Raw genomic sequence first — 331,939 nt, forward strand, 5'->3', positions numbered from 1 at the left:
CGCCTACCTGTTCAACACCGAAAGCACTCGGTTACGGGGAAGTGGGGTTAGACCAGGGTTGCCGGCTCGTTGTGGGCGAGCTGATCCTGCACGACGGGACTTCCGGAGACGCCGCCCAGCGAGGAAACGAGGCGGTAAATGCCCGTGAGGAGCATCGAGACACCAGCGATGGCGATAGCCACGCCCAGATACAGGAACATCACGCTGTTCTGCGTATCGGAATAAGCACCGGATGACATCAGGACATCCATGGCCGAAAAGAGGATAAAGAGGGCACCGAGGAACAGAACCGCGCCACCCCACGAGATGAGCGCTGCACTCTGCTTGAAGTTGTTCATCCAGCAACTCTATCGCTCTCTCAGGGACGCCTCGTCCCGGAGAGGCATGGTCCCGACAAAGCAAAAACCCCCGGTTTCCCGGGGGTTTTCCTGTGGAGCTTAGGGGAATCGAACCCCTGACCTTTTCATTGCGAACGAAACGCTCTACCAACTGAGCTAAAGCCCCAAAACTGCACCGTCGGCGTCGAACCCGGACCGAAACGACCGGACAACCGACCCCGTTAGGCTACACCGATTCTAAACACGTGCTCCGGCCCGCACCAAACCCCCGGCACCCTAGGAATGCCTTGGGACCCTCGCTACCGTCGAGGAACCGGCACGGTTCGCCTGCGGAGAGCGGTCGGCGCAAAGCACACCGGAACCAAGGAGAATGCCATGGCCCTGATCACCGAAATGCTCGAAAACCATCCCGCTGCCGGCCCCCGCACTTCCGATCCCCGCCTCCTGGTCGAGTGCCTGCTGGCCTGTGGTGAATGTGCTCAGGTCTGCAATGCCTGCGCGGACGCCTGCCTGAGCGAGGAAATGGTGGGCGAGCTGGTCAGCTGCATCCGCACCGACCTGGACTGTGCCGAGATCTGTGCAACCACGTCCGCAGTGCTGTCCCGAACCGGTGCCGCGGGGCCGGCGAGCGCCAGCCTGCTGCATGCCTGCATTGCAGCCTGCGCCGCGTGTGCGGAGGAATGCCAGCAGCACGCCGCCATGCACCAGCACTGCCGGATCTGCGCGGAGGCCTGCCGCCGTTGCATCAACGCCTGCGAAAAACTGCTGACCTCACTGGGTTAGGGGTCTTGTCAGGCACGCCAGCGGCCAGTCTTGACCAAGTACGCCACCGTTTTCAGCGTCAGCTCCGGCTTCGCCGCGCGCAGGGCGGCGATTGCGGCAATCTGTGACCGGCCGTCCTCAGCCCGCGGATCCAGCCCTTTGGCCTTCAGTGTTTCGTTCGCCCACCGTCCCGCGGCGACCTGCGGATTCGCCGCACTGCCTCCGAAGGCTTCCTCGATCCGGACCCGGGGATCCACCCTGTCCCCGAAAATCCGTGCCCATCGAACAGACTGCACCACGCCAATTACCCCCTTGAATTCGCCAGCACCATTCCCCGAACATAAGCCGCCTGCCCCACGTGCTCAAGGCAGTCCGCCAACGTGCTCACCAGCCGGACGCCCAGCGTCACCGGCGGATCCCAGGCCCGGTCCACGATCCGGCCCAGGTCCTCTCCCGAAAGTCCCGAGACGAAGGCCTCGGTGCGGGAATGCACGTCGTCGTAATAGCCCAGCAGCAGCTCCGCCGAATGCACCTGGACCAGCGCCACCTGCTCGGAGGTATGCCCGTAGCCCGTGTCCTCCACCGCCAGCGGAAGGCCCACCCGTTTTGCCCAGCCGTCGGCGGTCCAGGCCTGTTCCTGCCCGGCAACCTCGGCGATCTGGTGGTCCTCCACCCGGCTCAGGTGCCAGATCAGCCAGGCAATGGAGTTTCCGTCCGGATAGGGGCGGTGGTTCAGTGCACCGGCGTCGAGATTGTTCACGGCCCTTCGGACTGCACCGGGGAGCCGTCCGAAGGCATCAACAAGAAGATCGCTTTCGTCCATCGCACTGGCTCCCTCTGGGTTGGCGGCAGGGTTTCGCCATCGTTTCACGCCGGTCCGGTGTCCGGGAAGAGTCCGTTTCCGGGCCGCAGCTCAAAAATCGGGCCTGGGCCGGTTCCATCCGCGGCGCGCAGTCCTAAAATGGCTCGCATGAGCTGGACAGATGAGCGTCCCGCATGGCTTCCACCCATTCCATCGCCACACCGCGGCCAGGCCCGGATTGTTCTGGGAATGATCCTGGTCTGCAGCACCATGCTGGCCAGCCTCGTGGTCGCTGCCTTCGGTGCCCTGCTGAGCATGTACATCCTTTGGCCGCTCGCGGGCGGGTTGCTGCTGCTGATGTCCGGGCTGCTCAGCCGCCGCCGCGGCGTGTAGCCGGGCGTGTAGCGCGGCGTCCGGCGGCTCCCGTCAGCGGCACGGCGGCTCCCGTCACGGCACGGCGGCTCCCGTCACGGCACGGTAGCGCAAGGCCGTGCGCTTAGGATTGGCCCATGACACCCCCTGAGCCAACCGGAGCCGGCTCCCAGTCCCAGACCCTCTCCCGCGGCATCCGCGCCCTGGAACTCCTGGCGGACGCGGAGAACTCCCTGAGCATTGCCGAACTCTCCGAAGGACTTGGGGTGCACCGCTCCATCGCCTACCGGATCCTGCGGACGCTGGAATCCCACTCCCTGGTGATGCGCGACGACGCCGGCCGGGTCTCTGCAGCACCGGGCCTCGCGGCGCTGGCCCGGGGTGTGTCCCGGGACCTGCAGTCAGCGGCGCTGCCCGAGCTCAGCGTGCTGGCCAACGAGCTGTCCATGACGGCTTTTGTTGCCGTCTGGGACCGGCAGAACTGCGTAACTCTGATGACCGTGGAACCCACCCACAGCCGCACCGCCCTCATCCAACGCCCCGGCACCCGGCACTCCTTCACGGCCGGCGCTCCGGGGATCGCCATCCAGTCCGCCATGACCGAGGAACAGTGGGACCGGCTGGCCCCGGGGCAGAAGTACCGCAGCGAAAGCCGCGTCGCCCGGGAGCGCGGCTACGCCGTCAGCCACAACGAGGTCATCGAAGGGGTCTCCGCCGTCGCCGCCCCCGTCACTGCCTCCGGCCAGCTGCCCGCCGCGGTGTCGGTGGTGTACTTCGGCGCAGGCAAGGACGAAGACGCCATGGGACTGCGGCTGGCCGAAACCGCCCGGCGGATTGAGGCCGCCCTCCGCTGAGTGCCGGGCAGGGGAAATTTAGGTAAGCATTATCTTGCTGGAAACTGCTCCGCGACCGGCTTAAAACGGAAGGCATGAGGAGCAGGAAAATACCCAGGATCCCGGATGCGGTGCGCCGTTATCCGCTGGTGTTCGCCACGCTGCTGATCGGCCTTGCGGTCCTTGCCCTGCTCGCGGTCGACGCCGGTACCGCCGCTGCCTGGACGGCCAGCCTGTATGCAGGTGCCGTGGCGCTGCAGACCGCCGCGGGGATGGTCCGGAACATCCGTGCCGGCAAATGGGGTTTGGACATCCTGGCTGTCATTGCCATCCTCAGCACCATCGCCGTCGGCGAGTACCTGGCCGCGCTGATCATCGTGCTGATGCTCTCCGGCGGCGAGGCGCTGGAGGATTATGCTGCCGGCCGTGCCCGCAGCGAGCTGGACGCCCTGTTGGAGCGCGCACCCCAGCAAGCCCACCGGCTGGAAGCGGACGCCGTCGTCGATCTTGCCGCCACCGATGTCCGGCCCGGCGACATCCTGCTGGTCCGGCCCGCCGAACTGGTGCCCGTGGACGGCATCCTGCTGGATCCGGCCGCGGAGTTCGACGAATCCTCGCTCACGGGCGAATCCCTGCCCGCCCTGCGCAGCGCCGGGGAGACGGTGCTCAGCGGGTCGGTCAACGGCACCGCTGCCGTCCGCATCCGCGCCACGGCGACGACGGCGGACAGCCAGTACCAGCGGATTGTGGCCCTGGTGCAGGAAGCCGCGGCGTCGCGGGCACCCTTGGTCCGGTTGGCGGACCGGTATGCGCTGCCGTTCACCGGGCTCTCGCTGCTGACTGCCGGTGCTGCCTGGCTGGCCAGCGGGGATCCCGGCCGTTTCGCGGAGGTACTGGTCCTGGCCACGCCCTGTCCGTTGCTGATCGCCGCCCCGGTGGCCTTCATGGGCGGCATGAGCCGGGCTGCCCGGCACGGCATCATCGTCAAGGGCGGAGCAACCCTGGAACAGCTTGCCCGGATCCGCACGGCAGCCTTCGACAAGACCGGCACGCTGACTTCCGGCCGGCCGGAACTGGTGGCGGTGCATCCGCAGCCGCCGTTCACGGAGGACGAGCTGCTGGCCCTGGCTGCGTCCGCGGAGCAGTATTCCTCCCATGTGCTGGCCGCCGCAGTCCAGTCGGCGGCCGCCGCACGGGGGCTGACCTTACTGCCGGCCCATTACGCCTCGGAGGCGGCGACCAACGGGGTGGAAGCGTTGATCGGCGGCCGCAGGATCCGGGTGGGCAAGCAGCGGTTCATTGCCGCCACGGGCGCGGCCCCGGCCGAACAGGCCCTGCAGCCCGGCGAGCTGGCCGTCTACGTAGGGGTGGAGGGCAGCTTCGCCGGAACCCTGGTGCTTAGCGATACCGTGCGCCCCAACGCCGCGGCCACGCTGACGGACCTGCGGCGGCTGGGAGTCCGGTCCATGGTCATGCTCACCGGTGACGCCGCCGGAACCGCACACAGCGTCGCCCAGGAGCTGGGCATTACCCAGGTCTCCGCCGGCCTGCTGCCCGCGGATAAGGTCCGGGCGGTCGCCGCCCTGCCCGGCCGGCCGGTCCTGATGGTGGGCGACGGCGTCAATGACGCCCCGGTGCTGGCGGCAGCCGACGTCGGCATTGCCATGGGTGCGAGGGGGGCCACCGCGGCGGGAGAGTCTGCGGATGCGGTGATTGCCGCCGACGACCTCTCCCGCGTGGCCGTGGCCGTGGATATCGGCCAGCACACGCTTCGGGTGGCACTGCAGAGCATCCGGCTCGGCATCGCCCTGAGCCTGGTCCTGATGCTGGTGGCAGCATTCGGATACATTCCGGCGGTCGCCGGTGCCCTGACCCAGGAACTGGTGGATTTGGCTGCCATCCTCAATGCCCTGCGTGCCCTCCACGGGCCGGGACACCGCCCCGCCCGCGGCGCCGAGCGGCACAAGGACCGGCGGGCAGGGATAATGGGCAGTGGCCGCCGCCCGGTGCCCGGCCGATAACGGGTTTTTCGGTTTAGACGCTAGGGGAATGTCCATGACGTTGGTCGACAATGCGGTGTATGTGAACGGCAAGCGCCACCATGACCCGGATAGCCTGGATGAAACGTTCGAGCTGACCCGCAGCTCCGGCGGCATGGCATGGATCGGCCTGTACCGCCCGGACGAGGTGGAGCTGCTGGCCGTGGCCGAGGAGTTCGGCTTGAACCTGCTCATTGTCGAAGACGCCCTGGCCGGCCACCAGCGCTCCAAGCTGGAACAGTACGGTGACCAGCTGTTCCTGGTGCTCCGGCCCGCCCGCTACCTGGACGACGTCGAACGCGTGGAGTTCGGTGAGCTGCACCTGTTTGTGGGACCCAACTTCGTGGTGACCGTCCGGCACGCCGAATCCCCGGATCTCGCCCGCGTCCGCAAACGGCTGGAACAGGAACCGGACCTGCTGGCGCTTGGACCGCAGGCGGTGCTCTACGCGGTGCTGGACCAGGTGGTGGATGAATACGCTCCCGTCGCTGCCGGGCTGGAAAACGACATCGACGAGATTGAGGACCAGTTGTTCGGCGGCGACGCCGAAGTGTCCCGCCGCATCTACGAACTCTCCCGCGAAGTCATCCAGTTCCACCGTGCCATCAGTCCGCTGGAAAGCGTGGTGGGCGAACTGCGCCAGAATGCGGACCAGTACGGCATCCCCACGGACCTGCATGACAACCTCGGGGACGTGATGGACCATGTGCTGCGCCTGATCGACCGGGTCAACGCCTACCGCGCCATCCTGGACAACGCACTCACCCTCTCCTCCACGCTCGCCTCCAACCGCCTGGCGGAGACCAGCATTGAACAGAACGAACAGGTGAAGCGGATTTCGTCCTGGGCCGCCATCCTCTTTGCCCCCACCCTGGTGGGCACCATTTACGGCATGAACTTTGAAAATATGCCCGAACTCGAATGGGAATTCGGGTATCCGCTGGCCATCCTGGCGATGTTCGGGATGGGCTTCATCCTGTACGTGACCTTCAAACGGAACAAGTGGCTCTGATGCGACTGCTGCTCCCGGTGCTGGCGGGAGCGCTGCTGCTGAGCGCCTGCGGGAACGACGCCGGAGTGTCCCCGGATCCCGGGGAAAGCGGCGGGAGTCCGGCAGCGGACGTCACCGGTACGTGGGGCGACGTCGATAATCCGGACGCGCCGTCCCTGGACTTCAGCCCCGACGGGCGGGTCAGCGGCACGGACGGCTGCAACCGGCTGATGGGCCACTGGAGCATTTCCGGCAACCACGTCACGCTCCGGGACGTGGCAACCACCCTGATGGCCTGCCCGCCGGGAATGGACACGTGGCTCGCCGCGGGTGCCGCTGCCGACGTCGACGGCGGCACCCTGCGGATCTATGACCAGGCCGGCACCGAAATCGGCGTCCTGGAACGGTAGGTTCGCTAGCGCCGGGACCGCTGCTTCGGTGAGCCCTCCACATGCAGGTCGTTGCCCTTGGTTTCCTTCACCATGGACACGGCCACAAAGGACACCACGCACAGCACCATGATGTAGAGGCCGATGGACGGCGACCAGCCGGTCTCGTTCAGCAGCGCCTGGGCAATGGTCGGCGCGAAAGCCCCGCCCAGGATGGCCCCGAGTGCGTACCCGATGGAGACCCCCGAGTACCGCACCCGGGCCGGGAACATCTCGGCGTACATGGCCGACTGCGGACCGTAGGACAGGCCCAGGCCGATGGTCAGGACGAAAATCGCCACCGCGAACAGAACAATGTTGGTGGTGTCGATGAGCAGGAACATCGGGACCGACCACAGGAACACCCAGGCGTAGCCGATCTGGAACGTCCGGACCCGGCCTATCCGGTCGGAAAGGATCCCGCCGTAGAGCGTGAAGATCAGCCAGCCGAAGGATCCCAGCGTGGTGGCCAGCAGCACCGAGGGCCGGTCCATCCCCAGCCCGCCCGTGTCCGGCTTACCGGTGGCGTAAGAGGCAAAGAAAGCGATGACCAGGTACCCGGCCGCATTGTTGGCAATGAAGATCAATGCACTGAGGATCACCTCGCGGCTGTTGTGCCGGAACAGCTGGCTGAGCGGCGCGGAGGATTCCTTCTTCCGCTCCTGGATCTCCTTGAAAACAGGGCTTTCGGCCACTGAGCGGCGGATGAAGTAGCCGACGATGATCAGCACCACCGAGACCAGGAACGGGATCCGCCAGCCCCAGGCCAGGAAGTCCTCCTCGCTCAGGCTCGTGCTCAGCACGTACATCACGAACGTCGCCAGGATCATGCCCACCGGCACGCCGATCTGCGGGTAGGCACCGAAGAGACCGCGCTTGCCCACCGGTGCGTGTTCCACCGACAGCAGGGCGGCCCCGCCCCACTCGCCGCCGGCGGAGAAGCCCTGCATAATGCGCAGCACAATCAGCAGGATCGGACCGGCGACGCCGATCTGCGCGTAGGTGGGCACCACACCGATCAGGGCGGTGGAGATCCCCATCATGACCAGCGTGAAGACCAGCATTTTCTTCCGGCCGATCCGGTCCCCCAAGTGCCCGGCGACGACGGCGCCCAGGGGGCGGAACAGGAAACTGATGCCGATGGTGGCAAAGGAGACCACCTGTCCCAGCGGGCCCTCGTTGATGGGGCCGAAATACAGGGTGGCCAGCACCAGGCCGGCAGCCTGGGCGTAAATGAAGAAGTCGTACCACTCGATGGTGGTGCCGACCAGGGTTCCGGCGAGGACCTTTCGTTCCTCCCGGCTCATCCGGCCGGAAGAAGGCGCGGCGGACGCGGCATTGACGCTCATCTAAAACTCCATTGTTTTGAGACGGACAGGGGAAAAGGATCCGGTCCCCGCAGCCGGATGCAGGCATCGTACGCCCGCCGCCGGCGTCGGGACCCTTATTCGTACCGGCGAGTTTCAGGACATCGAGGATTCCGCCGCCGCCATTCTCCTTGCCTTCGGGCAGCAGGAAACCGGGCGGGGCCTCTGCGGTTCCGCCCGGTTTTGGCAGGGGTTGGTTATTCCTTGTTCAGCTTGTCCTGCACAGCTCCTGCCGCCTTCTCGACCGGGTTGGGTACGTCCGTGGTGCCGTAGTACCGGGCGTCCGGGCGGGTGGGCGGCGGCATCGGGGCCGTTGTGGTGGGACCGTCGTGGTAGCTGAATTCGCCCTTGCCGTCCGGCGTCGGGCCCTTGGCCCAGGAGCCTTCCTTCGCATGCTCCCCGTCGGAGAAGTTCAGGTACTGGTAGGACACCTCGCGGTGTTCCTTGTTGAGCGGGAAGTTGCTGGGTACCGGTAGCTGTTCCATGTTTTCCGCCTGAAGTTCCAGGGCCGCAGTGGTCCACTGGTTCTGGTGCATGGTGTCGCGGGCCAGCAGGAACGCCAGCAGGTCCCGCACCCCGTGGTCATCGGTCATATGGTAAAGCCGGGCAACGGCAATGCGGCCCTGCATTTCAATGTTGGCGTTGGACGTAAAGTCCGCCAGCATATTGCCGCTGGCCGTGACGTAGCCGCCGGTCCACGGGTTGCCGTTGCTGTCCGCGGGGCGGGCACCGGCACCGGCCACGATGGCCTGCTGCACATCCATGCCGCCCACCACCGCTGCGACCGTGGGATCGTTCTGGACAGCGTCACCGGTTATTCCCAGCGGAGCCTTTTCCAGCAGCTGCGCAATCATGATGGCCAGCATTTCCACGTGGCCCATTTCTTCTGCGGCAATGCCGTAGAGCAGGTCCCGGTATTTGCCCGGGATGTGCGCATTCCAGGACTGGAATCCGTACTGCATGGCTACGGTGATTTCGCCGTACTGTCCGCCCAGGGCCTCTTGCAGCTTCCGGGCAAACACGGCATCGGGCTGATCCGGCGTGGACTTGAATTGGAGTTCCTGTTTGTGGAAAAACATAATGCCTCCGCACCTTCTGGACCGGCACCGAAGTGGGCTTCCCTCTGGCGGAATGCCGTGGCCGGTCACGGTCTTTCCAACGTAGACCCGTGCCCGAGCCCACGGAAGAGTACGCAGGACACTTGCCGGACTCAGGTCGCAACCGCGCCGTTTCCCTCCCGGGTAATCGGCCGATGCACGGGTAGTGTCCTTGCCATGGTCTCCCAGGAACACTCCGACAGCCCCGCCTCCGCCTCCGCCGATCCGGAAGCAGCCTCCGCGGCGGACATCACCGACGACTTCGCGGTGCGGCGGCACACCCTGCCCTCGGGCCTGGCGTACACCACCACCACCGGACGGATGGTGTTCCGCAAGGAAGAGGTCAGCGACGGGAAGTCGGACGGCTTCCGGCCGAAGGCGGAGATCTTCCTGGTCGCCTACACGGCGGACGCCCCGGAGACCGGCCCCAATCGGCGCCCGGTGGTGTTTGCCTTCAACGGCGGGCCGGGCTCCTCCTCGGTCTGGCTGCACATGGGACTGCTGGGCCCGCGGATGGTGGACTCGGGCGACGCCGGTTCGCTGACCCCTCCCCCGTTCGGCCTGGTGGACAACCCGCAGACCCTGCTGGAACACGCGGACCTGGTCCTGATCGATCCGGTGAACACTGGCTTCTCCCGCGTGGTGAACGGCAACGACGCCGCGGAGTTCCACGGATTCGAGGAGGACCGGGACCTGGTGGCCGAGGTGATCCGGCTCTGGACCACGCGCAACAACCGCTGGCTGAGCCCGAAGTACCTGGTCGGTGAGTCCTACGGCACGCTGCGCGCAGTGGCCGTGGCCGGGAAGCTGTTCGACGCCTACGGACTGGCAGTGAACGGTCTGGGACTCATTTCGACGGTCCTGAACCTGGCCACCCTGGATTTCGCGCCGGGGCGGGACACCCCCTATGCGCTGCATCTGCCGACCTACGCCGCCATCGCGCACTTCCACGGCCGGCTTCCGGGCCGCGAGCTGGCCGACGTCGTCCGCGAAGCCGAAGCCTACGCCGCCCGGGAGTACGGGTACGCGCTGACCCAGGGGGCCCGGCTGAGCGCGGAGGAGTACGACGACGTCGTCGCCCGCCTCGCCGCCATCACCACCCTGAGCGAGGGTTTCATCCGCCGTACCAACCTGCGCTGGGACTACGCCATGTTTTCCGCGGAGCTGCTGCGGGACCAGAACCTGGCGGTGGGGCGCATCGACGGCCGGTTTACCGCCGCGCCGGCGCACCAGCAGGACTGGATCAACTGGGACGATCCCAGCCTGGTGGCCATCAACGGGCCCTATTCCGCGGCGATCAACCACTATGTCCGCGCCGAGCTTGGCTACGAGAACGATCTCCCCTACGAAATCCTCAGCGGCCGGGTCCAGCCGTGGAGCTACAAGACCTTCGAGGGCGTGCCCGTGGATGTCACCGGCACGCTGGAACGGCTGCTGGTGCACAACCCGGCGCTGCGCGTGCACGTGGACTACGGCTATTACGACGGCGCCACGCCGCATTTCGCCGCGGAGTACGTGTGGGCGCACATGCGGCTGAGCGATGAAGCACGGGCCCGGTTCACGCACCACTACTACGAGGCCGGGCACATGATGTACGTGAACCCCGGCTGCCGTGCCGACCAGCTGCGGAACCTCGCGGGGTTCGTGACCGAGGGCTAGAGTTCAGCCCTCCGGCGGGCGGCGGAACAGTGCGGTCAGCAGGAAAGATTCCCCAAACCACGGTGAGTCCTGTTCCTGGGCTGCCATGGGGCGGATTTCGATTTCCTCGAAGTCCGCAAAAACCCACCGCAGGTCCTCGGGGCTGAAGGCAATTCCCGCTTCGAACGCCCCGTCGAGGTAGAGCTGTTCGTCGGAAGCTTCCGAGCCCATCCGGCCCCGGGCAAAACAGGCCAACCCCAGATAGCCGCCGGGCGCGAGGGTGCCCTGCAGCAGTTGCAGGTAGCTGATGCGGCGGTGCGGGGGAAGGTGATGCAGGCAGCCTGAGTCGTAGACCAGTCCGTACGTTCCTGAAAGCGCCTCCGGCGGCAGGGCAAAGGCGTCGCCGCAGATAAATGACACCTCCAGCCGCCGGGCTGCGGCACGCTCCCGGCCCCATGCCACGGCCGCGGAGGAGAGGTCCACGGCATCGACCACATAACCGTTTTCCGCCAGGAACAGGGCGTTGCGGCCGGGACCCGAACCGATGTCCAGCACGCTCGTCGGCGCAAACACTTCGTCGCTGACCCACCGCGCCAGGTTCTCGTCGGGTTTGTCGGCGAAGAACGGGACGGGCCGCGTCCTGTCCGCATAGAACCTGTTCCACCAGGTGCTGCCGGCGTCGTTGGTCCAGCGGACCGAGTCACGGGCGAACAGCCCGTCCATCAGCCTCAGAAGATCATCAACGGACCGCAGGCTGCGGTTGATCGGCGGCTCGCTCATAACCCCGGACCCTACCCAAGCGGAGCACCCGGGGGAACGGTGTTACCGGGTGGCGAAGTGCAGCCAGACAGCCCCGCCCCAGAGTCCGCCGGCGGTCAGCGCCAGCGCCAGTTCGGCCAGGATGCCGATGCCCATGGCCTTCAGGGTTGCCACACTGGAGGACCAGGCGGTGGGCAGGTCCCGCTTGCGCAGCCACTCGCTGAGCAGCAGGCCGACGGCGAATCCGATGAACAGGCCCACGGCAGGAATGGTGAACATGCCGACGATGCCCACGGCCACGCCCGCCACGACGGAGCGCTTGGGGATTTCCCGTTCCTTGAGCCGCCGTCCGGTAAGGAAGGCACTGGAGAGCATTCCGGCGATCAGGAGCACCGCCCCGATCCCGAAGGCCCACCAGGCCGGCGCGCTCTGCACTCCGAGGGCCCAGCCCAGCAGGGCGATGATGATCAGGATGCTGCCCGGCAGCACGGGCACCACTATGCCGATCAGGCCCACGGCGATCACCAGGGCTGCAGCAATGGTTACAAGAAGGTCGGGGTCCATTCCCCTAGTGTTCCACCAGCGGTCGGCTTCCCTGCGTATTTGCCGCCCGCACGGTTTGATTTCCCGGTTTCCCTGCGGAGACTTGGGCGACGTGCTTTGGCGCACACCGGTGCGGCTAGGTGGAGGTATTACTAAGGATGCTTATAAGGTGGCATCTTCAGCCCGATTAACCGGACGGAAAACAGGAGAGCAGTAAATGAGCACCGAACCAGGGAACACAAACGCTTCTACGAGCGGACGCGGCGCCTCTGACGGCGGCCCGTTCCGGGACCGGTCTGATCGCCCGGCACCCGTCGACGACAGCCAGGCCGTTCCCGTGGACGGATACCGGGAGGACACGGCTGCCTCTCCGTCGCAGGCCACCGGACGCCGCTCGGGCAGCCATGCTGCCGAACCGGTAGCTGGCGCCACAAACGACGACGCCGCTGGCCGTACGACGCCGGTCTCCGGTTCGGACTCCGAAGATACGCGCACCCGGGTCGCACCGGTCACCGCCACCCGCTCCGCTGACACCGACGGCGCTGACGGCACCGGGGAGCGCGCCGGCGAGCACCGCGGCGCAACATCGGTATCCGCCGTGCGTGACCACCGTGACGCTGACACCGCCCGCGACGGCGACGTCGTGCGTAACAGCGACCGGCACGCCACGACGGATGATCGACGTGAAGACCGCGACGACCGCAACGATGACCGCGACGCCGTGCGCGACCGGGGCGAAAACAGGGCTGCCGGTGCTTCCGCAGACGACCGGGACCGTCGGAATGATGACCGCGGCGCTGTCCACACCCGCGAGGCAGCCCTGCCGAACCGTGAGGCTTTGCTCGCCCGGGAGAAGGAACGCTTCGGCGGCTTCAAGTTCGGTGCAGCGTTCTTCGGCTGGCTGACCGCTACCGGAATGGTGGTGCTGCTTTCCGCACTGGCAGCGGCGATCGGCGCTGCTGTGGGCCTTTCGGCTGAAACCAACCTGGGCCAGGCGCTGGAATCTGCCGCAGCCAACCAGTCCGCCGGGATCATCGGGGCGATCATCATGCTCCTGGTACTGCTGCTCTCCTACTTTGCCGGCGGATATGTCGCCGGCCGCATGGCGCGCTTCAACGGCGCCAAGCAGGGCCTGGCCGTCTGGCTGTGGGCGCTGGTGGCGGCCGCCGTCGTCATCATCCTTGGCCTGATCTTCGGCAACGATATCCGCAGCATCAGCCAGCTGAACTCGGTTGCACCGCTGCCCGAGAACCTGGAAGGCATGGATGCCGGCACCTGGATCGCCGTCGCTGCCAGCCTTGTGGCCACCCTGCTCGGCGCCATCCTGGGCGGCCTGGCCGGTATGCGTTACCACCGTCGGATTGACCGTGCCGACTTCCGCACGGAAGAGACCGTCGCCCGCTAACCCGGTCCATTTCGGCTTCTGCGGCCGCTGCACTCCCGGTTCCGGGCGTTGCAGCGGCCGTTTTTGTTGGTTCGGGTGCCCGACCCCGCAGGATCTCCCACCCGCTGGTGCTCCTGTTCCTCCTGTGACCTCAGCAGTAACAACGACCCCACATCGTGGGATGCTGTGTCCGCCAGGGAGCCCTCCGAGCAGAACGTCCCACAAACCGGTACTGCTGTGGCTCCAGTGACCTCAGCAGCAACACCGACCCCACATCGTGGGATGCTGTGTCCGTCGCGGCGCGCTCCGAGCAGAACGTCCCACATTCCGGTACTGCTGTGACTTCTGTGACCTCACCAGCAACACAGACCCCAAAGCGTGGGATGCTGTGTCCGCCACGGCGCGCTCCGAGCAGGAATCGGTGCCCAAGGGCTTAAACAAACTGAGGCCCCGCAGATGCGGGGCCTCAGTTCTAACGGGATGAAACCGCAGACGTTACGGGGACGGGGTGCCGCCGTTGACGTTCAGCGTTTCGCCGATCACGTAGCTGGATTCCGGCGACGCCAGGAAGACGTAGGCCGGGGCCAGTTCGGTGGGCTGGCCCGCACGGCCCAGCGGGGTGCTCTGGCCGAACTCCGTCAGCGCTTCCTTCTGCTGTCCGTCGGACGGCTGCAGCGGGGTCCAGAACGGACCCGGAGCCACGGCGTTCACGCGGATTCCCTTGGGTGCAAGCTGCTGGCCCAGACCCTTGGTGAAGTTGTTAATGGCCGCCTTGGTGCTGGCGTAGTCCAGCAGGTCGGCGGACGGCTCGTAGGCCTGGATCGAGGTGGTGTTGATGATGCTCGATCCGGCCGGCAGGTGCTTCAGCGCGGCCTTCGTCACCCGGAAGAACGAGTAGATGTTGGTCTTGAACGTGTGGTCCAGCTGCTCGTCGGAGAGATCCTCGAGGTTCTCCACGGCAATCTGCTTGCCCGCGTTGTTGACCAGGATGTCCAGCCCGCCCAGGGCGGAAACGGCGTCCTCGACCAGCTGGCGGCAGTACTCGGGATCCTTGAGATCACCGGGAAGCCGCACCAGCTTGCGGCCGGTCTTCTCGACCACCTCGGCAATGTGCTGGGCGTCCGGCTCCTCCTCGGGAAGGTAGGAGATGGCGACGTCGGCCCCCTCGCGGGCGAAGGCGATGGCCACAGCCGCGCCGATGCCGGAATCGCCGCCGGTAATGAGCGCCTTGCGGCCTTCCAGACGTCCGGTCCCGCGGTAGGTGTCCTCGCCGTGGTCCACATGCGGGGTCATGTCCTTGTCCAGGCCCGGCTCCGGCTGGTCCTGGATGGGCGGTGCGATGGACGGGTAGCGGTCCACGGGGTTCTGGAAGGTGTACTGGTCCGACTTGTTGCCGTTTGTCATAGAAGTTCCCACTTTCGGTAGGTCAGTCCATTCGGGCGGTCCGGTTAGGGCCGCCGTAAAAGGCGGGCGCTCACACTAAGTAAGCATGCTTATTACCCTATGCCCGATTAGCGGTTCTGCTCAAGTCCGTGGTTCCGCCGCACAAACCGCCGCTGCTCTGGCCCTGCCAGCTGCCGGGGCGCAAACTGCTGAATATGCAACAGCCTCGAAGGGAGCATCATGACTGAGGGAACCCGGAAGCGGATTGTCGTTGGCGTGGACGGCTCAGAGGAGTCACTGGAGGCGCTCCGCCTGGCTCGTCGGCTGGCGGACCTGCTGGACTGCCGCATTGATGCCATCACGGTGTGGGAGTTTCCGGCAATGCTGGCCACACCGTTTCCCACCGCCGATTGGTCACCGCGGGTGGAAGCCGAGCGGGGCCTGGCCGAGGCGGTGGAAGCAGCCTTCGAAGGTAAGGGCACTCCGGAGGGTCTAACCCAGTCAGCGGTGGCCGGGCAGACGGCCGGGGTGTTGATGGAAGCCAGCCGCGGGGCCGAGATGCTGGTGGTGGGCAACCGCGGGCGCGGCGGTTTTGCCGGGTTGCTGCTCGGTTCCGTCAGCACCACTGTGGCCGCGCACGCCTACTGCCCCGTACTGATCGCCCGTCCCCACCGGGACTGAGGACCGCCGGCTAAGGCAATTCGGGACGGTCGACGACGGCGGCCCGGTCCTGGCGTCGCACCAGGAATCCCCGAGGCCGGACCGGAACTACCGGTGGGCCGGAACGCGACGCAGCAGGACGCCGGCACCGACGGCGGCAACCACCATGGTGACCAGGCCGATCAGCGAGGTGATGTTGACGCCGGAATCGAAGGCCGACTGCGCTGAATGCAGCAGCGCCGAGGCAGCCTCCGCAGGCAGGTCCCGGGCCGCCTCGACGGCGCCGCCAAGGGTTTCCCCGGCCGAAGCCGTCTGCTCAGGGGTCAAGCCGCCCGGAACGGAAACGCCGCTGCGGTAGGCAGCGGTCAGGATGCTGCCCAGGACGGCAGTGCCCAGGACAGATCCGATCTCATAGGCGGTCTCGGAAATGGCCGAGGCGGATCCGGCACGGGACGGCGGAACACTGGCCAGGATCAGGTCATTGGAAATAGTTTCCGCGGCCCCCACGCCCACGCCCAGCAGCAGGAACGCGATAACCAGTTCGAGCACGGTCACGGACTCCCCCGCGGCAAAAACCAGGGCGTAGCCGGCTCCGTTGAAGAGCAGCCCGCCGGCCACCACAACCGCGGGGCGGACCCGCTTCACCAGGGGCACCACGGCCAGGCCGGTGATGATGGTCAGCACCAGGCCGGGGAGCATGGTCAAGCCCGCTTCGATGGGCGTCTGCCCCACCACCAGCTGCAGGTGCTGGGAGAGGAAGAAGATGAAGCCGACCATCGCGAACAGGCTGAGCAGGTTCGCAGCGATGGAGCCGCTGAAGACCGGGTTCCGGAACAGCCGGACGTCGAGCATCGGCTTTTCGCGCGAGAGCTGGCGGCGGACAAACAGGAAGCCCAGCACCAGGCCGGCGGCGATGAACGGCAGGCCGGCCGCGGCGCCGTCGTGCGCAAACTCCTTGATGCCGTAGGTGACCGAGAGCATGGCGCCCATGACCAGGACGACGCCGAGAATGTCGACGGCGCCGGGGCTGGGGTCCTTGGACTCGGGCAGCAGCATCGGGGCGAAGATCAGCAGCGGCAGCAGGACCGGGATGGACAGCAGGAACACCGAGCCCCACCAGAAGTGCTCGAGCAGCACGCCGCCCACAATCGGGCCGAGGGCCGCGCCGCCGGAGAAGCCGGCGGCCCAGATGGCCACCGCGATCCGCCGCTGGGAGGGGTCGGTGAAGATGTTGCGGATCAGCGACAACGTGGCGGGCATCAACATGGCGCCGAAGACGCCCATCAGGGCGCGGGCCACGATCAGCAGTGCCGCGGAGGGTGCAAATGCGGCAACCAGGGAGAAGACGCCGAAGCCCACGCTGCCGATCATCAGCAGGCGGAGCCGGCCGATCCGGTCACCGAGGCTGCCCATGGGCACCAGCAGGCCGGCCAGGACCAGGGCGTACACGTCCACGATCCACAACAGTTCGACGCCGGTGGGGGCCAGCGCCTGCGAGAGCGACGGGATCGCGAAGCTCAGGACGTTGTTGTCGATGGAGATGAGCAGAACGGGCAGCATCAGGACTGCGAGCCCCCACCATTCGCGCGTTCCTGCACGCGTAACTGCGGGTTTTTCCTGGACCGCCAGCACGGCTTCCTCCTTCTGGAACTACGTTAGGGATTCATTACGGGAAATACCCGAATAACTACTGTACCGTCTAGACTGTACGGTGGCGAATCTGCGGTTGTTTCGTCCGCTGATGGCGTAGCGTAAAAGCATGCCCAACTCTCGTCCCGCCCGGGACCGCATCCTCGATGCCTATGAGGAGCTCCTCATCAACGAAGGCCCACGCGGCGCCACCCTGGATGCCGTCGTCGCGCGCGCCGAAGTTTCCAAAGGCGGTCTGCTCTATCACTTCAAGAACAAGGAAGCGATGGCCGGCGCCCTGATCGAAAAGCTCCGCGGCCTGGCCGCGGCAGACCTGCAGACTATGCGCGAGGATCCGGAAGGGCCGGCGCGGTATCTGGTCCGTAGCTCCGTGTACGTCGGCAGCGAGCTGGACCGGGCACTGATCGGCGTCGTCCGCCTGGCGCAGGCCTCCGATCCCGTGGCCTCGGAGCTGCTGCAGGACATCCACCGCAGCTGGTTCGACCTGGTCCACGACGAGGTGGGCGATCCCGGCATTGCCCGTGCCATCACCCTGCTGGCCGACGGCCTGTATTACAACGAGGGCCTGCCCGGCGGCTGGCCGCAGGCCACCCGCGACAGCCGCACGCATTCCGTCTCCGACCTGCTGGAAATCGTGGACGTCCTGAAATCCCACGCCCAGCAGGCGCAGACGTAACCTCCCGGGGACACCCGGCAGTGTCCGGCGCGGAATTCCCCGCGGTTTGGGAAGAACCCTGCGGTTTGTGACGATCCCTGCGCCGCGCGACGCAGGGATCCGGACAAGCTGCAGGGATCCGGACAAACCGAGGGCCGGCTGACGGCCACCCCTCGGCGTGGCAGGGTGATTCACCGCTGTGCGGTCTGCCACAGTGGTGCCATGAACACAAGCACAGCTGACCTGTACGACGAACGCGGCGACGAGCTGGCGTCGGTGTCCCTGCAGTTCCAGGACCTGGGCGGACATGCGGGCTTCACCGGCCCTATCCGCACCGTCCGCTGCCTGGAGGACAACGGCATCATCAAGTCCCTACTGAACTCCCCCGGCGAGGGCGCAGTACTGGTGGTCGACGGCGCCGGGTCGCTGAACACCGCCTTGATGGGGGACCTGATTGCCGGGGCCGCCGTGGAGAACGGCTGGGCCGGCGTCGTCATCAACGGCGCCATCCGTGATCGCGCCGCCGTCGCCAAGCTGCCGCTGGGTGTGAAGGCGCTGGGCTCGAATCCGCGCAAGAGCGCCAAAAACTCTGTCGGCGAGGTGGATGTGCCCGTAGAGTTCGGCGGCGTCACCTTCCGTCCCGGCGCAACGCTCTACGCCGACGAGGACGGGATCCTCGTCGAACCCTAGGAGTCCCCATGGCCAACGTCCTGCTCTTCCACCACGCGCTCGGCCTGACCTCCGGCATGGATGCCTTTGCCGAGGTCCTGCGCGAAGCGGGCCACACAGTGACGGTGCCCGATCTCTATGACGGGCGTACCTTCACCGAGCTGGAGGACGGGGTGGCCTATGCCCAGGAGATGGGCATGGACACCATCGAAGAGCTCGGCGTCAGTATTGCGAACCGGTTCCCGGAGGAAATGGTCTATATCGGCTTCTCGCTCGGCGTGATCCCGGCCCAGCGGCTGGCGCAGACCCGGCCCGGTGCCCGTGGCGCGGTGCTGGTCAGCGGATGCATCCCGCTTGGCGCCTTCGCCGACACCTGGCCGGCCGGCGTGCCGGTGCAGATCCACGGCATGGACGCCGATGAGGAATTCGTGGACAGCGGGGACCTCGACGCCGCGGAGAACCTGGCCGCGTCCACACCGGACGCCGAGCTCTTCCTTTACATGGGAGCGTCACACCTGTTCGCGGACATCAGCCAGCCGGATTACGACATGGACGCCACGTTCACCCTCACCCGGCTGGTGCTGCAGCTGCTGGAGCGGGCAGACAAACCCGCTTAGGCGTTCCAGAGTCCGTAGGAGTCGGCCAGCGAGGAGATCTTCTGGGCGCGGGCCAGGCGCGGCAGGTAGGAGCCGTCGCCCACCACGGCGCCGGCAGCGTGCGCTTCCAGCAGCTCGTGGGCCCAGGTGATTTCGGATTCGCTCGGCGAAAGGCCCTGGTTGATGAAGTCCGTGGCCTCGGGCATCAGGCACAGCTTGCCGGTCATGCCCATGCTCTGGGTGACCTTGCAGGCCTCCAGCAGCTTCTCGCCCAGCGCGCCGACGGTGGGACCGTCGATGGGGCCGGGGAGCTGGCCGACACGGGAAGCGACCACGAGCTTGGAGCGGGCGTAGGCCAGGGCCATCGGATCATCCGAGGCGCCGGTGTCGCGGCGGAAATCGCCGACGCCGAACGCGAGGCGGAACGTGCCCGGCGCGCTGGCGATGGCGGTGGCGTTTTCAATGCCGAGGGCGGATTCAACGAGAGCGAGCACCGGGGTGCCGGCCTGCAGCCGCATGGCGGTGTGGGTGACCTGCTCGGGCTTCTCGGTCATCGCGAGCATCACGCCGCGCAGGCCCGGGGCCTTGGACAGGGCGGCGAGGTCATCGGCCCAATAGTCGGTTTCAATGCCGTTGACGCGCACCCAGGCCGTCATGCCGGTGGACAGCGCCTCGACGACTCGTTCGCGGGCCTCGGCCTTGCCGCCGGCCGGAACGGCATCTTCCATATCGAAGACCACGGAATCGGCCTCGGACGCCAGCGCCGGTGCAAAGTTCGCTTCGTCTGCGGCGGATGCCAGCAGCCAGGAACGGGACAGTTTTGCGGGGAGGGCAGCAGCGCGGCTGTTTCGGAAGGGGGCCATAAATAAGACATTACTTTCACGGCGGGCGGTTCCGAAAATGCGACGGGCGTCATGTGGGCACCGTCACCTAAACCGTCCCCGGTTACGCCCCGCCCCGGCGCAGCAGCCGGCCCGCAGGAACGGCAGGGTCGACGTCGACGCCGGCCAGCAGCGTCCGCCGCACGATGCCGGTGAGCTGCTTCCCCGCGTACGGCGTGACCGGATTCTTATGCTGCAGGGCGGCCGGATCCACGGTGAAGGTGTCTCCGGCCGCGAAGACCGCGAAGTCGGCATCCTTGCCCGGCGCAATGCCGCCCTTCCGGTCCAGCCCGGCCAGTGCCGCCGGAGCCGCGGACATCCAGTGCAGCACCTGCTCCAGCGGAATCCCGCGGGTGCGGGCCTCGGTCCAGATCAGCGGCAGGCCCAGCTGCAGCGAGGACACCCCGCCCCAGGCAACACCGAAGTCCCCGCGCACCAGGTCCTTCAGGTCCTGGGTGCTGGGCGAGTGGTCCGACACAATGCAGTCGATGGTTCCGTCCGCCAGTCCGGCCCAGAGCTGTTCCCGGTTCGCGTCTTCACGGATTGGCGGGCAGCATTTGAACGCCGTGGCGCCGTCGGGAATCTCCTCGGCGGTCAGGGTCAGGTAGTGCGGGCAGGTCTCGGCGGTGAGGCGGACGCCGTCGTCCTTCGCCGCGCGGATCAGGGGCAGCGCCTCGGCGGAGGACAGGTGCAGGATGTGTGCCCGCGCTCCGGTGCGCCGTGCCGCCTCGATGACCTGTCCGACGGCGGTGTTTTCCGCTTCCGGCGGGCGCGAGGCGAGGAAGCCGGCGTACCGCGAACCGGCCGGGGTGTCCCGGATCTTGCCCGGGTCTTCGGCGTGGACGATCAGCAGGGCGTCGAAGGTCTTCAGTTCGGCGAGGACGGTTTCCATTTCCGCCGGTTCCAGGTGCGGGAATTCGTCGACGCCGGAGTGGACCAGGAAGCATTTGAAGCCGAACACGCCGGCATCATGCAGGGGACGCAAGTCCGCTTCGTTTCCGGGAACCGCTCCGCCCCAGAATCCGACGTCAACGACGGCCTGCGGCTCGGCGCAGGCCCGCTTGGTCTTCAGCGCCTCCACGTTCACGGTGGGCGGGATGCTGTTCAGCGGCATATCGATCAGCGTGGTGACTCCGCCGGCCGCCGCCGCCCGGGTGGCCGACGCGAATCCCTCCCACTCGGTGCGGCCCGGCTCGTTCACGTGGACATGGGTGTCCACCAGTCCGGGCAGCAGTGTTTCATCCTCGGCCAGTTCCAGCAGCCGCTCACCTTCCAGCCCGGTGCCCAGCGGGACGACGGCGGCAATCGAGCCGTTCCGCACGGCCACTTCCGCCGGAACAATCCCTTCCGGGGTGAGGACCGCGTTGCCGCGGATCACCAGGTCGTAGCGGTCCGCATCCGCATCCAACCAGTCGAAAGCCCCGGAAACCGGCGCCGCGTATTCCAGCGACACCTCCCCGCGGTAGCCGCCGCTGCGGCTCGCCCGGACCCAGTCGGCCAGCGGCAGACTTCCGGTTCCGGGCGCCCCGCGGCCGGGCGCATCGGCTATCTGGATGTGCCCGAACCGGCCGGCGTCGGCGGCCACCAGCGCCGCGACGTCGTCGCCGTTCACCGCCAGATGGTAGAAATCGGCGAGCAGCGCCGTGTTGGCCGCCCCGGCGCTGTGCATCCGGTCCAGCACCGCGAACACGTCCGCCGCCGTTTTCAGGGGATAGTCCGGAGCGCCGCTGAGCGGTTCCAGCAGCACGGTTCCGCCGAAGGGCGCGACGGCGCGGGCCGCCTCCAGCAGGTTCCGTCCGGCTTCGGTGTCCTGCTCCTCCGGGGTGAAACGGGGATTGCGGTTGCCGTAGAGGGCGTTGAACAGCCGGCAGCCCAGCCGTTCCCCGATTCCCGCCACCACCTGCACGTTGGCCCGGAAATCCGCTCCCCGGTGCGGCAGGGACAGCAATCCTCGTTCGCCCGCGGGCATTGCCCCGGCGTCGAAGTTCAAAGCACCCAGCCGAACCCCGGCGTCACGGATGGCTGCCTCGAACTCGGCCACCTGTGCCTGCGGCGGGACCGGTTCGGTAAACGGCCACCAGAATTCCACGGTGTCGAACCCGGCGGCACGCGCGGCGGCCGGACGTTCCAGCAGCGGAAGCTCGGTAAAGAGGATGGAGCAGTTCACCGAGTATCCGGCGCGGGCGCCGTCGTGCATCACCGGCCTCCCAGCAGGACCTGGCGGTTTACGTCCTTATAAAGGAGGTAGCGGAAGTTCGAGGGGCCCCCGGCGTAACAGGCCTGCGGACAGAACGCGCGCAGGGACAGGTAGTCCCCCTCCTCCACCTCCACCCAGTCCTGGTTGAGCCGGTACACCGCCTTGCCCTCGAGCACGTACAGCCCGTGCTCCATCACGTGGGTTTCGGCGAAGGGAATTACGGCACCGGGTTCGAAGGTCACCACGTTCACGTGCATGTCATAGGCGACGTCGTCCACCGGGATCATCCGGGTGGTGCGCCATTTGTTGTCCGTGCCTGGCATGGGCGTCGGTGCGATGTCCGCCTCGTTCCCGAACACCGGCGCCGGAGTATGTCCGACGAGCGGCTGGTAGGCCTTGCGGATCCAGGCGAATTTCACCGTTTCCTGCCCCTCGTTGAACGCGCCCCACAGCGTTTCCGGCGGCAGGTAGGCGAACCCGCCCGGGGTGAGTTCATGGTCCCGGCCCAGGCGGCGGACGGTCAGGGTGCCCTCGAGGACGAAAATGAAGGACTGCACTTCAAGTTCCGGTTCGGGGGCGCGGGAGCCGCCGCCCGGGGCCACCTCCATCAGGTACTGGGCGAACGTGGTGGCGCCGCCGGCCACCGGCCGGTTGAGGATCCAGGCGCGGGTATCGGTCCATTCGGGCAGCACGCTGACCACGATGTCCCGCAGCACGCCGCGGGGAATCACGGTGTAGGCCTCGGTGACCACGGCCCGTCCGGTGAGCAGATCGGTCTGTGCGGGCAGTCCGCCTTCGGGGGCGTAGTAGCGGGGCGTGTTCACTATCGGACCTTTTCTTCGGCGGTGGCGGCTTCCGCGGTGGCGGAGGCGGAGGGATGGGCGGCTGGATGGGCGAGGGCGGCAAGTTCGACGCCGGTGAGCCCGGTGCCGCGTGCAATCTCGGCTTCGGTGAGTGCTCCGCACAGCAGTCCTCGGTGGACGAACCGGGCCAGCGCGCGGGCCGTGGCCGGTTCGTCGAGCACGCTGCCGCCGCGTTTCTGCACGTAATTGCGCAGGCGCCCCGCGGCGTCGTCGAACCCCTCCCGGTAAAAGGCGTAGGTGGCCAGGAAGCGGGTGGGCAGCTGCGCCGGATGCAGGTCCCAGCCCTGGTAGAAGCCGCGTTCCAGGGATCGGCGCACCAGCCGGGCATGCAGCTGCCAGGCCGCACGGATCTCGGCGGGCGTACCCAGCGGCAGGATGTTGGTGGAGCCGTCGGAAAGCCGGACGCCGGTGCCGGCGGCGGCCACCTGCATCACGGCCTTGGCGTAGTCCGCGGCCGGATGCTCCATGGACTGGTATGCCGCGGCGATCTGCACCGAATCGGAATAGTCGTAGGTGCCGTAGTGCAAGGCGGAAACCCGGCCCTTGGCCCGGTGGATCAGCTGTGCGGCGGGCACCGTGCCGTTGGCGGCCAGGATCAGCTGCGGGGTTTCCACCTGCACCTCGAACCGGAGCCGTCCTTCGGGCAGCCCGTGGGCGTCCTCCAACAGTTCGCAGATGTAGACCATGGCCTCGACCTGTTCCACGGTGGAGACCTTGGGCAGGGTCAGCACCAGTCCGTCCGGCAGCGGCCCGGCCGCCAGCAGTTCGGCCAGGAACAGGTCCAGGGTGCGGACGCCGCGGGCGCGGGTGGCAGCTTCGAAGGACTTGAACCGGATGCCGACAAACGGCGGGGCGGTTCCGGCGGCCACCGCCCCGGCCACGGCGGCGGCCGCCTGCCGGGCATGGCCGTCCTCCTCGTCGTCGGGCCGGACACCGTAGCCGTCCTCGAAGTCCAGGCGTAGGTCCTCGATCGGTTCGGTGCGCAGTTTCGCCTCGACCAGCGGGACGACGGCGTCGGCCACTTTGGCGTCCAGGCCCAGCCGGTCCGCCAGCTCGGCGAGGGATCCGTGGGCCGCCAAAGCGGCCAGCCCCTCCTCGCCCCAGGTTCCGGGGAGGGCGGGCACGCAGCGGTCCGCCGGAATGTAGACGGTGTGGACGGGCTGGCGGCTGCCGTCGTCGCCGGGGTAGGCCGTAGCGAGCAGCCGGTCGCTGTCCGCGAGGACGGCGTCCAGCCGGGCTCTGTGCTCGGCGCCGAGAACGGGTTGGTGGGCATTGGGTGGTGTCACGGTGGAGATCCTAATGGGGTTCGGTTCCGGTGGTGGTCAGCGGGATTTCCTGGCCGTCGGCGTCCAGCAGTTTGCCGTCCTGCACATGGTCGCCCTCTTTCAACGCCGCCAGGTTCTCGACGCGCACAATCCGGTCGGCTCCTTCGGCGAAGACGGAGGGGTCCTTCGGGTTACCGGACCGGATGTGGTTGAACAGGATGTTCATCAGGATGGCCATGACGGCGGCGGAGCTGATGCCGGAGTGGAAAATGGTGCCGAACCAGGTGGGGAACCGGTCGTAGAAGGTGGGGGCGGCAATCGGGATCATGCCGAAGCCGATGGACGTGGCAACGATGATGAAGTTCATGTTGTCCCGGTAGTCCACCTTGGCCAGGGTGCGGATGCCGCTGGCCGCCACCGTGCCGAACAGGACAATTCCGGCGCCGCCGAGCACCGGCGTCGGCACCGCCGCCACTACCCGCCCAAGGATCGGCAGCAGGCCAAGGATGACCAGGATCAGCCCGCCGGCGCTGACCACAAAGCGGCTCTTGACTCCGGTGATGGCCACCAGGCCTACGTTCTGGGCGAAGGCGCTCTGCGTGAAGGAGTTGAAGACCGGGGACAGGGCGCTGGAAAGCATGTCGGCCCGCAGGCCGTTGCCGATCCGCTTGGCGTCCACCTTGGTGTCCACGATCTCGCCCACGGCGATGATGTCCGCGGTGGTTTCGGTGAGGGTCACCAGGATGACGATCACCATGGAGATGATGGCCGCCGCCTCGAAGGTGGGCAGCCCGAAGGCGAAGGGCTGTGGGAACGCGAACACGGGTCCGGTGCCCACCCCGGAGAAATCGGCCTTGCCGGTGACGAGGGCGAAGACCGTGCCCAGGACAATGGCAATGAGGATGGACAGCCGGGAAATGGCGGAGCTGCCCAGTTTGCTCAGCAGCAGCACCAGCAGCAGGGTCAGCCCGGCCAGCCCGATGTTGGAGACGCTGCCGTAGTCCGGGGCGGCGCTGCTGCCGCCCATGGCCCAGTTCGCTGCCACGGGCATCAGGGTCAGGCCGATGGTGGTGATGACGACGCCGGTGACCACCGGCGGGAAGAAGCGGATCACCCTGGCGAACACCGGGGTGATCAGCAGCCCGATCAGGGACGCGACGATCACGGCGCCAAAGACGGACTGCAGCCCGCCGCCGCCGTCGAGAATGGCGGTCATGGTGGCCACCCCGGCGAAGGACACACCCTGGACCAGGGGCAGCTGGGAGCCGAAGAACGGGATGCCCACGGTCTGCAGCAGGGTGGCCAGACCGCCGACAAACAGGCAGGCGGCCACCAGCATGCCGACGTCGGTGGGATCCAGGCCGGCGGCGGTGCCGACAATCAGCGGCGGGGCGATAATCCCGCCGTACATGGTCAGTACGTGCTGGAAGCCGTACGCGAACGTGCTGCCCAGCGGCAGCCGGGCATCCTCGGGGCGGGCGGCGGCCCGATCCGGCGCGGCGCGGTGTGCGCGGCTCATCAGCAGAACCCGCCCACGGTGTTCCACACCGGTGCATCCGGGTCCGTGCCCTCGCGGAGCACGGACGCTTCGATCAGTCCGTAGGGCCGGTCCGCGGCGAAGAAGACCTCGTTGGGGTTGTCCAGGCCGAAGGGTGACAGGTCGACGAGGAAATGGTGGTTGTTCGGCAGGGAGAGGCGGACTTCCACGATTTCCGGGTGCGCGGCGATCACGGCTTTGCCCATTTCATACATGCTCTGCTGCAGGGCCAGGGAGTGCGTGGTGGCGAAGGCGTCCAGGAGCAGGGTCCGCGCGGAGGCGTAGAGGGCGTTGAAATCCAGGGCGGTCAGGTCCGCGTCCGGGGCGTAGCGCCACTTGGCCGTGACGTCCGTGGCGAGGATCCGGTCCGTGGTTTCCGCGAGGGTGGTGTACCGGTCGCGCGGGAAACCGTGGAACTCCGATCCGGTGGATTTGAGCACCGTCAGGCCGCTGATCCCCGAGATCAGGTGCTGCTTGCCGGCGGCCGACACCAGGACCGCGGTGCGGATTTCGGATTTGTCCTTGGCGAAGGCGTGGTCATGGTCGCTGATCCGGTTCCAGAAGTACTGCTCCGCGGCCCAGCGTCCGCCGGTGACCCAGCCGAACCCGCCGGTGAAGTGCTGTTCCAGCCGCAGCAGGAACGCCTCGGGCGAGCCGACGCCGTCGCGGGCGAACGCGTAGATGGTGTTCTTCTGCGTGTCCGTGGCCACCACGGAGGAGTTGTCCCCCTGGGTGTGGGCGGCCTCGAAGTCGCCGTGCAGCTGGGAGGTGACGCTGAGGTCCTCCAGCGAGTGACGGGCGGTGTCGCGGGTGACCTTCACCAGCCGGACCTCGGCCTTGCCGTATTGGTTGCGGCCGAGCACGATCTTCGATTCGGGGCTTGCAGCCGTGGCGGTGTTGTCTCCTGCGGGGGCCTGCGTTGCTTCGGTCATGGCTCAGCTTCCTCGGTAGGTGGAGTAGGCAAACGGGCTTAGCAGCAGCGGCACGTGGTAGTGCTGGGCCGGGTCGGTGAGGCTAAAGGTCAGGGAGACGCTGGGGAAAAAGGTCTCCGTTCCGGCGGCGGCAAAGTAGTCGCCGGTGGCGAAGTCGACCCGGTAGGTGCCCGGCTCCAGTTCCGCCGGACCGAGGCTCCCGATCCGGCCGTCCCCGTCCGTGGTTCCCTCCCCCACCCGGGTCTCGCCGCCGTCGCGCAGGGACCAGAGGGAGGCGGCGACGCCGGCGGCGGGCCTGCCGGCGGCAGTGTCCAGGATGTGGGTGGTGACATGGCTGCGGGTCATGCGTTCAGCAGTCCTTCGAGTCGGAGGATGGCAATGTCGCGCAGCTGGGCTGCAATGACGGGGAGTTCTTCGGCGTCGGTGTTCTGCAGCCGTTCTTCGAGGACGGCCAGGATTTCCTCCGCAGTGCGGCCGGCGGCACGGATGAGGAATACGCGGCCGAACCGGTCTTCGTACGCCCGGTTGCCGGCCTGCAACCGGTCCTGGATTCCGTCGAGTCCACTCACGGACGCCTGCTCGCTGCGGGAGAAGCTGGCTTCAGTGCCGGTGCCGGCGGCACGGTCACCGATACGCGGGTGGTGGGCCAGGGCGGCGTCAATCTCTGCCTGGGTGAAATCAGGGGCGGCCAATTCGGCGAAACTCAGCAGCTCTCCTGGGGTTGTGAACGGTCGGGCGGCAGCTACCTCGTTGCACCAGCGGGGAACGTCCAGGCAGGGCCGCAGCATCGCTTCGGCATCCGGCCGGGACGCTGCATTGAAGGCGGCAAGGAAATCCGCTGCTTCTGGGGGCGTGTCTTCTGGGGGCACGGGTGTCAGCTTTCAGTCAGAGCTCATCCGCCGCCGGCGCTGGACACCCTTGACCATCGGCGACGCCGACTTGATTCGATGTTCCGGAACGGAATTTATATTTGGGTCAGTCTGTGCGCCCCCGCAGTATCTGTCAAGGAACTGTTCGTTATTAAACCCGGAGTATTACCGGAGGTTAATTTGCGCGCTCTTCCGCAGGCACTTCCCGTACGGCGGACCGGCTTCCAAAATGGCTTACATGGACTCCTCCGTTGAACGGAAGGCAGGCCGTCGGCAGGCTCCGACCGGGCTCAGCCGCGCCTGTCTTTGGACGGCATGCGCAGCCGGGCTGCTGCACGCCGCGTTCAGCCTCTACTGGGCGCTGGGCGGACGCTGGCTGCTGGATACCGTGGGGCAGTGGGCCGTGCAGGAATCCACAGAAGCGCCGTTGCGGGCCGGGCTGCTGCTGGGAGCCGTGGCCGCCTTCAAGGCGGCGGCCGCACTGGTTCCCACGGCGGCGGCGTACGGCCGGGTGCCGTGGCCGGGCCTCTGGCGGACGGTGAGCTGGATCGGTGCCGTGGTGCTGGTGCTGTACGGGGGTGCGAACACAGTGGTCAGCAATGCCGTGCTGGCCGGGCTGATCCGCCCGGAGACCGGGTATAACCGCATGGCGACGATCGGGCATGCCTGGCTCTGGGACCCGCTGTTCCTGCTGTGGGGTGCGGCCCTGCTCGGCTACCTCGTGCTGTCCCGTGCCGTCCCGCGCCGGACGGGATAACCACCGGGAACGCGCCCGCTGAGGGAGAACACGCCATTTCCGGCAGAGTATCCCGCCGGAAAGAACCGCGTGGTACGCTTCCCTGCAATTACCGGAGACCTTGGGGTTTTTGAACCGGTTTTGGGTGCCGGAAACATTCTTTTGCGGCCGTCGGATACAAAGTAATGAGCTTTTGAAATGTTTCATTGTTTTGCGGATTTAAGGCCCCTGCCAGTCATTTCCCGCAGGGGGAACTCACCGCTTTGGTTACTGGGCTAACCGGTGGCGGTTGCCGCCGGGTTGCCGGAGGGTAGGCCGCAGTGTTGGACGTGTTGGAGGAGCTGGCCGCCGCCACGGCCGGCGGTATTCCCTGCGCCGCGGCGACGATCGTCCGCGCCTCCGGCTCCGTTCCCCGGCCCGCCGGAACCACCATGCTGGTCAGCGGCACCGGGGCGATTTCCGGTTCCCTCTCGGGCGGCTGTGTGGAGGCCGCCGTCGTCACCGCGGCCGAGGACGTCCTCGCCGACGGCCGTCCGCGGTTCGAGTCCTTCGGCTACAGCGACACCGATGCGTTCGCCGTCGGACTCAGCTGCGGCGGCACCTTGGAGGTGTTTATCGCTCCCGTCCTCCCCGGGACTGTCCCGGCCGTCCCGGACGCCGGCACGCCCTGTGCACTGCTCCGGCGGATTGACGACGGCGCGGCTTCCGTTCCGCTGCTAATCCAGGACCCGGCAGAGGCCACGCCTGCGGGTCTGCTTACCGCCCACGGCCCCGCGCTGGCCGCGATGCTCGGCGTCGACCCGGCGCGTGCCGCAGCCCGCCTCGCTCCGCTGCTGGCGGCCGGCCGCACCGGCGTCGTCGAGCTGGGGGAATCCGGCGGGCCGGAGTGCGACGGCGGCAGCGCCGTCCTGTTCCTGGAGTCCCGGCTGGCGCCGCCGCGGCTGGTGCTCATCGGCGCCAACGACTTTTCCGCGGCCCTTGCCCGGCAGGGACGGATGCTCGGCTACCACGTGACCATCTGCGACGCACGGGCTGCGTTCACCAATCCGAGCCGTTTTCCCGACGCCCACGAGGTGCACGTGCAGTGGCCGGACTCCTACCTGCGCGGGGAGGCAGCGGCGGGGCGGCTGGACGCCCGCACCGTGGTCTGCGTGCTCAGCCACGACGCCAAATTCGACGTTCCGGTCCTGGCCGATGCCCTGCGCCGGGAGCTGGCCTTTGTCGGGGCAATGGGGTCGCGCCGGACCCACGACGCCCGGCTGGCCGCCCTGCGTACGGCCGGGCTGACCGGACCCGAGGTGGCGAAGCTGCACTCCCCCATCGGGCTCGATATCGGCGCCGCCACCCCCGAGGAGACCGCGGTGTCCGTTTTCGCGGAGATCGTGGCCGCCCGGTCCGGAGCAGCCGCCAGCGGACAACCGCTGCGCGACGTTTCCGGCCCCATCCATCCGACCAACCGGCTCCGCGCCAGCTGAGGAAACCCCTATGGACCTGCCCACCGTTTCCGAGCTGATCCGCACCGCGGACCCGCAGCAGTGGCGTCCCGGCGACGCCTGGCTCGCCGGCGGCACCGTGCTGTTCTCCTACGGCAGCGAGACCCTGCAGCGGCTGCTGGATGTCACGGCCGCCGGCTGGGAACCGCTGGTGATGAACGACGACGGACTCGAGATCGCCGCCACCTGTACCATCGCCGAACTGTATGCCTTCCCGGACGCCGCACCGCCGCAGTTGCGTCAGGCGTGGCCGGCACTGGACCTGGTGCAGCCGTGCTGCGACGCCTTCGTGGCCTCCTTCAAGGTCTGGAACGTGTCCACCGTGGGCGGGAACATCTGCACGGGCCTCCCCGCCGGGCCCATGACCTCGCTGACCGCGGCGCTGGACGGCGTCGCCCTGATCCACTCCCCCGGCAGCACCTCCCGCCGGGTGCCGGTGGCCGAACTCGTGACCGGCGACGGGCGTACCGCGCTGGCGCCGGGCGAACTGCTGCGCAGCATCTGGCTTCCCGCTGCCTCGCTGCGAGCGCGCACCGCATTCCGGCGGCTCTCGCTGACCAACCTGGGCCGGTCCGGGGTGCTGCTGATCGGCCGAACCGACGAAGACGGCTGCTTTGTCCTCACCGTCACTGCAGCCACGAAACGTCCGGTCCAGCTGCGCTTCCCCGCTGTGCCCGACGCCGCCGGACTGCGGGCCGGGCTGGAGGAGGCGATCGACGCCAGGCTCTGGCACGACGACGTGCACGGGCTGCCCGAATGGCGGCAGGACATGACCTACCGCTTGGCGGAGGAAGTCCGGGCGGAACTCGCCGCACCCGCGCCGGCTTCCGCCGCGGTTTCCGCACCGGCTTCCGCACCCGCATCCGCACCCGCACCCGCACCAAAGGACGGTTCCCTGTGACCTACCGGATCAACAACGCCGAGGTGGAGGCTTCCCCCTTCCCCGGCCAGTGCCTGCGCACCTTCCTGCGCGAACAGGGCAACCTGGGCGTCAAAAAGGGCTGCGACGCCGGCGACTGCGGCGCGTGCACGGTGCATGTGGACGGCAAGCCCGTGCACAGCTGCATCTACCCCGCGGTCCGGGCCGAGGGACGGGAGATCACCACCGTCGAGGGACTGGCCGACGGCGCGGGGCCGGCCGACCGTGGTGGCGTGGCCGACGTCGCGTCGCTCCATCCGATGCAGCAGCAGTTCCTGGACGCGCAGGGCTTCCAGTGCGGGTTCTGCACCGCGGGCATGGTGATGACCGCCGCGACCTTCGACGAGCAGCAGAAGGAGAACCTGCCCCGGAACCTCAAGGGCAACCTCTGCCGCTGCACCGGCTACCGGAGCATAGAGGATGCCGTCTGCGGGCACCGGCACACCGAAACGAGCACCGCTGACAGCGATCCATCCTCCGACGGAGCGCACACGGCGAACCCCGCCCCGACCGTCGGCGCCAGGACCGTCGGCGCCAACGTGGCCGCTCCGGCCGGACCGGACATCGTCACCGGCCGCGCCCGCTACACCCTGGATGTCCCGGCGGAGGACCTGCCCGGACTGCTGCACCTGAAGATCCTGCGCTCCCCGCACGCCCATGCCCGGATCCTGTCCATTGATGCGAGCGCCGCGCTGGCCGTGCCCGGCGTCGAAGCGGTGCTCACCCACGAAGATGCCCCGGACCAACTCTTCTCCACCGCCCAGCACGAACTGCACACCGACGATCCCGACGACACCCGGGTCCTGGACAACGTTGTCCGGTTCCGCGGCCAGCGGGTGGCCGCCGTCGTCGCCGACACCGTGGGGGCCGCGGCCGAAGGCGTACGTGCGCTGAAGGTGGAATACGAGCTGCTGCCCGCAGTCCTGGACCCCGAGGCGGCTCTGGCGCCCGGCGCCCCGGAGGTCCATCCCGGCACCGCCGACAACGTCGTGGCGGAACTGCACTCCGAGGTCGGCGACCTCGCTGCCGGACTCGCGGCGGCCGACGTCGTGCACGAGAACACCTACTACAGTCAGCGCCTGCAGCACGTGGCGCTGGAGACGCACGGCTCGATCGCGTACTTCGATGAGCTGGGCCGGCTGGTGGTGCGGACCTCCACGCAGGTGCCGTTCCTGGTCCGGCGGACGCTGTGCCGGGTCTTCGGGCTGAAGCTTGCCTCGGTGCGCGTGCTCGCCGGCCGGGTGGGCGGCGGGTTCGGCGGCAAGCAGGAAGTGCTCACCGAGGACCTCGCCGCGCTGGCCGCGCTGAAACTGAACCGCCCGGTGCAGCTGGAACTGACCCGCGAGGAGCAGTTCACCGCCACCACCACCCGGCACCCCTTCGCCGTGAAGGTCCGGGCCGGCGCTGCGGCGGACGGCACTCTGACCGCGCTGGCCCTGGATGTCACCGCCAACACCGGGGCCTACGGCAACCACGCCCCCGGCGTGATGTTCCACGGCTGCGGAGAATCCGTGGCCGTCTACCGGTGCGCCAACAAGAAGGTAGATGCCCGCTCCGTCTACACCAACACGCTGCCCTCCGGGGCGTTCCGCGGCTACGGGCTGAGCCAGATGATCTACGCGATCGAGTCCGCCATGGACGAACTCGCCCGCGGCCTGGGCATGGATCCGCTGGACTTCCGGCGCCGCAACGTGGTGGCGCAGGGTGACCGCATGGTCTCCACCGCCCCCGAACCTGCCGAAGACGTGCATTACGGCAGCTACGGCCTCGACCAGTGCCTGGAGCTGGTCTCGACTGCCCTGGCCGCGGGGCGGCAACAGCCGGAGACCTCCGGCGCGGAGCTTTCCGTTTCGTCCGACGACGGCGGCGGGTGGTTGCTGGGCGAGGGCACCGCCGTCGCCATGATCGACACCGTGCCGCCGCGCGGGCACATCAGCCACGCAAAGATCTCCCTCCGCGGGGACGGCCGGTACGGGCTCGACGTCGGCACCGCCGAGTTCGGCAACGGCACCACTACCGTGCACGCGCAGCTGGCCTCGACGGCGCTGCACACCACCGCGGACCGGGTGGTGATCCGGCAATCGGACACGGATCTGGTGGATCACGACACCGGCGCGTACGGCTCCACCGGCACCGTGGTGGCGGGCAAGGCGTCGCTGGCTGCAGCGGAGGAACTGGCCACCCTGCTCAAGGGCTTCGCCGCGTCCCTGTTTAGCCACACCTCGGCGCAGGTGCACCTGTTGGCGGACGCCGTGGAGTGCGGCGGCGAGCGGATACCGCTGGCCGACGTCGCCGCCCGGGCCCGCGAGGAAGGCATCGACCTGTCTGCGGAGGGCCGGTGGGGCGGCACCCCGCGGTCGGTCGCCTTCAACGTGCAGGGCTTCCGGGTGGCGGTGCATGCCGGGACCGGGGAGATCCGGATCCTGCAGAGCGTGCACGCCGCGGACGCCGGCGTCGTCGTCAATCCGATGCAGTGCCGCGGCCAGATCGAGGGCGGAATCGCCCAAGCCCTCGGGGCGGCGTTGTTCGAGGAGGTGCGGATTGACGCAGAGGGCACGGTGGAGACCCGGATCCTGCGCCAGTACCACGTCCCCACGTTCGCCGACGTGCCGCGCACGGAGATCTTCTTTGCAGAGACGGACGATTCGCTGGGCCCGATGGGCGCCAAGTCCATGAGCGAAAGCCCGTTCAACCCCGTGGCTCCGGCCCTGGCCAATGCCCTCCGGGATGCCACCGGAATCCGGTTTACCCGGACGCCGTTTGCCCGGGATCGGGTCTATCTGGGGCTGCGGGCTGCGCGGGTTCCGGCGGAGCGGGAGTCTGCGCCAGCTTCTTCGGTGTAGGGCTGGTTTTCCCTCGACAATGCGGCAGCACAACAGCGGCCGCATGGCCGTGCCCGGCTACTCAGCGGTATTCAGCCCCTTTTCATGATTCACGGTTGTTGTCCCCCGCAAGGGTGCTCATACTTCTTCTCGTCAGAATGCCCTGGCCAAAGGCGAGGAGATACCAAATGAGCAACGGCGCTGTGGTCGGCCTGGCAGACGGAATAGACGCTCTGCGGACCGAACTCATGGACGCAGCCGTCCGCGGCTGGGACCAGGAAATGAAATTCTCCATGGAACCGGTCGAACTGACCGTGCAGGTCGCTGTGACCAGAGACGTCAACGGAAAAATCGGTTGGAATATTTTCGAGATCGGCGGAAAGTATGAGCAGGTCGGGACGCAGACGCTGACCCTGAAACTGACCCCGCTCTGGAAACAGGAAGACGGGTCATTCACCTCGGATTTCAGCATTGCTTCATCTGCTTCTTCGGAAGATACGGTGGGACCCCACAAATGAACGCCTCGTTTACCCAACACCTCCTGGATTAGCGATGCCATACAGTGGCGACGGACTTCAGGGCGTCCCCAAGAACCGCGTGGTCATGGTCGTAATCACTTTTACGGACGGGAGCCAGCAATCCGGCTCAGGCTTCTTAGTCACCGGAAGGAAAGTTCTTACTGCAGAACACTGCACCCGGGACATCAGTACAAAACAACGCCAAGTACGTGAAGTACGGGTGCTCCGTGCCAGCGATGGGGCCGCTGCCTCCGTCACGGGGGCAACGACGTCCAGGGAACTGGATGTGGCAGTCCTCGAACTTAGCGATGAGGCACCGTGGGACTCCGAGTTTCCTAAGGTCCTCTTTGCCCGTGCCAGACGGGAGCACTCAGGGATGTTGGAGGACTGTGAAGCGATCGGCTATCCGCTGTTTCAACGCGACCCCGACAAACGCACGCGGGACACCGGTGAAGTGCACGGGACCATCTACCTCACAGATGAAGCTGAGTCGGGGAGGTTCCTCATGCGAGAACCGCGCATCTCCCCAGGAGCCATGTCAGGCGGAGAGGTTGGAAGCACCGGGGAACTCGAGCTCGGTCGTTCCCCGTCCCCGTGGGGCGGCTATTCCGGGGCGCTGCTCTTCTACTCCGGGCGGGCAATCGGAGTGGTGGTCGAACATCATCCACGGCAGGGAGATTCAGCTCTGCGCGCCATTTCCTTCGACAGGATTGCCGAAGACGCGGAGACCAACCGGGAAGCGCACGCGGTCTCCGAGGCCTTGGGATTACCAGACCGGAATAAGATGGTTGGGGTTTCCACGGAATCAGGGCAACCGCTGGCCGGCTTGGTGGAATTGCTGGACGGCGACGACTTGCCTCTCATGAGCAACCTGACTCCTTACCGCATGGGTGCCACAGCCACCCGGTACAGCAGCCTGGACAACTCTCAGGGGCAGGATCCCTATGTGCCGCGGACCTTCCAGGACCTGGACACACGGCTACAGGCGGCACTGACACCGGGGGAAATGGTGCTAATAGTGGGGCCCTCCAAAGCTGGCAAGACCCGGTCCGCCTATGAAGCCCTCCGGGAACGTTGGCCGCAGGCACACTTAGCCGCGCCGGAGCGGACGGCTCTGACTGCCTTGGTAAGGCACCCCCGACTACGCATGAGCACTGACCCTGTCATCGTATGGTTGGACGACCTTCAGGACTATCTCAACGTCACGGCTCCACTCACCCCAGCCCTGTTGGCCGAACTCTTCACCCGGCCGGGTCCAACGCTGGTCGTAGCCACCCTGCGCACCGAGGAGAGAATTCTTCTGGCAGGTCCCGAAGGCGAGTTGACGCGCAATGTGCGGCAACTAATGCGTGAAGCTGTGGAACTAGAGCTGGGACCCACCAATCAGGACGCGGTAGAGCAGTCAGCGGCGCACGCCCTCTACCCGGAGGAGGACCTCTCACACTTCGGACTGGCTGAACAACTTGCCGGTGCTCCCGCCCTACTTCAGCAATACCGAGACGCGCGGGATGGACAACCCCTATTTCATGCCGTCATCCAGTCAGCCGTTGATTGGACCCGAGCGGGCATGCCCGGCCCGGTCCCGGAAACGGAGCTGGCGGACTTGGCTACTCAGATGTTGCTCCGGGACCGGCCGGACATCCGGGTAACCCGTAAAAACATCTGCAAGCAAATCGAAAGGGCGGGCACTCCACCCAAAGGCGCCGGTAGGGTTGCCGCCCTTCAGACTGTTTGGATGCGTCATGAAACTCAAGGGATGCGGGGCTACCACCCGTTCTCCTACCTCGTCGCTGCAGATGATGACCAGATGAGCGGCGCTCGCGCAATTCCAACCGACTTCTGGAGGGGCGTCCTTGGAAGAGCTGACGATGAAGCAGCTTTTGAAGTGGGGTTTTCCGCATACCAACGCGATGCTATAGATATCGCTGTTCAAGCGTGGAAACTCTCCGCCAATGCCGGCGAGACGAATGCCATGAACAACCTCGGCGTCCTCCTGAGCGAGCGATTGGATCCGCCGGACCTGGACGGCGCCCGCCACTGGTACACACAAGCCGCCAACGCCGGCCAGACGAGTGCCATGAACAACCTCGGCGTACTACTGAGCCACCTACTGGATCCCCCGGAACTGGACGGCGCCCGCCACTGGTACACATAAGCCGCCAACGCCGGACACACGGATGCCATGGTCAACCTCGGCGTACTACTGAGCCACCTACTGGATCCTCCGGATCCAGATGGCGCCCGCCACTGGTACACACAAGCCGCCAACACCGGCAATACGAATGCCATGAACAACCTCGGAACCCTGCTTGTGGGTGTTGACCCTCCCGACCCGGACGGCGCCCGCCACTGGTACACACAAGCTGCCAACGCCGGAGACACCAAATCCATGTACAACCTCGGGAACCTCCTTGCGGGTACGGATCCGCCGGACCTAAACGGGGCTCGCCACTGGTACACACAAGCCGCCAACACCGGCAATACGGATGCCATGTACAACCTCGGCATATTGCTAAGCCACCGGTCGGATCCGCCGGACGTGGACGGCGCCCGCCACTGGTACACGCAAGCCGCCAACACCGGACACACGGATGCCATGGTCATCCTCGGGAACCTCCTTGCGGGTATGGACCCGCCCGACCTGGACGGCGCCCGCCACCAGTACACACAAGCCGCCAACACCGGCAATACGGATGCCATGATCAACCTCGGCGTCCTCCTGAGCGAGCGATTGCATCCGCCGGACCTGGACGGCGCCCGCCACTGGTACACACAAGCCGCCAACACCGGACACACGGATGCCATGGTCATCCTCGGGAACCTCCTTGCGGGTATGGACCCGCCCGACCCGGACGGCGCCCGCCACTGGTACACACAAGCCGCCAACGCCGGACACACCGGCGCCATGTTCATTCTCGGGAACCGGCTTGTGGTGATGAATCCACCGGACACTGGCGGCGCCCGCCATTGGTACACACAAGCCGCCAACGCCGGCAATACCGATGCCATGGTCAACCTCGGCTTACTACTGAGCCAGCTAATGGACCCCCCGGACTTGGACGGCGCCCGCCACTGGTACACACAAGCCGCCAACGCCGGACACACCGGCGCCATGTTCATTCTCGGGAACCGGCTTGTGGTGATGAATCCACCGGACACTGGCGGCGCCCGCCATTGGTACACACAAGCCGCCAACGCCGGCAATACCGATGCCATGGTCAACCTCGGCGTACTGCTGAGCCAGCTAATGGACCCCCCGGACTTGGACGGCGCCCGCCACTGGTACACACAAGCCGCCAACGCCGGCAATACCGATGCCATGGCCAACCTCGCCATACTTCTTGAAACCCGGTTGGACCCTCCCTATCTGGACGGCACCCGCCACGGGTACACACAAGGCCATAAAAAAGAAGAAGAGTGAGTTGCTATCGCTGCACCGGCCGACGTCGAAATCACCACGCCTACTCCCGCCGAAGCGGCCCTGGCAGTGAAGTATTACAACTGCTCCCTCGAAACCGGCGTGCGGGACGAATTCGACGCACTGATCCTTGAGTCCAAGAAGGAAGTTGTCGCCGAGCACGCCGCAGAACTGGAGGGATCCCCCCCCCCCCCCGGATCGCCGAGCTCGCCGCCACCGCCGGCGAAGTCATCTCCCGTTAGTCCCTGGTGCCGGGGCTCGACCGAGCTGCGGGCACCGGCGTCGGTGGTTGCACCCGCTAGGCAGGATCCAAGTCGCTGAGCCTCAGGGCGACCCGACCCTGCACTCCTTCGCTAAGCGGCCGCAGAGGGGCCGGCAGATTGTCCCTCGGCAGCAGGCCCAGCTCCGCGGCAATTGCGGAGGTCACCCGCAGGCTGCCGAACTGCCGGAACAATTCCCAGACCGGTGCCAGCTGCGCCGACAAACGCCGGGAGGTCTCGGCGTCGCCGGTCTGCGCGGCGCGGGCGATGGCGAGCGCCAGATCCGGCAGGGTGCCGCCCAGCACGCTGAACCACACGTCCGCGCCGGCGAGCAGTGCGGGGGCGGCAAACTCGTCGCCGCTGACTCCCAGGGCCACATTGGCGGGCAGCGCGGCCCGCACCTCCCGGATCCGCCGCTCCGCTTCGTCAACGGGCCGGGGCGGAATCTTCACCGCCTCCACCTGCGGCAGGGCACCGAGCCGGGCATAGAACTCGTCCGTGAACGTGAACCGGGTGGTGGTGGGATTGTCATAGATGCAGATGGGCACCGAACTGGCGGCGGAGACGGCCTCGAACAGGCCGGCCACCTCGTCCTCGGTCAGAGGCTGGTAGGACACCGGCGCGAGTAGCAGGCCGGCGGCACCGGCGTTCTGGGCATCCTCCGCTCCGCGCAGGACATCGGAGGTCCGCAGCGCTCCGATCCCTACGATCACGGGCACCGCCCCGGCCGCCTGCACCGCGGCCGTTGCCACCCGGCGTCGTTCCTCGCGGGACAGATAGGCGTAACTTCCGGTGGAGCCCAAAGCACCGATGGAATCCACCCCGGCCGCCACCGCGCGGCGGACCAGCGCGGCAAACAGGTCCTCATTCACCGTGTCGTTGATAACGGGTGTCAGGGGAAAGGCGGACAGACCTGTGAACACGGGACCTCGTTTCAGCGTGGGGAAACCGACCGGCCCAGCACATCATGTGTGCGCACGGCCGCGGCGGTGGCACGCCGATGTCCGGCCGGGCCGGCCAGCACCAGGGTGGCCAGGACCATCGCCGCGCCCAGGCACTGGCCCGGACTGAGGACCTGCCCGGCGAGCAGCCAGTGCCCGGGATCCCATGCCGTCCTGGAATCGGTGATGAAGGGATAGGGTCCGCCCAGGGGGTCGACGGCGGGCGGATCCCTGCGGTCTGTCCGGATCCCTGCGCCGCGCGGCGCAGGGATTGCCACAAACCGCAGGATTTTTGCCAAACCGCAGGGAATCGCCCAGATTCCATGCCTCCGCTTTCCCGGTTAGGTGGCAGGTGTGGCATCCCTGCCCGGGAAGCTCAGCACGGGCCGCTTCCAGGCCGCCCACGCACTGAGGACGCCAATCAACGAGCAACCGACGTAGAAGATTTCGGGCTGTATCCCGACCAGTCCGATAGTGCTGTTGCCCCCAAGCATCAGGAACATGCCCGAAAGCGGGAGGGACATCAGGGGGATGAGGACAAGGCAAGCCCAGGGTCGCGCCTTCGGCCCGGCAGCGGCCAGAAGCGCGGCAAGGACCACCAGCTCCAGAGCCCACCAGGCCAACCGTTGGTCGTTTATGAGGAAAGGGCCACCCCAGAAGGTGCGCTGCGCCCCGCCGCCTTGAAGATAGCTGGTGAGGGTGAAGAAAACGCCAAGTACGGGCGCGCCGATGAGTACAACCTTTCGGAGCACGGGAGTCCGGATGGGGTCACCGGACAACGCCAGCAGGCCCGTTACGCCAAAGAAGGCAAAAACCAGCGGATGAACGGGGATAGGTGGATCCGTAACTCCGAGGATGACCGCCAGGGCGACGCTTGCAGCGACGGAAGCCAGCTGCAGTCCTATGGCAGTAGTGCGTCGTCCGAATGCCCGGGCTCCGAACGCAACGATGGTCAGGATAAAAACGATGACTGCGGGAGTGGTGAACGCCCCGAACGGATGATCCACCAGGTTGTAGCTGTTCCAGCGGAACCACCGTCCCACCTCGCCGAGGACCATCATCACCAGTGCGAGCGCGGTACCGGAGATAGCCCCGACGGCAGCCATCCGGTCCCGACGGCGACTCGGCAGGACCTGGTTCACACGTGCAAGTGTTCCGTGCAAGACCATTTGTAAAAGTTCCAAGCGGGTTGGCTTCCCTCTCCCCTCACCCGCCGCGACATCAAGCATCACACCCAGGAATTCCTCGCCGTGCCGCGCGCGCCAGCCGGCAGGGTAGGCGCGCAGTGCCCGTCGATACCTCTCCTCCATTGCAGCTGATCCGTTCATGCCAGCGCCCCCTTGGTCCTGATGCGTAGGCTCTGCCGGGCGGCAGCTGCGGCGGCCACCATCCGGTCCGCCTCCCTGTTTAATGCGTCGGCTCCGTCGTCCGTCAGTGCGTAGTACCGGCGAAGCCGTCCCGCCACTACTTCCTCGCCGGCGTCCTGCACCAGACCCTCCTCCTGAAGGCGGTCCAATGTCGTATAGAGGCTGCCGGGCTTGAGCGACACCCTCCCGCCGGAAAGCTTCTTGGTTTCCGTCAGCAGGGAGTAGCCGTGGTGCCTGCCCTTGGCTAAGGCTGTCAGGATCAGGAAGGTCGGTTCGCGCATCTCTCGGGTGCTCATGGAAGCAATATATGTATATGACATGAGTATGGCAAGGACTTTCGGCCGCGATCACGACGTCCGAATCCCTGCGGTTTGTCCGGATCCCTGCGCCGCGCAGCGCAGGGATTGCCACAAACCGCAGGGTTTTTCCCAAACCGCAGGGAATCTCGCCCGGATCGCCGAGTTGCGCTGCCGCACGGGAGGTCACTTGCCACAAACCGCAGGGAATCGGGACCCGCAAGCCCTGGCAGCGGTGCAGCAACCGCGACCCAGCTTGCCGGTGTCCGCCGTCACGGCGGGCACCGGTTAGACTCTGGCTGAGAAGACGCGGCGGGTGCCACCAGCTGCAACGCGGCGGGTCGCCGACGCCGCCCCCTGCCGGGGCAGGCAACAGCACTTCGTCCCTAAAACACCCCGGAGCCCCGTCTCCGTTTCAAAGCTGGAAGAAGTAGAAATGCCCGGTTCCACCCCTACCCCGCCGCCGATCCGGCTTCCGGGTCCGGTGCCGTTCACAGGTGCGGGCCAGCAGGCGACGACGGCGGCCCTGCCCCTTATCCCGGACATCCGCGACACGCATCCCGCCGTCCGGGGCGGGCAGGACGGACCGCCCGCCCTCGATCCGCACCGGGTGAGCGTCCTCCGCGATGATCCGGGCAAAGGGGATGTCCGGGCCCTGCTCGCAGAGAACCGTGATCTGCTGTATCCCGCCGGAACAGTCGCCGCGGGCCTGACTCCGCCGTCCCTTCGGGACCCCTCGGTCACTTTCTGGACGGTCCGGGAAGACGGTGCCCTGCTGGGCTGCGGCGCGTTGAAGGAACTTCCTCCCCTGTTCGGAGGCGCACCGGGTGAATACGGCGAAATCACCTCGATGCGCACGGTCGAGTCTGCCCGCGGCCGGGGTGTTGCCCAGATGCTCCTGCAGCAGATCATCACGAACGCCCGCGCCCGCGGCTACATCGCGTTGCTGCTGGAAACCGGAACACAGGAGTTCTTCGCCTCGTCCCGGCGGCTGTATCAGCGCCACGGTTTCACCGTCTGCCCGCCGTTCGGCACTTACCGCGCCGACCCCAACAGCACCTTTATGTGCCTGAACCTGCGCGCCCCAGCGTCCGGCCCGGCGGAAGCCGCCGCCCCGGACGCAGCCCCGGCGGGCAAGGTCTACGCCAAGCCCGGGACCCTGACGGGGATCCTGGCCGCGCAGCGGGCCCTGGCATCAGCCCCGATTCCGAACCCGAGACGCCGCTAGGGCCCATCTGCCAGGAACGCAGAAGGAACCCCCAGGCCCGGCAACAAGCCGAAGGGACCCCGCCGTCTAAACTGGCAGGCATGGCATTATCAACGGCGGACCCGGCGTCCCGTCCCCGCACCCGGATCCTCTGGCTCGCCCTCGGCCTGCCCGCCGCCCTGGTCCTGGTGGTTCTCGGCGCCCAGATCCACGGGCTGGATTTCACCGTGTACCGCGAAGGGGCCCGGGCCTTCCTGGGCCTGGGCGAGCACCGGCTGTATGACCCGAGCCTGGTCGAAACGGACACCCGCGGCCTGCCGTTCACGTATCCGCCCTTCGCCGCCCTGCTGCTGACGCCGTTCGCGGTTCTCCCCGAGGCCGTGGGGCTGGTCCTGCTGACGGCGACGTCGTGCGCCTGCCTGGTGCTGACCGCCTTCCTGGTTGCGCGCTACCTCACGGAAAACGAGGTGCTGCCGCCGCGGCTGCACACCGCCCTGGGCGGCAGCGCCGGCGTCGCGGTCCTCGCCACCCTGCTGATCGGCGTGCTCGGACCGTGGCGGGAAGGACTGGGCTTCGGCCAGATCAACCCGATGCTGATGCTCCTGATCGTCGCGGACCTGCTCCGGCCGGCGTCGTCAAAGATTCCGCGCGGCATCCTCATCGGGCTCGCCGCCGGCATCAAGCTCACCCCGCTGGCCTTCGGGCTGATCTTCCTGGTCCGCCGCGACTGGCGGGCCATCCTGACGATGGGCGCCACGTTCGCCGCCACTATTGCCGTCGGCTGGCTCGCGTCGCCGGAGCAGTCGCGGACCTTCTGGTTCGACTCGCTCTTCAATTCCGACCGCGTCGGGGACACCACGGACATGTACAACGTGTCGCTGAATTCGCTCCTCGCGCATGTCGGGACACCCGAGGCGCTGCAGCGTCCGCTCTGGCTGCTGGCCTCGGCCGCCGTCGTCGTGCTGGGCTTCTTCGCCATCCGCCGCTCGGACGCGCGCGGTGACACGGTGGCGGCAATCAGCGCGAACGCCGTCGTGATGCTCGCGATCTCGCCGATTTCCTGGTTCCATCACTGGGTCTGGATTGCGCTGGTGCTGCCGGCGCTGTGGGTGGCGGTACGACGACGGCGGGCCGGGGTCCGCGGCGCGGGCATCGCCCTGCTAGTGGTGTTGGTGCCGGTGTTTATGCTGTCCTCGATCACCGTCACCATGATGCTGACCGGCGTCGTCAGCGGCCAGGGCCCGGCGGCGCTGGAGCTGTTCACAAGCCTGGGCGTCGTGCTGCCGGTCGCCGCGCTGGCGTTCTGGGCCACCGCGCCGGTGCCGGCGCGTTCGGCCGGCTAAAAGCGGCCCGGCGAAAATCGAGTACATTCTGCTCCCCACCGGATGGCACCGCATGTTAGCTTGTCGGGCACTGTCGGGAATCAACGGCGTTTCCTGACTCGACGCATGAAGGAGTCCCTCATGGGCAAGCTCGACGGAAAAGTAGCGTTCATCACCGGTGCGGCACGAGGCCAGGGGCGAAGCCACGCCATCAAGCTGGCGGAGGAGGGTGCCGACATCATTGCCGTCGACATCTGCAGTCAAATTGAGTCGGTCGAATACGACATGGCGACCCCGGAGGACCTTGCCGAGACGGTGCGCCTCGTCGAAGCTCTCGACCGCCGGATCTTCGCCCAGCAGGCTGATGTACGCGACCTCGCCGCGCTCGAGAAGGCGGTCAAGGAGGGCGAGGTTACCGTCGGCCCCATCGACATCATCCTGGCCAACGCAGGCATTGCACCTCTCGGACTGAGTGGTGATCGCGAGCAGCCTTTCCTCGATGTCATCGACGTCAACCTCACAGGCGTCTACAACACGGTGATTGCTGCTGTGCCAAACCTCATCGCGAAGCAGGCGGGCTCCATCGTCCTGACGAGTTCCACCCAGGGCCTCAAGGGAACCGGCGGCAACGGTGGAGCCGGAACCGGCTATGCCGCCGCCAAACACGGAGTCGTGGGGCTCATGCGATCGTTCGCCAACTGGCTCAGCCCGCAGAACATTCGCGTCAACTCGATCCACCCGACGGGAGTCGCGACCCCCATGGTCCAGAATCCGGTCCTCGAGAAGCTGTTCGCCGACAACCCGGACAGCGGCGATGCGGTCAAGAACCTGATGCCTGTTCCGTGGGTCGAGGCCATCGATATCTCCAACGCGATTGCTTTCCTGGTGAGCGACGACGCCCGGTATATCACCGGCGTGACTCTCCCCGTGGACGCGGGCTTCAACGCCCGATGAGGCCGAGGGACCCGCGTGTGGAGGAGGCCGGCCGGGCCCTTCGGAGCGGGCCCGGCCGGCCATCCACCGCATGGATACCTGCCATAGGAAAAGAGCGCTTCCACAACTACGTGGTGACGATCACAGTTAGGTTCTGAAAAGCTCCGCACCTAACGATTGTGAGAAAGCCCGTGGAACGACTGCTCTCCCATCTGGCACACCTGGAAATCACCAGCCCCGACGTCGAGGCCTCCACCCGGTTCTACGTGGAGAAGTTCGGCATGCGCCTGGTGGATTCCCTTGACGGCGTTTCCTATCTGCGCTGCTGGGGTGACCACTACCGGTACAGCCTGGTGGTGCGGCCAGGGGAAGAACCGTCCCTGGCGAACATGGCCTGGCGCACGGCCTCCGCTGAGGCACTCGAGGCGGCGGCGGCAAACGTGGAAGCCGCGGGTGTGCAGGGCGAATGGATTCCGGGCGGGCACGCGCACGGCAAGGCCTATCAGTTCACCGGCCCCTACGGGCACCCGATGAAACTGTTCTACGAAGTGGAACCGTATGTAGCGGAACCCGACTGGAAATCCATCTACCCGGACCGGCCGGAACGGCGGAGCAGCCATGCCGCGGCACCGCGCTTCCTGGATCACGTGACCGTGGCCAGCAGCGATGTCACCGGGTTCGCCGACTGGTACAGCGCTGCCCTGGGCTTCCGGATCATGGCCTTCACCACCTTGGACGAGGCGCCGATCACCGTCTTCTCCGTGCTTACCACCAATGAAAAATCGCACGATTTGGGGGTGGTCATGGATACCTCGGGCCGGGCCGGGCGCGTCAACCACATCGCGTTCTGGGTGGATTCCCATGAGGACCTGCTCCGCGCCGCAGACGTGTTGATGGAAAACGGCACCCCGATGGAATACGGCCCCTCCATCCACGGCATCGGAGAGCAGAACTTCCTGTACTTCCGGGAGCCGAGTGCGCTGCGGGTGGAACTGAACTCGGGCGGCTACCGCAACTACGTGCCGGACTGGGAGCCGCGCACCTGGACGCCTTCCCAGGGATCAAACAACTTCTACCGCAACGGGGCCATGCCGCATTCGCTGACCGAATCCTTCCCGTTGGCGGACGGGTTCACCGCCACGGAGGAAGGCGCCTCGGAGGAAATGAAACAAGCGCTGATCAACCCCTACGCCAAGCACGGCAGGGGCTAAGTCGATGACCTACTCGCTGATCACGTTCCGGGACCCGGGCACCGGTGAGACCCGGGCCGGACTGGAATCCGGCGGCCGTGTCCTGCCGCTGACGGACACGAACCTGGACCTGCCCGGAAGCAGGGTCACCCTGGAAGCGGTAATCGAACACTGGGACAAGGCCGAGGGCCAGCTGGACCGGCTCGCGGAAGAGTCCCCCGGTGAGTCCGCCGGCTGGCTGGACTACGCGGACCTCACGGTGCTTGTGCCGCTGCGGCCGCAGCAGGTCCTGCAGGCCGGGGCGAATTACCGCCAGCACGTGATCGACCTGGCAGTGGCGCACCGCGACGGTGAAGGCACGGAGGAGGAGATCCGGGCACGGACCGCCGCCACGATGGACCGGCGGGCCGGCGAGGGTACCCCGTACTTTTTCATCGGCCTCCCGACGGCGATGGCCTCCGCCACCGAGGATCTGGTGCTCCCGGGTTACAGCCAGTCCCATGACTGGGAACTGGAGCTCGCCGCCGTCGTCGGCAAGCGGGCGTTCCGTGTGAGCCCCGAGGAGGCCCTGGATTACGTCTTCGGCTACACGATGGTCAACGACATCACTACCCGGGACCTGGTCTTCCGCAAGGACATGCCGGCCATCGGCAGTGACTGGTACCGGTCCAAGAACGCCCCGGGTTTCCTGCCGACCGGACCGCTGGTGCTGCCCGCAAAGTTCGTGGCGGATCCGCAGGACCTGATGGTGACGCTGCGGCTGAACGGCGAAACCATGCAGTCGGAATCGACCGCCGACATGATCTTCACCGTGGCCCAGCTGGTTTCGCATGCTTCCCAGCAGATGCCGCTGCTGCCCGGGGACCTGGTCCTGACCGGCAGCCCCGCCGGCAACGGGGCGCACTGGGGGCGGCTGCTCCGCGACGGCGACGTTATGGAAGGCACGATTACCGGGTTGGGAACGCAGCTTGTGCGCTGCAGGGATGAGGTGGCACCGTGACCGGAATCAACGCCGAAGACCAGGAGCTGATCCGCCGCGACGACGCGCTGGGAAGCATCGAGGCGATGGCGGCTGCGCACAACAACTGGGGGCGTTGGGGGCCGGATGACGTCCTGGGCACGCTGAACTTCATCGACGAGGCGAAGCGGGTGGAGGCAGCCCGGCTGGTCCGCACCGGCCAGACATTCTCCCTGTCCCAGCCGTTCAATACCGACGGTCCGCAGAAGGGCTGGCGCCGCCGCATCAACCCCGTCCACACCATGACCGACACGGGAACGGAAGCCGAATTCGGCAACCAGGGATTTCCGCACGGCATCGGAGGAGCCGACGACTTCATCGCGATGCCGCTGCAGTGCTCCACGCAGTGGGACGGGCTCGGCCACATTTTCGACCGGGGAAAGGCCTGGAACGGCCGGCGGGCGGGGCAGGTGGTGACCAGCGAAGGTGACCAGCTCACCGGAATCCAGACCGCGGCGGCCCGGATCGTCACCCGGGGCGTGCTGCTCGACGTCGGCCGGGCGCTGGGACCCGGCGCGGGCAGCGACGACGGGGAGCTGCCGGACGGATTCGCCATCACCGCCGAGCACATCGAGGCCACCATCGAGAAGCAGGGGCCCAGCTCGGAGATCCGGCGCGGTGACATCGTGGTGCTGCGCACCGGCCAGTATGCCCGGACCCTGCGGCAGGGGTGGGGGGACTATGCGGGCGGGCCGGCGCCGGGGCTTTCCTTCAGCATGGCGCCCTGGCTGCATCGCAGCGAGATCGCCGGGATCGCCACCGACACGTGGGGTTTCGAGGTCCGGCCGAACGAGTTCGACACCGCGTTCCAGCCGCTGCACCAGATCGCCATCCCCAACCTCGGCCTTTATCTGGGCGAAATGTGGGACCCGGAGCAGCTTGCCGCGTCCTGCGCGGCGGACGGCCAATATGACTTTCTGCTGACCGCGGCTCCGCTGCCGATCACCGGTGCCGTCGGCTCGCCGGTTAATCCCATCGCCTTGAAGTAAGCCGTTACATAATCCGCCGGAATGAAAACAAGGGAGTTTGCATCATGGCAGCTGTGAACAGGGTAGGCATTGTCGGTTCGGGCGCAGCCGGGTTAACGGCGGGCATTCTGCTGGCCGACGCGGGCGTGGACGTGGAAGTGCTGGAGAAGGAAGCGGCACCGTCCCCGCTCGGCTCCGGCATCACCCTGCAGGGCAACGCCCTGCGGATCTTCCGGCAGCTCGGCATCTGGGACGAGATTGCCAGCAAGGGCTTCGCCTTCAGCGAGCTCGGCTTCCGCGCACCGGATCCGGCGGGAACCGTGCTGTCCGTGGTTGACGACGTCCGGACCGGCGGGCCGGACCTGCCCGCCACCCTGGGCATGTACCGGCCGGACCTTACCGACGCGCTCAGGCGCCGCGCCGCCGATGCCGGAGTGCGGATCAGCTACGGCAGGCGGCTCAAGGGGGTGGAACAGGACGCTGGTTCAGTCACGGTCATTACCGACGACGGCGACCGCCTCACCTATGACCTGCTGATCGGCGCCGACGGGCTGCACTCGACGGTGCGGGCCGCGATCGGGATCACCACCGAACCGGAGCCCACCGGGATGGGAATCTGGCGGGCTTTCGTGGACCGGCCGGCCGATGTGGTCCGCACGGATCTGACCTACGGCGGGCCCTGCTACATTGCCGGGTACTGCCCCACCGGCCAGGACAGCATGTACGCCTACCTGGTCGAGGACGCCCAGGAGCGCAGGGTGGAGGACGGCCCGAAGATCATGACCGAACTTGCAGCAGCCTACGGCGGGCCGTGGACGGAGATCCGGGCCAGTCTGGACCACAGTGCGCGGATCAACTACACCCGGTTCACCGCTCACTTGGTGGACGGACCCTGGAACCGCGGCAGGGCCGTGATTATCGGCGACGCCGCCCACAGCTGCCCGCCCACCATTGCCCAGGGAGCGGCCATGGCCGTCGAAGACGGGGCGGTCCTGGCGGATCTGTTGACCAGCCGGGGAAAGCTGGATGACTCCCTCTGGGAGTCCTTCACGCAGCGACGGCTGGAACGGGCCCGCACCGTCATCGGGGGATCGGTGCAGCTGGGACAGTGGATGCTCGAAGGACGGATGCGGGACGCCGACGTGCCGGGCGTGATCGCTAAAGTGGCAGCAACCGTGAGCCAGCCCGCATGACCGGAAAGAAGTCCCTGCCCGCGGTCGTGGACGTCCACGCCCACGTGGTGCTGCCGGCGCTGCAGGAGTATGTGGCGGCCAGCGCTCCGGCGGAGTTTGCTGCTGCCCAGGAGCTCGATGCCCGCCGGCAGGGACCCGAATCGGTGAAAATCTCCGGCGCCATGATCCGTGAACGCTGGCCGCGGCTGGTGGACTTGTCCCGGCGGCTCGCGGACATGGATGCCGCGGGGGTCGACGTGCAGCTGGTCTCGCCCTCACCGTCGCACTATTACTATTTCGCCGGCCCCGAGCTCGGCGGGGAAATCGCCCGCCGCGCGAACACCGCGGTAATGGAGCTGGTGGCGTCCGCCCCCGACCGGCTTGCGGGACTGGGACTGGTTCCGTTGCAGCACCCGGAGGCCATGGTCGCGGCACTGGACCACGCGGTGCTCGACTGCGGCCTGCTGGGGGTGGAAATCGGGTCCTACGCCCCCGGATTCGACCGGGTCCCGGGACAGGGGCCGAACGCCGGGACCGTGGAATTGTCCGACGCACGCCTGGAGCCTTTCTGGGCCCGGGCCGAAGAACTCGGCGCGCTCGTTTTCCTGCACCCTTTCGGATGCTCGCTGGATGAGCGGCTGGACCGGTTCTACCTGGCGAATACCGTCTCGCAGCCGGCCGAAAACGCCGTCGCACTCTCCCACCTGATCTTCGCCGGGGTGCTGGACCGGTACCCGGAGCTGCGGGTCATCGCGGCGCACGGCGGCGGATACCTGCCCACCACGCTCGGCCGGTCCGACCATGCCTGGCGGGTTCGGCCGGACGCACGCGGCTGCGCTGCCCCGCCATCGTCGTACATCAGCCGCCTGTGGTTCGACTCGCTCACCCACAGTCCTGCCGAACTGCGCGTACTGGCCGGGGCCGCCGGGGCGGACCGGATCCTGCTGGGCTCCGACTATCCGTTCGACATGGGCTCGGAAGACCCCGTAGGGGACGTCCGAGCCGCCGGTCTTTCCGTCCGGGAGGAGCAGGAAATCCTCGGCGGCAATGCCGCAGCCCTCGGTATCCGGGCGGGCCGTGCAGAGGCCGGAGCCAGTGCTGCCGCTTCTAGGGAAGGAATTGAAATCGATGGTTAAGCTCGCACGCTGGAACGACGGCGGTGAGGTCCGCTCCGGCTTCATCCATGAGGACCGGGCCTACCGGCTTCCCGCAGGACAGACTGCCAACGACCTGCTCGAGGCCGGCTTGGACGAGACCCTGGCAACCGCGGACCGGGTCATCGGAGCCGCCTCGTCCGCACCGCTGTCCGCCGTGGTGCTGCTGGCTCCGCTGGTGCCGGCCACCCTGCGGGACTTTGTTGCCTTCGAGGAACACGTCGAGGGGATGCGGATCAGCATCGACGGTGCACCCGGCGTTATGGAGGAGTGGTATCAGGCCCCCACTTTCTACTTCAGCAATCCGCACACCATTCGGGCCACGGGTGAAGAGATCCCCATCCCGGCCGGCTGCAGCCAACTGGATTTCGAAACGGAGGTCGCCGCCGTCGTCGGCCGGGTCCCCGGGAGCAGCGGCAGCAACCTCAGCGCCGCGCAGGCGCAGCAGCACATCTTCGGTTACACGGTCTTCAACGACTGGTCCGCCAGGGACCTGCAGCGCCGGGAGATGAAGGTCAGCCTGGGTCCCTGCAAGGGGAAGGACTTCGCCGGCACCCTGGGTCCCTGGATTGTCACTGCCGACGAGTTCGCTCACCGGCATGACTCCGACGGTTTCCTGGCCCTGCGGATGAGCGTGGACGTCAACGGGTCCCGGGTCGGCGAGGATCTGCTGTCCAACATGGGCTGGCCGTTTGCCGAGCTGGTGGCCTACGCCTCGCAGGATTCCCGGGTGCTTCCGGGCGACGTGCTGGGGTCCGGCACCTGCGGCAGCGGCTGCCTCGCCGAGTTGTGGGGGCGTCTCGGTGATCAGGCGCCGCCGCCCCTGCAGACGGGGGACAGCGTCAGCATGACGGTGGAGGGCATCGGCGCCATCACCAACACCGTGGGCACCCGCCGTGAAGCATCCACCCTGGTGCGTGCCCGGCCCCGGCAGCGTCTGCCGCGCAGTTACGACGGCGCCGCGGCGGCGCGGGGCTGAACCGTCAGGGCCGCGCCGCCGCGGAGCGGGGCTGAACCGTCAGGGCCGCAGTGTCCCGCCGACCTCCGCCGTGCGGGTCACGACGTTGCTCTCCGGGTGCCGTTGGGCGCAGGCGCGCTGGACCACGGAACGGAGCCACAGGTTCGCCGGGTCTTCGGCCCGGCTGGGGTGCCAGAACATGGCCTCCACCAGCACGGGTTCTGTTTCCGCGGGAAATTCAATGATCGAAATCCCTGCTCCCCGCTGGGATTTGAGGGCGAGCATTTTCGGAACCACCGCCACCAGGTCCGTTCCTTCGACGAGCAGCGGGAGGGCAAGCAGCCCGGATACCTGCGCGGCGACCCGGCGTTCAACCCCCAGCGTTTCCCAGAAGAGGTCCGCAGGGGTTTTGATCGATGCACCGAAGTTACCCACGGCGTGCGGGAGCCTGCCCAGATCCTCCGCACGGAGGGGCTCCGCCAGCACGATGGGATTCCCGGAATCGACCACCGCCACAAAGCTGTCCCGGAAGACCGCTTTTTTCTCCCCGGGCAGGGAGTACCCGGTGGGTCCCACCATCAGGTCGCAGCGAGTGAAATCGGCCTGGTGCAGGGGCATCGCATCTCCCGAGACAACGTTCACGCTGACACCGGGTGCCTCGACCTGCAGGATGCGGCGCAGCGGTTCCAGAATCACCGTTGCTGCGTAGTCCGACGCTGCGATGGTGAACTCGCGGTCGCTGGTGAAGGGATCGAACCTGCTGCGGATGCCGGTGACCCGGTCCAGGCCCTGCAGAGCCTCGTCCACCAGCGGGACCAGGTCCTGTGCCAGCGGGGTGAGCTCGAAGTGCCTGCCGGAACGGACGAGCAGTTCGTCGTCGAAATAGCGGCGCAGCCGGGAAAGCGCGGCACTTGTAGCCGGCTGACTCAGCTGCAGGTATTCGGCCGTCCTCGAGACATTGCGCAGCCGGAGCAGGGCCTGAAGCGTCGGCAGGAGGTTCAGATCGATGGACTTCATGCGGGACAGCATAGGTGAGCGGCTACCGGCTTCTTCTCGTCGGGGTGGTTGAGCTGCCCTTTCACTACGTCCCTTGGCCCGAACGGCGCCGGCCGAGATAACTGGACAGCCCGACGGCGACAAGAAGCGCCACGCCGTTAAAGACTTGGTCCACCCAGTTGGCAGCGCCGCTCAGTGTCAGGCCGCTGACGCTGACCGCCACGAACAGCACCCCGAACACGGTTCCGACAACGTTGAAGCGGCCCGGCAGTATGGCGGTTGCTCCCAGGAAGACGGCTGCCAAAGCAGGGAAAAGCAGGTAGGTTCCGTTGTCCGCATTGGCCCCGCCCGTTCGTGCCGCAAGGATGACTCCTGCCAGCCCGGCCAGGGTTCCGGAGAGGCAAAAGGCGGTCTGTGTGTACCGGCGCAGCGGCAGGCCCACCAGGACGGCGGCTCGGTTGTTGGACCCAATGGCGTAGAGGGCGCGGCCGAAGGGAGTATGTGTCAGGAGATACCAGGCCAGGAAAGCGAGCACTGCCACCACGAACACCACCCGCGGCAGGCCCAGCCAGCTGCTGCTGCCGAACTTCGTGAACGCCGGATCCACGCCGATGATGGCTAGCCCGCCGGTGTACCACTGGATGAGTCCGCCCAAAAGTGTGGCCATGCCAAGGGTGGAGACGAAGGCGTTCATCCCAAACCGTGCCACAAGCAGCCCGTTTACCGCTCCCACAACCGCAGCTACTGCCACTCCGAGCAGGCAGGACAGCCACAGCGGCAGCGAAAAATGCGCCATGGAAGCCGCGGTAACTACGCTGCTCAGGACCGCGATACCGCCGACCGAGAAATCAAAGTGACCTGCGACAAGGGGAAATATCAGGGCGAGGGCGACAAGGGTAACGACGGACTGGTTTGCCAGCACCACCGAGACGTTGGCTCCGCTGAGAAAGACAGTGGAGCTGGCCGGGAAAACGCCGAAGAAGGCGATGATCAGTACCAGCAGCAGCGGCAGGGCAAAACGTTCCAGATGCGCGCCCAGAAGCCGGCCTCCCGCACTGCGTTGCGGCCCGGCATGGGAGCTTTCCGGCCCGGCCGGGCCGGCAACTTTGGCCTCCCGGGTCTCGAGCGGTGTGTGGCTGCTATCCATTAGTCTTCTGATCCTTCTTGAGGGGCACGGACGGTGTGGTCTGCGGCCATCACGACAGCGGCAAGCTCGCTGCGTCCGGTGTCCGCGGGGACAAGATCGGCGACGATACGGCCTTCCACCAGGACCAGGATCCGGTCGCACAGCTCGGCGAGTTCGTCGAGGTCGCTGGAGGCCACCAGCACTCCGCACCCTTGTGCTGCGATGTCCCGCAGCGACCGGTAGATATCCCGGCGGGAGGTCACATCGACTCCCTGCGTTGGTTCGTCGAGCAGGAGCAGCCGGGGTTTTCGCCGCAACCAGCGTGCCAGGATCACCTTCTGCTGGTTGCCGCCGGAGAGTCTGCTGATCGGGATTTCTATTCCGTCAGCGCGAACCGAATGGTCGGCCAGCAGCCGGTGGGTCTCATCGCGTTCCATCCGCAGGTTCATCACGAGCCTGCGCCAGTAGCGCCCGATGACGGTGGCGGAGGCATTTTCCCGTACTCCGAGGTCCAGGAAGGCTGCATCCCGGTGGCGGTTTTCGGGTACGAAGACGACGCCGGAACGAACCGCGTCCGCGGGAGAGGACGGTTCATGCGGCTCTCCGTCCAGGCTCATGCTTCCGCCGCTCAGGGAGGTGTCTCCGAAAATCGCGCGCAGAACGGTAGAGCGGCCTGAACCGGCCAGCCCGGCCAGGCCCACGATTTCACCGGACGCCACCGAAAGGTTTACGTCACTCAGCGGGTATCTGGAAAGATCCCTGCCTTCGAAGAGGGGGACCCGCACGCCGACTCCCGGGGCCGACGGCGCCGGAGTTCCCAGGACCGCCTCATCGCTGGCGGGTCCGGCTGGTCCGGCTGATCCGGCGGGTCTGACGGGTCCGGCTGAAAGACCGGAGCCCGCGGGTCCGGCGCCCGACATCATGTCAACGATGGCAGCGATGGACGTATCAGCCACGGGTCCGCCGCCGGCAACGATGCCGTCGCGGAGCACTGTTACGTGGTCTGCAACTTCCTCGATCTCACGGAAACGGTGCGTCACCAGCACGATTGTCTGCCCGTGGTTGGCACGGGAGCGCAGTGCCGCCATCAGTTCCCTGGACTCGTCCTCAGCGAGAGACGCCGTCGGCTCGTCCAGCAGCAGCGTGTATTCGCTGTCCTGCTGGTCGGCAAGGGCTCGTGCCACGGCCACCATGGTTTTTTGGCTGGGCCGCAGCGAACCCAATCGGTCGGTTGCCCGGACCGCTATGGCGTAATGCGCAAGCAACCCGTCCACCCGGTTCTGCAATTCGCGCCAACGGATTCCGTGCAGCGGATTGGTGGGGAAGCCCGCCTCCAACGCGAAATTCTCCGCCACGCTCAGGGAGTCGAACAGGCCAAGATCCTGATGAACAAACCTCAGTCCGGCGGCACGAGCGCGGCGCGGGGTCATCTGCCGGGCCGGAAGGTTTTCTCCGTGGATGCTGATCGTGCCTGCATCGGCCTGGTAGACGCCGGCGAGGCACTTGATCAGTGTTGATTTGCCCGACCCGTTGCCCCCGAGCAGCGCATGGATGGTTCCGCCGTTGACCGTCAGGTCCACGCCCGAGAGTGCATTGGCGCCGGCGAATGACTTCACCAGTCCATAGGCGGCCAAGGCAACGGCTCCCGCTTGGTCATCCGCACGTTCCGTGCCCCCGGCTGCCGCGGGCACGGAACGGCGGTTTTCGTTGTGAGCAGCCACTACTTGCCCCAAGCCTCCAGATACGCCTGCTTGAAATCAATTTCCGGGTTGTACGTGAAGGAGGTGCCGTCGGCGGGCATATTGGTTTCCGCGTCCACCACCTGGAGCCCAACGCCGGAGGCGGCAATCTCCTGATCAGCCAGCAGCCTCAGCGCGGTGTCCACACCGGACCAGCCGTCCCACTCCAGGCTGAAGGTAACGGATGCGTCCTGGCCTTCGCCTGCCGCAATCAGGTCCAGGTTGCTGCGTTGACCGAAGGTGCCGATGACGGCCAGATCGTCGGAACGCTGGGAAGACACAATGGCCTGCGAGAGACCTGCCAGGAACCAGCCGTCCAGCGGAACGGAGATGGCGTTGGCATCCGGCGCCTGGAGCAGGGCGGTGGAGAGCTTCTGTGCCATGGTGCCGCTCGCCGCGTCCCGGTTGCTCAGCTGCAGTGTTCCCACGACTTCGCAGGTGTCACAGTCCGCAAGGGCGGCGTTCAGGCCGTCGCTGATCCAGGGTCCGAACCTAGCGTCGGCGAACGTCACTTCCAGCAGCTTCAGATCGCCGTCGGTCTGGCCTATCAGCCAGTCTGCCTGCAATTTACCGACCATGTTCCACCACTGCTCGTTGTCCAGTCCGTCCAGCTTCTTGGTTATGCCGGAGTACAGCGGCTCGCCGCCGTCGATGTCACAGTCGTTGGCACCGACCCCGACCGTAGTGATTCCTGCCGCACGGGCTTCCTCGAGGGGTCCCTGGAAACTGGAGCAGTCCTGGCCCATCACAAGGATCACGTCCGCGTCGGCGCCCACACCCTGACGGATGCAGCTGGCCCAGCCGTTGGGATTGAGTTGGCCGTCGCAGATGTTGCTTTGCCAGCCGATCGCTTCCGCCGCATCCGCCGCAGCTTGGGAAGGTGTCGAGCAGGTGACCTGGGACTGTCCGCAGGAGACAATCCAGACCGTGAGGTCTTCGGGGACTGGAACCGATTCGGTGGGCGGGGTGCCGACCGTACCCTCATAGGCGGCGGCCAACGCGTCGGTGCTCCCGGAGGTTGCTGCCGAAGCGGATTCTGCGTCAGCGGGTTCATCCTCTGCAGTTGCCGTACTGCAGGATGCCAGAGCGAGGCTGGCAATCAGCAAGGCGCTGAGTGCGCCGGCCTTCATTCTCGGCTTCATGCTTCTCATCGGGTCTCCATTGACAGTCAAAGTTGAACGTGACGTACATCACGTTGCAACAAACTGTGAAGGAGCCGGACTATGTGAGGAAGAGAGTAATTGGGATACCTCGTATTTGCGAAACGGATAACCACGTGTGTGTGCCTGGCTAAGGAACACCTGGGCCGGCTGTTAACCAGAGACTCTGCGGGTATCCAGAAACGCTGCGGGGGATGGAAACCAGGAACTGAGGCAGGACTGGCTGCAGTCTTCCAATCGCTAGAGCGGGTCTCCGCCAGAGATCCCAGGCCAGCCCAGGGCCAAATACATCTCCGGTACTCCGGCATACTCCCGGTCCAACCCGGGAAAATGCTGCAGCCCGGCGGCGAGGGCGGTCCGCTGGGAACCGGTGTTCGTCGTCGTCGTGCGGGCCAGGACCGGCAGCTCCGGCAGCAGCTTCCGGCCGCGCCGGACCGCTTCCGTTGCTCCCTCTGTCGCGTAGCCCCGGCCCCAGACCGCCGGGTCGTAGCGGTAATACAGGTTGAGGATGGTCCGGCCGTCCACCACGGCGCGCTGCAGTCCGGTGAAACCGACGACGATCTCCGGGGCCTCGTGTTCGACCACCGCCCAGTAGCCGAAGCCCTCCCGGTCCCAGTGGTCCAGGAAATCCTGCAGGCTCCGTGCCACGGATTCCACGGTGGGGCTATGCGGATTGTGCCGGTTGGTCCGGGGGTCCGTATGGATCCGGATGGCGACATCGTAGTCCGAACGTTCGAGGCGGCGCAGCAGCAGCCGCTCGGTGCTCACGGGGGTCCAGTCGCTCGGATCTTGGCGCATGCGCCCATCCTAAGCGGGGCCTCCCCCGGTTTCGTTCAACAGGCTCAGGGGAATCGAACCCCTGACCTGTCAGCCGGCCATGAGCAGCAAGGTATTCTTCCCAGCATGACAATTCCCGGGGGCACCGAATCCGACAACCGCTCAAGTGACGCCGTCATGTATTTCTGTGGTGCGGTCGCCATGCTGATGTTCGCAATACTCGCTTTCGGAAATGCGGCCGAATGGTTCGACTACGTTTCCGGTGCCATTTGGCTCGGCCTCGCTGCGGTACTTGGCTACCGGGGCTTCCGCCGGGGAGTGGTCTGAGCCGGATCAGCTCGAGGCCTCCAATGAAACCCAGAGCGTTCCCTTTCTCGCCGACTTCCGCCACCTCACTCATGGTCGGTGACCTGGTCCCGGTGCAGGGCTCGTCCGGCAATTGGGCGTGCCTGCAGGTTGTGGAACTTGAGCCTCGGGTGCGCACGAATTTCATCATTGCCCTGCTGCCCTGGCGCGGCGGTTCGGCGCCCGGCACCGCCGAGGTGACGGGACTAGTCCCGCTTGAACGAGCATTGACCCGGATCGAAATCTTCACCGAAGGCCGCCTGCAGGTGATCGGGAATGCAGAACCGAACGATGAAGGGCAGGAGCGGTGGTACAGCCCTGGCTATGGTGGCCTGGCAACGTCGGTGTGGGGGTGGAAGGCGACGATCCGGCTTGCCCAGGACGCTGCGGACGGGGGCTCCTCGCGGATCCGGACTAATCCAGCACTCGCCCCACGTGCTCTAGCCAGCGCGCAACGACGGCCAGCTCCTGGGCACTGAACCCGTCGGTAATCTTTCCGTTCAGCTCGCTTAGGGCGGACTGCACGACGCCGAGCGCTGACTTCCCGTCGGCGGTCAGGTTCACCCGGATGGTCCGGCGGTCCGCCGGATCCGATGACCGGGTGACGAGCCCGGCTTTCTCCAGCCGGGACAGCAGCCCGCTCAGCCCGGCCGGCGAGGCGTCCACGGCTTCGGCTACCTCGCCGGTGCTCGCGCCGGGACGGGTAGCGAGATACAGCAGCACCCCGGCGGCCGGCGCACTCAGGCCACGGTCCTCACCCCGGCGGCCGATCCACCGGCGCAGCCGCCGCTCGGCGGTCAACGTCAGGAAGACCAGCCGCGGCGGACGCCGCCGTCCGGCGTCGCCCGTCCCGCCGGCACCGCCCGCGGTCACGGCTGCTTCGCGATCCGTCCGTCCAGCCAGGCGAGGATCTCGGGCCACAGCTTGTCCTTAACCCCGCGCCGGAAGAAGCCCATGTGCCCGATCGCGGGTACCCCGGCGTCGTCGGGCGAGTAGGTGCGCCGCTCCAGCGGGGCGTTGGTCAGCCGGCTGTAGATGGCGTTGATCTGTCCCGGGGTGGCCCAGAGGTCGTCGGTGAAGCCGATGGACAGCACCTCGGTCTTGACCCGGGCTGCACGTTCGGCGGCGTCCATGCTCGGGTCGTCGAAGAAGTAGTTGGGCCGGCGGGACCAGGAGCTCCACTCGAGCATGGCACCGCCGGGCATGTCCTCGCCCAGGCCCATTTTCCGGCCAGGCACTGCGCCGAGCAGCCGGCTGGTGACCGGGCCGAGGACCCGCAGGACCAGTCCCACGCGCAGCCGTTCCTTCGGATCCTGGATGGCCTTGGTGACACCGGCGTGCGAGGCCACTGCCACGAACCCCAGCAGTCCGTCGGTGCCGTTGTCCAGGGCCATCGCGTGTCCGCCGATGCTGTGCCCGACGGCCAGGCGCGGCAGTTCCGGGAACCGCTCGGCCATCCAGTCCGCAGCCGCGGGCACGTCCTGGGCCATCCAGTCGCGCATCCGCAGCTTCCGGTTGGCCTTCGGGCTGCCGGACGCACCGGTTCCGCGGTAGTCATAGGTCAGGACTGCGTAGCCGTTTTCGGCCAGGTATTCGCTGAAGCCGGTGTACAGCCGTTCGGCCACCGCCGTGGCGGGGTGGATGACGACGGCGGCGCGGGGCGCGGAGTCGGCCGGCAGGCGCACGGTGCCGGCGAGCGCACCGCCCGCAGGGACGGGGATGCTGATTCGTTCGGACGTGACCGCTGCCACACTATTATTTCGCATGCGAAGTAATCTACACAGGACAGCGAGTTTCGGGTACCCCTCGATCCGGAGAGGTTTTGCGGTGCCGGACCGTCAGACCTTCACACGGCCGACGACGTAGATGTTGCCCTGCTCATCCAACCGCGCCAGGTCGCCGGTGTGAAGCCAGCCGTCCGTCAGTGCCCCAGCCGTTGTCTGAGGGTCGTTCCAGTAGCCCAGCATGAGCCCCTCGCCGCGGGTGACCAGCTCCCCGGCCTCGCCTTCAGGAACGTCGTTGGCGGCACCGTCCACAATGCGCACCTCCATCCCGGGCACGGCTTGGCCGACCGATCCAGGGCGCCGCTCCGGAACCGGGGCATTGAACGAGACCAGGGCTTCGGCCAGCCCGTATGCCTCCAGGACCTGCACGCCGAAGGCCCGTTCGAAGCCCTCCAGGCTCTCGCGCGGCAGCGGCGCCGTACCGGAGATTCCCGATCGCACACTGGATGTATCGGTCTCCTCGAGAGCCGGATGCTCCAGCATGGCCGCGTACATCGCCGGAATCCCGGCAAAGATGGTGACCCCATCCCGCTCGATCATCTGCAGCGCCGTTCCGGGTTCGAACCGCGGCAGCAGGCTGACGGAAGCTCCCGCCAGCACGGCAGCGTTCATCACCAGGGCCTGCCCGAAACCGTGGAAGAGCGGCAGTCCCCCAAAGAGCACGTCGGAGTCCTGCACCGACAGCAGGCCGCTGGCAGCATCGGCGGCGCTGCGCAGGTTGGCGTGCGAGAGCGTTGCACCCTTGGGCGTACCCGTGGCTCCCGCGGTGTAGAGGATGACGGCGGCGTCGTTATCGGCTCGATCCACCACCCCCGGACGCGGCTCCGCGGCGGCGAGCAGCTCACGGAAGCTGCCGGTATTCACCGGGATGACATTGGCGCCAGCCTCCGCTGCGCCGTCGTCGGCATGGGCAATGATGTCCTCGTAGCCGAAGGCAAAGAGCAGCGGGGCGCCGGAATCTGCCAACTGATACGTGATCTCCCGGGCACCGAGCAACGGGTTCATCGGCACTGCAACGGCCCCGAGCCGCAGGACCCCGTAATACAGGGCGGCCATCGGCGGAATATCGGGCAAGAGGAGCGCCACCCGGTCACCGGAGCCGATGCCGCGGGATGCCAGCAAACCGGCGGCACGGGCACTCAGCCCATCCAGCGCCGCGTAACTCATCATGCTGTCGCCGATCCTCAGCGCGGGACTGGCCGGTGAGCGGGCTGCGGTATCGCTGAGGATACTGGCGAGATTCGGCACGGCAGTCTCCCTTGGTCCCCGGGCGCGCAGGAGAATCTAGACGACCACAAGCTCCGTTTTGTCTGCCCCGTAATCGGCCAGCGCGACGCTCTGGATCGCCGGGTCGTCGTAGGTGTTCCAGTAGTAGGTCATGGTCCGGGATGAGAAGAGCCCGGTGTAGGTGGTCTTCTCAAACTCGCCCGAACCCATGGCCGCGCTTCCCTCCACCATCGCGACCTGCTGCAGCGTGTGGAACGCGCGGCTGACGTTCTCCTCTTCGCTCGTCTTGGGCGGGTAGTGCGCGTGGACGTAGGCCGCGCGTACAAACCGCGACGGCGAGTAGTAGTCGCCGGGGATCCCCCGCATCAGCGACCCCGAGCCGAACGGGGTCAGGTGCGCCTGGTTGAGCACAACCTCCTCGGGGAAGTCGGGCGAGGCATTGAGGTAATTGCGCAGGTTCTCGTGGTGCCAACCGAAGCCGGGCTGGTTTGCCAGGACATCGACGTCGTCGCGGAAGACGTGCATGCCGTCGCTCGTGTACTCCACGACGATGGCGCGCGTCGAGTCGCCGATCAACCAGTGCAGCAGTGAGCTCGGGTACTGGTCGTTGATCGGCCTGTCCACAATGACAACCGTGTCCAGGGCCGCCTCGACCTCGTCGACGGTGCTGAACTGGGAGGCCACCCAGAGCGGGAACTCGAATGCGGCGACGTTCGTCGCGCCGTCGACCGGTGCCGACGCGTACTGCGCGTACCCCGGAAAGTTGAGGCCGCCGACGGCCAGGCCTGCGTCATTGCCGCAGTCGAAGTACAGCGGTGTGTCTTCCTGAACGATGCCCATGCCGATAACCGCATGCTGGATCTTCGGCACCGCCCCGAAGGGCGACTTGGTGGTGTACCCGGTGGGCGTCACCACCACCCGCTCCCCGAAATCAGACGTCCAGTCGAGATTGCGGGCGAAATAGAGGTTGCCGCTGCCGTCCGAGAACCTGATGCCTGTGCACATGTTGATGCTCCCTGTTGCCGCGAAGCCCTGACGGAGCTTCTGCTGTTCGCTGGGCCTATGCCGGAGAAGCTGCCGAGGGAGCTGGTCGTCCGGCCCGCACCCTCAGTGCACTTTCAGGTTAGGCCCGGACCCCGAACCCGCGGCAGTCTCCCCGCCCATCTCGAACCCGAACCGGCGCAAGTCATCGTGCATGAGAGGCGGGGTGCCTATAAAGGGAACCATGATGAACACCCCCGATGCCCCGCTGGTGGTTTCCCTCCCCTTCACCGGGAAATGGAAAGTGCAGAACAGTCCCCTGCGGCGGGTGCCCAGCCACGGCACGCATCTGCTCGCCACCACCTACGCCATCGACTTCGTGGGTGTGGACGACGCCGGCCGGTCGGCTCCCACGGCCAGCTGGCGCACCGCGTTCGGCACCGAGCCTCCGGAGCTGTTCTTCGCTTTCGGGCGTCCGATCCTGGCTCCGGTCAGCGGGCAGGTGGTCACCGTGCACGACGGCGAAGCGGACCACGAAGCCCGACGGTCGCAGCTGGCGCTCATCCCGTACATGCTGGGCCAGCAGGGCCGGCTGCGGGAGGGAACCGGGGCTATTGCCGGAAACTACGTCCTCATCGAGACGGCCGACGGCGGCCCGGTGGTCGGGGTGATGCACCTGCGGTCCGGCTCGATCCGGGTTTCTGCCGGGCAGCAGGTCCGCGAGGGCGAGCATCTCGGGGACTGCGGAAACTCCGGCAATTCCACGCAGCCGCACGTGCATGTGCAGGCGATGGACGGAGCGGATCCGTGGACCGCCCGCGGACTGCCGCTGGTGTTCCGGTCCTTCGGCGAGAAGCCGGTCCGCGGCCGGACGTTTCTTCAGCGCGAGAACGAACTGCCGCAGGAGGCTTCCACGGTCGAAGCGCCCTGACCGGGTCAGGCTGCGGGTGTTTGGCGAGGCCGGGCCGGGGCCGCCTGCTGGCATCGGCATCGGCATCGGCATCGGCATCGGCATCGGCGCCGGGCGCGAGCACAGCATCCCACGGAATGGTACGGATGTTGCCCGATGAGGAACCAGCAGCCCCACCAGTACCACCTCGTGGGACGCCGTGCGGCGAGCGGCGACTGCGGCAAACGAAAAGGCACTAATTACCGATTTTTGGACGGAGAACGGTAATTAGTGCCTTTTCGATTCCCAGGGACGCCCGGTCATCCCGGAAACAGCTAAGGCCCGGCAGGTTAGGGGAATCGAACCCCTAAGCCGCCGGGCCCCGGCTAAACCTGTCGGGCCTCCGGCTGAGAGAACCCTAAACGCCCGCGCCGGTGCCCGATCCCGCGCCGCACCGGGACCTCATTGGACACGCGTCGCCCGGGCTCGGCTCGGCGGCTAGCGGGTTTCCACCCGGCTCGCTGCTAGCGGGTTTCCGCCACCGCCTTCGACACCGCTGCATCCGTAGACACCCCGCGGCGCTTGTCGAAGATCGTCGCCCCGACTTCCTGCTCCGCCTGGTTCCGGATGGACAGGTCAATGCCCGGCCGGTCGCGCAGCATCATGGTGGCCGCCGCAGCGAGCACGATCATCACCAGCAGGTAGGCGGAGACCGCCGTCGTCGAACCAGTCTCCTTGACCAATGCCGCGGCGATGGTCGGCGCGAACGCCCCGCCGATAATGGCACCGAGCGCGTAGGACACCGAGACGCCGGAGAAGCGGATCGAGGCGGGGAAGATCTCGCTGTACCAGGCGGCCTGCGGCCCGTAGGTCAGGCCGAGCCCCACGGTGAACAGGGCCATGCCGAGGAACAGGATCCAGATGTCGCCGGTGTTGATCAGCCAGAACAGCGGGAACACAGTTAGGGCCAGGCAGGCGAACCCGATCAGGTAGGTCTTCTTTCGCCCGATCCGGTCCGCCATGAATCCGCTGACCAGGGTGAAGATGAACCACAGGGCCGCCGAACCGGAGACGGCCAGCAGCACGTCGGTGCGGTCCAGCGCCACGGGGCCGTCCGGGTTGGTGGAGTAGTTCAGGATGAACCCGCCGGTGGTCATGTAACCGGCGGCACTGTTGCCCGCGAAGACCAGGGCGGCCAGGATCACCAGCTTCCAGTGGTTCTTCATCAGCTCCACGATGGGCATCTGCGTCTGCTTTTTCTTCTCGGCGATTTCCTCGAAGACCGGGCTTTCGCTCACGGACCTGCGGACCAGGAAACCGACCACAATCAGCACGATGCTCAGCAGGAACGGCAGGCGCCAGCCCCACTCGACGAACTCGTCGCCCGGGGAAATCACGCCGGTCATCAGCGCGGTCACGCCGGAGGCCAGCAGCATGCCCAGCGGCACGCCCAGCTGCGGGAAGGAGCCGAAGACCCCGCGGCGGTTCCGCGGGGCGTGTTCCACGGACATCAGCACCGCGCCGCCCCATTCGCCGCCGGCGGAGATGCCCTGGATGATGCGCAGCAGCACCAGCAGGATGGGCGCCCAGATGCCGGCGGTGGCATGGGTGGGCAGGACACCGATCAGCGTGGTGGCCCCGCCCATGAGCAGCAGGGTCAGCACCAGCATGGCCTTGCGGCCGATCTTGTCGCCGTAATGCCCGGCCAGGAAGGCGCCCAGCGGACGGAACAGGAAGCTCAGGCCCACCGAGGCGAACGTGACGAGGGTGGCGAACTCGCTGCCGGCCGGCTTGAAGAACAGCTCGGAGAAGACCAGTCCTGCTGCGGTGGCGTAAATGAAGAAGTCGTACCACTCAACGGTGGTGCCGATCAGGGTGGCGACCGCGACCTTGCGGGTGTCCCGAGGAGTGGATCGAGAGGCGGATTGAGGGGTGGATCGAGGGGAATGGGGGCCGGCGGCGGTGCCGGAAGGTGCAGCCATGGGAATCCTTGTCAGTAACTCGCGCGGACGTCGTCGTCCGCGGCTGGAATGAATTTGGCGGCCAGGGCTTCGCTGCCCCGGGCCAGGAGTGCGACGTCGGCACCCACCAGGATGAAGTCCACGCCGGCGTCGATATAGCGGCGGGCGGTGGCTTCGGCGAACGCGTTTACGCCCACCGGTTTGCCGGCAGCTTTCACCACGCGGATGCAGTGCTCGACGGCGGCAACAACGTCGGGATGCTCCTGCTGGCCGAGGTAGCCCATGGACGCAGCGAGGTCCGACGGCCCGATGAACAGTCCGTCCACCCCGTCGACGGCGGCAATCGCCTCCACGTTTTCGACGGCGGCGGCGGTCTCGATCTGCACCAGCAGCGTCACGGACTCCGCGGCGTTTTCGAGGTACCCCTCGATCCGGTTCCAGCGTGACGCGCGGGCCAGGGCACTGCCCACCCCGCGGATGCCCAGCGGCGGATACCGGACGGCGCGGACCAGTTCGGCGGCCTGTTCCGGGGTGTCCACCATGGGAATCAGCAGGTTCTGCGCCCCCAGGTCCAGGTACTGCTTCAGCAGCACCGCGTCCCCGACGGGCGGGCGGACCAGCGCACTGACCGGATAGCCGTGCACTGCCTGCAGCTGGGCCAGCAGCGACTCCAGCCCGTTGGGGCTGTGCTCGGCGTCGATTAGCAGCCAGTCCAGCCCGGACCCGGCGCAGATTTCGGCGACCAGCGGGCTGCCGGAGCAGACCCACATGCCGGTCTGCCGGCCGCCGGCCAGCCGGGCGGCGAAGGTTTCCTCTACTCGAAGCGGCATGTGATGGTTCCCAACGGTCCGTAGTCGGCAAAAACGGTGTCGCCCTTGTATACCCACATCGGGCGGGTGAAGGAGCCGGCGAGGATGATTTCCCCGGCCTCCAGCGAAGTGCCGTGCACGGCGAGCTTGTTCGCCAGCCAGTACACGCCGGCAGCGGGATGGTTGAGCACTCCGGCGGCCACGCCGGTTTCCTCGATGCCTTGGTTTCGGTACAGCAGGGCCGAGACCCAGCGCAGGTCGACGTCGGCCGGCCGCACCGGGTTCCCGCCGACCACCATGGCGCCCATCGCGGCGTTGTCCGCAATGGTGTCCACGATGGTCCGGCCCTCCATCTCGATCCGGGAGTCCAGGATTTCCAGCGCGGGCACCACGTAGTCCGTGGCGTCCAATACGTCGAACAGGGTGCAGTTCGGCCCGGAGAGCGGCTTGCCGAGCACAAACGCGAGCTCCACCTCGATCCGCGGATGGGTGTAGCGGTCCCACTCCAGGGTGCAGCCGTTTTCCAGCACCATGTCATCGAGGATGACGCCGTAGTCGGGTTCGGTGATGCCGGTGGCGGCCTGCATGGCCTTGGACGTGAGGCCGATCTTGTGCCCGGCCAGGGACCGCCCGGAGGCGATCATCCGTTCCCGCCAGAGGTTCTGCACGGCATAGGAGTCATCGATGGTCATGTCCGGGTAGCGCGAGGTCAGGCGCGGCACCGGGGTGCGGGTGCGTTGGGCTTCGAGCAGCTCATCGGCCACCGCCCGGAGAGTCTGTTTATCTAGCACGGCGATTCCTTTGTCTTCGGAGGGTGCGGCGTGTTCGGGGGTATGTGGGCAGAGGGTGCGACGACGACGGCGCCGGGCCGGGCGCCGTCGTCGGGCGCGGTCTAGAGCTGGGTGCCGATCTTGAAGCCCTTCGCGGGCTCGCCGGAGGAGCTGCCGGCGTCGTCGTCGGGGCGGGTGTAGGAGAATCCGTCCGCGCCGATGGTGACCGCCATTTCCGAGGTTTCCGTGCGCTGGGTGAGCGGCTGCGGGTTGCCGTCCAGGTCCAGGACCAGGGAGGCCTCGGTGTACCAGGACGGGACTACGGGGTTGCCCCACCAGTCGCGGCGCTGGTTGTCGTGGACGTCCCAGGTGATGGTGGGGTTGTCCGGATCGCCGGTGTAGTAGTCCTGCGTGTAGATCTCGATGCGGTGATCGTCCGGATCGAGGATGTAGAGGTAGAAGGCGTTGGAAACGCCGTGCCGGCCGGGGCCGCGTTCAATCCGGTCGGAGATGCGCAGGGCGCCCATCTTGTCGCAGATCTGGATGATGTTGTGCTTTTCGTGCGTCGCGAAGGCCATGTGGTGCATGCGCGGACCGTCGCCGCCGGTCAGGGCAGTGTCGTGCACGGTGTGCTTGCGGTGCATCCAGGCGGCGTAGGTGACGCCGTCGGAATCCTTGATGTCCTCGGAAACACGGAAGCCCAGGTCCTCCAGGTAGGCGCGGCCGCGGGGCACGTCCGGGGTGACCTGGTTGAAGTGGTCCAGGCGGACCAGTTCCCCGGCGGAGTAGAGGTCGTAGCGCTGGGTGAGGCGCTCCACGTGGTCCACTTCGTAGAAGAACTCGTAGGGGAAGCCCAGCGGGTCCTCCACGCGCACAGAGTCGCCGATGCCCTTCACGAAGCCGTCCTTGCGGCGTTCGGTGCGGCAGCCCATCTCCTGGTAGTACGCCTCGGCGACGTCCACGTCTTCGGGGGTGCGGACGCGGTAGGCCAGGGCGGCGACGGCGGCCACCGGGCCCTTGCGCAGCACCAGGTTGTGGTGGATGAACTCCTCGAGGGACCGCAGGTAGATGGCGTTCTCGTCCTCTTCGGTGACGTGCAGGCCGAGGACGTCCACGTAGAACTTCCGGGACCGTTCCAGGTCGGTGACCACCAGGTCCGTGTAGGCGCAGCGGACGATGTCCGGCGGGGCGATGCTCGGGGTGGGAATGCGGTTTTCGATGTCCATGGTTTTGCTCCTTTGCAAAAGGTGGGGGGGAAGTGTCGGGGAAGGCTTTAGCCGTCGACCTTGGCGGCGTCGTCGGTTCCGAACTTGGGGGTGTGGACCTTGCCCAGGGAAATGTGCACGGCCTGCTGGTCGGTGTAGAAGTCGATGGAGCGGTAGCCGCCCTCGTGGCCCAGGCCGGAGGACTTCACGCCGCCGAACGGGGTGCGCAGGTCGCGGACGTTGTGGCTGTTGAGCCAGACCATGCCGGCCTCGGTGTTCTGCGCGAAGTTGTGTGCGCGGGTGAGGTCCTGCGTCCAGATGTAGGCGGCGAGGCCGTACTTGGTGTTGTTGGCCAGTTCCAGGGCTTCGGCTTCGGTGTCGAAGGGGGTGATGGCGACGACGGGGCCGAAGATTTCCTCCTGGAAGATCCGCGCCTCGGGGGCGACGTCGGCGAACACGGTGGGGGCAATGTAGTTGCCTTCTTCCAGACCTTCGGGGCGTCCGCCGCCGGCGAGCAGGCGGCCTTCGGTCTTGCCGATCTCCACGTAGGAGGCGACCTTTTCGAAGTGTTCGGGGTGCACCAGGGCGCCCACCTGGGTCTTGGGATCGTGCGGGTCGCCGACGACGATGGTCTTGGCGCGGGCGGCGAAGCGTTCACAGAATTCGTCGTAGACCGGGCGTTCGACCAGGATGCGGGAGCCGGCGGTGCAGCGTTCCCCGTTGAGGGAGAAGACGCCAAACAGGGCGGAGTCGATCGCGGCGTCCAGGTCCGCGTCGGCGAAGATGACGCAGGGGCTCTTGCCGCCGAGCTCCATGGACAAGCCCTTCAGGTTTTCCGCGGCGTTGCGGAAGATGGTCTGCCCGGTGGTGGTTTCGCCGGTGAAGGAGATCAGCGGGACCTGCGGGTGCTTCACCAGCGCGTCGCCGGCTTCCTCGCCCAGGCCGTTGACCAGGTTGAACACCCCGGCGGGAACGCCGGCGTCGGTGAAGATGTCGGCCCAGAGGGAGGCGGAGAGCGGGGTGAATTCGGCCGGCTTGAGCACCACGGTGTTGCCGGTGGCCAGGGCCGGGGCGAGCTTCCAGGACTCGAGCATAAACGGGGTGTTCCACGGGGTGATGAGCCCGGCGACGCCGATCGGCTTGCGGTTCACGTAGTTGATCTGGCTGCCGGGGACCTTCATGGCGTCGTCGAACTGGGCGACGATCAGGTCTGCGAAGAAGCGGAAGTTCTCCGCCGCGCGCAGGGCCTGGCCCTTGGCCTGGGTGATGGGCAGGCCGGTGTCGAAGGTTTCCATTTCGGCCAGGCGTTCTTCCTGGGCCTCGACCGCGTCGGCGATCTTGTTGAGGATGCGGGCGCGTTCGCGCGGCTTCATTTTCGGCCACGGGCCGTTGACGAAGGCTTCGCGGGCGGCGGCGACGGCGGCGTCGATGTCTTCCTTCTGCCCGGCGGCGGCGGTGGCGTAGGTCTTGTTGGTGACCGGGTCCAGCACGTCGAAGGTGGCGCCGCTGGCGGAGTCCACAAACTTGCCGTTGATGAAGTGCTGGATGTGGGTGGGCAGGTTTTCGGGGACGAAGTGCGTGGTCATGTGGTGTTCCTCTTTCGTGTGTTTCTTTAGATCGGGGAAGGCGGCTGGTGGTTCTGGGCCAGGAAGGCGTTGAGCGTGTTGGTGCGGTGCGCGCGGGCGGCGTGCTCGACGTCGGGGGCCGGGGCTCCGGCGTCGATCAGATCCAGCAGCGCCTCGTGTTCCTGCACCGACGCGTGTGCCCGGTCCGGGACGTACCGGAAGACGGAGGAGCGCATCCGGCCCAGCCGGTTCCAGCCCCGGTGGACCAGGTCCAGGATGTGCGGATTGGGGCAGCGGGCGTAGAGCAGGGCGTGGAACTCGGTGTTCAGGGCGGTGAAGCGGACCGGGTCGAAGTTGTCCAGGACCTCGCGCATCTGGGTGTTGAGTTTGCGGGCCTGGGCCAGTTCCTCGGCGCTGATGTCAGGGGCGGCCAGGGCGGTGGCGGCGCCTTCGATGATGCTGAGGGTCTGCATGGTGTGCAGGTACAGGTCCGGGTCGATGCCGGCCACGGTGGCGCCGACGTTGCGGACAAAGTGCACCAGCCCTTCGGCTTCGAGCCGGCGGATGGCTTCCCGGACCGGGACCACGCTGAAGCCCATCTCCGTGGCGATGCTGCTGAGCACCAGCCGGTAGCCCGGGCTCATTTCCCCGCCGAGGATGCGGTCCTTCAGCTGTTCGTAGGCCTGCTCCGACTTGGAACCGGTGCCCGTGGCGGTGCTGCTGGCTTGCCCGGCACTGTTGGCTGCTGCGCTCATGCCTGTTCCGCTGCCCAGGCCTCGTACTTTTGCTTCCAGGCGGCGTTCATCGGGTAGAGCCCGTCCACGCCGTGGCCGGCCTTCACCATTTCGGCGATGAATTCTTCCTGGTGTTCCTGCTTGATGCACGCCTCCACCAGCTCCTCGGCGATGGCCGGCGGGATGACGAGGATGCCGTCGTCGTCGGCCACGATGATGTCGCCGGGCTGCACGGTGGCGCCGCCGCAGGCGATGGTGATGTCGGTGTCCCAGGGGACGTGTTTGCGGCCGAGGACCGCGGGGTGCGGGTTGGCGCAGTAGACGGGCAGGTCGATGCCGGCAACGGTGGAGTAGTCGCGAACGCCGCCGTCGGTGATGATGGCTGCGGCGCCGTTGTGCTTGGCGCGCAGGGCGAGGATGTCGCCCAAGGTGCCGGTGCCCTTTTCGCCGCGGGCTTCCATGACCAGGATTTCGCCTTCGCCGACGGAGTCGATGGCGCGTTTCTGCGCGTTGTAGCCGCCGCCGTGGGTCTTGAAGAGGTCCTCGCGGTTAGGCACGAAGCGCAGGGTGCGGGCGGTGCCGACCACCTTGCGGCCAGTGCGGGTGCCGGTGAGGCCGTCGATGGAGACGTTGTTCAGGCCGCGGGCGCGCATCTGCGAGGACAGGGTAGCGGTGGCGACGGATTCCAGTTTCGCCTTCAGTTCTGGGGTGAGGGTTTTGGCCTGTTCCTGCGGTGTTTCCGGCTGCGGGGCGAGACCGGCCTTTTCCGCGGAACCCCATGCTTCTTCGCGCTGCTTGTCGTCGATTTTCGGCTGGGCGCCGAACCGTGCCAGCGGGGTGATGCCGTCGGTGACCGTGGTGGCGAGGCGCCCGGTGGTCTTGTCCGTGCCGGGAACGTCGACTTCGACTTCGAGGCGGTCACCGGGGACGGCCACGGAGGCGCCGGCGGGGGTGCCGGTGAGGATCAGGTCGCCCGGTTCCAGGGTGAGCAGCTGGGAGAGATCGGCCACCAGCTGGGCGAAGGGGAAGAGCAGGTCCGCGGTGTTGTCGTCCTGCGTAAGTTCGCCGTTGACCCAGGTCCGGACGCGCAGGGCGGCGGGGTCGACATCGGCCGCGTTGAGGATGTGCGGGCCGACCGGGGTGAAGCCGTCGCCGCCCTTGGAGCGGAGGTTGGAGCCTTTGTCTGCCCAGCGCAGGTCGTACACGCCCAGGTCATTGCTGGCGGTCACTCCCCCGACGTAGCTCCACGCGTCTTCGATGGAGACCCGGCGGGCGGTCTTGCCGATGACGAGGGCGATTTCGCCTTCGAAGCCGAGCAGCTCGCAGCCGGCCGGGCGCTCCACGCTGCCGCCGGTCAGGGCCAGGGAGGAGCTCGGCTTGAGGAAGTAGGAGGGCTGTTCCGGGGTGCGTCCGCGTTCTGCTGCCCGTGAGGGGTAGTTGATGTGGACGGCGATGACCTTGCCGGCCTGCTTCAGCGTGTCCTTGGTGGCGTCGTTGCCCATGTCTCTCCTGGATGAAGTACGAAATCGTATATCATCAGGCTTACATGTGGTGCGCGTCACGTCAAGGGTTTCGCCTTAATCGCAGTCACCGCCTACTTTAAAACACAATCAGGAACAGTTTACCGCCCCGTGTCGCTCCTAGTGTCCTCCCAATGCGCGGACAGTAGGCTGTGCGCATGGCAAAGATCAGCATTGAACAGACCCCGGAACAAGCCCGTGCGTTTCTGGACTCGCGCGTAGAACCCGTTACCGCATTGGTCGAAGCTCGTCAGCGCGTCGCTGATCTAAGAGAGCAACTTGCCCAGGCAGAACGGGACGACAAACGCGCCTACGTTCTTGCCACCAAAGATAGATGGAGCGCCGACGGGCTCAAGAAATTTGGGCTCGAGAATACCGCGGGCGGCCGCCGTGGTTCCTCTGCTCGCAACGATTCGGCACCGCGGCACGCAGAGCAATTGGCAGTCACCAGGGCTGACGCTTAGCGGCATTTGAGAGACTCAGACGCACATGACTTCTGCTCAGGAAAACGGTCCGGCTCTTGTCCGCACAGATCCCGCTCCGCCTCGTCTTTGGATGCTGGTAGTTGGATCCCTCTGCACCATTTTGGGTGCTGCCTTCGTTGCTTATTACGTCTATACGTGGGTCCTCGAGACCTACGAAGTGGAGCCGTTCGAAGCAGCGAGAACAGCAGTAACCATGATCGGTGTACCAACGGCCGCAGGGGCCGTGTTCGTGGCTCTGCGAACACTCAGGCTGAAGGAACGGCAGGAGCATACAGACAGGCAACGGCTTGTTGACGCCCAACGGGTGTACGACCTTTCGTACAATACCGAACACACCCGGCGCGCAAACGAACGCGAAGTCCAACTTCGCTCTAGGTACGTCAGTGCTGCTGAGCAAATCGGAAATACATCTGCCGCGGTTCGGCTAGCAGGCATCAACGCTATGGCTCAGCTCGCCGACGATTGGGAGGGCCAGCGCCAAGCTTGCGTCGACGTTCTATGCGCCTACCTTCGGCTTCCTCAACTTCGGGTAAACGGTGAGTTGGACGAGGCTGATGGTGTTGTTCGCGCCACCGTTCAGCAGCTCTTAGCGATCGGACTTCGAGCTTCAAATCGTCAGGGGGAGGACGCCGTCTGGTCAAACGTGCGACTCGATCTCCGGGGTGCAGTGTTGAAGGACTTCGATTTGAAGGGCGCGTCTGTTCCGGTAGCCAGATTTGCTGACGCAGTGTTTGAAGGGGCCACGTCATTCGTCGGGGCGTATCTCGCTGATGCGTCGTTCAGGAACGCCGAGTTTAGGGGGCTGGTGTCGTTCTCTGGATGCCGTTTTGAGCGAATAAGCTTTCACGAATCAACCTTTCTTTCCACGGTGAAGTTCCGGGGCGCGATCTTCGAAGGCATGGTGAACTTCGCAGATGCGGTTTTTGACGGAGACCTCCTTCTGGACAACGTACGTTCCAAGAGACGCTTCAATTTCCTGCGGACAAGATTCGATAGGGAACCAGTCTTCTCCGGCGTTCATTTCGATAGCAGGGTTAGTTCCTGCACTGTGCGGGGTACCAGCATCCCTAACCGGAACGTTGGCAGCAAGAAGAGGATGGAAGAGGGCGCCGAAGCTACGCTGCCGTGACACCAGAAACGTCAGAACGTATCTAGGTCGTTCGAGTCGCTGGCGCTTAGATGCCGGTAGAGGGCAGCGCGAGATACTTTGAATGTGTCAGCGATCTCCTGTTTGGTATACGTGCGTTTGGTATACGTGCCGACCTCAGCCATAACGCGCGCCTGGTTAATCTGCCTGGGGCTCATTCCCGATTTCTGTCCACTGCGACGTGCAGCTTCCAGAACGGAAACCCAGCCCTGACTGAACCCTGGCCGGGATCCTTGCCGTCACCGTGAGCAACTGGGAGAGGTTCTCCATCAGCTGGGCGAAGGGGAAGAGCAGGTCCGCGATGGTGTCGTCCTGTGCGAAGTCGTCGTTGACCCAGGTGCGGACGCGAGGTTGGCGGGGTCGACGTCGGCCGCGTTGAGGATGGCGGTAGCCGTCGCTGCCCTGGAGCGGAGGTTGGAACCCTTGTCTGCCCAGCGCAGGTCATAGACGCCCAGGCACGTAGCTCCACGCGTCTTCGAAGACGAGCACTCCGCAGCCGGCGGGGCGTTCCACGCTGCCCCGCTGATGGTGACCATTCTGTGTGCGGAGTACCCGTCATATGCATCCAGCGTGAGAGGTTATGGCTTTGGCCTGCCAGAGATTGTGAGATCACCATGGACCCTAGACCGTCCCATTTGAACCCGGCTGGCGAGGTTCCTCAAAATGCTAAGCAAACGAGGACGATTACGTCTTCGCCAAAATAGCCCTAGGCTGTACCTCATGGCAGATCCAGCACAATTCGACCACGACCGACTCGGTCACCTCCTGTCCGATATCCTGCTCAAAGTGCCTGAGTTTCAGCGGCGATTCTCGTGGCAGGAAAGCCATATATTGGAGTATTGGGCAGACATCGCAAGAGCAAAAGCCGCTAGCAACTCCTACTTCATGGGAACAGTCGTGCTGGCTGACTCTCCTGGCGACGACACCAGGAAATTGATCATCGATGGGCAACAGCGAATAACAACAACGGCGATCCTCTTTATTGCTATAAGGGATCGGCTGCGTGAACTGGGCCAGGAACGAGCCGCCCAGTCTGTCGAAGATACGCACCTAAGCGACTATGTTCTTCGAGAAGAGCAAACAGTGGCGAAACTCATTTTGAGTCCCGATGATCACGTGACCTTCAGCATCTTGCTAGAAGGAGGGCAGGTTGCCGCAAAAAATAACCTCGTCGGCACCGCCTATGTTCTGCTTAAAGAACGCGTTGATGAGCTGGCGCCCACGGAAGAGGATTACAGATCGCTTATCGAGCTCGTCGCGTATCTCGATACGGACGTACAAGTCCTTCTGGCTGTTGCAACAGGCCTGCCGGAGGCATACGTGATCTTCGAGACCCTTAACGACCGCGGGGAAGATCTCACCACAGCGGACCTCCTTAAGAACTTCCTCTTCAGTCAAGCCGGCAGCCAAGGAATCAACCACGCTCAAAGCACGTGGACCCGGCTAACGGCGAAATTCGATAAGCCAGAAGAATTCGTAAAGTTCCTGAGGTATGAATACATGTCACGGAAAGGGCACGTGACAAATCGAGGATTGTACAAGGCTCTCCAATCCGATGTCCGTGGTGGGACGACCGCGGTTCGCCGATACCTCGAGGGCGCGGATACGGCGCTCCAACGGTATATCGCACTTCGGGAACCAGATGACGCGTCTTGGTCTTCCCAAGCCGTGGAAGTCAAGGATTCCCTCCTAGCTTTCAGGAGGTTCGGATTTGAAGCAAGTATGCCTCTGTTGTTGGCGGCCTTCGGAACCTGGTCACACACGGACGCTACTCGTTTCGTTGACGTCGTCGCCGGTTGGTCCGTTCGGGCTTGGATCGCTGGCACACTAGGAGGAGGCGTTGCAGAGCGTGCGTTCTGCTTGGCAGCCGAGGCGGTCGCCACTGGTAAAGCCGCAACTGTCGCCGACGTCCGTATGTATATGAAGGACTTGGTTCCCGACGATGCGACGTTCAAGCAGGCCTTTGTTGGGTATGGTTCAGTGACGACAACCCGGGCCAAGTATTTGTTAGCGCGACTCGAGCGGCAATACCTCAGCGATCACGGACAACAGACGGATGCTATGCCGGACTGGAGCAGCAAGAGTGTGACGGTCGAACACATATTCGCAAAATCATCAAAGCGTGACGTGTTCGCAAGCGCCGAGGAATTCGAGAAGTTTTCTGTGTTACGTGATCAACTGCAGAATCTAACGCTCCTGGAGCGAACTCTGAACGGCGGCCTTGAAGATAAACCGTTTGACCAAAAGGTGGACACGTATGGCCAGTCAGTGTTTGCACTTACACGCTTGCTCAGCGAGAACGGGGCAACATGGGGTTTCGACGAGGCTGAAGTCCGTTCTTCCATGCTTTCAGCTCTAGCAGTAAAGGCCTGGCCGAAGTAAGAGCTAATCCATTACGGGAAGACGAACTTTCGGCGCAAGAAGCTTAAAAAATGATTTTTGCCAACGATTGACTGAAAGCTCGGTTCCGTTTATTCTGGTATCTCATTCACTTGTTTGAGTGAACTGGCCTTGTAGCTCAGTGTGGATAGAGCAGCCCCGTAACGAAGGGCCGGTCGCGGGTTCAAATCCCGCCAAGGATTAGGAGCGGGGCGCTAGTTGTTTCGACTAGCGCCCCGTTTTCTTTGGCTCAATCGAATGGTACTCCCGGAGCTCACCAACCGAGGACTGTGGCGTTATGAGAGTGCCCTAAGCACGACCCGATCCCAGTCCAAGTTCCGGCGAGGCATGGCGGATTTCTCGATGGATTCCATAGTAGAAACTAAGCGTAGTGCGTGGGTCCCTATACGAAGACTCCACGACCGCGGCTCGATACCCAACACTCCTTAGCTCTCGCATTTGATGTCTGCATCTTCTCGGGCTTCAATCTCACGCAATCAGCGCTTTGACGAGCCGCTACTGGTGTGACCTCGCACGCTCGCGGAATATCTCCTACCTCGCTAACGGTTGCCCTGCATATACAACCTGCAACCGGGAGAACCCGAGTACGGCTGCACGCAACAAAAGGAACCCCACTTGAAACTCTTTACCCCGCTGACCGTCGGCACCATGGAACTGCCCAACCGCCTCGTCATGGCACCGATGTCCCGCGTGCGTGCCGACCGCAACGGCGTGCCCACCGACATCATGGTCGAGCACTACCGCCAGCGCGCCTCCATGGGCCTGATCATCACCGACGGCATCTACCCCTCCTTCACCGGCCAGGGCAACGCCCTGATGCCCGGCCTGGTCACCGAGGAACACGTCGCCGGCTGGAAGCGCGTCACCGACGCCGTGCACGAAGCCGGCGGCCGGATCGTCGCCCAGCTGATGCACTCCGGCCGCGTCGCGCACGAGAACATCAATGGCGGACGCCAGCCACAGGCCCCCAGTGCCATCGCGGTTGAAGGCATGGCGCACACCTACGACGGCAAGCAGCCCTTCCCGGTGCCGCACGCCCTCACCGAAGCCGAACTCCCCGGCGTCGTGCAGGACTTCGTCTCCGCCGCGCAGAACGCGATGAAGGCAGGGTTCGACGGCGTCGAGCTGCACGGTGCCAACGGGTACCTGCTGCAGGAATTCCTCTCCCCCGTCTCCAACACCCGCACAGACAACTACGGCGGATCGCCGGAGAACCGGGCCCGCCTGGTCATCGAGGCCTTCCGTGCCGTGGCAGAGGCCGTCGGCGCCGAGCACACCGGCATCCGCATCTCCCCGGAACACAACATCCAGGGCGTGCTGGAAACCGACCGCGCCGACGTTACCGCCACCTACACCGCTCTGGTGGACGGCATCGCCGATCTGAAGCCGGCTTACCTGAGCATCCTGCACGCGGACCCGGCCGACGAGCTGGTCCAGGGCCTGCGCCGCCGCTTCGGCGGCCCGGTGCTAATGAACACAGGCTTCGGCACGGTCACCACCCGCGAGGACGCCGTCATGCTGCTCGAAGAGAACCTGGCCGACGCCGCCGTCGTCGGCCGCCCCGTGATCGCCAACCCGGATCTGGCCCGCCGCTGGCAGGAGGACCACCCGCTGAACGAGATCGACCAGACCACCGTCTACACCGACGGCGCCGCCGGCTACACGGACTACCCGGAACTGGCTCCGGTTTCGTAGCTCGAACAAATGACGGCCCTTCCGCATACCGCGGAGGGGCCGTCGTCGTATCCTGCATCAGGAACGGGCTACGAAAAAGGTAACGGGGGGCGCATGAAGAGAATAACGATCCTCGCCGGAGGGGTAGGCGGCGCGCGGTTCGTCCGCGGCGCCCGGACCCTGGCACAGGCAACCGGGGCGGAAATCACCGTCGTGGCCAACACCGGGGATGATCTGTGGCTGACGGGTCTGCGGGTCTGCCCCGACCTGGATTCCATCATGTACTCCCTGGGCGGAGCCAACGATACGGAACGCGGATGGGGCAGGGCCGGCGAATCCGAGCGCGTGAGTGCGGAACTGACCGCCTACGGTGTCGGCTGGCCCTGGTTCACCCTGGGAGACCTTGACCTGGGCACCCATATTGCCCGGACCGCCCTTCTTCGGGAGGGCCTGACCCTCACCGAAGTGACCCAACGGCTCTGTTTGCGGTGGAATCCGGGTGTCCGTCTCCTGCCGGCTACGAACGACGAGGTCGAAACCCACGTCGAAATCGTCGACGGAAGCGGCCGGACGCAGTTGATTCACTTTGAGGAGTGGTGGGTGCGCCACCGCGGCAACGTCCCGACCCGCCGGTTCGTCCACCGGGGTCTCGAATCCTCCTCCGCCGCACCGGAAGCCGTGGAGGCGATCCTGTCAGCCGACGTCGTCCTGCTGGCACCCTCCAATCCGGTGGTGTCGGTCGGAACGATCATTGCCCTGCCGGGCGTGGCGGCTGCCCTTCGGACGACGGCGGCTCCCGTGATCGCCGTATCGCCCATCATCGGTGGCTCGCCCGTGCGCGGGATGGCCGACATCTGTCTGGGGGTCATCGGGGTCGACGTCTCCGCTGCGGCCGTGGGGCAGCATTACGGGGCACGGACACAGGGCGGCCTCCTGGACGGCTGGCTGGTCGATCCGGTTGACGCCGGTGAGCTCCCGCTGCTGGAGCGTGCCGGGATCCCCGCACGGTCACTTCCGCTGTGGATGAACACCGACGAGGATTCGGCGGCCATTGTTGCCGGAGCGCTCCAACTGGCCGGCGAGGTGAGGGGACCTTAGCCGGTCTCCGCAGCTGAACCGGCCGGTCCGGTGGCAGCAACTGCGAGGGTTTTCAGGGTCTCCGGCCCGAGCCGGTTCCGCAGGGCCGCAGCTAGATCCTCTGCCGTGTCGATATCCCGGCGCACCGCGGACGCCTGCGGCACCGGGAGGACCACGTGACCCTGCCGTTCGTGGCGCCACCGGGAACCGGGACCAAACCGCGGGACGATCAGGCCGCCGAGGCTCGTGAGCATGGTGGTGCCGTGACCGGAATGATCGGCGACCATGGCGCGCTCGTGTCGGCCGGCATCTGCGAGGACGGCGTCGAACTCGTCCGCCGTCAGGCCGGGCAGGTCCGCCGTGACGACGGCAACCTTGCCGGGACCCGCGCCGTGGAGTCCCGCCGCGACCGCCGGATTGAGTCCGAGCCCCGGATCATCCACGAAAAGCGTACCGGCGGGGAAAGCGGTACGGACGCGAACATCGCTCGTGACGACGATGATGGTGCCCGCTCCACGGCTGTTCCGGACCGCGGAAAGCGTATCGAGTGCAAAGGCCAGCGCCAGGTCGGCTACACCGCTGCGGTCCCGCCGGAGGCGGGACTTGGCGGTATCAAGACTCTTGACGGGTATAACGACGTTCCAGCTCATGGCATGCGCCTGCCCCGCCCTAGTAAGAGTCTTGGTACAGAGAAGGACGAAGCGCCCGGGAATTATTCCCCTGCTCCCCCGCCACCGCCGTGGGTAGCGTCCGCCGTGGGTGGCGTCCGCGGCGGCTGGCCCGCCGGCTCAGGCACTCTTGGCGGAGACCGCTTCTCCGGCGTCGTCAGTCTCCCAGCGGCGGGCGTAGCCGGCGATGGGCTGCAGGGAGCGCAGCAGGTCGATGCCGCGCGCACTCAGCCGGTACCGGACGCTGACCGGGATGGTGGGCTCGACCAGGCGTTCGACCAGGCCCGCGGCCTCGAGTTCGCGAAGCCGGAGCGTGAGCATCCGCCCGGACAGCCCCTGGACCCGGTGCTCGATTTCGGTGAACCGTTCGGCTCCGGTCCCGAGGGCAAGCAGAATCCCGCTGGCCCAGCGCCGTCCCACGACCTCCATCACGCCGAGCAGGCGCCGGCACTCCTCATCACTGATGCTTAGCGGAGGGTTTGCGCGGCCCGTCTCAGAAGTAGTCACGCACAAAAAGTAAGCGGCTTACCTACGGATTGTCAATGGCAATGGTGGCGCGCATGCTGTGGCCATGTCAGATTACCTGCACCCGCTGCGCTTCGGCAGCTTCATCACCCCGTCCGCCGCCATCCCTCAACTGCCGGTCGACCGGGCCCTGCTCAGCGAGGAGCTCGGCCTGGACCTGGTCACCTTCCAGGACCATCCCTATCAGGCCCAGTTCCTGGACACCTGGACCCTGCTTTCGGTAGTCGCCGCCCGTACCGAACGCATCCACGTCTCCGGCAATGTGCTGAACCTGCCCCTGCGCCAGCCCGCCGTGCTGGCCCGTTCCCTCGCCAGCCTGGACCTGCTCAGCGACGGCCGCGCGGAGCTCGGCATCGGCACCGGCGGGTATTTCGAGGCGATCGCGTCGATGGGCGCCCCGCTGCTGGCCATCCCGGACGCGGTCGGCGGGCTGGACGATGCGCTGGACATCATCCGGGGCATCTGGGACACCGCGGATCCGACGCCCCTGCACGCGGGAGGAAAATACCACCACGTCACAGGCGTGCAGCGGGGCCCGACACCTGCACACCGCATCCCCATCTGGGTGGGCGCCTACAAACCCCGGATGCAGGGGATCATCGGGCGCAAGGGTGACGGCTGGCTGCCAAGCCTTCCCTGGATGAAGCAGGGCGACGTCGAACGCGGCAACGAGGTGATCGACAAGGCCGCCCGCAAGGCCGGACGCGATCCGCGCGAGATCACCCGGATGATGAACATCACCCCGCAGTACCACGCCGAGGCCCTGGCCGAGCTGGCAACCGATCACGGGGTGAGCGTGTTCATCGTAGCCACCGACGACCCGGATGAGCTCCGCCGGTTCGCGCAGGTCACCGCTCCCGCAATCCGGTCCCGGGTGGAGAAGGCCCGCCGGCGCAGCGGCTCCCCGGCCACCGCAGCCGCCGCCGCCGCACCCGCTGCCCCCGCAGTCCCCGCAGCCGCCGCCGCGCCAGCCTCCCCGGAAGCACCCGCCCGGTCCTTCCGCGACGATCCGATCCCCGACGCCCTCGTCCCGCGGGTCCTGTTCCCCGGCGACCGGGGGTACGCCCGCTACACCGCCAGCTACTTCCGCGGCGCCCGGCCCGGCGTCGTCATCCGTCCTGAAACCCCCACCGAAGTGCAGGAGGCCGTGCGCTTCGCCGCCCGCCACCGGGACGTGCCGCTGGGCATGTTCAGCGGCGGACACGGCCTGTCCGGCCGGTCCCTGAACACCGGCGGCATCGTCCTCGCGCTCGATGCACTGAACACCATCACCCTGGGCAGCGGCAACCGGGTCCGGGTGGGGCCCGGCGCCCGGTGGGGCGAGGTGGCGCAGGCCCTGGCACCGCACGGGCTGGCGATCACCTCCGGCGACTACGGCGGCGTCGGCGTCGGCGGCCTGGCGACGGCGGCGGGGATCGGCTGGTTCGTCCGCGAGCGCGGGCTGACGATCGATTACCTGCGCTCCGTGGACATCGTGACCGCCGACGGTGAGCTCGTGCACGCCAGCGCAGAGGAGAACAGCGACCTGTTCTGGGCGGTGCGCGGCGCCGGGGCGAACTTCGGCGTGGTCGTCTCGTTCGAGTTCGAGGCGCACCCGGTGTCCGAGCAGGTGGGGTTCGCGATGCTCCTCTTCGCGCCGGACGACGTCGCGGCCTTCCTCCAAGGGTGGGGCACCACCATCGAGGGGTCACATCCCACGGTGACCGGATCCCTGATGATCAGCCCCGGCAGCCCCGGCTCGACCGCCGTCCAGGCACTGATCGTGGTGGATTCCTCCGATCCGGAGACCGTGATCGAGCGGCTCCAGCCCTTCGCAGCCCTCGCGCCGCTGGCGAACCAGTCTGTGCAGATGGTGCCGTACGCGGCTTTGCTTGAAGTACCGCCGGAGGGCGATCAGCACGGCCGTGGCGAACCGCGCAGCCACTCCGGGCTGGTGCGGCACCTGAGCGCCGACGTCGCGCGTGTCCTGACAGACCTGCTCGCCGCCGAGTCCTCCTTTATCCTGAGCATCCGCTCTGCCGGCGGTGCCGCGGCGAACCTCCCGGCGGAGGCCACCGCGTACGGCTGGCGGGACGCGAACTTCGTGATCGCCATGCTGGGCGGACGCGGCGACCAGGTGGCCCTGCGTTGGGCGGAACTGGTGCCGCTGCTGGAAGGCATGTACCTGAGCTTCGAGACCGACACCGGGCCCGACGTCGTCGCCCGCGCCTTCCCGCCCGGGAACCTGCAGCGCCTGCGCGCGCTGAAGGCGGTGTGGGACCCCACAGGCCTGTTCCGCGACAACTTCTACATCGCCCCGGAGCAGGAGCCGGCGGACCAGGCGCCGGAACTCGAGCCGGCGGACCAGGTGTCGGCGACCACCGAGCCCGCCGCGGGAGCCGCACGGTGACCGGGGGCGACACCGACGCACCAGCCAGCCCGGCGCGCACCATCCCGCCGCGGGAACTGTCCGTCTGGGCGCTTCCCGGCATTCCGGAGATCGCGGCGGGCGACAACCTTGTCGCGTTGATCCTTGCCGCCGCCGCGGCACGGCCGCTGATGGACGGGGACATCCTGGTTGTGACGTCCAAGATCGTCTCCAAGGCCGAGGGGCGGCTGGTGCGGGCCGAGGACCGCGAGGCAGCGATCAGCGCGGAGACGGCCCGGGTGGTCGCCACCCGCAACGGCACCCGGATCGTTGAGAACCGTCTGGGCATTGTGGGAGCGGCCGCCGGGGTGGACGCCTCCAACGTTCCCGCGGGCACGGTGCTGCTGCTGCCGGAGGATCCCGACCGCTCGGCCCGGATCCTGGCCGCCGGCATCCGCGCCGCGGGCCCGCACATCGGGGTGATTCTCAGCGACACGATCGGCCGGCCGTGGCGGGAGGGGCAGACCGACATCGCCATCGGAGCCGCCGGTGTCCGGGTGTTCGATGAGCTCGAGGGCACCCCGGACTCGGCCGGCCGGCCCCTGGCCGTGACCCGCCCGTGCCTGGCCGACGAGATCGCCGCCGCCGGGGACCTGGTCAAGGGCAAGACCTTCGGGCTGCCCGTGGCCGTAGTTCGCGGTTACGCGGACGCGGTCGGCCCGCTGGACCTGCCCGGCGCCCGGTCCATCATCCGCACCTCAGAGACGGACATGTTCCGGTTCGGCAGCGACGAGGCCTACGCAGCCGGTTTCGCCGCGGGCCTCAACGCCGTCGCCGACACAGAAAGCAGCAGATCATGACACTGACCCTGGGTTACAAGGCCTCCGCAGAACAGTTCGGCCCGCGGGAGCTGGTGGAGCTGGCCGTCGCCGCCGAAGCCCACGGCTTCTCGTCCGCGGCAGTCAGCGACCACTTCCAGCCCTGGCGGCATCAGGGCGGACACGCCCCGTTCTCCCTGGCCTGGCTCGCCGCGGCCGGGGAACGCACCTCGCATATCCGGCTGGGCACCAGCGTGCTCACGCCCACCTTCAGGTACAACCCCGCCGTCATTGCCCAGGCCTTCGGCACGCTGGGGCTTCTCTACCCGGACCGGATCTGGCTGGGGGTGGGGACCGGTGAGGCGCTGAACGAAATCGCGACCGGGTTCCGCGGGCCCGGAGAACAGGACTGGCCGGAGTTCTCCGAGCGGTTCGCCCGGCTGCGCGAGGCGGTGCGCCTGATGCGGGAGCTGTGGAACGGGGACCGGGTGAGTTTCGACGGCGACTACTACTCCACCTCCAACGCCTCCGTCTACGACAGCCCGGCCGGTGGCATACCCGTCTACATCGCAGCCGGCGGGCCCGTCGTGGCGAAATATGCCGGCCGCGCCGGGGACGGGTTCATTGCCACCTCCGGCAAGGGGCACGGGCTGTATGCCGAGCAGCTGATGCCGGCGCTGGCTGCGGGCGCGGACGACGCGGGCCGGGATCTATCCGGGATGGACCGGATGATCGAAATCAAGCTCTCCTATGAGCACAGCCGGGAGAAGGCGTTGGAAAACACCCGGTTCTGGTCTCCGCTGTCCCTCTCAAAGGAGCAGAAGCACAGCATCACCGACCCGGTGGAGATGGAACGCGCCGCAGACGCGCTCCCGTTGGAGCAGATCGCGCGGCGGTGGATCGTGGGCACGGATCCCGACGACGTCGTCGAGCGGATCACCGAATACGTGGACCTTGGGTTCAACCACCTTGTGTTCCACGCCCCCGGCCACGACCAGCTCCGGTTCATGGACCTTTTCCAAAGCGACCTCAAACCACGTCTGGAAGGACTGCGTTGATGCCCCGCCGCATCCGCTTGTTGATGCTTCCCGTGCTGGCCGCCGTCCTGCTCGCCGGGTGTGCGGCCCCGTCCGCCGGGGCGCGGCCGGACCCGCAGCCCGACGCCGCGGCGGGCTTCCCGTTCACCGTGGACAACTGCGGCACACCGGTCACCTTCGAGCAGCCGCCAGAGGAGGTGGTGGCGATCAAATCCACGTCCATCGAAATGCTGCTGGCGCTGGGCCTCGAGGACCGGATCTCCGGCGTCGCCTTCCCCGACGGCCCGTACGCCGCAGGGTGGGCGCCGGAGACGGAACCACCGCTGATTTCCGAGCGTGTTCCCGGACAGGAAGCGGTCCTGGCCCTGGAACCGGACCTCGTGTACGCCGGCTGGGAGTCCAACCTCACCTCCGACGGCGCCGGGGACCGCGGGACGCTGCACCGCCTGGGCATCAACACCCTGGTATCCCCGGCGGCCTGCCAGGGTGCGGATTATCAGCCCGCCCCACTGGTCTGGGAGGACATCTGGGCGGAGATCAGCCTGATGGGACGCGTCTTCGACGTGCCCGACGCCGCCGACACCCTCGTTGCCGGGCAGCAGCAGCGCTTGGCCGCCGTCGCGCCCGACAGCCGCGGGCTCACCGCCCTCTGGTACAGCTCCGGCAACGACTCCCCGTACGTGGGGGCGGGCAGCGGAAATCCCCAGCTGGTCATGGACGCCGTCGGGCTGGAAAACGTTGCCGCCGACGTCCCCACGCCGTGGGCCTCGCTGTCCTGGGAAGCGGTGGCCGATGCCGACCCGGAGGTGATCGTCCTCATCGACGCCGCGTGGACACCGGCGGACAAGAAGATCGCGGAGCTGGAAGGCAACCCCGCCACCGCCGCACTCACGGCGGTGCGGAACCGGCAGTACCTCATCCTGCCGTTCCCGGCCGGTGAGGCGGGCGTCCGCAGCCTCGAGGCCGTCGAAACCCTCCAGGAACAGCTCGCGCACCTGGACGTCGCTCCGTGACGGCAGCGGCGACGTCGGCCGGGACGACGGCGAGCGGGACGACGCCGGCCGGGAAGCGCGGGCGCCGGGCAGCGGCCGGGATTCCGCTGCTCGGTGTCCTCCTGGTCGCCGGCATGTTTGCCGCCGTCACGGTCGGCCCGGCCGACATCTCGGTGGCCGACGTCTGCCGGAGTGTGGCCTCGCACCTGTCCCTTGCGGAGTCGCCGCTCTCGGCGACGCGGGACGCGATCATCTGGGAGCTGCGCCTGCCACGAGTGCTGACCGCCGCCTTCATAGGGGCGGGACTGGCCGTCTGCGGCGTCGTGCTGCAGGCGAGCACCCGCAACCCGTTGGCCGACCCCTATCTGCTCGGGCTGTCCTCCGGCGCTTCCCTCGGTGCCGTGCTCGTGATCGTGGCCGGTGTCAGCGTCGCCCTTCCCGTCGCGGCGTTCACCGGCTCCCTTCTGGCGCTGGCCGGGACCCTGCTGCTGGCCGGGTCGGCCGGGCCGCAGAGCCCCTCCCGCACCGTCCTCGCCGGGGTGGCCGTATCCTCGGCGCTTTCCGCGCTCACCAGCCTGGTCATCTTCTGGAGCGCCACCGGGGACAGCTACCGGGAGATCCTAGGCTGGCTCCTCGGCTCCCTCGCCGGTGCCAGCTGGAGCGGAACGGCGATCGCCGCGGCGGCGTTCCTCGCCCTGGGCATCCCCCTCGCCCTGTCCGCGAACACGCTCAACGCGTTTGCGTTCGGTGACCGCACCGCCCGCTCCCTGGGGATCAACACCGGCGCGGCGCGCGGCCTGCTCCTGGCGGCCAGCGCAGTGCTCACCGGCGCCCTTGTGGCGGTGAGCGGTTCGATCGGCTTCGTCGGCCTGCTCATCCCGCATGCCGCGCGGCTGCTCACCGGCCCCGGGCACCGGCTGCTGCTTCCGGTCGCCGCCCTCGGCGGGGCGCTCCTGCTGGTCGCCGCCGACACGATTGCCCGGTCCGCCTTCGACCCGCGGGAGCTTCCGGTGGGCATCATCACGGCGATTCTCGGTGCCCCTGCCTTTGCCCTGCTGATGCTGCGCGCACGGCGGTCGCTGTGAATACGGTGCAGGTGGATGGCCTGTCCTTCGCACGCGGCGGCCGTCTCGTCATCGACGGTGTCACCGCCGTCGCCCCCGCCGGGTCCGTCACCGCGGTCATCGGGCCCAATGCCGCGGGCAAGTCCACGCTGCTGCAGCTCCTCGCCCACCTGGAAAACCCCACCAGCGGCACCGTTCGCCTGGGTAACACGGACCTGGCCTCCCTGCCGCGGCGGCGCCGCGCACGGTACGTCGCCTTTATCGACCAGCACTCCGCGGCCGACCTTCCCCTGGCCGTGCAGGACGTCGTTATGCTCGGCCGGACGCCCCGGCTGGGCCGTCTTGCCGCGCCCGGCACCGAGGATCACGACGTCGTCGGCGCCGCCCTGCTCCGGACCGGAGCCGCGCAGCTCGCCCGCCGGGTTTTTGCCGAGCTCTCTGGCGGGGAACGTCAGCGGGTCCTCCTGGCACGCGCCCTCGCCCAGGAGCCGACGCTCCTGCTCCTGGACGAACCGACCAACCACCTCGATGTCCGCGCGCAGCTCGAAACCCTCGAACTGCTCCGCGATCTCGCGCGGGACGGACTCACAGTGATCACCGCCCTGCATGACGTGAACCTGGCTGCACGGTATGCCGACCGAATCATTGCCCTCGACGACGGCCGGGTCGTCGCCGCCGGTGAAACGTCGTCGGTCCTGTCCGCCGCGCTGGTCTCCGACCTGTACCGGGTCAACGCGACCCCTCTTGGGGAGGGAAGGTTCTTCTCCTTCTCCCTCCCCGGCGTTTCCTGAACGGTGCCCGCACCGACAGGTGCAGGGAGGTTGCTCGACCTCTGGCGCCTTCCCGAAGGCCGTGGCGGGATATGAAATGATCCGTCAATGACTGCCACCCGCACTCCCGAAGGACCGCAAGTGGTCTCCGTCAGTCAAAGCAGCAAGCACAACTTCAGCAAGGACCGGGTCGACTCGGTTCTGCTCGTGGAAGGGCTGGGCCTCGACGGAGACGCGCATTCCGGCACCACCGTGCAGCACGTGTTCAGAAAGCGGTTCCACCCGACGGAACCCAACCTGCGGCAGGTACACCTGATCCATGCGGAGCTCTTCGAGGAACTGGCGCAGGACGGCTTCGAGGTGGGTCCCGGCGACCTCGGGGAAAACATCACCACCCGCGGCATCGACCTCCTGAACCTGCCCGAGGGGACACTCCTGCGGATCGGACCCGACGCCGTCGTCCAGGTAACCGGACTGCGGAATCCCTGCCGGCAGATTGACCGCTTCCAAACCGGAATGCTCAAAGCGGTGCTCCCGCGCAACAGCGCGGGAAAAACCGTGCGGAAGACGGGAATCATGGGCATTGTGCTGAGCGGCGGGGCCGTAAGCACCGGCGATGAAATCCGCGTTGAGGTTCCCGCCGGGTCGCATCGTCAGCTCAGATGCGTCTGATTCTGAACGGAGGTGACGCCTGCTGCACGGCTAGGCGACGCCCTGAAAGAGCCAGTTTTTGAAGCGCCATCGATTTTGAGCCTGAACGACGACGGCAAAGGAATAGCCAGAAGCAACCGTGCGCTTCTGGCTATTCCTTGAAGGTGCCGCAGACTCCGGCGGAGGTGGCTACTTCAGGTTCTGAATGGCGTAGTCGGCTTCCTCCGGCGTGAACTGCTCGCCGTGTTCGCTGACGAGCTGCTCGCGGATTTCCTCGGGGGTCTTGTCCCATCCGTCCTTGTAGTTCTGGGCATTCTTCAGCGCGTTCTCCTTGTAGTCCACGTCAAAGTTGTCCAGGACATACTGAGCCGCCTCCGGGGAGTGGCCAGCGAAGATCAGCTTGTCGTAGAAGTCGGCCTTGCTCGGGCTCAGAAAGTTGATGCCCTCAGCACTCTCCATAGCGGCCCGGTATTCCTCCGGCACTGACGAGTCCATGGTGGAATCTTCCGACTCGACGGGAGCGGGGGCCACCGTGTACTCCTCTGAGGGAGCCGGGGCCTCGACTGCCGTGCCGTTGTCCTCCTGGGACACTGTCTGGCTGTTCTCAACGGCCGAGCCGACTGCCAGCGCTCCGGTGAGGACCATGACCAGCGAAACCACGATGTTGAGGACCCAGACGACGGCTGTGACGATCCACGCCATCTTCTTGTTCTCTGGGTATCCGGCGAGAGGCTGACCGTTCTTGTCCTTCTGGTTGCCGGTCAGGGTGATGATCAGGTCGACCAGCGTCCAGATACCGAAACCGCCACCCGTCAGGAGCTTCAGGACGCCGGTCCCGATCTTGCCCAGGTAGAAGCGATCGATGCCCAGCGTGCCAAGGAAGAGCGCGAGCAGCCATGTCACAACGAAGGACTTCTTGGTGGCGGTAGTGGTCATATAACTTGTGTCGGTAGTGCTCATTAAAAGGTATGCCTTTTCTGTGATCAGGGTCGTTCTTCAGTAGTCCAAGATGTCAACGCGCCAGAACCCGGGGTATTCTCCAGGATGAAGTTTCTGCTTATCGAAGGGAATCCTGCCATGCGGTTCCGGTTAGGCGAAATCCGTCTGTCGGACGCATATTTGCCGGTGGAAAACCCACGGCTTCCCGTACCGAAAGAAATTGCGGTGACTGGATTGTCATATCGCGGTCATCAACGCTGAATCAGGGAAATACCGAGCTTCATGCCTTAAATCATCCCGACGGAAACCAGTGAAGGAGCCTTAGCAGGCCGTCATTCTCACCCGGCCCCCGCCGCCTATGTCCAGAACCGGAAACCTTCGATAGCATCCGGCCCCATGGAAATCCTTGAGTACCGCCCGCGTCCGGACCAGCTGGTCTACACCTTCGGCGGGGCCGAGCCCGTGATGAAGGTTCGACCAGGAACCGCCTTGAAGCTCTGGTCAGAGGACGCATTCAACAACGCGCTGACCACGGTCGAGGACCTCTCCAGTGAGAAGGTCGACCTCAACTTCGTGAACCCGCAGACCGGACCGTTCTACGTTGAAGGCGCCGAACCCGGCGACACGCTCGCCCTGCACATCGTGGAACTGACCCCGGCGCGGAGCTACGGCGCCTCCGCCACCATCCCGTTCTTCGGCGGGCTCACCAGCACCGACCGCACCGCGTTCCTGCAGGATCCGTTGCCGGACACCACCTGGATTTACCACGTGGACTCGGCCCGCTCCACCGTCGGTTTCTCCGCCCGGTTCGGGGACTTTGAGGTCGCTCTGCCGCTGGAACCCATGTTGGGAACGGTGGGGGTGGCTCCTCCCGGCGGGGAGGTCCGCTCCTCTCTGGTCCCCGAACGCTTCGGCGGAAACATGGACGCCCCGGAGGTGAAGGCCGGAACCACCGTGTACCTCGGGGTGAACCAGCCGGGCGCGCTGTTCTCCATCGGCGACGGGCACTACCGCCAGGGCGAAGGTGAAGCCTGCGGCACCGCCGTCGAAGGGGCCATGCATTCCACGATCCTGGTGGAACTGATCAAAGGCGGCGCCCCAACCTGGCCTCGGCTGGAGACCGACGCCGAGTGGATGGCGGTCGGCTCGTCCCGGCCCATGGAGGATTCCTGGCGCATCGGCCAGGTGGAGATGGTGCGCTGGTTCGGCGAGCTGTTCGGCCTGCACCAGATGGACGCCTACCAATTGCTCACCCAGACAGCGCAGGCACCGATCGCCAACGCCGTGGACGCCAACTACTCCGTGGTGGTCAAGGCACGCAAGTCCCTGTTCCCGCAGGCCGCAGCCTACGGCGGGCTGCACGCCGACCTGCGCCGGCGCAGTGAAGAACTTCTCTAAACCCGACAACCTGCCCCGGAGGAAACCATGGATCTGCAGTTGAACGGCAAGACGGCACTGGTCACCGGCGGAACCCGGGGAATCGGGCGGGCCATCGTGGAAGCGTTCGCCGCGGAGGGGGCCAACGTTGCCTTCTGCGCCCGGGACGCGGCGGAAATCAGTGCCACCGAAACGGCATTGGCCGGCAGTGGCGTGAAGGTGGAAGGCACCGTTCTGGACGTGGGCGACGGCGACGCGGTGGCCGCCTGGGTGGATGCCGTCGCCGGACGCTTCGGTGGTTTGGACGCGGTGGTCAGCAACGTCAGCGCCCTGGCCATCGATGACAGTGCCGAGTCGTGGGAGGCGTGCCTGCGGGTAGACCTGATGGGAACCGTGCGCCTGATGCAGGCGGCGATCCCGCATGTTGGGCGCAGCGAGTCGCCGTCGCTGGTGGCCATTTCCAGCGTCTCCGGCCGGGAGGTGGATTTCGCGTCCGGGCCGTACGGCACGGTCAAGTCCGCGCTGATCGCCTACATGGCCGGGCTGGCCTTCCAGTTGGCCGGGACCGGGATCCGCGCCAACACGGTGTCGCCGGGCAACACCTATCACGACGGCGGCGTCTGGCAGAGCATGGAACGGAACAGTCCGGAGATGTTTGCCTCGTCTCTGGCGCTGAATCCCACCGGACGGATGGGCAGCGCGCAGGAGGTGGCCGACGTCGTTGTTTTCGTCTCCAGTCCGAGCGCCTCCCGGATGACCGGAGCGAACGTCCTCGCGGACGGCGGCCTCTCCCGGGGAATCCAGTTCTAGGAAAACGTCGTCCGGAACATAAGCGGTGCCCCTGGCGTGGGCCGCCTACGCCGTCATTTCTTACCCGGCTTCGACGGCTGCGACGAGCGCTCCTCACCGGAATAGTGCGCTTCAATATCCTTACTCCAAGCACGCGCGTATAGGCCAAGCGCGCCCTGTTCCCGGAGCGGGAAGCCCAGCCGGTTGAGTGCTAGCCCGCTAGCCCCCATAGCCAACTGCTGCGCACTGCGACTGATGCGTTGCTTGTCTGCCCGGTACAAATACTCATCGATGGCCCTCGCCCAGCGTTTCCGCCAGATATCGACTGCCGACTCCGAGGCAAGGGCGGCCATCACCCTATGCGCAGGCATAACCCGGGGTGCCATCTGGGCCATCATTGCCGTGCGTGCCTGCCCGGAGTGCGAACCAAAAGAACCTGTGCAGGCGTGCAGATGAGCGTTCCAGTAGTAGTCCCAGCTAGTGGTTCTGCGGTCGGGCCACACAGCCGAGCGCGGTCCGCGCATCATGGCGTGGCCGGTGTCGAAGAGAAGCAGGGCGGCCAGCATCGAGCGCATGTTGAGGCGGGGAAAACGGTTGACTGCCCACAAAGCCAGGTCCGAGGACAAGTCGGCAACCTCAGAAACCAGTTCCAAGCCCTTCGGTCCACCGAACCGGGCAAATGCCGCTTCCATTACTTCGTGCGCTGGTTCGCCTGATCGGGGTGGATAAGTGATGTCCGGCCACCGGGAGATCTTCACGGGCCCCAGTGAGGCAGCGCTTTCGTCTGCCAACGCGTACACAAACTTCCAAAGCCGCTTAACGACGTCGTCGGCGGCACGCACATGCAGGTGCACGGCCGGATGGGCGGATTCCAGCCTGCGGGAAAAGCCAAACCAGCGCTCTCCCCCGGTCCTCGTTCCGGAAATCAGCGGAGCAACAATGCGGCGGACTATTTCATCACCCGCATCCCTGCGCTCCGGCTCTACAGTCAACATGGACCACACAGCCGTGCTGTCGTGCTGCACAGGACGGGTAGCTGCCTCTCGATGACCAGTGTTCGATTGCATTACGCGGCTCATATCATCCCCAAAATGATCGTCTTGACTTCGGTAGGTGTGTTCCCAACAGTGCGTTCGCAACAGTGTGTTGCCAAAATGTGAATGTCCATACGGGTTCTAAGAAATTTCCCATTTGCGTCAGGGACTCTTTTCCTGCGCACGCTGACCGACTATGGGTTTGCGAACCCTCCACGCGGGCTGCACCTACTCGTACCGCACCGGCTTCGACACGGTCACTACGCGTACCTGCGGCGTCGCTTGCTCCAGGAGGACCTGGTCGACATCGTCGTCGTCGGACGCTCGGCCCTCGCCACCCGGGCCTGCGGTTGTCAGTATCTTCACGTTGATGACCGTCGTGGCGCCGCCGGTACCCGCGGCGATGGCTTTTGGGCAGTTCATATAGGCCGCAGAACCAAACCCAGGAGTTTTCATTCCCCTTTAATTGCCACCGTGAAACAACAGCAAGACGACAGGGAACGAATTCCGCAATTTTGTTATCCAAAATTTACCGTGCTGTACACTGCGGACTATCTGATCCCCTTCCCTTCTGTTTCGAAAGACCACATTCACGTATGGCATGGTGCAGGAATCTCGTTGCCGCTTCGGCGGCCTTGGCAATAAGTCTTTCGGCCCTGATAACCGGGGTGCCGCAGGCAGCAGCTGATCCAGGGACCAACACTGCCGCCACCCCGGCACCCAGCACACTGGACCTACGCAACCGGGACAAAATCATTGAAATGTTCGATCGCGTCAATATGCTCCGGACCGCCGTAGGCGTTCCTCCCCTGACGTTCAACGTCACCGTCTCAGAAGTGGCGGAGGACTGGTCGGACCATATGGCTGCAACGGGTTTTGCCCACAACCCCCGGGCCTTCGACGATCCCCGTGTAGCTGATCGTTGGACCGCAGCCGCAGAGAACATCGCGTACGACTGGTCCGGCAACATCGAGAGCATGGTGTTTGGGTGGGAGATGTCCCCTGCGCACTACCAGAGCATAGTGAATCCGGCGCTAACGACGGTTGGCGTCGGCCTAGCTATTAGCGAATCCTGCGACCCTGCGCCAGATTCTATTGACTGCTCGACAATGGCCACGCTAAATCTTTTCACCTTTGACGCGCCACCAGCAGGTACCTATGCAACGGCCCGCGACTATTTTGACGGAAAACCGTCGCTGGACGCATCTTTTCCAGTAGGCGTCCGGGCTGCCGAGCCGGTATGGAATGACCTCACGAATGAATACACGATACCGGCTATTGCCGGGGTCGATTACTTCGTCGACGCCACACCTACGGCATCATCATTAGAGCCGGGCACCTACACTGCACCAAGAGGCTATATGACCGTGGACGCGGTCGCCCGGAGCGGAACCAAGCTCATCGGACGAACCTGGTGGGGGCACAAGTTCTCAAGGGTTTTGCCGATAGCACCAACCTTCAATGACAGCGATGGGACCGAGACGGACACCTTTTCCATCCCCAGCGTGGAGGGAGTGCAGTATCAGGTGAGTGGCAAGGTCTACGACAGCGGCACCTATTCTGCAAAAGGGACTGTCACGGTTACCGCCCGCGCCCTTCCGGACTACGTGCTGGCGGACCGCGCCGCAGCCGAGTGGACCACCACATACAAGGCCACCCCGTACCAGGCCACTCCCGCTGCGGTGTTGTTCGCCGACAAAGCCGGCACCGATAAGGACACGTTCACGGTTCCTGCGACCATCGGCGTGGAGTACGTGGTCGAGGGGAAAGTCACCGCTGCGGGGACCTATGCCGGAAACGGTACCGTTACGGTTACCGCCCGTGCCCTCCGGGATTATGTCTTAACCGCAGGAGCCACCACCGAGTGGACCACCACCTTCAGCAAGGCTGCCGCTCCATACCAGCCTCCGGCCGCATCCCCGTTCATCGATGTGTCCACCGGCCAGCAGTTCTACAAGGAAATGGCCTGGCTCGCCGAAAAGGGCATCTCCACCGGCTGGACTGAACCCAACGGAACCCGCGCCTACCGCCCGCTCCAATCCATCAACCGCGATGCGATGGCCGCCTTCCTCTACCGGGCAGCGGGCTCACCGACATACAGCGCGCCGGCGAAATCACCGTTCGCGGACGTATCCACCGGCCAGCAGTTCTACAAGGAAATGGCCTGGCTCGCCGAAGAGGGCATCTCCACCGGTTGGACCGAACCCAACGGAACCCGCACGTACCGCCCCTTGCAGTCGATTAGCCGCGACGCCATGGCCGCCTTCCTCTACCGGGCAGGAGACTCACCGATATACAGCGCGCCGGCGAAATCACCGTTCGCGGACGTATCCACCGGCCAGCAGTTCTACAAGGAAATGGCCTGGCTCGCCGCAAATGGCATCTCCACCGGCTGGACCGAACCCAACGGAACCCGCACCTACCGCCCGTTTCAATCTATCAACCGCGACGCCATGGCCGCCTTCCTCTACCGGGCAGCTGGAATATAAGACACCAGAGGCTCGATGATCACGGGTTTGGCTTGGCTGGCTTGGCACTGCAACGCGCGACGGCGCCATTCTGGCGCTGACGTCGTTTTTTAGCGGGCATCGAGATGCCCCTCTGGGACAAATACGGCTTACCCGCGACCAAACATGGAATGATCCATCAAATGACTTCTAGCTGGAACCCCGGGGCCGAACCTGTCGCACAAAAGTTCAAGGCTGCCTGGAATGTGTTCGCAGCCTCTTGCGGCCACCTGTGGGCAAACGAAGCAAGCTATCAGGCGTGGTTTGCGCATTACCTGATCGGGCAATTCGGCATCGACCGAGTCGGCAGAGAAGTCATCATCAACGAAAAGTACTTCGTACACTCGCCGAGGCCGGGTGAAGTGCGGCCTGACGCCGTGGTGGCGCGGAAGCCGGGAATCATGATCCCGCACTACGCCAACGGTGAGGCCCGCTCCTCGGATGAGTCGGGCATCGGGATCCTCAAACATCTCGCGGTGATCTCCGAGCTCAAGGTAGGAGCCAGCACCGCCAGTGGCCTCCAGCGCCGGTCGATCCTCGCTGATGTGTTCAAACTGGGACGTCTATTGGAGGAACACAGCCTCAGCTCACCAAATTCTCCTATGCCACTGGCCTTCGTCTGCGTCTTGGATAACCACCACCGACAGACAATCGATCTGGAAGCGCTGGCGGCAGAGGTGCGCGAAGGAGATGCCTACCACCCCGACGTTGAGCTGATTAGAGCCACAGCCATCCAAAAGCCGGTTGCGCCTGCCGACCGTGCCCTGGTCTGGTAACCGGATGGCACCCACGTCCGCGGAAATGCGGTCCATGGGCAACCCAGCGACAACGGAACCGAGAGTGGTCTCGGTCAGTCAAAGCAGCAGGCACAACTTCAGCAAGGACCTGGTGGAATCGGTTCTGCTGGCGGAAGGGCTAGGCTAGGCGTCGACGGAGACGCGCATTCCGGCACCACCGTGCAGCACGTGTTCAGAAAGCGGTCCCACCCGACGGAACCCAACCTGCGGCAGGTGCACCTGATCCACGCGGAGCTGCTCCCCGGTGACCTTGGCGAAAACATCACCACCCGCGGCATCGACCTCCTGAACCTGCACGAGGGGACACTCCTGCGGATCGGGCCCGACGCCGTCGTTCAGGTGACCGGGCTGCGGAATCCCCGCCGGCAGATTGACCGCTTCCAAGCCGGGCTGCTCAAAACAGTGCTGCCCCGCGACAGCTCCGGAAAAGTCGTGCGGAAGACGGGAATCACGGGCATCGTGCTGAGCCGCGGGCGGGTGAACGTCGACAACGAGATCCGCACCGAGGTTTCGGCCGGGTCGCAGCGCCGGCTCGCGTCTGAGTCCTGGCGAAGGACGCGTTGGCCCAGGACCTCGCGGATAGTCGTCATGATGCCGGTCTCGATAAACCTGGCATCCGTCTGCGCGCGGCGGAAAGATCGCAATCCCCCGGCCTGCCCGGGAGCTTCGGGACCGGTGGGACCATCTCCCGGGACATATTGACCTCCCCGGGATGCCTGGCGACCGGGCAGTTGCCGGTGCTACTTCACGGGGCTGCCGGCTCCCTTAGCGCGTTTCGAGGAGAACTTTTCCATAACCACTAGGGAGACACCGAACATAATGAAAAAGCCCCCGGCGCCAAAGCCGGAACCGGCACTCTTTTCCCATCCTTCCACCACCGCTTTATCAGGACGGTCCGGGTTGTAATACACCGTGTGCTTGGAGCCTATGTCAGGAGTCTCGGTGCGAACCCCTGCTCTTTCCTCGATGGTATGTGTACCCCCGTCTGAATCGGTAAAGGAAACAGTTGTAACCTTTGTCGTTGACCCTCTTGACGATTGTTCGTCAAAGTCAATGACCGTGCCTTCGGTGCTAGTCCCGTTATTCATTAGGCGCCGGTCAATGTTGTAGGGGATGAACGCAGTGATGGCAATGAACATGCCAATGAGCATGATGAATAAAGCGCCCGGCCAGACCGATTCTAGGCGGGGAGATTCATCGTCGTTCCCTGCAGCATGGTTTCTCATTTCAGCCTCCTTCCCTGACATTATCTAAAACCCAATCAGTCCGCGCGCCGCCGGCTGCAGAACCGGCCTGCCATACTCTGACCATGACCGTCTATTTCGAGTGCACCACCCGGACAGCCCTGCCCGCATCGGAGCTGTTTGACCGTGCCCGAAGCATTGATGCGCATAAGGACTCCATGGCGCGGTCCCGTGAAGAGGCCGTCGGAGGCGTGACGTCAGGTCTCATCTCGCTGGGTGAGGACGTCACCTGGCGGGCCTGGCATTTCGGCGTTCCGCTGCGGATGACGAGCCGGATCACCGAAATGGAGCCGCCGAACCGTTTCGTCGACGAGCAGGTCAAGGGCCCGTTCCGGCGGTTCCGGCATGTCCACGAGTTCAGCCAGGATGCGGCTGGCAGCACGATGGTTGACCGCATCGAGTTCGAGGCGCCATTCGGCGTCGTCGGGCTCCTGGTCGAGAAACTGGTGCTGGCCCGCTACCTCCGGCAGCTCATCGAGTCGCGGAACCGGTACCTCGCCGGGGAGCTCACCTCCAGCTAGCTCCGGATCGGCCCGGGACTACGCTGGAACAATGACACACAGCTTCGACAAGGACTACTGGGAGCAGCACTGGCACGAGGCCCCGGACACCGATCCGGCCGCGGGCCACCAGCCGCCCGCGAACCCTTACGTGGCACGCCTCGCGGCGGAGCTCCCGGCAGGCAGCGCGCTCGACGCCGGCTGCGGAACGGGCGCGGAAGCCCTGGAACTGGCCGCGCACGGCTGGACGGTAGTGGGTGCGGACGTATCCGCATCTGCCCTCGCCGCAGCGTCCCGGCGTGCCGAAGCGCAGACGCTGTCCGGCAGCGTGGACTGGATCGAGGCGGACCTGGTCTCTTGGGAACCGGGACGCCGCTTTGACCTGGTCACCACCAACTACGCCCACCCGGCGATGCCGCAGCTGGCGTTCTATACCCGGGTCGCGGAGTGGGTGGCTCCTGGCGGCACCCTCCTGATTGTCGGGCACGCCCACGACGATGAGGCAACGACGGCGCACGGGCACCACCCGCCCGCCGACACGATCGTGACTGCCGAATCCATCCGAGCGCTCCTGGATCCGGCGACGTGGAGCATCACCGTCGCCGAGGAACATCCGCGCTCCATGACCGCGCCGGACGGCAGCCATGTCACCCTGCGCGACGTCGTCGTCCAGGCCACCCGCCAGCGCTAATCCGGGACTGCCTCTAGGCCGCGTTCCTTCCGGGTGCTTCCGGACCGGTGGGCCAGCGCAGCAGCGCGGCGACGCCGGCTCCGCCGGGCAGGACGCCGTCTGGCACCAGAAGGAGTCGCGCATCGGTCAGGGCGGCCGCGCGCAGCAGGGCCACGGGAGCGGAAACCTTGCCCAGCACGTCTGAGCCCAGCGCTTGTTCCTCCGCAGTGGCCACCCACGGCTCGACGGCGAGGGCCAGCAACTGGTGGTCGGCGAGCGCAGTGTCATTCAGGATCAACACGTCTACCTGCGCCTGTTGAAGGGCCTGGACAACAGCACCGATGCCGGTGGTCGACTCGGGGTTGGCCTGCCCTTGCTGCAGGGCGAGGCGGTCCATGATCTGTTCCTGCTCGTCCGCCCACTGCAGGGCAATCAGTTCCTGGACGCGGTCCTCGAAACCCTCATGATGGGCGCCGCCGGTACGGGTATGCGAATCGAGCATGCGGACCAGGTTCCGGTGCGCTTCGGCGAGCTGGTCCTGCACCAGTCCGCGGGCACGGACATCACCGGCGAGCACGATCAGCCGGGCGCCGCTGCTGTCCACGACGCTGTCGATCTGTCCGGCGACCTCGTCCGCGTTCCGGCGCCAGATGCCTTCCGTCCTGCGCTGCTGCTTGTCCTGCGCCCAACCGTCGCCGACGGAAAGTTTGCGGATGTCCTCGCTGGAGCCTTCAACGTCCTGGACGCTGGCGGGACCGGGGCGGCCCACGTATGCCAGCCGGATCTCGGCGCCTTCCCGCGACACTTCCGCAACGATGTACGGGAATTCTTCCGGGCGGTGCTTGAGCAGCGGCAGCAGGTCCGGAACGGGCCCCACGGAAAGGTGCTTCGGGCCCATCAGCGGGCCGGGCAGGAGTTCGTTCAGTTCCTCCGTCCCCTGCCGGACGAGGACGAAGCGCGACACCGGGGCGGGCACGCCGTAGGCAGGAGCCACCGCGGCTTCCATGGCCTCAAGGTCCGCCGGCGGAGCCCCCTTTTCCGCCAGCGCCCTCCGGACAGCGCCCGGGCGGACTTCGGCCGCTTCCCGACCTTCCACGGTTCCGGCCCCTGCATCAACATAGGCGGCACACCAGGGTCCTTGTTTCCGGTAGAGATCCGCGAATTTGTGGAGATGCTCGGTCATGGCGATCTCCTTCCTGTACGGGCTCCCGCACATCGATTCGATCCGTGCCTCAAGCTAACACCGGCGTCTGCCGCAATTAAAGGGCTGGGCACGCCACACGCCTGCCGCCCGCCGGTCTAATCCGCGAGCGAGCGGATGACCCGTGCCGGTGACCCGACGGCGAGGGACCGTGCCGGAACATCCTTGGTGACGACGGCGCCGGCGGCCACCACGGAATCGTCGCCGATGGTCACACCCGGCAGGACCGTGACATTGGAGCCGAGCCAGACGTTCCGGCCGAGCGTGACCGGCGCCGGATGCATGTCCGCGCGGTGCGCCGGCGACAGATCATGGTTGAGCGTGGCCAGGACAACGTTGTGGCCGATCAGGCAGTCGTCCCCGATGCGGATCCCGCCCTGGTCCTGGAACCGGCATCCGGCGTTGATGAACACCCGTCTCCCCAGGCTGATGTTCTTCCCGAAGTCGGAGGAGAACGGCGGAAACAGGGCCACGGATTCATCCACCGGTTTCCCGGTCAACCGGGAGAGCAGCTCCCGCACCCGGGCCGGTTCGTGGTAGCCGCCGTTGAGCTCGCCGGTGATCCGCAGGGCGGCCTGACTGGCGTGATGCATGGCTTCGTGCAGGGGTGACCCGGCGGTAATTGTTTCGCCTGCGTTCAGCGCCGCGAGCAGTTCCTCGGGTTCCATGGGATTCCTTTACACCTGGGGTCCGGATCGGAGTGCCGGCGCAGTCCGCAGCCGCACAGCTTCACGGACTTTCCCCCACGTTGGCATCACCCGCTGTGCGGGACAAGAGCCGCGCGGTGGCAGGATGACCAGCATGCCCGCTCCCCCCACTCATAGTCCTGATTGAGCGTCTCCGGACCCGGGCAAAGCCCCCGATTACTGCTTCTGCAGGGGCAGTTCACCCCGGACGGGCCAGCGCCCGGTTGCCTCGTGGTGCTCGATGGCCCGCAGCAGGGGGCTCACATTGTAGATAGCGATGTCCAGGCCAAGCTTGACGCCGTGAATCGACTTAACCGTCACGTACGTCCGCCGATTCACTTGCGACATCTGATAACTCGCAATGTCACTGTAGGGAAGGACATGCTCCCTGCCCAACATAGTGCGGAAAGCAATCTCAGATTCGCCCGGCACAATGTAGAAGTTGCGATACATGCCCAGGAGTATCAGCCCGATCAGAAGCATGCCGGCGCCGGCAATGCGGGGTGGGAGGGGGTCGGTGTCCGTGGTAAACCCCACCAGGCCCACTAGGACTCCGATACCGATGGAAAGCCAACCGACAATCATTATCAGTTTCGTCATTCGGATTCGTTCCGGGTATTCCTTGGACCGGTTAGGGTACTTTTGGACCCACCAATTAATAGCTATGATGCCCGCGAGGCAGACCACGGCGATGATTAGATCCATTGGCAGTTACCCCCGGAATGTAGCCAAAATACTTGCTCATTAGTCCTGCGCGAAAAATCTACCTCATGTCGGGGGGTCCATGGTCACCGGACATGGCTCCTACGGCGAAACGTGGAGCCGGCGACGTCCTCGTTCACGCCATCCGCGCCGGCAAATCTAGCCGTCGCGCCAGGAACCGCGGAGAACCTCGATGCCGTCCAGCAGGACGTCCAGCCCGACGGTGAACTCGGCGTCGTAGTCGTAGCCTTCCTTCGCCAGCTCCCCCACCACTTCGAGCAGGTACGGATACCGGGCGGCCGCCTCCGCCGATTCACCGTCGCGGGTGGCTGCCGCGGCCTCCGCCGATTCCTCGGGGGTCTCGAAGGACAGGGTCTTCTGCTGCAGTGCGAAGCCGTACACGTACGCATCCAGCAGGCTCGTGACGTGGACGGTGGTGCGGAAGGAGAAGCCGCTCTGCCGCAGGCAGCCCAGCAGTGCGTTGTGCTGGCGCAGGTTCTCCGGTCCCGGCCGGCCGGCCGCTTCCATCAGCCCCACGGCCCAGCGGTGCGTGACCAGTGCGGCCCGGAGGGAGACGGCACGATCACGCATCGCCTGCTTCCAGCCGTGTCCCCTGTCCGGCTCCGTGACCTCCGCCCACACCAGGTCCACCATGCCCTCGAGCAGTTCCTGCTTGTTCGCCACATGCTTGTACAGCGCCATCGGCACCACGCCGAGTTCCTGGGAAAGCGTGCGCATGGTGAAGCCGTCGATGCCCACCTGATCGGCCAGTACGACGCCGGCGCGCAGCACGGCGTCCCGGTTCAGTCGCGGCCGGCGCACGGATGCTTCCTGCTGCCGATCCTTCGGTACCTGTCCCACAGAGCCGCCTTCCGGGAAATCGATCCTTGACAGAGTGTACGACATACACCTAGGTTCGTCGCATCAGGTGTACGCAGTACACTTTCTGGCCGACAGGAGCACCATGCACGCCTCCAACCGGACCGCCCGGACCGCCGGGATCCTTTTCCTCCTCACCTTCGCCTCCGCCATCGCCGGGGCTGCCCTGTACGCACCGCTGCTGACCGACCCGGACTACCTCGCCGGACCCGGTGCCGACACCCGGATCCTGCTCGGCGCGGTCTGCGAACTGGTGCTGATCGTCGCGAACATCGGCACCGCCGTCGTGCTGTTTCCCGTCCTCCGCCGGCACAGCGAGACCGCTGCGGTCGGTTATGTCGCGGCCCGCATCATGGAATGCGCGCTGATCTCCGTCGGGATTCTCAGCGTGCTCACCGTGGTGACGCTGCGGCAGACCGCCGGGGCCGACGCCGGGGAGTACTTGCCCGTGGCCCGGGCGCTGGTGGCGGTGCACGGCTGGACCTTCCTGCTCGGCCCGGGGTTCGTAGTGGGCATCGGCAACGGGCTGCTGCTGGGGTTCCTGATGTACCGCTCGCACCTGGTGCCGCGGCCGATGGCACTGTTCGGGCTGATCGGCGGTCCGCTGATGTCGCTGTCCGGTATTGCCGTGCTTTTCGGCGCCTACGGGCAGTCCTCGGTTCCGTCCGCGCTGGCCACCCTTCCGGAGATCATCTGGGAGGCGTCGCTGGGGATTTACCTGACGTTTGTCGGCTTCCGCCGGCCTCGGAACACCGGAGCGGACCTGGCGGCCGACGTCGACAGCAGGCAGCAGGCGGCGTAGATTCCGGCAGGAGCGGAATCGCCGGCAGGCAGGGGCCGCCCCCGAGCCGGCCGGAACCGGACCATTGATGAGGAGGGTCATGCGCGGTTCAGCACTGATCGTCGGAGCGGGTATCGCAGGAACCGCCGTTGCGCGGGGGCTGCTCCGCGCAGGATGGTCGGTTCAGGTGCTCGAACGCGGCGCAAACCTACCCGGCAGCGGAACGGCGCTGGCCATGTGGCCCGAGGCGATGCGGGCCCTCGACGCGTTGGGCGCCGGTGACGCAGTCCGCGCCGGTTCGGTGGTGGAGCAGGGCGTGCGGATCCTGAAACCGGACGGCAGCCAGATCGCCGCCATGGGCCGCAGCCGGACAGCCCGCCTGGTGCCGCGCACCGTCCTGCTGGAGGCGTTATCCGGGGACTTGCCCGCCGGGGTCATCCAATGGAATTCACCTGTTGCAGGGCCCTCAACCCTGCCCTCTGCCGATGTTGTTGTGGCCGCCGACGGAATCTTCAGCCGCCTGCGCACCGCCTCCACCGGATTATCGCCCCGGGCGCTTGGAACAGTGGCCTTTCGCGGCGTTGTCCCCGGCCCGGCCGGCGGAGTCAGCGAGACCTGGGGGCGCGGCCGCCTGTTCGGCATTACGCCACTGGATGCCGGCAGCACGAACTGGTTTGCCTGCCTCCGTTCCACAGACCTTCCTCCGCTGGGTTCCCCGGAGGCTATCGGCGCCCAGGGGGCAGAACTGCTGCGCAGCCTCTACCGCGGGTGGCATCCGGACGTCACCCGGGTCCTGGGAAAACTGGACGGAAGCCCGATTGATTACCGGGAACTGTTCGACGTTCCGCCGCTCCCGTCCTACATTTCCGGCAACTTGGCACTGCTGGGCGACGCTGCGCACGGAATGGCGCCGAACCTTGGCCGCGGCGCCTGTGACGCTCTTCTGGACGCGGTCGCCCTGATCGACGCACTCAGTTCGGCTCCCGACGTGACCGCCGGTTTGCAGCGATACGACGCCGGCCGGCGTCGGCGGGGAAACCTCATGGTTCGGGCGGCACGGCTGCTGAACCGTGCCGCCACGGCCGAGCATTTCACCGGAGCCCGAAACGTCGCGATGTCCGCCGGGGCACGGTTCGCCTAGCGCGTCCCGGTGCCCGGAATCCGCCGTCAGGGACGCCGTCGCCTAGGGGAATTCCTTCACGGCAGGGGCAGTTGCCTCCTTTAGGGACTGCCGGAGTACACCCGTGCCAGTCCAACCGAACATCATCGAAGGGACACGCAATGCCGACATTGGGAATCATTGGAAGCGGAAACATCGGATCCGCGGTCGCACGGCTAGCGGTTGCGGCGGGCATGAACGTCGTGATTGCCAACTCGCGGGGACCTGAAACTCTCTCGGAACTGGTGGCCGACCTCGGGCCGCTGGCCCAGGCCGGAACGGTGGAAGACGCCGCGAAATCCGGCGACGCCGTCGTGCTTTCCATTCCGTTGAACGCGGTCCGGAATCTTCCGGACGGACTGCTGGCCGGCAAGATCGTCCTGGACACCAGCAATTACTACCCGTCGCGGGACGGGCGCATCGCCGAGCTTGATGACAGCACGGTGACCACCAGCGAACTGGTGCAGAGCTGGCTTCCCGGAGCGCAGTACGTCAAGGCCTTCAATAACATCCTGGCCCATCACATTCCGCTTCTGGCCCGTCCCGCCGGGTCCGCTGACCGCTCCGCGCTCCCCATCGCCTCCGACGACGACTCGGCCAAGGCCGAGGCGGCCGCACTCATCGACGCGCTGGGCTACGACGTCGTCGACGCCGGCACCGTCGCCGAGAGCTGGAGGTTTGAGCCGGACTCCGCAGGCTACACCCGTCTGTACCTCGCGGATGCCGGCACACCCGACGACCAGCTGATGACCTCGGCTCCGGGCACAACCCCCAAGGAGAAGGTCGAGTCTGCGCTGGCGTCGGCCACCCGGGTGAACGTGGCCGAACGCCTCTTCTAAGCGGTAGCCGGGTTCTTCCCGCGCGGCGGCTGGTTCCGGCCGCCGCGCGGGAAGCACCGCCTCAGCCCACGGCGTAGGTCACCCGGACGCCCCCGTTGTCGAGGCGTTGTTCCCGCAGGAGGCGAAGGTTCAGCGGCAACCCGTCGGGCAGGGCCCGCGTGCCGCCGCCCGCAATTACCGGACAGATCACCAGCGACACAATGTCGACCAGTCCCATCCGCATGGCGCTCTTGGCCAGTTCCGGTCCGCCGATCATGACGTTTCCCGCGGCCTTGGCGCGTTCCACGGCTTCCGGAGTCAGGGTGGGTGCCAAAGTCGTCCGGCCGGTGAAAACATCCTGCAGGGTGGAGGAAAACACCACCTTGGGCACCGCCGACCAGGCGTCCGCGAACCTATCAGTCCCCGGAAGGCCAACCGACGCGGCGCGGTCGGTCTCCCACACGGACAGGGTTTCGTACATCCGCCGCCCGTAGAGCACGGTGGCCGCGTCCTCCAGGTCCTCGGAATGGGAGGCAAGAAAATCTTCGGTCGGCTCCAGCCAGGCAAAGTTACCGTCAGCGTCGGCGCTGTACCCGTCCAGCGAGCAGTTCATGGAGTATGTAAGGGATCCCATCCCCCAACTCCACCCTCCGGCTTTTCCCCGCACAAGGGTGCAGGCACGCATGATGGGTCGCCGGTTCTACTTCGAACGCGAGTACATCACCAGCAGGACGCAGACCGCGGAAAAGCCCGCCTGCGCCAGGAGCAGCACTCCGGGAACGTAGCCAAGAAACAGGCCGAGCAGCAGCGGCACCGCCGCCAGCAGGATCGCGTCCAGCCCCTGGGCCAGAGACCCGGTCTGCGCGGACGGCACCGGACCGAACACGGTCTCTGTCGGCGGAGCGGTCCAGTCCGGCAGCGGCCGGTAGGCACCCCGCACCGCCGCGGCGCCGAACCCGACCCCGGCGAGCGCACCGAGCCCGATCAACGCCGGACTGCCCGCACCCAGCAGCACCAGGACGGCGCAGAACCCTGCAGACCACAGCACCAGTGCGGCGGCGGGCAGGGCCGTCCGGCTCAGCCGCACCAGTGCCGGGGACAGCGGCAGCAGCGCGTCCAGCCCCGGCGTGACCGCGGTCTGCCGGGCCAGGGCACCCAGCGCCGGAACCACCGCGCAGATGGTGAGCAGGATGATGACCAGCTGCAGCGGCGCCGGCTGCTGCCCGGCGGACAGCAAAACCGTGAGGCACAGCAGGAGCAGCAGTACGGGACGGGCCCAGGTCCCGGGAGTGCGCAGGAACGCGGTGGCATCCGCACGCAGCAGTGCGCCGAACGGGCTGCGCGCTCCCCTGGCGTACCAGCGCCGCGCACGGGAGGTCGTCCGGCCGCGCGGAGTGCCGGCGAACGCCCGGCCGAGCTCGTTGGTGTCCATCAGATACAGCGCGGCACCGGCGTGCCCGGACACCCCGCCGCCGCGGATCAGCTCGCGGCCCGGGATCGCACCCATCCGCGCGAACACCAGCGCCCACAGTCCGACGACGGCGGCCAGCGCCACGGCGGCCGGCCAGAGTTCCCCGGCGGCGGCCAGCCGGGTAAGGAAACTCAGCATGCCCAGCAGCACCAGCCCGCCGGCCGCACCCGACACTCCGCCCGGGAAGCCGTTCCCCGCCGACTGCCGCAGGGCCGAAACCAGCAGGGCACAGACCGCGGCCAGCCCGAAGACGGCGGCGCCGAGGAACTGGCCTTCCAATGTTGCCTGCAGGTCGGTGATGAAGCCGACCGGAAGGTATAGGACCGCACCTCCTGCCCAGACCAGGCCCACCCGGCGAAGCAGCGGTCCGGCCAGGAAGGAGCGCCGGTCCACGGGCAGGCTTAGCCACCAGTACCCCTCGGCCGAGGCCACGGCCACCGGCCCGAGCTTCCGCGCCCCGGCCATCACCGCAGCCAGGACCGCGAACAGCAGGACGGTCACCGCCGCGCCGTCGGGCAGGGCACTCCAGTCCGCGGCCACGATGGTGCGGCGGCCGCCGGTTCCGGGACCCAGAGCCTTCGCGACCTCGTTCCGCATCGCTAAAACCAGTCCCCCGGCCAGCGCTCCGATGGTTGCGACCCCCAGCAAGGTGGCATAGGCATCCAGCAGCACATCCCGGACGCGGACGCTGCCGCGGCGGTGTTCCCGCGAGGCGACACGGCTGTAGCGGGCGGGGTTGAACTCCGTCGGCAGGCCGGCGGCTTCACTGAGCGTCACAGGTTACCGGCCCGCAATCTCGGCCGCGGCGAGGGCCGGCTCGATCTCCTGCACCTCGTCATCGATCAGCAGGCAGCGTCCAGCCGTCGCCAGCAGCAGCGCGGGGTCGTGGGTCACGAGCAGCACCGTCCCGCCGTCGTCGGCGTACCGGCGGATCCGCTTCCCCACCCGTTCGCGCATCACCGGGTCCAGGCGCTGTTCCGGTTCGTCGAGGATCAGCAGGGAGGACGGCCGGATCAGGGCCGAGGCGAGCAGCAGCCGCCGTCGCTGGCCGGAGGAGACCGACTCCGGGACGGCGTCGGCGCGGTCCTGCAGGCCGAAAAAGTCCAGTTCCGCGTCGACGGCGGCGTCCGGGTCCGCGACCCCGTGCCCGCGGGCGACCAGCTGCAGGTGTTCCCGCAATGACAGGGAAGGGAAGAACGCATCCTCGTCGAAGAGTGCGGCCACCTGCCGGCGGAACGGGATGGCGTCCTCGTTGGCTGGCAGGCCGTGTACGCGCACCTCGCCGTCGAGCATCAGCTGTTTCCCGGCGATGGTGCGGGCGGCGGTGGATTTGCCGGCGCCGTTGAAGCCCACGACGCCGAGGATCTCGCCGACGTCCGCCGAGGCGGTGATGGCGCCGCAGACGGGTGCACCGGCGTAGCCCACCAGTAGGTTGGAAATCTCGAGCACGGCCCCCGCAGCAGTCATGCCGTCCAATCTAGCGGGCGTAGGCGCCTTTTTAGTGGAGTGTCTTCAGTCCGATGACGCCGCCGACGATCATGGCGAGGAACAGGATCTTCAGCAGGGACACGGATTCCGCACCCGTGGCCATGGCGTAAATGACGGTCAGCGTGGCGCCGATGCCCACCCAGACAGCGTATGAGGTGCCCAGCGGCAGTTCCCGCATGGCATAAGCGAGTCCGGCCATGCTCGCCAGCAGGGCGGTAACGAAGATGGCCGAGGGCCAGAACCGGCTGAAGCCCTGCGATTTGTCCAGGGCGGTGGCCCACACTGCTTCCAGGACGCCGGACAGCACCAGAACAATCCATGACATGAGAGTCTCCCTTGGGCCGTCTTGTCGCACACCGGGTACGGCACCCCTCGTCCGGGAGACCGTGTCGCGGCCTCCCTTCCACGGTCGCACGTCAGGTTTTCCGGGGCAACCTGGCTTCCCGGCGGGTGAACCGGCTGATGCCGTGGTCCTGGCGCGAATCGAAAGGGCAATAGTTACCGTTTTTCGGCTGAAAATCGGTAATTTGTGCTCTTTCGATGCAGCACACCCTCCACGCCCTCCCCGCGGCGGCCCGGTGCACCATTACTGGCTCACCGCTGCGCCTGCACGGGAATTCACGGCCGGCCGGTAACCGGGAAGCGCAGACCGTCGACCCGCCGGCCCGATAGTGCCAGAGTTTTAGCCATGACTGATGAACAGTTTGAGCGCGATGACCTGGGCATTGCCCTCTGGTGGCCGATGCTCACCTCCGAGTCCCGCGAGTGGCTGACCGCCAATAACGGCGACGCGGTGGAGGCGTGGGTGGTGGAGGACATCTCCCGCAGCCGAGGCATGGCTTCCGACGGCAGCGGGTCCTACTACCTGCCGGATGCCGCCGTGGACTGGATCGAAGCCAAGTCCAACGGCGAAATACCGGGGCTCTGACTTCCGGATGATCCGGCCGGGCCCCGTGGAGGAGTCCGACGGCGGACCGGCGGCAACCGCCGTCGACTGGGCTTTCTTCACGTTCAGCGCCATCGGGGCGGCTTGGTTTGCCGTGTTCCTGCTGGAGGAAAGCCTTCAGCAGCGGCACGTCTGGTTCCTGGTGGTGTTCTGGGCGGCGCTGGCGTATCTGGTGCTGCCGCGCCTGGACAGGGTCCTGACCCAGATTTTCATCCCGAACTACTTCATGGGCCGCACCCGCACCAGTGCCGGCCTGTTCGGCGACGCCGTCAACCTGGCTTTCCTGGGCAGCGAGGGACAGCTGCGGGGCGCACTGGAAAAGGCGGGCTGGAAGCTCGCTGACCCGGTGACCCTGTCCAGCAGCTGGCGCATTGTCTCCTCCACCCTGCTGCACCGCAGCTACGTCCAGGCCCCGGTGAGCCCCCTGCTCCTGTTCGACCGGCAGCAGGATTTCGCCTACGAGCAGGAAGTGCACGGCAATCCCCGGCAGCGCCATCATGTCCGGTTCTGGCGCTGCCCCGAGGGATGGATGCTTCCCGGCGGCATCGCCGCGGACTGGCTGGGTGCCGCGTCCTTTGACCGTGCCGTCGGTTTATCCCTGTTCACCCTGCAGGTCACGCACCGGGTCGGAGAGAATATCGACGCCGAACGGGACTACCTGATCGATTCCCTCCGGGGCGCCTCCCCCGCAGTGTCCGTGGAGGTCATCAAGAACTTCTCCACCGGATACCACTCCCGCAACGGCGGCGGGGATTCGATTGTCACCGACGGGGACCTGCCGGTGGCGGACCTGAGCAATCTGCCGGAGACCGGCCCCGCCGTGCCGACGGGGGCGGCAGCCGCCCGCCGGGAGCGGCCGCCGGCACCCGTGGTTTTCGGCACGGTCCTGGTGTTGCTGCGCGGACTTGCCGCCCTGGCGGTGGCGGCACCCTTTCTGGTGCATTTGACCGACATCTCCCTGGTGATCAACCTGCTGGGTACGCAGAGCCGTGGCCTCGCCGAGCTGGGCAGCGCCTACGCCCCCACCAGCGTCTCCCTGACCGTGTTCGCCGGCGTGGAGGCGGTGCTGGCCGTGCTCATTCTTCGCGGCAGCAACTCTGCCCGGATTACTGCGATGTCCCTGAGCTCGGTCGCCATCGCCGTGCAGGTAGCAGCCGCGTCCGCCGGTCCCGAGACCGCGCTGCGGACCAACCTGTTCGGCTACGCCTTCGACGTCCTGCTGATCCTTGCCCTGTCCAGCGACCGGGCTCGGATCTACGCCCGCTCCCGCAGCCGCGCGCGCGCCCACCGCCGCCGCGTGCGCTCCCGCCGTCGTCGTCCGCCGGCCCCTGTCCGGAGCGCGGGTGCCACCGGTCCGCCCCGCTAGTCCGCCGGCTGCAGCGTGCGCACCCGCGACCGGTAATGCAGGGGGGACTCGCCGACGCTGCGTTTGAAGGCCGTACTGAACGCGCTTTCGGAAGAAAAGCCCAGCTCCAGCGCCAGGGACCGGATCCGGGTATCCCCGGAACGCAGTTCCCGCTGCGCCACGAGCATGCGCCAGTTGTTCAGGTACGCGCGGGGCGGAGTGCCGGCAACGTCCCGAAACCGCTCCGCGAAGGCGGTGCGGGACATGGCGGCTGCGTTCGCGAGTTCCGCCAGGCTCGGAGGCGGCACCCCTGGGGCATGTATCAGGGCCAGGGCCGGGCGGAGCCGTTCATCGGCTATCAGCTTCAGCCATCCCTGCGGGAGTTCGGCATCGGTGATGAAGGACCGTAGTACGTCCAGCAGCAGGAGCTGAGCATATTGGCGGACCGCAAACCCGGAGCCGATCTGCTGCCGGGAAACTTCGTCGAAAAGACGCCGAATCAGCATGTGCAGGTGGGGTGCGGCTTCCGTGCCGGACCGGACGTGGGCCACGGACGGCAGCGCCTGCAGCAGCAGGTCCCGGCCCACGGTATTCACCGCCACCCGGCCGCCAATGATGATGTCCTCGGTTCCGGGCTCGCCCTCCCCTGCCCGGACAAAGGTGCCGCTCGCGGGCGGATCGACGCGGGCGGGCACTGCATCTCCGCTGCCGCCGTGGAGCCGCAGCCAGGTGCGGCCGTTGAGGACGACGACGTCGCCCGCCTCCAGAAGCAGAGGTTCTTCAAGGCCGTCGGTCGCCAGTTTCATGCTGCCCTGCACCACGGCGAAGAACTTCACGTCGTCGTCAAGCCTTGCCTCCGTTTCCCAGCGGCCGTGCACGGCGATGCTCCCGGAGATGACGCCCCGGACTTGGATGAAATCGAGGACTTCGGATAAACGGTCTGAAACCATATCTGTACTCTAGAGCAAGAAATGCGGACATTTCCTTATTCCTAGTCCCGAATATTGGGCACAGAGTGGAGGTACCTTCCACAACCGGGAAGAAACCGCTTTTCCAAGGAGTGCCATGAATGACAGCATGATTTCCCTCGTCACGGGAGCCAACAAGGGTATCGGCCGGCAGATTGCCGGCCAGCTGGCCGCACTCGGCCACACCGTGGTGGTAGCCGCACGAAGCGCCGACGCCGGCGAGCGGGCCGCCGCGGAGCTGCGCAGGGAGGGTGGAGACGCCGTCGCCGTGGTTCTCGATGTAACCGATCCGGCCTCCGTATCGGCCGCGGCGGAGAGCGTTAAGACCCGCTTTGGGCGGCTGGATGCCCTGATAAACAACGCCGGCATCTCGGCGACGCCGGGTGTCAGCTTTGCCGCCCAGCAGCCGGGATCGGCGGACGTGAACGAAATCCGCTCGGTTTTCGAGACCAACTTCTTCGGGGTCATTTCCGTGACTGCGGCCTTCCTGCCGCTGCTGCGCCTGTCCGACGCCCCTCGGATTGTCAACGTCTCCAGCGTGGCCGGGTCCCTGGCCGCAGTATCCGATCCAGCCAATACGGACCCCATCGCAGCCGGATACGCGCCCTCCAAAACAGCCCTGACCTCCCTGACGCTGCAGTATGCGAAGGGGCTGGCGCCGGAGGGCATCCTGGTTAATGCGGTTTGCCCGGGCTTTGTTGCCACGGATCTGAACGGTTTCCGGGGAACACGAACACCGGAGCAGGGCGCCAGGGCCGCCGTCCGGATGGCCACCATCCCGGCCAACGGACCCAGCGGCACCTTCAGTGACGAGGACGGCCCCCTGCCTTGGTAACGCGAACCTTCGTCCGGGCGGCTTAGCCCCGGCAGGGTTAGCCAAAAATGCCGCTATCCCCCCGGCCACTGCTCGGCTATTGTCTGCGTAGGACCGGGGGGACACACATGAACACGCGAGTGACAGCAGCCATGGGCATTGCCGCAGCCGGCGCCCTATTCACCGGCGTACTCGCCGGTTGCGGAACCACCGACGCGGAAAGAAACGAGGCTCTGGCACGCGCCGAGGCCAGTGCCCGGCCCGCCCCGGAACCCACCATGACCCTGCAGCCCTGCCCGGGCGGCGAAATTATGCGGTTGGACCCGGCCGGGACCACCAGCATCAAACCCGATTGCTTCGACCAGGCGGTTGCGGAGGCCATCGCGGAGTTCCCGGAGCCGCTGCCCGCCGGCACCTCGTGGCTGCTCGAAACCACCGATTTCAGCGATCCCGAAGTCCGGTCGAAGCAGGGGGACATCAGCATCGCGGACGGAGTCCAGGACACCACCGTCGCCGGCTATTGGCTCTGCGCTTGGATGGATTCCTACCTCCAGGCCCTCGACAGCGGAGACGCTACCGGCCAGGAACACAGCATGGAGTACCTGGCCAAGTACACGTCCCTGCCCGCAATCCAAGAGAACATGGTCAACCCCGAAGTCTTTGATGCCTCCGTCATTGCCCCGGCACAGGCCGGAGATCCCGCTCAGCTGCGGGAGTTTTTCAAGGGCGACTGCTCGTCCTTCCTCCGGTCCGCGGATTCCTCCCGCTAGCATGGCCCGATGACTCCCCCTCCCCTGACCGGACGCACCGCCGTCGTCACCGGCGTGAGCCGCCGCCGGGGCATTGGCTTCGCCGTTGCAGCGCGCCTGGCCGATATGGGTGCCAGCCTCTACCTGCAGCACTTCGCGCCGCACGACGCCGACCAGCCCTGGGGTGCCGAGGACATCAACGAGGTGATGGACCTGCTGCGGGCACGGCTGCAGCCCGGGGCCCGGCTTGCACACGGCGAACACGATTTCGCCGCACCGGAGGCACCCGATGCCTTGATTTCCGATGCCCGCGCAGCCCTGGGGCACCTGGACATCCTCATCTGCAACCATGCCCGCAACGGGGGCGACGGGCGGTTGCAGGCGCTGGACGCCGCCATGCTGGACATGCACTGGGCCGTCAACGCCCGCTCCGTGCTGCTCGCCACCGCTCGCTTCGCCGACCAGCACGACGGACGTGCCGGCGGGCGGGTCATCTGGTTCACCAGCGGACAGCTGCTGGGCCCGATGCCCGGTGAAATTGCCTATTGCACCTCGAAGGCCGCCCTCGCCGGCATCACTCCCTCGGTCGCAGCGGACCTTGCCGACCGCGGGATCCTGCTCAACACCGTCAATCCGGGCCCGGTCAACACCGGTTACCTTGATCCGGAAACGGCGGATCGCCCGCTGGAAGTCCTCGACGACGTCGGGTCCCGTTTCCCGGGCGGACGCATCGGCGCCCCCGATGATCCGGCCCGGCTCATTGCCTGGCTGGTGTCCGACGAGGGCCGCTGGGTGGTCGGGCAGACGATCAGCACCGAGGGCGGTTTCCGGCGGGGCTGAACCGTTTAAGGCTCCGGTCGTCTTCGCCCTCGTCGTAGGCGAAAGTCTCATCCGCGTCGGCAAAGGTCCCGCCCAGGGTTACTTGCTACAACGCTCGGAGAGCCAAGCGTCATACATTTCCGGGTACGCCTTCACGATCAGGGGTTTAACCCGCGCTTCAAAATCGGGGTCCGAAGGCCAAGTACCGGCCCGCGTGTTGCGAGTGGTGAACTGTGGCTGGGGGTTCCCGGAGGAGTCGAACTTGATCAGGTCTTTGTCACTGTCGTCCGGGTCGCAACTCGCAGAGAGGAACGGGGACAGGTCCTCGAAGATGACCACCCTTCCACGCGCCGGTCGGTCGTCGGCAAACGCACGGTCAAGCTGGTCCATCTTCTCTTGGGCCCTCGCCTTGGCGTCCGCGTCCTCGATCTTGGACAGGTATCCCTGCGCCTGAAGCTGGTAGGTGCGGAAGTGAGATTCCCACTGAGCTGTCACCGCGGCCATGAGGGCGGTGGCCTCCGGGGTATTCATCGCCGGGTCTTTCCAGAACTCATCGAACTCGTCGGCGTGGGGGTCGTCCACCTCGCCGGACGCCATCGGGAGCAGGGAGTCGACAATGGAGTCCACCTTGTCTTCCCAATCACGGTCCTGATACCCGGCTCCACCCCTCGCGATGAAGACTCCTACCGCCACTACGGCCATAACCAGCAGGAAAGCGGTTACTGCAATGGCCGTCTTTCCAACCGGTCCGAGTGTAGACGCCATCTTGGGAGGACTGGGCATGGGGTACTGCGTATAGCTCATTGGTGCCTTTCGGATGGGTCCATACGGGTCACTCTGCCAGCCCTGCCGCCGTTAACGCGGGACGACGGCGGCACACCGGGTGCCGCCGTCGTCGTACGTTGGGAAACCGGTTACGCCTGCTGGCGGGCCGGAAGCAGGGGTGCGAAGAACTCTGCGAGCTCCGCCGTGGCAGTCAGCGGCAGCACGTTGGCCACGTACTGGTCCGGGCGGACCACCACCACGGCGCCGTTCCGGGAAATCCCGCGCTGCTCGAAGATGTCGGCGGTCGGGTCCGCACCGTAGACCTTCGCCAGATCGTCAAGCTGGAACGGTCCGACCTGCGGCTTGAACACCGCCGGCACGGCGCCGAGGTCGATGCCCGTGTGGTCCTGCTGGTAGATCACCTTGACGTCGAACCAGGCATCCCGGTCCGCGCCTTCCGGCGTGGCCGCCAACGGGGAATCCGGCGCGGTGCCCAGCCATTCCGCCAGCTCGGTGACCGGCGAGGGGGTGCCGGCGGCCGCGGCATCGGCGAAGACGTAGATCCGCCACTTGCCGTCCGCCCGCGCCTGGTGTCCCAGCTGCACCGGGTTGGTGTCGCAGACGCGGAGCACGGGTGCGGACTTGAAGCGCTTGCCGAGCGGGAAGCCGGCGGCCAGATCCTGGTGCAGAGGCTCGGCAATAAGCATGGAGGGGGTGTACTCGGTCATGAACCCGGCGGGGAACTCGGCGGTGCGGACGTAGAAGTCCTCCAGGTCCGACGGGTTCTCGAACTCTTCGGGCTTCTTCGCCATGAGCGTGGACCACTCTTTGTCGAAGTCGATGAGGTTCTTCGCCACCACCTGGCGTTCGGCCGAGTAGGTGGAGAGCAGGCTTTCCGGGCTGCGGCCGTCGAGCACGTGGCCGAGTTTCCAGCCCAGGTTGAAGCCGTCCTGCATCGAGACGTTCATGCCCTGGCCGGCCTTGGCGCTGTGCGTGTGGCAGGCGTCGCCGGTGATGAAGACGCGCGGGGTGCGGGTGCCGAGGTCCTCGGGCCGGACGTCGTCGAACCGGTCGGTGAGCCGGTGGCCCACTTCGTACACGCTGTGCCAGGCGACGTTGCGGACGTCGAGCGTGTAGGGGGCCATGATGCCGTTGGCCTTGGCGATGATCTGGTCAATGGAGGTCTTGCGGACGGCGCCGTTGTCGCCTTCGGGCACGACGCCGAGGTCCACGTACATGCGGAACAGGTGGCCGCCCTCGCGCGGGATGAGCAGGATGCTGCCGCCGTTGGAGGACTGGATGGCGCACTTGGTGCGGATGTCGGGGAAGTCGGTGTTGGCCAGTACGTCCATCACGCCCCAGGCGTGGTTCGCCTTGTCTCCGGCCATGGTGCAGCCGATGGATTCGCGGACCTTGCTGCGGGCGCCGTCGGAGCCCACCACGTACTTGGCCTTAACCGTGCGCTCGGTGCCTTCGTCCGGGCCGGCCGTGGACAGGAGGGTGACGGTGACCGGGTATTCGGCGTCGTCGTCGACCTCGAGGCTGCGGAATTCGAACCCGTAGTCGGGCCGCATGCGGGTGGGCGAGTTCGCCATGAAGCGGGCGAAGTAGTCCAGCACGCGGGCCTGGTTGACGATCAGGTGCGGGAATTCGCTGATTCCGGCCGGATCATCCAGGGCGCGGCCGGAACGGACGATATTCTCCGGGTTTTCCGGGTCCGGGCGCCAGAAGCACATCTCCGTGATGCGGTACGCCTCGGCGGTGATTTCCTCGGCGAAGCCGAAGGCCTGGAAGGTTTCCACGCTGCGGGCCTGGATGCCGTCCGCCTGCCCGATGGCGAGGCGGCTGTCCCGGCGCTCCACGATCCGGGTGGTGACGCCGGGGAACTGCGAAAGCTGTGCGGCGGTGAGCATACCGGCGGGACCGGAGCCGACGATCAGCACGTCCACTTCGTCGGGCAGGTCGGCGGGGCGGTCGACGCCGGTGCCGGCGGCGGGCTGGATGCGGGGGTCACCGGATACGTAGCCGTGGTGGTGGAACTGCACGGGGGTCCTCACTTCGTTGTGCCGTAGGTGCCCGCCCGGCGGTGCTCGTTATTTGAACACTAAGTTCGATAGTCGAACCGCAGGCGGTGTAGTCACCGTACCGGAGACATGACGTGGGTCACAAGCGGAACGGTCTGTGTAACTTCCGGCTTCACTTTCCGCCTCACTTCCGGTCGGCCCGCCGGAGCCGGGAGCGGTATTGCCGCCGGCCGCGGTACCTTGTTCCCAGCCGCGAACCGCCAGCAGGGAAGAGTCCATGACCGTTACATGCGCAGTGATCGACGACTATCAGCACGCCGCCACCCGGTTCGCCGACTGGGCTTCGCTGCAGGGTCAGGTGGAGCTGACCGTCTTCTCCGACCATCTGGCGGCCGAGGACGACGTCGCCGCGCGCCTAGCCGGGTTCGACGTCGTCGTCGTCATGCGCGAGCGCACCCCCTTTCCGGCGAGCCTGCTCGCCCGGCTGCCCCGCCTGAAGCTGCTGGTCACCACCGGCGCGCGCAACGCCTCGATCGATCTCGCCGCGGCCCGGGAGCGGGGCGTGACCGTCTGCGGCACGGCCAGCAACTCGACGCCGCCCGCCGAGCTCACCTGGGCTCTGGTCCTGGGACTGGGCCGGCACCTGGTGCCCGAAGCCACTGCCCTGCGGGACGGCGGACCCTGGCAGCAGACCATCGGCACCGACCTGCACGGAGCCACGCTCGGGCTGCTGGGATTGGGGAAAATCGGGATGCAGGTGGCCCGGGTGGGGGCGGCGTTCGGGATGAACGTGCTGGCCTGGAGCCATAATCTCACTGCCGAACGGGCCGAGGCGGCCGGCGCCCGACTGGCCCCCTCCCTCGAGGTGCTGCTGGCGGCGTCCGACGTCGTCTCCATCCATCTGGTGCTGAGCGACCGTACACGCGGACTGCTCGGGGCAGGGGAGCTGGCGCTGATGAAACCGGGCGCCTACCTGATCAACACCTCGCGGGCCGGGATCGTGGACCAGGCCGCCCTGCTCGATGCCCTTCGGCGGCAGGCGATTGCCGGCGCCGGATTGGACGTGTTTGCCGAAGAGCCGCTGCCGGCAGATTCCCCGTTCCGGGACCTGCCCAACGTCCTGGCAACGCCGCACCTCGGGTACGTCACCGAGGGGAACTACCGCACGTTCTTTCCGCAGGTGGTGGAGGACATCTCGGCTTTCCTGGCCGGGACCCCGATCCGGACGCTGTAGCTGCCGCGGGCCGCCCGGCTTTCAGCCCGCATCATCTTCTGGGCGGGGCCGCGGACTCCTATTCTTTGTGCCATGCCGCAGCTGCCGCGCCCGCCCCATGCCCGCATTTCGGACGAAACGCACAGGGTCACCACCTTTGAGTTGTTCTTTGACCTGGTGTTCGTGTTCGCCTTTACCCAGGTCACCGGGTTCATGGTGCACGAGCATTCATTCCTGGGTGTGCTGCAGGGGATGGTCATCCTGGTCCTGCTGTGGTGGTCCTGGGCGCCCTTTTCCTGGCTCGCCAACCAGGCACACGTCGATGAAGGGTTGATGCGGTTCGGCCTGTCCGCCGTCATGGTGGCGGCCTTTATTGCCGCACTGGCCATTCCGGAAGCGTTCGACGACCTCGACGGCGGCCTGCACGGCCCGCTGGTACTTGCCCTGGCCTATTCTGCGGTCCGGGTCCTGCACCTGGTTCTGTACGTGTATGCGTCCGGGAACGACCGGCCGCTGCGGCGCCAGATAGCCAAGCTGACCTTCACCGCCGTCCTGGGGGCGGCGCTGGTCGTCACCGGGGCGGTGCTGGGCGGAACCGCTCAGACCTGGTTCTGGCTGGCCGGCATGGTGCTGGACACCGGGATCACCTTCCTCATCTCCTGGCACGGCAACTGGCGGATCCACTCGGCGGCGCACTGGACCGAACGGTACGCGCTCGTGGTCATCCTCGCACTCGGCGAATCCATCGTGTCCATCGGCGTCGGCGCCTCCGAACTGCCCGTGAGCGTACCGGTGCTTGCCGGTGCGGCGGCGGGAATTTGTTTGTCCATCGGGCTTTGGTGGCTCTACTTCGACGTCACGGCAGTCGCGGCCGAACACCGCTTCGCCGCACTGCGCGGATCCGCCCGGTCTTCGGCCGCCGTCGTCGCCTACACCTACCTGCACCTGCCCCTCGTGGCCGGCATTGTCCTCACGGCGTTGGGGGTAGAGGACGTGCTGGCGCATGTGGACGAGGGGAAGGGGCTGAGCAGCCTCGGGGTCTTCGCGTTGTTCGGCGGCCCGGCACTGTACCTGCTGGGGACCGCGGCCTTCTGGCGGAGGATGGGCGGGGGCTGGAAGAAGTGGCGGTTGGGAACGGCTGCACTGCTGCTGGCGTTGATAGCCGTCGGTCTGCCGTTGACCTCGTTGGCGGCGCTTCTCCTCGTTACCGCCCTGGTTGCCGGGCTGGTTGCCGTGGAGGCCCTGTTGTACCGAGAGGTCCGGCGCCGGGTGCGGGGTTCGCAGGCGGTGTGACTTTGCTGGTGACCGGGCCGGTCCGGCTCTGGGGTGCATGTAGCCCGGGGCCGGGCATGGCCGAGTGACAATACCCTGCGCACCGGACCACCCCTGACGCAGTTGGATTCCATGCGTTTTGGGCAAATCCCTGCGGTTTGTGACAATCCCTGCGTTGCGCGGAGCGGGGATTGTCACAAACTGCAGGGATTCCGACAATGTGCAGGAAATCCGGCGGTTCCCAGACTTCGGCGTCGGTCCTCCGTCCCGACCAGCCGTCTAACCGCCGGTTTTGCACTTATGCTGCCACTTTGAGGTTTGCTGCCAGGTTGAACCGGCAGCAAATTCCCAAACCGGCAGCACAAACTCCAACTACGCTCGCCGGCCGGCCGCTTGCCCGCTCCCCCGCACCCCCGCTCCCCTCCGAACCTGCGGCAGGATGGATGCCATGACCATTGCAAAAACCATCCTGCTGTTCCTCCTGGCCGCTGCCGCCGAAATCGGCGGAGCCTGGCTGGTGTGGCAGTCCGTGCGGGAGGACCGGGCCTGGTGGTGGGCGGGCCTGGGCGTGATGGCCCTGGGCGTCTACGGTTTCGTGGCCACGTTGCAGCCGGACGCGCACTTCGGCCGGATCCTGGCCGCCTACGGTGGAGTGTTCGTGGCCGGCTCGCTGGCCTGGGGCATGGTCTTCGACGGTTTCCGGCCCGACCGCTGGGACATCCTCGGCTCGCTGATCTGCCTGGCGGGGGTCGCCGTGATCATGTTTGCGCCCCGCAGCCCGGTGTCCTAAATGATTCCGGCCCGGCTGCCTGCGGTCGAAGGGGTCTAGGAAATCCTGCCACTTTGGTAATTCCCTGCCAGAGGGGGAAATCCCTGCCACTGCGCAGTGGAGGGATTTCCCGAACAGGCAGCAGAATCCCAAACCGGCAGCAAACTTCACCCCGCCACGTAGGCCGCCAGATGCTCTCCGGTCAGCGTGGACGCGTCCGCCACCAGATCCGCCGGTGTCCCCTCGAACACGATGCGCCCGCCGTCCCGCCCGGCGCCGGGACCCAGGTCGATGATCCAGTCCGCATGCGCCATCACGGCCTGGTGGTGCTCGATCACAATCACGGACTTCCCGGAATCCACCAGCCGGTCCAGCAGGGCCAGCAGTTGCTCGACGTCGGCCAGGTGCAGTCCGGTGGTCGGCTCGTCCAGCACAAAGACCGCTTCCTTGCCGCCCATGTGCGTGGCCAGCTTCAGCCGCTGCCGCTCCCCGCCGGACAGCGTGGTCAGCGGTTGCCCCAGATGCAGGTAGCCGAGCCCGACGTCGGCCAGCTGGCTCAGGATCTTATGTGCGGCCGGGGTGCGGGCTTCGCCGTCGCCGAAGAACTCCTGCGCCTCGGCCACCGACAGGGACAGCACCTCCGCAATATCCTTCCCGCCTAGCCGATATTCCAGCACCGAGGCCTGGAAGCGGCGGCCCTCGCAGTCCTCGCACACGGATTCCACCGTGGCCATCACACCCAGCTCGGTGTAGATCACCCCGGCGCCGTTACAGGACGGGCAGGCTCCCTCGGAGTTGGAGGAAAACAGTGCCGGTTTCACCCCGTTCGCCTTCGCGAACGCCTTGCGGATCGGTTCCAGCAGGCCGGTGTAGGTGGCCGGGTTGCTGCGCCGGGAGCCGCGGATGGCGCCCTGGTCCACGGTCACCACACCCTCCCGCCCGGACACCGACCCGGTAATCAGTGAGCTCTTGCCGGAGCCGGCCACCCCGGTGAGGACCACCAGCACGCCCAGCGGAATGTCGACGTCGACGTCGCACAGGTTGTTGGTGGCGGCACCGCGCACTTCCAGGGCCGACGACGCCGGCCGCACCGAGTCCTTGAGCCGGGCCCGGTCCCCGAGGTGGCGGCCGGTCAGGGTGCCGCTCTTCCGCAGTCCGTCCAGCGGCCCCTCGAAGGTGACGGTGCCGCCCGCGGTGCCGGCGCCAGGCCCCAGGTCCACCACGTGGTCCGCAATCGCGATGGTTTCGGGTTTGTGTTCCACCACCAGCACGGTGTTGCCCTTGTCCCGCAGCTGCAGCAGCAGCTGGTTCATCCTGGCAATGTCATGCGGGTGCAGGCCAATGGTCGGTTCGTCGAAGACGTAGGTGACGTCAGTCAGCGAGGAGCCCAGGTGCCGGATCATCTTGGTCCGCTGGGATTCGCCGCCGGAGAGGGTGCCCGACGGCCGGTCCAGGGAGAGGTAGCCCAGCCCGATTTCCGCAAACGCGTCCAGCAGGTGCTGCAGCCCGGCCAGCAGCGGCGCCACCGAGGGTTCCTTCAGCCCGCGCACCCAGCCGGCCAGGTCGCTGATCTGCATGGCGCAGACATCGGCGATGTTGAGGCCGCCGATCTTCGAGGACCTTGCCTCCGGGCTGATCCGGGTCCCGTCGCACTCCGGGCAGGTGCTGAAGGTGATGGCCCGTTCCACGAAGGCGCGGATGTGCGGCTGCATCCCTTCGGGATCCTTGGACAGCATCGACTTCTGTATTTTGGGGATCAGTCCTTCATAGGTGAGGTTAATGCCCTCCACCTTGATCTTGGTGGGTTCCTTATAGAGCAGGTCATGCAGCTCGCGCTTATTGAACTTTGCAATCGGCTTGTCCATGTTGAAGAACCCGGAGCCGGCGTAGATCCGCCCGAACCAGCCCTCCATGCTGTAGCCCGGCACCGTGATCGCCCCTTCGGACAGCGACTTCGCGCCGTCGAACAGTGCCGTCAGGTCAAAGTCGGTGACCGCTCCCGTCCCCTCACAGCGGGGACACATGCCGCCGAGCCGGTTGTACACCGCCTTTTCCGCCCGGGTCTTGCCGTCGCCCCGCTCCACCGTGATGGCGCCGGAGGCCTTCACGGACGGGACATTGAAGGAATACGCGTTGGGCGGGCCGATGTTCGGCTGCCCCAACCGGCTGAACAGGATCCGCAGCATCGCGTTGGCGTCCGTGGCGGTGCCCACCGTGGAGCGCGGATTCGCACCCATCCGTTCCTGGTCGACAATGATGGCGGTGGTCAGTCCCTCCAGCAGGTCCACCTCCGGCCGGGCCAAGGAGGGCATAAAACCCTGCACAAAAGCACTGTAAGTCTCATTGATTAGCCGCTGGGATTCGGCGGCCACGGTGCCGAACACCAGCGAGCTCTTGCCGGAGCCGGACACCCCGGTGAACACCGTCAGACGCCGCTTGGGAATCTCGATGCTGATGTCCCGCAGGTTGTTCACCCGCGCACCCTGCACCCGGATCACATCATGGCTGTCCGCCGCGTGCGACGCTCCGCCGGTGCCGGTGCTCGTTGTGGTGTCCGCGCTCATTGCCGCTCCATCCGCCCGGGACTCCGCCCGGGACTGCGCCCGGGGCTCGCTGCCCCGTACCTTCGTCGTCGGTCCGATTCTGCCCGGTCACTCCGGGAGCGGCAACGGCTAACGGGAACGACGACGGCGCCGGCTCGGCCGCCGCCGAGCGGGGCAGGCTGTGGAGGACTATATTCAGGCCTAGCTCGGCAGGACCGATGGAAAGGCACGAACATGGCAAAGCTTGATCTGCGGGTACGGCTGGTGGGCAAGCTGCTGGCGCGGACCTCCGTAGCCCGCAAGAGCGAGGAACAGATTCTCGCCGACCAGCAGCGCACCATCAAGCACAACCCGGTACTGGATTGGGTGCTGGGCGGCGTCGCATCCGGCGTAAAAATGAAGGACGACACCGCCGCGGGTGCGGAGGGCCGGATCCCCGTCCGGGTGTACCGTCCCAAGGACGCCGTCGGTCCGTTGCCACTGGTGGTCCTGATCCACGGCGGCGGCTGGACGGTCGGCAACCTGGACATCTATGACTCGCTGGCCAGCACCATTGCCCGGGACGCACGCGCCGTCGTCGTTTCCCTCGAGTACCGGTTGGCGCCGACGCATCCCTGGCCCGCCGCGGCGGAGGACTGCTATGCCGCACTGCTCGAGGTAGCCGCCCGGGCCGATGAATGGGAGGCCGACGCCGGCCGGCTCGCCGTCGTGGGCGACAGCGCCGGCGGCAACCTGGCAGCGGTGCTGACGCTGATGTCGCGGGACCGGTCCGGCCCCGCCATCGCGTTCCAGGGACTGATTTATCCCGCCACCGACATGACCTTGGGCAGCCCGTCCATCGAGGAAAACGCCAACGCACCCATCCTCACCAAGGAGGACGTTCTCCGCTACGGCAGCCTCTACGTCCCCAATCTGGAGGACCGCAGCAACCCGTACGCCTCGCCGCTGCTGGCGTTGGACCACACCGGGCTGCCGCCGGCACTGATCCAGGTGGCCGAACACGATCCCATCCGCGACGACGGGCTGCGCTACGCCGAAGCCCTGCGCAAGGCCGGCGTTCCCGTCCGCGTCACCACCTATGTAGGGATGCCGCACGGTTACCTGGCCTTCCCGCGGCTGTGCCGCAGCGCTCCGCAGGCGCTGGCGGAACTGTGCGCGGAGCTGCGGCGGCAGCTCGCGCCCGCAACGGTGCGTTAATTCCCGCACGCAACGCTGCCGGATCCGGATAGAGGACGACGGGGTACCCTCGCTGCATGGGGAACACTGCAGAAAAACTCAAGCCGCTCCTTCTACCCGCTGTCGTGGCTGTCCTCTGGCTGATTTCCGGCTGGGCCTTCGAAGCGCTGCTGACCGCAGGGAACGGCCGGATACCGATCTACCTGGCTTCACTGGTCTCCCCGGACACTATGCCTGTCCGCATCAAATCTCTCCTGGACGGTTCCGGCCTGGTGCTGGTGGCCGGGTTAACAGCCCTGGCCGTGGCCGCGTTCACCTTGGTGCTCCTGCCCGATAGCAGGAAGACCGGTACCCGGGGCGCGCTCTTCCTGGCCAACTGGATGAGCGTGACGCTGGCGGCCGTGGCCGGTTCAGCGGTGCTGGCCGTGGCTTCGGTCCTGGCCCAATGGCCCCTGGGCCGGGCACAGTGGATTTTTGACCTGCTTGGGCCCTCACTGCTCACCGGAGCGTATTGGGGGGTTGCCTGGGGCTGGGTGCCGTCCCTCGTGGCCACCTTCCTTTCCGCACCCGCCTCCGACGGGGCGGGTTCCCATCTGCCGGAGAAACGTCACGCAGCCCGGGTTCCGGAGGAACCCGCCCCCACCGCCCGGGTTCGGCAGCGTGGCTGGGCCTTGGGGGCATTCGCCCTTTTCTCCGCAGCCGTGATGGTTGCGCTTCCGCTCACCGCCCGCGATCCCTCGCAACCGGCCCCGGAGCCTGTCGCGACGCCCACTCCGGAGCCAACGGTTTACGGTGCCGCCCCGGTGGGTGCCGCCCTCTCCGAGCCGGATCCGCTGTGGTGCACCGGTGAAGAAGTCGAGTCCTCGATCGGCGGGTGGGATGCGGCCACGGGCCACCGGGCAGCGCAGATCACCGTGCGAAACACAGGAACACGGTCCTGCACGGTGCAGGGCTACCCGGATCTGGACTTCGAGAGCAGCGATGGCTGGGTCATGGGCATCACCGCGGTGCACGGCGGCTCCCATATGACCGAGGATCCTCCGGTGCAGCCGGTGACGCTGGCCCCGGGGGAAGCAGCCACGGCCTCGATCGGCTGGCGCGGTACGGCCGGGGCGGGCATGGTCCGGGTAGGCACCTTGCTGGTGGCCCCCTACTCCGGGACCCAGCGGCAGGAACTGGAGGCAGACATCGATCTGGCGGAACCCGGCTATCTGACGGTCACAGCTTGGACGCCCGCAGGCTAGGCCTTGCCCGCGGCCATGACCCCCGCTTTCGACCGCGACGACATGATCGACCCGACGGACAGCCAGGACATCACCGCCACCGCGGATAGCGCAGATCCGATGGACAGCACCGACCCAAACGATCCGATCGAACCGATCGAACACGCTGATCCCACACTGCCGATCGACAACACAGAATTCTTCGATCCGATGGACAGCACCGACCCGGTTGACCACAACGACAGCCTTGAATGTCCCATGTTCCACTCCTTTTCCTGGCGGTGTGCCGTTCGTGGCGCACCAATGCCCGCACCCTAGCCGCCGCGGACCCCCAATACGCGAGTACCGGGAGCCATGAAAAGAAAGTGTCAACAAACACTTGACGTTCCGATGGTGTCAAGCTTTGATTGACACCATGAGAACTTTCCGCATCTTCACCGCCGTTTACTCCGCACTCATGTTTCTGGTTGGGGTCGCACTATTTGCGACCTGGCTGCTACTCGATCTGCACGGCTTCCCAAAGGGACTCTGCCAGGGCGGCGGCGGCGCCCTGATCGTGCTCAGCGTGTACCTTGCCGTCACGCTGGTCCGGCGGGGAAACAAGGACAGCAGCGGCAGGGAGTACTGGCTGCCCAGCCGCGATGCAGGGGAACAGCCGTGACCGGCGGTCCGGTCACGGATCTGCAGGAACAGATCGGCGCGCTGATTCTCGGTGACTACGACGACGCCGGGACCCTCACCGCGGCGGACCATCTCGCCCTGGTGGCCAGGGCAGGGGCCGCCGAGCAGGCAAGCCAGCAGCTGCAGCACCGGGCAGTCGCGGCGGCGCGGAGCGCGGGAGTCAGCTGGGCCGCGCTGGGCCGGGAGCTGGGGATGACCCGGCAGGCGGTGCAGCAGCGTTTCGGTGCACGGCCTGACGAGCAGGCCCCCGGTTCCCGCGAGCGCTGGCTCGGTCCGGTTACGGCCTTCGATGAATTGCCCGAGCTGGAACTGGCCGGACGGCTGGGCTGGCGCACCATCGGCGTCGACATGCTCCGGCACCGGATGCTGCAGACGGATACCCAGTGGGAACACCGCCGCGTGCTCTGGACCAGGCCGTCCTCCCACTACGAAACAGACGGCTGGGAGGTGGGCAGCCGGTCCTTCCCGTGGCTCTACCTCGTGCGGGACCTGCACCGGGCGCCCGAAACTAGTCCAAAGTGACCCCGCTCAAGCGGGCCACGGCCTCGGGGTCCCGGTGGTCGAAGAACAGAGACTTCCCCGTGTCGAGGTCCGCGATGGAGGCCATTTCCTGTGGGCTGAGCTCGAAGTCGAACACGTCGAAGTTCTCCGCCATCCGGTCCGGCCGGACCGATTTCGGGATAACCACTATCCCGCGTTGAATCAGCCAGCGAAGCACTACCTGGGGAATGGATTTCCCATGGGCCTCGCCGACGGCCGAGAGCGTGGGATCGGAGAAGAGATTGTTCTTCCCCTCCGCGAAGGGCGCCCAGGATTCGTGCCGGACGCCGCGGTCGCTCATCAGCTGGTTTTCGACGGCCCGCTGGTAGAACGGGTTGGTTTCAATCTGGTTCACGGCAGGAACCACGTCGTGGTGCATGATCAGATCGATCAGCCGATCCGGGGTGAAGTTCGAAACTCCGATGGCCCGCGCGGCGCCGTCGCTGTAAAGCTGTTCCATCACCCGCCACTCGCCGTAGACGTCGCCGAAGGGTTGATGGATTAGGTACAGGTCCACATATTCCGTGCCCAGGTTCTGCAGCGAAGTCTCGAAGGCGCGCGTGGTGGTGGCCTCGCCGTTGTCCTGGATCCAGAGCTTGGTGGTGATGAACAGTTCATTGCGCGCCAGACCGCTCTTCTGAACGGCACGCCCCACCGCGTCTTCGTTTTGGTAGGCCGCTGCCGTGTCCAGCGAGCGGTAGCCGGCGGCCAGCGCGTTGCTGACGGCCTCTTCGGTCTCGCCCGGCGGGACCTGGTACACGCCGAAGCCCAGGATCGGCATTTCGACGCCGTTGTTCAGGGTGACGTTTTCCATCGGTTTTCCTTTCGGTGGTCTTCCGGGGTCAGGGCCGCGCACCGTATTCCTCGTCGGTGACGAGCTCGCCCCAGTCGGCCTCCGCGCCGTCGTCGGGCGGGGCCTCCCACATGGCCAGGTGGGTCATGAGGTTGTCCGGGGCGGCGCCGTGCCAGTGCCACTCGCCCGGCGGGGTGTAGACGGTGTCGCCGGGGCGCATCGTCAGAACGTCCCCGCCGCGGGACTGGATCAGGCCGTAGCCTTCGGTGACGTGCAGGGTCTGCCCGACGGCGTGGACGTGCCAGGCGGTGCGGGCACCGGGAGCAAAGTGCACGGCGTTGACCCGCATCCGGGACGGTGCCGGCTGAGGTGCGGCAATGACTTCGAACCAAACGTCGCCGGTGAACATGTGTGCCGGTCCCTTGGTGCTGGGCCTGCGCGGTTCCAGTTGCATGATGCCTCCCTGGACGAACGGGCTTGGCGGGGTGCCCGGGTGGTTGCGGGGATGCTGCGATCAATCGGCTGCCGTCGGCCTTTCGAGACTACAAGCGGTGAGCCGCAGGCGGGAGGGTCTCCGCGCGGACTCGGCACCGGACGGTGAGATTATGTTCCGGCAGTTCCGCTCAGGCACGGGCGCTTCTGATCAGCGGTCCTAAACTGCTGCCGCGGACACCCGGCGCTCCTCATCGCTGCGCAGGATGCAGAATTCGTTGCCCTCGGGATCGGCGAGCACCACCCACCCGGTGCCGTCCGCGTTACGCCGGTCATCAACTTCGCGGGCCCCAAGCCCCAGGAGGCGCTCGAGTTCCTGGTCGCGGGTACCTTCTGCGGGCTTCAGGTCCAGATGGACGCGGTTCTTGATCTGCTTGGCGTCGGGAACCTCGATGAACAGCAGCCGTTGCGTGCCGTCCTCGGAGAAGATCATGCATTCCTCTTCGCCCGGCCGGTTCGGTTCCTCCGGGTCTTCCCGGAAGCCGAGGATCCGGCCCCAGAATACGGACTGGCCGTAGGCGTCGAGACTGTCGAAGGATGTGTGGGAGATCAGGGATGCCATGAGCAGGAGCCTAAAGGGTTTACCGCGGATATGACACTGCCCACAACGGGGCCCCTCCGCCGGATTCCGCCCGATTCTGCCGCCGTACGATCGAAATGGGCCCCGCCCCACCCAGCGGGAACGTGCCGTGCAAACCGGCAATTCAACCAGGAGGATCCAACCGTGAGCGAACGACTCAAAGACAAAGTAGCCCTGATTACCGGCGCAGCCAGCGGTATGGGCGCCTCCCACGCGCGGGCTTTCGTGCGTGAAGGCGCCAAGGTGATGATTGCCGACATTAACGACGACGCCGGTGCCGCCCTGGCCGCGGAACTGGGCGACGCCGCCCGCTACGTACATCTGAACGTCACCAGCGCCGAGGACTGGGCCGCTGCCGTGGCAGCCACAGTGGACACCTTCGGCAAGCTCAACATCCTGGTGAACAACGCCGGCATCCTTGACGGCGGCCCCCTCGGCCAATACCCGGCAGAGCGCTGGCAGCGGGCCCTGGACATCAACCTGACCGGCCCCTTCCTCGGCATGTCCGCAGCTGTCGAGGCGCTCAAGGCGTCCGCGCCGTCGTCGGTCATCAACATTTCCTCCACCGCCGGGCTGGAAGGCATCGCCGGGATGCATGGCTACACGGCGTCGAAGTTCGGCCTGCGCGGGCTGACGAAGTCCACCGCACTGGAACTCGCCGCGTCCCACGTCCGGGTCAACTCGGTGCACCCGGGGTCCATCCAGACCCCGATGACCGCCGTGATGGGCCGGCAGAAGCCCATCGATTTCTCGGAAACCACCCTCACCCGGCCGGCTGCTCCGGAAGAGGTCACCAGCGTGGTCGTTTTCCTGGCCAGCGACGAGTCCAGCTTCTCCACCGGCGCGGAGTTCGTAGTGGACGGCGGGATCACCGCCGGGAAGATCTACAACGTCTAAACCCGCGGTGTTCCGCGGACCGGCACAAGTCGTGCCGGTCCGCGGTCGCCTTATGCCGGCTGGACGGGCTGCTGCAGCTCCGTGACCCAGTCCGCCTGGTCATCGGACACTGCGCGGAGATACACCTCGCGGCACGGGCCCGAGAGTACAAAACCGCGGGCAATAGTCTCTGTATGCACCGCCTGCCAGCTTTCCCCTATGTGGTCCATGGTGCCGAGGTGGACACCGCAGATGGCCGTCGGGACGGACGGCAGATCCACCATCTCCACGCCGTCGGGACCGGCAGAGGCAACGGCGTACCCGGCAACGATGTGCATGCCGTTTTCGCTCACCTCATACTGGGCGATCGGCTTATCCAGGGAAGCACCCGTGGGCGCCAAGGCCTCCGCCACGGCGTCGAACAACGGCCCGACGACGCCGGCCACCTCGTGCTGTTCGGAGACGACGGCGGTGCGGGCGGCCAGCCGGACTGCGGGCAGGGACTTCTGCACAATTTCTATCTGGGACATGGCATTTTCCTTTTCAATGAGGTGGAGCCGCCGTTCCACGTCGAGGAGCCTCGCGGCGGCCGTCCGCTGTTCGCTCTCCACCTCGGCCCGCCGGATGCGAAGCATCCGGGCGATCCGGTCGGCGTCGACTCCGGCATCGAGAATGGAGGCAACTTCCTCCAGGCCGAAGCCGAGCTGGCGGAGGGCGACGATCCGGTGCAGCCGTTCGAGCTGGGAGGGATCGTAGGAGCGGTAGCCGCTGAACTCATTCACGTGGGCCGGTACGAGCAGCCCGGCGGTGTCCCAGTGCCGCAGCATACGGTGGGTCACCTGGCCGATCTGCGCGAAGGCTCCGATGGATAACATGTCTCAGTTCTCCTGCCTGCCACTGTGTCAGGGTCAAGCATTTAGAAGTAGGGGTCCCCGAAACCGGTCAACGCAGCGAACACGAGGAAATAAATCATCGCTTGGAAGAAGGCCACAGCGATGGCGCAGAGGACCACGTTGACCCAGCCGAGCACCTTGCCCCCGGTTGCCGGGACATTCAGTGCTTCGGCTTTTTGGGCATAGTAAATCGCCATAGGACCGAGTACGAAGCCAGCAGCAACCAAACCAAGCACGCCGCAGAAGAGCGACTGGTTCTTGAAATTCTCCCCCGCTGCACGCCCGCTGGGCCGCTGGGCAGACATCAGGTAGGGCGGGAAATGAGTCGACGACGTCGGGGGCTGATCCCCCGCTTCCGTTGTCGAAGGGTAGGGGTACTGGGCATTCTGCGGGTCGGAGCGGGGCGTGGACACGGGGCCTCGTTTCTACTGAGCTGCGTTTCTACTGCGCTGCGGGATTGCGTTTATCCTAGGGCTCATCCGCCCTTCCGGAGCGTAACGCCCTAGGCCTCAGGCCGCGTTGCCGCCGCCGCGCGCCGTCGTCCGCAAGGCCCCGACGCGCGCCGTGGCCCGGATACGCCTTTTGGGTAAGCTGGTGCAATGACAGCCCTCACTCGTGGAACCTCAGTTGCGGCACAGCTCCAGCAACTCATTCTGGACAACCCGGGCATGGAGCTTTTTCTTGAAGCCTTCGCCGGGCAGGCTGCCGAACTCTTCAGCGACCCAAACCAGCTGCTCAGCAGCATCACCCTGAAGCGGGACAAACGCGCCCAGACCGTGGCCAGCAGCAGCACCGAGGCCAATAAGCTCGATGAACTCCAGTACGGGTACGGTGACGGTCCGTGCCTCTACGCTGCGGAGAGCGGAGAGCTGACCCTGGTGGCCGATACCCGCACCGGTTCACGCTGGATCGAGTATTTCGAGGCTATCCACGGCCTGGGTTGTTATTCCATGCTCGCCGTACCCCTGCTCATTGGTGACGACGGTGGCGCGGCGCTGAACCTCTACGGCAAGAGCACGGGCATCTTCACCGATGACTTCGTGCGTGCAGTTGAGGAATACGCGGAGGAAGCGGCGGTCACGCTGCAGGTTGCCGTTCAGATCGCGAACCACAAGGAAGTCAGCGACGATCTGCGCAAGGCCATGGAATCCCGCACCGCCATCGACGTAGCCGTCGGTATCGTTGCCGGACAGAACCGCTGCAGCCAGGAAGAGGCCTTTGGCATCCTCCGGCGGGCGTCCAGCCACCAGAACATCAAGCTACGCGAGCTGGCTGAACGGCTGGTCGAGTCGGTGACCGCTGCCAAGGTAGCAACCCACTTCGCCTAGGAAGACTTACCTGACCGCGGCCAGCTATGTAGCGGTGTCCCGAATACTCCCCCGCAGCTCCCCGAACGGTTTCCAGAAGAAATCGAAATGATCCTGCGGGCCGCTCAGGAACCGCTGGGTGAACACGACGCCGATGTCTCCGTTGGGATAGACAGCGGCGCTGGTCCCGGATCCGCCGAGCCATCCCCACATGCCCGGCTCGGACCAAGGCGCGCCCAGTCCGGTCTGTACGGCGGTCATGAATCCCCAGGACTCGTCCGGGCCTGCCAGTTCCGCCACGCCGACCTGCTGCAGGGAGGTCAGCTGGTCCGCAGTCATCTGGTGCCGCAGCTCGGCCGGCAGCACCGTGTCATCCGCGAGCCCGCTGAGGAAGCGCAGGAAGTCCGGCACGGTGGAGACCATCCCGCCAGCCAGGGAGGCAAACTTCGGCGGCCCTGCCAGTGCATCCCGGTAGGACACCGCCTCGAACAACCCGCCTTCGTCGTTGGCTGCGTACACCACCGGGAAATGTTCGGTGCCCGTCGGGAACCCGGTGCCGGTCAGCCCGAACGGTTCGCTGATCCGCTCCTGCACCAGCTGATCCAGGGGCGTGACCGTGGCTGCCGGGAGCAGGACCGAGAGCACGTCCGCGCTGGAGTGGTACATCCAGCGCTCCCCCGGCTGATATGCCAGGGGCAGGCTGCCGAGCCGAGTCAGATACTCCTCGGGGGTCATGTCCGGCGGGTTGGGTCCCCAGAGGAAATCCTGGGTAGCAGCCACATAGGGTGTCGGATCTAAGTCGACGCCGAGCCCGGCGGTGAAGGTTAGCAGATGGCGTACCGTGACGGGGCCGCGGGCCGGGACGGTCAGCGTCAGAGGGGCATCAGGGGTGGCCAGCACCCGCAGGTTCGCAAGCCCCGGCAGCCAGCGGCCGGCCTCATCGTTCAACCCGAGCGTGCCGTCGGCCACCAGGCTCATAGCCAGGGCGCCGCCGATCAGCTTGCTCAGTGAGGAGATGCGAAACGGGGTGTCCTCTTCCATCGACTCGGACTGGTCAAGTCCCAGCGACCCGGTGGCGAAGATTTCGGTCTGCCCGTTGATCCGGACCCCTGCCACCAGTCCCGGACACCAGCCCGATTGGACGGTCTCGGTCAGAGAACCCCAGAGGGGTGCGGCGATGCCTGGCATGCCTCAACTGTCCGCTTCCGCAGGGCAGGGAGTCAACGGACGGGAGCCATGTGTGCACCGGAGCGGAAGATTGCTGACACACCGTCCCGGGCACCGGCTACCCCTTGCATCCCCTGACCGCTCCATAGATGAGCAGGTCCCGCCGCTGTCCGGAAATCTCCATGTAGCTGCGCAATAGTCCTTCCTGCTCAAAACCCGCAATTTCGGCGGTGCGGATCGAGGCGGTATTCCACGGCTCGATGTACAGCTCTACACGGTGCAGTTCCGGCATGGTCCAAGCGAACTCCAACGCGGCCAGGAGCGCCGAGGCCGCGAACCGGCGGCCGCGGGCCGACGGCGTAATCCCGTAGCCCGCCTGGGCACGGCCTTTCTCCAGCTCGCGGACCCACAGCCCCAGCTGTCCCACGCAACGGTCGGTGCCGGCGTCGGCCACCGCAAAGGAAAAGCCGGCGCCCTCCGCGTACCGGTTCCGCTGCCGCTCCACCCACTCCAGCGCCTGTGCAGCGCTGGCGTTCCCGGCCAGGGTGCCGATGGCGGGGAAATACTCGTCCCGGGACATCTCCATGACCGTTGCCACGTCTTCATCCCGGAAGGCGCGGAGGCGCACGTTTCCGTGCTGCGGGTCGACGGACGGCCAGGAAGGCATGCCGGTGCTGGTTTCCATGGCGACAGCCTGCCACAGCCTCGCCTGCGGTGGCAGAAGGCGCGGCTTGGGGATCTCTCGGAGACAATGTACGGATACCTGCCCCGCACGGAATCGAGGAAGCATGACCACCGTCAGTCTCAGCGTCAACATTCAGCGAAAGAAGCTCCTGCCCTGGCAGCGCCCGGATACAGTCTTCAAAACCCGAATGGACGTGGAATCCGTGGACATCTCCGAAGCTCCGGTCGCCGGCGTTTATGAGCCTGGAAGCGAATACTCCGGCGAATCGCTCCGCATCCGAGGCGGGCACTGGTTCGTTAGCCTGGGCCAGGACGCCCGGGAGGTCATAGACCTTTCCGCCCACATCCACGGACTCTCCCGGACGAAGGACCAATCAGCTGCAGAGGAGGCCGCCCGCAGTGCCGCGGACGAGTTCCTCGTGATCGCCGGCACCGTCTGGAAGAAGATCGGGGAGCCCTACTACGAGATCATCGACTCCAGGGCGGACGGTGAGCGCGGCACCACCATACTGGCGAACTGCAACGCCAACTCCCCTGTCGAGGACACCGCCTACTGCTACGGTGCGGACGAGCGTGAGCAAGCTGCCAAGGACGCAGCGGACCTCGCCGACCGCCGAGGGCGCAGTAAAGAGGTCTGCCTGGCGCTGCAGGATTTCGCCGGCATCGCTGTGACCCCCGAAGCCGTCCTGACCATCAGGCACGGGATACAGCCCGACGGCCGCTAGGCCGGCCCTGCTTACTTCCTGCCGAACAGCTTCCCCAGCCATCCGCCGGCGGACTGCGCACCGGCCGGCGTTTTGACGGCGTCCGCTCCGCAGCTGCAGCGGTCCGCCTTCGGCACCCCGCGCATCACCTGGTCAACGTGGTTTCCGCACCCGGCCCACGTGGTCTTGCCGCATTTGCGGCACGTTACTGCTCGGCACATTCTGCTTGTTCCTTGGCTCGAATTCCTACGGGACACTGCGCCCCTCCACCATGGTGGCAGATACCCCCTAGGGTATGCAAAGCAGCAACCACTGAGTTTGCCTGCATACCCCCCTAGGTATTACCGTCGAAGCAGAACGGATACCCCCGGGGGTGTCTAGAAAAGGAGATTCCATGCTGCTCGAACGCATCTATGACGAGGACCTGGCCCAGGCTAGCTACTTCATCGGCTGCCAGCGCCAGGGGGAGGCCGTGGTGGTGGACGCCCGCCGCGACATCAACACCTACCTGGAGCTCGCCGCCGCCAACGGCATGCGCATTGTCGCGGTGACCGAGACGCACATCCATGCCGACTACCTCTCCGGCACCCGCGAGCTCGCGACCGCCACCGGCGCCGACATGTACGTTTCCGGCGAAGGCGGCACAGACTGGCAGTACCGCTTCGAGGCAGCCCGCCTGCACGACGGTGACACCATTCCCCTCGGCAATATCACCCTCAAGGCCCTGCACACCCCTGGCCACACGCCGGAACACCTTTCCTTCCTGGTGACCGACGGCGCCTTCAGCAGCGAACCCGGCTACCTGCTCTCCGGTGACTTTGTCTTTTCCGGAGACCTGGGCCGGCCCGACCTGCTGGATGAAGCCGCCGGGGGCGTGGACACCCGCTTCGAAGGCGCCCGGCAGATTTTCCGCAGCCTGCAGGAGAAGTTCCTGACCCTGCCTGACCACGTTCAGGTCTACCCCAGCCACGGCTCGGGCAGCGCCTGCGGCAAGGCGCTGGGCGCGCTCCCCTCCACCACCGTGGGCTACGAACGTCTTTACGCATGGTGGGGCCACTACCTTGCCGCCAATGACGAGCAGGGCTTCGTGGATGAACTGCTCGACGGCCAGCCCGATGCCCATGCCTACTTCGCCCGGATGAAGCGCGAAAACCGGCAGGGGCCGGCTGTGATGGGCGAACGCGCCCCGCTGCAGGAACTCCCGGCCGACGACGTCGCCCGCGGACTGGCACAGGACACCCTCACCTTCGTAGACACCCGTCCACACGGACAGGTCCACAAGGGAACCGTCACCGGATCAGTGAACATCCCCGCAGGCACCAAGACCGCCAGCTTTGGCGCCTGGGCCGTGGACCCCGAAACCGACAGCCGCCCGCTGGTGCTGTTCGCCGCCGATCAGGAGTCCGCGCAGGAAATGTGGGACCACTTGGTCCGGGTCGGCATTGACCGGGTGGCCGGATTCACCACCACCATCGACGGGCTGCCGCAGACCACGCCGCGGCTGATCCAGCCGCAGGAGCTGGACGGCTTTGACGCAGCTCTGGTCCTTGATGTCCGCAACCGCACCGAGCACGCCGCCGGACACATTCCCGGATCGGAGCAGCTCAGCGCCGGCCGGGTGCTCTGGAACCTGGAACGGCTGCCGGACGAGGGCGCCATCGTGACGTACTGCCAGAGCGGGGTGCGTAATTCCGTGGCCGCCAGCGCCCTGCGCCGGGCCGGGTACGACGTCGTCGAACTGGATGGCAGCTACGCCGGCTGGTCCAGCATGTAGGCCCGCATTAACAGCTGATTTCCCGATGGCAGGAGCGGCGGGCTACCGCCGCCCCTGCCGCTTAGGCCAGGGAGAGGAAGAGCTTTTCCAGGTCCTTCTTGTCCATCGAACCGTCATCATTGAGCAGGCACTGCTCCAGGCCGGCCGCGATAATTGCGAACCCTGCCTTGTCCAGTGCCTTCGACACAGCTGCCAGCTGCGTGACGATGTCCTTGCAGTCCCGCCCCTCCTCGAGCATGCGGGTAACCGCGGTCAGCTGCCCCTGAGCCCGCTTCAGCCGGTTGATGACGGGCGCGAGTTCGCTGTTATCCAGCTGCATGGACTTCTCCTCCAGTGGTGATTTTCTTACCGGAAGTATACCCCCAGGGGTTTCGCTCCGGGTTTCCCGCAGAACTACCCGCCTACAGAAATGAGGGCCCCATGGCCTCCTCCGCTTCCCCTGTGACAGACCTCGACGCCGCCACCCTGCAAAACTGGATGACCCGGCACGAGGACCTCGCGATCCTCGATGTCCGCTCCGCCGCCGAGTTCGAGAGCATGCACATCCCCGGCTCCTACAACGTGCCGCTGCCGCTGCTGGCCGAACATGCCGACGAGCTGGCCAAACGCCTGGGCAACCGCGTGGTGCTGGTCTGCCAGTCCGGCGTCCGCGCCGAGCAAGCTCGTGGACACCTCGCCGGTGCTGCCGTCGCCAACGCCCGGGTCCTCACCGGCGGCGTGCCCGCTTTCGCAGCGGCCGGCGGCGACGTCGTCCGCGGTGCCCAGCGCTGGTCGCTGGAACGCCAGGTCCGCATGGCGGCAGGCTCCCTGGTGATCGCAGGCCTCGCCGGCGGGCGTTTCATTTCCCCCAAGGTGCGCCTGCTGGCCGGAGGAATCGGCGCCGGGCTGACATTCTCCGCTGCGACCAACACCTGCGCCATGGGCCAGGCCCTGTCGAAGATGCCCTGGAACAAGGCGGCGTCCGAGCCCACGGCACAGTCCGTCATCAGCCAGCTGCCCGCGGTCCGCTAACCCGCCTGCCCCCACTACCGCTCCCCCTCTTCCAAGGACACCATCCATGACCGTCACCCTCGCCGCGACCCTCCTGCTTTCCGTGCTGATCGGGCTCTCGCTCGGCCTGCTCGGCGGCGGCGGGTCCATCCTCACCGTCCCGATCCTGACCTACGTGGCCGGCATGAGCCCCCGCGAGGCCATTGCTTCTTCGCTGTTCGTGGTCGGCGTGACCTCGGCCTTCAGCGCCGTCAGGCACGCCCGCCGGCGCCGGGTGAAGTGGCGCACCGGGCTGCTCTTCGGCGCGGCCGGGATGGCAGGCGCGTTTGGCGGCGGCCTGCTTGGCGGACGGATACCGGGAGCGGTGCTGATGGTCGCCTTCGCCCTGATGATGATCGCAACTTCGGTGGCGATGATCCGCGGGCGCAGGGGCGGAGCCGTGGAATCCCATAGCAAAGAGCTCCCGGTAGGGAAGGTCATTGTCGAAGGCCTTGCCGTGGGTCTGGTGACCGGCCTGGTGGGAGCCGGCGGCGGCTTCCTCGTGGTCCCGGCGCTGGCCCTGCTGGGCGGGCTTTCCATGCCCGTGGCGGTGGGAACTTCGCTGGTGGTCATTTCCCTGAAGTCCTTCGCGGGACTGGCCGGTTACCTCACCACTGTGTCTCTGGACTGGGCTCTGGTGGGCAGTGTGACCGCGGCGGCCATCGTCGGGTCACTGATCGGCGCCCGGCTGATAGGACGTATTCCGGAGGCCGCGCTGCGCCGTGGCTTTGGGTTCTTCGTACTGGCCATGGGCATTTTCGTCCTAGCCATGGAACTGCTTCCCTAGACGGACCTGGTCTCCCCCGCCCGGTCCGCAAAGGCGGACTCCAGGTCCCCCACGAGGGCTTCCTCCACCCGGCGGGCCATATCGCGGACCTCCTGCTCGTCAGCCACCGCAAGGTTCCGCGACGTGTTCTCGAGCACCAGCGAGGACTGCCGGCGGATCTCCTCGCGCTGGTCGTCATTGACGGCATTGGCCGCACAGTCACGCAGCAGACGCTGCACGGCGGTGAGCACAATCGGTTCGGAATCGGCGAAGCGCCGGACCGGGCCGCAGACCAGGTCCATGAAGTACCGGTAGTCGCGGCCCACGGTAACCAGTCGAAGAACGCCGTCGTTATCCTGCTGCCCCTCGGGGCCGAGCCGCCGGTGCGAGATATCCACCAACAAATCCGCGCAGTAGCCCAGTGCGTGGGCGGCAGTGATCGGGTCATTGATGCTCGGGGAAGTGGCCTTGACCGCAATGTCGGTCAGCTGGCGCAGCCCCAGCGCGGCGTCCTGCTCCGGAGTCCGTTCGTAGCCGATCTCCAGTGCAGCCGCCAGGGACTCGCGCACGGCACCCAGCGGGACCGGGCCGCCGTCGTCGCTCCAGACCCGGGCCACCGGCGTTCCGATGGTGACGTGGTCGCCGGGCTGCACCTCCATCCGCATAGTCAGTCCGTGTTCGTGCAGCGTCTGGACCAGGGGCTTCGCGTGCACTGCCTGCACGATGCCGCTGCGGCCGACCGGAACGGGCGTGCCGCCGTCGGGCCGAGGAAAGTCCTGCACCTCGCCGATATCGGACGCGGGATAGGTTTCGCGCAGGACCGCCAGGCAGCCCTGATGCGCGTTGAGCATCATGGTGTCCACCCGGAGCGACCGGGTGATGTGCCCGATGAACAGCAGCAGCACCACACCGCTGGCAATACCCAGTACATAGACCAGGCCCACCACCAGCACGGGGACGGCTCGGTCCGCATCCATGCCGTGCAAGCCGGTGATGGACACCATGAAGGTTCCCATCAGCACACCCAAAATGGTTTGGGTGCGGGCATCCCGGGCAAACTCGCGCAGCAGGCGGGGCGAGAACTGCTGCGAGGCCAGCTGCAGCGCCACCACGGTCAGCGAGAAGGTCACAGTGGCCGCCGTCATCACGCTGGTGGCCACCGTCTGCAGCAGGCTGCTCGCGGCGTCGACACCGGTGGGCCAGATCCACCGTGCCCACGCGACGTCGTCGTCCGGGCGGACCTGCAGCAGCAGCAGGGTCAGCAGCACCGCCGCGAGCGAGGCGCAGGTGGGCCAGAACCAGAGGGAGGCCCGCAGCGCGTCCCGGGACACCCGGAAGCGTGGCTCCGGAACCGGGTGGTGCGGCGGAAAAGTGGACGAACCATGCAGGGTATTGCTCATCAGTGCCCCTTGGAAAACGGAATCTCAGCCACCCTTCATTGTGCCCGGCTTTGTGGCGTGCGCCGATTCCGCAGCTGGAAGAGGACCTCGTCACCTTTCCCCATGAGATCAGTCACCGGAAGGCGCATATGGTCAGGACGGCAAAAACCCCGGACGTACCGTTGATTTAAATCAACTTTTGACCGTCGTTCGGCTTTTTGGAGTACCCCATGCCCGTTTCCCCTGCCCCGCAGGGCGCTGTCCCCGCAACCCGAGCCGAGGCGCGGGCTGAAGCAAAACGCAAGCACCGCGCCGTTCTCCAGGCCCTGACCGGCCTGCTGCTCGGCATGTTCGTCTCAATGCTGGCGAACACGGTGGTAAGCACCTCGCTGCCGGTAATCATTTCGGACCTCGACGGCGACCAGGCCGCCTTCACCTGGGTGGTCACCGCCACCCTGCTGGCCACCGCGGTTTCGACCCCGATCTGGGGCAAGCTCGCAGACCTGCTCAACCGCAAGGTCCTGATCCAGCTGGCCCTGATCATCTTCATTGTCGCCAGCGCCGCGGCAGGTTTCGCGCATAACACCGACTGGCTGATCGCCATGCGCGTGGTGCAGGGCATCGGTGCCGGCGGCCTCGGCGCGCTGACCCAGATTGTCATGGCGGACATTGTCTCGCCGCGGGAACGCGGCCGGTACATGGGCCTGTTCGGCGCCGTGATGGCCCTGTCCACGGTGGGCGGGCCGCTGATCGGCGGTGTCATCACGGACACCGTCAACTGGCGTTGGAACTTCTACGTCGCGGTGCCGCTGGCCGCCGTCGCCCTGGTGATGATCCAGAAGACCCTGCACCTGCCCCCGCTGAAGAAGCGGAAGGTGCAGATCGACTATGCCGGCATCGTGCTGCTTTCGGCCTCCGTGTCCTGCCTGCTCATCTGGGTTTCCCTGGTCGGCACCGACTTCGGCTGGGCCAGTGCTGCCACCGCATGGATGGTGGGCGGTTCACTGCTGGGCCTGGCGGCATTCGTTGCCGTGGAGCTGAAGGCCCCGGAGCCGCTGATCCCGTTGACCCTGTTCCGCAACCGGACCTTCACCTTCGCGGTGGTCGGGTCCCTCGCCGTCGGCGTCGCCATGTTCGGCACCACCGTGTTCCTGTCCCAGTACATGCAGCTGGCCCGCGGCGCATCCGCGACCATGTCCGGGTTGATGACCATCCCGATGATGGCCGGCCTGCTGATCATCTCCACGATCGTGGGCAGGATGATCACCAAGAGCGGCAAGTGGAAGGCCTACGTGGTGATCGGGTCCGTGCTGCTGACGGTGGGTTTGGTCCTCATGGGCACCATCGAATACGACACGAACTTCGGGCTTGTCTCCCTGTACATGTTCCTCCTCGGCGCCGGTGTGGGCATGGTGATGCAGAACCTGGTGCTCGTGGTGCAGAACGATGTTTCAACCCGGGATCTCGGCGTCGCCAGCTCCAGCATCAACTTCTTCCGCACTATCGGCGGCACCGTCGGTGTTTCCGCGCTGGGCGCGGTGCTGGCCACCCAGGTGACCGACCGGCTGGCCGAGAAGCAGGGCGAACTGATGGCCGCCATCGGCGCGCTGGGCGAGGAGGGCAAGGCGGTCGCCGCATCGCTGGCCTCCGGCAGCATCCCGGACGTGAATTCCCTGCCCGAATCCGTGCGTCTCATTGTGGAATCTGTGTACGGCTCGTCGGTGGCGCACATCTTCATGATCGCCGCTCCGCTGGGCGTCCTGACCCTGCTGGCCGTGCTCTTCCTGCCGAACCTGCCGCTGGGCAGCCTGACCCGGCACGAGAAGATGCAGGCCGAAGAAGCTGCTGCGGCGTCCGGGAAGGATGCCGGGAAGGCGACTGATTCCCGGACTGCCGCAGAGACGGTAGCCGCTGTATCCGAAGAAGCCGCCGGGCAGAATCCGGACGTAACGCCCGGAAAGGATGTTCCGGCGGGAAAGAACAACGCATAGGGTGACGACGTCGGCAGCCGGGGACGCTGACAACATCACCTTCGAGTCCGCCGTCCTGGAAGTGGAACGCGAGTTTTCGATGATGCTTGCCGCCGCGCGGGGGACGTTCAAGGACGCCGCCGCGGCGGTCCATCCGGGCCTGCAGCCGCTGGGGTTCACGGTGCTGATGACCCTGTACCGCGGCGGCGAATGTCCGCAGGGCAGCGTGGCCGAGGCCCTTCAGGTGGACAAGGCCCTGCTGAGCCGCACGGTGTCCCAGCTGGAAACCCTGGGCCTGGTGGTCCGCCGGGCGAACCCTTCCGACGGGCGGGTCCAGCTGCTGGACCTTACTCCGGAGGGTCGGGTCCGCTTCGAGAATGCACATTCTGCGAAGCGGGCCCTCCTGCGGGACCGGCTCGGCAGCTGGACTCGGGCCGAGCTCCAGAACCTTACCGACCTGTTGAAGAAGCTCAACGAGCGGGACTGATTCCGGCCGCCGTTTCCGCTGCCAGCGGCAGGGACACCGTGAATTCGCTTCCCTGCCCCGGGCTGCTGACGAAACTCAGCTTTCCCCCGTGCGATTCCACAATGTTCTTGGTGATCACCAGGCCCAGGCCGACCCCGGGCACAGCCGAGGCGACAGCACGGCGGGACCGGAAGAACTTGGTAAATACCTTTTCCTGTTCGGCCTTGGTCATTCCGATCCCGGTGTCTGCAACGGAAAGGCGGACCGCGTACTCGTCCTGCCGGAGGCGGATTGTCACTGTCCCCCCGTCAGGGGAGTACTTCACGGCGTTGGACAGCAGGTTATCGACCACCTGGGCCAGGCGCTGCGGATCCGCGTCAACGGTCAGCGACGCCGGAACCTCCGACACCAGGTCCACCCGTCCCGCAGCGGCCTTCGGGGATACGGACACCACGCCTGCCCGCACGATTTCGGCCAGGTTCACCGGCCGGCGGTCCATTTTGGTGGCTCCGGACGCTACGGACAGCAGATCGGACACCAGCGCCAACAGCCGTTCCGAGTTGCGCAGCGCAACATTCAGCGCTGAGGTCACCTCCGGCGACAGCCCCTCCTCGTCCAGTGCGAGGTCAAGGTAACCCATGATCGAGGTCAGCGGGGTCCGCAGTTCGTGGGACACGCTCGCCACGAATTCCTCCTGGGCCGCGACGGCATGGACCAACCGGCTGACGTCGCTGTAGGCGATCACCGAGCCGGAAAACGCTCCTTCCGTCCTGATGGGCCGGGCGGAGACGTTGAGGGCTATCTGGTTTCCACAGTCCAAGGAACCGAACCATACCAACCGGTTCGAGAAGGACTCGCCCGCGACGGCCCGTCTCACCGGACTCTCGGCGTCGGACAGGGGCGTGACGCGGTCCGGACCAAAAATCGGCCGTTCCCCGCCCGGGGCGACTTCCCCTTGAACCCTGTTCCAGGCGGACTGGAGATGGGCGTTTGTCAGCACGGTCTTGCCCTGCGCGTCCACCACAAGCAGGCCGACGTCGATCGTGTTCAGCACCGTTTCCAGCAAGGCTTCGCGCTCCCTGCTCTTCGTCAGGTTCGCCTGCAGGACGCGGTCTTTCTCCTCCAGTGCCTTCTGCTTTTCCCGGGTTTCTTCTTCCGCTGCGGCCCGCGCTGCTTCAGCCGCCTCAGCTTTGCGCAGGGCAGCCACCAGTTCCCGCTCGTAGAGCCTGCGTTCGGAGGCGTTAAAGACGGCGATCCGGTCCACGCCTGCCCCGTCTCGGGCGTCTTTTTCTTCCGAGCGCACCCCGGAGAGGAGAACCGGAATCAGCTCCCCGTCTGCGGACACCAGCTCCGCCGCCATTTCGTTGAAGCATCCCGCCACGGCCAGCTGAGGAACCGCATAGGAAGCGAATACCACCCGGTCCCCCACGGGCATCAGGTCAATGATGTTGCCGCCGAGCAGCCCCTCCCTGGAGCGCCCGGTCCATGAGGCCAGAGTCCGGTTGACATCCAGGATCGTTCCGTCCGTGGTGAGGACGAGATATCCGGAGGCAGCCGAATGGAAGTGTTCCTCATAGTCGGCGCCCCCGGCGGCGCCCATGTCCTTACCGGCAGAGCTAGGCACGGGCAGTCACCAACAGGTACTCGAGAATGGCCTCCGCCGTCTCCCGGGGTGCGCTGAGGTGTGGCATGTTTCCGCGGGCTTCGAGTTCCACGCGGGTACTGTCAGGAAGATGGTTGTGCAGGAACAGCGACGCCGGTTCCGGGGTCAGCGGGTCCGCCCTCGACTGCAGGATCAAGGCCGGGACAGACACGTCGGGGAGCACCTGCCGGACATCCGTGGCAAAGGACATCTGCAGGGAGTTCCGAACATACTCTGGGTGCAGGCGGCACATCTTGTCCGCCAGCTCCACGCTGACCTCGGAGTCAGAATCGTCGCCCGCTATCTCCGGAGCCATCGCCCTTGCCCATAGGGGGTAGTTGGCCTCCACGGCGTTCAGGACACCCTCAATATCCTCCGCTCGGAACCCGCCGATATACCCGTCGTCATTGATGTAGCGGGGCGAGGTGCAGAGCAAAACGAGACGCGCAATCCGTTGGTTACGGGCCGCGACCGCCAGAGCCATAGTGCCGGCGATGCTGTGCCCGACGACGGTGGCGTCCTTCAGCTCCAGGACCTCCAGAATCTCGGTCAGGTCCGTCAGATAACCTTCCAAGGCAGCGTATTTGGCGGCGTCGTAAGCCTCCGGATCGGCACCGCCGGTTCCTACATGATCAAACAGCACCACTTTGTAGGTGTCCGTAAAGAACGGCAGGATCCGATTCCAGATCACCTGGTCACAGCCAAATCCCTGTACCAGCAGCAGTACAGGGCCATCTGGACGTCCAAGCACCCGGACATTGTTGCGCTCAATTACTGCCTGCGCATTCATCCTGCACCTGCTTTCGGTTGGTTTATTCGATGCCGACCTGAGGGCTTGGCAGCGGACTGCAGCCCGCTGCAAACGTTGCTAATGGGCGGCGCGGTCAGCGGACGGAAGAGATCGGGAAGTTCACGGACATCCGGCGGAGAATTGGAGCGACACGGGCCGCTAGTGGTTCTGCGCGGGAGTTCTACGCCGTTTTCCCTACAAGGACCAGGCGGATTCTTCCGGGGGCGGCGGGGAACTGACTGTGGGCCGTGCCGGGGCTGCGAAACCAACCCGGACGAGGGGCTTGCCGCTCGTTTTACACATGAAGTAGAGACCTTATATCGAGACTTTGTTCAATCGCCGGCAAATTGCCGCCAAGGAAGGCACGCAGCAACGCGTGAAATTCCCCGTTCGAAATCTAACAGAATGACCGCCACAGGAGAAAATCAGGCTGCTTAGCTTTCCATTGTGTTTGCGTTCCGGGAATATCCATCCCCGCTACCGCCGAGTTCCCCCAGAATCCGCGCCAACTCCGCCCGGTCCCCCGGCTCCAGAACGGAAAAGAACTCGTCCGCCTCGCGCTTCCGGTCCGCCAGCACGGTTTCCCGCAGCCCCTCCCCCGCTTCGGTAAGCGTGAGCAGCGTAGCCCGGCGGTCGGAGGGATGCGCCCGACGCTCCACCAGCCCCTTGGCGGTCAACTGGTCCACCACCTCCGTGGCCGAGCGCGGGGCAATGCGCAGCCGCTCCGCCAGTTCCTTCAGCCGCAGCCCGGGCTCACGGCCGGCGTCGGCGGAGTCCTGCGCACCGTCGTGCGCCGCTCCGTGCGCCTCGGGCCCGTGCCCCGCTGCCCGGGCCACTGCACTCAGCGCCCGGAACTGGTGCGGCGTCAGGTCATACGGGGCCAACTGCTGCATCCACCGCTTCCGCAGTCCGCGGAATGCCGTATGCATCAGTTCCCCCAGGGCCGCCGGATCGGCAGAAGCATCAGTCATGGAAACAGTCTACCCATTTCGTGGTAACCACATAATGAGGTAACCTCTGCATTAGCTGCCGAATCGCATCTCGCGGCAGCAACAGGAGGAACCATGGCTATTCCCGAAGCGGCCCCCGAAGGCCCCGGAAGCGGCAGAGGCCCAGGCGGCGGCCGCGGCCCCGCAAAGCTGAATCCCGCCGATCAAAAGCAACTGAACCGACACCCGGTTCACCTGCGGCGCATCGCCGCACTATTCGCCCCGCACAAGGGCACCATCGCCGTCGTCGTCCTGCTGATCACCGCCTCGTCGGTGGTCGGCCTTGCACAGCCGTTCCTGGTCCGCGCCGTGATTGACGACGCACTGCCGCACGGCAACACCCGACTGCTGCTGTTCCTCACCGCTTCCATGGTGGGCGTGGCAGCGCTGACCGCCGCCATCGGCGTCATCCAGACCTGGCTGGCCACCAGCATGGGCCAGCGCGTTATGCACACCCTGCGCGTTGATCTTTTCACTCACCTGCAGGCCCAGTCGCTCGGCTTCTTCACCCGCACCCGCGGCGGGGAGGTGCAGTCCCGGCTCACGCACGATATCTCCGGCATGCAGTCCGTGGTCACCACCACCGCCACGGGCGTGGCCTCCAACCTCACGACGGCGGTCGCCACCGCCGTCGCCATGGTGGCCCTCTCCCCCGGGCTGAGCCTGATCTCGTTGGTGGTGCTTCCGCCGGCCATCTGGCTCTCCCGGCGGGTGGCGATGATCCGCCGCGATGTCACCGACGAACGCCAGCGCGAGCTCGCCGCCCTGCACACCCAGGTGGAAGAAGGCCTCTCGGTCTCGGGCGTCCGCCTGGCCAAAACGCTGGGCACGGTTCCGCGCGACGCCGACCGGTTCCGCGCCCGCTCCGAAACCCTCGTGGGACTGGAACTGCGCAGCCAGCTCGCAGGGCGCTGGCGGATGGCCACCATGCAGATTGTCTTCGCAGCTATTCCGGCCGTCATCTACCTCGCCGCCGGCTTCCCCGCCACCAGCGGCGGCATGACCATCGGCACCCTGGTGGCCTTCACCGGACTGCAGGCCGGCATTTTCCGGCCGGTCATGGGCCTGCTGAACATCGGCGTGCAGTGGGTGACCGCCCTGGCGTTCTTCAGCCGGATCTTCGAATACCTGGACCTCGAGCCGCAGATCCGCCCCGCGGAAAACCCGGTCCAGCTGGACCCGGCAGCCGTCCGCGGCGACGTGCGGTTCGAGGACGTTCACTTTGCGTACGACGACGGCACCGAAGTCCTGCACGGCATCAACCTGGCGCTGCCCGCAGGGACCGCCACCGCCGTCGTCGGACCCACCGGCTCCGGCAAGAGCACTCTGGCATCCCTGCTGCCGCGGCTCAACGACACCGGCTCCGGCCGCGTCACCATCGACGGCGTGGACGTGCGCGAGCTGGCACCCGAAGACCTCGCCCGGATTGTCGGCGTCGTCTCGCAGGAGACCTACCTGATCCACGCCTCCATCCGCGAGAACCTGCTGCTGGCGGATCCGGATGCCACAGATGAGCAGCTCTGGTCCGCGCTTGCCGCCGCACAGATGGCCGACACCGTCGGCGCCCTGCCGGACGGCCTGGACACCCTGGTGGGTGCGCGCGGCCACCGCTTCTCCGGCGGGGAGCAGCAGCGCCTCGCCATTGCCCGCACCATCCTGCGCAATCCGCCGGTGCTCGTCCTGGACGAGGCCACCTCGGCGCTGGACAACACCACCGAAGCGCAGGTGCAGCTGGCTCTGGAGCGGCTGTCCGCCGGGCGCACCACACTGACCATCGCGCACCGGCTCTCCACCGTGGAGAACGCGGATCAGGTGGTGGTGCTCGACGCCGGGCGGGTCATCGAAGCGGGCACGCCGGCCGAGCTGCGGGCGGCCGACGGCGCGTTCGCCCGGCTTGCCGCGCATACCGCCACACTGGAGGACAACCTCAGCCGCTAATCTGCGCGGCGCCGGCCGCCCCGGCCGGCGAGGCCTGGCAGAGGCAGAACGGATGGCCTGCCGGATCCAGGAACACGCGGAAGGTCCTCCCCAGTTGCTGCTCGTGCTTGGTTGCCCCAAGCGCGAGAACCGCGGCTTCCCCTTCGTCCAGATCGTCCACATCGACATCGATATGCATCTGCTGGGGAACATGCTGGCCCGGCCAGACCGGCGGAGTGTAGTTTTCCACCTTCTGGAAAGCGAAGCGCTGGCCGGTGACGTCGGAGATTTCGGTCCAGTCGCCGTCGTACCCGTCCAGGTCCACCTTCCAGTCCAGGAGGGCGCCGTAGAAGATGGCGAGTGCCTCGGGGTCCGGGCAGTCGATAACTGTGCTGGGTACTCGTGCGATAGCCATGGCTGGAACCTTAGAGCACCCTGCCGCCGGCTGTCACGGGAATTTTTGCTCGCCAGCTAACCCGCCGGCGCCGGGCTTCAGTCATCCTTCCAGCCGACGCAGAGGCAGAACGGATGGCCGGCCGGGTCAAGGAACACCCGGAAGGTCTCCCCCGGCTGGTACTCGTGCTTGGTTGCGCCAAGGGCGAGGACCGCCGCTTCCCCTTCGTCCAGATCGTCCACATCGACGTCGATATGCATCTGCTGGGGAACGTCCTGGCCGGGCCAGGCCGGCGGCGTGTAGTTCTCCACCTTCTGGAAAGCGAAGCGCTGGCCGGTGACATCGGTGATGTCCGCCCAGCCGTCGTCGTCCACGCTCACCTTCCAGTCCAGGAGGGCACCGTAGAAGGTGGCGAGTGCCTCGGGGTCCGGGCAGTCGATGACAGTGTTGGGAACTCGTGCGATAGCCATGGCGGGAAGCTTAGGACCCTCTGCCGCCGGCTGTCACGGGAATTTCGGCTGCCGGTTTACATTTCTGCTGCCGGTTTCATGTGGCAGCCGTCGCCTAGCCCCGGGTCTGCATCGCGCGGTTCAGGGCAACCAGCGCCCCCGACGCCGCCTCCAGCGCTGCCCGCTGTTCCGCATTCAGCCGCTCGATGCCGGCACGGATAGGACCCGCCCACGCGTGGGCAATGACCTCGTTCTGCGCCCGCGCCTCCTCGGTGGGCAACAGAAGGCTGACCCGCCGGTCCGTCGGGCTGCTCGACCGCGTCACCAGCCCGCGCTCGGCCAATGTACGGACGGCGGCACTGGCATTGCTCTGCTTGAGCCCCATCAGCCGGGCCAGCTCCGTGACCGTCAGGCCGGGGTTGTCCAGTACATGCTTGAGCACGGCCAGCTCGGTGTTCGGCAGCGGCTCGATCCCGGTGATCTCGGGCGCCTTCCGGTGGATGTTCCAGGAAAGATCGCGCAGCAGGTCCGCAATTTCGCGCGTTGCCGCCGGTACGCCGTCGTTCGTCATGCCAACGATCCTAGCGCATATCTTAGTATATATATGTCTACATATGCTATGCTCGCTCGGCACTCAAACGGTTTTAGAAGAAGGTTTTTCATGACGAGCACCACGCTCCCCGCACCGCCCACCAAGCGGCCCAACGCCGGCATGCTGACAGGCATCCTGGCCCTGCTCACCGCAGTGGCCCCGCTGTCCATCGACATGTACCTGCCGGCCTTCCCGCACATGGCGCATGACTTGAACACGAGCGCCACCGGCATCCAGCTCACCATGACGGCGTTCCTGGTGGGCCTGGCCCTCGGCCAGCTGGTCATCGGCCCGCTCTCCGACGGCATCGGCCGCCGCAGGCCGCTGCTGATCGGCTCCTTCGTCGCCCTGCTGGCCACCGTGCTCTGCGCTGTTGCACCGAACGTTGAAATCCTGGCCACCGCCCGCTTCCTACAGGGCCTTGGCGGCGCCGCCGGCATTGTGCTGGCCCGCGCCATTGTCTCCGACACCTCCCGCGGAGCAGCAGCCGCCAAGCTCCTGGGCGTGCTGACCATGATCAGCGTCATTGCCCCCGTGGTCGGCCCGCTGGCCGGCGGCGCCATCATTGCCGCCGGCGGCTGGCGGATGGTGTTCTGGGTCCTCGCGGTTCTGGTCCTGCTGATGTTCCTGGGCGCACTGTTCGGCGTGAAGGAAACACTGCCCGACGCCGACCGCAACCGCGGCGGCCTCAAGACCACCTTCCGGGTGGCGGGCGAGGTGCTGCGCAACCGCAACTACACCGGCTACCTGCTGACCTTCTGCTTCTCGTTTGCCGGTCTCTTCGCGTACATCGCCGCCTCCCCGTTCGTTATCCAGAATGTCCTCGGGATGTCCGAGACCCGGTTCTCGCTGGTGTTCGCCATGAACGCCGTCGCCATCACCATCGTCAGTGCCGTGGCAGCCGCCCTTGCGGGCAAGGCGCCTTACCGCCTGATGATCGGCATCGGCCTGGCCGTGGCCGTCCTGGCTGCCGCCGGCATGCTGATTTCGGTGTCCAACGGCACCCCGCTGGTCCCCACCCTGGTGCTGTTCGCCGTGTTCCAGGGCTCCCTGGGCCTGATCTTCGGCAACGCCACGGCGCTGGCCCTTGAAGAGGCTGGGCACCACGCCGGCACCGGTTCCGCGTTCCTGGGCTCCCTGCAGTTCCTCCTGGCAGCCCTTGTGTCCCCGCTGGTTGGCCTGTGGGGCGAAGAGACCGGCGTGCCGATGGGCGTTGCCATGGTCGGCTTCCTGGTCCTGGCCGCCGCGTCCTTCCTGCTGTTGACGCGCAGGAACACGTCCGTGGAAGCTCCGGCCGAAGAGGCCGCAGTAGTCTAGGCATGCTCTTCCCGTAACAAAGAACGTGCCGCCCCTCCCGAAGGAAGGGCGGCACGTTCTTTTGTTCTCAGGGAGGGCCGGAGCCTAGCTCCGGACCGGTTCCTCCACCTCTGAGTGCTTCTCATCGACGTGCGGATGGCGGCGCTCCAGGGACGCGCCCTCGACGTCGACGTCCGGCAGGATCTTGTCCACCCACTTCGGCAGCCACCAGGCCTTGTCGCCGGCAAGATGCATCAGGGCCGGGATCAGCAGCATCCGCACCACGAAGGCATCAACGAGGACGCCGAAGGCCAAGGCGAAACCGATCGGCCGGATCATCGTGCTGTGCGAGAAGATGAACCCGCCGAACACGGACGCCATGATGATGGCGGCCGCGGCAACCACCGAGCGGCCGGCGCGGAAGCCCTGGGCCACGGCGAGGCGTGCAGGGGCTCCGTGGACGTAGGCCTCCCGCATGCCCGAACCGAGGAAGAGCATGTAGTCCATGGCGAGTCCGAAGAGGATGCCCGCCAGGATGGTCGGCAGGAAGCTCAGGATCGGGCCGGGGGTTTCCACGCCGAAGATGCCGGACATCCAGCCCCACTGGTAGATGGCCACCACGCCACCGAGCGCGGCGAAGTAGGACAGGATGAAGCCGAGCGTGGCGATGATCGGAACAAAGATGGACCGGAACACCAGGATCAGGATCAGCAGGGACAGTCCCACCACCACGCCGAGGTAGAGCGGCAGGGCTTCGCCCAACTTCTCGGAGATGTCGATGTTGCCGCTGGCGGAGCCGGCCACGCCGATCTCATAGTCGCCGTTCTCGCCCTCAATCGGGGACATGCCGCGCAGCGAGTTCACCAGCGCCTCGGTGGATTCACTCGTGGGGCCTTCTTCCGGGATGACCTGGAAGGCGGCCACGCTGCGGTCCTCGGAGGTGCCGATGGGGGCGACTGCCGCCACGTCGTCCTGGTCGAAGATGGCGCTGGCAATCTCGTTCTGGGCTACCAGTGCTTCCTCTTCGCTGGGCTCGCCGGGCAGCTCGGCCACCAGCAGCAGCGGGCCGTTCTGGCCTTCTCCGAACTTCTCAGAAACTGCAGCGTAGGCCCGGTACTGGGTGGTGTCGTGGGATTCGGAAGAACCGTCGGGAAGGTTCAGCCGGAGGTCCATGGAAGGCACCGCCAGCAGCAGCAGCGCGGCAATGGAGGCAACAACCGTGATCACTGCACGGCCGGTCGACATGGGCTTGGCCTCCGCGAGCTGGGGGCGGCCTTCCTTGGAGTCGGCGCCCTCGGCCGGGGTGATGGCAGCGCGTTCCTTGCGGCTGAGGATGCGCATGCCGACAAGCTTCAGCAGTGCCGGGGTCAGGGTGACCGCAACCAGGACAGCGATGGCAACACAGGCTGCCCCCACGGTTCCCATGAGGCCCAGGAACGGGATCCCCGTGATGTTCAGGGCGAGCAGGGCGATGAACACGGTGGCACCGGCGAACACCACGGCATTGCCGGAGGTGCCGTTGGCCAGCGCAATGGATTCCTGCAGGGAGAGGCCGGTCTTGAGCTGCCGGCGGTGTCGGTTGACGATGAACAGTGCGTAATCAATGCCCACTGCCAGGCCAAGCATCAGGCCGAGTACGGGGGTCACCGACGCCATTTCAACCACGCCGGAGAAGGCCAGTGCGCCGAGGGCGCCGATGCCGACACCGATCAGGGCGGTCAGCAGCGGCAGGCCGGCCCCGATCAGGGTCCCCAGCATCACAAACAGGACAATTCCTGCGATGACGAGGCCAACTACTTCACCGATGCCGAAGAGTGCAGGCACCGCGGCAGAGATCTCGGCGGAGTAATCGACTTTCACCCCGTCGATAGGCTCGTCTTCAAAGACGGCCACTAGTGCGTCCTTGGTTTCCTCCGTCACTTCCATCTGCGTATCCGTGAAGGTCACGTTCAGGATGGCGGCGCTGCCGTCCTCGGAAACCATGCGGATCTCCTCCGCCATGTCCAGCAGGGCTGCGCCCTGTTCGGCCTGCACCGCGCCGGCTTCCAGCTCTTCACTGCCGGCGTCCAGTTCCGCGCGCTTGGCATCCAGCTCGGCCTGCTGCGCGTCCAGTGCGGCCATCATTTCGGCGGGGGTGCCGGCCGCTTCGGCCTGCTGCCGTGCGGCGTCGAGCTGGGCCTGCCCGGCCTCCAGCTGGGAGCGGCCGTCCTCGATCTGGGCGCGGCCCGCCTCAACCTGCGCCAGGCCTGCCTCGAGCTCCTGGCCCTGCTTGGCACGGTCCGCCTCGGTGGCAAACGGATCAATGACGGCTTCCACGCCGTCCATCTCGGCGGCCTTGGTGACCCACTCAGAGATTTCCTGCTGCTGGGTATCGGTGAAGCGGGAGCCGTCCTCCGTCTGGACCATCACGGAACCAGAGCCGCCCGATGCCTGCGGAAGCTTCTCCTGCAGGCGTTCGGTGACCTGGGTGGTGGGCGTGTCGGGAATGGAGAAGGCGGTGGTGAGGGTGCCGCTGAAGAGCGTGTAGGCCACACCGGCCACCACGAGCACAGCGAACCACGCCGCCAGCACGGAGCGTGCACGGCGGGCTGCCGCTGCTCCGAGGCGGTAGAGGAATTCAGCCATTGAGAGTCTGTCCTTTAGAGGGATGGTTGGAGGAAACTACGGAACTAGGGCAGGGTTGGCCGGCTTGGCCGGCCGGTCCGGCGGCATGGCCGGACCGGACGGTATCAAGGAGCTGGTCCAGCATCGTCGCCCAGCTGCGCCGGGACTGCGGGGTGTCAACGGCGCCGGTGGCGCAATGCCAGTGGTGGTAGAGCACCCCCAGTCCGCTGGTCAGGGCGCCCACCAGAAGGTGCACGCTGAGTTTGTCGGCCTCGGGGTGGCGGCTAAGCATTACGGCCGAAAGCCGTTCACTGAGCTCGGTGAACGCCCGCAGGGCCATGGGATGTGCCGTCACCGCCGGGCCCCCGTCGCCAAGCACGCGGTTCAGGTAAGCCATGGGTGCCACCAGATCCGCGTTGCGGAACGCCTCGGCAATCTCATCCAGCACTGCCGGGCGGCCGACGTCGGAGGTCGGGACGGCCGTCAGGCTGGCGACGGCAGCGCTGAGTATGTCGCTGCAGACCTCCGACACAATGTCGTTGACGGAGGCAAAGTGGTTGAACACCGTGCGGCGGGAAACATCCGCGCGTTGTGCCAGCTCGTCCACGGTGAAGTCCGTGGCCTGGCGCTCGTCCATCAGCGCGGCCGCGGCAGCCACAATATCCTGCCGGTGGCGGCTTTTCAGCGCTTTGCGGCGATCTTCAACCGGGAGGATGGTAAGCACGCTTCTACACTACGTGCATCATTGCACTGGGTGCAAACGGTTCCGGAAGGCATCAGCTACCCTTCCGGCCTCCACAAACACCCCGTCACCCTGTTCCATTAAGACTGCACCGACATCCCACGGAGGAGACCCCATGAGCACAATCTTGGTTGCAGGCGCCACCGGCAGCATCGGGCATCTGGTTGTTGAAGAGGCCCTGAGCGAGGGTTACACCGTTCGTGCCCTGGTCCGCGATCCCGCCAAGGCAGCCCGGATACTCCCTCCGGCAACGGAGATCGCGGTTGGGGACGTAACCCGACCGCAGACCCTGCCCGCAGCAGTGGAGGGAGCGGACGCGATCATCCTGACGCTGGGTTCCGATGCCGGAGGCTCAAGCCCCGAGGACGTGGACTACGGAGGAGTGCGCAACCTCCTCGAAGCCCTGGCCGGGCGCCGGGTCCGCGTGGTGCTGATGACAGCCATCGGCGACACCAGCCGGGCCGCAGGATACGGCCATCTTCTGGACTGGAAACGCCGTTCCGAGAGGCTGGTCCGCGCCAGCGGCCTGCCCTATACGATCGTGCGGCCCGGCTGGTTCGACTACGCGGGCCCCGACGAGCACCGCCTGGTTGCCCTGCAGGGTGATACCCGGCGCACCGGAACCCCGGCCGACGGCGCCGTCGCCCGCCGCCAGATCGCCCAGGTACTCGTCCACGCGCTTTCTTCGGACGCGGCCGTGGGCAAGACCTTCGAGCTGGTTGCCGAGAAGGGCCCGGCCACCGAGGACTTCGATGAATTCTTCGCTCCGCTGGCACCGGACCGGTCCGGCTCCCTGGACGGGGTGCGGGACGAGGAGAACATGCCCCTGGCACAGGAACCCGAGCAGGTGCGGGCCGATCTGGCGGCGGTGGGCGGGGCCTGACGCGAAGTGTCTGGTCAGTACCGGGCGCCCTCGGGCTGCGGTGCGTTGTTGAGCATTGCCAGGTCCTCGTCACTGAGCACCAAGTCCCCGGCAGCCACGTTTTCACGCAGGTATTTGGGGGTTTTGGTGCCCGGGATCGGAATTACCCACCGGCCCTGCGCCACCACCCACGCCAGCGCCACCTGGGCGGGCGTCGCCCCCACCCGTTCGGCGACGTCGTGCACCCGTTGCACGATGGCCAGGTTTGCCTTGAGGTTCTCCTGCTGGAACCGCGGAAGCCTGCGGCGCATGTCATCAGCCGGCAGCTGGTCGAAAGAGGTGAAGCGGCCGGTGAGGAACCCGCGGCCCAGCGGTGAGAAGGGCAGGAACGCGAGGCCCTGTTCCTCGCAGTAGGATACGACGTCGGCAAGCCGGTCCCGGGTCCAGAGCGAGAGCTCGGACTGGACGGCGGTTACCGGGTGCACCGTCTGTGCCAGCCGGATCTGTTCCACGCTGGCCTCGGACAAGCCGACGGCCCGGGCCTTGCCGTCACGGACCACCTGGGCCATGGCGCCCCAGGATTCCTCCAGCGGCACCTGCGGGTCCACCCGGTGCAGGATGTACAAGTCCACGTGATCGGTGCCGAGCCGGCGCAGGCTCGCATCAATGGAGGCGCGGATGTGCTCGGGGCGGCCGTCCTTCTTCAGTCCGGGCATGGTCCCGGCGGCCGGGGCCTCGGTGCTGACCTCCAGCCCGACCTTGGTGGACAGGACCACCCGTTCCCGGTAGCCGTCCTTCAGGGCCCGGCCCACGAGTTCCTCGTTGGTGTAGGGGCCGTACACGTCGGCGGTGTCAATCAGGGTGGTGCCCAGTTCGACCGCTCCGCGGATTACCGAGATGGAGGTTTCTTCGTCGCGTTCCGCGTCCATGTCATAGGCGTAGCTCATGCCCATGCAGCCCAGGCCGATGACGCCGACCTCGGGTCCGTTGGTTCCTAGGGAAGTTGTGCGCATTGCAGTCTCCTTCGTGGCGGAGCGGACAGGTTTAAGGCTTAACGCTTACTTCCAGCAGACCGTCCCGGATGCGGGTGGAAAAGGACGGCTGCGGGGCAGTTGCCGGACCATGAACCGGCTCCCCCGAATCAACGGAGAAGGTGCTGCCGTGCCAGGGGCAGACGATACACAGCTCGTTTTTCACCTCCCGCAGTTCACCCTCGTGCAGGGGGCCGCCGAGGTGGCTGCAGGTGTCAGCCAGGACGGAGACCGCTCCGTCCGCGGCGCCGTCGGTCCGTTTGAGCACCATGAGGCGCACCGCTCCGAGCCGGGCAGGCTGGGGAACTCCTGACGCGAATGCGCCCACGGGCCCCAGCGAGTGCCACCCCTCCGGCACCTTCTCCGCGAAGTCCTCATTGCGGTTGACCCCCGCACCCTGCCGGTAGGACAGGTGTCCGCCCAGGAAGCCGCCCGCTCCGGTGACCGCCAGGCCGGTGAAGGCCAGGGCCCGGCCCAGTCCCGTCCGTCCCCTCCCGCGCGCCAGCCAGGAGGCGGAGTACAGGCCGACGGCGAGCACGTTGGCGCCCTGGTGCACAATCCCGGTGCGCTGCTGCTCGGTATCCAGCTGGGAGAAGTCCGCGGCGCCGGCGAGCGCCGTCGGACCAGCCGCAGCTACGCCCACGCCCACCAATGTCCGCGCGGCCCGCTCATTGCCGGGCAGCACGTCCAGCACGGCCGCGGACACCCACGCTCCCAGCGGCACCACGATCATCAGCGGGTGCAGGGGATGCCCAAGGGGGACGCCGTGCAGGACGTCCCTCACGGCAGGCCAGGGCATTACCGCCTTCACGGCCTTTGCCACCCATCCGGCTGCAGGATCCAGCCAGCCCGCGTTTTCCAGTTTGTCGGCAACAGTAACTACGGGCAGTCGGCGCATGGCCTCTCCTCATGGGGATAATCAGCTGGTGGACTGCACAGGGTAGGCCCCGCCGAGGTCGTGCGCCACCGAAACCGCGGCACCGAGCCGCCGCCGGGCACTGTTGCGCCGGCCCCCGGCTCGGGGACCAAACCGGCCTAGAGCGCCTTCCCCGGGTTGAGGATGCCCAGCGGGTCCAGCGCGGTGCGGATGGTGTGCATGACCTCCAGGGACACCCCGCCCAGCTCCTCCTCCAGCCAGTCCCGCTTGAGCAGCCCGATGCCGTGTTCGCCGGTCAGAGTGCCGCCCAGCCGGTGGGCGAGGTAGAACATCTCCCCCAGGGCCGCTTTCGCCGGGCCCGTGGTCACCGAGTCCTCCGGGTCCAGCACGATCATGGGATGCAGGTTCCCGTCCGAGGCATGCGCGATGGTGAAGATGCGGACCCCGGTGCGGGCGGAGATTTCTTCGAGCCCGCTCACCACTTCGGCCAGCCGTCCCCGGGGAACGCCGATATCGCCGATGGACACCCGGCCCAGTTTCTCCAGCGAGGGGATGGCTTCCCGGCGGGCGGTGATCAGCGCGGCTGCATGCTCGTCGTCGACGGCCCTTTCGCAGCTGCCCAGCGTCGACAGGACGTCCATCACCACGTCCTGCTCAAGGAACGCCCCGTACCCGTCCGTCTGCACCAGCAGGAACGCTCCGCCCTTTGAGCGGTAATCCGTTCCCATGGCCATGTCCACCGCCTCCAGCGTTTGTCCGTCCATCAGCTCCATCACGGAGGGCTGGATCCGGGCGGCTACGACGGCGGACGCTGCCTGGGCAGCTGCGGTGACATCCGGGAAGAACGCGGCCACTGTGGCGGTATGCACCGGAAGCGGGCGTAGCCGCAGCGTGGCTTCGACCACCACGCCGAGTGTCCCCTCGGAACCGATCATCAGGGCGTTGAGGTCGTAGCCGCTGACACCCTTGATGGTTTCGCGGCCGGTCCGCAGTTCCCGTCCGTCCGCCAGGATCACGCGCAGGGCCAGCACCGACTCGCGGGTGACACCGTACTTGGCGCAGCGCATCCCGCCGGCATTCGTGGCAATGTTGCCGCCGATGCTGCAGATGGCGGTGCTTGCCGGATCCGGTGCATAGAAGAGTCCGTATTCCGCGGCAGCCGCATTGAGGTACGCGTTGAGCACTCCGGGTTCCACCACGGCCAGCTGCTCCTGGGGGTCGATGCGCAGGATCCTGTTCATGCCCGAAACGTCGAGCACCAGTTCCCCGGCCCGGGAGGACGCCGCCGCGGCGAGCCCGGTGCCGGCTCCGCGGGGAACCACGGGCATGCGGTGTTCGGTGGCCAGCCGGAGGGTGGCGACGACGTCGTCCGCGGTGCGGGCGAACACCACGCCGTCCGGCAGCGAGTCCGGAACGAAGCCGGACCTGTCGGTGCTCACCCGTTGCCGGTCCGCTTCCAGGACGGAAACGGAGGGAAAGCCGCTTAGGACGGTGCTGCCGGACCCGGCGGCGTTAGCGGGAACCGGGTCGAGGGAATGCGTGCTCACGGGATTTCTCCTTGTAGTTCGGTGGAGGTCGGGCAGGGGTCAGGGGACCATCCAGCCAAGAACCGAGGTGGACTGCAGCCAGATGAGCACGGTGATGAACGCCAGCAGGCCAAGGCTCCAGCCGATGAGTTTGCGCAGCAGTGTTCCTTCCGCCCCTTCCAGGCCGACGGCGGCTGAGGCGATGGCCAGGTTCTGCAGCGAAAGCATCTTGCCCATAACGCCGGCGGAGGAGTTGGCTGCGGCCATGAGCGTGGGTGACAGCCCGGTTTCGTTGGCTGCGGCCACCTGCAGGGCACCGAACAGGGAGTTCGAGGAGGTGTCGGACCCGGTCAGGGCCACGCCGATCCAGCCCAGTAGCGGGGAGAGCAGGGCGAAGAAGCCGCCGGCGGAGGCCAGGGCAACCCCGAGGGTGGTGGTTTGGCCGGAAAGGTTCATCACGAAGGACAGGGCCAACACGGAGCAGACGGTCAGGATGGTCCAGCGCAGCTGCTTCAGCGTTTCTCCGTAGACGCGCACTCCGCGGCTAGCCGCGATCCGGTACAGCACCATGGTGATGATGCCGGAGAAAAGCAGCAGGGTGCCGGTCGCCCGGATGTGGTCAAAACGCAGTGTCTGGGCGGCCGCCGGTTTGCCGTTGTTTCCGGTGACGTCGAGTCCCGGCCACAGGAAGGTGGTGCTGCCGATGGAGGTCAGCCAGGTCTTGACCACGGGAATCTGGGCAATGGAGAACACCACGATGATCACCAGGTAGGGGGCAATGGCCATCCAGACGTCGTGTCCGGATGGCCGGCCGGTGGCGGATGTGCTGCCGCTGGGGGCACGTTCTCCCTCCCCGCCGTCTCCTGTGCGGCCGCCGTCGGCGCCGGCACCCATGGCGGTTGCCCCGGCGCCCCCTCCGGTTCCGGCGCCGGCTCCGGCCCCTGGCGCTGAACCGCGGCCCGAGCCGGTGAGGGTGTCCGTTCCGACGGATTCCGTTTCAGAAACCGACGCGGTTTCCCCTGCCTTCTCGGCCTCCCGGGTTTCCCCGGTCATGCCGATGATCTCGGCCGGCTGCCAGACCCGAAGCATCAGGAGTACCGCCACTACTGTCACGACGGCGGCAACGACGTCGGTCAGTTCCACAATGAAGAAGTTCGAGGCAGCGAACTGTGCCAGCCCGAAGGCCGCTCCGGCGACGAGCGCAACCGGCCACGTCTGCCGCAGACCGCGTTTACCGTCCACCAGGAAGACCAGGATCAGCGGAACCACCAGCGCAATGAAGGGCGTCTGCCGTCCGGTCATGGAGGACAGCTCCTGCAGCGGGATGCCCGTGACGCCGTTCAGCGCGATGATCGGTGCCGCCATGGCGCCGAAGGCCACCGGAGCCGTGTTGGCCAGCAGGGCGACAACGGCGGATTTCAACGGCTTCATGCCTGCGGCCATCAGCATGGCCGCCGCGATGGCTACCGGCGCTCCGAAGCCGGCCAGGGATTCCAGCAGGGCACCGAAGCAAAAGGCAATCAGGATGGACAGGATGCGCAGATCGTCCGAGATGGAGCGGATGGTGCGTCCCAGGACCTCAAACCACGGCGTTGCCACGGTCAGCTTGTAGACCCACAGGGCGTTGATCAGGATCCAGAGGATGGGAAAGATGGCATAGAAGGCGCCAAGCCCCGTAGCTGAAAGAACCTGTCCCACCGGCATCCGCCAGCCCACTATGGCCAGGATGATGGACAGTGCCAGGCTGATCAGGGCCGCCTGGTAGGCCTTCATCCGGAATACGCCCAGCAGGACAAACAGAATCAGCAGCGGCAGGGCGGCCAGGATGGCGGACAGGGCCAGGGAACCAGCAATCGGATCGAGGGGCTGTTGGAACGCAGCAGCAGTCGTCACAAAAACTCCTTTGTTTTTGTTTCCACATCCACGGTGATGATGCGTTCGACCCTAGGCCCGCCCCTTGGCGGGGTCAACGGTTGGTGCCCACCCGGAACAAAATCGGGCTCCGTCAAACAAATGGGCTCCGTCAAACGGAACCGGGTTAAAACACAATCGCCGCCGCGGTTCCCTGCCGGTAAGGGCCAGGAACCGGGGCGGCGGTGCAGTGGTTACCTATTGCCGCGGATCGGGATTGCGCGGCTGCTCGCTGCCCATATCCGCAGCACCGAAAAGTTTCTCGGCCGGCGAATCGGTGTCGGAATTCGCGCGCGCCATCAACTCGGGATGATGAAGGTCCAGTGCGGGGCGTTCCGAGCGGATCTTCGGCAGCGAGGTGAAGTTGTGCCGCGGCGGCGGGCAGGAAGTGGCCCATTCCAGGGATCCGCCGAACCCCCACGGATCATCCACCTCGACCTTCTTGCCGTGCCGCCAGGTGGCGTAGACGTTCCAGAGGAAGGGAATCATGGACAGCGCCAGAATTCCCGCCCCTATGGTGGACAGCTGGTTCATTCCGGTGAAGTTGTCCTCCACCAGGTAATCCGCATACCGCCGGGGCATCCCCAGCACGCCCAGCCAGTGCTGGATCAGGAAGGTGGTGTGGAAACCCAGGAAAAGCAGCCAGAAGTGGATTTTTCCGAGCCGTTCGTTCAGCATTTTCCCGGTGAATTTGGGCCACCAGAAATAAAATCCCGCAAACATTGCGAACACCACGGTTCCGAACACCACGTAGTGGAAGTGCGCCACCACGAAATAGGTGTCCGAAACGTGGAAGTCCAGCGGCGGAGAGGACAGGATGATCCCGGTTAGACCGCCGAAGAGGAACGTGATCAGGAAGCCGATGCTCCACAGCATGGGGGTCTCGAAGGTGATGGACCCCCGCCACAGGGTGCCGATCCAGTTGAAGAACTTCACTCCGGTGGGCACCGCGATCAGCATGGTCATGAACGAGAAGAAGGGCAGCATGACCGCGCCGGTCACGTACATGTGGTGCGCCCAGACCGTCATCGACAAGGCTGCGATGGCAATGGTGGCAAACACCAGGCCCTTGTAGCCGAAAATGGATTTACGGCTGAAGACTGGGAAAATTTCGGAGACGATGCCGAAGAACGGCAGGGCGATGATGTACACCTCGGGATGGCCGAAGAACCAGAACAGGTGCTGCCACAGGATGGAGCCGCCGCGTTCCGGGTTGAAGATGTCCGCACCGAAGCGCCGGTCCGCGCCAAGCGCGAACAGTGCGGCCGCCAGCGGCGGAAAGGCCATCAGCACCAGGATCGCCGTAACCAGGGTGTTCCAGGTGAAGATCGGCATCCGCCACATGGTCATGCCCGGAGCGCGCAGGCAGACAATTGTCGTGACAAAGTTGACCGAACCCAGGATCGTGCCGAAACCGGATAACGCCAGCCCGAAGACCCACAGGTCACCGCCGAGACCGGGGCTGAACGCAACGTTGGACAGTGGCGTATAGGCAGTCCAGCCGAAGGACGCGGTGCCCTGCGGGGTGATAAACCCGGACAGTGCAATCAGCGAGCCAAACAGGAAGAACCAGAACGCCAGCGCATTCAGGCGCGGGAACGCGACGTCGGGCGCCCCGATCTGCAGCGGCATGATCACGTTCGCGAAGCCGGCGAAAAGCGGTGTGGCGAACATCAGCAGCATGGCTGTGCCGTGCATGGTGAAGAGCTGGTTGTACTGCTCCCGCGTCTGCAGGATCTGCATTCCCGGCTCAAACAGTTCGGCCCGGATGAGCAGTGCCATCACACCGGACAGCGAGAAGAAGACGAAGGACGCGATCAGGTACATAAACCCGATGGTTTTGTGGTCCGTGGAGGTGAGCCAGTTGACGACAATCCGCCCCCTGGACACCGGCACGACCCGGGGCGCTACAAAAGTTCCATCCGGTTCCGCGGTGTATTTCACTGTCGACATGGAACTATCCCGATCCGCCGAAGGGTACTGCCCTATCAGGAAAGACTGTGGTTGGTATCGTATGGCGGCGGCGGACGGCCCGCCAGACCCCTCAGAGAATCCAATGGCAGTGGCACGCGATGCGGCGGCTCCGTTCCGGAACCGGTGCCGCCCGGAGGAAGGGCAAGGCACAATGCAAGGATGGACAACCAGACCCGTTCGACCGAAACACCTCTGCCCCGGACCGCAGTTATTACCGGGGCAGGTACGGGGATCGGCCGTGCTACGGCCCGGGCTTTCCTGTCCGCCGGCTTCCGGGTGGTCCTGGCCGGCCGCCGGGAGGCCGAACTGCAGGAAACCGCCGCCGGATCCGACGCGGCACTTGTGGTGCCCGCCGACGTAACGGTGCCCGACGACGTCGAGCGGCTTTTCGCCGCGGCCGTCGGCGCATTCGGGCGGATAGACGTACTGTTCAACAATGCCGGGACGTTCGGGCCCACGGGCAGCATTGACGAGCTGAGCATCGAGGACTGGAACCGGACCCTGGCGGTCAACGTCACCGGCACCATGCTGTGTGCCGCTGCGGCCGTGCGGCATATGAAGGCCCAGTCCCCGCAGGGCGGCCGGATCATCAACAATGGCTCGGTCTCCGCGCACACGCCCCGTCCGCTTTCGGCGGCGTATACCGCGACGAAGCACGCGGTCACCGGCCTGACCAAGGCAATAGATCTGGACGGGCGCCCCTTCGGCATCACCTGCGGGCAGATCGACATCGGCAACGCCGCCACCGACCTGCTCACGGGGATCGGCGGCGGGCAGGGCGCGCTGCAGGCCAACGGCACCCGGGCGGTGGAACCCTCGTTCCCGGCCGAGGAGGCCGCTGCCGCCGTGCTGTTTATGGCCTCCGCCCCGGCGTCGGCCAATATCCGCTCACTGCTGGTCACCGCGGCCGGGATGCCCTTCGGCGGCCGCGGCTAGGGCCCCGCCCCTAGCTTTCCCGAGCCTTCCGGGTCTGCTTCTCGCTGGCCTTCTGCAGCGCCTCCACCAGCTCGTCCTTGGTCATCTTCGAGCGGCCGGAAATGTCCAGTCGGGACGCGAGTTCATACAAGTGGTCCTTGGACGCGTTGGCGTCCACTCCCCCGGCCGTGTCCTTGGACGAACTGCGCCCTTCGGCGGCACGGGCATCGGAGGGGCCCTTCTGTTCCTTTTCCTCCCAGTGGTCGCCCACCTTTTCGTGGGTGTGCTTGAGGGAGGCGTACGCCGTCCGCGCGGCCCGCTCGCCGTCGCCGTATTCCTCCACCGCTGAATCGTAGGTCTTGGCGAACGTGTCCTGGGCCTTGGCATCCGAGCGCTGCAGTGTCGAAGGCAGTTCGCTCTTCAATGCGTGGTCGTTCTTGCCGGTCTTAGGCATCGTCTTCCCTGTCCGTCGTTTTCCCTACGGTCTACCACCCTTCACGGCACGGGCTCAACCAAAAACTCCCCCTCCGCTTCCGGGGAATGCCCGGAAGCGGCGGAGGAGCTTGGCGGCAAGGGCACGTGCCCGACACGCGGGTTAGGCGGTCGCGGCGGCCTCCTTGATGTCGTTGTCGTCAATGCCGAGCACTTCCAGCTTTCCGCTCTTGCGGTCCGCCAGGTACTCCTTCATTTCCTTCTTGATCACGGGCAGCAGCAGGTACACGCCGAGCAGGTTCACGAACGCGCAGACAAAGAGCGCGGCGTCGGCGAAGCTGATGACCTGGCTGAAGGACAGGACGCAGCCGGCCACGGTGAAGAGCAGGAAGATGACCTTGTAGGCGATTTCCCGGCGCCGGCCCCGCCCGAAGAGGTATTCCCAGGACTTCAGGCCGTAGTAGGACCAGGTAATCAGGGTGGAGTAGGCGAAGAGCGCCACCGCGATGGAGAGCACGATCGGGAACCACGGCAGGACGGTGGCGAAGGCGTCGGAGGTGAGGATGACGCCGTCGGGCGCCGCTCCGCCGCCCTGGACCTGGTCAATGCCTGCCTGCAGGCTGGGAGTGGACGCCATGATGATGGCCAGTGCGGTCATGGTGCAGATGAGCACCGTGTCCACGAGCGGCTCGAAGAGCGCCACGAAGCCTTCACTGACCGGACGGCGGGTCTTGACCGCGGAGTGGGCGATGGCTGCGGACCCGACACCGGCCTCATTCGAGAAGGATGCCCGCTGGAAGCCGACGATCATGACGCCGATGATGCCGCCGGCGAAGCCCTCGGGACGGAAGGCGCCCTCGATGATTGCACCGAAGGCTGCCGGCACGTTCTCGATGTTGACGATGATCACGAACAGGCAGGCCACGATGTAGATGCCTGCCATGGCGGGCACCAGCTTGGAGGTGGTGGCGCCGATCGACTTGATGCCGCCCAGGATCACCACGGCGACCAGGACAGCCAGGACCAGGCCGAAGATCAGGGCCGCACCCGCGCTGCCGAGGAGGCCGTCGTCGCCGCCGGTGACGTTCTGGATCTGCGCGAAGGTCTGGTTGGCCTGGAACATGTTGCCGCCGGCCACACCGAAGATCAGGATCGCGACGGCGAAGATTCCGGTGAGGATCTTCGCCGGCCACCGGCCGAAGCGGGCAAAAGCCACGGGCAGGTACTTGAACGGACCGCCGCTGATCGAGCCGTCCTCATGGACCTCGCGGTACTTCACCCCGAGCGTGCACTCCGCGAACTTCGAGGCCATGCCCAGCAGCCCGGCCAGGATCATCCAGAAGGTCGCACCGGGTCCACCGAGGGCCATGGCCGCGCCGACACCGGCAATGTTGCCCAGGCCGACGGTACCGGAAAGAGCGGAGGTGAGGGCCTGGAAGTGCGGTACCTCGCCCGGATCATCCTGGGAGGAGAATTTGCCGCGGACCACCTGGGTGGCCACCTTCAGACCGCGGAACTGGATGAAACCGAAGTAGAACGTAAAAACGATGCCGGCGATGATCAGCCAGGCGACGACCGCGGGGAAGCTGAAGTCGCCGATGGTGATCGGGAAGAACACGATCCCGGAGAACACAGCTGTAATCGGTTCAAAGAAGGAGTTGACGGCGGCGTCAATGGTGCCGAGCAACCCACCGTCCTCCGATGCCGGTGCCATGGAAACTGCCCGTGCTGCGTTCACTGGATCGAACCCCTGTTTTCTGTAAGCGTGCTGTCGAATGCGACAACATAGCCTCGCTTAACCCAGTGGTATTGCACAAATCACATGCCGTACGTGAGACGGGGGTCAGCACTCCACCACGTTGACAGCCAGCCCGCCGAGCGCGGTTTCCTTGTACTTCGAGCTCATGTCGCGCCCGGTTTCCCGCATCGTCACAATGACTTCATCCAGCGAGACGCGGTGCTCGCCGTCGCCCCAGAGCGCCATTTTCGCGGCGTTCACGGCCTTCGCGGCACCGATGGCGTTGCGCTCGATGCAGGGCACCTGCACGAGCCCGCCGATCGGATCGCAGGTCAGGCCCAGGTTGTGTTCCATGGCGATCTCGGCAGCGTTTTCAACCTGCTCCGGGGTGCCGCCCAGGATCTCGGCCAGACCGGCGGCGGCCATGGACGACGCCGAGCCCACCTCGCCCTGGCAGCCCACCTCGGCGCCCGAAATGGAGGCCTGCTCCTTGTAGAGCACCCCCACGGCGGCGGCTGCGAGCAGGAAGCGGACCACGACGTCGTCCCGCTGCTCCGGTGTCGCGTTCTCCATGCCGGGGCCGTAATGGGTGGCGTAGAACATCACCGCGGGAATGATGCCGGCCGCACCGTTGGTGGGGGCGGTGACCACTCGTCCGCCGGACGCGTTTTCCTCATTCACGGCCAGTGCCACGAGGTTCACCCATTCCTGCCAGAATTTCGGGTCCCGGTTTGGATCCTCGGCGCGCAGCCGGGTGTGCCAGGCCGGCGCCCGACGGCGGACCTTCAGCCCGCCCGGCAGCAGGCCGGTGCGGCGGATGGCGGAGTTCTTGCACTCCTCCATCACGTCGCGGATGTGCAGCAGGCCGGAGCGGATGTCCGCTTCGGTGCGGGAGATTTTTTCGTTGGCCAGCATCACTTCGCTGATACTCAGTCCGCTGCCGGTGCAGTGCTGCAGCAACTCGACGGCGGTGCGGAAGGGGTAGGGGAGGTCGGACTTGCTGGCCTCCAGTTCCAGGGCATCCGCCCGTTCTTCGCCCTCGCGGACAATGAAGCCGCCGCCGACGGAGAAGAAGGTTGCCTCCTGCAGCACGGATCCGTCGGCGGCCAGGGCGGCGAACTTCATGCCGTTGGTGTGCCGCGGCAGCACCGTGAGCGGGTGCAGCACAATGTCCGCCTCGCCGTATTCCAGCGGGCAGGCCACGGCACCGGGAACCTGAGCGCACAGCTGCAGTTTCCGGGTCGCCTCAATGTCGGCCAGCCGCTGCTCCACCTGCTCGGGCAGGATCAGTTCGGGGGCGAAGCCCTCCAGCCCCAGCAGCACTGCAGTCATGGTGCCGTGGCCCCGGCCGGTTGCTGCGAGGGAACCGTACAGGTCCACCCTCAGGCCGGTGACGGCGGCCAGGCTGCCGGCGTCGACCAGCTCCGCCGCGAATACGGCAGCGGCGCGCATCGGGCCCACTGTGTGGGAGCTCGATGGGCCGATGCCCACGGTAAACAGGTCAAAAACGCCGACAGCCAAGGTAGTGCTTCCTAACGGTTTGCCGCAGCGGGGGCAGCGGCGAGATCCGCCACCTCCGGGTACAGCGGGTGGGCCTGCGCGAGAGCGGTAACGCGTTCGCGCAGGGGTGCCAGGTCGGTGTCCTCACCGGCGATGAGAGCCTGGGCAATGATGTCCGCGACTTCCCGGAATGCATCTTCGCCGAAGCCGCGGGTGGCCAGGGCGGGGGTGCCGATGCGCAGGCCCGAGGTCACCATGGGCGGCCGCGGGTCGAACGGTACCGCGTTGCGGTTCACGGTGATGTCGATCTGCGCGAGCCGGTCTTCGGCCTCCTGGCCGTTGAGGGCCGCGTTGCGCAGGTCCACCAGCACCAGGTGCACGTCCGTTCCACCGGACACGACGGAGATGCCGCCGGCAGCGACGTCGTCGGCCAGCAGGCGATCGGCGAGGATCCGGGCGCCGGCGAGCGTGCGCTCCTGCCGCTCCTTGAATTCGGGGGTGGCGGCAATCTTGAAGGCGGTGGCCTTGCCGGCAATCACGTGTTCCAGCGGGCCGCCCTGCTGCCCGGGGAACACTGCGGAGTTGATCTTCTTGGCAATGTCGGCGTCATTGGAGAGGATGATGCCGCCGCGGGGACCGGCAAGGGTTTTGTGCGTGGTGGTGGTGACCACGTGGGCGTGGGGGACGGGGCTGGGGTGCAGTCCGGCGGCCACCAGGCCGGCGAAGTGGGCCATGTCCACCATCAGGAAAGCACCCACCTCGTCCGCGATGCGGCGGAATTCGGCGAAGTCCAGCTGGCGGGCGTAGGCGGACCAGCCGGCCACGATCAGCTTGGGCTGGTGTTCCTTGGCCAGGGCCTCCACTTCGGCCATGTCCACGCGGTGGTCCTCTTCGGACACGTTGTAGGGCACCACGTTGTAGAGCCGGCCGGAGAAGTTGATCTTCATGCCGTGGGTCAGGTGCCCGCCGTGCGCCAGGGACAGACCCAGGATGGTGTCTCCGGGCCGGATCAGGGCGTGCATGACGGAGGCGTTGGCCTGCGCGCCGGAGTGCGGCTGCACGTTGGCGAAGTTCGCTCCGAAGAGGGACTTGGCGCGGTCGATGGCCAACTGCTCAATGACGTCCACGAATTCGCAGCCGCCGTAGTAGCGGCGTCCCGGGTAGCCTTCGGCGTACTTGTTGGTGAGCACCGAGCCCTGGGCTTCCATGACGGAAACGGCGGTGTGGTTCTCCGAGGCGATCATTTCCAGGCCCTGCTGCTGCCGGCGGAGCTCGTTGTCGATCTGCGCTGCGACCTCGGGGTCAACTACCGCGAGGGAATCGTTGAGGTAATCGCTCACAGGTCGCCGCCGTTCTTTTCCGCGTATTCCTCGGCGGTGAGGAGTGCACCCTCACTCGTTGCGTTCACGGTGAACAGCCAGCCGGCGCCGTACGGGTCTTCGTTCAACAGGGCCGGGTTGTCGATGGCCTCCTGGTTGATCTCCACGATTTCGCCGGAAACCGGAGCGTAGAGGTCCGAGACGGACTTGGTGGACTCAACCTCGCCGCAGGTCTCACCGGCTGTCACCGTGTCGCCGACGGCGGGAAGGTCAACATAAACGACGTCGCCGAGTGCGTCCGCTGCGACGGCGGAAATGCCGACGCGGACGGGGCTCGAGGAGTCTACCCACTCGTGCTCGGCGGAATAACGGAGTCCTGCGTTTACTTTGCTCATCTTGGGCCTCTCGGGAAGTCTGGTTGTTTCGTTCTCTGGTTCAAAGTCTAGGTTCCGAGTGCCCACGGGGCGGCATTCGCCGCCCCTTAGACACCTCGCTCGTTCCTCGCTCGGCGATGCGGGGCTACACGAACGCCGCACCGCGCGCACGTTCCGGGTACCTCAGGAGACCCACACACCTGCTTACGTGAGCGGTCCTGGGCACCGCACCACCGCATCGCCCCCGCGCCGCCGTCACGAGAATCTTTTTGTTTTTGGCGCTACTGCTTGCTGCGCTTATAGAACGGAAGCTCGACTACCGTGAAGGATTCAGGCTTGCCGCGGAGGTCGACATTAAGTTCCGTGCCGGGCTTCGTGAACGCCGCATCCACGTAAGCGAGGGCGATAGGGAAGCCGAGGGTCGGGCTGGGAGCGCCGGAAGTGACTTCACCGAGGACCGTTTCGCCGTCGCTGCTGAGCACCGGGTAATGGGAGCGGGCTGAACGTCGGCCGGAGCCCTTCAGGCCCACGAGGCGGCGGGCAGGTCCGGCGGCCTTACGGGCTTCGAGGGCGGAACGGCCCACAAAGTTCCCCTCCTTGGAGAGGGCGACGACGGGTCCCAGGCCGGCGGCGTACGGGTCCGTGTCCAGCGTGAGTTCGTTGCCGTAGAGCGGCATCCCGGCCTCCAGGCGGAGCGAATCGCGGCAGGCCAGGCCCGCCGGAATCAGTCCCCGGCCCTCACCGGCAGCCAACAGCGCAGACCAGAGGTCCGCGGCGTCGTCGTTGGGGACGTAGATCTCGAACCCGTCTTCGCCGGTGTACCCGGTGCGGGCCACGAGCAGGTCCAGGGTCCGCTCCCCCGCCCGGATGCCCACGGTGTCGGCAGCGTAGTACTTCATCCCCGTGACAGCTTCAGCCTGATGGGCGGGGACCAGGTCCAGCAGGATGGCTTCGGCAGCCGGCCCCTGCACGGCCACCAGCGAGGCTTCCGCCGAGACGTTGTTCACCGCGACGTCGAAGCCCTCGGCCCGGGACGCCAGTTCTGCGGCTACGGTGTCCGCGTTGCCCGCGTTGGGCACCACCAGGTAGGAGTCGTCGGCGAGGCGGTAGCTAATCAGGTCATCGATGATCCCGCCGTCGTTGTTGGTGATCAGCGAATACTTGGCGCGTCCCACCTTCACAACGGAAAGCTTGCCTGCCAGTGCGTAGTCCAGGAACGCCCCGGCGTCGGGCCCGGAGACCTCCACTTCGCCCATGTGGGAGAGGTCGAACAGCCCGGCTGCGGTGCGTACGGCCTTATGTTCAGCCAGCTCGGAGCTGTATTTGAGGGGCATCTGCCAGCCGCCGAAGTCGGTGAAGGAAGCGCCCAGCTGTTTGTGCGCCTCATACAGCGCTGTGTACTTCTCAGTCATGGAATGTTCCTTCTAGTTTTCGAAGTCTTCGATGGGCGGGCAGGAGCAGATCAGGTTCCGGTCCCCTGCGGCGCCGTCAATCCGGCCCACCGGCGGGAAGTACTTGTCCATGCGCAGGCTGCGCAGCGGGAAAGCGGCCTGTTCGCGCGGGTAGGCCCGGTCCCATTCATTGGCTGCCACGACGACGGCGGTGTGCGGGGCATTGCGCAGCGGGCTTCCCTCGAGGGTGAAGTCCCCGGCGCCCACCTGGTCGATTTCGGCGCGGATGGCGATCATGGCGTCGATGAAGCGGTCCATCTCGCCCAGGTCCTCGGACTCGGTGGGTTCCACCATCAGGGTGCCTGCCACCGGGAAGGACAGCGTGGGGGCATGGAAGCCGTAGTCCACCAGCCGCTTGGCCACATCCTCGGCAGTGACGCCGGTCTTGGCGGTCAGTTCACGCAGGTCCAGGATGCACTCGTGCGCCACCAGTCCGCCCTTGCCCGTGTAAAGCACGGGGTAGTACTCGTTCAGGCGGGCTGCGACGTAGTTCGCTGCGAGCAGGGCGTGCTTGGTGGCGCTGGTCAGGCCTTCGCCGCCCATGAGGCTGACGTATGCCCAGGAAATGGGCAGCACGCCGGCGGAGCCGAAGCGGGACGCGGAGACGGGGATGTCCTCGCCGCCGGTCCAGGTGGCGGCGTCGCCGGGCATAAAGGGCGCGAGGTGAGCCTTGGCTGCCACGGGGCCGACGCCGGGACCGCCGCCGCCATGCGGGATGCAGAAGGTCTTGTGCAGGTTCAGATGGGATACGTCGCCGCCGAACTCGCCCGGCTGTGCCAGGCCGACCAGGGCGTTGAGGTTGGCGCCGTCGATGTAGACCTGGCCGCCGGCCTCGTGGACCGCTTCGCAGACGTCGCGGACGTCGTCGTCGAACACTCCGTGGGTGGAGGGGTAGGTGATCATGATGGCGGCAAGGTTTTCGCGGTTCGCGTCGATTTTGGCGCGCAGGTCCGCGTGGTCGATGGCGCCGTCGTCGGCGGTGGCCACGACCACCACCTTCATGCCGGCCAGGACCGCAGAGGCGGCGTTGGTGCCGTGGGCGGACGCCGGAATGAGGCAGACGTTGCGCTGTTCGTCGCCGCGGGAGTGGTGGTAGCCGCGGATGGCCAGCAGGCCGGCCAGTTCACCCTGGGAGCCGGCGTTCGGCTGGATGGAAACGGTGTCATAGCCGGTGATGACCGCGAGCTTCTCTTCCAGGTCCGCGATCAGTTCGCGCCAGCCCTCGGTCTGGGAGTCCGGAGCGAACGGGTGGATGGACGCGAATTCCGGCCAGGTCATGGCCTGCATTTCCGCGGTGGCGTTGAGCTTCATGGTGCAGGAGCCCAGCGGGATCATGGTGCGGTCCAGGGCCAGGTCGCGGTCCGAGAGGCGGCGCAGGTAGCGCAGCATCTGGGTTTCGGAGCGGTAGGAGGAGAACACCGGGTGCGTCATGAATTCCGAGGTGCGCAGCAGCCCGGCCGGCAGGTCGAAGCCGTCCGCGGATTCCACGGTTGCGGCACCGAAGGCGGCGGCGACGTCGGCGATCACGGCCGGCGTCGTCGTTTCGTCGGCGGAGATGCCCACTGTGTCAGCATCGATCCGGCGCAGGTTGATGCCCTTCGCTTCGGCGGCGGCAATGACCTCCGCAGCGCGGCCGGGGACGCGGGCAGTAACGGTGTCGAAGAAGGACTCGTGCAGCAGTTCGACGCCGGCGGCCTTCAGCGCGGTGGCCAGCGTCCGGGCGGAGTCGTGGGCGCGGCGGGCAATCGCGGTCAGGCCCTCGGGGCCGTGATAGACGGCGTACATGGAGGCAACGATGGCCAGCAGCGCCTGCGCGGTGCAGATATTGGAGGTCGCCTTTTCCCGGCGGATGTGCTGCTCGCGGGTCTGCAGCGCGAGCCGGTAGGCGGGGGTGCCCGCCGAATCCTTGGAGACGCCCACCAGGCGGCCGGGCAGGGACCGCTCCAGGCCCTTGCGGACGGCCATGTAGGCGGCGTGCGGACCGCCGTAGAACAGCGGAACACCGAAGCGCTGCACGGAGCCGACGGCAATGTCCGCGCCCTGCTCGCCGGGAGGGGTGATGAGGGTGAGGGCCAGCAGGTCCGCGGCCACGGTGACGAGCGCGCCGCGCTCCTTCGCTTCGGCGATCAGTGCGGCGTGGTCGCGCACCACGCCGGACGCGCCGGGCTGCTGGAGTACGACGCCGGCCAGCTCGCCTTCGGGCAGGCTGTCGGCGAGGTCCGCAACAATGACGTCGAAGCCGAGCGCCTTGGCCCGGCCCTTCACCACGGCGATGGTCTGCGGGAAGAGCTCCGAGTCCAGCACGATGGCGCCGTTGCTGTGGGACTTGTTGGACCGGCGCATCAACAGCACCGCCTCAGCCACGGCAGTGGCTTCGTCCAGCAGGGACGCGTTCGCGATGGGCAGGGCAGTGAGGTCCTGGACCATGGTCTGGAAGTTCAGCAGCGCTTCGAGCCGGCCCTGGGAGATTTCGGGCTGGTAGGGGGTGTAGGCCGTGTACCAGGCCGGATCCTCCACCACGTTGCGCAGGATCACCGGCGGGGTGTGGGTGCCGTAGTAGCCCTGGCCGATCATCTGCACGGCCGTCTTGTTCTTCCCTGCGATGCGCCGCAGTGCCGCGAGGGTTTCCTCTTCGCTCTTCGCCGGGTCCAGGACCAACGGGAAATTCTGCCGGATCGCGGCGGGGACGGCCATGTCCACCAGACCGTCAAGGGAGTCGTAGCCGACAGTCTTGAGCATGGTTTCAACGGCGTCGGCACGGGCGCCGATGTGCCGGTCCACGAACGCGGCGGCAAGAGTGGAGGAGGACGGTTCTGCAGGCATTTGAGGCTCCAGGAAAGGCAGACGGGGGTACGTCGACGGCGACGGCTCCTCCCCGCTCTGTATTGGACCTGAGAGATTCCGCGGGTGTTCTTCCGCTTGCACCGTCGGTGAGTTTCCGGCACGGCCGGGAACTGCTTTCCAGAGTTGCCTCGCTGTGGCGGTACGGGGGCCTGAGAGATTCCCGGGGAGGGTTTGCTCCTACGGCGCCCGCCGATACTGATGCGCATCCGGCGGGACTCTCCCGCCACGGCTGATAAAGGCATATTCAGTTGGAACTGCTGATGTGACAGGGCCAACTTTAGCCTGCCCCCGGCACCGCCTCAACCCTCAGACACGCCCGGGCTCGGGTGCCTGATGCCGTCCGGAAAGGCCCCCGACCCCCGTGTGACCTGCAACGTCACAGCTGCCTGAATTTGACGGGGCCTGTTAACGGCTTCCAAACTGAAATGTCGGCGGCAGCGCCAACATCCAGCGTTGCCTTTTCTTAGGCGGCATAGGCGATTACGGCGGATGAGCTGCCGGCGGGTGCCTAAAAGAGAGATTTCAATGTCTGAGCACAGAACCCGCCCACCAAGCGACAGCGCTGTTCCCGCGCCGCAAAACAGGGCAGAGAAACCCCATCTCGCGCGTTCCCTGTCCAGCCGGCACATCCAGCTGCTGGCCATCGGCGGCGCCATCGGTACCGGTTTGTTCATGGGATCCGGCAAGACCATCTCCGCAGCCGGCCCGTCAGTGATCTTCGTCTACGCGATCATCGGCTTCATGCTCTTCTTCGTTATGCGGGCCATGGGCGAACTGCTGCTCTCCAACCTTCGCTACAAGTCCTTCACCGACTTCTCGGCGGACCTGCTGGGCCCCTGGGCCGGCTTCTTCACCGGTTGGACCTACTGGTTCTGCTGGGTGGTCACCGGCATTGCAGACGTGGTGGCGATTGCCCATTACGTCACCTTCTGGTGGGGCAACGCTCCCCTGTGGATACCGGCCCTGGCCTGCATCCTGCTGCTGCTGGCCTTGAACCTGCCGACCGTCAAGGCGTTCGGTGAAACCGAATTCTGGTTTGCGCTGGTCAAGATCATCGCCATCCTGACGCTCATCGTGGTGGGACTGGTCATGATCCTTACCGGCTTCACGCACGGCAACGGGGTTACCGCCGGCTTCGGCAACCTCTGGGAACACGGCGGCTTCTTCCCCACCGGCCCCATGGGCTTTGTCGCCGGCTTCCAGATTGCGGTGTTCGCGTTTGTCGGCATCGAACTGGTGGGCACCACCGCGGCGGAAACCAAGGATCCGGAAAAGAACCTGCCCCGGGCCGTGAACTCCATTCCGATCCGCATCCTGCTCTTCTACGTAGGCGCCCTGGTGGTGCTGATGGCCGTGATCCCCTGGGACGAATTCAGCGCCGATGAAAGCCCGTTCGTGGGTATGTTCACCCTGGCCGGGCTCGGCACCGCCGCTGCCATCGTGAACTTCGTAGTGTTGACATCCGCGGCATCTTCAGCGAATTCCGGGATATATTCCACTTCGCGTATGGTTTTCGGCCTGGCGCAGGAAGGCGATGCTCCGCGGCAGTTCGGCCGCCTGTCCCGGCGGAAAGTGCCCCAAAACGCCCTGTTCTTCTCCTGCACCTTCCTGCTGGCCGGCGTCGCCCTGCTGTACGCGGGAGAATCCGTCAGCGCCGCGTTCACCCTGGTGAGCACCATTTCGGCCCTGTGCTTTATGTTCGTCTGGTCCATCATCCTGATCAGCTACCTGGTGTACCGGAAGCGCCGGCCGCAGCTGCACGAGGCGTCGAAGTTTAAGATGCCCGGCGGCGTCGTGATGGCCTATCTGGTGCTGGCGTTCTTCGCGTTTATCCTGTGGACACTCACCACCCAGACAGACACCCTGCAGGCGCTCCTCGTGACCCCCGTGTGGTTCGTCCTGCTGGGCATCGTCTACGCCGTACTGCGCCGGACGCCCGTGCACCAGGCGCGGGTAGCGGCACACCACGACGACGTCGCCCGCGAACGCGCCGCACTCACGTCCGCAAAGCCGTAACCGGGCTCCTAGTACACCACCGTCCCCCGGGAGCTGACCGTTGCGCCGCCTCCCGGGGCACCGGCTTTGTTGCTGGCGTCTATCTCCAGCCCGAAGGTATTCAGCGGCACCTCCAGTGCTGAGACCAGGTGCGGCACCACTTCCTGCTGGATCCGTGCGATCACGCCCTGCACGTCCGCGTCGGAATTCACCGTCACCTTCATGGCCAGGTCCGGCTCGTCAGCACTGCCGCGCAGGCGGACGGTTGAGCCCACCACTCCGGGCAGCTGTTCCGTCTCGTGGCTGACGGCGGAGGCCAGCACCTGGGGATCACACACGGTGATGCCGTGTGCAGGGTCTTCCTGCAGTCGAAATGTCCCTGCCGGCCGGGACCGGGGAACCTGGGCCACAAGCCACCACAGGCCCAGGACGCCCAGGATCACTCCGGCAAGCAGCATGCCCCACGGCACGTACTCCCCGGCCAGGAACCCCTGGCCGTCGGTTTCGGACAGCACCCGGTCCGAACGGCCCGGGCTGCCGCCGATGAAGCGCTCCAGGCCTCCGGCGGCAATAAGTGCTGCCAGCACTCCGGCAGCAAGGAAAAGGACCCCAAGGATTATCAGCCACGTCCGGTTGGCTTTTCCTGAATGGTGCCTCATTGCCCTGCCTTCCTCTGCTGGTCCCGGCTGTCAGTCCCGCGTTCGAATGGTTGCCGTGACTTCCGGCACCGGATCCAGTCCGGTGGCGGCAAGGCGTGAGCGCACCCCGTCCACCACCCAGTGCTGCAAATCGGTGGTGCCGTGCAGCGCCGTCGTCACGTCCAGATGGACCTTGCGTGAGGACGCCGTCGCGGAGGCGGAGGCGACCCCGTCAATGTGGTCGCAGGTGGATGCCGCTAATCGCGCGACTGCGCGCCGGCTCATCACCACGGTTTCCCCGCCCCGGACCGACGGAACGCCGCCCGATTCCCCTGCTCCGGGCAGCCCCGGCATATTCACCGGTTTTGCCCGCAGCGGCAGCGCGGAGAAGTCCCCTGGGAGCATCCCGCACAGCAGCAGGATCACCCCGATCAGGAGCAGCACTACGGCACCGGTCCAACCCCGGGTGCTGTCCCAGCCGGTCTCAGAAAGCCAACGCACCGGTTCCGTCACGAACGCCGGCCAACTCCCCTGAATGAGGCGGGCGACGGCGGCCCAAACCAGCCCCACACCGAGCGCCAGCATCACGATCGCCGAAATTGTTGCGGGAACGGAGCGGCTGGGCCTGCGCCGCATGGACACCGGCGGCGGGATCTTCGCGCTCATTGCAGTTTCCTTCGACCGCGCGGATCCCGCTGCGGCGGCTTCAGCCAGGAAACCGTAATGTCCACCTGCCTCACCTGCACTCCGGTCAGCTCGGTGACCCGCTCCGTGATCCGGCGGCGCAGTTGTTCGGTTGTCTGACGCAGCGGCATCGGATACGGCAGCCCCACGGTGACCTTGAGGCTGGCGACATTTCCGGCCAACTCCACACTGGCATCCGGCCGTGCCGACAGATCCGCGCGGCTGCCGATACCGAGGAACCCTCCGGAGCTTCCACCCGCAAACGTCTCATCCCGGGCTACCTGGCTGGCCGTTTTCTCCAGCACCCGCCGGGCCAGGACGGTTTCCCCGCGGTCATCGACATCCCGCCCCGAAGGCAGCGACGGCGGCGCCGTGGGAATGCTCATCGGCTTGACGCTTTACCGAGCATCCCGGCGACGTCCACCTTCCCATCCGCCACCAACCCCACCAGCAGCCCGATCAGGCCGAACAGCAGCGTAATGAGGAAGGCCAGCCAACCGCCGAAGGCCAGCACGATTCCCAGCACCAGCCCGATTAACAAACACCACCGCGTTCCGGACATGGAGTCCTCCTTCTGCTTGTTGTACGGCCCTTACTCCAGGCTCTTGGACTGGCTGGAGGGCTGCTGGTCGTCCTGGTCCTCGTTCTCGTCCGGCAGGTGGACATCGGTGACATTCACGTTCACCTCCAGCACTTCCAGGCCGGTGGCGTTTTCCACGGACCGGATGACGTTGCGCCGGATACCCTGGCTCACCTCCACCACGGAGAAGCCGTACTCCACCACGATGCTGACGTCGATCGCCGCCTGGCGTTCACCCTTTTCCACCGTGACGCCGTTGCTGACGTTGGTCTGCGAACCCGGGATCCGTTCGGTCATGGAACTGAAAGCCCGCCGGGCGGCATTGCCCATGGCATAAACCCCCGGTACCTCGCGGGTGGCCATGCCGGCCAGCTTCTGCACCACGGTTTCCTCGATGGTGGTGTCGCCCCGGGGTGTGTGCAGCGGCCCGGTCCGGCGCTCGGCGTCAACCGACGACGACGCCGGGGAGCCGCCCTGCCCCTGGGGCGAGCCCTGCCCCTGGGGCGAGCCCTGCCCGGTCTGCATACTCTGGGCACCCTGCGGATTGGCCGTAGCGGACGTTGCCCCCGCTGCCTTTGATGGATCTGCCATGAGAATCGTCTCCTGCGTTCATTGCGGATGCACCGCGCGCGTCCCTTACAGAGTTAATGACGTGCCCAGACCTGGATCGTCACGGCAAACCCCGAACTTCGACTGCCTTTGGCCCAGTCCGTCCTGAGGTTATTCCGTTATGGCTCCCGTTCTGGGACACTCAACCCACGTCCGGCCGCTGCCGGACGGGACAGGGACACCATGGCAGGATCCGAGCTGCCGCATGCGGCGTATTACGGTATGAGTTCCCCGCGCGCCGGGTCAGGGAACGGTCCCGCCGACGAGGCGGCCCTGGTCGCACTGGCCCGCGGAGGAGACCTGCCCGCCTTCGAGTACCTTGTGGCCATTTACCAGCGCAGGTTGTTCCGGCTCGCCTACCGCATGCTTCGGGACCGCGGTGATGCAGAGGACGTCGTCCAGGACACGCTGACGGCCGGCTGGCGGATGCTCCCGACCTTGACCCGGGAGGAAGCCTTCGGCGGCTGGGTCTACCGGACGGCGACCAACCGCTGCCTGGATGTGCTTCGGCACCGCACCTCCCATCCACAGGACCTGCCGGGCGCCGATCCGCTGGCTGACGCGGCGGCCGTTGCCACCGCACGGGACTCGGACCGGGAAGCGGACCCGCACCACACGGCGGAGGTCGCGGCGGAATTGGAGTCACTGCGGCGGGCCCTCTCCCTGCTTCCTGCGGATCAGCGGGCCTGCTGGCTCCTGCGCGAGGTCCACGGGCAAAGCTATGCGGAGATCGGCGCTGCGCTGCGCATCAGCCCGCAGGCCGTGCGCGGACGGTTGTCCCGGGCCCGCGAACACCTGTCAGCAGCCATGACGCAGTGGAGGTAGTCCCTTGTAATTCCACGTGTCAGACAATAATATCCACGATACGGAAGAAGTAACCGGCATCACTTTACTGCTGTCCACCGGCATTGCCACAGGGAGAATCCATTATGGCCATTGAAGTAACCGACTCCTCGCCCGCCGAAGGATCGGAACACATCCTGACCCCCGAAGCGCTGGAATTCATCGAGGAACTCCACCGCCGCTTCCGCAGCACCCGCGACGAGCGCCTTGCCGCCCGCTCCGTCCGCCGCCAGGAAGCCGCCACCACCGGCCGGCTGGACTTCCTGCCCGAGACCGCCGACATCCGCAGCGGGGATTGGAAGGTGGCCGAGGCACCCGCCGCGCTGCAGGACCGCCGGGTGGAAATGACCGGCCCGGCGTCCCCCGCCAAGATGGCCATCAACGCCCTGAACTCCGGTGCCAAAGTCTGGCTGGCCGACCTTGAAGATGCCTGCACCCCCACCTGGCACAACGTGGTGGATTCGCAGGTGAACCTCTACCGTGCTGCGCGCAACGACCTCTCCTTCACCTCACCCGAGGGCAAGGAGTACGCGCTGCGCACTGATGCGCCACTCGCCGTCGTCGTAATGCGCCCGCGCGGATGGCACCTGCCCGAAAAGCACGTGCTGATCGACGGCGAACCCGCCGTTGGCGCGCTGGTGGACTTCGGTCTGCACTTCTTCGCCAACGCCCGGCAACTGCTGGACAACGGGCAGGGCCCCTACTATTACCTGCCCAAGATGGAAAGCCATCTGGAGGCCCGTCTCTGGAACGATGTCTTCGCGTTCTCCGAGGAGTATGTTGGCGTGCCGCAGGGCACCGTGCGCGCCACCGTCCTGATCGAAACCATTCCGGCAGCCTTCGAAATGGACGAGATCCTCTACGAACTGCGAGACCACGCCTCCGGGCTGAACGCCGGACGCTGGGATTACCTTTTCAGCATGATCAAGGTCTTCCGCGATGCCGGAAAGGCGTATCTGCTGCCGGACCGCGCCGATGTTTCCATGACGGCACCCTTTATGCGTGCCTACACCGAACTGCTCGTGAAGACCTGCCACCGCCGCGGCGCCTTCGCGATGGGCGGTATGGCCGCCTTCATTCCCAACCGCCGCGAACCGGAAATCACCGCGAGCGCGCTGGAGAAAGTGAAGGCGGACAAAACCCGTGAGGCCGGTGACGGCTTTGACGGTTCCTGGGTGGCCCATCCGGATCTGGTACCCGTGTGCCGCGACGTCTTCGACGAGGTCCTGGGCGAGAAGCCGAACCAGGTGGACCGCCAGCGCGAGGATGTGTCCGTGACGGCCACCGATCTGCTCGATGTCAGCACGGCCGAAGGCTCCATCACGGAGGCAGGGCTGCGGTCCAACCTCTATGTGGCCATCAACTACGTTGCCATCTGGCTCTCCGGCAACGGTGCCGTCGCCATCCGGAACCTGATGGAGGACGCGGCCACCGCGGAGATTTCCCGCTCCCAGGTCTGGCAGCAGGTGCGCAACAGCGTGGTGCTCGAGGATACCGGCGAGACCGTCACCGAGGAACTGGTCAGCCGGCTCCTGGCCGAAGAAACGGAGCGGCTGCGCGGGGAAGTGTCGGATGAGATGTTCACCGGTTACTTCGAGCCGGCCAGCCGGATCATCGGGGAGATCAGCCTGTCTCCGGACTACACGGACTTCCTGACCCTGCCGGCGTACGAGTTGATCGACTAGTCCTCCGGCACGCGGGCCTTGCCGGAGGACGGCAGGGCCCGCAGATAGCCGCTCCCCCAGCGGGTGATTGCGTTGTACGCCTGTGCGCGGACCGCCGGTGCGGACAGGAACACGTCATGCATCGCATTGGGGATCCTGTCCACGCTCACGGTGGAGCCCAGGGAGAGCGCGCGGTGGGCCACGACGTTGACGTCCAGCACGACGTCGGAGCGTGCCGCATCTTCCGACCAGCGCGGATGCAGGTAGCTGTTGTCTGACAGCAGCACCAGTACGGGCAGCTGCAGCTGCAGGCCCGCGGCGACCGTTGCCTGGGCGGAGAACACTGCATGCAGGAAAGCGACCGTGACCGGGAACCCCCGCACCGGACGCCATTCGGTGTCGTAATGCCATTCCCCGCCGAACGCGGCGGACACCGTCCGGGTGTAGATCCCGGGGTCGACCGGCGGCAACGGCCGGCGCGGGTGGTGCTGTGCCTCCAGGCTGACCAGCGGTGAAATAACCCGGCGCGCCAGTTCCGTGGCCTGGAATTCCAGCCAGGGGCTGTTCAGGATCAGGGCTGCGGCCCGGCCGGGGTGGCGCTGCGCCCAGAGCGCCAGGGTCAGGCCGCCGGTGGAGTGCCCGAGCAGGATCAGCGGCCTGGCGTCTGCAGCGTTCTGCCCCATGGCTTCCAGGGCTGCTCCCACATCCGCGTCATAGTCGCTGAGGTCCTGGACGTATCCGGGCTCCTCCCCCGGGCGCAGGCTCCGCCCGTAGTTGTGCAGGTCAACGGCGAAGAACCGCGCACCCTGCCCGGCCCAGTAGCTCGCCAGTTCGGTCTGGAAGAAGTAGTCCGACCAGCCGTGCACGTAGAGGACATCCGCCGTCGCGCCTGACGGCGCCGGGCCGGACTGCGGATCCGACGGCGTGTACCGGACCAGGGTGGCAATCTTGCCGCCGGGCAGGTCCAGGGTCAGCTGGTCGAATCCCTCGCCCAGGAAGTCCGGCTCCCACCGGCGCCGGGGGTGCGGTTTGCTCATGCAGAACCGCCGTCCTGTCCGAAGCGGATGACCTGGCGGATGGCGAGGCCGTCCGCCAGGGTGTCCATGGCCGAGTTGATGTCCTCCAGCGCAATGGTGGAGGAGACCAGTTCCTCCACCGGCAGTTTCCCCTCCCGCCACAGCTGCGCGTAAACCGGGATGTCCCGGGCAGGAACAGCGGAACCGAGATAGCTGCCGATGATGGTCCGCGCTTCGGCGGTCAAGGTCAGCGGCGTGATTTCGGAGGTCTGGTCCGGGGCCGGCAGCCCTACCGTGACGGTGGTGCCCCCGGGGGCTGTGATCCGTACGGCCGTTTCGAAGGCACGGGGATGCCCGGCAGCCTCGATCACCAGCGCAGGGCGGATACCGGCGTCGAGGGCCTCCTGCGGCGTGTACACCGCGTCGGCGCCGAGCTCCCGGGCGCGTGCCAGTTTCTCCGGCAATGAGTCGATGCCGATCACACTGCGCACGTCCAGCGACAGTGCGGTCAGCAGGGCCGCCATGCCGACGCCGCCGAGCCCGACAATCGCGACGTCGTCGTCCTTGCCCGGACGGGCCGGGTTCAGCACCGCGCCGCCTCCGGTGAGGACGGCGCACCCCAGCAGGGCCGCCACGTGGGGCGGAATGTCGTCATCCACGGGTACCACTGACTTCCGGTTGACCACGGCATGCGTGGCGAAGCCGGAGACGCCGAGGTGGTGGCGCACTTCACCGCCGTCCGCGGAGGTCAGGCGCATCCCGCCGTCGAGCAGCGTACCCGCATTATTCGCTGCCGACCCAGGGATGCAGGGCATCTTGCCCTCGGTCCGGCAGCCTGCACATTCACCGCAGCGGGGCAGGAAGGCCATCACCACGCGCTGTCCGACGGCGAGGTCCTCCACGCCCTCGCCCAGCTCCTCCACCTTGCCCGCGGCCTCGTGTCCGAGCAGCATGGGCAGCGGCCGAACCCGGCTGCCGTTCACCACCGACAGGTCCGAGTGGCACAGGCTCGCCGCCTCGATGCGCACCATGATTTCACCCGGCCCGGGCGGCTGCAGCTGGAGGTCCTGCACCACCACCGGCCGGGACTGCGCGTAGGGGCGCGGGGCGCCGATGGTCTGCAGGACCGCGCCGCGGATGGACCTGGTGCTGTCGGTGCCCATGAACTCTCCCTCGAGTAAATTTCGAACCGGGCTTCCGGTCCCTTTCGATACGCCAGCCCTATTCCACCACGACCAACCCGGGCCGTCCCGCTGTTTCCGCTGCCCGAACCGCTTCAACACGGCATCGGTGCCCGCCCGGCCGCCATTCCTTTGGCAAGATTAGGGCCATGAGTAAGAGTTCCAGGACCGTACCGGCGCTGCCGGACAAAGACACCCTTGCGCTGAAACGCGCGCTGGCTGCCGGCGACGTCACCGTTTTCGTGGACGGCACGGCGCTGCGGCTGCCCGACGCCGCCCGGGACGCTGTGCTGGACCTGCTGTCCCGACTCGCCGCGGGCGCCCCCGTGACGGTGTCCTCGGAGCCTGCCGCGCCGGTGGATCCACCGCTTCCGGCCGGGCCGGTGCCCCTGCTGACCACTTCCCAGGCGGCCGCCGCAGCGGGCATTTCCCACACCTACCTGCGCAACCTGACGGATGCCGGTGTTATCCCGGTCCAATACCGCGGCTCGCACCGCCGGATCCGGATGGAAGATGTCCAGGCCTGGCTCGAATCGCAGCAGGCCGCGAGAGCAGCCAAAGCGGCGGGCGAAGCAACGGAGAACGGCGCGGACAACACCGGCACCTGATCTCGGAAGCCGGCCGGCGGAGGAAAACCGGCTCCCGGTGCCCCTGCCCGGCCGCGCGGCAGGGGACCTATGCTGGGGATGTGTCGGCGGACACCCCGCCGGCTGACCCTACTGACGGAGCAATACTGTGATCATCGGTATCCCCAAGGAAATCAAGAACAATGAATTCCGTGTAGCAATAACCGCCTCGGGCGTGCATGAACTCCGCTCCCATGGCCATCAGGTGCTGGTACAAAGCGGTGCCGGCACCGGCTCGAACATTACGGACGCGGAATACACCGCCGCCGGGGCGCAGATTCTGGACTCAGCCGACGACGTCTGGGCCCAGTCCGCCATGATTCTCAAGGTCAAGGAGCCGGTTGCCTCCGAATACCGGCATTTCCGGCCGGGCCTGATCCTCTTCACTTACCTGCATCTGGCCGCCGAGCCGGAGCTGACGGCTGCGCTGCTCGAACGCGGAGTCACTGCGATCGCCTATGAGACCGTGCAGCGCGGCCGGTCCCTCCCCCTGCTGGCACCCATGTCCGAAGTAGCCGGACGGCTTTCGGTGCAGGTGGGGGCGCAGTCCATGATGGCCCCGGCGGGTGGGCCGGGCCTGCTGCTGGGCGGCGTTCCAGGTGTCCGGTCGGCCAAGGTAGTGGTGCTGGGGGCCGGCGTGGCCGGGACTAACGCGGCGGCGGCGGCCGTCGGCGCCCATGCGGACGTCACGGTCCTGGACATCAATATTGACCGGCTGCGGGAACTCGATGAGCTGTATGCCGGCCGGATCAAGACGGTGGCATCCAACGCCTTCGAGATCGAGCGGGCCATAGTGGATGCGGATCTGGTGATCGGCTCGGTGCTGATCCCCGGGGCCCGTGCTCCGAAGCTGGTCACAAATGACATGGTTTCGCGCATGAAACCGGGAAGCGTGCTGGTGGACATCGCGGTGGACCAGGGCGGCTGCTTTGAAGACAGCCATCCCACCACGCACGAAGATCCGACCTTCCGCGTGCACGGCTCCCTGTTTTACTGCGTGGCCAACATGCCCGGCGCGGTCCCCAACACGTCCACCTACGCCTTGACCAACGTGACACTGCCGTACGCAGTGGCGCTGGCAAGCCTCGGCGTGGCAGGCGCCTTCGAGAAGTACCCGGACCTCGCCCACGGCCTCAACATCGCCGGCGGCCGGGTCACCCACGCGTCGGTCTCTGCCGCCCACGGGCTGGAACTGACCTCGGAATGGCCGGATCTGGTGACTTCCTAGCGTTTCAGGCCGTCCGGTCCGCCGCGGCTGCGGACCGGACGGCGGCAATCAGTGAACCGGCGCGGCAGCCTTGGGGCTGGGGCCGCGAAGGACCGGCTGGCCGAGCATGGAAATGATGACGGCGCCCAGCGCCATCGGGATAACGAACAGGAAGTACAAGTCACCGGGCGTCCAGCCGCCGTCCATCAGGGTACCGGCCAGGATCGGCGAGATGATGGCGCCGATGCGGCCCATGCCGATCACCAGTCCCAGTGCCGTGCCGCGGACCTCACTCGTGTAGTAGGTGGGGCTGATCGCCAACATACCGGCGATGGGCGCGTTGGAGCCGAACCCTACCAGCGCTGCCGCGAACAGGGCCCAGCCAAGCGAACCGTTGGTCGAGTTGGCGAACACGACGAAAGTGGCGGCCCCGATCACGAAGAACACGGCCAGGACCTTGCGCATGGGGAAGCGTGCACCGAGCAGGCCCAGCAGGACGCCGCCGACAATTGCCCCGACGCTGAACAGCACTCCAGCATTGATGCCGTCCTGGGCGGTAAAACCGCTTTCCGCAATCAGCCGGGGCGTCCAGGAGTTCGCGAAGTAGAAGCTCGCCATAAGGACAAAGTAGGCCAGGGCCAGCAGGATGGTTCGGCGGGCGTTGTAGCCGGTAAGGACGTCCGCAAAACGGGATTTGTTCTGCTCCGCCAGCACGGATTCCGGCAGCACATCCACGGCCGGCTGCCGGATGGCCCGCAGGCTGCGGTTGACCCGTTCCAGTGCGCCTGCAGGCCGGCGGGTCAACAGATAGTCGACCGATTCCGGGAATACCTTCATCACCAGCGGAATCATCAGGATGGTGACGACGGCGCCGAACAGGAAGGCCGAACGCCAGCCGTATTGGCTGATCAAAACGCCGCTGATCAGGCCGCCGAGGACGCCGCCGATTGGCTGCCCGATGCTGACGAGGGACAGGGCCGTGGATCGGCACTTGGCATTGGAGAACTCAGAGGCGAAGACACTGATGGTGGACTGGAGCGTTCCAATGGCCACGCCCGTCAGGAGGCGGAGAATCAGCAGCACCGCATAGTTCGGGGCAAAGTAGGAGGCCAGCATGCCTGCGGCAACAATGCAGACACCGATCAGCAGCGTTTTCTGCCGCCCGATAATGTCCGCGACCGTCGAGACGAAGATGGATCCGACAGCCATGCCCACCAGTGCTGCGCTGAGCAGGTAGCCCAGCTGTGCGCCGTTCAATCCCCACTCTTCGACCACATGGCTGGCGCTGAAGGCCATGACCAGGACATCGAAGCCGTCGATCATGTAAAGGGTGGTGCAAATGGCGATAATAGCCACCTGCCGCGGGCTCATCCGCGAATCTTCGATCCGTTCCTTGATTTGCACCAAACAAAGCTAACTGAGAACTGCGTCACTGAAGGATTCCATGTCGCGGAACGTCGAAATCGTTACGGACCGGGCACCGGCCGGTCAGCTTCCAGTGAACCCTCGATCCCGTTTGTCCGGCGCGGATACTTCACAATAAGATGACCATTGGTCAAGACGTGGCCACAGGCTGTTTGCCAGCCGCACCCAACCTTCATACCTCTGAGGAACCAGTGCCGTTTCACCACGTCTGCCCCCGCGACACCTTTCTCCTAAGCGCCCCTAAGACCACGGTTACGGGCTTTTCGGTCAGCTCCCGCACAGCGTGGGCGGCAGCGTGACTCCGGCCCGCGGCGAAGAAGCAGCTTCGCGCGTCCCGTCCGGCCCCAACCCTGCATCCGGTTCCGAACCCGCCACGGCACCGGGCTATTTCCCCCGTCTCCTCTCGGCAGCTGCCCATGTAAAACACATCGCCTCAGACAGTGCACTGGATCGGTTCGGCCTCAACCAGGCCAGCTTTCACCTGCTTGAATGCCTTGCCTCAGCGGCAGCTACGGAAGCTGAGCTGGCCGAGGCGGAAGGCCAGTCCGAAACGGCTATTAGAGTCCACCTCCTGAAGCTCCAGTCCTCCGGATACTCCGTCCGGGACGAGTCCGGGATCTGGTCGGTTACCGACGCAGGCCTCAAGGCCATCGAGTGGGCAAATCTCGCCCAGGCGGAAACGACCCTGGACGACAGCCAGGAACTGCGGCAGGCGCTGCGCTCCCTCATCTCCTCGCTTGGGCTCGAGCAGCCCGACGGCGGGACGCAGAAGAAACTCTAAGCTCAGCTGGGCCGCGCGAACGCGCCCACCAACTCCTCCCATCCCTTCTCCAGGCGGGGCAGGCCCATGCCTTCCTCGCCGCGCAGGTGGAGAAGCAGGCCTGCATCAAGGAAGGCCATCAACTGGTAGGCGGCGAGTTCCGGGTCCGGAACCGTGCCGGTCAGGCGGAGCAGCCCGGCGAGGTGCCGGCGTGCAAGGCTTCGGGACGGATGCTGGTAGCGGGTCCGGGGATCGACGTCGGCCGCCCGGGCCAGCTCCCCGGTCACGTTCAGCGATGCCAACCGTGCCAGGCCGAAGGCCAACAGCCGGTCCCTGGGCGGTGCCCCTGGCCCCAACGGGGCCGGACCGAACTGGTAGGCGGTCCGGAAACCCTGCTCGGCATGGTCCAGAAGCGCCTGCATCAAGCCGGCGCGGGAGCCGAAGCGCCGGAATACCGTCCCCTTGCCCACGTGGGCCCGCTCGGCAAGATCATCCATCGTCAGGGCGTCGGCACCGCCGGCTGCAACGAGTTCCAGGGCTGCTTCGAGCAGGCGGTGGTGGTTCCGGGCGGCGTCCACCCGGATACCGGCTTGTGATGGTCCTCTCCCACTCATGCGGGCCAGTGTAGCGCCGCGGGGAATAAAATCGGACTGTAGTCCGCTTAAGGTCGTGAAGAAGAATCCGTGCCCGTGCCCCAGAAGCGGCACGGCCAAGACAGGAGTTCCAATTTTGAGCACCACCATCCTGACCCTCGTCGGCAGCCTCCGCGTCGGTTCCATCAACCGCCAGCTCGCTGAAGCCGCCGCCGCCGGCGCTCCGGAAGGCGTCGAGGTGAAGCTCTTTGAGGGGTTGGGCGACATTCCGTTCTACAACGAGGATATCGACGTAGACAGGCTCGTCCCCGAAGCAGCACAGGCCCTGCGCAACGCGGCCGCTGCTTCTGACGGCCTGCTGCTGATCAGCCCCGAATACAACGGCACCATGCCTGCCGTGCTGAAGAACGCCATTGACTGGCTGTCCCGCCCCTTCGGTGCCGGTGCCATCTCCGGCATGCCCACCGCCGTCATCGGCTCTGCCTTCGGCCAGTACGGCGGTGTTTGGGCACAGGACGATGCACGCAAGTCGGTCGGCATCGCCGGCGCCCGCGTGGTCGAGGAAGTCCGCCTCGCCATCGGCGGATCCGTGACGCGCTACGACGGCATCCACCCGCAGGATGACCCGGACACCGTTGCCCAGCTCGGCGAGGCCGTCCGCGTTCTCGCAGAAGCTTCTGTCTCCGCAGCCTAGGCAACGCAGACAGAAAAGAGGGACGGACCGTCACTGGTCCGTCCCTCTTCTGCGTTCGGCGTCCTTCTAGTACCAGACCTCGTCCGCCCAGGCCGCGTCCCTCAGGTATTCACGCGCCGGGCCAACATTCCAGGCTTCACCGTAGGGCGCCAGGACCCCGCTGTTCTGCAGATCAGCCAAGACGTCATCCGAGCAGCCAAGGACCGAGCCGAGTTCTTGCGCGTCCGCTACCACTACTTCTTCATGATCGGCCACCGGATGGGCCCCCTTCCCATTGCGCGCAGGTTCAGCGCTTATCGAGCAGAACTGATTCCCGTTCCGGACTCCAAGTCCGTGCGTACAATCCCATGGCCGCTTCCTCTCGGAGGCTCAGGCCGAGGCGGTTCAGAAGCATGTGTGCCTGATAGACCGTTAGGTGCTGGGCGCTTCGGCTCAGCCGGGCCTTGTCCGCCCGGTACAAATACGTGTCAATGCCCCGGAACCAGCGCCGCCGCCAGTTTTCGACGGCGGATTCCGCTGCCGTTGCTGCCATCAGCCGATGCGTCGGCATGACCTTCGCACCAACCTGGACCGTCATGGCCTGCCGTACACCGGCGGCCCGGGGACCGAACCCCGCCGTGCAGCTGCGCAGGTGGCTGTCCCAGTAGTAGTCCCAGGAGAGGCGGCGCCGGTCCGGCCAGGCTGATGCCCGGGGACCTTTCATCATGCTCCGCGCCGCATCAAACAGCAGGAGCGATCCAAGTGCCCAGCGGTTCTGGACCTTGGGAAAGCGTGCCGTGGCCCAACTCGCCAGATCCGAAGAGAGCTCAAAAACCTCTTCCGCGAGGGAGAGCCCCTCCACGCCGCCGTATTTCGCGAGGTCCGCTTCGATACGCAGGTCCTGCGGCTCACCGCCGCCCGGGCTGAGCCGGTCCGTAGCCGGCTCGCTGAACTGCTGGCTGGTTTCCAGGTGCCCGATGACACCGCTGGACTGGTTCTGCAGGGCCACCAACAGCGACTGCAGCCGATCCAACGTACTCGTAGGGGCGAGCACCCGGAGTTTTACGTGTGCGTTAGCCGGATCCGAGCACCGCGTGAAATACCAACGCTGCGCACCCAGAACCTGGGCCTGAGCCGCCAGCGGGGTAACCAGTTCTCCGATGATGCCGTCCGCAACATCAAAGCCCCCGGTATGAATTGAGAGCGACCACCAATGAGTACTCGGTTGCGTCCGTGAGGCTGGTCGAACTGCAGCTAGCTGGCTCATATGTGTCTTTCCCCTCGGGGTGCGGTTACCGCCACTGGGCGGCCTTTGCAGTTTTGTAGTTACTTGCCTTTGGCCCCTCCGGGGCCCTCAGTTAGAACCAATCCCAGCTCTTCATGATCGCTATCCCCCTTGGGTCTTGGGCTGATGCTCAGCCGGCGCCTTGATTTGACTCCGAAAGCTTCCCCCGCCGCTGCACGGCCTGTAAATAGCCTCCGCTGCCCGGTTCCTGACATGTCCGGATGTGGACCCTCCCGGTTCCTGCCTCCGGCTGCAACCGCCTCGGGATGCGCCACGACCTGAGGTTTTCCGCGGCAGGAGCCCTGGGCCGCCGTCGTTGGCATTAACCGGCCATGGCCTGAATTCCGAAGTGTGTTGCGGTCACAAAACACTTTTGTCACGTGCGGCCCGGAAACCGCGCTGGCTGGGTAGGGTAGCGGTGGGGGCTACAGCTGATGCGTTGAAAGGATTCGCCGTGCTGTCTCAGGTTTCGCTCGACGTTTACCGCTTTGCCGTAAGTCGTCCGGGGTGGACGGCGAAGGAGGCTTCCGAGGCCTTGGGGTACACCAGCAAGGTGATCGACGGTGCCATATCCGAACTGACCGCCAGCTGCCTCCTGCTGCAGCAGAACACGGGCGGCCCAAGCTACACCGCGGTTTCCCCTGATGTTGCCCTCGCCGAACTGGTGGATCCGGATGAACGGGCGCTGCTGGAACTGCGCGGAAGAATCAGTAACCGCCGGCGGGAAATGGCCGCATTGACCCCGGCCTACGTCGAGGCACGTAAGCGGCTGGCCGCCGATTCGTCGGTGGAGGTGGTCGAGGACCAGGAACAAGTCCAGCGGGTACTGATCGAGTATGGGCGCAGCGCCACCGACCGTGTCCTGATCGCCCGGCCGGGGCAGGGCGCCAACGCAGACATCCATGAGGAAAGCGTGCAGAAGGATCTGGATCTCCTGCGCGGCGGCGTTCGTAGGCAAACGCTGTACCACGCAAGCACGCGGGACCATGTGCCCACCCGCAAGGCAGTGGAAGTTATTACCCAGGCAGGAGGGGAGTTCCGCACCCTTCCCTACATGCCCCTGAGAACCCTGATTTTCGATGACAAAGTGGCGGTTGTTGCACGCGATCTGCACCCCGGCGACGTTGCCGGACTGGTAGTGCGGGATACCAACCTGATCCGCATTTTCGGGTTGCTCTTCGAGTTTGCGTGGGGCTTGGCCGAGCCGTTCCTGACTGACAATCCCGGCAGGGAGGGACTCACCAGCACGCAGCGGTCCGTCCTCACGGCGCTGGCCTCCGGTTACTCGGACGAAGCCATTGCCCGGCGGGTTGGCATCAGTGTGCGGACCTGCCGCCGCCACATTGCCTGGATGCTGGAGGAGTTGGGTGCCGAGAGCCGGTTCCAGGCCGGAATCAAGGCCCACAAGGCCGGCTGGATCTAAGGCTCCTTGGTGTACTAAACAGCCGTTGCCTGACGGTCAACTATCGGGGTTAGCATTGGAGGCATGACCCGCGAGGAATTCTCCGATGCCGTAGAACTGCCCGTTGACACCATGGCTGCTTTGGAACGTGCCGCCGGCTCCCACCGCCACGAGGTGCTGTTCTCCAACCGCGCCTTCCACATCAAGCAGTCCGCGGTACGGGATGTCTTCGACATTTCCATCCGTCCGGGCCTGATTTCCCTGGCAGGCGGGAGTCCCTATCTGCGTTCCCTCCCCCTGGAAGAACTGGGCCGGACCGCCCAGCGCATCATTGCCGAGCACGGACTGGAGGCGCTGCAGTACGGCGGCGGGCAGGGCATGGAAGAGCTGCGCAGGCAGGCATGCGAGGTCATGGCCGCGGAGGGTATTCTCGACGCCGATCCGGCGGACATCGTCATCACCACCGGTTCACAGTCCGCGCAGGACGTTGCAGCCAAGGTCTTCTGCGATCCGGGCGATGTGATTCTCTGCGAGGACCCCACTTACGTAGGGGCGCTGAATGCCTTTGAGGCCTACGAGGTGGACGTACGCACCGTTCCGATGGACGACGGCGGCCTCGTCCCGGAGGCACTCGAGCGGCGGATCCGCGAGGTGCGCGCCGAAGGCAAAACCATCAAGCTGCTTTACACGATCCCAAGCTTCAACAATCCCAGCGGCGTCACCCTGACCGCCGGGCGCCGCCAGGCGGTAGTGGAAATCTGCCGGCGGAACAACATCCTGATCCTGGAGGACAATCCCTATGGCCTCCTCCGGTTCGACGGCGAACCCCTGGCCCCGATGCGGGCAGGGAACGCCCAGGACGTGCTGTATCTGGGCTCGTTCTCCAAGATCTTTGCCCCCGGAGTCCGGCTCGGCTGGGCGCTGGTCCCCCGCCACCTTTACCGGCGGTTCTACCTGGCCTGCGAAGCCGTGGTCCTGTGCCCCTCGCCGTTGACCCAGATGCTGGTCTCCGCGTACCTGCGCGAGTACGACTGGATGGGCCACGTGCGCAGCTCCCGCAGCCTCTACGCCGAGCGTTGTTCCTCGATGCTGGCCGCGCTGGATGAACACATGCCCGAAGGCGTCACATGGACCCGGCCGGACGGCGGATTCTTCATCTGGGTGACGCTACCCGAGGGTGTGGACACCTACCCCCTGCTCTATGAAGCGATCGACGCCGGGACGGTCTTCATCCCGGGCGCCGCGTTCACCCCCGGCGAGGGCGCCTCGAACAAGCTCCGGCTGGCCTTCAGCGCTGTCTCCTCCGAGGACATTGCCGAGGGTGTGCGCCGGCTCGCCCCGATCCTGAGTGCCGCCGTCGCCGCCGTAAAGGTCCGCTAGGCACCCGCGCCAGTGCCGCCGGCCTAATCCAGGAGCAGGGCCGGCTCTTCCAGGATTGAAGCGACGTCCGCCATGAAGCGGGCCGACAGGTCGCCGTCGACCACGCGGTGGTCAAAGGAACCGCCGAGGGTGGTGATCCAGCGCGGCACCACCTCGCCGTCGACCACCCAGGGCTTCTGCTTGATGGTGCCGAACGCCACGATGGCAACCTCGCCGGGATTGATGATCGGGGTGCCTGTGTCGATGCCCAGCGAACCGATGTTGGTGACGGTCAGCGTGCCGCCGCGCATATCGGCCGGCGGAGTCCGGCCCTCGCGGGCCGTTGCCGCCAGGGTGTTGAGGGCGATGGCCAGCTCCTTCAGGGAGAGTTCCTGCGCATCCTTGATGTTGGGCACCATCAGGCCCCGAGGGGTGGCCGCCGCAATACCGAGATTCATGAAGTGCTTCACCAGGATCTCGTCGCCGGCCCAGGTGGCGTTCACGGACGGGTTCCGCGCGGCCGCCCAGATCACGGCCTTCGCCAGGATCAGCAGCGGTGAAACCCGGATGCCTTCAAAGTCCTTGGCTGCCTTCAGCCGCTTCACGAACTCCATGGTCCGGGACGCATCCACGTCGACGAAGATGCTGACGTGGGGTGCGCTGAAGGCGCTTTCCACCATGGCCTTTGCGGTGGCACGGCGGACTCCCCTGACGGGGATCCGCTCGATCCGCGAATCGGCGGCACCCGGGGACCAGAACTCTCCGGCCGACTCGCGCTCTGCTTCACGCTGGGCCTGGTAGCTGATCAGGTCCTGCTTGGTCACCTCGCCGCTGGCTCCGGTGGCGGTGACGTCCGCCAGGTTGATGCCCAGATCCTTGGCGGCCTTGCGTACCGGGGGTTTGGCCAGCACACGCTGGATCAGCCGGTTGACCCGGTCCTGGACTGCTGCGGTTCCGGACGACGCCGGGGCGGCTGCGGTTCCGGACGACGCCGGTGCCGGTGCTGCGGGAGCAGCGGGGGCGGGCGCAGGTGCAGCGGGAGCCGGTGCTGCGGCTGGTTCCGGCGTCGCCGCCGCACCCGGGGACACGGGGCGACGCGGGCGACGGCGCACGGCGTCCGGCTTGGGACCGGTGCCGGTCAGCGAGGCCGCCGGAGCTTCCCCTGCCGTTTCGGACGGTGTGGAATCGGGTGCCGCGGGAACTTCTTCCGGCGCAGCGGCTGCAGGCCCGTCTGCCGCCGCCGGCACCTTGGCCCCGGCGCCGTCGTCGACCGTCACGCTGATGATGGGCGTGCCGACGTCGACCGTTTCGCCTTCCGCAACCATCAGGGAAGAGACCGTGCCGGCGTACGGGGAGGGAAGTTCCACCAGGGACTTCGCGGTTTCGATTTCCACGATCACGTCGTTGACGGCAACCGTGTCCCCCGGCGAAACCTTCCACTGCACGATATCGGCTTCGGTCAGGCCTTCGCCCACGTCCGGCAGGCGGAATGTCTTTTCAGTCATTGCAACTCGTTCTTCGTCATGGGGTGTAGGCGGGCGGGCAGGCTCATCAGTAGGCGAAGGAGCGGTCCAGCGCCTCAAGCAGGCGGTCGATGTCCGGCAAGTAATGTTCCTCGACCTTCGCTACCGGGTAGGGCATGTGGAAGCCACCCACGCGGAGCACCGGAGCTTCCAGGGACAGGAAGGCGCGTTCGGCCACCCGTGCGGCAATCTCGCCGCCGATTCCGCCGAAGGTAGGTGCCTCATGGGTGACAATCAGTCGTCCCGTCTTGCGCACGGACTCGGTCACGGTGTCGAAGTCGATGGGCGAAATGGACCGCAGATCCACCACCTCGACGGACCGTCCGTCCTCCTCGGCCGCCGCGGCTGCCGCCAGGGCGACCGGGACCAGCGGCCCGTAGGCGACGATGGTTGCGTCGGTTCCTTCGCGGACAATATGGGCAGAGAACGGGTCCGACGTGGGTGCTGTGGTGTCGACGTCGCCCTTAAGCCAGTAACGGCGCTTGGGCTCAAAGACGATGACGGGGTCCTTGCAGGCAACGGCCTGCTGGATCATCCAGTAGGCGTCCTGGGGGTTCGACGGCGTGATGATGCGCAGGCCTGCAGTGTGGGCAAAGAGCGCCTCGGGGGATTCCGAGTGGTGCTCAATGGAGCCGATGCCGCCGCCGTACGGGATCCGGATGACCACGGGTGCGCTGAGCGCGCCCTCGCTGCGGGAATGCATTTTCGCCAGCTGGGTGGTGATCTGGTTGAAGCCGGGGAAGACGAAGCCGTCGAACTGGATTTCACAGACGGGCAGGTAGCCGCGCAGGGCCAGGCCGATGGCGGTGCCGATGATTCCCGATTCGGCCAGCGGCGTGTCCATAACGCGGTCCGCACCGAAGTCGGCCTTCAGACCCTCGGTGACCCGGTAGACGCCGCCGAGGGAGCCGATGTCCTCGCCCATCAGCAGGGAGTTCGGGTGGTTTTCGAGGGCTGCGCGCAGACCGGCGTTGATGGCCTTGGCCATGGTCATGGTGGTGCTCATGCGGTGTGCTCCCGGGCAGCGGGGTCGGTGGTGGCGGGGTTGGCGTCGTCGGCGCCGGCAAATCCGGCTTCATACCGGCGATGCTCATCCAGCTCTTCGCGGATCAAAGGATGGGCCTCTGCATAGACGTCGGCGAAGGCGTCTTCAAAGCCCGGCGCCTCCATCTGCTGGACGTTCTCGCGGAGCCGGACGGCCATGTTGCGGCCTTCCTCGCGGAGTTCCTCAAAGAACGCATCGTCGGCCAGGCCCTGGTTACGCAGGTACTTTTCCATCCGCAGCAGCGGGTCCCGGTCCAGCCAGGCTTCTTCGTCGGCGCTGAGACGGTATTTGGTGGGGTCGTCCGCCGTCGTATGCGCGCTCATCCGGTAGGTGAAGGCCTCGATAAGCACCGGACCGCCGCCCGAACGGGCGTGTTCCAGCGCCCAGCGAGTTACGGCGTGGACGGCCAGGACGTCGTTGCCGTCAACGCGCACCCCGGGGAAGCCGTAGCCCTGTGCCCGGTTGGCCAAGGGGATGCGTGACTGGACTTCGGTGGGCACGGAGATGGCCCAGTGGTTGTTCTGGCAGAAGAAGACCACTGGTGCGTTGTAGGACGCGGCGAAGACCATGCCTTCATGCACGTCGCCTTCGGAGCTCGCCCCGTCGCCGAAGTACGCGACGGTGGCGGCTTCGGGCAGCTTGGGGTTAACCAGCCGGTCGCGGGCCATTCCCATCGCATAGCCGACGGCGTGCGGCACCTGGGCGGCCAGCACCAGCGTGTAGAGGTGGAAGTTGGCCTCGCGGGGGTCCCAGCCTCCGTGGGAGATGCCGCGGAAGCGCCGGAGCAGCTGGGCGAGCTCCAGGCCCCGGGTGTAGGCGACGCCGTGTTCCCGGTAAGTGGGGAATACGTAATCCTGCGGCTTCAGGGCCCTGCCGGAACCGATCTGCGCGCCTTCCTGGCCGGTGAGCGGAACCCACATCACCAGTTCGCCCTGCCGCTGAAGCGCAGTGGCTTCTTCATCGAAGCGGCGGACCAGGAACATGTCCCGGTAGAACCCGCGGAGTTCCTCGGGAGTCAGGCCCTGGACATAGCTGCCATAGGTGTCGTCCTGCAGGAGCTCTCCGTCAATGGTGAGCAGCTGAACCATGTCCGGGACAGGGTTCGCATCCGGAGCGCCCATGAGGGATTGCTCAAGTCCGGCCGAGTCGAACTCACTGGCCGGCAAGTGTCCTACGTCCATGCCTTCTCCTTGCCTGGACAGCCGAAAGCCGCACCGCGCTGGAAATATTCTCCGCAGGGAATACATTCCCTGCATCGCATATAAGTGGAAGTTACCTTCCAAAGCCTAACGACGGCGCGGCTTCCGGCCCTACCTAAGACACGCTAGGAAACGCGTGGGCCTTTTGTATAAGTCGCACATAACGCGAGGAACCGCGTGTTTGCTTCCTCTTCGCCGATGGTCACTCTCACACCTTCGTTGCCGAAGGCCCTTACCGCCAGTGCCTGCTGCCCCGCCAGAGCTGCAAACCCGGGGGTGTCTTCCCCGAGGGCCAGCCACACGAAGTTGCCCTGCGCAGCCGGAATGGACCATCCCAGCGCCTCCAGCCCCTCCACCACACGGGTCCGTTCGGCAACGAGTCCTTGTATTCTCTCCACAATTTGGTCGTGGTGCCGGAGGGAGGCCACGGCAGCCTGCTCGGCGATGGTGGACACTGCAAACGGGACTGCCGCTACCCGGAGGTGCCGGGTGATCGGCGCGTGCGCAATGGAGTAGCCCACGCGCAGTCCGGCCAGTCCTGCACCCTTGGAGAAGGTCCTGAGCACCACCACGTTGGGGTGCTTGCGGTACATTTCGACGCCGTCGACGGCGTCCTCGTCCCGCACGAAATCCTCATAGGCTTCATCGATGACCACAATGATGTGGGTGGGAATCCGCTGGAGGAAGTCCTCCACCTGTGCCGTCGTCAGGACCGGGCCGGTCGGGTTGTTGGGCGTGCACAGCAGAATCACCTTGGTCCGCTCAGTGACTGCTTCGGCCATGGCTGCCAGGTTGTGTGTGCCGTCGGGGTTCAGCGGCACCTGGACGCTCTCGGCACCAGCCAAGCCGACGCTGATGGGGTATGCCTCAAAGGAGCGCCAGGGGTAGATAACCTCGTCCGCTGCTCCGTCCGGGTTCTGTCCGGCAAAGGTGGCGAGCAGCTGGTTCAGTGCTCCCAAGCTGCCGCCGCCGGTAACGATGTCTTCCGCGGGAACGTCCAGGAATGTGGAGAGTTCATTGCGCAGGGCAGTGGAAAGCGGATCCGGATAGCGGTTAACCGTTGCGGCCTCGTTTATCGCATCCAACACGGCCGGCAGCGGCGGGAACGGGTTCTCATTGGAAGAAAGTTTGTAGCTCTGAAGTCCTTCTACAACCACCGGCGGCTTGCCCGCGGCGTATTGGGGCAGCTTCCCGATAACGGGCCGTGGGGTGATGCCGGGTGCGGGAACTTCAGCTGCGTCGGTGTCATTCTCGGTAGTGGTCATGGCGTTAACAGTAATGGCCCGTTTTCTGCCAGCATGGGGGCATGTTCTCTCTGTTGCTGCGGATAGTCTTGAACGCCGTTGCCCTCTGGGTGGCCGGCTGGCTTTTGCCTGGCCTCACGGTGAGCGCGCCGACGGGGAGCCTCAGCGGCGATCCGGTTATCGATACGGTGCTCGCGTATCTTTTTGTGGGCCTGATTTTCGGCGTGGTGAACGCCCTGGTCCGCCCCATCGCACAGGGGCTGACCTTGCCGCTGGCCATCCTGACCCTTGGGTTGTTCCGCATAGTCATCAATGCCGCCATGCTCGAGCTCACCGCCTGGCTCAGCAGCTACACGCCTATCCGCTTCGAGGTTGATTCCTTCTTCTGGACCGCCATTCTGGGCGCAATCGTCATCAGCCTCGTGTCGCTGGTTCTGGATACGGTCACCGGGAGCCGCAAGCGAAGCCGGAGCCGTAGCTAGCCGCCTGAAACGGGACGTGAATCGGCTTCGGTCCGCCGGAGGCCAGGGCCGACGGGCGGCCGGTAGACCTTCCCCGGCCCCGGCGAAGGTCTCGGCACAACCCTCACTTCCCGCTGCGGCAGTTCTTCCCGGGAGAGACGGTACAGGTGCCTGGTTGCAACGCTTCCGGCTGCAACAGCGGCACCGAGGGATGCCACAGATGCCCGCAGCGAGGCATCATCACTGGCGTCTGCGAGCGCGGCACCCCGACGGTAATTCTCCAGCCGGTGCCCGGGACCCAAACCGGCGTCGTCCCCCTCCGGCGTGGCCGCCGGATTCGTCAGGGTCATGGTGACCCGGTCCGGTGTATCAGGATTGGGGGTGCCATCGATCCCGGATACCCAGTCCTGCACATGCTCCAGGTGCAGTGCGGGGATACCCGGGGGTAGATCGGCAGCTCCCGTGTGGCTGCCTGCGGTCAGCAGGAACGCCACGTTGTAGTCGCTTTCCTCAGCCAGGTACGCGGCAACGCGGGTGGCGTGGTCGCCGCCCTGGCTGTAGCCGGAAAGAATGACGGCGTCCTCCGCTTCAGCCCCGGCCAGCCGCAGGGCTTCCTGCACTCCCGCAGCAACAAACAAACTGTCTTTCAGGGACGGTTCGAAGACGCCCATGGCATCGAACGGATTCTCGCTTCCGGGGGAAATGCCGGGGCTCTGCGTACCGGGAATAGTGACAACGAATGTCTTCTTTCCGTCGCTCGCCGTGAGCGGCAGGACTTCGATCACGCCTGGCCTGTTTTCCCGCAACAGTACATCCGACCTCTCCAGCAGGCCGGCAGCAGTTCCGTCCAGGCGTACACGTTCCTGTGCACCCGGAAGCGCCGACACCTCCACGGGCCGCAGCTTCCCCCTCCCCGCACCGTAAAGCAGGAGCAGGGCAGCGCGCATCAAGTTTTCGGAGACCGGATCGGCAAGGACCGCTTCCGCCTGACGCAGAGTAGGGAACCCCTCGGCCCGTGGATACGGGCCGACTGTGGACCAGGGATTCGGTGGAATGAGAAAGAAATATGGCAGCCGCGCCTTGATCTGCCCTTCGGCTTCAGCATAGGCACGGGCGCTCTCCCGGACCCCGTCCGTAAGGGCGTCGACGGCGGAAGCGGAACTCCTCAAGGTGTGCGCGGCCTCCTGCATCCGCAACCGCACCCGGTCAGCCGACCCCGAGCCGCCGCTAACGGCCCCGACCTCCAGCCAAAGCTCCGTCACCCTCTGCCCAAGCAGCCGCAGGCGGTCCGTCGTCGATTCCAGCCTGCCGGCAATCCGGACCAGGTCCTCGTACTGGACCAGAAGCCCCGCGGCCCCTCCCCTCACCTGGTACATCCGCTCATCACAGGTTCCTATCTCTGCCATTGTCAGCTCCCCGTAGCCAACATGAGTGGATCCTGCAGCAGTTCACCGGCGGCGGACCGCAACTGCCCGGAAGCGTCAGGCATCTCCTGCACCGCTGCGGTCAGTCCATGCCGGAAAGCATCCGCCGCGCGAGACTCCCACTGGACAACTGCGGAGGCGGCAACCTCGCGCTCGAGCTCGTCGGTTTCTGCTGCAAACGCCAGTAGCAACCGCTGCGTCTCCGCCGCGTAGGCCGCAGCAGCCATTTGGTCCATCATTTCCTCCCTTGGGTGACGGATTGTCTCCATCCGGTATGGCCCCGGCCGAGGTTCCGGATACCGGGCCCGGCGAGGAGGGGTCCGGACGGGGACCCTCAAGAACGACGCCGGTCCGTCAAGGGTGCCGGGCCTGTCACCTGACCGCGGCGCCCCGGGCACCTCCAGTGGAAACGGCCAGGACCTGTTCCTTTCGAACCCTGGCTGTTGAGGGACAGTGGTCCGCCCAGGCGGATATGCAGAGCAGCGATGAGTCACACACCAACAGCGCTGCACCGGCATGAAAGAATTACCGCATGGCCGAATCCGAATCCCGTGTCTCCCTCGCTTCCGTAACTCCCGCTATCGCCCTGGGCCCGCTGGACGGCCGCTACCGCAGCGCCACCGCGCCGTTGGTGGACTACCTGTCCGAAGCCGCCCTGAACCGGGACCGGACCCATGTGGAAGTGGAATGGCTAATTCACCTGACCTCCAACGCCGTCCTGCCGGGCACTGCGCCGCTTACGGAAGACCAGCAAAGCCGGCTGCGGGAAATCGTCACGAGCTTCGACGGCAACTCCGTGGCCGAACTGGGCGAAATCGAAAAGCGCACCGTGCACGACGTCAAGGCCGTCGAGTACTACATTGCCGATCGGCTTCCGGCCCTCGGTCTCGAGAACCTGAAGAGCCTTGTGCACTTCGGCTGCACGTCCGAAGACATCAACAACCTTTCCTACGCGCTCGGCATCAAGGGCGCCGTCGAAAACGTCTGGTTGCCGGCCGCGCAGGACCTGGTGGACCAGATCGCCGCGATGGCGGAGGACACCCGCACCGTGCCCATGCTGTCCCGGACGCACGGACAGCCGGCCACCCCCACCACCCTGGGCAAGGAACTGGCTGTCACCGTCCACCGCCTCACACGCCAGCTGCGCCGGATCCGCAACGCTGAGTTCCTGGGCAAGATCAACGGCGCCACCGGAACCTACGCTGCACACTATGCAGCGGCCCCGCAGACCGATTGGCAGCAGGTGGCACGCAGCTTCGTGGAAGGCCTGGGCCTGGCCTGGAATCCGCTGACCACGCAGATCGAATCCCACGACTGGCAGGCCGAGCTCTACGCAGACATTGCCCGCTTCAACCGCATCCTGCACAACTTCTGCACGGACGTCTGGAGCTACATCTCCATTGGCTACTTCGTGCAGGTCCCGGTGGAAGGCGCCACCGGCTCCTCCACCATGCCGCACAAGGTCAATCCGATCCGCTTCGAGAACGCCGAAGCAAACCTCGAAATCTCCAACGGACTGCTGGACACGCTGGCTTCCACCCTGGTCACCTCCCGCTGGCAGCGCGACCTCACCGACTCCTCCTCGCAGCGCAACATCGGCGTGGCCTTCGGACACTCGGTGCTCGCCGTTTCCAACGTCGCCAAGGGGCTCCAGCGGCTGCACGTCGCCGAGCAGGTCCTGGCCGAAGACCTGGACTCCAACTGGGAGGTCCTCGGGGAAGCGATCCAGATGGTGATGCGCGCCGAAGCCGTAGCCGGCGTTGAGGGCATGGAAAACCCCTACGAACGGCTCAAGGACCTCACCCGCGGCCACCGCGTGGACGCCGAACGGATGAAGGAATTCATTGCCGGCCTTGGCCTTCCCGCCGAGGCCGAAGCCCGCCTGCAGGCCCTCACCCCGGCAAAGTACACGGGCATTGCGGACACCCTGGTGGACCACCTCAAGTAGGCTGCCGCGCAAAACCAAAACGACGACGGCGGGAGCCGGGCTCGCAGCCCGGCCTCCCGCCGTCGTCGCTAAGTAGCTAAATTACCGAAATCCCGGCGCTAGTCCGCCGCGGCGAGCTGGCCGCAGGCGCCGTCGATTTCCTTGCCGCGGGTATCCCGGATGGTGGTGGGGATGCCGGCGTCGATCAGGTGGTTGATGAACTCCTGGATGACCTCCGGCTCCGGCGACGTCCAGATGGAACCGGGCGTGGGGTTCAGCGGAATCGGGTTCACGTGCACCCAGCCGCGGCCGCGGGCGTTGAGCTTCTTGGCCAGCAGGTCCGCACGCCAGGCGTGGTCGTTCATGTCCTTGATCAACGCGTACTCGATGGAGACGCGGCGGCCGGTGACGCGGTAGTAGTTGTACGCGGCGTCCAGGGCCTCGTCCACCTTCCACCGGCTGTTGACCGGGATCAGCTCGTCGCGCAGCTCGTCGTCCGGCGCGTGCAGGCTCAGCGCGAAGGTGACCGGGATGTTCTCCTCGGCAAGCTTCTTGATAGCCGGCACCAGGCCCACGGTGGAGACGGTGATGTTGCGGGCACTCATGCCCAGGCCTTCGGGAACCTCGGCGGCCATCCGGTGCACGGCGTTCATCACGCGCTTGTAGTTAGCCAGCGGCTCACCCATGCCCATAAAGACAATGTTGGTCACGCGCTCGGCGTCGTGGCCGCCGTCGCGCCGCTTGCCGCCGAGGCCGCCTTCCTTGATCACCCGGTTGGCCTGGACAATCTGGTCCAGGATTTCCGCGGTGGACATGTTGCGGGTCAGGCCGGCCTGGCCGGTGGCGCAGAACGGGCAGTTCATGCCGCAGCCGCACTGGCTGGAGACGCACAGGGTGATCCGGCCCGGGTAGCGCATCAGCACGGACTCGACGAGGGAGCCGTCGAAGAGCCGCCAGAGGAACTTGATCGTGTCGCCGTTGTCGGTGGTCAGGCGCTTGATCTCGGTGAGCAGCGTGGGGAACATTTCACCCACCAGCTCGTCACGGCGCTCCTTGGGGAGGTCGCTCATGGCTTCCGGATCAGTGGTGTAGTGCTGGAAGTAATGCACCGACAGCTGCTTCGCGCGGAACGCAGGCAGGCCCAGGGACTTCAGCTTCTCCTGGCGTTCGGCCAGCGTCATATCGGCCAGATGGGCCGGCGGCTGGGACACGCGCGGCGATTTGAACTGCAGCAGCGGGCGGCCGTCGGGCTCCTTGGCCTGCTCCCAGCCCTCCGTGGCGGGACGGACCTGCGGCCCGGTGGCGGTGGGAACCGAGCGGACACGGCGCAGCTCGGACTTTTTGGCGGAGTTTTTATCAGGGGAAGAATCGACAGTTGACATCGCTACTATTCTCGCACGGTTCGCATATCCGGAACATTCCTTTTGCCGGGACGGCACACGGCCGAAACACGGGTGAAACCCCGCACTCCTAGCGTGGAAGCACTACCCCTGACGCTGGAGGCAGCATGTCGGATTTGCGACCCTTTTCCGGATTCCGTCCCTACTCCACCCCGCACCTGCGGATCCGCGAAGTGCCGTGGAGCAACCCCGTGGGCGCCGACCTGCGCGAGGCCCAGCAGGCCGAACTGGACGCCCGGTACGGCACGATGGAACACGACCCCAACCCTCCCCGCGCCGGCGATTCCGCAGTTTTCCTCATCGCCTACGAGCGCAGCACCGGCCAACCGCTGGGCTGCGGCGGGCTTCGGCGGCTGGATACCACGACGGCGGAGATCAAGCGCGTGTATGTCCTGCCGTACGCTCGCGGTTCAGGAGTGGCGACGGCGGTCCTCGGGGCGTTGGAGGCACGCGCAAAGCAGATGGGATTCGCGGTCCTCACGGCTGAGGCAGGCTCCGCCCAGCCGGACGGCCACCGCTTTTACGAGAATGCCGGTTACCGGGTGGTGCCGAACTTCGGCCCGTACATCGCCTCCGACGGGTCTACCTGTTATTCCAAAACCATCGGCGCCGCACTGGAGCACCGGTTCTAAGTGTCCCGGTTCCAGGTGTCCCGGGCCGGCTGCGAGCGCCGGACGGGCCTAGTAGTCGATCCGTTCCGACGCTGCTGCGGTCCAGGCATCGAACGGGGCCATCGCTGGAGTGCCTTCCACGGCCAGCTGGGCAACCTGCATGGAACGCTGCTCCTGCGGCATATCGAAGTACTCGTAGAAGGCGGCATCATCGAACCCCGCGCTGGCGGCGTCGTGCCGGTCTGCGGCAAAAACCACGCGGTCCACGCGGGCCCAGAGTGAGGACGCAAGGCACATGGGGCACGGTTCACAGCTGGTGTAGAGCACCGCACCCGTGAGATCGAACGTGCCCAGAGTGGCGCACGCGTTGCGGATGGCCGTTACTTCGGCGTGTGCGGTGGGATCGTTGTTCGCTGTCACCCGGTTCACGCCCTCAAACGCGGCACCTTCGGCGGTCACGACGACGGCGCCGAACGGTCCGCCGTCGTTGGCCACGTTCTCGGTGGCAAGACGAATGGCCTGGGCCAGGTATATGTCGTCCGACGTGCTGCTCATGGCTTCTCCCTTGGTCCGCTTATGCCAGGTAGATAGCCGGAAATGCCCGGCCCGCCTTCGCAGCAGTGAGACTAGCAGTTATTGCTGTGCGGACGAATATGGGCTGGTCATATTCGGTGGCACGGCGGCCGCCGGGCCGGGGAACGGGTACCCGTTGTCAGCAGCGGCGGGCAGTGGGAGTGTGAAGGAACAGCGTGTTACCCGCATATTCCCCGTGGGCTCTCCACCACGATGCGCGCCCGCGGGCTTCGAAGGAAGGACCCGTCATGGAACGCATGATTTTCCCCAACCTGCCGGTGGCAAACCTGAAGACGGCAGAGAGCTTCTACCTGGGTCTCGGATTCACGAAGAATCCGCAGTTCAGCGATGAACGCACCACAGCCATTGTCGTCTCGGACAGCATTGTGGTGATGCTGCTGCAGCAGGACTATTACCAGGAGTTCCTGCCCAAAGGAGACACACCGCACCTTGCTTCCGCCGGCAAGGAAGTGCTGAACGGCATCAGCTGCGACAGCAGGGACGAAGTGGACCGTTTCCTGGCCGCCTGCACCTCCGGCGGGGGTGCCCTTTACGCTCCGGCAGAGGAACGCATGCCCGGAATGTACAGCGGCTCGGCCACCGACCCGGACGGACACGTCTGGGAGTTCATGTGGATGGATCCCGCCAATGTGGAGCCGCCCGAGCGGACCTTCGAAGTGTCCTCCAACGCCACGGTCCAGGAGCAGAACTCCGCGCTTTGACCGGACCGGGATGCTGCCCGGCCAAAGCGTGAACCGCTTACTTGACCGCGCCCATGGACAGGCCGCGGACCAGCTGTTTCTGCGCCACCCAGCCGGCAATGACGACAGGCAGCGAAGCCAGCACGGACGCCGCCGAGAGCTGCGCCAGGAACAGGCCTTCACTGGTCATCTGGGACACCAGGAAGACCGGAACCGTAGCCGATTGGCCCGCGGTGAGGATCAGTGCGAAGAAGAACTCGTTCCAGGCGAAGATCACGCAGATCAAGGCCGTCGCGGCAAGGCCCGGTGCGACCATGGGCATCAAGACCCGCACGAGGGTTTTCATGAGCCCGGCTCCGTCCATCTGCGCTGCCTCAAGCACCTCGCCGGGCACTTCCAGGAAGAACGAGCGCATCATCCACACAGCGATGGGCAGGTTCATTGAGGTGTACAGGACCACCAGCGTCCACACGTTGTCCAATACCTTCAGCTGGCCGGCTATCACGTAGATCGGCATGATGACCGCGACAACAGGCAGCATGCGGGTGGAGATAAAGAAGAACAGCACGTCCGAGGTTTTCTTCACCGGCCGGATACTCAGGGCATAGGAGGCCGGCACCGCCAGAATGACCACCAGGATGGTGGAGACGCCGGTGGCAATCGCCGAGTTGGCGAAATAGCTTCCGGCCCCGCTGTCCAGCACGGCACGGTACTGGTCCAGAGTGGGAGCGAAGAAGAACACCGGCGGATCGGATGCGGCAGCGGACTCCTGCTTGAAGGAGGTCAGCACCATCCAGAGCACCGGCGAGAAGAAAATCAGCGCCAGCACCCACGTCACCGTGGTGAGGATGGGTGCGGAGTTGAAACGCCGGGCCGGTTTCCGAACGGAATTGGCGGCGGGGGTTGTTTCTTTCCCCGCGGGAGTAGGTGCAGCAGTCTGGGTAGCCACGTCGTTAGTCCTTTACGTCGAAGCTCTTGAAAATCAAGCGGAGGGCCAGGGTGGCCACAATGATGGTGGCAATGACAACCACCACGCCCATGGCAGCGGCCTGGCCGATGTCAAAGCCAAGGAAAGCCCGCTGGTAGATGTAGAACGGCAGGTTTGCACTGGCCGTCCCGGGTCCCCCGGCGGTCATGAGGTAGATCTGGTCGAAGGTATTCACCACATAAATGGCGCCAAGCAGGATTCCGAGTTCGATGTACCGGCGCAACTGCGGCAGAGTCACCGAGATGAACGTCCGCCACCACCCCGCGCCGTCCACCTGAGCCGCTTCCAGCACGTCCTTGGACTGCGCCTGCAGCCCGGACAGGACCAGCAGCATCATGAACGGCGTCCACTGCCACACCAGTGCCATCAGGATGGACACGATCGGGTGCTGCGACGTCCAGTCCACCGGAGGGATGCCCACCAGCCCGATCACCCAGTTCAGCAGGCCGTAGCTCGGATTGAGGATTGAAATGGACCACAGCAGGGAGCTGGCCACCGGCATGATCAGGAACGGGGTAATCAGGAGAGTACGCACCACTCCCCGACCGGCGAAACTGCGGTCCAGCAACAGGGCAAAGATGATGCCCAGCAACATCGCGAAGAAAACACAGGCCACGGTGAAGAGGACGCTGTTCAGAGCCGCCCCGCGGAACGTGGAATCGGAGAAGATGTCCACGTAGTTTGCCAAACCGACAAACTTGTTACCCTCCGGACGCAGCAGGTTCCAGTTCTGCAGGGAGTACCAGATAGTAAAGAGGAAGGGCACCTGCGTCACGATCAATGTGAAAATCAGGGCTGGCAACAGCGGCAGGCGCCGCCGCCATCCCTCGGCAGAGGACATTCCCCCACCCTCGCGCTCCGTTGCGGCCTTCCTGGCGCGGACCTGTTGCCGCTCTACCAATGTGGACATTTAACCCGCTCCGTCCTGGTAGCTTTCCGCCACCGTTTCGGCGTAGCCCTGGGATTGTTCCAGCGCTTCTTGGACTGTCTGCTGCCCGGCGATGGCTGCCGAAATCTGCTGCGCCACCCGTGTGCCCAGATCCTGGAACTCCGGGATACCAACAAACTGGAGGCCGGTGTAGGGCACACCGCGGACCATGCTGTTTTCCTGGGATGCCCCGGCCATGGCATCCAGGGTCGGCTCGGCATAGGCCTCGGCCACCTCGGCGTATTCCGGGATCTCATAGGTGGAGAGCCGACTGCCCGGCGGCACCCGTTCCCAGCCGATCTCCTCGCCCACAAGCCGGATGTATTCCTTGTCCGTCATCCAGGAAACAAAGTCCCAGGCGGCGTCCTTGGAGTTGCTGGTGGTGGGGATGGCCAGGGACCAGCTGTATAGCCAGCCGGCGGACTCGGTCTCCTTGACGGGTGCCGGCGCGTATCCGCTTTTCCCGACCACGAGGGAGGACGCCGGGTCCTCAATGGCGGAAACCATGGCCGTGGCGTCGTACCACATGGCCGTATTTCCCTGGCTGTAGAGGGTCAGGCAGTCCCCGTAGCCGCTGGTGGCGGCCCCGGCCTGCCCGTAGTTCTGCACCAGGTCCACGTAATCGGTGACGGCTTCTTCCACTACGGGCTCATCCAAACGGGCATTCCAGTCCTCGTCGAACCACCGGCCGCCGTAGGTGTTGATCATGGTGTCCAGCGGCGCCATGACCTCACCCCAACCGGCCAGCCCACGCAGACAGACACCGGACATATTGTTCTCCGGATCGTTGAGCGCTTCGGCGAAGCCGCGGATGTCCTCCCAGGTGGGGGTTTCCGGCATGGTCAGGCCGGCGTCGTCGAACAGGTCCTGCCGGTACACGAGGAAGGAGGATTCACCGTAGAACGGAACGGAATACAGGTCTCCTTCGTAGCTCAGCGCCTCCCGGATTGTGGGGACGAAATCGTCGGGATCATATCCCTCGGTGGAATCGGCATACTCCTGGAGATTGGTGATCCAGCCGTTTTCCGCCCACATCGGCGTTTCGTAATTGGAGATCATCACGACGTCGAATTCGCCGCCCTGCGTGGCGACGGAAGCAGTGATTTTTGCCCGTGCCTCGTTTTCCGGGAGGGACACGAAGCTGACGTCAATGTCTGGATACTGAGCCTTGAATTCATCCTGGAGCGTGATCGCGTCCTGCATCTGCGGATTGGAAACAATGGCTACGACAATTTCATCCCTGCCCTCCGCCTCGGAGCCCCCGCAGCCGGTCAGCACCAGGGCGGCTGCTGCCGCGGATGCCAGACCCGCTCGAAGCCGGTAACGGCGGTGGCTGTAATTCCCCCTGCTGCGTCGAAATCTCATCTGGTCACCTTTGCTCATTTGAGACAGCGGTTCCGCTCACGTGGGCGGAACACTACGTTCATCCATTCGAGCGGACAAGGGCTATCAGTGAGTTACCGGATCAATCGGCAAAAAGCACTTCCAGAGGCAACTGGCAGAGAAGAATGGCTTCGGAATGGGGCAATGAGGAATACCCGCGGCGGCAGTCCGGGAAACGTTTGCTGACTAAGCCGAGCCGGTGCGGGTGCAAATGGTATCCATAACCACTTCGGCAGCTCCCTCGCCGGGTTCGCTGCTCAACCGCACTTCGATTTCGGAAACAGCGGCCAATGAGTCTAGATGCGTGCCGCCGCAGGGAATGCTGACCGTGCCGTCGGGCAGTTCGCAGACCCAGCGGCGCATGCCGGTAAGAAGGTCCGATTCGCGCTCGATGCGGACCTCTGCGTCGGATGCCACCCACTCGGCCAGCGTCGCGTTCACGCCCTTTTCCACGGCTGCCAGGTCCGCCAGCAGAGCGTCCGGCAGGAAGCCCTTGCGGCGCAGGGACTTTCCCAGCCGGTAAACGTCCCGGGAGCCTCCAGGCAGAATCGTCGTTGTTTCGATGGCCAGGGCGTCGAAGTCCGGGTTGCCTGCCGCATCTGCCTGCACGTCCTTTTTCCAGGCACCCGCGAGCTGCCGGTTCAGGGCCAGGGATGCGAGATGGCAAGCGGTGTGCCCGGCCGAAAGCGCGGCCCGGTGTGCGCCGTCCACGCTGACTTCCACCCGGTCCTCCTCCGCAATGCCGGAGTCCCCCGGCAGCACATGTACCACCACGGACACCCAGCCCTCGGTGCCCTTGCGGACCGGAATGTCCCGTCCGAGGAACAGTGCGTCCCCGTCCGTGGCGCCCACCACACAGTCCAGCAGCGGCACCTCGTGGCCGCCCGGCGTCGTTAGCGTTGCCCGGTCCGGCCCTTGGTCCGGCCAGCCGGCGTCCACCGGGTGTACAGGAGTGGCGTCCAGGAGCACCGCAAGCCGTCCATCCGGCAGTGTCTCCACGTGGAGCACGGCTCCCGTGCCCGTCAGGGCTCCGGCGGGATAGGTGACGGCGGTATCGATTTTCGGCAGGCTCATCCGCCCCAGCGTACCGAACCGGACGGGAGAAATTGTGAGCCCCGCCACTGGATTACGCTGTGCGGAGGATCTGCGGTAAAGTTGAGACCACGCCGCGGGGTGGAGCAGTTCGGTAGCTCGCTGGGCTCATAACCCAGAGGTCGCAAGTTCAAATCTTGCCCCCGCAACCAAGAAAAAGATCCCGATCCGGAACCCGGATCGGGATCTTTTTTGTCCTGCCTGCCCTTAGCCCCGCAGCAGCGGAAGCAGCTCGGGCCAGGAACTGATGACGGCGGCGACGCCGGCCTCCTCCAGTTCCCGGCGGCGCTGTTCGCGTTCGGCCGGCGCTACGAAGCGGAGGTTTCCAATGACCTGGCAACCGGCAGCAACCGCGGACTGCGCACCGGGCAGCGAGTCCTCGATGGCCAGCGTTTCCCCGGCGGTGAGTCCCAGTTCCTTGATGGCCTGCAGGTACACGGCCGGGTCCGGCTTGCTCACCGGCGTCGGCAGGGAGTCTTCGGCACTGAAAACCCGCTCCGGCGCGAAGAACTGTTCAAGGTCCGTTGCTTCAAAGCACTTCTGCAGCCGCGACAGGGCGCTGGAGGAGACCACTGCCAGCCCGTAGCTCTTGGCGAGCGAACCCAGGACGTCGACGACGTCGCTGTCCGGTTCCAGCCGCTTGTTCAGGTAGTCGCTGACGACACGCTTTTCCTCCGCGATCCACCGCTCCAGGTCTTCCTGGCCGAGCTGGTGCTGCGGCTTTTCCCACTGCCCGGTACCGGCGGAGAGCTCCTTGGCCAGGGTCCGGAAGTTCTTGCCCGTGGTTGCCAGGCGCAGCTGCTCCGAGTCGAAGCGCTCCTCCATGCCCAGTTCGGCGGCGAGGTCATTGGTGACCCCCACGGAAGCTTCGAAGGCTATTTCCTCGGACGGAAACAGGTTCCCGTCCGCGTCGCACAGGATGGTGGTCACCGCTGCGGGATCGAGTGTCTTGGTCTGCGTAGACATGCTTAGTTCCTCTCAACTTTCAGGCTTTGTTTAATCGTCTCGCGGGGTCCGCGGGTCCGCAGGCTGTCGACTGCTTCCTGCAGTTCTGCGATGAAGCGGGCATCGCCGGCCAGCTCGCCGAAGATCGACTCGTCCGCCGCGAAGGCCGCGACGTCCTTGTTGGCGGCCACGGGGCGCAGGTCCTCCAGGAGTGCATCCTGGACGTCGATCGGATTTCCGTTGAGGTCCTCGCCGCCGAGGAACTCGATCCAGCCGGCAACAGTGAGGACCAGAAGGCGGTGCTCACTCCCGGCGGCGAGCGCTTCTTTCAATGAGGGCAGGACGTAGGAGGGCATCTTCGTGGAGCTGCGGCGGGCCAGGCGTTCCAGCTGGTCACTGATCTCGGGGTTGGAGAAACGGCTGATCAGCGTCTCGCGGTAGTCCGCCAGGTCCATTCCCGGCACATCTGGCAGGAGCGGGATGATTTCACCCATGAGCCCGCGCACATAGGCGCGGATCTCGTCGTCGCGCATGGCCTCGTCGCTGCTGCTGTGCCCCAGCAGGGAGCCGAAGTAGCCCAGGCCGCAGTGGCTGCCGTTCAGGAGCCGGGTCTTCATCAGTTCGAAGGGCTCGACGTCCTGCACCAGCTTCGCGCCGACCTGGTCCAGCGGCGGGCGCTCATTGCAGAACTTGTCTTCGATGATCCACTGCCGGAACGGTTCGGTCAGGACGGGCCAGCCGTCCTCGACGCCGAACTCCTCCGCGATCCCATCCCGGTCCTCGGGGGACGTGGACGGGGTGATGCGGTCCACCATGCTGGACGGGAAGCAGACGTTTTCCTCAATCCAGTCCGCCAGCTCGGGCTCCTGCAGGCGGGCGAAGGACACCACTGCGGTGCGGGTGGTCTTGCCGTTCTCCTGCACGTTGTCGCAGGACAGGATGGTGAACGGTTTGATGCCGGCCGCGCGGCGCCGCCGCAGGCCCTCGACGAGGTAGCCAAAGACGGTTTCGGGCGGCCCGTCGCCCCGCAGATCGCGGGCAATCTCCTCATCCTTGGGCAGGAACTCCCCCGTATGGGCGTCCACGTGATAGCTGGTGCCGGTGACGGTGAGTGTCACCAGGCGGGTACTCTCGGCAGCAAGCGCGGTGAGCACGGCTTCCGGATCTTCGGGCGCGTACAGGTAGTCAACGATGGAACCGACAATCCGGGCATGGTTGTGGTCTTCGCCCCGTTCAACCACGGTGTAGAGGTTGTCCTGGCTTGAAAGTACGTCCTTCATCTCGCGGCGGTGCAGTCCGACGCCGATGATCCCCCAGTCCTGGCTGAGGCCCTTGGCCGCAATCTCGTCAAAGTAAAAGGCCTGGTGGGCCCGGTGGAATCCGCCGACTCCGAAGTGGACGACGCCGGCGCGCAGCTTTTCGGGGTCATACGACGGCACCTCCACTGCGTCGCTTTGCAGCGGCAAGGTTGCCACGGCCAGCGGCAGCGCATCAGTCGTCGGACCGTCCGTGGATTCATTGGGTGTTTCCAGTGTTGCGTCAGTCATTCTTCTTTTCCTTGCTCATCATGTCCGTCATATGGACCGGATTCCCCCTGCTGAAGACGCAGAAAAAGGACCCAAAAACGGTGGAAATGGCTGCTTCCAGCCCAAATCTTTCCCACGGCCCGCTTCTGAACCCATCCTTCATAAATTATAAGGGTGCTGATGATCACAAAATGGCAGCAAGCTTAGTTCCTTCGGTCACACTGGCCGGAATTCCCGCCCTATACTGGCGTTTTCCGCACCGGGAATCGGTGTGTTCCGATTGGGGGAATCGTGACCATGGGTATTTCAGCCGGCCCGCGCCCAGCTTTTACGGCGGCGGGTCTGGCCTTGCTGGTAGCCGTCCTTGCCGGCTGCGGCACCGACCCGGCGGACACTGGCATCAGCAGGTCCACCGCTTCCAGCTCACCTTCCCCGTCCCCCGCAGTGAAATCGACGGAAAAAGCATCAGCGAAGGCCAAGCCCTCCCCGGCAACGGCGACGAAGAGTCCGGCACCGGCGTCGTCCGCTTCCCAACGCGGGCTGGGAGTCAAGGGCAACCTTGAGACGGCCCACGGAACCTACCTGCAGGTTTCGCCGGCGGAAGATGATCCGGCGTGGACCCTCGATCCGGCGCTGGTGGAGCCGAAGCTGCTTTCCCTGTACTCACAGGCGCAAATCGAGGAAGCGCACCGGAACAACCTGGCCTTTATGGTGGAGGAAGGGCTCGATTCCCCGCTTAACGGCGGCGCCTGGACGCCGGATCAATGGTGGGCCGCGAAGGGGCAGCGGATCGCTCCGGAGCTTCAAGGCATGGCTCGGCAGAGCCTCAGCGACGGTTCCCCCTTTGGCGGAGTCGTTATGCAGAGCACCTTCCACCAGGAGCGTTACGGCGATTCCTACCGGTATATCTACGAACGGGACCGGTCACGTTTCACAAAGCTGGACATCGAAGTCCTCGAGGTGTGGCTGGCCGACGATAACAAGAGCATCGTCACCGAGATTTCCGCAAACGCGGAAATGGAGGTCGCACCCGGTGCCGGCGAACCGGGAACCAACACACAGGTTATCGAGGCGTCCATGACGCTGTGTTCCCGGCCTGGGGAGACCGCAGGCGAATGGCTGATCACGGACTGGCGCAACCTCTTCCAGGTCACGGCGGGTTGAGCGTGGCAGACCATGCCGGGTTGGCCGCATGAGCGCCGTGCGGCCCCGACACTCGGTTCTTCCGGGCCGGTTTGTCCGGCTTGAGCCGCTCACCTTGGACCTGATCCCGGACTTGCACCGGGCCATTGCGGTGCCGGAGGTCTTCGCCGGTGGATACGGCGGCGGGCCGGCCGGGCTGCACCCCGATCTGGACGGGTTCACGGCCTGGGCCCGTGCCTATTACCCGTGGGACGAGCTGCCGTTCGCGGTGCGGCTGGTCGAGGGCAACACGCCGGGGGCGGTGGTGGGAACCAGCAGCCTTGCGGACCTGGACCTGCCCGGCGAGTCGGCGCAGCTGGGGTGGACCGCCTATGCTCCCGCTGTCTGGGGCACTGTGGTCAACGCGGAAACGAAGCTGCTCCTGCTCGGCTCCGCTTTTGCAGCCGGTTTCGGACGAATCAGCATCCAGGCGGACTCGCTCAACACCCGTTCCCGTGCCGCGATCAGCGGAATCGGTGCAGTTTTCGAGGGCGTCCGACGCCGGGACAAACGCCGCGCCGACGGCAGCTGGCGGGACACCGCGGTGTACTCGGTCCTGTCCGACGAATGGCCTGCAGTCCGCGCCCGACTCGAGGAACGGGTGGAACGGTTCGCAGCGGGTCTGCCCGATGCGCCGCCGCCGCTGGAGTAGCATCCCGGACAAAGCGGAAATACGGCAAAGCGGCCGGAAAGAAAAGGCGGAGTCTCCATGAGCACGAACTACGGCGATTATCAGCTTGGCATCTACATGAACGGCGCACGCGGGGTCCTGCCGGATCTGCCGATGAGCTTCGCCGGCATGGAGGAATTGGCCGAAAGCAGGATGGATCCCCGGATTCTGGGTTACGTGGCCGGCGGCGCCGGCAACGAGCACACCCAACGGGTCAATGTGGCTGCCTTTGAGCGGCTCGGCATCATGCCGCGCATGCTGGTCGGAGCCGCCCAGCGCAGCCTGGGCATCGATCTGCTGGGCGACCGGCTGCCTTCTCCCCTGTTCTTCGCCCCAGTGGGGGTGCTGGGTGCAGTGGCCGACGACGGCGACCTGGCGACGGCTGCCGCTTCCGCGGAGCTGGGCATCCCAATGGTTGCCTCCACCCTCTCCTCAGCTCCGCTGGAACAGGTCCGTGCAGCCGCCGGTGAAACACCCGGGTTCTTCCAGCTCTACCCGCCAGCCGACCGGGAGCTGGCGGAAAATCTGGTGCACCGTGCCGAAGCTGCCGGGTACTCGGGCATCGTCATTACCCTGGATACGTGGGTGAATGGCTGGCGGCCCCGGGACCTCAGTGCCGCGTACCTGCCGATGCTCTCGGGCCAGTGCCTGGCCAATTACCTGACCGATGACCGGTTCCGGAAGCTCCTGGCAGACCAGGGGTCACCGGATCCCGCCGCGGCCGTCATGCTGTGGGCCTCGCTGTTCGGGAATCCCACGATGACGTGGGAGGACCTGGAGTGGTTCCGGTCCATGACGTCGCTGCCGATCATCCTTAAAGGCATCTGCTCCCCCGAAGACACCCGGCGCGCGCTGGACGGCGGGATGGACGGGATCTACTGCTCCAACCACGGCGGGCGGCAGGCCAACGGCGGCATCCCGGCGATCGATTGCCTGCCCGGCGTCGTCGAAGCCGCCGACGGCGCACCCGTGCTCTTCGACTCGGGCGTGCGGTCCGGTGTGGACGCTCTGCGGGCGCTGGCACTGGGCGCGACGGCGGTGGGCATCGGCCGGCCCTACGTCTACGGTCTGGCGGCGGGCGGGCAGGCGGGAATCACCCATGTCATGCGCAGCCTGCTCGCCGAAGCGGACCTGACCATGGCGGTCAACGGCTACCCGGACCTGGCCTCGCTGCGCGGATCCCTGCACCGGCTCTAGGATCTGCGCGGCGAAGGGCTAGGCCTCCGGGAAGCCGTCCCGCGGCCACCAGCACGGGAGCAGGTAACGCAGCGTGGCCAGCCGGGCTTCGACGTCGTCGTCGTCGCTAACCACCCACTGTTCGAACCAGGAGGCATAGGCGCCGCCCAGGAAGGCCGCGGTCGCGTCCAGGTCCAGGGCCGGCGGCGGCACGTTGTGCGCCCGCCAGACATGCAGTGCCAGAAGAATCCGCACGTTTAGCTGGTCAGCGAGGATCCCGAGAAAAGTCTCGGTGTGGAAAAGTGCCCGGTAGACCCGCTGTTCGGCCTTGGTGTGCTGCACGATCTGCCGGATGGACTCGACGTACAGGTCCCCGATCTCCGCGATTGTCCGGCCGGTGCCGCGTTGGTCCAGTTCAACTGTGCCAAGCCGGTCCACGACGCCGGCGTATACCGAACCGGCGAAGTCGAAAATGTTCCGGTGGTGTCCGTAGAAGGTGGTGCGGTGCACCCCGGCCTGCCGGCAGAGTGCAGCCACGCTGATCTCCGCGAGCTCGTGGTCCCGAAGCAGCTCCCACAGTCCCGCCTCGAGCGCATCCCGGGTGCGCGTAATCCGCGGCTCATCCGACGGTGAGTACCGTTGCGGCTTTGGGCTGTGCAGTCCGGGCATGGGACTTATCTTCTCAGATACACGGAAGGGCCCCGCCGAAGCGAAGCCCTTCCATGCCGCGGCGCTGGGGGACGCCGCAAGCTTTTAGATATAACCGGCCCAGTGGTTCGCCAGGAACAGCACCGGTTCGTTTCTATCCTGCCCTATTCAACACCTGTAGAAGAACTTCCCAGCCTCGAAACCGTCGAATGTGACTGAGCAGACATCCGTCGGCGCGGACCGGGCCCGGCGGCCCGCTCCGCCGCACAGGGTCCCACCACCTGGTGCTCCTGTGAAAACTGGGACAACAGGAGGCAACAGATGCCCCACCCAGTGGGACGCTGTGCCCGGACCAGGCCCGGCGGCCCGCTCAACATTCCGCCTTACCTCCCCGCCTAACGGGCGTGCTTCGAACCCAGCCGCGGGGGAAGCGGGATGATGGCGGAGGTTCGCCGCCGGTACCCTGCGTAGTCCGGGTAGCGTGCCAGGGAAATGCTCTCGGTGAAGGCGGTGGACCCGGCGAAAAGCAGAGTCAGGAGGACCGGGCCCGCCAGCGTCCAATGCAGCCACTCCCCCGATGCGGTGACGGCGAAACCGTAGAAGAGCCACCATTGGAGCTGTTCAAAGAAGAAGTTCGGATGGCGCGAGTATCGGAACAACCCCGTCCGGAGAAAGTCGGCCGGCGGAATCCGACCGGCGGTCCGCAGGGCCTTTTTCCACTGCTGGAAGTTCCACTGCTGCTGGTCCGCCAGGGTCTCTGAAGCCAATGCGGCCAGAAACAGGACCGCCAGCAGCCAGTCCCAGCCCGTAAGCGCTCCGGGGTGTTGATAGACGGTCAGCACCGGCAGGGTCATCATCCAGACGACGACGTTCTGGTAGACGCTGATGAACAGCAGGTTGAAGGCCTGGAACTGCCACGGCTTCAGCCGTCGGCGCAGGATCCCCCACCGGTAGTCCTCCCCGCCCGGGGCGTACCCGCCCTTGCGGGCAAAATTGAACGTCAGCCGGACGCCCCACAGCGTAACCAGGACCGCCATCAGCGTCACCCTGTGGTCGCCGTCGGACGCAACGGCAAAAACCCACAGATAGGCCAGCGGAACTATGGACCAGATGCGGTCCGTCCAGGAATATTCCCGGGTGAGCAGTGAGAGCACCCAGGTTCCGGCGCAGGCAGCAGTGAATATCTCGAAACAAACGCGAACCGGGTCCATCCTCGGAGGATACGGTCGGTTTCCTGTCAGCGGGAGTCCTCTTAGCCCAGCAGCCGGTGCTCATACGCGAAGGCCACCATCGAAATCCGCGTAGCCAGACCCAACCGGTCCTGGATACGGCGGATATGCGTCTTGACCGTGGCCTCTGAAAGGAACACGCTGCCCGCAATGTCCGCATTGCTGAGCCCCTTGGCCACGAGCAGGAACACATCCTTTTCCCGTGCGGTCAGCTCGGCGATGGCCGCCGTGTCCGGTTCCGCCGGATCCGCGCTGCGGGTGAGATGCGCAAAGAGGTCATGGGCTGACCCGGGGGCCACCACGGAATAGCCCGCATAGACGGTCCGGATGGCGGAAAGCAGGAATTCCGGTTCGGCGCTCTTGAGCAGGTAGCCGCTGGCGCCGGCGCGGACGGCTTCCACCACGGCCTGGTCCCGGTTGAAGGTGGTCAGGGCAATCACCTTCGGCCGTTCCCGTCCGGCCTCGTCCGCTGCTGCCATGATGCGACGCGTTGCTGTGATGCCGTCCACCACGGGCATGCGCAGGTCCATCAGCATGATGTCCGGGCACACGGCTTCCGCCAGTTCCACGGCTTCCATCCCGTTGCCGGCGCTGCCGCAGTAGGCCAGATCCTGCTGCGAGCGGATCAGCATCTGGATGCCGGTCCGGAACAGCGGCTGGTCATCCACCAACGCCACGGTGATTGGTGCGGCGCCGGCCGCAGCCTCACTCATCTGCGCCAACCAGCTCCGCGGCATAAATCTCCGCGCCCGGAGCACTCAGGGCCAGGCCGTAGGGAAGGAACGCGGTTACCCGGAAGCTGTCCCCGTCCGGACCGGCCGTAAGCCATCCCCCGGCAAGGTGAGCCCGCTCCCGCATGCCGGGGATGCCGCGGCCCGTGCCAGCCGACGTGGTTGCTCCGGTGCCCGGCTTTCCGGGCTGATCCGGATAGGAGGCTATCTGCAGCGAAAGTCCGGGACCGCTCCAATCCAGATGCACGGTTACCCGGGTGCCTGTCCCGCCGTGGCGCAGGGCATTGGTCAAGGACTCCTGGACAATCCGGAAGACGGCCATCTGCTGGCCCTCCGGAAGTTCCACCGGGGTTCCGGATTCGGTGCGCTCCACGAGCAGGCTGCTGCCCTGCTGTTCCAGTAGTTCCTCGATATCCGCCAGCCTCGGCTGCGGGAGAGCGGACCCGCCGTCGCCCACCCCCTCGATCACGCGCTGGGCATCCGTCAGGGCGCGGCGGGCAGACGAAGCGATGTTCTCCAGCGCGTCAAGCACGGGCTGCGGCTGATCCTTGCCCAGATACCGGGAGCCGTCCGCCTGGGCGGCGATCACCGCCAGCGAGTGGGCCAGGACATCGTGCAGGTCGCGGGAAATCCGGGTGCGCTCCTGTTCCACGATCAGATCCACTTCGGTGGCCTTCAGTGTGTCCACGGCCGCCGTCCGTTCCGCCGACAGGGTGCGGCGCTCCTCCCAGCCCCGAAGGGCGTAGCCGGCCAGCCACCCAACGGTCAGGATGACCAGCAGGAAGGAGGAATACAGTATCCAGAAATCCCGCATGGTGTGCCACGAGACACCGTAAACCGGCAGCCAACCGACTCCTCCCGAGTAGCTTCTGTTCAGCATGAGGTAGGACATGGTGGCGGCGAGGAAAGGCGCGGTGGCAATTCCAGCCACCTGCTGCCACTTGCTTCCCGAGAACGCGGCGAAAAAGAGAACGACGGCGGAGCCCAGGTAAATGGGCCAGGTGTTGGGCTCCAATGGCGGTACCGCGCGGAGCAGCTGCGCACCAAGGACGGCAGCGGGAATGAGCATTGCAGCGTAGGCAAACCGTGAGGCAAGCCCTATGGCCAAGGTGAAGGCCAGCAGCGGGAACAGACCGGACCAGCTTAGAAAGTCTCCACCCATCCGGCCTGCCTCGCCGATAATCCAGAGCACCAGAAATACTGCAGCTGCCGCCGGGGCGCCCCAGGTACGCGTGTAATTCAGGAATTGAGTCATGGCCCCGAAGCTATCCCGCCCCCAACCGACTTTCGGATGAAACGGCAGTCTTTCATCCCAGGGGCTGGTAATCCTGCCCATTTGGTTGATTTCCGATAAACCCACCAAATTAAACGGCCGTACAATTCCCCCATGACGACCCTGATTACCCCCGACGTCCGTTTCCGGAACAGCTGGCTGGCCGCGGCCGAAGAATTCAACGGCGAACGGATGGACGGTTCCGGCGTCTACGGGGACACCTCGAAAGAGCGCATTCACACGGAAATTGCCGGGGACTTTCCTGGATTCGTCGACGGGCTGGTTAAGGAGCGTCTCCCGGACACACCGCGGCAGGACGGTTTTGTGCCCTGCACCTATCTCTGGCTCGTGGAGGGCGAGGAGTTTCTCGGTTCGCTTGCTATCCGGCACACCTTGAACGATTTCCTGTTCGAGCAGGGCGGCCACATTGGTTACAGCGTCCGGCCCTCCGCACGCCGGCGGGGGCATGCCACACGCGCGCTTCAGGCCGCCCTGCCGGTTGCCCGTGAGTTGGGCATTGCACGGGTGCTGGTCACCTGCACCGAAGACAACACCGGTTCACGCGCCGTTATCGAGAAAAACGGCGGCGTTTATGAGGACAGCCGGGACGGCACCCGCCGGTACTGGATCGACCCGGCCTAAAGACTGCGGGAGTTGGATCAGCCCGCTACCGCACCAGCCAGCGGCAGCAGCACGGTGAAGCTGGTGCGGCCGGGTTTGCTCTCGGCCTCGATGGTCCCCCCGTTGGCCTCAACGAGGGCATAGACAATGGCCAAGCCGAGGCCCGTGTTGCTCGTATTCCCCGTCCGGGCAGAATCGGCCTTGCTGAACCGGGAGAACAGTGAATCGATGAAGTCCGGATCAATCCCCTGACCGTCATCCGTCACCGTCAAGGTGGCCCAGGTTGCTCCCGCCTGCAATCCGATCTCTACGCGGGTCCCCCGAGGAGTGTGCTTATGGGCATTGGACAGCAGATTAATCAGCACCTGCCGCAGCTCGGACTCGACGGCGGACACCACTACCGGTTCATCGGGCAGCATCAGCGTCCACTGGTACTCCGGGGCGGAGACCTGCGCATCGCTGACTGCCTCCACGATCAGTTCAGTGAGGTCGACGTCGGCCCACTCGCCCCGTTGGCCCTCGTCCAGCCTCGCCAGCAGCAGCAGGTCCTCAACCAGCGCGGACATGCGCTTGGACTCGCTGTCCACCCGTTCCAACGCGGCACGGCCCGGTGGGCTGACATGTTCGCTGAGCAGGACCAGCTCCGTGTACCCGCGGATAGAGGTAAGCGGCGTGCGCAGCTCGTGGCTGGCGTCGGCAACGAACCGCCGCACCTTCGTTTCGCTGGCATGCCGGGCGCGCAGGGCGTTGGTGACGTGATCGATCATGCCGTTCAGGGCCAGCCCCACCGTTCCGACTTCGGACCCGGGGCGGGCCGCGGCGGGAGGCACACGGACGGGAATTTCCACTTCGCCGGAGGCCAGCGGCAGCTTGGAAACAGAGGTCGCGACGGCGGCCAGTTCGTCCAGCGGGCGCAGCGAGCGGCGGATGATCACCGTGCCTGCAAATCCGGTGACAAGCAGGCCGGCCAGGGACAGGACAACCATGGTCAGATCGAGCGAGGCCAGGGTGCTCTCCCGCTGCGCCGTTGATAGTCCTGTGACCAGCATTTGGTCGCCCGCCCCGGGCGGGGCGGGGAACGCATCCAGCCGGTAATGCCCGCTGGACAGGTTCATGTCCTGGGGGCCCCGGGCCGGATCCATTCCCGCCAGCAGGTCCAGGTCCGCTCCGTTCAGGGAAACGGCAGTGCCGTCCTCAAGCACAAGCACGGATCGGCGGACACCGCCGTCCTCGAAGAAGGCATTCAGGGAGCCCGGGCGTTGGCCGGGCTGGTAGTCGCTGCCGTCCCCGCGCGCCCCGGCTCCGTTGTTCGTACCGGCGGCTCCCGGGGCCTGCTCCTTTTGGGGTGACTGATACTCTCCCGAAGACTGGCCGGGGTGGAACCCGGCCCGGGCCGCAGCACGTTCCAAGCCGTCGTCGAGCACTCCGGTGAGATACCGGTCCATGGCCACGTGGCTGAAAATGCCCAACGCCGCACAGGTCACTGTCAGGAGTGCCAGCGTGGCGAGTATGAGCTTGGTGCGCAGCGGATGACTGCGTATCTGCGACCGACCGGCAGCCGGACGGTTATCCGAATGGATCATGGGGCTGCCGGTTTAATCACGTAGCCGGCGCCCCGGACCGTGTGGATCATGGGCGGGCGTCCAATGTCGATCTTCTTGCGCAGGTAGGAAATGTACAGCTCGACAATGTTCGCCTGGCCGCCGAAATCGTAGTTCCAGACGTTCGTCAGGATCTGCGCTTTACTCAGCACCCGCCGCGGGTTCTCCATGAGGTACCGCAGCAGCTCCCACTGGGTGTTCGTGAGGACAATATCTTCCCCGCCCCTACTGACCTCGCGGGTTTCCAGGTTCATCACCAGGTCGCCGACCACCAGTTCGTCCGAGCCCGACGCCGCGGCCCCGGAACGCTGCACCAGCCGGTGCAGGCGGAGCATCAGTTCTTCCATGCTGAACGGCTTGGTTACGTAGTCATCCCCGCCGGCGGCCAGCCCGGAGATACGGTCCTCCACCGCATCCTTGGCGGTAAGGAACAAGGCGGGAACCTGCGGTAGGAAGGCCCTGATTTTCTGCAGTGCCGCCAGCCCGTCGACCCCGGGCATCATTACGTCCAGCACCAGGACGTCAGGCCGGAATTCGCGGGCGGCCGAGACCGCACCGAGTCCGTCACCGGCAGTAACGACGTTCCAGCCCAGCATCCGCAGGCCCATGCTCACGAGCTCCGCGAGGCTGGTCTCGTCATCCACCACCAGAGCCCGGATCGGACTGCCGTCGGGGCGTGCGAGGCGCGGAAGATTGCCTGTGGGCGATTGGGACGAAACGTGTGCCATGGATGCGTCCTTTGGCTCGGTGCCGTGGCTGGGTCCAGCGTAAACGCAAAGTTCCCTTTGCGTCCCGGTATTTTTTTCCCTGCTGTCTCGACCCTGTGCCGGGCCTGTGCCGCGCCTGTGCCGGGCTTGTGGGACCAGTGGGATACCGGGCCACGGGACAGGGAATTGAACGCACCGCGGCCGCTTTATGGTTTAAGAGCACCGCAATATCCAGAAAAATCCAGCCGCACCGGAAGGACGCCATGAGCGAGGAACGCCGCAGCGAAATCGGAGAGTCCTCAGCACCGGTGGAGGACGAACTTAAGGAATCCTTCGACAACACGGTGACGGAAGGTGCAGAACGACTGCACCGCACCTTCCGGACCATCCTGGTGACCGGCGTGTTCGGCGGCATGGAGGTCGGCCTGGGCGTCATGGCCTATCTCGCCGTGATGCATGAAACCGGAGACCACCTTCTGGCGGGCGTCGCGTTCAGCGTTGGCCTGATCGACCTCTTCCTGGCGCACAGCGAACTGTTCACCGAGAACTTCCTCATGCCGGTCGCCGCCGTTGCTGCCAAGGAAGGCAGCATGAAACTGCTGGCCAAGCTCTGGGGCGGAACCCTGCTGGCCAACCTGGCCGGCGGTTGGATATTCATGTGGATAGTGATGCAGGCCTTTCCGCAGTGGGCGCCCACAGTGGCAACATCGGCGTCGCACTTTACCGAGGCGCCCTTCTCGCTCCAGACCGTGGCACTGGCGGTCCTGGGCGGCAGCACCATCACCCTGATGAGCCGCATGCAGCAGGGAACCACCTCGGATCCGGCAAAAATCGTGGCAACTGTCATCGGCGGTTTCCTGCTCGCCGGGCTCCAGCTTTTCCACTCAATCCTGGACTCACTGCTGATCTTCGGCGCCATCATCTCCGGAGCGGAAATCACCTACCTCGAATGGCTGGGCTGGTTCGGCTACACCCTGCTGTTCAATATGCTCGGCGGCCTGGTGCTGGTCACGGCACTGCGGCTGGTGCGTACCAAGGAACTGGTGGCGCAGCGGCGCAGGGAGGCGCCCGGTGACGCCGATGCTTCCCGGAGGAAGGCCTGAGCACGTGCGCCGTGCGGCGCAACCCAAGCACTGCGGCGGCCCCGAAAAGAAGGCACTTGCGCAGGGAGGATAAGCTGACGGGACAGCGTGGGGACCGCGAGCCGGACAGTCAATGACTAATCCGTCAACCTTTTCAGCAAGATCCGCACCTCCCGCCTGGAAATTGACTCCTTCTCTATTGCCCGCCCGCCCGGCCGTCACCCTTCACTGGTGACCGGCCTGGACAGGTCCAAGCGGTCTCGGGAGCCCGCTTCTAAAAGCATGCTCGGAACCATTTGAACAGAGGGACGTCATTTTGAATTTCACCGTCGGGCAGACCCTGGTGTACCCGCACCACGGCGCAGTCACCGTTACCGATATTTCCCCCATGACCATCAAAGGGGTGGAACGGGAAACCCTGACCTTCCGCGTCCACGCCACTGAATTGACGATCAAGCTTCCGGCGGACAACGCCGAAGATGTTGGCGTGCGCTCCGTCATTGATGACGCCGGCGTAGAGGCCGTCTTTGCGGTGCTGCGCGGACCGGTGGGGATGGAACCGGACAACTGGTCCCGCCGGTTCAAGGCCAACGAAGGCAAGATGTCCACCGGCGAACTGCGCCTGATCGCAGAAGTTGTCCGCGATCTGTGGTGCCGCGAGCGGACCCATCCGCTGTCCACCGGGGAGAAGCGGATGCTGCTGAAGGCCCGGCAGCTGCTCGTCTCCGAACTTGCCCTTGCCAGGTCCTCGTCGGCGGAGGACGCCGGCGACCTGCTGGATTCCGTCCTGATGGAAACGATTGCGGAACCGGAGCTGGCGACCAGCTAGCTCCGACTGCCGCTTCCCCTGCGTCTGCACGCCACGGCCGGCTTGCAGACGCACGGGAAGGCAGCGGTAACTGCTCGTTTTGGATCAGGGCGGGCAGGCGTTGTATCAAGGAGAGTAGGACGGTTTTCCGCTTCCCGCGGGGGCCTTCCGCTGCGGATCAAGAGAACTTCGAGGGCCTTGATGCGAGGGCCCGGAAAGGCGCCCGTGAACTTTCCCTGCACCTGCTTTTGCCAGCCCGTGCCCGGCACCGGCCGGCTGGGGATTGAGATCTATGACCCGTTCTGTCTGGTGCGCCAGCACCGGGTGGCGGCTTCCACCAACCATGAGCCCAACTACAGGCAGGGTAGCTGGTAGGCAGTTTGGCATGGTCTCTGACCACAACCTGAATAAAACCTTGGAACAGCAAACAGGTCCATCCTGTAATATTCCTTGGACTATGGATGACCCTCCCTCACATAAACCCTTGCCCCTCCCCGTCCTAACCGACCTGCAGACTGTGCCCACTCCGGCTGCACCGGCTATCGCGAGAGAGGGGCAGACCCATGTATGAATGGCTCATGGTCGGCGTAGGTTTGCTCCTCACCGTCGGCACCGGACTGTTTGTCGCCTCCGAATTTGCGCTCGTCAATCTGGACCGTGGGGACCTTGAGTCACGCCGCGACAAGGGCGAGAAACGCCTCAATCCCACGATCAACGCGCTGAAGATCACCTCCACGCATCTTTCCAGCGCCCAGCTGGGTATCACGCTGACCACCCTGCTGACCGGGTACACCTTTGAGCCTGCGATTAGTTCGCTGCTGCGCTCCCCGCTCACGGCGCTGGGCCTCCCGGAAGGACTGGTGCCGGGGATCGGTGCCGTCGCCGGCATTTTCCTCGCCACCATCTTCTCGATGATCATCGGCGAACTGGTACCGAAGAACTTTGCCCTGGCCCTCCCCCTGGCGACCGCCAAGCTGGTGGTGCCCTTCCAGACCGTCTTCACCACGGTGTTCAAGCCCGTAATCCTGTTGTTCAACAACACTGCCAATGCGATCATCCGCTCCTTCGGCATCGAACCCAAGGAAGAACTATCGGGTGCCCGCAGCGCGGAAGAGCTCAGTTCCCTGGTCCGGCGTTCGGCGCTGGAAGGCGTCCTGGACCTGGACCACGCCGTGCTCCTGAACCGGACCCTGCGCTTTGCCGAGCACTCCGCCGCGGACGTTATGACCCCCCGGGTCCGCATGCGGACGGTTCACGAGTCCGACACTGCGGAACAAGTGGTCGCCGTTGCCACGGCAACCGGCTATTCCCGCTTCCCCGTGATCGGACGCGATTCGGACGACGTCCTGGGCGTGCTGCACCTCAAGCAGGCCTTCGCCGTTCCGCTGGCCGCACGGACTTCCGTCACGGCCGCGGAACTGATGGTGGAACCGCTGCATGTACCCGAGTCCATGGGCGTTGACACGCTGCTGGGACTGCTGCGGGCCCAGGGCCTGCAGGTCGCGATCGTTTCCGACGAGCACGGCGGTACAGCCGGCATCGTCACCCTCGAAGACCTCGTGGAGGAAATCGTCGGCGAACTCGAGGACGAACACGACCGCGCGCGCGTCGGCGTCGTCCGCACGGGCCGTGCCATCACGTTCGACGCCGCGCTGCGGCCGGACGAACTCCTGGACCGCACCGGCGTCGAGGTTCCCGACGGCGAGGAATATGACACCATCGCCGGCTTCGTCACGGACGTGCTGGACCGGTTGCCGGAACTGGGCGACGAAGTGGAAATCGAGGGTGGCACGCTCCGCGTGGAGCGGGTGGTCCGAAACCATATAGAACGCCTGCGCTTCACCCCGTCGGGCTCACTGGAGACCCCGGTGAGCGCCCATGACCGCATTGTCGACTCGCTGACCAAGGACCTGACCCATGAGTGAATACCTGCCCGGAATCATCTGGCTCGTAGTGCTGCTGGTGGTCAACGCGTTCTTCGTCGGCGCGGAATTCGCCGTCATCTCGGCCCGTCGGTCGCAGATTGAGCCGAAGGCCGAAGCCGGCAGCAAGGCCGCAAAAACCACCTTGTGGGCCATGGAGCACGCCACGCTGATGCTGGCGACCAGCCAGCTTGGCATCACTGTCTGCTCCCTGGTCATCCTGAACGTCTCGGAACCGGCCATCCACCACCTGCTGGAGATTCCGCTGGGGCTGACTCCGCTGTCCGCAGACGCCATCGGCATTATCGCTTTTGTGGTGGCGCTGCTGCTGGTGACGTTCCTGCACGTGGTGGTGGGTGAAATGGTGCCGAAGAACATCTCGTTCTCCGTGCCCACCCGGGCTGCACTGCTGCTGGCTCCGCCCCTGGTGATGGTATCCCGCATTGTCCGTCCGATCATCTGGACGCTGAACGGCATAGCGAACGGCGTCCTGCGCCTGTTCAAGGTTGAACCCAAGGACGAAGCCACCAGCGCCTACACCTTGGACGAGGTGGCCAACATTGTGGAGCAGTCCACGCGTGACGGGGTGCTCTCGGACCGCAGCGGCACCCTGACGGCCGCTTTCGAGTTCACGGAGAAGACCGTGGCCGACGTCGAGGTTCCGATCAGCCAGATGGTGCTGCTGCACGAGACCGCCACCCCCGCGGACCTGCAGCAGGCCGTGGACGTCCACGGTTACTCGCGGTACATCCTCACCAACGACGACGGCGACCCCGACGGCTACCTTCACCTGAAGGACGTCATGGACCTCACCACGCCGGATGAGTTCGCCGCACCGGTACCGGCCAAGCGGATCCGCCGGCTGGCGTCCGCTTACCGGGGCAGCGAGCTGGAGGACGCCCTGGCCACCATGCGCCGGAGCGGCGCCCACGTGGCCCGGGTCTTTGACGCCAAGGGCAACACCACGGGCGTCTTGTTCCTCGAGGACATCATCGAAGAACTGGTGGGCGAAGTCCACGACGCCACCACCGTTTAACGCCTAGCGAAAGAGCTTCCACCAAGGCCGCCGCTGCTCCGGTTCCGGAGCGGCGGCGGCTTCTTTTTCGGCTTCCTCAGCCTTCCGTTCCCGCCAGCGCTGCACTTCCTGCTCGACGTCGCGGGTGCGGGTGATAACGGGCGGACCGCCTTCAAGCTGGCGGCGCGCATCGATGACCCGCGCATTGAAATCCTGAACGATCTCCCGAACCTGCTTTTCGGTCCATCGGGTGTCCAGCCGGGCGTCCAGTTCCGCGTCTTCCGTGCGGAGCAGGATGGCCCTGGGCCCCAATCCCGTCACGTTCTCGCGCTGCATCAGCCCCTTGATCCACCAGTCCGGATCATGGCCGTCACCCAGGTTCGGAATAGGTTTTCCGGCGTACTTCAGGTTGTCGAAGTCCCCCCGGGCCATGGCATCCCGGACCAGGTAATCGGCCTTCGCGGCGTCGTCCACCTTCCGGCGATTGTGCCGCAGCTTGTCCTCCGCCGCGGCCTGTTCCAGGTCTTCCTGGTCCAGGTCTCCGCCGGCCGCCGCGGCCCGCAGCTGCGCGGCCCGTTCCATCCTCCGCCGGTACTGCTCAACACCCCTGCCGTCCATGATCTCCCGCCGCCTAAGCTGTCCCGATTAGTGTTTCAACCGGTTCGGACCTCTTCGGTATTCCTACTAAGGAGAAACGGCAAACGCGACAAAAGCGTGCCCGTTCCCGGATTACTTCCGCAGCCTGCGCACGACGGCGCCGACGGCGGTGGCCGCCCCCGCGCCTGCCAGCAGCCACGGGCCGCCGACGAGGATCGGGTCGATCCACTGGTGGTTCACGTCCGCCCGCTTCCGGCCCGCCCGGGAGGAGAAGCCGTGGCGGGTGAACTCGCTCAGCACGCCGGTCTCCGTGATCGGGTTGTCCGGGTGCAGGGTAGCGAAGGACGCCAGATGGCTCTCCACCGCGTCCACCCGGTCCGCGGCGAGCAGGATCAGCCAGTGCGCGGCCCGGGCTTCACTGAACCGGCGGTAGGCGTACCGGCGCATCACGCCGGACAGTCCCTTGGGCGGGCAGGAGGTGCCGAACACGGGGGTGAGGAACTTGTGCTCGATGGACCGCTCCCGCGGATACTTTTCCTCCTGGCGCTCCGGGAATTCCCAGTGTGCGCCGCTGAGGGTCGGGTCAAACTGCAGCTTGGGCACCGCAGGACGGTCCCGGGGATCAAGGTCGACACCCCAGCCCGGGATCCGCGCGCGCAGTTCCTCGCTGGTGGGAGTCAGGGCCGGCTTTTGAGGCGTATAGGCCATTGCGGGGTCCTTCCTTTCAGGAGCCGGGGATGATGACGGGCTTGATGCAGTTATCCAGCTTCGCGGAGAACATGTGATAGCCCTCGGCAATGTGTTCCAGCGGAATCCGGTGCGTGATGATCTCGCTGGGCTTGAGGTAGCCGGCTTTGATGTGCTCGAACAGGCGCGGCCACTGCCGCTTCATCGGAGTCTGGTTCATGTTCAGGGTCAGGCCCTTGTTCATGGCGTCACCGAACTTCACGGCACTGAAGACCGGACCGTACGCGCCCATCACGGAAATGGTGCCCGCCTTGCGTACCGAATCGATCGCCCAGTTGAGCGCCACGGGTGAGCCGCCCTGCAGTTTGAGCTTGGTGGCGGTCACGTGCTGCAGGAAATTACCGTCCGCCTCTGCCCCCACCGCATCAATTGCGACATCGGCACCGAGATGGTCGGTGATTTTCTTCATCTGGACCACAATGTCGTCGTACTCGGTGAAGTTGTAGGTCTCGGCGTGGGCGAAAGTCCGCGCCTTTTCCAGCCGGTAGTCCAAGTGGTCAATGACGATGACCCGGCCGGCACCCATCAGCCAGGCTGACTTGGCGGCATACAGCCCCACCGGGCCGGCGCCGAAGACAATCACGGTGTCGCCCTCCACAATGTCCCCCAGCTGGGCGCCGAAGTAGCCCGTGGCCAGGGCATCGGTGCACATCAGGGCGTCTTCTTCATCCATCCAGTCGGGGATGATGGAGGGTCCGACGTCGGCAAACGGGACCCGGACGAACTCCGCCTGGCCGCCGTCGTAGCCGCCGGTGGTGTGCGAATAGCCGTAGAGGCTGCCCACGGCGGTGGCATTGGGATTGACGTTGTGGCAGTTCGAATACATCCCCCGCGCGCAGAAGAAACAGGACCCGCAGTAAATGTTGGCCGGGACCATAACGCGGTCGCCCACATTGAGGTTCTGCACGGACGATCCGACTTCCTCGACCACTCCGATGAACTCATGGCCGAAGGTATGCCCGATCCGGGTGTCGGGCATTAGTCCGTGGTAGAGGTGCAGGTCGGACCCGCAGATGGCCGCCCGGGTGACGCGCACGATGGCATCGTTGGGATGCTCGATCGGCGGCATGTCCTTCTCTTCCACCCTCACCTTGTAGGGCCCTCGGTACACCATCGCTCGCACTGGACAGTCTCCTCATCTGAAGCCGGATCTGGCCCCTTAACAATAAGCAGACTTAGTAACTTTGCAACCCTGGTCCCGGTCCAGCCGCCGGAAGCTTCACGGTGAAAACGCTCCCCCGCCCCGCCTCGCTGCTGAAGTCAATGCTCCCCCCGTGCTCTTCCACAATCCTGCGGGTGATCACCAGGCCCAACCCGGCCCCGGGGATGGCCGCGGTGAGAACCTGGCCGGACCTGAAGAACTTGTTGAAAACCTGTTCCTGCTCCGCCTGCGTCATCCCGATGCCGGTGTCGGCGACCTCAATCACCACGGTTTCATCCTGCCGCCTCGCCTCTACCTGCACCGTTCCGCCGCCGGGTGAGTACTTCACGGCGTTGGACACCAGGTTCTCCAGCACCTGCCGGATCCGGCCTTCGTCCACCACGGCCCGTAGCCCTGCCGACAGCTCGACGCCGATTTCCACCCCGTTGATCCGGGCGTGGGGGCGGAAGGAGTCGGCGGCGGCTGCGACAGTGGAAGCCAGATCCACTTCCTGCAGTTCCATTGCGCCGTTGTCGGACGCCACGGACAGCAGGTCGGAAACCAGCTGCAGCAGCCGCTCGGAATTCCGCACCGCTGCCTGCAGGGCCGATTCGACGGCGCCGGGCAACTGCTCTTCTTCCAGGGCCATATCCAGGTAACCGAGGATGGATGTCAGGGGCGTGCGCAGCTCGTGGGACACATTGCCCACAAACTCACCCTGTGCCGCCAGCGCACGAACCAACTGAGTGACGTCGCTGAACGCCAGGACCGAACATTTGAAGTCCCCACCGTCGACCACCGGGCGCGAACAGACACTGACCGCCATCTTGCCCTCGCCGGCGCCGATCCACATGATCTGCTGCGAAAAGGATTCTCCGGAAGCGGCACGGCGGATGGGGAGCAGCTCGTCCGGAAGCGGTGTGATTCGGTCGGGGCCGTAAACAGACCACGCTCCGGACTTGAAGTCGCTCAGGTCCTGGGCACCCAATATGGCCCGGCTGGCCTCCATATGGGCGTTCGCGAGGATCTCCCGGCCTTCGTCATCCACCACGAGCACGCCCACGTCCACCGTGTCCAGGATGGTCTTCAGCAGTGATTCCCGTTCCCTGGCCGCACGCTCGGCAACGCCGCGTGCGGCTTCTGCTGCTTCTGCCTGCTGGAGCGCGTCAACCAGGTCGCGTTCATACCTGCGCCTTCCGGGCATGGGGAAGACCGTGAGCAGGTCCACGGTGCGGCCGCGGTAGGCAGTCCGGACCGCAGAAATGTGAGCCGGCAGTCTGCTGTTACCGGATCCGTTGAAGTCGACACTGAGATACGTTGCTGGTTCGGCAGTGAGTGCTGCGCTCCAGCGTTGGTATTCCAGCAGGTCCTCGGGTGAAAGCAGGTCGGAAAAAACGGTGCCTGCCAGCGCACTTCGGTTCCTGCCGGTCCAAGCCGCGAAGGTGGAGTTTGATTCCAGGATGACGCCTTGCCCGGAAACCAGAACGTACCCGGACGGGGAACGATGGAAAAGGGTCGGCCAGTCCGGAATGGACGTTCGTCGGCGTCCGATGCGGGGAATACGGCGGGAAAACATGGGCATGCCGGACCTTTTGGAAGAACAAGTTACTCAGGGACAATTTCCCGGGACGCGCATTCGTCGAGTATTCGATTGAGGCTTGTGCCCGGCCAAACAATTTATCAGCATGCTTGTTTGATTCGTAATATGACGGGATTTCCCCATTTCCGGCCCCTGCGCATGGCTGCGGGTACCCCCGGATGTGCGTGCGCAAGCAGGAGATATTACTACTAATCGAGCGCTTCGGGATGGGTTCCGTCCGTCTTCGCAGCGAGGAACCTCGGGTGGTGGACACGGCCGCTGGATTGGGAAAGACTTCGATCCCCGGGACACGCTGAACTGGGTGTTCCGGGTGGGGTGGTCCAGCACTACCAGCACCGAAAGGATGGCCATGACTCAGCCAGCCGCAGTCCGAACTCCCTCCCGCCCCTCCCCCCACCTCACGTGGTGGAACCTGACTGTTGATGCCGGTGGTTTTGAACTGGCCGATCGGATCATCGGTGAACTTGTGACCCCCCTTGTTGCGCAGGCGAGGCTTTGCGGAACCAAGCGATGGTTCTATACCCGCCGCATGCAGCCGTCCAATGCTCAGGTCCGGCTTCGGGTACTTGCCCCCGCAGAAACCCTGGACCGGCTGCAGTCCCTGCTGGGGGCACTGCAGGAGCAGTCCGGAGATCCGGTGCGAAGTCTCACGGTGGAGCATGAATTCAGCGAACCGGTGCTGGACCGGACAATCGGCACGGACCCGCTGCTGCCGTCGGTCGAAGCAGACGTGGCCCGCTACGGCGGTGTTGACGGGCTGGCCTTGGCGGAGGAGGTCTTCGAGCTTTCCTCCGATCTCTGCCTCTGGGCAACCGCACGGTTTGCGAAGGCGCAGAACCGGTCGGCGCTGGCATCCCTGCTTCTCTTCGATTCGGCCTACGCCATGATGAAGGGACCGCGTGCGTCCACGTGGCCGGACCGCCGTCGGGTCTCCTGGGAGTACTACTGGGACAGCCATCTCCACAGCTGCACGGCCTCCGATCCGCGGGCTGCCGGAGTGCAGAAGGCCACGGGTGCGCAGGCCCAGGCCCAGTTGATGCCGGTACACAGGCTGATGATGGCCACAGCCTCAGAACCCGCCGTCACGAACTGGCGCCGGCGCTGGCTGCGGACCATTGACACCTATCTCTACCGGGCAGACAAGGCCGGAGCCAGCCGCAGTGCCCAGCACCTCACCGTGTACCAGGCGCACGGCCTGTTGAACCGGCTGGGATTCACGCTTCGCCAGGAGGCACTGATCGGGGTCTATGCCAGGACGTGGAGCAGGGAAAAAGAAACCGAGTTGGCGGAGGCCACCTAGGCGTGGGCGGGGCAGCGGCTGCGCGGACGGGGGTCGGGCTCGGGCGGCGATAGAATCAACGTATGAGCCTAACCGCGGACCAGCAGTCCGTTGCAGCTGAATTGCAGCAGCTTATTCTGCAGACCGAGTCGGTGGAGTTCTTCCTTGAGGGCTTCGCCATGCGTGCCGCTGAGCTTTTCAGCAGCGATGCCGAAGTCCTGGCCGGGGTGACCCTGCTTCGGAACAAGCAGGGCACCACCGTGGCCAGCAGCAGCGAGGCGGCGCGGGCGCTGGATGAAGTCCAGTACGGCTTCGGAGACGGGCCGTGCATGCGGGCCTCGCGGACGGGGCGGACAGTCATGGTGGAAGATGTGCGCACCGACCCCCGGTGGCCGGAGTACACGGACGCCATCCGGGACCGCGGTTTCCATTCCATCCTCGGCGTCCCGCTTCTCCTCGGTAACGACGGCGGTGCCGGGCTCAACCTGTATGCCCGGGACGCCGGTCACTTCACACCGCACATCATCCGGTCAGCCGAAACGTTCGCCGCTGAGGCGGCAGTCACCCTGCAATTGGCCGTCCAGATCGCCCGGCACAAGAGCACAGCCGATCACCTCCGCGCGGCCATGGAAGCCCGGACCACCATCGACCTCGCAGTCGGGATTATCATGGCTCAGAACAAATGCGGTCAGCAGGAGGCCTTCCAGATCCTGAGCGGTGCCTCCAGCAACCGGAACGTGAAACTCCGCGGCCTCGCCGAGCAAGTGGTGAAGTCCGTAACGTCGCAGGATGTGGAAACCCACTTCATCGACTAGGGCGTGCCTCCGGGACGCTTCAGGCTTCGTCCACCAGCGCAGCGACGGCTGCCCGGGCACCGCTGCGGTGCAGGGTTCCGAGGGCGGACAGGTACTCCTGCGCGAACCTTGCATCGGAAGACAGGTCCGCGAAGAAGTGCTGCTGCGAAATAAAAGCCAGCGGATCCTCCCGGTTCCGCTCCGCCGCTGCCATCACTTCATCACGCCGGTTATCCACCACCCGGATCGGTTCGCCTGCCTCGTCCACGCCCTCGGCGTAGCGTGCCCACGAGGCAATGATTGCGGCGGAACGAGAGATTTCGCCGCCCGCGGCCACATTCTCCCGGACCACCGGAACCAGCCATTTCGGAATCCGGTCCGAGCTTTCGGCGCACAGGCGGGCGAGGGTGTCCCGGACGTGTTCATTGCCGAAACGCTGCAGCAGCCTCAGCTTGTAGGCGCCCAGATCGACGCCGGGGACAGGGAGCAGGGTGGGGGTTGCTTCCCGGTCCATGTAGTCCAGGAGGAACTGCGCCATCTGAGGGTCCCGCACGGCCTCGTGCACGTATCGGTAGCCCGAGAGATAGCCCAGGTAGGCCAGGGCCTGATGACCACAGTTCAACAGACGCAGTTTCATGTGTTCGTACGGTTCAACGTCCGCCGTCATGTTCACACCGGCGTCCTCCCACGGCGGCCTGCCCTGCGGAAACGCATCCTCCAGCGCCCACTGCTCGAAGTCCTCGGCCACCACCGGCCATGCATCCTCGACTCCGAATTCATCGGCCAGCAGCGTGCGGTCGGCGTCGGTGGTCGCCGGCGTGATCCGGTCCACCATCGAGGAGGGGAAGGAAACAGCCTCCTGCACCCACTTCCCCAGCTCCGGGTCCCGCAGCCGCGCGAACTCCCCGAAGGCCTTTCGGGCCACCTCTCCGTTGCCGGGAACGTTGTCGCAGGACATCACGGTGAACGGTTCCAGCCCCCGTTCCCGCCGGCGCCGCAATGCCTCGATGACGAGGCCGAAGACGCTCGACGGCACCGCCCCCGGTTGCAGATCCGCCGCGACGCCGGCATTTCCGGCGTCGAATTCCCCCGTGGTGTCACTGATGTTGTACCCGCCCTCGGTGATGGTCAGGGAAACGATGCGGGTGGCCGGGGCTGCCATTTTTTCAATGACCCCTTCGGGGTTTTCGGGGGCGAACAGGTACTCGGCAATCGAGCCGATTACGCGGGCTTCCAAGGCACCGTCGGGGTGCTTCAGGACCAGCGTGTACAGGCAGTCCTGACTGTCCATCACGGTTTTCATCGCGGCATCGGAGGGGAGCACACCCACGCCGCAGATGGCCCAGTCCAGGGCTTTGCCTTCGTTCATCAGCCGGTCCAGGTACATAGCCTGGTGTGCCCGGTGGAATCCTCCGACACCGAAATGCACGATGCCGGTGCGCAGACGGGAGCGGTCATAGCCGGACCGGGCAATGGACGGCGGAAGATGGGGAAGGGACTCGTCGCTGAGCTTGGTCATAACGCCACCTTAGGCCGGGGTGCGCCAATCTAGCAGATCGGCTCAGGCCCTCCCATAGAAGCCTGAGTGCCTCGCACTTACTCGACGGCCTGAGCGTCCATTTCGATGAAGACCCAGTCGGGCTCGGCGAGGATCGGGTCCATGACGGGGCCGCCGGCCTCGGCAATCCGGTCCTGGACCTTGGGCGGCAGGCCGTCCTGGCGGAGATTGTGCCTCAACCAGTCCTTGGCCGAACCGTCCAGGTAAGGCCACCAGCGTTCGATTCGGATAGGTTCCACAGCAGCCCCCTTCAGCGTTGCGTAAATCCACGGTGACACCGGCACTAAGGGGGCGCAAGAGGACAACGAAAGAGCTGCAGGGGAAGCTGCGGTGCTACCGGCAGGTAGCACCGCAGGACCGTGGAACTAGTCGCGGACGGTGATGGATTCCAGCGCCTCGCGGGCCTCTTCGGCCAGGGATTCGGGGATCGGGGCGCTCTTCGCTGCCTCTGCGGATGTCTGCTGTCCCTCCTCGCTGACCACATACTGGCCGAAGGTCCGCACACGCTCGACGAGGTCGGCGTCGTCATAGGAACTGCAGTAGATCTGGTAGGAAACCAGCACCAGCGGGTACGCCCCCGGCGCCGTCGTCCGCCGGTCCAACTGGAGCGCAATGTCGTGTTCCCCGCGGCCGGGGACGCGCTTGGACTGTTCGACGGCGGTGCTCGCCGCTTCCGCGCTGATCGGCACGAATTCGGTCCCGACGAGCAGGTTGGCGGTGCCCATGGAATCGTCGATCACCGAGTCGTCGGCGTAGGTGAGGGCTCCCTCGGTGCGTGTCACGGTGCTGACGACGCCGGAGCTTCCCTGTGCGTTCTCGCCCTGCAGCCCTCCCGGCCAGGTTCCGGACGGTGCATCCGGCCAGGCATCGGGCGCAACTTCGTGCAGGTATTCGGTGAAGTTCTCCGTGGTGCCCGAGTCATCCGCCCGGCTGACGGGAGTGATCCGGGTTTCAGGCAGTTGGACGCCCGGGTTGAGTGCGGCGATGGCCGGATCGTTCCAGGACTCAATCTCGCCGCGGAACATCCGGGCAATGGTGACGGCGTCCAGATTCAGCGACTCGATCCCGGGGAGGTTGAATGCCACGGCAATCGGGGAAATGTAGGCAGGAATGTCCAGTGCACCCTCCGGCCCGCAGACTGCCTTGGCGTCTGCCATTTCCTCTTCCTGCAGATAGGCGTCGGAGCCGGCGAAGTTCACCGCACCGGCCAGCAGTGCACTGCGCCCGGCGCCGGAGCCGTCCGGGGAGTACTGAAGCTGGACCTTGGGATGCAGCGTCCCGAAACCGGCAATCCAGGAATCCATTGCAGGGCCCTGGGCGCTCGATCCGGCGCCGGAGAGCACTCCGCTGAGGTTGGAGGTGCTGTTCTCGGCTGCCTCGCGCTGGGCGTCGCCGAGGGGATAATCGGATCCGCAGGCGGTGAGGGCAAGCGTTGCCAGCACCACCGTGGCCAGGGAACGGGCGGGGCGGATTGGGCGCAAAGGGTGTCCTTCCAAAGAAGCGGCTACGGCGTCCAACGCCGGGGAGGCAGATCCTAAAAGCTGCCCTTTCAAGGCTAGCGGGCAATCGGTCCCGCCTGCCAACCGAAAACCGACTTCCCTCTTGAGGAGTTCCGGGGCCTGCTGCCAGCATTGTGCCCGTGCTGATTGCCGCAGCGATTTTTGCCGTAGTAGCCGCCGCCGTCGCGTTCTACTTCTTTATGCTCGAATCCCTGCGCTGGGCCGAGCCGGAAACCGCGGCGATCTTTCAGCTGCGGGGAGCCAATGCCTCCGCCACCGCACAACTGGCGTACAACCTGGGGTTCTACAACCTGTTCCTGGCGGTGGGAGCAGGACTGGGTGTGGTTTTGCTTGTCGCCGGCAACGCCGTGGCCGGGCTGACGCTGATGACCTTCACCACCGCCTGCATGCTGCTCGCTGCGGTGGTCCTGGTGCTCAGCGACCGGAGGTTGGGCAGGCTGTCCCTGGTCCAGGGCGGTCCGGCGGCGTTGTCCCTCGCCTTTTCGCTGCTCGGGACCTGACTAGCCGCCCGCCGGACGAAAGCTACCGCGCAGCGGGGGCCGGCACCGCGTAGGCTGCCCGGGTCCAGAGGTGGAACAGGGCGTAGGAGCGCCACGGGCGCCACGGCTGCGAAAGCACGGCAGCCTCCTGCCCGCTTCCCACCCCGAGCGCCCGTTTCAGCACCAGGTCATCGGCCGGGTAGGCATCCCGGTCCCCCAGCACCCGCACGGCCAGGTAGTCGGCCGTCCACGGTCCGATCCCGGGCAGGGCCAACAGTCCGGCCCGCACGGCTCCCGGTTCCGCTCCCGGACGCAGCGGCAGGCCACCGGCCACGGCGTCGGCCAGCGCCGACAGGGTTCGGGCGCGGGCATGGGTGATCCGGACCGCGGATTGGATCTCGGCGGCCGGCACCGCCGCCAGCCGCTCCACCGTCGGAAAAGCGAACAACCCGTTCGGCCCGGGCTCCCCGAACGCCGCGACCAGCCGGGAGCCGAAGGTCCTGGCGGCCGCGAGGGATACCTGCTGCCCGAGGACAGTCTGGACGCCGGTTTCAAAACCGTCCGTGGAGCCGGGCACCCGCAGCCCGGGGTGCCGGTCCACCAGTGGTTCCAGCAGCTCGAAGCGGGAGAGGAACGGGTCCACTGCGCCCGGATCGGCGTCCAGGTCCAACCAGGTCCGGACCGTTGATATCAGGGCTGCTTCCTCCGCGGCGGGCAGTGCGGGCAGGTCGAGGACCACTCCGGCGTCGCTCAGGGACACTGCCACGGCGACCGGTGCCGAAGCTCCCCGCAGCAACCGCTCTACCGTAGCGCCGTCGTCGGTCCGGGTGACCCGTTCCAGGCCCGGTACCGCGTGCGCCTGCAGCGCCCTGGCGAGCGGTTCCCAGGCGAAGGGACCGCGGTGCTGCAGTGGGTGCCGCTGCCTGCCTGCCAAAGCCGCAGGCCCGGTCATGACAGCCCGGTCATGCGCAGCGTGATGTTGATCCGCCCCGCGGGCAGGCCGGATGCCGGGTCCGCCGTGCCTGCCAGCGTCCGCGGAACGCCGTGGTAGGCGAACCGGGAGGGACCGCCGAAGACAAACAGGTCTCCTGATTCCAGCTCCAAGTCGGTGTAGGGCCGGGTCCGCGTCTCGGTGTTGCCGAACCGGAAAACGCAGGTGTCCCCGATGCTGATGGACACCACCGGTGCGCTGGATTTCTCGTCCTTGTCCTGGTGCATGCCCATGTGGGCGCCCTCGGCGTAGTAGTTGATCAGCGCCGTATCCGGGGTGTAGTTCTCCGGCCGGAAATCTTCCCGCGCATACGTTCCGTCCGGCTGCCGGTAGGCCTCGCGGAGGGCATCGCGGCCCAGTTCGATCAGCCAGTCCGGCAGCTCGGCGACGCGGCCGCCCCCGACGTCGTCGGCCGTCCGCGTGTATTTGTAGGGCTGCCAGTGCCAGCCCAGGCACACGGTCTGCACGGACATGGTGTGCCCGCCGGGGAGGACGGCCGCGCGCATGGGTACCGGCCCGATGGCCCACTGCCGGCAGGCCTGGACAATGCGCTGCTGTTTCTCCGGCGGTAGCCAGCCCGGCACGTGGACGGCGCCGACGGCGGGTTCGGATCGTTCGCGGGGGAAAAGCGAGTTGCTCATGCGGCGGCTTCCAGGTCGAGGAGGATTTTCTTGGCGGCGGGACCGCCCCGGTAGCCGCCGGTGGTCCCGTCGGAGCGCAGGACCCGGTGGCAGGGGATCACCAGGGGCAGCGGATTGCGGCCGCAGGCGGTGCCGACGGCCCGGACGGCACCGGGGTTTCCGGTCAGTGCGGCTATGCCCGCGTACGTGGAGGTGTGCCCGTAACCGATCTTCTGCAGCGTCTGGACCACGGTCCGCCGGTACCCGGCGGTGAGCCGGAGGTCCAAGTCCAGGTCGAAGCTGCGCCGGGTACCGTCGAAGTACTCGCCGAGTTGGGCGGCGGGACGGGCCAGGCGCTCCGGAGCCTCGAGGATCCGCGGGCTGATCCGGGTGCTGAGGTCCTGGAGCACGGTATCCACCCCTTCACATTCGAACGCGACCCGGACCAGGCCGGCGTCGGTGGCTGCAAGGATGAGCCGGCCCACGGGACTGTCGATGACCGTGTAGGCAACGTCCAGCAGTCCGGCGAACTCGGCTCCTGCGGCCAGGCGGGAATGCAGGGTGGCAAGGACCGCGTCCTCGCGGGGGTCGGGGGCCAGGAGGCCGGTGTCGGTGGGGCCGGTGCCGGTGGGACCGGCGTCGTAGGGACCGGCGCCGTCCGTCTCAAAGGATGCCATGGCGGTCCTCCTCATACAGGGTGCGTAGTTTCTTGATGCCGTCTGCCGCGGACCGCCGGCAGGCGGCTTCGCTGCCGCCGAGCAGCCGCGCCACTTCGGCATAAGGGAGCCCGGCGAGGTGATGGTAGGCCAGCGCCTCGCGCTGGCGGACCGGCAGGGTTTTCAGGGCCGACCACAGTCCGTCCGTGTCCGCCTGCGGTGCCCTCACAGGTTCGGGGATTTCGTCCACCGGAACCGGGTTCCGGGCGGCGGAACGGTGCTGATCCACGGCCTTCCGCTTGGCTATGGTCACCAACCAGGCCTGGACGTTCGCACCCTCCGGCAGGTCCGGGTAAGCGCCCAGGGCGGCGAGGAACGTTTCGGACCACGCGTCTTCGGCCTGGTCCGGCCCTACGACGGCACGGCAGACGCGCAGCACGGCCGGACCGTGTTCGCGGACAATCTGCTCAAAGGGTTTCACTTCCACATACGGTAGACGTTTTCCGCGCTCCGTTTGTGAGCCGCCTGGTTAAGAAAGTTTCCCGCGTTCGACGCCGGTCGCTAGACTTCCCTCTACGTTGCACAGATCAAAGGAGATCACCCCCATGCACAACCTCGCCGGCATCCTGACCGACACGGTGGCGCGCTTTCCGGAGCGGACAGCCCTGAAGCTAGATGAAACCGTAGTCTCCTACGCGGCCCTCGACGCCATGAGCGCCAAGGTTGCCGGCCTCCTGGCCAGCCGGGGGGTGGAGCCCGGAGACCGCGTTGCGCTGGTGATGCCGAACATCCCGCAGATGGCGTTCCTGTACTACGGCACCCTGCGCCACGGCGCCGTCGTCGTTCCCATGAACCCGCTGCTGAAGGCCCGCGAGGTGGCCTACCACCTGCAGGACTCGGGTGCCCGGATTGTCTTCGCGTGGGAGGGCGTGGCCGCGGAAGTCTCCGCCGGGGCGGAAGAGGCCGGCGGCGTGGAGGTGGTCTCCGTGGATTCCGCCGCTTTCCTGCAGTTGCTTGCCGGTGCGGACAGCCGAACGGAAGTGGCGGAGGTGGATGACCAGGACACCGCGGTGATCCTCTACACCTCCGGAACCACGGGGCGGCCCAAGGGCGCTGCCCTCACGCACCGGAACCTTCTCACCAACGCCTATGTTGCCCAGTCCCTGCTGAACACGGTGGAGACTGATGTCCACTTCGGCGGACTGCCATTCTTCCATGTGTTCGGCCAGACCGCGGCCCTGAACTCGTCCGTCCTGTCCGGTGCCTCCATCAGCCTGCTGCCTCGCTTTGATGCGGGCAAGGCGCTGGAAATCATCGAGCGCGACGGCGTGACCATCTTCGAAGGCGTGCCCACCATGTACGTAGGCATGCTGCGCCACCCGGCGGTCAAGAACACCAACCTGTCCTCCCTGCGCGGAGCCATCACCGGTGGTTCCGCCATGCCGCTGGAAATCCTGCACGAGTTCGAGGAGGTTTTCGGCATCGAACTGCTGGAGGGTTACGGCCTCTCGGAAACCTCGCCGATTGTCTCCTTCAACGTTCCCGGCGGCGACCGCCGGCCCGGTTCCATCGGCAAAACCGTGGCAGGGACAGAGGTCCGGATGCTGGACCCGGACGGCAACGACGTTCCGGTCGGCGAGGTCGGGGAGCTGTCCGTCCGCGGCGACGGAGTGATGAAGGGCTACTGGAAGAACGACGACGCCACGGCCGCTGCCATCCCGGACGGCTGGTTCCGGACCGGGGACCTGGCCCGTTTCGACGAGGACGCCAACATCTACATAGTGGACCGCAAGAAGGACATCATTCTGCGCGGCGGCTACAACGTGTATCCCCGCGAGATCGAAGAGGTGCTCTACGAACACCCGGCCGTGGCCGAAGCCGCGGTCATCGGCATCCCCGACCCGCTGCACGGCGAGGAAATCGCGGCCGTTGTGGGGCTTCGAGAAGAGGCAGTTCCTGCTGACGACGCGGCCCGGGAAGAGCTGATTGCGGACATCCAGCAGTTCACCAAGGACCGGTTGGCCGCGTACAAGTATCCCCGGCTCATCGAACTGACCGATGCGCTGCCCAAGGGGCCCACGGGCAAGATCCTGAAGCGCGAAATCAAGGTCTCCGCACCCCTGGCGGCCGAAGCGCCCGGGGCATAGTCGGTTTCGGGCCTGGACACGGCCCCTACGGGGACTTTCGCGGGCCTGGACACGGCCCCTACGGGGCCTGGAACGGCGGCAACGAAATTCTCGGCTCGCAGAGCTCGCCGAGAATATTAAAGCCGCCTTCCTCCAGGCCCCTCCAGGACCGTTGAAGGTCCCACAGGGGCCCGTGCACGCGAACCTCCCCGTTAGGCGTAGGGCTCGACGTCGGCCGCTGCCTCCCCCGGAAGCCCGGCCGGTTCGTCGGAACGAACCAGCACAACGCCGGCAACGATCAGGCACCCGCCGGCCAGCTGGACGGGGCGTGGCAGCTCCGAAAGCAGCAGCCACGCCCACAGGACGGCGAACAGCACCTCGGTCAGGGACACGAACGACGCCACCCGGGAGCCGAGGGAGCGGGCCGCAATGATTCCGGTGACGTAGGCCAGCACCGTGGAGAACAGCACCAGGCCGATCAGCGGGACCCACCAGGCGGTCCGCCAACCTGCCAGGTCCACATCCGTGGTGCTGAAATCCAGGGACAGGATGCCGGTGAGGCCCAACGCGGCCATGGTGACACCGCCCACGAACATGCCTCCGGTGGCCAGCACCAGCGGCGGGAGGGAATCGTTCTGCTTGGCGGTCATGAAGAAATAGATCGCCAGGCAGACCGCGGCGGCGAGTCCCCACAGCACCCCTACCGGGTCAATGCGCGTGCTGCCGCCCAAATCCAGGACCAGCACCAGCCCCGCCACGGCGGCCACCGCGCCGAGGACCGTGCGGGTGCCGGGCCGGCGTCGTGTGGCAGCCCAAATCCAAAGCACCATCAGTACCGGTGCCAGGAATTCCAGCAACAGGGCCACGCCCACTGACAGGCGCTCCACTGCGTTGAAATAGAAGAACTGGCACCCGGCCACCCCGATGAACCCGAACAGCACAATGGTGCGCCAGTTGCCACGCACCTGTTCCCAGCGGCCGTGCAGGACGAGCGCAGTGGGAACCGCGAGGACGAGTGCCGCTCCGAGCATCCGGACAGCAACGGCACCGGTGGGGCTCCAACCGGTTTCCAGCAGCGACTTCGCAAAGGATCCGGACAATCCGAACACCGCCGACGATGCCAGCGCCACGAAAATTCCGGACGCCCCCGGCCGCAGCGCTGTTTGGCTGCCTTTTACCCGCGCCCGTGCCATGAATCTCCCTGCGGTTTAGTCCGGGATTACGACGGCGACGCTACCCGGCGCGGGGAGCGCTTTCAACATGCTTTCCCTACAGATAATTCGAGGCCTTGCGATCTCGGGAGAGGCACGCTATTCTCGCCATTATCTGCGGCAAGGGTCTCTGACCGTCGCAGATACTACTTATTGAGGACGCACATTACTGTGCGCACTTCAAATACTCGTTCAGCAGTTTCAGTCTCGTTCCCTCCGCATTCTCCATTTGCCGCCTTACCAGCATGGAAACGCCGGAGGTTGACGGTTTATGGGGGAAAATTTCATGCAGGAAAATACACGCAACATTTCGGCACGGGTCGGTGCCGTTAGCGCCGTAGCGCTTTTGGCGGTCAGTGGTGCATTCATTGCAGGCCCCGCGATGGCCGCAGAGGTGACACCGTCTCCGGGTCCCAGCGAGACCACCACGCCGTCTCCGACGCCGGCTCCTTCGGTCTCCAGCACGGCGACTCCGGATCCCACGGATACGGCCGCTCCGACGCCCACTGACACCGCCGCCCCGGCGCCCACCGGGACCGCTGCCCCGACACCCACCGGCACCGCCTCCCCGACGCCCACCGAGACCGCACCCGCAGTTCTGGCGCCGCCCACGACGAATCTGGCCGATGGTGATGTCATTAAGACGAGCCACCTCATCAAGGGAACAGCGCCGGGGGCCACCTCTGTGGAATTGTCCGTCAACGGAGCAGAGCCGCAGACCATCCCGGTAGCGGAAGACGGCACGTGGAGTGTCTTCGCGCCCACCTTCGTCGCGACGGGCGGGGAGACGCTGACGCTTTCGATAGTTGCCGTCAACGGCGACACCAGGTCAGCTGCCACCATCGTCGTAGTGACCCTTGAAGATGCTCCGCTGCCGGCTCCGACCCTCACCACCCCGTTCCGCGTCGTCGACACTCTGAAGGTTCTGACCGGCAACGGCGTGCCGGGGGCCACCGTCACGATCACGATCGGCGGGGACGAAGCAACACCGGTTACCGGCACAGCCACAGTTGGCGAGAACGGCAGCTGGGAGCTGACCCTCGAGACGCCCCTGGGCTACGGAGCCCATAACGTGGCCCTCGTGCAGTCGCAGGAAGGCAAGGATAGCTCTGAGGAAATCTCCAGCGTCATCCTCGTGGCCCCCGCCGCTCCGGTGGTCACCACCCCGGGCGAGGGCGCCGAAATCCCCGTCAACAAGCTGCCGGCAGCAATCACCGGTACCGCGGTGCCGGGTGCCGACGTCGAGCTCGTCGTCGACTTCGACCTCGACGGTGAAGCGGATGTGGATGAACTCGCGATCCAGGCAACCGTCGCCGATGCCAGCGGCAACTGGTCCGTCCCGATGAATCCTGTGGCTGAGGGCGCCCACAACATTGTTGCCATCCAGGCCGTCGGAGACGTTGTGTCCGATTTCTCCGACACCGGCTTCACCGTTACGGCTGCAGTCGTTGACCCGCCCGTCACCGTCAACCCCGTTCCGGTCGGAAACCCGGGAGCGGGCGGACTGCCCGACACCGGTGCGGCGAACCTGGGCCTGCTGGCCGGAGGCGGAGCAGCCCTGCTCACCGCCGGTGGTGCCGCCCTGTTGTTCAACCGCCGCCGCAATATGGCTTCGGAGTCCTAGGAATCCCTAAGCGGTAAACGAGGACGGGCCCCGGCAATAGCCGGGGCCCGTCCTCGTATTTATACCGTTTCCGCGAACCCCGGTGACGTTAGTCCCGGTTAATAGAAGGCACCACGGTTGCCTTGCCATCCCGGGTGATGACCGCTATTCTTTCGCGTGTCTGTGATCTCGGTTACCGGGCGCTTTAATTCCGGACGATCGAATTCACTGGCCGGATAACGGTCTTTCAGCGAATCGACCGGGATCAGTACAAACTCAGTAGTTTCAGTCTCATTACCTCCGCAATCTCCAGGTGCCGTACGTGCGCCTGCATGGAAACGCCGGGGGTCGATGTTTTATGGGGGAAAAATTTCATGCAGGAAAGTTCACGCCCGCTCTATGCACGGGTAGGCGCCCTTAGCGCCGCTGCCCTTCTGGCGGTGAGCGGCGCATTCATCGCCGGCCCGGCCATGGCTGATACCGGGGACACCCCGCAGCCGACCACGACCGAAACACCTGCCGCACCGCTGCTGCAGGGTACCGGAGAACTGGCACCCGGCCTCGAGGAGGCCCTCCAGCGCGATCTCGGGATGACCGTCGATGAATTCGTGGCTGCAGGCGAGCTGAGCCAAAAGGCCTCAGCTGCCCTAGCGCAGCTCAGGGCCACCAAGGGCTTTGTCAACATCGAAATCCGTGACAATGGCTTGGTTGTTACCGGCAGCGGCGAAGAACTCGAGGCACTCGCCGCGGAACTCGATGCCACTGTTGTTGAGCCCGCAGCCCCCGCTGAAGCTCCGTCCCTGCAGGCTCCCATTGAGCTTCTCACCCAGGCGCCCGAGGCGCCCGCGGCGGACGAAACAGAGACTGCGGTAGTTGAAGGAGGAGCTTCTGAGCCTGAGGCCAAGCAGGCCACCGATCTGCAAGACCTTCTGTCTGCCTACGCCTCTGCCGTGGGTACCGAGAACCTGAGGTCAGTCTCCGGCAGCCCGGAGCGAGGCTTCACCATCGACCTCGGCGACCCGTTCGCCATCGAGGGCACCCCTTCGGCGGCACGCACGGCTCCTGCCATGTCCCCGGAGGAATTTGATAAGCAGTACACGAATGTGAAGCTCAACCCGAACCAGCCCGAGGTGAAGCCCAAGGCTGACGACACCGTCGTCGGCGGCGCCGGCTACTACTCCGAGGTCGGCTCGAGCCGTTACAGCTGCTCCGTGGGCTACACCGGATACAACGCGAGTGGCGCCGAGGCCATTATCACCGCAGGGCACTGCGCAGACGGTGCTGGCAGCCAGACCTTCCTCGAAGTGACGACCGACGAATTCGGTACGGGTGAAGAGCTCGGTACGTTCGGATCGTGGTCGCACGACGGCACGGCGGAGGCACCCGGTACCGACATAGCTGTCATCGATAACATCAACACCGAGCTGGACCTCCGCGCGGAGACGGCCAACTGGGAAAACACAGAAGACCTCTCCGCCACTACGGTCAAGCTCAAGGGCACCACTTCGCCTGTCGTAGGCGCCCCGATCTGCAAGTCGGGCAGGACCACCAATTGGGACTGCGGCACGATCACTGAGCTGGGAATCGCCTCCGTATCAGGTGTCTGGGTCCACGGCTTCTTTACCGATGTTTTCGTGGACGGGGGCGACTCCGGCGGAGCGATGATCTCCGGCGAATACGGCGTGGGCATCACCAGCGGCGGGGCCGATAATGAACCCATCTCCTTTGCCGCTGATCTGGATACCGCGCTGGCCTCTGTCCCGGGCTACACGGTGGGCATCCACCTGGACGCACCCGCGCTGACCAGCCCGGCGAACAACGGCACCGTTGACACCGACGCGGTCATCACCGGCACCGCTCCTGCCGGCAGCACCGTAAACGTGACCATCGACGGCGAAGACGCCAAGGCAGAGACCGCCGCCGACGGCACCTGGACGATCAAGGCACCGACCCTGGTCCCAGCAGACGAAAAGATCACCATCACCGCGCAGGCCGTCAACGGATACAACAAATCGTCTGTCAGCGAATTCGAGCTGACGGTCAAGGAAGCCCCCCTGCCGGCGCCGGTCTTCACGACTCCTGCCACAGTGCTGCATTCCATTGAGACCATTGAAGGCACCGGCGTAGCCGGCGCCACCGTGGCTTTGACTGTGCCGGGCGACGCCGAGGAAGAGGACGTAGCTACGGCTGCGGTTCTCGATACCGAGGTCGACGACGAAGGCAACTGGTCGGTAACCCTCGAGGAACCGCTGACGTACGGCGTCTACGAGCTGTCCGCGGTCCAGGGCGGCATTGACGGCAAGGAAGAATCGGGGGCAGCGACGCTGAACCTTACGGTCGCACCCGACGCTCCGGTGATCACCTCCCCCACTGACGGCCAGGAGTTCGTTGAAGGTTCACTCCCCAACGAAATCACCGGTACCGGCACCGCCGGCGTCGAGGTGACCGTTGCTATCGATGGCAAGGCCCTCGAAGCCGTAGTCGTGGATGAAGACGGCAACTGGTCCGTTCCGATGGGCGATTTGACCGCCGGCGACTACGGGATCACGGCCGCCCAGACCATCAACAGTGCTCCGTCGGCCGATGCCTTCGCGGGCATCACGGTCACCGCAGCTCCGGTTGTGGTGGACCCCGCTCCGGCCGCTAACCCGGGTGGCGGACTGCCTGATACCGGCGCCGCCAACCTCGGTCTGCTTGCCGGAGGTGGAGCATCCCTGCTCGCCGCCGGTGCCGCGGCGCTGATGTACAACAAGCGCCGCCGGGTCTCCGTGGACGCCTAACAGCGCCAGCGGTAAACAACTGAAGCGGGTCCCTGCCAACGGCCGGGACCCGCTTTGACTTAAGCTACAGTCACGCATCAGGAGGAATCATGATCCGAAACCGGACGCCGCCGTCGCTCCACCTGCCTTCAGCCCGTTCCCTGGCCGGGGCCGCCGTGGCAGCCGTGATCGCCGTAGGCTCGGTTACCGGCTGCGCGCCGCAAGACGGCGGGCCCGGTACCCCACCGGATTCGCCATCCGGCACTGCCACGTCACCCACACCAGGATCGGATGCAACCATGAACTCGGATGGACCCGCTGCCCAGCTCCTGCTGCTGCACGCGCGCCTCAGGAACGAGCTGGGAGCCGAATACGCGGACGGCTGGATTGACCGCGGCGTTCTCTACGTCGCGGTGACCGGTCCGGAGGCCGAGGCCAAGGTGCGCGACGCCGGTGCAGAGCCGGTCCTCGTGGCGTTCAACGCCGACGAACTGCAGCAGGCCGGCAGCCAAGTGCAGACCTGGCTCGCGGACAAGCCCGTTCAGGACCTGGAAGTCCACTCGATCAGCACCAGCGGTCGCACCGGCACGGTGACCGTCAAGGTCCCCGCGGATCAGGTCACCGCACTGCAGGCGGCAGCCGACGAGCAGGCACCTGCCGGAGAAATATCCGTCATTGTGGAGGAATCAGTGGGAATGACAACCCCGATGTCCACAAAGTAGGGACAAGCTCCGCATAACCGGCGGTGGAGCCGCCTGCGGGCCTAGGGTTGATGGGTCAAGCAGGCGGCACTTCCTCCTATCTGCCTGGATCTTCGCCATGGAGCAAAAGCTGCTCGCCCTCGTCCGCCGCCGCACCGCCTGGATTGTCCTCGCTGCCTGCGCGGCGTACTGGCTGGTCCTGGCGGCCGGGTTCCTGGAGGCGCCGCTCGGCACCCCGCCCACCCTGATGTTCCTGTGGATGTACTGCAGTGTCATGATTGCCCTGGGAAGCGCGCCCGTAGCGGTGGCCGCCGTCGCCGCGTTGGTCCTGCACCACTCCGCAGACCGGGCCGGCGCGGTAAACGGAGCCGGTCCCGCCGCTCCGAAGGATAAGGGATATTCGCGGCGCTTATACCTTCTGCTCCATCGAGAGCTCAAGAAGCAGTAACAAAACAGGTGGTCCGGGCTATTGATAACCCGTGAGTGCTCTGGTGTCCTGATCAGGCGGTCCAGCAGCGGGCCGAACCTGCTGCTGAAAACCCGTGCTGCTCATGAGCGCTTTCTCCGGTGTTCCGTCCTCCCTGCTTCCATTTGAAAAAGCCCGCCAGGCACGCGGTGACCTGCAGCAGGCACTGCACAACGAACTTGTCCTCCGGTACCGGGAAATCGCGGAAACGGCTGCCGCCGCCTACGCGGGGCGGGGACGTGAGCTGGCGGACCTGCGCCAGGTCGCGTACATGGGACTAATCAAGGCGGTTCGCCGCTTTGACCCTGCCGTCGGCCCGCACTTTCCGGCCTTCGCGGTTCCCACCATTCATGGAGAGCTCAAGCGCTACCTCCGGGATCACTCCTGGGTAGTCCGGCCCCCGCGGCAGCTCCAGGACCTGCGGACCGCCATCGCCAGGCTGCAACCGGAACTCCTGCAGACGCTGGGGCGGGAGCCGTCGCTCCGTGAATTGTCCGAGGCGTTGGGAGTCACCACGAAAGCCGTTTCGGAAGCACTGAACTGCCAGAGCAGTCTTCGCCCGGAATCCCTGGAAGCGCTGGCAGACACCACCGGCGCCGAGCAATGGGCCGTAGCCGACGGGCGGCTGGAACGGGCCGAAAACCTTGCCATGCTCCGCCGCGCCGTGCGGAACCTGACGGATCAGGACAAGGAACTGTTGTTCCTGCGGTATTTCCACGAGGAATCCCAGCAGGCCATCGGAGAACGGCTGGGCCTGACCCAGATGCAGGTCTCCCGCGGACTGGCGAGGATTCTGGTGCGGCTGCAGCATGAATTGCTGGGTGCTTCCACGCTCAACCAAGCCGCGACTCCCGCGGTCGGGGGCAGTGCAACCGCCTGAACCGCCGCGCGGCCCGCACCTGCCCGCATACCGTACGGAGCCCTGTTACCGTTCCACCATGGATCCCGCCGCCGCTCCGAAAACCAGCACCCCGGAAAAGACAGTCCCGTTAGCCACCGTCCCGCCCAAACTGGCCAAAGGCGACCTGCTGCGCGTCATTGCTCCGGCGGCGAGCCGCGCCATGGTGGCCGAACACGATCACAGCGCACTCATCGAGCGCCGCTTCGCCGGCCTGGGCCTGCGGCTTTCCTACGGCCGCCACGTGGATGAGCGCGACATTTTCGACTCCACATCGGTCGCCTCCCGCGTTGCCGACCTGCATGACGCGTTTGCGGATCCGGAGGTCAAGGGCATCCTGACCGTCATCGGCGGCTTCAACAGCAATGAACTGCTCCCCTATCTGGATTGGGACCTGATTGCCGCCAATCCGAAGATCCTGTGCGGATACTCCGACATTACGGCGCTGCAGAACGCGATTTTCGCCCGCACCGGCCTGGTGACCTATTCCGGTCCGCATTGGTCCAGCTTCGGCATGCGGGACCATTTTGACCTAACCCAGCAGTGGTTCGTGGACGCCCTGGTGGACGGCTACCGGATGGAGCTTGCCCCCTCCGCGGAGTGGATCGACGATGCCTGGTTCCTGGACCAGGACAACCGCAGTCCCCGGCCGGGGAGCGGATGGTGGAACCTGCAGCAAGGCGCCGCATCCGGCCGTATTATCGGCGGGAACCTGTGCACGCTGAACCTCCTGCAGGGCACCGCGCAGATGCCTCCGCTGGCCGGCTCCGTGCTCATGCTGGAAGACGATGAAGCCACCGATCCCAGGACCTTTGCCCGTGACCTCACCTCCCTGCTCCAGCAGCCGGACGCGGAAGATATCCAAGGCCTGGTCATCGGCAGGTTCCAGGCGTCCAGCGGCATCACCCTGCCGCATCTGCAGGAGATCGCGGCGCAGCCTGCCCTGGCGGGCCTGCCGGTTCTGGCCAACGTGGACTTCGGGCACACCCAGCCGCAGCTGACCCTGCCGATCGGCGGCCGCGCGGAACTGACCGTGGACGCATCCGGCGGCCGGCTTCGCCTGAGCGACCGCTAGAGCGCCTCGAGCTTCTCCACGGCGGCCAGGACGTCCTCTACCGTGACCGCCAGCAGCGCGGGGTCCGGATCCGTGGCGAAGGTGTCTCCGCGGCGTCGGCTGCCGTCGGTCAGGGCGATGTGCGGCCCCGGCGGCGGACCCCATTCGCTGACCGGCGCCGGGCCGAACAGGACCACCGACGGCCGGGCATAGGCCGATGCCAAGTGTGCGGCTCCGGTATCGGCCGAGATCACGAGCCGGGACCGGGAAATCACGGCGGCGAACTCGTCCAGCCGAAGCTCACCGGCCACCACGCGCTCCGCCCCAAGCCCGGCGGCGTCGGCGACGGCGAGCGCCCGCTGCCGCTCGGCCCCGCTGCCCGTAAAGAGAATCGGGAAACCTGCGGCGTCCAGTTCACGGGCGACGTCGGCAAACCGGTCCGCTGGCCAAAGCCGGCTGCCGTAGGCCGCGCCCACATGGATCACTACCGCTTCCGGCGCGTTTTCCTCCGCCGGCGGCGGCTCCAAACGGTAATCCAGCGGATCCGCAGGGATGCCGTGCCAGGACAGCAATCCTGCCCACCGCTCCCGTTCGTGGACACCGTCCTTCCACGGCGGACCGTCCCACCCGGGTCCCGCATGACCGATCCGGCGACCGGGCTGCAGCGCCTCGATCCGGCTGCAGCTCTCCGGACCGCTGCCGTGCAGGTTCACGGCAACGTCGATTAGTCCGGGCGCGAGCGGAATGGGCACATCCAGGCCGTGCAGGGGAAGCAGGTCATCCACGGCCCCGGTGAGCGGCAGGATGGGACGCAGCCACTCCTGCGCCGCGTACCGGATGCGGTGCTCCGGATACTCCCGCCGCAGGGCCTTCAGCGCCGGAACCGCGACCAGCAGATCCCCGAGTTTCAGGGCTCGCAGCACCAGTAGTTCGGGACGGTCGGCCACCTCGGGCATGGGCGCAGTTTCCTTCCGGTCGGGTCGACTCCTGCCAGAACGTCCACATCCTGCCAGAAGATTGTGCCGCGGGATACGGGTGGGGCGGCAGTTCCGGCTGGCAAAGAAGTGATTCGCGCGGTGTTTAGTTCCCCTTCCGGCGGGGAACAGATGCGGTATGGGAATCTTCCGGCCGCCGCCGCGTGCCGTTCTGTTTGACCGGGACGGCACGCTCATCGTTGACGTGCCTTACAACGCGGACCCGGCGCGGGTGTGGCCGATGCCCGGCGCCGCCGAGGTGCTGGCCGGGCTGCGGCGTTCCGGCGTGCCCATCGGGGTCATCACGAACCAGTCCGGCATCGGCCGCGGATTGCTCTCCGCCGACGAGGTAGCCGGTGTCAACGCAGCAGTCGAAGATCTGCTGGGCCCGTTCGACGTCTGGGAAATCTGCCCGCATGCTCCGGGCTTCGGCTGCATCTGCCGCAAGCCGCGGCCGGGCATGGTGCTGCGGGCCAGCCGGCGCCTGGGACTCGATCCGGTGGAAGTAGCCGTGATCGGCGATATCGGTATCGATATGCGGGCTGCGGCCGCAGCCGGTGCGCGCGGGGTTCTGGTGCCCACCGTCGTGACCCGGGCCGAAGAAACCGCTGCGGCAAAGTTCGTGGCCCGGGACCTCGCGGGTGCGGTTGACCTGCTCTGGGGTCCCGGGTGAGCCGCCGGGTACTCGTGGCTCGGCTCGACGGGGCCGGCGACGTGCTGCTCGCCGGACCTGCCGTCCGGGCGGTGGCCGCGGCTCCGGGTGTGGAAGCGGTGCTGCTGTGCGGACCGCAGGGTGCGCAAGCCGGGCGGCTGCTGCCCGGCGTCACACAGGTACTCGAGTGGTCCTGTCCCTGGATTCTGAATCCCGCTCCGGCCCCCTCCCCCGCCCTGCTTCAGGACCTGCGGGAGGTAGTCGCCGCCTCCCGGGCCGAGGAAGCGGTGATCCTCACGTCCTTCCACCAGTCCCCGCTGCCACTGGCCTTGCTGCTCCGCGAAGCCGGGGTACGCACCGTTACGGGGGCGTCCACCGATTACGCCGGGGCGCTGCTGACGCACCGGCTCAAACCCGGGGAGGACTTCCCTGAAGACCAGCCGGAGGCGGAGCGCGCGCTGCGGATCGCTGCCGCCGCAGGTTTTCCGCTTCCCGCCGGCGACGACGGCCGGCTGCGGCTGGGACCGCTGCCCGATGTCTCCCACCTGGTGGGCACCGGACCCTACATCGTGGTGCATCCCGGCGCTGCGGTGCCGGCCCGGGCCTGGCCGGCGCTGCACCATGCCGCCGCCGTCGAGCTGCTCACCGCCGCCGGGTTCCGCGTGGTGGTCACCGGCGGCCCCGGGGAGAAGGAGCTGACCGCCACCGTGGCGGCCGTGGCAGGCCTGGATCTGGGCGGACGCACCGATCTGGCCGCGCTGGCGGCGGTCCTGGCCGGAGCGGATGCGGTGGTGGTTGGAAACACCGGACCGGCCCATCTGGCGGCCGCCACAGGCACTCCGGTGGTGAGCCTCTTCGCGCCCGTGGTGCCCGCCATCCGGTGGGCCCCCTACCGGGTGCCGCTGGAACTGCTGGGGAACCAGCACGCTGCCTGCAGCGGAACCCGTGCCCGGATCTGCCCGGTGCCCGGGCATCCCTGCCTCTCCGGTGTTTCCCCCGAGCAGGTGGTGGAAGCCGTGCAGCGCCTGGTCACCGGTGTGCCGTCGCTGCAGACCCACCGCGAAATGAGGCACCGATGAGGATCCTGTTGTGGCACGTGCACGGCGGCTGGATGGAGGCGTTTGTCCGCGGCGCGCACGAATACCTGCTGCCGGCTACCCCGGCGCGGGACGGCTGGGGGCTGGGCCGCGGCGGCCGCCCCTGGCCGGAATCCGTCGTGGAAGTGGCGCCGGAAGATCTGCGTGCCCAGCAGATCGACGTTGTGCTGCTGCAGCGTCCCGAGGAGATCGAGGCCTGCACCCGCCTGCTCGGCCGGCGGCCCGGCCGGGACATTCCGGCGGTGTATCTGGAACACAACACCCCGCGCGGCAACGTGCCCGAGACCCGGCATCCGCTGGCCGGACGGACGGACATCCCGGTTGTGCATGTCACGCAGTTCAACCGCCTGTTCTGGGATAACGGGAGGGCACCGGTACGGGTGATCGAACACGGCATCCCCGACCCCGGCTACCTCTACACCGGGGAGCGCCCGCATCTGGGGGTGGTGGTGAACGAGCCGGTCCGCCGCAGCCGGGTGGCCGGCACCGATCTCCTGCCGCAGTTTGCCCGGACCGCACCGCTGGAAGTCTTCGGGATGGGCACGGACCGGCTGCCCGGGGTGCTGGGCGGAGACCGGCTGCTGATCCGCGGCGACCTGCCGGTGACCAGGCTGCACCGGGAGCTGGCCGGCTGCCGGGCCTACCTGCACCCGATGCGCTGGACCTCGCTGGGGCTGTCCCTGCTTGAGGCCATGCATCTGGGACTGCCGGTCCTGGCCCTTGCGACCACCGAAGCGGTCCGGGCGGTTCCGCCGGAGGCGGGGGTGGCCAGCAACGATCCCGAGGAGCTGCTCCGGGCGGTGCGGATGTTCCTGGCCGAGCCCGAGCGGGCACGCATCTGCGGCCGGGCAGCCCGTGCGGCGGCGCTGTCCCGGTACGGGCTGGACCGGTTCCTGTCCGACTGGGACGCGCTCTTCGCGGACCTGCTGACCCAGGCGGTTTCCGCTGCATCGTTCAATCCGGCGGCGGGAACCGCACCGGCATCAACAGGAGGGGGGCAACAGTGAGAATCTCAATGGTGTCCGAACACGCAAGTCCGCTGGCCGCGCTGGGCGGCGTGGATGCCGGCGGCCAGAACGTGCATGTGGCCGCGCTGTCCGTGGCGCTGGCCGCCCGCGGCCACACCGTGCAGGTGTACACGCGGCGGGACGATCCCGGGCTCCCGGACCGGGTGCAGGTGCAGGACGGCCTGGAGGTAGTGCATGTGACCGCCGGTCCGGCCCTGCCGCTGCCCAAGGATGACCTGCTGCCGTACATGGGACAGCTGGCCGACGGCGTCCTCGCTGACTGGGGAACCGAACCGCCCGACGTCGTGCACTCGCACTTCTGGATGTCCGGCCTCGCCTCGCTGGAGGCGGCCCGCAACGCCGGGGACGAGGGCGTGCCGGTGGTCCACACCTTCCACGCCCTGGGCACCGTGAAAAAACGGCATCAGGGCGCCGAGGACACGTCCCCGCCGGAACGGGCCTGGCTTGAGCCCTCCGTGGGCCGGCGTGCGGACCGGGTGCTGGCGACCTGTTCGGACGAGGTCTTCGAACTCAAGGCCATGGGGGTGCCGACCAACCGGATTTCCATTGCGCCCTGCGGCGTGGATTTGTCCCTCTTCTCTTCCACCGGGCCGGCGGAACCGCGCGGACGGCGGCACCGGATTGCCGCCGTCGGGCGCCTGGTGCCGCGCAAGGGTGTGGACCTGGCCATCCGCGCCCTGGCGCTGCTGCGGGACGAGGGCCTGGAAGATGTGGAGCTGCTGATTGTCGGCGGTTCCAGTGACAGCGCCGGACTGGAATCGGATCCGGAGGCCCGCCGGCTGCTGGCCCTGGCCCGCTCCCTGGGTGTGGCGGACCGGGTGCTGCTCCGGGGCCAGGTTCCGCGCGAGCAAATGCCCGCGGTGCTGCGCAGCGCCGATGCCGTGGTGTGCGCGCCCTGGTATGAACCCTTCGGGATCGTGCCGCTGGAGGCGATGGCGTGCGCAGTGCCCGTTGTGGCCTCCGCAGTGGGCGGCCTGATCGACACCGTAGTCCACGGCAAGACCGGCCTCCATGTGCCGCCCCGGGATCCGGCCGCCCTGGCCGCCGCGCTCTCCGAGCTGCTGCAGAACCCCCGCTACGCCCGGCGGCTCGGCGCAGCGGGCAAACAGCGTGCCTCCGCCCGCTACTCCTGGGACCGGGTGGCACTGGACACGGAGAAGGCCTATCAGCTGGCCCTGGGCGCCGCCGCGAGGCCCGGACGGCTGCAGCCGCTGGGAGGGAAGGCGCTGTGAGCATCGAATCCCCTGTCACCGCTCCCGTCGTCGTGCCGGAGCAGGCCGTGCTGGACCACCTGGCCCAGGCGCAGCCCGCCCTGCTCTCCGTCCAGCGTCAGGCCCGGCACCTGACGGAATGGGGTCTTGAGCTGGCGGCCCGCCTCTTTGCCGGGCACCGGCTGCTGACCGCGGGAAACGGCGGGTCCGCGGCCGAAGCCCAGCACCTGAGCGCGGAACTGGTGGGACGGTTCGACGGCGAGCGCCGCCCGTTTTCCGCCATCGCCCTGCATGCCGAAACCTCAGCCGTGACGGCTATCGCCAACGATTACGGCTTCGACCAGCTCTACGCCCGGCAGGTGCAGGGCCACGGCAGGCCCGGCGACGTGCTCATCCTCTTCTCCACCAGCGGCGCCAGCCCCAACCTGCTGGCCGCGGTGCAGGCCGCGCACAGCGCAGGGCTGCGGACCTGGGCCCTGACCGGCCGGGTGCCGAATCCGCTCGCGGCGGCCTGCGAGGACTTCATTGCCATTGATGCGCCGGCAGCAAATGCGCAGGAGGCCCATCTGGTGGCCCTGCATGCCCTCTGCCGGTCCTTTGACGCCGAAATCGAACGGCTCACCAATGCAGGAGGAACCGCGTGAAGACAATAGTTGTGGTGGGTGATGTCCTGCTGGACACGGACATTTCCGGCTCGGCCCGGCGCCTCTCCCCCGACGCGCCGGTACCCGTGGTGGACGTGGACGACGTCGGACGCCGGGCAGGTGGAGCGGGCCTGGTGGCACGCCTGCTGGAACGGGACGGTCGGCGGGTCCACCTGGTGACGGTGCTCTCCGACGACGACGCGTCCGGACAGCTGAGGACCGCGCTGGCCGGCATCCCCCTGACCTGCGGACCGTCCGAGGCGCCCACCCCGGTCAAGACGCGGATCCGGGCCGGCACCCACGCCGTGGTCCGCTTCGACCAGGGCTGCTCCCCCGCCCCGGTCCCGGCGGTCACTGCACAGATGCTGTCCGTGGTCGCGGCAGCCGATGCAGTGGTGGTCGCCGACTACGGCCGCGGGCTCACGGCCAATCCGGCCCTCCGGGACCTGCTGGGAACCCTGGCCCGGCGTATTCCCGTGGTCTGGGACCCGCATCCGGCCGGGGCTGATCCGGTGCCCGGGGTCGCGGCTGTCACACCGAACCTCGCCGAGGCCCTGTCCGCTGCCGGGGAGGCACCGGGCGGGGTTCCGGCGGCACTTCGCGCGGCGGAAAAGCTGCTCACCCGGTGGCAGAGCCAATCCGTGGTGCTCACCATGGGGGCGCATGGCGCGCTGGCACTCCCCGCCGCGGGCCTGGCGCAGATCCTTCCCGCCCCGAAGATTTCCGCGGAGGACACATGCGGTGCCGGGGACCGGTTTGCCGCTTCCCTCACCGTGCGGCTGCTCGACGGCGACGGGCTGGAAACCGCCGCCGAAGCCGCGGTGCAGGCGGCGGCCTCCTTCCTGGCCGCCGGCGGCGTGGCCGGACTGGAGGCGGAGGACCCCCTGCAAATGTTCGTCAGCGGGACACCGGACGCGATGGCGACGGCGGCGCGGGTCCGGGAGCGCGGCGGAACCGTGGTGGCCACCGGAGGCTGCTTCGACCTGCTCCACGCCGGACATGCCCGCACTCTGCTGGCGGCCCGGGGGCTGGGCGATTGTTTGATTGTCTGCCTGAACTCCGACGATTCCGTCCGGCGGCTCAAAGGTGAGCAGCGCCCGATCATCGGTGCCGAGGACCGGGCGGAACTGCTGCAGTCACTGGAATGCGTGGACGGGGTCCTGGTCTTCGAGGAGGACACCCCGGCGGCAGTGCTGGAGCGGCTGCGCCCTGACATCTGGGTCAAGGGCGGCGACTACCGCGAAGACCAGCTCCCGGAGGCCGCGCTGATCCGATCTTGGGGCGGGGAAACCGTCACCGTCCCCTTCCATCCCGCCCGTTCCACCACCGCACTGGCCTCCGCGCTGGCGAAGGTCGGCTGAGCAAGCCGCTCCCTGTTTCCGCTGCCCCTACCCGTTCCGCTCCGTTCCGTTCCGCCGAAAGGAAGTCCCATGAGCCTGTCCCCCGTGGCCCCCGCGCCGGTCGCCCTCCCCGGTCCTTTGCCGGATCCTGTGCCGGTCCCGGACCCCCTCCTCCCAACTCTTCCCCTTCCCGCGGTGTTCACCGGCCGGGTGCTGGTTACCGGTGGCGCCTCCGGGCTGGGTGCCGCCGTCAGCGCCGCCGTGACCGCCGCCGGCGGCAGCGTGGTGGTGCTGGACCGCGATATCAGCGCCGTCACGGAGGTCAAGGCCGTGCAGGTGGACGTGGCGGACCGCGCCGGCGTGGAAGCGGCCGTACAGGAGGCAGCGCAGATCCTGGGTGGACTCGATGCCGTGGTCACCGCCGCCGGCATTGACCGCTGCGGCCGGCTTGAAGACGTGGCGGCGGAGGAATGGGAGAAGGTCATCGGCGTGAACCTGCTGGGCACCGTCTCCGTGGTCCGCGCCGCACTGCCCTATCTGGCCGCCTCCCACGGCCGCGTCATCACCGTGGCCTCCACACTGGGGCTCAAGGCCGTCTCGGATGCGACGGCGTACTGTGCCTCCAAGTTCGGGGTGATCGGCTTCAGCCGGGCCCTTGCCGCCGAAACCCGCGGCCGTGTGGGTGTGACCACCATGATTCCCGGCGGCATGAAGACGCGGTTCTTCGACGACCGCACCGAGCAGTACCGCCCGCAGGACGATTCCCGGCTCAATGATCCGCGCCGGGTGGCCGACGCCATCCTGTTTGCCCTGTCCCAGCCCGCCGGCTGCGAGGTCCGCGAAATGCTGATCTGCCACGAGGAGGAGGATTCCTGGCCCTGAGCCTGGCCCGGCGCGTGCCGGTCAGGCGGACGACGGCGGCGCCTTCCGTCCGCGGGTCCGCACGGCGACGCCGGCGCAGAGGATGACGGCCAGCCCGCCCAGCACGGTGGCCCAGGTCAGCTGCTCATGCAGGAGCAGGGCGGCCCAGCAGATGGTCAGCACCGGCTGGGCCAGCTGCACTTGGCTGACCCGGGCCATGGGGCCGATGCCCAGGCCGCGGTACCAGGCGAAGAAGCCCAGGAACATGCTCACCACCCCCAGGTAGGCGAAGGCAGCCCATTCCCCCGGGCCGCCGGCAGGGGTCCTTCCGGCCAGGCTGAGCACAGTCAGCCCTGCCATCACCGGCGAGGCGAGCAGCAGCGCCCAGGAAATGGTTTGCCAGGCCCCCAGCTCCCGGGTAAGGATGCCGCCTTCGGCGTATCCAACCGCTCCGGCGATCACCGCGGCGAACAACAGCAGGTCCGACGGGTGCAGCCCGGCCAGCCCGCCGCCCTCGAGGGCCGCGAACCCGACGGCGGCCGTTGCCCCCACGGCTGCCATGACCCAGAATCGGCGGGGCGGACGCTCATGCGTGCGCAGGACCGCTATCACTGCGGTGGCGGCGGGCAGGAGGGCGGCGACAACGGCGCCGTGGCTGGCCGGAGCGGTGGCGAGCGCGAAGGATGTCAGCAGCGGGAAGCCGGCAACCACGCCGCCGCCCACCAGAGCCAGCCGCGCCCATTGTGTGCCCCGCGGCAGGCGCTGCCGGGTCAGTGCAAGGGCGGCCGCGGCAAGCAGTGCGGCGACCACTGCCCGGCCCGATCCGACAAAAAGCGGCGCCATGCCGCCCGCCACGGCGAGGCGGGTGAAGGGAAGCGTGAAGGAGAAGGCGGTGACGCCCAGCAGGCCCCACCACAGGCCCTCGCGGCTGGTCGGTAGCACTGTTGGCAGCGCGAGAGTAGCGCTATTATCTGGCTTCATGGCCGATAGTAGCAGTGCGAACCGGATCGTGGCAGACCTGCGCGCGTGGATCTCCGCGGCTGCTCCCGGGTCGCAGCTGCCGTCCTCCCGGGAGCTCGTTGCACGGCACGGAGCCAGCCCGGTCACGGTGCAGAAAGCGCTGCGGACGTTGGCATCCCTTGGCCTGGTGGAAAGCCGGCCCGGTGCTGGGACTTTCGTCCGCGCCCGCACCGTTGCCCGTGCCCATGACTACAGCTGGCAGACCGCCGCCCTAGGCGCTCCGCGCAGCCTGCCCACCCTCTCCAGCGCCATGCGGACAGTGGCGGATGACGTGATTGCGCTGCACTCCGGCTATCCGGACCCGGAGCTGCTGCCCGGACGCCTGGTCCGGGCAGCTTTCGCCCGTGCTGCCCGCACCGACGCCGCCCTCTCGCGCTCCCCCGCCGCGGGCCTGCCCGAACTGCGCGCCTGGTTTGCCGCCCAGCTGGGCACGGGAGCCCCGGCGGGCGTAGCCCCTCCGGCAGCCTCCGACGTCGTGATCCTCCCCGGCAGCCAGATCGGGCTCAGCGCCGCGTTCCGTGCCCTGGTGGGACCCGGCCGGCCGCTGCTGATGGAATCCCCCACCTATTGGGGTGCCATCCTGGCCGCCGCGCAGGCCGGGGTGCAGGTAGTCCCGGTGCCCAGCGGAAGTGACGGTCCGGACCCGGACGCGCTGGCCCGCGCCTTCGCACAGACCGGAGCACGGGCCTTCTACGCCCAGCCCGTCTTCGCCAACCCCACCGGCGCCTATTGGTCACGGCAGCGGGCCGACCAGGTGCTTGAAACGGTACGGCGGCACGGGGCATTCCTGATCGAGGACGACTGGGCTCACGACTTCGGCATTGCCGCGGAGGCGGCCCCCTTGGCCGCCCGGGACGACGGCGGGCACGTGGTGTACCTGCGCTCCCTCACCAAAAGCATTTCCCCGGCGGTGCGGGTGGCGGCCGTCATTGCCCGCGGCCCCGCACGCGAACGGCTGCTGGCGGATTTCCAGGCCTCCTCCGTGTATGTCAGCGGAATACTGCAGGCGGTGGCGCTCGACGTCGTCACCCAACCCGCTTGGCGCACGCATCTGCGCCAGCTGCGGCCCCAGCTGGCAGGACGGCGGGACCTGCTGATTGATGCGCTCCGGGAGCACGCTCCGCTGGCCCAGGTGGAGGCGGTCCCCAAGGGCGGACTCAACCTGTGGGTGCGCCTGCCGGATCACACGGACCTCGCCGCCCTCACCCGCGACTGCGAAAGTGCCGGCGTGCGGGTGGCACCGGGAAACGAGTGGTTCCCGGCCGAGCAGGCCGGTGCCTATCTGCGGCTGAACTACTCCGGGCCGAATCCGGGTGCGTTCGGCGAGGGGGCGCGCATCCTGGGGCGGGTCATGGAGCAGCACCGGCAGCAGTAAACGTTACGGCCCGGCCCGCCCGACAGTGTCCCGCTGCGACACTCCCCCAATTCCGTCCGTGCGGTCGTCCGCCGCAACCGTTCCGTTCGGTTCCGGCTCCCAGCGCAGCAGGTCCCCGGGCTGGCAGTCCAGTACCTCGCACAACGACGCCAGGGTGGTGAACCGCACCGCCTTGGCGCGGCCGTTCTTCAGCACGGCCAGGTTCGCCGGGGTGATGCCGATCCGCTCGGCAAGCACGCCCACGGGCATTTTGCGCTTCGCCAGCATCACGTCGATGTCCACAACGATCGGCATCAGATCACCCCGCCGAGTTCTGCGCGCAGGTGGCTGGCTTCGGCCGCGGTGTCGACGGCGGACGCCAGCAGCGCCCGCATCACCAGCACCAGCAGGGCGCCGGCCGCAACGGTCACCCCCATTCCGCCAATCAGCAGGACGATGCCGGGGGCGACTGCTTCTCCCGGTGCCAGCACGGCCCCCAGTGCAAAGAGCAGCAGGGCCGCCGCCGAGAGCGCGCCAATCACCACATCCACATAACGGAAGGCCGCCGAGGAAAACACCGTTCCCCGCCGGACCATGGTCAACAGCCGCCAGGCGCAGACCAGGCAGGCCTGGAAGGCGAGGATCCCCAGCACCACAATCACCAGGACCGGCACACGGACGGCTTCGGCGCCTGCCTCGGCCAGGTCGACGCCGAACAGCGGCACCAGCACGGCCTGCACAAACAGGGTGCCGAGGAACACCAGCACCAGCACGATCCGCAAAGCCAGGATGGTTGCTTTTCCCATCACGCTCTCCCTACGGGACCACTTCGATTGAAGGACAATCAATACTTATCGACAATCGAGAGGTCCCGCAAGGGGTTCCGGTAACCAGGGATGCTTACCGGAGCGATTGGCTGAGCGACTCACCCTCCCCGGCCGTGCACCGGTCTGGCGTTCGCAGGGGGTTCCCCGACCTCCTGGATGGTATGGCCGCCGCAAGCCGTCTTGGTTATGCTGGCCCGCTCGATGCGCGACACGGTGAACCAGCGCATTGCGTTGCGCAGCCGGCACCACCCAACTAGGTACCACTGGCCGTTCGTGGAGGCGAAAAGCACGGGTTCGACGTCGCGGGTGGTCGTGGTTCCATCTCTCGATGTGTAGCGAATGCGGATTACCCGCTGCTCGGCCATCGCCTCCTCCAGTGCCGACCTGATTGTGCGCGATGACGGGGGAACGGCGTTGACCCAGACGCGGCCGGCCAACTCGTCGGCTCTTGCTCGGGTTCCGGGATCGAGGACGTCCAGGATCTTCTGGATGCCGGCGGCTGCCAGATCGGCGTAGGGGGCATCGGGTGCAGCGGACACGGCCGCCAGGAGCGCCACGGCCTGCGCCGGGGACAGGCTGACGGGCGGCAGCGACGCGCCCACGGCCAATCCGTAGCCACCGCCCGGACCCGGGCGCGACCATACGGGCGCGCCGCTGTTCTCGAGCGCAGCGAGGTCTCGCTTGACCGTGCGTACGGACACACCGAACTCTCTGGCCAGCCGCTCGGCGGAGCTCCCCCGTGATCCATTGCGGCGCAGCATCTCGGACAGGGCATGGAGCCGTTCTGCTCGCTTCACCGGTCAGCCCGGATCAAATTCATGCCACAAATAGTGACATACACCTGCCCATAGCGGCTACGAGGGTAGGGATATGACAACTACTACGAGCAGTCCCTCAATCATTCTCATCGCCGGCCACTGGCTGGGCGCTTGGGCATGGGATGAAGTCCTTGACCACCTGAACACCGACAACCCGCGTGCAATCGCGATGACGCTGCCAGGCCTCGACGGGGACGACCCTGAGCGAGCGGCGAAGACTCTCGACGATCAAGCCGCAGCGATCCTGGACGTCGTTGCCCGGCTCGGAGAAGATCAGCCCGTGACTATCGTCGCCCACAGCGGGGCGAACTACCCCGTCAGCCTTGTCCTGGACCGGCACCCTGAGCGTGTTCATCGGGTGGTGTGGGTCGACTCCGGCCCTGTGGCGGCGGGAAGCGTCTTCGCCCCGGACCTCCCGGCGGGGGTGGAGGAGCTTCGGCTTCCATCCCTCGACGTCCTGGCACAGCAGGCGAGCCTCGAAGGCCTGGACGCAGAGGTCCTCGAGCGTTTTCGGTCCCGGGCCGTCCCTGAGCCCGGCCCCGTCCTTCGCCAGCCCGTCGAACTCACCAACGATGCCCGCCGCAAGGTCCGGACCACCCTGGTGTGCTGCTCGATTCCGGGCGCGCAGGTGCTGGAGCTGGCCCGCTCAGGCCATGCCATGTTTGCCGAAGTCGCGAACATCCAGCACCTCGACGTCGTTGACCTCCCGACGGGACATTGGCCGATGTGGAGCCGTCCCCGCGACCTTGCCGAGGCCATCCAGTCAGCGGCTTCTCGAACCAGCTGAACTGCACGTACAAAGGGGCCAGCACACTAAACGACGACGGCGCCGCCCGGACTCGCAGGGAGTCCGGCGCGGCGCCGTCGTGCTTGGTGCTAATTAGAGCTTGGAAGCAACCAGTCCGGTCAGATCGACCAGGCGGTTGGAGTAGCCCCACTCGTTGTCGTACCAGCCGACGATCTTCACCTGGTTGCCCATAACGCGGGTCAGACCGGAGTCGAAGATGCAGGAGGACGGATCGCCCACGATGTCGGAGGAAACAATCGGATCCTCGGTGTAGGTGAGGATGCCGGCCCAGCGCGGATCCTGTGCAGCCTTGGCGTAGGCGGCGTTGATCTCTTCGACCGTGGCTTCCTTTTCCAGCGTGACGGTCAGATCCGTGACGGAACCGGTGGGGACCGGAACGCGGATGGCGAAGCCGTCCAGCTTGCCCTTCAGTTCCGGCAGGACCAGGCCGATGGCCTTGGCGGCACCGGTGGAGGTCGGAACCATGTTCAGGGCTGCGGCGCGGGCGCGGCGCAGGTCCTTGTGCGGGCCATCCTGCAGGTTCTGGTCTGCGGTGTAGGCATGCACGGTGGTCATGAGGCCCTTTTCGATACCGAAGGCATCGTTCAGGACCTTGGCCAGCGGGCCCAGGCAGTTGGTGGTGCAGGAAGCGTTCGAGATGACGTCGTGCTTCTCGGCGTCGTAGTCACCGTCGTTCACGCCCATAACCACGGTGAACGCGTCACCCTTGGCCGGTGCGGAGACCAGGACCTTCTTGGCACCGGCGGAGATGTGCTTGCGCGCATCCTCGGCGTTGGTGAAGAAGCCGGTGGATTCGATGACGATGTCCACGTTGAGGTCGGCCCAGGGCAGGTTGCCCGGATCGCGCTCAGCGAAGACCTTGATGGTGTGGCCGCCGACCACGAGGTTTCCGTCTTCGACGGTGACCTTCTCGGCCAGGCGTCCGGCAACCGAGTCGTACTTGAGCAGGTGGGCCAGCTGCGCGGGGTCGCCGAGGTCGTTAACTGCGACAACCTCGAACCCTTCGCCGTGCTGCAGGGCTGCCCGCAGGTAGTTGCGGCCAATCCGACCAAAACCGTTGATTCCGACGCGTACCGTCACTGGTGCCTCCTTGATGCTGAAACTAAATTTAGGAACTAAATTTATTGTCTCCTATAATTATGCTGTTATTACCGCCACACGTCAAAGGCCACTTCCATGGACGCCTCCGCAAACACTCCGCAGCTGCTGCGCCGCACCAACCTGCGCGCCGTGCTGGAGGTGCTCCGTGCTGCCCCCTCCGCCACGGGCACCGACCTGATCAACGCCACCGGCCTGACCCGCGCCACCGTGATTGCCGTGTGTGACGATCTGATTGCCCGCGGCTGGGCCCGGGAAACGGATTCCCCGCGCATCGATCGGCAGAAAGGCCGGCCCGCCCGCCGGTTCGAATTCAACGAGAGTGCCGGGTACGTCCTGGGGCTCGACGTCGGCATCGCCACCGTCCGGGTGCTGGTCGCCGACCTCGCGGGCGCCGTCGTCGGAGAATCGGAGGCCCGGTTCCCGCGTCACGGCGGAGAACCGGAACAACGACGGCGCGTGGTTACCGAGGCCGTCGATGCCGCCCTGCAGGACGCGGGGATTTCCTCGTCGGCCGTGCTGTGCGCCGGGATGGGGATTGCGGCGCAGGTGACCGGCGCGGGCGACGTCGCCCCGGGACAGGAGGTGGCGCCGATGTTCGATCTCGGACTGAGCTCCATCTTCAGCGATTCCCGCGGCTGGCCGCTGCTCGTGGAAAACGATGCCAAGCTCGCGGCCCTGGCCGAACGCTGGCGCGGGGTGGGCGCGGGCGAAAACAACCTGGCGGTGATCCTGGCCGGCGAGCGCCTGGGCAGCGGCATCATCGAGTCCGGCCGCCTGCTGCACGGCGCGTCCGGGGGCACCGGCGCCATGGGGGCACTGGAATTGGTGGAAGGGGTGGGCAATGAGGACGGCATTGCCAAGCTCGCCCGCCTCTGGGGCAGCGCCGCGCTGAAGGAAGGGCACAACGGCCGGATCCGCGAACTCGTGGGACCGGACACCAACCGCGCCTCGGCCCGGCTGGTGTTCGAAGCGGCCGAGGCGGGAGACCCGGTTGCCGAAGAAATCCTGGACCGGATTGCGCGCCGGATGGCCCGGGTACTGGCGCTGGTGTCCTCGTTCTTCGATCCGCGGCTGATCGTAATCGGCGGCGCGGTGGCGGCGTCGGCCACTGCCCTGCTGCCCGCCATGACGCGGGAGCTGGACCGGTACGTGGTGACACCGCCACGAGTGGCCGTCTCGAACCTGGGCACCATGCTGGTGCCCACCGGTGCGGTGCGCCTGGCCCTGGACTACGTGGAGACCCACCTCCTGGACCTGGTGCCCGAGCCGCGCCGGGAGTAGTGCCGGAGGCCTACCGCAGTTCCTGGATCCGCAGCTGATTGCCGGCCGGGTCCCGCAGAGCGCAGTCCCGGGCGCCCCAATCCTGTTGCATGGGCTCCTGGACCACCTCCGCGCCTCCGGCGACGGCGCGCTCGAACGCCGCGTCCAGATCGGCCGTTGCCAGCAGCATCCCGGCATAGGTGCCCTTGGCCATCATTTCCTCGATGGTCCTGCGCTCGGCGTCAGTGACTCCCGGGTCCGCTGCAGGCGGTTCCAGCACAATGGAGGTTCCCGGCTGGTCCGGCGGACCTACCGTAATCCAGCGCATGCCGCCGTAGCCGACGTCGTTGCGCACTTCGAAACCCAGCACATCGCGGTAGAACGCCAGCGAAGCATCGGGATCGGTCTGGGGAAGAAATACAGCATTGATGGAGATATCCATCGGACTCACCCTCTCCGGGGCGGCGAAAACCGCCCTTTCCTGATCGGTCTTTGCACCGTGCGGCTCACGCACCCCGGCAGTTCCAGCCCCTGCTCTGCCGCCAGCCGCCGATAGGTTCCCGGCGGGACCCCCACCAACTCGGTAAACCGGGTGCTGAAGGTACCCAGCGAGGAGCACCCCACTGCGAAGCACACGTCAGTGACACTCCAGGTACTGCAGCGGAGCAGGGTCATGGCCCGTTCAATGCGCCGGGTCATGAGGTACGAATACGGGGACTCCCCGTATGCCAGGCGGAACTGGCGGCTGAGGTGGCCGGCGGACATAAATACTCCGCGGGCGAGTGCTTCGACGTCCAGAGGTTTGGCATACTCGCGGTCGATCCGGTCCCGTACCCGCCGCAGCCGGGCGAGGTCCGCCAGCTGGCGGGAGTTTTCCAACGACCCGCTGGATCCCCCGTACTTGTCCACGGCTGCTGATACGACACTCATCGAATGCTTCCCCTGCTGCTGTCCTGTCCGGTGTTTCCTCACGCTACCGACGGGCGGACGGAGGGCGCTTCTTGATTCCTGATCGGTTTGTCGACGGGGCCCTTTTTTGACATGGTTCCACTTCAGCGAGCGGCAGGATACCGAAAACCGCACGTTGGTTTCCGAACAGCCCGAGCGCACTGCTTCGATGTGGTTGTTCGGTTGCTCCACACGCAAAAGGGCCGGGTGCCTCTGCACCCGGCCCTTCGAGCTGCGTGGACTACGCTGGGGCCGATCCGTCACCGCTTTCGCTCTCGGATTCCCGGTCCTCATCCGGCCCGCCGTCGCCGTCGCGGGGGCCGTCATGGTGCCGGCCGTGGTGGCGGCCGCCGTCGTCCCGGCCTTCACCCGCCTCGGCGTCCTGGTCCTTCCGGTCCTTCTGGTCCCGAGCTTGGCCGTCCGGATCCTGTTCCTCCTCGCCGTCGGTGTCCTGATCCTGGTTCGGCCCCTCGGCATCCTCCCGGTCCGGACCCCGTCCGTCGCCGTCGCGGTCCTGGTCACCGTCGCGGCCGTCGGCGTCGGCGTCGGCGTCCCGGCCCTCCTCGTCCTGGGTGTCCTGGCCGTTGGTGTCCTGGCCGTTGGTGTCCTGCTCGTCCTGAGTGTCTTGCTCGTCCTGCTCGTCGAACAAATCCCGGCTCTCGTTGTCCCCGGCGTCCTGTTCCTGGGTGGTGGAGCCGGCCTGCTCAAACTCCGGGTTGTCCGCCACAGCGGTACCCGCAAAGAAACTGGCAACCAGCAGGCCCACACCGGCAAGGGCGCCGCCGCCCCATGCGATGACTTTCCGAGCTCCGCTGCCTATACCCATGGTGCTGTTTCACCTCCGCGTAAGTGGTTCGCTGACAGTTCTATCCTCGAACTTGTTTCTTTGAGAATTCTTAAAAGCCGCTGAGGGCCAGCGGCACGGAGATGCCGGCGCAGGCTCCGAACCAGCAGGGCGCCATATATGCACATTGACGCATATAACGAAAGGGTGCTGCGGGGCCGGGGCGCTGCCTAGAACGCCACCTTCTGCAGCAGCCGGCGCAGTTCGCCCTGCTCGGCGGCGGAGAGCTGCGCCACCGAGGTTTCGGTGGCACCATCCACCACCTCCCGCGCGTGTGCGTAGAGGGCCCTCCCATCCTCGGTGGGCACAATGACCTTTGAGCGGCGGTCCCGGGGATCGGTCTGGCGTTCGACGGCGCCGCGGCGCTCCAGCTCGTCCACGATGGCCACGATCTGGCTGGGGTCCAGCACCAGGAACTGGCTCAGCTCCCGCTGCGTTGGCGCCGCTCCGCTGCAGGCCAGGGACAGCACCGAGTAGTGGCGCACCTTCAGCCGGAGGTCGGCCAGCCGGCGGTTGGCCTCCGCCGACCCGATGGACGCGGCGCGCGCCATCAGGAACACGGGTTCGGCACCGAGATCGGTAGCGGCGAAGCGCGCTGCGTCGGCAACGCCGTCAGGGGAGGTGCTCATGGAGTGTTTGATCCTTCGGCAGGGGCACGGTAGGACCCCATCCTAGGAGACGGACGCGGCTTCCAATAAATGAGGATCATAACTGTTGACTTTTTCAACGGTATGCCGTGGAATGGATCCAATCCCGCAACGTGGCCGCAGTCACACCACCTGCTGGCTGGCCCAAGCAAAGGAGCTTCCCATGACCAACGATTCCACTGGTGCACTTGCCGGAAAGGTCGCCGTCGTCACCGGCTCCGGCCAGGGCCTCGGACTGGCCTACGCCGCCGAACTCGCCCGCCAGGGTGCCGCCGTCGTCATCAATGACGTGGTCCAGGAAACGGCCGACCGCGCCGTCGAAATGATTACTTCCGCCGGCGGCCGGGCCGTCGCCGTCGTCGCCCCGGTGGGCACCACTGAAGCCGCCACCGCCCTGGTGGACGGCGCACTAGCCGCCTTCGGCCGCCTGGACATCATGGTCACCAACGCGGGTGTGCTGCGGGACAAGTCGCTCCTGAAGATGACCGACGAAGATTTTGACCTCGTGATCCAGGTCCACCTGCGCGGAACATTCACCTGCGCCCGCGAGGCCTACCGGTACTTCAAGGAAAACAACGTGGCCGGCCGGATCATCACCATCGGCTCCCCCACCGGCCAGTACGGCAACTTCGGGCAGACCAACTACGCCGCGGCGAAGGCCGGCATTGTGGGTATGGTCCGCACGTGGGCTCTGGAAATGCGCAAGGCCGGCGTCACCGCCAACGCCGTCATTCCCGTGGCCGCCACCGCCATGACCGAGACCGTCCCCTACTTCCGCGCCGCCGTCGAGGCGGACCACCGCGGCGAGCCGATGCCGGACTTCTTCCGCAAGGACCTGGGTTTCGGCACCTCCGCCGACGTCGCCGGGCTGGTCGCATATCTGGCCTCCGACGACGCGGCTGGGATCACCGGGCAGGTCATCGGTGCCGGCGGTGACCGGCTGCAGATCTTCTCCCACCCGGTACCCGTGGTCACCGAATACCGTCAGGGCGGTTGGACGTTTGAGGCCCTGCGCGAGCAGTTCCCGGCGCTCATCGAGGGAAACCTCCAGCCCGTCGGCGAGAACATGCCTCCGCTGCCCGAAGAACTTGAACCGCAGGCCCGGTAGGGACGGAAACCGCTATGCGCTATGAATACGGCCTGGACCTCGCGTCCCTGGACGCCATCGACATGCACGTGCACATCGAGTGCTCCGACCACGGCCACGCCTCGCTGCCCGCAGCCCTCACCGAGGCTTCCGCCAAGTACTTCAAAGCCGAAGACCGCAGCCCCTCCCTGGACACGATCGCCGAGCGGTACCGCGAATGGCGGATGGCCGCCGTCGTCTTCACCGTGGATGCCACCACCGCTCTGGGGCACGAACCGAACTCCATAGAGGAAATTGCCGAGGGAGCGGCCCGCAACAATGACGTGCTGATTCCCTTCGGTTCAGTGGATCCGCTGCAGGGCAGCCGTGCCGTGGACCGTGCGCGGATGCTGGTGGAGGACTACGGCGTCAAGGGCTTTAAATTCCACCCCTCGCTGCAGAACTTTGATCCCTCTGACCGGCAGTTTTATCCGATCTACGAGGCCATTTCCGCCCTGGGCGTCCCGGCCCTGTTCCACACCGGGCAGAACGGCATGGGGGCGGGGCTGCCCGGTGGCTACGGCATCAAGCTCGCGTATTCGAACCCCATGCTGCTCGACGCCGTCGCCGCGGATTTCCCGGAACTGCAGGTCATCATGGCGCACCCGTCCGTGCCGTGGCAGGACGAGGCCAACTCCATCGCCACCCACAAAGCCAACGTCTGGATGGACCTGTCCGGCTGGTCGCCGAAGTACTTCCCGGAGTCCCTGGTCCGGGCCTCGAACTCCATGCTGCAGGACAAGGTCCTGTTCGGCACCGACTATCCGCTGATCACCCCGCAGAAGTGGCTCGGTGCCTTCGAGCAGCAGAGCTTCAAGGATGAAGTACGCCCGAAGATCCTCAAGGACAACGCGGTGCGCCTGCTCGGGCTGGATACCGCGGCCGACGCGGCTGCCGGCGCTGCCAGCGCAGGGGAAAGCGCATGACCGGGGTGCTGACCGAGCCGCGCCTGTACCCCGACTGCGACCCGCTCAACGTTGAGGGGCGCCTGACCGAGGCGGAAAAGGCACCGCTGCGGCGCCTGCGGCAGGTCCTGGAGGACTCCGCCGGGCCGCTGCTGGCGGAATACTGGGAGGCCGGGGAGTTCCCGTACCAACTGGACGGCCCGCTGCGGGAGCTGAACCTGATGGTTCCGGAGGAACTCATTGCCGACGGCGCCGAGCCCCGCGCGCTCTACCACGGCTTCCGGATCTTCGAACTGGCCCGCACCGACGCCTCGCTTGCCACTTACTACACCGCGCAGGCCGGGCTCTTCCGCACAGCCTGCCGGGTGGGCGGAACGCCGGAGCAGTTCGCGCAGTGGGACCCGTTGATCACCTCCTTTGAGATGACCGGCGTGTTCTGCCTGACCGAGCCTGAGCACGGTTCGGACATTGCCGGCGGGTTGGCGACGTCGGCACGCCGCGACGGCGAGGAGTGGATCCTGGACGGGGCCAAGCGGTGGATAGGCGGGGCGTTCACTGCCGACTACCTGGCGGTCTTCGCCCGGGACGGCGCCGACGGACAGGTCAAGGGGTTCCTCGTGGACCGCGAAGCGCCCGGGGTGCGGCTCGAGAAGATCCGCGGCAAAACGTCGCTGCGGATGATGCAGAATGCCGATATTTACCTCGACGGCGTCCGTGTTCCTGAATCCCGGCGGCTCGGCAACGTGAACTCCTTCAAGGATGTCGCGGCGATGCTGCGGGCCATGCGGTCCGACGTCGCCTGGATTGCCACCGGCATCCAGGCCGGAGCCTACGAAGCTGCCCTGCGGTACGTGCGCAGCCGCGAACAGTTCGGCCGGTCGCTGGGCAGCTTCCAGCTGGTCCAGGAAAAACTTGCCCGCATGCTGGGCAACGTCACCGCGTCCCTGAATCTGGTGGCAGGCCTCGCGGAGCGCCAGCAGGAAGGGATTTTCCGGGATGAGGATTCCGCCCTGGCGAAGATGTGGATCGGCCTGCACATGCGGGAAACCGTTGCCCTGGCCCGCGAAGTGGTCGGCGGCAACGGGATCACCCTGGCCACCGACGTCGCCCGTTTCCACGCCGACGCCGAGGCCGTCTATTCCTACGAGGGAACCCACGAAATCAATGCGCTGATCGTAGGCCGCGCAGTCACCGGCAAGAGCGCCTTCGCCTGACACGTTCCGCCGTATCCGTCCAGCAACCTAGGAGTTTTCCATGACTGAAGCACCCGCCTCCGCCCAGACCGTCGTAGCGTTCGAAGAGGTCAAGGACCTCATCGGCAAGAACCTCGGAACCTCGGCCTACCGCGAGATTACACAGGGGCAGGTAGACCTGTTTGCCGATGCCACCGATGACCATCAGTGGATTCACGTGGATCCGGAGCGGGCCAAGGACGGTCCCTTCGGCGCCCCGATAGCCCACGGCTTCCTGACACTGTCGCTGCTGATCCCGATGTGGGGCGAGCTGTTCGACGTGACGGGCGTCAAGACAAAGGTCAACTACGGCCTGGACAAGGTCCGCTTCACCTCACCGGTGAAGGTCGGTTCCCGGATCCGGATGACCGCCGTGATTGCCGAGGTCCAAGAGGTCAAGGGCAACGGCCTGCACGTGGTCGCTGACCTCACCATCGAAATCGAGGGCCAGGAGCGCCCGGCCGTTATCGCCCGGTTCCTCAGCCGGCTGTACGCCTAGCCGGTCGGGGCGGGGCGGCCTGAGGGCCTGGCCGAAGGGCTACCGCCAGTAGTTGTTCGCGGCCGCAACGGTCGCGAACTCCGTGGCCACCACGTGTGAGGCCGCGATGATGCTGTCCGGGTTATTGGCATAGGCATCCCGGATGATGTGCTCCACCTGCCCGTCCGGCTGAATGGCGAAGGCAGTCTGCAGCGCCAGGTTGACGGCCAGTTGCCGCCCTTCCTCCGGCGTTGCGCACTTAAGCGAATTGTTCGGAACAAGCTCCATGGTGTCCGTCCTGTCTTTTCAAAGTCCGCCGGCCTGCCGGTTCGGCGCACGCGGGCGGATACACCCGACGGCACCAGTCTCGCCCCGCACTGCCCGGCGCTCAACCGTTTCCGTCGCTTTACCCTCCCCTGGAGCTAGGACGGCGGATTGCAGGCTACGTCCCGGCGCGCTGCTTCAGGACCGCCTCCACTGCGGCACCCACTGCCTGCAGCAGGATCGAGGCCAGGGTTCCGCTCCGGTGTGAGGTGGCATACCGTAACCGCATGCCGGTTGTGGAAACCTCTACCTCCCTGGTCCGGCGGGAGCGGTGGCTGGCAAACCGGTTTTGGCTGGTCCTTCCGCTGCTGCTGCTCAATGCCGCCGTGACGCCCCTGCTGCCCGCCGGGTATGGCACGTTTTCGCAGGAGATTCCCGCGGCACTTGCTGCGGCGGAAAGCCTCCTCCGGATGCTGGTTGCTGCCGTTCCCCTGCTGATGCCCCTGACCCTCCGGGGGCAGCGGCCGGTCTGGGGCCTCTACGCCACCGGAGTCCTCGTGTATGCGGCTGCGTGGGCCGCCGTCATCGCCGCTCCGGACAGCCGCTGGAGCACCTCGCTGGCCGGTTTCACCGCACCGGCCTGGTCCTCGATCCTCTGGTTGGCCGGCGTCGGCGCGCATTCGTCCCTGCGTTTTGTTCCGTGGTACCGGCCCTGGATGTATCTCGCCGCCGCCGGTCTGTTCGCCGGTGTGCACACCACGCATGCGGTGCTGGTATGGGTGCGGCTCCAGGGATGAGCAGCCAGGACGGCGGGTTGCAGGCTACGTCCCGGCGCGCTGCTTCAGGGCCGCCTCCACTGCGGCAACCACCGCGTACAGCAGGATCGAGGCCAGGGTCACGGCGACGACGGCGGCCCACACCTGGTCATACCGCGCCCGGGACACCGCGGAGACAATCCCGTAGCCGATTCCCTGCCCCGTGGCGAGCCACTCCGCGAGCAGCGCCCCGGTCAGGGCCCCGGGAATGGAAACCCGCAGCGCAGTGAACAGGGCCGGCACCGCAGTCGGTACCGCCACCTTCCGGAAGGCATCGAACCGGGTGCCGCCGTACACCTGCACCACTTCGAGCATGGCCGGTGAGGCGGAGCGCAGGCCGAACACGATAGTGACGAGCGCGGGGAACAGCACCACAATGCCGCCCATCGCGGCCACCGCAGCTTCCTGCCGGCCGAAGACCAGGATGATCATCGGCGCGAGTGCCACCAGCGGCACCGAGCGCAGGAGCATGGCCAGCGGCATCAGTGCGTGCTCCACCCCGCGGAACAGGGTGAAGACACAGGCCGCGGCGAGCGCAGCCAGCATGCCCGCAGCGAACCCCATGCCGGCGTCGAGCAGTGTCTGTCCCAGCTGACCGCCCACCAGGGCACGGTTCTCCGCGGCCTCCGGGTCAAGGACCAGGAAAGTCCAGACCTCCCACGGTCCCTTGCCGATGTAGGCGGACACGTCGAAGACCTTCAGCAGCCCGATCCAGAGCGCACCAACCACGGCCAGTGAGACGGTCAGGCCCAGCAGCATCCGGCCGACGGACCGGACCAGCGCGCCCATCACAGGCCGCCCACCCGGACACCCGGCCCGCCGGAGGCCCACGGAACAACAAACCGGGACAGGAGCCCCAGCACCGCGTAGGCGGAACCGGCCAGGGCGGCACAGGCACCCGCCACGCCCCATACCCGCGCCACTTCCAGGGTCTGCTGCGCGTTGACCATCGCGGGCCCCAGTCCGCGGTCCACTCCCCCCACGTACTCACCGAGGATGGCACCGAGCAACGCGGCCGGTGCGGCAATTTTCAACGCGGCCAGGACCGACGGCAGGGCGGCAACAATGCGGACCTTGAGCAACTGATGGATCCTGCGGCCGCCGAAAACCGTGACGATGTCCAGGCAGGCACGGTCCGCCGCTTTCAGGCCGGCCAGTGCGCTGACCATCGTGGTAAAAAACACCGACAGTGCAGCCAGTGCCACAGCCGTCCCGGACGACTCCCCGGACCGCGGCGGGCCCAGGACAATAAAGATCACGGGGCCGACGGCGACCACCGGCAGGCAGTAGCTGACGACGGCCAGCTGGGTGGCGAGCTGCTCGAGCCGCGGAACCAACAGCACCAGGAACGCCAGCAGCAGGGCCAGGGCGTTGCCCCACAGATAACCGGCACCGGCTTCGGCCAAGGTCACCGCGGCATTGCGCCAGTAGAAGCCCCATCCGTCGGCACCCATCTGGGCGAGCACCTGCCACGGGGTAGGGATGGCTCCGGGGCCGCCGTCGCCCGCGGCACCGATGCCGCTGAGGAAGGTGGCCGCACCCACCCACCAGAGGACCAGTACGGCAGCCGCGCCGGTGGCCCCCACGGCCCACGGCGGCAGGCGGGTCATGAGGCCTCCGCGGAGGACGGTCCGCCGAAAAGCAGCTCGGAGGCGTGATCGTGCAGGGCGTGGAATTCGGGGGTCCGCATCATTTGCGGGGTGCGCGGCCGCGGGAGGTCCACGGAGATGACCTCCTTGACGCGGCCTGGACGCGGACTCATCACCGCCACCGTGTCCGAAAGGAAGATGGCCTCGGAAATACCGTGGGTGACCATCAGCGTCGTGGCGGGCTTCTCGGTCCAGATCCGCAGCAATTCAAGATTCAGCCGTTGACGGGTCATGTCGTCCAGGGCCCCGAAAGGCTCATCCAGCAGCAGTACCGACGGTTTCAGAACCAGCGCCCGCGCAATCGAGACGCGTTGCCGCATGCCGCCGGAGAGCTGCGCGGGCCGGGCCTTTTCGAATCCCTCCAGTCCCACCAGATTGATCAACTCGCGGATATACGCGTCGTCCGCTGCATGGCCGGCAACCTCCAGGGGCAACCGGATATTCGTGTACACGCTCCGCCACGGCAGCAGCGCCGAGTCCTGGAAGGCGATGCCCAGTTCATGGCCGCGCCGGAGATCCTGAGGCGACTTTCCGTCTACGAGGACTTCCCCGGTGGTTGGTGTTTCCAGTCCCGCCAGGATCCGCAGCACTGTGGATTTTCCGCAGCCGGAGGGACCCAGCAGGGAAATGAAGGATCCGCGGTCGGTGACGAGGTTGGTTTCCGCCAGGGCCGTCACCTCTTTCCGGCCCGCTCCGAACGTTTTGCCAAGGTTCGTTAGCCGGATTCCCGTCCCGCTGCCCGGCCGGGCAGCTTCCCCGGGTGTGGTTGTGCCCGGGGAAGCCGGGGCGAGGGCGTGTTCGGACTGCATTTACTTCAGCTCCGGGTTTTCCTCGTACACCTCGGCCAGCAGGCTCATGTCGAACACCTGCTCGGCGGTGAGGTCATATCCGGCCAGTTTTAGGATTTCCAGGTTCTCCTCGATCAGTGAGTCCGAGATGGTGAACAATCCGTTGGCCTCGGTGTCCGCCGTTACAACAAGCTTGGTGTTCTGTTCCTCGGCCTGCCGGGTTTCCTTGGCCATGTCCAGGTTCAGGTCCGTGCCGTATACCTCGACGGCCAGCCGTGCGGACTCCTCAGGGTCGGCGACGGCGTCCTTCCATCCCTGCGCGGTCGCCTTCAGGAATGCCTTGAGTTCCTCCCGGCGGGTTTCAATGGCTTCGTCGGTGGTCACGAAACTCTCCGCGATGAACGGGAGGCCGTTGTCGGCGAAGGGTAGTACGGCGGTTTGGTGCCCGGCCTGCTCCAGCGTCAGCACTTCATTGGTGAGGTAGCCGAAGAATCCGTCCACATCCCCGTTGACCAGCGGCTGCGGGTCATACTGCACCGGAACCTTTTCCACGGACCCGGGATCGATCCCGTTGACCTCCAGCAGGGCGTCAAACAGTGTTTCGTTGACGCCGGCCTGCACTCCGATCCGTTTGCCGGCAAGGTCCTCCGGAGTGGTAATGGGCAGCGAATCCAGGGAGATGATGACGAACGGGTTCTTCTGATAGGTGGTGCCGATGATTTTCAGCGGTGCGTCCTGCTCCGCGATGACCGGGGCCACCCCCATGGGGCTGGAGGTTCCCACCAGGGCGCCGCCGGAGAGGACCATGGTTTCCGTCGAGGTGCCGCCGGGACCGCCTGCTATGAGGTTCACCTCGGAGAAGCCTGCATCGGCGTAATAGCCCTTCTCCTCGGCGAAGTACTCACCGGCGAATTCGGCGTTCTTGATCCAGGACAGGTTCACGTCCAGGGTGTCGTACTCCGCGTCCCCCGCGTCGGCGGATCCGCCACAGGCGGTGACCATCAGAAGGCTGGACGCGGCAAGTGCGCCGAACAGGATTCGTGCGTTCGCGGCGCGTGTGCGCAGCCGGGGCAGGACGTTCATGGGTACCGCTTTCAGTAGGTGCGGGGTGATGAATCCCGAGCCTAGGAACGCTTTGTTTCTGCAACGGACACCCCCTGTTACGGTGCGGTATCGGTCCGTTACGGTGCCGTAAACTCCCTTTCCTGCGCTGGCTCCAAGGGGATCCCGGCGTTAGCCCAGCAGCTCGTCGACGTCGGCCCACACCTCTGCTGCCCGCACTTCCGCCACAAACGAGTCGTCATGTTCGCACCGCTCCGCCGTCCAGCCGACCTGCGTGACGTCGGCCTTGCAGGTGGGGCACTCCGACACCCAGGACATGTGCACCCGGTGCCGGGTGCGGCCCATCGCCCCGGCGTTGACGACGTTGCCGAACCAGTAGATGCCCACCGTGGCGGCTCCAACCGCCTGCGCCAGGTGCCGGGGCCCGCTGTCATTGCCCACCATCACCGCACTGGCCTGCAGCAGGGCTGCGAGCGTGCCGATGCCCAGTTCGCCGGCCAGCGAGCGGACGGGCACCTCGGGTCCGGCCGCCGCGAGCGCCCGGTCCACAACCTCCTGCGCGAGGCCCCGGTCGGCGTCGTCGCCCACCACCACCACCTGGCAGCCCCGGGCGACGGCACGCACCGCCACCTCCGCGAAGCACGACGCCGGCCACCGCCGCCGCGGGTCCGTGGCCCCGGGATGCAGGCTCACCAGGTTCCGGTCCGGCAATAGCAGGGCCCGCGCCGCTGCTGCCTCTTCAGGCAGGACGGGCAGCTGCGCGTCGAGGCTGACAGGGGCGGCTCCGGCGAGCCCGGCCACTTCCAGGGCCCGGAAGACCTCGTGCTGGTAGTAGATGTAGGGGATGTTCCGTTCCAGGGCGGCGGCATCGGGGGTGCGGGTCCCTACTGTGTGCCGTGCCCCCAGGCGGAGCAGGAAGGGGTTCGAGTTCCGGCCGCCGCCGTGCACCTGGACGGCCAGGTCGAACCGCTCCCGCTGCATCCGGGCCAGGAACGCCTCGACGGCCTCCGGGTCCTCCGGTCCGGAGGCAATGCCGGGGGCGGCTGGCAGGACCTCCACCCGCTGCACCGGTCCGGGCCGGTTCGCCAGGAGGGCGGCGTGCAGCGCAGTGCCAAGCAGTGTGATGGATGCGGACGGATACGCGGCGGCGAGCGCTTCGACCGCAGGCAGGGCGAACATCAGGTCCCCCAGCCCTCCGCCGCGCAGCACGGCGATTTTCTCCACATTCGGAAAGGGCACGGCCAGGGGGCCGACCCCGCGGACAAGTCCCGGCCGGTCCCCCCGGGGCTGCAGCGGCCCGCACTGTTCCGTGGTCTTCTGCTTCATTGGGCTTCCTTTCGCCGAGGACCCGCGCGCGCGGTCTGCCCCGTGGGCACTCACCATAGGTGCTGGCGACGCCGGACCCAAGGGAGGTGTTTACTCCAGGTGAGCCGGGCCCGCACCTGCTTGCCCCGCCTGTCTGAACCCGCCGGAAACGGGGTATGGGAGCTATACAACGCGCGAGAAGGAGCAGCATGTCCACCACCATTCAGCCGCCGGCTCCCCCGCCCGCTTCCCCGCCCGCTTCCCCGATGGACCCCAACGGTTCCCTCGAGCCGATCACCATTTTCGATCCGCGGGACGGAACCCTGGTGGGTCGGATGGAGCAGGACGGACGGGACGGCATCCGAGCCGCCGTGGCGGCAGCCCGCGGCGCCCTCCCCGGGTGGGCAGGCACCGACCCCGGCGAGCGGGGACGCCTCTTGCGCGCCGCTGCCGCTGCCCTGGAACTGCGGGCCGCCGAAATGGCCGCGTGGAACACCCGCGAGACCGGACGGCCGGAGACTGAGGCCCTTGCCGGGGTGCAGGCCGGGGTGGCCACGTTGGAGCAGTACGCCGAACTCGGTCCGGTGCACCGGGGGCACAGCCTCCGCGGTGCCGCACTGGCTGCGGATTACACGGTAACCGGGCCGCGCGGCGTCGCCGTTGTGCTGACCCCCTGGAACGACCCGGTGGCCGTGGCCGCCGGGTTGATCGGCGCGGCGCTGGCCACCGGGAACACGGTAATTGCCAAGCCCAGCGAGCGTTCGCCCCACACCGGGAAACTGCTCGGGGAAATCCTCGCCCCGGTGTTCCCCGCGGGTGTCCTGACAACACTCGCCGGCGGGGCGGATGTGGGTGCCCAGCTGAGCATGGAGGCAGGGGTGGACGTCCTGGCGCACGTGGGTTCCAGTGCAACCGGCGCGAGGATTGCCCGGGCGGCTGCGCTGACGGGAGCCCACGTCATTCTTGAGAACGGCGGCAACGATCCGCTGCTGGTTGATGCGGATGTGGACCCGCGATGGGCGGCCGGACAGGCAGCTGTCGGGGCATTCAGCAACAGCGGCCAGATCTGTACCTCGGTGGAGCGCATCTACGTGCACCGGAACATCGCGGATGCGTTCTGCGCCGAGCTCATTGCCGAAGCGCGGCGACGTAATCGGGAGGGTGCGGTGGCGCCCCTTGTGGATGCCCGGCTCCGCGACACCGTGCACCAGCAGATAACCCAGGCGCTGGTCCGCGGCGCCACGATTGCGGAGGGCGGCGTGTTGCCGGAAGGACCCGGTGCCCACTACCCCGCGACCGTCCTGCTGAACTGTTCGGCCGGGATGGAGGTCTTCGACGCCGAAACGTTCGGCCCCGTGGCCCCCATCCAGGTGGTGGACAGCTTCGACCACGGGCTCGCCCTGGCAGCTGCGGGGCCCTACGGACTGGCCGCCACTGTCTTGACGGGCAGCATTGCTCACGTGCAGCAGGCAGTGGCGGCCCTGGACGTGGGCACCGTGAATATCAACGCCGTCTTCGGCGGCGCCCCGGGAGGCTCGGCGCAGCCCCGGCGCCGGAGCGGCCGCGGCTTTGGCTACGGCCCGGAACTCCTGGACGAGTTCTCCCTGGTAAAGGTGGTCCACGTCGGTTCCCCGGGCACCGCGGCACCGGGAATACCGGAGTGACGGACTTCCGGAACCCCGGGGAGGTTCGCAGCCTCGCGCCAGGGCTGCCTGACCGTCTCGCGGCAGCCTCCCTGCGCATAGCGGTCATCGGCGACGTGATGCTGGATGGCTGGTGGTCCGGGGTCACCGAACGGTTCTGCCGGGAGGCGCCGGCACCCGTGGTGGATGTGCAGCGGAAGGACTACGCACCCGGCGGTGCGGCAAACACCGCCATGAACCTGCAGGCCCTCGGTGCACGGGTGCGGCTTGGCGGACTGACCGGCACCGACGCCGCCGGGGACCGGCTGCGCAGCATTCTGGCCGAGGCGGGCGTGGACCTGCGCGGGCTGGTGCAGCACCCCGATGCCGCGACCGCCACGAAGGACCGGATTGTCGCCGCGGAACAGGTACTGTTCCGGCTCGACGACGGCGGGCGGTTCCCGGCCGAGGCAGCAGAACTGCTGGCGGCCTCCGTGCCTGCATTGCTGGCGGACGCCGATGCATTGGTGGTCTGCGACTACGGCACCGGGCTGCTGCACGGCGCCGTCCGAGACGCCCTGGTGGCACTGCGCGGCGGTCGCCTCACCGTCGTGGATGCCCACGACGCCGCGGGCTGGGCCGCTCTGGCGCCCGACCTGGTCACACCGAATGCCGCCGAAGCCGCGCAACTGCTGGGCGGGACAAAGCCGCTCGGGCCGGACCGTGCCGCAGCGGTTCGCACCTATGCACCGGACCTGCTGGCCGCCGCCGGTGCGGCAGCGGCAGCTGTCACCCTGGACCGCGACGGCGCGGCCGTGATCGGCGCCGACGGCGGGTTCCACCGCACCTGGGCGCGTCCCGCTGCCGAAAAACAGGCGTCGGGAGCAGGTGACACCTTCGTTGCCTGCCTGACACTGGCTCGTGCCGCAGGGCTGCCGCTGTCCACCGCTGCGGACCTGGCGCAGAACGCCGCCGATATTGTTGTCCAGCGGCCCGGGACCTCCGTGTGCAGCACCGCCGACCTGGAAAAGCATCTGGACGGCTTTGCCGACACGGCGCTCAGCCAGGCGGATCTCCTGGCCCGGACCGCCGTCGAACGGGCTGCCGGGCGCAGGATTGTCCTGACCAACGGCTGCTTCGACGTCCTGCACCGCGGGCATACCCGGTACCTGAACCAGGCCAAGCAGCTCGGTGACATCCTGGTGGTCGCCCTGAACAGCGACGCGTCCGCCCGCCGGCTGAAAGGACCGGGCCGTCCCATCAATCCCGTCCATGACCGGGCCGGGATCATCGCAGCGCTCAGCTGCGTGGACTACGTGACCGTGTTCGAGACGGACACCCCGATTCCGCTCATCCGGGAACTGCGGCCGGATATTTACGCCAAGGGCGGGGACTACTCCGCGCAGATGCTGGCGGAGACCCCGGTGGTGGAGGAGTGCGGCGGCCGGGTGCTGATCCTGGACTACGTCTCCGACCACTCCACCACTGCCTTGGTGTCCCGGATCCGGTCGGGCGGCACCGCGAATGATGCCGGGGAGACCGGCGGGAACCCTGCGGGCAGCGGCGGCATTGCCGCAGGCGGGAACAATCCCGGGGACCCGCCGTGACGCGCCGCTGGTCCGGGGACTGGGCCGGCCCGCCCGGTTCGGGCAGCGCGGCGGAGGTGGACGTGCTGATTCCGACCCGCAACCGGCCGGCCGAACTCGCGGTCACCCTCGCGGGGCTGGCCGCGCAGGACGGGCCGGACTTCGCCGTCGTTATCAGCGACCAAAGTACCGATGTCCCGTCCTGGAACCATCCGGCCGCGGAAGCGATGGTCCGGGTCCTGGAGGCGCAGGGCCGTCCGGTCCGGCTCCTGAGGCACCTGCCGGCGCGGGGGCTGGCCGAACAGCGGCACTTCCTGCTGGGACAGTCCGGTGCTCCGCAGGTCCTGTTCCTGGACGACGACGTCTGGCTGGAACCGGACATGCTGGCCCGGCTGACGGCGGCCCTGGCGTCGTCCGGCGGCGGATTCGTGGGGGCGGCCGTGCAGGGACTGTCCTATCTCGCCGACCGGCGGCCTGAGGAACAGCAGCCGTTCGAGGTGTGGGAAAACGGACAGGTGCAGCCGGAACGGATTCGCCGCAGCCAGCCGGGCTTCTCGCGTTGGACCCTGCACAACGCGGCGAATCTGGCGCATGTGGCTTCCGGCCTCGGCATCCCGCCGGGAGAATGGCGGTTGTACCGGATCGCCTGGGTGGGGGCCTGCGTCCTCTATGACCGGCAGGCACTGCTTGAGTGCGGAGGCTTCGGATTCTGGGACCAGCTGCCGCCCGGGCACGCCGGGGAGGACGTTGCAGCCCAGTGGCGGGTGATGGAAAGGTTCGGCGGCGCCGGGATGGTTCCCTCCGGTGCAGTCCACCTGGAGTCACCGACCACGGTTACCGACCGGTCCGCTGACGCCGCCGAGCTCATCCTGGGCACCGCCGAGTACAACCCGTCCATCAGCAACCACAAAGGAGAACGCATGGCCGAGAAACCCAGCCCGATTGACGTGCAGAAAACCCTCGGAGGCCTGGACTATCCGGCCTCGAAGGAGGACATCGTGAAAAAGGCCGAGGGGGCGGGCGCCGAAGGCACCGTTCTGGAGGCGCTAAAGAACCTGCCGGAGCGCCAATACGACGCACCGACGGACATCAGCAAGGAGATTTTCGACTAGCCCGGCTGCTCAGGCGGTGGGATCCGTGGGCCGGGGAGACTCGTCGTCGTCCGTGTGAGCCGCGGGCGGGGTCGGCTTGCCGACGTTTCCCGCACCGCCCGGGATGTTCGCCGAGCTGCGGTGGATGCCCGAACCCTGGCTGAGGTGCTCGGGGTTCGGCTTCTCCGTCATCAGCAGCAGCGAGGAAACCAGCAGCGACGCGATAAACGCAATGCCGACGGCGATGAGCCCGAGGTCGAACCGCAGCTCCTGTTCCGCTCCCCCGGTGGCGAAGATCATGGTGGCAAGGCCCGCAATCAACGCCAGCACGGCAGAGAAAATCAGCGGTGCCTTTACGGAGTTCCGCCTCTGCGGTCCACCGGTTGAGCTGTTCGCCACGATCATTGCCTCCTGCTGCGTTGGGGTGGCGCGGATCGGTGCGTAAATGCACCGCGCGCGATACCTAGTTTACGGCCTATGCCTGCTCGTCCACGGCGGCGCGGGAATCATGCCGGGCGCCCAGCGCGGAAATGGCCACGATCACCGCAATGATGATCGCCGCGCCACCGGTCACGCCGAGCAGCGCCCGGACGCCCAGGTCGTAGACGAGCGGCACCAGGACGCCGGCCACGAGGGCGGCGGCACCAGTGATCAGCCAGTCACGGGCCGGCAGGAAGCCGGTGCGGTTCCGGACCCAGAGGGTGAGTTCCAGGATTCCCCCGAGAATGAGGGCCGCGGCGGCCGACACCCGGAATGCTTCGGCCGAGGCGAAGACCAGCGTGGCGGCACCGGCAAGAACATAGGCAGCGGCTTCAACGAGCAGGAAGGTCCGAACGTTGCCGTGTCCGCGGGCCGCGGTAAGCATGGGCCAGAGTGCGACGCCGGTGAGCAGCAGATACGTGCCGCCGGCAATCACCAGGACAGGCTCGGTGGGATCCTGCCAGAACACGGTCAGCACGCCGTAGACTGCTGCGACCATTGAACGGACCAGCATGGGTCCCCAAGGTGCTCCGGGATTGGATGCGCCCACTGCAGAGCCTCCGCTTTCACTTTTACGTCATATCGGTGGCCGGTTGGCCACCGTCAAGCTTAGTCGCTCCCTGCACCGGACACGGCACCGGTCACCATCCAGGCGTCCCGCCGGGTCCGCCAGGACAACGTGATTCCGCGTGCGCTCATATAGCCGAGGGCGAATGCCGCCCACAGCCACGCGATCCCTCCGGAACCGGACAGGTCCGCAGCGTGCACCCAGATCAGCAGGGGCAGATAGGCGGCCAGGTTCAGCACGCCGGTGAGGGCCAGGTATCTGGCATCCCCCGCCCCGATCAGCACTCCGTCCAGCACAAACACCAGCCCGCAGATCGGCTGGGACACCGCGAGGATCCACAGCCCGGCGGTCATGGCTTGCTGCACTCCGGCGTCGCCGGTGAAGAGCACGCCTGCCACCGGCGCCACCAGCGCCAGCAGCGCGCCGGTGATAACGCCGAAGCCCACACCCCACACAATCATCCGCCGGGTCAGTGCGCGGGCCGTCGCCGTATCTCCGGCACCCAGTTCCTTGCCGATCATTGCCTGCGCCGCGATGGCCAGCGCGTCCAGCGCGAACGCCAGGAAGGTAAACACGGTCATAACCAGCTGGTGGGCTGCGAGGGATTCCGGCCCCTGCGCGGTGGCTACCAGGACTGTGGCAAGCACCGCGGCACGCAGGCTCAGTGTCCGCAGCATCAGCCACGAGCCGACGTGGGCGGTGGCCCGGATCCCCGCGACCGCGGGACGCAGGGGTACACCGTGGGAGCGTGCCATCCGCGCCACCGCGATCAGGTAGAACACCGCCATGCCCCACTGCGCGATGCTGGTGCCCAGGGCAGACCCCGCCACAGACAGGGAGAACCCGTAGACGAGCAGGTAATTCAGTCCGATGTTCACGGCGAAGCCAGCCGTGGCGACCACCAGCGGGGTACGGGTGTCCTGCAGCCCGCGCAGTACCCCGGTGGCGGCCAGGACCACCAGCATCGCGGTCAGGCCCGGCATTGAAAAGCGCAGGTAGTCGACGGCGTAGCGGTGCACGTCACCGGTGGCACCCATGGCGCTGCACAGCTGTGGAGCGAACAGGTACCCCGCGGTCGAAAGCACCGCGCCCAACACGACGGCCAGGGCAATGCCGTCCCGTCCTGCCGCGAGCGCCTCAGGCTGCCGGTTGCCGCCGAGGTAGCGCGCCACCGTTCCGGTGGTGGAATAGGCCAGGAAAACCATCAGCCCGACGGCGGTCTGCAGCACCGTGGAGGCCAGGCCGACGCCGGCCAGCTGGGCCACGCCGAGGTGCCCGACGATCGCGGAATCCGCCAGCAGGAACAGGGGTTCGGCAATCAGCGCGCCCAGTGCCGGGAGGGCCAGGGCCAGGATCCGGCGGCTGAGCCGCCGGGAGGAAAGGTCCGCTTCGGTCTTCACACCTTCCAGCCTACGTTTTGCGCAGGCCCCGCATCGAAAGCGGGCGCTACTCCCCGCCGTCGTCGTTACTGCGTAGGACCAGGACGGCCACCAGTGCCGCAGCCAGCAGCAGCACCCCGACGAAGAGCACCAGGAACCGCCAGCCGCCCTGCTGGAAGTAGTAGCCGCCCACCCAGCCCAGCAGGCTGGACCCGGTGTAGTAGAAGAGGTTGTAGAGCGAGGATGCCTGCGCCCGTCCCTCCCGGGCGAGGAGCGGAGTCCAGCCGGAGGCAATGGAATGCGCGGCGAAGAAACCGGCGGTGAAGACCAGCAGTCCGGCGACGATTGCCGGAAGGTTGTCCGCCAGGGTCAGGGCAAGGCCCGCCGCCATGCCGCCGAGGGACAGCAGCAGCACCGGCTTCCGCCCGCCGCGAAGCCGGGCCGCCAGGGTACCGGCGGCCCGGGAGGACCAGGTTCCGGCGAGATATGCGAGGAACAGGGAGCTCGCCAGGCTCTGGGGCAGCCCGAAGGGTGGCTCGCCCAGCCGGAAACCCAGATAGTTGTAGACCGCCACGAAGCCGCCCATCAGCAGGAAGCCCTGTGCATACAGGGCCAGCAGCCGCGGGCTGCGGAGGTTCGCCGCCAGCCGCGCAGCCAGTCCGTGTCCGGGGGCGGCCCGGCGTACGGGCACAAAACCGTGCTGGCGGGGTGCGGTAAGCATAAAAACGGCTGCGGCTCCGGCGGCCAGGAGGCTCACGGCGGCTACACCCACCCGCCAGTTCACCAGTTCCGCCAGGGGTGCGGCCAGGATCCGGCCCGCGAGGCCGCCGATGGTGGTGCCCGAAACGTAGGTCCCGGCAGCCACGGCGGCATGCAGCCTGCTCACTTCCTCGCTCAGGTAGGCCAGCGCCACCGCCGGAATCCCGCCCAGTGCCGCCCCCTCGAGGAAACGGAGTCCCAGCAGCACCGGCAGATTGGGGCTCAGGGGAACGGCCAGGCCAAGCACTACCGCGGCCAGGATCGCCAGGCGCATGGCCGGCAGCCGGCCGAACCGGTCCGCTGCGGCGGACCAGGGAATCACCGTGACGGCGAGTCCGAGGGTGGCTGCGGAAACCGTCAACGCGGCCGAAGACGCAGAGATACCCAGATCGGCAGCGAGTTCGGGCAGGACTCCCTGCAGCGAGTACAGCTGGGCGAAGGTAGCTACACCTGCCGCGGCCAGTCCCACCAGGACGCCGCGGTAACCGGGGCTGCCGCGCCGGTGCCCGGTGAACTGGCCGCTGAACCCGGTCGCGTCATCGCGTCTTGTCATGGCTGGTCAGTTCCCGCCAGTTCCGCAGCAAGGTTGCGGCGGGCGCGTTCCTCCCAGAGCTGCCGTCCGACGGGCGTCCGGTAGAGCGGGTCGGCTGCGGCAAGCTGACGGACCACCCGGCGTCGTCCGGCAGTGAAGTCCTCCGCTGAAAGGTGCGCGTATTCAGCGCGGACTGCCTGCAGATACGCGGCATAGCCCGCTGGTTCGCGGGCCAGCACTGCCAGGTCCGCGTCCGTGAGCAGCGACCCGTTGCTGTCCGCTGCAGCCGGGTCATGGCCGGCCGTCAGGCGGACCAGCCGTGCGCATTCCGCGGTCTCTACGGCAGGCACACCCGCGCCGGGCAGCAGCTGCTCGGCCAGCCGGGCCGAGGCATCCTCGTCCGCGCCGGCCCGGCCGGTGTACACGGCGTCATGGAACCAGGCCGCTAGGGCCACGGGCCGGGGAATTTCACCGCCGGCAAGCAGGTCCAGAGCCTCCAGGACCTGCAGCAGATGCCTGCGGTCGTGGTAGCGGCGATGCGGTTCATTCCAGAGCTGAAGCAGGTATTCGCCCAGCTCCGGTGTCCCGGGCAGCAGCCGGTTCCACCGGTGGCGCAGCGGGGCGGCAAGGGCAGAAGGACGCTCCCGTGCCGGGATCCGCAGCCCGCTGGCGATGAGGATGCGGACCAGATCGCCGCAGCTGACCGGCACGGCCCCCAGCGACACAAGCGCGTCATAGCGTTCCCGGGGCACGTCGTAGTGGTCGCCGTCGAACGCCCGGTCCGAGATGCCCGCCTCCCGGGTGAACGCGTGCAGCTCGTCCAGCCCGGAGTTGGAAATCAGGTGCGAGAAGAGGGTGTTGTGCGCCGGCCACATCGGCGGATCGATGTAGATCATGGACGCCGGGATTCCGGGTGCAACAACAGCATCCTGTATGTCTATCGCACCCGGGGCAGCAATTTCCATGCGGCGGTGCGCATCCGTTGGGCGTCCGGTCGGCCGGTCTTTGGGAACGCCCTTGTTCCAGGGCACCCCCGGTGCTGGAATAACCGCATGGATGCCGTGCCCGAAGCGATGCCTGCTGCCATGTCCCCCGCCGGATCACCCGGCGCCTCCACCGTGGTCGCCATTGGAACCCGTAAGGGGCTGTGGCTGGCCACGAGCCGCGACCGTCGAAACTGGGAGGTGCGCGGGCCGGAGTTTGCCATGACGGAGGTCCCGTCCCTGGCTTTCGACGCCCGCAGCGGGACCCCTCGCCTGCTGGCCGGTGTCCGGTCCGAGTGGTGGGGCACCAATGTAGCGATTTCGGATGACCTGGGGCGGACCTGGCAGGAACCCGAGCAGGCGGCCATTGCCTTTCCCGAGGACACCGGCGCCTCGCTGGAGCGCATCTGGCAGCTGGCACCGGACAGCGCGGACCGGCCGGGCGTGGTCTGGGCGGGCTGCGAACCGATCTCCGTGTTCCGCTCCGAGGACGGCGGGAAACACTTCGAACTGGTGCGGGGATTATGGGACCACCCGCACCGCACCCAGTGGGGCGCCGGCTACGGCGGCCCGGCCGCCCATACGGTGCTGCCGAGTCCAAGTGACGATTCCGTCCATGTGGCGATCAGCAGCGGCGGGGTCTACCGCTCCGATGACCGCGGCCGGAGCTGGGGTGCGTTCAACACCGGCATCATCGCGGATTTTATGCCGGAGAAATATCCCGAGTTCGGACAGTGCGTACACAAGGTTGCCCGGGACGCGGGCAACCCGCAGCGGTTATACGCCCAGAACCACGGCGGGGTGTACCGCAGCGACGACGCCGGCGGACAGTGGTTGTCCATAGCGGACGGCCTGCCCGCGGATTTCGGGTTCGTGATGCTTGCCCACCCAACCCGCCCGGATACCATCTGGACAATTCCGCTGGGTTCGGCGGGGGAACGCAATCCGCCGCAGGGCCGCCCCGCGGTGTACCGCAGCACCGATGCAGGCGGGAGCTGGGAACGGTTCGACGCCGGTCTGCCCGCCTATGATTTCAACGCCGTGCTGCGCGATGCTGCCTATGTGGACGACGCCGATCCTGCCGGCATCTACTTCGGCACCCGCGGCGGCGAGGTGTATGCCAGCGCCGACGAGGGTGAGAGCTTTCACCTGGTAGCGGCCAATCTTCCGGATGTGCTCTGTGTCCGCGCAGTTGCGGCCTGACGCTCCCGGCCGCACCGACGTCGAGCTGTTGCTCCCTGCGGCACTGGCCGACGCCGCGGACGGGCGGCGCATGCTGACCCTTCGTCCCGCGCTTGGTGCAGGGACACCGGAAAACGTCACGGTTGCGGATGTCCTGGCGCTCCTGCAGGCGGATTTTGCGGGCGTGTACCGGCGGATCTGTGACGAAACCGGGGAGCTGCGCCGCTATGTGAACCTGTACCTGGACGGAGAGGACGTCCGGGACCTGGAGGGTGCGTCCACCGTGCTGCCCGCCCGCGCGGAGCTTCTGGTCCTGCAGTCGATCGCCGGCGGGTGAGGAAAGTTAAAGGAAAGTTAAAAAGGAACGGGCGCTATACGCATTTGCGTAAAGCGCCCGTTCTGCTTCGATTCCCGCACTAAGGCGGAACAGCTACCGAAGACTCACTCTGCCCTAATTAGGCCGGCAGCTGCAGGGTCTGACCGGTGAAGATCAGGTCCTGGTGGATAACGGTGTCCAGGTTGGCGTTGTACAGCGCCTGCCAGCCACCTTCGATGCCAAGCTTCTCGGCGATCCCGGAGAGGGTGTCACCGGACTGGACGACGTAGGTCTCGCCGGACAGGGCCGGGGCCGGGGTCTGAACCGGAGCCACGGCTTCAACCGGGACGCTGGCCGGTGCCGGAGCAACGGTCTGCGGCTGTACGTAGGTCTCGACCGGAGCGGCCTCGACCACCGGAGCAGGCTCGGTGTAGGTCTCAACCGGAGCGGCCTCGACCACCGGAGCGGGCTCGGTGTAGGTCTCAACCGGAGCGGCTTCGGCGACAGGAGCCTGCTCAACCGGAGCCTGGGCAGCCTGCGGGTTGGCAGTAGCGCCGGTCAGGCCCAGCTTGGCGGTGCAGGCAGGCCAGGCGCCGGGGCCCTGTTCAGCCAGGACACGCTCGGCTACGGCAATCTGCTGCTCGCGGCTGGCGTTCGCTGCGTCGCCGGTGCCACCGAAGGCTGCCCAGGTGCTGGGGCTGAACTGCAGTCCGCCGGAGTAACCGTTGCCGGTGTTGATGGACCAGTTGCCACCGCTTTCGCACTGTGCGAGAGCGTCCCAGTCCATGGAGGCTGCGTTGGCCGGAGCGGCCATTCCTACGAGTCCTGCAGCGCCAGCACCGGTGATGGCGGCGGTAGCCAGGCCACGGCGAACGATACGACGGATCTTCTGGTTCTTCATAAGTCTTTTGCTCCCATGGGTTCCACCTGCGCTCATCCCGTCCCCGGGCGTCTGCACGCCGTCGCCTTCCCCAAAGTGATAGAGGTCTTCGTCAATGCCACGCAGCGGCGACGTGCAGTGGACGCGTGGCATCAGGCTTACTGGTTTGAGGCCGCACCAGAATTGGTGCCGGCCGCCGCCGACTTCGATCCAGTCAGGCGGTCCAGCCCTCGATCAGGGCCTTAACCAACGTAGGGGAGTCTTTTATCGAGATCAAATCGATATCAAGTATGCACGAATCGTTATCTTTTCCAGATCCGCGCAAACAAGCGCGAGAAGTAGAATCCAGGCCCGGTTTTGTAGTTTTTGTCACATTCCGGTTTTGGGGGTTTAGAACACCTTTGCCGTGGCCTGGATCATTTTAAAGTGGTGACGAAGGCCACTAAAAGACGGCAACCTCTAACTCCTGGCCGGAATCGATCCCCACTCCGCCATCAACCGCCTGCCCCGACACCGGATGCCCTTATCAGGCCCCCGCGATCGCGCTCCGATGATGGTGCCGAAGTGCCGGATGGTGCAGGTGGCCCAGCCGGGCAGCCAGGCCCGGAGGAGGGCGCAGCCACCGCGTTTTTCCGCTTCTGGACAGTGCAGGCGGACGGGTCTAACGTTGGTCCTCGTGCTCACATTCTTCAATGCGCTCAAACGCATTCTGGTCGGGCGTCCTTACGGCAACGAACGGCTCTCGCACACCCTCCTCCCCAAGCGGATCGCGCTCCCTGTTTTTGCCTCGGACGCCCTCTCATCTGCTGCCTACGCGCCCGATGAGATTCTCCTTACCCTGGCGCTGGCCGGCGTCGCTGCCGTCACCCTCTCCCCCTGGGTGGGGCTGGCCGTCATCATTGTGCTGCTCACGGTGGTCGCCTCCTACCGGCAGAACGTGCACGCGTATCCGTCCGGCGGCGGTGACTATGAAATTGCGAGCACCAATCTGGGCAAGCCCGCCGGCCTGACCGTCGCCTCCGCACTGCTGGTGGACTACGTGCTCACCGTCGCTGTGTCGATGTCCTCCGCGGCGTCCTACCTTGTGACGGCCATCCCCGCGCTGCACGGCACCCAGGCCACCATCGCCGTGATCGGCGTCGCGCTGCTGGTTCTGGTGAATCTGCGCGGCATCCGGGAGGCCGGCGCCTTATTTGCCGTACCTACCTACATCTTCATGGCTTCCGTGCTGGGTATGTGCCTCACCGGCTTCCTCCAGTTCCTCAGCGGAAACCTCCGTCAGGCCCCTTCGGCATCCTTTGAACTGGTGCGGGAATCAGGTTTCGACGAAGGGCTGGTAGGGCTTGCCGGCGTCCTCCTGCTGCTGCGTGCCTTTTCCTCGGGCGCAGCCGCACTCACCGGCGTTGAAGCCATCAGCAACGGCGTCCCGACGTTCCGCAAACCCAAGAGCGCCAATGCCGCCACCACTCTGCTGCTCCTGGGCGTGATTTCCGCAGCAATGATCGGCGGAATCATCGCCATGGCCAACCTCACCAAGGTCCACGTAGCCCAGGACCCGGCCACCCAGCTCACGGCCAACGGTTCCCCCGTGGGCGAGGACTACGTGCAGCATCCGGTAATCAGCCAGTTGGCGGAGACCATTTTCGGCGACGGCAGCATCGCGTTCTACCTTGTCGTGGCCGCCACCGGACTGATTCTGGTCTTTGCCTCCAACACCGCGTTCAACGGCTTCCCCGTGCTGGCCTCGATCCTGGCGAAGGACGGGTTCCTGCCCCGCCAGATGCGCACGCGCGGGGACCGGCTGGCGTTCAGCAACGGCATCATTTCCCTGGGCCTGGGCGCCCTGGTGCTCATCGTGGCGTTTGACGCCGATGTGACCCAGCTGATCCAGCTCTATATTGTCGGGGTCTTCGTTTCCTTCACCGCCAGCCAGCTGGGCATGATCCGGCACTGGACCGGCAAGCTGCGCACCGAACGGGACAAGGACGTACGACGCCGGATGCAGCGTTCGCGGGCGATCAACTCCATCGGCTTCGGCATGACCGCCCTGGTGCTGCTCATCGTCATCATCACCAAATTCACCCACGGTGCGTGGATTGCCCTGCTGGCCATGGCCGTGCTCTACGTGATCATGTACAGCATCCGGGTCCATTACGACACGGTTGCCCGCGAGCTGGCGCTCAGCGCCGACGACCACGGTCTGGCCCTGCCGTCCCGGGTCAATGCGGTGATCCTGATTTCGCAGGTCCACAAGCCCGCCCTGCGCGCCATTGCCTATGCACGGGCGTCCCGTCCCTCCAGCCTGAACGCGATCATTGTGGATCTTGATCCGGAGGACACCCGCCGCACACTGGCCGACTGGGAGCGCCTGCAGATCCCAGTGCCGCTGACGGTCCTCTCCTCGCCGTACCGGGAGACCATCTCCCCCGTGCTGGCGTACCTGCGCGATGCCCGGCGCAACGCGCCGCGGGAACTGTTCGTGGTCTACATTCCGGAGTACGTGGTGGGCCGGTGGTGGGAACAGCTGGTGCACAACCAGACTGCGCTGCGCATCAAAGCCCGGCTGCACTTCGAGCCGGCCATCATGGTCGCCTCCGTGCCATGGCAGCTGGCCTCCAGCCACGATACCCATGGCGAGCCGGCCGGCGGCCCCGGCGCCTCAAGCCGGGGCTAGGCGCGGCCGGCCAGGATTGACCGGTAGGCGTACTCAGTAAGCCTGCCGTCCTGCACGGCCTGCTCCACGACCGCAAAGGAACGCGGACCGGCCTCGTTGCTGTACGGGAAGTGGATGAGCTCTGCAATGAGCTCCCATTCCTCGGTAATGGAGTCGATGAGATCGCCGGGTGTCTCTTCAGCCGACGGGCCTCCGCCCAGAACGGTCCACGCGTCGTCGGGCACCCGGTAGGCCTGCAGCCGGTCCAGGTCCGCCTCGAGTGCCTCCAGCGAGTCGTACTCCGTCTGCGCCACGGGGGGAACGGAACCGTCCGGTGTCGCCAGCTGGCTCACGAAGGTGCTCTCGGAAGACGGGTAGATGGAGGTGGGGACGGGTTCGCCTTCCTCCAGGTACGCCGGCAGCTGGGACGGCATCCAGTACCAGGCGTCGCCCTGGTCCGGGCCGCCGGGCTGGTCCCGCTCGCTGATCCAGCCACGGGCGGTGAGCAGCGCCTCTGCCTCATCGCTGAAGTAGGCGGTTTCGCCCCGCAGCAGAGCATTGACTTCATGCTCGGCGCGGCGGGCCTGCTTCTTTTTGGAGACGGCTTTCTTGCGGGGCTTGGACTTGGGCATGCTGGATCTCCTGGGGCGGTGGGGGAAGCGGTGGAGGAGCGGTGAACGCGGCGGCTAGAAGCCGCTGCCGCCCTCAACCGCCATGTTCGAGAAGCGTGAGTAGTGGCCCTGGAACCCTACAACGATGGTCTTGGTGGGGCCGTTACGGTGCTTGGCCACAATGACGTCGGCCTCGCCGGCACGCGGCGATTCCTTGTCGTAGATGTCCTCGCGGTGCAGCAGGATGACCATGTCCGCATCCTGCTCGATGGAGCCCGATTCACGCAGGTCGGAGACCATGGGCTTCTTGTCGGTGCGCTGCTCCGAACCTCGGTTCAGCTGCGACAACGCGATCACGGGAACTTCCAGTTCCTTCGCCAGCAGCTTCAGTGCACGTGAGAACTCGGAGACTTCCTGCTGGCGGGATTCCACGCGCTTGCCCGAGGACATCAGCTGCAGGTAATCCAGCACCACGAGCTTGAGGTCATGGCGCTGCTTCAGGCGGCGGCACTTCGCACGGATTTCCATCAGGGACATGTTGGGGCTGTCGTCAATGAACAGCGGCGCGTCATTCATGCGCCCCATCGTGGTGGCGATCTTGCCCCACTGTTCGTCCTTGATGGTGCCCTTACGCAGGTCCTGAAGGCCGATGGTCGCTTCAGCCGAGAGCAGACGCATGGCGATTTCGTTGCGGCCCATTTCGAGGGAGAAGAAGACGGTGGTCATGTTGTTCTTGATGGCCGCGGACCGGGCGAAGTCCAGCGCGAAGGTGGACTTGCCGACGGCGGGGCGGGCAGCGATAACGATCATCTGGCCCGGGTGCAGGCCCTGGGTGAGCTCGTCCAATTCGTAGAAGCCGGTGGGCACGCCGGTCATGCCTTCGCCGCGGTGTCCGGCGGACTCAATCTCGTCCACCGTGCCCTCGATGATGTCCTTCAGGGGCACGTAGTCTTCTGCAGTCCGGCGTTCGGCCACAGCGTAGATTTCGGCCTGGGCAGCGTTGACGATGTCATCCACTTCCATGCCCTCGTTGGAGTAGCCCAGCTGGACAATCTTGGTGCCTGCGCCAACGAGCCGACGCAGAACCGCCCGCTCGCGCACGATTTCGGCATAGAAACCGGCGTTGGCCGCGGTAGGAACGGACTGGATCAGCTCGTGCAGGTAGGCCGGGCCGCCGATCCGGCCAATCTCGCCGCGCTTGGTGAGTTCATCAGAAACGGTGACGGCGTCGGCCGGTTCCCCGCGGCCGTAGAGGTCAATGATGGCCTCGTAGATGGCCTCATGGGCAGGACGGTAGAAGTCGAGTCCGCGCAGGACTTCCACGCAGTCTGCGATGGCGTCCTTGGAGAGCATCATGCCGCCAAGCACCGATTGTTCTGCGACCAGGTCCTGCGGCGGTGTCCTCGCGAAGTCCGGACTTGATGTTGATGCCGGGGAGTCCGTATGCGTGAGCGACACTGTGACCCTTTCAATAAAGGCTAAGACGTTTCGATCCCTGCCCTGCCGGAGGGCTTGTCTATCTCTATCAGCCCGCACTGACTTTCGGCCGGAACGGCGGCGGCGGTGCTGACGGATCCGAGCCGGCGGACATGCGTCTGAAGAAGGGATTCACCGCAACCGTATGCCTCCTTCGCCCTGCCGACAAACGAGTTATCCACAGGTCCTGTGGACAGTCTGTGCATAACGCGGCGTGTCTTGTGCACAGGCTGGGCATAAGCATGTGGATAAATCTTAGTTTTTTCCACAAAAGGGCCTCTGACTAGGGCAAACGCTTGTCCACACCTGTGTAAACAAACTATTTTTCCGCCGCGCCGGGGCGCCGGGGCCGTGTTGACAGGAGCTCCAAACAGGCCTAGGGGTGCCGAAATCCACAAATGTCCCCCGCGATATCCACAACAGCCGCCTCAGCGGACCATGCATTGCGGAGGGCTGCGGCCGGAGCTTGGAGAAAGGCGGCCGCGGCAGCGGTTCTCCACACAAAAGCACCCCCCGGCCCAGAGGGCAGGAGGGTGCTTGCGTGTCTGCGTCAGACGTTAGCCTGCAACGACCTCGAGGTCGATGACGGCTGCAACATCGTTGTGCAGGCGGACGTTGGCCTGGAAGGAACCAACCGACTTGATGTGCGTCGGGAGTTCAACCTTGCGCTTGTCGATGGCGCCGAGACCGGCGGCTTCGACAGCAGCGGCAACGTCGGCGGGCTTGACGGTACCGAAGAGGCGTCCGGACTCGCCGGCCTTGACGGTCAGCTTGACCGGCTTGGCGGAGAGAGCAGCAGCCTGCTTCTGAGCATCTTCCAGGGAAGCGTGCTCGCGGGCAGCGCGGGCAGCCTTGATGGACTCAACCTGCTTCTCGCCACCCTTGGTCCAGGTCAGAGCGAAGCCGCGGGGCAGGAGGTAGTTACGTGCGTAACCGTCCTTAACCTCGATGACGTCGCCGGCAGCGCCGAGACCGGTTACTTCGTGGGTCAGAATGAGCTTTGCCATGAGTTAGGTTCCTTTCCTTTAGCCGCGGCCAGCGCCGGAGTAAGGCAGGAGAGCAACTTCGCGGGCATTCTTGATTGCCTGGGCGATCTTGCGCTGTTCCTGCACGGAGACGCCAGTTACGCGACGAGCGCGGATCTTTCCGCGGTCGGAAATGAACTTGCGCAGCAATGCTACGTCCTTGTAGTCGATGACAGTGATGTCAGCGGCCTTCAAGGGATTGGACTTTGGTTTGGGCTTGCGAAGTTCAGCCTTAGCCATCGTGGAGCTCCTTATGTCTAGTGGAGCCCGTGGATACATTTTCCACGGGATGGGCTCGACGGCGGTTGCCGTCTGAGGATGGCGCCCGAAGGCGCCGGGTGAAGGGCCGCTTCTCCCGAATGGGGGTAGCCGCTCTTCGAATGAAGAGGTTTAGAAGGGCGGATCGTTCGAATCCGGGCCGCTGCCCCATCCACCGGAGTTGCCGCCCGCAGGGGCGCCCCAGGGATCGTCAGCCGGTGCGGACTGCGCCTGCTGCTGCTGGCCGCCGCCCCAACCGGAGTTGGAGTTGCCGCCGAAGCCGCCGCCACCGCCGCCGTTGTTGCCGCCGAAACCGCCACCACCGCCGGAGCGCTGGGTGCGGGTGACCTTGGCAGAGGCATAACGCAGCGAGGGGCCGATTTCGTCGACCTCAAGCTCCATCACGGTGCGCTTTTCGCCTTCTTTGGTTTCGTACGAACGCGACTTCAGGCGGCCCTGGCAAACTACGCGGGTTCCCTTGGTGAGGGACTCGGCGACGTTTTCAGCAGCTTCACGCCAGACAGACGCGCGGAGGAACAGCGTTTCGCCGTCCTTCCACTCGTTGGACTGACGGTCGAAGGTCCGCGGGGTCGAAGCAATGGTGAAGTTCGCCACTGCCGAACCGGACGGAGTGAACCGCAGTTCCGGGTCGTTGGTTAGGTTACCGACGACGGTGATTGTTGTCTCGCCTGCCATGAAAGCCTCCTGATATCAGTACGGGTTGCCGAAATTATTCTGCGGAAACCTTTGCAGCGTCCTTAGCGGCCTTCTTGGCATCCTTCTTCGAGATCTTCTGCTCTTCCGGGCGGATGATCTTGGTGCGCATGATGGTTTCGTTAAGGCTCAGCTGGCGATCAAGCTCGGCTGCTGCTGCAGGCGTACCGGTGAAGTTAACCACCGCGTAGATGCCTTCAGTCTTTTTCTGGATTTCGTAGGCCAGTCGACGACGGCCCCAGATGTCTACCTTGTCGATGGTTCCACCATCGTTGCGGACAACATTGAGGAACTTATCGAGCGAAGGCTCGACGGTACGCTCTTCGACCTCGGGGTCGATGATTACCATCAGTTCATAAGCACGCATTTGTGAACCCACCTCCTTTGGGCTATACGGTCACGGCATTTCCGTAACAGGAGGTTCTTTTGCGTTGTCTCCCCCACGGCTTGCAGCTGATCCGCAGCGGGGGGAATCTGCCGACCGAAGCCGACAGCACAGACTTTCCTATCCTATCCGATTTCCCGGGACGGGATTGACACGCCGGGATCCGGCGGTCCTTCCGGCGGCCCGTCCACCCGGGATCAGGCAGCCCCTGCCGCGAAGAACAGCTGCGCCACTGCGGCCAGGCGCCGGGGGTCCTCTACGCCTGCCATTTCCCGGGCCGAATGCATGGAGAGGACGGGGATCCCGACATCCACGGTCCGGATTCCGAGCCGGGTTGCGGTCAGGGGTCCAATGGTAGAGCCGCAGGGAACGGAGTTGTGGGAAACGAATTCCTGGTACGGCACCTCGGCGGCCGCGCAGAGGCTCGCCCAGCGGGCCATGCCCGGGGCGTCCGTGGTGTAACGCTGGTTGGCGTTGATCTTCAACAGCGGCCCGCCGTTGAGCACCGGGTGGTTGACGGGATCGTGCCGCTCCGCGTAGTTGGGATGAACGGCATGTCCGACATCAGCGGAAATACAGAAGGACGCGGCCATCGCCCGGGCACGGTCCGCCGTCGTCGCGCCGAGCCCGTCACCGATCCGCAGCAGTACATCTTCGAGGAACGGGCCGGCAGCGCCTGACCGGCTGCCGCTGCCCACCTCTTCGTGGTCGAACGCCGCGAGCACGGCAACCGGCGCCGTGGGCGCGACGTCGGCCGCGATAAGTGCGACGACGCCGGCGTGGACTGAGGAAAGGTTGTCCAGCCGCCCCGAGGCGAAGAACTCCCCCTCGGCTCCGAAAACCTGCGGTGCCTGGGTGTCTGCGGCAACGATGTCGTAGCCGCCTATCTCCTCAGGTGCCAGGCCGGCCTTGGCCGCCAGCAGCGCCACGAGGTCGGACGTAGACGGGTCCCCCAGTCCCCAGACCGGGTTCATGTGCTGTTGCTTGTCCAGCTTCAAGCCCTCGTTCACGGCCCGGTCCAGGTGGATGGCCAGTTGCGGAAAGCGCATCAGCGGGCCGGTCTCCACCAGCCGCTCTTCGCCGGCCAGGGTGACCATCCGTCCGGCGAGCTGCAGCTCCCGGTCCAGCCAGGAGTTCAGCAGCGGGCCGCCGTAGACTTCGACGCCGGCCTGCAGCCAGCCGAGCCGTCCGGTGGTGGGCCGCGGCTTGAGCTTGAAGGACGGGGAATCGGTGTGGGTACCAAGGATCGAGAACCCGGTGGCGGGGCCGGCGTCCTCCGGCGTGACCCAGGCGATGAACGCGCCGTCCCGCACCACAAAGAACTTTCCGGCCGAGCGCGGGAAATCTTCGGTCTCGAATACTTCCGTGAACCCTGCCTCCGCCAGACGGCGCGCTCCTTCACGCGCAGCGTGGAAGCTGGAGGGCGAGGCGCTGACAAACGCGCCGAGGTCATTTATGTGGGCCAATGCGTCAGACATGCTCCGATTCAACCAGAGCCCGCCGCCCCGGCGTAACCATCGGCCTTCGCGGGCGTAAAGAACCCCCGGCACGAGCATTGCCGGGGGTTGTGGAGGAATTGTTCGTGAGACTTGATTCCGGCAAGGGTGGCGGCGGCCGTTCTTCCGCCGCCGCCCTTGCCGAAGTTCAGTGCCCTAGACGTCCCGTTTCTTGGTTACGACCAGGGAAGCGATCAGCAGTACAGCTGCCCAGGCTGCGAGGACCAGGCCGCCCTGCAGCTGGGTGAGGGCTCCGTCCGCAATCGGGCCGGCCGTCACCAGCTGGGTTCCCGCGTTGCTCGGCAGGAACCGTGCGGCGTCCGGAATCCAGTCCGCCAGGTTCTCCACGATGGCCACAACGAGGGGCAGGACAAAGATGATGCCGATGGCAGTCACCACACCTCCGGCTGTGTTCCGCAGCAAGGTTCCGATTGCCATGGCAAACACGGCGATCAGCGCCAGGCACGTTCCGGTGTTGAGGATGCTGGCAAGCACTCCGTCATCATCCAGGGACAGGGTGAGGTCCGCGCTGCCCAGGATCGGCTGGGCCACCAGGAAGGAAATGAAGGCGGCACCGGCGCCAACCACGAAGGAAATCAGGGCGATAAGCAGGTTCTTTGCCAGCAGCGCCGGAATGCGCTTCGGAACAGCACTGAAGGTGGAGCGGATCATTCCGGTGCCCCATTCCGAGGCGATAAGCACCACCGCGAGGGAAGCGATGAGCAACTGGCCGAAGAAGAGTCCGCTGGCGGGGATCTCCGGAACCAGGCTGTCGGCCGCAGGCGGCCCGGCCTGCGCTGCTTCCGGGCTGCCGGCGCCGCCGCCGAATTCATTGACAATCTGGGCTGTGCCCCAGGCAGCGAGAGCTGCGAGTCCGACCATCACCACCACGGTGATGGCCAGGAGGATTACGGTGGAAGGGACCGTAGTGATCTTGATCCACTCGGATTTCAGGACCCGGAGGAAGCTCAGCCCGGAGCCGGAGGAGGCCGCCGGCGATGACGCGGGATTCTTGGATGTTGTAGCGGTACTCATGGTTCTAGTTCCCCTTCCCGGAGGCAGTTCCCGCGGCGGTTAGCTCCTGCGGGAGGTCCTGGGACCGGTATTCGACGTCGTCTCGGGTCAGCTCCATGTAGGCGTCCTCGAGGGAAACCTGCAGGGGCGTCAGTTCGTACACCAGGATCCGGCGGTCCAGGGCGGCCTCGGCGATCGTGCGTGGTCCCGCACCCGTGACCTCCAGCAGCCCGGATTCCTTCTCCACGCCGCTGACTCCCGGCCCGGCCAGCGCTTGGAGCAGTTCGCCCGGGCTGTCCGTACGGACCAGGACGCGGACCTTGTTCTGGCCGGCAATGATCTCGGCGATGGGCGCATCGGCAATGATCCGGCCGCGGCCGATCACAATCAGGTGGTCCGCGGTCTGCGCCATTTCACTCATCAGGTGGGACGAGAGGAACACGGTGCGGCCTTCCGCGGCCAGCCCCCGGGCCAGGTGGCGGACCCAGAGGACACCTTCCGGATCGAGTCCGTTGACCGGCTCGTCCAGGATGACCGTGTGCGGGTCTCCCAGCAGCGCCGATGCAATTCCAAGCCGCTGCCCCATGCCCAGGGAGAAGCCGCCTACCCGTTTCTTGGCTACCGGGCCCAGGCCGGTGAGCTCAATGACTTCGTTCACCCGCTTGGCGGAAATGCCGTGGGTGGCCGCCATGGCCCGCAGGTGGTTGTACGCGCTGCGCTTGGTGTGGACGGCTTTCGCGTCGAGCAGGGCACCGACCTCGCGCAGCGGTGCCTTGTGCCGGGCATAGGGTTTGCCGTTGACCAGCACCCGGCCCGAAGTTGGACGGTCCAGACCCACAATCATGCGCATGGTGGTCGATTTACCGGCCCCGTTGGGACCCAGGAAACCGGTGACCTTGCCGGGCTGGACAGTAAAGGAAACATTGTCGACAGCGGTTTTGCCGCCGTAGTGCTTCGAGAGGCCGGATGCCTCGATCATGGGTGATCCTCACGTTGGGAAGCAAAAGCTGGGGGGTCTACCTCCACCATAGGGGGCCGGCGCCGCAACGGGACCGGTCCAAGGGATGAATCAGGGGTCCCCCTTAGGGATGACTAGGGATTTCCCCGACCGTCCTCATGGATATCCCGGGACTGGTACTCGACCTCTCCGCGGGTCAACTCCATATAGGCGTCCTCCAGGGATGCCTGCCGCGGGGTCAGCTCAGTGACCAGGATCCGCCGCGACAGCGCGGCTTCGGCAATGCCGCGGGCGGACAGCCCGAGGATTTCGAGCTGACCCGGTGCCGGGCGGCGTACTTCCACGCCGTCCGAACCTATTGCCGCTGCCAGGGCATCGACGTCGTCCGCGCGCACCAAGGTGCGTTCACGGCCGGTACCGGCGAGGACCTGGTCCATGGGCGCATCCGCCAGGATCCTGCCGCGGCCGATCACGATCAAGTGGTCAGCGGTGACTGCCATCTCGCTCATCAGGTGCGAGGAAATGAACACCGTGCGGCCCTCCGCGGCCAGGCCCCTCGCAAGATGGCGGACCCACTGCACGCCCTCCGGGTCCAGGCCGTTGACCGGCTCGTCGAAGATGAGCGTGCGGGGATCTCCCAACAACGCCGCCGCGATTCCCAGCCGCTGGCCCATCCCCATGGAGAAACCGCCCACGCGCTTGTTGGCCGCCGCACCGAGGCCCGTCAGTTCGATGACCTCGGTGATGCGTTCCTTGGGGATGCCGTGGCTGGCGGCGAGCGCCCGCAGATGGTTGTAGGCCGTCCGCTTAGGGTGGACAGCCTTCGCCTCCAAGAGCGCACCGACCTCCCGCAGAGGCGCCTTGTGCTCGGCGTAAGGCCGGCCGTTGACCGCCACGCTGCCGGCGGTGGGATAGTCCAGCCCCATGATCATGCGCATGGTGGTCGACTTACCTGCCCCGTTCGGGCCGAGGAAGCCGGTGACCTTGCCGGGCTGGACATCGAAGGTGATGCCGTCGACGGCAGTCTTGCCGCCGAAGACCTTAGCGAGACTGCGGGCCTCAATCATGGTTGATCCTCGTTTCCAAAAGGCTCCGGCCCGCTACCGGGAGCTGATCGACTCGAACTTCCGCACTGCCAGCGGCACGAAAATCACGAGCATTACAACCGCGCCGATCAGCACCGTGGCAACGGCGTTCTGCATCGGCCAGGTGTCCGGCACGGGGGCGGTGCCGAGGTTGCCGAACAGCTCCCGCACGGCCTGCACAAGTGCCGAGACCGGGTTCCAGTCCGCAAAAGTCTGCAGCGGGCCGGGAAGGTTGGAACTCTGCACAAACGCGTTGGAGATAAAGGTGATGGGAAACAGGATCATAAAGGACGCGTTGTTGATTGTCTCCGGTGAACGCACCGACATACCCAGCAGGGCCATGACCCAGCTGAAGGCGTAGGAGAACAGCAAAAGCAGCGCGATGGCGGCCAGGAACCGCCCGGGTGTGGTGTTCACCCGCCAGCCCACCAGCAGGCCGGTACCCATCATGATGACCATGGAGATCGCGTTCAGCGCCAGGTCGGCGTTGGTCCTGCCGATCAGCACCGCGGACGGGCTCATCGGCAGGGTCCGGAACCGGTCAATGATCCCCTCCTTCAGGTCCTGTGCCATGGCGGAGCCGGAGAACGTGGACCCGAACACCACGGTTTGGGCAAAGATGCCTGCCATCAGGAACTGGGTGTAGTCCGTTCCCGCAACAGCAATGGACCCGCCGTAGACCTGGCTGAACAGCAGCACGAACATGATCGGCTGCAGGACGGCGAAGATGATCATGTCCGGTGAGCGCTTGATCTTGATCAGGTTCCGCTTGGTGACCGTCCAACCGTCCCCGATCCAACGTGCCGGAAGGCTTGGGGTGCCGGCCCGGATGCCGGTGGCCGATACTGCCGCACTCATGGGCGTGCCTCCTCTTTCTCCGTTTCGCTGTCCGCTTCGGCCGGCTTGCCGGTGAGCTGCAGGAAAACGTCGTCCAGGGTTGGGCGGCGGATGCCGGCGTCATGCAGTTCGATGCTGCCGGCCTCCAGCTCGGACAGGATGCGCTGGAGCGCGGCGGGACCGTCGACGACGGCGACCTCCAGCGTGCGGCCGTCGCCGGAAACGTGCGGATCCCCGGAGCCGTGCCGGCCCAGGATGGACAGCGCTTCGTCAGCATCCTCCTGGCGATGCAGCGCCACCGCCACGCGGTGCCCGCCGATCTGTGCCTTCAGGTCATCGGAGGTGCCCTCGGCAATAACCTTCCCCTCGTCGATCACGGCCACCTTGTCTGCCAGCTGGTCCGCTTCCTCCAGGTACTGTGTGGTCAGCAGCAGGGTGGTCCCCCGGGCCACGAGGTCGGTGATGACGCCCCACAGTGCGATCCTGGACCGCGGATCCAGCCCCGTTGTCGGTTCGTCTAGGAACAGGACCCGGGGTTGGTTCACCAGGGCGCCGGCGAGGTCAAGGCGGCGGCGCATGCCGCCGGAATAGCCCTTAACTGGACGGTTGCCGGCGTCGGACAGCTCGAACATGTCGATGAGTTCGATTGCCCGTTCCTTCGCGCGCCGGGCGGGCAGGTGGTACAAATGCCCCACCATGTCCAGGTTTTCGATCCCGGTGAGGTTTTCGTCCACGGCGGAGTACTGGCCGGACACTCCAATGATGCGGCGTACTTCCTTGGGGTCGGAGAGGACGTCGATGCCGTCAATGACGGCCGTGCCCGAATTGGGCCGGATCAGGGTGGTCAGGACCTTGACGGCCGTCGTTTTCCCGGCCCCGTTGGGGCCCAGCAAAGCCGTCACCGTTCCTTCGGGGACAGTGATATCCAGTCCGTCCAGCGCTTGCACGGGACCGGATTTCGAGGAGTAGACCTTGGTCAGCCCCTCGGCGGAAATCAACGGCGCGGACTGTGGTGAAAAGGACATGCGTCGAGGGTAGGACCGGGGAGGCCCGCCGCGCCCGTCCTTTGCGGACAGAAACGGTCCGCAGCTTTAGGCGGATTCGGGTTCGGCCTTCTGCTCGGCGGCGGCAGGAGCAAAAGCAATGGATACCAGCATGGCCGCGCCCACCACCAGCAGGGCGTTGCGCACCCCCCAGTGCTCGCCCAGGAAACCCAGCACCGGCGGGCCGACAAAGAAGGCCATGTAGCCGATGGTGGACACCACGGATACCCGGCCGGCGGCATGTACGGGGTCCTCCCCCGCGGCGGACATGCCCATCGGGAAGCCCAGGGCCGCACCGATGCCCCACAGCACGGCGCCGAGGGCGGCGAGCCCGAGGTTCGGGGCGAAAACGAAGAGCAGCAGGCCGGCGAGCGAGGCGCTCATGCACACCCGCAGCGCCGGTACGCGGCCCATCCGGTCGATCAGCCGGGCGCCGAACCAGCGGGTGAGGGTCATGGCGGCCACGAAAATACCGAACATCACGGCACCGGCGGACTCGCTGGTGCCCAGTCCGTCCACGGTCGCCTTCGCCACCCAGTCATTTGCCGCACCTTCGGTGAGCGCTGCGCCCATAACGACGACGCCGATCAGCAGCGTCCGCCCCTCCCGCCAGGCGCCGAACCGGGAGGGGTTAGCCGTCGCGTCGGCCCCGCCGGCGGAAGCATGGTGCGGCAGCTGGAGGAAGTTCCGCGGCACGATCAGCACCGCGATGCAGACCACCGTCAGGATTCCCAGCAGATGCAGGGACAGCGAGATTCCCGCCCAGGAGAGCACCGCACCGATCATGGCGCCCACGAACGCCCCCGCGCTGAACGCGCCGTGGAACTTGGGCATCACTGTCCGGCCCACCCGGCGTTCGACGTCGGCACCCTCCAGGTTCATGGCGACATCCCAGCCGGCAATGCCAACGCCGAAGACCAGGAGGCCGGCACCGGTCAACGGAATCGACCCCAGACTGAGTCCGGCGGCAATAGCCAGGGAGGCCGCCGACGTCGTAATGCCGCCGGCCCGCACGGTGCCTGCGGTACCGATGCGCTGCGCCACCGAACCGGCCAGCGGCAGCGCAGCCACGGATCCGATGGCCGAAAAGAGCAGGAGCAGGCCGACGCCGGCGGCACCGATGCCCAGATCCTCGGCGGCGGCCGGAATGCGGGCCGCCCAGCTGGCAAACACCAGGCCGTTGAGGCCGAAGATTACGAAGACGGCAATGAGTGCTTTATTCAGGGCTGTTTCGTGCCGGGGGGCGGCATCGTTGAGGGGCTGCGCACTGTTTTCGTTCACGCCAGTATTGTCCCCTACCGCACGCGCTCCACGCGTTTCTCGTCCCAGACCGGAGTCTCGGACTCGTAGACCCTGCCGTCGGAGCCGAACACCAGGAACCTGTCGAAGCTGCGGGCAAACCAGCGGTCGTGGGTGACCGCCAGTACGGTCCCCTCAAACGCGTCAATAGCCTTTTCCAGCGCCTCGGCCGAGTGCAGGTCCAGGTTGTCGGTGGGCTCGTCCAGCAGGAGCAGGGTGGCGCCGGACAGCTCCAGGAGCAGGATCTGCATGCGTGCCTGCTGGCCGCCGGAAAGGGACTCGAACTTCTGCTCCGAAGAGGAGGCCAGACCGTAGCGGTCCAGGGCTCCCGCGGCTGCCTCGCGGCCCAGCCCGGACCGGTGTTCATCGCCGCGGTGCAGGATGTCCAGCAGGGTCCGTTCGGCGAGGTCCGGGCGCATCATGGTCTGGGCGAAGAATCCGGGACGGATGCGGGCACCCAGCTTCACCGACCCGGCATGCGGTACCGGGGCGATCTCCACCTCCGACACCGGCTCGTGTTCCCGATCCGGATCGCTGCCGCCCAGTGCCAGCAGGCGCAGGAAGTGGGATTTTCCGGAGCCGTTGGAGCCGAGCACCCCCACCCGGTCGCCGAACCAGATTTCCGTACTGAACGGTTTCATCAGTCCGGTCAGTTCCAGCTTCTCGGCGACGACGGCGCGCTTGGCCGTGCGGCCCCCGCGCAGCCGCATCTTGACGTTCTGTTCAACGGGCAGGGCTTCCGGCGGGCCGGCTTCGAGGAACTTAGCCAGCCGGGTTTGGGCGGCGTGGTAGCGGTTGGCCATGTCGGAGCGGAACGCGGCCTTGTTTTTGTACATGTTGACGAGTTCCTTGAGCTTGAGATGCTCCTCGTCCCAGCGCCGGCGCAGTTCCTCGAACCGGGCGTTGCGGTCTTCCCTGGCTTTGACGTAGCTGCCGAACGCGCCGCCGTGGATCCACGCGGAGGCGCCGTTGATGCCCGGCTCCAGGGTCACGATGCGGGTGGCGGCATTGTCCAGCAGCTCCCGGTCGTGGCTGACGAACAGCACCGATTTCTTGGAGGCGGCAAGTTTTCCTTCGAGCCAGCGCTTGCCGGGCACGTCGAGGTAGTTGTCCGGTTCGTCCAGGAGCAGGAGCTCGTCGGGGCCGGCGAAAAGCGCTTCCAGGACCAGCCGCTTCTGCTCGCCGCCGGAAAGGGTTGCGGCCTTGCGGTACTGCGCCCGGTCGAAGGGCAGGCCGAGCGCGGCCATGGTCACCTCGTCCCAGACGGTCTCCTGCTCGTACCCGCCGACGTCGCCCCATTCGGTGATGGCGGTGGCGTAGCGCATCTGGGTGGGCTCGTCGTCGTGCTCCATCATGGCCAGCTCGGCGGCGTCCACTTCGCGGGCAGCGGCAGCGAGTGCCGGCGGCGCGGCCGAGACGAGCAGGTCGCGGACCGTGCTGTCATCCCGGACCTGCCCGACGAACTGGCGCATGATGCCCATGTTCCCGGACCGTGAAACCGTGCCTTCGTCCGGCAACAGGTCCCCGGCGATAATCCGCAGCAAGGTGGTTTTCCCGGTGCCGTTGGGGCCGATCAGGGCAGTCTTATGCCCGTCGCCGACCTTGAAACTGACGCCGTTGAGCAGCTGCCGTCCGTCGGAGAGGAAATAGTCAATGTTGGATACGTCGAGGTGCGCCACGTACCCATCTTCCCATTTCGTCCGTCCCGCCCTCCGGTGGCCCGGTGCCGCCGTCCGGGCATACGATGAAAACCCTTGGAATTTCAAGGAAAACCTCAAGAAAGCAGGACCGAAATGATCTTCATTACCGTCAAGTTCCTCGTCAAGCCCGAGTGGACCGAGCGTTGGCCGGAACTGACCGCAGGGTTCACCGAAGCCACCCGCGCAGAGCCCGGCAATCTCTGGTTTGACTGGTCCCGCAGCCTGGAAAACCCCAACGAGTTTGTCCTCGTCGAGGCGTTCAAGGACGACGCCGCGGCCGCCCACGTCCAGAGCGACCACTTCCAGCAGGCCATGAAGGACATGGTCCCGGCGCTGGTGGAAACCCCGAAGATCATCAACACCGTTATTGAGGGCGAAGAATGGTCGCGGATGGGTGAGCTGACGGTCGAGTAGGGCTACGTCCCGTCCGGAGCGGGAGTGCTGTCAGTCAGCGAAGGTGAGGGACAGTTCCTCGCCGTTGATCTCCACACCGGCGTACATCCAGTAAAGCTGGTAGCTCTCCCGCTGCGGTTGCCACGAGTCGCCCCGGTTCACTTCGGAGTCCAAGATGAATTCCCCGTTCACGGCCCTCACCGAAAACGGTCCCGTGGGATCGCTTTCGATGGGGTCGAGGGTGGGGGCAGTCTGCATGCTCCAGGAGATGTTCCGGTAACTATCCGGATCCTCGGCCTCCCACTGGTTCGGGCAGCCCTTCGGCATCAGTTCCGTGGACTTCATGCATTCTTCGAGGTGGGCCGTTATCCCGGCCTGAATTTCCTCGCGGCCGGCGTCCGTCAGAACCGGTTTCAGGTCAACGGTGGGTTCCTGCGCAGCAGCAGTGCCGTCCCGGTTCAGCCGCACGCTCACCGACTCGTCAGGATAATCGGCGTAGGGACTACCGGTAGAGGCATCCAGGGTGTAATCGCCGGGCAGGAAACTAAACATCGTGCTGCTTCGGAGCAGCTCCATGTCCTGGCCGGGAATGTCCACACCGTTGACGGCCACGGCAGTTGCATCCCCCCGCAGTATGTAGTGCACCGCGGCGCTCTCCAGGCCGATGTTCAGCTTCCATTTGCGAAAGAACAACGCCTCAGTGCCATCGCTGCGCAGGTCCAGGGTTACCGCTTGGGTGTCGTCGCCCTGCTCGATGTCGACGCTGATGTCAGCCTTGCCGTCGGTGACCACCACATCCGTCACTTCGAAGCCGGTGATCGTGTTTTCCGCCTTGGCGTAGACCTCATCGGTCATCAAGGAGAAGTTCTGCCAATTGTGTTCGGGACCCATGCCGACGGCCCGTTCCACGTCCCCGTCGACGATTGCCTGCAGATACTCTTCTGCCAGCACCTGCGGGCCGTACACGTTCTCGTTCAGGTGCTTGAAGCCGAAGTACCCTCCGACGATGAGGGCCACCAGCACTGCCGCGGTAACTCCGCCGGCGATCATCAGGGTTCTACGCTGCTTGGGGTCCGCTTGGGGCGGCGCCTGCCCCTGCTTGGCGCTCTGTCCGGGCGTCGGCGGCCACTGCTGCTTTGGCCAGTGCTGCTGGTTTTCGGTGCCGGCACCGGGCGTCGGCGAGGCTGGATATACTCCGGCCCCCGTCCCGTAGTAATCCACCTTGTTGTTGTCCCCCATGACTTGCTCCCCCGGTTCAGTGACCGGCTGCGCGGCCGGCACCCGATAACTTATCGGGTTTATGACGGAGGTAACAATTGCGGCCCCGCCGGATCCGGCGGGGCCGCCTGCTGCTATTGGGGGAACAGGATGGAAATGGCGTCCCCCAGGATGTAGACCTCGGCCGGCAGCGAGTAGAGCTCTACCGTGCCCGTTTGCGGTTCCCAGGAGTCGCCCTGCTTCATCTCGCAGTCCAAGGCAAAGGCCCCGTCGACGGATTCCACCCTGAACGGTCCGGTCGGGTCACCCTCGATGCTGTCGTACCGGGGTGCCTTGGTCATGGTCCACTTGATATTGCGGAAGTTGTTCGGGTCCTGGTCATCCATCTGGTTCGGGCATCCCTTGGGAATCAGCTCCGTGGACGCGACACATTCCTCGATGTGCGCAGCGGTTTTTGCCTTGATCTCCTCGCGCGCCGCGTCCGTGATCTCCGGGGTGAATCCGACCCCCATCAATGCTTCCTGGCCGTTCAGGCGGACGGACATTTTCTCGTCCTCGCCGTAGCTGATGAACTTCGTTCCGGTAGGTGCGTTGAAGGTGTACTCGCCCGGCAGCACGGCCAGCTTTCTGCCGTCCTCGGGCAGTTCGATGCCTACGCCGTTTACGGCGGGTTCGGAGGCGTCCGCGTCCAGACTGTACTTCAGCGACCAGCTGCCCAGCGGGGCATCCAGCTTCCACTTCTTGAAAAGCACGGCCTCCGTCCCATTCTCTGACAGCTTCAGCTGCATGGACTCGGTATCGTCCCCCTGCTTGACGTCAACACTCACGTCGGCAGTGCCGTCGTCGTTGACCTCCACATTGGTCACTTCGAATCCGGAGATCCGGTCGGTCGCCTTGGAGTAGATCTCATTGGTCATGAGCGAGTAGTCCAGCTGGTCCTTTTCGTCCCCGCTGGCGGGAGCCATTTCCATCGCGCGTTCCACGTCCGCGTCGACGAGTGCCTGGAGGTATTCCTCTGCCTGCACCCGGGGGCTGTAAGTCGTCTCGCTGAGGTGTTTGTAGCCGAAGAACCCGCCAACACCGAGAATCACCAGCAGTCCAGCGGCAACACTGCCGGCAATGATCAGGCCTTTACGCCGCTTCGGGTTCGGCTGCTTCGATGCCTGTCCCGGCAGTCCGGGTCCCCCGGGTGGCGGAGGAGCCGCCTGGGGCCATTGCCCCTGCGGAGCCGGTGCCTGCGGAGCCGGCCCCTGCGGAGCCGGTGCCTGGGGAGCCGGTGCCTGGGGATTGGGCTGGTGCGGCTGCTGTGGGTGCTGCTGCTGCTGGATGCCCGGGCCGGGCGGCGGCGGCGGAGCCCCCTGGTTCCCCTGTGCGCCATCAACCGGGCTGCGGCTATCCATTTGTCTGTCCCCCATGACTTGTTCCCCCAGTTCAAGTACCCGGCTGCGGTGCCGGTACCCGATAACATACAAGGTTCTATGGCATGGATCACAATCTCAGGCAGTGTGGATCCCGGGCGCCAAGGAACCCCCGGTTGACCGGGAGGCGGAGGTCCTAACGGGCTCCGTGCACGGGTTCCAGCGACGGCATCGGCAGCCCGAACACGTCCTTCAGTGCCAGCTTCGCAGCATGCAGGCCACCCATCCCGTGGACGCCCGGTCCCGGCGGGGTTGACGCCGAGCTGAGGTAGACACCGGGAAGCGCCGTGCGCCACGGCTTCGGGGACAGGACCGGACGAATCAGCATCTGGGCCAGCGTCACCGCCCCGCCGCCGAAGTCCCCGCCCACGTAGTTGGCGTTGTACTGTGCCAGGTCCGCCGCCGTCGTCACCCGCGAATCGACAATCACATCACGGAATCCGGGCGCGAAACGCTCGATCTGCGCCGTGACCGCTTCTGTCATGTCCACCGTGGATCCGGCGGGCACATGGCAGTAGGACCAGAGCACGGAACGGCCCGCGGGCGCCCGGGTGGGATCGAAGCCGCTGGGCTGGGACAACAGGACATAGGGGCGGGCAGGGTGCCGGCCGGCCGCGACGTCGGCCTCCGCTGCGGCCAATTCCGCCCGGGTGCCGCCCAGGTGGGCGGTGCCGGTGCGGGACATCTCCGGATTGGCCCAGGGGACCGGGCCGGAGAGGATGAAGTCCACCTTGCAGGCAGCATTGCCGTAGCGGAAGCGTTCCAGCGCCCGCGCATAACGCGGCGGCAGGCGCTCCCCGCCCAGCTCCAGCAGCACCGACGGGGAGACGTCGAGGATGATGGCCCGGGAGCCCGCCACCTCGTCCAGGGAGGTGATGCGGTGGCCGGTGGAAATCTTTCCGCCGTGCGCCCGCAGATCGTCGGCCATCGCCTCGGCGATGGCCTGGGAACCGCCTACCGGGATGGGCCAGCCGACTGAATGGGCGAGGGTGCCCAGCATCAACCCGCCGCCAGCGGAAGGCAGCGAGGGCATTTTCCCCACCGGATGCGCCGCTACGCCGGAGAGCAGCGCCGGCGCCGCGTCTTCCAAGAACCGCCGGTTCCACAGCGGCGTGCCCTGGTCCAGGGCGGCCAGTCCGAAGCTTGCCAGCGCAATCGGATCCCGGGGAACACTCAGGAGGGAACCCATCAGCAGTTCGGTGATTGCCTCGCTGCGCCGGACCAGCGGCTCCATCAGCCCCCGGTAGGCGGCACCGTCCCTTCCGAGCCCCTCCACCGTCCGGTCCAGGTTCCGGTACGCCAGGGCGGCGCGGCCGCCGTCGAGCGGCGAGGCGTAGGAAATCTCCGGCACCACCAGGTTAATCCGCCGGTCCAGTCCGAAGCTGCGGAAGAACGGAGAGGCCAGGGCCATGGGATGCACTGCGGAGCAGATGTCGTGCAGGTGGCCGGGTTCCATCAGTTCCTTGGTGCGGCTCCCGCCGCCGACCGTGGACTGGGTTTCGAACACCTCGACCTCGAGGCCGGCGCGGGCCATGATGACCGCCGCCGCGAGTCCGTTGGGACCGGCCCCGACTACACTGACATCGCTCATTAGGCCGCCTTTTCGCCCTTCCGTCCGGTGATCCGGCCTGCAAGACCCTTGGCGGAGGCCGGCAGGCTGCGCAGCTTCGCGGGCGCCTCGCGCCGCAGCTTCAGAGCGTTTGCCACCAGAGCGTACCGCAGCGGATGCAGGGGAATGTCATAGGTCGTGGGGATGGTGACCACCGTCTTGGAGAAGTTCCGCTTGAACGTGGTGACGTTAATCAGGCTCGGGTAGTTGTCACTGACGATCCCGGTCAACCCGCACGCCGTGTTGCCCGCTTCCTTGAGGACCTTGAAGGCCTCCCAGAGCAGCAGGTAGGGCGCATTGGTCTTGCGGGCGCTGTGCGAGCTCGCCGCGAAGTAGTAAACGGAGTAACCGCGGTACTCGGTGGTGATCAGCCAGGACACGGCCTGTCCGTCCATGTACGCCACCATGAGGCGCAGATGGTCGCCGAGTTCGGTAAGCAGGGTTTCGTAGAACGAGGACTCGAAGCTCGAGAAGCCGTCCCGCGAAGCGGTTTCCTGCATGATCGGGAACAGTTCCGTGCGGAACACCTCTGCCCAGCGGGCGCGCTCGATGGTCTGGACCTTGACGCCCAGCTTCTCCGCCTTGCGGATCAGGTTCCGCGCGTTGGACCGGAACGACGCAAAGATTTCGTCCGTATCCGGAGTCAGGTCGACGACGATTTCCCGTTCGTACCAGCCGTGTTCCAGCGGACCGGTGACGGGCGGCTGCGGATGCGCGATCTGCATCCGGATATACAACGGGTCCACGGCGGGATCGGTCCGGAACTGTTCCTGCACAGTGGACACGAGCCGGGCTTCGGCGTTGTGCGTGCGCGTGGTGAACCAGGTGGGACCGTTGACGACCACGAGGGACGGCCGCAGCCGCCGTTCGGAGCGAAGGTAGCTGGCGGTGGCAACCAGGGTGTCGCCGTCGTAATAGGCCCAGATGCCGTACGGGCTGCGGCCAAGCTTCCGCTCAAAATCCGCCCAGTAAGGGGTTTGCTCCAGCGGGATCACCACATCGGGGTGCGCGGCGGCGAGCGCCTCGAACGCCTCTTGGGTGAGCTGCTCGGAACGGTATGGAACGGGGGTCACTGTGCTTCTTTCGCCGGGGCCGCATGCGTTTCCAAGGATACCGGCCTTCGCCGCCGCAGGGCCCAGCGGTCGGGGGCACCGTCGAACGGTCCGCCCTGCGGATCGTCGACGCCGCCCCGGCGAACGGGGTCGCCGTCGGGTTCCAGAATGTCGGACACCACCCGGTACATCAGATAAGCGGTGGCCAGCACATGGCCCAGAACAGCCAGCACGTAGTAGGGCGAATCGAGGTTGTTCTCGGCGGCGCCGCCGGAGGTCTCTTTCGCGAGGTACATCCAGATAGCCCACCAGTGCATCACTTCGAAGAACTGCCAGATCAGGAAGTCGCGCCACCTCGGCCGGGCCAGGGCGACCAGCGGAATGAGCCAGAGAACAAACTGCGGCGAGTAGACCTTATTGGTGAGGATGAAGGCCGCAACAATCAGGAAAACCAGCTGCGCCAACCGCGGCCGCCGTCTGCATCGCAGCGCCAGCACGGCGATTCCAAGGCACGCCAGTGCAAACAGCAGGTAGGCCCATAGATTGATGAATTCGGGTCCGACGCCGGTTCCGCCGGCCCGCTCCACGGTCAGGTTCCAGGCGAACCAGATGGAAGAGTAGCCCGCCGGGCGGTCCTGGGTGAACGTGAGGAAGAAGCGCCAGGACTCGTAATCGCGGAGCAGGAACGGCAGGTTGACGGCCAGCCAGGTTGCTGCCGCAGCCGTAAAGGTCAGCACCGCCGGGCGCAGGCGGAGCGTCCGCAGCGCGAGCACCAGCACGGCGCCGAGAATCAGCACGGGGTAAAGCTTGAGCGCGGTTCCCAGCCCGATCAGCACGCCTGCTGCCACCGGACGGTTCCGGGCAAAAGCCAACATGCCGGCCGTGGCCAGCATCACTGCGAAAATGTCCCAGTTAATGAAGACGGACAGGATCGCCGCCGGGGCTACCGCCACCATGGCAGCGTCCCACGGGCGGCGCCCGGCCAGGCGCATGGTGGCTATGACCGTGGCAATCCATGCCCCCGTGGCCAGGAGTGCGTTGACGTCGAAATACTGCAGCGACCTCAAGGCCGTGCCGCCTTCGCCGGGCACCACCAGGGCGGCGGCACCGGCCAGGAGTCCCAGAAGGACCGGATACTCAAAAAGCGCACCCTCCGTAAGGAACGGGAAAACGCCGTCGCCTATCCCCCGGGTACGGAAGAGTTCCGGCCAGTCCGAATAGCAGGCGGCGTAAAACTGGTCCGGGGTGCCCCAGCCGCCCACACGGCAGGGTGTCTTAATCAGGACGGCCAGCAGTGCGGAGACGATCGTGAATAGGACCAGCACCCGTTCCACGGTGAAGAATCCGGGCGAGACGATGCCAGGGGCGGCATGGCGGCCCAGGGGACCGCCGATGCCTTCCGTGAACTTCCTCAGGAACGGATCGTTGCGGGAGGGCGCCACAATGCGCTGCGGACCGCGCCGGGAGTTGGGCTGCATGGGTCCAGTATCCACCAGAGCGCGTCCCGTTCGGCCACGGCGGGGACCGAGGGGAAACGGACGGGAACGAGGGAAAACGGCCCCCTGGGAACCCGGCGGTCCGGGCCGAACGGAAGATGTGATGCCAAGCACGTAGACTGTGGAGGTTGTCTGCGCCGGGGGCGCAGCGTTCAACATTTTTCTTCAAAGGAGAACCGTGTCCGAGAACCCCATCCGGGTCGCAATTGTGGGTGTTGGAAACTGCGCAGCTTCGCTGGTGCAGGGTGTCCAGTACTACCGCAGCGCCGATCCCAACGAAACCGTCCCTGGCCTGATGCACGTGAAGTTCGGCGACTACCACGTCAATGACGTGCAGTTCGTTGCCGCTTTCGACGTCGACAGCAAGAAAGTCGGCCTCGACCTGGCTGACGCGATCGGCGCAAGCGAAAACAACACCATCAAGATTGCCGATGTGCCGCAGACCGGCATCACCGTGCAGCGCGGGCACACCCTCGACGGGCTCGGCAAGTACTACCGGGAAACGATCACTGAATCCGATGCGTCGCCGGTGGACATTGTTGCTGCCCTTCGGGACAACGCAGTGGACGTTATGGTCTGCTATCTGCCGGTCGGCTCCGAGCAGGCTGCCAAGTTCTACGCCCAGTGCGCCATCGACGCCGGCGTCGCCTTCGTCAACGCGCTGCCCGTCTTCATTGCCGGCACCAAGGAGTGGGCGGACAAGTTCACCGCTGCCGGCGTGCCGATTGTCGGCGACGACATCAAGAGCCAGATCGGCGCCACCATCACGCACCGCGTCATGGCCAAGCTGTTCGAGGACCGCGGCGTCATCCTGGACCGCACCTACCAGCTGAATGTCGGCGGCAACATGGACTTCAAGAACATGCTCGAACGCGAGCGCCTGGAATCCAAGAAGATCTCCAAGACGCAGGCCGTCACGTCCAACACCTCGGCCCATCTGAAGGCCGACGACGTCCACATCGGCCCGTCGGACTACGTCGCGTGGCTCGATGACCGTAAATGGGCCTTTGTCCGCCTTGAGGGACGCAACTTCGGCGACGCTCCGGTGTCCCTGGAGTACAAGCTGGAAGTGTGGGACTCCCCCAACTCCGCCGGCGTCATCATCGATGCAGTGCGTGCCGCCAAGATTGCCCTGGACCGCGGTGTGGGCGGGCCTATCCTCTCGGCCTCGAGCTACTTCATGAAGTCGCCGCCGGAGCAGTACAACGATGACCTGGCCAAGGAAAAGGTAGAGCAGTTCATCCGCGGCGAGGTTGAGCGCTAAGACCCCCGGCGGCAATGCCCCTGGTTCCGGACGACTCCGGAACCAGGGGCATTGCTGTGTTCCACCCTTTAAATCAGTCCGCTGGGCGTGCCGTCCGCGGCTACGTCCATGCGCAGCGCTGCCGGGTTCCTGGGCAGTCCGGGCATGGTCATGACGGCGCCCGTCAATGCCACCACGAAGCCGGCACCGGTCTTGATGATCAGGTCCCGCACATGGAGGGTGAATCCGGCCGGCGCGCCGAGGACCGTGGGGTCGTCCGTGAAGGAGTACGGAGTCTTGGCCATGCAGACCGGCAGGTGCTCCAGGCCCCGCTCTTCGATCTCCTGCAGCCGGCGCCGGGCGGGGGGAGAAAATTCGACGTCTGCGGCCCCGTAGATTTCCCGGGCCACGGTACTGATCTTCTCCGCCACCGGCAGCTCATCCGGATACAGGAACCGGAAATCGGAGGGCTGCTCCAACGCCCGGAGCACAGCTGCCGCCAGGTCGTCGCCGCCGGGGCCGCCGCCGCCCTGCGCCCACACATCGGCCACCGCGGCCGTCACGCCCTCCTCCGCGCACCAGTCAATGAGCCAGCGCAGCTCCGCCTCGGTATCCGTGATGAACCGGTTGACCGCCACCACGGGGTTGATTCCGAACCGGCGGATATTCTCCAGATGCCGGTGCAGGTTCACCGTCCCTGCCTGCAGAGCAGGCAGATTCTCCGCGGCCAGATCACTCTTGGGTATTCCGCCATGCATCTTGAGTGCACGGACGGTGGCCACCACCACGACGGCGGCCGGGGCGACATCGGCCACCCGCGCCTTGATGTCCAGGTACTTCTCCGCGCCGAGGTCGGCGCCGAAACCGGCCTCCGTGACGACGACGCCCGCAAGTCGGCGCGCTGTGGCCGTGGCAATGACCGAGTTGCAGCCGTGGGCAATGTTGGCGAACGGGCCGCCATGGACGAGTGCCGGCGTTCCGGCCAGGGTCTGCACCAGGTTTGGTTTCACCGCATCGCGCAGCAGCAGCGTCATGGCACCCTGTGCACCGAGGTCCGCAACGGTGACCGGCCGGCGGTCATAGGTGTAGCCCACCGTGATCCGGGACAGGCGGTCGGACAGGTCCGATAGATTCCGTGCAAGGCAAAAGACGGCCATTACCTCCGACGCGACGGTGATGTCGAAGCCGTCCTGCCGCGGGACCCCCTGGGCCGGACCGCCGAGGCCGATCACGATGTCCCGCAGGGCGCGGTCATTCATGTCCATCACCCGCTTGATGGTGATGCGCCGCGGATCCAGCCCCAGCTGGTTTCCCTGGAAGATATGGTTGTCCACCAGTGCGGCCAGAGCGTTGTTGGCTGCGGTGATTGCATGGAAATCGCCGGTGAAGTGCAGGTTGATGTCCTCCATGGGCACCACCTGGGAGTAGCCGCCGCCCGTGGCGCCTCCCTTCATCCCCAGGACCGGACCCAAGGACGGCTCACGCAGGGCAATCATCACGTTTTCGCCTGCCCGCTGGAGGGCGTCGGCCAGTCCCACCGTCACAGTGGATTTGCCTTCGCCGGCGGGCGTGGGACTCATGGCCGTAACCAAAACCACCCGACCGCGCGCCGGACTCTCGGGCAGGAGGGCCGGGTCAACCTTCGCCTTGTAGCGTCCGTAGGGTTCCAGCGCGGCGTCGGGAATGGACGCACGGCGGGCTATCTCGGTGATGGGCAGCAGGCGTGCCGCCCGGGAAATCTCGAGGTCCGAGGGCGTATCGGCACCGACAGTCATCTTCTGCCTTTCCACTGTGCCGTCAACGAAAACCCTTGGCGGCAGCTGGTCGTATGGATGCAAGACAAGCTATCAGCAGGGAGGCGGCGGCAGCAGCCTGTGGAGCTGCCCAGTGCTACTTGCGCACGGAGCGGCTGGCGAACTGCTCGGCCGCCTCACGGTAACTTTCCGCGGTCAGCATGGCGGTCCGGCGCCAGCCGAACGCCTGAGCGTGGGCGGCAGCCCCTTCGCCGAGCGCACGACGGCGGTCGGTGCCGTCGTAGAGTGCCTCCAGTTCGGCGGCCCAGCGGCCCGGGGCATGGCCGTCAACAAGGACGCCGCTGCATCCGTTGCGCACGGCCTTGGGCAGCCCGCCCACATTGGCGGCGAGGACGGGGGTGCCGCAGGCCTGGGCCTCGAGGGCCACCAGGCCGAACGATTCGCTGAAGGAAGGCACGGCCACGACGTCGGCGGCGCGGAACCAGGCAGCGAGCTGGTGCGGCTCGACCGGCGGGCGCAGGGACACCGTGTCCTGCAGTCCCAACCGGCGGACCAGCGGTGCCAGGTCAAGCACCGAGGAGCCGCTGCCGGCGCCGAGGATGCTTACGCGCAGGGGGATGTCCGGCCGGCGGCGGCGCAGCTCGGCGGCGGCCTCCACCAGAATCTGGGGGCCCTTCATGCGCTGGATCCGGCCGGCGAAAACCACATGGAAGACCCCGGGGAGGAATCCCAGCCCTGCCTGCACTCCGGGCCTGCCCCGTGGGGAAAACACATTCAGGTCCACGCCCGGTGCCACCACGTCGACGGACTCCGGATCGGCTCCGTAAAAGGTTTCCAGCTCGGCGGCCTCGGTGCTGGTATTGGCTATCAACCGGGTCGCACCGCGGACTATCTGCTCCTCGCCGTCAATCCGGATCTGCGGCTCGAGTGCTTCACCGGGCTGCCCCTGCAGGTTCTTGACCCGAGCCATGGTGTGCATGGTGTGGACCAGCGGGAGGTCCCACTGCCGCGCCACGGATAGTCCTGCGGCGCCTGAAACCCAGTAATGGGAGTGGACAACATCGAAGCCGCCGTCCAGCAGGAACGGCTGGGCTTCAGCCACCGCGCCGGCCAGATCCAGGTACGGCAGCTCTTCCTTGGCCACCTTGCGGACGGGACCGGCAACCACGTGGCGGACCTTCACTCCGGGGGCCAGGGCAACGTCGGCGGTCTGCAGCGGGTCCGTGGCCCGGGTGAAGATCTCCACCTCGGTACCTGCGCGTGCCAGTTCCAGGGCAACGGACCGGACGTAGACGTTCATGCCGCCGGCATCGCCGGACCCGGGCTGTTCAAGCGGGGAGGTATGAAGGGAGAGCATGGCCACACGCTTGACCTGGGGCACTTCGCTCCCTTCCTGACCGTTAACTTCTCTATCGACTTTATAACGCCGCGGGCTCGAGCTTTGTTTCCTGTCAGCCAGAACACGTCCGTCCCCTCGCCGGATGCCGGACACGGCACTGCCCGGCATCCACAGGGTGCCGGGCAGCGACGGTTGAACAGGTCCAGGCGGGACCTTCGATTATTTGACGGAATTGAAGTAGTGCATCAGCAGGTGACCTTGTTCACCGGTCAGGGCCGCGTCCATCCGGGCGTGATGGACGGCACTGGACCGAAGGTAGGAACTCCGCAGTCGCTTGAGCATTGCGTACACCCCCTTGGCTGCACGTCGCAGGACAGGAGCGGGTTGTTCCGGCGGCCGTGCGCGGGGCAGCAGCGACTCATCAAGGCTGGCGGCAGCATGTAGCCGGCTCTGAAGTCCGGACCGGGGGCCGGGTTGGTTGGTTTTGGGCAGAGTGGTACCGGGCAGGGGTAATTCAGGCATTGGAATCTCCGACAGGAAGGCCCGAAAAAGGGCACAAAAGAATAAGGGGATAAAATAACGTCGAAATGACGCAGGGAGCCAATAAAGGACGTTAAAGCGACGTCAAGGCGATTTGCGGGAAATACCCGACCTTAGACGCGGCAATGTCTTTCAAAGGGGAATGCCGGCTACCGTTCCGCGGCTAATCCACTACACGGGCCCGGCCAGCTCCCCACGAAAGGGGAGGGGCGATGGAAGAGCGTGTGTGGAGCTGGACGGGAGTGCCTGGCGCCGGTGGCGGTGGACTGTTTTGCCGGGCCGGCAGCGTTTACGCTGAAACGGGCCAGCTGGCAGTTCCGGCAAACCGGGAAGCGGCGCGGGGCCGACCGGGGAGGACCGAGGTTGGTACCTGGGACTTCCGGAAGGACGGCCGGAGATTGCTGCCGGTTTTGCCGCCGGTAACTACGATGTGAATTCCATTAGTGTTCATCAATCTCCACCTCCTGTTCGCGGTACCCGGGGTACTGGACACTGACGTAAAGCTGCAGAAGCAGCTCCGTAAGCAGGGAATCCAGTTCGGTCTATTGCGGACGATTAATGTGCCCGCAAAAGAAAGGTACAACAGACTTCACGGCCCTGCCAAGCACTTTCTCCAAATTCCCTGAAAAACTTTTATTCCAGGGTCGTGCGGGCAGGGCCGTGTCGCAGTACTAGAGGTTCCAGCCGACAACGGCAGGCGTGTGCTTGTCCCAGCCGAGGGTGCAGACCGCTGCGGTGCTGAGCGCAAAATGCCGGCCCATCTCAGGGGCAAGGCCGAGCCAGCGGGCAGCCAGGATACGCAGGAAATGGCCGTGGGCCACGAGCAGGACCTTCTCCACCGGCGTCGCCTCGGGGTCGCGGTCCATTTCGGTGCCGCAGCCGGCCTGCACGGAGGAGATGATGAGGTCGGCCCGTTCGGCAACCTGCGCCAGGGTCTCTCCGTTGGGCACGCCGTCCTTCCAGATCAGGTAGCCGGGGTTTTCTGCGCGGACCTGCCGGCTGTTGCGGCCCTCGTTGTCCCCGTAGTCCCACTCGTGGGCGTGCGGAACCACCTCGGCGTCGGGGTAACCCACCAGTTCTGCGGTGCGGCGGGCACGGATCAGCGGGGAGGTCAGTACCCGGTCAAAGGTCACCGGACCGATCTTGGCCCGCGCGGCCTCAGCCTGGGCCTCACCCTCGGACGTAAGGGGGATATCGGTCAGGCCGGTGTAGTTGCCTTCCCGGGACCATTCGGTTTCCCCGTGGCGCAGCAGCCAGAGGCGGGGCAACCGGGTTCCGGACGGAGTCAGGTCCGGGACTGCCGGGCCGAAATTTTCCCCGTTGCTCATTTTTCGCTGTCCTTCACGTTCGTACCTGATGCTTCCGGTTCCCGCTGGGGTTCCTTTTCCGTTGTATCAGGTGCTGTGCCAGCGGCAGCAATCTGGTTCTCGGGCTGTTCCGCCCACCAGGCGCGGAGCAGCTCAGCTGTTTCAGCCTCGCTCCGCGGACCGTTTTCCATCCGTTCCTCCAGCAGGAACCGGTACGCGCGGCCCACCACCGGTCCGGGACGGATCTGCAGCAGGGCCATGATCTGTTCGCCGTCCAGGTCCGGACGGATCGCGGCCAGCTCTTCCTGCTCGGCCAGGGCGGCTATGCGCTGCTCCAAATCGTCGTAGGCGAAGGCCAGCCGCTCGGCCTTGCGCCGGTTGCGGGTGGTGACATCGGAACGCGTGAGCCGGTGCAGTCGCTGCAGCAGCGGACCGGCGTCGTTCACGTAGCGGCGCACCGCCGAGTCGGTCCAGCCTGCATCACCGTAGCCGTAGAAGCGCATGTGCAGTTCCACCAGCCGGGCCACGGCCTTGATGGTGTCATTGTCGAACCGCAGGGCCTTCATCCGCTTGGCGGTCAGCTTGGCGCCGACGGCGTCGTGGTGCAGGAAGCTCACGGACCCGGTCGACTCAAAGCGGCGGGTGGAGGGTTTTCCGACGTCGTGCATCAGGGCCGCGAAGCGCAGCACGAAATCCGGTGCCGGCACCGGACCGTCGCCGTCGGTTTCCAGTTCGCACGCCTGGCGGAGGACCGTCAGGGAGTGCTGGTACACGTCCTTGTGCCGGTGATGCTCGTCAATCTCGAGGCGCAGCGCTGAAACCTCAGGCAGCACGTGCTCGGCCAGGCCGCTCTCCACGAGCAGGTTCACGCCGGTCCACGGGGCCTTGCCGCAGATCAGCTTGGTCAATTCGTCCCGGACCCGTTCGGCGGAGATGATCTCGATCCGCCCGGCCATGTCCCGCATCGCTTCAAAAACGTCCGGCGCCACTTCCACCCCCAGCTGGGAGGCGAAGCGGGCGGCCCGCATCATGCGCAGCGGATCGTCGGAGAACGACGTCGACGGCGCACCGGGGGTACGCACCATCCCCGCATGCAGATCGCGGGCACCGCCAAAGGGATCCACCAGTTCCATCGACGGCAGCCGCAGCGCCATCGCGTTCATGGTGAAGTCACGGCGGAACAGATCGTCTTCAAGCTTGTCGCCGAAAGCCACGGCGGGCTTGCGGGAGTCGGGATCATAGGCATCGGCCCGGTAGGTGGTGACCTCCACCTGGAAGCCGTCCTTGCGCATCCCGATGGTGCCGAACTCCCGGCCGATCTCCCAGTAAGTGTCGGCCCAGCCCTTGATGACCCTGATGATGTCGTCCGGGCGCGCGTTGGTGGTGAAATCCAGATCCGGGGAAACCCTGCCCAGGAACAGGTCGCGGACGGGGCCGCCAACGAGCGAAAGCTCGTACCCGGCATCCTCGAAACGCGCCCCGAGTTCCGGGATCACCTCGGGTAACGGGGACTTCAAAGCCGAACTATCAAAAAGGTGCACCATAGTGCTTTAAGCCTGCCAGATAAAACGGTGAAGGCCGACAAGGGGTGAGAGCTGGAGCGCGGACACGCCGAGGGTTCCCGCTTCCTCTCCGGCAGCCCGCATAACAGTCATCATCCCCCGGCAAAGATCGTTACAGTGGGAGTATGGCCCATCCCGTACCGAGCGCCCCCAAGCGGACCCCGTTGACTGCGTCAATGGGCGGCGCCGGTGCGCATTCGGTGCATACCCCCCTCCCCACGGTGGAGGAGGTTTCGGCCGGCGGGATTGTGGTCGACACCTCAACGGAGCAGCTGCACGTCGCGATTATTGCCCGACTGAACCGCGGCGGCCGGCTGGAATGGTGCCTGCCCAAGGGCCACCCCGAAAACGACGAAGACAATCAGGCTGCCGCCATCCGCGAAATTGCGGAGGAGACGGGCATTGACGGCCGCATCCTGACGGCACTGGGCAGTATCGACTACTGGTTTACGGTCAGCGGGCACCGGGTGCATAAGACGGTCCACCACTTCCTCCTGGAAGCCTGCGGCGGGCATCTGACCATCGAAAATGATCCGGACCACGAAGCCGTGGACGTCGCCTGGGTTCCGCTGGCGGAGCTCGGCCGGCGGCTCTCCTTCCCCAACGAGCGCCGCATCGCGGACCTCGCCCGCGAGATCCTCCCCCGCTACCTTTGACTCCCCCGGGGCGCAGCGCCGTTTGAGGCAATCCGGACCGGAGGTGAGAACATAGGGTCACGATGGCCGAAAAGAACATAGCCCCCAGTACTACGCGTTCGAGTGTCGTGATGGCATCGGGAACACTCGTTTCCCGTGTCCTTGGACTGGTCCGCACCGCCCTGTTGGCAATCGCCATCGGCAGCACCGGACTGGTCACCGATATCTTCAGTTCAGCGAACGTGCTGCCGAACTTTATCTACCTGATGGTGGCCGGCGGCGTCTTCAACGCAGTGCTGGTCCCGCAGATCATCAAGGCGAGCAAGCGGCCTGACGGGGGCGCCGAGTACGTTTCGCGGATCCTCACCCTCTGCCTCCTCGTGCTGGCCGGCATAGCCCTCGTGGCCACGCTCGCTGCACCCGTGATCCTGTCCACGGTCTTGTCGCTGAGCCCGGACCAGCTGGCCCTGGCGACCACCTTCGCCTACTGGCTTTTCCCGCAGATCTTCTTCTACGGCGCCTACGCGGTGATCGGGCAGATCCTCAACGCCAACGGCAGGTTCGGCGCCTACATGTGGGCGCCCGTGGTCAACAACATCATCGCGATCGCCGGCCTTCTCGTCTTCATTACGTTCATCGGCAGGGAGGAGACGTCGTCGTTCTCTCCGGAGAACTGGACTACCCAGGCCACCGTCATCCTGGCCGGCAGCACCACCCTCGGCATTGTGATGCAGGCACTGATCCTGCTGGTCCCGCTGCGCCGCCTTGGACTGGGGCTGCGTCCCTCGTTCGGGCTTCGCGGGGTGGGCCTGCGGGAAACCGGGAAGGTGGCCAAGTGGACCATCATCACGATGCTTGTGGGCAACGGCGCTTACCTGGTCTATACAGCCGTGGCCACGATCGCTTCCGAAGCCCGGCCCGAATACCAGGCCATGGGCCGTGAGATTGCCGGTCAGCTGAACCTGGAAACGGCGTCGATGCTGTACATCATTCCGCACTCCGTCATCACGTTGTCCCTCGCCACGGTGCTCTTCAACCAGATGTCCCACGCCTACTCGGAGAAAAACTACGACGGCGTCCGGGCGACCCTGTCGCAGGGGCTGCGGGCCATCGGGGTGGCCACCGTCTTTTGCTCCGCGGTGCTGATTGTCCTGGCCGGACCGATCAGCATCTGGTTCAGCGGCGGATCGAATGTCTCCGCCGCGCTGCAGGCCCAGGTGCTGGTGCTGCTGGCGATCAGCGCACCGTTCCTCAGCGCCACCTTCCTGATGAACCGTGCCTTCTACGCCAACGAGGACGCGAAGACCCCGCTCGTTATGCAGCTGATTCTTTCGGCCTTCGGCATCACGCTTGCCCTGGGGGCAGCCACCTTGCCCGCCGACCGGATCATCTTCGCCCTGGCCATCGCCTATTCCTTGGGCAACGTCGCGGCCGTCGTCCTCAGCCACATCTTCCTCCGCCGCAGCCTCGGCGACTACGGCGGCGCCCGGGTCTTCGACGTCCACGTCCGGCTCGTGGTTGCCGCTTTGGCTGCTTCCGCCGTCGGTTCGGCCGCCTTGGCTGTGCTGGGCGGCTACTCGGCCGACGGCTTTGCCTGGCAATCGCTGCCTTCCGCCACCGTAGTCCTGGTGGTCTGCGGCGCCCTGATGGCCGTGGCGTACTACCTCATGCTGCGCGTTCTGAAGGTCTCCGAGCTGGACGCGTTCCTGGCACCGCTCCTTGCCAAACTCCGGCGCACTCCCTAAAGTGCCGCTTCCGGCATTCTGTGACGGCACGGGTAGCATGGGAACAAAGCAGGCAGTTCAGGGCTGCGGCAGCCGGCCGCGTTCCGTGTCCGTGAACGAACATCCGAGTACGCAATGTCAGATAAGCCTGACGCAGTCTTATTGCCGTTTTCATGGGAGGAACACGTGCCACAGTCCGTAGACGTCGGTTCAGTACTGGGCGGGCGTTACAAGGTGACAGCCCTGGTACTCGCTTCAGCTGAGCAGGACATGGTGCTCGATGGTGTGGACCAGGTCCTGAACCGCTCCGTCAGCATCCTCGTAGCCGCCCCCGTGAATGCCAGCCAGGTCTCGGCCAGCGCCCGTGAAATCGCCACCGGTGAACGCCACGGCAACGTCCAGGTGCTGGATCTGGGTGTCAGCGACGGCCGTACCTATCTGGTCACGAATACTGCCAGCGCGGCGGATCTCCTGGATCTCGTGATTGAGCGGGATGCCCCCTACGTCGAGCCTTTCTTTACCGACACCCTCGGCTCGGAAATCTTCGGTATGCCCCGCTCCCGCGAGCCGGAAACCGTTGAAGAAGACCGCTACGTTGAACACGAGGAGCGTGAGCCGCGCAAGCCGCTGCTCTCCGGTGCGCACAAGCCCAAGCTCCCCCGGTTTGGACGCAGCGCCGCTGCTGCTGCTGGAGCCGGCGCCGGGGCCGCTGCGGCCGAGCGCGACCTTCAGTTCGGCGAGTCAGCCGACGCTCCGGCCGAGGCCGCCACCGGCGGTGCCAACGTCCCCCCGCCTCCCGCTAACCGGCCCAGGCAGTCGGCCGCCGAAGCGCAGCCGGCCAAGGTCACTAAGTGGGAAGATGACGAGCCCCGGGCTGCACCGGTTCCGGAACGGAACTCCCGCTCGGCGTCGACCTTCCCCAAGTCCGCCCTGGCGGCAGGCAGTTACGACGATGACGGCTACGGGTACGGTGATCCGGACGAGGACTTCGAAGAGGACAGCGCCGAGGAGAAACCGAACCGCAAGTCCGGCCGCGTGCTTATCGGCGCGATCCTGAGTCTCGTGCTTGTCCTCGCAGTGGTCCTCGCCGTTTCCCAGCTCGGGAAAATGGGCGATATGTTCGGGTCCAACCCGGAAGCCGGTGCCTCCACGGAACCGACGCAGGAGGCTGCGCAGGCCGCCCCGAGCGCGGACGCCGCCGCACCTGCACCGGCACCCGAGATTGCAGGCATCACCCGTCTGGTTCCGGGCAATCCGCAGCTCGATTCCGCCAACGACGGCGCCCTGCCGCAGATCATCGACGGCAACCCGTCCTCTTACTGGTCCAGCTACGTCTATGCCAGCGACACGTTCGGCGGGCTCGCCCCGAGCCTGGCCATGGTGGTGGATCTGGGTTCGGAATCGGCGATCAATGAGATCAACATCACCCAGCTGAACGGCACGGGTGGCAGCTTCTCCGTAATGCTCAACGACACTCCGGATCTGGAGGGTGCGACGTCGGTTGCCCAGAGCGGCTTCACCGGTCCCACCACCAGCATTCCGGTGCCGAAGACGGACGGGCAGGCTGCTTCTGCCCGCTACGTCATCGTCAACTTCACGCAGCTGCCCCGCCTCAGCGGGGTGCAGGCCGCGTACCCGTGGGGACTTAGGATCGCCGAAATCGGCGTGTCCTGACCCCTGCGCTCGGATCCTTCTGCCCAGCCGTGACGAGCCTGTCCCCGCCGGGCCTGCCGGAATAAGCTGGGCCCGGTATTCGTTGTGCCGGGTGATCCACATAGGAATCGGTCCTTTGGGATTCGATCTCGATTTTTAGTTCAACACTGTAGTTCTACAAGGAAGAGGTTCACCGCCCCGTGAGCACCGAAAACCCCGTAGCCAACGACGGCGCCGCCGCTGCCGGCGACGTCCGCGAGGTCATCATCGTCGGCTCCGGCCCCTCCGGATACACTGCTGCCGTCTACGCAGCGCGCGCCAACCTGAAACCGCTCCTGATTGCGAGTTCAGTTACCGCCGGCGGCGAGCTGATGAACACGACCGATGTGGAGAACTTCCCCGGCTTCCCCGAAGGCATCATGGGACCGGATCTGATGGCCAACTTCGAAAAGCAGGCCGCTCGATTCGGGACCGAAATCCTTTTCGAGGACGTCACAGAGGTAGACCTCACCGGCGACATCAAAACGGTAACCATCGGTACGGGCGAAACCTTCCGCGCCCGCGCAGTCATCATCTCCACCGGGTCCGCGTACCGGGAACTGGGACTGCCGGACGAAAAGCGCCTCTCCGGGCGCGGTGTCAGCTGGTGTGCCACGTGTGACGGCTTCTTCTTCAAGGGCCAGGACATCGCCGTCATCGGCGGCGGGGACTCCGCTTTGGAGGAAGCACTGTTCCTGACGAAGTTCGCCTCCTCGGTAACCGTGGTGCACCGCCGGGACAGCCTGCGTGCCTCCAAGATCATGCAGGAGCGTGCCCTTTCCCACGAGAAGATCCGCTTCGCTTGGGATTCGGAAGTAGCCGCTATCCGCGGCGAGGACAAGGTCACCGGCCTGGTGCTGCGCAGCACCAAGGACGGTTCCGAATCCGAGCTCAACGTCACGGGCGTGTTCGTGGCCATCGGCAACGACCCCCGGGTGGATCTGGTCCGCGGCCAGCTTGAACTCACCGAGGAGGGCACCATCGCCGTCCTGGGACGTACCTCCAAGACATCCCTTCCGGGCGTCTTCGCGGCCGGCGACGTCATCGACCCGACCTACCGGCAGGCCATCACCGCCTCCGGCTCGGGCTGTGTGGCCGCCGTCGACGTCGAACACTACCTCGCCGATCTGGGCGATTCCGTCTCCACTGCGGCGGAGGTCCCCACCCCGCCGTCAGAGGCTGTTTCCGAACACGCAGCCCTCTAATTCCGTTCCTCGCTTAGGAGAGCAAAAAATGAGCAGTGCAAAAGCAGTAACCGACGCTTCTTTCGGTACCGATGTCCTGACCGCAGACAAGCCCGTAATCGTGGACTTCTGGGCTGAATGGTGCGGCCCGTGCCGCATGCTGTCCCCCATCCTCGACGACATTGCCGCGCAGTACAGCGACAAGGTGGACGTAGTGAAGGTGAACGTGGATGAAAACCCCGCGATCGCCGCGCAGTACGGCATCACTTCCATCCCCGCCGTTTACGTGTTCCAGGGCGGTGAGGTTGCGGCGACTTCCATCGGCGCCAAGCCGAAGCAGGTCCTGGAGCAGGAATTCGCGGCCTTCCTGAAGTAAATAGCAATGACTGTGCATGGTGAAAGCCTGCGGAGGCTGGATGCCGGCCGGCGCGTGGTAGCGCTTCGTGAAGCGTTGCTGCGCGCCGGCGTCACCCTGTCCTACCTGGCACCGGACGCCGTTAATGATCCAACCGTTTTCGATGACCACGTAGACGCCGCGGTCCGGGCTTTCCAACAGAGCCGAGGCCTGATTGTCGACGGCGTTGCCGGTCCGGACACCCAGCGGGCCCTGTCCGAGGCGCAGTTCCGCTTCGGCGACCGGACCCTGAACTACGTTGAGGGCGGGCAGCTGCGGGGCGACGACGTCGCCGAGCTCCAACGCCACCTGTCCCACCTCGGGTTCTACTACGGTCACATTGACGGCAGTTTCGGAGTGCGTACCCGCTACGCAGTGGCCGAGCTGCAGCAGAACCTGGGGCTGCCGGGCACTGGCGTGTGCGACCGCGACACCATGCTGTCCATGTCCCGGGTGAACCGCGCCATCTCGCCCAGCCAGGCATTCGCCCTGCGCGACTACGAACGGCTGGACCGCTCCACCGCGGCCCTGCGCGGACGCGTTATTTCCGTAAACATCGGCCGTTCGCAGCTGGTGTCCCGGCACTGCGTCGAGCGGCTCACCGGTGATCCGCTGACCGAACTGCTGGTCACCACGGATATCGCCGGGCGTGTGGAACGCATCCTGCGTGAATTCGGTGCCCGGCTGGTTCCGCAGCAAAGCGGTGCCGCATCCGAATCGGGATCTCCGCGGAACGTGCCCAGCCTGAACCTGGATATCCACTGTGACTGGCTGAACCAGCAGGCCGCCTCCGGCATGGCTGCCTACTACTGGGGCCTGCCGGGTACCGGTGAAGCACGCTCCCCCATCGGCCACCGGGCCGCCGTCCTGCTCTTGAAGGAACTAGGCGCCCGCACCGACTTGGACAACCTGGGCGTGCATGCCCGCACCTGGGACACTCTGAAGGTGCCGGGCGTACCGTCCGTGGGGCTCGATCTGGGCTACCTCAGCAACGCGCACGACGCCGAGCGCCTCGCCGATCCGGTCTTCCGCCAGACGGTTGCCGATTCAATCGTGATTGGTATCCAGCGCCTGTACCTCCTCGAGGAGGAGGACCAGCCCACGGGCACCCTGGCCCTGGACGATGTGCTGAAGTTCAATCCGGCGGAAGAGCCGGCTGCGAGACGGGTTTCCGGCCTCTAGACAGTCCGGCGTTTCCTATGGAAACCCGGTATTGAGCGCGGAGATCCCGCGTTTTTCACTCTCCGTGAGGTTGGAGCGCCCGCTCTGCAGGACATCCTGAGGATCCCGCCGGGCCTGTCAGCTAAGGGCATTGTGCGCTGATGAATCCCTGTGCATGGCCTTCCCCGGCGGTCGGGGGGCGGTTCAGGCTTTCATAGATCTGGAAACCTGCTCCCTCCAGCACCGCGGCTGTTTTCGGGATGTCGTGGAGGTAGGCCGTAAGTTCCATTTCTTGTCCGTAGGCCTTTGTGATTCTGCGGGGCCCTAGCCCCGCATGGAAACCCAACAGGAGCCGTCCACCGGGGCGCAGTATCCGCCGGAACTCGGCGAAAACCTCCGGTAGTGCTGCAGCCGGGGTGTGGATAATCGAATACCAGGCCAGCACCCCGTGGAATGATCCGTCGGCGTAGGGCAACGAGGATATCGCAGCTATCTCAAACCGCCTTCGCGGATGGGCTTTCCGGGCCTGGCGGACCATACCTTCCGAAATGTCGCACCCTTGGATAGCCACTGGCACCAGTGCGTCGAGATAGCTAATCATCCGCCCGGCGCCGCAACCCGCATCCAGGACGGCGGCTCCGGCCGGCAGTGAGAAGGCAAACCTGCGCACCACGGCCAGGTCCAGCTCATCCTCCGGCCCCCCGGCCCCGCCCGGCGTCGGGATCAGTTCCGCGTAGGCCCGCGCAACGGCGTCGTAGGCCCGGGCGACCGCACCCGGGACGCCGAGCAACCCGCCATCATTCATCGCACCAACGTACCGTGCCGTGTGCCATGCTTCTGGCATGACGGTCCCGGGTATGACTGAGGAGACCATCCTCGTCTCGGGACCGATGATGCAGTGGCAGGATTACACCGGTTGCCAACGCTTGGCGGTTGTTGGCGCCGCCGTATTCGAAGGGCTCGCTGCCACCCCGGCAGAGGCTGACGCCTTGCTTCACTCGGGGGAGATCCGGTTGGCTCCTGCCACGAGTACGGCGCCGTTGGTTCGCTTACGGGGGTTTGCTCTGCCTCCATGCCCGTACTGGTGGTGCAGGACCGCCTGTCCGGGCGCACCGCTACGTGCAGGATGAATGAAGGTCCAGGGACGCAGGCGCTTACCTTCGGATCCCAGGGACCAGCGGTTGACGACAATCTGGTCCGAATCAGGAACCACGTGGCACCGGCCTTGGCGCAGATCCTCCGGGAATCTCCGATACCGCTGCTGCCCATCATGGCGCAGGCGCTGGCGATGGGCGATGAACTCCACGGCAGGCAAACCGCTGCCGGGCTTCTGTTCCGGAATGCCGTCCTGGAACGCATCCTCCGGCGTCCGGGCGATGGCCCGGAGGCCGCTTCATTGCTGGCGTACCTCGACACAGCGGAATTCCATTTCCTGCACGTCGCCATGGCAGCCGCAAAGGTGATTGCAGACGGAGCAGAGTCAATTCCGGGCAGTTCCATCGTCACGGCCATGGCAATGAACGAGAAGGAGTTCGCGGTCAGGGTTTCCGGCGTGCCGGGTCAGTGGTTCCGTACACCCCTGCCGCCGATCGCCGGGTTTTCCGGAAAACTCATAGCGCCTTGGACGTCCGCTGATCTGGGGTACAGCGGTGGCGACAGCCTGATCATGGAAACACTGGGGCTGGGCGGCGCCGCTGCGGCGGCGGCTCCCGCGCTGAGTCCGGTCTCCATCGGGACCCCGGCGCAAATGATGGAACTGACCAGCTCCCTGTATGCGGTCGCGTCGACGGAGCATCCGACGATGCGGATTCCGGCGCTCGGCGGGCGCGGGGTCCCCTGGGGTATGGATGCTGCCGCCATTGCGGGGCTCCGCCTCGTACCTCCGGTGCACATCGGGGCGACCCTGCGCAGCGGCGGACTCGCCGGCGCGATTTTCTTCACTCCGCCGCTCCAGCCCTTTATCGACGCGGCCGAACGGCTGCAGTCAATCCGATAACCGTTTCACGTGAAACAACACGCTCCCCGGCGCCGTGTAGCCCTGGGTGCCCTGGGTGACCTGGGTGCCCTGGGTGACCTGGTCAAAATAAGCCCCTGCTAAACCGTCAGGGGTTGGCTTCGCGGGCATTGCCTGGTTGCCGCTCTAGCTGCGTTTCGGGTGGGGAGTCAGGATGGATCGCCATAAAAAGCGAGTAGTGTGTGCTGCCCTCAGGAGGTTCTTCGGCTTCGAACTCATCCAGCAGAGCCTGGAGGCGTTCGAGGAGCCGGGCATGTCCCTCTTCGGTGAGACGTATACCTAGCCGGGAGATTTGGACCTGTTCCGACGCGGGGACCTGTCCGACCTCGGAAACAAACGCGCCGATAGCTGCGCCCCGCAAGCGGAGATCCCGGCCATCGAGGTTTAACTGCCATGACTTGTCCGTGGCGCTGTAAGGGATCTCGTATGCGCCACTCGGCCCGGACCGCGCCTCCTGCGGTTCCAAGAAGCCTACTGAGACGAGCTTGCGGACGTGATAGAGCACTGTCGCCGGATTGGCTGCGAGCCTGGTCGCAATTTCCTTGTTGGTCAGCTGCTCTTTCCTGCAGAGGCGCAAAATGCGGATACGCATTGCCGATGCAAGGGCTTTCGCCTCTTCCTCGCTTGCTGACCGCCGAGGGACCGTGCCGCTCTCGTCTGTCATGTGTGCACAATACCAGAAGGCCTATTGACAAAGATCAATCGATTGGTCAGAGTCAACCGCATGACGACTGAAGACGGCGACGCGGCTGTGGCCCCTGGTGGGGTCCTACGGGATCACGACTTCCGATTCCTGTTCTATGCCACTTCCCTGAGCCAGCTAGGGCAGCAGGTTTCGGGCTTGGCGCTGCCACTCGTGGCGGTGGTGACACTGACGGCCAGTGAATTCGAAGTTGGACTGCTTTCGGCCATGGGCACCGTTGCGTTCCTGTTGATCGGACTGCCCGCCGGAGTATGGGTCGATCGGCTGCGCTACCGCCAAGTGCTCGTCTCTTCGGACCTGATTCGGGCGGCGGTCCTGCTCACTGTTCCGCTCGCCTGGTGGCTTGGGGTACTCACAGTCTGGCAGCTTTACGTCGTGGCGTTGCTTATCGGCGTTTTCAGCGTCTTCTTCGACGTCGCTTACCAAAGCTATCTGCCGCGGCTTATCGGGCGAGACCATTTGGTCGAAGGAAATGCCAAGTTGGAAACGGTGCACTCAGTTGCCCAACTTGGGGGTCCGGTCGCAGCCGGCCAGCTCATTGCCTGGCTGACGGCGCCCATTGCCCTGGCCTTGGATGCAATCGCGATGGGATTGTCCGCGCTGTTCATTGGGCGCATGCGTCACCGGCAGCCCAAGCCAGAGCCAGTGCCGGGATCCCAGCTGGGCAGGGACATCGCAGAGGGCCTGCGTTTCGTTCTGGGCAACCCCCTGCTGCGGGCCATTGCTGGTGCCACAGCATTGTTCAACCTGGCCTTTGCCGCGTACATGGCGATGCTGGTGTTCTTCCTTCCGAGAGAGCTTGGCCTTGGTGCGCACCAAATCGGCATGGTCTTTTCGGTTCTTGGGATTGGCGGCCTTGCCGGCGCGCTGGCGACCCGGCGGCTAACCCTGTGGCTGGGTGAAGGACCTGCCATCTGGCTGTCCATGGCTGTGACAGCGCCTTTTGCTCTTCTGTTGCCTGCTGCGGGAGGCGGATGGTCGGTTTGGTTGGGCGCGGCTGGACTGGCCGTGGCCAGCTTCGGCACGGTGGTCTACAACGTCACTCAAGTGAGCTTTCGGCAAAGTCTGACCCCGGACCGCTTGCTGGGCCGCATGAACGCAACCATGCGTTTCCTGGTCTGGGGTACTCAGCCCGTCGGCGCGTTGCTGGGCGGAGTGCTTGGGCAGCTGTATGGAGCGGAGGCAGCACTCTGGATCGCGGCGGCGGCCGCCTGTGTAGCCTTCCTGCCGGTCGCGCTGTCACCCCTGCGAAGAATGCGGAAGCTACCCGATGAACAGCCCGCATCGGCCAATCCTTCCGCCGGATAGGCGTTCTTGAGCCACCGGGCTCCACCATCCACCCTGTCCTCGTTTCACGTGAAACACGGCGTCGAGGGCGGAACTGGTCAGCGCGGTGCGGTGCGGTGCGGTGTTCGGTGTCCGGTGTCCGGTGTCCGGTGTTCGGTGTTCGGTGTCCGGTGCTGCTTCGACCAGGTTAAATGAGGAACACATCCAGCCTCAGACAAGGACGCCCCCCACTGGCGACGTCCGGCAGCACTTAGCCGAAGCGCAGCCAGGCTCGATCGGACGCTTGGAAGAATCACAGGAGCGGCAAACACTCGACGGCTACAAACCCTAGCCGGCCAGGAGAAGCTCAACCGCGGACGGCAGGCCGAGCGGGTCTTCGGAGGCCCCACCTCCATCCACACGTTGAGCACGGACTTGGCTTTAGCGGGACGGCCGCCCGACGTACTTTCCGGCACGGGGACAAGCTGGCGGTATCCGGCGCGGCACTTCTCCAGGTTTGGAAAGATACCGAGCCGCTACCCGTGGTGCCGCATGCGCCAGCCGTCACCTGTGTTCTCGGTTCAGTAGTCGTCTGCGTCTTCGCGAACGTATTCAGGAGCGGCGGTGTTCAGTTGTCTCCATCTTGGCTAAGCAACTGAGGCGTCGTGTGCCGTTACCCTGGAACCTCCGCCCTGACGCCTCGGCGACACATGACACGGGATAACACCCAACCGACTCCACCAGTCACGTGAATCCTTCATGCCGGCATCCTGCTAATTGCTCCCCTGTAGTTCCAGCCTCGAGCTTCGGTGGAAGTAGAGTCCGTGGGGCCCTTCTCGGGCACCTAGGGCCCGTTTCTTGTCAGCACCAGACCAATAGGTCTGCTTGGCTGCAGTTCGAATCCGCACCCCATAATCGACGCCAAGTTAAAGCGGGATACTGGTCGGCAACCGCAGGGCCGGCGGCGAGGCAGAGCCTGCTCATAAACCGCCAGGCGGGCTGCAGTCCGCCTGGGTGCACAGAACCCCCCTGCTGGGTGGTCCATGACTTCACGGGGGAATCCCTCGGCCGCACGTAGCCCTCCTGTTCCTCGCGCCCACGTCTCGCCCGCTTAGGTGCAGCGGCCCGGTGAAGGGCAGCCTCTCCACCCCGCCGGCTGGTGTTTCACGTGAAACGCCGCCAAGCGATGACGCCCGCTTCCTACAATCCCTGCATCATCTGTGCAGCGGTAGTGCGGACTGACGGGCTGCTAAACATCCCGTCCATTCACCTCGCTTTCCACCATGTCCGGTGGACGCATGCCTTTCTCATGGGCCTAGCTAAGTGCCCCCCCCTGACCACACGCCCGCGTGGTTTCACGTGAAACAGTCCGGGGCTACTATGGGAATCCGGGGCTACTAAGGGAATACGAACAATTCGCAGCGTGGCGCAGGCCCAATACCCAATGACGGACCGCTGCGCTTCACGTTTACCGCCAAACCGAATGAAGGACCGCTGCGCTTCGCCCGCCCCACATTTACAGCGCACGGTTTCATCTGGGTTCCCGCTGTGTGGCACAGCGCCAGGACCTCGATGCCGGTGGCGGGGTATGTTCTTAAGCCATCGCCCTGTCCCTATGAGTCAGTGAAGGACCGTGTTCAACCCTTGACAATGGCCGTCAACAATACCGCCGATGACCACCCAGATACCCGTACATGAGCGATCACCCGGCCGGACAGTGCCCGCATGACTTCGGAAGGCCCTGCGCTAAGGGGTGCCGGCGTCCTCGCTGTCTGCAAGCACGTCGTTTCACGTGAAACAGCCCAAGTCTTGCGGCTCGTCTCAGCCTCCAGCAGGGCGGCAATCAGCTGGTGCCGTGTAGCCGTGCCGGCCTTTGAGGGGTTCCGCAGCGCCCAATTTGCATACGGAGACCTGCCGGTCCACAGCCATAACGGGTTTCATCAACCCTATAGTAGTTCGTAACCGCACCAAACCGCGGAACCGGTCTATCCACGTCGAAGGTACCTCGGACGTGCTGGGGCCTAAGGTTCAGACGTGCTGGCGCCTAAGGTTCACTAGCACCGTGGGTTTCGCCGGAGGGATTGGCCGGCGCCCAGGCATTGCGCGCACCCGACTCTAGGGAGCCGCAATTACAACACGTGGACGTAGCCGACACGACCTCAATCGGCTCAGTACGCCCCTCCGGGCATGTATTCGCCCAGTCGGGTGGTCGAATGGAGGGCTGCGGCAGAGGAGGCGCGAGACCACAAGGTGTAGGTATTGCCGCCGTAGCTGGAACTGGGTTTCACGTGAAACCTAGCATTCGCCGATGCGCCTGACCTGCAATCCCGCCCTTCAGGCCAGGGATCAGAGACGCGGAGCAAGGTCCCTCCCTTGCCAAGTCTGTTTCACGTGAAACGTCGAGAACCGGGACCGTGGTGGAGACTGCCTGACACTGACGGAGCTACCGCCCAGTGTGTCGATGTGCGGTACATGCGTCCCGGGGCGAGCATCTGACACATCAACAGCGCAATAAGACGGGCGGCAGCGAAACAAACCGGCCGCCTGCGGTCCGTAGAGCCGCTCAACCGTTCGGTCGCAGTAGCGTGGGCGGCCGCCGAGCTTGCACGGTGACAGCCGATCCCGGCAAACCAGCCCATGCGACCTTTCCTCAAAAAGCACTAAGGGCCGGTGTTTCACGTGAAACACCGGCCCTTTAGGCACCTCGTTGGGCTAGGAACTACTCAGCGGGCGTAGAGAGGACACCCATAATACGATTCAGGTCATCCACGCTGGCGAACTCGATACTGACCTTACCCTTCCGCGCACCAAGGGTGATCTTCACGTTTGTGTCCAGGCGGTCAGCGAGGGACGTCGCCAGATAATCCAGCCGTTCGTGCCGGGCGCCGATCTTTGGCTTCGATGTCTTGGCTGGCTTCCGCAGGCCGTCCGCAAGCGAAACGATCTCTTCGGTGGCACGAACGGAGAGGCCCTCGGCTACGATCTTCTGCGCCAGCTTCTCCATCTCAGCAGGATCCCCAAGCCCGAGCAATGCGCGTGCATGCCCAGCAGACAGAATTCCGGCGGCTAAGCGGCGCTGAACCAACGGAGGAAGCTTCATCAACCGCAGGGTGTTGGTTACCTGGGGCCGGGAGCGGCCGATGCGATCTGCTAGTTCTTCATGGGAGCAACCGAAGTCATCCAGAAGCTGCTGGTATGCAGCAGCTTCTTCCAGCGGGTTCAGCTGGCTGCGGTGCAGGTTCTCGAGGAGTGCATCCCGGAGAAGGTCAACATCCTGGGTGGACCGGATGATAGCCGGCACCGAGGAGAGTCCTGCTTCGCGCGACGCACGCCAGCGCCGTTCACCCATAACAAGTTCGTAGGGGTGCTCCGCATCGCCCTCGAGCGAGGGACGAACGACAATCGGCTGGAGTACGCCGATTTCGCGAATGGAATGTACCAGTTCGGCCATGTCTTCTTCATCGAAGACCGATCGAGGCTGCTTACGGTTCGGATGAATCGAATCAATAGGAAGCTCGGCGAACGTTGCACCTGGCACCTGAACCAGGCCTTCCTCTCCGCTGTAATCCGGGGTCGATGTTTCACGGGAAACATTCGCATCCACCGGGCCAACAGCATCCTGAACCGCTTCCTTAGCCGCATCCGCCGGAGCAGGCACCGGAGCGGCCTGAGTGGCTTCAACCGCAGCCTTAGGACCGTCGGAGGGCTTGGTCTTCGCCGCACCCTTTACGTCGCTCTGGGTGGCCTTGGAAGCCGCATTGGCGCCCTTGTTGGTGGAACCCAGGGCGGGGGCCGGGGTGGACCCAGCAACCGTCCCTGCGGCCCCTGAGTCGTCGGGTTTGGCAGCCGGAGCAGGGCTGGGAGCCTCTGCCTCCGCAGGCTTGCGGGCTTCCGGACGGGACGCGGAGCTGCGCGTGGTCGACTTCTTTGCCGGACCGCGAAGCGCTTCCTTGTTAATGCCTGCGCCCCTGCGCGGACCCGTACCGCCGAACTGGGAGCGGGACTCATCCGCCGCAGCAAAGAACAAATCAGCCGGACGCCCAGGAGCAACGGTTCCCTGGTTCGGGTTTTCTGTCTCCGCAGGCTCCGCACTGCTAGGAATCAAAGCTCCCAGACCGCGGCCTAAACCCCGACGCTTCTCGGCCATGGGTAAGTCCTTCCCTTATGCCAGCACTTCAAGCGGCACGGATTGATTGTGAGAGTATTCTATGGCGCGGAAGCTAGCTGGCAGCCGAACCCCGCCGGGGTGTCACTAGGCGCGCTGGGCTATCTCGGCTGCCGCTTCCAAATAGGAAAGCGCACCAGTTGAAGACGGGTCATACGTCATCACGGTCTGCTGGTAGCTCGGCGCCTCCGAAACGCGTACCGAGCGCGGAACGACCGCGCGCAGCACCTGCTCGGGGAAGTGTTCGCGTACCTCGGCGGCAACCTGTGCGGCGAGGTTCGTTCTACCGTCGTACATGGTGAGCAGAATCGTGGAGACAACCAGATCAGCGTTCAAATGCTTTTGGATCATCTCGATATTCTTCAGCAGCTGGCTGAGGCCCTCGAGCGCGTAGTACTCGCACTGGATCGGGATCAGGACTTCCCTTGCCGCTACAAAGGCATTGACGGTGAGCAGACCGAGGCTCGGCGGGCAATCAATGAATATGTAGTCCAGGCGCTCCAGCCCCTGCTTTTCCCGTTCGGCCGCATAGACATTGATGGCGCGGCTCAAACGCTGTTCACGCGCAACCAGGGAAACCAGTTCGATTTCTGCCCCGGCGAGGTGGATAGTCGCCGGCGCACAGATGAGGTTGCTGATGTCCGGGCACTGCGCAACCACATTGGCCAGCGGAAGGTCATCGATCAGTACATCGTAGATGCTCTCCACGTCAGCACGGTGGTCGATGCCAAGGGCCGTAGATGCGTTTCCCTGCGGATCGATGTCGATAACCAAAACGTTCTGGCCGGCGGTCGCCAGGGCAGCAGCAAGGTTGACCGTGGTGGTCGTTTTCCCCACCCCGCCCTTCTGGTTGCTCACCGTCATGATGCGCGTCTGGGGCGGCCGCGGCAAAACGCGTCCGCGAAGCTTCTCCCGACGCCGGTTTTCACTGGCCAGTTCCCGCGCCAGCGGGGTGCTCTCGTCCATCAAATCCATAACGTCTTCCGAGGTCGCCACAGGAGCGGCTCCTTCGGATACACCACCTTCGATAGCTCGGGGGGCCTGCACGAGTGCGGCACTGCTTTCAGTCTGGGCGGGTTCCAACTGCTCGGCCGGTTCCAGCGACTTAGCGGGTTCCGGCGACTTAGCGGCTTCCAACGACTTAGCGGGTTCCAGCCGCTCGGCCGGCACCGTTTCACGTGAAACGATCGCTGGCTTTTCCACAACCACTTGTGGTTGCTTTCTACCGAACGAGGCGGACAGGGCAGAACCGAGTGCGGCGAAGGGAGGAATTCGTTTTGCGGCAGAATCACGCGCACTCACCTGGTCATGCTCACTTTCCAACATAAAGCGTTAAGGCATTAGTTCATCTAGACTATCCGCTTCGCGGCCATTCCCCGGGACCGGCATGGGTGTGTGCATGAAAGCTAAGGTGTCGGGCTCCTCACCCCACGGTTATGCGTACCACCGTGGTGGGTTCTTCAAGGACGTCTGCCCCTACGGTCAGCACCGCAGTATCCCGTCCGCCCAACTTGCGGATTGCTTTCGCGGCCTTCTGCACTTCTTCTTCGGCGCTGCGGCCCTTGATGGCCAGCACCTGGCCCCTGCCATGCAGCAGGGGCACCGTCAGTCCGGCCAATCCGCCGAGGGCCGAGACAGCCCGGGCCGTGGCTACATCCACGTTTACCTCGTCGACTACCTGTTCTGCGCGGCCGCGGATCACGCGGACATTGTCGAGTCCAAGATCCGTGACCACCTCATTGAGCCAAATGACCCGCCGCTCAAGCGGCTCTATGAGCGTCATGCTGAGGTCGGGCCGCGCAATGGCCAGGCACAGGCCGGGCAGCCCGGCACCGCTGCCCACATCGGCAACGGTGGCATTCGCAGGGATCAGCTCGGCCACCACAGCGCAGTTCAGGACGTGCCTGCTCCAGAGCCGCGGAACTTCCCGCGGGCCGAGAAGGCCCCGTTCCATGCCCGACGTCGCGAGGTGCTCTACGTATCTTTGAGCCAGTTCCAGACGGTCACCGAAGATCTTCCGGGCGGCGTCCAATTCTGCGGGAGTTGTTTCAACCACTTACTTGATATTCCTTGTCTGCACTGCCGGGTGGGGTAACTAAGAAGCAGGCAGGGAAACGACGATGTGGCGGTCCGCGCCTTCACCTTCGGATTCACTGACCAGGCCAAGTTCAGCCACGGCGTCGTGAACAATCTTGCGCTCATAGGCGCTCATGGGTACGAGCGCCACTTCCTGCCCGGTTTCCTTGGCACGCTTGGCTGCGTCCTCAGCTATGGACTGCAGCTGTCCGCCGCGCTCCTCACGGTAGCCAATGATGTCCAGGACCAACCGCGAGCGGTTTTCCGTGGCCGTCAGCACCGACAGCCGCGTGAGTTCCTGCAATGCCTCAAGCACTTGACCATCCCGCCCCACCAGGGCCTGAAGAGCGGCGTCGTCGCCTTCCTCGGACACTACGGAGATGTACGTACGGCCGTTCCGGACCTCAATGTCGATATCCCCGTCAATGTCGGCGATATCCAGGAGTTCTTCCAGGTAGTCGGCGGCTACGTCGCCCTCTTCCTCAAGCCTCCCGCTGCGGACCTGTTCAGGTTCAGCAGCGTCTTCCAAGGGAACTGCGGGATCGTCAATGTGCTCGGTGCTCATTTTCTCTTCCTGTTCTTCCTCTGAGGCTGGGTGCGCTGGCCTTTCGGTGCTGCGGGTACCTCTACGGGCGTCTCGCCCTTTTTCTCACCGAGGAGCGGAACCATCGGCAGACCCTTGCGGGCACGGCGCTCGGCGAGGGCCTTTGCCGCCGGCGAGCCGGGGGTAGGCATCCGCCGGATGACGAAGAACTGCTGTCCCATGGTCCACAGGTTGGTGGTGGTCCAGTAGATGAGCACGCCAATGGGGAAGTTGATGCCGCCGACGCCGAAGACGATGGGCAGTACGTAGAGCATCATCTTCTGCTGGCGCATGAACGGGCTGGCAAGGGCCTCTTCGGACATGTTCTTGGACATGATCTGCTTCTGCGTGATGAACTGCGAAGCGGTCATGGCCAGGATCATGATGATCGAGAGCACTACAACCGAGAAGTGGCCTTCGTCGCCGAAACCGTGCAGGAGCGATGAGGACAGCGGGGCACCGAAGATGGTGGCCTCGTCGAACTGCTGGATGGCGCTGTGCGACAGCGCGCCCTGGCCCTCGCCCGCGGCATTGGACGAGGAAATTCCGTTCAGCACCTGGAACAGGGCAAAGAAGAACGGCATCTGTACGAGCATGGGCAGGCAGGCCGCAAACGGGTTGGTGCCGTGCTTCTTGTACAGGGCCATCTGCTCCTGCGTCATTGCCTGACGCGAAAGCTGGTCGGTCTTGCCCTTGTACTTCTGCTGCAGCTTGCGCAGATCGGGCTGCAGGGACTGCATTCCGCGCTGCGCCTTGATCTGCTTGACGAAGACCGGAATCAACGCGGCGCGGATCACGATCACCAAGCCGATGATGGACAACGTCCAGGTCCACCCGGATGCGGCATCCATCCCGAGGAAAACGAATCCCTCGTGGAAGATCCACATGATCCATGACACTACCCACTTAAAGGGGAACAGTATCGTCTCGAAGAAACCCATTTACTCTCCTCAGGCCGCCGAGCGGCTGTCTTCGTCAGCTGGAATCACGGGGTGATTCAGCACAATGATCCTCGGGACATTCGTTGAGTCCCAAATCCGGTGTCCATCAGGTACGTGGTCCACGCCGCCGCCGTTCCAAGGATGGCAGCGGATAAGCCGTCGGAAAGCCAGCCAGGAACCTTTTACGGCTCCGTGGACGGTGACTGCTTCGAGGGCATAGGCGGAACACGAAGGGAAAAATCGGCAGACCTGGCCGTAGAGGGGCGAAACGGCCTTCCGGTACGCCATCAGCAGGCCGATGAGGAGCATGCGCGGGAGGTTCCATAAGAAACGGGCAACAGCAATCAAGGCCCTCAACGGAATAGATCCGGAGTCCCTCATCGCTGGCTCATCCTTCCTCACCTGACATGTCTAAAGCTGCGAAAGTTTGGCTATGCAGGCGTTCAAGGCGCTGTGGTAGTCCGCACTTAGTGCCGGCCACGACGCCGACGCGGAAGCAGGCAAGGCCCGCACCACCACGTCAAACCCGGTGGGGTGGAGAGCGAGGCTCTGCGCTGCCGCTTCCCTCAGTCTTCTCTTAACGAGGTTGCGTGTCACCGCGTTCCCGACGGATTTGGCCACTATAAAGCCTATGCGGCTCGGCTGGTCACCCGTAGGAAGCGCATATAGCACTACGTTCCGGCGCCCACTGCGGGCACCGGAACGTACAGTACGAGAAAAATCTGCCGATACCCTTACCCGGTTCCGTACGGCCAGCATTAGGACCACCTGGAATCCGGGGTAAAGCTGCTAAGAGGCAGCATCGACAAACTTTGAGGTTATTTAGGCCGACAGTTCGGTACGGCCCTTGCCACGGCGTGCGGAAAGGATGGCACGGCCGGCACGGGTACGCATGCGAAGGCGGAAGCCGTGCTTCTTGGCACGACGGCGGTTATTCGGCTGAAAAGTCCGCTTGCTCACGGTAGTTACTCCAAGACAATCTTGAGTCGCGCCGGCACTTGTTGCGACAAGGGGGAAGAACAAGCGGCGCTTTGTTTCATGTGTCTGTCTGTACTCGCCCGGACCTGGACCCTGATTTCCAGAACCCCTGCAGGGCATGTGTGAGTACAGATAGCAGACACA

At 66.1% G+C, this 331,939-nt stretch carries 321 protein-coding genes, 3 tRNA genes, 1 pseudogene and 2 riboswitches; of the genes and pseudogenes, 141 read left to right on the forward strand and 184 right to left on the reverse strand.

Features of this window, described 5'->3' with window-relative positions:
• Positions 1-47: 47 nt before the first annotated feature.
• Together N2K98_RS15555 and N2K98_RS15560 are read right to left on the reverse strand one after the other, a co-directional pair.
• Entirely contained in the window at positions 48-338 is a 291-nt protein-coding gene (locus N2K98_RS15555) for a hypothetical protein (protein WP_255864728.1), read from the reverse strand.
• A gap of 93 nt (positions 339-431) precedes the next feature.
• Positions 432-504: transfer RNA gene (locus tag N2K98_RS15560), tRNA-Ala, on the reverse strand.
• Between the two features lie 209 nt (positions 505-713).
• Here N2K98_RS15560 and N2K98_RS15565 point away from each other — a divergent pair.
• Positions 714-1,121, forward strand: coding sequence for a four-helix bundle copper-binding protein (locus N2K98_RS15565; RefSeq protein WP_255864727.1), 408 nt, complete (start codon positions 714-716; stop codon positions 1,119-1,121).
• A gap of 8 nt (positions 1,122-1,129) precedes the next feature.
• Here N2K98_RS15565 and N2K98_RS15570 read toward each other — a convergent pair whose 3' ends face one another.
• A complete protein-coding gene (locus N2K98_RS15570) occupies positions 1,130-1,399 on the reverse strand; it encodes a hypothetical protein (RefSeq protein WP_260553746.1) in 270 nt (89 codons plus the stop codon).
• 5 nt (positions 1,400-1,404) lie between these two features.
• Positions 1,405-1,923, reverse strand: a complete 519-nt coding sequence (locus N2K98_RS15575; protein ID WP_255796604.1) for a mycothiol transferase — start codon at positions 1,921-1,923, stop codon at positions 1,405-1,407.
• A gap of 147 nt (positions 1,924-2,070) precedes the next feature.
• On the opposite strand from N2K98_RS15575, the gene N2K98_RS15580 reads away from it, so the two are divergent.
• The 5 genes from N2K98_RS15580 to N2K98_RS15600 all read left to right on the forward strand — a co-directional run bounded on the left by N2K98_RS15580 (position 2,071) and on the right by N2K98_RS15600 (position 6,547).
• The gene (locus N2K98_RS15580; protein WP_255796603.1) at positions 2,071-2,295 is read left to right on the forward strand and encodes a hypothetical protein; all 225 of its coding nucleotides are present in this window, start codon (positions 2,071-2,073) and stop codon (positions 2,293-2,295) included.
• A gap of 116 nt (positions 2,296-2,411) precedes the next feature.
• Complete coding sequence (locus N2K98_RS15585; protein ID WP_255864725.1) at positions 2,412-3,128, forward strand: IclR family transcriptional regulator; 717 nt, start codon at positions 2,412-2,414, stop codon at positions 3,126-3,128.
• Positions 3,129-3,202: 74 nt separating this feature from the next.
• Entirely contained in the window at positions 3,203-5,128 is a 1,926-nt protein-coding gene (locus N2K98_RS15590; RefSeq protein ID WP_255864723.1) for a heavy metal translocating P-type ATPase, read from the forward strand.
• A 34-nt stretch (positions 5,129-5,162) separates the two neighbouring features.
• A complete protein-coding gene (locus N2K98_RS15595) occupies positions 5,163-6,158 on the forward strand; it encodes a magnesium and cobalt transport protein CorA (protein WP_255864848.1) in 996 nt (331 codons plus the stop codon).
• Complete coding sequence (locus tag N2K98_RS15600) at positions 6,158-6,547, forward strand: META domain-containing protein (protein ID WP_255864847.1); 390 nt, start codon at positions 6,158-6,160, stop codon at positions 6,545-6,547. The genes N2K98_RS15595 and N2K98_RS15600 overlap by 1 nt, the downstream gene beginning before the upstream one ends.
• 5 nt (positions 6,548-6,552) lie before the next feature.
• Here N2K98_RS15600 and N2K98_RS15605 read toward each other — a convergent pair whose 3' ends face one another.
• Together N2K98_RS15605 and N2K98_RS15610 are read right to left on the reverse strand one after the other, a co-directional pair.
• Positions 6,553-7,914 (reverse strand): MFS transporter, encoded by a 1,362-nt coding sequence (locus tag N2K98_RS15605; protein WP_255864721.1) that lies wholly within the window; start codon positions 7,912-7,914, stop codon positions 6,553-6,555.
• Positions 7,915-8,129: 215 nt separating this feature from the next.
• A complete protein-coding gene (locus N2K98_RS15610) occupies positions 8,130-9,011 on the reverse strand; it encodes a manganese catalase family protein (RefSeq protein ID WP_255796599.1) in 882 nt (293 codons plus the stop codon).
• A gap of 195 nt (positions 9,012-9,206) precedes the next feature.
• Between N2K98_RS15610 and N2K98_RS15615 the strand changes: the two genes are divergently transcribed.
• On the forward strand, positions 9,207-10,688 hold the full coding sequence (locus tag N2K98_RS15615) for a S10 family peptidase (RefSeq protein ID WP_255864720.1): 1,482 nt from the start codon (positions 9,207-9,209) through the stop codon (positions 10,686-10,688).
• Between the two features lie 3 nt (positions 10,689-10,691).
• Here the strand turns inward: N2K98_RS15615 and N2K98_RS15620 are convergent, their stop codons facing one another.
• On the reverse strand, positions 10,692-11,447 hold the full coding sequence (locus N2K98_RS15620) for a class I SAM-dependent methyltransferase (protein ID WP_255864718.1): 756 nt from the start codon (positions 11,445-11,447) through the stop codon (positions 10,692-10,694).
• Positions 11,448-11,489: 42 nt separating this feature from the next.
• Positions 11,490-11,990, reverse strand: coding sequence for a DUF456 domain-containing protein (locus N2K98_RS15625; RefSeq protein ID WP_229950747.1), 501 nt, complete (start codon positions 11,988-11,990; stop codon positions 11,490-11,492).
• A gap of 196 nt (positions 11,991-12,186) precedes the next feature.
• On the opposite strand from N2K98_RS15625, the gene N2K98_RS15630 reads away from it, so the two are divergent.
• Complete coding sequence (locus tag N2K98_RS15630) at positions 12,187-13,374, forward strand: YrzE family protein (protein ID WP_255864717.1); 1,188 nt, start codon at positions 12,187-12,189, stop codon at positions 13,372-13,374.
• Between the two features lie 474 nt (positions 13,375-13,848).
• On the opposite strand, the gene N2K98_RS15635 is transcribed toward N2K98_RS15630, so the two are convergent.
• Positions 13,849-14,757 (reverse strand): SDR family oxidoreductase, encoded by a 909-nt coding sequence (locus N2K98_RS15635; RefSeq protein ID WP_229950751.1) that lies wholly within the window; start codon positions 14,755-14,757, stop codon positions 13,849-13,851.
• A 219-nt stretch (positions 14,758-14,976) separates the two neighbouring features.
• Here N2K98_RS15635 and N2K98_RS15640 point away from each other — a divergent pair, with 219 nt between their 5' ends.
• A complete protein-coding gene (locus N2K98_RS15640; protein WP_255864716.1) occupies positions 14,977-15,417 on the forward strand; it encodes a universal stress protein in 441 nt (146 codons plus the stop codon).
• An 87-nt stretch (positions 15,418-15,504) separates the two neighbouring features.
• Here N2K98_RS15640 and N2K98_RS15645 read toward each other — a convergent pair whose 3' ends face one another.
• A complete protein-coding gene (locus N2K98_RS15645) occupies positions 15,505-17,028 on the reverse strand; it encodes an MFS transporter (protein WP_255864715.1) in 1,524 nt (507 codons plus the stop codon).
• A gap of 127 nt (positions 17,029-17,155) precedes the next feature.
• On the opposite strand from N2K98_RS15645, the gene N2K98_RS15650 reads away from it, so the two are divergent.
• From N2K98_RS15650 to N2K98_RS15660, 3 genes are all read left to right on the forward strand, one after another.
• Complete coding sequence (locus N2K98_RS15650) at positions 17,156-17,722, forward strand: TetR/AcrR family transcriptional regulator (RefSeq protein WP_255796593.1); 567 nt, start codon at positions 17,156-17,158, stop codon at positions 17,720-17,722.
• Positions 17,723-17,923: 201 nt separating this feature from the next.
• Entirely contained in the window at positions 17,924-18,391 is a 468-nt protein-coding gene (gene rraA / locus N2K98_RS15655; protein ID WP_255864714.1) for a ribonuclease E activity regulator RraA, read from the forward strand.
• An 8-nt stretch (positions 18,392-18,399) separates the two neighbouring features.
• A complete protein-coding gene (locus N2K98_RS15660) occupies positions 18,400-18,987 on the forward strand; it encodes a dienelactone hydrolase family protein (protein ID WP_255864713.1) in 588 nt (195 codons plus the stop codon).
• On the opposite strand, the gene N2K98_RS15665 is transcribed toward N2K98_RS15660, so the two are convergent.
• From N2K98_RS15665 to uraD, 8 genes are all read right to left on the reverse strand, one after another.
• Positions 18,984-19,829: an HpcH/HpaI aldolase/citrate lyase family protein gene (locus N2K98_RS15665; protein ID WP_230022352.1), complete on the reverse strand. Its 846-nt coding sequence runs from the start codon at positions 19,827-19,829 to the stop codon at positions 18,984-18,986. The two genes, N2K98_RS15660 and N2K98_RS15665, sit on opposite strands and share 4 nt — an antisense overlap.
• A gap of 82 nt (positions 19,830-19,911) precedes the next feature.
• Positions 19,912-22,044, reverse strand: a complete 2,133-nt coding sequence (allB, locus tag N2K98_RS17290; RefSeq protein ID WP_407079992.1) for an allantoinase AllB — start codon at positions 22,042-22,044, stop codon at positions 19,912-19,914.
• Positions 22,044-22,868 carry a bifunctional allantoicase/(S)-ureidoglycine aminohydrolase gene (locus tag N2K98_RS15680; RefSeq protein WP_229950767.1) on the reverse strand — a complete coding sequence of 275 codons (825 nt, stop codon included), beginning with the start codon at positions 22,866-22,868 and terminating at the stop codon, positions 22,044-22,046. Before N2K98_RS15680 ends, allB begins: the two co-directional genes overlap by 1 nt.
• Positions 22,868-24,193 (reverse strand): DUF6986 family protein, encoded by a 1,326-nt coding sequence (locus N2K98_RS15685; protein ID WP_255864712.1) that lies wholly within the window; start codon positions 24,191-24,193, stop codon positions 22,868-22,870. Before N2K98_RS15685 ends, N2K98_RS15680 begins: the two co-directional genes overlap by 1 nt.
• 10 nt (positions 24,194-24,203) lie before the next feature.
• Positions 24,204-25,691, reverse strand: coding sequence for a nucleobase:cation symporter-2 family protein (locus tag N2K98_RS15690; protein WP_229950771.1), 1,488 nt, complete (start codon positions 25,689-25,691; stop codon positions 24,204-24,206).
• Entirely contained in the window at positions 25,691-26,641 is a 951-nt protein-coding gene (gene pucL, locus N2K98_RS15695) for a factor-independent urate hydroxylase (protein WP_255864711.1), read from the reverse strand. The genes N2K98_RS15690 and pucL overlap by 1 nt, the downstream gene beginning before the upstream one ends.
• A gap of 3 nt (positions 26,642-26,644) precedes the next feature.
• Entirely contained in the window at positions 26,645-26,986 is a 342-nt protein-coding gene (uraH, locus tag N2K98_RS15700) for a hydroxyisourate hydrolase (RefSeq protein WP_255864710.1), read from the reverse strand.
• The gene (uraD, locus tag N2K98_RS15705; protein ID WP_255864709.1) at positions 26,983-27,510 is read right to left on the reverse strand and encodes a 2-oxo-4-hydroxy-4-carboxy-5-ureidoimidazoline decarboxylase; all 528 of its coding nucleotides are present in this window, start codon (positions 27,508-27,510) and stop codon (positions 26,983-26,985) included. Before uraD ends, uraH begins: the two co-directional genes overlap by 4 nt.
• 238 nt (positions 27,511-27,748) lie before the next feature.
• On the opposite strand from uraD, the gene N2K98_RS15710 reads away from it, so the two are divergent.
• The 7 genes from N2K98_RS15710 (at position 27,749) to N2K98_RS15740 (ending at position 37,419) form a co-directional block, all read left to right on the forward strand.
• The gene (locus N2K98_RS15710; protein ID WP_255864708.1) at positions 27,749-28,267 is read left to right on the forward strand and encodes a DUF3995 domain-containing protein; all 519 of its coding nucleotides are present in this window, start codon (positions 27,749-27,751) and stop codon (positions 28,265-28,267) included.
• 299 nt (positions 28,268-28,566) lie between these two features.
• The gene (locus tag N2K98_RS15715) at positions 28,567-29,721 is read left to right on the forward strand and encodes an XdhC family protein (protein ID WP_255864707.1); all 1,155 of its coding nucleotides are present in this window, start codon (positions 28,567-28,569) and stop codon (positions 29,719-29,721) included.
• 10 nt (positions 29,722-29,731) lie between these two features.
• The gene (locus tag N2K98_RS15720; protein ID WP_255864706.1) at positions 29,732-30,640 is read left to right on the forward strand and encodes an FAD binding domain-containing protein; all 909 of its coding nucleotides are present in this window, start codon (positions 29,732-29,734) and stop codon (positions 30,638-30,640) included.
• The gene (locus tag N2K98_RS15725; RefSeq protein ID WP_255864705.1) at positions 30,637-33,501 is read left to right on the forward strand and encodes a molybdopterin-dependent oxidoreductase; all 2,865 of its coding nucleotides are present in this window, start codon (positions 30,637-30,639) and stop codon (positions 33,499-33,501) included. Before N2K98_RS15720 ends, N2K98_RS15725 begins: the two co-directional genes overlap by 4 nt.
• Before the next feature lie 167 nt (positions 33,502-33,668).
• Complete coding sequence (locus N2K98_RS15730; protein WP_255864704.1) at positions 33,669-33,998, forward strand: trypco2 family protein; 330 nt, start codon at positions 33,669-33,671, stop codon at positions 33,996-33,998.
• Between the two features lie 34 nt (positions 33,999-34,032).
• The gene (locus N2K98_RS15735; RefSeq protein ID WP_407079993.1) at positions 34,033-36,153 is read left to right on the forward strand and encodes a bifunctional trypsin-like peptidase domain-containing/SEL1-like repeat protein; all 2,121 of its coding nucleotides are present in this window, start codon (positions 34,033-34,035) and stop codon (positions 36,151-36,153) included.
• A gap of 27 nt (positions 36,154-36,180) precedes the next feature.
• Positions 36,181-37,419 (forward strand): tetratricopeptide repeat protein, encoded by a 1,239-nt coding sequence (locus N2K98_RS15740; RefSeq protein WP_260553752.1) that lies wholly within the window; start codon positions 36,181-36,183, stop codon positions 37,417-37,419.
• 295 nt (positions 37,420-37,714) lie between these two features.
• Here N2K98_RS15740 and N2K98_RS15745 read toward each other — a convergent pair whose 3' ends face one another.
• From N2K98_RS15745 to N2K98_RS15760, 4 genes are all read right to left on the reverse strand, one after another.
• Positions 37,715-38,599 carry a dihydrodipicolinate synthase family protein gene (locus tag N2K98_RS15745; RefSeq protein ID WP_255864699.1) on the reverse strand — a complete coding sequence of 295 codons (885 nt, stop codon included), beginning with the start codon at positions 38,597-38,599 and terminating at the stop codon, positions 37,715-37,717.
• 11 nt (positions 38,600-38,610) lie between these two features.
• The gene (locus N2K98_RS15750; RefSeq protein WP_255864698.1) at positions 38,611-38,895 is read right to left on the reverse strand and encodes a hypothetical protein; all 285 of its coding nucleotides are present in this window, start codon (positions 38,893-38,895) and stop codon (positions 38,611-38,613) included.
• A 63-nt stretch (positions 38,896-38,958) separates the two neighbouring features.
• Positions 38,959-39,759, reverse strand: a complete 801-nt coding sequence (locus N2K98_RS15755; protein ID WP_255864697.1) for a hypothetical protein — start codon at positions 39,757-39,759, stop codon at positions 38,959-38,961.
• Positions 39,760-39,941: 182 nt separating this feature from the next.
• The gene (locus tag N2K98_RS15760; RefSeq protein WP_255864696.1) at positions 39,942-40,280 is read right to left on the reverse strand and encodes a PadR family transcriptional regulator; all 339 of its coding nucleotides are present in this window, start codon (positions 40,278-40,280) and stop codon (positions 39,942-39,944) included.
• Positions 40,281-40,716: 436 nt separating this feature from the next.
• On the opposite strand from N2K98_RS15760, the gene N2K98_RS17245 reads away from it, so the two are divergent.
• From N2K98_RS17245 to N2K98_RS15805, 9 genes are all read left to right on the forward strand, one after another.
• Positions 40,717-41,508, forward strand: a complete 792-nt coding sequence (locus tag N2K98_RS17245; RefSeq protein WP_308219810.1) for a GNAT family N-acetyltransferase — start codon at positions 40,717-40,719, stop codon at positions 41,506-41,508.
• An 80-nt stretch (positions 41,509-41,588) separates the two neighbouring features.
• The gene (locus N2K98_RS15770; protein WP_255864695.1) at positions 41,589-42,830 is read left to right on the forward strand and encodes a glycosyltransferase 87 family protein; all 1,242 of its coding nucleotides are present in this window, start codon (positions 41,589-41,591) and stop codon (positions 42,828-42,830) included.
• 120 nt (positions 42,831-42,950) lie between these two features.
• Positions 42,951-43,763, forward strand: coding sequence for a mycofactocin-coupled SDR family oxidoreductase (locus N2K98_RS15775; protein ID WP_255796573.1), 813 nt, complete (start codon positions 42,951-42,953; stop codon positions 43,761-43,763).
• A gap of 170 nt (positions 43,764-43,933) precedes the next feature.
• Positions 43,934-44,953, forward strand: coding sequence for a VOC family protein (locus N2K98_RS15780; RefSeq protein WP_255796572.1), 1,020 nt, complete (start codon positions 43,934-43,936; stop codon positions 44,951-44,953).
• A gap of 4 nt (positions 44,954-44,957) precedes the next feature.
• A complete protein-coding gene (locus tag N2K98_RS15785; RefSeq protein ID WP_255864694.1) occupies positions 44,958-45,932 on the forward strand; it encodes a fumarylacetoacetate hydrolase family protein in 975 nt (324 codons plus the stop codon).
• Positions 45,933-45,997: 65 nt separating this feature from the next.
• Positions 45,998-46,939 carry a cyclase family protein gene (locus N2K98_RS15790; protein ID WP_255796755.1) on the forward strand — a complete coding sequence of 314 codons (942 nt, stop codon included), beginning with the start codon at positions 45,998-46,000 and terminating at the stop codon, positions 46,937-46,939.
• A gap of 44 nt (positions 46,940-46,983) precedes the next feature.
• A complete protein-coding gene (locus tag N2K98_RS15795) occupies positions 46,984-48,111 on the forward strand; it encodes an FAD-dependent monooxygenase (protein WP_255864693.1) in 1,128 nt (375 codons plus the stop codon).
• Positions 48,108-49,226, forward strand: a complete 1,119-nt coding sequence (locus N2K98_RS15800; RefSeq protein WP_255864692.1) for an amidohydrolase family protein — start codon at positions 48,108-48,110, stop codon at positions 49,224-49,226. The genes N2K98_RS15795 and N2K98_RS15800 overlap by 4 nt, the downstream gene beginning before the upstream one ends.
• Positions 49,219-50,223: a fumarylacetoacetate hydrolase family protein gene (locus tag N2K98_RS15805; protein WP_255864691.1), complete on the forward strand. Its 1,005-nt coding sequence runs from the start codon at positions 49,219-49,221 to the stop codon at positions 50,221-50,223. The genes N2K98_RS15800 and N2K98_RS15805 overlap by 8 nt, the downstream gene beginning before the upstream one ends.
• A 39-nt stretch (positions 50,224-50,262) precedes the next feature.
• Here the strand turns inward: N2K98_RS15805 and N2K98_RS15810 are convergent, their stop codons facing one another.
• From N2K98_RS15810 to N2K98_RS15830, 5 genes are all read right to left on the reverse strand, one after another.
• Complete coding sequence (locus N2K98_RS15810) at positions 50,263-51,219, reverse strand: LysR family transcriptional regulator (RefSeq protein ID WP_255864690.1); 957 nt, start codon at positions 51,217-51,219, stop codon at positions 50,263-50,265.
• A gap of 64 nt (positions 51,220-51,283) precedes the next feature.
• Positions 51,284-52,345 carry an ABC transporter permease gene (locus N2K98_RS15815; RefSeq protein ID WP_255864689.1) on the reverse strand — a complete coding sequence of 354 codons (1,062 nt, stop codon included), beginning with the start codon at positions 52,343-52,345 and terminating at the stop codon, positions 51,284-51,286.
• Positions 52,345-54,045 carry a sugar ABC transporter ATP-binding protein gene (locus N2K98_RS15820; RefSeq protein WP_255864688.1) on the reverse strand — a complete coding sequence of 567 codons (1,701 nt, stop codon included), beginning with the start codon at positions 54,043-54,045 and terminating at the stop codon, positions 52,345-52,347. The genes N2K98_RS15815 and N2K98_RS15820 overlap by 1 nt, the downstream gene beginning before the upstream one ends.
• Entirely contained in the window at positions 54,045-55,214 is a 1,170-nt protein-coding gene (locus tag N2K98_RS15825) for a sugar ABC transporter substrate-binding protein (RefSeq protein WP_255864687.1), read from the reverse strand. The genes N2K98_RS15820 and N2K98_RS15825 overlap by 1 nt, the downstream gene beginning before the upstream one ends.
• 249 nt (positions 55,215-55,463) lie before the next feature.
• The gene (locus N2K98_RS15830) at positions 55,464-56,021 is read right to left on the reverse strand and encodes a GNAT family N-acetyltransferase (protein ID WP_255864686.1); all 558 of its coding nucleotides are present in this window, start codon (positions 56,019-56,021) and stop codon (positions 55,464-55,466) included.
• A 105-nt stretch (positions 56,022-56,126) separates the two neighbouring features.
• On the opposite strand from N2K98_RS15830, the gene N2K98_RS15835 reads away from it, so the two are divergent.
• Complete coding sequence (locus tag N2K98_RS15835) at positions 56,127-56,327, forward strand: hypothetical protein (protein WP_255864684.1); 201 nt, start codon at positions 56,127-56,129, stop codon at positions 56,325-56,327.
• Positions 56,328-56,759: 432 nt separating this feature from the next.
• Here N2K98_RS15835 and N2K98_RS15840 read toward each other — a convergent pair whose 3' ends face one another.
• From N2K98_RS15840 to bsh, 4 genes are all read right to left on the reverse strand, one after another.
• Positions 56,760-57,218, reverse strand: coding sequence for a MarR family winged helix-turn-helix transcriptional regulator (locus N2K98_RS15840; protein ID WP_255864683.1), 459 nt, complete (start codon positions 57,216-57,218; stop codon positions 56,760-56,762).
• Positions 57,215-58,111: an alpha/beta hydrolase family protein gene (locus N2K98_RS15845; protein WP_255864682.1), complete on the reverse strand. Its 897-nt coding sequence runs from the start codon at positions 58,109-58,111 to the stop codon at positions 57,215-57,217. The genes N2K98_RS15840 and N2K98_RS15845 overlap by 4 nt, the downstream gene beginning before the upstream one ends.
• A 72-nt stretch (positions 58,112-58,183) precedes the next feature.
• Positions 58,184-59,377 (reverse strand): AMP-binding protein, encoded by a 1,194-nt coding sequence (locus N2K98_RS15850; protein ID WP_255864681.1) that lies wholly within the window; start codon positions 59,375-59,377, stop codon positions 58,184-58,186.
• Positions 59,378-59,413: 36 nt separating this feature from the next.
• Positions 59,414-60,361 (reverse strand): choloylglycine hydrolase, encoded by a 948-nt coding sequence (gene bsh / locus N2K98_RS15855; protein ID WP_255864680.1) that lies wholly within the window; start codon positions 60,359-60,361, stop codon positions 59,414-59,416.
• Between the two features lie 220 nt (positions 60,362-60,581).
• Between bsh and N2K98_RS15860 the strand changes: the two genes are divergently transcribed.
• The gene (locus tag N2K98_RS15860) at positions 60,582-61,268 is read left to right on the forward strand and encodes a M23 family metallopeptidase (RefSeq protein WP_255864679.1); all 687 of its coding nucleotides are present in this window, start codon (positions 60,582-60,584) and stop codon (positions 61,266-61,268) included.
• A gap of 482 nt (positions 61,269-61,750) precedes the next feature.
• Here N2K98_RS15860 and N2K98_RS15865 read toward each other — a convergent pair whose 3' ends face one another.
• The 7 genes from N2K98_RS15865 to N2K98_RS15895 form a co-directional block, all read right to left on the reverse strand.
• Positions 61,751-63,208: an MFS transporter gene (locus N2K98_RS15865; RefSeq protein WP_255864678.1), complete on the reverse strand. Its 1,458-nt coding sequence runs from the start codon at positions 63,206-63,208 to the stop codon at positions 61,751-61,753.
• An 11-nt stretch (positions 63,209-63,219) separates the two neighbouring features.
• Complete coding sequence (locus N2K98_RS15870; RefSeq protein ID WP_255864677.1) at positions 63,220-64,017, reverse strand: HpcH/HpaI aldolase family protein; 798 nt, start codon at positions 64,015-64,017, stop codon at positions 63,220-63,222.
• Positions 64,002-64,787 carry a 2-oxo-hept-4-ene-1,7-dioate hydratase gene (gene hpaH, locus N2K98_RS15875; RefSeq protein WP_255864676.1) on the reverse strand — a complete coding sequence of 262 codons (786 nt, stop codon included), beginning with the start codon at positions 64,785-64,787 and terminating at the stop codon, positions 64,002-64,004. The genes N2K98_RS15870 and hpaH overlap by 16 nt, the downstream gene beginning before the upstream one ends.
• Before the next feature lie 101 nt (positions 64,788-64,888).
• The gene (hpaD, locus tag N2K98_RS15880; protein WP_255864845.1) at positions 64,889-65,986 is read right to left on the reverse strand and encodes a 3,4-dihydroxyphenylacetate 2,3-dioxygenase; all 1,098 of its coding nucleotides are present in this window, start codon (positions 65,984-65,986) and stop codon (positions 64,889-64,891) included.
• A gap of 53 nt (positions 65,987-66,039) precedes the next feature.
• Positions 66,040-67,557 (reverse strand): 5-carboxymethyl-2-hydroxymuconate semialdehyde dehydrogenase, encoded by a 1,518-nt coding sequence (gene hpaE / locus N2K98_RS15885; RefSeq protein WP_255864674.1) that lies wholly within the window; start codon positions 67,555-67,557, stop codon positions 66,040-66,042.
• Positions 67,558-67,583: 26 nt separating this feature from the next.
• Positions 67,584-68,291, reverse strand: a complete 708-nt coding sequence (locus N2K98_RS15890) for a GntR family transcriptional regulator (protein WP_255864673.1) — start codon at positions 68,289-68,291, stop codon at positions 67,584-67,586.
• Positions 68,288-69,772, reverse strand: coding sequence for a fumarylacetoacetate hydrolase family protein (locus tag N2K98_RS15895; protein WP_255864672.1), 1,485 nt, complete (start codon positions 69,770-69,772; stop codon positions 68,288-68,290). The genes N2K98_RS15890 and N2K98_RS15895 overlap by 4 nt, the downstream gene beginning before the upstream one ends.
• 176 nt (positions 69,773-69,948) lie before the next feature.
• Here N2K98_RS15895 and N2K98_RS15900 point away from each other — a divergent pair, with 176 nt between their 5' ends.
• On the forward strand, positions 69,949-70,254 hold the full coding sequence (locus N2K98_RS15900; RefSeq protein WP_255864671.1) for a hypothetical protein: 306 nt from the start codon (positions 69,949-69,951) through the stop codon (positions 70,252-70,254).
• Between the two features lie 25 nt (positions 70,255-70,279).
• Positions 70,280-71,404, forward strand: coding sequence for a pentapeptide repeat-containing protein (locus tag N2K98_RS15905; protein ID WP_255864670.1), 1,125 nt, complete (start codon positions 70,280-70,282; stop codon positions 71,402-71,404).
• Positions 71,405-71,662: 258 nt separating this feature from the next.
• Here the strand turns inward: N2K98_RS15905 and N2K98_RS17295 are convergent.
• Positions 71,663-71,941: pseudogene (locus N2K98_RS17295) on the reverse strand (fumarylacetoacetate hydrolase family protein); the annotation flags it as partial.
• A gap of 201 nt (positions 71,942-72,142) precedes the next feature.
• Between N2K98_RS17295 and N2K98_RS15915 the strand changes: the two are divergent.
• From N2K98_RS15915 to cofD, 4 genes are all read left to right on the forward strand, one after another.
• Positions 72,143-73,804, forward strand: coding sequence for a DUF262 domain-containing protein (locus N2K98_RS15915; RefSeq protein WP_255864669.1), 1,662 nt, complete (start codon positions 72,143-72,145; stop codon positions 73,802-73,804).
• A gap of 125 nt (positions 73,805-73,929) precedes the next feature.
• Positions 73,930-74,005 (forward strand) — tRNA-Val (locus N2K98_RS15920).
• A 432-nt stretch (positions 74,006-74,437) separates the two neighbouring features.
• Positions 74,438-75,517: an alkene reductase gene (locus N2K98_RS15925; protein ID WP_255864668.1), complete on the forward strand. Its 1,080-nt coding sequence runs from the start codon at positions 74,438-74,440 to the stop codon at positions 75,515-75,517.
• A 93-nt stretch (positions 75,518-75,610) separates the two neighbouring features.
• Entirely contained in the window at positions 75,611-76,594 is a 984-nt protein-coding gene (gene cofD, locus N2K98_RS15930) for a 2-phospho-L-lactate transferase (RefSeq protein WP_255864667.1), read from the forward strand.
• Here cofD and cofC read toward each other — a convergent pair.
• Both cofC and N2K98_RS15940 read right to left on the reverse strand, forming a co-directional pair.
• Positions 76,591-77,223 carry a 2-phospho-L-lactate guanylyltransferase gene (cofC, locus tag N2K98_RS15935; RefSeq protein WP_255864666.1) on the reverse strand — a complete coding sequence of 211 codons (633 nt, stop codon included), beginning with the start codon at positions 77,221-77,223 and terminating at the stop codon, positions 76,591-76,593. The two genes, cofD and cofC, sit on opposite strands and share 4 nt — an antisense overlap.
• Before the next feature lie 138 nt (positions 77,224-77,361).
• Positions 77,362-77,748, reverse strand: a complete 387-nt coding sequence (locus N2K98_RS15940; RefSeq protein WP_255796545.1) for a winged helix-turn-helix transcriptional regulator — start codon at positions 77,746-77,748, stop codon at positions 77,362-77,364.
• Between the two features lie 64 nt (positions 77,749-77,812).
• Between N2K98_RS15940 and N2K98_RS15945 the strand changes: the two genes are divergently transcribed.
• The 7 genes from N2K98_RS15945 to N2K98_RS15975 all read left to right on the forward strand — a co-directional run bounded on the left by N2K98_RS15945 (position 77,813) and on the right by N2K98_RS15975 (position 85,466).
• On the forward strand, positions 77,813-80,155 hold the full coding sequence (locus N2K98_RS15945; protein ID WP_255864665.1) for an LLM class flavin-dependent oxidoreductase: 2,343 nt from the start codon (positions 77,813-77,815) through the stop codon (positions 80,153-80,155).
• Positions 80,152-80,973, forward strand: a complete 822-nt coding sequence (gene cofE, locus N2K98_RS15950; protein WP_255864664.1) for a coenzyme F420-0:L-glutamate ligase — start codon at positions 80,152-80,154, stop codon at positions 80,971-80,973. Before N2K98_RS15945 ends, cofE begins: the two co-directional genes overlap by 4 nt.
• On the forward strand, positions 80,970-81,989 hold the full coding sequence (gene fgd, locus N2K98_RS15955; RefSeq protein ID WP_255864663.1) for a glucose-6-phosphate dehydrogenase (coenzyme-F420): 1,020 nt from the start codon (positions 80,970-80,972) through the stop codon (positions 81,987-81,989). The genes cofE and fgd overlap by 4 nt, the downstream gene beginning before the upstream one ends.
• Entirely contained in the window at positions 81,989-82,981 is a 993-nt protein-coding gene (locus N2K98_RS15960; protein WP_255864662.1) for a putative F420-0 ABC transporter substrate-binding protein, read from the forward strand. Before fgd ends, N2K98_RS15960 begins: the two co-directional genes overlap by 1 nt.
• Positions 82,978-84,045, forward strand: coding sequence for a putative F420-0 ABC transporter permease subunit (locus tag N2K98_RS15965; protein WP_407079994.1), 1,068 nt, complete (start codon positions 82,978-82,980; stop codon positions 84,043-84,045). Before N2K98_RS15960 ends, N2K98_RS15965 begins: the two co-directional genes overlap by 4 nt.
• Complete coding sequence (locus N2K98_RS15970) at positions 84,042-84,815, forward strand: ABC transporter ATP-binding protein (protein ID WP_255864661.1); 774 nt, start codon at positions 84,042-84,044, stop codon at positions 84,813-84,815. The genes N2K98_RS15965 and N2K98_RS15970 overlap by 4 nt, the downstream gene beginning before the upstream one ends.
• 87 nt (positions 84,816-84,902) lie before the next feature.
• Positions 84,903-85,466, forward strand: a complete 564-nt coding sequence (locus N2K98_RS15975) for an MOSC domain-containing protein (protein WP_255864660.1) — start codon at positions 84,903-84,905, stop codon at positions 85,464-85,466.
• A gap of 168 nt (positions 85,467-85,634) precedes the next feature.
• Here the strand turns inward: N2K98_RS15975 and N2K98_RS15980 are convergent, their stop codons facing one another.
• Entirely contained in the window at positions 85,635-86,405 is a 771-nt protein-coding gene (locus N2K98_RS15980) for an Ltp family lipoprotein (RefSeq protein ID WP_255796534.1), read from the reverse strand.
• Positions 86,406-86,780: 375 nt separating this feature from the next.
• Here N2K98_RS15980 and N2K98_RS15985 point away from each other — a divergent pair, with 375 nt between their 5' ends.
• Positions 86,781-87,782: an acetamidase/formamidase family protein gene (locus N2K98_RS15985; protein ID WP_255796533.1), complete on the forward strand. Its 1,002-nt coding sequence runs from the start codon at positions 86,781-86,783 to the stop codon at positions 87,780-87,782.
• A gap of 27 nt (positions 87,783-87,809) precedes the next feature.
• Positions 87,810-88,571 (forward strand): SDR family NAD(P)-dependent oxidoreductase, encoded by a 762-nt coding sequence (locus N2K98_RS15990; RefSeq protein ID WP_255864659.1) that lies wholly within the window; start codon positions 87,810-87,812, stop codon positions 88,569-88,571.
• A gap of 53 nt (positions 88,572-88,624) precedes the next feature.
• Here the strand turns inward: N2K98_RS15990 and N2K98_RS15995 are convergent, their stop codons facing one another.
• Together N2K98_RS15995 and N2K98_RS16000 are read right to left on the reverse strand one after the other, a co-directional pair.
• Positions 88,625-89,545: a lantibiotic dehydratase C-terminal domain-containing protein gene (locus N2K98_RS15995; RefSeq protein WP_255864658.1), complete on the reverse strand. Its 921-nt coding sequence runs from the start codon at positions 89,543-89,545 to the stop codon at positions 88,625-88,627.
• Positions 89,546-89,812: 267 nt separating this feature from the next.
• On the reverse strand, positions 89,813-90,007 hold the full coding sequence (locus N2K98_RS16000) for a hypothetical protein (protein ID WP_255864657.1): 195 nt from the start codon (positions 90,005-90,007) through the stop codon (positions 89,813-89,815).
• 173 nt (positions 90,008-90,180) lie between these two features.
• On the opposite strand from N2K98_RS16000, the gene N2K98_RS16005 reads away from it, so the two are divergent.
• The 3 genes from N2K98_RS16005 to N2K98_RS16015 all read left to right on the forward strand — a co-directional run bounded on the left by N2K98_RS16005 (position 90,181) and on the right by N2K98_RS16015 (position 93,590).
• Positions 90,181-92,073, forward strand: a complete 1,893-nt coding sequence (locus N2K98_RS16005) for a CAP domain-containing protein (RefSeq protein WP_255864656.1) — start codon at positions 90,181-90,183, stop codon at positions 92,071-92,073.
• 161 nt (positions 92,074-92,234) lie between these two features.
• Positions 92,235-92,867 (forward strand): hypothetical protein, encoded by a 633-nt coding sequence (locus tag N2K98_RS16010; RefSeq protein ID WP_255864655.1) that lies wholly within the window; start codon positions 92,235-92,237, stop codon positions 92,865-92,867.
• A 189-nt stretch (positions 92,868-93,056) separates the two neighbouring features.
• The gene (locus N2K98_RS16015; RefSeq protein ID WP_255864654.1) at positions 93,057-93,590 is read left to right on the forward strand and encodes an MOSC domain-containing protein; all 534 of its coding nucleotides are present in this window, start codon (positions 93,057-93,059) and stop codon (positions 93,588-93,590) included.
• A gap of 38 nt (positions 93,591-93,628) precedes the next feature.
• Here N2K98_RS16015 and N2K98_RS16020 read toward each other — a convergent pair whose 3' ends face one another.
• Entirely contained in the window at positions 93,629-94,114 is a 486-nt protein-coding gene (locus N2K98_RS16020) for a DUF3592 domain-containing protein (RefSeq protein ID WP_255864653.1), read from the reverse strand.
• 83 nt (positions 94,115-94,197) lie between these two features.
• On the opposite strand from N2K98_RS16020, the gene N2K98_RS16025 reads away from it, so the two are divergent.
• Both N2K98_RS16025 and N2K98_RS16030 read left to right on the forward strand, forming a co-directional pair.
• The gene (locus N2K98_RS16025; RefSeq protein WP_255864652.1) at positions 94,198-94,653 is read left to right on the forward strand and encodes an SRPBCC family protein; all 456 of its coding nucleotides are present in this window, start codon (positions 94,198-94,200) and stop codon (positions 94,651-94,653) included.
• A 31-nt stretch (positions 94,654-94,684) separates the two neighbouring features.
• Positions 94,685-95,323: a class I SAM-dependent methyltransferase gene (locus N2K98_RS16030; RefSeq protein ID WP_255864651.1), complete on the forward strand. Its 639-nt coding sequence runs from the start codon at positions 94,685-94,687 to the stop codon at positions 95,321-95,323.
• Between the two features lie 13 nt (positions 95,324-95,336).
• Here N2K98_RS16030 and N2K98_RS16035 read toward each other — a convergent pair whose 3' ends face one another.
• From N2K98_RS16035 to N2K98_RS16050, 4 genes are all read right to left on the reverse strand, one after another.
• Positions 95,337-96,485 (reverse strand): baeRF2 domain-containing protein, encoded by a 1,149-nt coding sequence (locus N2K98_RS16035; protein WP_255864650.1) that lies wholly within the window; start codon positions 96,483-96,485, stop codon positions 95,337-95,339.
• A gap of 116 nt (positions 96,486-96,601) precedes the next feature.
• Positions 96,602-97,171 carry a sugar O-acetyltransferase gene (locus N2K98_RS16040; RefSeq protein WP_255864649.1) on the reverse strand — a complete coding sequence of 190 codons (570 nt, stop codon included), beginning with the start codon at positions 97,169-97,171 and terminating at the stop codon, positions 96,602-96,604.
• A gap of 195 nt (positions 97,172-97,366) precedes the next feature.
• Complete coding sequence (locus tag N2K98_RS16045; RefSeq protein ID WP_255864648.1) at positions 97,367-97,789, reverse strand: hypothetical protein; 423 nt, start codon at positions 97,787-97,789, stop codon at positions 97,367-97,369.
• 261 nt (positions 97,790-98,050) lie between these two features.
• Positions 98,051-98,797 carry a TetR/AcrR family transcriptional regulator C-terminal domain-containing protein gene (locus N2K98_RS16050; RefSeq protein ID WP_255864646.1) on the reverse strand — a complete coding sequence of 249 codons (747 nt, stop codon included), beginning with the start codon at positions 98,795-98,797 and terminating at the stop codon, positions 98,051-98,053.
• A 58-nt stretch (positions 98,798-98,855) separates the two neighbouring features.
• Here N2K98_RS16050 and N2K98_RS16055 point away from each other — a divergent pair, with 58 nt between their 5' ends.
• The 3 genes from N2K98_RS16055 to N2K98_RS16065 all read left to right on the forward strand — a co-directional run bounded on the left by N2K98_RS16055 (position 98,856) and on the right by N2K98_RS16065 (position 101,549).
• Positions 98,856-99,572 (forward strand): DUF4386 domain-containing protein, encoded by a 717-nt coding sequence (locus N2K98_RS16055; protein ID WP_255864645.1) that lies wholly within the window; start codon positions 98,856-98,858, stop codon positions 99,570-99,572.
• Between the two features lie 79 nt (positions 99,573-99,651).
• Positions 99,652-100,692 (forward strand): FAD-dependent monooxygenase, encoded by a 1,041-nt coding sequence (locus tag N2K98_RS16060; RefSeq protein WP_255864644.1) that lies wholly within the window; start codon positions 99,652-99,654, stop codon positions 100,690-100,692.
• Positions 100,693-100,763: 71 nt separating this feature from the next.
• Positions 100,764-101,549: an NADPH-dependent F420 reductase gene (locus N2K98_RS16065; RefSeq protein WP_255864643.1), complete on the forward strand. Its 786-nt coding sequence runs from the start codon at positions 100,764-100,766 to the stop codon at positions 101,547-101,549.
• Between the two features lie 61 nt (positions 101,550-101,610).
• Here N2K98_RS16065 and N2K98_RS16070 read toward each other — a convergent pair whose 3' ends face one another.
• From N2K98_RS16070 to N2K98_RS16085, 4 genes are all read right to left on the reverse strand, one after another.
• Positions 101,611-102,162, reverse strand: coding sequence for a dihydrofolate reductase family protein (locus N2K98_RS16070; RefSeq protein WP_255796520.1), 552 nt, complete (start codon positions 102,160-102,162; stop codon positions 101,611-101,613).
• Between the two features lie 66 nt (positions 102,163-102,228).
• A complete protein-coding gene (locus tag N2K98_RS16075) occupies positions 102,229-103,776 on the reverse strand; it encodes a DUF6297 family protein (protein WP_255864642.1) in 1,548 nt (515 codons plus the stop codon).
• Positions 103,777-103,779: 3 nt separating this feature from the next.
• The gene (locus N2K98_RS16080) at positions 103,780-104,466 is read right to left on the reverse strand and encodes an ABC transporter ATP-binding protein (RefSeq protein WP_255796518.1); all 687 of its coding nucleotides are present in this window, start codon (positions 104,464-104,466) and stop codon (positions 103,780-103,782) included.
• Positions 104,467-104,497: 31 nt separating this feature from the next.
• On the reverse strand, positions 104,498-104,812 hold the full coding sequence (locus N2K98_RS16085; RefSeq protein WP_229946320.1) for a DMT family transporter: 315 nt from the start codon (positions 104,810-104,812) through the stop codon (positions 104,498-104,500).
• 10 nt (positions 104,813-104,822) lie between these two features.
• Positions 104,823-104,889, reverse strand: a riboswitch (guanidine-III (ykkC-III) riboswitch).
• A 286-nt stretch (positions 104,890-105,175) separates the two neighbouring features.
• On the opposite strand from N2K98_RS16085, the gene N2K98_RS16090 reads away from it, so the two are divergent.
• A complete protein-coding gene (locus N2K98_RS16090; protein ID WP_255796517.1) occupies positions 105,176-105,415 on the forward strand; it encodes a hypothetical protein in 240 nt (79 codons plus the stop codon).
• 25 nt (positions 105,416-105,440) lie between these two features.
• On the forward strand, positions 105,441-106,799 hold the full coding sequence (locus N2K98_RS16095) for an LssY C-terminal domain-containing protein (protein WP_255864641.1): 1,359 nt from the start codon (positions 105,441-105,443) through the stop codon (positions 106,797-106,799).
• Here the strand turns inward: N2K98_RS16095 and N2K98_RS16100 are convergent.
• Positions 106,796-107,728, reverse strand: a complete 933-nt coding sequence (locus N2K98_RS16100; protein ID WP_255864640.1) for an AraC family transcriptional regulator — start codon at positions 107,726-107,728, stop codon at positions 106,796-106,798. The genes N2K98_RS16095 and N2K98_RS16100 overlap by 4 nt on opposite strands.
• A 115-nt stretch (positions 107,729-107,843) precedes the next feature.
• Between N2K98_RS16100 and N2K98_RS16105 the strand changes: the two genes are divergently transcribed.
• The 3 genes from N2K98_RS16105 to N2K98_RS16115 all read left to right on the forward strand — a co-directional run bounded on the left by N2K98_RS16105 (position 107,844) and on the right by N2K98_RS16115 (position 110,149).
• Positions 107,844-108,581: an SDR family oxidoreductase gene (locus tag N2K98_RS16105; RefSeq protein ID WP_255864639.1), complete on the forward strand. Its 738-nt coding sequence runs from the start codon at positions 107,844-107,846 to the stop codon at positions 108,579-108,581.
• Between the two features lie 107 nt (positions 108,582-108,688).
• Complete coding sequence (locus N2K98_RS16110) at positions 108,689-109,330, forward strand: hypothetical protein (RefSeq protein WP_255864638.1); 642 nt, start codon at positions 108,689-108,691, stop codon at positions 109,328-109,330.
• A gap of 9 nt (positions 109,331-109,339) precedes the next feature.
• Positions 109,340-110,149: an SDR family oxidoreductase gene (locus tag N2K98_RS16115; protein WP_255864637.1), complete on the forward strand. Its 810-nt coding sequence runs from the start codon at positions 109,340-109,342 to the stop codon at positions 110,147-110,149.
• A 78-nt stretch (positions 110,150-110,227) separates the two neighbouring features.
• On the opposite strand, the gene N2K98_RS16120 is transcribed toward N2K98_RS16115, so the two are convergent.
• Positions 110,228-110,932 (reverse strand): hypothetical protein, encoded by a 705-nt coding sequence (locus tag N2K98_RS16120; RefSeq protein WP_255796510.1) that lies wholly within the window; start codon positions 110,930-110,932, stop codon positions 110,228-110,230.
• A 110-nt stretch (positions 110,933-111,042) separates the two neighbouring features.
• On the reverse strand, positions 111,043-112,938 hold the full coding sequence (locus tag N2K98_RS16125; protein ID WP_255864636.1) for an FAD-binding monooxygenase: 1,896 nt from the start codon (positions 112,936-112,938) through the stop codon (positions 111,043-111,045).
• A gap of 256 nt (positions 112,939-113,194) precedes the next feature.
• On the opposite strand from N2K98_RS16125, the gene N2K98_RS16130 reads away from it, so the two are divergent.
• The 3 genes from N2K98_RS16130 to N2K98_RS16140 all read left to right on the forward strand — a co-directional run bounded on the left by N2K98_RS16130 (position 113,195) and on the right by N2K98_RS16140 (position 116,192).
• On the forward strand, positions 113,195-114,151 hold the full coding sequence (locus tag N2K98_RS16130; protein WP_255864635.1) for a D-2-hydroxyacid dehydrogenase family protein: 957 nt from the start codon (positions 113,195-113,197) through the stop codon (positions 114,149-114,151).
• A 72-nt stretch (positions 114,152-114,223) separates the two neighbouring features.
• Positions 114,224-115,423 (forward strand): low temperature requirement protein A, encoded by a 1,200-nt coding sequence (locus N2K98_RS16135; protein WP_255864634.1) that lies wholly within the window; start codon positions 114,224-114,226, stop codon positions 115,421-115,423.
• 427 nt (positions 115,424-115,850) lie between these two features.
• Positions 115,851-116,192, forward strand: a complete 342-nt coding sequence (locus N2K98_RS16140; RefSeq protein WP_255864633.1) for a YnfA family protein — start codon at positions 115,851-115,853, stop codon at positions 116,190-116,192.
• 146 nt (positions 116,193-116,338) lie between these two features.
• On the opposite strand, the gene N2K98_RS16145 is transcribed toward N2K98_RS16140, so the two are convergent.
• Positions 116,339-118,735, reverse strand: coding sequence for an ATP-binding cassette domain-containing protein (locus N2K98_RS16145; protein ID WP_255864632.1), 2,397 nt, complete (start codon positions 118,733-118,735; stop codon positions 116,339-116,341).
• Positions 118,736-118,948: 213 nt separating this feature from the next.
• Between N2K98_RS16145 and N2K98_RS16150 the strand changes: the two genes are divergently transcribed.
• The 5 genes from N2K98_RS16150 (at position 118,949) to N2K98_RS16170 (ending at position 122,316) form a co-directional block, all read left to right on the forward strand.
• Positions 118,949-119,911 (forward strand): alpha/beta hydrolase, encoded by a 963-nt coding sequence (locus tag N2K98_RS16150; RefSeq protein ID WP_255864631.1) that lies wholly within the window; start codon positions 118,949-118,951, stop codon positions 119,909-119,911.
• Positions 119,912-119,967: 56 nt separating this feature from the next.
• Positions 119,968-121,134: a DUF4232 domain-containing protein gene (locus N2K98_RS16155; RefSeq protein ID WP_255864630.1), complete on the forward strand. Its 1,167-nt coding sequence runs from the start codon at positions 119,968-119,970 to the stop codon at positions 121,132-121,134.
• Positions 121,135-121,149: 15 nt separating this feature from the next.
• Complete coding sequence (locus N2K98_RS16160) at positions 121,150-121,431, forward strand: hypothetical protein (protein WP_255864629.1); 282 nt, start codon at positions 121,150-121,152, stop codon at positions 121,429-121,431.
• Positions 121,432-121,528: 97 nt separating this feature from the next.
• The gene (locus N2K98_RS16165) at positions 121,529-121,774 is read left to right on the forward strand and encodes a hypothetical protein (protein WP_255796502.1); all 246 of its coding nucleotides are present in this window, start codon (positions 121,529-121,531) and stop codon (positions 121,772-121,774) included.
• Positions 121,771-122,316, forward strand: coding sequence for a hypothetical protein (locus N2K98_RS16170; protein WP_255796501.1), 546 nt, complete (start codon positions 121,771-121,773; stop codon positions 122,314-122,316). The genes N2K98_RS16165 and N2K98_RS16170 overlap by 4 nt, the downstream gene beginning before the upstream one ends.
• On the opposite strand, the gene N2K98_RS16175 is transcribed toward N2K98_RS16170, so the two are convergent.
• From N2K98_RS16175 to N2K98_RS16185, 3 genes are all read right to left on the reverse strand, one after another.
• Complete coding sequence (locus tag N2K98_RS16175) at positions 122,303-123,148, reverse strand: aldo/keto reductase (protein ID WP_255796500.1); 846 nt, start codon at positions 123,146-123,148, stop codon at positions 122,303-122,305. The two genes, N2K98_RS16170 and N2K98_RS16175, sit on opposite strands and share 14 nt — an antisense overlap.
• 28 nt (positions 123,149-123,176) lie before the next feature.
• Complete coding sequence (locus tag N2K98_RS16180) at positions 123,177-123,581, reverse strand: (R)-mandelonitrile lyase (RefSeq protein WP_255864628.1); 405 nt, start codon at positions 123,579-123,581, stop codon at positions 123,177-123,179.
• Positions 123,582-123,779: 198 nt separating this feature from the next.
• Positions 123,780-124,181 carry a VOC family protein gene (locus N2K98_RS16185; RefSeq protein WP_255864627.1) on the reverse strand — a complete coding sequence of 134 codons (402 nt, stop codon included), beginning with the start codon at positions 124,179-124,181 and terminating at the stop codon, positions 123,780-123,782.
• Between the two features lie 162 nt (positions 124,182-124,343).
• Here N2K98_RS16185 and N2K98_RS16190 point away from each other — a divergent pair, with 162 nt between their 5' ends.
• On the forward strand, positions 124,344-125,096 hold the full coding sequence (locus N2K98_RS16190; RefSeq protein WP_255796498.1) for a glucose 1-dehydrogenase: 753 nt from the start codon (positions 124,344-124,346) through the stop codon (positions 125,094-125,096).
• Positions 125,097-125,146: 50 nt separating this feature from the next.
• Here N2K98_RS16190 and N2K98_RS16195 read toward each other — a convergent pair whose 3' ends face one another.
• Together N2K98_RS16195 and N2K98_RS16200 are read right to left on the reverse strand one after the other, a co-directional pair.
• Positions 125,147-125,950 (reverse strand): MerR family transcriptional regulator, encoded by an 804-nt coding sequence (locus tag N2K98_RS16195; protein ID WP_255864626.1) that lies wholly within the window; start codon positions 125,948-125,950, stop codon positions 125,147-125,149.
• Positions 125,951-125,991: 41 nt separating this feature from the next.
• Positions 125,992-126,381, reverse strand: a complete 390-nt coding sequence (locus N2K98_RS16200; protein ID WP_255864625.1) for a hypothetical protein — start codon at positions 126,379-126,381, stop codon at positions 125,992-125,994.
• 186 nt (positions 126,382-126,567) lie between these two features.
• On the opposite strand from N2K98_RS16200, the gene N2K98_RS16205 reads away from it, so the two are divergent.
• Positions 126,568-127,296: a GAF and ANTAR domain-containing protein gene (locus tag N2K98_RS16205; protein WP_255796495.1), complete on the forward strand. Its 729-nt coding sequence runs from the start codon at positions 126,568-126,570 to the stop codon at positions 127,294-127,296.
• Positions 127,297-127,320: 24 nt separating this feature from the next.
• On the opposite strand, the gene N2K98_RS16210 is transcribed toward N2K98_RS16205, so the two are convergent.
• Positions 127,321-128,463 (reverse strand): serine hydrolase domain-containing protein, encoded by a 1,143-nt coding sequence (locus N2K98_RS16210; protein ID WP_255864624.1) that lies wholly within the window; start codon positions 128,461-128,463, stop codon positions 127,321-127,323.
• A gap of 97 nt (positions 128,464-128,560) precedes the next feature.
• Positions 128,561-129,127 carry a GNAT family N-acetyltransferase gene (locus tag N2K98_RS16215; RefSeq protein ID WP_255864623.1) on the reverse strand — a complete coding sequence of 189 codons (567 nt, stop codon included), beginning with the start codon at positions 129,125-129,127 and terminating at the stop codon, positions 128,561-128,563.
• 103 nt (positions 129,128-129,230) lie between these two features.
• Between N2K98_RS16215 and N2K98_RS16220 the strand changes: the two genes are divergently transcribed.
• Both N2K98_RS16220 and N2K98_RS16230 read left to right on the forward strand, forming a co-directional pair.
• Positions 129,231-129,851, forward strand: coding sequence for a hypothetical protein (locus N2K98_RS16220; RefSeq protein ID WP_255864622.1), 621 nt, complete (start codon positions 129,231-129,233; stop codon positions 129,849-129,851).
• A gap of 373 nt (positions 129,852-130,224) precedes the next feature.
• Positions 130,225-131,604, forward strand: coding sequence for an MBL fold metallo-hydrolase (locus tag N2K98_RS16230; RefSeq protein WP_255864620.1), 1,380 nt, complete (start codon positions 130,225-130,227; stop codon positions 131,602-131,604).
• A gap of 61 nt (positions 131,605-131,665) precedes the next feature.
• Here N2K98_RS16230 and N2K98_RS16235 read toward each other — a convergent pair whose 3' ends face one another.
• The gene (locus N2K98_RS16235) at positions 131,666-131,923 is read right to left on the reverse strand and encodes a metal-sensitive transcriptional regulator (RefSeq protein WP_229950959.1); all 258 of its coding nucleotides are present in this window, start codon (positions 131,921-131,923) and stop codon (positions 131,666-131,668) included.
• Between the two features lie 101 nt (positions 131,924-132,024).
• Between N2K98_RS16235 and N2K98_RS16240 the strand changes: the two genes are divergently transcribed.
• On the forward strand, positions 132,025-132,615 hold the full coding sequence (locus N2K98_RS16240; protein ID WP_255864616.1) for a rhodanese-like domain-containing protein: 591 nt from the start codon (positions 132,025-132,027) through the stop codon (positions 132,613-132,615).
• Positions 132,616-132,661: 46 nt separating this feature from the next.
• On the forward strand, positions 132,662-133,420 hold the full coding sequence (locus N2K98_RS16245; protein ID WP_255864615.1) for a sulfite exporter TauE/SafE family protein: 759 nt from the start codon (positions 132,662-132,664) through the stop codon (positions 133,418-133,420).
• On the opposite strand, the gene N2K98_RS16250 is transcribed toward N2K98_RS16245, so the two are convergent.
• Entirely contained in the window at positions 133,417-134,799 is a 1,383-nt protein-coding gene (locus tag N2K98_RS16250) for a DUF2254 domain-containing protein (RefSeq protein WP_255864614.1), read from the reverse strand. The two genes, N2K98_RS16245 and N2K98_RS16250, sit on opposite strands and share 4 nt — an antisense overlap.
• Positions 134,800-135,008: 209 nt before the next feature.
• Here N2K98_RS16250 and N2K98_RS16255 point away from each other — a divergent pair, with 209 nt between their 5' ends.
• Positions 135,009-136,769 (forward strand): MDR family MFS transporter, encoded by a 1,761-nt coding sequence (locus tag N2K98_RS16255; protein WP_255864613.1) that lies wholly within the window; start codon positions 135,009-135,011, stop codon positions 136,767-136,769.
• A gap of 1 nt (position 136,770) precedes the next feature.
• Positions 136,771-137,235, forward strand: coding sequence for a MarR family winged helix-turn-helix transcriptional regulator (locus N2K98_RS16260; protein WP_255864612.1), 465 nt, complete (start codon positions 136,771-136,773; stop codon positions 137,233-137,235).
• Here N2K98_RS16260 and N2K98_RS16265 read toward each other — a convergent pair.
• The 3 genes from N2K98_RS16265 to N2K98_RS16275 form a co-directional block, all read right to left on the reverse strand.
• Positions 137,219-138,838 carry a sensor histidine kinase gene (locus N2K98_RS16265; protein WP_255796484.1) on the reverse strand — a complete coding sequence of 540 codons (1,620 nt, stop codon included), beginning with the start codon at positions 138,836-138,838 and terminating at the stop codon, positions 137,219-137,221. The two genes, N2K98_RS16260 and N2K98_RS16265, sit on opposite strands and share 17 nt — an antisense overlap.
• Positions 138,831-139,646 carry an alpha/beta fold hydrolase gene (locus tag N2K98_RS16270; protein ID WP_255864611.1) on the reverse strand — a complete coding sequence of 272 codons (816 nt, stop codon included), beginning with the start codon at positions 139,644-139,646 and terminating at the stop codon, positions 138,831-138,833. The genes N2K98_RS16265 and N2K98_RS16270 overlap by 8 nt, the downstream gene beginning before the upstream one ends.
• 434 nt (positions 139,647-140,080) lie before the next feature.
• Positions 140,081-140,617 (reverse strand): MarR family winged helix-turn-helix transcriptional regulator, encoded by a 537-nt coding sequence (locus tag N2K98_RS16275; protein WP_255864610.1) that lies wholly within the window; start codon positions 140,615-140,617, stop codon positions 140,081-140,083.
• A 93-nt stretch (positions 140,618-140,710) separates the two neighbouring features.
• On the opposite strand from N2K98_RS16275, the gene N2K98_RS16280 reads away from it, so the two are divergent.
• Entirely contained in the window at positions 140,711-142,573 is a 1,863-nt protein-coding gene (locus N2K98_RS16280) for an ABC transporter ATP-binding protein (RefSeq protein ID WP_255864609.1), read from the forward strand.
• Here the strand turns inward: N2K98_RS16280 and N2K98_RS16285 are convergent.
• The 3 genes from N2K98_RS16285 to N2K98_RS16295 form a co-directional block, all read right to left on the reverse strand.
• Complete coding sequence (locus N2K98_RS16285) at positions 142,563-142,967, reverse strand: VOC family protein (RefSeq protein WP_255864608.1); 405 nt, start codon at positions 142,965-142,967, stop codon at positions 142,563-142,565. The two genes, N2K98_RS16280 and N2K98_RS16285, sit on opposite strands and share 11 nt — an antisense overlap.
• A 77-nt stretch (positions 142,968-143,044) precedes the next feature.
• Positions 143,045-143,416 carry a VOC family protein gene (locus N2K98_RS16290; RefSeq protein ID WP_255864607.1) on the reverse strand — a complete coding sequence of 124 codons (372 nt, stop codon included), beginning with the start codon at positions 143,414-143,416 and terminating at the stop codon, positions 143,045-143,047.
• Positions 143,417-143,510: 94 nt separating this feature from the next.
• Entirely contained in the window at positions 143,511-143,966 is a 456-nt protein-coding gene (locus N2K98_RS16295; RefSeq protein WP_255796478.1) for a MarR family winged helix-turn-helix transcriptional regulator, read from the reverse strand.
• A 90-nt stretch (positions 143,967-144,056) separates the two neighbouring features.
• On the opposite strand from N2K98_RS16295, the gene N2K98_RS16300 reads away from it, so the two are divergent.
• On the forward strand, positions 144,057-145,304 hold the full coding sequence (locus N2K98_RS16300; RefSeq protein WP_255864606.1) for a multidrug effflux MFS transporter: 1,248 nt from the start codon (positions 144,057-144,059) through the stop codon (positions 145,302-145,304).
• 84 nt (positions 145,305-145,388) lie between these two features.
• Here the strand turns inward: N2K98_RS16300 and N2K98_RS16305 are convergent, their stop codons facing one another.
• Positions 145,389-147,908 carry an MMPL family transporter gene (locus N2K98_RS16305; RefSeq protein ID WP_255864605.1) on the reverse strand — a complete coding sequence of 840 codons (2,520 nt, stop codon included), beginning with the start codon at positions 147,906-147,908 and terminating at the stop codon, positions 145,389-145,391.
• A complete protein-coding gene (locus N2K98_RS16310; RefSeq protein ID WP_255796475.1) occupies positions 147,901-148,611 on the reverse strand; it encodes a TetR/AcrR family transcriptional regulator in 711 nt (236 codons plus the stop codon). The genes N2K98_RS16305 and N2K98_RS16310 overlap by 8 nt, the downstream gene beginning before the upstream one ends.
• A 133-nt stretch (positions 148,612-148,744) precedes the next feature.
• On the opposite strand from N2K98_RS16310, the gene N2K98_RS16315 reads away from it, so the two are divergent.
• On the forward strand, positions 148,745-149,512 hold the full coding sequence (locus N2K98_RS16315; RefSeq protein WP_255796474.1) for an SDR family oxidoreductase: 768 nt from the start codon (positions 148,745-148,747) through the stop codon (positions 149,510-149,512).
• A 14-nt stretch (positions 149,513-149,526) separates the two neighbouring features.
• Here the strand turns inward: N2K98_RS16315 and N2K98_RS16320 are convergent, their stop codons facing one another.
• The 5 genes from N2K98_RS16320 to ctaD form a co-directional block, all read right to left on the reverse strand.
• Entirely contained in the window at positions 149,527-150,504 is a 978-nt protein-coding gene (locus N2K98_RS16320; RefSeq protein ID WP_255864604.1) for an aldo/keto reductase, read from the reverse strand.
• A 31-nt stretch (positions 150,505-150,535) separates the two neighbouring features.
• A complete protein-coding gene (locus tag N2K98_RS16325; RefSeq protein ID WP_255864603.1) occupies positions 150,536-151,420 on the reverse strand; it encodes a Rieske 2Fe-2S domain-containing protein in 885 nt (294 codons plus the stop codon).
• 137 nt (positions 151,421-151,557) lie between these two features.
• Entirely contained in the window at positions 151,558-152,946 is a 1,389-nt protein-coding gene (locus N2K98_RS16330) for an FAD-binding oxidoreductase (RefSeq protein WP_255864602.1), read from the reverse strand.
• A gap of 39 nt (positions 152,947-152,985) precedes the next feature.
• The gene (locus N2K98_RS16335; protein WP_255864601.1) at positions 152,986-154,818 is read right to left on the reverse strand and encodes an L-lactate permease; all 1,833 of its coding nucleotides are present in this window, start codon (positions 154,816-154,818) and stop codon (positions 152,986-152,988) included.
• Positions 154,819-155,034: 216 nt separating this feature from the next.
• Positions 155,035-156,789, reverse strand: coding sequence for an aa3-type cytochrome oxidase subunit I (gene ctaD, locus N2K98_RS16340; RefSeq protein WP_255864600.1), 1,755 nt, complete (start codon positions 156,787-156,789; stop codon positions 155,035-155,037).
• Between the two features lie 180 nt (positions 156,790-156,969).
• Between ctaD and N2K98_RS16345 the strand changes: the two genes are divergently transcribed.
• Positions 156,970-157,746, forward strand: coding sequence for an SDR family oxidoreductase (locus tag N2K98_RS16345; RefSeq protein ID WP_255864599.1), 777 nt, complete (start codon positions 156,970-156,972; stop codon positions 157,744-157,746).
• A gap of 10 nt (positions 157,747-157,756) precedes the next feature.
• Here N2K98_RS16345 and N2K98_RS16350 read toward each other — a convergent pair whose 3' ends face one another.
• From N2K98_RS16350 to gcvP, 7 genes are all read right to left on the reverse strand, one after another.
• Entirely contained in the window at positions 157,757-158,179 is a 423-nt protein-coding gene (locus N2K98_RS16350) for a ChaB family protein (protein ID WP_255796467.1), read from the reverse strand.
• A 141-nt stretch (positions 158,180-158,320) separates the two neighbouring features.
• On the reverse strand, positions 158,321-159,871 hold the full coding sequence (locus tag N2K98_RS16355) for an alanine/glycine:cation symporter family protein (protein ID WP_255796466.1): 1,551 nt from the start codon (positions 159,869-159,871) through the stop codon (positions 158,321-158,323).
• A 129-nt stretch (positions 159,872-160,000) separates the two neighbouring features.
• Entirely contained in the window at positions 160,001-161,416 is a 1,416-nt protein-coding gene (locus N2K98_RS16360) for an L-serine ammonia-lyase (protein ID WP_255796465.1), read from the reverse strand.
• An 11-nt stretch (positions 161,417-161,427) separates the two neighbouring features.
• Positions 161,428-162,735 carry a serine hydroxymethyltransferase gene (gene glyA, locus N2K98_RS16365; RefSeq protein WP_255864598.1) on the reverse strand — a complete coding sequence of 436 codons (1,308 nt, stop codon included), beginning with the start codon at positions 162,733-162,735 and terminating at the stop codon, positions 161,428-161,430.
• Positions 162,732-163,109, reverse strand: coding sequence for a glycine cleavage system protein GcvH (gcvH, locus tag N2K98_RS16370; protein WP_255796463.1), 378 nt, complete (start codon positions 163,107-163,109; stop codon positions 162,732-162,734). The genes glyA and gcvH overlap by 4 nt, the downstream gene beginning before the upstream one ends.
• Before the next feature lie 260 nt (positions 163,110-163,369).
• A complete protein-coding gene (gene gcvT / locus N2K98_RS16375) occupies positions 163,370-164,500 on the reverse strand; it encodes a glycine cleavage system aminomethyltransferase GcvT (protein WP_255864597.1) in 1,131 nt (376 codons plus the stop codon).
• 12 nt (positions 164,501-164,512) lie between these two features.
• Entirely contained in the window at positions 164,513-167,362 is a 2,850-nt protein-coding gene (gene gcvP, locus N2K98_RS16380; protein WP_255864595.1) for an aminomethyl-transferring glycine dehydrogenase, read from the reverse strand.
• Between the two features lie 148 nt (positions 167,363-167,510).
• Positions 167,511-167,616, reverse strand: a riboswitch (glycine riboswitch).
• Positions 167,617-167,908: 292 nt separating this feature from the next.
• On the opposite strand from gcvP, the gene cycA reads away from it, so the two are divergent.
• Positions 167,909-169,399: a D-serine/D-alanine/glycine transporter gene (gene cycA / locus N2K98_RS16385; RefSeq protein ID WP_255864594.1), complete on the forward strand. Its 1,491-nt coding sequence runs from the start codon at positions 167,909-167,911 to the stop codon at positions 169,397-169,399.
• 8 nt (positions 169,400-169,407) lie between these two features.
• Here the strand turns inward: cycA and N2K98_RS16390 are convergent, their stop codons facing one another.
• Genes N2K98_RS16390 through N2K98_RS16410 form a run of 5 tightly spaced genes read right to left on the reverse strand, consistent with a single transcriptional unit; the run spans position 169,408 to position 171,871 of the window.
• The gene (locus N2K98_RS16390) at positions 169,408-170,037 is read right to left on the reverse strand and encodes an alkaline shock response membrane anchor protein AmaP (protein WP_255864593.1); all 630 of its coding nucleotides are present in this window, start codon (positions 170,035-170,037) and stop codon (positions 169,408-169,410) included.
• Positions 170,038-170,067: 30 nt separating this feature from the next.
• On the reverse strand, positions 170,068-170,682 hold the full coding sequence (locus tag N2K98_RS16395; RefSeq protein WP_255796457.1) for a DUF6286 domain-containing protein: 615 nt from the start codon (positions 170,680-170,682) through the stop codon (positions 170,068-170,070).
• Positions 170,679-171,086, reverse strand: coding sequence for an Asp23/Gls24 family envelope stress response protein (locus N2K98_RS16400; protein WP_255796456.1), 408 nt, complete (start codon positions 171,084-171,086; stop codon positions 170,679-170,681). The genes N2K98_RS16395 and N2K98_RS16400 overlap by 4 nt, the downstream gene beginning before the upstream one ends.
• Positions 171,083-171,262: a hypothetical protein gene (locus N2K98_RS16405; protein ID WP_255796455.1), complete on the reverse strand. Its 180-nt coding sequence runs from the start codon at positions 171,260-171,262 to the stop codon at positions 171,083-171,085. The genes N2K98_RS16400 and N2K98_RS16405 overlap by 4 nt, the downstream gene beginning before the upstream one ends.
• Before the next feature lie 30 nt (positions 171,263-171,292).
• Entirely contained in the window at positions 171,293-171,871 is a 579-nt protein-coding gene (locus tag N2K98_RS16410) for an Asp23/Gls24 family envelope stress response protein (protein WP_255864591.1), read from the reverse strand.
• 240 nt (positions 171,872-172,111) lie between these two features.
• On the opposite strand from N2K98_RS16410, the gene N2K98_RS16415 reads away from it, so the two are divergent.
• Together N2K98_RS16415 and aceB are read left to right on the forward strand one after the other, a co-directional pair.
• Positions 172,112-172,714 (forward strand): RNA polymerase sigma factor, encoded by a 603-nt coding sequence (locus N2K98_RS16415; RefSeq protein ID WP_255864590.1) that lies wholly within the window; start codon positions 172,112-172,114, stop codon positions 172,712-172,714.
• A 104-nt stretch (positions 172,715-172,818) separates the two neighbouring features.
• Entirely contained in the window at positions 172,819-174,417 is a 1,599-nt protein-coding gene (gene aceB, locus N2K98_RS16420; protein WP_255864589.1) for a malate synthase A, read from the forward strand.
• Here the strand turns inward: aceB and N2K98_RS16425 are convergent.
• The gene (locus N2K98_RS16425; RefSeq protein WP_255864588.1) at positions 174,414-175,433 is read right to left on the reverse strand and encodes an alpha/beta hydrolase; all 1,020 of its coding nucleotides are present in this window, start codon (positions 175,431-175,433) and stop codon (positions 174,414-174,416) included. The two genes, aceB and N2K98_RS16425, sit on opposite strands and share 4 nt — an antisense overlap.
• Positions 175,430-176,575, reverse strand: a complete 1,146-nt coding sequence (locus N2K98_RS16430; RefSeq protein WP_255864587.1) for an alcohol dehydrogenase catalytic domain-containing protein — start codon at positions 176,573-176,575, stop codon at positions 175,430-175,432. Before N2K98_RS16430 ends, N2K98_RS16425 begins: the two co-directional genes overlap by 4 nt.
• Positions 176,576-176,742: 167 nt before the next feature.
• On the opposite strand from N2K98_RS16430, the gene N2K98_RS16435 reads away from it, so the two are divergent.
• Together N2K98_RS16435 and ald are read left to right on the forward strand one after the other, a co-directional pair.
• Entirely contained in the window at positions 176,743-177,201 is a 459-nt protein-coding gene (locus N2K98_RS16435) for a helix-turn-helix domain-containing protein (RefSeq protein ID WP_255864586.1), read from the forward strand.
• A gap of 127 nt (positions 177,202-177,328) precedes the next feature.
• Positions 177,329-178,447, forward strand: a complete 1,119-nt coding sequence (gene ald / locus N2K98_RS16440) for an alanine dehydrogenase (RefSeq protein WP_255796449.1) — start codon at positions 177,329-177,331, stop codon at positions 178,445-178,447.
• Positions 178,448-178,495: 48 nt separating this feature from the next.
• On the opposite strand, the gene N2K98_RS16445 is transcribed toward ald, so the two are convergent.
• The gene (locus N2K98_RS16445; protein WP_255864585.1) at positions 178,496-179,830 is read right to left on the reverse strand and encodes an MFS transporter; all 1,335 of its coding nucleotides are present in this window, start codon (positions 179,828-179,830) and stop codon (positions 178,496-178,498) included.
• A 316-nt stretch (positions 179,831-180,146) separates the two neighbouring features.
• Between N2K98_RS16445 and N2K98_RS16450 the strand changes: the two genes are divergently transcribed.
• Positions 180,147-180,632 carry a hypothetical protein gene (locus N2K98_RS16450; RefSeq protein ID WP_255864584.1) on the forward strand — a complete coding sequence of 162 codons (486 nt, stop codon included), beginning with the start codon at positions 180,147-180,149 and terminating at the stop codon, positions 180,630-180,632.
• Between the two features lie 2 nt (positions 180,633-180,634).
• On the opposite strand, the gene N2K98_RS16455 is transcribed toward N2K98_RS16450, so the two are convergent.
• Positions 180,635-181,225, reverse strand: coding sequence for a TetR/AcrR family transcriptional regulator (locus N2K98_RS16455; protein ID WP_255864583.1), 591 nt, complete (start codon positions 181,223-181,225; stop codon positions 180,635-180,637).
• A gap of 112 nt (positions 181,226-181,337) precedes the next feature.
• Here N2K98_RS16455 and N2K98_RS16460 point away from each other — a divergent pair, with 112 nt between their 5' ends.
• Positions 181,338-181,898: an NAD(P)H-dependent oxidoreductase gene (locus N2K98_RS16460; protein WP_255864843.1), complete on the forward strand. Its 561-nt coding sequence runs from the start codon at positions 181,338-181,340 to the stop codon at positions 181,896-181,898.
• A gap of 66 nt (positions 181,899-181,964) precedes the next feature.
• On the opposite strand, the gene N2K98_RS16465 is transcribed toward N2K98_RS16460, so the two are convergent.
• Both N2K98_RS16465 and N2K98_RS16470 read right to left on the reverse strand, forming a co-directional pair.
• Entirely contained in the window at positions 181,965-182,153 is a 189-nt protein-coding gene (locus tag N2K98_RS16465) for a hypothetical protein (RefSeq protein ID WP_255796445.1), read from the reverse strand.
• A 31-nt stretch (positions 182,154-182,184) separates the two neighbouring features.
• A complete protein-coding gene (locus N2K98_RS16470) occupies positions 182,185-183,144 on the reverse strand; it encodes a lantibiotic dehydratase C-terminal domain-containing protein (RefSeq protein ID WP_255796444.1) in 960 nt (319 codons plus the stop codon).
• A 472-nt stretch (positions 183,145-183,616) separates the two neighbouring features.
• Between N2K98_RS16470 and N2K98_RS16475 the strand changes: the two genes are divergently transcribed.
• Together N2K98_RS16475 and N2K98_RS16480 are read left to right on the forward strand one after the other, a co-directional pair.
• Positions 183,617-184,585 (forward strand): helix-turn-helix transcriptional regulator, encoded by a 969-nt coding sequence (locus N2K98_RS16475; protein ID WP_255796443.1) that lies wholly within the window; start codon positions 183,617-183,619, stop codon positions 184,583-184,585.
• Positions 184,586-184,648: 63 nt separating this feature from the next.
• The gene (locus N2K98_RS16480; RefSeq protein WP_255864581.1) at positions 184,649-185,944 is read left to right on the forward strand and encodes an aminotransferase-like domain-containing protein; all 1,296 of its coding nucleotides are present in this window, start codon (positions 184,649-184,651) and stop codon (positions 185,942-185,944) included.
• A 23-nt stretch (positions 185,945-185,967) separates the two neighbouring features.
• On the opposite strand, the gene N2K98_RS16485 is transcribed toward N2K98_RS16480, so the two are convergent.
• The 4 genes from N2K98_RS16485 to N2K98_RS16500 all read right to left on the reverse strand — a co-directional run bounded on the left by N2K98_RS16485 (position 185,968) and on the right by N2K98_RS16500 (position 190,955).
• The gene (locus N2K98_RS16485) at positions 185,968-187,428 is read right to left on the reverse strand and encodes a dihydrolipoamide acetyltransferase family protein (RefSeq protein WP_255864580.1); all 1,461 of its coding nucleotides are present in this window, start codon (positions 187,426-187,428) and stop codon (positions 185,968-185,970) included.
• A gap of 46 nt (positions 187,429-187,474) precedes the next feature.
• On the reverse strand, positions 187,475-188,452 hold the full coding sequence (locus N2K98_RS16490; protein ID WP_229951049.1) for an alpha-ketoacid dehydrogenase subunit beta: 978 nt from the start codon (positions 188,450-188,452) through the stop codon (positions 187,475-187,477).
• A complete protein-coding gene (gene pdhA, locus N2K98_RS16495) occupies positions 188,449-189,672 on the reverse strand; it encodes a pyruvate dehydrogenase (acetyl-transferring) E1 component subunit alpha (RefSeq protein WP_255796440.1) in 1,224 nt (407 codons plus the stop codon). Before pdhA ends, N2K98_RS16490 begins: the two co-directional genes overlap by 4 nt.
• Positions 189,673-189,815: 143 nt before the next feature.
• Positions 189,816-190,955 (reverse strand): histidinol-phosphate transaminase, encoded by a 1,140-nt coding sequence (locus N2K98_RS16500; protein ID WP_255796439.1) that lies wholly within the window; start codon positions 190,953-190,955, stop codon positions 189,816-189,818.
• A 41-nt stretch (positions 190,956-190,996) separates the two neighbouring features.
• Between N2K98_RS16500 and N2K98_RS16505 the strand changes: the two genes are divergently transcribed.
• Positions 190,997-191,416, forward strand: a complete 420-nt coding sequence (locus N2K98_RS16505; protein WP_255864578.1) for a phage holin family protein — start codon at positions 190,997-190,999, stop codon at positions 191,414-191,416.
• Here the strand turns inward: N2K98_RS16505 and N2K98_RS16510 are convergent.
• Both N2K98_RS16510 and N2K98_RS16515 read right to left on the reverse strand, forming a co-directional pair.
• Positions 191,413-192,801, reverse strand: coding sequence for a hypothetical protein (locus N2K98_RS16510; RefSeq protein ID WP_255864577.1), 1,389 nt, complete (start codon positions 192,799-192,801; stop codon positions 191,413-191,415). The genes N2K98_RS16505 and N2K98_RS16510 overlap by 4 nt on opposite strands.
• Before the next feature lie 2 nt (positions 192,802-192,803).
• On the reverse strand, positions 192,804-193,058 hold the full coding sequence (locus N2K98_RS16515) for a hypothetical protein (RefSeq protein WP_255864576.1): 255 nt from the start codon (positions 193,056-193,058) through the stop codon (positions 192,804-192,806).
• 293 nt (positions 193,059-193,351) lie between these two features.
• Here N2K98_RS16515 and purB point away from each other — a divergent pair, with 293 nt between their 5' ends.
• Positions 193,352-194,767, forward strand: a complete 1,416-nt coding sequence (gene purB, locus N2K98_RS16520; protein ID WP_255864575.1) for an adenylosuccinate lyase — start codon at positions 193,352-193,354, stop codon at positions 194,765-194,767.
• Between the two features lie 98 nt (positions 194,768-194,865).
• Here the strand turns inward: purB and rlmN are convergent, their stop codons facing one another.
• Positions 194,866-196,128: a 23S rRNA (adenine(2503)-C(2))-methyltransferase RlmN gene (gene rlmN, locus N2K98_RS16525; protein ID WP_255864574.1), complete on the reverse strand. Its 1,263-nt coding sequence runs from the start codon at positions 196,126-196,128 to the stop codon at positions 194,866-194,868.
• Between the two features lie 125 nt (positions 196,129-196,253).
• Here rlmN and N2K98_RS16530 point away from each other — a divergent pair, with 125 nt between their 5' ends.
• On the forward strand, positions 196,254-196,778 hold the full coding sequence (locus N2K98_RS16530; RefSeq protein WP_229951058.1) for a GNAT family N-acetyltransferase: 525 nt from the start codon (positions 196,254-196,256) through the stop codon (positions 196,776-196,778).
• A gap of 48 nt (positions 196,779-196,826) precedes the next feature.
• Here the strand turns inward: N2K98_RS16530 and N2K98_RS16535 are convergent, their stop codons facing one another.
• Positions 196,827-197,312 carry a nucleoside deaminase gene (locus N2K98_RS16535; RefSeq protein WP_255864573.1) on the reverse strand — a complete coding sequence of 162 codons (486 nt, stop codon included), beginning with the start codon at positions 197,310-197,312 and terminating at the stop codon, positions 196,827-196,829.
• Positions 197,313-197,578: 266 nt separating this feature from the next.
• Between N2K98_RS16535 and N2K98_RS16540 the strand changes: the two genes are divergently transcribed.
• Positions 197,579-198,052 (forward strand): VOC family protein, encoded by a 474-nt coding sequence (locus N2K98_RS16540; RefSeq protein ID WP_255864572.1) that lies wholly within the window; start codon positions 197,579-197,581, stop codon positions 198,050-198,052.
• Positions 198,053-198,089: 37 nt separating this feature from the next.
• Here N2K98_RS16540 and N2K98_RS16545 read toward each other — a convergent pair whose 3' ends face one another.
• The 4 genes from N2K98_RS16545 to N2K98_RS16560 all read right to left on the reverse strand — a co-directional run bounded on the left by N2K98_RS16545 (position 198,090) and on the right by N2K98_RS16560 (position 202,404).
• Positions 198,090-198,881 (reverse strand): carbohydrate ABC transporter permease, encoded by a 792-nt coding sequence (locus N2K98_RS16545; protein ID WP_255796750.1) that lies wholly within the window; start codon positions 198,879-198,881, stop codon positions 198,090-198,092.
• 103 nt (positions 198,882-198,984) lie between these two features.
• Complete coding sequence (locus N2K98_RS16550) at positions 198,985-199,929, reverse strand: carbohydrate ABC transporter permease (protein WP_255796431.1); 945 nt, start codon at positions 199,927-199,929, stop codon at positions 198,985-198,987.
• The gene (locus N2K98_RS16555; RefSeq protein WP_255796430.1) at positions 199,930-201,312 is read right to left on the reverse strand and encodes an ABC transporter substrate-binding protein; all 1,383 of its coding nucleotides are present in this window, start codon (positions 201,310-201,312) and stop codon (positions 199,930-199,932) included.
• A gap of 204 nt (positions 201,313-201,516) precedes the next feature.
• Positions 201,517-202,404 (reverse strand): alanyl-tRNA editing protein, encoded by an 888-nt coding sequence (locus N2K98_RS16560; RefSeq protein WP_255864571.1) that lies wholly within the window; start codon positions 202,402-202,404, stop codon positions 201,517-201,519.
• A gap of 93 nt (positions 202,405-202,497) precedes the next feature.
• On the opposite strand from N2K98_RS16560, the gene N2K98_RS16565 reads away from it, so the two are divergent.
• Positions 202,498-202,574: transfer RNA gene (locus tag N2K98_RS16565), tRNA-Met, on the forward strand.
• A gap of 55 nt (positions 202,575-202,629) precedes the next feature.
• Here N2K98_RS16565 and N2K98_RS16570 read toward each other — a convergent pair.
• Together N2K98_RS16570 and N2K98_RS16575 are read right to left on the reverse strand one after the other, a co-directional pair.
• Positions 202,630-203,388 (reverse strand): HAD family hydrolase, encoded by a 759-nt coding sequence (locus N2K98_RS16570; protein WP_255864570.1) that lies wholly within the window; start codon positions 203,386-203,388, stop codon positions 202,630-202,632.
• A 2-nt stretch (positions 203,389-203,390) separates the two neighbouring features.
• The gene (locus N2K98_RS16575; protein ID WP_255864569.1) at positions 203,391-204,914 is read right to left on the reverse strand and encodes a mannitol dehydrogenase family protein; all 1,524 of its coding nucleotides are present in this window, start codon (positions 204,912-204,914) and stop codon (positions 203,391-203,393) included.
• A gap of 276 nt (positions 204,915-205,190) precedes the next feature.
• On the opposite strand from N2K98_RS16575, the gene N2K98_RS16580 reads away from it, so the two are divergent.
• From N2K98_RS16580 to N2K98_RS16590, 3 genes are read left to right on the forward strand one after another with little or no spacing between them, the layout of a single operon-like run.
• Positions 205,191-206,057, forward strand: coding sequence for a hypothetical protein (locus N2K98_RS16580; protein ID WP_255864568.1), 867 nt, complete (start codon positions 205,191-205,193; stop codon positions 206,055-206,057).
• A 28-nt stretch (positions 206,058-206,085) separates the two neighbouring features.
• Positions 206,086-206,727, forward strand: coding sequence for a GNAT family N-acetyltransferase (locus tag N2K98_RS16585; protein ID WP_255864567.1), 642 nt, complete (start codon positions 206,086-206,088; stop codon positions 206,725-206,727).
• 57 nt (positions 206,728-206,784) lie between these two features.
• Entirely contained in the window at positions 206,785-207,942 is a 1,158-nt protein-coding gene (locus N2K98_RS16590; protein ID WP_255864566.1) for an alpha-hydroxy-acid oxidizing protein, read from the forward strand.
• 18 nt (positions 207,943-207,960) lie between these two features.
• On the opposite strand, the gene N2K98_RS16595 is transcribed toward N2K98_RS16590, so the two are convergent.
• From N2K98_RS16595 to N2K98_RS16610, 4 genes are all read right to left on the reverse strand, one after another.
• On the reverse strand, positions 207,961-208,590 hold the full coding sequence (locus N2K98_RS16595; protein ID WP_255796423.1) for a TetR/AcrR family transcriptional regulator: 630 nt from the start codon (positions 208,588-208,590) through the stop codon (positions 207,961-207,963).
• A 374-nt stretch (positions 208,591-208,964) separates the two neighbouring features.
• Positions 208,965-209,780: a DUF1295 domain-containing protein gene (locus tag N2K98_RS16600; RefSeq protein WP_255864565.1), complete on the reverse strand. Its 816-nt coding sequence runs from the start codon at positions 209,778-209,780 to the stop codon at positions 208,965-208,967.
• 41 nt (positions 209,781-209,821) lie between these two features.
• Positions 209,822-210,511 carry a response regulator gene (locus tag N2K98_RS16605; protein ID WP_255864564.1) on the reverse strand — a complete coding sequence of 230 codons (690 nt, stop codon included), beginning with the start codon at positions 210,509-210,511 and terminating at the stop codon, positions 209,822-209,824.
• Positions 210,504-211,784 (reverse strand): sensor histidine kinase, encoded by a 1,281-nt coding sequence (locus tag N2K98_RS16610; protein WP_255864563.1) that lies wholly within the window; start codon positions 211,782-211,784, stop codon positions 210,504-210,506. Before N2K98_RS16610 ends, N2K98_RS16605 begins: the two co-directional genes overlap by 8 nt.
• A 132-nt stretch (positions 211,785-211,916) precedes the next feature.
• Here N2K98_RS16610 and N2K98_RS16615 point away from each other — a divergent pair, with 132 nt between their 5' ends.
• Entirely contained in the window at positions 211,917-212,444 is a 528-nt protein-coding gene (locus N2K98_RS16615) for a GNAT family N-acetyltransferase (protein ID WP_255864562.1), read from the forward strand.
• A 17-nt stretch (positions 212,445-212,461) separates the two neighbouring features.
• Here N2K98_RS16615 and N2K98_RS16620 read toward each other — a convergent pair whose 3' ends face one another.
• The gene (locus N2K98_RS16620; protein ID WP_255864561.1) at positions 212,462-214,006 is read right to left on the reverse strand and encodes a sensor histidine kinase; all 1,545 of its coding nucleotides are present in this window, start codon (positions 214,004-214,006) and stop codon (positions 212,462-212,464) included.
• On the reverse strand, positions 214,003-214,752 hold the full coding sequence (locus N2K98_RS16625) for a response regulator transcription factor (protein ID WP_255864560.1): 750 nt from the start codon (positions 214,750-214,752) through the stop codon (positions 214,003-214,005). The genes N2K98_RS16620 and N2K98_RS16625 overlap by 4 nt, the downstream gene beginning before the upstream one ends.
• A 242-nt stretch (positions 214,753-214,994) precedes the next feature.
• On the opposite strand from N2K98_RS16625, the gene N2K98_RS16630 reads away from it, so the two are divergent.
• The 4 genes from N2K98_RS16630 (at position 214,995) to N2K98_RS16645 (ending at position 219,579) form a co-directional block, all read left to right on the forward strand.
• Positions 214,995-215,834: a formate/nitrite transporter family protein gene (locus tag N2K98_RS16630; RefSeq protein ID WP_255864559.1), complete on the forward strand. Its 840-nt coding sequence runs from the start codon at positions 214,995-214,997 to the stop codon at positions 215,832-215,834.
• A gap of 295 nt (positions 215,835-216,129) precedes the next feature.
• Positions 216,130-216,642, forward strand: a complete 513-nt coding sequence (locus N2K98_RS16635) for a CarD family transcriptional regulator (RefSeq protein WP_255796415.1) — start codon at positions 216,130-216,132, stop codon at positions 216,640-216,642.
• 542 nt (positions 216,643-217,184) lie between these two features.
• Positions 217,185-218,546 (forward strand): hemolysin family protein, encoded by a 1,362-nt coding sequence (locus N2K98_RS16640; RefSeq protein WP_255796414.1) that lies wholly within the window; start codon positions 217,185-217,187, stop codon positions 218,544-218,546.
• Positions 218,539-219,579 (forward strand): hemolysin family protein, encoded by a 1,041-nt coding sequence (locus tag N2K98_RS16645; RefSeq protein WP_255864558.1) that lies wholly within the window; start codon positions 218,539-218,541, stop codon positions 219,577-219,579. Before N2K98_RS16640 ends, N2K98_RS16645 begins: the two co-directional genes overlap by 8 nt.
• A gap of 3 nt (positions 219,580-219,582) precedes the next feature.
• On the opposite strand, the gene N2K98_RS16650 is transcribed toward N2K98_RS16645, so the two are convergent.
• The 4 genes from N2K98_RS16650 to N2K98_RS16665 form a co-directional block, all read right to left on the reverse strand.
• Positions 219,583-220,176 carry a DnaJ family domain-containing protein gene (locus N2K98_RS16650; protein ID WP_255864557.1) on the reverse strand — a complete coding sequence of 198 codons (594 nt, stop codon included), beginning with the start codon at positions 220,174-220,176 and terminating at the stop codon, positions 219,583-219,585.
• Positions 220,177-220,287: 111 nt separating this feature from the next.
• The gene (locus tag N2K98_RS16655; protein WP_255864556.1) at positions 220,288-220,863 is read right to left on the reverse strand and encodes a hypothetical protein; all 576 of its coding nucleotides are present in this window, start codon (positions 220,861-220,863) and stop codon (positions 220,288-220,290) included.
• 16 nt (positions 220,864-220,879) lie between these two features.
• The gene (locus tag N2K98_RS16660; RefSeq protein ID WP_255796410.1) at positions 220,880-222,025 is read right to left on the reverse strand and encodes a zinc-dependent alcohol dehydrogenase; all 1,146 of its coding nucleotides are present in this window, start codon (positions 222,023-222,025) and stop codon (positions 220,880-220,882) included.
• A gap of 52 nt (positions 222,026-222,077) precedes the next feature.
• Positions 222,078-223,625: an ATP-binding protein gene (locus N2K98_RS16665; RefSeq protein ID WP_255864555.1), complete on the reverse strand. Its 1,548-nt coding sequence runs from the start codon at positions 223,623-223,625 to the stop codon at positions 222,078-222,080.
• 367 nt (positions 223,626-223,992) lie between these two features.
• Between N2K98_RS16665 and N2K98_RS16670 the strand changes: the two genes are divergently transcribed.
• Entirely contained in the window at positions 223,993-224,943 is a 951-nt protein-coding gene (locus N2K98_RS16670) for a lantibiotic dehydratase C-terminal domain-containing protein (protein WP_255796408.1), read from the forward strand.
• Positions 224,944-225,005: 62 nt separating this feature from the next.
• Entirely contained in the window at positions 225,006-225,737 is a 732-nt protein-coding gene (locus N2K98_RS16675; RefSeq protein ID WP_255864554.1) for a GAF and ANTAR domain-containing protein, read from the forward strand.
• Positions 225,738-225,756: 19 nt separating this feature from the next.
• Here the strand turns inward: N2K98_RS16675 and N2K98_RS16680 are convergent, their stop codons facing one another.
• From N2K98_RS16680 to pstS, 3 genes are all read right to left on the reverse strand, one after another.
• Positions 225,757-227,235, reverse strand: a complete 1,479-nt coding sequence (locus N2K98_RS16680; RefSeq protein ID WP_255864553.1) for a mannitol dehydrogenase family protein — start codon at positions 227,233-227,235, stop codon at positions 225,757-225,759.
• Between the two features lie 77 nt (positions 227,236-227,312).
• Complete coding sequence (locus tag N2K98_RS16685; protein ID WP_255796405.1) at positions 227,313-227,513, reverse strand: hypothetical protein; 201 nt, start codon at positions 227,511-227,513, stop codon at positions 227,313-227,315.
• 126 nt (positions 227,514-227,639) lie between these two features.
• Positions 227,640-228,755, reverse strand: coding sequence for a phosphate ABC transporter substrate-binding protein PstS (pstS, locus tag N2K98_RS16690; protein ID WP_255796404.1), 1,116 nt, complete (start codon positions 228,753-228,755; stop codon positions 227,640-227,642).
• A 158-nt stretch (positions 228,756-228,913) separates the two neighbouring features.
• On the opposite strand from pstS, the gene N2K98_RS16695 reads away from it, so the two are divergent.
• The gene (locus N2K98_RS16695) at positions 228,914-229,294 is read left to right on the forward strand and encodes a DUF1304 domain-containing protein (protein WP_255864552.1); all 381 of its coding nucleotides are present in this window, start codon (positions 228,914-228,916) and stop codon (positions 229,292-229,294) included.
• 22 nt (positions 229,295-229,316) lie between these two features.
• Here the strand turns inward: N2K98_RS16695 and N2K98_RS16700 are convergent, their stop codons facing one another.
• Genes N2K98_RS16700 through N2K98_RS16715 form a run of 4 tightly spaced genes read right to left on the reverse strand, consistent with a single transcriptional unit; the run spans position 229,317 to position 232,021 of the window.
• Complete coding sequence (locus N2K98_RS16700) at positions 229,317-230,225, reverse strand: DNA-3-methyladenine glycosylase family protein (protein ID WP_255864550.1); 909 nt, start codon at positions 230,223-230,225, stop codon at positions 229,317-229,319.
• Positions 230,222-230,905 (reverse strand): alpha-ketoglutarate-dependent dioxygenase AlkB family protein, encoded by a 684-nt coding sequence (locus N2K98_RS16705; protein WP_255796401.1) that lies wholly within the window; start codon positions 230,903-230,905, stop codon positions 230,222-230,224. Before N2K98_RS16705 ends, N2K98_RS16700 begins: the two co-directional genes overlap by 4 nt.
• Entirely contained in the window at positions 230,902-231,561 is a 660-nt protein-coding gene (locus tag N2K98_RS16710) for a methylated-DNA--[protein]-cysteine S-methyltransferase (protein ID WP_255864549.1), read from the reverse strand. Before N2K98_RS16710 ends, N2K98_RS16705 begins: the two co-directional genes overlap by 4 nt.
• Positions 231,548-232,021 carry an RNA polymerase sigma factor gene (locus tag N2K98_RS16715; protein WP_255796399.1) on the reverse strand — a complete coding sequence of 158 codons (474 nt, stop codon included), beginning with the start codon at positions 232,019-232,021 and terminating at the stop codon, positions 231,548-231,550. The genes N2K98_RS16710 and N2K98_RS16715 overlap by 14 nt, the downstream gene beginning before the upstream one ends.
• Before the next feature lie 124 nt (positions 232,022-232,145).
• Here N2K98_RS16715 and N2K98_RS16720 point away from each other — a divergent pair, with 124 nt between their 5' ends.
• Positions 232,146-233,687: a long-chain-fatty-acid--CoA ligase gene (locus N2K98_RS16720; RefSeq protein WP_255796398.1), complete on the forward strand. Its 1,542-nt coding sequence runs from the start codon at positions 232,146-232,148 to the stop codon at positions 233,685-233,687.
• A 191-nt stretch (positions 233,688-233,878) separates the two neighbouring features.
• Here N2K98_RS16720 and N2K98_RS16725 read toward each other — a convergent pair whose 3' ends face one another.
• Complete coding sequence (locus N2K98_RS16725) at positions 233,879-234,859, reverse strand: EamA family transporter (protein WP_255864548.1); 981 nt, start codon at positions 234,857-234,859, stop codon at positions 233,879-233,881.
• A gap of 304 nt (positions 234,860-235,163) precedes the next feature.
• Between N2K98_RS16725 and N2K98_RS16730 the strand changes: the two genes are divergently transcribed.
• From N2K98_RS16730 to N2K98_RS16755, 6 genes are all read left to right on the forward strand, one after another.
• Entirely contained in the window at positions 235,164-236,501 is a 1,338-nt protein-coding gene (locus tag N2K98_RS16730) for an Ig-like domain-containing protein (RefSeq protein WP_255796396.1), read from the forward strand.
• A gap of 353 nt (positions 236,502-236,854) precedes the next feature.
• Entirely contained in the window at positions 236,855-239,260 is a 2,406-nt protein-coding gene (locus N2K98_RS16735; protein ID WP_255864547.1) for a trypsin-like serine protease, read from the forward strand.
• 278 nt (positions 239,261-239,538) lie between these two features.
• Positions 239,539-239,961 (forward strand): hypothetical protein, encoded by a 423-nt coding sequence (locus N2K98_RS16740; RefSeq protein ID WP_255864546.1) that lies wholly within the window; start codon positions 239,539-239,541, stop codon positions 239,959-239,961.
• Between the two features lie 97 nt (positions 239,962-240,058).
• Positions 240,059-240,388: a hypothetical protein gene (locus N2K98_RS16745; RefSeq protein ID WP_255864545.1), complete on the forward strand. Its 330-nt coding sequence runs from the start codon at positions 240,059-240,061 to the stop codon at positions 240,386-240,388.
• Between the two features lie 103 nt (positions 240,389-240,491).
• Complete coding sequence (locus N2K98_RS16750) at positions 240,492-241,286, forward strand: sigma-70 family RNA polymerase sigma factor (protein WP_255864544.1); 795 nt, start codon at positions 240,492-240,494, stop codon at positions 241,284-241,286.
• Positions 241,287-241,344: 58 nt separating this feature from the next.
• On the forward strand, positions 241,345-242,379 hold the full coding sequence (locus N2K98_RS16755; RefSeq protein ID WP_255864543.1) for a S66 family peptidase: 1,035 nt from the start codon (positions 241,345-241,347) through the stop codon (positions 242,377-242,379).
• Here the strand turns inward: N2K98_RS16755 and N2K98_RS16760 are convergent.
• Positions 242,376-243,314: a glycosyltransferase family 9 protein gene (locus tag N2K98_RS16760; RefSeq protein WP_255864542.1), complete on the reverse strand. Its 939-nt coding sequence runs from the start codon at positions 243,312-243,314 to the stop codon at positions 242,376-242,378. The genes N2K98_RS16755 and N2K98_RS16760 overlap by 4 nt on opposite strands.
• A gap of 157 nt (positions 243,315-243,471) precedes the next feature.
• Here N2K98_RS16760 and N2K98_RS16765 point away from each other — a divergent pair, with 157 nt between their 5' ends.
• The 7 genes from N2K98_RS16765 to N2K98_RS16795 all read left to right on the forward strand — a co-directional run bounded on the left by N2K98_RS16765 (position 243,472) and on the right by N2K98_RS16795 (position 250,186).
• Entirely contained in the window at positions 243,472-244,005 is a 534-nt protein-coding gene (locus N2K98_RS16765) for a D-glycero-alpha-D-manno-heptose-1,7-bisphosphate 7-phosphatase (protein WP_255864541.1), read from the forward strand.
• Complete coding sequence (locus N2K98_RS16770) at positions 244,002-245,063, forward strand: glycosyltransferase family 9 protein (protein ID WP_255864540.1); 1,062 nt, start codon at positions 244,002-244,004, stop codon at positions 245,061-245,063. Before N2K98_RS16765 ends, N2K98_RS16770 begins: the two co-directional genes overlap by 4 nt.
• Positions 245,060-246,088, forward strand: coding sequence for a glycosyltransferase (locus N2K98_RS16775; protein WP_255864539.1), 1,029 nt, complete (start codon positions 245,060-245,062; stop codon positions 246,086-246,088). The genes N2K98_RS16770 and N2K98_RS16775 overlap by 4 nt, the downstream gene beginning before the upstream one ends.
• Entirely contained in the window at positions 246,085-247,341 is a 1,257-nt protein-coding gene (locus N2K98_RS16780) for a glycosyltransferase (protein ID WP_255796386.1), read from the forward strand. The genes N2K98_RS16775 and N2K98_RS16780 overlap by 4 nt, the downstream gene beginning before the upstream one ends.
• Positions 247,338-247,964, forward strand: coding sequence for a D-sedoheptulose-7-phosphate isomerase (locus N2K98_RS16785; protein WP_407079995.1), 627 nt, complete (start codon positions 247,338-247,340; stop codon positions 247,962-247,964). Before N2K98_RS16780 ends, N2K98_RS16785 begins: the two co-directional genes overlap by 4 nt.
• Positions 247,961-249,325 (forward strand): D-glycero-beta-D-manno-heptose 1-phosphate adenylyltransferase, encoded by a 1,365-nt coding sequence (gene rfaE2 / locus N2K98_RS16790; protein ID WP_255864538.1) that lies wholly within the window; start codon positions 247,961-247,963, stop codon positions 249,323-249,325. Before N2K98_RS16785 ends, rfaE2 (N2K98_RS16790) begins: the two co-directional genes overlap by 4 nt.
• A 69-nt stretch (positions 249,326-249,394) precedes the next feature.
• Positions 249,395-250,186: an SDR family oxidoreductase gene (locus N2K98_RS16795; RefSeq protein ID WP_255864537.1), complete on the forward strand. Its 792-nt coding sequence runs from the start codon at positions 249,395-249,397 to the stop codon at positions 250,184-250,186.
• Positions 250,187-250,207: 21 nt separating this feature from the next.
• Here N2K98_RS16795 and N2K98_RS16800 read toward each other — a convergent pair whose 3' ends face one another.
• Entirely contained in the window at positions 250,208-251,146 is a 939-nt protein-coding gene (locus N2K98_RS16800) for a DMT family transporter (RefSeq protein WP_255864536.1), read from the reverse strand.
• Here N2K98_RS16800 and N2K98_RS16805 point away from each other — a divergent pair.
• A complete protein-coding gene (locus N2K98_RS16805; protein WP_255864535.1) occupies positions 251,145-252,560 on the forward strand; it encodes an aminotransferase-like domain-containing protein in 1,416 nt (471 codons plus the stop codon). The two genes, N2K98_RS16800 and N2K98_RS16805, sit on opposite strands and share 2 nt — an antisense overlap.
• 3 nt (positions 252,561-252,563) lie before the next feature.
• Here N2K98_RS16805 and N2K98_RS16810 read toward each other — a convergent pair whose 3' ends face one another.
• From N2K98_RS16810 to N2K98_RS16820, 3 genes are all read right to left on the reverse strand, one after another.
• Positions 252,564-252,854, reverse strand: a complete 291-nt coding sequence (locus N2K98_RS16810; protein ID WP_255864534.1) for a helix-turn-helix domain-containing protein — start codon at positions 252,852-252,854, stop codon at positions 252,564-252,566.
• On the reverse strand, positions 252,854-253,345 hold the full coding sequence (locus N2K98_RS16815) for a DUF2975 domain-containing protein (protein WP_255864532.1): 492 nt from the start codon (positions 253,343-253,345) through the stop codon (positions 252,854-252,856). Before N2K98_RS16815 ends, N2K98_RS16810 begins: the two co-directional genes overlap by 1 nt.
• 119 nt (positions 253,346-253,464) lie before the next feature.
• Complete coding sequence (locus tag N2K98_RS16820) at positions 253,465-254,163, reverse strand: helix-turn-helix transcriptional regulator (protein ID WP_255864531.1); 699 nt, start codon at positions 254,161-254,163, stop codon at positions 253,465-253,467.
• A 73-nt stretch (positions 254,164-254,236) separates the two neighbouring features.
• Between N2K98_RS16820 and N2K98_RS16825 the strand changes: the two genes are divergently transcribed.
• Complete coding sequence (locus tag N2K98_RS16825) at positions 254,237-254,971, forward strand: alpha/beta fold hydrolase (protein ID WP_255864530.1); 735 nt, start codon at positions 254,237-254,239, stop codon at positions 254,969-254,971.
• Positions 254,972-255,064: 93 nt separating this feature from the next.
• Here N2K98_RS16825 and gap read toward each other — a convergent pair whose 3' ends face one another.
• Positions 255,065-256,072, reverse strand: a complete 1,008-nt coding sequence (gene gap / locus N2K98_RS16830; RefSeq protein ID WP_255864529.1) for a type I glyceraldehyde-3-phosphate dehydrogenase — start codon at positions 256,070-256,072, stop codon at positions 255,065-255,067.
• 96 nt (positions 256,073-256,168) lie between these two features.
• On the opposite strand from gap, the gene N2K98_RS16835 reads away from it, so the two are divergent.
• Entirely contained in the window at positions 256,169-257,374 is a 1,206-nt protein-coding gene (locus N2K98_RS16835) for an ROK family protein (RefSeq protein ID WP_255864528.1), read from the forward strand.
• Positions 257,375-257,384: 10 nt separating this feature from the next.
• On the opposite strand, the gene N2K98_RS16840 is transcribed toward N2K98_RS16835, so the two are convergent.
• The 4 genes from N2K98_RS16840 to N2K98_RS16855 all read right to left on the reverse strand — a co-directional run bounded on the left by N2K98_RS16840 (position 257,385) and on the right by N2K98_RS16855 (position 259,774).
• Positions 257,385-257,795, reverse strand: coding sequence for a VOC family protein (locus N2K98_RS16840; RefSeq protein WP_255796375.1), 411 nt, complete (start codon positions 257,793-257,795; stop codon positions 257,385-257,387).
• A 5-nt stretch (positions 257,796-257,800) separates the two neighbouring features.
• A complete protein-coding gene (locus tag N2K98_RS16845) occupies positions 257,801-258,283 on the reverse strand; it encodes a helix-turn-helix transcriptional regulator (protein WP_255864527.1) in 483 nt (160 codons plus the stop codon).
• 259 nt (positions 258,284-258,542) lie between these two features.
• Positions 258,543-259,127, reverse strand: coding sequence for a hypothetical protein (locus N2K98_RS16850; protein ID WP_255864526.1), 585 nt, complete (start codon positions 259,125-259,127; stop codon positions 258,543-258,545).
• 188 nt (positions 259,128-259,315) lie between these two features.
• Positions 259,316-259,774 carry a MarR family winged helix-turn-helix transcriptional regulator gene (locus N2K98_RS16855; protein WP_255796372.1) on the reverse strand — a complete coding sequence of 153 codons (459 nt, stop codon included), beginning with the start codon at positions 259,772-259,774 and terminating at the stop codon, positions 259,316-259,318.
• Between the two features lie 181 nt (positions 259,775-259,955).
• Here N2K98_RS16855 and N2K98_RS16860 point away from each other — a divergent pair, with 181 nt between their 5' ends.
• From N2K98_RS16860 to N2K98_RS16875, 4 genes are read left to right on the forward strand one after another with little or no spacing between them, the layout of a single operon-like run.
• Positions 259,956-260,900 carry an SDR family NAD(P)-dependent oxidoreductase gene (locus N2K98_RS16860; protein ID WP_255864525.1) on the forward strand — a complete coding sequence of 315 codons (945 nt, stop codon included), beginning with the start codon at positions 259,956-259,958 and terminating at the stop codon, positions 260,898-260,900.
• Between the two features lie 14 nt (positions 260,901-260,914).
• On the forward strand, positions 260,915-261,844 hold the full coding sequence (locus tag N2K98_RS16865; protein ID WP_255864524.1) for an amidohydrolase family protein: 930 nt from the start codon (positions 260,915-260,917) through the stop codon (positions 261,842-261,844).
• Positions 261,841-263,037, forward strand: a complete 1,197-nt coding sequence (locus tag N2K98_RS16870; RefSeq protein ID WP_255864523.1) for an acyl-CoA dehydrogenase family protein — start codon at positions 261,841-261,843, stop codon at positions 263,035-263,037. The genes N2K98_RS16865 and N2K98_RS16870 overlap by 4 nt, the downstream gene beginning before the upstream one ends.
• Positions 263,038-263,077: 40 nt before the next feature.
• Positions 263,078-263,554 (forward strand): MaoC family dehydratase, encoded by a 477-nt coding sequence (locus N2K98_RS16875; protein WP_255864522.1) that lies wholly within the window; start codon positions 263,078-263,080, stop codon positions 263,552-263,554.
• Between the two features lie 39 nt (positions 263,555-263,593).
• On the opposite strand, the gene N2K98_RS16880 is transcribed toward N2K98_RS16875, so the two are convergent.
• The gene (locus tag N2K98_RS16880; RefSeq protein WP_229951171.1) at positions 263,594-263,821 is read right to left on the reverse strand and encodes a hexameric tyrosine-coordinated heme protein; all 228 of its coding nucleotides are present in this window, start codon (positions 263,819-263,821) and stop codon (positions 263,594-263,596) included.
• A 263-nt stretch (positions 263,822-264,084) separates the two neighbouring features.
• On the opposite strand from N2K98_RS16880, the gene N2K98_RS16885 reads away from it, so the two are divergent.
• Positions 264,085-264,594 carry a hypothetical protein gene (locus N2K98_RS16885; protein WP_255864520.1) on the forward strand — a complete coding sequence of 170 codons (510 nt, stop codon included), beginning with the start codon at positions 264,085-264,087 and terminating at the stop codon, positions 264,592-264,594.
• Positions 264,595-264,618: 24 nt separating this feature from the next.
• On the opposite strand, the gene N2K98_RS16890 is transcribed toward N2K98_RS16885, so the two are convergent.
• The 5 genes from N2K98_RS16890 to N2K98_RS16910 form a co-directional block, all read right to left on the reverse strand.
• Positions 264,619-265,401 carry an ABC transporter permease gene (locus tag N2K98_RS16890; RefSeq protein WP_255864519.1) on the reverse strand — a complete coding sequence of 261 codons (783 nt, stop codon included), beginning with the start codon at positions 265,399-265,401 and terminating at the stop codon, positions 264,619-264,621.
• The gene (locus N2K98_RS16895; RefSeq protein ID WP_255864518.1) at positions 265,401-266,222 is read right to left on the reverse strand and encodes an ABC transporter permease; all 822 of its coding nucleotides are present in this window, start codon (positions 266,220-266,222) and stop codon (positions 265,401-265,403) included. The genes N2K98_RS16890 and N2K98_RS16895 overlap by 1 nt, the downstream gene beginning before the upstream one ends.
• Complete coding sequence (locus N2K98_RS16900; protein ID WP_255864517.1) at positions 266,219-267,070, reverse strand: ABC transporter ATP-binding protein; 852 nt, start codon at positions 267,068-267,070, stop codon at positions 266,219-266,221. Before N2K98_RS16900 ends, N2K98_RS16895 begins: the two co-directional genes overlap by 4 nt.
• Complete coding sequence (locus tag N2K98_RS16905) at positions 267,071-268,132, reverse strand: ABC transporter substrate-binding protein (RefSeq protein ID WP_255864515.1); 1,062 nt, start codon at positions 268,130-268,132, stop codon at positions 267,071-267,073.
• A 150-nt stretch (positions 268,133-268,282) separates the two neighbouring features.
• The gene (locus N2K98_RS16910) at positions 268,283-269,437 is read right to left on the reverse strand and encodes a glycosyltransferase family 9 protein (RefSeq protein ID WP_255864514.1); all 1,155 of its coding nucleotides are present in this window, start codon (positions 269,435-269,437) and stop codon (positions 268,283-268,285) included.
• A gap of 188 nt (positions 269,438-269,625) precedes the next feature.
• On the opposite strand from N2K98_RS16910, the gene N2K98_RS16915 reads away from it, so the two are divergent.
• From N2K98_RS16915 to N2K98_RS16925, 3 genes are read left to right on the forward strand one after another with little or no spacing between them, the layout of a single operon-like run.
• Positions 269,626-271,080, forward strand: coding sequence for an aldehyde dehydrogenase family protein (locus N2K98_RS16915; protein WP_407079996.1), 1,455 nt, complete (start codon positions 269,626-269,628; stop codon positions 271,078-271,080).
• Entirely contained in the window at positions 271,077-272,645 is a 1,569-nt protein-coding gene (rfaE2, locus tag N2K98_RS16920; RefSeq protein WP_255864513.1) for a D-glycero-beta-D-manno-heptose 1-phosphate adenylyltransferase, read from the forward strand. Before N2K98_RS16915 ends, rfaE2 (N2K98_RS16920) begins: the two co-directional genes overlap by 4 nt.
• Positions 272,642-273,736: a DUF2795 domain-containing protein gene (locus tag N2K98_RS16925; RefSeq protein ID WP_255864512.1), complete on the forward strand. Its 1,095-nt coding sequence runs from the start codon at positions 272,642-272,644 to the stop codon at positions 273,734-273,736. Before rfaE2 (N2K98_RS16920) ends, N2K98_RS16925 begins: the two co-directional genes overlap by 4 nt.
• Before the next feature lie 9 nt (positions 273,737-273,745).
• Here the strand turns inward: N2K98_RS16925 and N2K98_RS16930 are convergent, their stop codons facing one another.
• The 5 genes from N2K98_RS16930 to N2K98_RS16950 all read right to left on the reverse strand — a co-directional run bounded on the left by N2K98_RS16930 (position 273,746) and on the right by N2K98_RS16950 (position 278,329).
• Positions 273,746-274,114 carry a hypothetical protein gene (locus N2K98_RS16930; RefSeq protein ID WP_255864511.1) on the reverse strand — a complete coding sequence of 123 codons (369 nt, stop codon included), beginning with the start codon at positions 274,112-274,114 and terminating at the stop codon, positions 273,746-273,748.
• Between the two features lie 76 nt (positions 274,115-274,190).
• Positions 274,191-274,694, reverse strand: coding sequence for a hypothetical protein (locus N2K98_RS16935; protein ID WP_255796358.1), 504 nt, complete (start codon positions 274,692-274,694; stop codon positions 274,191-274,193).
• 110 nt (positions 274,695-274,804) lie between these two features.
• Positions 274,805-276,163, reverse strand: a complete 1,359-nt coding sequence (locus N2K98_RS16940; protein WP_255864510.1) for an MATE family efflux transporter — start codon at positions 276,161-276,163, stop codon at positions 274,805-274,807.
• A gap of 46 nt (positions 276,164-276,209) precedes the next feature.
• Positions 276,210-277,454 carry an MFS transporter gene (locus N2K98_RS16945; RefSeq protein WP_255864508.1) on the reverse strand — a complete coding sequence of 415 codons (1,245 nt, stop codon included), beginning with the start codon at positions 277,452-277,454 and terminating at the stop codon, positions 276,210-276,212.
• Positions 277,451-278,329, reverse strand: coding sequence for a DUF4031 domain-containing protein (locus N2K98_RS16950; RefSeq protein ID WP_255864840.1), 879 nt, complete (start codon positions 278,327-278,329; stop codon positions 277,451-277,453). Before N2K98_RS16950 ends, N2K98_RS16945 begins: the two co-directional genes overlap by 4 nt.
• A 156-nt stretch (positions 278,330-278,485) precedes the next feature.
• Between N2K98_RS16950 and N2K98_RS16955 the strand changes: the two genes are divergently transcribed.
• A complete protein-coding gene (locus tag N2K98_RS16955) occupies positions 278,486-279,619 on the forward strand; it encodes a WD40/YVTN/BNR-like repeat-containing protein (RefSeq protein ID WP_255864506.1) in 1,134 nt (377 codons plus the stop codon).
• Positions 279,597-279,935 carry a MoaD/ThiS family protein gene (locus N2K98_RS16960; RefSeq protein WP_255864505.1) on the forward strand — a complete coding sequence of 113 codons (339 nt, stop codon included), beginning with the start codon at positions 279,597-279,599 and terminating at the stop codon, positions 279,933-279,935. The genes N2K98_RS16955 and N2K98_RS16960 overlap by 23 nt, the downstream gene beginning before the upstream one ends.
• A 118-nt stretch (positions 279,936-280,053) precedes the next feature.
• Here the strand turns inward: N2K98_RS16960 and N2K98_RS16965 are convergent, their stop codons facing one another.
• Positions 280,054-280,815 (reverse strand): transglycosylase family protein, encoded by a 762-nt coding sequence (locus tag N2K98_RS16965; RefSeq protein ID WP_255796746.1) that lies wholly within the window; start codon positions 280,813-280,815, stop codon positions 280,054-280,056.
• Positions 280,816-281,470: 655 nt separating this feature from the next.
• Here N2K98_RS16965 and N2K98_RS16970 point away from each other — a divergent pair.
• Complete coding sequence (locus N2K98_RS16970) at positions 281,471-283,468, forward strand: APC family permease (protein ID WP_255796353.1); 1,998 nt, start codon at positions 281,471-281,473, stop codon at positions 283,466-283,468.
• On the opposite strand, the gene N2K98_RS16975 is transcribed toward N2K98_RS16970, so the two are convergent.
• From N2K98_RS16975 to N2K98_RS17040, 14 genes are all read right to left on the reverse strand, one after another.
• Positions 283,465-284,079, reverse strand: a complete 615-nt coding sequence (locus tag N2K98_RS16975) for a cell division protein CrgA (protein ID WP_255796352.1) — start codon at positions 284,077-284,079, stop codon at positions 283,465-283,467. The genes N2K98_RS16970 and N2K98_RS16975 overlap by 4 nt on opposite strands.
• A 54-nt stretch (positions 284,080-284,133) precedes the next feature.
• Complete coding sequence (dnaB, locus tag N2K98_RS16980; RefSeq protein WP_229951200.1) at positions 284,134-285,516, reverse strand: replicative DNA helicase; 1,383 nt, start codon at positions 285,514-285,516, stop codon at positions 284,134-284,136.
• Positions 285,517-286,091: 575 nt separating this feature from the next.
• Entirely contained in the window at positions 286,092-286,541 is a 450-nt protein-coding gene (gene rplI / locus N2K98_RS16985; RefSeq protein WP_255791275.1) for a 50S ribosomal protein L9, read from the reverse strand.
• Positions 286,542-286,559: 18 nt separating this feature from the next.
• Positions 286,560-286,799, reverse strand: coding sequence for a 30S ribosomal protein S18 (gene rpsR / locus N2K98_RS16990; protein WP_007269381.1), 240 nt, complete (start codon positions 286,797-286,799; stop codon positions 286,560-286,562).
• A gap of 150 nt (positions 286,800-286,949) precedes the next feature.
• The gene (locus N2K98_RS16995; RefSeq protein WP_255796351.1) at positions 286,950-287,513 is read right to left on the reverse strand and encodes a single-stranded DNA-binding protein; all 564 of its coding nucleotides are present in this window, start codon (positions 287,511-287,513) and stop codon (positions 286,950-286,952) included.
• A gap of 34 nt (positions 287,514-287,547) precedes the next feature.
• The gene (gene rpsF, locus N2K98_RS17000) at positions 287,548-287,898 is read right to left on the reverse strand and encodes a 30S ribosomal protein S6 (protein ID WP_227920298.1); all 351 of its coding nucleotides are present in this window, start codon (positions 287,896-287,898) and stop codon (positions 287,548-287,550) included.
• Positions 287,899-288,113: 215 nt separating this feature from the next.
• Positions 288,114-289,394 (reverse strand): M18 family aminopeptidase, encoded by a 1,281-nt coding sequence (locus N2K98_RS17005; RefSeq protein ID WP_255864503.1) that lies wholly within the window; start codon positions 289,392-289,394, stop codon positions 288,114-288,116.
• A 174-nt stretch (positions 289,395-289,568) separates the two neighbouring features.
• Positions 289,569-290,447: an ABC transporter permease gene (locus N2K98_RS17010; RefSeq protein WP_255864502.1), complete on the reverse strand. Its 879-nt coding sequence runs from the start codon at positions 290,445-290,447 to the stop codon at positions 289,569-289,571.
• Positions 290,448-290,451: 4 nt separating this feature from the next.
• Positions 290,452-291,405: an ABC transporter ATP-binding protein gene (locus N2K98_RS17015; RefSeq protein ID WP_255796348.1), complete on the reverse strand. Its 954-nt coding sequence runs from the start codon at positions 291,403-291,405 to the stop codon at positions 290,452-290,454.
• A 113-nt stretch (positions 291,406-291,518) separates the two neighbouring features.
• Positions 291,519-292,451, reverse strand: coding sequence for an ABC transporter ATP-binding protein (locus tag N2K98_RS17020; RefSeq protein ID WP_255864501.1), 933 nt, complete (start codon positions 292,449-292,451; stop codon positions 291,519-291,521).
• A gap of 33 nt (positions 292,452-292,484) precedes the next feature.
• The gene (locus tag N2K98_RS17025) at positions 292,485-293,327 is read right to left on the reverse strand and encodes an ABC transporter permease (RefSeq protein ID WP_255864500.1); all 843 of its coding nucleotides are present in this window, start codon (positions 293,325-293,327) and stop codon (positions 292,485-292,487) included.
• Positions 293,324-294,331: an ATP-binding cassette domain-containing protein gene (locus tag N2K98_RS17030; protein ID WP_255864499.1), complete on the reverse strand. Its 1,008-nt coding sequence runs from the start codon at positions 294,329-294,331 to the stop codon at positions 293,324-293,326. The genes N2K98_RS17025 and N2K98_RS17030 overlap by 4 nt, the downstream gene beginning before the upstream one ends.
• 66 nt (positions 294,332-294,397) lie before the next feature.
• Positions 294,398-295,630, reverse strand: coding sequence for an MFS transporter (locus tag N2K98_RS17035; RefSeq protein ID WP_407079997.1), 1,233 nt, complete (start codon positions 295,628-295,630; stop codon positions 294,398-294,400).
• A gap of 14 nt (positions 295,631-295,644) precedes the next feature.
• Entirely contained in the window at positions 295,645-297,327 is a 1,683-nt protein-coding gene (locus N2K98_RS17040) for an ABC-F family ATP-binding cassette domain-containing protein (protein WP_255864498.1), read from the reverse strand.
• Positions 297,328-297,441: 114 nt separating this feature from the next.
• On the opposite strand from N2K98_RS17040, the gene N2K98_RS17045 reads away from it, so the two are divergent.
• A complete protein-coding gene (locus N2K98_RS17045; protein WP_227920318.1) occupies positions 297,442-297,762 on the forward strand; it encodes a putative quinol monooxygenase in 321 nt (106 codons plus the stop codon).
• A 30-nt stretch (positions 297,763-297,792) separates the two neighbouring features.
• On the opposite strand, the gene N2K98_RS17050 is transcribed toward N2K98_RS17045, so the two are convergent.
• From N2K98_RS17050 to N2K98_RS17070, 5 genes are all read right to left on the reverse strand, one after another.
• A complete protein-coding gene (locus tag N2K98_RS17050) occupies positions 297,793-298,980 on the reverse strand; it encodes a zinc ribbon domain-containing protein (protein ID WP_255864496.1) in 1,188 nt (395 codons plus the stop codon).
• A 113-nt stretch (positions 298,981-299,093) separates the two neighbouring features.
• Positions 299,094-300,359 carry a hypothetical protein gene (locus N2K98_RS17055; protein ID WP_255864495.1) on the reverse strand — a complete coding sequence of 422 codons (1,266 nt, stop codon included), beginning with the start codon at positions 300,357-300,359 and terminating at the stop codon, positions 299,094-299,096.
• A gap of 154 nt (positions 300,360-300,513) precedes the next feature.
• Entirely contained in the window at positions 300,514-301,968 is a 1,455-nt protein-coding gene (locus N2K98_RS17060) for a phytoene desaturase family protein (RefSeq protein WP_255864493.1), read from the reverse strand.
• Positions 301,968-303,059, reverse strand: coding sequence for a lipid II:glycine glycyltransferase FemX (locus tag N2K98_RS17065; protein ID WP_255864492.1), 1,092 nt, complete (start codon positions 303,057-303,059; stop codon positions 301,968-301,970). The genes N2K98_RS17060 and N2K98_RS17065 overlap by 1 nt, the downstream gene beginning before the upstream one ends.
• Positions 303,056-304,516: a glycosyltransferase family 87 protein gene (locus N2K98_RS17070; RefSeq protein ID WP_255796339.1), complete on the reverse strand. Its 1,461-nt coding sequence runs from the start codon at positions 304,514-304,516 to the stop codon at positions 303,056-303,058. The genes N2K98_RS17065 and N2K98_RS17070 overlap by 4 nt, the downstream gene beginning before the upstream one ends.
• 196 nt (positions 304,517-304,712) lie before the next feature.
• Between N2K98_RS17070 and N2K98_RS17075 the strand changes: the two genes are divergently transcribed.
• The gene (locus N2K98_RS17075; protein ID WP_255796338.1) at positions 304,713-305,798 is read left to right on the forward strand and encodes an inositol-3-phosphate synthase; all 1,086 of its coding nucleotides are present in this window, start codon (positions 304,713-304,715) and stop codon (positions 305,796-305,798) included.
• A 68-nt stretch (positions 305,799-305,866) separates the two neighbouring features.
• Here N2K98_RS17075 and N2K98_RS17080 read toward each other — a convergent pair whose 3' ends face one another.
• From N2K98_RS17080 to N2K98_RS17095, 4 genes are all read right to left on the reverse strand, one after another.
• Positions 305,867-307,552 (reverse strand): formate--tetrahydrofolate ligase, encoded by a 1,686-nt coding sequence (locus tag N2K98_RS17080; RefSeq protein WP_255796337.1) that lies wholly within the window; start codon positions 307,550-307,552, stop codon positions 305,867-305,869.
• A gap of 115 nt (positions 307,553-307,667) precedes the next feature.
• The gene (gene mshA / locus N2K98_RS17085; protein ID WP_255796336.1) at positions 307,668-308,912 is read right to left on the reverse strand and encodes a D-inositol-3-phosphate glycosyltransferase; all 1,245 of its coding nucleotides are present in this window, start codon (positions 308,910-308,912) and stop codon (positions 307,668-307,670) included.
• Between the two features lie 1,169 nt (positions 308,913-310,081).
• Complete coding sequence (locus tag N2K98_RS17090; protein WP_255796335.1) at positions 310,082-310,738, reverse strand: histidine phosphatase family protein; 657 nt, start codon at positions 310,736-310,738, stop codon at positions 310,082-310,084.
• The gene (locus tag N2K98_RS17095) at positions 310,735-312,261 is read right to left on the reverse strand and encodes a CCA tRNA nucleotidyltransferase (RefSeq protein WP_255864490.1); all 1,527 of its coding nucleotides are present in this window, start codon (positions 312,259-312,261) and stop codon (positions 310,735-310,737) included. The genes N2K98_RS17090 and N2K98_RS17095 overlap by 4 nt, the downstream gene beginning before the upstream one ends.
• 143 nt (positions 312,262-312,404) lie before the next feature.
• Between N2K98_RS17095 and N2K98_RS17100 the strand changes: the two genes are divergently transcribed.
• From N2K98_RS17100 to N2K98_RS17125, 6 genes are all read left to right on the forward strand, one after another.
• The gene (locus tag N2K98_RS17100) at positions 312,405-312,935 is read left to right on the forward strand and encodes an NUDIX hydrolase (RefSeq protein WP_227920343.1); all 531 of its coding nucleotides are present in this window, start codon (positions 312,405-312,407) and stop codon (positions 312,933-312,935) included.
• A 62-nt stretch (positions 312,936-312,997) separates the two neighbouring features.
• The gene (gene murJ, locus N2K98_RS17105; protein ID WP_255864489.1) at positions 312,998-314,659 is read left to right on the forward strand and encodes a murein biosynthesis integral membrane protein MurJ; all 1,662 of its coding nucleotides are present in this window, start codon (positions 312,998-313,000) and stop codon (positions 314,657-314,659) included.
• Positions 314,660-314,824: 165 nt separating this feature from the next.
• Entirely contained in the window at positions 314,825-316,312 is a 1,488-nt protein-coding gene (locus tag N2K98_RS17110; RefSeq protein ID WP_255864488.1) for an ABC transporter substrate-binding protein, read from the forward strand.
• A gap of 179 nt (positions 316,313-316,491) precedes the next feature.
• A complete protein-coding gene (gene trxB, locus N2K98_RS17115; RefSeq protein ID WP_255796331.1) occupies positions 316,492-317,535 on the forward strand; it encodes a thioredoxin-disulfide reductase in 1,044 nt (347 codons plus the stop codon).
• Between the two features lie 28 nt (positions 317,536-317,563).
• On the forward strand, positions 317,564-317,890 hold the full coding sequence (trxA, locus tag N2K98_RS17120) for a thioredoxin (protein ID WP_229951243.1): 327 nt from the start codon (positions 317,564-317,566) through the stop codon (positions 317,888-317,890).
• Between the two features lie 6 nt (positions 317,891-317,896).
• Complete coding sequence (locus N2K98_RS17125; protein WP_255864487.1) at positions 317,897-319,090, forward strand: peptidoglycan-binding protein; 1,194 nt, start codon at positions 317,897-317,899, stop codon at positions 319,088-319,090.
• Positions 319,091-319,211: 121 nt separating this feature from the next.
• On the opposite strand, the gene N2K98_RS17130 is transcribed toward N2K98_RS17125, so the two are convergent.
• Positions 319,212-319,874 (reverse strand): class I SAM-dependent methyltransferase, encoded by a 663-nt coding sequence (locus N2K98_RS17130; RefSeq protein WP_255864485.1) that lies wholly within the window; start codon positions 319,872-319,874, stop codon positions 319,212-319,214.
• 267 nt (positions 319,875-320,141) lie between these two features.
• On the opposite strand from N2K98_RS17130, the gene N2K98_RS17135 reads away from it, so the two are divergent.
• Positions 320,142-321,065 carry an oxamate carbamoyltransferase subunit AllG family protein gene (locus N2K98_RS17135; protein ID WP_255864484.1) on the forward strand — a complete coding sequence of 308 codons (924 nt, stop codon included), beginning with the start codon at positions 320,142-320,144 and terminating at the stop codon, positions 321,063-321,065.
• 106 nt (positions 321,066-321,171) lie between these two features.
• Here the strand turns inward: N2K98_RS17135 and N2K98_RS17140 are convergent, their stop codons facing one another.
• A complete protein-coding gene (locus tag N2K98_RS17140; protein WP_255864483.1) occupies positions 321,172-321,747 on the reverse strand; it encodes a winged helix-turn-helix domain-containing protein in 576 nt (191 codons plus the stop codon).
• Between the two features lie 60 nt (positions 321,748-321,807).
• On the opposite strand from N2K98_RS17140, the gene N2K98_RS17145 reads away from it, so the two are divergent.
• Complete coding sequence (locus tag N2K98_RS17145) at positions 321,808-323,094, forward strand: MFS transporter (RefSeq protein ID WP_255864482.1); 1,287 nt, start codon at positions 321,808-321,810, stop codon at positions 323,092-323,094.
• 2,677 nt (positions 323,095-325,771) lie between these two features.
• On the opposite strand, the gene N2K98_RS17150 is transcribed toward N2K98_RS17145, so the two are convergent.
• The 8 genes from N2K98_RS17150 to rpmH all read right to left on the reverse strand — a co-directional run bounded on the left by N2K98_RS17150 (position 325,772) and on the right by rpmH (position 331,777).
• A complete protein-coding gene (locus N2K98_RS17150) occupies positions 325,772-327,079 on the reverse strand; it encodes a ParB/RepB/Spo0J family partition protein (protein WP_407079998.1) in 1,308 nt (435 codons plus the stop codon).
• A 225-nt stretch (positions 327,080-327,304) separates the two neighbouring features.
• Positions 327,305-328,246, reverse strand: a complete 942-nt coding sequence (locus N2K98_RS17155; protein WP_229951519.1) for a ParA family protein — start codon at positions 328,244-328,246, stop codon at positions 327,305-327,307.
• A 394-nt stretch (positions 328,247-328,640) separates the two neighbouring features.
• A complete protein-coding gene (gene rsmG, locus N2K98_RS17160; RefSeq protein WP_255864480.1) occupies positions 328,641-329,273 on the reverse strand; it encodes a 16S rRNA (guanine(527)-N(7))-methyltransferase RsmG in 633 nt (210 codons plus the stop codon).
• 39 nt (positions 329,274-329,312) lie between these two features.
• A complete protein-coding gene (locus N2K98_RS17165) occupies positions 329,313-329,858 on the reverse strand; it encodes a Jag family protein (protein WP_255796323.1) in 546 nt (181 codons plus the stop codon).
• Complete coding sequence (gene yidC, locus N2K98_RS17170; protein ID WP_255864478.1) at positions 329,855-330,817, reverse strand: membrane protein insertase YidC; 963 nt, start codon at positions 330,815-330,817, stop codon at positions 329,855-329,857. Before yidC ends, N2K98_RS17165 begins: the two co-directional genes overlap by 4 nt.
• A gap of 9 nt (positions 330,818-330,826) precedes the next feature.
• Positions 330,827-331,198: a membrane protein insertion efficiency factor YidD gene (yidD, locus tag N2K98_RS17175; RefSeq protein WP_255796321.1), complete on the reverse strand. Its 372-nt coding sequence runs from the start codon at positions 331,196-331,198 to the stop codon at positions 330,827-330,829.
• Positions 331,199-331,228: 30 nt separating this feature from the next.
• The gene (gene rnpA / locus N2K98_RS17180) at positions 331,229-331,576 is read right to left on the reverse strand and encodes a ribonuclease P protein component (RefSeq protein ID WP_255796320.1); all 348 of its coding nucleotides are present in this window, start codon (positions 331,574-331,576) and stop codon (positions 331,229-331,231) included.
• 63 nt (positions 331,577-331,639) lie between these two features.
• Entirely contained in the window at positions 331,640-331,777 is a 138-nt protein-coding gene (gene rpmH / locus N2K98_RS17185; protein ID WP_022892375.1) for a 50S ribosomal protein L34, read from the reverse strand.
• Between the last annotated feature and the right edge of the window lie 162 nt (positions 331,778-331,939).

The sequence above is a fragment of the Arthrobacter jinronghuae genome (assembly GCF_025244825.1).
In the GTDB taxonomy this organism is placed as follows: domain Bacteria; phylum Actinomycetota; class Actinomycetes; order Actinomycetales; family Micrococcaceae; genus Arthrobacter_B; species Arthrobacter_B jinronghuae.

What these genes read in the sequence shown, in the direction of transcription:
- N2K98_RS15555 (WP_255864728.1), bottom strand. Translation starts at nt 338, where the DNA reads ATGAACAACTTCAAGCAGAGTGCAGCGCTCATCTCGTGGGGTGGCGCG.
- N2K98_RS15565 (WP_255864727.1), top strand. Translation starts at nt 714, where the DNA reads ATGGCCCTGATCACCGAAATGCTCGAAAACCATCCCGCTGCCGGCCCC.
- N2K98_RS15575 (WP_255796604.1), bottom strand. Translation starts at nt 1,923, where the DNA reads ATGGACGAAAGCGATCTTCTTGTTGATGCCTTCGGACGGCTCCCCGGT.
- N2K98_RS15580 (WP_255796603.1), top strand. Translation starts at nt 2,071, where the DNA reads ATGAGCTGGACAGATGAGCGTCCCGCATGGCTTCCACCCATTCCATCG.
- N2K98_RS15585 (WP_255864725.1), top strand. Translation starts at nt 2,412, where the DNA reads ATGACACCCCCTGAGCCAACCGGAGCCGGCTCCCAGTCCCAGACCCTC.
- N2K98_RS15590 (WP_255864723.1), top strand. Translation starts at nt 3,203, where the DNA reads ATGAGGAGCAGGAAAATACCCAGGATCCCGGATGCGGTGCGCCGTTAT.
- N2K98_RS15595 (WP_255864848.1), top strand. Translation starts at nt 5,163, where the DNA reads ATGACGTTGGTCGACAATGCGGTGTATGTGAACGGCAAGCGCCACCAT.
- N2K98_RS15600 (WP_255864847.1), top strand. Translation starts at nt 6,158, where the DNA reads ATGCGACTGCTGCTCCCGGTGCTGGCGGGAGCGCTGCTGCTGAGCGCC.
- N2K98_RS15605 (WP_255864721.1), bottom strand. Translation starts at nt 7,914, where the DNA reads ATGAGCGTCAATGCCGCGTCCGCCGCGCCTTCTTCCGGCCGGATGAGC.
- N2K98_RS15610 (WP_255796599.1), bottom strand. Translation starts at nt 9,011, where the DNA reads ATGTTTTTCCACAAACAGGAACTCCAATTCAAGTCCACGCCGGATCAG.
- N2K98_RS15615 (WP_255864720.1), top strand. Translation starts at nt 9,207, where the DNA reads ATGGTCTCCCAGGAACACTCCGACAGCCCCGCCTCCGCCTCCGCCGAT.
- N2K98_RS15620 (WP_255864718.1), bottom strand. Translation starts at nt 11,447, where the DNA reads ATGAGCGAGCCGCCGATCAACCGCAGCCTGCGGTCCGTTGATGATCTT.
- N2K98_RS15625 (WP_229950747.1), bottom strand. Translation starts at nt 11,990, where the DNA reads ATGGACCCCGACCTTCTTGTAACCATTGCTGCAGCCCTGGTGATCGCC.
- N2K98_RS15630 (WP_255864717.1), top strand. Translation starts at nt 12,187, where the DNA reads ATGAGCACCGAACCAGGGAACACAAACGCTTCTACGAGCGGACGCGGC.
- N2K98_RS15635 (WP_229950751.1), bottom strand. Translation starts at nt 14,757, where the DNA reads ATGACAAACGGCAACAAGTCGGACCAGTACACCTTCCAGAACCCCGTG.
- N2K98_RS15640 (WP_255864716.1), top strand. Translation starts at nt 14,977, where the DNA reads ATGACTGAGGGAACCCGGAAGCGGATTGTCGTTGGCGTGGACGGCTCA.
- N2K98_RS15650 (WP_255796593.1), top strand. Translation starts at nt 17,156, where the DNA reads ATGCCCAACTCTCGTCCCGCCCGGGACCGCATCCTCGATGCCTATGAG.
- rraA (WP_255864714.1), top strand. Translation starts at nt 17,924, where the DNA reads ATGAACACAAGCACAGCTGACCTGTACGACGAACGCGGCGACGAGCTG.
- N2K98_RS15660 (WP_255864713.1), top strand. Translation starts at nt 18,400, where the DNA reads ATGGCCAACGTCCTGCTCTTCCACCACGCGCTCGGCCTGACCTCCGGC.
- N2K98_RS15665 (WP_230022352.1), bottom strand. Translation starts at nt 19,829, where the DNA reads ATGGCCCCCTTCCGAAACAGCCGCGCTGCTGCCCTCCCCGCAAAACTG.
- allB (WP_407079992.1), bottom strand. Translation starts at nt 22,044, where the DNA reads ATGCACGACGGCGCCCGCGCCGGATACTCGGTGAACTGCTCCATCCTC.
- N2K98_RS15690 (WP_229950771.1), bottom strand. Translation starts at nt 25,691, where the DNA reads ATGAGCCGCGCACACCGCGCCGCGCCGGATCGGGCCGCCGCCCGCCCC.
- pucL (WP_255864711.1), bottom strand. Translation starts at nt 26,641, where the DNA reads ATGACCGAAGCAACGCAGGCCCCCGCAGGAGACAACACCGCCACGGCT.
- uraH (WP_255864710.1), bottom strand. Translation starts at nt 26,986, where the DNA reads ATGACCCGCAGCCATGTCACCACCCACATCCTGGACACTGCCGCCGGC.
- N2K98_RS15710 (WP_255864708.1), top strand. Translation starts at nt 27,749, where the DNA reads ATGGACTCCTCCGTTGAACGGAAGGCAGGCCGTCGGCAGGCTCCGACC.
- N2K98_RS15720 (WP_255864706.1), top strand. Translation starts at nt 29,732, where the DNA reads ATGGACCTGCCCACCGTTTCCGAGCTGATCCGCACCGCGGACCCGCAG.
- N2K98_RS15730 (WP_255864704.1), top strand. Translation starts at nt 33,669, where the DNA reads ATGAGCAACGGCGCTGTGGTCGGCCTGGCAGACGGAATAGACGCTCTG.
- N2K98_RS15735 (WP_407079993.1), top strand. Translation starts at nt 34,033, where the DNA reads ATGCCATACAGTGGCGACGGACTTCAGGGCGTCCCCAAGAACCGCGTG.
- N2K98_RS15740 (WP_260553752.1), top strand. Translation starts at nt 36,181, where the DNA reads ATGGTCAACCTCGGCGTACTACTGAGCCACCTACTGGATCCTCCGGAT.
- N2K98_RS15760 (WP_255864696.1), bottom strand. Translation starts at nt 40,280, where the DNA reads ATGAGCACCCGAGAGATGCGCGAACCGACCTTCCTGATCCTGACAGCC.
- N2K98_RS17245 (WP_308219810.1), top strand. Translation starts at nt 40,717, where the DNA reads ATGCCCGGTTCCACCCCTACCCCGCCGCCGATCCGGCTTCCGGGTCCG.
- N2K98_RS15770 (WP_255864695.1), top strand. Translation starts at nt 41,589, where the DNA reads ATGGCATTATCAACGGCGGACCCGGCGTCCCGTCCCCGCACCCGGATC.
- N2K98_RS15775 (WP_255796573.1), top strand. Translation starts at nt 42,951, where the DNA reads ATGGGCAAGCTCGACGGAAAAGTAGCGTTCATCACCGGTGCGGCACGA.
- N2K98_RS15785 (WP_255864694.1), top strand. Translation starts at nt 44,958, where the DNA reads ATGACCTACTCGCTGATCACGTTCCGGGACCCGGGCACCGGTGAGACC.
- N2K98_RS15790 (WP_255796755.1), top strand. Translation starts at nt 45,998, where the DNA reads ATGGCGGCTGCGCACAACAACTGGGGGCGTTGGGGGCCGGATGACGTC.
- N2K98_RS15795 (WP_255864693.1), top strand. Translation starts at nt 46,984, where the DNA reads ATGGCAGCTGTGAACAGGGTAGGCATTGTCGGTTCGGGCGCAGCCGGG.
- N2K98_RS15800 (WP_255864692.1), top strand. Translation starts at nt 48,108, where the DNA reads ATGACCGGAAAGAAGTCCCTGCCCGCGGTCGTGGACGTCCACGCCCAC.
- N2K98_RS15805 (WP_255864691.1), top strand. Translation starts at nt 49,219, where the DNA reads ATGGTTAAGCTCGCACGCTGGAACGACGGCGGTGAGGTCCGCTCCGGC.
- N2K98_RS15810 (WP_255864690.1), bottom strand. Translation starts at nt 51,219, where the DNA reads ATGAAGTCCATCGATCTGAACCTCCTGCCGACGCTTCAGGCCCTGCTC.
- N2K98_RS15815 (WP_255864689.1), bottom strand. Translation starts at nt 52,345, where the DNA reads ATGGATAGCAGCCACACACCGCTCGAGACCCGGGAGGCCAAAGTTGCC.
- N2K98_RS15825 (WP_255864687.1), bottom strand. Translation starts at nt 55,214, where the DNA reads ATGAGAAGCATGAAGCCGAGAATGAAGGCCGGCGCACTCAGCGCCTTG.
- N2K98_RS15830 (WP_255864686.1), bottom strand. Translation starts at nt 56,021, where the DNA reads ATGCGCCAAGATCCGAGCGACTGGACCCCCGTGAGCACCGAGCGGCTG.
- N2K98_RS15835 (WP_255864684.1), top strand. Translation starts at nt 56,127, where the DNA reads ATGACAATTCCCGGGGGCACCGAATCCGACAACCGCTCAAGTGACGCC.
- N2K98_RS15845 (WP_255864682.1), bottom strand. Translation starts at nt 58,111, where the DNA reads ATGCGAAATAATAGTGTGGCAGCGGTCACGTCCGAACGAATCAGCATC.
- bsh (WP_255864680.1), bottom strand. Translation starts at nt 60,361, where the DNA reads ATGTGCACAGGCATCAGGTTCTCGGACGGCAGCGGCAACCTCTATTTC.
- N2K98_RS15860 (WP_255864679.1), top strand. Translation starts at nt 60,582, where the DNA reads ATGATGAACACCCCCGATGCCCCGCTGGTGGTTTCCCTCCCCTTCACC.
- N2K98_RS15865 (WP_255864678.1), bottom strand. Translation starts at nt 63,208, where the DNA reads ATGGCTGCACCTTCCGGCACCGCCGCCGGCCCCCATTCCCCTCGATCC.
- N2K98_RS15870 (WP_255864677.1), bottom strand. Translation starts at nt 64,017, where the DNA reads ATGCCGCTTCGAGTAGAGGAAACCTTCGCCGCCCGGCTGGCCGGCGGC.
- hpaE (WP_255864674.1), bottom strand. Translation starts at nt 67,557, where the DNA reads ATGACCACGCACTTCGTCCCCGAAAACCTGCCCACCCACATCCAGCAC.
- N2K98_RS15890 (WP_255864673.1), bottom strand. Translation starts at nt 68,291, where the DNA reads ATGAGCGCAGCAGCCAACAGTGCCGGGCAAGCCAGCAGCACCGCCACG.
- N2K98_RS15895 (WP_255864672.1), bottom strand. Translation starts at nt 69,772, where the DNA reads ATGGGCAACGACGCCACCAAGGACACGCTGAAGCAGGCCGGCAAGGTC.
- N2K98_RS15900 (WP_255864671.1), top strand. Translation starts at nt 69,949, where the DNA reads ATGGCAAAGATCAGCATTGAACAGACCCCGGAACAAGCCCGTGCGTTT.
- N2K98_RS15905 (WP_255864670.1), top strand. Translation starts at nt 70,280, where the DNA reads ATGACTTCTGCTCAGGAAAACGGTCCGGCTCTTGTCCGCACAGATCCC.
- N2K98_RS15915 (WP_255864669.1), top strand. Translation starts at nt 72,143, where the DNA reads ATGGCAGATCCAGCACAATTCGACCACGACCGACTCGGTCACCTCCTG.
- cofD (WP_255864667.1), top strand. Translation starts at nt 75,611, where the DNA reads ATGAAGAGAATAACGATCCTCGCCGGAGGGGTAGGCGGCGCGCGGTTC.
- cofC (WP_255864666.1), bottom strand. Translation starts at nt 77,223, where the DNA reads ATGAGCTGGAACGTCGTTATACCCGTCAAGAGTCTTGATACCGCCAAG.
- N2K98_RS15945 (WP_255864665.1), top strand. Translation starts at nt 77,813, where the DNA reads ATGTCAGATTACCTGCACCCGCTGCGCTTCGGCAGCTTCATCACCCCG.
- fgd (WP_255864663.1), top strand. Translation starts at nt 80,970, where the DNA reads ATGACACTGACCCTGGGTTACAAGGCCTCCGCAGAACAGTTCGGCCCG.
- N2K98_RS15960 (WP_255864662.1), top strand. Translation starts at nt 81,989, where the DNA reads ATGCCCCGCCGCATCCGCTTGTTGATGCTTCCCGTGCTGGCCGCCGTC.
- N2K98_RS15975 (WP_255864660.1), top strand. Translation starts at nt 84,903, where the DNA reads ATGACTGCCACCCGCACTCCCGAAGGACCGCAAGTGGTCTCCGTCAGT.
- N2K98_RS15980 (WP_255796534.1), bottom strand. Translation starts at nt 86,405, where the DNA reads ATGAGCACTACCGACACAAGTTATATGACCACTACCGCCACCAAGAAG.
- N2K98_RS15985 (WP_255796533.1), top strand. Translation starts at nt 86,781, where the DNA reads ATGGAAATCCTTGAGTACCGCCCGCGTCCGGACCAGCTGGTCTACACC.
- N2K98_RS15990 (WP_255864659.1), top strand. Translation starts at nt 87,810, where the DNA reads ATGGATCTGCAGTTGAACGGCAAGACGGCACTGGTCACCGGCGGAACC.
- N2K98_RS15995 (WP_255864658.1), bottom strand. Translation starts at nt 89,545, where the DNA reads ATGTTGACTGTAGAGCCGGAGCGCAGGGATGCGGGTGATGAAATAGTC.
- N2K98_RS16000 (WP_255864657.1), bottom strand. Translation starts at nt 90,007, where the DNA reads ATGAACTGCCCAAAAGCCATCGCCGCGGGTACCGGCGGCGCCACGACG.
- N2K98_RS16005 (WP_255864656.1), top strand. Translation starts at nt 90,181, where the DNA reads ATGGCATGGTGCAGGAATCTCGTTGCCGCTTCGGCGGCCTTGGCAATA.
- N2K98_RS16010 (WP_255864655.1), top strand. Translation starts at nt 92,235, where the DNA reads ATGACTTCTAGCTGGAACCCCGGGGCCGAACCTGTCGCACAAAAGTTC.
- N2K98_RS16020 (WP_255864653.1), bottom strand. Translation starts at nt 94,114, where the DNA reads ATGAGAAACCATGCTGCAGGGAACGACGATGAATCTCCCCGCCTAGAA.
- N2K98_RS16025 (WP_255864652.1), top strand. Translation starts at nt 94,198, where the DNA reads ATGACCGTCTATTTCGAGTGCACCACCCGGACAGCCCTGCCCGCATCG.
- N2K98_RS16030 (WP_255864651.1), top strand. Translation starts at nt 94,685, where the DNA reads ATGACACACAGCTTCGACAAGGACTACTGGGAGCAGCACTGGCACGAG.
- N2K98_RS16035 (WP_255864650.1), bottom strand. Translation starts at nt 96,485, where the DNA reads ATGACCGAGCATCTCCACAAATTCGCGGATCTCTACCGGAAACAAGGA.
- N2K98_RS16040 (WP_255864649.1), bottom strand. Translation starts at nt 97,171, where the DNA reads ATGGAACCCGAGGAACTGCTCGCGGCGCTGAACGCAGGCGAAACAATT.
- N2K98_RS16045 (WP_255864648.1), bottom strand. Translation starts at nt 97,789, where the DNA reads ATGACGAAACTGATAATGATTGTCGGTTGGCTTTCCATCGGTATCGGA.
- N2K98_RS16050 (WP_255864646.1), bottom strand. Translation starts at nt 98,797, where the DNA reads ATGTCGTACACTCTGTCAAGGATCGATTTCCCGGAAGGCGGCTCTGTG.
- N2K98_RS16055 (WP_255864645.1), top strand. Translation starts at nt 98,856, where the DNA reads ATGCACGCCTCCAACCGGACCGCCCGGACCGCCGGGATCCTTTTCCTC.
- N2K98_RS16060 (WP_255864644.1), top strand. Translation starts at nt 99,652, where the DNA reads ATGCGCGGTTCAGCACTGATCGTCGGAGCGGGTATCGCAGGAACCGCC.
- N2K98_RS16070 (WP_255796520.1), bottom strand. Translation starts at nt 102,162, where the DNA reads ATGGGATCCCTTACATACTCCATGAACTGCTCGCTGGACGGGTACAGC.
- N2K98_RS16080 (WP_255796518.1), bottom strand. Translation starts at nt 104,466, where the DNA reads ATGACTGCTGCGGGGGCCGTGCTCGAGATTTCCAACCTACTGGTGGGC.
- N2K98_RS16085 (WP_229946320.1), bottom strand. Translation starts at nt 104,812, where the DNA reads ATGTCATGGATTGTTCTGGTGCTGTCCGGCGTCCTGGAAGCAGTGTGG.
- N2K98_RS16090 (WP_255796517.1), top strand. Translation starts at nt 105,176, where the DNA reads ATGACTGATGAACAGTTTGAGCGCGATGACCTGGGCATTGCCCTCTGG.
- N2K98_RS16100 (WP_255864640.1), bottom strand. Translation starts at nt 107,728, where the DNA reads ATGGTTTCAGACCGTTTATCCGAAGTCCTCGATTTCATCCAAGTCCGG.
- N2K98_RS16105 (WP_255864639.1), top strand. Translation starts at nt 107,844, where the DNA reads ATGAATGACAGCATGATTTCCCTCGTCACGGGAGCCAACAAGGGTATC.
- N2K98_RS16110 (WP_255864638.1), top strand. Translation starts at nt 108,689, where the DNA reads ATGAACACGCGAGTGACAGCAGCCATGGGCATTGCCGCAGCCGGCGCC.
- N2K98_RS16115 (WP_255864637.1), top strand. Translation starts at nt 109,340, where the DNA reads ATGACTCCCCCTCCCCTGACCGGACGCACCGCCGTCGTCACCGGCGTG.
- N2K98_RS16120 (WP_255796510.1), bottom strand. Translation starts at nt 110,932, where the DNA reads ATGAGCTATACGCAGTACCCCATGCCCAGTCCTCCCAAGATGGCGTCT.
- N2K98_RS16130 (WP_255864635.1), top strand. Translation starts at nt 113,195, where the DNA reads ATGACCGTTACATGCGCAGTGATCGACGACTATCAGCACGCCGCCACC.
- N2K98_RS16135 (WP_255864634.1), top strand. Translation starts at nt 114,224, where the DNA reads ATGCCGCAGCTGCCGCGCCCGCCCCATGCCCGCATTTCGGACGAAACG.
- N2K98_RS16140 (WP_255864633.1), top strand. Translation starts at nt 115,851, where the DNA reads ATGACCATTGCAAAAACCATCCTGCTGTTCCTCCTGGCCGCTGCCGCC.
- N2K98_RS16145 (WP_255864632.1), bottom strand. Translation starts at nt 118,735, where the DNA reads ATGAGCGCGGACACCACAACGAGCACCGGCACCGGCGGAGCGTCGCAC.
- N2K98_RS16150 (WP_255864631.1), top strand. Translation starts at nt 118,949, where the DNA reads ATGGCAAAGCTTGATCTGCGGGTACGGCTGGTGGGCAAGCTGCTGGCG.
- N2K98_RS16155 (WP_255864630.1), top strand. Translation starts at nt 119,968, where the DNA reads ATGGGGAACACTGCAGAAAAACTCAAGCCGCTCCTTCTACCCGCTGTC.
- N2K98_RS16160 (WP_255864629.1), top strand. Translation starts at nt 121,150, where the DNA reads ATGACCCCCGCTTTCGACCGCGACGACATGATCGACCCGACGGACAGC.
- N2K98_RS16165 (WP_255796502.1), top strand. Translation starts at nt 121,529, where the DNA reads ATGAGAACTTTCCGCATCTTCACCGCCGTTTACTCCGCACTCATGTTT.
- N2K98_RS16175 (WP_255796500.1), bottom strand. Translation starts at nt 123,148, where the DNA reads ATGGAAAACGTCACCCTGAACAACGGCGTCGAAATGCCGATCCTGGGC.
- N2K98_RS16180 (WP_255864628.1), bottom strand. Translation starts at nt 123,581, where the DNA reads ATGCAACTGGAACCGCGCAGGCCCAGCACCAAGGGACCGGCACACATG.
- N2K98_RS16185 (WP_255864627.1), bottom strand. Translation starts at nt 124,181, where the DNA reads ATGGCATCCCTGATCTCCCACACATCCTTCGACAGTCTCGACGCCTAC.
- N2K98_RS16195 (WP_255864626.1), bottom strand. Translation starts at nt 125,950, where the DNA reads ATGTTATCCATCGGAGCCTTCGCGCAGATCGGCCAGGTGACCCACCGT.
- N2K98_RS16205 (WP_255796495.1), top strand. Translation starts at nt 126,568, where the DNA reads ATGACAGCCCTCACTCGTGGAACCTCAGTTGCGGCACAGCTCCAGCAA.
- N2K98_RS16210 (WP_255864624.1), bottom strand. Translation starts at nt 128,463, where the DNA reads ATGCCAGGCATCGCCGCACCCCTCTGGGGTTCTCTGACCGAGACCGTC.
- N2K98_RS16215 (WP_255864623.1), bottom strand. Translation starts at nt 129,127, where the DNA reads ATGGAAACCAGCACCGGCATGCCTTCCTGGCCGTCCGTCGACCCGCAG.
- N2K98_RS16220 (WP_255864622.1), top strand. Translation starts at nt 129,231, where the DNA reads ATGACCACCGTCAGTCTCAGCGTCAACATTCAGCGAAAGAAGCTCCTG.
- N2K98_RS16230 (WP_255864620.1), top strand. Translation starts at nt 130,225, where the DNA reads ATGCTGCTCGAACGCATCTATGACGAGGACCTGGCCCAGGCTAGCTAC.
- N2K98_RS16235 (WP_229950959.1), bottom strand. Translation starts at nt 131,923, where the DNA reads ATGCAGCTGGATAACAGCGAACTCGCGCCCGTCATCAACCGGCTGAAG.
- N2K98_RS16240 (WP_255864616.1), top strand. Translation starts at nt 132,025, where the DNA reads ATGGCCTCCTCCGCTTCCCCTGTGACAGACCTCGACGCCGCCACCCTG.
- N2K98_RS16245 (WP_255864615.1), top strand. Translation starts at nt 132,662, where the DNA reads ATGACCGTCACCCTCGCCGCGACCCTCCTGCTTTCCGTGCTGATCGGG.
- N2K98_RS16250 (WP_255864614.1), bottom strand. Translation starts at nt 134,799, where the DNA reads ATGAGCAATACCCTGCATGGTTCGTCCACTTTTCCGCCGCACCACCCG.
- N2K98_RS16255 (WP_255864613.1), top strand. Translation starts at nt 135,009, where the DNA reads ATGCCCGTTTCCCCTGCCCCGCAGGGCGCTGTCCCCGCAACCCGAGCC.
- N2K98_RS16270 (WP_255864611.1), bottom strand. Translation starts at nt 139,646, where the DNA reads ATGAATGCGCAGGCAGTAATTGAGCGCAACAATGTCCGGGTGCTTGGA.
- N2K98_RS16275 (WP_255864610.1), bottom strand. Translation starts at nt 140,617, where the DNA reads ATGACTGATGCTTCTGCCGATCCGGCGGCCCTGGGGGAACTGATGCAT.
- N2K98_RS16280 (WP_255864609.1), top strand. Translation starts at nt 140,711, where the DNA reads ATGGCTATTCCCGAAGCGGCCCCCGAAGGCCCCGGAAGCGGCAGAGGC.
- N2K98_RS16285 (WP_255864608.1), bottom strand. Translation starts at nt 142,967, where the DNA reads ATGGCTATCGCACGAGTACCCAGCACAGTTATCGACTGCCCGGACCCC.
- N2K98_RS16290 (WP_255864607.1), bottom strand. Translation starts at nt 143,416, where the DNA reads ATGGCTATCGCACGAGTTCCCAACACTGTCATCGACTGCCCGGACCCC.
- N2K98_RS16295 (WP_255796478.1), bottom strand. Translation starts at nt 143,966, where the DNA reads ATGACGAACGACGGCGTACCGGCGGCAACGCGCGAAATTGCGGACCTG.
- N2K98_RS16300 (WP_255864606.1), top strand. Translation starts at nt 144,057, where the DNA reads ATGACGAGCACCACGCTCCCCGCACCGCCCACCAAGCGGCCCAACGCC.
- N2K98_RS16305 (WP_255864605.1), bottom strand. Translation starts at nt 147,908, where the DNA reads ATGGCTGAATTCCTCTACCGCCTCGGAGCAGCGGCAGCCCGCCGTGCA.
- N2K98_RS16315 (WP_255796474.1), top strand. Translation starts at nt 148,745, where the DNA reads ATGAGCACAATCTTGGTTGCAGGCGCCACCGGCAGCATCGGGCATCTG.
- N2K98_RS16320 (WP_255864604.1), bottom strand. Translation starts at nt 150,504, where the DNA reads ATGCGCACAACTTCCCTAGGAACCAACGGACCCGAGGTCGGCGTCATC.
- N2K98_RS16325 (WP_255864603.1), bottom strand. Translation starts at nt 151,420, where the DNA reads ATGCGCCGACTGCCCGTAGTTACTGTTGCCGACAAACTGGAAAACGCG.
- ctaD (WP_255864600.1), bottom strand. Translation starts at nt 156,789, where the DNA reads ATGTCGACAGTGAAATACACCGCGGAACCGGATGGAACTTTTGTAGCG.
- N2K98_RS16345 (WP_255864599.1), top strand. Translation starts at nt 156,970, where the DNA reads ATGGACAACCAGACCCGTTCGACCGAAACACCTCTGCCCCGGACCGCA.
- N2K98_RS16350 (WP_255796467.1), bottom strand. Translation starts at nt 158,179, where the DNA reads ATGCCTAAGACCGGCAAGAACGACCACGCATTGAAGAGCGAACTGCCT.
- N2K98_RS16355 (WP_255796466.1), bottom strand. Translation starts at nt 159,871, where the DNA reads ATGGCACCGGCATCGGAGGACGGTGGGTTGCTCGGCACCATTGACGCC.
- gcvH (WP_255796463.1), bottom strand. Translation starts at nt 163,109, where the DNA reads ATGAGCAAAGTAAACGCAGGACTCCGTTATTCCGCCGAGCACGAGTGG.
- gcvT (WP_255864597.1), bottom strand. Translation starts at nt 164,500, where the DNA reads ATGACTGAGAAGTACACAGCGCTGTATGAGGCGCACAAACAGCTGGGC.
- gcvP (WP_255864595.1), bottom strand. Translation starts at nt 167,362, where the DNA reads ATGCCTGCAGAACCGTCCTCCTCCACTCTTGCCGCCGCGTTCGTGGAC.
- cycA (WP_255864594.1), top strand. Translation starts at nt 167,909, where the DNA reads ATGTCTGAGCACAGAACCCGCCCACCAAGCGACAGCGCTGTTCCCGCG.
- N2K98_RS16390 (WP_255864593.1), bottom strand. Translation starts at nt 170,037, where the DNA reads ATGAGGCACCATTCAGGAAAAGCCAACCGGACGTGGCTGATAATCCTT.
- N2K98_RS16395 (WP_255796457.1), bottom strand. Translation starts at nt 170,682, where the DNA reads ATGAGCGCGAAGATCCCGCCGCCGGTGTCCATGCGGCGCAGGCCCAGC.
- N2K98_RS16400 (WP_255796456.1), bottom strand. Translation starts at nt 171,086, where the DNA reads ATGAGCATTCCCACGGCGCCGCCGTCGCTGCCTTCGGGGCGGGATGTC.
- N2K98_RS16405 (WP_255796455.1), bottom strand. Translation starts at nt 171,262, where the DNA reads ATGTCCGGAACGCGGTGGTGTTTGTTAATCGGGCTGGTGCTGGGAATC.
- N2K98_RS16410 (WP_255864591.1), bottom strand. Translation starts at nt 171,871, where the DNA reads ATGGCAGATCCATCAAAGGCAGCGGGGGCAACGTCCGCTACGGCCAAT.
- N2K98_RS16415 (WP_255864590.1), top strand. Translation starts at nt 172,112, where the DNA reads ATGAGTTCCCCGCGCGCCGGGTCAGGGAACGGTCCCGCCGACGAGGCG.
- aceB (WP_255864589.1), top strand. Translation starts at nt 172,819, where the DNA reads ATGGCCATTGAAGTAACCGACTCCTCGCCCGCCGAAGGATCGGAACAC.
- N2K98_RS16425 (WP_255864588.1), bottom strand. Translation starts at nt 175,433, where the DNA reads ATGAGCAAACCGCACCCCCGGCGCCGGTGGGAGCCGGACTTCCTGGGC.
- N2K98_RS16430 (WP_255864587.1), bottom strand. Translation starts at nt 176,575, where the DNA reads ATGGGCACCGACAGCACCAGGTCCATCCGCGGCGCGGTCCTGCAGACC.
- N2K98_RS16435 (WP_255864586.1), top strand. Translation starts at nt 176,743, where the DNA reads ATGAGTAAGAGTTCCAGGACCGTACCGGCGCTGCCGGACAAAGACACC.
- N2K98_RS16455 (WP_255864583.1), bottom strand. Translation starts at nt 181,225, where the DNA reads ATGAGTGGGAGAGGACCATCACAAGCCGGTATCCGGGTGGACGCCGCC.
- N2K98_RS16470 (WP_255796444.1), bottom strand. Translation starts at nt 183,144, where the DNA reads ATGAGCCAGCTAGCTGCAGTTCGACCAGCCTCACGGACGCAACCGAGT.
- N2K98_RS16480 (WP_255864581.1), top strand. Translation starts at nt 184,649, where the DNA reads ATGACCCGCGAGGAATTCTCCGATGCCGTAGAACTGCCCGTTGACACC.
- N2K98_RS16485 (WP_255864580.1), bottom strand. Translation starts at nt 187,428, where the DNA reads ATGACTGAAAAGACATTCCGCCTGCCGGACGTGGGCGAAGGCCTGACC.
- N2K98_RS16490 (WP_229951049.1), bottom strand. Translation starts at nt 188,452, where the DNA reads ATGAGCACCACCATGACCATGGCCAAGGCCATCAACGCCGGTCTGCGC.
- pdhA (WP_255796440.1), bottom strand. Translation starts at nt 189,672, where the DNA reads ATGGACGTAGGACACTTGCCGGCCAGTGAGTTCGACTCGGCCGGACTT.
- N2K98_RS16500 (WP_255796439.1), bottom strand. Translation starts at nt 190,955, where the DNA reads ATGACCACTACCGAGAATGACACCGACGCAGCTGAAGTTCCCGCACCC.
- N2K98_RS16505 (WP_255864578.1), top strand. Translation starts at nt 190,997, where the DNA reads ATGTTCTCTCTGTTGCTGCGGATAGTCTTGAACGCCGTTGCCCTCTGG.
- N2K98_RS16510 (WP_255864577.1), bottom strand. Translation starts at nt 192,801, where the DNA reads ATGGCAGAGATAGGAACCTGTGATGAGCGGATGTACCAGGTGAGGGGA.
- N2K98_RS16515 (WP_255864576.1), bottom strand. Translation starts at nt 193,058, where the DNA reads ATGATGGACCAAATGGCTGCTGCGGCCTACGCGGCGGAGACGCAGCGG.
- purB (WP_255864575.1), top strand. Translation starts at nt 193,352, where the DNA reads ATGGCCGAATCCGAATCCCGTGTCTCCCTCGCTTCCGTAACTCCCGCT.
- rlmN (WP_255864574.1), bottom strand. Translation starts at nt 196,128, where the DNA reads ATGTCAACTGTCGATTCTTCCCCTGATAAAAACTCCGCCAAAAAGTCC.
- N2K98_RS16530 (WP_229951058.1), top strand. Translation starts at nt 196,254, where the DNA reads ATGTCGGATTTGCGACCCTTTTCCGGATTCCGTCCCTACTCCACCCCG.
- N2K98_RS16535 (WP_255864573.1), bottom strand. Translation starts at nt 197,312, where the DNA reads ATGAGCAGCACGTCGGACGACATATACCTGGCCCAGGCCATTCGTCTT.
- N2K98_RS16540 (WP_255864572.1), top strand. Translation starts at nt 197,579, where the DNA reads ATGGAACGCATGATTTTCCCCAACCTGCCGGTGGCAAACCTGAAGACG.
- N2K98_RS16550 (WP_255796431.1), bottom strand. Translation starts at nt 199,929, where the DNA reads ATGTCCACATTGGTAGAGCGGCAACAGGTCCGCGCCAGGAAGGCCGCA.
- N2K98_RS16555 (WP_255796430.1), bottom strand. Translation starts at nt 201,312, where the DNA reads ATGAGATTTCGACGCAGCAGGGGGAATTACAGCCACCGCCGTTACCGG.
- N2K98_RS16560 (WP_255864571.1), bottom strand. Translation starts at nt 202,404, where the DNA reads ATGAGCCTGCCGAAAATCGATACCGCCGTCACCTATCCCGCCGGAGCC.
- N2K98_RS16570 (WP_255864570.1), bottom strand. Translation starts at nt 203,388, where the DNA reads ATGTCTACGCAGACCAAGACACTCGATCCCGCAGCGGTGACCACCATC.
- N2K98_RS16575 (WP_255864569.1), bottom strand. Translation starts at nt 204,914, where the DNA reads ATGACTGACGCAACACTGGAAACACCCAATGAATCCACGGACGGTCCG.
- N2K98_RS16580 (WP_255864568.1), top strand. Translation starts at nt 205,191, where the DNA reads ATGGGTATTTCAGCCGGCCCGCGCCCAGCTTTTACGGCGGCGGGTCTG.
- N2K98_RS16585 (WP_255864567.1), top strand. Translation starts at nt 206,086, where the DNA reads ATGAGCGCCGTGCGGCCCCGACACTCGGTTCTTCCGGGCCGGTTTGTC.
- N2K98_RS16590 (WP_255864566.1), top strand. Translation starts at nt 206,785, where the DNA reads ATGAGCACGAACTACGGCGATTATCAGCTTGGCATCTACATGAACGGC.
- N2K98_RS16595 (WP_255796423.1), bottom strand. Translation starts at nt 208,590, where the DNA reads ATGCCCGGACTGCACAGCCCAAAGCCGCAACGGTACTCACCGTCGGAT.
- N2K98_RS16600 (WP_255864565.1), bottom strand. Translation starts at nt 209,780, where the DNA reads ATGGACCCGGTTCGCGTTTGTTTCGAGATATTCACTGCTGCCTGCGCC.
- N2K98_RS16605 (WP_255864564.1), bottom strand. Translation starts at nt 210,511, where the DNA reads ATGAGTGAGGCTGCGGCCGGCGCCGCACCAATCACCGTGGCGTTGGTG.
- N2K98_RS16610 (WP_255864563.1), bottom strand. Translation starts at nt 211,784, where the DNA reads ATGACTCAATTCCTGAATTACACGCGTACCTGGGGCGCCCCGGCGGCA.
- N2K98_RS16615 (WP_255864562.1), top strand. Translation starts at nt 211,917, where the DNA reads ATGACGACCCTGATTACCCCCGACGTCCGTTTCCGGAACAGCTGGCTG.
- N2K98_RS16620 (WP_255864561.1), bottom strand. Translation starts at nt 214,006, where the DNA reads ATGATCCATTCGGATAACCGTCCGGCTGCCGGTCGGTCGCAGATACGC.
- N2K98_RS16625 (WP_255864560.1), bottom strand. Translation starts at nt 214,752, where the DNA reads ATGGCACACGTTTCGTCCCAATCGCCCACAGGCAATCTTCCGCGCCTC.
- N2K98_RS16630 (WP_255864559.1), top strand. Translation starts at nt 214,995, where the DNA reads ATGAGCGAGGAACGCCGCAGCGAAATCGGAGAGTCCTCAGCACCGGTG.
- N2K98_RS16640 (WP_255796414.1), top strand. Translation starts at nt 217,185, where the DNA reads ATGTATGAATGGCTCATGGTCGGCGTAGGTTTGCTCCTCACCGTCGGC.
- N2K98_RS16645 (WP_255864558.1), top strand. Translation starts at nt 218,539, where the DNA reads ATGAGTGAATACCTGCCCGGAATCATCTGGCTCGTAGTGCTGCTGGTG.
- N2K98_RS16650 (WP_255864557.1), bottom strand. Translation starts at nt 220,176, where the DNA reads ATGGACGGCAGGGGTGTTGAGCAGTACCGGCGGAGGATGGAACGGGCC.
- N2K98_RS16655 (WP_255864556.1), bottom strand. Translation starts at nt 220,863, where the DNA reads ATGGCCTATACGCCTCAAAAGCCGGCCCTGACTCCCACCAGCGAGGAA.
- N2K98_RS16665 (WP_255864555.1), bottom strand. Translation starts at nt 223,625, where the DNA reads ATGCCCATGTTTTCCCGCCGTATTCCCCGCATCGGACGCCGACGAACG.
- N2K98_RS16670 (WP_255796408.1), top strand. Translation starts at nt 223,993, where the DNA reads ATGACTCAGCCAGCCGCAGTCCGAACTCCCTCCCGCCCCTCCCCCCAC.
- N2K98_RS16675 (WP_255864554.1), top strand. Translation starts at nt 225,006, where the DNA reads ATGAGCCTAACCGCGGACCAGCAGTCCGTTGCAGCTGAATTGCAGCAG.
- N2K98_RS16680 (WP_255864553.1), bottom strand. Translation starts at nt 227,235, where the DNA reads ATGACCAAGCTCAGCGACGAGTCCCTTCCCCATCTTCCGCCGTCCATT.
- N2K98_RS16700 (WP_255864550.1), bottom strand. Translation starts at nt 230,225, where the DNA reads ATGACCGGGCCTGCGGCTTTGGCAGGCAGGCAGCGGCACCCACTGCAG.
- N2K98_RS16705 (WP_255796401.1), bottom strand. Translation starts at nt 230,905, where the DNA reads ATGAGCAACTCGCTTTTCCCCCGCGAACGATCCGAACCCGCCGTCGGC.
- N2K98_RS16710 (WP_255864549.1), bottom strand. Translation starts at nt 231,561, where the DNA reads ATGGCATCCTTTGAGACGGACGGCGCCGGTCCCTACGACGCCGGTCCC.
- N2K98_RS16720 (WP_255796398.1), top strand. Translation starts at nt 232,146, where the DNA reads ATGCACAACCTCGCCGGCATCCTGACCGACACGGTGGCGCGCTTTCCG.
- N2K98_RS16725 (WP_255864548.1), bottom strand. Translation starts at nt 234,859, where the DNA reads ATGGCACGGGCGCGGGTAAAAGGCAGCCAAACAGCGCTGCGGCCGGGG.
- N2K98_RS16730 (WP_255796396.1), top strand. Translation starts at nt 235,164, where the DNA reads ATGCAGGAAAATACACGCAACATTTCGGCACGGGTCGGTGCCGTTAGC.
- N2K98_RS16735 (WP_255864547.1), top strand. Translation starts at nt 236,855, where the DNA reads ATGCAGGAAAGTTCACGCCCGCTCTATGCACGGGTAGGCGCCCTTAGC.
- N2K98_RS16740 (WP_255864546.1), top strand. Translation starts at nt 239,539, where the DNA reads ATGAACTCGGATGGACCCGCTGCCCAGCTCCTGCTGCTGCACGCGCGC.
- N2K98_RS16745 (WP_255864545.1), top strand. Translation starts at nt 240,059, where the DNA reads ATGGAGCAAAAGCTGCTCGCCCTCGTCCGCCGCCGCACCGCCTGGATT.
- N2K98_RS16750 (WP_255864544.1), top strand. Translation starts at nt 240,492, where the DNA reads ATGAGCGCTTTCTCCGGTGTTCCGTCCTCCCTGCTTCCATTTGAAAAA.
- N2K98_RS16755 (WP_255864543.1), top strand. Translation starts at nt 241,345, where the DNA reads ATGGATCCCGCCGCCGCTCCGAAAACCAGCACCCCGGAAAAGACAGTC.
- N2K98_RS16760 (WP_255864542.1), bottom strand. Translation starts at nt 243,314, where the DNA reads ATGCCCGAGGTGGCCGACCGTCCCGAACTACTGGTGCTGCGAGCCCTG.
- N2K98_RS16765 (WP_255864541.1), top strand. Translation starts at nt 243,472, where the DNA reads ATGGGAATCTTCCGGCCGCCGCCGCGTGCCGTTCTGTTTGACCGGGAC.
- N2K98_RS16775 (WP_255864539.1), top strand. Translation starts at nt 245,060, where the DNA reads ATGAGGATCCTGTTGTGGCACGTGCACGGCGGCTGGATGGAGGCGTTT.
- N2K98_RS16795 (WP_255864537.1), top strand. Translation starts at nt 249,395, where the DNA reads ATGAGCCTGTCCCCCGTGGCCCCCGCGCCGGTCGCCCTCCCCGGTCCT.
- N2K98_RS16805 (WP_255864535.1), top strand. Translation starts at nt 251,145, where the DNA reads ATGGCCGATAGTAGCAGTGCGAACCGGATCGTGGCAGACCTGCGCGCG.
- N2K98_RS16800 (WP_255864536.1), bottom strand. Translation starts at nt 251,146, where the DNA reads ATGAAGCCAGATAATAGCGCTACTCTCGCGCTGCCAACAGTGCTACCG.
- N2K98_RS16810 (WP_255864534.1), bottom strand. Translation starts at nt 252,854, where the DNA reads ATGCCGATCGTTGTGGACATCGACGTGATGCTGGCGAAGCGCAAAATG.
- N2K98_RS16815 (WP_255864532.1), bottom strand. Translation starts at nt 253,345, where the DNA reads ATGGGAAAAGCAACCATCCTGGCTTTGCGGATCGTGCTGGTGCTGGTG.
- N2K98_RS16825 (WP_255864530.1), top strand. Translation starts at nt 254,237, where the DNA reads ATGACAACTACTACGAGCAGTCCCTCAATCATTCTCATCGCCGGCCAC.
- N2K98_RS16835 (WP_255864528.1), top strand. Translation starts at nt 256,169, where the DNA reads ATGGACGCCTCCGCAAACACTCCGCAGCTGCTGCGCCGCACCAACCTG.
- N2K98_RS16840 (WP_255796375.1), bottom strand. Translation starts at nt 257,795, where the DNA reads ATGGATATCTCCATCAATGCTGTATTTCTTCCCCAGACCGATCCCGAT.
- N2K98_RS16845 (WP_255864527.1), bottom strand. Translation starts at nt 258,283, where the DNA reads ATGAGTGTCGTATCAGCAGCCGTGGACAAGTACGGGGGATCCAGCGGG.
- N2K98_RS16850 (WP_255864526.1), bottom strand. Translation starts at nt 259,127, where the DNA reads ATGGGTATAGGCAGCGGAGCTCGGAAAGTCATCGCATGGGGCGGCGGC.
- N2K98_RS16855 (WP_255796372.1), bottom strand. Translation starts at nt 259,774, where the DNA reads ATGAGCACCTCCCCTGACGGCGTTGCCGACGCAGCGCGCTTCGCCGCT.
- N2K98_RS16860 (WP_255864525.1), top strand. Translation starts at nt 259,956, where the DNA reads ATGACCAACGATTCCACTGGTGCACTTGCCGGAAAGGTCGCCGTCGTC.
- N2K98_RS16865 (WP_255864524.1), top strand. Translation starts at nt 260,915, where the DNA reads ATGCGCTATGAATACGGCCTGGACCTCGCGTCCCTGGACGCCATCGAC.
- N2K98_RS16870 (WP_255864523.1), top strand. Translation starts at nt 261,841, where the DNA reads ATGACCGGGGTGCTGACCGAGCCGCGCCTGTACCCCGACTGCGACCCG.
- N2K98_RS16875 (WP_255864522.1), top strand. Translation starts at nt 263,078, where the DNA reads ATGACTGAAGCACCCGCCTCCGCCCAGACCGTCGTAGCGTTCGAAGAG.
- N2K98_RS16880 (WP_229951171.1), bottom strand. Translation starts at nt 263,821, where the DNA reads ATGGAGCTTGTTCCGAACAATTCGCTTAAGTGCGCAACGCCGGAGGAA.
- N2K98_RS16885 (WP_255864520.1), top strand. Translation starts at nt 264,085, where the DNA reads ATGCCGGTTGTGGAAACCTCTACCTCCCTGGTCCGGCGGGAGCGGTGG.
- N2K98_RS16890 (WP_255864519.1), bottom strand. Translation starts at nt 265,401, where the DNA reads ATGGGCGCGCTGGTCCGGTCCGTCGGCCGGATGCTGCTGGGCCTGACC.
- N2K98_RS16895 (WP_255864518.1), bottom strand. Translation starts at nt 266,222, where the DNA reads ATGACCCGCCTGCCGCCGTGGGCCGTGGGGGCCACCGGCGCGGCTGCC.
- N2K98_RS16900 (WP_255864517.1), bottom strand. Translation starts at nt 267,070, where the DNA reads ATGCAGTCCGAACACGCCCTCGCCCCGGCTTCCCCGGGCACAACCACA.
- N2K98_RS16905 (WP_255864515.1), bottom strand. Translation starts at nt 268,132, where the DNA reads ATGAACGTCCTGCCCCGGCTGCGCACACGCGCCGCGAACGCACGAATC.
- N2K98_RS16910 (WP_255864514.1), bottom strand. Translation starts at nt 269,437, where the DNA reads ATGAAGCAGAAGACCACGGAACAGTGCGGGCCGCTGCAGCCCCGGGGG.
- N2K98_RS16915 (WP_407079996.1), top strand. Translation starts at nt 269,626, where the DNA reads ATGTCCACCACCATTCAGCCGCCGGCTCCCCCGCCCGCTTCCCCGCCC.
- N2K98_RS16935 (WP_255796358.1), bottom strand. Translation starts at nt 274,694, where the DNA reads ATGGTCGCAGCAGTCTACGGCGTGCTGACCGTGTTCTGGCAGGATCCC.
- N2K98_RS16945 (WP_255864508.1), bottom strand. Translation starts at nt 277,454, where the DNA reads ATGACAAGACGCGATGACGCGACCGGGTTCAGCGGCCAGTTCACCGGG.
- N2K98_RS16950 (WP_255864840.1), bottom strand. Translation starts at nt 278,329, where the DNA reads ATGATCTACATCGATCCGCCGATGTGGCCGGCGCACAACACCCTCTTC.
- N2K98_RS16955 (WP_255864506.1), top strand. Translation starts at nt 278,486, where the DNA reads ATGGATGCCGTGCCCGAAGCGATGCCTGCTGCCATGTCCCCCGCCGGA.
- N2K98_RS16965 (WP_255796746.1), bottom strand. Translation starts at nt 280,815, where the DNA reads ATGAAGAACCAGAAGATCCGTCGTATCGTTCGCCGTGGCCTGGCTACC.
- N2K98_RS16975 (WP_255796352.1), bottom strand. Translation starts at nt 284,079, where the DNA reads ATGCCCAAGTCCAAGCCCCGCAAGAAAGCCGTCTCCAAAAAGAAGCAG.
- rplI (WP_255791275.1), bottom strand. Translation starts at nt 286,541, where the DNA reads ATGGCAAAGCTCATTCTGACCCACGAAGTAACCGGTCTCGGCGCTGCC.
- rpsR (WP_007269381.1), bottom strand. Translation starts at nt 286,799, where the DNA reads ATGGCTAAGGCTGAACTTCGCAAGCCCAAACCAAAGTCCAATCCCTTG.
- N2K98_RS16995 (WP_255796351.1), bottom strand. Translation starts at nt 287,513, where the DNA reads ATGGCAGGCGAGACAACAATCACCGTCGTCGGTAACCTAACCAACGAC.
- rpsF (WP_227920298.1), bottom strand. Translation starts at nt 287,898, where the DNA reads ATGCGTGCTTATGAACTGATGGTAATCATCGACCCCGAGGTCGAAGAG.
- N2K98_RS17005 (WP_255864503.1), bottom strand. Translation starts at nt 289,394, where the DNA reads ATGTCTGACGCATTGGCCCACATAAATGACCTCGGCGCGTTTGTCAGC.
- N2K98_RS17010 (WP_255864502.1), bottom strand. Translation starts at nt 290,447, where the DNA reads ATGAGTACCGCTACAACATCCAAGAATCCCGCGTCATCGCCGGCGGCC.
- N2K98_RS17015 (WP_255796348.1), bottom strand. Translation starts at nt 291,405, where the DNA reads ATGATCGAGGCATCCGGCCTCTCGAAGCACTACGGCGGCAAAACCGCT.
- N2K98_RS17020 (WP_255864501.1), bottom strand. Translation starts at nt 292,451, where the DNA reads ATGATTGAGGCCCGCAGTCTCGCTAAGGTCTTCGGCGGCAAGACTGCC.
- N2K98_RS17025 (WP_255864500.1), bottom strand. Translation starts at nt 293,327, where the DNA reads ATGAGTGCGGCAGTATCGGCCACCGGCATCCGGGCCGGCACCCCAAGC.
- N2K98_RS17030 (WP_255864499.1), bottom strand. Translation starts at nt 294,331, where the DNA reads ATGTCCTTTTCACCACAGTCCGCGCCGTTGATTTCCGCCGAGGGGCTG.
- N2K98_RS17045 (WP_227920318.1), top strand. Translation starts at nt 297,442, where the DNA reads ATGATCTTCATTACCGTCAAGTTCCTCGTCAAGCCCGAGTGGACCGAG.
- N2K98_RS17050 (WP_255864496.1), bottom strand. Translation starts at nt 298,980, where the DNA reads ATGGGGGACAACAACAAGGTGGATTACTACGGGACGGGGGCCGGAGTA.
- N2K98_RS17055 (WP_255864495.1), bottom strand. Translation starts at nt 300,359, where the DNA reads ATGGATAGCCGCAGCCCGGTTGATGGCGCACAGGGGAACCAGGGGGCT.
- N2K98_RS17060 (WP_255864493.1), bottom strand. Translation starts at nt 301,968, where the DNA reads ATGAGCGATGTCAGTGTAGTCGGGGCCGGTCCCAACGGACTCGCGGCG.
- N2K98_RS17070 (WP_255796339.1), bottom strand. Translation starts at nt 304,516, where the DNA reads ATGCAGCCCAACTCCCGGCGCGGTCCGCAGCGCATTGTGGCGCCCTCC.
- N2K98_RS17080 (WP_255796337.1), bottom strand. Translation starts at nt 307,552, where the DNA reads ATGACTGTCGGTGCCGATACGCCCTCGGACCTCGAGATTTCCCGGGCG.
- N2K98_RS17090 (WP_255796335.1), bottom strand. Translation starts at nt 310,738, where the DNA reads ATGAGCAACGGGGAAAATTTCGGCCCGGCAGTCCCGGACCTGACTCCG.
- N2K98_RS17095 (WP_255864490.1), bottom strand. Translation starts at nt 312,261, where the DNA reads ATGGTGCACCTTTTTGATAGTTCGGCTTTGAAGTCCCCGTTACCCGAG.
- N2K98_RS17100 (WP_227920343.1), top strand. Translation starts at nt 312,405, where the DNA reads ATGGCCCATCCCGTACCGAGCGCCCCCAAGCGGACCCCGTTGACTGCG.
- murJ (WP_255864489.1), top strand. Translation starts at nt 312,998, where the DNA reads ATGGCCGAAAAGAACATAGCCCCCAGTACTACGCGTTCGAGTGTCGTG.
- trxA (WP_229951243.1), top strand. Translation starts at nt 317,564, where the DNA reads ATGAGCAGTGCAAAAGCAGTAACCGACGCTTCTTTCGGTACCGATGTC.
- N2K98_RS17125 (WP_255864487.1), top strand. Translation starts at nt 317,897, where the DNA reads ATGACTGTGCATGGTGAAAGCCTGCGGAGGCTGGATGCCGGCCGGCGC.
- N2K98_RS17130 (WP_255864485.1), bottom strand. Translation starts at nt 319,874, where the DNA reads ATGAATGATGGCGGGTTGCTCGGCGTCCCGGGTGCGGTCGCCCGGGCC.
- N2K98_RS17135 (WP_255864484.1), top strand. Translation starts at nt 320,142, where the DNA reads ATGCCCGTACTGGTGGTGCAGGACCGCCTGTCCGGGCGCACCGCTACG.
- N2K98_RS17140 (WP_255864483.1), bottom strand. Translation starts at nt 321,747, where the DNA reads ATGACAGACGAGAGCGGCACGGTCCCTCGGCGGTCAGCAAGCGAGGAA.
- N2K98_RS17145 (WP_255864482.1), top strand. Translation starts at nt 321,808, where the DNA reads ATGACGACTGAAGACGGCGACGCGGCTGTGGCCCCTGGTGGGGTCCTA.
- N2K98_RS17165 (WP_255796323.1), bottom strand. Translation starts at nt 329,858, where the DNA reads ATGAGCACCGAGCACATTGACGATCCCGCAGTTCCCTTGGAAGACGCT.
- yidC (WP_255864478.1), bottom strand. Translation starts at nt 330,817, where the DNA reads ATGGGTTTCTTCGAGACGATACTGTTCCCCTTTAAGTGGGTAGTGTCA.
- yidD (WP_255796321.1), bottom strand. Translation starts at nt 331,198, where the DNA reads ATGAGGGACTCCGGATCTATTCCGTTGAGGGCCTTGATTGCTGTTGCC.
- rnpA (WP_255796320.1), bottom strand. Translation starts at nt 331,576, where the DNA reads ATGCTGGCCGTACGGAACCGGGTAAGGGTATCGGCAGATTTTTCTCGT.